A 460,182-nucleotide genomic window follows, 5' to 3' on the forward strand; every position below is an offset into this window, starting at 1 on the left:
ATGCTGAAGGCGGGCACCCAGGTGGTCGGCGGCGTGAACGCGCGCAAGGCCGGCACCACCGTCTCGCACACCGACAAGGACGGCAACGCCGTCGAGCTGCCGGTGTTCGGCACCGTCGAAGAGGCCATGAAGGAGACCGGCGCGGACGTGTCGATCGCCTTCGTGCCGCCGAAGTTCTCCAAGGACGCCATCATCGAGGCCATCGATGCGGAGATCCCGCTGCTCGTGGTCATCACCGAGGGCATCCCGGTGCAGGACACCGCCTACGCGTGGGCCTACAACGTGGAGAAGGGTCAGAAGACCCGCATCATCGGCCCGAACTGCCCCGGCATCATCACCCCGGGTGAGTCGCTGGTCGGCATCACCCCGGCCAACATCACGGGCAAGGGCCCGATCGGCTTGGTCTCCAAGTCCGGCACCCTGACCTACCAGATGATGTACGAGCTGCGCGATTTCGGCTTCTCCACCGCCATCGGCATCGGCGGCGACCCGGTCATCGGCACCACCCACATCGACGCCATCGAGGCGTTCGAGAAGGACCCGGAGACCAAACTCATCGTCATGATCGGCGAAATCGGCGGCGACGCCGAGGAGCGGGCCGCGGCCTACATCAAGGAGAACGTGACCAAGCCCGTCGTCGGCTACGTCGCGGGCTTCACCGCACCCGAGGGCAAGACCATGGGCCACGCCGGCGCCATCGTCTCCAGCGGTGGCGGTACCGCGCAGGCCAAGCAGGAGGCGCTGGAGGCCGCGGGCGTGAAGGTCGGCAAGACGCCGTCCGCGACCGCCGCCCTCGCGCGCGAGATCCTGGAAAAGGGCTAGATCGACGCCTGATTCGCGAGAAATGTACGAAGGCCGCCCGCAGAACCTGAGGGCGGCCTTTGTATTCGGCGCTTCGGCCGGTCATCCGCTTGCTCGAGGGTGACCTCAGCGGACGAGTGCAGTAGCGTCAACAGAGGTTCCAGATGTGTTACGCACGAAAACGATCGACCTAGGAGACGACGACATGTCATACCCGACCGGGGGCTCCGGGTACAACACACCCGCAACGCCTTCCGCACCGAGCAATCCCGGCCAGCCGGCCAGTAGTGGCAATTCAGGTGCGAGTGCTTCCGGGGCCGATGGCAAGGGACTGCCGTTCTTCCTGCTGATCGGTGTCGCCGCGCTCGGTGCGCTCAACTTCCTGCTCGGCTTCCTGCCCTACGCCTCCGTCATGGACGAGGGTGTCAGCGGCTTCCAGATCGGACTCGCCGGCCCGCTCGGGCTGCTGCTCTTCAGCGGCCTGCTCGCCGGACTGTCGTTGCTGCCCGAACAGAACTGGAAGGCCGTCTCGGCGGCCGCGGCGGTCGCGGGTTTCCTCGGCGTCGCCGTCCAGGCCTTCAGCCTCCCGAACGGTTTGGAGTCCGGGATCGGCGCCTGGGTGCTGCTGTTCCTGGGTCTGGTGCAGGCCGCGCTGGCCGCCGCCGTGGTGCTTTTCGCGATGGGCATCGTGAAGCCGCCGGCGCCCAAGCCCGCTGCCGCGCAGCAGGGTCAGCAGGGCTACGGTTCGCCGCAGGGCGGTTACGGCCAGCAGGGTTTCGGCGGCCAGAGCCAGCCGGGGCAGCCCTACGGTCAGCAGTCCTTCGGCGCGCAGCCGGGTCAGTCCGGTTACGGCAGCTCCACCGGTGGCCAGTACCAGCAGCAGCCGGCCTACGGTCAGCAGCCGGGTCAGCCGTCCTACGGTCAGCAGAGCCAGCCGGGGCAGCAGCAGGCCGCCTACGGTCAGCAGCCGTCCTATGGTCAGCAGCCGGGTTACGGTGCGCCGCAGCAGGGTTCGCCCTACGGGCAGACCGCGCAGCCGCGGCCGGACGACAGCGCGACTCAGCACTTCGCCAGCCCGCAGGCCGGCCAGCAGTACGGCGGCACGCCGAGCTACGGTCAGCAGCCGGGCCAGGCCAGCCAGCCGTTCGGCGGCGAGCAGGGTGAGGATCCGGCCAACAAGGCCACCCGCGCCTTCCGTCCGTCGGATGACCAGCAGCAGTAAACCCTGAACTCCAGAGCCGGTGCTCGCCAACTACTTCGGCGAGCACCGGCTCTGTGTTTTCCGGCGCCCAGGTCCGTCCCCGCCCACCGCTCCGGCGCGCCTGGCTCGCCCGGAGTCCGAGAGATGCGACGCTGAATCGTCATGAGTTCCTCCAGAAATAGTCTCGAGCGCTGGACCGGTAGCTCTCGCGGCGCCCGAAGCGGTTCCGCGCGCGGCCCCCGTTCGACCAAGACTCGTAAGCCCGACACCGGTGACGACGGAGCCTTCCTCGCCCTGACCCCGGAACGCGGCCGTGCTCTGCTGCTGGTGTCCGCCCGCCCCGCGGCCTTGACCTTGACCGTGCTGACCGTGCTGGTGCTCGCGACGTTGCTCACCGCGCGCAGCGGCCTGGCCGGTACCGCGGGTGCGATCGCGGCGAGCTGGCTTGCGGCGCACCAGGTTCCGCTGGTGATCGGCACTACCGAGCTGGGGCTGCTGCCGTTGCTGCCGACCGCGCTGGTGCTGTGGCTGACCTGGCGCGAGACCGCCCGCGCGGTCGAACCGGACAGTTCCCGCGCCGATCTGGGCTGGCTCGTCGGTGCGGCGGTGGGAGGACCGCTGCTGGTCACCGCGGTGTGTTCGGCCGTCGCCGAGGACGCGTCCGGCGTGGTCGCGCTACAGCCGCCGAACACCCTCGCCGCGTTCGGCTGGGTGCTGGTGCTGCAATTGCTCGCCGCGGGCGGCGGTATCGCCAGTCGTCTCGGCCACCAGCTGGTTTCGCGTCTGGAACTGCCGGAATGGGCGATCGCGGCCGGCTACGCCGCGCGCCGCACCGTCCTGCGTTTGCTTGCCGCCAGCGCCGCCCTGACCCTGCTGGCGTTCCTGCTGCACTGGTCCCGGATCGGTGACACCTATCAGGGCGCGGGCAACGCGGTGGGTGTGCTCGGTTTGACCGTGCTGTCGCTGGCCTATCTGCCGAACGTGGTGCTCGGCGCGGCCGGGGTATCGGTCGGCGCGGGCGCGCACTTCGGTGCGGCCTCGATCGGCCTGTTCTCGGTGACCGGCGGCCCGATACCGGCGGTGCCGGTGCTCGCGGCGCTGCCGTCCGGCCCCGCGGCGACCTGGTGGCTGGTGTTCCTGCTGATCCCGGCGGCGCTCGGTGCGCTCAACGGCTTGGACTGCGGGCGCACCTCACCCGACCAGGCCACCGCACCGTGGGCGACGCTCACCTCCGCCGCCCTCACCAGCATGGCGTTGACGCTGCTGGCCGCGCTCGGCGGCGGTGTGCTCGGCAGCTTCGGGCGCGTCGGGCTGAATCTGCCGCTGTTCGGACTGCTGGTCTTCGGGTGGCTGGCGATCGCCGGATACGCCGGGCTGATGTTCACCCGATGGTTCGTGGTTCCCGTGGGCACCGTGCCGCGACTCGGCGGAGTCACCGCCCCCGCCGAAGCGGCCGGTGACTACGACGATCACAGCTATTACGACGAACACGGCGATTACGACGAGCATGCCTACGACGACGAGCACGATTACCACGACGAGCACGATTACCACGACGAGCACGGCTACTACGACGAGCACGACGGCAGTTACCACGAGGACGAATACGAAGCGGACTACCCCGATTACGACGGCCCCGACCTGGAGGTGGAGGTCGACGGTGAACTGGTCGAGGAGGAGGCCGACATCTCGATCGCGAGCGAGTCGGCAAGCGCCGCAACCGCTCCCGACATCGTCGACGCCGAGGTGGTCGACACCCCCGACACCGACCCGGACCCGATGCCGCGTCCGTATTTCCGTAGCCGGTAGCCCATCGGGCGCGGCGCGGTGACCGGTCGAAAGTGAGCTGACCGACACCACTAGGCTCTACGACGGCGGCAGTCCGGTTGGCCGCCGTTCCCACCGATTCGCAGGAGTAGAGCCCTGAGCTTTTCTACCCCGTCGGCTCCGCACGCTCCGCCGGCCGCCGACTCCGCCGCGTCCTCGACGTGGGTGCCCGCCGCGTCGCCGGCCACCGTCGTCGTGCTCGCCTCCGGCACCGGGTCGTTGCTGCGCGCCTTGCTCGACGCCGCCGACGCCGCCGATTTCCCGGCGAAGATCGTCGCGGTCGGGGTGGACCGGCAGTGCGCCGCCACCGAGCACGCCGAAGCCGCGGGCGTTCCGCACTTCCGGGTCGCGTTGCAGGAGTTCGCCGACCGAGCCGCCTGGGATGTCGCGCTGACCGCGGCGGTCAGCGAATACCGGCCCGACCTGATCGTCTCGGCGGGCTTCATGAAAATCCTGGGCCCCGCGTTCCTGGCGGCATTCGGCGGTCGGATCATCAATACCCACCCCGCGCTGCTGCCCGCGTTCCCGGGCGCGCACGGCGTGCGTGCGGCGCTCGACTACGGGGTGAAGGTCACCGGTTCGACCGTGCACCTGGTCGATTCGGGCGTGGACACCGGGCCGATCCTCGCGCAGGAGGCGGTCGCCGTCCTGCCCACCGATGACGAGGCCAGCTTGCACGAGCGCATCAAGGTTGTCGAGCGACGGTTGCTGGCGGAGGTTGTCGCCGCCGTCGCGACGCGAGGCATTGTCTCCGACGGACGAAAGGCAGTAATTCCTAATGAGTGATCCCACGGGGATGGCAGCGGGCGGAGCCGGCGGGGTGGGTGAACGACGCCCGATCAAGCGGGCGCTGGTCAGCGTCTATGACAAGACCGGACTGGTCGAACTGGCGACCGGCCTGCACGCCGCCGGGATCGAGCTGGTGTCGACCGGTTCGACGGCGGGCAAGATCGCCGCCGCCGGTGTCCCGGTGACCAAGGTGGAGGAGCTGACCGGGTTCCCGGAGACGCTCGACGGCCGGGTGAAGACCCTGCACCCGCGCGTGCACGCGGGCATCCTCGCCGACTCGCGCAAGGACGAGCACGTCGCGCAGTTGGCCGAGTTGGGCGTCGAGGCGTTCGAACTCGTCGTGGTGAACCTGTACCCGTTCACCCAGACGGTGGCCGGCGGCGCCACGCCGGACGAGTGTGTCGAGCAGATCGATATCGGTGGCCCGTCCATGGTGCGCGCCGCCGCAAAGAATCATCCGTCGGTGGCCGTGGTGGTGGACACCGGCGACTACGACGAGGTGCTCGCCGCCGTGCGGTCCGGAGGCTTCACGCTGCCTCAGCGAACGGCGTTGGCGGCCAAGGCTTTCCAGCACACCGCGAGCTATGACGTGGCCGTGGCGAGCTGGATGACCAACGTGGCCGTCCCCGCCGTGGCACCGGAATCCGAAGCGGCAGTAAGCTTCCCGGCCTGGGTTGGCGGCACCTGGGTCCGCGCGGATGTGCTCCGCTACGGCGAGAACCCGCATCAGGCCGCCGCGCTCTACACGAGTGAGGGCGGCCCGGCGGGCCTGGCGCAGGCGCAGCAGTTGCACGGCAAGGAGATGTCGTACAACAACTACACCGATGCCGACGCCGCGTGGCGCGCGGCCTACGACTTCGACGAGCCCGCCGTCGCCGTGATCAAGCATGCCAACCCGTGCGGCATCGCGATCGGTGCGGATATCGCCGAGGCGCACCGCCGGGCGCACGCCACGGACCCGGTGTCCGCGTACGGCGGCGTGATCGCGGCCAATCGTGAGGTCTCGGTCGAGATGGCCGAGCAGGTCGCCGAGATCTTCACCGAGGTGATCGTGGCGCCCGGTTATGCCAACGGCGCGGTGGAAGTGCTGCGGCGCAAGAAGAATGTGCGTGTGCTGATCGCGGAGCCCGCGCAGCGTCAGGGCGCGGAACTGCGTCCGATCAGCGGCGGCGCCCTGCTGCAGCAGCGCGACATCCTCGACGCCGAGGGCGACAGCGCGGCGAACTGGACGCTCGCGGCCGGTGCCGCCGCGGACGAGGCGACCCTGCGTGATCTGGAATTCGCTTGGCGCGCCTGCCGCGCCGTGAAATCCAACGCGATCCTGCTGGCCAACGACGGTGCCGCGGTCGGTGTCGGCATGGGCCAGGTCAACCGCGTCGACTCCTGCAAGCTGGCGGTCGAGCGCGCCGGTGACCGCGCCAAGGGATCGGTGGCCGCGTCGGACGCGTTCTTCCCGTTCTCGGACGGCCCGCAGATCCTGGTGGCCGCCGGGGTCCGCGCCATTGTGCACCCGGGCGGTTCCATCCGCGACAAGGACACCATCGAGTTGTGCCGCGAACAGGGCATCACCCTGTACCTCACGGGATCTCGGCACTTCGCGCACTGAGCGCGACCCCATCTCGAACGCCACGCCGGACCCGTCCGGCGTGGCGTTTCGTTTCGGGAAGCTATTCCTCGCCGGCCTGGTGACGGCGGTCGGCCTCGGCCTGGCGGGCTTCCTCCTGGCGCCGAGCCTCCCGGCGCTGGGCCTCGGCCCGTTCCCGCAGTCGACGCAGGAAGGCTTCGTCGTCGTCCGGATTCTGCGCCACATGGCGACCCGGCCGGTCGTACTCGGAGTAGCGCGTGTTCGAGCGCCGTTCGGCGTCGACCGGGCGGCCCAGCAGCAGCCAGAGAATGGCGCCCACGGTGGGGACCAGGATGATGATGATCAGCCAGAGGCCCTTCGGCAGCTGGCGCACGTCCGACTCCGGACTCATGATCACGTCGATCAGGCAGTACACCCACAGGGCGAGCGTGATCAGACCGACGACGGCGTACGGCATGTGTCCCCTCCTCGTACCGCAACCTGCTGCGGCTCCACAACAACGCCGAACCGTAGCAGAGAACAGATACGGTGCGCACCGGCGATTCGCACCGCGGGGACCGGTGAGTTTCGTACGCTGACCGGATGAGCAGGGGCGCGCCGGCGCGGTTCGCGATGATCGGTGCTTTGACGTTCGCGACGATCACCATCGGTGATACTCGAGCGGCGGCGGAAGCGACTGCGCCGCAAACCGTTCCCACACTGCGGAACTGGGCTCCGGCGGGTGGCGGGTTCGCGCTGGGCGCACGCGCCCGGGTGTTTTACACCGACGACTCGCTGCTGGACATGGCCACCGACTTCGCGGCGGGCTTGCGGGTGGTGACCGGCAAAGATGTTGTCCCGCAGGCGGGTTCGGCAGCGGCGGCGGGCGATATCGTCCTGCGCGTCGCTGGGGTGCCGGAGGCTCCGAATACCCCGGAGGCATACCGGCTCTCGGTCGGCGACACCCTAGATCTCCAGGGTGCGGGGGAGCCCGGCGCGTTCTATGCGACCCGCTCCGCCTTACAACTGCTCCGCCGTGGCGGCACGATTCCCGGTGGCACGGCGACGGATTGGCCGGACTACGCCGAGCGCGGCCTGATGCTGGATGTGGGCCGCCAATTCATGCCGGTCGAGATGGTGCGCGCCCAGATCCGGCGGATGGGCATGCTCAAACTGAATATGCTGCATCTGCACTTGTCGGACTCGTTCGGTTTCCGGTTGGAGAGCGCCCGACATCCGGAGATCACTGCCTCGGACCACTATTCGAAGCAGGATATCCGGGATCTGGTCGCCTACGCCGCGCGGTATCAGGTCGAGGTCGTGCCCGAGGTGGACTTCCCCGGGCATATGAACGGCATCCTCGCCGCCCACCCGGCCCTGAAACTGCGCAGCGCGAACGGCGACGTGTCCGACGCCGCGATCGACATCTCCGATCCGCGCAGTTACGACCTGATGCGCGACATCCTCGAGGAGTTCCTGCCGCTGTTCCCCGGCCGCTACTGGCATCTCGGCGCGGACGAGTTCCTGCTCGACGGGTTCGCGGTGCGCGGCTACGCGGACTACCCGCAGCTGGGGGCGTACGCCCGTGCGACCTACGGACCGCAGGCCGAACCGGTCGACGCCTTCCTCGGTCTGATCAACTGGGGCGCGGCCATCGTGCGCGAACACGGGAAACGACCGCGCATCTGGAATGACGGTCTGCATACGGGGGAGGGGACCATCGCGATCGGCAGCGATATCGTCGTCGACTATTGGAGCCGCGCCGGTTACCCGGGGTTGCCGTTGCCGTTCTTCGGAATCGCCCGCACACCACAAGATCTCATCGCGACCGGCCATCAGGTGCGGAACGCCGCGTTCCTGCCGACGTACTACGTCACCGGCGGTCCGGCGGCGGCGATCGCCGATCAACCGCCGGTCCTCGGCTACGAGCTGTGGGACCCGGCGATCTTCGTCGACGGTTCCCGGCTCACACCGGCCCAGAACGCCGCGAATCTGGGTGCGAGCCTGCATGTCTGGTGCGACGACCCGGCCGCGCAGACACCGGATCAGATCGCGGCATCGATCACCATGCCGTTACGGATAATGGCCCAGAAAACCTGGGGCCCAGCCCATCCGGCCGCCTATTCCGATTTCACGGCACTCTCGGACGCCGTCGCCGAACCGGCGTAGCCCGCCTCCCGCCGGTCGCGCCACCACGAGATCAGGCCGCGCTCAGCACTTTTCGATCACCCAGCGGAGTCCGCAGCGAGATCTCCAGCGTGGCGAAGACCACTTCCATCGTGCACATCCGGCCCACCGCGTCCGCACGGGTGCCCGAGCGCAGTTCGATGGTGACCGCCTTGTCGGTTTCGGTGGTGCTGACGTCGACGCCGTAGCAGGCGGGATTGCCGCTCTCGAAGTTGATCGCGATCTTGTCGGGCGCGAGGCGCGTCCAGGAGGAAAACGGAATCGGGTGCGGAGTAACGATGGTGGGGTCCGCGGTGAGAAGTTTGCCCGAATTCGCGTTGGGGTTCTCGGTGGGGACGGCCGCCGTGGTGGTAGGCGAAACGGTCGGCGCGGTGGAGTCCGGTTGCGGGCCCGCGTTGTCGGAGCCACCGCAGCCGGCGAGGCCCAGGGCCAGTGCGAGGGCGGCGATGAGGGAGCGGGTAGCCGACGTCCGATGCATGGGGCGAGCCTAATCGAGACCGCTCCACGCGCGGCCCCGCCGAGTCGTCCGCGGGCAGATCGACAATCGGGCCCCGAAGCATTCGGGGCCCGATTGTCGACGGTGCGGAACTACCGGCTGGTGAACGGCAACAGCGCCATCTCGCGCGCGTTCTTCACCGCGACAGCGACCTGCCGCTGCTGCTGCGGGGTCAGCCCGGTGACACGTCGGCTGCGGATCTTGCCGCGGTCGGAGATGAAGGTACGCAACAGATTCACGTCTTTGTAGTCGACGGTTTCGATCCCCGCGGCGATGAGCGGGTTCTTCTTGGGTTTGCGGGCCTGTTCGGCGCGAACCTTCTTCGACGGTGCTCGCTTGATTGCCATATCAGGATTCCTTCTGCGGGGTGGTTTCTACCAGCTCGACTTGCTCACACCGGGGAGTTCGCCTCGGTGGGCCATCTCGCGCACACGCACACGGGAGAGTCCGAACTTCCGGAGGTGACCGCGCGGACGTCCGTCCGCGGCGTCCCGATTGCGCAATCGTACCGGACTGGCATCTCGCGGCAGGCGCTGCAGCGCGGCCTGCGCGGCGGCCCGTTCGTCCTCCGGCGTGCCCGGCTTGCGGATCAGTTCCTTGAGCTCGGCGCGGCGCGCGGCGTAGCGCGCCACCACTTCCCGGCGCTGCTCGTTGCGCGCGATCTTCGACTTCTTCGCCATATTCAGCGCTCCTCGCGGAAGTCCACGTGCTTGCGTACGACGGGGTCGTACTTCTTCAGCACCATGCGGTCGGGGTCGTTGCGCCGGTTCTTGCGCGTGACATAGGTGTAGCCGGTGCCCGCGGTGGACTTCAGCTTGACGATCGGCCGCAGCTCGGTCGACTTGGATGCCATCTCGCCTCCTAGATCTTCTGGCCGGCGGCGCGCAGGCGGGCGACGACCGCCTCGATGCCGTCCCGGTCGATGGTCTTGATGCCCTTGGTGGAGACGGTCAGCGTGATGCGCCGGTCCTCGCTGGGCAGGTAGTAGGTCTTGCGCTGGATATTGGGGTTCCAGCGCCGGTTCGTCCGCTTGTGCGAGTGCGACACGGACTTGCCGAAGCCGGGCTTACGCCCGGTGACCTGGCAGTGGGCCGACATGCGGGCTCCCTCCAGTAGATGACAATCATTTTCGACAACAGCTGTTCGAGACTGTACCGTTGCTCTTCGGTTAATGGAAATCGTTGTCGAAAGGAGTTCCGGTGGCTGTTCTCGAGCGCACGCCGGTCGTGCTGATCGCGGGCTTCGCGGGCCGTGCCACCGAGGGGGTGGACCATCTCGCCGCCGCGTCGGCCGCCCGTCCGGGCACCGCGGTGGTCCGGCATGACCTGCGCGAACTGCGCGAGGGCATCGTGCGGCGCACGGTATGGCAGGACGGACACGAACGCACCGAGGTGCTGGAATTGGCGCACGGCTGCGTCTCCTGCACGTTGCACGCTGACCTGCTGCCGCTGCTGTGCCGGCTGTCCGCCCGGGATTCGGTGCGGCGCATCGTGCTGGCGCTGGACCCGGCCTTCGAGGCCGAGGCGGTGTGCCAGGCGATCGAGGGCGTCGTGGTCACCGGGATCGTCGGGCGCGTGGACGGTCCGGCGGGCCGGGACGTCCGCGTCGAAGCCGTGCTGACCTGCCTGGATGCCCAGACCTGGCTGGCCGACGCGACCGGTGACGAGACCCTCGCCGAGCGCGGTGCGGCCGCGGCCGATGACGACCGCACGGTCGCACAGGTCGCCGTGGGCCAGGCCGACTTCGCCGATGCGCTGGTGGCGCTCGGGCCCGCCGTCGACGCCATGGATCAGGCGCGGCTGACGGAGGTGCTGGCCCGCCTGGTCCCCGACGCTCCGGTGTTCTGGACCGACGATCTCGCCACCGTCGGCGCCGCCGAGATCGAGCGGTTGCTGGCGCGGATCCCCGCCGGCTCGCGCCGCGGCCGGACCTTCGACGCGCACGCGCCGCTGCTGCGGGGTCAGCCGCCACTGAGCACCGAGCACGGCGTCACGCTGATCGAATTCGCCGCGAGCCGCCCGTTCCATCCGGAACGCCTGCACGAGGCGCTGGACGTGTTGTTCGAGGGTGTGGTCACCGCGCGCGGCCGGATGTGGCTGGCCACCCAGCCCGACGAGGTGGTGTGGCTGGAGTCCGCGGGCGGCGGACTGCGCGTCGGTGGCGCCGGGCGCTGGCTCGCCGCGATGTCGGAAGACGAAGTGGCGCAGGCGGATCCGACCCGGCGCGCGCTCGCGGCGTTGCGCTGGGACGAAACCTTCGGTGACCGCGACATCTCGCTGGTGATCCTGGCTCACGACGCCGATCCCGCCGATATCCGGCACGCCCTGCACTGGGCGCTGGTGGAGGACGACGAACTGCGTCTGGTCGAACGCGCACCCGAGCGGGTGGCGCAGTGGGAAGACCCGTTCGGTGATTGGCACCGGGACCCCTGCGTGGATTTCGACTCGGCGGCCCCGGAACCGGACGCGGCGCAATCCAAATCTCAGAGAGGAGAAGGTAAGTGAAGGCAGGAATTCATCCGGACTACCACCCCGTGGTGTTCGAGGATCAGAGCACCGGCAAACGGTTCTTGACCCGCTCGACCGCGACCAGTACGCGCACCGTCGAATGGACGGACGGCAACACCTACCCGCTGCTGGTGGTGGACGTGACCTCGGACTCGCATCCGTTCTGGACCGGCACCCACCGCGTCATGGACACCCAGGGCCGGGTGGAGAAGTTCGAGCGCAAGTACGGCCGGCGCACCCCGCGCGCGATGAAGGAGAGCTGACATGGCGGTCCCGAAGCGGCGGATGTCGCGTTCCAACACCCGCAGTCGCCGAGCGCAGTGGAAGGCGACCGCCCCGGACCTGGTCGAGGTCAAGGTCGTCGGTGCGGCGCACAAGGTTCCGCGCCGCCTGGTCAAGGCGGTGCAACTGGGCCTGGTCGACCCGTCCCGGCTCTGATCGCGATACCGTGCCCGGCCGTGCTTTCCGTGCGGCCGGGCACGGCTTTCGCAGTCGATCACCAGAGACTTGCCACCGTGGTCGCGAGGATGATCCCCCCGTCCGAAATCACTGGATGGCCGCAGCAATTATTTGGCTAATGATTGTGTTGAAAGCACCTGGAGTTTTTCCGAAAGCCCAGCTAGCGGGCCGATAACCATGGGGGGAATTCCATACTGGGAGTTGGTTTTTGGTGACCGTAAAAGTCCTAATGCAGTGATGAAATCGTGTCGTCCCGCCGGTACATTCATTCGCGAGGGCGGGTTCTCCCGGGTAACTGAGAGAACCCGCTCATCGCCAAATGTGGCGCTCCGTCGACTGCTACTCGGCCCGGCCGGAATCGATTCGATCCCGGTCGCCCTGGCCGGACAGTCCGGGTAGATCGGGAATCAACGCCTCCAGCCGGGCACCCACGGCTGTCGCCGGCCCCTCGATCAGGGACAACGGCCAGGGCCAGCGCGGCCCCTCCAATCGCCGCACCTCCGCCACCAGCTCGGCGGTCGTCGCCTCCAGCGCGCCGATCTGCGCGCGCAACGCCTCGGTGTCGTCCTCCAGCTCGTCGATCCGGCGCAGCGCCGCCGCTACACCGTCGACCAGCGTCAGACTCCGGCCCTCGGCGTCGACGCCCAGCTGTGGCCACCCCGCCAGCCCCGGACCGCGCAACTGGATCTGGATGTCGCGCAGCACTTCCTCTTGTTCCGGCGTCACGTCCGGCTCCTCCTGTACGAAATCCCACTGCCCGAAATCGACCGTCTCGGCGACATTCACGTCGCACTCCACACCGCCGACCACCTGCTGACGCAGCGTCTGATGAATGTTGCGGCGCGACTCCACATTGCCGCCCGACCAGGCGTCGGTCTGCCAGGCCCACACCGCGTGACCGGAATCCAGCGCCCGGCTCAACGGCCAATACCCGCCGTAGATACCGACATTCGCGCGACCGAGCACCGTCGCCGCGCCATCCAGGTAGGCGTTGATCGGAGCCTGCTGCCCCGGTGTGGCGTCGAAATCGACCGAGAAATAGATGGGCCGGTCGGTGCGCCCGCCGCAACGCAGCACCTGCGCCAGACCGAGCTCGGCGTCCAGCGCGCCCGCGTCGTAGCCGTCGAGCATCCGATCGGCCGTGGTCTCCCAGTTCGACACGATCGAAATACCGTGCGCTCGAAGATCGTCCGCCTCGGCCGGAGTGAGCAGCTTGCCGGGCAGCGAAGGACCACCGGAACTGAGATACCGGACCACGAAATCGAATCCGGCCGCCCGGATGGCCGCGCCACCCGGCCGTCCGCCCGCGTAGTCCAGCCCCAACCGCTGTGGCGACACCGCGGCGCTCGCCATGGTCACGCCGCGCTACCCCCTCCGAGCTCACACCGCATGTCTCCCACTGTAAGTGGGCCCGGCATGCGGTCGCGCGACTTCCCGTCGATCAGCCCGGCTGCGCCGCCGGATGCTCGTCGACGAGGGTGGACTCGAACGGCCGGCGCAGCGGGGCCAGCAGCACCGCCGCGATTGGAATCGCCAAGGTGAGCAGACCCACCACGAAGGCCGGATAGGCGAAGTCGAACAGGTCGATGCCGTTGGGCACCGGTACGCCCGGCACGATGTCGACCTCGATCGCGGACAGCGCGAGCAATTGCGCGGCCATGACGGTCGCCCCGGCCAGCAGCGCGGCGCCCACCCGGGCCCGCACCGACTCCCGGTAGGTCAGCGTCAACCACAGCGCGCCGGTGAAACCGAGCACCGCCACTACGCCGACGAAGTACAGCGGCAACGTCTCGACGGTGACCGCACCGCGCACCCGCACCGCGTGCACGCCGAGCATCACCGTGGTCACCAGTCCGAGCGCCGCGATCGCGCCACCGGCCAAGGACCGCGTCAGCTGAGACCGGTTCCCGGCGAGCACCAGACCGAGCAGGCAACCCAGCGTGGCCGGCGCCAGCGCCGCCACGATCGGCCCCACCTCGTAGCGCACCGGACTGTCCGAGACCGAGAAGCCCAGCAGCAGCACCAGACTCGCCAGCCAGAACCCGATCCCGCCGATCGAGGTCGCGCCCACGGTCAGCCAGGCCAGACCGGCGCGTGCCGAGATGTCCGGCGTGCCGGCGTGCCGGATACAGATCAGACCGATCAGGGTCCCGAGCGCGGATACGCCGAACGCCAGTCCCAGCATCCAGCTACCCATGGCGAAGTAGCTGATCTCAGACATGCCGGCCGGTCCGCTCGAATTCCTGGGCGGTCAAACGCATCAGCGCGTATTCGGTGATCGCGGCCAGCGTGCGCCGCACCTCCTCGGCGCTGCGCGCGTCGATATCGATGACCGGCACACCCTCCCGGATGGACAGCGCCTCGCGCACCTCGTTCAGCGGGAATCGCGGCGCGCCGGGGAAACGGTTGATCGCCACCAGGAACGGCAGTTTGCGGGATTCGAAATAGTCGACCGGCGCGAAACTGTCCTCGATCCGGCGGGTGTCCACCAGGACCACCGCGCCGATCGCACCGCGCACCAGGTCGTCCCACATGAACCAGAACCGGCGCTGGCCCGGCGTGCCGAACAGGTACAGCACCATGTTGTTCGGCAGGATGATCCGCCCGAAGTCCATGGCCACCGTGGTGGTGGTCTTCTCGGGGGTGGCCGCCAGGTCGTCCACCCCGACCGACGCGTCGGTCACCAGGGCTTCGGTGCGCAGCGGCACGATCTCCGACACCGCGCCGACGAAAGTCGTCTTGCCGGCACCGAATCCGCCCGCGATAACGATCTTGGTCGACGCGGTGCGGGCTTCTTCGAGCCCGAAGGTGCTAAAGGGCGCGGATTCCACGCAGGGTCCTCTCCATCAGGGCACGGCGCTCGTCGTAACTCGCGTCGTCGGTCAGGGTCGAATGCACTCGCAGGGAACCGGCGACCACGAGATCTCCGATCATCACCCGAACCAGCCCGAGTGGGCGATCCAGGCGACCGGCGATCTCGGCTACGGACAGTCGCTGGGTCCCGAGGTGCAGGATCTCCATCCGGACATCGCCGGCGGGCCAATTCGGGAAGGACGGAAACGACACCGTCTCGATCACCGCTTCCAGCGGTAGATCGACGGCGGATGCGGTGCGTCCTCCGGTGAGGGCATAGGGCCGGACCCGGCCGGGCCGGCGCGGCGACTCGCCTGTGGGATACGGGTCGACAGGGTTGGGCACAGGCGGACTCACACGGTAGATCGGGCGGTGGCCTGAATGACCGTCCCGACCCGGTCGACGAGCAGGGCCATCTCATAGCCGATCCGGCCGATGTCGTGCTGCTTGGTGGCCAAGACCGCGAGATGCGAAGCCGTACCGACGCTCATCACCAGAAGATAGCCGCGCTGCATATCGACGATCGACTGCATTACTTTGCCGCCGTCGAACAGTTGCACCGCGCCGGTGGCCAGGCTGGCCAGACCGGCGGTGATGGCGGCGAGTTGCTCGGCTCGCTCCTCGGGGAGATTGTCGCTGGTCGCCTGGAGTAATCCGTCCGCGGAGACGAGGACGGCGTGCGAGACACCGGGCACTTCCCGAGCGAACCGCGCGACCAGCCAGTTGAGATTCGCGTTATTGGATTCACTCATACAAATTCCCCATGTTCGTGTTTGGCGTCGGCGGCGCGGCGGCCACTGAAGACGCCGTTCAGGTGACGGGTCAGGTTCTCGCGGATCTCTTCCGGGTCCCGGATCCCGGACTCGGCGCTCGGATCGACGCTGCCGGGGACCAATTGCGCGCCGGGCCGCCGGATCGGCAGACCGCCGCGGGTCCGGCCGGAGGATGCCGGGGTGCTGGCCTGGGCTGCCGCCTGCCAGCCGGAGTCGGCGGGCGAACTCCATTGGGTGCCCGCGGAATCCGACGCGGCCGAATCCACCAGCCACTCCGAGACCATGCGCTGGTAGATCGGCGCGGCGCCGCCGCCCTCGTCCGGTTCCGCGGCGACCGGTTCGAAAATCGGTGGGCCGAAGGTGCTTTCGGGCTCGTCGGCGACCGGGCGCAGCGGCACGGACGGAGCGGGGTCGGTCGCCGGTTCGGTGTCCGGGCGCAGCGGCACGGACGGAGCCGGATCGGTCACCGGTTCGATGTGGCGCGGCACCGCGTCGAGGGTGAAGCGGGACTCGTACCCGGCCGGGGCCGAGATCTCCGGGGCGGCCTCGGCTTCCGGCTCGGCTTCCGGCGGCAGCGGCAGCCGGCGCGGCAGACCGTACGCGGTGAGCTGAGGTGCGGGCGTCTCGGCCGGTTCGGGATCGGGCACCGGTTGCAGGCGCGGCGAGGAGGTGTGCGACAGCGGCAGGACGGGCGCGGTCGGGTGGTCGGACTCCGGCAGCGAGACCAGGCGCGCGGGCAGATGCACCGCGGCGGTGATCCCGGCGTTGTCGGCGATGGAGGCGGTCGAGGCGGTGCGGCGCAGGCTGACCTGGATGCCGTGCCGCGCCGAGAGATTGCTGACCACGAAAAGGCCCATCCGGCGGGCGGTTTCGAAGTTGACCTGACCGCCCGAGGCGAGGCGGTTGTTGGCGGCCGCCAGGTCCTCGTCGGACATGCCGAGCCCGCGGTCGATGATCTCGATCAGGTAGCCGCCGTCCACGGTGCGGGCCACGCCGACGCCGACCCGGCGGTCCGGCGGCGAATACCGCAGCGCGTTGTCGATCAGCTCGGCGAGCAGGTGCTCGATGTCGACCGCCGCCGCGCCGGGCACGATACCGTTCGGCACCGAACCGATTTCGGCCCGCTGATAGTCCTCCACTTGGGAGATGGCGCTCCAGAGCATGTCGCCGAGGCCGACCGGCTCCAGGTGACCGCGGCGCAGTGGCGTGCCGGCCAGCACCAGCAGGTTGTCGCCGTTGCGGCGCATCCGGGTGGCGAGATGGTCGAGCCGGAACATGCTCTGCAGCCGGATCGGGTCTTCCTCGTTGCGCTCGAGTTCCTCGATCAGCGTCAGCTGCTGTTCCACCAGCGACTGACTGCGGCGCGACAGCGTCTCGAACATCTTGCCGATCTGTAGTCGCAGCGCCGCGAGATTGAGGGCCTGCTCGTGCATTTCGTCGACGGCGCGGGCGAGCTGGCCGATCTCGTCGCGGCCGGTGACCCCGACCGGGGTGATCTGCGGGGTGCTGCCGCCGGAGTAGACGATGGCCAGCTCCTCCGGGAGCCGGACGTGCGCGGTGTCGAGGACGTCGTGGCGCAACCGCCGAATCGACATGACCAGCGCCTGGGCCACCCACAGCGCCAGCGCCAAGCCGGCGAGCAGGGTGCCGATGATGATCGAGGTGTCGCGCATCGCGTCCTGGCGCGCGGTGGTCAGCGCCTCGCTGAGGACCCGTTCGACCGCACGCGCCCGGTCGGTCGCGGCCAGATCGTAGGTGGCGAGGCTGGTGCGCATGGATTCGACCAGGTCGGCGGCCCGGGTCGGATCGGCGACTGCGGCCATGCGAGCCATCGCACCGCCCAGCAGTGGGCTCTGGTAGGGGGCGTCGGTCGGCATGATCTGGTCGTAGACCTGGATCAGCGCCATCTCCGAGCCGGCCGCGGTCAGGATCCGGGCGGCCAGTTGCTCCTGCTGCGGGGCGGTGTTCTTGCCCGAGGTCATCATCCCGATGAGCATCTGCTGCTGGGCGAAGGCCCGGCGCGCGACCATGATCGAACTGGTCTGCAGCATGTAGCGCTGCGCGTTGTTGTAGGTGGAGGCCATGCCGTCGGAGGACGCGAGCGCCTTGTCGACGTAGCCGAGGATGGCGTCGAGCTGGGTGCTCAATTCGGTGGGCGGGGTAGCACGCGATTTGTCGCGCAGCACCTTCGCCGCGGCGATCGCCGAGTTCATGTCGACCAGCAGCACGGGGTCGGTTTGCGGCAGGCGCAGCGCCGTTTCCAGGTCGGCGACCGCCCGGTCGAACCGGGTGTTGGCTTTGCCGATGCGCGGGTCGGCCGGGTCGGCGCTCTGGGTGTTGACCGCGGTCACGGCCAGTTCGGTACTGGCACCGGCGAATTCGATGATCTGGTGGGTGGCGGCGTTGTATTCGCTGGCCGCGCGCACCTGCTCCATGCCGTCCAGGTGATTGTCGACGCGCAACACCGCGAACGACATGGCCAGGATCACCGGTGGGAGGAGCGCGATGGCGACCTTGCGGGCTACCGACCAGTTGGAGAAAATCGCCTGCCAGGATCGCGGTGCAGCTTCCATCCCGCCTCTATCCCTCAGCTCTCTCGATTGGGTCCCCCCGGCGCACGCTCGGCTGCGGTGCCTGTCCATAACCAACCAGAGGTCTTGTTAAATGGCACGTGAAACATACCGTGTCCGGTGACGAGCGGCAATTGAAACTCACAGCATGCTCGACTCGGGAATCTCACACGGGCAGAGCGCTTTTCGCTCCCGAATAGCGGTAACGCCGAACTCGGGCCTGCCGTCTATTCAGCGCGCAGTTCAGCCTGCAATTCGAGGGTTGCTGAATGATGACCAGCCCGCTCCGGCGTGTCGCGACCTCCCCTCTCAGTGCACTCTCAGTCGGTGGGGCCAAACTGGGGGCATGCGCATTCTGGTAGTCGACGACGATCGCGCCGTCCGGGAATCGCTGCGCCGATCGCTGACCTTCAACGGGTACACCGTCGACCTCGCCGTGGATGGCGTCGATGCCCTGGAGAAGGCCAACGCGCAGCGACCCGACGCCCTCGTCCTCGATGTGATGATGCCGCGCATGGACGGCCTGGAAGTGTGCCGTCGTCTGCGCAGCACCGGTGACGACCTGCCGATTCTGGTACTGACCGCCCGGGATTCGGTCTCCGAGCGGGTCGCCGGCTTGGACGCGGGCGCCGACGACTATCTGCCCAAGCCGTTCGCGCTGGAGGAATTGCTGGCCCGGCTGCGCGCGCTGCTGCGCCGTCGCGCCACCGACCCGGACGACGCCTCGGAGGCCATGCGGTTCGCTGACCTGTCGCTGGACCCGGTCACCCGGGAGGTCTGGCGTGACAGCCGCTCGATCAGCCTCACGCGCACCGAGTTCTCGTTGCTGGAGATGTTGATGGCCAATCCGCGCCGGGTGCTGACCCGCAGCCGGATCCTGGAGGAGGTCTGGGGCTACGACTTCCCGACCTCCGGCAACGCGCTCGAGGTCTATATCGGCTACCTGCGCCGCAAAACCGAGGCCGAGGGCGAACCGCGGTTGATCCACACCGTGCGCGGCGTCGGCTACGTGCTGCGCGAGACCCCTCCGTAGGCCGGGAGTCATGGCACGCAGTCTTCCCCGGCGCCCGGTGGTCGCCCCCCTCGGTCAGCACGACCCCGAGATGCGCCCGCCGATGCCGCTGACCCGGTCGGTGTCGTTGCGGTGGCGAGTGACCCTGCTGGCCGCCTCGGTGGTGGCTATCGCGGTGGCCGTCACCTCCATCGCCGCCTACGCGATGGTGGAGCGCGCTCTCTACAACGATGTCGACTCACAGCTCGAGGCGCGCGCCGAGACGATGATCAACAACAACTTCGAGAATCTCGGCTTCCAGTCGATCGTGCTGGCGGGTTTGTTCTCCAATGACGTCGGCGTGGCACTGATTTTCGCGGACCACAAACCGTATATGCCACCGCAGCAGACAATTCCGCCCGTCGGCAGTCAGGAACTCGCGGTCGCCGACGGCAAACTGCCGTCCTCACTGCGCACGGTGCACAACCAACGCGTACTCGCCATGCCGACCAATTCCGGCGCGACCCTGATCATTTCGCAGCGCCTGGAGCCGACCCGCGAGGTGCTCGACCGGCTGGCCTGGCTGCTGTTCGTGGTCGGCGGGTGCGGTGTCGTACTCGCCGCGGCCGCCGGAACCGCGGTGGGTCGCACCGGGTTACGGCCCATCGCCAGGCTCACCTCGGCCACCGAGCGCATCGCCCGCACCGACGACCTGACCCCCATCCCGGTCACCGGCGATGACGAATTGGCCCGGCTCACCGAGAGTTTCAACACCATGCTGCGCGCGCTCGCGGAATCCCGGGACCGGCAGCGCCGCTTGGTCGCCGACGCCGGGCACGAGCTGAAGACGCCGCTCACCTCCCTGCGCACCAATATGGAATTGCTCATCGCATCCAGCCGGCCGGGTGCGCCGAGCATCCCCGAGGAGGACATGGCGGAGCTGCGCGCGGACGTCGTCGCCCAGATCGAGGAACTGTCCCAGCTGGTCGGCGACTTGGTCGACCTGGCCCGCGAGGACGCCCCCGAAACCGTCTACGACCGTATCGATCTCGGCGAGGTGACCGAGCGCGCGCTGGAACGGGCGCGGCGGCGGCGCGGCTCGATCGAGTTCGTGGCCGAACTGCGCCCGTGGTTCATGTACGGCCACGAGGCGGGGCTGGAACGCGCGGTACTCAACGTGCTCGACAATGCCGCGAAATGGAGTCCGGCCGGCGCGCAGGTGCACGTAGCCATGCGCGAGACCGGTCGCGGACTATTGGAACTCTCCGTCGACGACGCCGGCCCCGGAATTCCGGCCCCGGAACGCGAGCTGGTTTTCGAACGGTTCTACCGGACCACCGCCGCGCGATCCATGCCCGGCTCAGGTCTCGGATTGGCCATCGTCAAACAAGTCGTGACCAAACACGGCGGCACCATCACCATCGACACTTCCGACCGGGGCGGTGCCCAGATCCGTATTGTGTTACCTGGTGAGGGCGCTGCGCCCGGTGTGCTGCCGGAAATGGACGACGCCGCCGCGGACCTCTGAAGAAACTGAAAGCAGGGTCAAAGCAGGATCTCAGTCCACTCTTATCCGTCGCCATCATGGTTGGTCGCAGACGCTTAGGGAGAAACGAGAAGCCATGACCGAGGAAGACAAGTCCGGCACCAGCGGTCCGCAGCCGACCGAGCACATCCCGGCGGCGCATGCCGAGAATTCAGGCCACACGGGCTGGGGCACATCCGCCCCGTATTCGCAGCCCGGCCCGTATTCCACCGGAAGCCATTATCGGGCGGCGCCGTTCCCGGGCCCGGAATCGGGACCGGAATACGCGGCGATGCCCGGATACGCGACTCAGTCCTTTCCGCCGCATCCTGGCGCACCCTACGGCGTACAACCACCGCAGCCGCTGCGGCGGCCGATCCGGACCGGCCTACTGGCCGGCGCGCTGGCGTTGGCGCTGGTCAGTGGCGGCATCGGCGGCGTGGTGGGCGCCGTGGTCGCCGATCGGGACGGCTCGGGCACGTCGGTCACCAACGCTCTGGAGGCCCCGCGACCGAAGGTCAACGACGTATCCAACGCTCCCGCCGGGTCGGTGCAGGCCGTGGCCCAGAAGGTGGTGCCCAGCGTGGTGATGATCAAGGTCGCCAGCAACCGCGCCGAGGGCGAGGGTTCGGGTGTGGTGCTGTCCTCCGACGGTCTGATCCTGACCAACAATCATGTGGCCGCCGGAGCGGGCGCCAACTCCAAGATGGAGGTCGTCTTCAGCGACGGCAGCACCGCGCCCGCCACCATGGTCGGCAACGATCCGGTCTCCGATCTGGCGGTGATCAAGGCCGATAAGACCGGCCTGACCCCGATCGAGCTCGGCAATTCCGCCGATCTGCAGGTCGGTCAGCCCGCGATCGCGATCGGATCCCCGCTCGGCTTGGCCGGCACCGTGACCACCGGCATCGTGTCCGCGTTGAACCGCCCGGTGTCCACCAGCGGCGAGGGCAGCTCCAGCCCGAATACGCCCAACCCGGTGATCGACGCGATCCAGACCGACGCCGCCATCAACCCCGGCAATTCCGGTGGTGCGCTGGTCGATTCGAGCGGCAAGCTGATCGGCATCAACACCGCCATCGCCAGCCTGGGCGCCAACGAGATGGCCGGTCAGCAGACCGGCTCCATCGGTCTCGGCTTCGCGATCCCGGTGGACCAGGCACGTCGCGTCGCCGATCAGCTGATCAAGACCGGCCACGCCACCTACGCCCAGATCGGCATCAAACTTCGTCCCGAGGGCGATCGCGCCCTGGTCCTGGAGGCGACGCCGGACGGCCCGGCGGCCAAGGCGGGCATCCCGGCGGGCGCGGTCATCACCAAGCTCAACGACCGGCCGATCGATTCCGGTAATGCCCTCATCGCGGCGGTCCGTTCACACCAGCCCGGCGACAAGGTGAAGGTCACCTACACCGATGAACAGGGTAACAATCCCAAGACCGTCGAGGTCACCCTCACCGGCGCTCCTGCGTAAGGCGGTAGATCATGTTGATGTCTCCTTCGGACCTCAGTGCTGTTGCCAACTCAGCCGTCGAACAGGCCACGGCAGGCGCTACGGTGAGCAGCATGGAAATCGATGCTCCTGTGGCGGGGCGTGCACTGGTGGTGGTCGTCGACGATCGAACGGCGCATGGAGGTGTGGACTCGCTCGGACCGCTGGTCACCGAGCTGCTCACCGAGGCGGGTTTCCTAGTCGACGCATCGGTTTCGGTGCAGGCCGACGAGGTGGAAATTCGTAATGCGCTGAACACCGCGGTGATCGGCGGTGTCGACCTGGTCATCTCGGTGGGCGGCACCGGAATGTCGCCGCGCGATGTCACCCCCGAAGCCACCGCCCAGGTGCTCGATCGTGAGCTGCTCGGCATCAGTGAGGCGCTGCGTGCCTCCGGCCGGGTTGCGGGCTCGCTGGACGCCGGCCTGTCGCGCGGGCTCGCCGGTATTTCCGGCAGCACCCTGGTCGTGAATCTGCCGGGCACTCGCGCCGCCGTCCGGGACGGCATGGCAACTCTCGGGCCGCTCGCCAGTAAGGCGATCGGCGAACTTTCCGGATTGGCCGAATAATCAGCGGCACCGGTTCTTCCGACGATCCTCGCCCGGCTCACCGCCGGGCGAGGGACGCCGCGCGTTTGGCCGAGATTTTCGGCGACGCACTGCCCGACACCACTCGCGATGAGCGCGGTGACGAATCCGAGACCGCGTCCGCTTCCGACGATTGGCTGCGCTCCCAGGTGCCTCCGCACCACGGTTGAGCTTTATCTACGGCCGCACTCCGTATTCCGAACGGATATATAGCCGCCGCGGCCTCACCGTTTTTGTTTTACAACTGTGATCCACGCCATTTCAATACGGTGCTGACTCGTACTCGCGAATGGCCTCGTTGCGCCGCGCGTGGTCGAATTAGTCGCTCCGGAACCCTTCCCCGCTGCATCTATGCACGTCAAGCGATATGGGCATGAATGGCACTGTGATCTACATCACTATGTTCTTTACCAAAGCCCGCGTTGCCACGCTGTTACCTACGGTTTAATCTTCGGCCAGAGCCACCCACAACTATGGACCCCACAGGCCCGGGTACGTCACGAACGTTGCCGACCCGGCGGAACCCTGGCTCGGTTCCGTTGCCAGCTGAGGCCGTTGCGCCGAAATTACGGCCGGTTACACACCGGCAACAAACGGACGACACACTGAGCTGGGCCTGAGAGGACCATCCAACCTCGATGGTCGAGGTTGACTGTTAGAACCTGATGAGGGGAAGTATGAGCGAGAACCGCACCAACGGTCTGCGTCGCAGTGCCCGCGCTGCCGGCGTGGCCGGTGCTGCCGCGGCCGTTGCCATGGGTCTGTTTTCGACCGGGGCCGCCAATGCCGATGTCTTCGTGCCGTTGCCGGACGGTCAGAAGGTCGGTCCGGGCGTGACCATCACCCGCACGGGTGAGCATGCCGTTGTTTCGCCGTCGCTGGCCGCCAACGGCGCCGGGCGCGTCGTCTGGGTCTCGGGCAACGCGACCGCCGACGTGACCGCTACTCCGGAGGGCACCGCCGGTCCGTGGAACGGCCCGGCCAACAACCCCGGCACCAACAACTCCTCGACCCACGGTCAGTCGCAGATCAACACCGGATACATCATCGGTTGCCAGGTCAGCATCTCCGACGACGCGATCAGCGTCGGTGGTGGCGCCTCCATCGACATGAGCAGCCTCGGCCTCAGCGGTTCCTTGGGTCTGTCCCTCGGCCCCGGCGAGGTCAAGTGGGTCGCGGTCGAACTGAAGGACATTCCCAAGGCGGGCGTGTACTCCGTGGAGTACCAGGACGTCGAGATGCAGATCCAGGGTTGCGCGGGCTACGCCCAGGCGCGCTCCTACACCGTGGTCGAGATCATCGGCGATCACTACTCGAAGACCACCCTGTACGGCCAGCCGTTCAGCATTGGCTGACCCGTCTTCGAATCGTCGAATCCTCTTCTCGCCGAAACTTCAAACCCCTGAGGGAATAACATGATCAACCGTAAGAACCTGGCGAAGGTTGCCGGTGTGGGTGCCGCCGCCACCATCGCCATGGGCCTGTTCTCCACCGGTGCGGCCAACGCGGACACCTTCGTGCCGCTGCCGGGTGGCGAAATGTCCAAGACCCTGTCCGACGGCACCGTCGTGACCGTCAAGCTGGTCGGTGAGTCGGCCAACATCAACCCGTCCATGGGCTCCACCCCGCTGCACCGCAACGCGTGGGTCTCCGGCACCGCGGTCGTCGAGCTCTCGGGCTCCGGCGCCGTCGGCGGCAAGATCTACCCGGGCTACGTCGTCGGCTGCCAGGTCAATATCGACGGCGGCGGCGTGGACGCGGGCGCCGGCGTCACGTTCAAGCAGGGCGGTGACTCGGTCACGGCCAGTCCTTCCGCCGACGGCGGGGGCAACCTGTCGCTCGGCCCCGGCCAGGCGACGTCGTTCTACGTGCTCGACCGCGAAGTTGCGGATGACTTCGGCAACGAGGATCACTCCACCAACAACCGCTTCAAGGGCACCAACGGCTCGGTGTCCTGGGCTGATACGACCATCGGCCTCGGCGGCTGTGGCGGCTACGCGCAGGCTCGCGCCTTCGTGCGCGTCAAGGTCGAGACCGACAACGTGATGTCCTACGTTGTGCTCTGGGGCCAGCCCTTCAGCCTCGGCTGATTCACGCTGAACCCGAATACCGGAACGGGCCCGTCGCTTTCGCGGCGGGCCCGTTCTTTTGTCTTGCCGCGCAGGGAATTACACCTCGCGAATCGTGGTCGTCCCGGAGCCCGAACCGGTGCTCTTATCCGGGCCGCTCTCGCCGTCACGCTGGGCGGCGAGCAGATCCCGGATCTCGGTCAGCAGGGCGATCTCGGTGGCCGCCGCCTGCTTGGAGCCGAAGCGAGCCATGATCCGGTTCGCCGGAGTCACCAGGACGAAGTAGAGCACTGCGGCGATCAGCAGGAAGTCGATGACCGCGCCCACGATCGTGCCCAGCTGAACGAAGGTGGCGGGTTTACCGGACATGATCTGGAAGCCCCAGCCGAGTTCATTGGTGCCGCCGAAGACCGCGAGCAGCGGCTTGATGATTCCGTCGGTGAAGGCGCTCACGATCGCGGTGAAGGCGGTGCCGATCACGACGGCCACAGCCAGATCGAGGACGTTGCCCCGGAAGATGAAGTCTTTGAATCCCTTGAGCATGGCCGGATCTCTCCTGTTCGGATGAAGCTGACTGGCTGCGCGGAGCCGCGATCGGTTGCCGATGCTAGTGGCTCAGTGGAAGACCACCGTGAGCGCGGTGCGCAGCGATGCGGCCGCGACGGCGGTGGCGTGGGCGGCGTCCATGGCCACCAGCACCACCGGCTCCGGCTGCCCGCGCCGGTCGGCCGGACGGGATACCAGGACCACCGCCGCATCCCTGGCCAGCGTGCGGGCGGGCCGATCGCCGCCGTCCTCCGTGCCGACCACATCGACGCGATCACCGGCCCGCAGGATTTCCGCTACGGCGTTGTCGGCGAGGCGAATCGGGACGATGCGCGCGTCGGCCGCGCCGGAGGCCACCGCGGCCAGCCGGGGACTCACGACGCGCAGGTCGGTGAACACTTCACCGGCGCGCATGGCGCCGGTCAAGGTACTGCCTAGTAGTGCGCCGGTATCGCGCACGGCGTGCGTGGGGAGGGAGCCGGATTCGTATACGGCGCTGCGCAAGTCGCCCGCTTCCAGCAATCGGCCGGGCGGTAGGTCGCGCTCGGCGACGACGACGTGGACCGGGTGCGTATCCGGATCACCACGAAGAAACAGCACTGCCGCCAGCACGGTGAGTGCGGCGGCAAGCATTCTGCGGACCAGCAACAGGTCGGCCCAGGGCGGGCGATTGTCGAAAACCGCGCGCAGCGGGTTTTCTCGGCCGAGATCGGTGCGCGATTTCATGGCCGGATCCTATGGCCGCGAATATCGCGCCACGCCCGGGAATTACGCTGCTTGGGGATAACTCCCTAGCTGTGGATAACTCAGCTGGCGGCGGCCGCGGGGCTGGTGGTGGAGCTGCTGGCGGCGCCGTCGCTCGACGAAGAGCTCGATTCGGTGCTCTTGCTCGACCCGTTGTCCGACTTCGCGGGCTCGCTCGCGGTGGACGCGCCGCCGCGGCTGTCGGTGCGGTAGAAGCCGCTGCCCTTGAAGACGATGCCGACCGAGTTGAACAGCTTGCGCAGTTTGCCCGAGCATTCGGGGCAGACGGTCAGGGCGTCGTCGCTGAAGGACTGAACGATGTCGAAGCGGTTGTCACACTGGGTGCACGCGTACGAATAAGTTGGCACAGGATCCTCCGCTGGTCTCGTCGAACTGGCACTCTACAGGCGACAGTGCCAACATCGCCAATCCTGCATTCATTCCACGCTACCCAGTTGCCGCAACCCGCCGCGGGGCGTCAGCGCCCAGCCCATACGCAGGTCATGTGGTTCCTCCGGGAGCCTGGGGACCAGTTCGTCGTCGCGCACGACCGCGATCAACCGAGCTTCCGGCCGGGCCGCCGCCAGCGTGCGGTCGTAGTAGCCGGCGCCACGCCCGAGCCGCACACCGCGTAGATCGACCGCGAGCGCGGGCACCAGGATCAATTCGGCGAGCCCGACCGCCTCGACGCCCAGCGCCGCGCCGGTCGGCTCGAGCAAGCCGAAACGCGCGGGCTGCAAACTGTCCGGACCGGTGTATTCGGCCCATCGCAGCGGACCGGGCGGCCCCGTCACAGGTAAGAGGACACGCGACCCGCCGACGCAGAGCGCATCGAGCATCTCCCGCGAACCCGGCTCGCCGCGCACCGGCACATAGGCGCAAACCCACCCGTTCACTGCGAGTTTGCCCGTGGTTTTCGCGAGTAGTCGAGCCTCGTCCGCATGCTCGGTGGCGGGCTGGGCACTCCGTTGTCTGAGAATTTTGGAGCGCCATGCATGTTTATCGGTCTCACCGGGCATCTCCATGATGATCACCATATGCTCACCCGCGTAAGCCCCACCGCCGCCAGACGGCGCTGGGGCGATGTGATGGATGGATAGGGTATGCCCATGACAGCAAATACCGGACACTCCGCGAATGGTGCGGTTTCGTGTTTCCGCACGGCCGTCGTGCCCGCGGCCGGACTCGGGACGCGGTTCCTGCCCGCGACCAAGACGGTGCCCAAGGAGTTGCTGCCGGTGGTGGACACCCCCGGTATCGAGCTGGTCGCGGTAGAAGCCGCCGACTCCGGCGCGGACCGCCTGGTGATCGTCACCTCCCCCGGCAAGGACGGCGTGGTCGCGCACTTCGTCGAGGACTTGGTGCTGGAGAGCACCCTCGCCGAGCGCGGCAAGTTCAAGCTCCTGGAGAAGGTGCGCAAGGCGCCCGGCCTGCTGGACGTGGTCTCCGTGATCCAGGAGGAGCCGCTGGGCCTCGGGCACGCGGTCGCGCAGGCCGAGAGCGTGCTCGACGACGACGAGGACGCCATCGCGGTGCTGCTGCCCGACGACTTGGTGCAGCCCTGTGGCGTGCTCGATGTGATGAGCCGGGTGCGCCGCAAGCGCGGCGGCACGGTGCTGTGCGCCATCGACGTGCCCAAGGACGAGGTCAGCTCCTACGGCGTCTTCGATGTGGCGCCGGTGCCGGACGCGGCGAACCCCAATGTGCTCCGCGTCAAGGGCATGGTGGAGAAGCCCGCGCTGGCCGACGCGCCCTCCACCTACGCCGCCGCCGGCCGATACCTGTTGGATCGGGCCATCTTCGACGCGCTGCGCCGCATCAAGCCCGGCGCCGGTGGTGAGCTGCAACTCACCGACGCCATCGCGCTGCTGATCGAGGAGGGGCATCCGGTACACGTTGTGGTGCACCGTGGGTCGCGCCACGATTTGGGCAACCCGGGCGGTTATCTTCGTGCTGCGGTCGATTTCGCTTTGGAACGTGAGGAATACGGCCCCGCCCTGCGGGAGTGGTTGCAGCACCGGCTGAGTGCGGAGTGGGACCCGCAATTGACGCCCTACGACTGAGATCGGTTTCGCTGGCGGCGCGGGGTCGGGTACGAAGGAAAGATTCAGTGCGACGCCAGATCAGGGAAGGGCTCGATGCGCTCGGTTGAGGACCAGCAGATCAAGGTGACCGCGGCGGCCGTCGCGCCCCGGCCGGTCCGGGTCGCGATCTCCGAGGCCCAGGGCCTGCTGTGCGCCGAAGACGTGGTCACCGAACGGCCGTTGCCCGGTTTCGACCAGGCCGCGATCGACGGTTACGCGGTGCGCAGCGTCGACGTCGCCGCCGCGGGCACCGATATCCGCAACGAGGACGGCGAACTCGTCGACCTCACGCTGCCGGTGGTCGGCGAGGTGGTCGCGGGTTCGCGGCAGCCGATCCGGTTGCAGCCGCGCCAGACGGTGCGAGTGGATACCGGTGCGCCGCTGCCGACCCTCGCGGATGCCGTTCTCCCGCTGGACTTCACCGACGGCGGTCGCGCGCGGATCAAGGTCTACGAGACCGTGCGCTCCGGCGACTACGTGCGCCGCATCGGCGACGACGTGCAGCCGGGCGATGTCGCGGTGCGGGCGGGGACCATCATCGGGCCCGCCCAGGTCGGTTTGCTGGCCGCGGTCGGGCAGGACAAGGTGCTCGTGCATCCGCGGCCGCGGCTCTCGGTCATCTCGGTCGGCGGCGAACTGATCGATATCGATCGCACACCGGGTCCGGGCCAGGTCTACGACGTGAACTCCTACGCCCTGGCCGCGGCCGCGCGCGACGCGGGCGCCGACGTGAACCGGGTCGGCATCATCAGCACCGACCCGCGGCAGCTGCGTGACGTGGTCGAAGGCCAGCTGGTGCGTTCGGAGGTCGTGGTGATCGCGGGCGCGGTCGGCGGCTGGGCTTCCGAGCAGGTCCGGGAAGCCTTGGAAGGGCTCGGTGAGCTGGAGATCGCCCGGGTCGCCATGCATCCCGGCTCGGTACAGGGCTTCGGCCGGCTCGGCCGGGACGAGGTTCCGACCTTCCTACTACCGTCCAATCCGGTTGGCGCGTTGGTGGTTTTCGAGGTCATGGTGCGGCCGCTGATCCGGATCGCGCTCGGGCGCAGGCACCCCATGCGGCGCGTCATCCGGGCCAGGACCATCACCCCCATCTCCTCGATGGCGGGTCGCAAGGGCTATCTGCGCGCCCAGCTGATGCGCGACGAAACCACCGGGGATTACCTGGTCCAACCGCTGGGCGGCGCGGCCGGTTCGTCCTCGCATCTGCTGGCGACGCTCGCCGAGGCCAACAGCCTGATCATGATCGATCCGGACGACACCGAAATCAGGACCGGGGACGAGGTCCGGGTCGCGTTTCTCGCACAGCGTGGCTGATGCGGTATCCGATATGCGCCACCGGCAACACCCTCCGTGGTTACACTGCGCTGCCTCCGGCGGGTATTGAGCTCGCGGCGCGACTGGGGAGCTGATGGAGACGATGAACGTTTTCCGGGTCACGCAGCATCCGGGATGGCCCGCGCGGTTGGGCCCGGTGCGGTGCCCGGCCGGAGAGGTGACGCTGCGCCCGGTGCGTTTGCGTGACGCCGCGGCCTGGAGCCGGATCCGCCTGCGCGACCGCGATCATCTGGAGCCGTGGGAGCCGACCGGCCGGGGTGCCTGGGAGGCGCGCAATCACGCGTCGAACTGGCCGTCGCTGTGGTCCAGCCTGAAGGCCGAAGCCCGGCGCGGAGCGATGATCCCGCTGGTGATCGAGGTGAACGGCAACTTCAGCGGGCAGCTCACGGTGGGCAATATCGTGCGCGGCGCGCTGCGTTCGGCGTGGATCGGCTACTGGGTCGCCAAGGATCTCAGCGGCCAGGGCGTGGCCACCGCGGCGCTGGGACTCGGGCTCGACCACTGCTTCGGCCCGGTCGGCCTGCACCGGGTGGAGGCCACGGTGCGGCCGGAGAATTTGGCCAGCCAGGCCGTACTGCGCAATGTCGGGTTCCGTGAAGAGGGTTTGCTGCGCAAGTATCTCGACGTCGACGGGGCCTGGCGGGATCACCTGCTGGTGGGGATCACCATCGAGGAAGTCATGGGCACCGTCGTCGATCGACTGGTGCGCGACGGCCGAGTAACCCTGCCCTGAAAGCGGATTCGCTACCTCGGTAACCGCACAAGATATCCCCGAGTTCGCCGAACTTCTGTGAGAAACGCTTGAAAGTGGGGATTCTTGTGACAGATGTGGCAGATGTGCACGGCGCGCCTGCCTGATGTTGATGCGTCCCCGAATTAACCTACGGACGTCAGTGGTGCGTCGAGCGCCATCGGAACCAGTGGGGACGGAGGTGTGAAAAGGGAAGATGCCGAATTCGATTCTGTGGATCGGGTTGGTCGTGCTCTGGGTCTTCGTGCTGTTCCCGATCCTCGCCGACCGGCACCCCAGGATCCGGCAGACCACCGACGCGGCACTGGCGACGAGAGTTCTGCACCGTGGCGGCTCCAAGCGGCGGATGAAGACCGGCCCGGCCGCCGGGCACGACAGCGATCCCGATTACAGACCGAGCCGTGCGCACAGAAAGTTCTTCCCCAGCGATGATGCGGAGCACCGGATGACCCCGGCCGAGGAAGTCACCGACCCTGAGGACGAGTTAGCCGGCACCACCCCGGCACTCGAGGCCGGCCCCAGCGCGGCCGAGGAACCCGACAGCGCCGCCGTCGAACTGGCGGACGAGCGGACCATCGAGGCCGAACTCGCCGACGAGGCCGAATTCGCCGCCCTGGACCCGGAATTCGACTCGACCGACACTGTAACCGCCGGAACCGCTGCGGACAGCGCGGATTCGGCCGATGATGACGACGTGGCCGAAGAGCACAGCGAACCGGAGTCGGTCGCCATGCCTGCCCACAGTGCCGCGCCCGCCCGGCTCGAGGACTTCGATCCCGAATACGACGACCACGAAACCGACGCCGCGGACCCCGATTTCGTCCCCTCCCGGCGCGGCCGCGGCGGCTTCGATCCGGAAGCCGACGCCATCGCCCGCGCCGCCCGCTACACCTTCCGCCAGCGCGCCGTGCTCGGCCTCCTGCTGGGCGCCATCGCCTGCGGCGGCCTCGGCATCGTCTTCACCGCGATCTTCTGGTGGGTCAGCGGCCTGTGCGCCGTCGTCCTCGCCACCTACCTCGGCTACCTACGCCGGCAGGTCCGCATCGAAGAGGACATCCGCCGCCGCCGCGCCGCCCGCCTCACCCGCGCCCAGCAGCGCGGCGAAGACCCCGCCGAAGACCCCCGCCAGGCCGAGGCTCGCGCCCGTCGCCGCACCATCGACCGCGAGACCGCCCGCGCCCTCCGTCGCCGCTCCACCCTGCTGGAAGCCGACGACGAGGACCCCATGTTCGTCCACCTGGAAACCTTCGACCCCGCCACCGCCCGCGCCCTGCGCGAACGCCACGGCGCCGGCGACTACCGCCACGCGGTCGGCGAATAGTTTCCCCAGCTCAAACCGCCGATTCGGTATCCCGGGTCCTGGCCTGATACAGTGTCTCAGCGCGGTTCCCCAGGGATCCGCACGGGGCTATAGCGCAGTTGGTAGCGCGTCTCGTTCGCATCGAGAAGGTCAGGGGTTCGATTCCCCTTAGCTCCACCAGATGTCCCTCACCCGAATCCGGTCTCGAAGAGATCCGGCGGGTGGGGGATTTTTTCGTTTCGGCCACCGCAGGACCACAAGTAGCCCGACTTCCGATCCTGCGCCTCCTGAATGTAAGGAACGGAAAGACCCCGCCGGATCGCCCGCGAAGTCCCGGGACGATCCTCTCGGCCACTCGGCGACTGCACCGGATGCGGCTCATCCAGGCTGCCTGCGGCCAGGTCCGTGCGACACCGAGTCGACGCCGCGAGCCCGTCGGCCTCGCCGATGTTATAGTCATGTATACTAAAACTAAGGCAGCGTATACGGAAGCAATATGTCTGAAGGCGGCGAGTGGTTGTTCGGCAAGGCGTCTGCGGGGTTGCGGGCCCTGCGGGCCCCTGTCGCGGCTCGCGCAAATGCCGACGGTGCGACTGCGACTGCGGTAGCGTACGAGCGCTGAGCTTCTCCGCCGGCGTTATTGCTGCCTCGGCGGCACCTCTGGATGGGGCTTCGGGGCGGTGGTGGCGAAATGGCGTGCCGCAACTGGTCGGCCGATGTTGCGACACCGACTCGACGAAAGCCGCACAGTTCTGGCCGCAGAGAGGCCCGGAAACTTCTCGCTCGGTGCGTGCGGGATGCCACTCGTCTCGGTCCGTCGATTACCAGATCCTGTTAAACTCGATATGTTCAGGTCCACCCGCCGTTCCTTACGCTAACGACCGACCAAACGGCCACTCGAGTCGAGGCAACTCGATGCGAGGACGTTGAGGATATTGCAAACCCGACTGGTCGTTCTGAATGCGAGAAGCGGTTTGAACTTGCAACAGGGGACTTATGTACGTACGTTGCCGGCCGAGTGACGTCGGCTCGCTGCTCATTGAACCCTTGAGATCGGTTGGTTCGCGCGAAACAGGTGCCCCTTATGCCGAATGCCGTTCATTTTATTGATGTTAATTGGTGAGGAACCATGACTGATGAGGAAATCAAGTCAACGAATAACTTGATATCGTTTACGCGTCAACCGGAATTAAAGCGACTTGTAGAAAAATTGCAAGACCCCTCCTGCCGTGTGACTATATTCTGCGGCGCCGGATTGACTACCGACGCAGGGCTTCCTACCTGGCATGGTCTCATAAGGCGCCTGGCTGAGCTTATCCAAATCAAAGAATCCGAGGGAATACGTGCTGCAATACTCGCAGACGAGGCTTCCCTCACACGCAAGGCTGACCTTATTTTGGCACTGCTGCCAGATTACAAGCAAAATAGTGACGCAATTGCAGATGCGCTTTATAGCGTGCGCGAAGAAAATGGAGATTTCGGTGGCCAACTGGCGATGGCTGTAGCCAAGCTATCCGCGCTGCTGGGTGAGCGGTGTCGAATCATCACCACGAACTATGACGATCAGATCGAGGAGTCTCTTCGTTTAGTTGGCGAAAAGCGTGCCGTCGCTGCCATGGGACTGCCAACTCAAATAACTGGAATCGACGCGTATGGCAATAGAACCGCTGATCGCCGTGGTGTTCAGCGTAGCGCGGCCGAATGGCTGGACCAGAAGTGTTCGGATTGGCTCGATCAACTGTTCAGTGATTCTAAAAATACGGTACTCCACCTGCATGGCTATATTTCATCGCGTCCTGACAAGAATCTCGGCGATAGAAGTCGAATTGAACCGATTATGCTGCGAGAGTCCGATTATCTCGCGTACGGACCGCAAGTTCAGGTGTTGATAGAACAGGCGATCGGCACCAAGAACTCCATCACGCTATTCGTCGGCACGGGCATGACCGACCCCAGCGTCGTGGGTCCTTTGGCGAGCCTGGCTGACACCGCCGGTTCGAACGATATATTCTGCCTCCTTTCCTCGGATGGCGTCGTCTCCCCTGAGCACGACATGGGGATACCAGGTCAGACGGCGTTTTCATACCGTTTGAGTCAGAAGACTTATCTGGCGGAACGATTGGGTGTATCGGCAATCCTGCTGAAGAGTTATTCACAGGTGGCACAGGTCGTGATGGAGTTGTGCGCCGCCATCGAAGATCCGCAAGCTTATCTCGAAAGCGATGCTGATAAATCGATAAGATACGGGTTCCGATTTCGGCGTGTGCTTGCTGCTGTCCATGACATAGTTGGTACCAAAAATGGCTGTGTGGCGCCATCCGACGACTTCTCTCGCGATTTGAGTGAGGCTTTGGATGGCGTTATTTGTGCTACGGACGGCCCCCTGGACTTCGCTCAAAGAATCGTTCGAGGTTGTACGGCTGCTGAACTTGGCGGTTATAAACTTGAACAAGATCAGCTTAAACATGAACGTTTTGGTCTATTTCTATGGTTGCGCCAATTCGCACCCGATGCGGCATCGACGGCTGAATTCAAGGTGTTCATGGCTGGATCGTCTGCATACGCTCATCGCGACGGTGCGAACCTGGGAGGCCGTTTGGGATGGGTCTTGCCTAACTCGGAATTCTCCGCAGCGAAGTCGGTATTTCGGGGACAGACCGTGATCGATTATTTGGATTTTGATAGATATGACGACGCTAAGCGGCCGTGGCGAACTTTTATCGCGGTACCCCTGGGGTGCAGTGAGTCGGATCTCGGAATCGGTGCGCAGTCTGAACATAGTGTTCTAATCGGCAGCGTAGTCCTTCATAGCACGATGCGAATACGTGAAAAAGGCGATCCCGAGAATCCGCGCGATACCTCACAGCTGTCGCTGCTGAGTCATAACCAGAGACTCAAGTTGGCGCAATTGATTGCAGAAGCCGGTGTAAAGGCCATTCAAGTTCTACAAAGGCCCACATCAAACTGACTCGGCGCTCCTATGTAGTCCGTCGCTAGATCGGTAGCGCATTACTTCTTTAGCGGGATTGCGATGCTGGTCTCCGAGTTCTTCGGGTGAAACGAACGCGTTATTGAAAGCGGATACAATCATATTGGCGACGCGATATCGGTGCGCTGTCGCTGCTTCTTCGTTGGTCACTTCGCTACCTTTGGCCCTTTCTATCGGCAACGGTTGTACGGAGGGTTGAGAATTTCGCAGCAAGCTCGAAGTGGTGAGACTTTGCCGGGCGGTTGTCGACGTGCTTTTATAGTTTGGGTCAGCAACAGAAAATGCTTACTGGAGCTATCCATTGCGCATACCCGGGTCTACCTGGCACTTCTCCGGCTGTTTAGCGATGGCTTGCCAATGATGGCACAGTACAAGCCGTTTGACGTGAAGTTGGTGGTTTGATCACATGCATGTTCTGTAAAGCTTGTCGGCATGATCGCGAAGCTGTGATGGGAGACATGGCGAATTACCGACCGGTTGCCGGTGCAGCGACATGTACTCGAACGTAACGTCCAGATGCTGCGGGATTTCCTGCTGGGAGTTTGTGTTGGCTGCGCGTTAAGCAGCGGCCCGGACCTCGTACGATACCTGGAAGTCGGTACCGAACAGCAGATTGTGGAACTTGAACATTCGGAATTCTGCCCGTCAAGGGTCCCCAACTTTTGCGCAGTCAGGCATCGTTTGCTACGGCCGCTGCGGTACCCGAGGAACGGGCTGGCGCGTGGTTGGAGTCCGTTGGCCCACAACTGGGCTGAGCTGCGAATATGCCTTCGATGGCTGATGCGATGCGGCCGTGGTCGGGTTGCGAATGTTCAACGGGCTTACAAGGATCCGGCTGACACGCGTTCGAAACATCGTCGCAACCCTGATGGCGGCTTTAGTCAAGGTGTATGCCGCCGTCGCGCGTCCGTCTCCGCTCTACCGAACGGTGTCTCATAGCACAGGCTTCCGTTGTCGCACATGGTGCTCACGTGAGTGCGTGAAAGCATGCCGCTGCGCCATTGCACAGCTGTGTGAACGGGTTGTCGTTGAGCCTTACGAGTCGTAACCGTGGTCATCGCCCGCCGCCGGTGACGTGGAAGCAGGTAATTCGCTCGTGTGCGGTCCGATGTCGAGGCAATCGGTCGCCATCCGAGTCGTTCGACTCTGGTCGTAATAGTTGAACCCGCCGTGGCGCGAGTTTCCGACCAGAGTTCCAGATCGATTGAATCGGCGGTAAGCCACGGAGATCGCGCCGAAGGTGCCAAATGTCCAAGCCAGCGCAGGTGCGGCCGGTGAGGATGGGGCTATGAAGATTGAGCAGATTACGCCGAAGCTGGTTGTCGAGGGTGCGGACGAGGCTATTCGTTATTACGGGGAGGTGTTCGGGGCCGTGGTGCGGGAGCGGCACGGTGGGGCGGGGCGGGTGGTGTTCGCGGAGTTGGAGTTGGCGGGTGGGGTGGTTTTTCAGGTTAAGGATGCCGATGCGGTGGATAGCGCTCCGGGGGTGGGCGCTGGAGTGTTGTTGAGTGTGGTGGTCGATGATCCGGATGGGCTGGCTGGGCGGATGGTCGAGGGTGGGGGTGTGGTGGTGTTCGGGGTGGCGGACCAGGAGTATGGGATTCGGCAGGGGAGGGTGCGGGATCCGTTCGGGCACGAGTGGATCGTCGGTGGGCCGCTAGGTGGGGCGTGAATGAAGCCGCCGGTCAGGAGAATTGGGGGACCGGCGGGTTCGGTTGAGGTGTTAGGACTTCGGATTTGACCGGGGATGGTGTTGATCTCGATAGGTTTCGAGTAGGCGCAGCCACACTTCGCTGATGGTGGGGAAAGCGGGTACGGCGTGCCAGAGGCGGTCCAGGGGGACTTCGCCGGTGATGGCGATGGTGGCTGAATGCAGCAGTTCGGCGACGTTCGCTCCGGCGAAGGTGGCGCCGACGATGATGCGGCGTTCGGGGTCGATGAGGACGCGGGCCTGGCCGCGGTAGTTCGGGTCGTGCTGTTGGGCTCCGGCGACCCAGCCGATCTCGTAGTCGACTACGTCGACCTTGCGGCCGGCTCGGGCCGCGTCGTCGGTGGTCAGGCCGACGGCGGCGATCTCGGGGTCGGTGAACACGACCTGCGGGACGGCGCGGAGATCGGCTGTGCCGGTGTGGCGGCCCCACGGCGCTGTGTCCAGGGTGCGGCCCGCGGCGCGCTCGGCGATGACCGCGCCCGCGATTCGGGCCTGATATTTGCCCTGATGGGTAAGGAGCGCACGGTGATTGACGTCTCCGGCGGCATACAGCCATTCGCCTTCGACGGCGGTCACAGTGAAGCTGTCGTCGGTGGTGAGCCAGTCGCCGGAGGCCAAACCGATTGTCTCCATGCCGATGTCGTCGGTGCGGGGCGCGCGTCCGGTCGCGAAGAGCACTTCGTCTACGACGATCCGGGTGCCGTCCCGCAGCGTCAGGTGGACGGGGCCGCCCGCTCGCTCGGCGGTCGTGATGCCCGAATCGAATCGCAGGTCGACGCCGGCGGTTCGGAGCCGGTCGGCGACCAGTTCGGCGGCGAAGGATTCGACGCGGCCGAGCAGGCGTGCGTCCCGCGCGATGAGGGTGACCTCGGCGCCGAGTGCTCGCCAGGCCGTGGCCATTTCGACGGCGACCACGCCCGCGCCCAGGATGGCGAGCCGGCGCGGCACCTCCTGGGCGCTGGTGGCTTCGCGGCTGGTCCACGGTCGCAGTTCGTCCAGTCCCGGCAGTGGCGGCAGGGCGGCCCGGGTGCCGGTGCAGACGGCGACGGCGTGCCGGGCTTGCAATCGCACGGTCTCGCCGTCGGGTGTCCGGACCGTGACCTGCTTGACTCCGTCGAGTCGACCGTGGCCGCGCACCAGCGTGATGCCGGCGGAGTCGAGCCAGTCGACCTGTCCCTTGTCGTTCCAGTCGTTCACCGTGTGGTTGCGGTGCTTCAGGACCGCGGTGGCGTCGAGTGGTCCGGTGACGGCCTGCTCGACACCGGGAAAACGCACGGCCTCCCCGTACAGCAGGGCGGGCCGCAACAGCGCTTTACTGGGTTCGCATGCCCAGTAGGAACATTCGCCGCCCACCAATTCGGATTCGACGATGACGGTACTGAGCCCGGCGGCGCTGGTGCGGTCGGCGACATTCTCGCCGACCGGTCCGGCCCCGACGACGATGACGTCGTAGGTGTGGTTATTCACATCAGACATGATGGGCCTTCGGGATCGAGCGCTCGGCGGCCGGGGCGGGGAAGGCTCGATAGACTCCGTGGGTGAGTGAACTCGAGCAGGAGCCGGCCGCGCCTACGTTCCGGGTGGAGCATCGGATGGTCGGCGATGCCGCTGTGGTCGCGGTCTACGGTGAGATCGATGGGGAGACGGCGGAGCTGCTGGCGGCGGCGGTGCGGGAGGGTTTGCAGCGCACCCGGGTTCCGTTCTGTGTCCTCGATCTGACCGATGTCGACTATCTCGGCGGCGCGGGTTTGAAGGCGCTCGCCGCGTCCAATGGGGAGGCCGAAAACCGCCGGGAGCCACTGCGTGTCGTCGTCGACTCGAACCGGCCGGTGATCCGCCCCATCGAGATCACGGGTCTCGAGGAGGTTTTGGCGCTGTATCACAGCGTCGAGGAAGCTTTGGCCGGTTAAGGGGCGGCGGTCACCGGGGGGAGGTGCGGGCGATCGAGCGGTAGCTCCGCCCACACCGTCTTGAACCTGACGTAACGGCTGACACCCCAGGAGCTGGCCAGGCGGTCGATGACGAGCAGTCCGCGCCCGCCGTCCACATCCGGGGTGCGCAGGCGTGGTTCGCCGGGCCCGCTGTCGTCGACCTCGACCCGCAGCCGCGCGGGGTCGGCTCGCACGGTGAGCCGGCAACGCCACGGCGCACTGCCGTGTTCCAGGGCGTTGGCGACCATTTCGTCGACCACCAGCACCGCGTCCTCCACCAGCACGCCCGTGTCGGGGGCGAGCAGCGTACGCACAGCATCCCGGATCTGCCATTGCGCTGTCGTCTCGAGGTCGAACTCAGGTCCGTGTTCCTCGTGGCCCGATAGCGCCCACAGCGGTCTCCCCATTGCATAAACCTCCACTCGCCGCAGGCCGAAGATAACGCCTGGCTACCCATGATGGTGCCGGGGAAACTTGTGGCACTCACCGGGGCGGTGCACAGGTCTCTTCACTCGCTCAGATGACGGATGATGCGCTGCACGTGCTCGGTATACCTGCGCTGGAATTCCGGCGAGGTCGGGTCCAAACCCGTGACGCGACGCACAACCTGCGGCAGCACGGTGGGGACCATCGCCGCGCCCATGACAACCAGCAAGAAGACACCGGGATCGATGTCGGCGGGAAATTGTCCCTCCGCTTGGCGGCGGCGCAGATCGGAGAGGTCTTCGGGGTCGTACGCGGCGGGCGGCGCGCCGCCGGCTTCGGCGAGGCCCTCCCATGCCAGCAACCGGCTCATGCGTGAGTCGTCGAAGCCGTTGTGCAGATAGGCGGCGACCAGCTTGTCCAGGGGCAGATCGGGTGCCGCGAAGTCTCCCTCGGCCTGTAGCCACTGCTGTTGCAAGGCCTGATAGAGGCCGTCCTTGCCGCCGAAGTAATACGTGATGAGCTGCTTGTTCACGCCCGCCCGGTCGGCGATCTCCTGGACCCGGGCGCCGGCGAAACCTTTGGCGGCGAACACATCCAGGGCCGCGGCGAGCAGTCGGCCTCGGGTGCGCTCGGCATCGCGCAGGCGTTCCGCCGAGCTGGGCATGCGCCGGGACCGGGGGCGGGTGCTGTCCTTCGACGTCTCGTCAGCCATAACAACCGGAAACTGTACTTGTGGTTGACACAATCATCCAAACGGATGATTATTGCGCCATGTCGAATCGAACACCGAACACTGCACCGACCATCGCGATCGCCGGAGCGGGACTGAGCGGGCTGTGCCTGGCGCAGTCGCTCGTCACCGCCGGGTTCGACGTGCGGGTCTACGAGCGGGACCCATCGCCGCACGCCCGCCGCCAGGGCTACCGCATCACCGCCGACGAGTACGGCATCGGCGCGTTGCGGCGCTGCCTGCCCCCGCATCTGTTCGAGCTGTACCTGGCCACCGCGGGCGACACCCGCGCGGGCGGCCACTTCCGCTTCCTCAATCAGCGCATGCAAGAAATCTTCAGCTTCGCCTTCGAGGGGGACCCGACCGGTGCGGATCTGACCAAACCGCGTCAATCCGACCGGCAAACGCTGCGCGCTCTGCTGCTCGACGGACTCGAAGACCGGGTGCATTTCGGCAAGGCCGCCCGCCGAGTCGATGTCGACGCGGACGGTGCGACCCTGCATTTCGATGACGGCACTTCGGCCCGAGCGGATCTGGTAGTCGGGGCCGATGGCACGAATTCGCCACTACGCGAACAACTCTTGCCCGGCCACGCGCCCGAGCCCTCGGGTATGACGGCGATCTACGGGTGTTCCCCGCTGGTTTCAGGCGGCGAAACCCTCTTGCCTCCAGCGCTTCTCGACAGTGGTGTGCTTTCTGTGGGTGCTCCGGGGTCGGCGTTCTTCTGCACCACGATGTCGTTCAAGGAAGCACCCGCCGCGGCGTTCGCCCGGCTCGCTCCCGCGCAGCGGCCACCCGTCGCGAACGACTACGTCATGTGGGCGATCATTCTCCCTGACAGTGAGTTTCCCTCCGATGCGCAGCTCGGCAGCGCGGCCCTGTACCGCCGCGCCGCGGATGCGTCCCGTGATTTCCACCCGCTCCTTCGGCGCTTGGTCGAAGCCGCCGATATCGACTGCACACTGGCGGTTCCCCTGCGTGCCGGGATCCGGCCCACTCGCTGGTCCGTCTCCCGCGTCACGCTCATGGGCGACGCCGTCCACACCATGCCGCCGTTCGGCGCCCACGGCGGCAACACCGCGCTGCGCGACGCCGCTTTGCTCGGTGAAAAGTTGTGCACCGCAAGAGAAAACGGTGCTTCACTCGAATCGGCCGTCGAGGCCTATCAGCGGGAAATGCTCGCGTACTCTTTCGACGAAGTCGAAGCCGCGAAGAAGATGATGACACGTTTCACCACCCGCAACCCGATCCTGCGCTGGGGGATGACGCGCGTGGCGCCCTGGGTGCACTCGTTGCGCGGCAAGTCACTGGACCTCCGTGCTGATCGCCCGGTGCGCACCGGCGCGGATTAGGCTGAATCATCTATGTGACCGACAGGAGGCCGCGGTGCCCGAGACGACGGTGGCCGGAGTGCTGGCCGAACTGGCCGCGCTGGAGGATCCGAAGATCCGCGCGGTGAACGAGAAGCACGGTGATGATCACGGCGTGAACCTCGGCCAGTTGCGAGCGGTCGCGAAGCGGTTGAAGACGCAGCAGGATCTCGCCCGTCAGCTATGGGCGACGGGGGACACCGCGGCCCGACTGCTGGCCACATTGATCTGCCGTCCGAAGGCTTTCGAGCGGGACGAGCTGGACGCGATGATCCGGGCGGCGGACACGCCCAAGGTGCACGACTGGCTGGTGAACTACGTGGTCAAGAAAAGCCCGCACGCCGAGAAACTGCGCGTGGCCTGGCTCGCCGATCCGGAACCGGTGGTGGCGAGCGCCGGCTGGGCGCTGACGACCGAACGCGTGGCGAAGCGACCCGAGGAACTTGATCTGGACGGCCTGCTCGACGTCATCGAGGCGGAGATGAAAGACGCTCCGGATCGCCTGCAATGGGCGATGAACCACTGCCTGGCGCAGATCGGGATCTCGCATCCCGGCTACCGTGCCCGTGCCGTCGAGATCGGGGAGCGGCTCGAGGTGCTGAAGGACTACCCGACGCCGCCGAACTGTACGTCTCCGTTCGCCCCGGTCTGGATCGCCGAGATGGTCCGCCGACAGGGCTGACCCATTCAGTTACTCCTTGGCTAATTAGCGCTTCTGCGGCAAGGTGGGTACCGGAGCTCGGCCTGGCCAGTACTTCGACTGTTTCGGAAGAGGAGTCACATGTACTACAGCAGTGGCAACTACGAGGCTTTCGCGAGACCGCGCAAACCCGAGGGGGTCGACGACAAGACGGCCTGGTTCGTGGGGGCCGGCCTGGCCTCGATGTCGGGGGCGGCGTTCCTGATCCGGGACGGTCGGATGTCCGGTGACAAGATCACCATCTTCGAAGAGCTGAAACTGCCGGGCGGGGCGCTCGACGGGATCAAAGAGCCGGAGAAAGGGTTCGTGATCCGGGGCGGGCGCGAGATGGAGAACCATTTCGAGTGCCTGTGGGATCTCTTCCGCTCGATTCCCTCGATGGAGATCGACGACGCCAGCGTGCTCGACGAGTTCTATTGGCTGAACAAGGACGACCCCAACTTCTCCCTGCAGCGCGCCACCGTGAATCGCGGGCAGGACGCGCACACCGACGGCCTGTTCACCCTCGGCGACCGGGGCCAGAAGGACATCGTCAAGGTGTTCCTGGCCAGTCGCGAGGAGATGGAGAACAAGCGGATCGACGAGGTGTTCTCGAAAGACTTCCTGGAGAGCAACTTCTGGATGTACTGGCGCACAATGTTCGCCTTCGAGGAGTGGCACAGCGCGCTGGAGATGAAGCTGTATCTACACCGGTTCATCCACCACATCGGCGGCCTACCGGATTTCTCGGCGCTCAAATTCACCAAATACAACCAGTACGAATCGCTGGTGCTGCCGCTGTATCGCTGGCTGCTCGACCAGGGCGTCACGTTCAGATTCGACACGACGGTCACCGATGTCGACTTCGACCTGAGCGCCGGACGCAAGCGGGCGACGCGCCTGCACTGGGTCTCCGAGGGTGTCGAGGGCGGGGTCGATCTGGGCGCGGATGATCTGCTGTTCATCACCATCGGCTCGCTGACCGAGAATTCCGACGAAGGTGATCACCACACTCCGGCCCGGCTGAATGAAGGCCCCGCGCCCGCCTGGGATCTGTGGAGGCGAATCGCGCCCAAGGATAAGGCTTTCGGCCGTCCGGAGGTCTTCGCCGGGGATATCGCCAAGACCAAGTGGGAGTCGGCGACCGTCACGACGCTCGACGAGCGCATACCGCGCTATATCCAGAAGATCTGCAAACGCGACCCGTTCAGCGGCAAGGTCGTCACCGGTGGCATCGTGACCGTCCGGGACTCGAAATGGCTGATGAGCTGGACGGTCAATCGGCAGCCGCATTTCAAACAGCAGCCCGAGGATCAGATCGTGGTGTGGGTGTATTCGCTGTTCGTGGACGTGCCCGGTGACTTCGTGAAAAAGCCGATGCAGGAATGCACCGGCGCGGAGATCACGCAGGAGTGGCTGTACCACCTGGGGGTTCCGGAGGCGGAGATTCCGGAGCTCGCCGCGAACGCCGCCAAGTGCGTGCCGTGCATGATGCCCTATATCACCGCGTTCTTCATGCCCCGCCAAGCCGGTGACCGGCCGGACGTGGTGCCCAAGGGTGCGACGAACTTCGCGTTCATCGGTCAGTTCGCCGAGACCACCCGCGATTGCATCTTCACCACCGAATACTCCGTCCGCACCGGTATGGAGGCGGCTTACCAGCTGCTCGGTATCGAACGAGGGGTGCCGGAGGTCTTCAACTCGACCTATGACGTCCGCAAGCTACTGGCGGCGACCAGCAAGCTGCGCGACGGCAAGGAGATACGGCTGCCGGGACCGAGCGTGGTGCGCAAGAGGCTGCTGGCGAAGCTCGACTCCTCGGAGATCGGCGAGATGTTGAAGGAATACGACTTGATCGCGGAGGAGTAACTTCGTCCGAACCGGGTCCGTCGAGTCTGCCGCCGCTGGTCGCGATCGTCGTGGCAGGCTCGAGCGGGTTAACCGAGGGCGGTGGTGGTGAACACAGCGCTGGTGCTGTCCTGGCGGAGGTAGACGTCGTCGGGCTGGGTTCCGTAGGGCTCGATGCCCGAGACAGGGAGATAGTTGTAGTCGACCACGGTGAGTTCGAGGGGCCCGGCGGGTGCGGTCAACTCCACCTCGAGGCCCTCGCCCGGCGGAGCATAGAACTGAATTCCCTTGGTGGGAACGGTGTTTACGTCGCGCCCAGCGACACGCAGGGAGTGCGGGACGGTGGAGTAGCGCAGGGCAATGCTGGGCGCGGCGCGTTGTGAATGCAATCGAAGGCGGAGGGTGCGTCGACCGGAATCGGCAGTGTCGGAGTCGATTTCGACTGTCGGCGGCGGCAGCGCCTGGGCTATGGCAGGGCCGCTCGCGACAGCGTCGGACCACAGTGCGGAGAAGCGGGGTTCGGGCGTGGTGTCGTCGACGAAGCGTTCGGTCCAGCGGTCCGGCATAACGCGCGAGAGCCAGCGGGCCTGGTTGCTGTCGGCGTCCAAGGCGTAGATGAGTTGCGAATTCAGCGGGTGCTGGTCATCGGAGCGATCGACGGCCAGACCGGCCGCGGTGAGTGCGGCGGCCAGCACCACCGCGGTGGCGGGGATGGTCCAGCCGCGCTCGGCCGGCCAGGTGTGCGTGAGGGTCAGCGTGAGCAGGCTGCCGAGCAGGATGATGGTGGGTGCGGTCAGGAAAGGGGCCGCGGTGATACCGGTTTGCAGCGCCGCCCACAGGCCGCCCAGGAATAGCGCGGCCGGAATCAGCGACAGCGTCAGTACCGGCAGACGCCAGCGGTCCGGGATTACGAAGGTGGCCGAAACGCCGAGCGCCGCAGCGACAGTCGGTATCACCAATACCTGGGCGGCGGCCGGTGCGGCCACGGCGAACACCGCCGATAACACGCTCAGACAGCACAGCAGACCCGCCGCGGTGGCACTGGAGCCGAGCCGACGCCGGGAGAGCGCGAACCATGCGGCCAGCACCCCGGCCGACAGCACGATGACCGCCGCGTAATAGAACTCCGGCCGATACGGGTCGACGAACAGCGGCTGATATTCAGGGCGAATGGTCTTGACGACTTCCCAGTGCCCGTACACGGCGGCCATGGCGATCGGGACGGCCACCAAAAGCAGAACGGCAGAGGCGATTACGCGTTTCAGGCTGGTTTCTCCGGCCTGCCGGACCCGCCAAATGACCCAGCCACCCGCCAGCACGCTGACCACGGCGAGCGCGATGATCACCCAGAGCGGCAGCACGACCAGCACCCCGAAGGGCAGGGCGAAGTAGGCGGGATTGTCGTCGGCGGTCGGAGCGGTGAGATCGCGGTCGCCGAGTTCGCGGGTCAGGGCGAGGGTGTTGTCTCCCATCTGCTGCAATGTCGCGAGCGGGACATGGGCCGGGTCGTCCAGCCGGTTGTGGTAGTAGGCGCTGCGACCGGCGTAGGCGAAGTCCAGCACCTGCGGACCGCCCGGCTCGAAGGACGTGAAATCGGTATTGCTGGAGGTCTGCGCACCGGCCAGCGCCGTGGACAGCGAGTCGGCGTTCGGGTGCGGGATGGTCGCGACCGCGCGGATCAGGCCGCCGTCGGGCCGGGTGGACCGCCACATGAACACCGGGCCGCCCGCGCCTCGCGCTTCGTGATTGATGATCACGTCACCGCGCAGCTCCGGGCTCGCGGCGACGAAGGCTTCGGCGCCGAGCAGGCCGACCTCCTCGGCATCGGTCAGGAGGGCCACCACGTCGTTGCGCAGGGTCGTGCCGCTCGAACGGAGCGCGCGCAGGGTTTCCAGCACGGCCGCGACCCCGACACCGTCGTCGTTCGCGCCCGGACTGGACGCGACCGAATCGTAGTGCGCGGCAAGGTAAATCGTTCCGGTGGAGTTGGTGCCGGGAAGTCGCGCGATGATGTTCTGCACCCGCCCCATACCCAGGACATCACGCACGAGCGCACCGGGATAACGCCCGATGCCCGCCTGAATCTCGGTCTCTAGCCCAAGGTCTCGCAACCGGTCTACGAGATCATCACGGACTCGGGCATGTTCGGCCGTGCCGACGGGGTGCGGCCGTTGCGCGATTGCCTCCACGACCCGGAAGGCGCGGCCCGCGCTGAACACCTCGGCGGGCGCCGACTCGGGCTCATGGCCATGCGGTTGCTGCTCCCAGGCGGTGGCGCCGATGACAGCCAGCAGGAACGCGAATGCCAGGAAACCGGAAAGCCGTTGTCCTATCCGCACTCTCCCAGCGTATCCGCCCCGGCGGGCGCGCGGTCGATCTCAGCGCAGAGCGAGCGCGATGAACTGGGTGACCTGTTCGTCGTTGAAGTTGTCGTCGCTGACCAGGAGCAGGGTGCGTTCACCGGAGGGCAGGCGCGGGCCCCAGGTGCTGCCCTCGATGTTGTCGACGGTGCTCAGACCGAACTCGTTCAGGTCGGCGAGCAGGCGTTTGGTGGCGGGACGGGCATGGTCCAGAGGCGCGTTAAGCACATTGGTCGCGGTACCGAGATCGGTTTCGTAGAGCCGGATCCGGTTGCCCGCGCCCTCGACGAAACTACGTTCCACCACAAGGAATTTCGCCGGATCCAGCGGATCGACGGCGAGGATGGACGTGATTCCGTTGCTCCCGGATCCTTCGGTGAACATCGGGTCCAGGGGATAGGCGTACTGGGCGAGCAGCTGGCCGGTGCGGGCCTGCACGGTGATCCGGGTCAGCGCCCCCGTCGTGGCGGTGGGCGGCGGGCCGTCTTGGAGCAACGGCGCTTCCAGCGCGGTGACGAACAGTGTGCCGCCGGCGGCGAAACTCCCGGCCTCCAAGGTCCCGTTGCGCTGTGGGCCCGAATCCGGCCGCATCCGTTCGTTGTCCGGGATGGGGAGTTCGGCGTGGAAGGCGCCGTCGGGCCGCGCCACTCGCACCGACGGATCCAGCAGCGCGTTCGGCGACCGCTCGCCCTCCTGCGTCCAGACATAGTTTCCGGTCCACGGATCCACCCGGATCTCCTCCGGATCGACGGTGTTCTGCGGGTACGGTGCGCCGTTCGCGCCGAGCAACGGTCGCGTACCGGTGAATTCGATCGGTCCGATCCCGTTGTCGTCCAAGGTGATTCGCGTGGTGTAGTAGCGGGCGGGCTGCAGCGCCGAGCGGTCGTCGCTGATCAGCAGGTACTCATCGGGGCCCGGCAGGGCGTCGATGCCGGAAAGCCCGCCCACCGTCGTGCCGCGCAAATCGAAGGCGAACGGGATGACCCGTTCGCCGAGTAGTCGCACCGGCGGCGCGGCGGTGGCGGACGGCGCGACTGCCGCGCTGAGCGCGCACGCGAGAATCAGCAGCAGGGATCCACGACTTCGCATGCGCGTCAAGCTAACCGGACAATCGAACCGGCGCGTGAACGCCGGGCGAACCGAACTACTGCGTCGCCGCCCGCTTCGGCAGTTTCCAGCCGGGCCGGGGGAAGTGGCAGGTGTAGCCGTCCGGGAAGCGCTCCAGGTAATCCTGGTGCTCCGGTTCGGCCTCCCAGAACGGACCGGCCGGGGTCACCTCGGTGACGACCTTGCCGGGCCACAGGCCGGAGGCTTCGACGTCGGCGATGGTCTCCTGGGCTACCCGCTTCTGCTCGTCATCGAGATAGAAGATGGCGGAGCGGTAGCTGCTGCCGATATCGTTGCCCTGCCGGTCCTTGGTGGTCGGATCGTGGATCTGGAACAGGAACTCCAGCAGCGCCCGGTAGTCGGTCTGCGCGGGGTCGTAGCTGATCTCCACGGCTTCCGCGTGCCCCGGATGGTTGCGGTAGGTGGGGTGGTCGTTCCGCCCGCCGGTGTAGCCGACCCGGGTCGACAGCACTCCGGGCTGCCTGCGGATCAGGTCCTGCATGCCCCAGAAGCAGCCGCCGGCCAGGATCGCTTTGCGCGTGTCGGTCACGCTTCCTCCTCGGTGAAGTGGGTCCGGTACTCCCCATACAACCAGCGGCGGCGCCCGGTTAGTTCCGTGCCTGGTCGGGCGGGTCCGGTAGCTTGCGGTGGTGAGCATCGAACACGACTCGATCGTCGGCGAGGTACGCGTCCAGCACGAGGACCTGGCCCGCTGGCTGGGCGCGCCGGACGCGGCCGACGCGCTGGCCGCTTTCACCGGTCAGCTGCACGCGGACTTCTCCATGGTCGCCCTCGACGGAGCGGTCGTCTCCCGTGCGCCCCTGGTCACCGGGCTGGCGGGTGCGGGTGGTTCGACGCCCGGCTTGACCATCGACATCACCGACATCGACGTGCTGCACCGGTCGGCGGACTGTGCGGTGGTGCGTTTCACCGAGGTGCATCATCGCCCGGAGGGGCCCGCCGAGCGCCGCACCACCGCATTGCTGGTGCCCGATCCGCAGGCACGCAACGGTCTGCGCTGGCGCACCGTGCACGAGACCACCGTGACAAGCTGATTCCGGCAACCGATCGCACGATTGACGATTCGCGCCTGGCCAGTGAGTATGAACCATGGCCAACTTCCTGGTGTACAGCCGGCGAACTGCCGGACGCGTTCGGACGCAGGTGGTTTGACGGGTGCGCGACGAATCCGATGTGGCCCAGGCCCAGGTCTTCTATGAACTGCTCAGCGCGGAGGCCGTGACGCTGACCGCGGCCCTCGAAGCCCGGCTGACCCGGCGCGGGGTGCCTCGATCCAGTACCGAATCGCATCTGCTGCGCCGGGAACTGCGCGAGGTGCAGCGCTGCCTGGCGCAACTCCGCGACCGGTATCCCGAAGTGCTCGAACGGTCGGCCGGGCGCTGACCTGGAGCTGTTCAGCTTTGGGGGAGATGCACTTTCGCCTCGTCGTAGCCGCCGCTCGCGGTCTCGACGGCCGGGCCGTACACGGTGTGGATGACGCCGGTGCTGAAGGTCCGCGCCGACAACAGGCGCAGCGGGATCGGGTCGCCCTCGTCGAACAGGCGCTGTCCGGTGCGCACGGCGATGGGGTGTACCAGCAGATGTAGTTCGTCGAGCAATCCGGCGGCCAGCAGTTGGCGGACGATCGAGGGAGAACCGCTCATCGCGATATCGGTGGCGCCCGGCTGCTGCTTCAGCGCCGTCACGGCCTCGATCAAATCGCCCTGCAATTGTTCGGAGTTGCGCCAGGTGAAGTCGAGCCGCTGGTGCGAGACGACGATCTTGCGGGCGTCGCCCAGCGCCTTGGCCATGACGGCGTCCTCCGCACCGGCGGCTTCGCGGTCCGGCCAAGCCCCGGCGAAACTGTCGTAGGTCACTCGGCCGAGCAGCAGGGTGTCGGCCGAGCCGAGCTGCGCGCCCACCGCCTCGCCCATCTCGTCGTCGAAGTAGGGGAAGTGCCAGTCCTGGGGGTCATCGATGACGCCGTCCACCGAGATGAACAGGCCTGCGGTGATCTTCCTCATGGTCTTCTCCTGCTTCGTGGGGTCGCTGCCCGATTCGCGGGCAGCGGAGTCAGTGGTGCAGACGACGCGTCGCCGCCGGATTAATCGGCGGCGTCGGCACCGGACCCGGCCTCGTCAGAACCAACCGCGTCGATTGCCGGGCATCGCGGCAGCGCCCTGCGGGTCGGGAACGACGCCGAGGATCTGGTGCAGGCCGAGTCCGCCGTCCTCGAAACCCAGAGCGGAGGCGGCCATGTAGAGCCGCCAGATCCGGGCCCGGCCCGCTCCGACCAGGGAAACGGCGCGCTCCCAATCGTTTTCGAGGTTGGCGACCCAGTGGCGCAGCGTGAGCGCGTAGTGCTCGCGCAGGGATTCGACATCGCGCACCTCGAAACCGGCGCGTTCCATGGCCAGGACGACTTCGCCGACATCGAGCAGTTCGCCGTCGGGGAAGACGTAGCGACCGATGAAGGAGCGCTTCTGCATGCGGGAGCCGCCGATGGAGGAGATGGCGTGGTTGAGCAGGCGGCCCTGCGGGCGCAGCAGGGCGCGCAGGGTGTCGAAGTATTCGCCGCTTCGTTTCGTGCCGACGTGCTCGAACATGCCGATGGAGGAGATGGCGTCGAATTGCTCGCCGCGCAGGTCGCGGTAGTCGGAGCGGCGGATTTCGACGCGGTCCGCCAGACCCGCCGCGATGACGCGCTTGCGCGCGAGTTCGGCTTGTTCGTTGCTGATCGTGACGCCGACGACCTGGGCGTCGTAGGCCGACGCCGCGTGTATCGCCATCGAACCCCAGCCGCAGCCCACGTCGAGCAGGCGCATACCGGGCCGTAGGCCCAGCTTGCGGCAGATCAGGTCGTGCTTCGCGCGCTGGGCGTCGTCGAGGGACACCGCGGGGTTCGCGGGGTCCGCGCCGGTGTCGTCGGCGTCGACGAAACGCGCGCACGAATAGGTCATGCTCGCGCCGAGTACCAGCCGATAGAAGTCGTTGCCCACGTCGTAGTGATGGCTGATCGCGGCCGCGTCCCGCCGTTTGGTGTGCAGGCCGCCGCGCAGCGGGCGCACCTCCTCCGGCGGCGGCTTCGGGTGATGGGTGAGCGCACCGAGTTTCCCGGCCGCGCCGATCGCGCGGACGGCCGCGTCCCAGCCCAGGTCGGCATCGTGTGGCGCGGACTGCTGCAGGGTGCGCAGCACGGTGAACACATCACCTTCGAATTCGAGTTCGCCCGAGACGTAGGCACGGGCCAGCCCGAGTTCACCCGGCGCCCAGACCAGATGACTGAGGACGTCCTTGGAGCGGACACGCATGGTCCCGCGAGGTTCGCCGGGAACGATCGTGCTGCCGTCCCAGAATTCGAACCGGATCGCGGGCTGGTCGCCCAGCGCGGTCCGGAGCAGCGGTTCGAGTGTCGCGGCGACGCTGGCTTTCTGGCCCATGCCTCCACTATGGCCGGTGACCTGCGTCGCGGCGGGCAGCGACGCGTGGTCAGGCGATCCGGAGACCGGTCTCGAGATCACCGTCGAGCAGAGCCGCACCGAGCGTGGTCAGCTGGTGCCGCATGGCGTTGCGGTGCCGCTGGCTGTCGATCAGCCCGGCTTCCCGCAGGATCGAGGCGTGCTCGCTCGCGGTGGCGGGGGTGACGCCGAGTTGACGCGCGAGTTCGGTGGTGCTGCACCCCTCGGCGATCGCCTGCAGCGCGGCGGCACGGGTACGGCCGAGCAGGGCGTTGAGGGCTTCGTTGGGTGTGCGCGGGCCCCAGGCCGTCGCGAAGTCGGCCATGTCCCGGATGGCCGGCACGACCATGGTCAGCGGCAGGGTCTCGTCCACGGTGGAGTGCAACAGGATCGGCTCCGGCCACACGAACAGCGCGGGCACCAGCACCAGTCCGCGGCCGTCGAGGTGGCGGTCACGGCAGACCCGGCGGGTGGCGACCTCCAGCACCGGTGCGCGCCAGCGCGCGTACGGCGCGAGGGTGGCGAACAGGCCTTCGACGCCCTCGGTGGCCATCGTGCGGGCCATGCGGTCGACGGCCACGTCGAGGTAGGACTGCACATGGGTCCAGCGGTCGGCGAACGCCACCGAGTGAAAGGACTCGAAGGCGGCCGCGACTTCGCTCAGGGTGCGGTTGTCGCGGTCCGGCAGGTTCGCCGCCCAGTCCGGCAGACGCATTGTCGGCGGCCACAATTCGCAGTTCGCCGCGCCGATCACCTCGCGGCGCAGCTCCTCGCGGGACGCCAGGTGCAGCGCGGTGATGCCCTCGGACATGGTCCGCGCGCCGCGGGTCGGGGTGATCAGGTCGAGGAACGAGCCGTCGGCGGGCACGAGATCGGCGAGGACGCCGAAGTTCTCCGGCATCGCGGTGACCACCTGCGAGCGCCAGCCCTCGAAAAGCGCTGTGCGAGAACGCTGTACGGTCCGGGTGGCGAGTAGCGTCTCACCGAGCGCGCCGAGCGGCGCGCCGACGCGGACTCGCGACAGATCGTCGGGCGTGAAGTACAGCCGCTTCATCCGGTACCTCGCAATCTCTCGCTGGTCACGCTACGCGCGCTCACCGCCGCCCGCGGCCCGGCGCCGGATTGAACGGATCGAGTTCGATCAGCATTTCCGGTACCGAGGGCGGTTCGGGGGCGAACGGCGCGGCACGGCGGAACCGCGTGCCCCGCAGCCATTCCCGCCCGCGCCGCCACACATCCACCGCGCTGTCCACGAACACCAGCGGGGCTAACCCGTCGGCACGCACAGCTGCCTGGTTCATCATCTTCAGCCTCCTGGTTAGCTTCTGTTCAGAAGCGTAGGAACCGGTGGGCCACCGCGCACCACCATTAGGCCCTGGCCGAAACATCAGGGTCATCCCGGAGGCGCGACCGGGTCCTACCTGCGACGATCGGCCGGTGAGACTTCCTGGGCTGCTCTTGGTTTCCGCGCCGCTGTGCATCGCCGGTTACGGCGTGATCCGGCTCGCGGGGCGCGCCGACGGGCATTACGGTCCCGGCTCCGACTGGCAGGCCGCCCACCTGTTCGGCCTGCTCGGCATGGTGCTGTTCATCCCGGTGGTGCGAAATCTCGCCGCCGAACTCCCGCCGAGCCGTCCGCGCACCGGAATCGTCGTGGCGACGCTGATCGGCTTGGCCGCCACCATCGTCCAGTTCACCGCGGACATCTCCTTCGCGGCGCTGGCCGACACCAAGGCCGACATGTCACGGCTGAGCCACCAGTTCTCCGACATCCCCGGTGTGCGCTCAGCCTTCTATACCGTTGGGCCGCGACTGTTCTTCCTCGGCCTGATCGTGCTCGTCTGCATGCTGGCCTGGCGGAAGGCACTGCCGAAGTGGAGCCCGCCCCTGTTGCTGGCGGGCATCCTCCTCTCCGCGTTCAGCCTCGATTTTCTTCCGCTCACCGGTGCGGCCATCCTTCTGGCGCTGCTGCCCCTGGCCGAGCGGGATGTGCTGGGACGTATGCGTTTACGCGTCGGCCGCTGAGCCGAACCAGTAGGCCAGCGCCGCGCGCAGCGTGGCCGCGGCGGTGTCGGCGGGCTCACCGATCGCGGCGGCCCAGGCGATGTAGCCGTCCGGGCGGATCAGCAGGGCGTCGGCCGGCCGGGTGTCGGACTCGGCGGTGTGCGGGTCGACGCGATGCGCCCACTGCTGGGCGATCGCGCGGAGTTCCGGCCGGTCGGCGAGATCGAGGAAGATCGGTCGTCCGGTGGGCATCAGCGCGGCGACGCTGGTCGTGCCCTGCTCGGTGCGCAACGGGAGATCGGGTGCGAAAGTGCCGGTCAGGGCGTGATGTTCGGCGTCGGGCAGCGGATAGCGGAGATCGGTGCCCGCGATCATGGCGCCGACCCGGCGCGCGGCCGGCTCGTCGGCGAGCAACTCCTGCACGATCTCGCGCAGCGCGTCGGCGGCCGAGTCGATGCCGCGCCGCAGCGCCACCTGTGCCCGGGTCTGCTGCCGGGCGCGAGCGCCGCCGAAATGACGTTCCTCGTGATAGGTGTCCAGCAGTCCGGCCGGAGCCCAGCCCTGGACCGCGGCCGCCAGCTTCCAGGCGAGGTTGACCGAGTCGATCATGCCGACATTGAGCGCGGTGCCGGTGGCGGGCAGCAGGTGCGCCGCATCCCCGGCCAGCAGGACTCGCCCGTCGCGGTAGCGTTCGGCCTGCCGGTCCTTGAAGGTGAAGCGGGACAACCGTGTCGGTTCCGACATGGGCAGCTCCGCGCCCAGCACCCGGCGCACGCTGTCGGCGAGTTCGGTCATGGTCAGGGGCTCATCGTCGTCGTAGTCGGCGGTGTCGTCCTCGACGGTCTGCAGGAATACGCCGCCGGGGTTGGCCGCGAACGCGAACATGCCGCGCTCGGTCCGGTTGAAGCCCGCCGGGACCACGCCCAGTCCCGGGATGTCGAGGTCCCCGTTCGCCAGGAGTACCGAAGCCGGCACGCTGACCTGCGCGACTCGATTGACTTCCGGATAGGTGGTGCCGGGGAACTCGATTCCGGCGAGGTCGCGGATCCGGCTGCGCCCGCCGTCGCAACCGACCAGGTACTGGGCGGTCAGCTGGTATGGCCCGTCCGGGCCCTGGACCTCGGCGGTCACCGCGGCCGGGCGCTGGCTGAGGCCGACCACCTGGTGGCCCCGGCGGATTTCCGCGCCGAGCTCCTGGGCTCGTTCCCCGAGTAGTCGCTCGATGTCCCGCTGCGGCAGCGGCACGGCCCGCAGCGGCGGATCGGCCAGCTGGGTGAGATCCAGATGCACGCCGCCGAACGGAAAGCGCGGTGGCAGATGCGGATTCCCGCTGGCGGCTTCGAAACGGTCCAGAATGCCCCGGTTGCGCAGCACGTCCAGGATCTGCCCGGCGATACCGCTGGCCTTGGGCACATCACGGGGCTGCGCGTGCTTCTCCAGCACCAGCGGCCGGACTCCGGCCAGACTCAGCTCGGCGGCCAGCGTCAGCCCGGCCGGACCGGCACCCACGATGATCACGTCGATATTCGTCACTCGTTACTCCCAAATCGCAGGTTCTGGCTAGGCGGGCAATTCTGCGGCATGACCGGGGTCTTGCCGCAAGCCCCCAGGTGCGCTATACCTTGAGAAGGGGAAACGATCGGATGTTCGCGGTCCGGCAAATTTCAGGCCTCGGTGGTGCCGGGGGTTCCGTCTTCCACGATGTAGCTCGCGCGCGTGTCTATCGGCGCGCCCGGGCGGGTGACGTAGGGGACGACGCGGAAGTCGGTGCGGCACAAGGATTTCTCCACCGTCAGCCGTAGATAGCCGCGCTGCGCGTTGAAGAATTTCAGGTCCGGATTGGCGGCCAGCAGCCGGCGACCGTGCTCGGTGAGATCGGCGCCGTCGCCGTTGGTGCTGATCGACGTGCCGGTGAATTCGGCCCCCACCACGGGTGCGTCCGGGCGGGCGAAGTCGCTGCGGAGGTTCCCCGCGCAGTTCTCGTGCTTGTCGCCGGTGAGGACGACGAGATTGCCGGCCTGCCGCGTGGCGGCCGCGCCGAGCACGGCGTTGCGGTCGGCGACATAGCCGTCCCACGCGTCGGTGGAGACGCGGACATCCGGGCCCGGATCGGTATCGACCTCGCCCATCGCCACCTGATTGCCCAGCAGCTGCCACCGCGCGGGTGAGCCGGTGAGTCCGTCGATCAGCCAATCGCGTTGTGCCGCACCCAGAATGCTGCGATCGGTGGCGAAACGCTCACTGCAGCCGGTGACCGGATTGTGGCTGCAGGGGATCGCGGACCGGTACTGGCGGGTGTCGAGCATGGTCACCTCGGCGAGGTCGCCGAAACGGTAGCGGCGGTGCAGGCGCATATCCGGGCCGGACGGGAGTTGCGCCAGGCGCAGCGGCTGGTGCTCGTACATGGCTTGGAAGGCGCCCGCCCGGCGGCGCTGGAAAAGCGGCGGCAGCGCGGAGATGTCGAAGCCCAGGCCCGGATTGTCACCGGCCCAATTGTTGTCCACCTCGTGATCGTCCATGGTGACCAGCCAGGGGAACGCGGCGTGCGCGGCTTGCAACGGCTGCTCGGCTTTGACCTGGGCGTAACGCAGCCGGTAGCCGCGCAGGTCGACGGACTCGCCCCGCTCGAAGGCGTAGGGCGGGGTGCCTTCTCGGCGGTGGTTCCACGCTCGCTCGTAGATGTAGTCGCCCAGGTGCAGCACCAGATCGACGTCCTCGCGACTCATGTGCTCGTAGGCGGTGTAGTACCCCGACGCCCAGGACTGGCAGGAAGCGACGGCCAAACGCATTCGGGCCGTGGCGGTTCCGGCGGCCGGGGCGGTGCGGGTGCGCCCGGTCGGAGAGATCGCCGAGCCGGCGCGGAAGCGGTAGAAGTACCACCGGTCCGGCTCCAGCCCGTGCACTTCCGGATGCACGCTGTGCCCGAGTTCGCGGGTGGCGACGGCGGAACCGCGCGTGACGACCTGCCGGAAGCCCTCGTCGGCGGCGACCTCGTAGTCCACGGTGACCGGCCGGCGCGGCATGCCGCCGAGTCCGTCCGGCGCGAGCGGATCCGGAGCCAGCCGCGTCCACAGCACCACACCGTCGGGCAGCGGATCGCCCGACGCCACACCCAACCTGAACGGATCGGTTCCGGCCCAGCGCGGCGCCGGAAAGCGCGCGCTGCTCGCCGTCGCCGCACCCGCGAGCCCGGCGATACCGAACGCCAGCACCGCGCGCCGTGACAAAGACATACATCAGGGTACGTGCGGCGGGCCTGGGTATCCCGGCAGACATGACCGCTGCCCGCCCCCTGCACCCGTTCGACGTCGACACCACCGTGGGCCGGATCCACGGGGCGCGGGCCGGCGCGGGGCCGCCGCTGCTCCTGCTGCACGGCCTGCCGCAAACCCATCTGATGTGGTCCGCGGTCGCCCGGCAGCTCGCCGATCGGTACACCGTCATCGCCACCGACCTGCGCGGTTACGGCCACAGCGCCGCACCCGAGTCCACGGACTATTCGATGCGGTCGCTGGCGGCCGAACAGGTCGAGGTGATGACCCGGCTGGGTTTCGACCGATTCCACGTCGCGGGCCATGATCGTGGGGCGCGCTGCGCGTACCGGATGGCCATCGATCATCCCGAGCGGGTGCGGCGGCTGGCCGTGCTGGACATCATCCCGACCGCCGACGCCTTCGACAGCGCCGATCACCGGTTCGCCCTGGGCTTCTGGGTATGGAGCTTCCTCGGCGCGCCCGCGCCCATCCCCGAGCGTCTGCTCGCCGGGGACCCGCACTCGTTCGTCGACCATCTGCTGGAGACCTGGGCCGCCCCCGGCTTCACCTTCCCCGAGGACGCGCGCGCGGCCTACCGCGCCCAATTCGACGATCCGGCCCGCGTGCACGCCATCTGCGAGCAATACCGTTGCGCCGCAACCACGGACACCGCACTCGACCGGGCCGACCGTCCGCGTCGTCCGATCGAGTGCCCGACCCTCGTCCTGTGGAGCGCCTCGGGCGCGGTCGATCAGTGGTACGACCCGCTGGCGGTCTGGGGCCGGTGGGCCGCCGATGTCGCGGGCGAGGCGCTGCCGGGCGGTCATTTTCTCCCCGAAGAGGTTCCCGACGTGGTCGCCGAGCAGTTCCGGGCGTTCTTCGCCGAGGTACCGGACAGCCGTCCAGGGGCCCCTCAGTAAGCTGACGGCTCCACTCCGACCCCGGGAAAGAGATCATGGCGCAGTTCGAGAACGTCAGCGTGGCGAAGAAGGCCAACGTGTACTTCGACGGAAAGTGCGTCAGCCACGCGCTGACCCTGGCCGACGGCACCAGCAAGTCGGTCGGCGTCATCCTGCCCGCCACCCTCACGTTCACCACCGGCGCGCCGGAGATCATGGAGCTCATCGAGGGCGAGTGCAAGGTGACCCTGGCGGGCGCGACCGAGCCGGTCACCTACCGCGGCGGCGAATCGTTCGAGGTCCCGGGCGACAGCTCGTTCCAGATCGAGGTTCTCGACACCGTGCACTACGTCTGTCACTTCGGCTAGCCCGCAGTCCGCCTCGCGCCGCAGCCACGGTCACTGCCGGTTTCGCTGCGGAGCCGACTTACTGATGCTAGCGTGCTATAGCGAAATCGCGGCTGGCGCAGCAGGATTCAGCGAGGGGTGGGGACGAGTGCCCGGTTCAGGCGAGATCGACCGTCGGCGACGGCTGAAGCGGGTCACCACGTTGCGCCCGAAGCGGCCACCGAGCACGCGCCAGCGCATCGCCGGCCGGGTGGTAGCCGCGGTCACCGGTCTTGGGCGTACCTCCAAGGTCGTCATCGGATTGGCCGTAGCCGCGCTGGTCAGTGGAGTCGTGGGCTTGGTGATGACAAATTTCGGGCCCGCCCTCGGAGATGCGTTGCGGTCCGGTCCGGAGATCCGCGTCGCAGTGCACCATGGGATCGGCAGGGTGGGCAACATCTATGTTCTGCCTGGTCGGCTCGCTGGTGAGCCGGACACCGTACCCACGGCGGCCGCCGATCTGCGGAAACTGTTGGTGGCGAACCAAGCCACCATCGTCGGTCCGTTGCGAGTCAAAATCGTGCTGGAGGGCGCCCGGACTCAAACGGTGTCGATATTGGATATCGCCGTACGGGTGGTGGAGAAGAAGCCGGCACTGAATGGGACATTGTTGAGATTTCCGCTACAGGGCGCCGAACAGAATTTGGACGCCTGTGTAGACCTATCCAGCACCGCGCCGCGGGTCGTCAAACGCGGAGAGGATGGCGCGTGTCCGGTACCTGGCAGAAGCTTCTTCGACGGAACCCGCATAGACCTCAAACTCGGTGAGCAATACATCGTCGATGTGGAGGTCGAACCGATGGCGCCTGAACCGGAGGTTGCGGCATCGTATAAATTTGAATTCATCATCACCGGTGTGGCATCCGGCAAACTTTTCGAGATGACTGTCGGAAACAGCGGGTCACCGTTCTCCGTTTCCGACTATGCCGACAGATATGGGGCCGTGTATACACCGGTCGGTGATATCAATGTGGTCAAAAAGGTGGACGCAGCCCAATTCTGTAGTCCCACCTGTAGCCGGCCGCGCGGATGAAGCCGGCGAACGTTGCCATCGCCCTGGTTTCTACCACCGTTTTGGCTGCCGCAGTGATTTTCGGCGTCCGGATGGTAGTGCGAAGTGACGAGCATGTGTACTCGACGGCCTTGCATTACCGCGGTGAGATCAAGGACGGACATGAATTCGGCCTCAGCCCGGACGGCAAAGCGATATATGTCGTAAAGAACCCGCTGAACTCGCGCGTCCACAATTCTGTCGGCTTCTGGGAGGTCGCCGGCTTGCGCGAGTTCGCTGTTATTACGTGCGACAACGGTGAGCGAAATTTTCTGGGTCTGCAACCCGATAATGTTCGAGCCCTGACGGTCAGTCCGGATGGGCGCGAGTTGGCTGTAGGCGGAGGCTGTGGAGCGCGTCCTGGGAGGGACAGCTTCGGAGAGAGCGCCATCCAGATATGGAATATCGAGAATCGCTTCTTGATCAAGACACTCCGGATCGATAAATTTGCCGTATATTCGAGCATCGATTATAGCGGTGACGGCAAGATGATCTACGCCGTGGGCACAAGCCAAGGACGTGCCGCCGTGGACGTCTGGAATGTCGCGGATTCGCGTCGTGTCGCACGGCTGAGCACCGAAGCCGATGGATTCGTGACGAGTGCCGCCGTTTCCGAAAGCGGCGAATATATTGCGACGGCTACCGGCTCGGAAAGCGGAAAAGACGGGCGCGTCGCGATATGGGATTTGCGGACATATCAGCGAATTAATGGATTCGATATCCATGGTATACGGAAATTTGTGTTCCATCCCAACGGAAGACTTCTCATCGCGGGCGCCAACGACTCCACCATTCAAATCATTGACATGCAGTCGAAAAAGACTGTTCGTAGAATGTATGTGCCGCTGCAATGCGAGCACAACCGTATCGACTCGATTGCCGTCAGTCCAGATGGTCATACAGTTGTCGGAGCTGGCTACAACATGCCGGCCATCTTCTGGTCTACGGCGGACGGTAAAGTCCGTCACACCGCCCCAAATCAATGTAGAGCCAATGATTCCGAATCTGGCTACGCTGGCCGCCTGGCATTCAGCCGCAACGGTTCGCTCTTCGCCATGCAGCAAGCCGGGGTTATCACACTTTGGCACCACGAGCGCAATCCGTCCGGGTAACTGGCGCAGGAGGCCAACGCTGGGCTGGAGCCCGCACCGCACCGGGCAGGTTTAAGCTCCGCCGATCGCGGCATGCCCCGTAGAGAGTCTTCCGCGATCGGAAAGGAGCTGCTCATGTCGGGTCGGCTGGAAAATGTCCGGGTTCTGATCATCACCTCCAACACCGGGGTCGAGCGAGACGAGCTGGTGGTGCCGCTCGGGCAGCTGCGGGCGCTGGGCGCGCAGGTGATCCACGCGGCGCCGAAGAACGAAGGTGTGCGGACGTTCCGGCACGATACGCAGCCCGACGAGGAGCTGCAGCCGGACGCATCCCTCGACGACGTGCAGGTCGGCGATTTCGAAGTACTGGTGGTCCCCGGCGGCACGGTGAACGCCGACAAGCTGCGGCTCGAGGAGCGGGCGGTGACGCTGGCGAAGGATTTCGCCGCGGCCGGCAAGCCGATCGCGGCGATCTGCCACGGTCCGTGGCTGCTGGTGGAAGCGGGCCTGGTCCCGGGCAAGACGCTGACCTCGTATCAGTCGGTCCGCACGGACATCACCAATGCCGGCGGCAAGTGGGTGGACGAGTCCGCGGTGCGGTCGCCGGAGGACGGCTGGATGCTCATCACCTCCCGCAACCCCGACGACCTGGGCGATTTCGTCGAGGCCATCAGCGAAGTGGCGGAATCGAAGTAGCGGCGGGTTTCGCTCGGTGCCATCGCTCACATACTGGGAGCAACTTCGTCGCCGCGGGCGGTGCGCCGGTCCCGGGCGGCGAGTTAGCGCACGCCGTCGGCCCGCGCGTTGCGCTCGACGCTGAAGTACGTCTTGTCTTGGGGCAGTGCCCAATTCGGCCCGACAAAGAACTGCCGGGCGGTCTCGTCGCCGAAGGCGAGGTAGCGCAAATAGGCGACCGCGGTGCCCGCCGACGGGTAGGCGTCGAGGCTGTCCACCGGCGAGAAGTGGCTGACCCCACGGGCATTGGCGATCCACGCCGGGGCGGCGGAGAACAGGTTGTACTGCCACCAGCGCACCCACGCGAAGTCCGGCACCACCCAGTCGTTGTAGCCGGTGAGGAACAGCGTGGGCACTTCGATCAGCGCGCCGACCGCCAGCGGTCCGGGTTCGATGGCCAGTACGCCCGCCACCCGCAGCGCGGGATCGATGGACGCGGCGACGCGGGGGAACAACGTCCCGGCCTGCAGCGCGGCCTGGCCGCCCGCGGAATGCCCGCCGAAGACGGTGCGGCTCAGGTCGATCTTGTTGTGCAGCGGGGAGTTCGGATCCCGGTGGGCGACGAGGGCCGCCGCCACGCCCAGCGCGGGTACATGGGCCAGCGAGTTGACGAAGTCGTACGGGATCGTCACCACGAAGCCGTGACTGACCCACTGCCGGGCCAGCGCGTCGTACATGCCCGGATTGGAATTGATCCCGCCGGTGAACACCAGCAGCGGGGCGCTGGTCAGGTCGGCGATGTCGGCCGGGTAGTAGGTGTTGACCCCGACCGGTGACTCCAGGCCGTTGGGGAACGCCTGCGTGCAGGTCATGTCGTCCCGATTCCCGAACAGATGCACCACGACGTGCTGCACCATCCCGAAGACCGATTCCTGGCAGGGGTTGGTTCGGACGGCGGTCGCGACGGGATGGGGTCCGGTGGTGTTGAACAGGCTCTGGGCGGTGGTGCCGGGGGAGATGTCCTCGGCCGCGGCGGTTCCGGCGGCGCAGACCGCGACCGCGGTCAGTGCGACCGCCGTCGCCGTGCGCAGACGTGCGCGAAAGTTCATTTTTGGACCACCTTGTCCATTACGTCCCCGCAGGGCTCCCCGTAGCTTGTGAAACCATGCGGTCTCGCATTTCAGAAGATACCCGGATGTGTCCCGCGACACAATGCGGCCCTGGGGCGCGGCCGGGCAAACGTTAGCTATGGATTCGCTTGCAGCGCAGAAGCATCCGCCGTGCCGTTAGCTGGCGGAGGTCAGGCAGGGCGGTTGCCGGGACGCCGCCGGAGCGTCTGCCGGACATTTGTCCAGTTCAATGCCGGTGCCGAGCCGACGACGCGAGGTGCCGGCGAACGCGACCCGCCGGCTCGGGTTGATAGCATGGCGTTTCTAGCCGACCGGATGCGGGCAGCGAACCGGAATGCCACCGCGAGAGAGTCCTTTCCATGCAGTTTGAAATAGTCGAGCGGGACGAGACGTGGGTCGCCGGACTGCCGGTCCGAAGCCCGAAGCGCGCGCTCGGAGAACTGCGCGACCACGATCTCGAAGCGGCCTGGGCGGCAGTGCTGCACCAGGATCTCGGCGGTCCGCTGGCCAGTGCCTTCACCGATTACACCGGTGAACTCAGCACCTACAACACCCAGATCGTCGGGTATCAGTGCAGCTCTTTCGACCAGGTCACCCGAGGTCACCTGGTGGCCCGGCTGCCGCGCGGCACCTACGCCCGCTTCTCCTCGGTCGGCAACTTCCCCCAGGTGATGACGGACCTGTGGACCCAAATCGCCTACGCCGAGGAGCACAAGCAGATCAAGCGCACCTACACCGGCGACTTCGAGTGCTACCCGCACGCCTACAAGATCGAGTTCTACCTCGCGGTCGAGGGGTCATGACTTACACCATCGCGGTTCGCAACGCGGCGATCTACGGCGGCTTGGTGGTGCCCCGGGTGCGCCCCAGCTTCAAGGTCAGCAACAGTGATCTGATCGAGTTCCTCAAAGATCGACTGCGCGAACGTTCCGGCGACAAGCAGCCGATGTACACGGTGTACGTGCCGGACCCGGCGGGCAACTACAACGCCATCGTCTGCTTCGAATACGCTGCGCCGGAAGCCGTTCCGGTGGGTGACCTGCTGGTCCAGGTGCCCAAGGGCGTCTACGCGCGGTTCGAGCCGAACGGGGATTATCACGACCCGGTGGAGGACGTGTGGGCCCAGGTCGATGACGCGACGGCGTCGGCGGAGATCACCCGCGCCTACCGCGAGGAGATCGAGATCTGGCGCGGCCCGCAGTCGGTCGAGCTGTTCATCTCGATCCTGATCTAATTGCCGAAAGTTAACTAAATTGGAACCGACTGGTCTCTAGATTCCAGCATTACCACCTCCATGATCGTTTGACCTGCGGGAATTTCCGGACGCCCGATTAGTTTTCGGGAGATTAGCCAGACGCCTGGTCAATTCCTGCCGGATGACGGATACTGCCCTAGGCAAACCACGCCCGGCAGCCATGGATCGGAGGACGTGCGCAGGCATGAACGGTGACGTCGGTCCCGGCGTGGACTATCGCCCGCTGATCCTCGACGAGTCGGCGCCCGGCGATGCGCCCATGCTCGCGCAACTGCGCAAATCGGCCCGGATTCGCATCCTCGATCTGCGCGACCCGCTGCGCCGGGAGCTCGGCAAGATCACGAACCCCATCGAGGCCGAACCCACGGACCGCTGGGTGTACTACCCGTGGCGGCGCACCATGGTCGGGCTGCTGGACGAAACCTCCTTCCGCGCCCTGCGGCTGGACCGCAACCGCAACAAACTCACCCGCGCCGAACAGCGGCGATTGAGCGAGCAGCGGATCGGCGTCGTCGGACAGAGCGTCGGCCACGCCTGCGCGTACACCATCGCCCTCGAAGGCGGCTGCGGCATGCTGCGGCTGGCCGATTTCGACGAGATCGAGCTCTCCAACCTGAATCGGGTGCCGGGCAACATCTTCGACATCGGTGTGAACAAATCGATCGTCACCGCCCGGCGCATCGCCGAACTCGACCCGTACCTGCCGGTGGAGGTCCGCACGTCCGGCATCACCGAGGATTCCGTCGAGGAATTCCTCACCGGGCTCTCGATCGTCATCGAGGAATGCGATTCGCTGGACATCAAATTCGCGGTCCGCGAAGGCGCGCGGCGGCACCGCATTCCCTTACTCATGGAGACCAGCGACCGCGGGTTGTTCGATGTCGAACGCTACGACCTGGAACCCGGGCGGCTGCCGTTCCACGGCCTGCTCGGCGCCACCACCGGCGCGGACCTGCGTGGCCTGAGCACCAAAGACAAAGCGCCGCACGTCATGCGAATTTTGGACCCCGGCCAGCTGTCCGCGCGGATGGCGGCGAGCTTGGTCGAGATCGACGAAACCGTCACGACCTGGCCGCAACTCGGCGGCGAAGTGCAACTGGGCGCGGCGATCGTGGCGGCGGCCGTGCGCCGAATCGGGTTGGGGCACAAGCTTTCCTCCGGCCGCGTGCGCGTCGACCTGGAACACGGGCTGGACGCGCTGGCCGAACCGGAGCCGGACGAGGAGCCGCTGCTCGACGCGCACCGGCCGGTGTCGGCCGCGGCGCCCGGCACGCCGATCGAACGAGTGCTCGAATGCGCGCAGCGCGCCCCGTCCGGGGGCAATACCCAGCCATGGGTGCTGCGCGGCGACGACGCCGAACTCCGGATGGAACTGGTGCGCACGCGATCCTCGGCACTGGATATCGGGTATCGGGGCAGCGCCGTCGCGATCGGCGCGGCCCTGCACAACGCCCGAGCCGCGGCGGCCGCGCACGGCATCCTGGGACCACACCGCGTCCGCGAGGACGAGGCCGGCGCGCTCACCGCGAGCATGCGGTTCGGCTCCGGCGATGACGCTCTGCTGGCCCGGGACTATCCGGCTGCCTTGTCCCGGGAAACGAACCGGCGTCTCGGCAATGGTGCGGCGATCTCGGGTCGGGTACTCGCGAGCCTGGCCACGGCGGCCGCGGCCGAGGGCGCGAAGATCCGCTACGTCACCGACCGCGCCGATATCGACCAGGCCGCTGACCTGCTCGGCAACTCCGACCGGATCCGCTATCTCACCCCGCGCCTGCACGAAGAACTGTTCGCCGAACTGCGCTGGCCGGGGGAGGATCCGCTGACCGGCATCGACGTCCGCAGCCTCGAACTCACCCCCGTCGAGCAGGCCAAACTGCGGATGGCCCGGCGCTCGGACGTGATGGCGCGACTGCGCGAATGGTCGGCCGGTCACGCGCTCGGCGAATACACCCGGGACCGGGTGAACTCCAGCTCCGCCGTGCTCGCGGTGACCTTGCCCTGTCCCGAGGGCCCCCCGACTCGCGGCGACTATGTCCGGGCCGGCGCGGCCGCCCAGCGGGTGTGGCTCGAGGCCGGACGCCGAGGTCTCGCCGTGCAACCTGTCTCGCCGGTGTACCTCTACGCACGGCAACCTGACGAGTTGGTCGCGATTTCCCCCGATTTCGCGGATACACTGACTTCACTTCAGGGCCGTTTCCTGGACCTGCTAGGAGTGCCTCGACATGAGATCATGGCATTGGTGCTTCGCCTGAGCTACGCGGCAGCAGCCACGGTCCGCAGTAGGCGGCTCCCCTCCGGGGAGGGCCTTCGGCGCAGCCCGTGGGGCGGTTCGCAACAGTCGGGCGCGGGCGACCGCAGCTAGCACGATCGGAGACAGGGTGCCTCGCCGAACGCTCGACTCGTTGGTGACCGAAGTCGCCGCCGAGTTGATGGGCGTCGACGCCACGACCATGGTGGCGGCGAGCGAACGCGTGCTGGCCAAACTGGTCGAGCATTTCGACGTCGACTTCAGCTATCTCCGCCACACCGAGCGCGACCGCCGGGCCACCGTGCTGATCGCGGAATGGCCGCACCGTGCCGAGGTCCCTGATCCGGACCCGCTGAAAGTCGTCTACTTCGAGCACGCCGACTCGGTCTTCCGGGAACTCGAACACGCGATCGAGCCGATCATCGTGCGCCCCGACGTGCAGTCCGCCGACTACCAGGAGACGATCCGCCGGTCCTCCGGCATCCCGACCGTCGCGATGGCCGCGGTGCCGCTGATCTCGCGCGGTGAATCCACCGGCGTCCTCGGCTTCATCAAACAGGGCGACCGGGATTGGAGCACCCGGGAACTCAATGTGCTCAAGGCGATCGCCGCGTTGTTCGCCCAGGTGCAGGCGCGTGTGGTGGCGGAGGAGCGACTGCGCTACATCGCGCTGCACGACGATCTGACCGGGCTGGCGAATCGGCGGGCGCTGCTCGAACACATGGAGGAGCGTCTGCGCGCGGGCGCGCCCGGTCCGGTGGCGGCGCTGTTCCTGGATCTGGACCGGTTGAAGGCGCTGAACGACTTTCTCGGGCACACCGCCGGGGACAACTTCATCCGCACCCTGTCGTCGCGGCTGCGCGAGAATCTCGACACGCACGACATGATCGCCCGGCTGGGCGGGGACGAGTTCGTCATCGTGCCCGCGAAACCGATGGACGCGGTCGCGGCCGAACTGGAAGCCACACGGATACAGCAGCTCATCGGACGGCGGGTGACAGTCGGCGGGGAATCCGTCAGCCGGGGCGCGAGCGTCGGTGTGGCCGTGGGCATTCCCGGCGAGACCACGGTTGCCGACGTGCTGCGCCGGGCCGATCACGCGTTACTGTCGGCGAAGTCCGGCGGCGGCAACGGGGTCGCGGTATTCACCGACGCGATGCGGGCCCAGTTCGAACTGCAGGACGACGTGGAGTTGAACCTGCGCGGCGCGGTCTCGGACGGGTCGCTGCTGCTGCATTTCCAGCCGGAGGTCGACCTGCGCACCGGCCGGATCGTGGCGCTGGAAGCGCTGGTCCGCTGGATGCACCCGACCCGCGGTATGTTGCCGCCCGCCGCGTTCGTCACCGTCGCCGAAGCCACGAATCTCGCGGGCGAACTGGGCCGCTGGGTGATCCGCTCGGCCTGCGCGCAGTTCGCCGAGTGGCGCCGGCGCGGCCTGGCCTCCAATGTCGTGATGCGCATCAATGTCTCGCCGGTGCAGCTGGTCAGTCTGGACTTCGTGGAGCGGATCGAGGACATCCTGCGCCTGTTCGGCATCGACGGCAGTTCGGTCTGCCTGGAGATCACCGAACATGTCGTCGTGCAAGATCTCGCGCGCACCCAGGTGACGCTGCGCGGGTTGAAGCGGATGGGCGTGCAGATCGCCATCGACGATTTCGGCACCGGTTACAGCTCGCTGTCGCATTTGAAGGCCCTGCCGGTGGACGCCGTGAAGATCGACCGCGGCTTCGTCCAGCGCCTGGGCGCGAGCACCGACGACCTCGCCATCGTGAAGTCCATCATCGGCCTGGCGGGTTCCTTCGGCCTCGGCGTCGTCGGTGAGGGCGTGGAAACCGCCGTCGCCGCCCGCACCCTCGTCGGCCTCGGTTGCTATCGCGCGCAAGGTTTCCTGATCGCCCGCCCGATGCCCGCCGACGAGGTCGAGGAGCACCTCGCGGTCGGCCGCATCCCGCTCGACCTGGAACTTCCCCGGGCGGGCCGCGGCACCGCGCCGCGCTGAGCGGCGCGAACGGTTCTTTCTCCTCCTGTTCACTCCACGTTGCGCTGTACGGCCCCCGCGAACACCGCGTCCGTTGAACGATCGGTGGGTGCGCATAGTCCAACTGGCGAACTTCTACGGACCGCGATCGGGCGGACTGCGCACCGCCCTGCATCATTTGGGCGAGGGTTACGTCGCGGCGGGCCATGAGGTGGTGCTGATCGTGCCCGGCGCGCGCCGCACCGAGGAGATGCTGCCGACCGGCGTGCTGCGGATTACCTTGCCCGCCTTGCCGATTCCCGGGACCGGCGGCTATCGCGCCGCCGATCCGCGCCGCGTCGCGGATGTCCTGTCCGGGCTCGGGCCCGACGTCCTGGAGGTATCGGATCGCCTGACGCTGCGCGGTTTCGGTCGCTGGGCGCGCCGCCGGGACGTGACCGGGGTGATGATCTCGCACGAGCGGCTCGACCGCTTGCTCGGTCAGATCATGCCGGGCCCCGCCGCGCGAAGGCTCGCCGACCTGGCCAATCGGCGCACCGCGCGGGATTACGAAATCGTCGTCTGCACCACCGATTTCGCGCGGGCGGAATTCGAGCGGATCGGCGCGCCGAACGTCGAATTGGTCCCGCTCGGAGTCGATCTCGACCTGTTCAGCCCGCACCGCCGCGACGGCCGGCTGCGGGCGAACCTGGGCGTCCCCGGGCACCCGCTGCTGGTGCACTGCGGCCGGTTGTCGGTGGAGAAGCGGGTGGACCGCAGTATCGAGGCGGTCGGTGAACTGCGCAGGTCGGGCACCGAGGTCCGCCTGATAGTCGCCGGTGACGGTCCGCGGCGGGAGGCCCTGGAACGTCGCGCCCGCACGGTGCCCGCCCTGTCCGGAGGCCGGCCCGCCGTCCACTTCACCGGCTTCATCACCGACCGCGCCATGGTCGCGAAACTGCTTGCCACCGCCGACATTTCCCTCGCACCGGGTCCGCACGAAACCTTCGGCCTGGCCGCCCTCGAAGCCCTCGCCGCCGGCACGCCGGTGGTGGCCAGCCGGTCCTCGGCCCTCGCCGACATCGTCACGCCCGACTGCGGCGCCGTCGCCGCCGACGACCCCGCCGCCTTCGCCGATGCCGTCACCGACGTGCTCGCCCTGCCGCCCGCGGACCGCAGAAAAGCGGCCCGCACCCGGGCGGAGCAGTTCACCTGGCCCCGCGCGGTCGACCGCATGCTCTCCGTCCTCCAGCGCTAGCCGCGGGACCCCAGAATTGGGGGGTGTGACAGCTGCGGAATCCGGCTATACGTGCGGGAATGGGCAGTAGCCTCCGGGGACAGTGAAACGGCTATGAGAATGGAGTCGCGGTGCGCGGGTTGAGGCGGCGGCGGACCGAGGTGCGGGGCGCGAAGACTCTGGTGACCGGCGCGGCGAGTGGGATCGGCCGGGCGACCGCCCTGGCCGCGGCCGGCGCGGGAGCCGAACTCGTACTCACCGATATCAACGCGGCGGGGCTGGCGGAGACCGGCGCGCTGATCCGGTCCGCGGGCGGCGTCGTATTGGCCGCGCGCGCACTGGATATCACCGACTACGACGCCGTGACAGCCTTCGCTGAGGAGGTGCATGCCGCGCACGGCAGTCTCGACATCGTCATGAACGTCGCGGGTCATTCCATCTGGGGAACCGTGGAGAACCTGGAGCATCAGCACTGGCGGCGAATGGTCGAGGTGAATCTGATGGGGCCGATTCACGTGATCGAGAGCTTCGTGCCCGAGATGGTGCGCGCGGGCCGGGGCGGCGCGCTGGTGAACGTGTCCTCGGCCGCGGGCTTGATCGCGTTGCCGTGGCACGCGGCCTACAGCGCGGGCAAGTACGGCATCCGGGGCGTGTCCGAGGTGCTCCGATTCGACTTGGAGCCGCACGGGATCTCGGTGCATCTGGTGGCGCCCGGGGCGGTGAACACTCCGCTGGTGCGGTCGTTCGAGCTGGTCGGGATCGACAAGGAAGAACCCCGGGTCGCCCGGCTCACAACGGAATTCACCAAGCACGCGGTACCGCCGGAGAAGGTGGCGCGGGCCATCCTCACCGGTATCGAGCGCAATCGGTTCCTCGTCTACAGCTCGCCGGACATCCGGTTCGGCTACTGGTGGGCCCGGAAGTTCGCTCTGCCTTACGAATTCGTGATCCGGCGGATGAGCGCGCGGTTCAACCGGCTGCTGTCTGCGTCCCGGGCTCGCAGTTGACGGCGTTCTTCCCGGGCGGGCAGTTGATGTGGGTATCCAGGACGACGGCGCCCGGACCCTGCGCACCGAGCTGATCGCGCTCGTTCACCAGTTTGCAACTGCCCAGCGACAGGCAGCCGCAGCCGATGCACCCGGTCAGGTTGTCGCGCAAGCGAATCAGCTGGGTGATCCGATCGTCGAGGTCGCTGCGCCAGGTGGTGGACAGAGTTTCCCAGTCGCGACGGGTGGGCGTGCGGCCCTCGGGGAGCTTGTCCAGGGCCGCGCGAATCTCGCTGAGCGGTATGCCGACTCGCTGCGAGATACGGATGAATGCCACGCGCCGCAAGGTTTCTCGCGCGTAGCGGCGTTGGTTGCCGCTGGTCCGGCGGCTGGTGATCAGGCCCTCGCGTTCGTAGAAGTGCAACGCGGAGACCGCCACTCCGCTACGCTCGGACAGCTGCCCGGGGGTCAGCTCCTTTGTTCGCCAATCGGCTGTCGTCATGCACGCTCCTCCGTTCACCTAAACAATACTTCAGGTTAGGGTGGGCTGGGGGCGGAATCGGGGCAGCCCCCCGTGAACCGCACGACATCCGCGCGAATTCCGTGCTCAGCGGCCTCCGGCGAACTACGGTCGGATCATGGGAGCAGACGCACAACCCCGCGCCGAAGCGCAGCTCGGCGTGACCTCCGAAGTCGGAACCCTGCGCACGGTGCTACTGCACCGGCCGGGTGACGAACTCCGGCGGTTGACCCCGCGCAACAACGACCAACTGCTGTTCGACGGCATCCCCTGGGTGGAGCGCGCGCAGCAGGAACACGACACATTCGCTGGAGTGTTGCGTGACCGCGGAGTCGAGGTGCTGCTGCTGGCCGACCTGCTCGCCGAAACCCTCGCCGTCAGCGGCGCGGCGCGGATTCAGGGCATTTCCTCGGCGGTGGACGCGCGCAAGCTCGGACATCAGCTCGCCGACGAACTCGCCGCATACCTGCGCGGCGTCCCCGCCGGGGAACTGGCCGACCTGCTGATGGCGGGCATGACCTTCGACGAGCTACCCTTCGGCCCGGACGCCGCCTCCCTCGTGCGCCGGATGCACCACGGCGGCGATTTCGTCATCACCCCGCTGCCGAATCTGCTGTTCACCCGCGACTCCTCGTTCTGGGTCGGCCCGCGAGTGGCGATCACCTCCCTCGCGCTGCCCGCCCGGATGCGGGAAACCTCGCTCACCGACCTCATCTACGCCTTCCATCCCCGCTTCCTGGGCGTGCGCCGGGCCTACGAATCACACACCGCGCCGATAGAGGGCGGTGACGTGCTGCTGCTCGCGCCGGGCGTGGTGGCGGTGGGCGTGGGCGAGCGCACCTCGCCCGCGGGCGCGGAAGCCTTGGCGCGCAGCCTGTTCGACGACGACCTCGCGCACACCGTGCTGGTGGTGCCGATCGCGCAGAACCGGGCCACGATGCACCTCGACACCGTCTGCACCATGGTCGACACCGACGCCGTGGTGATGTACCCCGCCGTGCGGGATACCTTGCAGGCCTTCACCATTCATCGCGAGGACAACGGCGGGGTGAGCATGCGCGGGCCGGACCCGTTCCTGCCGGCGGCCGCGGAGGCGATGGGTATCGGGAAGCTGCGGGTCATCGACACCGGGCTCGACGGGGTCACCGCCGAACGCGAGCAATGGGACGACGGCAACAACACTCTCGCCGTCGCACCAGGAGTGGTGATCGCCTACGAACGCAACGAAATGACCAATGTGCGGCTCGCCGACGCCGGAATCGAGGTGCTCCGGATCCCCGGATCCGAGCTCGGCTCGGGGCGCGGCGGCCCCCGCTGTATGTCCTGCCCATTATCCCGAGATGCCGTGTGAGCGTGCCATGTTCGCCCTTACCATCGATCACGATTCATCGGTTCCCCCGTACGAGCAGTTGCGGCTGGGCGTCCTGGCCCAGGTGCGCTCGGGGGAGTTGACCGCGGGCACGAAGATCCCGACGGTGCGGGCGCTGGCCGCGGAGCTCGGACTGGCGCCGAACACGGTGGCCCGCGCGTATCGCGAGCTGGAGGCGGACGGGGTGCTGGAAACCCGGGGCCGGCAGGGCTCGTTCATCGCCTCCTCCGGCGATCCCACCCGGGACGCCGCCGGACGCGCGGCCACGGAGTATGTCGCCGCCATCCGTCGCTTGGGCGTGGACGACGAAACCGCCTTGCGCTACATCAGATCGGCGCTCGAAGCCTAACGCCAGCTCGGCAGCCACAAGTGGTCGTGCCAGTTGCTCTGGGTGATCGGCAGTGCGGTCAGAATCGGCCACAACCAGATGAAGTTCGCGATCACCACGCCCAGATACAGGCAGATCGTGAGCAAGCCGAGACTGCGCCGCTCGTTCGGCAGGAAAGTGCCCGCCTGCGTGCGCGGGAACCAGGAGCCCGCTCCGGGCAGCACGAAACCCCGTGCCGAACCGAGAATGTCGCCGAGTACCAGCGCGACGCCCATCATCAGGAACGGCGCCAGCGCGACCGCGTAGAAGTAGTACATCTGCCGATCCAGGGTGAGGAACCAGGGCAGCAGCGCCGCACCGTAACCCGTGAGCACGGCGGCGTAGCGCCAGTCCCGCCGCACCACGCCGCACCACGCCATCCAGCCGAGCACCGGGAACGCGATCCACCAGATAGCGGGTGTGCCGATCAGCATCACGGCCTTGACGCACTGGGACGCACCGCAACCGGTCACATTGGTGTCGGCGTAGTAGTAGAGCATCGGCCGCAGGCCCATCGGCCAGGTCCACGGCTTGGATTCCCACGGATGATGATTGCCCGCCGAATTGGTCAGAGTCGAATGGAAATTCAGGGACTCGCCGCTGTAGAACCACAGTGAGCGCAGCGCGTCGGGCAGGAAAGCCCAAGGCCCCCCGGTGCCGATCTGATTGCCCACCGCATACCGGTACACCCCGTCCTCACTGGCGAACCAGCCCCAGTAGGTCGCGAGATACACGCCGATCGGAATCAGCACCAGCGCGTACAGCGCGGGCCCCACATCGCGCAGTATCGTGCCGGCCCACGGCCGCCGCACGCCGTAGGCCCGCCGCGCCGCCACATCGAAGAGCACACTCAGCAAGCCGAACGCGACGATGAAATACACACCCGACCACTTGGTACCGCAAGCCAATCCGAGCAGCACGCCCGCGCCGAAACGCCACCAGCGCACACCTAGTCGCGGGCCCCACTCGCTCGCCCCGATGCGGCCCTGCGCGTCCACCAGCGCGATGCGGCGGCGCACGTCGTCGCGTTCGACGACGAGACAGCCGAACGCCGCGGTCACGAACAGCGCCATGAAGATGTCGAGCATGCCGATGCGCGAGGACACGAACAGCACGCCGTCGGCGATGGCCAGAATGCCCGCGATCGCGCCGATCAGCGTGGACCGGGCCAGCCGCCGCACGATCCGAATGATCAGCAGTACCAGGACCGTTCCGGCGAGCGCCGCGGTGAACCGCCAGCCCCAGCCGTTGTACCCGAACATCCATTCGCCGATGGCGATCATCTGCTTACCGACCGGCGGATGCACCACCAGCCCGTACCCGGGGTTGTCCTCCACTCCGCCGCCGGTCAGCATCTGCCAGGCCTGCGGCGCGTAGTGCTTCTCGTCGAAGACGGGCGTCCCCGCGTCGGTCGGATAGTTCAGCATGGTGAACCGCGTAACCGCCGCGAGCACCGTCAGGAACGCCGTGACCAGCCAGCCCCGCACGGTATCGGCCGGCCCGAAATCCGGCGACGGTCGCAGCGGTGCGGGACTCGACCACGAGGGCACGGTCCCGAACGGTGCGGTCGCGCGGGAGGTCACCTGGGTCACGCTCCGATGTTATGCGGTCCGGCGGACAAGGTCGCGCACCGGCAACCGCGCCGCCGCCGTGAATCACAACTACCTGGCAGTTCCACCGGCGTCCGGGCAACTAGGCTCGGGTCCGATCCGGCGCTGGCCGGGCGAACAGTTCAGACGGGAGTGCGGTGACGGAGGACGCGACGGCAGTGGGCCGGCTGGTGCTGGCGGCGACGCCGATGGGGGACATCGGGGACGCCTCGCAGCGGTTGCGGGATGCGCTGGGGTCGGCCGATGTCGTGGCGGCGGAGGACACCCGGCGGACCAAGACGCTGGCGAAGTCGCTCGCGGTGGAGATCACCGGCCGGGTGGTGAGCTTCTACGACCATGTGGAGGCGGCGCGAATTCCGGCGCTGCTGGCCGACATCGAGGCCGGACGCACGGTGCTGCTGGTCACCGACGCCGGCATGCCCTCGGTGAGTGATCCCGGGTACCGGCTGGTCGCGGCCTGTGTGGAACGGGATCTGCCGGTGACCTGCCTGCCCGGCCCGTCCGCGGTGACCACCGCGCTGGCGCTGTCCGGTCTGCCGGTGGAGCGCTTCTGCTTCGACGGTTTCCCGCCCCGCAAGGGCGGTCAGCGTCGGGAGTGGTTGCGTAGCTTGGCCACCGAGTCGCGTGCCTGCGTCTTCTTCGAAGCCCCGCATCGCCTCGCCGACTGCCTTGCCGACGCGGTCGAAGTGCTCGGGCCCGAGCGCCGTGCCGCCGTCTGCCGGGAACTCACCAAGACCTACGAGGAGGTCAAACGCGGCACCCTCGCCGAACTCGCCGCCTGGGCGACGACGGGCGTACGCGGTGAGATCACCGTCGTTCTCGAAGGCGCCCAGCCGAAATCCGCGGACCCCGCCGATCTGGTGGACGAGGTGGAATCCCTGACCGCCGAGGGCACCGGCTTGAAGGACGCCTGCGCTCGAATCGCAAGTGAGTACAACGTATCCCGCCGCGAACTGTACGACGCGGTGCTGGCCGCGCGCCGCGACGGCGCGGACTGACGCCCGGCCCGCGACATTTCATACCAGTGTTTCCCGGCCGGTCCTGGCCGTTACGCGTGGCGGGCGGGGATGATCGGTAGATGACCACTCTCGAAAGCAAGGCCAAGGCGTTTCTCGCGCTGCATCGTCCCGGGGACCCGGTGGTGCTGCCGACCGTATGGGACGCGTGGTCGGCGGAACTCGCTGTCGCCGCCGGCTTTTCGGCGTTGACGATCGGTAGTCACCCGCTCGCCGAGTCGATCGGCCGCCCGGACGCCGAGGGAATGACCTTCACGGAGTCGCTGACCCGGGTTCGGCAGATCACCGAGGCGGTGGACGTCCCGATCTCGCTCGACATCGAATCCGGCTACGGGCTGGAGCCGGCGCAACTCGTCGACGGTCTGCTGGAGGCGGGCGCGATCGGACTGAATATCGAGGACACCGTGCACAGCGAGGGCGGCCGCCTCCGCGGCGCCGAAGAACACGCGACCTTCGTCAACGACCTGCGCCGCTACGCCGACGCCGCGAGCGTCCATGTGGTCGTCAACGCCCGCACCGACCTGTTCCTGCGCCAGGACGGCGCGGAAGCCGACCGGGTCGACCGCGCCATCGCCCGCCTGAAGCTCGCCGCCGAAGCGGGCGCCGACGTGCTCTACCCGGTCGGCCGCCATTCCAGCGCGGATCTCCGACGCCTGACCACCGAACTCCCCTTGCCCGTCAACGCGATCGGCCTCCCGGGCAAACCCGCCAAGCCCTATTTCGCCGAGCACGGCGTCGCCCGCATCAGCTTCGGCCCCTACCTCCAAGCAGCTCTCGCCGAGGAGGCCAATCGGCTCCTGGACGACTGGAAGTGAGGGCGGCCGCTTACTCTTTCGGCTCGACGTAGCGCGGGTAGACCGGCTCCGGCGTGGGCAGGGGCACGCCGGGGACCAGCGGGGCGGCGATGTCGGCGAAGGTGCGGCCCTGTTGGGCGAGCAGGTCGAGGATCTTGGCGGCGGAGCCGGGGACGACCGGCTGGACCAGGATCGCGACGATGCGGACGACCTCGAGGGTGACGTAGAGGACGGTGGCCATGCGCGCCAGATCCTCCGGGGTGCCCGACTTGCGCAGCGCCCAGGGGGCCTGGGCGGAGAAGTACCGGTTGGTCTCGGCCAGTACCTTCCAGATGGCCTCCAGCGCCAAATGCATCTGCTGGGCGTCGAATTCGGCGCGCACCTTCGCCAGCAGCGCGTTCGCCTGGTCCAGCAGGGCGCTGTCCTCGGCGGTGAATTCGCCCGGGGTCGGCACCTCGGCGTCGCAGTTCTTGTTCACCATGGTGAGGCTGCGCTGCACCAGGTTGCCGAACTCGTTGGCCAAATCGGCGTTGATGCGCGAGACGATGGCCTCGTGGCTGTAGCTGCCGTCCTGGCCGTAGGAGATCTCCCGGAGCAGGAAGAAGCGCACCGCGTCGAGGCCGTACTCGGCGACCAATTCCAGCGGGTCGACGACATTGCCGACCGACTTCGACATCTTCTCGCCCTTGTTGTACAAAAACCCGTGCACGAACACGCGTTTCGGCAGTTCGATGCCCGCTGACATCAGGAACGCCGGCCAGTACACCGTGTGGAATCGGGTGATGTCCTTGCCGATGATGTGCAGATCGGCGGGCCAGAACCGTTGGAACGCGGCCGAATCCGTCTCTGGGAAGCCGACGCCGGTGAGGTAGTTGGTCAGCGCGTCGACCCACACGTACATCACGTGGTCGGGGTGCCCGGGCACCGGCACGCCCCAGTCGAAGGTGGTGCGCGAGATCGACAGATCCTTCAGGCCCGCCTTCACGTAGCTCGCCATTTCGTTGCGAGCCGTCGCGGGCGCGATGAATTCGGGGTGCTCCTCGTAGAGCGCGAGCAGCTTGTCCTGGTAGGCCGAGAGCCGGAAGAAGAAGTTCGATTCCTCGGTCCATTCCACCGGCGTCTTGGTTTCGGTGGAGATGCGGCTGCCGTCTTCGAGCAGCGTGGTCTCCTCGTCGGTGTAGAACGCTTCGTCGCGCACCGAATACCAGCCGGAGTAATTGCCCAGGTAGATATCGCCGTTGGCGAGCATCCGATTCCAGATCTCCACGGACGCGACCTGGTGGTCCTCGTCGGTGGTGCGGATGAACCGGTCCAGCGAGACGTCGAGCGTCTTGTCCATGGCTTCGAACACATCGGAGTTGCGCGCCGCCAGCTCTTCGACGGGCACGCCCTCGGCGACCGCGGCCTGCTGCATCTTCTGGCCGTGCTCGTCGGTACCCGTCATGAAGAAGACGTCGTACCCGTCGAGCCGCTTGAATCGGGCGATCGCGTCCGCGGAGATGTACTCGTAGGCGTGCCCGATGTGCGGCGCACCGTTCGGGTAGGCGATGGCCGTGGTGACGTAGAAGGCGGGGCGGTCAGCTTCGCTCATGGTGTGTCTACTGTAATGCGCGTGCTATTCGACCCTCACTTGAATATCCCCGTCGCCGAGGCGCAGGCATGAGTAGCAACCGCCCCGCACCGGATTTGCCGGAACCGCTCGCGCCGCTCGTCGACGCGCACACCCACCTCGACGCCTGTGGCGCGACCGACGCCGCGTCGACGAAGGTGATCGTCGAGCGCGCCGCGTCGGTGGGCGTCGGCACCATCGTGACCGTCGCCGACGACCTGAAGGCCGCGCAGTGGGCGGTTCAGGCCGCGAACTGGGATTCCCGGGTGTACGCCGCCGTCGCGCTGCACCCGACCCGCGCCAACGCGCTCGACGAGTCCGCGAAAGCCGAACTTGAGCGGCTCGCCGCCGACCCCCGCGTGGTCGCGATCGGGGAGACCGGCCTCGACTATTACTGGCCCGGCAAGCTCGACGGTTGCGCGGATATCGAAACCCAGATCGAGGGTTTCCGGTGGCACATCGATCTCGCCAAGCGGCTGCGCAAACCGCTGATGATCCACAATCGCGAGGCCGATCACGATTTGCTGGCGGTCCTGCTGGACGAAGGTGCGCCGGAAAAGGTGATCTTCCACTGCTTCTCGTCCGACACCAATATGGCGTTGTCGTGCGTGGCCGAGGGCTATGTGCTGAGTTTCTCCGGCACGGTCAGTTTCAAGAATGCTCACGAATTGCGGGAGGCCGCCAATGTGGTGCCGGACGAGGCGATCCTGGTGGAGACCGACGCCCCGTATCTGACTCCGCATCCGTTCCGCGGTGCGCCGAACGAGTCGTACTGCCTGCCCTACACCGTGCGCGCATTGGCTGACCTGCGCGAACAGGATCCGGTGGAACTCGCGAAGATCAGCACGGCCAACGCGCGCCGGATCTACGGGATCTAGCGGGACGGGCGTGAGTACCCCGATCAGGGGACTTGATTCGCGAATTGTGGCATAGATCACTATTCGGTCCACGTTTCGTGATTTACCTGCGCCTCCGAGATTTGATCGTGATATCAAAAGCCGCAGTTACACGTGCTGCGGTTGTCCGCCCCGACTCCTCTCGTTATCGTCCTGTGACCATGTATCACTTCTCGCGGATCAACCAGTCCCGCTCGCCGCTGCTCTACGCAGCGGTCGCGGCGTTGCTGATGACGTTGATCGTCGGTTCCGCGCTGGCGATCATCAACCGCAAGCACGTCACGGTCATCGTCGACGGAGCCATCTCCACCCAGGCGACCATGTCGCGCAATGTCGCGGGTGTGCTGCGCGCCGCCGGCTTCGATGTCACCGACCGTGACCTGGTTCGCCCCGGGCTGGCCGCCACCGTCGCCGACGGCGCCACCATCGTCTACAACCGGGCCCGCGAGATCACCCTCACCATCGACGGCAAGCCGCAGAAGGTGTGGACCACCGGGCTCACCGCGGGTGAGGCGCTGGAGCAGCTGAAGATCCCGGGCGACCGCTTCGTCGCACCGGCCCGCACCGCACCGCTGCCGCTGGCGGGTGCGACGCTGCAAGTCGCCAGCCCGCGCCCGGTGTCACTGCTGGACGGCCTGGGCGACTTCGTGGACGTGCGCATCGCCGGGCGCACCATCGGCGAAGCGCTTGCCACCGCGGGCATTCCGCTGATCGAACAGGACAGCGTCGAGCCCGCCGCCGACACCCCGCTCAGCGACGGCCTGCGCATCACGGTCACCCGTAAGCGAGTGGAGAATCTGACCGAGACGCTGCCGCTGGATCCGCCGGAGAACGTCATCGAAGACGAGTCGATGAACATGAGCCGCACCGTGGTGGAGAGCAAGGGCGTCCCCGGCGTCCAGGACGTCACCTTCGCGGTCACCAAGGTGAACGGTCAAGAGGTCGATCGCAAGCCGCTCTCTTCGAATGTCACCGTGCCCGCGCAGCCGAAGACGGTGCGCAAGGGCGCCAAGCCGGGCACCGAGGTGCCGCCGGTGAAGGACGGCGCGGTCTGGGACGCGCTGGCCCGCTGTGAGGCGACCGGCAACTGGTCGATCAATACCGGTAATGGGTATTACGGCGGCCTCCAGTTCGACCAGAGCACCTGGGAACGACAAGGCGGTCTGAAGTACGCGCCGCGCGCCGACCTCGCGACACGCGAGGAGCAGATCGCGATCGGGGAAGTGACCCGGGCGCGGCAGGGCTGGGGCGCTTGGCCGGCCTGCACCAGCCGTCTCGGCATGTGAGTGTGGCGTAGAACGCGCGGAAAAACTCTGTGGGTTCTCTAAGTAGCCGGTTGATAACCGATTCCTAACTGTACGCTCGTCCAGATTTCGTCCATCGGTCGTGTGCAGAGAGGTTTCGGATGCTGAAGGTTCCGGGTTGGAAACGTGCGGTCGCGGTCGCCGCGTTGTCGGCCAGTTCCGCGTTGCTGGTGAATGTGGCTCCCGCGCACGCGGATACGCCCGGCTCGGTGATCTCGGTAACGGCCAAGCCCAGCGGCTGGCGCGGTATGCCCGACGGTGCGGTCGGCAAGGTGGTCGACTATTGGATGACCGGATCCGACGGCTCCGCCCAACCCGCCAGCGGCGCGCTCATCATTCCCCCGGGCACACCCCCGCCGGGCGGCTGGCCGATCATGGCCTACGACCACGGCACCAGCGGGCTCGGCCCCGGCTGCGGCGGTCAGTCCAATCCGCGCGGCACCCGGGAAGACGCGATCATCCAGCGCATGGTGAACCAGGGTTTCGCCGTCGTCGCTCCGGACTACCTCGGCCTCGGCAACTTCGACACCGGCGCGCACCCCTATCTGGAACAGCGCACCGAAGCCACCGCCACCCTCGATCTGCTGCGCGCCGCCCGCGCCACCCACCCGGAACTGTCCCGGACCTGGGGTGTCATCGGCTTCTCGCAGGGCGGCCAAGCCGCGCTCGGCACCGGCCACCTGCAAGCCACTTACGCTCCGGACCTGGATTTCCGCGGCACCATCGCCGTCGACCCGGAATCGGATGTGGAGAAGGTGCTGCCCCTCGCCGGGCCCGCGATCCCGCGGATCGAGGGCACCGACGGCGCGCTCGGTTTCTACGTCGCCATCCTCGCCGGCCTGCGCCAGGCACGTCCCGACGTGGATGTGGACAGCTATCTCACCCCGCTGGGCAAATCGGTGCTCGACGACGTCAGCAGCCAGTGCTTCGGCGATATCTACGCCCGGGTGCGCGGTCTCGGCGTCGGTGAACTGATGGCCCGTCCGCTGTCCGACGCCCGCATCCGCGCCGCGATCAACGACTACCTGACCGTGCCCACCAGCGGCTACGACGCCCCGATCCTGTTGCTGATCAACGTCACCGACCAGACCGTGCCGTCCCCGTTGCACGGCGCGTTGGCCGCCCAGCTCGCCGCCAATGGCGTCGGCTTCGACGCCATCACCGGCACCGGTCAGCACTGTGAGCTGAACCCGGCCATGCTCGCGGGCATCGACGGATTCCTGGCGCGGATCAAGGCCACCCCGGCGTAGCCGCGCAAACGGTGCGGTCCTGATCTGCGATTTGCCCCGGTTGGTAGGTTCTACCGGTGTCCGAATCTGATGTTTCCGCTCGTGGGAGCGCCGCACTGCTGGGTCCCGCCGAGGTGCGCACGCTGGCCGAGCGGTTCGGCGTCCGGCCGACCAAGCAGCTCGGACAAAATTTCGTGCACGACGCGAACACGGTCCGGCGGATCGTCTCGGCGGCCGGGGTGGGTCGTGACGACGTCGTTCTCGAGGTGGGTCCGGGGCTCGGTTCGCTGACCTTGGCGCTGCTCGACGTGGTCGATTCGGTGGTCGCGGTCGAGATCGATCCGGTGCTCGCCGAGCATCTTCCGGTGACCGTCGCCGATCGCGCGCCCGCGCTGGCCGACCGCTTGCGGGTGGTCCAGGCCGACGCGATGCGCGTCACCGCCGCCGAACTGCCCGCCCTGCCGACCGCGTTGGTGGCGAACCTGCCCTACAACGTGGCGGTTCCGGTCCTGTTGCACCTGCTCGCCGAATTGCCCACCATCACAACCTCGTTGGTGATGGTGCAGGCCGAGGTCGCGGACCGGCTGGCCGCCGAACCCGGTGGCCGCATCTACGGCGTGCCCAGCGTGAAGGCGGGTTTCTTCGGCCGGGTGCGTCGCGCGGGTCATGTCGGCACGCAGGTCTTCTGGCCGGTTCCCCGCGTCGAATCGGGCCTGGTCCGCATCGAACGCTATGCCGAGTCTCCCTGGCCCATCGACGAAACGCATCGACGCCGCGTCTTCGAAGTCGTCGACGCCGCGTTCGCCCAGCGCCGCAAGACCCTGCGCGCCGCCCTCGCCTCCTGGGCCGGCTCCCCGGCCGAAGCGGAGCGCCGCCTGGTCGCCGCGGGGATCGATCCCACCGCGCGCGGTGAAACCCTCGACACCGCCGCCTACGTCCGGCTGGCCGCCCAAGCCTGACCGCCGCGAACATGACCGCCGCGAACATGACCGGCTGAGCGAATGCTCTCTCGGGCGGAGGTTTCGGAAGACCCGTCAGTTGTGGTGGCCGGAGTGGCCGCCGGGGGACGTGGAATCCGTTGCGGTGGCGGTGAATTCGGCGGTGTGCACCGAATCGCCGTGGGAGAAGTCGAGATACAGGCGGTAGTCGCCGGCGCTGGGTGCGGTGGTGTGGAAGACGACCTCCGGACCTGGTGGCGTCTTGCCGAGCTCGCCCAAGGGGTGGGTGTGGAGATAGGCGAGATCGCCGGCGCGCAACGCGACGAGGTGGGCGTAGGCGCCCAGGTAGGGCTGGAGGTCGGTGACGGGTTTGCCGTCCCGGGTGACGGTGAAGCGCAGTTCGCTGCCCGCGGTGCTCTGTTCGCCGGTCAGCGTCACCTGGTAGCCGTCCACGGTGCTGGTCCGGGCCGGCGGCGGAAGTGGTTGCGCTGCCTGCGTTCCGGCCACGGTGACGGACTTGCCGAGAACGAGATCACGCCCCGCCGCCTCGGGGACGAAGTCGGCGAAGACGCGATAGTCGCCGGGCTGGTCCCAGGTCCAATCGATCGACCAGGTGCCGGTGGCATCCATTGCCGGGTGCGCGTGCCGGTACTGGGTGAGGTCGGTGCGGACCACGATCAGATGCAGTTGTTTCTCGTGCTGAACGGTGAATCGGGTCACCGGCGTGCCGTCCGGCCCGATGATCCGGAAGCGCAGCGACCCGGGCTGATTCGGCTCGGCCGGGGCGGTCAGGTCGGCCAGGGTGTAACCGGACTCGCTGTCGCTGAGTCCGGTCGCGCCCGCCCCGCCGGTGTCCGCCGCGTCGCCCGGATCGCCCACCAGGGCGCCGATCCCGAGCGCCACGGCGAACAGGACGACGAGCACCCCGCCGATCGCGACCAGTCTCAGCTGATCCCGCATCAGGCGACCTCGTAGCCCGCCTCGTCGACGGCGGCGGTGATCTCGGAGTCGGTGACGGGCGCGGCGCTGTCTACGCGCACGGCGCCGGTGGCCAGGTCGACGTCGACGCTGGTCACGCCGTCGATCTTGCCGATCTCCGACTTGACCGCGCTGACGCAGTGCCCGCAGGTCATGCCCTTGACGGTGTAGGTGCTGGTAGCCATCGTCCGACTCCTTCGTTTTCTCGATCGTACGAGCCAGGATTATCGCCCGCTGGCTATCAAAGTACCCCTAGGGGGTATCTAGCGCAAGCGTTCGCTCAAGGCGCGGTGGACCAAGATGGCCAGCTCGCCATCGCCATATCGGCGACCGTCGCCAGCTCGGCCTGGGTCGCCCCATCGCGCGCGGCCTGCGACATGCCTTGCAGGACCGTGCCGATGTAGCGGGCCAGTGCCTTCGCATCCGCGTCGGCCGGTAACAGCCCGGCGTCGATATCGGCCTGTATGTGGTCGGTGAACAGATCGATGTTCCGATTGCGCAGGCCGCGCAGCATATCCGCGACCTCTGTGCTCGTCGTGTTCGATCCCGCGCTCATCACCAGGCAGCCGTGCGGGCACTCGGGCCGGGTGTATTCCACCGCGGCTTCGCGCAGCATGCGCCGGACCGCCGCGGTCGCGGTCGGTTCTTGCTCGAGCGCGCGGGGGATGAAGCCGCCGTACCGCGCTCCGAAGGCCCGCACCACTTCGGCGAACAGTTTCGCCTTGTCGCCGAAGGCGGCGTAGAGGCTGGGCGCGCCGATGCCGAGCTCCGCGGTCAGGTCGCCGATCGAGGTGGCTTCGTAGCCGCGGGTCCAGAACAGCCGGATGGCCTTGTCCAGCGCCTCTTCCCGGTCGAAGGAGCGGGGTCGTCCCCGGGTCGGCGTGGCCATGCCGACCATTTTATAACGCTCACTAGATAATGTGCTAACGTCCGTTTTGTAGTGATCGTTATAGAAAGGAACTCGTCATGGGTGCACTGACAGGCAAGACGGCTCTGGTCACCGGCGGCAGCCGCGGTATCGGGCGCGCCGTCGCGGAACGGCTGGGGCGCGACGGCGCGCGAATCGCCGTGCACTACAACGGTAACGAGGCGGCGGCCAAGGAAACCGTCGCCGCGATCGAAAAAGCGGGTGGATCCGCCTTCGCCATCGGTGCCGAGCTCGGCGTGCCCGGTGACGCAGCGGCACTGTGGAGCGCCTTCGACGCACACGCCGACGGTCTGGACATCCTGGTGAACAATGCCGGCATCGACGGCGTCCGGGAGCCGCTGAGCGGCACCGAGGAGGCCGACTTCGATCGCGTCTTCGCGGTCAACGCCAAGGCGCCGTTCTTCGTCACCAAGCTCGGGCTGGACCGGCTGCGCGACGGCGGCCGCATCGTCAACCTCTCCACCGGCCTGACCCAGGGCGCGCGGATGCCGCAGCTCATCGCCTACACCATGACCAAGGGCGCGATCGATTCGTTCACCCAGGTTCTGGCCAAGGAACTCGGCGCGCGCGGCATCACCGTGAACGCGGTCGCGCCCGGCGTAATCGACACCGATATGAACGCGGGCTGGCTGCGCAACCCGCAAGCCGAGGCCGAGGTGTCGAGCATGTCTCCGCTGCAGCGGCTCGGGCAGCCCGCCGATGTCGCCGATATCGTCGGCTTCCTGGCCTCGGACGATTCGCGGTGGGTCACGGGTCAGTGGATCGACGCCACCGGCGGCGCGCTGCTGTAGCCGCCCGTCGTCGGCGCTACCCATTAGAGTTGGGCAGCGTGTTGTCAGTAGTGCCCAGCCCCGTCACCGTGCGCGCGCCGTCGAAGGTGAATTTGCACCTCGGAGTCGGCGACCTGCGCGAGGACGGGTATCACGACCTGACCACGGTATTCCAGGCGCTTTCGCTCAGCGACGACCTGCACATCTCGCCCGCCGCCGCGCTCACCGTGAAGGTGAGCGGCGAGGGCGCGGCCGACGTGCCGACCGACCGCACCAACCTGGTGTGGCAGGCGGCGGTCCGGCTGGCGCATCTGGCCGGCCGGGTGCCGCTGGTGGAAATCGCCATCGCCAAGGGCATTCCGGTGGCGGGCGGGATGGCCGGCGGCAGCGCGGACGGCGCCGCCGCCCTGGTCGGATTGAACGAACTATGGGATATCGGCCTGGCTCGCGATGAATTGATGTCGATAGCCGCGGAATTGGGCAGCGACGTGCCGTTCGCGCTGCACGGGGGGACGGCGCTGGGCACCGGACGCGGGGAACGGCTGCTTCCGGTGCTGTCCCGCAACACTTTTCACTGGGTGCTGGCCTTCGCCAAAGGCGGGTTGTCCACGCCGGCGGTGTTCGCGGAACTGGATCGGTTGCGCGAGATCGGTGCGCCGCCCCGCCTCGGTCCGCCCGAGCAGTTGATGCAGGCACTGGCCGCCGGCGACCCGGAACAGCTCGCGCCCCTGCTGGGTAACGACTTGCAGGCGGCGGCGGTCTCGTTGCAGCCGGAGCTCCGGCGGACGCTGCGGGCCGGTGTTTCGGCGGGTGCGCTGGCCGGGCTGGTGTCCGGGTCCGGGCCGACGTGCGCGTTCCTGTGCGAGAGCGAATCCGCGGCCGTCGCGGTCGCCGCGGAACTCGCCGGCGCGGGCGTGGCCCGCAGCGTGCGCACCGCCAGCGGGCCGGTCCCGGGGGCGCGCATCCTGCCGCCGGACACCCAAGTCAAACGCTGACCCAGCAGCGATCGGGCTGGTCGGCGCACGCGGGCTGAGGGTGCTGAGCCCGGCCGTCCCCGGCCGCCTCGGTACCCTTGCCGAGGGCAACTATCTGCCTCATGCCCTCGGCGTAACCCCCGGAAGGATTTATGTCCAACCTGATCAACCTGGAGCAGGTCTCCAAGAGCTTCGGTATCAAGCCGCTCTTGGACAATGTCTCGCTCGGTGTGCACGCGGGCGAGCGGATCGGCGTCGTCGGCCTCAACGGCGGCGGCAAGACGACCCTGCTCGAGGTGCTGACCGGCATCGAGGCCCCGGACAGTGGCCGAGTGAGCCGGGTCGGCGGGTTGCGCATTGCCGTGGTCACGCAGCGCGGTGTGCTGCCGCCCGGGTCCACCGTCGGGTCGGTGGTGCTCGCGGGTCTGGCGGATGACGCGATGACCGACGGGGTCGCCGAACACGAGTGGGCCGCCAACCCGCGGATCCGCACGGTGATCGAGGGTATCGGCATCGAGGGCCTGGGCATGGAGGCCTCGGTCGACAACCTCTCCGGTGGCGAACGCCGCCGGGTCGCGCTGGCCGCCGCGCTGGTGCGTGACCTGGACCTGCTCGTCCTCGACGAGCCCACCAACCATCTCGATGTCGAAGGCGTGCAGTGGCTGGCGCGGCATCTGCTGAACCGGCGCAGCGCGCTCGTCGTCGTCACCCACGATCGCTGGTTCCTCGACACCGTCGCCACCAACACCTGGGAGGTCGTCGGCGGCAAGGTGGAAAGCTACGAGGGCGGCTACGGTGACTGGATCTTCGCCCGCGCCGAAAGAGCAAGGCAGGCCGACGCTTCCGAGGCGCGCCGGCAGAACCTGGCCCGCAAGGAACTGGCCTGGTTGCGCCGGGGCGCGAAGGCGCGCACCTCCAAGCCGCGCTACCGGGTCGAAGCCGCCGAAGCGCTGATCGCCGACGTGCCGCCGCCCCGGGACAGCGTCTCGCTGGCCGCCTTCGCCCGAAAGCGGTTGGGGCGCGTGGTAATCGAGCTGGAAGACACCACCCTGACCACCCCGGACGGCCGCGAACTGGTGCGGGACCTGACCTGGCGGCTCGCGCCGGGCGAGCGGGTCGGCCTCGTCGGCGTCAACGGTTCGGGCAAGACCACGCTGCTGCGGGCCCTCGCGGGCGAGGTGGAACCCGCCGCGGGCAAGCGGATTCAAGGCCAGACGGTCCAGATCGGCTGGCTGCGCCAGGAACTCGACGACCTGCCCACGAACATGCGCGTGCTCGAGGCGGTACAGCAGGTCGCGCAGCGACTCATGCTGGGCGATAAGGAGATCTCCGCCGGTCAGCTCGCCGAACGGCTCGGCTTCACCCCCGCTCGCCAGCGCACCCCGGTCGGTGATCTCTCCGGTGGTGAACGCCGCCGTCTGCAACTGACGCGCATCCTGATGGCCGAGCCGAACGTGCTGCTGCTCGACGAGCCCACCAACGACCTCGACATCGACACCCTGCAACAGCTCGAGGATCTGCTCGACAACTGGGCCGGCACCCTGGTCGTCATCAGCCACGACCGCTACCTGATCGAGCGTATCGCCGACTCGACCTGGGCGCTGTTCGGCGACGGCAAACTCACCAATCTGCCCGGCGGCATCGACGAATACCTGAAGAAGCGCGCCGCCCAGATTTCCTCGGCCGGTTCCCGTCCAGGCGCGGGTTCGTCCACGGAAACCGCAGCGCCGGTGACGGATTCGGCCGCCTACCGCGCGGCCCGCAAGGAACTCGCGAAACTCGAGCGCAGCATCGACAAGCTCGGCGAGCGCGAAGCGAAACTGCACGCCGCCCTCGCCGACGCCGCCACCGACCCGGACAAACTGCTGTCCCTCGGCGCCGAGCTCAAGCAGGTCCTGGCCGACAAGGACGCGGCCGAGGAACGGTGGATGGAGCTCGCTGAAGACGCGGAGTGATCGGCTGCGGCGCGTATCGCTACTGTGTGCCCGCGGCCCGGCCCTCATCGACGACGATCGGCAGGCAGGTCTGGATGAAATCCGCGCCGAAGGTGGTCAGGATGATGCTGCGGTAGGTCACCTTGGTACCGAAGCCGGAGCGCTTCAACACATTCCGGGCAGCGGACTGGGCTTCGAGGATCTGGTAGCGGTTCGGGTTGCCGACCGGTTCGGAGACGAATTCGATCAGCCCCAACCGGGTCAGGTTGGGCAGGTACTGCTGGATCCGGTTCGGGAAACGTAACCCGGCGTGCTCACCGATCAGCGTCAGACCCGAGACCCGGCGTTCCGAGCCGAGCGCGCGTGGCCGTCCGGCGCGGATATCGATGGCGGGCTGCGGGCCATCGGTGTGCAGGAAGCGCAGGATGCGCGCTTCGTCGGGGGTCAGATCGGCGAGCATCCGCGCGAAAGCCGGGTGGATGTCCTGGCTTTCGGCGTGCGTGCTGGCCGAAAGCCGAAGCAGCGCGGCCCCCTGCTCGCGTAGTGCGGGCACCTCCGGGCCCATGGCCCCGTCGCCCGGCATGCCCAGCGCGCGGCGCACCGCGCCCTTGAATTCGGATTCGGCTTCGGCGAGCACCTCGGCGGCGGGCGCGCCCGCGATGCTGCCGCGCACCACCGTCTTGCCGACATCGGCCGCGGTGCCCACGCCCCACGCGGTGACCTTGGACGCCGCCGAAATGGCAACGCGCGCAACGCCTACACCGGCGCGCACAGTTTGACGCGCGGACGGACGAGTGCGCTCGGGTGGCTCGGGAACTGGCAGGGGGGTTACCGGCCGCCGGGCGATCTCGGTCGACGGGCGCGCGTCAGGGGATCGCTCGGCGGCCGAAATATCGTCGCCGCCGTCAGATTCCGTCATAGCCATGTTGTCGCTACTCCCGTTCCGAAGATCAGGATATGAGCGTATCCGGCAAACAGGCCCAGCACACCGCCATGCAGAAAAAGCAGCCATTCGTCCTGCTTGATGGCCGCACGCAGCATGTCGACGAAGTCCGGCGGCGAGAGCTGTGACATCTGCTTGGCGATGTAATCGTTGATCTGGCGGCCCTGGCGGATGTTGAAGTCCGGGTCGGCGAAGGCGATCGGCGCGATCGCCTTGGCTTCCTTGGTCAAAGTGTCCTGCAGCGAATCATATTCGCGGCTGCCGAGCATGAACTTGACCGCGGGCCGGGCCGGGCCGAGTGCGCGGTCGGCGGCCGGGCGGAGCGTGTCCTCGAGCATCTGCATCGTGCGGTCCGAGCGCGGGCCGTTGAGCAGTTCGTCGCCGATATTGGCGACGGTCACCACTTGACTGGATACCAATTCGGCGTATCCATCGGTGATTTCGGACTGGCGCTTGATCAGCAGACCCTGTCGCCACGGGCACCACCACTTCGGGTAGGCGGGCGCGAAGATCATGTTCAACCCGACGTAGTTGACCACCCAGCCGATGATCACGCCGCCGACCGGCAGCACCGCCAGCGAGGGCCAGCCGGTCAGGTGCAGCAACGCGACCAGCACCAGACCCATGGGGGCGCCGAAATAGAAGCCGAAGTTCTGCATGAACCGCAGCTCTTTCGCGCCGAGCACCTGGAACAGCGTATTCAGCAGATGCGGCCGGGCCTGGAAGTAGCGGATCACCATTTGCTTGACGTCGAGCAGCTGGTCGATGTTGGCGCCGAATTCCTCGGTGAGTTCGCGCAGAATGTCGGGCAACTGCTGGCGCACCCGGGCGTGCACCACCTCGCGCACCTGGGTGGGCAGGTTGTACCAGAGCTGCGGATGTTCGCGGCGCAGGATGTCCTCGACGATGTTCTCGATCTGCGCGTCGGCGACGCTGATGAATTGTTCGGCCAGCTTGTCGGGTTCGAGCTCGCGGTAGAAGTCGGCGACGCTACCGAGTTTGGCCAGCCCCTTGTCCACGGCGATGCTGGCCATTTTGTCGGCACGACTGGGCACGATGCCCTGCCAGCCGATGCGGCCGTCGTAGCTGAGCAGCGGCAGCACTTGAATTCGCTTGGGCAGGAAGGGAAATACCGCACGCAGGCCCGGCAGATGGAAGCCGTGGAAAGCGATCGGCTTGAACAGCATGAGGATGCCGGTCCAGTTGGTGATATAGCCGATGACGCCGGTGAACAGCGGGATCGTCAATAGCTCCAGGAGGATCGTCGGGTGCAACCCGAAAATACTCTCTAACACGACACCCTCCTGCCGGACGCACCCGGTGACCGCCGCCTCACCGGGTCCTCAAACTAGCACCACGCTGTCCGAATTGTGGAGCCAGCCACCGGTGCCGTACCAGACAGCCCGAGACGTCAGTCACAATCGGCGACCGGGATGTCGCACCCGACGGCGGGGGCGGCGAGAATGATCGGGGCCACATTCCGGTGCCGGGGTCATCCGGTTGTGACCCGCGCGGCTCCCGGTTCGGCATACCCGGGGCGTCGCCGCGCAATAATCTGTGGGCAGATTCGTTCATCGGGCAAATACATCGGAGAAGACGTGGCAGACGACAGGACCGGACAGGACATCACCCGAGCCGGTGCTGACCGTTTGGAGCGGCCTGCGAGCAGTCGCTCCGTAGAGCGCAGCTCGGACGTCGAACAGCGGCAGATCAGCAATGAGGCGCGGCTGATCCGCGGCGTGTTCCGGGCGGCCGGGCTGGCCGCCGGTACCGCGGTGCGCGGCGGTCAGTGGGCGGTCAACACCTCCTACGAGGTGACCAAGGAGATCGCTCAGGCCGCCCTGGACGGGGAATCCTCCGCCGATATCGCCGAACGCACCGGCAACGCCCTGCGCTCCATCGCCCGCAGCGCGCTCGGCGTCACCGAGGGGTCGGTGCGCGAAATCGTCAGTTACGTACCGACTTCCGGCAACGGCACCAGTCCAGGTGCCGGTCAGCAGCCCGCTCTGGCCATGGGTTCGCAGGTGCGCTCGGCCAGTGCCGACGAACTGCGCCGGCGCGGGGACGCGCTGCTGGCCCGCTCCGCCGATGTCTACTTCACCGAGGACGTGCATCCGGCCTACGACCGGATCCTGGATCAGCTGGCGCCCGACGAGGCCCGCATCCTGCGTTTCATGGCGCTCAACGGCCCGCAGCCCGCGGTGGACGTGCGTACCAACCGTCCGCTGGGCATCGGCTCGGAACTGGTGCGCGGCGATCTGACCTCGGTGCCGGAGCAATCGGGCGTGCGCTACCCGGACCGGGCGCGCTCGTATCTGATCAACCTGAACCGCCTCGGCCTCACGCTGACCTCGGACGATCCGGTGGTGCTGAGCCGCTACATGGTGCTCGAGGTGCAGCCGGTGGTGGAGGCGGCGCTCAAACAGGCCGGCCGGGCCCCGAAGATCGTTCGCAAAAGTTTTCGACTGACCGAATTCGGCGAGGATTTCTGCCGGACGTGCTTCAGTATCGGTAATTGATCTTTCCCGCCGAATCCGGAGGAGAGATTGATAGCGAGATGATACAAATCTCGTGGAGCATCGTGGCTTCGGATGGGATTGTTGAATTATGGGATCGGCCGAGCAGCACCTAGGTAATCGGGGGACCGACGATGTCTCGGCCATCAGCCGCCTGAAATACCGATATCTGCGCACGCTCGACACCAAGACTTGGGACGAATTCGCCGACACGATGATCCCTGAGGCGACCGCCACCTACAGCGAATACCTGCAGTTCGAATCGCGCGACGCCTTCCTCGCTTTCATGCGCAACACCCTCGGCCCGCACGTCATCACCGAGCACCGCTGCGACCACCCCGAGATCGATGTGGACGGCGATACCGCCACGGGCACTTGGTATCTCGCCGACACGGTGCTCATTCCCGCGCACAACATGCTGCTGCGCGGCGCGGCCTTCTACAGCGACAAATATGTCCGCTGCGAAGACGGGCACTGGCGGATCGCGCACACCGGCTACGAGCGCACCTACGAGGTGGTGCTCTCGCTCAGCGACCTGCCGAGCCTGCGTTTGACCTCCAGCCGCTGGGGGTTGATCGCCCGCGAGGACGGGATCGCCTCGGTCGAGATGGACCCCGAGCAGCCCACGCCCTAGTCGGCCGCCGCGACCAGCGGTTCCAGCGTCATCTTCGGCATTTCCTTCTCGATGTACTGCAACCGCCACTTGTCGCTGAACAGCGCCAGCAGCACACCGTCGCTGCGCGTGAACACCTCCACGCCGCGCTGCCGGCCCAGCTCGTCGGCCGACGCGGCGTCGGTGCGCCGGGCGATGGTGTACGGCAGGAAGTCCAGATGCGTCTCGACGTTGTATTCGCCCAGCATGCGGGCGGTGACGACCTCGAACTGCATCGGGCCGACCGCCGCCAGCACCGGCGAGGCGTCGCCGCGGGCGTCGTTGCGCAGCACCTGCACCACGCCCTCGGAGTCGAGCTGATCGATGGCCTTGCGGAACTGCTTGTACTTGCCCGCCGACTGCGCCCGCAGTACCGCGAAATGCTCCGGCGCGAAGGACGGAATCGGCGGGAACTCCACCTTTTTGTCCACGTACAGGGTGTGACCCGGAGCCAGCGCGGTGGCGTTGACCAGGCCCACCACGTCACCCGGGTAGGCGGTGTCCACGGTGGTGCGGTCCCGGCCGAACACCGTCAGCGCGTACTTGGTGGCGAACGGGCGACCGGTCTGCGCGTGCGTGACGACCATGCCGCGTTCGAATTCGCCCGACACGATCCGCATGAACGCCAGCCGGTCCCGGTGCGCGGTGTCCATACCGGCCTGCACCTTGAAGATCACGGCGCTGAACGGATCGGTGGTCGCCCGCGCGGTGCCGTTGACGTCGGCGCGCGGCCCGGGTGCGGGGGCCAGGGCGACCAGCGTTTCCAGCAGCTGACGCACGCCGAAGTTCAGCATCGCGGAGGCATAGATGACCGGCGAGGTCTGTCCCGCGAGGAACATCTCCTGGTCATGGTCCTGTCCGGTGGCCGAGAGCAGTTCGCTTTCCTCGGCGGCGGTGGCCCAGGCCTCGCCTTCGCGGGCCTCGGCCTCGTCCGGGGTCAGGGATTCCTCCGGAGCGATGGTCGCGCCCCCCGCGGTGCGCGTGAAGTGGATGTACTCCTCGGCTTCGCCCTCGGGGCCGCGGCGCAGCAGGCCGCGGAAATCACCCGCGATACCGACCGGGAGGAACAGGGGAGTGGGCGTCAGGCCGATCCGCTCGCTGATCTCGTCCAGCAACTCCAGCGGCGCCTGGCCCGGACGGTCCCACTTGTTGATGACGGTGATGACCGGGATGCCGCGGTGGCGACACACCTGGAACAGCTTCAAGGTCTGCGGCTCGAGGCCCTTGGCGGCGTCGATCAGCATGACCGCCGCGTCGACGGCGGTCAGCACGCGATAGGTGTCCTCGGAGAAGTCCGAGTGGCCCGGGGTGTCGACGAGGTTGATCACATGATCGATATCGGAGCCCGCGGCCCGGTAGTTGAACTGCAACGCGGTGGAGCTGACCGAGATACCGCGGGCCTTCTCCATCTCCATCCAGTCCGAGACGGTGGACTTGCGCCCGGCCTTACCGTGGATCGCGCCCGCCTCGGAAATCATCCGCGCGTGCAGCGCCAATGCCTCGGTCAGCGTCGACTTACCCGCGTCCGGATGGGAGATCACGGCGAAGGTGCGGCGCCGGGCGACCTCGGCGGGCAGACCTTTTCGAGCGGCCTGCGAGCTGTCACCGGCGGCCTCACGGGAAGTCGAACTGTCGGCGAGTTCCTCAGAGGAGGTCACGGGACAAACCTTTCGCGCGGGACGGCAGCAGACAACCGTTCCAGCTTAGGCGGTGCGCCGTTCATGGCTCCGACCCGGGGTTTCGGCGCAAATGTACAGCGCCTGACCTCCCGATTAATTCCGGGCCATCACCTTGCGGTACAGTGTTCGGGTTGTCTCGGCGAGGGTGTTTTACAGCACCGTGATCGACGCGGCGCGGCTCCATGGCCGTCGTCCTCGTTGTCTTCGCCCGACGAGTAGACCAACTGCCAGGGCTCGTGTTTTTCGATACGACACACCCCTGGCCCACAGCTGACAGCCACCGTAGAGCCGTAGGAGTAGATCTAGTCATGTCTGACGCCAACCTTCTCGAAGCCGCCGTTCGCACCGAGTTCGGTAAGGGCGCCGCCCGCCGCACCCGTCGTGCCGGCAACGTGCCCGCCGTTCTCTACGGCCACGCCACCGACCCCCAGCACCTGGCGCTGGACGCCCAGGCGTTCGCGGCCATCCTGCGTCAGCACGGCACCAACGCGGTGCTGAACCTGGTGATCGACGGCAAGGAGCACCTGGCGCTGACCAAGTCGGTTGTCGTGCACCCGATCCGCCGCTACATCGAGCACGCCGACCTGCTGGTCATCAAGAAGGGCGAGCGGGTCACGGCCGACGTGCACGTCACCCTGGTCGGCGAGCCCGCCGCTGGCACCCTGGTCACCCAGGACGCCACCACCATCTCCATCGAGGCCGACGCGATGAAGCTGCCGGACTCCATCGAGGTCTCGATCGAGGGCGCCGAGGCCGGCACTCAGATCAACGCCGGTGACATCACGCTGCCCGCCGGTGTCGCCCTGATCGTCGACCCGGAGACCTTGATCGTCAACATCATCGCCGCCCCGGCCTCCGCCGAGGAGACCGAGGCCGCCGCCGAAGCCGCCGCCGAGGGCGAGGCCGCCGCCGACGCCGAGAGCGCCGAGTAAGAAACCCCTGGTCATCGCATGACCGACGCCGTGCCCGCGCTCGTGGTCGGACTGGGTAACCCCGGTGCCGAATACGAGCGCACCCGGCACAACATCGGCTTTCTGGTCGCCGACGTGCTCGCCGAGCGCGTCGGCGGCCGTTTTGCCGTGCACAAGAAATCCGGCGCGGACCTGCTGCAGGCGCGCCTGGACGGCCGTCAGGTGCTGATCGCCAAGCCCCGGTCGTATATGAACGTCTCCGGCCGTCCCGTCGCGGCGCTGGCCAAATTCTTCTCCGTGCCGCCCACCGAGGTGATCGTCGTGCACGACGAACTCGATCTGCCGTTCGGCGCGATCAAACTCAAGCGCGGTGGTGGCGAGGGCGGGCACAACGGATTACGTTCTGTCTCCAGCGCTTTGACCACCAAGGACTATCTGCGCACCCGCATCGGTATCGGCCGCCCGCCGGGTCGCCAGGACCCGGCGGACTACGTGCTCAAACAGTTCGCCGCGCCGGAGCGCAAGGAAGTGCCGGTGATCGTGGAGCAGGCCGCCGACGCCGTGGAGTTGCTGCTGCGTGTAGGGCTGGAGACCGCGCAGAACCAGTTGCACTAGAACGACATGTCATCAAAACGGCAGCGTCGGGTCCTGTTTCGCCGCCGTGCCGTCCAATTCCGCGATCCGCGCGTAGAGCGCCTGCAAGGTCGCGGCTACCTCGTCGAGGAACTCGTCTACCTGCTGCACGTCGTACCCGCGTTGACCGAACTTCGGTTTCTTGAACTGGACGAGTTGAATGTCCTCGGGTGTCAGCGGCATCGGTCGCTCACTTTCTAACTCCGGGTCGCCAATACCAGGGCGAACCGTTCGTCGGGGTCGGTCCACACCTGTTCGGTTGCGAAACCAGCTGTGTGGAGCTCGTTTTCGAGACCGTTCACGCGGAACTTCGCCGAGATCTCGGTCCGCATCTCTTCGCCTCGGGCGAACTCTACGGTGAGATCGAGGTCGCGCACCGTGACAGTCATGTCTTCGGTTGCCGCCAAACGCATTTCGATCCATTCCTGCTCGGCGTCCCAGAGCGCGACATGACTGAACTTCTCCGGCTCGAAGTCCGCGCCGAGCCGGTTGTTCAACACGTGCAACACATTCCGGTTGAACTCGGCGGTCACCCCGGCCGCGTCATCGTAAGCGGGAACCAGGATCTCGGGCGCGATCACCAGGCCCGCGCCCAGCAGCAGGTGCTCACCCGGCTCCAGCACGTCGTGAATCCCCGCCAGAAATTCCGCGCGCTCGTCCGGCACCAGATTGCCGATGGTGCCCCCGAGGAACGCGATCATCCTGCGTCCGCCGCCCGGCAGATTATGCAACGTATCGGTGAAGTCGCTGACCACACCGTGTACCGCGAGACCCGGAAACTCGGCGGCGATCTCGTCCGCCGCCGCCCGCAATGCCGACGTCGAAACATCCTGGGGAACATAAGTTTTCAACGGCCCCCCCGCGCTGAGCGCGGTCAGCAGCAGGCGAGTCTTGGCCGCCGACCCCGCGCCCAACTCGACCAGCACCTCCGCCTGAGCCGCCCGCGCGATCTCACCGACCACCCGCTCCAGCAGCGCCCGCTCGGTGCGCGTCGGGTAATACTCGGCCAATTCCGTGATCCGCTCGAACAACTCGCTCCCGCGCGCGTCATAAAACCACTTGGGCGGCAACGACTTCGGATCAGCGGTCAACCCGATCCGGGCGTCCCTCCGCAACGCCGCAGTGAGGTCGTCGTCGGATAGGTAGATCTCCAGCGTCGGAGCGGTCATAGTGATACGCCTTTCGGTGTAGCTCGGAAATGTCGCGCTCGGGAAGCCACCCTTTGGCGGGCGGGCGTAAGGGGCGCGGTTCGGAGGACAAGGGCTCGAGGGCCGAGGCTCGAGGGCTCGGGACTGGGAAGGGCTGAGGCTCGAGGGCTCGGACTGGGAAGGGTTGAGGCTTGAAGGCTCGGGTTGGGAGGGTTGAGGCTTGAAGGCTCGGGTTGGGAAGGGTTGAGACTCGAGGGCGGGCTCGGAAAGCCGAAGCTCGAGGGGCGTGGCTCGGAAATGGTGGGGCTGGGGGATGTCATGGGGTGACCGCCTGTCGACCGGCCTGGCTCAGCGGTTCGACCGAGAGGTGACCTGGGCGGGCAGTGACCAGGCAGCGGTCGGGGATCGGCTGCCAGCGCGGGTCGTCGTCGTAGGGTTCGGAGGAGAGGATCGCGCAGTCGTCGGTGACGAGCGCCGACAGGGCGTGGTGAACTGTGGTGGCCCAGAGCTGTGCACCGTCGCCGAGCAGGAAGTTCAGTCGCGCGTCCGGCGCATGGGTGAGCACCGTGGTGGCGAGCAGCGCCAGGGCCGCCCCGGCGGACTCCACGAATCCTTCGGGGCCCGCCGAATCCAGCAGGTCACCCAGCAGCACCCACAGCGCCGCCGAGTCGGTGGCCGATTCGGCTTCCAGCAATTGCGCCGTCTCGAACAGCCGGGTCGCGCCCCACTGTGTCGCGGCGGTATCCAGATCCGACGAAACCGCGGTGAGCACTCGCCGCCACCCCGGCACCACACCGTTGTGGCTGAACGCCCACCGGCCACCGAGGAACGGAGCGCAAGCTGCCCGCTCCACCGGCATGCCCACGGTCGCCGAGCGGATCGAGGCCAGCACCGCCGTCGACTTCAACTGCGGCAGCACCTCTTCCACCGCCGGATCGGTCCAGATCGGGGCCGGATTCCGATACCGGCTGACCACCACCCCGCCCCGAACCCCCATCCCGGAGTCCGGCACACCGCCGCGCCCGGCGGTATCCCCGCGCCCAGCCGCTCGCACCTGACCTTCCCCCTCCGTCACCGACGAAGGCACCGACTCGGCTGCCCGCCACCAGGCCACCCCGAACCCATCCGCGTTGATGGTGCCGCCACCGCGCATCTCCCGCGGGGCCCACGCCTGCGTGCGCAAAGAATGCGCACCCCGCGTAAGCAATTCCCCCACACCGATTTCGGGGCCCACGTATCCGGCATGCCTGCACATCAGCGACCTCCATCGGGCAGTGTGGTCGGCTCAGGAAAATCCGAGGAAACCGCGATGTGCCACGCATGCGGCCGACGAGTCAGGCGAACCGGATTTCGATGCGCTTGGGCGTTGGCGCGATGTTGCGAACACCGAGGTGGCCCGGCATACCCCCCGATTGGCCGAATTTGCCTGCGTCGCATCAGTTTTCCTCCGTCCGCAGGTCGCGGGCGAGGCGGAAACCGGCGAAGATCTGGCGGCGGATGGGGTGGTCCCAGTTGCGGAAGGTGCTGCGGCAGGCGACGGGGTCGGTGCCGAAGGAGCCGCCGCGTAGCACGCGGTAGTCCCCGCCGAAGAAGACTTTGGAGTACTCCCGGTAGGGGAAGGCGTGGAAGCCGGGGTACGGGTCGAAACCGGACGAGGTCCATTCCCACACGTCGCCGATCAGCTGATGGACACCGGCCGGGGAGGCTCCGGCGGGGTACGCGCCGACTTCGGCGGGTTCCAGGTGGCGCTGGCCGAGATTGGCTGTGCGGGAGTCGGGTTCGCTATCGCCCCACGGATAGCGGCGGGAGGCCCCGGTGGCCGGGTCGTAGCGGGCCGCCTTCTCCCATTCGGCCTCGGTGGGCAGGCGTTTACCGGCCCAATTCGCGTAGGCCTCGGCTTCGAACCAGCAGACGTGCACGACAGGTTGATTCGGGCGCAGCGGGGTCGGCACGCCGAACACGCGCCGCCACCACTGCCCGGCGGGATCACGGTCCCAGAACTGCGGCGCGACCAGACCCGCTTCCTGGCGGTGCGCCCAGCCGCGGTCGGACCACAGCTCCGGACGGTCGTAGCCGCCGTCGGCGATGAAGGCCAGGTACTGCTCGTTGGTCACGGGCACGGCATCGATGGCGAATCCGGGCACGTGCGTGCGATGTGCGGGGCGTTCATTGTCCAGCGCCCATGGCTCGGTGGATGTGCCCATAGTGAATTCGCCTGCTGGAATGATGATTTCGCGGCCGACGAGCCCGCTGGTCGTGCCGGGCGGTGCGGGCGGCGCGCCGAGGACCGGCGCTCCGGCGCGTAGTTGGTGGGTGGCGAGCATGGTTTCGTCGTGCTGCTGCTCGTGCTGGGCGATCATGCCGAAGGCGAATCCGCCGTCGACCAGCGCGTCGCCGCGTAAATCGCTGGTGGCGAGCACATCCCAGACCTTCTCGCGCACCGTGCCGACGTAGCCGCGGGCCTGATCCGGGTCGAGCAGGGGCAGCGCCGGGCGGTTGGCGCGGGCGTGTTTGAACGCGTCGTACAGCTCGTCGATGTCGGACCGCACCGCCTCCCGCCCGCCGACATCGCGCACCAGCCACAGTTCTTCCTGATTGCCGATGTGCGCGAGATCCCATACCAGCGGGCTCATCAGCCGCGAATGCTGCGCCACCAGTTCGTCTTCGTCGAGCGCGTCGGTGAGGGCCAAGGAGCGTTGCCGCGCTCGCGTGAGCACCTCGGCGATCCGGCCGCGCAGCCGCTCGGTGGCACTGTTGTCGGACGCGGGTAAGTGATCACTGTTCACGAGAGTCCTCCGAGGTCGACCGATCCGCGGACCGGTGGCCGCGCACCTGGGGATGGCTGTGCATGGGCGCTCATGACGGTTCCCGCCCGTTCGTGTGGCCGGCCGTCGCTTCGCCTTGCAGGGCACCGGCCGGATTCCGGCCCTGCCGGCATCGGCGCATCGCGGTGTCGAGTTCCGTTGCCGCGGTGGCGGACCCGGCATGGGCTGCCGCCAGTGCGAGCAGATCCGCGGCGATAGCGCGAATTTCCGGATCGGCCAGGCCGCATCGCGCCGCGTCCAGCCAGCATCCGGCGAGCGGAGCGGTCAGCGCTGTCGCCTCGGCCACCACCGCCGGCGTGGACATCAGGGCCTCGACCGCGAGAATCGGTGTGGCCCAGCTGTCCTCGGGTTGGGCGTCCAGATAGCGGATTTCCAGGTGACCGGCCGCCCGCACCGGTGGGAACAGGGTGGTCAGGTGGTAGTCCAGGTCGAGCAGGCCGGGGCCGCGGCCGATTTCGTCGTCCAGCGCGCCGGAGAGCCAGTCGGCGAAGGTGGCGCCCGGCGGGGCCGCCCAGCTGTCACCGTCGGCTCGGCGGACGCACAGCAGCGGAACATCGAGGGCCCAGCGGCTGTAGGACTCGATCGGGTCGGACCAATCCTCGGCGGGCGGGCGGGTGCGGGCGTAATCCAGGCGCAGCCAGGTACGCATGCGCTGGGAGGCCCAGGCGCCCGCCGGGGCGCCGCGCAGGAAAGGGGAGCAGGCGAAGGCGGCGAGCAGCGCCGGGCCCATCACGTACAGCGCTTTCCAGCGGGCGGCTACCTCCGCGCGGTCGGCGCCCGCGTCCACACTGATCTGGGTGGCGGCGGTGTTGCACATCATCAGCTTGCCGAAGGGGCCGATCCCGCCGAAGGACTGTTCCATGGCGCGATAGCGCGGGAGCCGGAGCAACCGTTTGGGACGGCGATCGGCGTCGGCGGCGAGGGAGACGGTGCGGATGGCGCGGGATTCGAGGAGTTCGCGCAAGCGGCGGGCATCGTTGCCGAGCTGCTCGCACAGCTGTGCGGCGGTGGCGAACGGAGCGCTGGAGAGTTCGATCTGACCGCCGGGTTCGATGGTGACCCGGCTGCCCCCGGGCAGTGCGTGTGCCGGTGAATCGGGGGCGATGGACCGCGGTGCGTGCGGTCCGAGGGCGGCGGTTAGTGCAGTCAGCTGCGGGCGGGGTGCTGCGGCGGGACCTGATGCCGAACGCTCACCCTGCACGGTGAGCCACTCGAGTTCGGCACCGATCAGCGTGGGTGGGCCCAGCTTGAAGCAGACACCCCCGACGTAAGCTTCCGCCGCGGCGCGCGAGGACAATTCCCCGGACGTGGTGGCGCGGCCGGTCGAAACCGAATGCGCGAGCGTGACCGCCATCCCAACCTCCACCATGTTTCGTGCGGGCTGGGGGTTCGGTCCAGCACCGTAGGTTCGTGTTGCTTGTGCGAGCCCACTCGAGCCGGGCCGACCCGAACCAGCCTAGCGAGCGGCACCGACAAGAAATCGACAAGAAAACAAACTTCCCGGCTGACCAGGGCGGCTGCCGAGCCCACCAAATCGGTGTATTGATGCGGGACAACGCGGGGACCGAGGGCCAGCGCGCGGACCGCCGGAGGCGCTAGGGTCGTTGACATGCTTGACGAAGGTCGCGTACGGGCGGAGACACCGGGGTGCGGGTCCGATTCCGGGACGGTGTTCCTGGACAGCGCCGGGTCTTCGCTGCCGTCGCAGGTTGTGCTCGACACTGTCATCGGGCACCTGCGGCGCGAAGCGGAGGTCGGTGGCTATCGGGCGGCGAACGAGCGCCTCGAGGATCTCGCCGCCGTGAAGACTGATATCGGCACTCTGATCAACGCCGATCCGAGCTGTATCGCGCTGAGCGACAGCGCGACTCGCGCCTGGGCTGATTTCTTCTATTCCGTGCCGCTGGGCCCCGGTGACCGCATCCTGATCTCCGGCTCCGACTACGCCTCCAATGGCATTGCCGCGCTGCAACGTGCGCGCGCGACCGGCGCCCGGGTGGAACAGATCCCCACCGATCCGAACGGCCAGCTCGACCTCGACGCCATGGCCGACATGGTCGACGAACGCGTGAAATTGGTTTCGGTCCTGCATGTTCCGTCCAATGGCGGCCTGGTCAACCCGGCGGCCGAAGCTACCCGAATCGCGCACTCGGTGGGCGCGCTGGTGCTGCTCGACGCGTGTCAGTCGGCTGGTCAAATCGCGCTGGACACCCGCGAACTCGATGTCGACGCCATGTCGGTCACCGGCCGCAAATGGCTGCGCGGCCCGCGCGGCACCGGATTCCTCTATGTCCGACCAGAATTGGCCACGACCCTGGAGCCGCAGCGGTTGGATCTGCACAGCGCGCAGTGGACCAGCGCCGACAGCTACCAGCTGGCAGCCGACGCGAGCCGCTTCGAATTCTGGGAGTGCGATGTGGCCGGACGGCTCGGCCTCGGCGCCGCCGTCCGCTATCTGCTCGACCTCGGGCCCGAGGATGTCTACGCCGCCGTCGCCGCCCGCGCCGAATACTTGCGCAAGACGCTGCCCGAGATCCCCGGCGTGACCGTGCGTGATCTGGGCGTGCGGCACAGCGGGATCGTCTCGTTCACCGTCGACGGGGTCGCCGCGTTCGACGTCCGCGACCGCCTCGCGGCGCGCGACATCACCGTCACCGTCAGCCAGGCGAGCTCCACTCTGCTGGATATGACCGCCCGCGGCCTGGACGCCGTGGTGCGCGCCTCGCCGCACTGTTTCGTGAGCTTCGACGAACTCGATCGCTTCGTCGCGGCGCTCGCCGAGTTGTAGGGCCGATGTCGCAGCGCGAACTCGTCGTCCTCGGCACCGCGAGCCAGGTTCCGACCAAGGTCCGCAACCACAACGGCTACCTGTTGCGCTGGGGATCGGAGGGGGTGCTGTTCGATCCGGGCGAGGGCACTCAGCGTCAGATGTCCTACGCCGGCGTCTCGGTCACCGACATCACCCGCATCGCGATCACCCATTTCCACGGCGACCACAGCCTCGGGTTGCCGGGCATCGTGCAGCGCATCAATCTGGACAAGGTGCCGCACCCGGTGCATGCCTACTATCCAGCCTCGGGCGAGGCGTACTTCGAAAGGCTGTGCAACGCCACGGCTTTCCGCCGGAATGTGGAACTGACTCCGCATCCGATCGCCGCCGCCGGTCCGCTGGACGCACCGGACGCGCCGTTCGCCCTCGAGGCGATCCAGCTGTCCCATCCGGTCGACACCTTCGGCTACCGGCTCACCGAACCCAGCGGCCGCCGCATCCTGCCCAAGCGCCTGCGTGAACTCGGCGTGCACGGCCCGGACATCGGTCGCCTGCAACAGCGCGGTTCGCTCGAAATCAACGGCCGCACCGTTACTTTGGCCGAGGTCAGCACTCCGCGACCGGGCCAGAGTTTCGCCTTCGTGATGGACACCCGGCTCTGTGACGGCGTCTACGAATTGGCCTCGGGTGTCGACCTGCTCGTCATCGAAGCGACGTTCCTGGACGCCGATGTCCGTCTGGCCGAGGAGTACGGCCATCTCACGGCCGCCCAGGCCGCACGCGTCGCGGCCGAAGCCGGTGCCCGCAAACTCGTGCTGACGCACTTCTCCCAGCGCTATCAGTCGTTGGATCCGCATCTCGCCGAAGCCGAAAAACACTTCTCCGGCGAGATCGTCGTCGCCCGCGATCTCAGCCGAATCCCGTTGCCGCCCCGCCGCTGACCTCAGGCGAGGTGTGCTTCGAGGACCTGGGTCACCAGTGCGCCGGGATCGGCGGCGGGTGCGATCAACGCCAGGCTGCGGTTGGCTTGCAGCGTGGCGATGCCGTGCAGGTTCGTCCAGAGGGCCAAGGCGCGTGCGGCCGGGTCGGCGGCGCCGGTGACATCGGCGACCAGGCCGGTGAACTGCTCGAAGATCGGCAGTGTGGTGGCTCGCAGGTTCTCGCCGGATCCTTCGAGCAGGTCGTGCCGGAACATCAGCGTGAACATCTCCGGTCGGGCGGCGGCGAAGTCGACATAGTCGACGGCCATCGCGCGCAGGCGGTCTCGAGGCTCCGCCGCCGGGTCGATTCGGGCGAACCGCGCGAGGAGATCGGCGAATCCGCGGGCCGCGATCGCCCCGAGCAGTGCCTGGTGGGTGGGGAAGTGCCGGCGCGGCGCGCCGTGCGAGACGCCCGCGGCCCGGGTGATCGTGCGCAGACCGAGCTGACCCGCGCCGACTTCCTCCAGTAGTTCCACGCCGACGCCGACCAATCGCTCACGCAGGGATTCGGGCATGGCGTTCAGTGTAGACAGTGTCTACTCCAATCGTGTAGACAGTGTCTACAACCTGGTTCAGGAGGAAATCCATGTGGTACCGGCTCTTCAAACACGTCCTGCTCGGGCCGCTGCTGCGGCTGCTGGGCCGGCCGAAAGTGGAGGGCCTGCACCATGTTCCGCCGGACGGACCGGTCATCATCGCGGCCAATCATCTCGCGGTGATCGATTCGCTGTATCTGGCGCTGATCCTGCCGCGCCGCGTCACCTTCCTGGCCAAGCAGGAGTACTTCACCGGCACCGGACTGAAGGGCCTCTTCCAGCGGTGGTTCTATACCGTCGCCGGTCAGGTCCCGGTCGACCGCACAGGCGGCACCGCGGCCGCCGACGCCTTGGCCGCGGCGACCGGAATCCTCGAGGCGGGCGGCATCTGGGCCATTCACCCGGAGGGCACCCGCTCACCGGACGGCCGGATCTACCGCGGCCGCACCGGCGCCCTGCGCGTCGCCATGGCCACCGGTGCGCCGGTCATCCCGGTGGTCCTGTCCGGTACCGACCGCATGAACCCGCGCGGCAGCAGGTTGTTGCGGCCCACCAAGATTCGGATCAGCATCGGCGCGCCCCGCTACTACTTCGCCGCCGGCCCGCAGACCACGCCGCGCGCCGCGACGGACGAACTGATGCGTGAACTCGCCGCCCGCGCCGGACGCCCCTACGTCGACCGCTACGCTGCCACCTTCGCCCCGCGCTGACTCGTTGCGGCGAAACGGGTTAACGCCGGTCGGGTCGCGCGGGATAGTGGGACAGGAGCACAGCCCGGCATGTCGATGAGGGAGTCGGACGTTGAGCAGGTTCACCGACGAGATGTACGCGACCGCGCAGTCTTCCCAGCGGGGACTGGTGACGGGCGAGCCGAACGCGCCGAAACGCCAGACCTGGAGTGAGATCCACCAGCTCGCCCGGCGTATGGCCGGCGGGCTGGCCGCGGCCGGGATCGGGCACGGGGACGCGGTCGGCGTGCTCGCGGGCATGCCGGTCGATATCGCCCCGGTCTGCCAGGCGATCTGGATGCGCGGCGCCTCGATCACCATGCTGCACCAGCCCACGCCGCGCACCGATCTGGTGGTGTGGGCCCGCGACACCGAGACCGTGCTGCACATGATCGAAGCGCGGGCCGTGGTGCTCGGCGCGCCCTTCGAGGCCGCCGAAGCGATCCTGCGCGAACGCGGGATCACGGTCGTCCGCATCGATCAGTTACCCGACGGGCCGGACACCGAGCCGCTGTCCACCGGCGAAGCCGATATCGCCCTGCAGCAGTTGACCTCCGGGTCGACCGGTGTGCCGAAGGCGGTGCAGATCACGCACGGCAACTTCTTCGTCAACGCCTACGACATGTTCAACCGCGTCAAATTCCAGCTCGATCAGGATGTGATGGTCAGTTGGCTGCCGTTGTTCCACGACATGGGCATGGTCGGATTCCTCAGTGTGCCTATGCAATTCGGCGCCGAGGTGGTCTGCGTGACGCCGATCGATTTCCTGATGCGCCCGCTGCTGTGGGCCGAGTTGATCCACAAGTATCGCGGAACGGTCACGGCGGCACCCAATTTCGCCTACTCACTGCTGGCTCGCCGTTTGAAGCAGGCCGCGGACGGCACGCTGGACCTGAGCTGCGTCCGGTACATGTGGAACGGCGCGGAGCCGGTGGATCCCGACACCATGGACGCACTCGCCGAGTCGGGTAAGCGCTTCGGGCTGAACCCGATGGCACTCACCCCGGTCTACGGCATGGCGGAAACCACACTGGCCGTGTCCATTCCGGATCCGGGCAAGGGCCAGGTGCTCGATCCCATCGACGCCGATCTGCTGGAAGCGCTCGGCAAAGCGGTGCCGGTGTCCGACGAGCACGCCCATCACGGCAATGTCCGCAGGCTCCCGACCCTGGGCTATCTGGTCGACGGACTCGAGGGCCGCATCGTCGACTCCGAACGTCAGCCGCTGCCGACCCGTTCGGTCGGCGTCATCGAATTACGCGGCCCCGCGGTGACATCCGGCTACGTGACGGTTGAAGGCTTCCGGCCCGCCCAGGATGCCGACGGCTGGCTCGACACCGGGGATATCGGCTACTTCACCGAAGAAGGTCTGGTGGTGGTGTGCGGCCGGATCAAGGACGTCATCATCATGGGCGGTCGGAACATCTATCCCACCGATATCGAACGCGCCGCCATGCGAGTCCCCGGCGTGCGGCCCGGCAACGCCGTCGCGGTGCGCCTGGACGCGGGGCAGAAACGCGAAAGCTTCGCTGTTGTAGTCGAATCGAACGAACACCAGAACACCGACGAGGTCAAGCGGATGGAACGCGAGATCGTGCACGAGGTGGTCTCGGAGGTCGGCGTCCGTCCCCGGACCGTCGCGGTGCTAGGGCCCGGCGCACTACCGAAGACGTCCTCCGGAAAACTGCGCCGCGCCGCCACGGCCGTGCACCTGCACTAACCGACCACCGCGTACAGCCATTCGACCAACGGCCGCAGCGTCTCCCAGGCTGCGCGGATCTCCTTCGCCGCGCGCGGGGTGTCCAGCCAGTCCGGCGCACCGAAATCTTTGCTGCAACTGATCTGCTTGTGCCGTAGCAGCTCGATGCGCGGATGGTCGGCGTCGTAGCCCTTCGGCTTGGTCTTCAGTTTTTCACCGCCGAGCGTGAAACCCGCCTCGGTGAGCCGGGCCAGGATCGCCTCCAGCTCCGAGCCGCGCACCTCGTCGTCGAGAGTGGCCCGCAGCTGGGCGAGCTGAGTGGGCGCTCCGGCATAGAAGCCGCCGGCGACGAACAGTCCGGCGGCGCCGATCTGTACGTACCAACCGACCCCGGAAGTCAAGCTCACGACCGCGCCCTGATGATCCTTGTAGGGCGTCTTGTCTTTGGAAAACCGCACGTCGCGGTAGGGACGGAAGATCTTCGCCGCGCCGAAGTCGGCCTCCAACTCGGCGGTCAGCGCGACCATCGGCGCGCGCACCGACTCGTCGTAGACGTGCTTGTGCGCGGTCCAGAACGTCTTGGAGTTGTCGGCTTCCAAGTCCTCGTAGAAGTCCAGTCCCGCCAGGGGGAATCCGCTGAAACCCATACCTCGAACCTAAAGCATGCGGTCTCAGTAGGTATTGCCGTCGTTGTAGTAGTCGTTCTCGATCACGCTGCCCCAGACGAAGAAGGCGAAGATCAGGCCCAGGATCAAGCCGACCGTGGCGGCGATGGCGGCCCACTTGCCCAGCGACTCGCCTTTGTTGCGACCGACCAACCCGAGCGCGATGCCCGCCGGCCCGAACAGAATCGGGCAGAAGAACAGCGCCAGTGCGGCGCAGACGAAACCGAGGATCGACAGCACCTGTGTGCCGGATTGCCGCGGCGCGCCGTAGTCGCCCTGTGGGTACTGTCCGCCCTGATACGGATACGGCTGGCCCGGCCGACCCGGATATGGGGGATAGCCACCAGTTTGCGATCCCTGTGAATACGGCTGTCCCTGTAGATACTGATGTTCCTGCGCAAAGGGCTGCCCCTGCTGCCAGGAGGGTTCCTGCTGGTAGGGCTGTCCCTGCCAGTGTTGCTGCTGTCCCTGTGCAGACTGCTCCCAGCGTTCCTGCTGGTATGGCTGGGATTGTCCCTGCCAGCTCTCGTGTTCGTATGCCTGTTGTCCCGGTGCGGACGGTCCCTGCTGCCAGGACTGTCCCTGCTGGTACGGCTGCTCCGGTGCGGCCTGCCCTTGCTGCCAGTGCTGTTCCCGCTGGTACGGCTGCTGCTCCTGGTAGGACTGACTCCGCTGCCAGGGCTGTTCCGGAGGCGGCGGATAACTTCCGGATTGCGGCGCGAAACTCGTTGTCCGTGGATCACTCTCGCCGGTCGGATACGTTGTCCCGCTACCGGTGTCGGTCGGCTGACCCGGAGTGGAGATCGGCGACCCCGATTCCTGGGACGCGGACTCCGCTGACCACGGTTCCGCGGACGTCGACTCAGTGGACCGTTGCTCTGGGGACGCAGACTCGGCCGACCATGGTTCCGAGGAAGCCGACTCGGCCGACCCCGACTGCGGGGAAGCTGACGTGGCCGACCACGGTTCCGAGGACGCGGGCGTGGCCCACTCGGTACCGGCCGGCAGGATCATCGTCTCCTCGGCGGGCGGTACCGTCGTTTCTCCGGGCGGGCGGAGGATCGTCGTTTCCTCCGCCGGGTTCGGCTCGGCTAGCTCTGGAGTCTCCTCGGATTCTCGACTCGACTGCGGTGCGCTGCCGGTCCGGGGCTCCGGCGACTCGTCCGGGTTCTGCGGGTTGGTCATAGCGCTTCTCCTCGTCGAAGTACGGGTCAGCTGCCGAGTACCACTTCAGAACAAAGTCACTATGCGCGATCGCTATATGTCGGAATCTTTACAGATCCGAATCGGCGACGATATCTATCGCCGCCACTTCGGCGGGTCGCTCGTCCGCGCGCCGGGCTTCGGCGGTGCGGTCGCCGCGGTGCCACTCCTGCTGCAGTTCCTCGCGGATGCCGAGCCGGCCGTCGGCCTCGTTCTCGCGGTTGTGCAGCCGCCGATGCTCGGGCGGATCCTCGATATTGCGCTGGTAGGCGCGGATCTCATCGGCCTGGTCGTCGTCACCCATGTCCTGGTCGAGCCGTTCGCTGTTCATGCGCGCGTCCCTTCGCCGGGGGTTCAGTACACGCCACCGAGCCTAGTCGCGCCCGAGTGCGGTATCGAGGACGACGCGGGCGCTCAGGGCGATGTCGAGTTGAGCGCGGCGACGCCGATCAGGATCAGCACCAGCGCGAGCGCGACGGAGAAGCCGTTGGCGATCGCGGCCCATTTGCCCAACTGCTCGCCCTTGGCGTGGCCGACAATGCCGAGAATGACGCCCGCCGGTCCGGTCGCGATCATCGGAAGTCCGCAGAGGACGAGGATGGAGAACACCGACGCCGCGAGGCAGGCGAAGCTGATGATCGACCAGATCGGTGTCTGAGAGGGCTGCCCGTACGGCGGCGGATAGGGCGTGGCGTACGGCTGCTGGGGATAGCCCGGCTGCTGGTATTGCTGCGGGTAGGGCTGCTGACCGTAGGCCGGATAGGCGGGCGGGGCCGGCGGCGGAAAACCGGGATAGGGCTGCGGACTGACCGGTTGCGCCCCAGGCGGGGTATACGCGCCGGGGGCGGGCTGCTCCGGCTGCCACACCTGGGTCGGGTCCACCTGGCCGGGCTGCGACACCCGGGTCGGGTCCACCTGGCCGGGCTGCGACACCCGGGTCGGGTCCACCTGGCCGGGCTGCCACACCTGGGTCGGATCCGCCTGGCCGGGCTGCCACACCTGGGTTGGATCCGCCTGGGACGAGTCCTGCGGCTGCTTCGCCTTCCAGAGATCGACCGGCTGCTGCGGATCGTGCGGCGTGCTCATCTGAGTTCCCCTCCCGGTGTGAATCGCCCACCATACTCACACGTCGGCACCGGCTGGGCAAACGACGAACGGCCCGGACGACGAGTCCGGGCCGTTCGCGGGATATGTCAGGCGTTGCCGTTGAAAAGCCCCGTCACCGAACCGTTTTCGAAGACCTCACGGATGGTGCGAGCCAGCAGCGGCGCGATGGACAGCACCGTCAGCTGCGGGAACTTCTTGTCCTCGGTGATCGGCAGCGTGTTGGTGACCACGACTTCCTTGGCGCCGCAGCTGGACAGCCGCTCGGCGGCCGGGGCGCTGAGCACACCGTGGGTGGCGGCGATGACGACGTCGACCGCGCCCGCCTCCTTGAGCACCTTCACCGCGCCGGCGATGGTGCCGCCGGTGTCGATCATGTCGTCGATCAGGATGCAGGTGCGGCCCTCGACGTCACCGACCACACGGTTGGCCACGACCTGGTTCGGCACCAGCGGGTCACGCGTCTTGTGGATGAAGGCCATCGGAGCGTCGGCGAGGTTGTTCGCCCACTTCTCGGCGACCTTCACGCGGCCGGCGTCGGGGGAGACGACGGTGACGTTCTCCAGCGGGTAGTTGTTGCGGATGTACTCCACCAGCTGCACCTGCGCGTGCATGTGATCGACGGGGCCGTCGAAGAAGCCCTGGATCTGGTCGGTGTGCAGGTCGACGGTGATGATGCGGTCCGCGCCGGCGGTCTTGAGCAGGTCGGCGACCAGGCGGGCGGAGATGGGCTCGCGGCCGCGATGCTTCTTGTCCTGGCGGGCGTAGGGGTAGAACGGGAGAACGGCGGTGATGCGCTTGGCCGAACCGCGCTTGAGCGCGTCGATCATGATCAGCTGTTCCATCAGCCACTGGTTCAGCGGCGCCGGGAAGCTCTGCAGCACAAAGGCGTCGGAGCCACGCACGGATTCCTCGAAGCGCACGAAGATCTCACCGTTGGCGAAATCGCGGGCGGTCTGCGGAGTGACGTGGACGTCGAGTTCCTTGGCGACCTGCTCGGCCAGCTCAGGATGGGCGCGTCCCGAGAAGAGCATGAGGTTCTTCTGGTTGTCGATCCATGACGCGGTCACTGCTGTTTGCCATCCTTTTGCTCAATTGCCTTGCTCGACATCTCGTTGGCCGCCGAGATCGCAGCCTCCGCCGCACGCGCCGCATCCGTCCCGGGACGGTTCCGCTGCACCCAGCCCTCGATATTCTTCTGCGCCCCGCCGGATACCGCCAGAGCCCCCGGAGGAACGCTTCTGCGCAGTACAGTACCCGCCCCCGTATAGGCGCCGTCACCCACCGTCACCGGCGCGATGAACATGGTGTCGCTGCCCGTACGTACGTGCGAGCCGACCACGGTGTGATGCTTTTTCACGCCGTCGTAATTGACGAACACGCTCGAAGCGCCGATGTTGCTGTGCTCGCCGATGGTGGCGTCGCCGACGTAGGTGAGGTGCGGCACCTTGGAGTGGGCGCCGATGGTGGCGTTCTTGGTCTCGACGAACGCGCCGAGCTTGCCGGATTCGCCGACCACGGTGCCGGGACGTAGGTAGCTGAACGGGCCGATGGTGGCGCCCGGCCCGATCGAGGCCTGCTCGCCGTGCGTGCGAATCACTTTCGCGCCGTCTCCGACCAGTACGTCGGTCAGCGTGGAGTCCGGCCCGACCTCGGCGTCTTCGCCGATGACGGTGGTGCCGAGCAACTGCACGCCGGGCTTGAGTACGGCGTCGCGGCCGATGCGCACGGCCGCGTCCACCCAGGTGGAGGACGGATCCATGATGGTGACCCCGGCGCGCATATGGCGTTCCAGGATGTAGCGGTTCAGGGTGCGCGCCGCCTCGGAGAGCTGCACGCGATCGTTGACGCCGGTGACCTTCGCCGCGTCGACCAGTCGCGCGCCGTGCACCGGATGACCGGCCTCGCGAGCCAGCTTCAGCACATCGGTGAGGTAGAGCTCGTGCTGGGCGTTGGCGGTGGACAACCGGCCGACCATGGTGCGCAGCACCGCGGCGTCGAAGACGTATACGCCCGAGTTCACCTCGGTGATCGCGGCCTGCTCGGGGCTGGCGTCGGCGTGCTCGACGATCTCGGACACCTGACCCTGGGCGTCCCGGACGATGCGGCCGTAGCCGTTCGGGTCGTCCGGTACGAAGGTCAGCACGGTGACCGCGGATCGTTCGGGGTAGCTGCGGTGCTCGTCGAGCAGCGCGGACAGAGTGTGCCCGTCCAGCAGCGGCACATCGGCCGAGGTGACCAGCAGGTCGCCGTCGAAGCCGGGTGGCAGCGCCGTCAGCGCGCACTGCACCGCGTGCCCGGTGCCCAATTGTTTTTCCTGCAGCGCCGGGATGATCTCGCGGCCCATGATCTCGGCTTCGGCGGTCATCGCGGCGCCGACCTGTTCGCGGTCGTGGCCCACCACGGTGATGAGGAAGGCGGGGTCGATCTCGTTCGCCGCATGGAGCGCGTGCGCGAGCATGCTCCGACCGGCCAGCGAATGCAGCACTTTAGGGGTCTTCGACCGCATTCGCGTCCCGGCTCCGGCTGCGAGAACGACGACGGCGGTCTGCTGTGGCATGAATCTCCCTCGGCTGCCTGTCATCGTGCATGGCGGCGATAGGCCTTCTCGGCTTCGAAAGCGCTCGTGCCGCCGATGTGCTCCGCCGCCAGGACTCGAACCTGAACTATCTGAACCAAAATCAGAGGTGCTGCCATTACACTACGGCGGATTGCCACACCGGCGGATCAACACAGAACCCGCCGCTGTGCCAGCGGCACGGGAAAGATCCTCGCATACTAGTCCGCCTCCTCGCGAATCTTGCGGGGGCCGGGGGTTGGGCGCGTGACGGAGCTGTCTGGAACAGTTGTCGTCGGCAGTGCTGGTCATAGCCGAGGAGGCACGAGGTGACTTCGGGTGAGCCGCATCGGGTAGCCCGTCCGCGGATGACGGGGACCCAACGACGGCAGCAGTTGATCGAGATCGGACGCGCGCTGTTCGCCGAGCGCGGGTACGAGGCGACCTCCATCGAGGAGATCGCGCAACGCGCGCAGGTGTCGAAACCTGTGGTGTACGAACACTTCGGCGGTAAGGAAGGCCTCTACGCGGTCGTCGTGGACCGCGAGATGTCGATGCTGCTGGACATGATCACCTCGTCGCTGACGCACCATCGGTCCCGGGTGCGGCTGGAGCGGGTTGCGCTGGCGCTGCTGACCTACATCGAGGACCGCACCGACGGATTCCGAATCCTGGTGCGGGATCAACCCGTAGCGACCGACGACGGTCGTTACTCCAGTCTGCTCAACGAGGCGACCAACCAGGTGGCGCATATCCTGGCCGGTGATTTCGAGCGCCGCGAGTTCGACACCAGTCTCGCCACGCTCTACGCGCAGGCGCTGGTCGGGATGGTTTCGACGGCCGCGACCTGGTGGCTGGATGTGCGTACACCCTCGAAAGAGGTTGTGGCGGCACACCTGGTGAACCTGTGCTGGAACGGATTGAGCCACCTCGAGGCGGCGCCGAAGCTGAGTTCGCAGGCCCAGGTGGCGATCAGCGGAGTGGAGCTAACCGGCTCGGCTGAGTGACCCGGTATGTTAACCAGCGAATTGCGCTGCGCCCCCTGGGGAATGCTCGAATTCGCTGTCGCACGCCCACCTGGTGGTACGGTTCACCCATCCTCTGGGTGCTGTTCGAGCGGTATGTCGGTCTAATTCGGGATGTCGGTCTACTTCAGGATGGCTGGTTTTAGGGATGACAGGCGGATCTGATGGCTAGGCAAGCGCGCGCGGAGATCACCCGCGACTCCGTCCTTGCGGGCGCTGCCGATGTCTTTCTGCGCTTGGGCTACGCCAACGCGAGCCTCAGCGAGATCATCGCGCAGTCCAATGTGACCAAGGGCGCCTTGTACTTTCACTTCGGCTCGAAGGAAGAGCTAGCGCGCGCCGTGGTGGATCAGGGCAACGAGCGACTGGTCAGCTCGTGCCAGGGCTTCTTCGATCCGCGCGTACCGGCGCTGGAGGCGTGCATCGGCATCACCTACGTGGTGGCCGATCTATCGATGAACGATCCGATGGTCGGCGCCATGCTGAAGCTGACCCATCAGATCGGCGACTACCGCGGGGCGCAGGGCGACAATATCGCCAAGACCTGGGGTGACACCTACCGTTTGCTCGCGGAGCGGGCGATCGCCCAGGGCGATCTGGAGCCGGAGCTGGATCCGGACGTGGTGGGCCTGCTGTTGCAGGAGGTCACGGCGGGCGTGCACATCGTGGCGGTCGGCACCGAGAGCATCGATCAGATGGCCTCACGCATGGAGCGGGCCTGGTATTTCCTGCTGCCGTCCCTCGTGCCGGGTGAAAAGCTCTCCTACTTCAGGGAATTCGCGGCGCGCCGACTGCGCCGGTACGTGCCCTAGTTTCGGCCTCCCTGCCGTCGTCCCGGTCGGCAACGCGCCGGGGCGACGGTGGCGATCCGGCTGTCGTAGGCGGTGACTAGACTCGGTTGGCCGTTCCGGAAAGCCCGCCTGAGCTCAGGAGTCGTTGATGTCCACGCACCGCCCACCTCTCGCCGGACTGGCCGCGGTGGCCGGGGCCGACAGTGCCCTGCGGACCGTCGCCGAGCTGGTCGGCAAGTCGACCGTGGAGCTGGTCGCGCCGAGTGCGGTGCGACCGTTCGTGGCGGCCACCCTCGCGGCGAAGCGGCCGCTGGTGGTGGTGACGGCCACCGGTCGCGAGGCCGATGACCTGACCGTCGAGCTGACCGAGATGCTCGGCGCGAGCGTGGCCCAGTTCCCGTCCTGGGAGACGCTGCCGCACGAGCGTCTCTCGCCGGGCGCGGACACCGTGGGCCGCCGGCTGGAGGTGATGCGCCGCCTCGCGCATCCCGAGGACGAGATCTTCCCGGTACCGCTGCGCGTCATCGTGACGACCGTGCGCTCGCTGATGCAGCCGATGGCGGCGGGGCTCGGCGATGTCGAGCCGATCGTGCTGCGGGTCGGCGCCGAGCTCGACTTCGACGAATTGCTCACGCGCCTGGTCGAATTCGCCTACTCCCGGGTCGACATGGTGGGCAAACGCGGCGAGTTCGCGGTCCGCGGCGGCATCCTCGACGTGTTCCCGCCGACCGCCGATCATCCGGTGCGCGTCGAGTTCTGGGGCGACGAGATCACCGAGGTGCGCGCGTTCTCGGTCGCCGATCAGCGCTCGCTGTCGGAACTGGACATCCCCCTCGTGGTCGCCACCCCGTGCCGGGAACTGCTGCTCACCGCGGCGGTCCGGGAGCGCGCCGCCGAGGTCGCGAAGGCCAACGCGGCCGACGCCGCCCTGGTGGAGATGCTGGACAAGCTGGCCGAGGGCATGCCCGTCGAGGGCATGGAGGCGCTGCTGCCGGTGTTGCAGCCAGGCGAGTTGCGCCTGCTCACCGAGGTGCTGCCCGCGGGCACGCATCTGCTGCTCTGCGATCCGGAGAAGGTGCGCACGCGCGCGGCCGATCTGGTGCGCACCGGTGCGGAATTCCTCGAAGCCTCCTGGACCGCAGCGTCTTTCGGCGGCGCGGCGCCGCTGGGCGGGCACGGGCTCGATCTCGCCGCTTCCGGCTACCGCGGGCTGCCGGAGATTCGTCAGAGCGCCGATGAGCACGATCTGCCCTGGTGGACGCTGAGCCCGCTGGCCTCCGGCGATCCCGCCGAGGTGGTGCTGCCGGTCACCGGCGGTACGTCCGCGCGCGGCTCCGACGAACTCGTCGCGACCATCTTCGCGTCGCTGCGCGCGCATGTCGCGACCGGCGGTCGCGCGGTGGTCGTGGTGGCGGGACACGGTACGGCACAACGCATTCTGGAGCGCCTGTCCGATGCCGAGGTGCCCGCCGCGGCGCTCGAGTCAGGTGCCGAACCGGCCGCCGGCGTGGTCGGCGTGCTGTGCGGTTCGCTGCACGACGGCCTGGTATTTCCCGAGGCCGGCCTGGTGGTCGTCGCCGAATCCGATCTGACCGGTAACCGGGTCACCGCGCCCGGCGAGGGCAAGCGGATGCCCGCCAAACGGCGCAACCAGGTCGACCCGCTCGCCCTGAACGCGGGCGACATGGTGGTGCACGATCAGCACGGCATCGGCCGGTTCGTGGAGATGATCGAACGCACCATCGGCGGGGCGCGTCGCGAATACCTGGTTATCGAATACGCGCCCGGTAAGCGCGGTCAGCCGGGAGACCGGCTGTTCGTCCCGATGGAATCCCTCGATCAGCTCTCCCGCTACGTGGGCGGCGAGATGCCGAGCCTGTCCAAGCTCGGCGGTTCGGACTGGGCGAACACGAAGCGCAAGGCGCGCAAGGCCGTTCGCGAGATCGCGGGCGAGCTGGTGCAGCTGTACGCCGCCCGCCAGGCCGCCCCCGGGCACGCGTTCGGCCCGGACACCCCGTGGCAGCAGGAGATGGAGGACGCGTTCGCCTTCACCGAGACCATCGACCAGATGACCGCCATCGCCGAGGTGAAGTCGGATATGGAGAAGGCGGTCCCGATGGACCGCGTGGTGTGCGGCGACGTCGGCTACGGCAAGACCGAGATCGCGGTGCGCGCCGCGTTCAAGGCCGTGCAGGACGGCAAGCAGGTCGTGGTGCTGGTGCCGACAACCTTGCTCGCCCAGCAGCATCTGCAGACCTTCACCGAGCGCGTCGCCGGGTTCCCGGTCACCGTGAAGGGACTGTCCCGGTTCACCGACCCGGCCGACGCGCGGGAGGTCATGGCGGGCATGGCCGACGGCTCGGTAGACATCGTGGTCGGCACCCACCGCCTGTTGCAGACCGGGATCCGGTGGAAGGATCTCGGCCTGGTCATCGTCGATGAGGAACAGCGTTTCGGCGTCGAGCACAAGGAACACATCAAGGCCCTGCGCACCCACGTGGACGTGTTGACCATGTCCGCCACACCGATTCCGCGCACGCTGGAGATGAGCCTGGCCGGCATTCGCGAGATGTCGACCATCCTCACCCCGCCCGAGGAACGTCACCCGGTGCTCACCTACGTCGGCGCCTACAACGACAAGCAGGTCACCGCCGCCATCCGCCGGGAGTTGCTGCGCGACGGCCAGGTGTTCTACGTGCACAACCGGGTGTCCTCGATCGAGAAGGCCGCCAAGCGGATTCGGGAGCTGGTGCCCGAGGCGCGGGTGGCGATCGCGCACGGCCAGATGAACGAGGACACGCTCGAGCAGACCGTGCAGGGTTTCTGGGAGCGCGAGTTCGACGTGCTGGTCTGTACCACCATCATCGAAACCGGCCTGGACATCTCCAATGCCAACACCCTGATCGTGGAACGCGCTGACGCGCTGGGCCTTTCGCAGTTGCACCAGCTGCGTGGCCGCGTCGGCCGCAGCCGGGAACGCGGTTACGCCTATTTCCTGTACCCGCCGGAGAAACCGCTCACCGAAACCGCCTACGACCGCCTGGCCACCATCTCGCAGAACTCCGATCTCGGCGCGGGCATGGCGGTGGCCATGAAGGATCTCGAGATCCGCGGTGCCGGCAACGTGCTCGGCGCCGAACAGTCCGGCCATGTGGCGGGCGTCGGCTTCGACCTTTATGTGCGCCTGGTCGGCGAGGCGGTGGAGGCCTATCGCGCCGCCGCCGACGGCAAGCCCATCACCACCGGTGAGGAAGTCAAGGAGGTCCGCATCGATCTGCCGGTCGACGCGCACATTCCGCCCGACTACATCGCCAGCGACCGGCTGCGCCTGGAGGCCTACCGCAAACTCGCCTCAGCTCAGGATGATTCGGCGCTAGCCGCCGTCATCGAAGAACTCGTCGACCGCTATGGCCCGCTGCCCGTCGAGGTCGGCCGGCTGGTCTCGGTGGCGAAGCTGCGCCTGCTGGCCCGCGAATACAGCGTCACCGAAATCGCGGTCACCGGCACCACCCTGAAGGTGTCGCCGCTGCTGAACATGCCCGATTCCAAGCAGCTGCGGTTGAAGCGGCTGTACCCGAGCGCGAACTACAAAGCGGCCAGCGGCGTCGTCTCGCTGCCGCTGCCGCGGGTCGAGGACAGCGTCGGCGCGGACCGGGTGCGCGATGTCCAGCTGCTGCAATTCGTCGCGGATCTGCTGCTGGCCCTCGACGGAAAAGCCCAGGGCGCAGTCGATCTCACCGTCGCCACCGAAGCCACGGCGGCCCGATGACCTCCCCCCGGCAGGAGTCCGTCCTGCGCGCGGCCCGCAATGCGGCGGCCGGCACCGACACGGCGGTGGTCGCCCGCGGTCTGGCCGGCGCCGTCGAAGTGATGGACCGCCTGTGGAACTTCGGCGGCTGGGAAGTCACCCAGACCCACGACTCGCTGCGCCCGTACCTGCTCGAGGAAACCTATGAGCTCCTCGACGCCATCCAGCACAACGACGCCGAGACCATCAAGGAGGAACTCGGCGATCTGCTGCTGCAGGTGCTGTTCCACTCCCGAATCGCCCAGGCCGCAGGCGAATTCACCGTCGACGACGTAGCGGCGGCCCTGGTGGCCAAGCTCGTCAACCGCAGTCCGCAGCTCTCGGGAGCGCCCATCGACCCGGCCGCGCCCCTCGCGGTGAAGATCGCCGCCCAGGAAAAAGCCTGGGAGGAGCGCAAATCCACCGAGAAGTCCCGCCGCTCCTGCCTGGACGGCATCGCCATGGCCCAACCGGCGTTGGCCCTGGCCGAAAAGGTCGTCGCCCGCAGCACCAAGGCGGGCCTCCCGGCCGATCTGATCCACGAAGACCTCCGTGTGGTGCACCTCGGTGGCCCGGACAGCGCCGAAGAACGCCTTCGCAAAGCAACTCTGGACTTCGCCACCACCATCCGCCTCGCCGAGGACGCGGCGGAAACCGCCCGCGGCGCCCGCGCACCACTCACGGCCGCCGACTGGCGTTTGTACTGGCGGCGCTGACGGGCTCCACACCCTCAGCCACTACTTCCGTGACTGATCGTCCGCGAACTGATGCACGACGATCTCGTCACCCAGATTGACTGTGCCCGGGTTGTTTACGGCCACCTTGATGCCGAATGTGACGCCACCGCCCGGATCGCGACGGTAGTCGGCGAGCGTGCGGAGAGGTTCGGGACCCGAGCGCTTGCCGGTGAGCTGGTCGACGACGGTGACCTGGCAGCGGACATCCGGTTTCACCCAGCGCAGGTGGGTGTCACCCAGGGTGAAATCACGGATGCCGTCTTCGAAGTACGGGTCGGGCCAGCCGGTCATCACGATGTTCGGACGGAAGCGCTCCATCGGGACGGGGGCCGCGCCTTTTTCCAGGATGCGGGCGTTCAGGTCGTCCAGCGACGACGTCGAGGTCAGATGCAGCGGCGTGGAGTCGGTGAAGGTGATGTCGCCGTGCCAATCGTCGACGGCGCGCTGGTGGTCCGGCGGGACGCGGACGAGGCGGACATCCTCGTCGAGGAGGTCGCTCGCCCAGGCGGCGACCTCGTCGCCCTGGTCGATGCCGTCGCCTTCCCAGGTGTTGTGCACGTTCAGGCTCAGGCGCGGTCCGTCCGGACGCACATCCAGGGTATGGGTTTCGTGGTCCATGGCCGAGAGCGTCAGCTTCGCGCCGTCGCCGGCCAATTCCGGGCGGATCACCGAGAGCCGCGGGGTGCCGCGCTGGCTGCGGAACAGGCCGTCGGGGCGGACGAACATGAACGTGCGATCGTGCGCCACGCCGGTCGGCAGAATCTCCGCCTGCGCCAGCGGGCTGCCCGCGCAGCCTTTGATCGGATAGAGCCAGAGCTCGGAGACGGTAGCCACGAGATCAGCCTAACCGCGCCCACCTGGCATCGGTGGACGCGTAGCGTTGGCCGGGAACGGAATCGGCCGCCCTGAGGTGTGGATTCGGGGCGTGGGAATGCCCAGGGATCGGGAGGTGCCAAATGCTGAGTGTGTTCTCTTCGCCGGGCCATTACGTGCAGGGCCGGGACGCTACCGCGGCTCTCGGCGGTGAACTGGCGCGTCTCGGTATCGGCGGGCCGTTGTTGATCGTCGCGGGTCCCAGCGCGGTGCGGTTGCTCTCCGAGCAGTGGGATCGTTCGCTGACCGAGGCGAAGATCACTTACACGGTGCACCGGTTCGGCGGCGAATGCAGTCGCGGCGAGATCGCGCGGATCACCGCGGCCGTCCAGGAGCAGGGCAGCGCGGCGGTATTGGGCGCGGGCGGCGGGAAGGTGATCGACGCGGCGCGGGCGGTCGCCGCCGATCTGGAATTACCGATGATCAGCTGTCCCACCACCGCCTCCAGTGACGCGCCGTGCAGCGCGCTGTCGGTGATCTACACCGACGCGGGCGAATTCGAGGAGTACAAGCTGGTGGCGCGCAATCCCGCGCTGGTGCTGGTGGATATCTCGGCCGTGGTCCAAGCGCCCGCGCGGTTGCTCACCTCCGGCATGGGCGACGCACTGGCCACCTGGTTCGAAGCGCGCACCTGCGTCGCCGGGCACGTGCGGAACATGCGCGGCGGAGCCTCCACTCGCAGCGCCGTCGCGCTCGCCGAACTCTGTTATCGGACTCTGCTCGCCGACGGGGCCGACGCGTTGACCGCCGTCGAAACCCGCACGGTCACACCGGCGCTGGAACGCATCGTCGAAGCCAACACATTGCTGTCGGGTCTGGGCTTCGAATCATCCGGGCTGGCCGCGGCCCATGCGGTGCACAACGGGCTCACCGCGGCACCGCGAACCCATCCGTTTCTGCACGGCGAGAAGGTGGCCTTCGGCGTGCTCACCCAGCTGGTGCTGGAAGGCGCGCCTGCCGCGGAGATCTCCACCGTGCTCGCCTTCTGTGCGTCGGTCGGCTTGCCCGTCACCCTGGCCGCGCTGGGCCTGGATGACGCCGATCGAGACACCTTGTCCGCCATCGCGACCCGCGCTGTCGCGCCCGGCGAAACCATCCACAACGAGCCGTTCGAGGTGACCGCTCCGCTGGTGCTGGACGCCCTGCGCGCCGCCGACGCGCTGGGCCGGAAAACAAGTGACCTATAACACAGTGTGATTTCGGCGGGCCCGAGAGCCCCAGGCCCGACACCGAAACCTCACCTACTCGCAAGAGTGTCGTCACCGTGCGCCGGGAATCCTGTAAACGGGCCTTCGCTATTCTGGCGGTGGAACCCGAAGCCAATGGCGGGCAAACCCGCCGGGAGGGACCTCGGTCCGGTGCGCATCAGCAGAGTCGCGGAGCACCCGCGACCGAACCACGTGTTGTTCCATTTCAGCGACACTCATCTGATCGCCGGCGACGGCGAACTCTACGGCGCTGTCGACGCCGAACAACGCCTCCGCGAAGTCGTCGAGCAGGCGGCGGCCACGCATATCCGCCCGACCGCCCTCGTGTTCACCGGCGATCTCACCGACAAGGGCGAGCCCGCCGCCTACGACAAGCTGCGGGCGATCGTGGAACCGTTCGCGCGGCACGTCGGCGCGCCGATCGTGTGGGTGCAGGGCAATCACGACGACCGCGGCACTCTGCGCCGCAAGCTGCTGCACGAGCGCCCGTCGGCCGCCCCGCTGGACCGGGTGCACATGATCGACGGGTTGCGCGTCATCGCTCTGGACACCTCGGTGCCCGGTCACCACTACGGCGAGATCTCCGACGAGCAGCTGGCTTGGCTGCGCTCGGTGCTGTCCGAGCCCGCCCCCTTCGGCACCATCCTGGCCATGCACCATCCGCCGGTCCCGTGCGTGATGGATCTGGCGGTGACGGTGGAACTACGCGAGCAGCGCCGCCTCGCCGATGTGCTGGACGGTAGCGACGTGCGCGCGATCCTGGCCGGGCACCTGCATTACTCCACCTCCGCGACCTTCGCGGGCATCCCCGTGTCGGTCGCGTCGGCCACCTGCTACACCCAGGATCTCGGAGTGTCCGACGGTGGCCAGCGCGGCCGCGACGGGGCGCAGGCGTTCAACCTGGTGCACGTCTACCCGGAAACCATCGTCCACTCGGTCGTTCCGATCGAGAAGGGCAGCACCGTCGGCGCTCCGGCGACGCCGGAGCAGGCGGCGGCGCGGCTGGCCGAGGCGGGCATCGTCATCCCGCCCGCGGCCCGGATCCCGTTGTTCATGCGGCGCCCGCAGCCGGCTGAGCCTGAACCGGCCCACCCACTGGATCGGTTGTCATCGCCCGAGGAATCGGACGGCGAATCGGTGCACTGAGCCCCCGGCGTTCCCAGGGCGCCGGATCGGGGAAGTAATTCGCCAGGAATTCCGAAACACGCTGTGTCCGCTCGGCTTCGGAGATCTCGGGGAAGCTGCCGTCGTTGAGGCAGAAGAAGTCGACGTCGCGATCCCGTTCCAGCCCGTCGAGCAGTTCCAGGCCGCCACGGCTGGTGGTGTCCACATAGCGCACGCGCGCCATTTCCTGCGGCACCGCGCGCCCGGTGAGCAGCGCGTAGTAGTGGTACAGCGAGTTGGTGACGGAGATGTCGGTGGCGGCGCGGAACCGGCTGGTCCGGGTACGCGCGAAGTCGGCCTCGAACGTCGCCTCCATCTCGTGTAATACGCTGCGGCGCAACGGGACCGGGGTGTGTTCCAGATGCCGTGTGATGACATGACCGAACCGCTCGGCCAGCAGCGCGCGATTGCGCCGGGCCGCGTTCTCGAACCCGCTGCGGCGCTCATGGTTGCGGCCCGGACCGATCCGGGTGTCGGCCTCGATGAACCGGCTGATGCCCGCGGGGGTGAAGAACATCGACGGACGCACCGGCCGGGCGAAGAACATGTCGTCGTTGGAATACAGGAAGTGCTCGGACAAGCCGTCGATGTGCTGCAACTGGCATTCGACCGCATGTGAATTGAAGATCGGCAGCCCGCTGGTATCGCTGAAGTGGTCCAGCGCGCGTACCACGGTGACCTTGGGGTGGTCCGAAAGCCATTCCGGCACAGCGGAATCCGTCGCGATGAAGATACGCCGGATCCACGGCGCGTTCTTGTATACCGCGCGCAGCGCGTATTTCAGTTCATCGATCTGGCGGATGCGGGCGTCGGCATCGTCACCCTCGCCGACCACCACCTGGGCCAGCATGCCCGCCCGCCGCGCCCGGAACTCCGGGTCGGTGCCGTCCACCCAGGAGAACACGATGTCGATATCGAAGCCGACATCGGTCGGCTGCGGCGCGAACATACCGTCCAGCGTCGGCCACACCCGGTCGAACAGGCGCACCTGCGTGTAATCCACGTCGGCGAGGTCGAAGACGGCGCGGGTCAGCGCGTTGGGGCGCGGGCATTCGACGGTGTCGCCGTGGTACTCCCACAGTTCCAGCTCGACGTGGTGGGCCGGATCGTGGTCGCGGCCGATGCGGAAGACATTGTGGGCCAGTTCGATACAGGCGAAGCCGGCGGCCACGGCGTTCGCGGTCACCCGCCGCACCATGGCGTGATGCGCGGCGTCGGTGGCCAGGGCGAGCCGGTGCCCGCTGTCGCGGATCAGCAGGAACGGCACCTCGGCCGCCGCCAGTTCGGACCGCAGGTATGCCAGGTCCTCGATCATCGCCTCCGAAACCATCAGGTTTCCGGCCGTCAGCGCAGCTCCGGCCAGCATTCCCGGGTTTGCTCCCATATCCATCATCGGTGTAACTCCCTCCATACGTATCGATCGCCATGACTCCCCCCCGGGGCACCGCGCCGGAACATCGGACGACGGCCCTGCCGACACCGTGGTGTCGGTTCCGGGCGGTCGTGTCCGGCGCGGTCGAAGTCAGGGATGCGGAACAGTGCCGTAAGGCAGGAACGCATCATTGGGCCGGTATTTGGACGGCAGGTTGACCATGTCGTTCTCACCTCACTCGAGCACTGGACGCCGAGGCGTCATGGGCGTGTGCTGCTCCAGCGCACGGCAGGCGGCCGAGCGTGGCGGCAGCGCACGCAGGGCCGGACAATCATCGGCCGGCAAAAAAGAAGAATTCCTGGTGAACACAGGGTTGCTACAAATGATGCCCCCAGTTTGCCCGTCCGTCAATGTGCTGTCCCGGACACAACCCGCTCGTCCGGGAATAGGCAAGGCTTCCCTGGTCAGGGCACCTCGCCGAAAGATCAGGCAGACCAGCGAGCAAGGGCCGCAGCGCTTTAGACTGGCTGCAGTACGACCCCGAGCAACGATTTCGTGAGGTGACGAAGATGGCAGCAGGAGCGACTCCGGCGCAACGTCAAGAGCGCTCGACGGACGGGTCGGCCATGGAACACCCCGAGCTCGACGTCTTACCCGATTGGCCGAGAGACACCATCGCGGTGCTGGTGACCACCGATCCCGCACCGCACGCGATCCCCGTGTCCTGGCCGGTACGAGCCGGTGATCGCCGCATCCTGCTCAGTCTCAAGTTCGACCGCGGTTCGCTGGCGCGCCTGCGCGAGCGGCCCGATATCGCCCTGCTGATCCTGGGCGGCGGCAATGTGGCGCTGTGCGCGCGCGGCAAGGCGAAGGTGATCGCCGAGGAGATGCCGGGGGCGGCGGACTATGTGGCGGTCCAGCTCGACGTCGAGGTGATCGACGACCATCGCCAATCCGCTTTCGCTGTGGCCCAAGGGATTCAGCGCAACGTGCTGGACGAGAGCGAATTGACCGCCCTCGAGGGCCGGGTGGCCACCTTGCGTCAATGGGCGGACACTCGGAACTGAGCCGACAAACCGCGGGACAACGGTAATAATCAGGTGGAAGGCGGCGCGGATGCGCCGAATGGAAGGGGATCATGTCCGTCACACTCGCCAAAGGCGGCAATGTTTCACTGTCGAAGCAGGCGCCGAACCTCACCAACGTCGCGGTGGGTCTCGGCTGGGATGTGCGCACCACCACCGGGGCCGACTACGACCTCGATGCCAGCGCCCTCGCCACCGGACCGAATCTGAAGGTGTTGTCCGATCAGCACTTCATCTTCTACAACAATCTGAAAACGCCCGACGGCAGCATCGAACACACCGGCGACAACCTCACCGGTGAGGGCGAAGGCGACGACGAGGTGATCAACGTCAACCTCTCCGCGGTACCGCCGACGATCACCAACATCTTCTTCCCGGTCTCCATCCACGACGCCGAAGCTCGCGGTCAGTCGTTCGGCCAGATCCGCAACGCCTTCATTCGCGTCGTCGACCGCAGCAACGGCTCCGAACTGGCCCGCTACGACCTCTCGGAGGACGCGTCCACCGAGACGGCGATGGTCTTCGGCGAGCTCTACCGGCACGGCGGCGAATGGAAGTTCCGCGCCATCGGCCAGGGCTACGCCTCCGGCCTCGCCGGTATCGCCCGCGACTACGGCGTCAACGTCTGAGCTCAGTCCTCGTAGACCGGTGGACGGCGGTCCTTGCGGGCGCGCATGGCTTCGTCGAAGTTGTCGGTAGTGAGGCGGACGTAGATCTGCGCCATGCCCTCGTGCTGCATGTGTGACTCGAAGCTGCCCGCCTCCATCCCGCTCCACAGCATGCGCTTGGTGAGCTCGGTGCCGACGCGGCTGTAGCGCAGGATCTGCTCGGCGAGGTCGTAGCCGGTCTCCAGGAGTTCGTCGCCGGGGACCACCCGGGAGACCAGACCGATCCGCTCGGCTTCGGCGGCGTCGACATCACGTCCGGAGAGCATGATCTCGAAGGCGCGGGAGGAGCCGATGGCGCGGGGCAGCAGGTAGCTGAAACCGAGCTCGGCCGAGGTCAGGCCGTTGTTGATGCCCGCGGCGCGAAAGTAGGCGCGCTCGGCGGCGATTCGGATGTCCGCGCCGACGCTGAGGCAGAAGCCGCCGCCGATGGCCGCGCCGTTGACGGCCGCGATCACCGGCTGGTGCATGCGCCGCAGGGCCAGCATGACGTCGTTGAACAGGTCCATGGACCGGCGCGCGATGCTGGTGCGGGTCAGCCCGGCGACGCCCGGGATGGCGCCGGAGTGTTGCAGATCCGCCCCGGAGCAGAAGCCCTCCCCGGCCCCCGTCAATACGACCGCGCGCACGTCATTGTCCGCGGCGACCGCCTGCAGCGTCTCGCGCAGCGGCACCATCACGTCGAACGCCATGGCGTTCATCCGCTCCGGTCGATTGAGGGTGATCAGCGCGATCTGCGGGCGCGGTTTCTCGACAATCACGAACGACATGTGCACCTCCAGAACTGAAACCTGTTCTAGAACCTACGCGGGAGATCGCTCAGTGCGGGTGGATTCGCCGCCGACCCTGGGAATTCCACGGTCCCGCAGTGGGTTTCGCCCTGTGGCAGGTGTCGCTCGAAGGAGGAAACCCGGGCATGAAGTTTTCGGTCAGTTACAGCCCCACGCATTTCGGTGTCGATCCGGACCGGATCGTCGACCACGCGCGCCACGCCGAAGCGTGTGGATTCGAGGGCTTCTACCTCCCCGAACATCTGGTGCTGTGGCCGGGCGCGCAATTGCACGGTATGGACATCGCGCCGTCGCTGCCCTTCCTCGACCCGCTCGATACCCTCGCCTTCATCGCGGCGGCGACCGAGCGGATCCTGCTGGGCACCGGAGTGCTGTTGCTGCCGTATCGGCATCCCGTTGTGCTGGCCAAGCAGTTGGCCACCATCGATGTGCTGTCCAAGGGGCGGATGCGGTTGCTGACCGTCGGATTGGGCGTCCTGCCCAAGGAAGCGGAAGCCGCCGGCGTCGACTTCCGGGCCCGGGGCCGCCGTACCGACGAGGCCATCGACGTGCTGCGCCTGCTGTGGGCCGGTGGGGAGGAGGGTGTCTCCTTCCACGGCGAATTCTTCGACTTCGAGGACCTCGTACAGTTTCCGAAACCGTACGAGGCCACGACATTGCCGATCCACGTCGGCGGGTCGAGTAACGCGGCCGCCCGCCGGGTGGGTCTGCGCGGCGACGGCTACTTCGCGGGCGGCGCGCTGCTGCCGCAGGAACGCGGCGTGCAATGGGAGCTGGCGCGCGCTACCGCGAAAGCGGCCGGGCGCGACCCGGACACACTGGAATACACCCGTTGGAGTGGCATCGATCTGACCGACGAGCGACTCGAAGCGTTCGCCGCGCAGGGCGTCACGCGCATCGTCGTGAGCGCCACCTCGATGGACCCGGCCGAGCAGCGCGACGAACTCTCGCGGTTCGCCGCGCGCTTCCTGTCCTGACGTCGCTCGGCTGCCGAGCGCCGCGGAATCAGCTCGGGCTGGGCAGCGTTTCGCGGATCAGCTCGGGCCGGGCCGGTTGTTTGGCCTCGAGCAGCGAGAAGTAGCGGCGCAGCATGAGCACGGCGGTCGTGGCCAGGCCCGCGGTGAGGCCCCACCAGACGCCCGCCGATCCGAGGTGCAGCGGGTAGGCGAACAGCAGCGCGCTCGGCAGGCCCACCATCCAATAGCCGATCAGCGAGAGCCGGAACCCGGCGTTGGTCGCGCCGAGGCCGCGCAGCAGGCCGGTGCCGATGTTCTGGGCCGCGTCGAAGAACTGCAGGATGATGCCGATCAACAGCAGGGTGCGGGCGATATCCAGGGTGTGGGTGTCACCCGGCTCCAGGAACGGCCGCAGCACCAGATTCGGGATCAAGATGTAGGCGGCGCCGGTGACCGCCGCGACGACCGCCGCGTGCCGCAGCGCCAGCCAGGCGATGGCTTTCGCGTGCGGGTACTCCGCGCGCGCCACGGCCGTGCTCACCAGGATCGACGCACCGTGGGACAGGCCGATCGCCACCTGGAAGACGATGTAGATGATCTGGTAGACGACATTGTGCGCGGCCAGCGCGCCCGGACCGATACTGCCCATCACCAGTGCCAGCACCGAGAACATGCCCGCCTCGGAGCCGTAGGTCAGCGCGATCGGCGTGCCGAGCTTCAATTCGTCGCGGACCGTCGGCCAATGCACCGGCCACGGGCGGACCGCGAGGGTGTCGCCCAACTCGTCGTCGTAGCGCACCATCGCCCAGAAGACGCCGAAGGTGATCAGATAGACCAGCGAGGTGGCCACACCGACACCGGTGAGGCCGAGCGCGGGCAGTCCGGCCCACCCGTGGATGAAGACCAGGGCCAGAACGAGATTCAGGGCGACCGACCCGAGCGTCACCATCAAGAGCGCTTGCGGACGCTGCATCCCGACGGTGTACTGCCGCAGCACCTGGAACCACAGGCAGGGCAGCAGACCCGGCGCGAGCGCCACCATCAGCGGACGCGCATCGGCCAGAACGCCCGCATCCTGCCCGAGCCAGTGCAGCGACCAGCCGAGACCGATCAGCAGCACGCCGCCGAGAATGCCCGCGATGGTGGCGATCAGAAAACTGGACCGCACCACATCACGCACCGCGCGGTCGGCCGTGTGGCCGTTCTTACCCGCGGCGCTGACCTCGGCGGCGATCCGGTTGCCCGTGCCGGTGATCAACCCGACGCACATGGTGCGAATCTGGTTGAACAGCACCAGCGCCAACCCGCCGGCCGCGACCTGACGCACCCCGAGCGTGCCCATCAACGCGATGTTCGTCGTCGATACGGCGATCTGGGCCAGCTGGGTGAGCGCGATCGGCGTGGCCAGCGCGGTGAGGCGCTTGGAGTCGGCGCGGTACTGCGACAGCATCACCACGCCCCCTCCGCTCCGTACCCGCTGCTCCGACCGATCCTCATCGGGCATTCACCAGTTGATCGGTGCGGTGGGCGGGTGCGTAACGGTCCAGCAGTTCCAGCACCTCGCGTTCGGCGGCGGTGTCGAGCAGATCGCGCTCCTTCATCCAGTCGTCGTCGAAGACTGTGTCCAGGTATTTCTCGCCGCCATCGCAGACGATGGTGACCACGGTCGAGCCGGGCGGGAACTCCGCCAGGCGGGTGAGCCCGGCGTGCACCGAACCGCCCGCGGAGCCGCCGATCATCAGGCCCAGCTTCGCTGCGACCGCCCGAGCGGTGGCGAAGGCGGCCACGTCCGACACCTTGACGCCCTCGTCCAGCAGCGAATAGTCGACGGCGGTACCGATGGTCGCGCCCGGCGGCGTGCCGGTGCCCGACTGCCAGTACGGCCCGCCCGGTCCACCGAACGCGATCGAGCCGACCGGTTCCACACCGATCACATGCGGGGTGCAGCCGAGCTGACGTAACCGGGTCGCGGTGCCGAACAGCGAACCGCCGGTGCCCACCGCGGAGAGCAGGATGTCGACCCGCGGCACGTCTGCCAGCAATTCCTCGGCCACGGGGTAGTAGCCGACCGCGTTGGCGTCATTGTTGTGCTGTTCGGTGAAATAGGCGTCCGGCAGCCCGGCCGCCATCGCCTCGGCCAGGTCTTCCCGGGCCGAGGTGGCCAGGTTGTCATCACCCTCGTCGGCGACGAACACCAGTTCCGCACCCATCGCTCGCATCGCTCGCAACTTGTCCTTACACGCGTGATGATCGACCACTGCGGTAAAGCGATACCCACGTTCGGCAGCAACTACCGCAAGGCCGAGCCCGGTGTTCCCGGACGTCGACTCGATGATATGCCCGCCATCGGGCAGCAAACCGCGCCGCTCGGCATCGTCGACCATGGCGCGCGCCATCCGGATCTTGGCCGCGCCCGTCGGATTGAACTGCTCCAGTTTCAGCAGCAGCCGGGTGCCGGTGTCGGTACGGGCCAGTTCGAACAGCGGGGTGCGGCCGATCAGATCCGTCACGCGCGTGACGAGCGGCATGGGTGTCTCCTCATCAAGGGTCTGCGGGTGGTGCGGTGGAACCGGGGTAACTAGGAGTCGAACGTCCAGCGGACGCGCTCGCCGGGCGCGTCGTGCAGCACGATCTTCGGTGGAATCGGCAGGTCGTGGAAAGCGGATTCGTTCGAATCCATTTGGTAACCGGCGGTATTCGGGTAAATGAGCAGGTCGCCCACCTCGGCGTGCCGGGGCAGCGGGATACGCCGCCAGCTGAGCATGTCGGATTCGAGGCAGGTGGCTGCGCCGACGGCGGCCGGTGTCGGGGTGCCCGGCCGGTGTGGCCACAGCACCGGATCCGGCAGGAACTCGCTGTCGAACCACTGCTCGGACAGGCTGAGGCTGGTTCCGTCCACGGTCAGCACTTGGTACGGCCGGCCGTGCGCGAACCGGGTCTTGCCGCCCTGCACGCGGAACACGGTGCTGCCCGCATTGTCCAGCAGTGCCCGGCCCGGTTCGATGGCCAGCCGGATATCGTTGTCGCGCAACCGCTCTCCCAAACGACGCTGCTCCAGCACCGCCGACAGCATGGCGGGTCCCGGTGCCGGGAAATGGTACGGATAGAACGAGTCGAAGTTCTTACCGGCGTGGAACCACTCGCTGTTCACGCCCGCCGTGAATTCGGTCCAGGCCTGCTCGGGTACGTAATCCACGCCGAATCCACCACCGATCGAGATGGTGGTGACCGGGTGGCCGAGTTTCCGTGCCGCGAGGCAGTGATCGATGAGCTCCTCGGCCTGTCCGGCCCGGGCGGCAGCGTCATACCCCGAGAGGTGAAAACTGAAGCCCTCCAACTGAATCGGCTCCAGCCCGGCCGGCCCCGCCGCACCGATCACCGACATCGCCGCGCCGATCTCGCTATCGGACAGTCCGAACCGGCTCGCCGAACCAGCCGGCAGCACCCGCAGCAGCACCCGCGCCGGCGTCGCCGCCGAGGCGATCCGTTCCAACCGCCGCAACTCGTCCAACGCGTCCAGCGCGATCAACGCCCCGTGCCGCACCGCCAGCCACAGCAGATCATCCGACTTGGCCGGCCCGGTCACCATGAGCTCATTGCCCCGCACACCCTGCGCCAGCGCGGCAGTCAACTCCCCGACACTGGAAACATCGACGCCGGTGCCGTTTTCGGCACAGGCCCGCGCGACACAACCGGCCTTGTTCGCCTTCTTGCCGTAGTAGATCGCGCCGTCGACACCCGCGTCCACGAAGACATCACGGAAACCCTGGATATTGCGCGCGACCCGCTGCGGATACATCAGATGAAACGGACCACCTACCGCAAAGGCGATGTCCTCCAGCAGGTGCTGGTCATCTAGGACCCGCTGCTCCCACTCGTCACGATGAGCGGGCAGGGGGAGAGCGACGGTGTCCACCGAAATAGTTTCCGAGGCAGTCGCTTCCGAATCGATCGACGCGGACGGTTCCGTATCCGTAGCCTCGTCGGAACAGGCGACCTCGGAGGAGGCATCGGCGAAAGGAACCGCGGGCGCTTCGGTCTTGTCCAGATCCGGGCGGGGTTTCCGATCCCACCTGGCGCGCTGCGCCGGGGGTTCGGCTGAGGCGCGCATCGATGAAACAGGCTGTGCGGCAGCCGCTTCTCGGCGCAGGGGGTCGACCGCAGGTTCCGGAACTGATTTCTGTGGGGCGACATCTTTGACTGCGCCGGTGCGGCGGATGTCGTCCAGGAAGGGACCGGCCAGGGGTGAGTCGCCCTGGGTGCTGGTGTCGACGGAGGTCTTCGTGTCGGCCGTGGCCTGGGTGTCGGTGTCGAGGGGGCTCTTGCTGTCGGCCGTGACGTGAGTGTTGGTGACGATTGAGTTTTTCTGCGCACCCGTGACCTGGGTTTCGGCATCGACCGGTGCGTCGTCCCCGCCCTTAGTCTCGCTCGCGAGGTTGGTGTCGGTGTCGACGGGAGCGGCGTCTTCGGTGTTGTCCGGGGTTTTGGTGTCGAGAGCGGTCCCGGGGTGGCTCGCGAACTGGGTCTCGGCGTTGACGGGCGACTCGCTCGGGCCTCCGACCTGTGCCTCGGCGTCCGCGGGTGTCCTGTCCCCGGCCTGGGCCTCTACTTCGCCCTCGCCCTCGGAGTGGTCGGCGTCGATCGGGTCCTCTTCGACCGAATTGCGAACAGCTGCCGCGATATCGTCCGGCATGGTCGAGTGCTGCACTGCCGGGTCAGCGTCAACGTCACTCGGAATCAGTGTTTGCGAAACCGATTCGCCAGCCGTCCCATCCATTTCGAGTTCGGCCGGTGTGATGTCATCGATGCACGGCTCACCCTCGTTCTCGATGTCTGTATCAGTTGCGAGATCATGCGTGACTTCGCCGCTGCGGAACTCGTTCAGCGGATCATCGGCAGACCCGCCGAACACCGCGGCGGTAGGCGCGTTGGTCGTCGTGCCGAGTGATTCGGTGGTGGTTGTGTCGGTCCCGACCACAGTTGTGCCGGTTGCTGATTCGGTGGGAGTCGCCTCGTTCTGGACTCCGGTCGAGTCGAGGGTCGCCGACTCGACAGTTTCCGAGGTGCCGGAGCCGAGCTCGATCGACTCGGAAGCGGTCACCTCCTCCGATCGTGCATCGATGACTGCGAGTTCGTCGGAGAACATTTCAGGAAAGTCAGCTTCAGCTGCGAGTTCGGGCGTGGTTCCGCCCGTTGAGAATTCATCCAGCGGATCGTCGGCGGGAGCGTCGACCAACTCGGTCGATTCGGCAGCGGCCACCGCGCTCGGACGCGCATCGAGTTCGCCGTAGATCTCTTCGGGGAAGCCCGCATCAGCAATGAGATCGACTTCGCTCGAGCGGAATTCGTTCAGCGGATCGTCGGCTGGGGCCACATCGACCAACTCGGCTTCGCTATCGTCCCCTGGTGTGTGGGTTGCGGCTTCGGTGTCGTCCGCTGTGGTGCTTGCCAGTTCCGCGATAGTCGCCTCGACCTCGCACGCTGCCGGGTTACCGGCCGCCAACGCTTCCGCTGTGCCGGAACCGGACTCGATCGATTCAAGGGCCGTCGCCGCGCAGCGCTGCGTATCGGTAACCGTCAGTTCGTCGGCGACTGTCTCGGGGGTGCCCGCTTCAGTTGTGGTTGACGGCGTGCGCTTTCGGGACTTCGACTTCTTACGCCCGGGGCGAGCGCCGCCGGGGCCGGGGTGGGCATCGACGGGCTTGCTGTCGGCCGTGGTCGGTTCGGTGGCGACGCGGGGGTCGGGTTCGGGGTTGGGGACGTGGGGGTCTGGGGGGTCGGGGATGCGGGGGTTCTGGTCCGGGGGGCTCGGATCGCGTGGATCGGGGTCCGGGGATCGGGGGTCGGGGTCCGCGGGGCCGTCGGGGGCCGGGCCGGGGATCCGCGGGTCGTGGTCGGCCTTCGCGGGGGCGTCGGATTCCACGTCGAACAGCGCCAGATTGTCGGTATCGAACAGGCCTATGGTCAGTTCGGCGGTGGAGTCTAATCCCACAGGGGCACCTCCGTGCCGCGTCCTTCGGCGATCGCACGCTCGGCGAGGGCGTGCGCGACAGCGATATCGGTGAGCACGAGTCCAGAGTTGTAGACGAAGATCTTCTCTTCGTCGCTGCGGCGCGCCACGGCGCGGCGGGACAATATTTGCGGCAGTTCCGCGTCCACCGTCCGCAGCCGCCCGTCCGGCCCGGCCATGTCGGTGCCGGTCAGCTGCATTTGCTCGGCGCTGGTGGCGACGACGCGGTCGGCCTCGATCAGGGTGGACGGGGCCAGCCCGTACCCGACGAGGACCACGGTGGAACCCGGCGCCACGTCAGCGGCTTCGAGCGCGACCTCGGTGCCGGGGCCCGCGGTCGCGAGCACCACGTCGGCGTGCGCGGCGGCCGCGCGCGCGTCGGTCACGGTTTCCAGCAGGGCGTGCGGATGGTGTTCGGCCAGTTGGCGGTGCACCGCGTCGATGCCCTCCGGATGTGTGCCGTACAGCATCAACTTGCGCAGCCCGGGGTTCGCGGCGAGCAGATGCGGCAGGGCGTTGCGGCCCTGGGTGCCGGTGCCGATGAGCAGCACGCTCTCCGCGCCGCGGCGCATGGTCTCGCGCACCAGCAGCGCCGACACGGCCGGGGTGCGCAGCGCGCCGACGCGGGCGCAGTCCATCATCGCGATCGGCGCACCGGTGGTGTCGTCGTAAAGGGTGATGGTGGTGTAGTAGCGCTTGGTGCTGCGGTCGTGGCCGGGGTCGAACTTGTAGGAGGTCTTCATCGCCACGACGCGGCGGCGGCCGTCCCGGCCGAGCATCGCGTAGGCCACCGACCAGCCGTCCGGATTCGCCACGCTGAGTTTGCGTGGATTGTCCGAAAGTCCCTCGGCAAAGGCCAGATACGCGTCCTCCACCGCGCGCACGACATCGGCGGGCGTGATCGGTACGTCGGCCAGATCGGTTCGGCTCAGTACGCGCAATGGCGTCGCTCGATCACGAGTGTTCAACGGATCCTCGATCATCTCGGTCCCAACCTGCTCCCGCCACCGCATCCGCTCGCGCCGACTCCGCCGGCCGCGCACCACCAGCGAACGGGGCGACAATTCGCTGGCCGTACCCATTCTCGTCGGCTTCCGCGGCCCGGCGCCGCCGTTCGGGCAGGCGGATGTTGACGCGCTTGAGCCACCGGTCGGTGCCGTCGTACCGCGCGGTGAAGGGCACCCGGCCGTGCACGGCGACGTCGTTGTCCACCAGCAGCAACTCGCCGGGGTGCAGTGCGGCGGTGACGCAGACCCGTTCCAGTTCGGCCGTCAGATGCGCGTAGGCCGCGCGGAACTCCGGCCCGGCGTCATCGAGCGGAGTGTAAGCGGGGTCGTAGCGAAGGGTGAGATCCGCTGTGCCGTCCAGGGTTTCGGACCAAATGGTGGGCAGGGGCGGCGCGGTGTGCCGCTCGTGTCCGGTGCCGTAGGAGACGTCCGGCAGGATCGGCAGCGTGGGCGTCCGGAGCAGCCGGTGCTCGTCCGCGCTGAGTACGACCCGCCGCACCGAGGACACCGTGGTGCCGACCAGATCGGGGTTGCGCAGGCAGCCCAGCATCAGCAGGTTCGCGCGCTGCGGATGGAACGCGTCCTCGGTGTGCGGGGACAGCAGCGCCTTGCTGCTCGCGCCGGACTGCTCGTCTTCGTGCCCCGGCGTGGGCAGGATGTTGTTCACCAGCCGCCCGTCCTGCTGGCCCTGCCAACCGAAAGGCTCACCGGCGCAACGCGCCAGCAGCAACATGACGATGTCCAGTTCGCTCCAGCGCACCGCCTCGCGCCAGCTGTGCGGCGTCGGCCCGAGTTCGTCGTCGGACAGCGGCAGACTGCTGACGATGGTGGCGCCCGCGCTAGTGGCGGGTGCGCGCATGGCTTCGCGCACGGTGCCGGGCAATTCGGTGGACCAGCGATCGATATGTCCGGCGAGCGCCGGGTTGGTCAGCGCCCGGCCGACTCCGCCGGGCTGCGCGGCCAATGTGGTGCAGATCTCACGGGCGAGCGCACGCACCGCCTGGCCGTCCGCCGACGGGAGCTCGCGTCGTTCGATGTCCTGTGGGTGAAGCGTTTTACGTTCGGAGAGAACGCTTTTCACCGGGAGGTCCCTTCTTCGCATTAGTCGAAAAGCGGGTTAAGACGTGTCGCACTGCGAAGCTAGTACCTCGCGCCGCCTTAAGCAAGGCTTACCTAAGCGAGTCGGGAAAAATAGCGAAGTCGCATGAAATCGTAGGGGTCGCGTAGCTATCGGTCCAACGCAGTGCCGCGTGTCGAGGGTGGAAATCCGTTGAGCAGGGACGATGCCGGTCCCCGCGGGTGTTCAGGAGTCTTGGCACCGGCGGACGGACAGCTTTGCGCTAACCGAGTAGCTCGCGGGTTGCGCTGTGTGCCGGTTCGGCGAGAATCGATGCGGCGAAGCCGGATTCGACGATCCGGCCCTGATCCAGCACGATGACACCGGCGCAGTGCCCCGCCACCAGTCTCATGTCGTGGGTGATCACCAGCAGGGCGGTGCCGCGCGCGGCGCGGATGCGATCCAGCAGGCGCATGATCGACGACGCGGTCGCGTGATCGAGCGCGGAGGTGATCTCGTCGCAGACGAGCACGGCGGGTTCGGCCGCCAAGGCGCGCGCCAGCGCGACCCGCTGGCGCTGCCCGCCGGATAGTTGATGCGGATAGCGGCGCGCCAATTCCGGTGCGAGGTCGACGGATTCGAGTAGATCGGTGATCCGTTGCGGCACAGCGCTTTTCGATACGCCACCGATGCGGCGCAGCGGGCGCGCCAGGGTTTGGGCGACGGTTCGGCGCGGATTCAGCGCGGACAGCGGATTCTGGGTCACCAGCTGGATTCCGTTCCCCGCGTAACGGATTCGGCGGCCGCGGCCGAGGCGCACGGGCCTACCGCCGAGCTCCAGCGATCCGGTCGCGGTGCGATGCAGCCCCGCGATCACCCGCGCCAGGGTGGTCTTCCCGGCCCCGGACGCGCCTACCACCGCCAGCGCCGAGCCCGCGCCCAGTTCGAAGTCGACCGCCGACAGGACGGGTCGCCCACAGATCTCCGCGGTGATGTTGCTAGCGCGTAGCACGGCTTTTTGTCGGTCCGCACCATTACGATCTGCCGCATGAAAGCCATTGGGACCTTCTCCGTCGCCGCCTTCGTCCCGACCGACGTCGTGCCCGACCCACCGATCAGCACCGCGCTTCCGGTCGGCATCGCCACGATGGAGAAGCAGTTCGCCGGCGAACTCACCGGCCGCTCGGCGACTTTGTTCACCTCCGCCTTCGATATGTCCACCGGTGCGGGCACCTACCTCGCGATGGAATCCTTCGAGGGCACCCTCGACGGCCGCACCGGCAGCTTCAACTTCGTCCACTCGGCGACCACCGGCGGCACCGATCGCACGAACGAGTTCTTCCTCATCGTCCCCAACAGCGGCACCGGTGAGCTCACCGGCATCACCGGCACCGGCGGGTTGAGCGTCGATGCCGAAGGCGGGCACCACATCTGGTTCGACTACGAACTTCCCGGCGCGTAGCTCCTCCGGTAGCGGCGTGCCGAGCTCGAGGATGCTGTCGGCGACGGCGTGAATGGTGGCGGTGTCGTGCCCGGACAGCAGCACCGCGATGCCGCGTTCGGTCGCGACGCGCCGCAACAACTCGGCGATTTCGGTGCGCAGGGTGCCGTGCAGTCCGGCGAGCGGTTCATCGAGGACGAGGATTTCGGTGCGCCGCACCAGCGCACGGGCCAGGGCGACGCGGCGCTGCTGCCCGCCCGAGAGTTCTGCCGGATACCGGCGCAGATGTTCGGCGGAAAGCCCGACCAGCGCCAATGTTTCGAGCAGCGCGGTGTCGGCGGGATCGTCCGCGACCTCGGCCAGCAACTTGCGGACCCGCATGAGGGGATTGAGCGACGAACCGGGATCCTGGCCGACATAGGCGATGTGACGGTGGCGGAATCGTTGCAGCGCAGCAGGATCCAGCGCGAACACATCCTGATCGGCTACCGTCACCGACCCGGTCGAGCGAGCCGCACCCGCCGGTAGGTGGCCGAGCAGAGCGCGCATCAGCGTGGTCTTGCCCGATCCCGAGGGACCGGTCAGCGCGGTGACTGTGCCCGGCCTGATGCGAAAGCTGATGGGCCCGAACAGCTCCTGGCCGTTATGACCGCGCACAGCCAACGCCTCGACGACCACAACCGCGTCATCCGGCGGGAACTCCGTCGTGTCGTTCGACTGCGGCTGTCCCGTTCCGGCGCTTCGGCGTTCCGGACAGGCGGGGGAGCGCGCATCGCCGTCTACGGTCGTTTCGGGATAACCGATGGAACCCGCTTCGGTACCGGCATCGACCTGTTCCGCCGAACCCGCTGGATCAAGGGGATGCGCCGAGCCGAATCGTGATGTCAGCGCCGCGGCATCGGCCGAGTCCACACTCGGCCCGGATCGACCTTCCGCGCGGCCGAATCCGTCGACCGCGAGGTTCACGCTGACGGCGACGATCGCGATCGCGAGGCTTGGTGCGAGCACGGACCACGGGTTGAGTAGCAGCCCGGAGGTGTTCTCGCGCACCATGACCGCCCAGTTCGCGGCGCCCAGACTGGTCGGCAACTGCAGGAACGACGCGGTGCTGACCATGTAGACGCCGACGACGAAACGCAGGCCGAGCTGGGAGGCGAGTACCTGGCGCAGGTTCGGGACGACTTCGCGAAAAACCAGGTGCGGCAGCCGTTCACCGCCGGCCTCGGCGCTTTCGACGTAGCCGCTGGCCGCGATTCCCGCTGCCGCTGCCGCGAAGACCCGGGCGCAGTAGGGCGCCCCGAACAGCAGCGCGACCACGACCAGTCCGTAGGTGCCCGCGTCCGGCCAGGAGGTCAGCACGAGCAGGATGCCGAGCACGGCGGGCATCAGCATCGCGAAATCGGTCGCGCTCTCGATGAGAACGCCGACCCGCGGGCGCAGCGCCGCGACCGTACCCAGTACACACGCCACCGCGGTCACGAGAATGGCGATCGCCGCGGCCACGATCAGCAGACCCCAACCGCCATAAAGTAATTGGCTGAACACGTCGCGGCCCAGGCGATCGGTTCCCAGCCAGGCATCGGCACTCGGCCGGCCGAACGGAATGCCGATCGCTTGCTCCGCCGGGCGCGGCGCCAGCGACGGCCCCAGCGCGGCGGCCACGATGACGAGCAGCGCGGGCAGGATGGTCAGGAGCGGGGCGAGGCGCGCCCGCCAGTGCGACAGTCTCATCCGCGCCCCCGCAGCGACCAGGCGCGGATGCCGTCGGCGACCGCGAGCATCACCATGATGGCCACACCGGACAGGGCGACGACGGCGGCGACGACCGAGGTATCCCGGTCGGCGACCGAACCGGCCAGCACGGCACCGAGTCCCGGATAATTGAAGATGGTCTCGACCACCAGCGAGCCGCCGAGCACCATGCCGACGGTGGTGGCGAAGCTGGCCACGATGGTGGGCGCCGCGAACGGAAGAACGTGGCGAACCAGCAGCACCCGAGTCGAAAGGCCGTCCAGGACAGCGCTGTCGACGTGTGGCGCCTGCGCCGCGTCGGCGAGTGCGGCGCGCACCACCCGCGTGTTCCAGCCGATCTGCGGGATGGCCAGCGCGAGTACCGGCAGCACCAGCATGTCCGCGCTGACCGGGAACCCGGAGCGGTCGGTGATGGTGACGGCGGGCAGCCAGCCGGTGGCCAACGCGAACACCATGATCAGTAGCGTCGCGAGGACGAATTCCGGCACCGCCGCCGCAACCGTGGTCGCTGGCTGCAGGATTCGGGTCAGCGCGGTCCGCGATCGGGCGGCCCAACCGGCCGAGTTGTTCCGCTCCGGAGCGCCGGTCCTGGCACTGCCGCCCACAGTGACGCGCTCGGGTCTCGAGCCCGCTCCCAGTGGCGGTGTGGCGGCGGCCCACCATGCCCCGACGAGCAGTGAAACCACCACCGTCACCACGAGCGCGAGCCCACCGAGCAGCAGCGTCGGCGGAAACTTGTCCGCGAGCAGCTCATTGATGGAGCGGCCCCGCGCCGTGCGACCGAAGTCGCCGGTCAGCACGCCCGTCATCCAGTCGAAGAATCGCACGACCAGCGGCCGGTCCAGGCCGAGTTCGTGTTCCTTGGCCGCGACCTGCTGCGCCGACGCCTCGCGGCCGAGGACCGCGCGGCCGGTTCCACCCGGCAGCAGATCCACGGCCACGAAAACCGTTGCCAGCAGCGCGATCAGCAGGCCGACGCGCCGGAACACCAGTCGTGCGAAGGACTTCACTCCAGCCAGGCCCGTTCCAGCTGCACGCGGGCGAAGCCGCCGAGCGTGGGCAGGTCACGCACCTTGGCGGAGGCGATGTCGATGCCGTCGGCCATGCCCCACACCAGATAGCCGCCGCGGTCGTGCTGGATCCGCTGCAGCGTCTTGCAGGCCGCCACGTATTCCGCGTCATCACGCGCCGCGAGGGCTTTCGCGGTGGCCGCGTCGAATTCCGGGTCCTTGAAGGCGGTTTCGTTGCGGTTGGACCGGCTCGACAGCAGTTTGTCGGCGTAGAACAGGGTGGAGTCGTTGGTGCCCCAGGACACCGTGTAGAACGGCGCGTTCAACCAGGTCTGGTCGTAGAAGGCGTTGGACTCCTGCGTGACGATCTCGAGCTTGATCCCGATCTCGGTGAGCTGGGTGGCGAGCACCCGGGCGGACTCCACCTCGCCGGGCGCTTCGGCTTTGGTGACCAGCGGATAGGTCTTGCCGGTATCGAAGTTCGCCTCGCGCAGCAGGGTTTTCGCCCGTTCCACCTCGCGGACCCGCTGCGGGATCGAGGTGTCGTAGTTCGGGTCGGCGGTGCCGAGAATGTCGTTAGCGACGGTGCCGTATCCCGAATGCACCTGGTCCACCAGGGCTTTCCGGTCGACGCCGAGCCGGATCGCGGTGCGCACCCGGGCATCGGCGAACGGTCCGTCCGAGGTCCGCATCGCCACACCCAGCATGGTGTCGTTCGAGCGCCGCACGACCTGCAGATCGCCCCGCCCCTCGGCGGTCCGGCCGGCGATCGCGCCCACGTTGGAAGCCAGATCGATCTGTCCGCCGAGCACCGCGTTGCCCAGCGCCGTGGCGCTTTCGAACATGGTCACCTCGATGGCGTCCAGCAGCGGCGCGGGCCCGTGCCAGCGCTCGTTGCGCACCAGCCGCGCGTTGCCGCCCTGGTAGGACTCCAGCCGGAACGGTCCGGTACCGACAGCCTTGGTGAAATCGGTGGTGCCCGCCTTCACGGTGAAGGTCATCAACCGGACCAGCAGCGGCAGTTGGGAATTGGGTTCCGGCACGGTCAGGACGATCCGGTTGGGCCCGTCCGCGTTGATGTCTTCGGCGGCGACCGGCATCTTCGACGCCCCGCCGACCGTGCGCAGCCTGCGCAGCGACCACACCACATCCTCGGAGGTGACCGGCGTCCCGTCGTGGAAGGTCGCGCCCTCGGCGAGGGTGAAGGTCCACCGCTTGCGTTCGGCGTCGGACTCCCACTTGCTCGCCAGCCGCGGCGCCACGTTCGGGTCCGCGCCGGGCACGGTCAACGCGTCGTAAACCAGTGCGGTGATGAGGAAGTCGCTGTCGTTGCTGAGATTGGCGTGCGGGTCGCGTTCGATCCGCGCCGCGGTGCCCACCGCGCCGACCCGGAGCGTCCCGCCGCGCGCCGGCCCGCTGGACTTCTCGCCGTCCGAGCACGCGGCCAGCAGCAGTAGCGCTCCGACTCCTACGCCGCCTCGTAGCAGCTGTCGCCGATTCCAATCCATGCCGGTGCCTTCCTCGATAACCGCGTGCCCCGCCGGAACACGCCGACGGCCAGGCCAGGCTAGCCTAATTCGCCTGGCGGCTCGCCGGATATCGGCTCCCCGCACAGTCGCCCGGCGCGCACACCACCAAACGGCCGCCGTCGCAGGTATTTCGAACGCGCCGCGCGGACCTGCGACGACGCGCCGGACGACGATCGCCACCGGCCCTCGTTTGCGTTGTTCGTCGCAATCCGGGGGAGCACTCCGAAACACCTGGATGATGGAGGAGTGCTCCCGAAAATGACCGGCGTTGTGGCCGCTGCGATGGTGACCCTGGTTCTCGCCGGATGCGGGGGCGCGGGCACGCTGACACCGATCCCCGAGGGGATACCGCCCGGGCCGGGCCTGCCCGTGCCCGCGATCGATCTCGATGCGCCCGGCCGTTCCGCCGCACAACTGACGGACTGGGCCGACGGGCAGAGCGGCCTCGGCATTCCGGATGTCGCCCTGTCGGCCTACGGGTACGCCGCGGCGGTCATGGCCAGATCCCGGCCGGATTGCGGCATCGCCTGGACGACTCTCGCCGGGATCGCCAGCGTGGAGAGCAAACACGGCACCCACGGCAGGTCGGAGCCCGGCGCCGACGGCGCCGTACGCCCGCCGATCATCGGGATACCGCTGGACGGTGCGCCGGGCGTCGCCGAAATCAGGGATACCGACGGCGGCAAGCTCGACGGCGACACGGTGTACGACCGCGCCGTCGGCCCACTGCAATTCATCCCGGAGACGTGGCGGCGCTGGGGCGTAGACGCCAACGGCGACGGTTTCGCCGATCCGCACAGCATCGACGACGCGGCGCTCACCGCGGCGCGATACCTGTGCGCGAGCGGCGGCGATCTCACCTCCGAAGTCGGTTGGCATCGCGCGCTTCTGACCTACAACCAGTCCAATCAGTACATGCGCACCGTGCGCGACCGCGCCGCCGCCTATAGCGTCGGCCGGCGGGTGTGAGGTGCGCGCCCCGACAGTTCCAGGGACTTTTTGAGTGTGTGCCAAGGGTCGGGCCGCACAGCACTGCGCTAGGCTCGGCTCCGCACGGCCCCATCCGTCATCTGCCGTGCCAGCAGCCGAAGGAGTGTCGTTTTCGTGGCAATCATCGAACAGGTCGGAGCTCGCGAGATCCTGGATTCGCGCGGAAACCCCACTGTCGAGGTGGAAATCGCCCTCGACGACGGCACCCTGACCCGCGCGGCCGTTCCGTCGGGCGCCTCTACCGGTGAGCACGAAGCGGTCGAGCTGCGCGACGGTGGCGATCGCTACCTGGGCAAGGGTGTGCAGAAAGCCGTGGAGGGCGTGCTCGACGAGATCGCGCCGGCCATCATCGGCCTGGACGCGGTCGAGCAGCGCACCGTCGATCAGGTGCTGCTCGATCTGGACGGCACCCCCGACAAGTCCCGGCTCGGCGCGAACGCGCTGCTCGGCGCCTCGCTCGCCGTGGCCCGCGCCGCCGCCGAATCCTCGGGCCTGGAACTGTTCCGCTACCTCGGCGGCCCGAACGCGCACGTGCTGCCGGTCCCGATGATGAACATCCTCAACGGTGGCGCGCACGCCGACACCAGCGTGGACGTGCAGGAATTCATGATCGCCCCGATCGGCGCCCCGACTTTCAAGGAGTCGCTGCGCTGGGGTGCGGAGATCTACCACTCGCTGAAGTCGGTGCTCAAGGCCCAGGGCCTGGCCACCGGCCTGGGTGACGAGGGCGGCTTCGCGCCCGATGTCGCGGGCACCCGCGCCGCGCTGGACCTGATCGCCGTCGCCATCGACAAGGCGGGCTACAAGCTCGGCACCGACGTGGCGCTCGCGCTGGACGTCGCCGCCACCGAGTTCTACACCGCCGGTAGCGGTTACAAGTTCGAGGGCAGCGTGCGCAGCGCCGCCGAGATGAACGAGTTCTACACCGAACTGCTCTCGGCGTACCCGATCGTGTCCATCGAGGATCCGCTGTCGGAGGACGACTGGGACGGCTGGGTCGCGCTCACCGACGCCATCGGCGACAAGGTGCAGCTGGTCGGCGACGACCTGTTCGTCACCAATCCGGAGCGCCTGGAAGAGGGCATCGCCAAGGGCGCGGCCAACGCGCTGCTGGTGAAGGTCAACCAGATCGGCACCCTGACCGAAACTCTGGACGCCGTAGAGCTGGCGCACCGCAACGGCTACAAGACGATGATGTCGCACCGGTCCGGCGAGACCGAGGACACCACCATCGCCGATCTCGCCGTCGCGGTGGGCTCGGGCCAGATCAAGACCGGCGCCACGGCTCGCTCCGAGCGCGTCGCCAAGTACAACCAGCTGCTGCGGATCGAGGACGCGCTGGGCGATTCGGCGCGCTACGCCGGCGATGTCGCGTTCCCGCGGTTCGTGTTCGAGGGTTAAGCACTAGGAGCAGATCATGGCGGAGCGACGTGCGCGCGGCACCGGGTCAGGCCGACCGAAAAAGGCCCCGGACCGCCGCACGTCGCGTGCTGCCAGGTCCCGGCCGCGAGCGGGTTCGGATACCGAGACCGCCGCGCGGCCCGCGGCCGTCAAACGCGCGCGGCGACGGGTGGATTCGTCGCCGACAGTGCGAAAGACCGGCCCGCGCAAGACCTCTCGTAGCGACAAGCACGAACGCACCATTCTCGGGCTGCCCACCGGTAAGGCGGTCATCCTGGCGGTGGTGGTGTGCGCGCTCGCGCTGACCCTCGCGGTCCCGATGCGCACCTATTTCTCCCAGCGGGCCGAGGCCGCGGAACTCGCCCAGCAGCGGCGCGATCTGGAGGCCGATCTGGATCGGTTGCGCGATCGCCGTGCCCAGCAACAGGACCAGCGCTACATCATCTCCGAGGCGCGCAACCGGTTGCGCCTGGTCATGCCGGGGGAGACGCCCTACATCGTGCAGGTGCCGGGCATCGAGGCGCCCGCTCCGCCGCCCGCGCCGACCAAATCCAAGACACCCGATCCCTGGTACACCGAACTCTGGGAGACCATTTCCCAGCCGCCGGCTCCCGCGACGGAGCCGGCACCGGCGCCCGCCCCGCCGGCGGCCGATCCGGAAGGACCCAGATGACCGAGCGAAGCGAGGGAACTATCAACACAGCACCTCCGGTCACCGCGCAGCCGAGCGCCGGCGAGGCGCAGCGGTGACCGCACCGACCGAACGCGATCTGGAAATCATCGCCGGCCAGCTGGGCCGGGAACCGCGCGGCGTGCTGGCCGTCGCCTACCGCACCCCGGACGGGCTGCCCGCGGTGGTGAAGACCGCGCCGCGGCTGCCGGACGGCACTCCCTTCCCGACGCTGTACTACCTGACGGATCCGCGGCTGACCGCCGAGGCGAGCCGGCAGGAGTCCGCCGGTGTGATGCGCGAGATGACCGAACGGCTGGCGCGCGATCCGGAACTGGCCGCGGCCTACCGGCGTGCGCACGAGAGCTACCTGGCCGAGCGGAACGAGATCGAGTCGCTCGGTACGGACTTCACCGGCGGCGGCATGCCGGAGCGGGTGAAATGCCTGCACGTCTTGATCGCCCATTCCTTGGCGAAGGGCCCGGGGGTGAACCCGTTCGGTGACGAGGCGGTCGCGCTGGCGGCCGAGAACGGGCTGCGCGGTACCGCCGTTCCGGCGGACTGGCCGAAATACGAGGCGGGACGAGATCTATGACCGAATCGCGTAGCGACGCCGCGGGGCAGGGCAGCCGGGTCGCGGCTGTCGACTGCGGTACCAACTCCATTCGACTGCTGATCGCCGACGTGCTCGCCGACGGCAAACTGGCCGACGTGCACCGCGAGATGCGGATCGTGCGGCTCGGTCAGGGTGTCGACGCGACCGGCGCGCTGAATCCCGAAGCGATCGAACGCACCCGCGTCGCGCTGGCCGATTACGCGACACTCATGCGGGACGCGGGCGTCACCCGGGTTCGTATGGTCGCCACCTCCGCCACCCGCGACGCCTCCAATCGCGAGGACTTCTTCGCCATGGCCCGTACCGAACTCGGCACCGTGGTGCCGGGCGCGGAAGCCGAGGTGATCACCGGTGACGAGGAAGCGCGGCTGTCTTTTTCCGGCGCTGTCGGCGAGCTGTCGAACGCCGAGGGCCCGTTCGTCGTCGTCGATCTCGGCGGCGGCTCCACCGAATTGGTTTTCGGCGACAGCTCCGGGGTGCGGGCGGCGTTCTCCGCCGATATCGGTTGCGTCCGCATCACCGAGCGCTGCCTCCCGGGTAATCCGCCCACCCCGGAACAGGTCTCGGCGGCACAGGAATTCGCGGCCGAGCGACTCGCTGAGGCCTTCGCGCGGGTCCCGGTGGACGGTGCCCGGACCTGGGTCGGCGTCGCGGGGACGATGACCACCATCGCCGCCGTCGCCCTGGACCTGCCCGAGTACGACTCGGCGAAGGTGCATCTCACCCGTCTGAGCCTGGACGAGGTTCGCGCGGTCTGTGATCGGCTGATCGGCATGAACCACGACCAGCGTGCCGCCCTGGGGCCCATGCACCCCGGCCGAGTCGACGTCATCGGCGGCGGCGGTGTCATCACCGAGGTGCTCGCCGCGGAACTGGCGAGCCGCGCGGATATCACCGAACTAGTCGTGAGTGAGCACGACATCCTGGACGGCATCGCCCTGTCCATCGCCTGAACCGCACCTCTGCGGCCGTTCAGCCCCGGCGATCGCCGGGGCTGAAGGTCGTCGCGACACGCCGGTACGGATCGAAGCGCAGTCAGAGCGATCTGCGATGACGAAAATCTCCAGCAAATTTTCCGCAGACAAACGTCTGGAATAGTGAACGTGGCGGAGGTCGCATACGGCGGCCGATTGCCCACTCGCGGTCCGTTTACCAGCGCAAACTGCGCGATTCGCGCCCAGGAATTTTGCTTCGGTGCACAGCCGTCGCGTCGATCCGGACATACCCCATCGAGCATTCGGATTCGCGGCACGCCGAGGGTGATTTGCTGCACAGTTGCGATTTATGCCAATCTCTCGGGTATGTCCCAAAGTGTGGTACCCGATCAAGACGTGGCTGGTCGGACTCTGTTCGGTCATCCGATCGGGTTGACCAACCTGTTCGGTGTCGAGATGTGGGAGCGCTTCTCCTTCTACGGAATGCTCACCATCCTCGGGTACTACCTGTACTACTCGGCGACCGAAGGCGGACTGGGCCTCGACAAGGCCACCGGTGTCGGCATCGTCGGCGCCTACGGCGGCCTGGTCTACCTGTCCACGGTCCTCGGCGGCTGGATCGCCGACCGTGTTCTCGGCATGGAGCGGACCGTCTTCTACGGCGGCATCATCGTCGTGTGCGGTCACCTCGCGCTCGCCGTCATCCCCGGCCTGGCCGGTGTCGGGATCGCCCTGCCGTTGATCGCGCTCGGTTCCGGCGCGCTGAAGGCCAATGCCTCGTCCCTGCTCGGCACGCTCTATCCGAAGGGCGACGCGCGCGTCGACGGCGGCTTCACGCTGTTCTATCTGGGTATCAACCTCGGCGCCTTCGTCGGCCCGCTGCTCACCGGTCTGCTGCAATCGCGCGTCGGGTTCCATTACGGCTTCGGCGCCGCCGCCATCGGTATGGCGCTGGGCCTGACTCAGTACGCGGTCTTCCGGCGCAACCTCGGCACCGCCGGCCGGGAGGTACCGAACCCGCTGCCGCACACCGCGATCCCGAAGGTGGCGGGCCTCGCCGCCCTCGCCGCGATGCTGATCGCCGCGGCCTGGGCCACCGGGCTCGTCACGCTGGAAAACCTGGCCGAGGTCACCACCGGCATCATCGTGGTCGCCTCGCTCGCCTATTTCGTAATCATGCTGACCAGCAAGAAGGTCGACGCGGTGGAGCGCACCCGGGTGCGCGCGTTCATCCCGCTGTTCATCGCGAACGCGGTGTTCTGGTCGCTGTTCCAGCAGATCTTCACCGTGCTCGCGGTCTACTCCGACGAGCGGATGAACTGGAGCATTTTCGGGTGGGAAGCTCCCTCGAACTGGATCGGCTCGGCCGAACCGGTGTGGATCATCGCGCTCTCGCCGCTGTTCGCCCTGATGTGGACCAAGCTGGGTTCGCGCGCGCCGAGCACGCCGCGCAAGTTCGCGCTCGGCGTGATCGGCATGGGCGCGGCGTTCCTGCTGTTCGTCCCGCTGTCCGGCTACTCGGGCAAGAGTGTGCCGGCGCTGTTCGTGCTGCTGATCATGGGCGCGTTCGCCGTCTCCGAGTTGCTGCTCTCGCCGATCGGACTGGCGGTTACCACGCAACTCGCCCCGAAAGCCTTCCGTGCGCAGATGATGGCTTTGTACTTCTTCTCTGTCGGAATCGGAACTTCCATGGCGGGCGTGCTGGCCCGCTTCTACTCCGATGAAAACGAGACCGCCTACTTCGGCCTCATCGGCGCGGCGGCGATCGCCGCGGGTCTGGTTGTCCTCGGGCTGGTCCCGTGGATCAGCCGGCGTATGGAAGGCGTCCACTAGCCGCCGCGGCCAGTGCGCTGAAGCTCAACCCCTTGTTGAAGGAGAAATCAGTGGCGATCCAGGAAACACCGGACAAGGTTCCGGTGCCACGCCGCACGGGACTGTTCCGGACCAAATCGGTCGAGCAGTCCATCCGGGACACCGACGAACCCGACTCGAAGCTGCGAAAAGACCTGACCGCCTGGGATCTCACCATCTTCGGCGTCGCGGTCGTGATCGGCGCGGGCATCTTCACCCTGACCGCGCGCACCGCGGGCAACGTCGCCGGACCCTCGGTGTCGCTCGCGTTCGTGCTCGCCGCGATCGCCTGCGGCCTGACCGCGCTGTGCTACGCGGAATTCGCCTCCACGGTGCCGGTCGCGGGCAGCGCCTACACCTTCTCCTACGCCACCTTCGGTGAGCTCGCCGCCTGGATCATCGGCTGGGACCTGATCCTGGAGTTCGCGCTCGCCGCCTCCGTGGTCGCCAAGGGCTGGTCGCAATACCTGGCCACGGTGTTGTCGAGCGAGACCACCGTGCACTTCGGGTCGATCTCCTTCGACTGGGGTGCGGTGCTGCTCATCGCCATCCTCGGCGTGCTGCTGGCCGTCGGCACCAAGGTCTCCTCGCGCGTGTCGGCCATCGCGGTCGCCATCAAGCTGGCCGTTATCGCGCTGGTGCTCGTGGTGGGCCTGACCTACTTCAACAAGGACAACCTCTCGCCCTACATCCCGCCGGCGGAACCGGCCGGCGACGGCGGCAGCGGTATCCATCAGTCGCTGTTCTCCCTGCTCACCGGCGCCGGTAGCAGCAGCTTCGGCTGGTTCGGCCTGCTCTCCGCGGCGAGCCTGGTGTTCTTCGCGTTCATCGGTTTCGACGTCGTGGCCACCGCCGCGGAGGAGACCAAGAACCCGCAGAAGGCGCTGCCCCGCGGCATCCTCGGCTCGCTGGCCATCGTCACCGTGCTCTACGTGGCGGTCTCGCTGGTGCTCACCGGCATGGTGCCCTACACCGATCTGCAAGGTGACAATGCCACGCTCGCAACGGCATTCGCCATCCACGGCGCGGACTGGGCGAAGAACCTGATCTCCATCGGCGCGCTGGCCGGCCTCACCACCGTCGTCATGGTGATGTACCTGGGTCAGACCCGCGTGCTGTTCGCCATGTCCCGGGACGGCCTGCTGCCGCGCAAGCTCGCGCACACCGGCTCCAAGGGCACGCCGGTGCGGCTGACCGCCATCGTCGGCGTGGTCTGCGCGGTGCTCGCCGGTTTCGTGGACTTCGGCACGCTCGAGGAGATGGTCAACATCGGCACGCTGTTCGCCTTCGTGCTGGTCTCGATCGGGGTGCTGATCCTGCGCAAGTCCCGCCCCGACCTGCCGCGCGGCTTCCGCGTCCCGTGGGTCCCGGTGATCCCGATCCTGGCGGTGCTGGCCTGCCTGTGGCTGATGCTGAACCTGTCGGTGGAGACCTGGCTGCGGTTCGTCATCTGGATGGCGATCGGCATGGTGCTCTACTTCGTCTACAGCCGCCGGCATTCGCTGCTGGGCAAGGCTGAAGCCGAGCGGAAGTAACCCGGCGATAAGGGGCCCGCGGACCGTCGCGGGCCCCTTATCGACTGCGTCAGCAGGAGTTGCGGCCAGGTTGCGGGGCTCTTGTGCGAGTTGCCAAATACTCTTGGTTCGCCGCGTTTTCGCTGAGCCGAACCCCTCGGTGATACGCCCAGGTCAAGCGTCCAATTCCAATGTGGCGGACGCGATCCCGGCAGTCCCCACCGCTGCCGCGACCACGGCCGACACCACGTCAGCCAGTAGCTACCCTGCCATCCGCAAGTAACTCACCGATCGCCGCGATCTCAGACCATAGCCGACCGCTATCGAACCCTAACCCGCCCAGCTGAGATGTTTGCCAATCCGTCGCCGGGGAACATTGCAAGGATGGCTGCCGGAATTCCGGTACAGCCGTACGAGTCGGTAGTCTGAACCTCCACGCCCCCATAGCCCAATTGGCAGAGGCAGCGGACTTAAAATCCGCAAAGTGTCGGTTCGAGTCCGACTGGGGGCACCAAACCAGAACCACACTGGGCCTGACCTGGGAGTTCGTCATAGTCCGCCCTGGGGTCGTCGGGCGGAACCGTCAATACCGCCCCGAGCCATGCCATTTCCATCGGGCACGGCGAATCGGGACGACGGCCGGCGGCTCAGGCCGACAGCGAGCACGGTGGCAACCGCCAGCATGGCGGCCGCGATCGTGATGTAGCTGTACACGCCCGTCGCGGAGTTCACCGTCGTCCCGTCGATGATCGTCTGAGTGGACGAGAGCACGGCCGCACCCACGAACGTCACGACCACTGAGCCGAACGCGCCCACGACCGCGACCATGCTGGAGACCGCGGCCTGGCGATCGGCCGACACGAGCGATCCCGCCAGGTTGAAGCCGGTGGTCAGGAGCGCACCCAACGTGCACTGCAGCAGAAAGGAGCAGGCGATCGCGGCGGGCAGCCAGGACGCCCCGGTGAGCATCCCGGCGGCGCCGACCGTGCCGACCGTCGTGGCGGCGGCCAGCGTCGCCGCCGGTCCGATCCGAGTCGCGAGCCAGCCCGAGAACACTCCGCCGACGACAACCCCGATCGCGGGAATCCCGAACAGCAGGCCCAGCATTCCCTGGGCGCCGAGCCCGTAGCCGAGCTGCTGCTCGTGCGAGACCTGGGCGATCAGGCTGAGGAGCTGATCCATGCTCTGCGTCGCCCCCGTGGCGAGCACGATGACGAGCAGTGTGAGCAGCAGGGGCCGCCCGAGGTTTCTGATGTCGATCACCGGATCGGTAACCCGCCGGGAATGCCGCACCCAGCACGTCAGCGCGATCAGACCGGCGCCGAGCAGGGTCAGCGGGATCGCGCCGAACCAGCCGAACTCCGGACCCAGGCTGATATAGCCGAGCACCGTGGCCAGGCCGGTGCCCAGTAGGACGGCCCCGCCGACGTCGAGCCGGCCCGACGTCCTGGTCGTGGATTCTGGGATGGTGGCGCGCACGGCGACGGCGGCGACGGCACCGAGTGCGGCTGCCGTCATGAAGACGACGCGGAAGCCCAGCTCGGCGACCAGATCCTCGTAGAAGAAGGCGGCGCCGAGGTTGAGCACTGCGGAGCCGGTGGTGACGATCCCGACCGCGGGCATCGCGATCCGTGGTTCACAGAGTTCGCGGACGATCGTGGCGGAGAGGAAGACCGACGCGATGACGGCGCCTTGGGCCAGGCGTCCGAGGATGAACACCAGCATGTTCGGCGCTATCACGCAGATGACGGAGCCGATACAGCCGATGAGTAGCGTGATGAGGAGCATCCGGCGCCTGCCGCGCAGGTCGGCGCTCCGGCCCAGCAGCGGGGCCCACAGCGCACCGGCGAGCACCGCACTGGAGCTGATCCAGGCCGCCTGATCGGTTTGGAAGTGCTCGAGCATCTGCGGGAGGAAGAGCAGCGGCGCCACGATCACGGTGTCCGCCATCAGGTTCCCGATGAGGAGTGCCGCGATCTGTGCGGCGAGGCGCTTGTTCCACCGTCTGTGCCGTGTCGTGTCCGGTGGCAGGCCGGTGTCCGGCGTGGTGTTCACGAAAGCTCCTTTGCGATGGTCGTGCGGTCGGTGCCGCACGGGAGTGATGTCGCGGGGGACGTGTGGTCGTCTCCTCGATCACGAAGCTGATGAACGCGGTGACCTGCGGTCAGCTCCGTGTGATTCCCGCTGACACGGCTTCACCTTAACTAAGTTAAGGAACTCTGACAATGGGAGCGCTCGACACGTGCGGTGAGCGGAAGAAGTTCACTTGTCCAGGGGCGGAGCGTTTCTCAGGGCTGGACCCCGTGTGGTTACCTCTTGCGACGGTGCGGCCGGCTGTCAGGGCAGTTGGGCCGCGAGCCCGTCGAGGAGAACGGCGAGCTGCCGTTCGAACCTCGGGTCGCCGTCGTCGCGGAGATGCCCGGCGGCCTTGACCAGTTCGGCGCCTTCGCCGAGCCACGCATCACGTCCGGCGAGCGAGTATCGATCGGGGTCGGCGCCGGCGGACGGGCTGCGCTCCTGCTCTTCGATGACGAAGCCGACCACGAAGGCGCCCACCAGATCGAGGGTGTCGTCTGCCTGGGGCAGTGAGAACCCGGCCGCGGTCAAGCGTGCGAGCCACGATTCTTTCGCCTTCACCAGTTCAGGGTCGGTGAAACGCGTGCCGCTGAAGGTGCGCGCACCATCCCGGTGCATCAGGTACTGCGACCGCAGGACGCGGGCGTAGGCGGCTACGTCGTCCCGCCACTCGCCGCCCGGCGGGATCGCCGCGAGGGCACCGGTGACGCGGCGCATGACGAAGGTGCTCATCTCGTCGAGCAGCTCCTGTTTGTCGCGGACGTGCCAGTACAGGGCGGGTGCCTTGACGTCGAGCCGGGAGGCGAGCGCGCGGACGGTGAGGGCGTCCATGCCCTGCTCATCGAGCAGTTCGAGTGCCGCTGCCACGATCCGCTCCCGCGTGATTCCCTTTGCCACGGTTGACATCTTAACAACGTTAAGGCACTGTTTTCGGCATCGTAGATTAACTTAGTTAAGGAGCTCGCCAATGCGTGCAGCAGTCGTCAATACCCCCGGCGCGACACCGGTCTGCGCGGACTTCCCGGATCCGGAACAACGGCCGGGTCAGGCACCGCTGCGGCTGGTGGGCGCCGGTTTGCACCACATCGTCCGTGGGCAGGCCACCGGTGGCCATTACGGCAGTGTCCAGGCATATCCCCTTGTGCCGGGCGTCGACGCCGTGGCCCGGACCGGCGACGGCCGACTCGTCTTCACCGGCTTCGCCCGATCGCCGTGGGGGACTATGGCGGAATGGCTGGTCACGCCGTTCGAGGTCGAGCTGCCCGCCGGGGTCGATCCGCTTGCGGTCGCCGCCGGGATGAATCCCGCCCTCTCCGGCTGGATGCCGCTGATTGCCCGGCTCGCGGAGGCAAGCGAGCTCGGCACCGTGCTGGTGCTCGGTGCGACCGGCGCCTCCGGCGGTCTGGCGGTGCGGGCCGCGCTGTCCCTCGGTGCGAAACAGGTCATTGCGGTCGGGCGTGACCGCACCGCGCTGGAGCGACTGCGCGGCCCGCGCGTAGTCACCGTTCCGCTCGCACCGGACGCACCCGACACCTGGTCGGACGCCCTCGGATCGGTCGTTGCCGAGATGCAGCCCGCCCTCGTCCTCGACTATGTGTGGGGTCCCGTCGCCGAGGCCGCCTTCGCGGCATTGGGGCAGACCGCCCCGGTCGACGACAGCGTGCTGGTCGATTACGTGCAGATCGGCTCGCTCGCCGGAACCGAGGCAGCGCTGCCCGCGGCGCTACTGCGCAGCCGACGACTCCGGGTCAGAGGCAGTGGCATGGGCTCGGTATCGAAGCAGCAAATGATCGCCGAGCTTCCCGCCATCCTTGCCCGCTTCGCCGACGGCACCTTCGACGCGCCGTACACCGCGTACCCGCTCAGCCGCGTCGGCGAAGCCTGGGCGCACCAGGGGCACAGCCGGGCCGTCATCGTCCCGGACTGACCGGGATGACCGCGTGCGGGGCCACCAGCGCCGGCACTGTTGGCCGATATTGCTGACATCGATTGGCGGGCGGCGCATCCCGGGGGTCGCGGGTCATCGACTGCGAGCAACATAGCCGGGTTGCGCCCGCAAGACCAACGGCCCGAGATAGCCTCGGGCCGTTGGTCTTCGGTCAGTCACCGCCGCGAAAGCCGTTCGGAGCCTTCGGCTTTGCCGTCACTTGACCGAGTTGGCCAACCGATCGGCGTACGGGGCGACGAAGCTGCCGATGAAGGGTAGTTCTGCCCGGACACCACCGGTCTTGTTCGCCTGGAGCATCGCCATGATCCAGACGACGACCGCGAAGACCGCGACCGCGAAGCCGATGAGGCTGAAGATGATGCCCAGGGCTCCGAGCAGCGAGCCGATGATGCTCAGCACGATGTTGACCACCGAGACCGAGCCGAAGAAGATGATCGATTGGGAGGCATGGAATTTCACGTCGGGATCGTTCTTTCCCACAAAGAGGAAGATGATTCCGGTGAGCCAGCCCAGCGCGTAGGACAGGATCGCGCTGGTTTTCTTGTCCAAGCCGGCGGATTGTGGTTGGTTCGTGGGGAATTGCGAAGATGTCATGGGGTAAGTAGACACCCCCCACCTCTCCTACCGATCCCAGGTTTCAGTATGTGGGATAGGGCGTGGCCATCCGAGGACGAGGGGCCTCGCCATGGTTGTCTCGAGACTACTGCCGTGGGCCTCGAAACGCGCGTTGGATCAGCTGTCGAGCACCTCGTGCAGGACTCGCGCGAATGCCTCCGGTTCACCCGGATATCCGGACTCGGGGCCGGTGAAGCCGCCGTGATGGCTCGGGAAGAGAACCGGCTTGTGGCCGAGCCGGTGGGCGATCGCCGTGGAGGTTCGTTCGGTGACCGTGCCCTTCGACTCCTCGCCGTAGCCGAGGACGATCCGGGTCGAGGCCGCGGTGAGAGCGCCGATGTCGGGGCGATAGGCGAGGACCGGGCGGGAACGCTGTGACAGCAGCGGGTGGTCGCGGGCGCCGTCGTCCTCGACCGGCAGGCCGAACAGCGCGGGATCGGCGGCGGGCGCGGCGAAATAGTCGTCGGTGTATTCGCCCTGCCAGGACGTCATCGCGATGAAGGCCGCCATGCCCGCGCCGAAGCCCTTCGCCGCGTAGGCGTCGCGATATCCGTCCGCCGCGCGTGCGGCGGCCTCGGCATCGGGGAGCACTGTCAGCATGGGTGGTTCATGGGCCACCAATGTGGTCACGGCCTCGGGGTGCGCGGTCACGAGCGCCAGCGCGACGATGGCTCCGCCGCTGCTGGCGAAGAGCTCTACCGGGCCGGCGCCGAGGGCCTCGATGACGGCGTGCACGTCGGCGGCGTGTACGTCGGGAACATTGTCGACCTGTCCGTCGGAACGGACGCTGCGGCCGAGTCCGCGCGGGTCGTAGGTGACCACGGTGCGATCGGTGAAATAGGAAGCGAGCGTGGTGAATCCGCTGGCGTCCATGGGGAGGCCGGTCATGAGCAGTGGGGGTCGTCCATCGGCGGTCGGGAGTGGGCCGTGGACGTCGTAGGTGAGCGTTGCGCCGGGGACTTCGAGCTGGTGTGTGGTCATGCTGATACTGACGTGTCCGGCGGCGAGAATTCATCGCGCGGTGTGCTGACCTGAATCCATGTCCTCGAACGACCCGATCTGGGTGATCGGGTCGCTCGCCTGTTCCGCACCGACTGGACCAATCGATTTCACCCGCCCTGATCCGCGGATCCCTTCGACCGCAAGCCACTGAAATTACCTGCGGCTCTTGGCTTCCGAACCGGGCGGACATTCGAGATACTGGAACGTTGTCACCGATCTGTGGCTTCCGGGCCTGCGGTGGGGGATTCACGAACAGAGTGGGGGAGAGATGGCAGTGTTCGGGTTCGAAGTCACTCCTGGCGCGCTACGCGCCGCGTCCGAGGCCGCGCGGCAGGCAGCGGGTGTCGTACGCGAACTGGAGGTAGGCCGGGTGGCGGAACTTGCCGCCGCGCTGCCCGGGACGGAGTCCGCTACGACCGCAGCGAAGCTCGCCCGGCACTGGAAGGCCGCCGGCAAGAAGTGGGCCAAGGGCATGGATGTCTACGCGGCCACGGCGGCCTCGGCCGCTGACACGTACCGAACGCAGGACAGAGCCGGTGCGCGGGGCATCGAGGCAGGTGGCCTGTAGTGGCTACCTGGGACGAACTCAAGCAGTGGCAGCCCGATGCGGTCGGCAAAATCGGCGACCGCCTCGCGGCGCAGAAAAAGCTCGTTGTCGATCTACAAGACGAACTCGACGATGCGCAACCGGCCCGGTGGGACGGGCCGGCCGCGGAAGCCGCCGCGTCCCGCCTTCGCATCCGTCGTCAAGAGTTGGAGGAGTTCGCCGCGAGAGTCGCTGCGGCGGTGAAGATCATCGACGACACCGAGCTGTCTGTGCGGGACCTGGTTCGCAGCGTCACAGCGACGGAGGAACTGGCCGCCAAGTACGGCTACCGGATCGAGAACGGCACCGTGGTCGAAACCTCGAACGCTGAGGGGTTCTTCACGGAGACGGCCCTGCGGATGGAGGTGCAGGCCGTCCTGGCCCGAGCCGCCACCATCGACTCCGAGCTGAACTCCGTGCTCGGCCGCGTCCTGTCCGGCGAGATCGACGACGCGGGAGCCACTACTCTCGCGGCAGCCGCCGCGGCCGGCGAAGATCGCATCGTCGACGAGCAGCGCCATCGCGATCTGCTGGCGAAGTACCAGGTCAAAACCGACGGCACGCAGATATGGCCGACCGGCCTGACCGGCTGGATCGCGGATCGGAGAGGGGTTTCCCGGGAGCGGCTCACCGAGGCCGAGATAAGAATGCTCGACGACCTGCAAATGCGTAAGGGACTCATGGGGCTCAAAGAGTTCGCCGACATTCGGCAGGACGCGCTTCATGTGGCCGGGCAGAAGTTCAACGGAATGGGCAAAACGGACGGGCACATGGACGCCTTCCGGCATGCCTACTGGAATGCGGTCATGACGCAGCGCTACGGCGAGCAGTGGACGAGAGAGTTCACCACCGCCCACGAGCGGAATCCGTCCAGCCATCAGGTCCCGGTGGCGATGGACCTGCACAACAATGAGGTGGGCCGCCAGATCGCGCGAGCCAACCCCGACGCCAGTCCCGAGCAGTTGGCGAATCTGGTCAAGCGAGCGGTCGATGACGGCAAAACGGTGGTCATCGACCGAAACGACATACTCGTACCCTCCAACGAAGTGAATCCCGGCGGCACCCGCGATACCCCGAGTTCGCCTTGGCCGACCACGAATCCGGAGCGTGCTGACGACCGCGATCCCGGCCGGCCGACGGCGAAACCGGACCAGTACTGACATGCGGCACTTGACCCTGCTTGTACTTCTCGCACTGCTGACGGGGTGCGGCGCGAACATTTCGGGAGTAACGGTGGAATTCGACGAAAAGCTCGAGACGGCGATCGTCGAGCTGGCCCGTTCCGGCGGCTCGCGACCACTCGTGGAGCTGGCCCCGGGCGACTGGACCTCGGTGCACGTGCTCACCGGACCCGCGACCGGCGCACAGATCGAACGGGAGTTGGGCCGAACCGTCGAGGTCGAGGGAGACGGCACCTACGGCGGAGACTACATCCAGGACGGCAACCTCTTGGTCTTCCAACGCGACGGCAGCATCGTCCGGATGCTGAGCCTGGGCCAACTCGCCGCGCTCGCCGAGGGGGAATACCGTCCGGATGTTGTGCTGCGGGCGCGCGCCGGCGTCATCGAGATGACGGATCCGGATGGACGACGGGCGGGCAGGTAGCTCACGGAAGCGTTGGCAGGCGGGCCTTTTGGGCACGATGTGCGAGACCCGCTGCTTACGACCGTCTCGTCGCTGATGGCAACGCATCAGCGACGAGAGTTCGCGACCGGCGCCTATTCGCCGCTCATGTGCGGCTTCGCACGTAGGTGCGGGCTGGGCTGGGCGGCGCTGTGGTGAACGAGTAGGCCGGGCTGTGGGCTAGTCGCTGTTCGAACTCCCGCACGGTGCTCGGCCACGGGTTGGTCACTCGCTCGGCGCTTTTGAACCAGCTGGCCGCGCCTTGCGGCCACACCGTGGCTGCCATGGCGGTTGTCAGCCACGCTCGATATTTCGTCATCGCCGCCTCGGAGACCTCGATCGGCGCGCCGCGCCGGGCAGCCAATCGGAGGCAGCGCACGATGTAGCGGGCCTGGACATCCTTCATCAGCGGGTTGGAGTTCGCCGGAGTGAAGCTGTGCGGGCCCGCGATCATGTACATATTCGGAAACTGTGGGACAGCCAGGCCCCAAAACGCTTGCGGGCCACCCCACTCGTCCCACACCCGGTGCAGATCGGCACCGTCGCGCCCGGTGACCGTGACGCCGCCGAAGAACTGCTGGGCCTGAAAGCCGGTGGCCCACACGATTACGTCCGCGCGCCGCTCGCGTCCGTCCACGGTGCGGATTCCCGCGGGTGTCAGGTGGTCGATGGCGTCGGTGACGAGCTCGACGTTGGGCCGCATCAGCGCGGGGTAGAAATTGCTGTCCATCAGAATGCGTTTCTCGCCGATCGCGTAGGGCGGCAACAATTTGCGCCGTAGCGCGCGGTCGGGCACCTGGCGTCGCAGTTGCCAGCGCGCCAGCCACTCGGCCGGCAGCGCGGACCAGCCGCCGCGCATGATCGGCGCGAGCACCGCGTCGCCCACATACGACAGCGCCGCGCGGTGCGCCCGATGCGCGCCCGGCACATGTTCGAGCACCCACTGCGCCACCGGTCCGAACCGAGCGGCGGGCTTGGGCAGCACCCACGCCGCGGACCGCTGGTACACCGTCACCGACCGCGCCGTGCGGGCGAGCTCCGGAAGCATCTGCGCCGCACTCGATCCGGTGCCGACCACCGCGATATCGCCGTCCATGCCGTCGGGCACCGCCCATTGCGCCCGATCCGCGGAATGGAACGCACGCCCCGAGAATTGATCGGTCCCGGGAAACTCTGGTATCCGAGGACGATGCAATTGCCCGATAGCCCAGATCACCGCGCCGGCCTGGATCGGGCCGCGCGGCGTAATCAAAGTCCAGCGGCCCGCGACCTCATCGAAAGTGGCGGCCGAAACCCCGGCGTGGGTATACAGATGGCGTTCCAAATCATGATCGCGCACGACCTGACGCATGTAATCCAAGATCGCCGCCTGGCTGGGATACCGAACCCGTGCATCCCGGAATTGATCGAAGCCGAAGCTGTAAAGATGGGAGGGCACATCGCAAGTGCATCCGGGATAGACGTTATCCCGCCATACGCCGCCTGCCCCCTCCGCTTCCTCGAGGATGACAAAATCCGATATCCCCGCGTCTTTCAGCCGTTTGGCCATGGTTACCCCGGCGAACCCAGCGCCCACGATCGCGACCGCGTACGTCGCTGTTGACGAGCGAGCAGATGACATCGAACGGACTCCTCAGCATGGTCGAAGAAGGTGGGTTCAAAACACAAAGAGCGCTGCATGAAGTCCACGCAATTAGCGTGAATGGCAACGGAACTTTAAACCACACCTGTCGGTAGCGTCGGATCGCCACACCCAGCCGAAGGTTTCATTTGATTCGTCGATCAGTCGCCGCGACGTTTCCGGAGAATGAGTTGTTGCCAATGCATTAAATGCGGTGCCACGCAATCCCCGTGCGACGCGAGCGGTTACCCGCGGACGGCACGCAATGCCTCGGGGGTCAGATCTTTCAGGCTCAGGTACCCGTCCACCGCCATGATCAGGTCGGCCTGCACTCGGTCGCCGATGTCCTGCGCTTCGAAACCTGGCTTGCCCCAGCACATCCCGAGCTGGTCGTCACGCTGCGGCACGACAAACTGCTGGGCCGGGTCCTCGATCCGCAGGGTCGTTCCATCGCCGTGGTCGCCCCCGATATCTGGAGCGACCCCGGCGGTCGGTCCGCTCGAGTCAGCGGCGGCTGAGTTCCCGGCCGTGCGCCGGTTGCCGCAGTCCCCAATCGGCGGACCCGCGGTTGCGGACCTCGTCGGTGGTCGGCCAGTGCGTGGACGGCTCGCGCGGCGCGCGGTCCAGACGTATGTCGCGGGTGCTGCGCTCGTCGATCTCGGCGAAACCGACCAGGATGACCAGCATCATCAGCACCAGGGTGATGGTGACGATGAGCGGGGTGAGCAACTGGGTGGGTTCGACGCCGCTGTCCGGAGTCACGGCGGCGTGCTGGGTGCTGTGCGTGGCGTGCATGGCATACATTCCGGTGTAATGCATTCCGCACACGGCCAGGCCCATGATGGTCGCCGCGCCGAGGGTGGCGAACAGGCCGCGCACGTGCAGCATGAACCACAGCGCGGCGGTCGCGGCGACCACCGCGATGACGATCGACAGCGCTACCGTGCCGGTCGAATACTCCATCTCCACGCCGGTCTTCATGGCGAACATGCCCAGGTAGTGCATGGCGGCTACACCGAGCCCGGTGATCGCGCCGCCGACCGGGAGCGCGATGATCTCGCGTCCGCCGCGGACCACGATGGACAGCCCGATCCACACGAACACGATCGCGATGGCGGCGCTGAGCAGCGTCAGCGGGACGTCGTAGCGGATCGTGGCGCCGGGAATGGCGAAGCCGAGCATGGCGGTGAAGTGCATGACCCAGATGCCCGCGCCGCCGAGCGAGACCGCGGCCGCGGCGAGCCAGCCGACCGGCCATTCGGCCAGCCTTGCGTGGGAGGTACAGCGCAGTCCGAGCAATGAGCCGAGAACAGAGATGCAGAAGGCCACGACGGGCGTGACCAATCCGTAGCTGAAGTGATCGAGTTGCATTGGTGCTCCGTTGTTTTCAGCCGAGCAGATGGGCCGGGGTCGCGGTCGCGCAAACCTTGTAGACGAAGTTCTGCCGCAATTCGTGATAGGGCGAACCGGGTGCGAAGTTCTCGCTCATCCGCGCGAGTTCCTCGGCGCGGTACGCGGAAAGGGGTTTGACGGCCTCGTCGGCCGCGAGGCGGCGCTTCTTCTCGACTACGCGGTCCGCCAGTTCCGGCGAATCGGCCAGCGCCGTGGCTTCGGTGCGCACCCAGGCCCAGAACGCCGCCGGGCTGCCGGGGATCACCTGATCCACCAGGCCCAGCGCGTGGGCGGCGCGGGCGCCGACCGGAAGCGTCTGCTGGGTCAGGCGTTCGGCGGTCGCGGCGCCGACCCGGCGCGGCAACGTGTAGGTCCAGTACTCCGAGCCGTACAGGCCCATCAGCTGGTAATGCGGGTTGACCACGGCGGATTCGCGGCACCACACCTCGTCGGCGGCCAGCGCCAGCATGATGCCGCCGGCCGCGGCGTTGCCGGGCAGCGCGGCGATCACCACCTTGTCGGTCGTGGTGAGGATGGCCTCGACCAGATCGTCCATCGCGTTGATATTGCGCCACGATTCCGCGCCCGGATCGGCGGCGGCCTCGATTACGTTCAGGTGGATGCCATTGGAGAAGAAGTCCCGTTCGGGGCCCAGGACCAGCACGTTGATCGGACGGGTGCGGGCCTGCTCGTAGGCGTAGAGCAGGCGGCGGCACTGATCGGTGCTCATCGCGCCACCGGCGAAGGCGAATTCCAGGTAGCCGACCGAATCCCGTTCGCGGTAGCGGATTTCCGACCAGGTGTCACGGGTCGCGGCCACGGCGGGGGAGACCGGCACCTCCGGCACCGCGGGCAGCAATTCGCCGAGGACATCGGTCGCGGGCTGTTTGAAGGTCGGTGGGCCGCCCGGGGTGCGCCGGGCGCGCAGCTGCGGCAGCCACACCGCGCCGTCGACGGTGGCCCGGCAGATGGCGCCGTCGCGGGTGGCGAGCACGGTGCCGGGCACGCCGCGCAACTGGTCCTCGTTGTGCCCGCCGTGCAGGAAGAATTCGTGGCCGAACAGTTCGTCGAGGACGCCCGGCTGCGAGTCGGCGGCGCGCAGTTTGCGCAGTACGGTGGCGGTGTTGTCGGCGGTCCAGTCGATGCTCCGGTACGGCTGGGCATGGTAGGGCCGCAACCGGCCCCGCACGTCCGGCCGGGCGTAATCCAAAGGCTCCGGGGTGAATTCGCCGCTCTCGAACCGCTCCACCGCCAGCAGCACCGCGGCCAGCGCGGCATCGGCGACCTCATTGCGGTACAGCGAGCTCTTGCCGACCGCGGTCACCGGGAACGGCACCGAAGCCCAGATCGGGCCGGCGTCCATTTCGGCGACCGCCTGCAGCACGGTCACACCCCAGGTCCGCGCGCCCTCGCTGATCGCCCAGTCCAGCGAAGAGGGACCCCGGTCGCCCTTGGGGCCGGGATGCAGGATGAGCACGGTGTGCTCGGTCCAGATATCTTCCGGGATCGCCTTGGTCAGCATCGGCGCGAGGATCAGCTCCGGCTGGAAGCGCGCGACCCCGGCGCGCAGCGGTTCGTCGCCTAATGCCAGCTCGACGCCGACCTGATGGCCACGGGCTCGTAATTCGGTGTGGACGCGCTGCGTGAGGCTGTTGAACGCGCTGGCGACCAGCAGGATGCGCAAGGTTTACTCCATCAGGCGGATATCTGCGACATGGCGGTGCGTCCCGGTTGTCCGGTTCGGCACCAAGGGAAGTTAGCCGTAACCCTGCCGTCATGCACCTTGGTCGCTTGACCTGGCGGCGGTGGCGCACCGCGATTGCGCCGCTCGAAGACGCTGGTCCGCACGGCTTTTCGTGCGGCGCGGCGCACAGTGATAGCGACTGGCTAATGTGTTCTTTAAAACAAGTTGATTGAAATTCGGATCCTCTGGGTAATCGATTCGCTTCGAAATCCCCGCCTCGAGAGTTGCCCGGCGAGTGTGCTGAGGCGTAGGACGGAGTCACGCAGCACAGCTGCGGCCGGTCCCCGATCGTGCCCGGCCTGCTTCGATCGCAGGACAGGCGGACCCCGGAATCGCTACTGTCCGAAGATATTCCGGGGCAGTCGGATGAGGGTCGCCCCGGTTCTGCTCGATGTCAGGAGAACGCAGTGAGATTCACAAGAGCTGGTGCGTTGATCGGGGCGGTGCTACTGGCCACAAGCCTGGGGCTGTCCGCGTGCGGAACGGATGACGGCGCCGACGAGGGCATCGTCACCACCAATGGTGGCGAGCCGCAGAATCCCCTGGTGCCCGGAAACACCAATGAGAACATGGGCGGCCGCGTCGTCGACCGGCTGTTCGCGGGCCTGAAGTATTACGACGCCGACGGCCAGGCGCACGACGAGATGGCCGAGAAGATCGAGACCACCGACCGGAAGAACTACAAGATCACCATCAAGCCGGATTGGAAGTTCACCGACGGCACCACGGTCAAGGCGAAGAACTTCGTCGACGCGTGGAACTACACCGCACTCGGCAGCAACGCCCAGCTGCAGAGTTACGTGTTCACGCCGATTCTCGGATTCGACGAGGTGTCGGCCGAAAAGCCCACCGCGCAGACGATGAAGGGGCTGAAGGTCATCGACGATCGGACCTTCACGGTGGAATTGCAGTTCCCCTCCATCGATTTCGAGATCGGTCTGGGTTACTCGCCGTTCTACCCGCTGCCGGACGCCGCGTTCAAGGACATGAAGGCCTTCGGCGAGGCCCCGATCGGCAACGGCCCCTACAAGTTCAAGACCTGGGAACACAACGTCAAGATCGATCTGGAGCCGAATCCGGACTACCGGGGCGGCCGCCCGGCCAAGAACAAGGGCCTGCGGTTCGTGCACTATCAAACCTTCGAAACGGCCTACGCCGACCTGCAGGCCGGCAACCTGGACACTCTCGACACCATCCCGTCGAGTGCCATCGCCACGTATAAGAACGATCTCGGCGATCGGGCGATCACCAAGCCGACCGCGCAGAACCAGCACATCGGCGTCCAGTCGAATGTTCCCCATTTCGCCGGGGAGGAAGGCGTGCTGCGCCGCAAGGCGATTTCGATGGCGATCAACCGGGAGCAGATCTGCGACAAGATCTTCCACGGCACCCGTAATCCGGCCCGCGATTTCACCGCCAGCACCCTGCCCGGGTTCAACGGCAATCTGCCCGGCGCGGAGGTGCTGAAGTACAACCCGGACGAGGCCAAGAAGCTGTGGGCCCAGGCCGACGCCATCGCACCCTGGTCGGGACGCTACGAGATCGCCTACAACTCCGACGGTGGCCACCAGGAATGGATCGAAGCCGTCGCCAACAGTGTGAAGAACGTGCTGGGCATCGAAGCGGTCGGCACACCGTATCCGACGTTCAAGGACATTCGCGGGCTGATCACCGGCCGCACCATCGGCAAGGCGTTCCGCTACGGCTGGCAGGGTGACTACCCGACGATGCTGCAGTTCCTCACCGCGAATTACTACAGCCACTCGGGCACCAACAATGTCGATTACAAGAGCCCCGAGTTCGACAAGCTGCTCGATGCCGCACTGGCGGCCGCGTCGCTGGACGAGTCCTACAAGATCATCGCCGAAGCCCAGGCGCTGATGCTCCGGGACATGGTCGATATCCCGATTCTCGACTACGTGGCCAATGCCGGCCGGTCGGACAAGGTGAAGAAGGCCGAACTCTCCTGGAACGGTCTGTTCGACTTCGAGGGAATCGAGAAGTAGGTCGCTCGGACGAGGGGGACTTCCGTACGGAGGTCCCCCTCGGCCGATTACGACCAAGGCAGGCCGGGCAGCAGCTTCATGGCACCGGAATCCGCGGGCCGAGTTCCGGGTTGTCGGTGACCCGGGGGTCGGCGTAGGGCTGCTTGCCCAGCTGCTGTGCGGCCTGCGCGGCCAGCAGATCGGCCACTTCGTCCTTCAGATCGCCGTCGTCGCCGAGATCGATGTCAACATAATCGGTTTCGATGCCGCGCTCCCGATACGCGTGCACCTCGCCGCCCGCGATAACGCCCGAGATATTGCGGAAAGCGGTGGAATTCGGGTCGTCCCAGTACTTTCCGTGGCCCGCCGAGCCGAACACCACCTCCTGCTCACCGTCGCCGTCGTAATCGCCGTAATAGCCGGTGTCCAAGCGGGTGACGCCCGGCATCGTGTCCGGATCGGTGCCCTGCGGATGACCACCGTGCGGATTGCTTTCCGGGATGCCCGGCAGATCGAGCCAGGACGGGAGCCCGGTGTCGCGGGGCGCGGATTGGGCTGCGCCGATCAAGTCGCCGGGGGCTGTCATGGAGTAGCGCCGTACATCCGGATTCGGGTTCTGCCATGCCTTGTCTTCCACGCCCGTGCCGGCCGAGGAGGCGTGCAGGATGCGGTCGGCGCGCAGGCCCTGCTGTTCCGCGGTGCCGACGATCGACCCGCCGTAGGAATGCCCGACATAGGTGACCGGGGTGCCCGGCGACCGCTGCGCGACCTCGCGATCGACCTCCTTGCCGAACTCGACCAGCTTCGGGGCCATATCCTCGGCGTACTTCGGGTTCATCGCGCCGGACGGACCGAGATCCCGCGGGAAATCGCCCGCCATATAGAGGAATACCGGCCCGTTGGTCTGATCGGCCAGATGCCACGCGGCCGCCTGGTTGGACGCGGACCCGTCCAGGTTTGTCGAGGTGCCGGGCACGTAGACGCCGACTCCCGTTGTGCGGTCGGTGAATTCACCGACCATCTCGATCATGTGACCGGCGCCCTCATCGGCCCGGAACATGATGAACTTCCGGTCCAGCCGGGCATCGTCGGCGGCACCGACACCGGCGGCGCGCACCGATTCGAGGGCCGGATTCTGGTCCGACTCCGACCCGGTCTTCAGTACCGTGTCGGTCTTGGCCGGGTCATCGATCGGCTCGAGCAAGCCGGTCAGGCGCCGCACCCGATCCTGATCCGGATGTGGTTTGTGTTTCTCCTGTTGGATGGCGTTGCGGATATTGATCTCATTGGCGGCGATCCGGATCGGGAACGGAACGCCGTTCAGGTTGCCCATCACCTCCGGGTTCGCGACCACCAGCGCCCGGATATCGGCCGCGCTCAGCTGTGCCAGCGCGGCCGCGCGCTGGTCGGGGGTCAGCGCCGCCAACTGGGTGACGACGTCGTCGGGATCACGCGAAGTGCCCTGGAATACGATGTCGCGGCGGCCATCCCGGATCGCGGCGAGATCGGCCTGGATGGCACGCAGCCGTGCGCCGTAGGTGTTGTCGATCCGTTCGACCTCGTCGAGCCCGGTGAGGATATTCAGCTGGAACACACCGGCTTCGGTGTGCTCGCCGTCCGGATGGGTGACGTAGCCGGTGTCGTCGACCGTGCAGCCCGCGGCCTGTGCGGCCGTCCGCTGCGCCAGCACGTAGTGCCGGGCCGTCTCGAACTCCCGGTGCGTGTCCTCGGCTTCGTCGGCGAACTGGACCAGCAGTCCGCGCACCTCGTGCGCGTGATCGATCTCCTCGTTCGTCCGCTGCCAGGCCGCGTCCCTGGTCTGGCCACGCCACTCCCGCGCCGCGTCCATCGCGCGCGACGAATCGGTGAGCGAGTCGTAGAGCGCCACCGCGTTCGCGTTCGCCACCATGGCCGCCTGACGCAGGCCCGCGAGGTCCCACCCCGCGAGCTGCGCGATGGTCGGCCGCATCAGCGCGCCGCCAATTTCCCGAACTCCGTTGCGATTTCGGCATCCCGCTCGGCGATCTCGCCCGCGAATCTGTCCACCAGATCGGCCATGGTGGTGAACCTGCCCGCGATGGACGCCACCGCTTGCCGCGCCGGATCCGCACTGTCGCGCACCGCCGCCAGTACCGCACTGCCCTCGCCGCCGACTTCGGACAACGCCGACCACGCGAGCCCGGTGAGATCCCCGGCCTCCCGCCGCCAGATACCGGAAATGTTCGTCAACTGCTCGGGCCGCACCCCGAACCGATCCTCGTCGCCCACATCTCTCCCTGTGTCGTTCGTCCAGCACAGTGCGTTCACTGACTTCGACGCGGCGTCGGCACGATCGGTTCCCTGTTCCGGCGGCGAAGTTCCGGCGACCCGCGCTAGGCGGTGAGTCGCGCGGTCAAGGCGCGGGCGTCCCGGGGAGCCATGACTTTCGCGTCATTGTCGAAGTAGACGTAGACGTCGCCGTGCCGCACCCAGTCGCGAATCTTGCCCGCCCACATGTCCAGGCCCTCGTCGGTGTAGCCGCTGACGTACAGCTCTTCGTGGCCGTGCAGACGGATGTAGGTGAAGTCGGCGGTGACGTCCTCGAGCATCGGATACTTGCCCGCGGTGTCGGCGATGACCAGCGCGATGCCGAATTCCCGGAGCAGGTCCGGGAATTCGCGGGTGACGAAACTGGGGTGACGGATTTCCAGGGCGTGCCGGAGCGGGCGATCGGCGTCGGTGCTCAGCCACGGGTCCGCCACCCGGTCGTCGTGCCGGTTCGCGATCTCCACCGCCTCGGTGGTGCTGCGGGGCAGGCGGGCGAAGAAGTCGGCGAGCAGCGCGGCGTCGAAGGCGAAATTCGGCGGCAGTTGCCACAGGAACGGACCCAGCTTCGGGCCCAGTGCGAGCACGCCGGAGGCGAGGAAGTTCGACAGCAGGGTGTCGCCGTCGCGCAGCCGCTTCATATGGGTGATGAAGCGACTGCCCTTCACCGCGAACACGAAATCGTCCGGGGTCTGCGCGGCCCACTTCTGATAGCTGGCCGGCTTCTGCAGCGCGTAGAACGAGCCGTTGATCTCTACCGTGCCGAATTGTTCTGCCAGATAAGCCAATTCGCTGCGCTGGGGCAGCCCCTTCGGATAGAAGACGCCCCGCCATGGCGGGTACAGCCAGCCCGAGGTGCCGATGCGGATCTCGCCCATCCGACCATAGTGGCAGCTACCGCGGCGCGCGGGCCGCCGAAACGCGGCCGACGAGCCAGGCGACCAGCCCCGCCGCCAGGAACGACAGCAGCGACGCGCTCATCCAGGCCTGCTTGGTGAAACCCAAGGCCTCCTGCACGTTTACCCAGAAACGCGTCCACATGCCCGCGGCGCCGGGGTTGATCAGCTGGTACACGGACAGACCCACCAGCCAGGCGAAGACCATGCCCCAGCGCGAGGGCGCGTCCTCGGCGGTGTTCCAGGAACCTTTGGCGCGCAGGAAGAAATCGGCCACCAGCACGCCCAGCAGTGGTACGAAGACCGAGCCGATCAGGCCGAGGAACCCGAAGTAGTCGTCCATCCGCAACCACAGCGCGAGCACCGTGATCAGCACGCCGAGCCCGATCGACAGGACGCGCCGGTCGATGCGCGGCCACAGGTTCTGGATCGAGACGGCCGTGGAGTAGACGTTGGCGAAGGACTGATCCGCCTCGCGCAGCACCAGGATGAAGAAGAAGAACCCGCCCAGCGTGACGTGCAGGAACGGTCCGTAGGTGCCGCTGTCACCGGTGGCCAGGGCCAGCGCGAGCAGGCCCAGGATGTAGGCGACGATCTGGGTCAGCGCGTAGGAGCCGCTGGCCGCACCGAACGCCGCCCGGCTGCTCTTGGAGTGGCGGGTGTAGTCGGCGGCCACCGGCATCCAGGAGATCGAGACCGCCAGGGCGGCATCGGTGGCGATCCAGAACAGGCTCCAGTCGACTCCGAACGGGCCGTTGCCCTTCGGGCCCGGGTTGATGGTCAGGTCGGGGATGCCCGCCCGGAAGAACTGGAGGTAGAACCAGGCCAGCGCGACGACCACGCCGATGGTGACGAACCGGCGCAGCATGCGCACCGAGCCGAGCGGCCAGATCGTCAGCACCGTGGTGATCAGGCCCGCCGCCACCACATAGAGCCAGCGCGGACCGCCGCCGAAAAGTTCCTCCGCCGCGCTGCCGATGACGATCAACTCGAAGGTGCCCCAGCCGATCAGCTGCGCGATATTCAGGATCGTCGGCAAATAGCTGAGTTTCGCGCCGAACAGCCCGCGCAGCAGCACCATCGCCGGCTTGCCGGTGCGCGCGCCGGGGACCGCCGCCAGCCCGAGCATGAGCCCGCCGAGCACGGTCCCGATGATCATCGCGACGATGCCCGCGGCGATGGACAGCTGCAACGCGTGGTCGGAATCGGGGGCCAGCACCGTGTAGGCGCCGGAGAAGGCGAACAGGCTGACGCCGAGATTGGCCCAGAAGGCGCTCTGGTCCCAGAACGACAGCACCTTGGGTGCGGGCTGGTCGAGGGTGAGCGGCGCTTCGTGCGCCGCGGATGGATCAGACATACTTCGAGCACTTTCCCTACGTCGGCATTACCCGGACAGGTTCGCGCGGTCGGCGGAGCTGATACCGCCCTCTCAGCCCGGCCGTGCCCGAGCTCCCGCAGTGGAATGGTTCGGCCGAATAGTACACGTGACCATCTCAGTGGTGGGATGTCTCGTTCTGCCTGCTCACCAGGGGTGTGGATGCTTGTGGATAGATCTTGTGCGGATCGCTGAACGGTAGGCTGCGATAGTGCTGCCGGGGTGGAGGATTCGCCGAACCCGGGGCGTGCGAGAGGGGGGCGAGCGCGGTGCGAGCATTCTGCGGAGCGGTCGGTGCGCGATGGCGGCGGTGGTCGCGGTGGCGGCGGGCGGGGGCGATCGCCGGACTGATCCTCGGTCTGGCGGTCACGACGGTGGCCGCGTCGGCCGTCGCGTTGCGGTTGGAATACGCGGGCGATCCGCCCCCGGACGCGCGGACCCGGGGACGCGACGCGGTGTGGCTGGGCCACGCCTGGGTCGACGGCCGCAAGACCGATGCCGATATCGCCGCACTGGCGACGCTACTGTCCGGCACCGGCGTCAAAGATCTGTTCGTGCACACCGGTCCGTTCGCCCGCGACGGCAGCGTGCCGGACGAGCTCCATCCGCGGGCCCGCTGGTTCGTCGACGCGGTACACCGAAGCCTGCCCGGAATTCGCGTGCAGTCCTGGCTCGGCCAGCTCGTCGAACCGGAATTCGACGATCTCGACATGGCCGTTCCGGCCACCCGAGCCCAGATCACCGCGTCCGCGGTCAAGGTGCTGGATCTCGGATTCGACGGCGTGCACCTGGATCTGGAGCCGGTCCGTTCCGGTTCCGGCGACTTCCTCTCGATCGTGGACCAGGTCGGGGCGGTCACGAGGGGACGTGCCGTGCCGCTGTCGGTCTCGGCCCCGCAGATCGATCCGCTGCCCGGTCTGCACTCGGTCGGCATCGCGCTGCGTGAGCACGGAAAGTGGTGGTCGCAAGCCTATTTCGCGGAGGTGGCGCGCCGCGTCGATCAGGTCGCGCTGATGTCCTATGACACCGCGATGCCCACGGAATCGCTGTACGGCGGTTACGTCGCTCAGCAGACCGCACTGGCGCTGGCGGTCACTCCCGCCCAGGTCGACCTGCTCATGGGCGCACCGGCGTTCTGGGCCGACGACATCGCGCATCATGGCGCGGCGGAAACCGTGCCTGCGGCCATTCGCGGCATTCGCCTGGGATTGGGACGTGAGGACCGGCACCGGCAAACCTTCGGCGTCGCCCTGTACGTCGATTTCGCTGCCACCCCAGAGGATTGGGCCGCTTACCGTCGGGACTGGTGCTAGCTGTCCCTGCGCACCGACCCTCACCCGGTCCGCTCAGTGCGGCCGGGTGACGCCGGGGCGTCGTCCGCGCGGTACTTCCTGTCCTGACCTGGGATTGTGGTCGCTACGAATCGACACGACCAGACTGTCCCGCAGGGTCACTGACCGTCGTTATCCGGTGACTCGGGGGTATGCGGCTCCTGCCCCCGCGCCTTCCGCTTCAGGACGACTACGCCCACCAGCACTGCGATACCGATGATCACAAGTAGCTCCATATGCGCTGGATACCCGGAATCGGGGCTTGCAATCAGTACCCGGGTACCGGCTTACCGTGGAGTCATGGAACATGACGGATGGGTTTCGGACGCCTGCACCTTGCCGACGGCGCGGCAGCCGGTCCGTGTGGCCGAGTTCGACCAGTTCTTCGCCGCGGCCGTGCGGCGGCTACGGCGCCCGGAGCGCACCCGGCTGGAATTGGTCGTCGATCCGGTCCACGAGACGCGGGCCCGGGAACTGGCGGCGCTGGAAACCGCATGCTGCTCGTTTTTCGCCTTCGGGTTCGACAGCACCGCCGACGGTGTGAACATGCGCATCGAGGTGCCGGCGAACCGGATCGACGTGCTGGACGGCCTGCATCGGAACGTGGCAGCGGCCCTGGCGGAACGGGAAAGAACATGACGGACAACGGGTTACGCACCGGACAGGTGGCAGCCGCGGCGGGAGTCAACGTGCAGACGCTGCGGTACTACGAGCGTCGCGGGCTGTTGCGGGAGCCGCGGCGTTCGCTCGGCGGCCACCGGGTTTACCCGCCCGAGACGGTGACCTTCCTGCGCGTCGTCAAAGCGGCTCAGCGGCTCGGCTTCACCCTGGACGAAGTCGCGGATTTACTGGCGGACAGCGGTTTACGTCGCACTCGTGCCGGTCTGCGGAACCGCGCCGAAGCCAAGCTGGCCGAGGTCGACGCGAAACTCGCCGAGCTGACCACCGTTCGCGACACCCTGCACGCCGCCCTCGCGGCGGGTTGCGACGATCTCCTGGTCTGCGCTGAAGTTCCCGGCTGCCCGGTTCCGTTCGAAGCAGCCTGAAATCCGGATGCCGCCCGGCGCCGCGCCTGCGATCATTGCTGGATGGGGAGTGTTCTGATGACCGGGGATCTGCACGGCAACACCAGCCATGCCCTCGACCTGCTGCGGGTCGCGGTGCGCGAGGACTGCGAAAGAATGTTCGTGCTGGGCGATTTCGGCGCCTGGGAGCACACCGCCGCCGGGCGCCGCTATTTCGACGTGGTGGACCGGGCGGCGCGCAAGGCGAAAGTCCGGGTGTATTTCCTGGACGGCAACCACGACAAGTCCTCATTGCTGCACGAACTCTACGGCTCCGAACCCGACGACGAGGGTTTCCTGGTGTGCCGCAAGAACCTTCGTTACGCGCCCCGCGGCCATCGGTGGAGCTGGGCGGGCACCCGGTTCGCCGCGTTCGGCGGCGCGTATTCGGTGGACAAGGCCCCGCGGCTGGCCGCCGAGGCACAGCGGGCGCGGAAAGCGGAGCGGCGCAGGCACTTCGGGTCGGCCCGGCGACCGGTGACCGAGGGCACCCTGTGGTTCCCCGAGGAACAGATGACCGACGAGGAATGCGACGCACTGCTCGCCGCCGATCCCACTCCGGTGGACGTACTGCTCACCCACGACAAGCCGCGGGCCGCCGAGCCGGCGTGGAACCGCAAGAACCTGCCCGAATGCCTGCCCAACCAGGAGCGCATCCAGCGCGTGGTCGACACCCTGCGGCCGCGACTGGTACTGCACGGGCACCTGCACTTCCGCTACACCGATCAACTCGACGGCACCCGGGTGGAAGGTCTGGGCGCCGATCCGGCCGCCTCCCAGCCGGGCGGCTACCAGAGTTCGGATTCCTGGCTGGTGGTCCCGCTGCCGTACGCGCCCGAAGTCGCGGTGCGACGCGAAATCGCCTGAGCCCGAACGTCAACCGGCCAGGCAGGCGTCGCGTGCGGTGTTCTTGCTCGCGTTGAACTTGTCGACCGAGGCGTTCAACGTGTCGACATCCACCCGCCGCTCCACATTGTCGGCCACCACATTGCTGTCGTCGCGGTAGACCCGCAACGGGTCGGCGATGCGGGACGGGAGATCGGCGCTCAGCTGCGCGGTCAACTCGGTGGCGCCGCCGCGCAGTGTGTTCACGGCGTCGGTGGCTTTGGCGTCCACATCGGGAGCGTCGGCTTCACCCGCGGCGATGTAGGCGTTGAACGAGGTGATGGACTTCGAGGTGACCTCGGCGAAGGTTTCGCAGGCGGTCTCGATCGCAGCCTCCGCCGCGGCGGCCTTGGACGAGGAGGCCGCGATCGAGGACGAGATCGACGAGGCGGTCACCTCGGAGGTGTAGGAGGCGAGATCGGTCTGATTGGCCTCGGCGGCGCCGTCGATCTGTTTGGCACAGGCCCCGAGGAAGATGATGCCGGTAGCGGTCGCGGCTGCCGCGGCGGCCAGGCCGGCGCGCTCTAGTCGTCGCATCGTGTAGCGCCTCTCTGATATCCCTCGGAGCCCGATGACGCTGCGCGGTCGGAATCGGACGTTTCGACGGTACTGGGTCGGCGGCGTTCCCGTCGGCTGGGCCACCAACCGATACCCATCCGTACCCCGAAGGGGCCCGTGACCTGGAAGTCACGGGCCCCTATGGGATCTGCGTCAGTTCGGCAGCGCGGCGAGCATGCCGTTCATCGTGTCGATCTCGGCCTGCTGGGCGGAGACCACCGCCCGCGCCAACGCCACCGACTCCGGATTGACGCCGTGGGCGATCTCGGGTTCCGCCATGGCGATCGCGCCCTGGTGATGCTGGATCATCATTTCCAGCCACTGCCGGTCGAACGCGGTTCCGTTGGCCGCGCGCAGGGCGTTCATCTGCTCGGTCGACATCATGCCGGGCATGGTCGAGCCGTGCCCGCCGTGTTCTCCCGACGCACTCGGTGCGGGTTTGCCGAAACTTTGCAGCAGCGTGCTCATCTGTTGCATCTCCGGTGCCTGGGCCTGTTCCACCGCCGTCGCCAGGGCGAGCAGTTGCGGGTTCTGACTGCGGCCCGGCACCAGTTCGGCCATCTCCACGGCCTGCGCGTGATGCGGGTACATCCCTTGCAGGAAGGCGACATCGGCGTCGTTGAAATCGGTACGGGCCCCCGGGCTGGAGGTGGCCACCGCGCTCGACGACGACGCGCTCGACGACGCGCCGTGGTCCATACCGGGCATGGACTCGGAATCGTCGCTACATCCGGCGGCGAGGAGCCCGATCGCGGCGATCGCCAGGGTGATTCGGGTACGACTGGTGAACATGTTTGTACTCCTGGGAAATTGGGGGTGATTCGGGATTGGGCGCGGGGCCCATCAGATCCGCAAAATCGACAATTCGGCCAGGGATAGGACAGTCCACGGCGGCGGGCGTTCCCGCTCGGCCCGCCACAGGCGCGGCAGCGCGCGAAGGCCGTCCGCTCGCGCGGCGGCGACGTAATAGAGCAGCACGAGCATCAGCGCGAGCCCGAGCGTCGTCAGAATGAAGACGCACCCGTGCGGTCCGGCATGTCCGGTATCGCAATCCGCACCGCCGCAACCGGTCTCGGCGCTGCTGATCTGCGGCGGGGTGCCGGCGTCGAGGGGGTTGTCATGTCCTCGGCCGGCGATGTGCTCCGCTGGGTGTGTGCCGGAGACATCATGCAGACCGCTGGTCGCGGCATGATGGGCAGCACCGGAAGGCAGGGCGAAAACGCCCGCGTGCATGGCCACGATTCCCGCGAGCAGCGCCAGCACCGCCAGCATCCGGGTGGCCCCGGACGCTCGAAGCAGTGGGTGCTGGTCGACCACGGCGCCGAGTGTAATCACGGCCCACGCGGTGCCGCAAATACCCCTGGCCGGTATCACTGGGTGGCGATATCGATCACCAGGCGCGTCGGATTGCTCAGCGTGCTTACCGTGAACGGCGGCCGGTCGGCGTGCACCCCGATGAACGACTGGGTGATGCCCTCGTACACGGCCGTCCGATATACCCCGGCGATGCCGGGTGCGATCGGATCTGTCGCCGGGTCCGGGCCGGCATACGGCTCGACCCCGCTGTCGAACGGATACGCCGACCCGGTGATCCGCACCTCCAGGATCGACTGCCCCGCCACCTCGACGGCCTTGCCGCTGCCGTCCTGCGTGGCCTGATCGGCGTATTGCACGGTCCAGCCCGGTGTGCCGGGGCCGCCCAGGTCGTAGACGACGCGGTCGTACCCGGCTTGCCGGCCGATCCGCACGCCGGTGACCGTGAGACCCGCCTCGGCCGAGGGCGCCTGTTCCTTGGGTAAGGCGTCCCCTGGTGGCTGGGTGGGTGCGTCGATGAATGTGCTCGTCGTGTCCGCGGGCGCGGGCTCCGAGCCGCGCTCGTCGCAGCCCGCGAGCAGGACCGCCGAGACCACGGCCAGCAGCACCATCGTGTTACGCATGTGGCAGATGTTACTGAGCGAATCGCCCCGTGACGGGAACCAGCAATCGCCGTGTCGCGCAGGCCCATTCGGTCCCCCGTCCAGGTATCGAATTGCTTTGTGAGACTCTGCATTTCGAGTATCGCAAAAATCTCCGCAGATCCGATCTGGCCGATTTGCCGGGGTGAATGAGACTTTCGGGCAACGATCTAGCACACTTGACGTGTGGGAGATGTCGAGGATGTCCTAGGCCGACTGCGGCGGTATCCGGATGTGGAGGCGCTGAACCTCTATGCCGTCGATGCCGCGGATCGGCTGATTCTCGATGTCGCCGACGAGCAGTTGGCCTCCGCCGGTAACGGAAAGGTTGCTGTAATCGGCGACAGTTACGGTGCGCTGACCCTCGGTGCGATCGCCGCGCACGACCTGCGCGAGGTCCGCGTGCACCAGGACCTGCTCACCGGCGAGCTCGCCCTGGCCAACAACGCCAGAACGCTCGGCCTCACCGATCGCTATAGCGCGCACGGCCTCACCGAGAAGCTGCTGGCCGACGCGCGCGTGGTGCTGCTGCGCCTGCCCCGAGTGCTGACCGGGCTCGCGGAGGTCGCCGACGCCATCGCGCGCTACGCCGACCCCGAGGTCACGGTGATCGCCGGCGGCCGGGACAAATACCTGACCAAATCCATGAACGACGTACTCGCCGAATACTTCTCGGAGGTGCGGGCCAGCCGCGGCCGGCAGAAGTCGCGCACCCTGCTGGTGTCCGGGCCGAAACCGGTGGGGCCGGAGCAGTTCCCGATGTGCGAACACATCGAGGACCTCGGCCTCGACGTGGTCGCGCACGGCGCCGCGTTCTCCGGGGCCCGTCTGGATATCGGCACCCGATTCCTGCTCCAGCATCTGAAGTTGATGAAGCCCGACGCTCGCGACGCCATCGATCTCGGTTGCGGCACCGGTATTCTCGCCGTCGCGCTGGCCAAGGCCCGCCCGGCGATCCGGGTGATGGGCACTGACCAGTCGGCCGCCGCGGTGGCGTCGGCGCGGGCGACGGTGGCGGCCAACCACGTCGACGATCGCGTCACCGTGGTGCGCGACGACGCCATGTCCTCCGCCGCGGACAACAGCGCCGACCTCGTGCTGTGCAACCCGCCGTTCCACGTCGGCGCCGCCGTGCACACCGGCTCGGCGATCAAGATGTTCGTCGAGACCGGACGGGTGCTGCGCCCCGGCGGCGAGCTGTGGACCGTCTACAACTCGCACCTGAACTACCGCGGCGTGGTGGAGAAGATGGTCGGCCGCACCGAAGTCGTCGGGCGCAACCGGAAGTTCACGGTGACTCGATCGGTCCGTGGCCTGCACGATGCCCAGCAGCGGTAGAGTCCAGTCCGATATGTCCAACTCGGGCAAACCCCACCTGGGAACTTGCCAAGGGGCGTACACGTTGAACCAGGCAGTTGACGAACGAGCGCACGGCTCGAACGACAGCAGCAGCAACGACTGAAGGAAGGGACGCAGTGCGTACCACGAGCAATCCGGTTTTCAAGAACCTGCCCAAGCAGCAGGGCGGCGGTGGCTACGCCAACTTCGGCCAGGGTATGCCCGGCGCACCGGCCGGCCAGCCGTACGGCAACCAGTACCCGCCGAACCAGTACGGCCAGCCCGGCCAGTATCAGCCGTACACCCCGCCTGCGCAGACCACCCGCTCGATCACCATCGACGACATCGTCACCAAGACGGCGATGACGCTCGGCGTGCTCTCGGTGACGGCGCTGGTCTCCTACATCCTGTCCGCCACCAGCGCCAACAACGCCTTGGCCATGCCGCTGATGCTCGTCGGGCTGATCGGTGGCCTGGTGCTGGCGCTGGTCGCGATCTTCGGCAACAAGACCGACAACCCCGCGATCGTGCTGCCCTACGCGGCATTCGAGGGCCTGTTCCTCGGTGCGATCTCGTTCGTGTTCGCCAACATCATCAGTGTCGGCGGCACCGGCATGATCGCCCAGGCGGTCCTCGGCACCTTCGGCGTCTTCGCGGGCATGCTCGTCGTCTACAAGACCGGAGCCATCCGGGTCACCCCGCGTTTCACCCGCATGATCATCGGCGCCACCATCGGCGTCGTGGTGCTGATGCTGGGCAACCTGATCGCCAGCTTCTTCACCGACGGCGGCTTCGGCCTGCGCGACGGCGGCCCGATCGCGATCATCTTCAGCCTGATCTGCATCGCCATCGCCGCGTTCAGCTTCCTGCTGGACTTCGACGCCGCCGACGACCTGATCCGCGCCCAGGCGCCGGAGAAGGCGGCCTGGAGCGTGGCCTTCGGCCTGACCGTCACCCTGGTCTGGCTGTACCTCGAGATCCTGCGTCTGCTGAGCTACTTCAACAACGACTAGTAGCCACGAACAGTGAAAGGGCGGTCACCGTACGGTGACCGCCCTTTCACGTTTCCGGTCTCAGCTCAGGCGCTCGATGACCATCGCCATGCCCTGGCCGCCGCCGACGCACATGGTCTCCACACCGAACTGCTTGTCGTAGGTCTGCAGGTTGTTGATCAGCGTGGTGGTGATGCGCGCGCCGGTCATACCGAACGGGTGGCCCAGCGCGATCGCGCCGCCCGACACGTTCAGCTTGTCCTCGTCGATCTTCAGCTCCCGGGCCGAGCCGAGGACCTGCACCGCGAAGGCCTCGTTGATCTCGAACAGGTCGATGTCGGAGACGCTCTTGCCGGCCAGCGCGAGGGCGCGCTTGACGGACTCGATCGGGCCCAAGCCCATGATCTCGGGGGACAGACCCGAGACGCCCGTGGACACGATGCGCGCCAGCGGGGTCAGGCCCATCTCCTTGGCCTTGGTATCGCTCATGATGACGAGCGCGGCGGCGCCGTCGTTGAGCGGACAGCAGTTACCGGCGGTGATGGTGCCGTCGGGCCGGAACACCGGCTTGAGCTGGCTGACCTTCTCGTAGGTGACGCCGGCGCGCGGGCCGTCGTCGGTGGACACCACGGTGCCGTCGGGCAGGGTGACCGGGGTGATCTCGCGCTCGAAGAAGCCGTTCTTGATGGCCTCCTCCGCGCGGTTCTGCGAGCGGACACCCCAGTGGTCCTGGTCTTCCCGGGAGATGCCGGTCAGGGTGGCGACGTTCTCGGCGGTCTGGCCCATCGCGATGTAGGCGTCGGGCAGCAGGCCGTCTTCGCGCGGGTCGTGCCACACCACGCCGCCCTCGGCGGCCTTGGCGGTGCGCGCCTCGGCGTCGGCGAACAGCGGGTTCTTGGTGTTGGGCCAGCTGTCGGCGGAACCGTTCTTGTAGCGGGAGACGGTCTCGACGCCGGCGGAGATGAAGACCTCACCTTCGCCGGCCTTGATCGCGTGGAACGCCATCCGGGTGGACTGCAGCGAGGACGCGCAGTAGCGGTGCACGGTGGTGCCGGGCACGGTGTCGTAGCCGAGCATGACCGCGACGTTGCGTGCGATGTTGAAACCCTGCTCACCGCCGGGCGAGCCGCAACCGAGGATCAGGTCATCGATCTGGGTGGGGTCGAGCGCGGGCACTTTCTCCAGCGCGGCGCGCACGATCTGCACGGTGAGATCGTCGGGACGCATATCCACCAGCGAGCCCTTGGCGGCACGGCCGATGGGCGAGCGGGCGGTCGAAACGATAACTGCCTCAGGCATGAGGGCTCCTTCGGTACTGCGGCGTGGCGAGCTCAGTTTTGTACTGGCGCATCTATGTGTACCGAACTCCTGGATCCCAGGGTCAGGCAGGTACGTCGAAACCGGCGTGCGCGGGCACGCTCGCGGCGTCGGTGGTGACGACCACCTCGACGCGGCCCGGCCCGGTGTCCTGGAACAGCGAGTACAGAATGCTGCCGTAGATGCCGACCACGACGGGGTTGCTGTAGACGCCCGCCGCGCCGGTGGTCATATTGCGCCAGGCCACGGTGGTCCGGACTTCGCACAGCGGCGCGAGGGGATACTGGCCGGGCCCGACCCCGGCGACCGGATCGGCCCGCATATTGATGATGGCCCGTCCCGGCCACTGTTCGCTGGTGTCGGCCCAGGTGCGGACAGTGGTCCAGCACAGGCCGCCGTGCGCGAGGGTGGTCACTTGCGGAAACGGCGTCGTGGCGGCGTTCGCCGCCGCGGCGGGGACCAGGGTGCAGGCCGCGGTGGCTAACAGGGCGGCACGAGCGATGTTGGGCTGCCTCATGTTTGCGAATAATAGGTGTGAACCCGGCACTTCGGGTGCGGCCGCGCGGTGCGCACGTCCGGCTGTCCGGACACCGGGCGCGTGCGGCGAAATTCCGGCTTCTGCAACGATGGGGGCATGCGCATCGCGAACCATGTCGTCGACCTCATCGGCAATACGCCCCTGGTTCGGTTGAACTCGGTGGTGGAACCGGAAGCGGGCCTGCTGGCCGCCAAGATCGAATACCTGAACCCGGGCGGCAGTTCCAAGGACCGCATCGCGGTGAAGATGATCGACGCCGCGGAAGCGGCCGGGCTGCTGAAGCCGGGCGGCACCATCGTCGAGCCGACCTCCGGCAACACCGGCGTCGGGCTCGCGCTGGTCGCCCAGCAGCGCGGCTACAAGTGCGTGTTCGTCTGCCCGGACAAGGTTTCCGAGGACAAGCGCAATGTGCTGCGCGCCTATGGCGCCGAGGTCGTGGTCTGCCCGACCGCGGTCGCGCCCGAGGATCCGGCCAGCTACTACAACGTCTCCGACCGGCTGGTGCGCGAGATCGACGGTGCCTGGAAGCCGGACCAGTACTCCAACCCGGGCGGGCCGGACAGCCACTACGAGACGACCGGCCCGGAGATCTGGCGCGACACCGAAGGCAAGGTCACCCACTTCGTCGCGGGCGTCGGCACCGGCGGCACCATCACCGGCACCGGCCGCTACCTCAAGGAGGTCTCCGGCGGCAAGGTGAAGATCGTCGGCGCGGACCCGGAGGGCTCGGTGTACTCCGGCGGCACCGGCCGGCCGTACCTGGTCGAGGGCGTCGGCGAGGATTTCTGGCCCTCGGCCTACGACCCGGCCGTCCCCGACGAGATCATCGCCGTCTCCGACGCGGACTCCTTCGATATGACGCGGCGCCTGGCCCGCGAGGAGGGGCTGCTGGTCGGCGGCTCCTGCGGAATGGCGGTCGTGGCGGCCATCGAGGTGGCGCGCCGCGACCCGAACAACGTGGTGGTCGTGTTGTTGCCGGACGGCGGCCGCGGGTACCTGTCGAAGATCTTCAACGACCAGTGGATGAGCTCTTACGGCTTCCTGCGCACCCGGCTCGACGGCAGTGTCGCCGAGCCGCTCGTCGGTGACGTGCTGCGCGGCAAGTCCGGCGCGCTGCCGGATCTGGTGCACACCCACCCGTCGGAGACGTTGCGCGACGCCATCGAGATCCTGCGCGAGTACGGCGTCTCGCAGATGCCGGTCGTCGGCGCCGAGCCGCCGGTGATGGCGGGTGAGGTCGCGGGCAGCGTCACCGAACGCGATCTGCTGTCGGCGGTGTTCGAAGGCCGCGCGCATCTGACGGATTCGGTGGCCCAGCACATGAGCCCGTCGTTCCCGCTGATCGGATCCGGCGAACCGATCTCGGCGGCCACCAAGGCGCTGTCGGACACCGACGCGCTGATGGTGGTGGAGGACGGCAAGCCGGTCGGGGTCATCACCCGGCACGATCTGCTCGGATTTTTGAGCACGGGGAGCATAGGGCACTGACCCGATAAACGCACGCGGCGATTCGGTCGCCGATTCATCGCGACCGAATAACCATTCCTTCGCAAACGGCAAATTGCTGGCAAACTGCTGGTTTAGCACTTCGAGGCGGGGTACAACAGCTCCGAAGGTCGCCTCGGCAACCGTCAGGCGTCGTCGAATAGCAGCGAAGGGAAGCGCCCGTGCAAACCTCCATTTTGGCTATCGATATCGACTTCCGGCAAGGGTGGAACGATGCGTGGAGTGCGATCGCGACGTTCGTGCCCAAGTTCATCGGCTTCCTGGCGATCCTGTTCATCGGCTGGATCGTCGCCAAGGCCATCGCCGCCATCGTGCGCCGCGTCCTCGACCGGGTCGGGTTCGAAAAACTCGTAGATCGCGGCGGCATCAAGAACATGATGGCGCGCAGCAACTGGACCGCGTCGCAGATGCTGGCGAAACTGGCGTACTACGCCGTGCTGCTGATCACCCTGCAGCTGGGCTTCGGCGTCTGGGGTCCGAACCCGGTGAGCGACATGCTCAACGGCATCGTCAGCTGGCTGCCCAAGCTGGCCGTGGCGATCGTCATCGTCATCGTCGCCGCCGCGATCGCGCGCGTGGTGCACGAGATGGTGTCGGCCGCGCTGGGCGGTCTGTCCTACGGTGCGCTCCTGGCGCGCGTGGCGTCGGTCTTCATCTGGGCGCTGGGCATCATCGCCGCCCTGAACCAGGTCGGCGTCGCCACCGCGGTCACCGAGCCGGTCCTGTGGGCCGTGCTGCTCACCGTCGCGGGTGTCCTGATCGTCGGCGTGGGTGGCGGCCTGGTCCGCCCGATGCAGTCGCGCTGGGACGGCTGGCTGGACAAGGTCGAGGGTGAGATGCCGGCGCTGCGCGGCCATACCGAGGCCTACAAGCGTGGTCGTGAGGACGTCTCGCGTCAGCAGGCCTGGCAGGACCAGTCCGCGACGACCACCACCCGCTACACCAGCGCTACCGGTGCCGAACCGGGCGACCGCACCCCCCGAATGGGCTGATTCGCCCTACTGCGAATGTCCGCCGTGAGCTTCGGCTCGCGGCGGACATTTGTTTTTCAGTTGATCGTCTGGGCCTGGACACAGACCGCGGCCAGCCGCAATTGCATCCAATCCGCCTCGCGCCAATCGGCGGGCGCGCTGCCGGTCATCGGGGTGGCGATCATCTCCGCCAGCTCCTGTGCCGTGGCGGGCTGGTGCTCGCGGGCCTGATCGAGCAGGCCGCGGACATATCCGGCGAGCAGCAGCAGCGGCGGCACCTGCGCGGCATCCTCGACACCGTGGTCGAGAATGTCGCGCAGGGCCGCGCCGTGCTGGTCCAATACGGCCGACAACGCAGGATTCTCCGCGGCTGCGGCGAGCGCCGGTTCCCCGTGCGATTCGTGCAGGCGGTTCAGGATTCTGCGCGCCGACACTTCGAGCAACGCGGGGCCGAGCAAGAACATTGGCCGACTGTAGCAATCATGCAGCGTTTATCAAAATGTGATCTGCGGCGCAATTATCGGCGGCGTCGAAAGTGTCTGTCAGCGAAACGCATTCGCGTCCGTGAGTGCTTTCCCGAGTACCAATTGGTGGACTTCGGCGGTGCCCTCGTAGGTCAGCACGGACTCCAGGTTGTTCGCATGCCGCAGCACCGGATAATCCAGCGTGATGCCGTTCGCGCCGAGGATCGTGCGGCACTCCCTGGCGATCTTGATCGCTTCCCGGGTGCTGTTCAGTTTGCCCGCGCTGACCTGGTCCGACAGCAGCTCGTGCCGGTCCTTGAGCCGCCCCAGATGCAGCGCCAGCAGCTGACCCTTGCCGTACTCGAGGGCCATGTCGGCCAGCTTGGCCTGGGTCAGCTGATAGGCGGCCAGCGGCTTGTCGAACACCTCGCGGGTCCGGGCGTACTCGATGGTGGCCGCCAGGCAGTCCCGGGCGGACCCCAGCGCGCCGAAGATGATGCCGAAACGGGCCTCGCTCAGACAGGCCAGCGGCGCGGCGAGCCCGCGCGATTCCGGCAGCACCGCGTCGGCGGGCAGTCGCACGTCGTCGAAATCCAGTTCCGCGGTGACCGACGCGCGCAGCGACAACTTGCGGTGCATCTCGCGCGCGACGAACCCCGGGGTGTCGGTGGGGACGATGAAGCCGCGGATCTTGTCCTCGGTCTGGGCCCACACGATGGCGACATCGGCGACCGACCCGTTGGTGATCCACATCTTGGACCCGTTGAGCACCCAGTCCGCGCCGTCGCGCACCGCGCGGGTCCGCATGCCGCCGGGATTGGAACCGAAATCGGGTTCGGTCAGCCCGAAGCAACCGATGACGCGCCCCTCGGCCATACCGGGCAGCCACTGCTGCTTCTGTTCCTCGGAACCGAACTTGTGGATCGCGGTCATGGCGAGCGAGCCCTGCACCGAAACCATGCTGCGCACACCGGAATCCACCGCTTCCAGCTCCTGGCAGGCCAGGCCGTAGGTGGTCGCCGACATGCCCGCGCAGCCGTAGCCCGCCAGGTGCATGCCGAGCAGGCCGAGCTTGCCGAGCTCGGGGGCCATCTCGCGGGCCGGGAAGGTGCCCGCCTCGAACCAATCCGCGATGTGCGGCCGGAGCTTTCGCGCCGCGAAGTCGCGTACGGTGTCGCGGATTTCGCGCTCGTCGGCACTGAGCAAGGAGTCGGTGGCGAAAAGTTCATCAACGCTGAGCATGTGCTCACGCTACCGCCGGGGATGTGCCCGGAGCCTCCGTTCGCGCACCGCCCCGATTCCAGGCAGAATATTCAGCCCATTTAGGCTGTCGCTCATGAGCGAAGGGCTGGGTTTCTCCACACGGGCCGTGCACGCCGGATTCGATCCGGATCCGCAAACCGGCGCGGTGAACGTGCCCATCTACGCGAGCTCCACCTTCGCCCAGGATGGCGTCGGCGGCCTGCGTGGCGGCTTCGAGTACGCCCGCACCGGCAACCCCACCCGCCAGGCGCTGGAAGCCAACCTCGCCGCGCTGGAGTCCGGTCGGTTCGGTCGCGCCTTCGCCTCCGGCATGGCGGCCACCGACTGCGCACTGCGCGCCACCCTGCGCCCCGGCGACCACGTCGTCATCCCGGACGATGCCTACGGCGGCACCTTCCGGCTCATCGACAAGGTGTTCACCCAGTGGGGCATCACGCATTCCCCCGCGGCGGTCTCCGATGTCGACGCGGTCCGCGCCGCGATCCGCTCGAACACCAAGCTGGTCTGGATCGAGACCCCCACCAACCCGCTGCTGAACATCGGTGACATCCCGGCGCTGGCCGAGGTGGCGCACGAGGCGGGCGCGAAGCTGGTGGTGGACAACACCTTCGCCACCCCGTATCTGCAGCAGCCGCTGCTGCTCGGCGCCGACATCGTCACCCACTCGACCACCAAGTACCTGGGCGGTCACTCCGACGTGGTGGGCGGCGTGCTGGTCACCGACGATCCGGAGCTGGACGCGGCGTTCGCGTTCCTGCAGAACGGCGCGGGCGCGGTGCCCGGCCCGTTCGACGCCTACCTGACCATGCGCGGCACGAAGACCTTGGCACTGCGCATGGAGCGCCACTGCGACAACGCCGAGCTCCTCACCGAGTTCCTGGCCAAGCATCCGGCCATTTCCCACGTCATCTACCCCGGCCTGGCCGAACATCCCGGGCACGCCGTCGCCGACAAGCAGATGCGCCGCTTCGGCGGCATGATCTCGGTCCGGCTGCACGGCGGCAAGGAAGCGGCACACGACTTCTGCTCGCGCACCAAGATCTTCACCCTGGCCGAATCGCTGGGCGGTGTGGAGTCGCTGATCGAGCACCCCGGCGCTATGACGCACGCGTCCACCGAGGGGTCCGACCTGGAGGTCCCCGCGGATCTGGTGCGCTTGTCGGTCGGCATCGAGGACGGCGCCGACCTGCTCGCCGATATCGAGCAGGCACTGGGCTAGGGGAGCCACACATGACGAAGCGGCCGCACTCGGGATCGGGTGCGGCCGCTTGCGTCTGTGACGGGTTTCGGTTGACCTCGCGGTCAGCTGTGGTAGGGCTCCGCGCTGACCAGGGTGACCTTCATGATGTTGCCGTTGGGCAACTGGTACTCGCGGGTCTCGCCGACCTTGGCATCGATGAGCGCCCCGCCGAGCGGCGACGCGGGGGAGTAGGTCTCCAGCTTGGAATCGCTGAGGCCCTCTTCGCGGGTAGCGATGAGGAAGGTCTCGGTATCGGATTCGTCACCGTCGTAGTAGACCTTGACGACCGAACCGGGCAGCGCCACACCGGACTTGGTGGGCGCGACACCGACCTTCGCGTTGTTCAGCAGTTCCTGCAGCTGGCGAATGCGCGCCTCCTGCTGGCCCTGCTCTTCACGCGCGGCGTGGTAGCCGCCGTTCTCCTTGAGGTCACCCTCTTCACGGCGTTCATTGATCTCGGCAGCGATGACGGGACGGTTGGCGATGAGCGCGTCGAGTTCGCCCTTGAGCCTGTCGTGCGACTCCGGGGTCAGCCAGGTCACTTGCGTCTCAGTCATCTCGATCACTCCCTAGTAGTTGTTCCCGGCGAGCCGGGATTCCCTGTAACTGCTGCAGCACCCACCCGGGAGCGGGCGCGCACCAGCCGGCGACCAGTTCGATCGGTGGGAGGCTCGAAGACTTCCTACAGATCTGATCCCGGGCAAACCCGAAAACCCGGGATTCACTGCGCTGGCCGCCAATGCAGCAAACACGGCTCCGAGGTCCGGAACCGTGTATCACGCCATTTTAGCATGAATCACAAACATGCAGGTCGGAACTTGTTTTGTGTCCGAGCGGCGCCGTGCGGGCAGGCTCACCCGGCTCGAAGGTAAGCGGGCACCTCATCGGTGCAGCCGTAGACGTTGCCGGCCGAGGGCCGGGACGAGGACTTGACCGTTGTGGTCAATTCGACCGTGCTGCCACGGTCCTGCGGCGGGATCAGCACCTCGCGCCGGCCGATTTCCGCACTGTTGCTCGACATCACCCGCACGAAGCAGACCACGGCCTGCCCGGGGTCCTTACGCGTGACCTTGAACCGGACCGTCATGGTGGAGTCGTCGATCTGCTGGTAGCCGAGCCCCTCGGCCTCGATGTCCTTCGGCCCGTATTTCTGATAGCCGAGGAAAGCCACGCCGACACCGGCGAGCACCACCAGCACACTCAGGACGAGAGGGATCCAGGGCCGCCCAGGTCGCGGAACCTTGCCGTAGCGGTCGGCGTGTCGCGCCGAGGCAGTGGACTCCGCGTCGCTCATTGCTGATCACTCCGGGGGGTAGGTCGGAACAAAAGTGGGTCGGATGGAACTATAGGGAACGACCATCCGACACCCGCGACCGAGAGCGATGGTGAACGAAATCGTGAGTGGCCTTCGCCTCATGGCGGTGCACGCCCATCCGGACGACGAGTCCAGCAAGGGTGCCGCGACGACCGCACGTTACGCCGACGAAGGACACGACGTCCTGATCGTCACACTGACCGGCGGCGAACGCGGCAGCATCCTGAATCCCGCCATGGATACCCCCGGCGTGCTGGATCGCATCAACGAGATCCGCCGCGAGGAAATGGCGGCCGCCGCCCGCGCGCTGGGCGTGCGTCAGACCTGGCTCGGCTTCGTCGACTCCGGGCTGCCGGAAGGCGATCCGCTGCCGCCGCTGCCCGAGGGCTGCTTCGCGCTGGTTCCGCTGGAGGAGGCGACCGAGGCGCTGGTGCGGGTCGTGCGCGAATTCAAGCCGCACGTCATGACCACGTACGACGAGACGGGCGGCTACCCGCATCCCGACCACATCCAGTGCCACCTGGTGTCGGTCGCCGCGTTCGAAGCCGCGGGCGACCCGGACAAGTTCCCGGACGCGGGCGAGCCGTGGACGCCGCTGAAGCTGTACTACGACCACGGCTTCTCGATGAAGCGACTGGAGCTCTTCGCCGCCGAGTACGAGCGCATGGGCAAACCGTTCCCGCTGCAGGAGTGGCTGGACCGGATCCGGCAGTACGCGGTGGAGCGCGGCGACGTGATGTCGCGGGTCACCACCCAGATCGAATGCGGCAAGTACTTCCCGCAGCGCGACGACGCCCTACGCGCGCACGCTACCCAGATCGACCCGAACGGCGCGTTCTTCGCGATTCCGCTGGAGATGCAGCAGCGGCTGTGGCCGACCGAGGAGTTCGAGCTGGCCCAGACCCGGGTGCGCACCGCCATTCCGGAGAACGACCTGTTCGCGGGCATCGCGGATCCGTCTGGAGTTCAGGGCTGATGTTGCTCGCAGTGCTCGCCCAGACCCCCGGTACGCCGACCGGTCCCGAATTCGGCAAGGCCTCGCCGCTCGGCTTGGTCATCGTGCTGCTGCTGCTCGCCGGGACGGTGCTGCTGGTGCGCTCGATGAACCGGCATCTGAAGAACCTGCCGGAGACCTTCGAGCCCGAGCATCCGGAACCGGATCAGGAAGCCGACGAGGGCACCGAACCGGGGATCACGCGGCTGTCCAAGGACGAGCCCGGCACCGGAGGTAGCGCGCAGCCGAGCTGAGCCCGCCGGGTTCAGCTCGCTGACCTGCGGAAGTCACACTTTCTCGCTCCGATTCGTCATAGAGGTACCGGACGCCTTCCGCACCGCACACCTCGACAAAGGAGCTTCCCGATCATGAACGCACCCGCGCGGACCAGGCCTCCGGGGTCGCTCCGAAAGGTGCTCTCGCCCAGACCGTTTCGATGGTGCGCCGCGTTGTCGCACAGATAGCCCGGCCGCCGAATACCGGACCACCGGCCTGACGCCGACCTCGTGGGCTTTCGCGCGCCCAACCGGACCCTGAGCTGATCGCGGCTCATCCCACAGCCGCCGGTCCCGATTCCGATACCTCCGAACCAAGGAACAACCATGTCTTTTCCAGAATTGCGTGCTGCCCTGACCGGGCAGATCCTGCTGCCCGGTGACGAGGGCTTCGACGCCGCCGCCCAGCCGTGGAATACGACGGTCGCGCAACCGGTCGCCGCGGTGGTGACAGCGGCTTCGGTCGCCGATGTCGCCGCGGTCGTCCGGCACGCCGCCGACGCCGGTATCCAGGTGGTCGCGCAGCCGACCGGACATGGCGCCGCCGGTGGTATCGACACCGCGATCCTGCTGCGCACCGGTCAGCTCGACCGGATCGAGATCGACGCCGACCAGCGCGTCGCCACGGTGGGCGCGGGCGCCAACTGGGGTGCGATCCAGGCGGCGGCCGGTGCGCACGGGCTGACCGGGCTCGCGGGCAGCAATCCGGTGGTCGGCGTGACCGGCTACACCCTCGGCGGCGGACTGAGCTGGTTCAGCCGCAAATACGGCTGGGCCTCGGATGCGGTGCGCGCTTTCGAGATCGTCGACGCTGCCGGTGACCCGGTGCGGGTGACCGCCGACTCCGACCCGGACCTGTTCTGGGCGTTGCGCGGCGGCGGTGGCGACTTCGCCATCGTGACCGGATTCGAATTCGAGCTGTTCCCCGCGCCGGGTCTCTACGGCGGCCGGGTGATGTGGCCGGGCGAGCGGACCGCCGAGGTGTTCGCGCTGTTCCAGCGTGTGACCGCGGACGCGCCGGACGAATTGTCGGTGTGGTTCAACCGGGTTCAGTTCCCGGGCGCACCCGCCATGGTCGGACTGGACGCCGCCTACCTCGGTGACCCCGAACGAGGACGGGCGCTGCTGGCGGTGTTGGACGAGCTCGGCGGGGCGGTCTCCGATACTCGCGGCGAGATCGCGATCGCCGACCTCGGCACCATTACCGCCGAGCCCACCGCGCCCAGTCCGTCGGTCTCACGCGGTGAGTTGTTCACCGAGCTCGGTGACGCGGTGTTGCGGACCGTGCTGGACGAGCCGGTCGCGCCGCTGATCGGTATTCAGGTCCGGCACCTCGGCGGCGCGCTGGCCCGGGCGCGCTCCGGCGGCGGCGCGGCGGGTCCGGTCACCGAGCCGTACGCGCTGTATCTGCTCGGGCTCGGTCTGCCGCACCTGATCGAATCGGTCAGGCAGCGCCAGGACGAGATGGTGGCGGCGCTGAGTGGGTCCCTCAGCGGCCGTAAGCCGTTCACGTTCCTGAACGCGTCGGAGTCGGCCGCGGCGGCCTTCGACGCGCCGACGCTGGCACGGCTGCGGGAGATCAAGCAGGTCCGGGATCCGAAGTCGGTGATCCGGTCCAATTTCCCGGTGCTCGGCTGACGCAGCGCTTTTCGCGGGCCGCGGATCCCACCGGATCCGCGGCCGTTCGCCGATCTGGTTGCGGGGCAGCCGGAAACGCGTGACCGCACCGCGGCTCGCCATCGGAGTCTCGACCGAAGTCGCCGATGACGCAGCGCCCCAACCGGTTCGGCCGACGCGCCGAGCTTCGGTGGCCCAGTGACATGGCGCACAACTGGTAGGGAACGATATGGGAAGTAACACAGTTGTTTTCACCGTCGTTCATGCTGGGTAACCCGATGCTGCGGTTGCCTCCACTTGTCAGCCGATCGTGCTATCAATGCTGCATCCGCTCGAGCGAAGGAAGCCCATGGAAACTGCGCCTACCCGTCCCGCCGGCGTGATCGGTCAGATCGATCGCGCGTTGGATGCCACCGGAAGGATCGTCGAGGCGGTGGCCGACGCGCAGCTCGCGGTGGCCACGCCCTGCCGGGATTGGGATGTGCGCACCGTGCTGAACCACACCGTGGCCGGCATGCACCAGGTCGCCGCCGCACTGAGCGGTATGGGGTCGGGAGCCGAACGCGAGGATGATTGGCTGGGCTCGGATCCGCAGGGCGCCTACGCCGCGGCCGCCGAGATCGACCGCGCGGCCTGGCATCGCCCCGATGCCTTGAGTGCACAGGTCGACAGCCCGCTCGGTGCGCTGCCCGGCACCGCGGTCGCGGTCATCCATCTCACCGAAATCCTGGTGCACGGAGTGGATATCGCGGTGGCCATCGACCGGGCCGATCTCGCCGACGACGAACTGTGCGCGGAGATGCTCAGCCTCATGGCGGCGCAGGGCGGCATCGATGCCTTCCGCCGGCCCGGCATTTTCGAGGCCGAAGTCGAGGCACCCGCCGACGCACCCGCGCACCGGAAATTGCTCGCCTACGCCGGGCGCGATTGGTAGTCAGAGCCGCCGAGCCGGGTGGCGCAGAATCGTTTTCGTCTTCGGGCCGGGTGTCCGCCGCGGATCCGAGAGATAGATCTCGTGGTGTCTGCCGTTCATGGTCAACCCCTCGGCAGACATGAAAGCGTCCATCCGGGCCAGCGTTTCGGGTTCGGTCGCATACGGTCCGAGGTGCAGCGCCTGGACCGTCAGCCCCTCGTGCACCCGCTCGATCGTGACGGGCTTCTCGACGAGCTCGGCGGCCGCCCGCTCGGTCGCCACCTCAGGCATGCGAATCAGCAACTGCCAGTGCCATTCCTCGCGCGGCACCGTCAACGGCGGCCGATCGGATTCGACCCACCACAGGCCCTCCAGCTTCGGCACCACGAAATCCTGCTCCGCCGCCTTGGCTGCCTTCTTGATCCCGTAGGCCGTCCGGTACAGCGCGGTCAGCGCCTCGGTGTACTCCGGCCCCGCGGGCGCGCCCATTCCGGTGACCGTCAGGTAGTGGTAGGGCTCGAACGTCCGAAGCTCGGGTTCGGTCGAGGCCGTGTAGTAGTGCTTGTCGCTCTTCGCGAGATCGATCTTCACAGCGATGCTCCTTCCGGGTTCGCGTCGAGCCTGCGCCCTCCCGTAACTGGAGTGTCAACCCGGCGAATCCGCCACCACGTCGTGCCCGGCGGCGCACTCAGGACGGGCGGCTGAGCTCGGGCAGACGCGGAACCGATGCCACCAGTCGACGGGTGTAATCATGCTGCGGCGCGACCAGCACCGAGTCGACCGCGCCGGACTCGACGACCTGTCCGTCCTTCATCACGACGACCCGGTCCGCGATGTGCCGCACCACGCCGAGGTCGTGCGAGATGAGCAGCAGGGCGGTGCCGAACTCGGCCTGCAATTCGGCGAGCAGGTCCAGGATCTGGGCTTGGACCGACACGTCGAGCGCGGACACCGGTTCGTCGGCGACGATCAGCGCGGGGTTGGGCGCGAGCGCGCGGGCGATGGCGACACGCTGCCGCTGTCCGCCGGACAGGGTGCGCGGATGGCGGTCGAGGAAGTCGCGCCCGAGCCGCACCGCGTCGAGGATGTCGCGCACCCGGTCCGCGCGGGCGCGCCCGCGCAGACCGACCGTATCCAGGCTCTCCCCGATGATGCGGGCCACGGTGTAGCGCGGGTCGAAGGAGCTCAGCGGGTCCTGCGCGATCAGTTGCGCGGTGCTGCGGTGGGGGCGGAGTTCCCGCTCGGAATACTCGCTCCACGGTTGGCCGTCCACCACGATGCGACCAGAACTCGGCGTGAGCAGGCGCAGGGCGAGCCGGGCCGTCGTGGTCTTGCCGGAGCCCGACTCGCCCACGATCCCGAGTGTCTCGCCGGCGAACAGATCGAAGTCGACGCCGTCGACCACGGTGCGAGCGTCGGGTCTGGAGCCATAGGTTTTGCGAAGACCCTGGACCGACAACACGATTCGCGTGTTGTGGACTGTTCGAGGCGGCAGCGGCCTGCGCTCGTGGAACTCGGTTGCCGAGTCTTCGGCTATCGCCAGCCTCGTCCCGCGCGAGGCAGCCGAGGGGACGGCGGCGAGCAGTCTTTTCGTGTAGGGGTGTTCCGGACGCGTCAAAACAGCCCGCGTCGCTCCCGATTCGACGACTTCGCCGTCTTTCATGACCAGCACTCGATCGGCCAGCTCGGCGACGACCGCCAGATCATGACTGATCAGCAGCAGTGCGTTGCCCGCTGCCTTACGCTGCCGCAGCAGTTCCAGAATCTGTTGCTGCACAGTGACATCGAGCGCGGTGGTCGGTTCGTCGGCGATGATCAGGCGGGGATCGCCCGCGATCGCCGTCGCGATCAGCACCCGCTGGCGTAGTCCGCCGGACAGCTCGTAGGGGTACTGCCGCAGTCGCCGCTCGGGCTCGGGCACACCGACATCGGTGAGCAGCCGCACGCTGCGTTCGGTGCGGGCGCGCCCGCGCAGGCCGGTCAGCGCGCGTTGCGCCGCGGCCAGCTGTGCGCCCACCGTGCACAGTGGATCGAGGGACACGAGCGCGTCCTGCAAGACGAATCCGATGTCGCTGCCCCGGATTCGGCGCCACTGGCGCTCGCGGTACCCGCGCGCGTCCTGTCCGGACAGCTCCAGCCGGTCGGCGCGCACCACCGCGCCCGCGCCGGCCAGACCGACCAGCGCGCGTGCCGTCACCGACTTTCCCGAGCCGGATTCGCCGACCAGCGCCACCGCTTCGCCCGGATCGATCCGCAGATCGATGCCCTTGACCACATCCCGGATCCCGGCCGCGCCCGGAAAGCCGATGCGCAGGTTCGTGACCGCGACCGGACTCCGCTCGTTCACAGCGCGGACCTTCCTTCGTAGTGTCGTTGCCAATGCCGCCCGAGGGAACTCACCGCGATGACCGTCGCGGTGACGGCCACGCCGGGCAGTACCGCGATCCACCAGGCGTTGCGCAGATAGTTGCGGCCCTCGGCGAGCATGGCGCCCCATTCCGGTTCCGGCGGCTGCGGACCCATGCCGAGGAAGCTCAGTCCGGCTGCGCCGAGGATGGCCGTCCCGAGTCCGATGGTGGCCAGGATGGGCACCTGCGCCACCGCGTGCGGCAGCACATGCCGCCGCACCAGCGTGGCCCGGGTGAGTCCGAAGGTGCGTGCCTGTTCGACGTAGCCGGACTCCTGCACGACGAGGGTCTGTGCGCGCACCACCCGGGCGAATCGAGGGACCGAGGCGATACCGAGCGCGAAGATCAGGTTCGTGGTTCCCGGCCCGGTGAACGAGATCAGCACCAGTGCGAGCAGCAGATCGGGGAATGCGGAGACCACGTCGAGGAAGCGGGTGATCAGTTCGTCGAGCGCGCCCCGGGCCAACCCGGACAGCAGACCCAGCGCGGTGCCCGCCACGACCGCGATCGCGACGGCCGTGACGCCGATCAGCAGGGAGTAGCGCGCACCGTGCACCACGCGGGTGAAGACGTCGCGGCCCAGGTGATCGGTGCCGAACCAGTGCCGCGCGCTCGGGGGTAGTTGTGCGGCAAGAGGATCGGCGGCGAGGGGGTCGGTCCCGGCCAGTACGGCCGGAGCGAGCACCGCGATCGCGACCAGGCCGACGGCCAGCGCGGCCAGGGCGACGGCGACATGCTTCGTGCCGTTGACCCTCATCGCGTCGCCCCGCTCCGGGAGTCGCGGCGCAGTCGCGGGTCGAGCCACAGGTAGAGCACATCGACCAGGGTGCTGATCAGCACGTACACGAACGCGGACAGCACCGCCACCGCGAGCACCACCGGAAGATCCTGTGCCAGCACGGCTTCCACCGTGACCCGGCCCAGACCGGGCCGCCCGAAGACCTCCTCGACGATCACCGCGCCGCCCAGCAATCCGCCGACCAGCCAACCGGTCAGGGTCACCGCGGGCAGCGCGGCGTGCCGCAGTCCGTGCCGCAGCCGCAGCTCGCTCTCGCGCACCGACCAGGACCGCACCGTCACCGCGAACGGTTCGTCCAGCGCTCGCTCCAAACCGTCGCGTAGCACCTGGGAGATGACCGCGCCGAGGGACAATCCGAGCGCGAGCGCGGGCAGCACCAGTGCGGACAGGCCCTTGTTCGCCGCCACCGGAAAGACCTTCCACTGGAAGCTGAACACCGACAGCAGCACGATGCCGAGCCAGAACGCCGGCGTCGAAACCAGCGCCAGCTCAACGGCGTTGGCGACGGCCCGGCCGCGTCGCCGCCCCGCGGTGGTGGTCGCGACGACGACCGCGAACACCACCGCGACCAGCAGTGCGGCCCCGGTGAGCGCCAGGGTCGGCCCGGCCTGCGAACCGATCACCTCCGACACCGGCCGCTGGAGTACGTAGGACCGGCCGAAATCACCGTGCGCAACGCTCCACAGGTAGCGGGCGTATTGCACGACGGCCGGGCTGTCCAGCCCCCATTCGGCGCGGATGGCCGCCTCGACCTCCGGAGTCCGCGGCTGTTCGCCGAGCAGCACGTCGACCGTGTCACCCGGTGCGAGCCTTACGCCGATGAAGGAGAGGGTGGCCGCGCCCCACAGCACGCCGATGCCCGAGACCGCGCGCAGCGCAACCTTTTTGGCGGTACCGGTCCGCGCGCCGTGACGGTTGCCGACTTCGGGTTCCGCCGCTTGCGGGACAGCGATTTCGAGCGTCATGGACGACACCCCGGTGCAGCGCGCACGCCCGCGGTCCTAGCCACGGTCGATCCAGATGTCGTAGGCGTTCTCCGGAAGCTGCTTGTAGGCACGGAAACCCGCGCCGTGCACGTGGGTGGCGGCCGCGATCTGGTTCTCCGGGATGTAGAGCGGCAACCCGTAGGCCTTGTCGACGAGCACGAACCGCTGCAACCGCGCGTACTGCTCGGCTCGCGCGGCGGTGTCGACCGTCGCGGCGGCGGCTTGCAGCCAGCCCGACAGTTCGGGGTCGGCCGCGCGGCTGTAGTTCAGCGTGCCTTTCGATCCGGCCGGGTACCAATGGTTTTCGATATCGATGCCACCGGTCAGGGTGTCGGAGTTGGCGATCGAGCCGAAGGTGTTGTTCTTGCGCAGCTCGGCGTAGGTGCCCAGATCGACGTAGGAGATCTTCAGGTCGATCCCCGCGTTCTGCTTGGCCTGCGCCTGCACCGCTTGCAGCAGCACCTCCCGCTGGTCCCGCACGGTGGACTGGGCCTGCACCAGTTCGATGGTCAGGCGCTGTCCGTCCTTGGTCCGGAATCCCTCGGAATCCTTTGCCGTCCAACCAGCTTCGTCCAGCAGGCGGTTCGCGGCGGTCTTGTCGGCGCCATAGGCGCGTTCGATGCTCTTGTCGTAGAACAGCGTGTCGACGCTGGAGGCGATTCCCCAACCACGGGTGCGTTGGCCGCGGTAGATCGACTGCAACACCGCGTCCACGTCGACAGAGTTGTTGAGCGCCTTGCGAACCCGCTCGTCGGTGGCGGGACCGAAGGTGGCGTTCCAGTACAGCGTGTACGGGCTGCCGTTGTTCAACGAGCGCTGGTAGGTGAACTCGGGGTTGTCCTCGAACAGGGACGCGTCGTTGCCGGAGACGCCTTCGATGAGGTCGACCTGGCCGGAGGTGAGCGCACCCGTGCGCACCGAGGATTCGGGCAGGAAGCGGTAGGTCACCTCGTCCAGGTAGGCCGGGCCCTGATGGGCGGCGGTCCGCGGTGCCCAGTTGTAGTCCGGGTTCTTCCGGAAGTGCAGCTCCTGTCCCTTGACGTAGCGATCGAGGATGAACGGCCCGGTGCCCGCGATCTCCGGGCCGCCCGCCTTGAGCTGCGGCTTGTCGAACGCGGCGGGGGAGATGATGTCGAACCCGGAGGCGAAGTCGAGGAACGGCGCGTACGGATTCTTCAGCGTGAAGACCACCGTGCGTTCGTCGCGGGCGTGCACTCCGGCCAGGTTCGACAGCGGCCCGGAGGAGAACCCGCCGGAATAGGCGACGTCCTGCATGGTGGTGAAGTTGCGGGCCACCGCGGCCGCCGTCAGCGGGTGACCGTCGGTGAACTTCACGCCCTCGCGCAGGGTGAAGGTGTAGGTCAGCCCGTCGGGTGACACCTCGTGGCCGGTGGCCAGCCAAGGGACGTAGCCGCCGTCCGGGGTGCGCGCCAGCAGCGTCTCGAAGGTGTTGCGCAACATCAGTTTCGTGTTGCTCTGACCGTTGAGGTGGGGGTTCAGGGTGGTCGGCTCCGTCTCCACGCCCCAGGTCAGCGCGCCCCCGGCGCGCGGCTGCGCGGAGCCGCCCGAGGTGGTGTCCGAGCCGCCGCACGCGGTTGCCAATAGGGCCGTGGCCGCCAGGAGAGCCGTTGCCAGTCGCCGAGTCCGCATCACAGCGCGGCACTCCTCTCTTCGATGAGAAATAGGGGTTGATCGGTGGTGACGACCGCGCCTTCCGTCGCGGTCACGGTGACGATGCCGGGATGCGTCGCCGTCAGCTCGTGCTCCATCTTCATGGCCTCGACCACGCCGAGGAGCTGCCCTTGTTCGACGAGCGCGCCCGATTCGACGTGGAGCCGGACGACGGTGCCGGGCATGGGAGAACGGATCTCGGGGTCGGACGCGGTCGAGCCGAACGAGCGGTATTCCGCGTACCGCACCTCCCGGGAGACTCCGGCGACCTGGCACACCCACCCCTCGCCGAGGCGTCGCACCACACAGGGCGTCGCGCCCACCGAGATCGTGTCGCCGGTGCTGCGCACACAGCGCACGCCCGGTCCTGCGGTATCGGCGCGCACGCGCACCGCATCCCCGTCGTAGCCGCTGACTCGAATGGTGAACGGGCGGCCGTCGACAACGAGGTCGACGCTCCCGAGGTCGTGATCGGTGGGATCGAGCCACGCGCGGTCACCCACCGGCGCGCCCGCCGACCACGGCGTCGCCCGATCGGGCGCGGTCAGCGCGGCCGCGATCGCCAAGGCGCTCAACAGATCTGGATCGGCGAACTCGGTGACCGGGTCGATTCGGTCCAGGTAGGCGGTGTCGTGCTCCGCGGCCGCGAGGATCGGGGAAGCGAGGACCGCGCCGGCGAATCCGAGGTTGGTGGAGATGCCGGTCCAGCGCAGCTCCGCGCAGGCGGCGCGGGCGGTGGCGAGCGCCTCGGCCCGGGTGGCTCCGGTGGCGACGAGTTTGGCGATCATCGGATCGAATCCGCCGGTGACGGTGAGGCGGTGCTCGAAGGCACGCTCGATTCGGACGTCCGGCCAGTGCGTCACCTCGAGTTCTCCCGGGCACGGCAGGAACGACCGGAACGGGTCCTCGGCGTACATCCGGACCTGCACCGAGGCGCCCTGATATGTGATCTGCTCCTGGGTGACGGGCAGCGGTTCCCCGGCGGCGACCCGCAGCTGCCATTCCACCAGGTCGACGCCGGTGATCTCCTCGGTGACGGTGTGCTCAACCTGCAGCCGCGTGTTCATCTCGATGAAGAAGAACTCGTCGCCTACCAGCAGGAACTCGAAGGTGCCCGCGCCGACATAGTTCAGTGCTTGCGCGCCGCGTACCGCCGCCTCGAAGATCCGCTGGCGGATGGGCTCGGGAATCCGCGGTGCGGGTGCTTCCTCGATCACCTTCTGATGCCGCCGCTGCAACGAGCAGTCGCGATCGAAAAGGTGTACGGCACTGCCGAATTCGTCGCCGAACACCTGGACTTCGATGTGCCGGGCCTGTTCGACGTAGCGTTCCAGGTGCAGCCGCCCGTCGGCGAAGGCGGCCGTCGCGGTCCGGGTGGCGGAAGCCAGTGATTCGCGCAGGTCGTCCGGGGAGCGCACCACCGACATTCCCTTGCCGCCGCCACCGCCGGCCGGTTTGACGATGAGCGGGTAACCGATGTCGTCGGCGGCGCGGGCCAGTGCGTCCAGGTCGTCGGTGGCCGCGCGGGTGCCAGGCAGCACCGGCACACCCGCCTCGGCCATGACCAGCAGGGCGGAGGCCTTGTCGGCCATGGTTTCGATCACTCGCGAACTGGGGCCCACGAATACCAGTCCGGCGGACCGGACGGCGCGCGCGAAGCCGGCGTGCTCGGAGAGGAAACCATAGCCGGGATGGACTGCGTCGCAACCGGTCTCGGTGGCGGCCCGGACCAGTGCGGCGGCGTCGAGATGGCCGCTCGCGGCGGGCAGGCGCACCGTCGCCACCGCACCGTCGTGATAGGTCAGGTCGCGATCCTCGTCGGCACTCACGGTGACGTAGTCGATGCCGAGCCGGTCACAGGTGCGGGCGATACGGGCGGCCACCTCGCCCCGATTCGCGATGAGCAGCGTCGAGATCACAGTCGGAACACCCCGAATGTGCCGGTGTCCGACGGGGTTCGGTCCCAGCGCTCGTGTGCCAGGGACAAGCACTGTGCGAGCCAGGTGCGCGTGTCCTCGGGTTCGACGACGGCGTCGATCCACATCCGGGCGGCGATGTAGGCCGGGTGGGATTGGCGCTCGAAGCTCTCGATGATCGGCTGTTTGATCGCCGCTTCCGCGGCCGCGCTGAGTTCCTTGCCCTCGCGGCGCAACCGATCCCGCTTGAGAATGGCCATCACCGCGGCCGCCTGCTCGCCGCCGACGCCGGTGGAGCGGGCGTTCGGCCACATCGCCATGAACTGGCCGCCCATCGACCGGCCGGACATCGCGAAATTGGCCGCGCCGAAGCTGCCGCCGATCACCAGCGAAATCTTGGGCACGGTGGCGCAGGACACGGCGTTGACCATCTTCGCGCCGTGCTTGGCGATGCCCTCGCGTTCGTATTGCTCACCGACCATGAAGCCGCTCACGTTGTGCACGAACAGCAATGGGATGCGGCGCTGGTTGCAGATCTGGATGAAGTTGGTCGCCTTGAGTGCGCTGTCCGGGAAGATCACGCCCTGATTCGCGACGATTCCCACCTCGTAGCCGGCGATGCGCGCGGTCGCGCACACGATGGTGAGGCCGTAGTCCTTGCGGTACTCCACCCACGAGGTGGCATCGACGACGCAGCGCAGGATCGCGCGAACGTTCATCTCCTTCTTGGTGGTGGCCGGGATCAGGGCCGGTAGGCGCGCCGGATCGTCGGCCGGTTCGAGGGCTTGGAAAGCCGGTGGACGCACCCGGTCCCCGGGCGTGCGGGCGACGATGTCCCGGACCATCGCCAGGGCTTCCTCCTCGTTCGCGGCCAGATGATCCGCCACCGCGGTTTCCCGCACGTGCAGATCCGCGCCGCCGAGGGTTTGCGCGTCCACCTTGATGCCGGTGGCGGCCTCGACCAATTGCGGGCCACCCAGGAAGACGGTGCTGAGGTCTTTGACCATCACCGTCTCGTCGCTCATCGCGGGGATGTAGGCGCCGCCCGCGGTGCAGATTCCGAGCACCGCCGAGATTTGCGGCAGTCCCAGCGCGGACATCTCCGCGATATTCCGGAACATCTTCCCGAGGTGTTCCTCGTCCGGAAAGATCTCCTCCTGCAGCGGCAGGTAGATGCCGCCGGAGTCGGCCAAGTAGACGCAGGGCAGCCGATACTCGCGGGCCAGCTTCTGTCCGCGCAGCTGCTTCTTGATGGTCAGCGGGTAATAGGTGCCACCTTTGACGTGCGGGTCGTTCGCGAACACCATGCACGGCCGGCCGTGGATGGTGCCGATCCCGACGACGAGCGCGGCGGCGGGCAGGTCGGTGTCGTACACCTCGTGCGCGGCCAGCCGCCCGAGCTCCAGGAACGGCGTGCCGGGGTCGAGTACCCGGTTGACCCGTTCGCGCACCGGCAGTTTGGCGTCGCCCGGCCGCCGTCGCGGCGTCACGATGCCGGCGGTGTGGTCGCGCAGCAGCTGACGCTGGGTTTCGAAACCGGTGTTGTGTTCGATGGTCAGTGTCATGCGAGCTGTTCCTCCCGGTCCTGATGGGCGGCGAGGCTCGCGTTCAAGGTGTCGGCGAACCGGCGGATCGTGTCGGGTTCCAGGTCCGCGCGCAGCATCAGCCGCAGACCCGCGCTGCCGCGGCGGATGATCGGGAAGAACACCGGGGAGGTGTAGAACCCCGCGTTCAGCATGTCCCGGGCGACGGCGACCGTGGTGTCCTCGCGGCCGATGCTGACGAATCGGATCGGCAGCCCGTCACCCCCGAGGTCGGTATCGACCAGTGAGTCGAACAGGCGAACCCGTTCGCGGAGTTCGACTTGCAGTCGATCGACGGTGCCGTCGTCGTGCAGGTCGCAGGACGCGACGATGGCGCCCAGGCCCGCGGTGTTGATCCGCTGGGACCACATCAGCGGGCCGCTGGTGCGCAGCAGCGTGGGTTTGCGGGAATCGTCGCCGGGCGGGCCGAAGAAGATGACGCCGCCGCTCGCCCCGAAACCTTTGTTGAGCGAAGCGATTATGAGCGTCCGGTCCCGCCAGCCCTCGTAGTCGCCGAGGACGTAGCCGCGACCGCGCGGTCCCAGCGTCGAGATGCCGTGCGCCTCATCGAAATACAAGAACAAGCCGTAGCGATCCTGGAGCCGTCGCAACTCACGCAACGGTGCGCCGCCGCCGGTGCTGTAGACGCCGTCCGCGACATAGGCGACGTGAGAATGCTTGCGGCACAGCTCTTCCAGCGCCTCGATGTCGTTGTGTTCGATGGTGACCAGTTCGGTCTCGTCCGCCACCAGAGGCTTCATCGCGTTCAGGCAGAAGTGCGCGTTCTTGTCGAAGACCACCAGCGGTGGGTGTCCGCCGGTCAGCTCCCCGGAAGCGAGCAGCGGCAGGGTGGCCCAGGCCGCCGCCGCACACGAGGACACCGTGACAGCCTGCGCGCCGAAGGTCCGCGAGAGCCGCTGTTCGGCCTCCTCCAGGAGCGAGAGCCGGATGCGCATGCGGGAGATGGACGAATTGATCGTGGCTGTTTCGTCGAGCCCGCGATGCGCGCCCGCGATCAGGCGTGCGTCGCTGTCCAGGCCGAGATAGGAATACGAGGAGAAGTTGACGATCGTGCGCCCGTCGCGGTCGTGCACCGTGCCGTCCCGCATATCCGCCGCGACGATGTCCACCAGCCCGTGCGTGGTGCTGTCGTCCCAGAAGGTGTTGCTCAGTTGCAGCTGCCTGCGAATATTGGCGAATTGGTGTGTGCCCATTCGGTTATTCCTTTGTCGGCGAGAGCACCGTGACGACGAGTACGTTCACGGCGGCGAGCAGGGTGATAGCGATGGACCAGGCGAGCAGCCCGGTGAGTGCGGGGCCGGCCAGCGCGGCGATACCGGCCAGGCCCTGCTGGATCAGCGCGCACCAGGTGACGGCCATCGCGCCCCCGGCGACGAGGTGGCTGACGGCGTGCGCGGCGCTGTTGGGGAACAGCGTGGCCTGACCGAAGGTGGCGGTGACGTATCCGGCGAGAAAGAGGGGGAGCGCGACGGCCCGCGGCAGCTCGACCGCCCAGACGACGGTGATGAGCGCGCATCCGGCGAGCATGATCCAAGCGCCCTGGCGCATCATGACGCGGGCGCCCAGCCGGCTCACGCCGCGTCGCACGTAGGTCGCGCCGGCCAGGTAGGCCGCACCGTACAGCGCGCCGAACAAGCCGAATACCCAAGGCGGCAGCGCGAATCCGTCCGAGAAGATGAACGCGGACTTCTGCTGGATCATCACGATGACGGCGAACCCGATGCCGCCCGCACCCGCGGCGGCGACGAAAACGCGATCGCCGAACAGCCGACGCGCGCTGCCCTTCGATTCGGACTTCGGACCCGGCGGCGGAAATGACACCCGCAGCGCGTACCCGACAGGCACGACGGCGAGCGCGGCCAGCACGGCGAAGCCATAGCGCCACCCGAGCGTCGAGGTGACGATGCCACCGATCACCTGACCGCCGCCGAGTGCGACGACGAAGGCCATCGACAACAGCGCGAGTTGCCGCGCGAGTTCGGCTCCCGTGAAGAGGTCTTTGACCATCATCCGTCCGACCACCGCGATACCGCCCGCCCCGATCGCCTGGACAACGCGCAGGCTGAGCAATTGCGGTGCGTTCGTGATCAGAGCCAAAGCCGCGCTGGCGAGGATGAAGCATGCCCCGGCCGCGACGAACGCGGGCACCCGGCCGAACCGTTCGGCGGCCCGTCCCCACGCGACGACCGGAAGCGCGGCGAACACCACGAAGAGGGCGACCGACAACTGCATTGTGCCGTCACCGGCACCGATATCGGCGCCCAGCGCGGGCATGCCGGGCAGGTAGATCGTGGTCGCCATCTGTGCGACAACGACTGCGCCACAGGCGATCGCGACGATGGCTCGGCGCGATACCGCCTCGGTCGAGGCCGGCCCGGTTTGCTGCCGCACACTCATGCACACCCCTACACCCCACAGATGTGCGCTGTACAAACCCTGTCAGCGTCACCCATCCGTATTTCGGATCGGGTATTAGATCTACGCGGACCGGCCACCGGGACACAGGGTTAGAATCGGTCTGATTCTTCAGAGGGCGCGTCGCGTCCTAATATGTTGTGCGGCAGAGGCTTCGGGCACCGACCGCAGCCGCGAGCGCTCGATGAAGTGCGGTGCAGGTCAGGGGATGGTGATGAAACCCTGGGCCGCCATCCATGCACGGGCGACGGTGGCGGGCTCGCGGCCTTCGACGTCGACCTTGCGGTTCAGCTCGGTGACGGATTCGTTGGTGAGCAGCCGGGAGATCGGGGCGAGGACGTCGATCACCTGCGGGTGGGCTGCGGTGAAGTCCGCGCGCATGACGAGGGCGGCGTTGTATTGCGGGAAGAAGCCGAGGTCGTCCTCGAGCAGGCGCAGGTCCAGGGCGGGGATGCGGCCGTCGGTGGCGGCCACGGAGCCGAAGCGGCATTGGCGGGCGTCGGCGGTCGACTGGTAGACGATGGCGTCGTCGACGACGCGCTTCTGTGCCTTGGCGGCGTCGATGCCGTATTTGCGTACCACGCCGGGGAATCCGTCCTGGCGCACGCTGAATTCGGTGCCGACACAGGTGGTGGCGGCGGCCGGGTCGGAGTTGACCAGATTCGCGTACTGGGACAGTGTCCGCACTCCGGTTTCCTCGGCGGTGCGAGCGCTGGTCGCGAGGGCGTAGGTATTGTTAACGGGAGCCATTGCGGCCCACACGATTCCGTGTGCTTCCCGGTCCGCGTCACGTACCGCCTCGAACTGGGCCTGCGACCCCGCGACGGGTGATTCATTGCCCAGGTAGTTGATCCAGCCGGTGCCGGTGTAGTCGTAGGCGATATCGACCTGCCCGCGTAGCTGGGCGTCGCGCAGACTGTTGGAACCGACGATATCGGTCAGATCCCGCACCTCGGCCCCGGCAGCGTCGAGCGCGAAGGCGATGATCAAGCCGAGAATTTCCTGTTCGGTGAAGTCTTTGGAACCCACGGTGATTCGCACACCTTCGAGTTCCGCTATCGGCTGGATGCTGCCGGGATTCACTTCCAGGGGCACCGATCGACCGGCTTCCAGCCCGCAGGAGGCGGCCAACAGGACGGTGAGCGACATCGCGAATGCCACACAGCCACGCCGGATCTGGACTCTCATCGCAGCCCCTTCGGCCCGAGATAGCGTTCCGCCAGCGCGCCCACCCAGTCGATGAGCAGTGACAGCGCCACTGCCAGCAGTGCTCCGACCCAGAGGGTGACGTGGTCGCGCAACTTGTAGCCGGTGTCGATGAGGATACCCAGGCCGCCCGCGCTCACCAGGAACGACAGCGTCGCGCTGGCCACCGCCAGTACCAGCGAAGTCCGCAGTCCCGCAAGGATGTACGGCACGGCGAGCGGGAACTCGACGCGGCGCAACACGGTGGCGGCGGACATGCCCTGCCCGCGACCGGCGTCGACGAGCGTGGGGTCGACCTGCTGGTAGCCGAGGATGGTGTTGCGCAACACCGGCAGCAGCGCCAGCAGCACGATCGGTGCGACGCCGATCCAGAACCCCGTGGTCCGGGTGATCAGATAGAACAGCACGATGAGGCCGATGGCCGGCGCGGCCGCGCCGATATTGGCGATACCTACGAAAAACGGTGCGAGGCGGCGGAATCCGGGTCGCGTAAGTGCGGTGCCCAGCGGTACCGCGAGCACGACGACGATCAGCACCACGGTCGCGGTGATGAGCAGATGCTCCCAGGTGACGGTGGCGATATTGCCCGCGCTGAGGCCGGCCCGCTGAGTGGCGGTGAGATCACGGGCGAACGCCCACACCAGCACACCGGCGCTGATCAGCACGGCCAGCACCGGCTGTGCGAAGAGCCGGATGCGTTCGGCGCGGCGTTCGGTCTGCGCGGTCATGCGGAGCCGGCTCCGGAGTGCGTGGTGCGCAGGGCCGACAGGTGGGAGACCAGCGTGTCGATGGTGATCAGTCCCGCGTAGGCGCCGCGCCGGCCGGTGACGACGGCGTTCGCCGTGCTGTCGGCGAGCAGCGCTTCCAGTGCTTCCTGGAGAGTGGACCGCAGCGAAACACCCTCGCCCACCGCTGTTCCCACGTCGCGTAGCGAGGTCGCCTGCGCGAGCTGAGGGAGCGTGACCCACCGCACCGGGCGGTGTTGCTCATCGAGAACGATGCCGAAGTCCTTGTCTCCCTCGGTGATCGCGGTGCGCAGCGGCTCCACCGCGTCGGTGATCAGAGCGGTCGGGCAATTCCCGAGTTCGACATCCTCCACCCGGGTGAGCGTGAGCTGTTTGAGCGCCGCGTCCGCACCGACGAATCCGGCTACCGTGTCGTCGGCGGGGTCGGCCAGGATCGCGCCCGGTGTGTCGTACTGCAGCACACGAGAATTCTTGCCGAGTACGGCGATTCGGTCCCCGAGCTTCACCGCCTCGTTGAAATCGTGCGTGACGAACACGATCGTCTTGCGCAGTTCGGCTTGCAGTCGTAGCAACTCGTCTTGCAGCAGCCCCCGGGTGATCGGATCGACCGCGCCGAACGGTTCATCCATCAACAGCACCGGCGGATCGGCGGCCAGAGCCCGCGCGACACCCACTCGTTGCTGCTGACCGCCGGAGAGCTGGCGTGGGTAGCGATCACGGAAGGTGCCCGGATCCAGTCCGACCAAATCCAGCATCTCGTCCACGCGGTCGCTGATCCGCTTGCGGTCCCAGCCGATCAGGCCCGGCACGGTGGCGACATTCTTCGCGACCGTGAGATGCGGAAACAGCCCGGCCTGTTGGATGGAGTAGCCGATCCCGCGCCGCAGCTGGTCCGGATTCACCGCCGCGGCGTCGCGCCCACCGATCATGATCGTCCCCGAGCTGGGTTCGATCAGCCGGTTGATCATCCGCATGGTCGTCGTCTTACCGCACCCCGATGGCCCGACCAGCACGACCGTCTCCCCGGCCGGGATGGTCATCGACACGTTGTCGACCGCCGGATCCGATTGTCCTGGATAGCGTTTGGTGAGCGAATCCAGCACGATCTCGACTCCGGACACGGCCGGTTCGACGGTTTCACTCACGAATACCCCTGGGTGTGGTCAGTCGTCCGGCGAGGACGAGCAGAACGTCTAGCAGCAGCGCCAGCAGGATGATCAGCACGGTGCCGGTGAGCGCCTGCGGCACCGCGGTCGGCGTGCCGAGCCGCGACAGCCCGGAGAAGATGAGATTGCCCAGACCCGGCCCTTTCGCGTAGGCGGCAATGGCCAGGATGCCCATGATCAGCTGCGTGCTCACCCGCATTCCGGCGAGAATGGCCGGCCAGGCCAGCGGCAGTTCGATCGCGGTGAGCACCCGCAGCCGGTTCATCCCGACGCCGCGTGCGGCATCGGTCACGGCGGGATCGACCGAGGACAACCCCACGATGGTGTTGCGCAGAATCGGCAGCAGCGCGTAGAGCACGAGCGCGGTGATGGTGGGCGGAACCCCCAGTCCCAGAACCGGAATCAGGATTCCGAGCAGCGCGAAGGACGGGATGGTCAGGATGATGCTCGCCGCGGCGGTGGACGCCGCCGAACCGAGCGGGCTGCGGTAGACCAGCGCGCCGATCGCGATCGACACGATCGCGGCGATCAGCACCGACTGGACCACCGCCGAGACATGCAGATAGGAATCCGTCATCAACTGCAGGCGGTGTTCGGTGACGTAGGTCCACAGCGTGTCCAGAACCCTGCCCTCCCTCAGGTCGGCATCGCGTGAGCATATCGGCAAATGCCGCGCCGCCGCCGGGAATGCCGAGGACTGCGCCAGCGTTCGAAGATGATATGTCGGAGCGACTGACGATCATGGCTGTCCACGCCCACCCGGACGACGAAGTACTCAACACCGGCGGCGTTTTCGCGCGCTACGCCGAAGAGGGGATCCGCACGGTCCTGGTGACCTGTACCAACGGCGAGCAAGGCGACGGCCCCGGCGGAGTGAAACCCGGAGCGCCCGGCCATGATCCGGCCGCCGTCGCCGAACAGCGGCTGGGTGAGTTGCGAGCGTCGGCCGCGCTGCTCGAGATCGAACACGTCGAACTACTGGGCTACCAAGACTCCGGCATGGACGGCTGGGACACCAACGCCGATCCCCGGGCCTTCGCCAACGTGCCGGTATCGACGGCGGCAGCCGAACTCGCCACCCTCATACAGAAGTACCGCCCGCAAGTAATCGTCACCTATGACGAGAACGGCGGCTACGGACACCCGGACCACATTCAGGCCCACCGCATTACGGTCGCCGCCACCGAATCCACCGGCATCCCCGCCAAGCTGTACCACGCGGTCACACCCCGCGAATCCGCCCACGAAATGTTCGCCGCCGCCAAAGCCAACGGCATGGACTTCGGCGATTTCGAACCCCCGGAGGACTTCGGCACCCCCATGGCCGAGATCACCACCGCAATCGACGTCGCAGCCTATACCCGGCGCAAAGTGAAAGCCCTCGAGGCGCACGGCAGCCAAGGCGACGGCGCCTTCTTCCTCGGCCTCCCCGAACAAATCCAAGACCTCATCCTCGGCACCGAATACTTCGTCCGCAAACACAATCGCGTCGACGGCGCACCCGACCAGGAAACCGATCTGTTCGCAGGCCTGCGCTGATCCGGCTACCCGCACTCCCTGTACCCCACGGGTTCACCGCCGACCCCTGGATCTCGTGTGCCGTGCTCGGAAACCCGTACCGATGCACCCTGTACAACTCGCTGCCCGGTATGCGGACGAATCCGGTGCTTCAGGGTTGAGGAAGCCGCCTGGTTCGACAGCTACACCGAGAGCTTCGATGCGATCTGGGCTGATGCGCAGCCCTGGGCACCCTGACGAAGGAGAGGTCGACCGTGGGCAGGATCGAGTACTACAACGACCCGAAGGCTCCCAAGCCGAATTCGCTTGTGGTGGCCTGCAACCTGCTGGTGACCGACGCGTCCGGGGCAATCCTGCTTCAGCGTCGACGCGATACCGGGCAGTGGGCTTTGCCAGGCGGTGCAATGGACATGGGCGAAACGGCCGCCGAGTGCGCGATCCGAGAATGCAAAGAGGAGACGGGCATAACGGCTGAGATCACCGGATTTCTTGGCGTCTACAGCAACCCGAATCACATCGTCGCCTACACCGACGGAGAGGTCCGCCAGCAGTACGAGAACTGCTATATCGGCCGCCCGGTCGCCGGAGAGCCCACGATCAACGACGAAGCCGACGGTGTGATGTTCGTGGCCCCTGACAAACTCGACGAGTTGGATATCCATCCGAGCATGCGCCAGCAGATCGGCGACTACTTGTCGGGCAACTACCCCTACCTCGGCTGAGTGGGCAGTAGGGCTTCGATCCGGCTGGTGGCGGAGAGGATTTCCGGCTCCGCGCGGCGGATGAACCGGCCGACAACGGAATCGGGTCCATACCGGCTCACGATTTCTCCGATCCGTTCGCCGGGTGTTGTCGGCGTCCCGTCCGGTGTAGTTGTCATGTCGCAGTAGATCAGGGCGTCGGTCAACAACGGGTCGTCGTGAGCCGGGAACTCGGTGGCCAGTTGCTCGTGCAGGCCACGTTCCTCGGCCTCGAGCAGCGCGCATGTGTGATTGGCGACCAGGCGGACCACTCGCTGGTCGATCTGGTGTTCATCGCGGAGGAAGCGGGCACCGTCCAGGGGATGAAAGCCGGTTGAGGCGAGTCGCGGTGCGTACCCCACGTCATGAAGAACGGCCGCTGCGGCCAAGAGTTCGGTGTCGCCACCGAGTCGGTCGGCGAGAACGACGGCTGTCCGAGCCACGCCCTGTGTGTGCGCCCAGCGCCTAGGCAGTTCAACTGCCAATTCCGAGCTGGCAATCTGCCATGCCCAATGCGGTATGGGGACGGCCATTGAGCAACAGTACCGGGATCGTGGCGCGGAGGTCGGGCAGATTCAAGTAACCCTCAATCTGGACAATCACGAGCCAGAGAATTGGTTGGATGCGGCCACGACGGTTTAGGCCGTGCTCAGGGCGGTAGGACTGGGCCGAGGCGCATCGTCGGAGTGGTTCTCGGGCTGTAGAGGCGTGGTTGTTCGGGTCGGTGCTGTGTGCTGGAAGGTATGGAAGGCTGGGATTCATGAACCGATTGGCCGGTGCGACATCGCCCTATCTGCGTCAACACGCTGACAATCCTGTGGACTGGCGGGAGTGGGATGCCGCGGCGCTGGCGGAGGCGGCGGAGCGGGATGTGCCGATTCTGCTGTCGATCGGGTATGCGAGTTGCCACTGGTGTCATGTGATGGCGCATGAGTCGTTCGAGGACGCGGCGACGGCGGCGTTGATGAACGACAACTATGTGTGCATCAAGGTGGACCGGGAGGAGCGGCCCGATCTGGACGCGGTGTACATGAATGCCACGGTGGCGATGACGGGGCAGGGCGGGTGGCCGATGACGTGCTTCCTGACGCCCGAGGGGGAACCGTTCTATTGCGGGACGTACTACCCGAAGGTGGCGCGGGGTGGGATGCCGTCGTTCACGCAGTTGCTCACGGCGGTCGCGGACACCTGGCAGAACCGGCGGGACGAGGTGGACAAAGCCTCGGCGCAGGTGACGGAGGCCTTGCGGGCGCAGGCGGCCGGGCTGCCCGAGGCGCAACTCGCGGTGAACGCCGAGTTGCTGGACCATGCGGTCGGCGCGGTGTTGCGCGATGAGGACCCGGAGCACGGTGGTTTCGGCGGGGCGCCGAAGTTTCCGCCGTCCGCGTTGCTGGTCGGGATGCTGCGGAGTTGGGAGCGCACCGGAAGTCCGGAGGTGTGGGGGGCGGTGACGCGGACCGCCGAGGCGATGGCGCGCGGTGGGATCTATGACCAATTGCGTGGTGGGTTCGCGCGGTACTCCGTCGACGCGGCGTGGGTGGTACCGCATTTCGAGAAGATGCTGTACGACAATGCCCAATTGCTGAGGGGCTACGCGCATTTGGCTCGGCACGGGTCGTCCGATGCGCCGAACTCGCTGGCCGAACGCATCACTCGGGAGATCGCGCACTTCCTGCTCGATGATCTCGGCACCGAGCAGGGTGGGTTCGCGTCCGCGCTGGATGCCGACACCCATCTCGAACCCGGCGGGCCCGGAGTCGAAGGCGCCACCTATGTGTGGACGCCCGCCGAACTCACCGGTGTGCTCGGGCCGATCGATGGTGCTTGGGCCGCAGAACTTTTCGGTGTGAGCACCGCAGGCAATTTCGAACAGGGCACCTCGGTGCCGACTCGCTACACCGACCCGGACGATCAAGAACGCTTCGACCGCGTCCGGGCCGCGCTGGTGCAGGTCCGCGATCGCCGGCCGCAGCCGGACCGGGACGACAAGGTGGTCACCGCCTGGAACGGCATGGCCATTACGGCCTTGGCGGAAGCGGGCTCGATTCTCGGGCAACAAGAGTGGATCGCCGCGTCCGCGCGGTGCGCGCGATTCCTGCTGGCTGAGCACGTCGTGGACGGCCGGGTGCGGCGGGCCTCGCTCGGCGGGGCCGTCGGCGTGTCACCCGGTGTCCTGGAGGACTACGCCTGGTTGGTGACCGGTCTGCTCGCCCTGCATCAGGCAACCGGTGAACTGGACTGGTTGGACCACGCGCAAGCATTGCTGGATAAGGCGATTCAGCATTTCGCCGATCCGGAGAATCAGGGCAGCTGGTTCGACACCGCCGATGACGCCGAAGTCCTCGTCGCACGCCCACGCGACCCGATCGACGGCGCAACACCGGCGGGTGCCTCATCCCTCGCCGAAGCCCTGCTCACCGCCTCCGCGCTCAGCGCTCCGGACCGGGCGGGACGCTACCGGGAACTGGCAGACCGCACACTCGAGCGCGCCGCCGTCGTACTGGCGCGCGCACCACGCTCCGCGAGTCAGTGGCTCACCGTCGCGGAAGCTGCCGTTCGCGGACCGATACAAGTAGCGATCGCCCTGCCGGACGACGACCCCAGTGCGGCAACGGAATTGATCGAAGCGGCGTATCGCGAGGCGCCGGCCGGAACGGTGATCGTCGCTGCCGCACCCGATTCGGTCCCGCTGCTCGCCGACCGGCCGACCACCAACGGCCAACCCGCCGCCTACGTCTGCCGCGGCTCCGTCTGCGACCTGCCCGTCACCACCCCGGCCGAGCTTCAGGCGTCTCTGCGTCGTTGATATCGGATTCGCCTGGGTGCGTGGCTATTTTCCGTCGCTACCCGGGCCAGTTCCGATCATCTCTGCGTCGTTGATGCCGAAGCCGCTGGGGAGCGTGATGATCGTTCCATCGCTAGCCCGTCGAGCTGCAAGCTCCTTGCTTCGTTGATGTCAAAATCGGCAGGCGCATGGCGACCTGCCCGCCACCATCCACCGGCCGGCATCGGACGCGACTGATGGCCAGATCGCTGAGCCGGAGTTTGTTGGTTTCGTTGATCATTCGGGTATCGATGTCGGTGAGGCGCCGTTTGTTTTCAGCCCCGTCGCCCCAGCAGCAACTGCACTCGTTTCTAATGCGCCGCGCCGATGGGCGATCACGCTGGCGTGGTCATCGAGGGCTGCGAACAGTCTGCGGGACGCGGGATTTCGGCTGCCGCTGCACGCCGCGCGGTGGGTATCAGATGCGGGGACACCGTCCTACGCTGCCGCGACAGCATCCTGTATGCGGAATCGCCGCAGGTTCGAGTCCGGTTTTTCAGGCTTTCCGGCTTGCCCAATTGGCTGCGGCGCCGGGAGGCGCCACGCGCTGCGTACAGGACGGCCACGACTGCGGCCGTCCCTACCAGTGCGATCAGACACCCACCGCCGCTCTGCACACCGCGGCTGTTCTCGTGATTGCGGCTGGCACGGCGGGCGTTCTCGGCGGAGGTGCTTCCCCAGTCGGTCGGCATGATGCATCGGTCCCGATTCCCGGCGAACGGGCTCGCCGGTCTCTCTTATGATCCCGCGAACGGAGCCTCCATGGACGTACTTTCCGGGATGTATCCGCTTGCCGTTCGGCAGGTTCCGGGGCGACGTTCCGAGTACGGCAGGACCCGCAAGGTCGTCGCTGTCGAGGATCGACCCCGCCGCCGGCGCGATCAGCCGGGCCATAGTTCAGCGCAGTAGTGAGCGGGAGGTCGGTGCGAGGAGTAGTTGCTCGGGCGGAGCGCTCACCCGTTTATCCAGTTCCGGTAGCACGCTTTCGGTCCACTCCCGCGATGCCGCGAGCTGGTCGAGGTAGGTGGCGCGGCTGTCGGAGTCGGGGAATCGGGCGAACCAGGTGAGTACCTGCTCGGTGCGCACCGGCAGTTGGGTGAAGTCGTTCGGGCTCGGGTCGGTGACATACACGCCGCTCGGGGTCGTATCGAGGGCTGGACGTATCCGGTTGTCGAAGAACTCGGTGAACTCCGTCAGGTCACCTGACACTTGGTAAATCATGGCCAGCACACGGGATTCCGGAAGTTCCGTGGTCCCGATCGGCGGCCGCTGTCCGGTCGATTCAAAGGCGGACTGGGCGGTTGCCGGTCGCAGGAGCAGGGCATTGTCGGTGTCCACCATGGTCGCTCGGGCGGCGGGGGCATGGGTGCGCCAGGCCACGCCGTCGAGATAGAAGGCTCGCAACGCGGCGGTCCGGGCCGCGATGTCCGGAAACGCGCGGATCCACACGAAGCGGTCCGGATCCGACTCGTCCCGGAACTGGCCGAGCACCCGGATTCCGACGGCCTCCTGCGTCTCCACCAGCTCCCGGTCGAACAGGTCGATCAACACATCGCGGGTGCCCGGTCGCAGGGTGTACTGCCGCAATTCGAGCAGCGGCCAAGCGTTTTCCACCATGCACCGACCCTGACAGTGGGCTCGGCGAGATTCGAGTATGCGGGATGCCTACATTCGTCAATATCTGGCCACCCGGTTGGTGCCGCACCCGTTCGGCCGATCCGGTGGTGAGGTCGATCTCGGTGCGGAGCTCAGGATTCGGCTGCGGGCGAGCCGGTTTCGGTGACGAGCGTGCGAATCTCGGTGACCGGGCCGCGTGCGGTGGCCGGGTCGGTGGCGCCGGAGGGGTGCGCCGGGACCGCGTCGGGTTCGCCGTCCGCGCCGATGTGGTCGGAGGAGTCGACATCGCTCCAGCAGGAGGTGGGTTCCGGCATGCCGCGGAGCTGAATGCGTTGGTAGAGCTGCCATTTCGCTTGTTCGTGTGGCGCGGCGGCCTCGATTACCGCGCTGCTGACCAGGATTCGCCGGGGCACCTCCTTCGCCTCGGTGGTCAGCCGCGCCGCCTCGTTCACGGCGTCGCCGATCACCGTGTACTCCAGCCGGGTGTCGGAACCGATGTCGCCGGCGAACACCTGCCCGCGCGCCACTCCGATCCCGATATCGAGCTCGCCGCTGGCGAGTACCTCGTCGCGGATGCGCCGCGCGGCGCGTAAAGCCGGAGTCGCGTTGTCGCCCAGGGGTATCGGTGCGCCGAAGATGCACAGTGCGGCGTCACCCTCGAACTTGTTGACCAGGCCGTTGTTCTCCTCGGTCGCCGTGACGACGATGGTGAGCAGCCGGTTCAATTTGGCGACGAACTCGTGTGGTGACAGCCCGGTGGACAGGGCGACCGAACCGGTCACGTCGACGAACAGCGCGGAGACCTCCCGCACGTCACCTTTGAGATCCACGTCCTGCTCGGCCAGTGCCCGCTCGGCCACCTCGGCGCCGACGTGGCGGCCGAACAGATCGCGCATCCGCTGCCGTTCCCGCAGATTCGCGGCCAGCTCGTTGACCGAATGCTCCAGCCGTCCGATCTCGCTGGTGCTCCCGATCGGCACCCGGACGTTCAACTCGCCCTGGGTGATCCGATCCAGCGCCTGGCGCAGCATGCGGATGGGGGAGGCGACGGCCAGCGCGAGCAATGCCGTCGCCAGCGCGCCGACGGCGAGGCCGACGGCGGACAAATAGATGGCGGTGCGAATCCGATCCTGCGCCGCGGACGCCGGGTCGGCGAGCACCACGATGAGCATCATCATCGGCAGCGCGCCCGCCACCGCCCAGCTGAGCACCAACCGGACCAGTACCGACGAACTCCAGTGCATGGTCGCGCCGAGAACGCGCGCGAGCACCGGGATGGTGGGCCGGATCAACCGGTCCACGATGAGAAAGGTGATACCGGCGGATTCCAGCGCGCCGATCGTGAACAGCGCCGCGGTGACGCCGCGGTCGTCGTGCGCGGTGACGTGAGTGAACACCGACGCGGCCACGATCACGCCGGGAATCCAGATCGCCAGCGCCCGCAGCGTGATCGCGAAGGGCAGGCGCAGCAGCCGCCGTGCTTCCTCCGGTGTCGGTTTTCGCGCCTGATCGAACCAGCCGAAGTAGACGTTGCGGTCCCGGATGGCCAGCGCGACCCCGACGAGGAAGCCGATCGTCGGGTAGATCGCCACCAGCGCCAGGACCTCGAACCAGTTTTCGCCGAGCTTGTCGAAGAAGTTGCTCAGCCAGAGTTCGGTGACGATGACCGCGAGACCGCTGAGGTTCGCGGTGATCACCACCGCGGCCAGGCCCCAGCGCGCCCGCAGCGCCCAGAGGACCAGCCACGCGATGCCCCGGCGCACCCGGTTCATCGGGGGAGCGAGGTGCACGGCGTCATCGCGGTCACCGGCGCCGGTGTTCGCGTTGTCCATGTCCTGCGCTGCCATCACCTGTGCCGTCCGGTCGTCGAAGTTTCGCTGCCGACTTTATTGCGCCGGGCGGGCGGCAGGTAGACGGACACCGAACTTCAGCGCAGGACGACCATCCAGATCGCGATGTAGTGGGCCAGCGCCGCCAGCACCGTCGCGGCGTGGAAGAACTCGTGATGCCCGAACACGGCGGGCCAGGGGTTCGGCCACTTGGTGGCATAGAGGATGGCGCCGCCGCTGTAGATCAGGCCGCCGATGAGCAGCAGGATCAGCGGCGCGATGCCGATCTGGGTGTGCAGTTGCCCGGCGACCGGCACGATGGCCCATCCGAGCAAGAGATACAGCGGCACCCCGACCCAGCGGGGAGCGGTGGGCCAGAGCAGTTTCAGCGCGACGCCCGCCAGCGCGCCGGCCCAGACCACCGCGAGCAGGATCTTGCCGGTTTTGCCGGGCAGGCCGAGCAGGGCGAACGGGGTGTAGCTGCCGGCGATGAAGAGGAAGATCATCGAATGGTCCGCGCGCTTCATCTGGATGCGCTTCTGCACGGTCGGCCAGGTCACCCGGTGGTAGACCGCGCTGACTCCGAACAGTAAGCAGACGGTGACCCCGTAGACCAGGGTGGACCAGCCCGCCGTCGCCGAGACGGTCGCGGCTTTGGCGACCAGCGCCGTACACGCGACAGCGGCGATCCCGACGGCCCAGGTGTGGATCCAGCCGCGCATGCGCGGTTTGACCAGCGCGTCGACCAGTGATTCTCCGGGTTGACTCGGCCCGCCCGGTCGGCTGGGCGTCCCGGCGAGGTCGGTGGCATTGCTTGATTCGGACACGAGCAATCTCCTAGTTGACCGGTGAGTAACCTACGGTACCGTAGGTTTGGCTGCGCTGCCAGTGTGCGCCGTCGTTGCCGGGATCCGGCCGGTGAGGCGTAGGGTTGGACGCCGTGGAGTTTCCGAGTCGGGTGCGTGGCCTGCCCTACCGCATCTACGAGGCGCGGCTGTCCAAGCAGCTGGCCGGCAAACAACATCCCCGGCACGTCGCCGTCATGTGTGACGGTAACCGGCGCTGGGCTCGGGAGAACGGATTCACCGATGTGAGCCACGGCCACCGTGTCGGCGCGCTCAAGATCGCCGAGCTGGTCGGTTGGTGCGCCGAGGTCGGCATCGAGATGGTCACCGTCTACTTGCTGTCCACCGAGAACCTGCAGCGGGATCCCGAAGAACTGGAAACCCTCTTCGAGGTCATCACCGATGTCGTCGAGGAACTGTCGGCGCCGGAACAGAATTGGAGCGTGCGCATCGTCGGCACGCTCGACGGGTTCCCGGAACTGATCGCCAAGCGGCTGCGCACCGCCGCCGAGCGCACCGACGGGCGCGACGGCGTGCACGTCAACGTGGCGGTCGGCTACGGCGGCCGGCAGGAGATCACCGACGCGGTGCGCAAACTGGTGCGCCAGGAGATCGCGGCCGGTGAGCACGGCGAGGATCTGGTGCAGTCGATCACCGTGAACGCCATCGGTCAGCACCTCTACACCTCGGGCCAGCCCGATCCGGATCTGGTCATCCGCACTTCCGGCGAGCAACGTCTGTCCGGCTTCCTGCTCTGGCAGAGCGCGTATTCCGAAATCTGGTTCACCGAGGCGTACTGGCCGGAGTTCCGTCGCGTCGACTTCCTGCGCGCGCTACGCGATTACGCGGCCCGCCACCGCCGCTTCGGCGTTTAACCGGTACCCAGGGTCCTGGGTTTTCCGCCGTTTCGCCGGTCAGCGCGCCCGTTTTCGCGTAACTTCCGAATCATGGACGAGTCGGCGCCCTACATCAGTTACGAGGATTTCGGCCGCCGCTTCCTCGAATACGCGGTCTCGGAGGGCCGCATCCTCGCTGCCTTCAGCGAATTGACCGGCGCCGCCATCGATTTCGGCCCCATCGGCGTCGGCCCCGCCCGCCTCGCCAAGGTCACCGCCAATGTGCGGCTGGGCGAACCCCGCCTCACCCGCTACCTGGACGAGCTGATCACGTTCGAACTGGTGATCCCCCTCGCCCTCGACATGCTGATCGACCTCACTGTCGATCGGCACAACTTCGACGTGGCGGGCACCCTGCACCTGCATCTCACCGCGCGCACCGCCGACCCGTTGCGCATCATCATCGACATCGCCGAACCACGTCCCAGCGACGTCCGCATCAACGTGGAGGCCGACACCCTCCGCGCTCAGCTCCTGCGCATCCTGGCCAGCGTCGACCATGAGATTCGCCGCTTCGTAGCGAAATACATCGCCAAGGAGATCCGCAAACCGCACATCGCCGCCGCCCGTGACATCGATGTCGCGGCCCGGCTGGACGCCGCCTGGAAGCTCTCAGGAGACGTCGGCGGGTGAGCGTTGGCTCACACCGTTCGCTTTCCTGGCCGATCCGTGACATGGTTATGGGGTGAGTACGGGTTCATCAAAGTGATTTGCTCGGCTCATCTACAGAAAAGAATGAATTCTAAAATGGCTCAAGGCAGTGTGAAGTGGTTCAACAGCGAAAAAGGCTTCGGCTTCATCGCGCAAGACGGTGGCGGTCCTGACGTCTTCGTTCATTACTCGGCGGTGTCCGGCTCGGGATTCAAGTCCCTTGAAGAAGGACAGCGTGTGGAGTTCGAGGTCGGCCAGGGACAGAAGGGGCCGCAGGCCCAGGACGTCCGCGCCATCTGATTTCAACTCAGCTTGGTAGCAAACCCCGCACCCTTGGGTGCGGGGTTTTTGCGTTGTTCAGAGCTTCCGCAGGCGGATGCGGTTGATGCTGTGGTCGGCATCCTTGCGCAGCACCAGGGTGGCGCGGGGCCGGGTGGGCAGGATGTTCTCGACCAGGTTGGGGCGGTTGGTGGAGTTCCAGATCTCCTTGGCCGCGGCGGTCGCCTGCTCGTCGGTGAAATTCGAGTAGTGGTGGAAGTGCGCCTTGGGGTCGGCGAAACCGGTCGCCCGCAGCGCGAGGAAGCGCTGGACGTACCAGTTCTCGATGTCCTCGATCCGGGCATCGACATAGATGGAGAAGTCGAACAGATCCGACACCATCAGCCGCGGACCGGTCTGCAGCACGTTGAGCCCCTCGACGATGAGGATGTCGGGCTGGTGCACGCAGTGCAGCTTGCCGGGCACGATGTCGTAGGAGATGTGCGAGTACATCGGCGCGCACACCTCGGCGGCCCCGGACTTCACCTCGGTGACGAAGCGCAGCAGCTTGCGGCGGTCGTAGCTCTCCGGGAAACCCTTGCGGTGCATGATCCCGCGCCGGGTCAATTCCGCTGTGGGGTAGAGGAATCCGTCGGTGGTGACGAGGTCCACCCGCGGATGGTGGTCCCAGCGGGCCAGCAGCGCCTGTAGTACGCGCGCGGTGGTGGACTTGCCGACGGCGACACTGCCGGCGACACCGATCACGAACGGCACCTGCTGGTCGGGGTGCTTCTCCCCGAGGAAGGTGGCGGTCGCCGCGAACAACCGCTGACGTGCGGCCACTTGCAGGTGGATGAGACGAGCGAGCGGCAGGTAGACCTCCGCGACCTCCTCGAGGTCGATCTGTTCGCCCAGGCCCCGCAGACCGATCAGCTCTTCCTCGGTGAGCACCAGCGGAGTCGATTTGCGCAGTGTTCGCCACTGCTTCCGATCGAATTCCACATACGGGCTCGGCTCGCTCATTTTGGCCACTGTATTAACCCGCCCCGCCGACGTCGCCGACCGCTATCCCCCTGGCCCGGACGCGCTCTTGCGAGAAACACTCACTGTCGCGGTGCTGCCTCGGTGAGTTTCGGTCTAGCTGTCGCCGCATGGACGAATTGTCCTCTGCCACACAAGTGTGTGAAACGGGGGGTACCGCTACCCACTGGTAACCGCAGGTGGCCCCGGCTGTCGGACACTAGGGTTGACGGGCATGGAAGCGCATCCCCTTGTGACCGAATACTTGCGGCTCGGCTTGGCCTTCGATCGGCTCGAGGAAGGTTTCGTCGACGCCTACACCGGTGACCCGGGGTTGCGCCGCGAAGTCGAGAACGGCCCGGCACCGGAACCGCGTGCCCTGGCGCGTCGCGCGGTCGCGCTGCGCGCAGAACTGCCCGATGCGGGCCTGTCGCCCGAACGCACCGAGTTCCTGGATGTGCATCTGCGCGCCCTGGAAACCTCCGGCCGCAAGTTCGCCGGTGACGACATCGGCTTCGTCGAGGAGGTGCGCGACTACTTCGATGTGGACATCGCGCCCGGCGACACCGAGAACTACCGCGAGGCGCACCGGCTGATGGACGAGGTGCTGCCCGGCGACGGCCCGCTGGCCGAGCGATTCGCCGCGCACCGGCGTGCGGACGAGATCCCGCCCGCCCGGTTGCAGGTCTGCGTCGACGCGTTCTCCTCCGCGTTGCGCGAACTGGTCCGCGAGCGTTATCCGCTGCCCGATCACGAGCACGTCACCTACGAGGTGGTCGGCGACAAGCCGTGGTCCGGATTCAACTACTACCTGGGCAATTTCCACTCCCGCGTCGCGATCAACTCCGACCTCAAACAGCACATGGCGCACCTGCCGAGTCTGATCGCGCACGAGTCCTATCCGGGTCATCACACCGAGCACTGCCGCAAAGAGGCCGGACTCGTGGCGGCTGGGCAGGCGGAGCAGACGCTGTTCTTGGTCAATACCCCGCAGTGCCTGATGGCGGAGGGTTTGGCGGATCTGGCGCTGCGCTCGATCGTCGGCCCCGGCTGGGGTAAGTGGGCGGAGGAGATCTACGCGGATCTGGGTCTGCGGTTCGACGGGGATCGCGCCGAACGCCTGGCCGCCGCGTCGGCCGAGCTGCTGAGCGTGCGGCAGGACGCGGCGCTGCTGCTGCACGACCGGCGCCGCGACGAAACCGAGGTGGCGGAGTTCCTGCAGCGGTGGTCGCTGGCGACGCCGGAGCGGGCACGGCAGTCGCTGCGGTTCCTGTCCTCGCCGCTGTGGCGGGCTTACATCAGCACTTACGTGGAGGGTTACAAGTTGCTGGGCGGCTGGCTGGAGCGGGCCACGGACGCGGCGGATCGTGCGGACCGATTCCGGCGTCTGCTCGACGAGCCGCTGACGCCCGGCGCGATCCGGCGCATGTGAGCGAAAGGCCCGGCGGCTCCGCCGGGCCCGCGCGTCCCGAATTGCGTTGCGCTACTGGATGACCGCGCAGTTTCCGCCGGAGGAGATGCTGCACATCAGCTGCGACAGCGTGCGCAGCAGGCCTTCGAGCGGGTTGGTGGGCACGGCGACCAGGTTCAACATGGGGTGCTTCCTTCGCAATCGAATGGGATGACTTCCACCTGGTGAACCGGTGGTCACACCCCGATTCGTTACCCGCTCGCGCGCCCCCAAAAGGTGGGGCAGGTCTTCGCGCGGTCAGCGGAAGATGACACACGTCGTGGTGGCATGCGCGACCAAGCGGCCCTGCTCGTCGACGACGCGCCCTTCGGCGGTCGCGGTGCTGCGGCCGACGTGGATGGTGGTGCCGGTGGCGGTGAGCCGCTGACCGTCGGTGGGGACCGAGCGGATGTAGTTCACCTTCAATTCCAGGGTGCTGTAGCCGACGCCGGGTTCCAGGGTGGTGTGCACCGCGCAGCCCATCGCCGAGTCGAGCAGGGTGGCGCAGATGCCGCCGTGCGTACTGCCGAGCGGGTTGGCGAAGTCCTGGCGGGTGCGCAGCGCGAAGACCACGCGGCCGTGCTCGAGCTCGTCGACCTCCATGCCGAGCAGGTCGCCGATGAAGCGCGGGCGGTTTTCCATGGTCATGGCGGTACGCAGCAGTTCGAGGCCGGACAGCTTGGCGTAGTCGATCTCGGCGGTGGTCATCAGGTTTCCATCCTCTCGGTGAACCGATCGGTCCACATGGCATGATCGGAGTATGGACCGATCGGTTCATGAAGGCAAGCAGCGGCATGACGGCAAGGGAGTAGCCGATGAGCGCGGGCCCGCGGACCCGGTTGATCGAAAGCGCCATCGAGCTGGTGCGCGAGCAGGGTGTGCCCGGCACCGGACTGGCCGCGCTGCTCGAACGCGGCAACGCGTCGAGAAATTCGCTCTACCAGCACTTCCCGTCCGGCAAGGCCGAACTGGTGGCCGAAGCGACCAGGGTGGCGGGGGAGCGCATGTCCGTCGTCTTCGACAAGGTCACCGCGACCGGCACACCCGACCAGTGGCTGGCCGGACTGGTCGGCTGGTGGAAGAAGGCCTTACGCAACAGCGACTATGCCGCCGGCTGTCCGGTGGTGAGTGCGGCGCTCGCCGAGGCCGAACCCGACGTGCAGGCGGCCGCGGGCCTGGTCTTCGACGGCTGGAACGATCGGCTGGCAGCCGCGTTGGCGGCCGACGGCATCCCCGCCGAGCGCGCGCGAGCACTCGCCAGCCTGGTGGTGAGCGCCGTAGAGGGCGCCATCGTCCAGTCCCGCGCCACGAAATCCGTGCGGCCACTCGACGATGTCCAGGCCACCCTCGGCCCGCTGCTGCGTGCCGGATAAGCTGGACCGACCGCGACTGGCGCACTCGAGGTGGAAGCAACCACCGGGAAGCCTCACGTCCCGCACCGCGCGCCTGGGTGCAGGGCAACGATGGAGGTTGCGATGCAACAGAATCCCGTGCCCCACGACGCCGGCCAGGCCGAGCCCGCCCCGCACCCGGCCACCGCCCCGCAGGGAGACGCCGCGGGCCGCTATACACTCTCGGGCGTGACGCAGACCGCCTCTGTCAATACTCAGTCTCTCGGTGAACTCGATCCCGAGCTCGCCGCCGCGATGGCCGGGGAGCTCGCCCGCGAACGCGACACCCTCGAGATGATCGCCTCGGAGAACTTCGTGCCGCGCGCGGTGTTGCAGGCGCAGGGCAGCGTGCTCACCAACAAGTACGCCGAGGGCTACCCGGGCCGCCGCTACTACGGCGGTTGCGAGCACGTCGATGTCGTCGAGACGCTGGCCCGCGACCGCGCCAAGGAACTGTTCGGCGCCGACTTCGCCAATGTTCAGCCGCATTCCGGCGCCCAGGCCAACGCCGCGGTGCTGATGGCGCTGATGAACCCCGGCGAGCGGCTGCTCGGCCTGGATCTCGCGCACGGCGGCCACCTGACCCACGGCATGCGCCTGAACTTCTCCGGCAAGCTCTACGAGGTGCACTCCTACGGGGTCAGCAAGGAAGACCACCGCGTCGACATGGACGAGGTGCGCAAGATCGCCCTCGAGTCTCGCCCGAAGGTGATCGTCGCCGGTTGGTCCGCCTACCCGCGGCATCAGGATTTCGCCGCCTTCCGCGAGATCGCGGACGAGGTCGGCGCCTACCTGTGGGTCGATATGGCGCATTTCGCCGGTCTGGTCGCCGCGGGCCTGCATCCCTCGCCGGTGCCGCACGCCGACGTCGTCTCCTCCACCGTGCACAAGACCCTCGGCGGCCCCCGCTCCGGTCTGATCCTGGCCAAGCAGGAGTTCGCCAAGAAGCTGAACAGCGCGGTATTCCCCGGCCAGCAGGGCGGCCCGCTCATGCACGCCATCGCCGCCAAGGCCGTGGCCTTCAAGATCGCCGCGGGCGAGGAGTTCAAGGACCGCCAGCAGCGCACGCTGTCCGGGGCGAAGATCCTGGCCGAGCGCCTCGCCGGCGCCGATGTCAAGGACAAGGGCATCACCGTGCTCACCGGTGGCACCGACGTGCATCTGGTCCTGGTCGACCTGCGTAACTCCCAGCTCGACGGCCAGCAGGGCGAGGATCTGCTGCACGAGGTCGGAATCACGGTGAACCGCAACGCCGTTCCGTTCGACCCGCGGCCCCCGATGGTCACCTCCGGCCTGCGCATCGGCACCGCCGCCCTGGCCACCCGCGGTTTCGGCGACGCCGAGTTCACCGAGGTCGCCGACATCATCGGCACCGCGCTGGCGGGCGGCTCCGATATCGAGACGCTGCGCGGCCGGGTCAGCAAGCTGGCCCAGAGCGTCCCGCTCTACCAGGGCCTGGAGGACTGGCACCTGCTCGGCTGAGTTCCGGCACCGTCGAACGTCCCCGTCCATGCGCGAAATGGGCGGGGGCGCTTTCGTTTTCAGCCTTGTAGGTCGATGCCCTTGGCGGCGGCCAGTCGACTCAACTTCTCCCGCTCGTCGATGGCGACCGCGACATAGGCGTGCAGGCCGTCGTCGTCGCGGCGGAGCAGGTACTCGTAATCGCTGTCGGTGAGCAGGGCGCCCTGAGCGTCGTGGAAATGCCAGCGCACGCGCAACCGCACGATGCGCTCGGTCAGGTCGGTCTTCTCCAGCAGGGTGTGGCCCACGCCGGCCAGGCCCAGACGCTGGTAGAAGGGGTAGGACTGGGCCAGGCCCGCGGCCATCTCGGCCGTGCTGTCCAGGGAGCCGACGAAGTCGTCGCTGACGATGGTGCCCGGCGTACCCCATTGGGCGGCACTGCGTTCGGCGTCGAAGGTGGACAGCGCCTTCTGATACTCGTCGAGAAAAACCTCAATCTCGTCTCGGGTGGTCATGGCTCCACGGTAGGGAAGAACCCCACCGCCCGCGCCTGATTCGACGGGCGCGGATGTGACACCCGCCCGCCGGGCCGAGCGAAATTCCCGCAACCCGGCTAGGAATCCATCCGAGCGCGGGCGCGGATGATGGCTTCGTCCAGGTAGCGGGTGATTCCGGAGCTGGTGGCGGGCCGGATCATCAGCGCGCCATTGGCGGGTGTCTCGGCGTAACGGCCCTCGACAGTGTCGATCCAGCGAAGTTTGCCGGTGCGCAGCGGTTCGGCGTTGCGCGGACCGAGCAGTACGACGACGGTGCCGCGGGTCGTGCAGGGCTGCCGCCAGAAACGACGGTAGCTGTCGCGGGCCGCCGACGGGTTGCCGAACGGATCGGCGGGATCGTCGCTGAGTTCGCTGAGCAGATAACTCTTCTCGGGAGCCGGGCCCGGCGGGGAATCGGGCAGCAATCGGATGAGTTCGGTGGCGAGATGGTCGCTGCGGCAGCGGCGTAGTCGGACCTTGCCGCCATCGGACCCCGGATTCTGCATGGCGATGACGCCGGTGCCGCTGCGGCTGGCACAACCGATGGCGCGCATTTCCGTGGCCGCGCCGCGCCGGTTGTCCAGGCCGAACAGCTCTATGCGCCAATCGGGTCGGCCGAGCACCCGTAGCGCGCGTTTGAGATGCAGATGCTCGTCGGCGTCCAGTTCGCGACGGAAGCGGCGCTGATAGTCCTGATACTCGTGCAGTCCGGGGAAACGACTGGTGAATCGGAACGGGAACGGCAACCGGTCCAGACCGGTGCCGTACCAGGCCGCCGCGAACTGCTCGGCGGTCAGCGTCCACTGGGGGAGTGGGGGCTGTGGCATCAGTCGGCTCCGAGCGCGGGCGGGACTGTCTTCTCGGTCTCGCCGAGCAGCTCCTTCGTATGTTCCTTGGTGCGCAGGTATTTCGCTGTTTTGTGCTCGCCGTCCGGTTCGCCGCGAGCCTGGCCGCGCGGAGGCATCATGCCCGCGTAGCCGGCGGCGCCGGGCGCTGCGACGCGACCGCCGCCGGGTGCCGGTGCGACCGGCGCCTGCTGTGCCGCCGGATGCGCGGGCACCGAGGTACCGGGCCGCAGCGGATTCGGCGCGTTCGGGGCCGCGCTCGGATTGCTCGTGACCGGCGTGTTCGGCACGACGGTGGACTGCGTCGTGGCGGCGGGCACACCCGGTACTACGGCGGCACTCGGCATGGTGGCGGACTGCGGTGTGGTCATACCGGGGGCCGAGGAAGCGTAGGTGGCGGCGGGGAAGGTGTTGCCTGGGCTTGGTGAAATCGATTGGGGTGTGGTGCTTTCCGGTGTCTGCGTGGTGTCGGCTGGGTTCTGCGCTGCCGGTGTCCCCGCTTCGGCCGGCTTGCCCTCCTCGCCGGGTTGGGCCTGCTCGCTCGGCTCGCTTTCCGCGGCGGGCGTGCCCGTTTCGGCGGGCGTCCCGTTTTCGGTGGGGTCGGTTGGCGGCGTCGTGCTCGGCGATCCGTTCTCCGTACCAGGTTGTGTCGCAGGTGAACTCGGGCCTGGGTTGACGCCGGTGCCGGGCACGGCGACCGGGTTGACCGGCTCCGGCAGGGTGGGGATCTCCGGTGCCGTCGCCCCGTACGGCTGGATGTAATAGGTGTACATGTCGTCGCGGGCCTGTTCCTCTTGCGAATTCCGGGCCGCGGGCTCGGTGGTATTCGAGGAACTGTCGGCCACCGCGGGAATCGCCGCCTTGAAATTGGCCGCCGCGCCCGCCGCCGACGACAACGGCTCGGACTGCTGGGCCAGCGCTGCCCCGAGTTCGCCCACCCGGGTGGCGTATTCACGGATACCGCGCACCGCGGCCGCCGCCGCGGCACCCTCCCACCGCTGGTCGATGGCCTGCTGGATCGCCGTCTCGAACTCGTCGCCCGCCTTGGTCACCGCGGCGGCGATCGCCGACCAGGCCGCGAACGCGGCGTCCAATCCGGCCGGATTCATCTGATCGGCGGCCTGTTTGATCTCGGCGTGCGAAAAGTTGTGCGCGTTCTCGGGATTGGTGATCGCCCTGCCGTCGGTAGGTCTCATGGATCGCTCCCCTGGTGTTCAGGTGCCCGGTGGCGGATGTGAGCCGTTCGACCATATAGACGCACTCCACCCCGTTCCGGTTCCATCGAAACACAGCGGATCGCGCGGGGCTAGGTGAGCGGGCGTTCACCTGGTGGTCAATTCCGGGTAGTTCCGCAGATCGATGTCGTTGGCGGCGTTGTCACCGAACTTCGACATCAGCGCGAACATTCGGCTGCCGAGAAACCAGTTGCGGAGCTTGATGCCGCGCGCGGTACGCGGAGCGAGGAACTTGCCCGCGTGGCTGTTGCTCGCGATTTTGGCGTAGCGGCGCATGATCTCGTCGTAGCGGGCGAAGGCCGCGGTGTGCTCGCCGTCCGCGAGCGCCAGTTCCCCGGCAAGCACATACGCGCCGACCACCGCCAGCCCGGTTCCGAAGCCGCCCAGCGTATTTCCGTACGCGGAGTCGCCCACCAGGGCGATCCGGCCCTTCGTGTAACCGCGCATCCGGACCTGGCTCAGCGAGTCCAGGTAGAAATCGTCGAACTCGGTCAGCTCGGCCAGCATCCGCGGCACCTCCCAGCCCAGCCCGGCGTATGTCTGCTCGATGATCCGGCGTTGGGCCGCACTGTCATTGCGGTCGTAGTCGAGTTCGGGCGCGGCGAACATGTACAGCTGCTGAGCCTTCGGACCGCCGCTGACGGCGAGCCGGCCCGGTGCGTTGAACGCGTAGGCGGTGGCGCGCTCGCGCGGACCGGTGTGCTCGGTGCTCCATGGGCTCGCGCCCGCGACGCAGTAGTAGTGACCCAGGTCCTCGACGAACTCCGATTCGGGCCCGAACGCCAGACGCCGTACCCGCGAATGGATTCCATCGGCGCCGAAGACCAGGTCGAAGGTGCGCGGTGCGCCCCGTTCGAACCGCACGTGCACGCCGCCGGCGGTCTCGGTGAGCGCGCTGATCGAATCACCGAAGAGGTATTCGCACTCCCCGAGCGTCCGCTTGTAGAGGATCTCGGCCAGATCGCCGCGCAGGATCTCGACGTCGCCGCCGGTGAAATCGCCGGACATGAAACCGACCCGCTCGCCCGCCTCGTCGACGAAGACGGTGTCGGTGGTTCCGGTGCGGTGCTCGTGGATCTCCGTCCACACGCCCATCCGTTCCAGGACGGTCCGGTGCGCCGCGCCTTTGAAGTCCACGGCCTGGCCACCGGGCCGCGGCGCGGGTGCCCGCTCGACCACGGTGACGTGGAAGCCGTAGTGGTTGAGCCAGTAGGCCAGGGCCGGGCCCGCGATGGACGCGCCGGAGATGAGAACGGACTGGTTGCGCATGACTTCTCCCGAGGACTAGAACTGCGTCCAATGGAATCTGTTTCCGTAGGACACGAATTAGAGTATGGTAGACACAGTTAGCCGTCAAGGGAGGACCGTCGATGCCGTCACCGACCACCGTCGAACTGCTCTGGGGCATCCGGGAGCGGCCCAAGCGCGGCCCCAAGCCCGCCCTGACACTGGCCGGAATCGTCGCCGAGGCGATCGCGCTCGCCGACGCCGAAGGGCTGGCCAGCCTGTCCATGCAACGGTTGGCCGAACGCCTCGGCTACACCAAGATGTCGCTGTACCGGTACGTTCCGGCCAAGGAGCAGCTGACCGCGCTCATGCTCGACACCGCCCTCGGCGCGCCCCCGGAACTGCTCGAGGCGCAGCCGGATTCGCCGCGACCGTGGCGGGAGTGCTTGCGGCAGTGGGCCGTGACGCTCTTCGCGCGCTACAACGAACATCCGTGGGCATTGGACCTCGCGGTCGGTGTGCGCCCGATGGGCCCGAACGAGCTGAGCTGGCTGGAGGTCGCGCTGGTCGCGCTGGAAGGGACGGGACTGACCGGCCCGGAGCGGCTGGACACCGTCGTCCTGATCAACGGGCATATTCGCAGCCTGGCCCAGCAATCCCTGGGCAGCACCGGCGGCCAGCTGGCCGAGCAGGTCGCGCGGCAGTTCGAGGAAATGTTCGCCGTCGCGGGCGCGGGTTATCCCGCCGTGCGCGCCGCCTTCGCCGAGGAAGCCGCGGCCGCGCACCGAACCGGAGCGTCCGACAACACGGACGACGCCCTGCGTTTCGGCATCGGCCGCATCCTCGACGGACTCGCCGTGCTCATCGCCGAGCGCGCGGGATAGGCGAACCGCTCCCGGCGGCCTACCCTCGATTCATGTCCGACGAACTCGAACTCATGCAGGACGCGATCACCACGGTGCGGGAGTTCTTCGCCGCACTCGAGCTGAGTGCGGTGGACGAAGCGCTGGAGCTGCTGCACCCCGACATCGTCTGGAAGAACACCTCGCTGCCGGACGTCCGCGGCATCCGCCGCGTCGGCGGCGTGCTGCGCGGGCTGGACCGCGAGGCGTTCGGTTTCGCGGCCGACATGCACCACATCGCCGCCAACGGCGACGTCGTGCTCACCGACCGCACCGACTACCTGCGCGCCGGCCCCCTCACCATCGGTTTCTGGGTGACCGGGACCTTCGAACTGCGCGAGGGGCGGATCGTGCTGTGGCACGACCACTTCAGTTTCGAAAACTTCCTGCGGGGCGCCGCCGTCGGGATCGGGCGCATGGCGCTGGGCGCGGCCCGCCGGTCGCGGAGCTAGCCGCGCCACCGCTCCGCGGAGGCCACCATGTCTTTGCCGACGTGGTCCAGATAGCGGCTCATCTCCCGTAACCGCGCCGCGGCTGAACGGTGCTCACCCAGTGTCGCGGCACCCTGCCGCGCGGCCTCGGCGAGCATGAAATTCTGCCGTGCCCCGGCGAAAGTCGCACGCAGCCAAGCGTCTTCGCCGAGTAGGTAGCGGTCGCGACGGCGCTGAGGGTCGCGCTCGCGCCGGACCATATCCTGCTGCTCGAGATAGCGGATGGCCGCCGAGATCGAGGCCGGACTGACCTGGAGCCAGCGCACCAGCTCGGCCGCGGTGCAGCTGCCGGTGTCGGCGGAATGCAGGCACGCGAGCACTCCGGCCGCGGTGCGCGGCATACCGGTCCGGGCGAACAACGTGGTGAAGTGCGTGGTGAATTCGGTGACCGCGGGATCGATCGGCTCGTCGGCGAGACCGGTGAGCACCGGCTTGCGCCGACGGGCGCGCCGTTCGGTGGCCCGGTGCGCGCGCTCGGGTCGATAGCGGTTCGGCCCGCCGTTGCGGCCGACTTCGCGGCTGACCGTGGAGGTCGGCCGGTTCAGCCGCCGGGCGATCTCCGCGTAGCCGAGACCGCGGGACAGTCCTGCGGCGATGTCCTCGCGCTCCTCCCGGGTAAGTCTGCCTCCCGGCACTTGTGGCCTCCTCCGAGCTCGGTGCGAACGGCTGCGGTGAACGCAACTCATTGCAACGATTGATCTGCTCGATTGCGTTCTGCCGCAGCACCATTGCAACTGATATCTCGAATCTACCTGCGTTTAGCCGAGATTGCTGCGGAGGTTCGTTGTTCGATATATGAACGCAACGTAGCGTTCGGATCATTCCGAAGTGCTGAGCAGGAGGATCCGTGATGACCGAAGCGCAAGCCGTTCCACTACCCACCACTCGCCCGCGGGGCTGCCCGTTCAGCCCGCCCGCCGGACTCGCGGAACTGCGCGAACAAGCCCCGATCACACCGATGGTCTTTCCCGACGGTCACCAGGGCTGGCTCGCCACCGGTCACGCGGCGGTCCGCGCGGTGCTCGCCGACCCACGCTTCAGTTCCCGTTTCGAGCTCATGCACTATCCGCTCGCCGATGTCGGGGAACTGCCGCCCGCCCCGCTCGGCGATCTCACCGGCCTCGACGCACCCGCGCACACCCGCTATCGAAAGCTGCTGGCGAGCAGATTCACTGTGCGCCGGATGCGGCTGCTCACCGAACGCGTCGAACAGATCACCGCCGAACACCTGGACGCGATGGCGCGCACCGGCGGCCCGCTGGACCTGGTGCGCGCCTTCGCCCGCCCGATCCCCGCGCTCGTCATCTGCGAGCTGCTGGGTGTGCCCTACGCCGAGCGCGAGGTCTTCCTCGCGCACACCGGCACGATGGGCGCACTCGACAGCACTCCCGAACAGCAGTACGCCGCCTTCGGGGCAGTACAGGACTATGTGCGCGGCCTGGTCCGGGCCAAGCGCGCGGAACCGACCGATGATCTGCTCAGCGATCTCACCACCAGCGAACTCACCGAGGACGAACTGGCCGGAATCGGCGGCTTCCTGCTTGCCGCGGGCCTGGACACCACCGCGAACATGCTGGGGATCGGTACGTTCGCGCTACTGCGGCACCCGGCCCAGTTCGCCCTGCTCCGAACCGAACCCGACCGCGCCGACCAAGCCGTCGAGGAACTGCTGCGGTTCCTCTCCATCGTGCAGACCGGTGCCCGCAGCGCGCTGGCCGACGTGCAGGTCGAGGGGCAGCTGATCCGGAAGGGGCAGACCGTCGCGGTGTCACTGCCGGCCGCCAATCGCGACCCGCGCAAGTTCGAGGACCCCGACACCTTCGACATCCGCCGCAACGCCGTCGGCCACGTCGCCTTCGGCTACGGCGTCCACCAGTGCCTGGGTCAGCAACTCGCCCGCGTCGAAATGCGGGTCGCCCTACCGGCTCTGGTGCAGCGGTTCCCGTCGCTGCGGCTGGCGGTGCCCGCCGAGGACGTCCCGATGCGCCACGACATGGACATCTACGGAGTCCACGCGCTGCCGGTGACGTGGTGAGCCCGATGCGGATCACCGTGGACCGCCGGCGCTGCGTAGGCGCCGGCATGTGCGCACTCACCGCCCCCGCGGTGTTCGATCAGGATGCCGAGGCGGGCACGGTGATTCTGCTCACCGAGACCGTGGACGCCGGAGCGGACAGCGTCGTCGTGACCGCCGCGGAAACCTGCCCGGCGCGCGCGATCACCGTCGAGTAGCCGGGCCGCTCAGGAATGTTCGGCCAGGTACTCGAGATAGAACGGCCGCAGTTGTTCGGCTACCGCGCCGTCGCCCGCGTGGATGTAGTCGTCGATCAACGGAAGCACGTATTTGATGTCGGCCTCGCTCTCGCCGGGATCTCCGGCCGCGGCTTCGGCGGCCGGGATGCGCTTGAGCAGTTGCCACAGGAACTTCACGTCTCCGTGGCGCACCGCGAGCTTCACCGCCTCGTCGTGCAGTTCCTTCGACGACAGGTTCTCGAGTTCCTCGTTACCGGCCATACCAGCGACTCTAGCTCGCGGTCTCGTATCGGTTAACGAAAGATTCACGGACACGCCTTCGCTTCCCCGAGCGCGGACCGGGTGCTCGGCGGTAGCGTCGTTGGTGCGGACCGCGTCGGTGTGGTTCGTACGGGAGGTCCTGACCGTGACTGAGAAATTCAGTGCGAGAGGGCCGGCGCCCGGTCCTCTTGGTAGTTGACGTAAGTCACATGCCATCAGGACCGGCCGGTCCAGCGAGATCGTCCGCGCGCGGGTGCCGCACGGACACAAAGGAGCCCACCGTGACTGCTGCACGCTCCGTTTCCGCTCCCTCGGCGAAATCCTCCGGGAAATCCGCCGCTGTCCCTACAGACACCAAGGGGGCTCGCCCTTCGCTTCCCCAGAAAACCTTTGTCATCGACACCTCGGTCCTGTTGTCGGATCCCTGGGCATTCACCAGGTTCGGCGACAACGATGTGGTGCTTCCGCTGGTCGTCATCAGCGAACTCGAAGGCAAACGTCATCACCATGAACTGGGCTGGTTCGCGCGGGAAGCCCTGCGCAACCTCGACGATCTACGCCTGCAGTACGGCAGGCTGGATGAGCAGGTGCCGATCGGCACCGAGGGCGGAACGCTGCAGGTGGAACTCAACCATACCGACCCCGCGGTCCTGCCCGTCGGATTCCGCACCGACACCAATGATTCCCGCATCCTGGCCTGTGCGCTCAACCTGGCGGCCGAGGGCCGCGAGGTGGTGCTGGTGTCCAAGGACATTCCGTTGCGCGTGAAGGCCAGCGCGGTGGGCTTACACGCCGACGAATATCACGCCCAGGATGTGGTCACCTCCGGCTGGTCCGGCATGGTCGAAATCGATGTGGCCAAGGAGCGCGTCGATCAGCTCTACTCCGAGAACATCATCGATCTGGACGAAGCCCGGGAGTTGCCGTGTCACACCGGCATCCGGCTGCTCGGGACGAGTTCCAGCGCGCTGGGCCGGGTCACCCCGGACAAGCGCGTGCAACTGGTGCGGGAACGCGAGGCGTTCGGTCTGCACGGCCGCTCCGCCGAACAGCGCATCGCGCTGGATCTCCTGCTGGACGAGAGCATCGGGATCGTCTCGCTCGGTGGCCGGGCCGGCACCGGTAAATCCGCGCTCGCGTTGACCGCGGGCCTGGAGGCGGTGCTGGAACGCCGTACCCAGCGCAAGGTGGTGGTGTTCCGTCCGCTCTACGCGGTCGGGGGCCAGGATCTCGGTTATCTGCCCGGTTCCGAGAGCGAGAAGATGGGGCCCTGGGCGCAGGCCGTCTTCGACACGCTCGACGGACTGGCCAGCCGCGAGGTGCTGGAGGAGGTGCTCTCCCGCGACATGCTGGAGGTGTTGCCGCTCACCCACATCCGCGGCCGGTCGCTGCACGATTCATTCGTGATCGTGGACGAGGCGCAGTCCCTGGAGCGCAATGTGCTGCTCACCGTGCTCAGCCGGCTCGGTACGGGGTCGCGGGTGGTGCTCACCCACGATGTGGCCCAGCGCGACAACCTGCGGGTCGGCCGGCACGACGGCGTCGCGGCGGTGATCGAAAAGCTCAAGGGGCACCCGCTTTTCGCGCACGTCACGCTCACCCGCAGCGAGCGATCGCCGATCGCCGCATTGGTCACCGAGATGCTGGAGGAATACGGCCCGAACGCGTAGCCTGCGATTGCCCTGATACGGCAATCGTCCAGCGTGTGTTTCATCTCACATCGAGCGGGTAATATCCCGCGGCGTTACCTGTTCAGCACGGTCCGGCGAGTCTCTGATGGATTCGCCGGACCGTTGCCGAACTTCAGAGGTTTGCCTATTTCGAGAAGAGGATGGACACATGAACCACTTCGCTCGACGAACGGCTACAGGCACCGCGGCGCTCGGCGTCGCCGCCCTGCTCCTGACCGCGGGATGCAGTGAGGACGAAGCGAAAGAGAACGTCGACAAAGCCAAGGGCGCGGTGACCTCGGTGCTGTCGAGTCCGTCGGCAACGATCAGTAGCGAGGCCACCGCCTCCGGGACGGAGACCGCCACCACTTCCCCGGGAGCGGAGGTGGAAGAGACCAGGATCCCCACCCAGGGCGGCCAGGAAGTCACCATCTCCGGTGACATCTACGAGAAGTACGTCGAGGCGGGCGGCGCGGCCGGCCCGCTGGGCGCACCGCTCGAGGCGCAGGAGAACGGGCCCGACGACGGCAAGTATCAGGACTTCGCCGGCGGCACCATCTACTCGGCGAAGGACGGCGACGCCCACATCGTCTGGGGCGAGATCCGCAAGGCCTGGGAGGCCAACGGCGGCGCCAACGGCAAGCTCGGCTACCCGACCAGCGACGAGAAGGACATCCCGGGCGGCAAGGAATCCACCTTCACCGGCGGCACCATCACCTGGAAGGACGGCCAGACCACCGTCACGCCGAACTAGTTACGGGAGCGCCTGAGATGTCACAGTCTCGGGCGCTCTTTTTCTGGGTGGCGTGCCTCCCCATCGGCCGCGGCCACCGACTAGGTTGTGCTGGTGCAGAATCACTTGACCGACCGCGAGTTGCTCGAAGCCCTCTCCGGCGAGGTGGAACTCGAACTCCATCGGCACATCGAACGGGCCGACGGCTGGCAGCCCCACGATTACGTGCCGTTCGACGACGGCCGCAACTTCGGGTTCCTGGGCGGAATCGATTGGGAGCCGGACCAATCCGAGCTCAGCGAGGTCGCCAAGCTGGCCCTGACGGTGAGCGTGCTGATCGCCGACAACCTGCCCTCCTACCACCGGGAGATCGGCAAATACCTCCGCATGGGCGCGTGGTGGCGCTGGGTCGGTCGCTGGACCGCCGAGGAGAACCGCCACGAAATCATGCTGCGCAATTACCTGATGGTGACGCGCTCGGTCGATCCGATCGAATTGGAGCGGCTGCGGATGGCGCATATGACCACCGGATTCCGTCGTCCGGCAATGCATTTGCTCGATGTGCTGGCCAATTGCGCTTTCGAGGAAATGGCCTCCGCCATTCGGCATCGCAATATCGCCGCGCTGCAGGAGAATTCGATGGTTACCGCGATGGCCGAACGAATCGCCATCGACGACGAATTACAGGCGGCGTTCTTCGCTCATCTGGTGGACGCGGCTTTCCAGCACGCGCCGGATCAGGCGATGCGCGCGATCGCCGACCGGGTCGCCGGGTTCACGGTGCCGACGGTGGCGCTGCCGGACGGCCGCAGCAGCGATGAGCTGCTGGCCCAGGCCGGTATCTATGACCCGGCGAAAGAGGGCGAACTGGTGTTCGGACCGCTGCTGCGGAAGTGGAACGTCTTCGAGCGGACCGATCTGGGCGAGGAGGGTGAGCGGGCCCGAGACGAGGTGGCTTACTTGCGGGCCGTAGCGCCCGCCTGAAAATTTTTTCACCTTTCTTGCGGATTCAGTGAAACGCGCCACACATTGCCGCCGATTAGCTGAGTGACGCTGTAACCCTGCAGCGACGCAAGGAAGGTGAAGAAAATGCTCATCGACTTCTTTCAAACCGTGGCTACTCTCCTCTATAACTTCTTTATTGGAGGGAAGTAGGTAGGGAGGTAAGCAAGTAATCACCGAGATCGAATTCCCCCGCCGCCTCCCGTGCCACGGGGGAATTCGGATGTGCTCAGGAGTGTCCGTCCACCTTCGCCATCGACAGCACGTCCAGCCGTCGATCGAGCTCTTCCTCGCTCAGCTTCTCCCCGATCAACCCACGGTCGATAACCGTCTGCCGGATCGTCTTGCGCTCCTTCAGCGCCTCCTTCGCGACCGCGGCCGCCTCCTCGTAACCGATCGCCGAATTCAGCGGCGTCACGATGGACGGCGAGGACTCGGCCAGGGTGCGCAACCGCTCCTCGTTGGCGACCAGCCCTTGCACGCACTTGTCGGCGAACAGCCGCGACACATTGGCCAGCAACCGGATCGACTCCAGGACATTGCGCGCCATGACCGGAATGTAGACGTTCAGCTCGAACGCGCCGCTCGCGCCGGAGAAGGCGACCGCCGCGTCGTTGCCGATCACCTGCGCGGCCACCTGGGTCACCGCCTCGGGCAGGACCGGGTTCACCTTGCCCGGCATGATCGAACTGCCCGGCTGCAGATCCGGCAGCTGCAATTCGCCCAGACCGGTCAGCGGGCCCGAACCCATCCAGCGGATATCGTTGGCGATCTTGGTCAGGCTGACCGCGACGGTGCGCAACGCGCCCGAGACCTCGACCAAACCATCCCGCGCGGCCTGTGCCTCGAAGTGGTCCTTCGCCTCGGAGAGGGCGTCGAGTCCGGTCGACTTCACCAACTCCGCCACGACTTTCGCGCCGAAACCGTCGGGTGCGTTCAACCCGGTGCCGACCGCGGTGCCGCCGATGGGCAGCTCACCGAGACGGGGCAGGGTCGCCATCAGCCGCTCCATGCCCGCCGCCACCTGACGGGTGTAACCGCCGAATTCCTGGCCGAGGGTCACCGGCACCGCGTCCATCAGGTGGGTGCGGCCGGACTTCACGACCGTGCGCCATTCGGTCGACTTGTCCAGCAGGGCCAAACGCAGATGCTCCAGCGCCGGAACCAGATCGGTGATGACCGCCTCGGTCGCCGCCAGATGCGTCGCCGTCGGGAAGGTGTCGTTGGACGACTGCGACATGTTCACGTGGTCGTTCGGATGGACCTCGACCCCGGCGGCCTTGGCGAGGGAGGCGATCACCTCGTTGGCGTTCATGTTCGAACTGGTGCCCGACCCGGTCTGGAACACGTCGATCGGGAACTGGTCGTCGTGCGCGCCCGCGGCGATCTCCTGCGCGGCGGCGATGATCGCGTCGGCCTTGTCCTTGTCCAGCAGCCCCAGATCCCGATTGACCGTGGCACACGCGGCTTTCAGCAATCCGAGCGCACGAATCTGCGCCCGCTCCAGCCCGCGCCCGCTGATCGGGAAGTTGTCCACGGCCCGCTGCGTCTGCGCACGCCACAAGGCATGCACCGGGACCCGGACCTCGCCCATCGTGTCGTGCTCGATGCGAAATTGCTGCGCTTCCTCCGTCATGGAAACGACCCTATGCCGCAATCGAAGCCCTGTGGGCTGCCACGCCTGAGGTCATCAGCACAGCCGAGACCGGAATAACGCCCAGAACGACAGACGCGCAGGCGAAAGGGCCTGCGCGTCTGGGATTTTGGACCGGCTCAGGGGAGCGGCGGGGTCGCGTCCTCGTCGCCGTGGAAGTCGACCGAGCTGTACTCACGCAGCTTGGTCAGGCGGTGGTAGGCGTCGATCATGCGAACCGTGCCGGACTTCGAGCGCATGACGATCGACTGGGTGGACGCGCCGCCACCGTAGTAGCGCACGCCGCGCAGCAGGTCACCGTCGGTGACGCCGGTGGCGCAGAAGAAGACGTTCTCGCCGGAGACCAGGTCTTCGGTATTCAGGATGCGGTCGAGGTCGTGGCCCGCGTCGATGGCCTTCTGGCGCTCCTCGTCGTCCTTCGGGGCCAGCATGCCCTGCAACTGACCGCCCATACAGCGCATGGCCGCCGCGGCGATGATGCCCTCCGGGGTGCCGCCGATGCCGACCAGGATGTCGGTGCCGGAGTCCGGGCGGGCGGCGGCGATGGCGCCGGCCACGTCACCGTCGGAGATCAGGCGGATCCGGGAACCCGCGTCGCGCACCTGCTGGATCAGGTCCGCGTGGCGCGGGCGATCCAGAATGCAAACGGTCAGGTCGGACTTCGACAGGTTCTTCGCCTTGGCGACCCGGCGGATGTTCTCGCCGATCGGGGCGGAGATGTCGATCACGTCGGCGGCGTCCGGGCCGACCGCGATCTTGTGCATGTAGAAGACCGCGGACGGGTCGAACATGGCGCCGCGCTCGGCGACCGCGAGCACCGCGATGGCGCCGGGGGAGCCCTTCGACATCAGGGTGGTGCCGTCGATCGGATCGACCGCGAAGTCCACCTCGGGGCCGGTGCCGTCACCCACCAGCTCACCGTTGTAGAGCATCGGGGCTTCGTCCTTCTCGCCCTCGCCGATGACCACGACGCCGCGCATGGAAACCGAGTTGACCAGCTGGCGCATCGCGTCGACGGCGGCGCCGTCGCCACCCTCCTTGTCACCGCGGCCGACCCAGCGACCCGCGGCCATCGCCCCGGCCTCGGTCACCCGGACCAATTCGAGCGCAAGGTTGCGGTCCGGCGCCTCGCGGCGGCTAGTGGGCGAAGATGCCGTCATGGCGGGGTGCCTCCCTCGGGTTGTACGTACCGGACGATTGTCTCATTACGTGGGCGGGCCCCATGCCACCCCTGGTCCGAGACGTGCGTACCGGAGTGGATACTGGGGACGTGTCCTACCAAAAGCCACGCATTCTGCTCAACTACAAGGATCTGTTCTTCTCGCTGATCCCGTTGGTGCTGATCGTCGTGGTCTTCGCCGGGGTGGCCAGCCAGTGCAGCTTCGCCGCCAAAGGGCCGACGCAGGGTGCGATCCCGCATTTCGACATCGAGGCGGCGCTGACCGCCGACGCGCGAACCCTCCCGTTCCCGATCCGGAACCCCGGCGTGCCCGCCGACTGGACCCCCAACTCCGGCAGCCGCGCCGACATCGCGGGCGCGGGCGGCGGCGCCGTCAGCACTGTGGGATACATCACCCACCAGGGCACCTACATGCAGCTGACCCAGAGCGACGCCACCGAGCAGGCGCTGGCCCGCTTCGTACTCGGCTCCCGCTACGCCAGCGGCACGCAGCAGGTCGGCGACCGGAAGTGGATCGTCTACGCCGAGCCCACCGAGGAAACCGCCTGGATCGCCGACTACGGCACCGCCCGCGTGCTGATCAAGGGCGCGGGCAACGAGGGGGCCTTCCGGACGCTGGCGCAGGCCGTCGACGCGGCGCAGCCGTTGGCGCGCTGAGGACGCGGCGCAGCCTTTAGCGCGCTGAGCATCGCGAGTGCGGGATGTTCGGTCTCCCCGCTGGGTCTATCGCGCCGACAGCCGTGGACGGGAACGCCGGATCCACGCGCTGGCTTCGACGCCGGTCGTCAGCGAATCGCTCTCGGTTACGCCTCTTCGGCGGCCTCTGAGCGCGAAATCGCGTCCTCGACACGTTGCCGTGCGCCCGCGAGGTGTTCCTCGCATCGGTTCGCCAGCGCTTCGCCGCGTTCCCACAGGGCCAGCGAGTCGTCCAGGTCCAGGCCGCCCTGTTCCAGCATTTTCACGACGTTGACCAACTCGTCGCGGGCGCGTTCGTAGCCGAAGGTCGCGATCTCGGCGGTGGTGTCGTCGGTGCCGGGTTCGGCCACGGTCAGTCCCTCTCGGTTTCGGTGGTTTTCCGGGCGCCCAGGGCCTGGGTGCCCAGCGCGGCCGCGGTGATCGCGCCGTCGGCGACTCGGATGCGCAGCTGGCTGCCCGCGGGCGCGTCCTCGATGCTGCGTACGACGTGGCGTTCGGGCCCGGTCACCCGCTGGACGACAGCGTAGCCACGCGACAGCGTCGCCGCCGGGCCGACCGCGGTGAGCTTCTCCCGCAGATGCCGGGCCGCGGTGGTTTCGGTCCGGATCAGATGTTCGGCGCAGCGCCGGGCGGAGACGCGCAGGCGTTCGATTTCCTCTGTACGCCGGTCGATTTCGCGCAGCGGGTCGGCCATGACCGGGCGCGAACGCAACTGGACCAGCGCGCGGGTCTCTCGATCCACCCAGCCCCGCAGCGCCGCCGCGGAGCGGGCACGCAACTCGCGCACGCCCGCCAATTCGGCTGCTGCGTCGGGAACTACGCGCTTCGCGGCATCGGTCGGAGTGGCCGCCCGCACGTCGGCGACGAAATCGCTGAGCGGATTGTCGGGTTCGTGGCCGATGGCACTGACGATGGGCGTGGTCGCGGCCACGATGGCGCGGCAGAGCGCTTCGTCGGAGAAGGCGAGCAGATCCTCGACACTGCCGCCGCCGCGAGCCAGCACGATCACCTCGACAGCCGGATCCCGATCCAGTTCGGCCAGCGCCGCCAGGATCTGCGGTACCGCCATCGGCCCCTGCGTCGCCGCATTGCGAATCTCGAAATGCACTGCGGGCCAACGGCTCTGGGCCACCGACAGGACATCGCGCTCGGCGGCGCTGGCGCGGCCGGTGATCAGGCCGACGGTCCTGGGCAAGAAGGGCAGCGGACGCTTGAGCCGCGGATCGAACAGACCCTCGGCCGCCAGCAGCGCTTTCAGGCGCTCGATCCGGGCCAGCAGTTCTCCGACTCCGACGGGGCGAATCTCGAGCACCCGCAAGGAGATCGTGCCGCGGCCGGCGAAGAAGGACAGCTTCCCGTAGACGACGACCCGGGTGCCCTCCTGCAAGGGGATCGGTGATCTGCGGATCAGCTCCGGGTCGCACGTCACCGACAGGGACATGTCGACCGACGGGTCGCGCAGGACGAGAAAAGCGGTGCGGGTGCCGGGACGCAGATTGATCTGAGTGATCTGCCCCTCGACCCAGATGCTGCCGAGCCTGTCGATCCACTGCGTGACCTTCATCGACACCGTGCGCACCGGCCACGGCGCGTCAGCGGAATTCGCGGGGCTGTTCGCCGATGGGTTGGCCGCGGAGGTCATACAGCTAGATATACGCGGTGCCACCGACGCTCTTGCGCAGCGGTCGGCCGCGATGGGGTCGGCCAACCGCTGACGACGAGCGTTACTGCGCCTGAACGGTGGCGATGCGGTTGGTCAGCATGGTGACGAAGGCGGCCCGCGCCCGCGTCTGCTGCTCGTAGTCCAGCAGGGTGGCGAGATCCTCGAGAGTCAGCATGCGCAGGCGGGCGCGCAGCTGAGCCAGCGTCATGTTCGCGTAGTCGTAGCGCTTGGCGACTTCCGGTTCCGCGATGTCCGACTCGGCCGGTTCGGCGGTCTCCGCCGGCTCGGCTTCGGCGACGGGCTCGGCTTCCGGCTCCGCTTCGCTCTCCGGCCGGGTGATTTCCGGCACCGTGATCGTCGTCACTGCGGTGACGTGACCATTGGTCGCGTGCGCGGGTTCGGAGCTCTCACCGTCGGTGTAGAGATCGAAGCGACTGGTACGGCCGACCGGTGCCGGTGCGGCGCCAGAGGTTTGCTCCGAGGGCAGGTCGTCGTCGAAGGTGGCCCACTCCGGCTGTGCTTCCGCACCACCGCCGAGCCGGTCGAACACAGCGTCGCCCTTGAGCGCGAGGCTGGTCACGAACTGCTGCACATGCATCGTGGTCTGCAGTAGCTGGCTGATCGCGGTGATCGGGAAATTCATTGCCGCTGTGGGTAACCGGCGGGTTTCTTCGAGGGCGTATACGGCGGCACCGGCGGCGACCCGGGCCAGGAACGGAGGTCGAAACATGGTTCTAGCCTGCCCGATCCGACCCGCTATGCAAAGACTTACTGTCACAGACACATCGTGACGGTAGTCATGCTATTCATCCGCCCGGGTCCAGACCGGTGTACGCCAGTAAGCTGTGGGGCATGTCTTCGGCCATACCTTTGAACCTCGGAATCGCCCGCTCGGCGGGTACCGGATCAGCCGATGCCAATGGGGGAAAGCGCGTCCTACTCGCCGAGCCGCGCGGCTACTGCGCGGGCGTGGACCGCGCGGTCGAGACGGTGGAGAAAGCGCTCGAGAAACACGGCGCTCCCATCTATGTGCGCAAGGAGATCGTGCACAACCGCCACGTGGTGGAGACGCTGCGCGATCGCGGCGTGATCTTCGTCGACGAGACCGACGAGGTGCCCGAGGGCCAAGTCGTGGTGTTCTCCGCGCACGGTGTCTCGCCGATGGTGCACGAGACGGCCGCCGAGCGGAATCTGCACACCATCGACGCCACCTGCCCGCTGGTGACCAAGGTGCATCAAGAGGCCAAGCGCTTCGCCCGCGACGACTTCGACATTCTGCTGATCGGTCACGAAGGCCATGAGGAAGTAGAAGGCACCGCCGGCGAGGCGCCGGACCACGTGCAACTGGTGGACGGCCCCGATTCGGTGGACAAGGTCACCGTGCGCGACGAGTCGAAGGTGATCTGGCTGTCGCAGACCACGCTCAGCGTCGACGAGACGATGGAAACCGTGAAGCGGCTGCGCGAGCGTTTCCCCGGATTGCAGGATCCGCCGAGCGACGACATCTGCTACGCCACGCAGAACCGTCAGGTCGCGGTGAAGGCGATGGCCCCGGAATGCGATCTGGTGATCGTGGTGGGTTCGCGCAATTCGTCGAACTCGGTGCGGCTGGTCGAAGTCGCCCTCGGCGCGGGTGCGAAGGCGTCCTACCTGGTGGATTACGCCAAGGAGGTCGATCCGGCCTGGCTCGAGGGTGTCCGCACCGTCGGCATCACCTCCGGCGCCTCGGTGCCGGAAATCCTGGTGGAGGGCGTGCTGGAGATGCTGGCCGAGCACGGCTTCGGCGAGGTGCAGCCGGTGACCACCGCCAATGAGACCTTGGTCTTCGCACTGCCTCGCGAATTGCGCGCCGCGCGTAACTAGCTTTTACAGGTTCTCCGGTTTGCGCCGCTCGCCGCGGCTCGAATCCCGCTCCCGGTAGCGCACATTGGGCCGCGGCAGCGGCGGGTTGTCGCTGCGCGGAGTGGCCGAGCGTCCGGTGCGGCCCGCGCGGCCGTCCCTGGCACGACCCGACTTGCCCACCCGCGGTGGCGCGTCGGCGACTTCGCCGGAGGTCCGTTTGCCCGGGCGCGGCGGCAGATACTTGTCGGTCTTCTGATCGGCGAGATCCAGATCGTCGTCCGGCTCCGGCTGACTACGCCGCGGCCGGCGCTTCGAGGAATCGGACAGCGCCTCACCGCGCTTGGTGCGCGACCGGCTGGTTCCACTCGTGCGTCCCCAACTCGAGCCGCGACGTGATTCCGCGGCGCTCTCGGCCGTCTGCTCACGCCGGAACAGGTAGATCCGCAACCCCCCGATGAGCAGCACCAGCGCGGTGGCCAGCAGCATCGTCGGGAACCGGTACACCAGCGGGACGGCCAGGTTCAGCAGCAAGTCCTTGATGCCGCTGCCGCCGCTGCCGGCCAGCTGCTGATACGCCAGCGGTACCGCGACGACCATCAGCAACGGCGGCAGCACCATCGTGCTGAACAGCCCGCGGTAGCGAACGGCGAGCACAGCCGCCACGCAGCCGACGACGTAGAGCGTGGCGAACGTGCCCGTCAGCTCGTTCATGTCGCCGTTGGCATCGACAAGGAACCCGAGGAACGTGCAGGCAACCGCAATCAGGACGGCTGCGCCGGCCGGGATACCCGGCACCGACGGCAGGATCGAACGTTGCGGCGCGGGCACCCGGGAACGCACACGTTGGGAAGCAGCCACGATATGAACCCTAACCGCCGCCGGGCCGTACGGCGTTATGGCGCGACGTGACCAGGTTCTCCGGCTAACCGTCGGCGTCGGCGAACCCGACCGCCCGCGGCCAGGAATCCACCCGCGCGATGGCCGGAACCTCCTGCTCGGCTATTTCCATATCGTGCAACTTGCGGGCTGTCACCATCACCCGTGATTCCACCGAGGCCACCGTGTAGTTGAAGGCGTCCACGGCCTTGGACAGCTGTGCGCCCAATCGGTCCAGATGGCGACCGGTCATGCCGAGCCGGGAGTAGAGCTCGCGGCCCAACTGCTGAATCTTCGCCATATCGCGGGACAGGGCCTCCTGCCGCCAGCTGAACGCCACGGTGCGCAGCAGTGCGATCAGTGTGGTCGGCGTGGCCAGGATGACGTTGCGTCCGAACGCGTATTCCAGCAGTCCGGAATCGGTGGTGAGCGCCGCGTCGAGGAACGGATCGCCCGGGACGAACAGCACCACGAACTCCGGGGACGGATCGAAGGCGGCCCAGTAGGCCTTGTCGGCGAGTTGGTCGACGTGGGCGCGCAGATGTTTGGCGTGCCGGAGCAGATGGTCGGCCCGCTCGTCCGGATCGTCGACCGTGCTGGCGTCGAGGTAGGCATTGAACGGCACTTTGGCGTCCACCACGATGTGCCTGCCGCCGGCCAGCCGCACCACCAGGTCCGGCCGGACGGTGCCGGTGCGGTCGGCGGTGCCGTCACCGCGCGCCGCCCGGCTCACCTGGGTGTCGAAATCGCAGTGCCTGGTCATCCCGGCCAGCTCCACCACGCGCTCCAATTGGATTTCGCCCCAGCGACCCCGGATCTGCGGCGCCCGCAGCGCCGCCACCAGCTGGCTGGTCTGGCTGGAGAGCTGGTGCGAGGTGCGCTGCATGCCCGCGACCTGTTCGCGCAGGCCGGAATACGCGTTGATGCGACTGTGCTCGACTTGCTGAATGTGCTGTTCCAGCGCGCCGACCGCCTCCCGCAACGGCTCCACCATGGCACCGATGGCCTGCGAATGGCGGCGTGCCGCATCCTCGTTCGCGGCGGTCAGGGATTGGCGCAGCAGCCGTTCGTTGTCGTTGGCCGCGGCCAGTCTGGCCTCGGCGGTGGCGGCCCGTTGGCCGGCGTGGGCGGTGTGGCCCAGCCAGCCGAGCCCCACGCCGGCGGCGAATACCAGCAACAGTGCGACAAGCATCGATGCGGTCATGGAACGAGATAGTGCCGCACCGCACCGACAAGTTCGGCCGACTGGCAACTTCACAGCGCTGGTGTCGGCAAACCGACTGAGCCGCGAGTATGTCAATGACCGTGAACATTTCGGCGCGTCATAGCAAACCCGGCCCGGTGCGCGCCGGGCTGCCCGGCGCACCGAAATCCGCTGGCGCAGCGGGAACCAGCGGCCCGCGCGAGCTTCGTGAGATCGGTTTATCCGACGTAGCGCACCTACCGCAGTCGTGAGTTCCGGCACTCGACACACCCGCGCACCTCGGAAACACGCCGTTGGGTAACCCGGCAAATCCGACACCCCGGTCCCGGCAATTGAATTGTGTCGGTGGGTGCGCCTACGTTTTTCGCCATGCGGATGCTGCACACCTCGGACTGGCACATCGGGCGTACCTTCCACGGTGTCGATCTGCTTGCCGATCAAGCACGTTCGCTCACCGCCGTCGCGGAGTTGGTGGCGGCGGAGTCGGTGGACGTCGTGGTGCTGCCCGGAGACGTGTACGACCGATCGATCCCGAGCGCCGACGCCATCGCCGTGTGTATCCGTGGTTTCGAGGCCATCCGCGCCGCCGGCGCCCAGATCGTCGCCACCTCCGGCAATCACGATTCGCCCGCCCGGCTCGGTGCGGGCGCCAGTTTCGCCGCGGCGGGCGGGCTGCACCTGCGCACCACCGTCGCCGAGGCCGACCGGCCGGTACTGCTCGCCGACGCGCACGGAGAGGTCGCCTTTTACGGCATTCCCTATCTCGAGCCGGAGATCACCCGCGCCGAACTCGGCGTGCCGCAGGCACGTTCGCATGCCGAGATTCTGGCCGCCGCGATGCGCCGGATCCGGGCCGACATCGCCGCGCGGGGCGCCGCGCGCACCGTGGTACTCGCGCACGCCTTCGTGGTCGGCGGCGAGGCCACGGGCTCGGAGCGGTCCATTTCCGTCGGCGGTGTGGAGACGGTGCCGTTGTCGGCCTTCGACGGCATCGACTATGTGGCGCTCGGCCATCTGCACTCGCCGCAGACGCTGTCGGAGTCGGTGCGGTATTCCGGCTCACCGCTGCCGTATTCGTTCGCGGAGAATTCGCATCGCAAGGCGGTCTGGCTCGTCGACCTCGACGCCGACGGGCTGCGCACCGTCGAGCGCCGCGATCTTCCGGTGGTGCGCGGATTGAGCAGGCTCACCGGCACGCTCGACGAGTTGCTGTCCGCCGAAACCCATGCCGCGGCCGTCGAGCACTACGTGTCCGCCACGCTGACCGACCATGCCCGCCCCGTCGACGCGCTGCGCAAACTGCGTGCCCGTTTCCCGCACGCCGTGCACGTGGAATGGTCGCGCCCGGAAGGCAATCCGGAACTGCGCTACCGTGAGCGGGTGCACGGCCGCCGCGACACCGAAGTAGCGCACAGCTTCCTCACCGACGTCCGAGGTGCGCCGAGCGAGGAAGAGATGTCGTGGCTGGAGCGGGCTCTGGCCGCGGCGGTCGCCGAGCCGGAGCGCGTGACAGTCACCGGCGCGGACCACGTCCACCTCGGCGAACTGTCGGCATGACCGCCGCACCATCGAGCGACTCGCGAGTCGCCGCATGAGGCTGCATCGGCTGGAGATGACAGCGTTCGGGCCCTTCGCCGATACCACCGTGGTGGACTTCGACGCGCTCGGCGCCGACGGGTTGTTTCTGCTGCACGGTCAAACCGGCGCGGGCAAGACCACAGTGCTCGACGCGATCGCGTTCGCGCTCTACGGCCGGGTGCCGGGTGCGCGCGGGGAGAGCAAGCGCCTGCATTCCGATCACGCGCCGGAACAGACCCCGCCCCAGGTGGTGCTGGAAGCGACGCTCGGCGGAAGGCGCTTGCGGCTCACCAGGATTCCCGAATTCGAGCGTCCCAAGCTGCGCGGCACCGGCATGCGTACCGAGCCGGCCAAGGCCACGCTGGCCTGGCTGGACGGGAGCGGCGAGAATCTGTCCCGCATTCCCGACATCGGTGAGGAGATCGTCCGGCTGCTCGGCATGAGCGCCGACCAGTTCTTCCAAGTCGTGCTGCTGCCCCAGGGCGATTTCGCGCGATTCCTGCGGGCGGACAACGAGGATCGGGAGAAGCTGCTCGAAAAACTCTTCGATACCGAGCGTTTCGGTACGGCCGAGCAGTGGCTCGCGGACAAGCGCCGCGCCTCGGCCGCCGACCTGGAGAAGCGCCGGCAGGGCATCGAGCGGTTGATCGCCCAGATCCGGGGCGCCGCCGGACTGAGCGTCACCGAATCCGTCGGGCTGCTGGAATCGGTCGGCTGGTCGCAGGATCTGCTGGCCACCGCCCGCGCCGATCTGGCCGCCGCGACCGCGGAAACCGAACGCTGCCAAGAAGAATCGACGCGGGTAGGCAAGCGCGCGGAGGAACAGCGCAGGCTGCACGAATTGCGCCGCCGGATGACCACGGCGCGCGCACAACTCGACGACTACGCGGCGCGAACCGATCACCGCGCGGGTTTGCAGGCTGAGCTGGCGGCGGCCCGGCGTGCGCAGCCGGTGGCCGATGCCATCGATGAGGCGCGCTCGGCGGTGATGACGAGCCGACGGCGCGACGGTGAGAAGCGCGATGCCGCAGCGCGATTGGTCGCCGCTCTGGTCGAGCCGGCCGCCAAGGAGGTCGGCGGCGGCGAATTGCTCAGCGCCGCGATGACCGATGAGCCGTTCGATACCGGTGCGGCAGCGGATTCCGGCCTCGGGAACCGAGCTCCCGATCTTCGGCCCGACGCTGACGTCGACGCCGCGATCAGGCACTGGAGCACCCAGATCGGTGCGCTCGAGGAGATCAGCGCCGACGCGTCCACCGCGACCGAGCTCACCACGGAATTGACCGGCCTGCGTGAGGAAGACACCGCTCTGGGCGGTCGCGTCGGCAAGCTCACGCGCCTGCGCGAGCAGCTTCCCGCCTCGATCACCACCATCGAAGCTCGCCTTCGCGAAGCCACCGAAGCCGTCGCCCTGCTGCCCGCGCTGACCGCCGACTGCGAACGGCTGCAGACCGCCGCCACGGCGGCCGTCGAACTGGCCGGTCACCGTCAGACTTTGGATCGCGCCCGCATCGATTTCGAAACCGCCCGCGCCGCCCACAACGATGCCAAGGAACGGGTTCTCGACCTGCGTGAGCGCCGTTTGGCCGGCATGGCCGCCGAACTCGCCGGGCAGCTGAGCGAGGGCCTGCCCTGTGCGGTCTGCGGTTCCGCCGACCACCCGGCCCCCGCCCAGCCGACCTCGGACGCGGTCTCCAAGGAGGCCGAGGAGGCAGCGGAAGCGGCCGCCCGCACTGCCGAGGAAAACCGCGACCAGGTGCTGGCCCGCATCACCGAACTGGAACGCGACATCGAGGGCCTGATCGCCCGCGGCGGTGACACCGACCGCGTGGAGCTCGCCGCCGCGCTGCGCGCCGCCACCGACCGCTACGAGGACGCCTCCGAATCCGCCACGCTGGCAGAGGGTTTGACTGCCGAGCTGGCTCGGCTGCGCGCCGACGAATCGCGCCTGCACGACGAACTCCGCGCGACCGAGAGCCGTCGCAGCACCGTCACCACCCAGATCGGCGCGATCGCGGCGCGCCTCGCCGAACTCACCGACCGGCTGCGCGCCGCCGCGGGCACCGACGGAACCATCGACCGCCGCCGCGCCCGCCTGAACACCCTGATCACCCTCGCCACCACATTCCGCGACGCCCGCGCCCAGGCCGCCTCGGCACGCCAGGCCGTCACCACCATCGCCACCCGCGTCGAAACACTGGCCCGCGCAGCCGGTTTCACTCTGGACCCGGACATCGCGCGGTCGATCGGTGCCGCTGAGGCGGAGGCGGCGACCGGGACCGAGGCGGCGACCGGGACCGACGCCACCACCGGGGCTGACGCCGCGACCGGGACCGACGCCACCACCGGGACCGACGCCGCGACCGGGACCGACGCCACCACCGGGACCGACGCCACCACCGGGACTGACGCCACCACCGGGACCGACGCCACCACCAGGACTGACGCCACAACCGGGACCGGCGGCACCACCAGGACTGACGCCACAACCGATTACAACGCCGCGCCCATGCGCGACGTAGTCCGGGTCGACGGACCGCCGCGCGATGACGTCGCGCTGCTCACCGCCTATGCCAAGGTCGTTACCGCCGCCTCACGAACCATCCAGCGCCAGAACGATATCGAAGCGGAACTGGTAGCGGCCGACCGCGCCCGCGCGCACGCGGATGCCGTGCTGGCCGAACCCGAGGTACAAGCCGCGGCATCCGCCGAACCCGGTGATCTGGCCGAATTGGAGAACGCTGTGGCGGCGGCGCGGTCCGCGCTGAACGCCGCCGTCGCGGCCCATTCCGATGCCGCTCGCCGGGTCAAACTGCTCGAGGAACTCGGTACTCAGCTCTGGACCGAGGTGGACCGCATCGCTCCGCTCCAGCGAGCCCACGACGAACTCGCGGGTCTCGCTGAAGTCGTGGCGGGTCGTGGTGAGAACAACCGCCGAATGTCGCTGCGCTCCTATGTTCTCGCGGCCCGCTTGGAGGAGGTCGCGTTGGCGGGCTCGGTCCGGCTCCGCCGTATGTCCATGGGCCGCTACGAATTCGTGCACACCGACAAAGCGGGTCCCCGGGGCCGCCGCGGCGGGCTCGGTCTGGACATCCGCGACGACTACACCGGCGCCATCCGTCCCGCCAAAACCCTTTCCGGCGGCGAAACGTTCATGGCCTCATTGTCTTTGGCGCTCGGCCTGGCCGACACCGTGGCCGCGGAATCCGGCGGCATAGTCCTGGACACCCTCTTCATCGACGAGGGCTTCGGCGGCCTCGACGCCGACACCCTCGATGCCGTCATGGGCGTCCTGGACGAACTCCGCTCCAACGGCCGGGTGGTAGGCGTCGTCAGCCATGTGGACGAAATGCGTCAGCGCATTCCCAGCCGTCTCCATGTCCGCCGCACGCCCACCGGATCCCATCTGCACACCATCGTGGCCTGAGCCGCGGTCGGGTCAGGCCTCGTGATCGAGGAGCCAGCGCTTGGCTTCCAGACCCCAGCGGAATCCGCCGAGGGCCCCGCCGATGCGGAAGACGCGGTGACAGGGGACGAACAGCGCCGCGGCGTTGCGGGCGCAGGCGTTGGCGGCAGCCCGGGTGGCGGCGGGACGGCCGGAGAGGGCGGCGTATTCGGTGTAGGTGACCGGTTCGCCCGCGGGGATCTTGCGGAGGACTTCCCAGGCGTGCAGCAGGAATTCGCCGGATCGCTGCCGGACCGGGATGGGGTCGATGGCAGTGAGATCGCCTGCGTGGTAGTCGATTACAGCTTGGCTGATCGCGCCGAGGGAATCACGCCGGCGCAGTTCGGCCGGTCGCAGCAGCGGGTGGATCAAGAGCCGGAGGTTCTCGGCGTCGGCGGTCCAGCCGGAAGCCAAGACCGCGCCGTCGGCGGCCGCGACGGCGGTGAACGGGCCGATGGGGGTGTCGATGACGGTGAAGTCGGCGGTGGTCATGCGAGTGGTCCGTTCTTCTTGGGAGGGTTGGCTTTTCGCGGGGCGGCGGCACGGCCGGCCAGTGCCGCCTTCCATAGGTGCATGGAGAGGTAGGAGCGCCAGGGGGAGTAGCCGGCGGTGTCGGTGAGGTCGAGACCGAGCAGCGTCGCGCCCTGCCGGACCACCAGGTCCGTGCCGAGCAGGATGTCCGGATCGGCCAGCAGGCGCATGGTCACGTAGTCGGCGGTCCAGGGGCCGACGCCGTCGAGGGCCAGCAGATCGCGCTGTAGTTCGGCGGCGGTGCGACCCTGGTGTAGGTGCAGGTCACCGTTGGCGAGCGCGGCGGCCGCGCCGATGATGGAGCGGATGCGCTTGGCCGGGCCGGTCAGCACTTCCGCGCCGCGTTCGGCGATCACCTCGGGTCTGGGGAACAGGCGCGGCAGCGGTCCGTCGATCGGTTCGCCGAGCGCCTGCACCAGCCGGGCGGTGTGCGTGGCCGCCGCCGAGACCGAGATCTGCTGACCGATCATGGTGCGCAGCAACAACTCAGGGCCGTCCAGGCAGCCCGGCACGCGAATGCCGGGGGTGAACAGCGGCCGGACCGGTTCGATCGGCGGCGGCTCCGATTCGTCGGCGGGCGCGGCCCCCGCATCGGGTAGCCCGTCGACGGCCAGGTCCGGGGTGATCGCTTGCGCGGACCGCACGCCCAGCACCTCATCGATGCCGACCGGGTCGGCATCCAGATCCAGCAGGTGCCGCAGCCGCGCCACGGTCGGCGCGAGATCGCGCATATCGTGCAGGGCCAGTTCGGCGCGCACATGATCGCGCTGGAAGCTCAACCGGGCGGTGGCGTGCCCGTTCGGGGTGCGCAACGCGCGGGTGTAGGCCCGGTCCTCCCACAGCTCCATGCCCGGCGTCACATGCGCCGACAGGAACCATTCCAGCCAGGCCCGATCCAGCGGCTCCCGGAACGGAAGCCGCAGTGCCAGCACGCCGTTCGCGCCCGGTACGGCATCGCGCCGGGCCCGCTGCCGTGCCTCGGTCCGCATGACGGTCGGACTGACCGCGAAGACCTCGCGCACGGTGTCGTTGAATTGCCGGATGCTGGCGAATCCGGCCGCGAACGCGATATCCGACATCGGCATATCGGTGGTCTGGATGAGCAGCCGGGCCGTATGCGCCCGATGCGCTCGGGCCAGCGCCAGCGGACCGGCGCCCAGTTCGGTGGTGAGCACCCGGGTCAGCTGCCGCTGGGAGTATCCGAGGGTGGCCGCCAGCGCGGGCACACCACCCCGTTCGATCACGCCGTCGCCGATCAATCGCATCGCGCGTGCGGCCAGATCGGCCCGCGTGTTCCACAGCGGTGACCCGGGCGCGGCGTCCGGCAGGCAGCGGCGGCAGGCCCGGTAGCCGGCCTGCTGCGCCGCCGCCGCGGTCTGCATGAAGCTGACGTTCGTCGGCTTGGGCGTGATCGCCGGGCAGGAAGGCCGGCAGTAGATACCGGTGGTACGCACCGCCGTGAAGAACTGCCCGTCGAACCGGGAGTCCCGCGTCGAGACCGCCCGATAGCACCGTTCGAAATCCAACGCCATGATCGTCACGCGTTCCACAATGTCAGCTCCCCGCACCCCGTGCTAGCGGAAAACAGACGCCATGGTCAGCAGCAGCGGTTCTGCGGTTTCCGTTCGGCCTCGTCGTAGCGGTCACGCCAGTACTGCCGCTCGGTCGGGATCTCGCAACCGGGATGCTCGCGCCGCAGATGCGCCACGTAGCGCTGGTAGTCCTGCCCGCCGATGATCGCGTTGTACCACCGGAGCAGGGCCCGCACACCGTCCAGCAGACGCCGCAGGGCGGCCGGTCGGGGAGACCGGCCGCCCTGCGGCACAACGGGATTCGTCACTTACTCAAACTGACGTCCGGGCTTTCGGCGCCGTGCGCGGCGCCCCGGGGCGCCACCTTTCCGGCGGCGATCAGCTCATCCCACTGCTTCTGCACTTCCTTCTCCTCCGGCGTCGGGAAGAACCCGCTCGGTTCGAAGATCTTCGACGGCACCTCCTCCGTCTCGGTGGTCTCCGAGCCGCCCTTGCGCCAGGCCTGGAAGCAGACCAGCGCACCGACGACCGCGACGATCAGCACCATGGCGGCGAAGACGATCGACAGCGATCCCTGGATGAAAGTGTTGCGGATGACGATGTCGACCTCTTCGGGCGTCTTCGCCGTCAGGCACAACTTCCCGGCGGCCTGTGCCTGTTCGCAGAGGTTGTTCTGCGTCCAGTAGCCGACCTTCGGGTCATCGGAGAAGATCTTCTGCCAGGACGCGGTCATCGTGACGAGCAGATCCCAGACCAGCGGAATACCCGGAATCCAGGCCCACTTCGTGTAGCCCTTCTTCACGATGATGGTCAGCACCACGGTCAGTGCGATCGCGGCGAGCAACTGGTTGGCGATACCGAACAGCGGGAACAGTGCGTTGATGCCGCCCAGCGGGTCGTTGACGCCCATGAGCAGGATGGAACCCCACGCGGCGACCACGAGCAGCGAGCACAGCCAGGCGCCGACCCGCCAGGACGGATCCTTGAACTTGCGCGCCGCGCCACCGAAGTTGCCCAGCGCGTCCGACACCATGAAGCGCGCGACACGGGTGCCCGCGTCGATGGTGGTGAGGATGAACAGCGCCTCGAACATGATCGCGAAGTGGTACCAGAACGACTTCATGCCGGCGCCGCCGAGGAACTTGCTGAACACCTCGGCGATACCGACGGCCAGGGTCGGCGCGCCACCGGTGCGCGAGACGATCGACTTCTCACCGAGATCCGACGCGGCCTGACTGAAGTCGGCCGGTGTCGCCGGGGGGCCGGACAGTCCGAGCGAATTGGTGTACGCGGCAGCCTTTTCCGGGGTGCCGCCGGTGACGCCGAGCGGCGCGTTCATGCCGAAGTACAGGTGCTGGTCGATGATCGTGGCGGTGATGATGGCCATGACCGCGACGAACGACTCCATCAGCATGCCGCCGTAGCCGATCATCCGCGCATGCGATTCCTTGGCCAGCAGCTTCGGCGTGGTGCCCGAGGACACCAGCGCGTGGAAACCGGACAGCGCGCCGCAGGCGATGGTGATGAACAGGAACGGGAACAGGCTGCCGGCGAACGCCGGACCGGGCTTGTCGAAGGCGAACTGCGAGACCGCGGGCGCCTTCAGCACCGGCATGGTGATGAGGATTCCGATGGCGAGCAGGCCGATGGTGCCGATCTTCATGAAGGTCGACAGGTAGTCGCGCGGGGCGAGCAGCAGCCACACCGGCAGCACCGAGGCGAAGAAGCCGTAGGCGATCAGCAGCCAGGCGATGGTGACCTTGGACAGGGTGAACCAGTCCTCGCCCCAGGCCGTTTCGGCGACCCAGCCACCGGAGACGATGGCGAGCAGCAGCAGCACGATGCCGATCACGGAGACCTCGCCGACCGCGCCGGGCCGCAGATACCGCAGGTATACGCCCATGAACAGGGCGATCGGGATGGTCAGGCCGATGGAGAACACACCCCACGGGCTTTCGGCCAGCGCGTTGACCACGACCAGCGCGAGCACCGCCAGCAGGATCATCATGATGACGAGGATGCCGACGATGGCGGCCACGCCGCCGATGGCGCCGAGCTCGTCGCGGGCCATCTGCCCGAGGCTGCGGCCGCGCCGCTTGGTGGAGGCCCACAGCACCAGGTAGTCCTGCACCGCCCCGGCGAACACGACGCCGACCACGATCCAGATGGTCCCCGGCAGGTAGCCCATCTGCGCAGCGAGCACCGGACCGACCAGCGGGCCGGCGCCGGCGATGGCGGCGAAGTGGTGGCCGTAGAGGACCCGCCGGTCCATCGGCATGTAGTCCTTGCCGTTTTCCAGGATCTCGGCAGGGGTAGCCAGGTCGTCGCGGGGCTTGGTGATCTTCCACTCGATGAACTTGGCGTAGAACCGGTACGCGGTGATGTAGGTACACACCGCCGCGACGACGATCCACACCGAGTTGACCGATTCGCCGCGCGCGAAGGCGACGACCGCCCAGGCGATGGCGCCGATGATCGCGATCCCGGCGAAGATCGCCTTCTTCTTGGCCGTGATCGGGGACTTGTCGACCACGCCTACCGGAGGTAGATCTGGGTCTGTCCGCAGATATTCGATTGTCGCCATCGAGCCCTCATCTCCTGAAAAAGCGCAGGATCCAGCAGAAACCAGAAAAAACGTAACCGATCGAGGTTCGTCATCGAGCGGTTTCCGCCGCTGGATTCCAAAGGTTGCGTTCTGTTCAGTGTGTCCGCCGTCACCCGCGTTATAGCCGTGCGTATGCTGCCACGCCGCCTCACGTTCCGCCACATTCTTCGGAGAGGCTTAGGCAACTCCGAACATTCGGGTCGGGTGAACGGTCGATAACGCGCGACGAACGGTCGTTGCGCCGCGACCGGCGGTCGGGCCGAGTTATTGCCGTAAGTATGCTGCTGCGCATCATGACGACACCCATCGGCTCGTGATCGCGGTCCGCCGCCGGACCCTGCTCGGTGCCGCCCTGGCCGCACCGCTGGCGCTGGGCGCATGTGGCGCCGAGGACGACGCGCTGACCTTCTTCTTCCAGGCACGGCCGGAAGAGGCTCGGGTCCGGTTGAAAATCATCGCGGAGTTCGGCAAGCTGCACCCGGACATCAAGGTCCGCACCATCATGTCCGGCCCGGACCCGCTACAGCAGATGCTCACCTACTGCGCGGGCGGCAAATGCCCGGACGTGATGATGGCCTGGGAGTTGCTGTACGCCGGACTGGCCGAGCGCGGGGTGCTGCTGGATCTCCGCACACTGCTCGACCGGGAGCCCGGGTACGCCGCGGAGCTGCGGCGCGACAGCTATCCCACCCTGTACGACACCTTCACCTATGGCGGCGGGCAGTACGCACTGCCCGAGCAATGGTCCGGGGTCTTCCTCTATTACAACCGGCAACTGTTCGCCGACGCCGGGCTGACCGCACCCGCACGATGGAGCGAGGCTTGGAGTTTCGACGAATTCCTCGACGCGGCACGAGAACTCACGCGGCGCGACGGTGATCGCGTCACACAGTGGGGTTTCGCCGACGCCTGGGTGCCCTACTTCTCAGCCGCCTGCTTCGGGATGAACAACGGCACGGAATGGTTCACGCCCTCGGTGAACCCGACCCGTACGAACCTCGGCGATCCGCGGTTCGTGGCGGGATTCCAGTTCTACGCGGACCTGGCGGTGCGGCATCGCGTCGCGCCGAAAGTCGCCGACCAGCAGTCTATTTCGGCGCCGGACCTGTTCCGCCGCGGGCGGGCCGCGATGGCGATGGGCGGGCACTGGCTCTACTCGGAGTTCGCCGGGCACGACGATCTCGACCTCGATCTCACCGTGCTGCCACGAGGTCCGCAGGGCGGTCCGGGGGCGATCACCGATGTCGGCTGCACGGGGCTCTCCATCGCCGCGAACAGTCCGCGTATCGAACAAGCGTGGGAGTTCGTGAAATTCGCGACCGGGCCGGTGGGCCAGGCAATCGTGGCGTCCTCGGGGTTGTTCGTTCCGGTGTTGCGATCGGCCATGGCCGCACCGGGTTTCGCGGCCGCGCACCGTGCGATCCGCAACCTCGAGGTGATGACCGGTGGGCCCGCCGCTTCCCGTCCGCTGCCGGTGACGCCCGCGTGGGGCAAAGTGTCGGCCTTGCTCGAACGCGGCGGCAACCGGGTGCTGCGCGGTGCCGCCTCGGCCGAATCCCTCGGCGGCGCTTTCGCTTCCGATATCGACGCGCTGCTGGGTGCCCATGCTTGAGCGCGAGGTGACAGCGCCGCCTGCTCGGCGCGGGGACGTGCAGGCGCAGTGCAGCGGGGTTGCTCCGTCGACCGGCGGCAGCGCGCCGCGTGGTCCGGGATCGGTGCGAGGTCAGCTGGCCCGGCGGCGGGAGCGGGCGGGCTGGATGTTCATCGCACCGAACCTGGGTGCGGTGCTGGTCTTTCTGGTGTTCCCGCTGGCTTTCTCGCTGTATCTGAGTTTCCACTCCTGGGATCTGTTCAGCCCGCCGCGATTCGTAGGGGTCACGAACTATCGGCGGCTGTTCGGATCGGATCCGCTATTCCTGATCGCGTTGCGGAACACGGCGGTGTTCACGGTGCTCACACTGGTGCCGACGGTGGCGATCGGGCTGGCGGTGGCGTCCGCGCTGCATCGGGAACTGCGTGGCATCGGCTTGTTCCGGACGATCGCGTTCCTGCCGCTGGTCGCCTCGACGGTAGCGATGGCGGTGGTGTGGCGGTTCATCTTCACCACCGACGACGGGCTGTTGAACCTGCTGCTCGGGTGGTTCGGGATCGACCCCGTGCCGTGGCTGACCGATCCGAACTGGGCACTGGTGTCGTTGAGCATCGTGACCGTCTGGAAGAGCGTGCCGTTCGCGACGGTCATCCTGCTCGCGGCGCTGCAGGGTGTGCCGGAACCGCTGTACGAGGCCGCGAAGATCGACGGCGCGGGGGCGATCCGCCGGTTCTGGTCGGTGACGGTGCCGCTGATCCGGGGCCCGCTGTCGTTCGTCTTCGTCATCACGGTGATCAACTCGGTGCAGGCCTTCGACCAGGCCTATGCCCTGACCGGCAGTGGCGGCGGACCGGAAACCGGCACCTATCTACTCGGAATCATGTTGTTCCAGCACGCGTTCGGCTTCTACGAGGTGGGCTACGCCGCCGCGCTGGCCTGGGTGATCTTCGCGATCCTGCTGGTACTGACCGTGGTGCAGCTGCGGTTCGCCCGACGGGCGGAGGTCGAATTGTGAACCGGCTCGCCGCTGTCTCGAACCGCCGGTCCGGCGGCCCGGTGCACGCCCGGATCGTCCGGCGGGTGCTGGGCGGCGTGGTCGCGTACCTCGCGCTGGCGGTTATCGCGTGGTGCGCGCTGCTGCCGATCCTGTGGGCGCTGTCCGGTTCGCTCAAACAGGACGGCGAAATCACCGAGGCCGCAGTGCTTCCCGAACATCCGCAGTGGTCCAACTATGGCAAGGTGTTCGAACTGCTGCCACTGGGCCGCATGCTGTTCAACACCATGGTGTACGCGGTCTGCGTCACCGCCGGACAGGTGTTCTTCTGCTCGCTCGCCGGATACGCGTTCGCGCGCTTGCATTTTCGTGGCCGTGAAGTGTTGTTCGTGGCCTATCTCGCCACCCTGATGGTGCCGCTGACCGTCACCGTGATCCCGCAATTCTTGCTCATGCGCGCCCTGGGCTGGGTGGACACGCCCTGGGCGATGATCGTGCCGGGCCTGTTCGGCAGCGCGTTCGGCACCTACCTCATGCGGCAGTTCTTCCGTACGCTCCCAGCGGAATTGGAGGAAGCCGCCATCCTCGATGGTTGCAGCACCTGGCAGGTCTACTGGCGAGTCCTGTTGCCGCACACCCGCCCCGCCCTCATGGTGCTCGCGGTGCTGACCTGGATCACCGTCTGGAACGACTTTCTCTGGCCGCTGATCATGATCCAGCGCAACGACATCGCCACCGCCACATTGGGTCTGGTGCGACTGCAAGGTCAGTATCACACCCAGTGGCCGATCCTGATGGCCGCCGCGATCGTCATCCTGCTGCCGCTGCTGGTGATCTACGCGATCGCCCAGCGCGCCTTCGTCCGCGGTATCGCGATGTCCGGCATGGGCGGACGCTAGCAGCGAAGCGAGCTATTCGCCGCGGTAGGTGCCGAAACTCCAGAGGTTGCCCTCCGGGTCGCGGACGCTGAACCCGCGCGAACCGTAATCCTCGTCCCGCAGGCCGCGGACCACGTCGGCGCCGGCGGCGGTGGCGCGTTCGAACAGCACGTCGGGGTCGTCGCAGACTACGTAGATATTGTCGTTGCCCGGCGTGCGGCTACCGAACGGCGAGTCGTCGCGGCCCGTCGAGCCGAACATGATGCCGCCGCCGAGCGGCCAGCGCAGTTCGCCGTGCTCGACGATCGACGGGTCGTCTTCCCGGGCGTAGAGGGCCGCTTCCTCGAAGCCGAAGGCTTTCACCAGGAAGGCGGCGGTGCCCCGAGCGTCGTTCAGCGCCAGGCAAGGCCAGACGCAGGCGATCTTGGTTTCCGTGGGATTCGTCATGCATTCAGCTTCATCCGCGCAGGTCGGGTTCGTCTTGGACGGATGGAATCTCCTCCGCCAGCCAGGTCGTCGGGCTGCAACCGGCCAAATCGGCGAAATCGCGATTGAGATGCGCCTGGTCGTAATAGCCGCAGGTGGCTGCGACCTGGGCGATCGTCACGAACGACGGGGTGCGCTCGATCATCCGCCGAGCCCGTTCGAAACGAGTGACGCGCGCCGCGAGCTTCGGGCTCAAACCGAATTCGGTGCCGAATCGGCGCGCGAGATGCTGCCGGGACCAGCCGATTTCGTCGGCCAGCGATCCAATGCCGGTGGTGCCGCCGGACCGCACCAACGCGCGCCAAGCCCATGCCAATTCGGGCGTGACGAGCCGGTCCGGGCGAGCCAGGCGCGTCAGCACCGCGTCACAGGCGGCGAAACGCTCCGGCCAGGAAGCCGGGCCTTGCAGCCGCTCCCACAGTTCCTCGCCGACCGGACCGGTCAGATCCGCGAATTCCAGTGAAGTGTTCCAGAGTTCACCCGCGGGCACGCCGAACAGGCTCCGGGACCCGAGCGGAGTCAGCGCGATCGCGACGCCTTCCTGATAACCGTCGTGCGCGATAGCCGCCGGACCGGCCTGCAAGCCGCTCAGCACACAGCGATAGTCGGCGGGAGACTGACGCGGATTCGTCTGCGCGACAACATCAATCGTGTGCCCGATAGCCACGATGAACGTCAGATGCCGCGACGGCAGCCCCCGATGCAACCCGGGTTCGTACCCGGTCATCCGGTACCCGATGTAGTGGTCGATGAACCCGGCCAGCCCCGGCGCGGGCCGCCCTACCACCACCTCCGTGGTCGGCTCCATACGCGTCACGCTACGCCGCCGCGCAACCGGATGGCATTGGGTGCATACGGTGACCCGCGAAATGACGGCATTGGGCTGACACGGCGGTCCGGCCGACCTGATGTCGCATGACCGCACACGGTGGCCGGGTCGGCGGTGAGATGCCGCACATGTCCGGGTCATGGTGTGCCAGATCGGGTTGCTGCCCGGTTACCGTTACGCGTTCTAACGGTTTTCTGGAGGTGTGATGCGGCGGGTCGGGTACGAGCGCAGTGGTGGTCCTGAGGTGCTCGAGCTGTCTTCGGCCGAGGTTCCGGCGCCGGGTCCCGGCGAACTGCTGATCAAGGTGCAGGCGATCGGCGTGACATTGCCCGTGGTCCGCAAGGTGCGCGAAGCCGCCGACCCCAGCCCGCTGGGCGGCGAAATCGCAGGTGAGGTCGTCGCGGTCGGTGAGGGCGTCACCGGCTACACGCCCGGCTACCGGGTCACCGGCCTGTGCTTCGGCCATGGATACGCCGACTACGCGATCCTCGCCGCCCGCATGGCCTCACCGATTCCCGACGGGGCTTCCGCGGTCGACGCCGTCGCGCTGGTGCGTAGCGGTCTGGTTGCTCTCGGGGCGTTGGACTCCGCCCGTCCCGAATCCGGTGAGACCGCGCTGATCACCGCCGCCGCCAGCGGTGTCGGTCATCTGGCCGTGCAGCTGGCGCGGGTGCGCGGTGCGTCCTGGGTGGTCGGCGCTGTGTCCAACGCGGCCAAGACCGATTTCGTGCGTGATCTCGGCGCCGACGAGGTCGTCACCTACGACCGATCGCACTGGGGTGAACCCGCCGACTACGCGCTCGACGCCGTCGGCGGCGAACTGTTGAAGCCCGCCCTCGGCGCGCTGGCGCCCGGCGGCCGGCTCGTCGCCTACAGCTCCGGCGGCGGCACCATCCAGGCCTACGACCTGCTGGTCGAAGCCAAGTCGGTGATCGGATTCCAGATCCGCCGCATCGCCGAAGGCAAGCCGGACGTGTACGACCATTGGCGCCAAGAACTCTGGCAGTACTTCGCCTCCGGCCGCCTGCGCCCCGTCCATACCGAATTCGCGCTCGAGGACGCCGCGCACGCGCACGCCCTGGTCGAGTCCCGCGCCAACCTCGGCAAGGTCGTCCTCATTCCCTGAGTGCTGATGCGCCGATGATCCCGGCCCGGACCGTGGTGCGGGACTCTGACGGTCGGCGAGGGCGGGGCTCCGCGTAGACTCTCCTACTCGTGAGTCTCACCCTCGGAATTGTCGGCCTGCCCAACGTCGGAAAGTCGACGCTGTTCAACGCGTTGACCAAGAACGACGTGCTGGCCGCGAACTATCCGTTCGCGACCATCGAGCCGAACGTCGGGGTGGTGCCGCTGCCGGATCCGCGCCTGGGCACCCTCGCCGAGATCTTCGGCTCCGAGCGCATCGTCCCCGCCGTGGTGTCGTTCGTCGACATCGCGGGCATCGTCAAGGGCGCGTCCGAGGGCGCGGGGCTCGGCAACAAGTTCCTCGCCAATATTCGTGAGGCCGACGCCATCTGCCAGGTGGTGCGCGTGTTCGCCGACGACGACGTGATCCACGTCGACGGCAAGGTGGACCCGATGGCCGACATCGAGGTGATCGAAACCGAGCTGATCCTCGCCGACCTGCAAACCTTGGAGAAGGCGGTCCCGCGCTTCGAAAAGGAAGCCAAGATCAAGAAGGACCGCAAACCCCTCGCCGATGCCGCCAAGCTCGCGCAGGAAACCCTCAACGCGGGCACCACCCTGTTCGCGGCGGGCGACAAGGTCGACACCGAACTGCTCAAAGAGCTGTCGCTGCTCACCACCAAGCCCTTCCTCTACGTCTTCAACGCCGACGAGTCGGTGCTCACCGACGAGGCGCGGGTCGCCGAACTGAAGGCCGCCGTCGCCCCCGCCGACGCCGTCTTCCTCGACGCCAAGGTCGAAGCCGAACTCCTCGAACTCGACGACGAATCCGCCCTCGAACTCCTCGAATCCATCGGCCAGACCGAACCCGGCCTGCACGCCCTGGCCCGCGCCGGCTTCCACACCCTCGGCCTGCAGACCTACCTCACCGCCGGCCCCAAAGAGGCCCGCGCCTGGACCATTCACCAGGGCGACACCGCCCCCAAAGCCGCCGGCGTCATCCACACCGACTTCGAACGCGGCTTCATCAAAGCCGAAATCGTCGCCTTCGACGACCTCGTCGCCGCCGGCTCCATGGCCGCCGCCAAGGCCGCCGGCAAAGTCCGCATCGAAGGCAAGGACTACATCATGGTCGACGGCGACGTCGTCGAGTTCCGCTTCAACGTGTAGCTAGCGCCTTTCTGTCAATTTGTCAAACAAGCTTCATTGAATTTCTTGCTGTAAGCTTGTTTGACAAGTTGTATTCGTTGGAGTATATGCCGCCCTGAGGTGTGACATGAGTTCTCACCGAGACCTAGTGGGTCTGCTTCGTCGTGCCGGTGTTCAGGTAGTAGGCGGTACGCCTGGCAGCCTGGCCATCAGAAATCCGCGAACTGACGTCCTGGTCGAGTTGGCGTTGCGAATGTGGCCGCGACGACTGACTCTGAGCATGCTGCACAGCGGCTCATCGAACTCGCCCCGTCGAACCTTGCATGTCGCGCCGAGCGCTCAGGCGGCAGTCTCGAGAGCGGCCGTGTCGGGAGCATTCGATTTGATCACCGACGACCCGCCCTTCGTGGTGATCAATGGCGAGGTGCTGACAGGAGCGAGCAGACACGGCGGATCCGGCAATGCGGCTCGCGCGGCCTGGGGCCGATGGGCGGTGCAGCGTGTCCTTGCTGTGGCGGGAAAGCCGTTGACGCAGCCGGTGCTGGCCGACTTGACCGGCATCAGTCAGCAGGCGGTATCCCAAGCGCTGCGGCTGATCCCGCACGTCAGCCGTGGTCCAGAGGGCTGGACGGCGCCAGTCGAGGCGCTCGAAGCATGGCTGAAGGAGTATCCGGGCCCGAAGGGAACGGTGACGTATTGGTATGGGCTCGATGACGTTTCGGGGCAGGCTGCGACCGCGCGTGGTTTGCTGGATGAATTGGAACTGCAGTCGGTGACGTCCGGGGATCTCGCGGCGGACGAGTATGCGCCGTGGCAAATTCCTTCTACTGCGCTGTTTTACATCCCAGAGCTGGTTGATTTCACCCCTGTCGGGCTGACTCCTGCCGATCGTCTCGACGCGACTATGCAGGTGGTGGTCCCGGACGACCCGACCATCATCCAAGTCGCGGCCAATATGAATGCGAACCGTCGGCATTTGATCGCTGATCCCGCGATCACCCTCTGGGATCTCGTCAACACAAGTACGGGGCCCGCCGCCGATGAGGCGGCCGGACGTCTGAAAGCACGGATAGCGAAAGGAGGATTAAGTGACTGAGCCGAGATCCGTCGAAGTGCAGATCGTATCCACGTCGAACGCTTCCGACCTCGGATTCCTTGCCCTCGCGGACCTGGCTCACGCTGCCGCCGGTATCACTATCGACGAGGACGGTGGATACCGTGTCATCGGTGGCCACATGGTTCAGTTGCTGATACACGCCTATCCGACACCGTCATTACAGATCCGCGGCACCGCTGATGCCGATGCCGGCGTCAGCCGCCCGGTCGCCGCCGGTCAAAGGTTGCATGAGCGACTTCAAGAACTCGGCTATGAAGCCGAGAAAGGTAATCGGTACGGCAAGACCAGTGCCGAGGGGCGCTTGGCTGTGGACTTGTTGGTGCCGTTCGGCGACACCGGGAAGACCAGCATCATCGAGGGCCGTGGTTTCGACACGGCACCCGGACTGAGTATGGCGATCCAGTCACCGCCGCTCTCGGTCACTGCTGAGGTGCGACTGCGCAATGGCGATCGGATCCGTTTCACGGTGCTGATCCCGGACGTCGAAGCGGCCGTTATCTTGAAGGCGCTGGCCTGGAAAAGTCGATATGCGGGAAAGGATGTCGCCGATCTTTGCTCCCTCTTCGAAATAGCTCATCACCACGGTGCCGGCATCACGGCATGGCGGCTTCGCGAGGCGGCGTTGACCGGTACTCGACGTGACGCTGCCGCCGCATTAGCCCAGTTGGTCTCCCGTGTGGAAGGCGGAGCTGTCGACCGAAAGCTATTCGTCTCCAGCCCCGCACGTTTCGGTGCTCTGGTCCGAAATCTCGTCACGCTCGACTGAAGCACACGTTGGGCGGCTGCGTGCCATGGTCGAGTGATTGCAGAATGAAATCACTCTACGCTACGGTGAGGGTGGTTTTATTCCGCAACCACTTGTATCGGAGCCTGTATGTCCCGGACACGAGTCCACAACCTTTTCGTCTCCTCCGACGGGTATGCCGCCGGGGATCACGTGACGTTCGATGCGCCGATCGGGGGAGCGGCGGCGCTGTTCGGCAAATTCGATGGGCGCGTCATCGACGGCATTCACGGGGTCGAGGAACCGGTGACCGTGGACCGCGCCATGTTCAGCATGTGGGGACAAGGGGTTGGGGCGGAGATCATGGGGCGGCGCAAGTTCGGCCCGCAGGCGGGGGAATGGCCGGACGACGGGTGGCGGGGATGGTGGGGAGATGCGCCGCCCTTCCGCACCCCGGTTTTCATCCTGACCCATTACCCGCACGAAACACTCGAGTTCGACAACGGCACCAGTTTTCACTTCGTGGACGCCTCGCCGCAGGAGGCGCTGCGCTTGGCGCAAGACGCGGCCGGCGGGTTGGACGTCCGGATCGGCGGCGGACCGTCCACCGTGCGCGAGTTCCTCCAGGCCGATCTCATCGATTTTCTGCACATAGCGATCGTTCCGATCGTGCTCGGTGCCGGTGTCCGGATCTGGGATCACCTCGCCGGCCTGGAAGAGCGGTTCAGTGTCGAGTCCATCAGCACATCCAGCGGTCTGACGCATCAGCTGTGGAACAGGAACCGCGGCGAGTAAGAGTGCGGTGACTCGGGTTGATGACCGCACGAGCGAGCCCCGCCCGGTGACTCCGGGCGGGGCTCGATCGGGATGGGCGGGCAAGATCAGGCGGCGTCGAGGGCGGCGGTGATCTTGCGGGACATCTCGGTGAGGGTGGGGCTGGTGGGCCCTTGGTGGGGGCGGGTGGCGGCGCTGATGGCGACCAGGACGGTGTTGCGGAAGTTGGCGGCTTCGGTCGGATCCTGTTGTCCGAGAAGGGACATGGCGGCGGTCAGGGCGGGCAGGACCTGGTCGGCGAGTTCGGCGGCGGACTTGCCTTGCAGCTTGATGTCCTTGGACTTGGCGGCGAGGACGTGCCCGACCAGGCCGGTCGCGGAGTACAGGGCGATGGAGCCTTCGGTGGCGGTCTTGTGCGGCTTGCCGGTGCTGTCGGCGGCGGCCATCAGGGAGACGGCGCCGTAGGCGGCGGTGCGCAGGGTGGTCTTGTCCTGGGTGGTGAGGGTGATCGACATGGCGGTTGCTCCTTGGGATTCGGTGTCCGGGCGGTGTGTTCGCCGGTGAACTGCTTACGAGAACAACAATCGCCCGCTGTCCTGACACGGGGCAGTCACCGCGCTGACACGACCACTGACACCGGCGCTCAGCGAAACCGGACGGCAACGACCGCGGGCAGGATGGCCAGGGCCAGGATGCCGCCGCCGAGCGCCAAGAGCGGAAAACCTGCCGCCGCGACGACAAGACCCGACGCCATGCCGCCGGTGGCTCCGGCGATGGCGACCGAAACATCTACTAGGCCTTGGGTTTTGGCGCGGGTAGCCAGCGGGACCGCGTCGGTGAGCAGCGCGGTGCCGGCGACCAGGCCGAAGTTCCAGCCCACACCCAGCAATGCGAGGGCCACCGCGAACAGGACGAGGGAGTCGTCGGGCGCGGCGGCGGCAACGATCCCGGCGGCCAGCAGCGTCAGTCCGGCGAGTGCGGCGATCGGTAGCCGGCCGTAGCGGTCGACGAGCCGGCCCGTCACGGGCGACGGCAAATACATTGCGCCGATGTGGATTCCGATCACCAGGCCCGCCGCGGCGGTGCTGTGACCGTGCTCGTGCATGTGCACGGGCGTCATGGTCATGATCGCCACCATGACCAGTTGAGTCAGCACCATGATCAGCGCACCGGCCAGCACACCGGCGCGGTGCGGTGTGGTGACGAGAGGCGTTGTGCCCGACTGTTTCTCCGCGGCGACGCGTTCGGCTTCGAGTGCGCGCGCCAGCAGCAGTGGGTCGGGACGCAACCAGACCGCCAGCACGACGGCGGCTAACGCGTAGGCGGTCCCGGCGAGCAGGAAAGGCCCGGAAAGGTAGGGAATACCAAGGGTTTTCGCGAGATCTCCGGTCAGGGCGGTCAGATTCGGGCCTACCACGCCGCCGAGCGTGGTGGCGACCAGCACCGTGGACACGGCCCGGGCGCGGTGCGCCGGGGCGGCGAGATCGGCTCCGGCGTACCGGGCTTGCAGGTTCGTGGCCGTGCCCGCCCCGTAGACGAACAGCGCGAAGAACAGCAGCGGTGCGTTGCCCGCGACAGCGGCCACTACGACACCCGCGCTGCCGATAGCGCCCGCCAGATACCCGGCCGCCAGCCCGGGACGGCGACCACGCGCTTGCGAGATGCGACCGACGGCGACGGCCGCGAGCGCGGAACCGGCGGTGCCCAGCGCACTGGGCAGACCGGCCAGGCCGGTGGAGCCGAGCATGTCCTGCGCGAGCAGCGCGCCGACGGTCACTCCGGCCGCGAGCCCGGCTCCGCTGAGGATCTGGGCGGCGACCAGAACGATCAGGACGCGGCGCTGCGCCGCGTGCGGCAATCCCTCGCCCCGCACGGTCGTGGACGTCGTCATCCGAGGTCCAGGCGGTCCGCGAGTCCGGCGGCGGCGAAGGCGGCCGTCAATTCGGCACGGCCCTCGGTGAAATGGGCCCAACCCTCGTAGTGGACTGGAACGACGCGGCGCGCCCCCAGCAGTTCGGCGGCTTCCGCGGCCTGCGCGCTGTCGAGGACGAGCGGTTCGCCGTCGAACAGGATCGGAAAGCGCGGTGCTCCGGCGAAGAGGATGGCGGTGTCCACCGGTCCACAGCGATCGGCGATCTCCCGCACGGCGTCGAGTGAGGCGTTGTCACCGCTGACGTAGATCGTGGGCAGGCCCGTTCCGGTCAGCACGAATCCCACTACCTGACCGGTGACGGGTTCGACTTCCGCGCGGGTGCCGGGACCGTGGATGGCGGGCACGCCCGTCACGGTGATCGTGCCGCCGCCGGGCCGGTCGAGCTCGATCGCCGCCCAGTCGGCCAATCCCTTGGCGTTGTGCCCGAGGCGATTCGCGCCCCCGGGTGTGGTGAGGGTGAGCGGGACATCGGCGAGCAGGGCGCGGCCGGAAATATCGAGGTTGTCGGGGTGTTCGTCGTGAGAGAGCAGCACGACGTCGATGCGACCGAGATGGGCGGCCGTGGCCGGGGCGGTCTTCGTCAATACTCCGCCTGGTTGCCGGTATTCGCGCGGCTCGTCGAAGGTGGGATCGGTGAGAAACCGCAGCCCGCCGTATACGAACAGGGCGGTCGGGCCGCCGATGACTTGAACGGGGATGTGCGCATGCTTCGTGCCGACGGCCACGGCGAGAACTCCTCACGGATGAAAGCTTGTGTATCCGTGAGGACAGTAGGCGTTTATCACGGATAAATGCAAGCAGTACCATGAGACTCATGAGTGGAAGCCGCGTGGCCGAGTCGGTGCTCCCGCCCGCGCCGGGTGCGGAGCGCTACCTCGCGCTCGACTTCGTCAACAGTGCGATCGCGCTGCCCGGTGGGCACTTCCTCGATCTGCTCGGCACCCCGGCCGCGACGAATCAGTGGCTCACGAATCGCGACCTCGCCCCGCCCGACGCCGGTGTGCGGGAGATCTGCGTGACCCAACTGCGGGCGCTGCGCGAACACCTGCGATCCCTGTTCGCCGCCCGCGTGACCGGGTTGACCCCCGTGCCTGCCGCGCTGTCCGCCGTCAACGACGCGCTCGTCCGGGTGCCGACCGCCGCTCTGCTGTACTGGGACGAGGAACGGGGCCCGCACCGCGCGGCGAAGTGCCCGCCCCACGAGATCATCGACCGCACCCTCGCGACCCTCGCGGCCGACGCGGCCGACCTCCTCACCGGCCCCGACGCCGAAGCACTCACCACCTGCGATTCCGCACCCTGCAACCGGTACCTGCTGCGCCACGGCCGTCGCCACTGGTGTTCTACCCGGTGCGGCGACCGGGTCCGCGCCGCCCGCGCTTATGCCCGTCGGACCCAGTCGAAAGCGCTGAGCGGCAACTGATCCCGCGCCGCACCGGTGGAATTCCGCTGCCGGGCAATCCCGGTGGCAAGAGTGCGACTGTTCCCGCGCCGCACCGGTGGAATTTGGCTGCCGGGCAATGCCGGTGGCAAGAGTGCGACTGTTCCCGCGCCGCACCGGTGGAATTTGGCTGCCGGGCAATGCCGGTGGCAAGAGTGCGACAGTTCCCGTGTCGCACTGTCGAATTCAGCTGCCGGGGAACCCCGGCGGCAGGGGAGCGAAGGCCGCCATGAACTTCGGGCCCGCCGGCAGACCGCGGAGCAGGGCGCTGGTCCACGCGACCGCCGGCGGCCAGCCGGTGACCGCGTTGATGATGTGTTCTGGAACCGGGACGGTGTAGAAGCGCAGGTCCGCGCCGCGGTCCCAGTAGCTCTGCACGGTCGGGAGCACGACCTGGGCGGGCGGGATCAGTTCGTCCCAGACGCCGTGCCACCAGAGCACGGGGGTGTCCGGAATGTGCTTGCCGAGGCTGTTGTCCCGCAGCACCCGCATTACTTCAGGGCTGCTCTCCAGCGATTTGCCGGGCTGGAAGTAGTCGCTGATCGGCCGGTAGGCGCCGGTGGCGGCGATTGTCGCGTAGCAGCGCTGCTGGAAATCGGCGAGGATTCGCTGTCCGTCCGGGGTCAGGAGTTCCCGCGCGTCGAAGGCGTCCGGGTATTCGCGTGACAGCGAAGCGAATCCGAGCCACATGGTGAAATTGCTGATTCCGGTCAGGCCGGGTTGCTGGCGAGTGGCGAATTTCGCCTGTTCCACCAGGCTGCCGGGTGTACCGCCGATGGTGGTGCCGAGCAAACGTACGTCGGGTGCGTAGGACTGCCGCAATTCGGCGGCCCGAATGGAACCCGATCCGCCACCGGAATAGCCGTAGAGGGCGATGCCGGAATCGCTCAGGCCAAGGCTCGCTTCATTTTTCATGGCGCGCAGGCTGTCCAGCACCATCTTGCCTTCGGCATAGGTATTGAAGGTGTTGAATTTGCCGTCGAAGTCGGGCACATTCAGCGCGAAGCCCTGCATCAGCCAATACTGGACCAGCGCCACCTCTTTCATCGTGCCGGCCTGCAGCGTGTAGGAGGGGTTGCAGGTCGAGTTGGTGGAATCGATCGCCTCCTGGAACGAGACCACCGGACGCTGGCTGCCCGACCATGGGATACCGGGCACGATGACCGTCGTGGCAGTCACGATCGGATTGTCGTGCACATCGTTGGAGCGGAACAGCAACTGCTTCGTATACACCGGGAACGGAATCCCGAGCAGCCGCGTCTGAACCTCTCGGCTGCGCACGATCGCACCGGGCGCGAACGATTCGAGATCGACCGGATCGTCGTACCAGGAATCCTCGGCGGGCGTCGGAATCGGCAGCATGTCGTACAGCTGCGGTTCCGCCGGCAATTGCGGGAGCTGATTCTGATCCGGCGGAAACACCGGCAGCCCCGGTTGCGCGGCCGCCACGCCGCCCGCACTTGTCAGCACGCACGCCGACACCAGCGCCAAGGCCAGTCGTCGCAGATTGTTCCTGGCCATTTCGCAGTAACCCCGTTGTTCCTGTGTGGCCGGACATAGTTGTCCAGCGCTTCGGATTCAGCACACAGGATGTGCGAGCCGGGCGCTATCGGCAGACTTCCGACGCTGGGCCCCGGCTCTTGTGCATGTGCACGAGGTCAGGCGCGCACCTTGGAATTCGCGGGCTCCAAGGCGTGCAACCGATCGGCGAGTTCGGTGCGATAGAACTCGATGAAACCGTCCGGGTCGGGACCTGCGTTTTGCAGAACCGGATGGTCGTAACCGGCGTCGGTGTACTGCTTGACGGCCGACACGAACCGTTCCGGGTCGGTGCCGCAGGTGAATTGTTCGAGGATGTCCTCTTCCCGGACCGTGGCGCTCGCGGCGGCGAAGTTCTTGGGGTTGGGCAGTTCGCTCATCACCGGCCAACCGGCGAGGGCCCAGCGTGAGGTCTCCCAGGCCGCCTTCGCGCCGGTGTGCTCGTCCGGCGCCCACGCCACCGGCACCTCGGCGTAGCGGGGGCCGTCTCCGCCGGCGCGGTGATAATGCTCCACCAGTTCGGGCTTGGGTTCGGTGGTGAACAGGCCGTCACCGAGCTCGGCCGCCAGCTTCGCCGCGGATTCACCACCGGCCGCCACCGCGATCACCGGCGGCTGATCCGGCAGATCGAAGATTCGCGCATCCGAAAGTTGCAGGTATTGGCCCTGATAGGACTGGTAGCCGCCGGACCACAGCAGCCGGATGATCTCCAGCGCTTCGCGCAGCATTGCCTGCCGCACCCGCACCGCGTCGGGGAACTCCAAGCCCACGATGTGCTCGTTGAGCCGCTCGCCCGAGCCGACGCCGAGAGTGAAGCGGCCGTCCGATACCAGCGCCAGGGTGGCGGCGGCCTGGGCGACGATGGCGGGGTGGTAGCGCAGTGTAGGGCAGGTGACGCCGGTGGCCAACCCGATGCGGTCGGTCTCGGCGGCGATCGCGCCGAGCACGGTCCAGGCGAACGGTGAGTGGCCCTGGTTGTCGAGCCAGGGGTGGAAGTGGTCGCTGATCTCGACGAAGTCGAAACCGGCTTCTTCGGCGCGGACTGCCTGCCGGATCAGCTCCTTGGGCCCGAAACCCTCCGCGGCCAGCTTGTACCCGATCTGCATCGTTACCTCCTGGATTCGGCGCCATCGGACTATCGAGGTCCTACCCGTCGCGTTGATCAGCAAACCGCCCTGTGCGGGGTCACCTGGCGCGCGGATTGACTTACCCCGCCATCCGAAATACCGTCAGTATTCGAATACTGGCAGTATCCAACGAGGAGGTTGGGCATGATGAGGTGTCGGTCGGCGGCTGCGGCGGTGGGCCGGTGAGGACCGTGCCTCGCGAGCCGCGCATTGTGGTCATCGGTGCCGGCGTCTCCGGGATAGCCGCCGCTATTACCTTGCAGCGCAACGGACTTCATGACTTCGTGATCCTGGAAAAGGGGTCCGACGTGGGTGGGGTGTGGCATTGGAACCGCTACCCGGGCCTGACCTGTGATGTGCCGTCGCAGCTCTACCAGTTCGGGTTCGCGCCGAATCCGAAATGGTCGCAGGTCTTCGCGCCGGGGCCGGAGATTCAGCGGTATCTCGCCGATGTCGTCGACCAATTCGACCTGCGCGCGCAGGTGCGGTTGAACTCGGAAGTGGTGGCGGCCCGATTCACCGGGACCGGGTGGCGCGTGGAGACCGGCGACGGGGCCGTCCACGAAGCCGACTTCGTCATCGCGGCGACGGGCGTGCTGCACCATCCGGCCATGCCCGAGATTTCCGGCTTGGACGCATTCGAGGGCGACGTGCTGCACACCGCCCGCTGGGACGATGCCGTGCCCACCGCGGGCCGGCGGATCGCGGTCATCGGCACCGGATCCACTGGTGTGCAAGTGGTTTCGGCACTACAGCCGGAGGCGGCGCGGCTCACGCATTTCGTGCGCAGCCCGCAGTGGGTCATCTGGGCGCCGATGTGGCTGCCGCAGCCGGGCATTGTCGGCGCGGTGCTGGATCGGTTGCCGGAGGTCAACAAGACGCTCTACCGAGCGGGCATGCTGGGGGCGAAGGTGTTCACCGATGTCGTCACCCGGCCCAGCTGGCGTCGGCGCGCGGTCCAAGAGTACGCGCGGCTGAGCTTGCGCGCCCAGGTCCGCGACCCGGAATTGCGGGCCCAGCTCACCCCGGACTACGAGCCATTGTGCAAGCGACAGGTGTTGTCCGGCAGTTACTATCGGGCACTGAGCGCTCGCAACGCCGAACTCGTCGCCGCGGGCATCGAGCGCGTGACTTCGACCGGTATCCGCACCACCGACGGTCGCGAGCACACCGTCGACCTGATCATTTTCGCGACCGGCTTCCAGGCGCACAATTACATGCGTCCGATGAATCTGGTGGGCCGCGACGGACTTTCGATCGACGAGGCCTGGGCGAAGGGCCCGCGGGCCTACCGGATGACCGCTGTGCCCGGCTTTCCCAACTTCTTCACGGTGCTCGGCCCCAATTCGCCGACGGGTTCGATTCCGCTGCATCACGCCGCGGAAGTCACCGCCCGCTATATCACCGCCTGGATCACACGCTGGCGGGCGGGCGAATTCGACACCGTGGAGGTCACCGAAGCGGCCACCGACCGATTCGCCGCCGAAGTCACCGAGGCGCTGGGCCCGACCGTCTGGAACACCGGCTGCAATTCCTGGTACTTCACCGAAGGCGGCGCCATCGATCTGCTGCCCTTCGACCGCGGCACCATGGAAACAATGCTGGCCGCACCCGACGATCGGGATTTCCAGCTGCGGAAGGTGTCCTGACAAAAGCGCCCTATGCGAGCGGGGCGAGCCGAACCACCGGGTATTCCCGGTCCGATTTGCTCTGGTATTTGCCGATCCGCGGTGAAGCAGTGGTGATGATCTCGAAGGCTTGTTCGCGCTCGGCGCCCTCGAGCCGCTGCGGGCGGACCGGGAGCGGACCATCGCTGCCCGGCAGTTCGATGGTCGCCTGGTCGGGATGCGCCATCAGGTTGGTGTACCAGGCGGGATTCCGACTGCCGCCGCCGGACGCGATGACCAGCCGGCCGCCGCTGCCGTCGTCGAACCAGGCGACCGGGGTCTCCCGGGGCGCGCCGCTGCGCGCGCCGATGGTGTTCAGTATCAGCACCTCCATGCCCGCGAACCCGCCCTTGCCTTGGCGCACCTTACGATTCATCCGGGCATTCATCTTCTTCTGCATCCAGATCGAGAACGCTCCGGGAGTACCGGCTTTACGCTGCTTTTCCGACATTGTCTTCCTCCGTCACCATCGAACCGAATTACCAGCTCTTTCGGCGTTTTCGCCGTTGACGACAACGTTAGGCGCGGGGCACCGGTTCGAGCTTCTCGATTCCTGATCGGTCGCGCTGGTGATCAACAGCACTGTCGCGTAACGGCTCGGTGTCGGCGACAGACTTAGATGCGGTGAAGCTTTCTGCCCTACGCAACATCGCCGCGGTCGCACTCACCGCCGCGTTGACGACGACGCTGCTCGGTGGCACCGCTTCGGCGGCCCCGGAAAAGCCCTCGGCCGTGACCTCCATTGTCAAAGAGGGCCGCGACTGGCATTTGACGGTGTATTCGGCCGCGATGGACACCGAGATTCCCGTCTACGTGCAGCGCCCGGCCGACGAGTCGACCCCGGCACCGAACATCTGGCTGCTGAGCGGGCTCGACGGTGGTGAAGGCAGCGCGAGCTGGCAGGCCCGCACCGACGCGCTGGAATTCCTGGCCGGCAAACCGGTGAATGTGGTCCTGCCGATCGGCGGGCGCGGCAGCTACTACACCGACTGGCTGAAGCCGGACCCGGAACTCGGCGTGAACAAGTGGCAGACCTTCTTCACCGAGGAACTGCCGCCGCTGCTGGACAAGACCTTGAACTCGACCGGCCGCAACTCGCTGGCGGGCCTGTCGACCTCGGGTACCTCGGTGCTGCAACTGGCCGAAGCCAAGCCGGGCCTGTGGCAGTCGGTCGCCGCCTACAGCGGTTGCGCGCAGATCGCCGACCCGATCGGCAGGCAAGCCGTGAAACTCTCGGTCGAGACCTGGGCCGGTGGTGACACCGAGAACATGTACGGACCTGACGACAGCCCGCTGTGGGTGCAGAACGACCCGGTCATCAATGCCGAAAAGCTGCGTGGCACAAAGCTTTACCTGTCCAGCGGGAGCGGCATCCCGGTCGCCGCGGACGTCATGTACTACCTGAACCAGGCGCCCGGGCCGATGGGCGCGGTCAACCTCAGCCTCGGCATGATCATCGAGGGCGCCACCAACGCCTGCACGGTGAACCTGAAGAACCGTCTGGATGCCCTGGGCATCCCGGCGACCTATCAATTCGACCCGGTCGGCACGCATTACTGGCCGTATTGGGAAACGGCTCTGCACAAGTCGTGGCCGCTGCTGGCGGAGGGCATGGGCATCGCGCCCTAGGCGGTGCTGTGGCCCGCGCCACTTACCGGGAGATGTTTCGCTTTCGTGAGACGGGTATGCCCAGATTGTCAGCCGTTGCCTGATATTGGAGGTAGTTGTGCCCGAGCATCAGAGTGGTCCCCGTGAAGGAATCGAAGGCGTCGTCGAGGACGTGAAGGGTAAGGCCAAGGAGGCCGCCGGGATCGTCACCGGCAACGAGGGCCTCAAGGAAGAGGGCCGCGCCCAGCAGGACAAGGCCGAATCGCAGCGTGAGGCCGCGCAGAAGGAAGCCGCCGCCGAAAAGGCGCGGGCCGAGGCCGATATCGACGAGGCCCGTCAGTCCGGTTATCAGAACCGTTGACGGGATCCGGTGCGGGTGGTGGTCGCGACGCGATCGCCACCCGCACCGTTGTGTCCGGGTCCGACTGTGTCAGCGTTCGACGGGGACCACGTGGACCACGGTGCCGTCGAGGGCGGCGGCCAGGTAGCCGCCGTCGTAGTCGTCGGCGAGATAGAACCGCAGGGTGGGCTTGTCATCGTTGAAGGACCAGTGGTCGACGATGATGTAGCGCTTGGTGGGGTTCGGGAGGCCGATCTTCTCCTCCGCGGTACGGAACAGCCCGGGAACGAGGTCCCAATTGATCGTGTTGAGCCGGATCGTGGGGTCGGTGAGCGTGCCGCCGGGGCCGATGCGGGTGGTTACGGAGTTCTCGCGCTTGAAATTATAGGAGTCGTAGACGGTGGGGCGGTTCGGCACGGGGACCCCGGTGTTGATGAAGTCGGGATAGATCACCGTATCGGTGAATTCGGTGCTGCCGGTGGCTTTTTCGATCGACGCGATCGCTTGCCGGATACCGTCGGGGGTCAGCAGGCTCGTGCTTTCGGTGGGGGCGGGGGCCGCGGTTTCCGTGTCGGTGGCCGGGCCGGGGGTGGCGCTGGGTGTGCCCGGTGCCGACGGTTGCGCTGTCGAAGTGTCCGGCCAGGCCGTCCACATCGCTATCGGCACGGTGGCCGAAGCGATCAGCAACGCCGCGATTCCACCGACGATGAGAACATTCCGGCGGCGCTCAGGCGGTCGGGGTGCATGCGAGAGCTGTTGCGCGTCAACGGGTTGCGCCGGCGCGTACCGCGCACCCGGTAGCGACGGCGGTCCGGACCGATCGACCGAACTGCGGGTCGTCGATTCCGGCCCGGGAAACGGCTGGGGTATCGCGTCCAGCCGCATCGACGGTGTGGAGGTCGCGGAAATCGCCTGTGCCAGTAGCTGATCCACCTGTTCCAGGGACGGGCGCCGCTCCGGATCGGCGACCAGCAGCGCTGCCAGGACGGGCGTCAACGGCCCGGCGCGTCGTGGCGGCGGAACCTCGCCCGCCAGGACCGCCGCCAGCACCGCGACGGTGGTTTCGCGCCGCATCGGATGAAAACCCTCGACCGCGACGTAGAGCACCAAACCCAGCGACCACAGATCCGATGCCGGATGCCCCTCTTGTCCGCCGAGTCGTTCCGGCGCGACGTATTCCAGCGACCCGACCAGGTGCCCGGTGGAGGTCAGCCCGTTCAATCCGTCGATGGCGGCGATCCCGAAATCGGTGAGCACCGGCGAATCGTCTTCGCGCAGCATCACATTCGCGGGTTTGACATCCCGGTGCAGCACCCCCACCGCGTGCGCGGCACGCAGTCCGGCGAGGATGCCCCGCCCCAGCCGTGCCGCGACGCCCACCGGCAGCGGTCCTGCGGCCAGCCGATCGGCCAAGCTCTGCCCCCGCACCAACTCCATCACGATCCACGGATGCGCCTCGGCCGCGGAGTTCACGATGTGATGCACCGCCACCACATTCGGGTGCCCTATCCGCGCCAGCGCCCGTGCCTCCCGCAGCACCCGTTCTCGCTGCACGTCCGGCGAACTGGCCCCCGGCGACACATCCGGCCGCACCTCCTTGAGCGCCACCTCCCGATGCAGCATCACATCCAGTGCCCGCCACACCGTCCCCATACCCCCACTGCCGAGCGGCTCGATCAACTCGAAACGCCCGTCGACCATTGTCCGCCCGGAAATCACCGCGTCAGCCTATGGCGTCCACGAGCCCCGCGCGAGAGCCACCTACGTCCGCCGCCAACCGCATCGGTGCCAAACATACGCACACCCTCTGTGTGATCCACAGAGGGTGTGCGAGGCGTGCGACGAGCCGGTCGCTCAGGACGGGCCGGTGGTCAGCAATTGGTTGAAGAAGGCGCGGTAGCCGCGGAGGGCGTGCCGGAGGTCTTCGGTATCGGCTTTATCGGTCCAGCGGTCTGCCAAGGATTGTTTGCGTTCGGCGTAAGTGGCGGTGAGGTGGTCGATGGTTTCCGAGACCAGTTCCTGGGCTCGGGTGACGGCGTCGTGGGGGTTGTCGACGAAATTGCCCTGGAGTTCGCGCCATTCGGTGCGTAGTCGGTCGATCTCGTCGTCAGCGAACAGCGGGCCGCTGGCATCGCCGTCGGATTCCGCGGATACGGGCTTGGTTGTGTCGGATCCGGCGGATATCGGCCCAGCGGTTTCCGATTCCGCGGATGCGGGCCTGTCGCTTTCGGATGCCGCGTACGCGGTCCCGGCCGTTTCGGATTCCGCGGATGCGGGCCTGGCTGTGTCGGATCCGGCGAATGCTGACCCCGATGTGCCGGATTCAGCGGATACCGGCTCGCGCCTTTCGGATTCGGCGGTCGCGTCGTAATCATGATCCGGCTGAACGGCCAGGTTTTCCTGGGTTTCCGCTTCGTGGCGATACTGTGCCTGATCCGGCCGCTCGGTGGATTCCGATTCGGTGGCCGACTGGGATGTAGCGGTCTGCGGTGTCTCGGTTGATCCCGATTCGGCGGTCTCGTCGGAGCGGTGCGTGCCGGACCACCGGTCCGGGTCGTCACCGGGCATCGGCTGGTCTTCCTCGGCGTCATGGGGCTTGGTGTAGGTCGAATCATCTGCGGGTGTATCGGAATCCGAGGGCTGGACGCCGTGGACGTGCTTGGTGCTCATTACTTCAGGTCCTTACTGTGCTGGGAGTGGCCGTTCATCAGGTCTTGGAAGAGTTCGCGATAGTGCACGATCGCGGTCCGCATTTCCTCGGTGGAGGCGCCGTTCTCGTCGCGACGCGTCGCGATCTCGTGCGCGGCCCGGTAATGGCCGAGGGTGGCGGCGTGCTCCACCGACAGGTCCGCGACCTGCTGGTCATAGCTTTCGGTGGGGTAGCCGCGTTCGGCCATGATGGTGGTGACGAGCCGGTCGGCGGCCACCACGGCCTCGGCCGGATGGTCGACGAACTGTTCCTGGACTCCCGCCCACTCCGTCAGGTACTGCTCTTTGCGTTCTTGCGGGAGTTCCCGCAGCTCGAGTTCGGAGTGACGGCGTTCCCGCTGCGCCAGTTCACGTTCGGCGGCTTTACGATCCTCGGTTTCCTGAAGGGTCCGGTCGTATTCGGGCCCGAACTTCTCCCGGAGCCGTCGCCGGCGCAGCATCGGCCAAACCAACAGGCCTAACAGCGCGAGGACGACTATCACCGCGATAACCACCACTGCCAACATTCCGGAAGACACCGCATTCTCCTTCGACGAGCGTCTGGTGTTCCGGTAGTGCCTCGGGAACGGCAGCTCAAACGTCGGTTACGGCAGCGGTGCGAAGCAAAATGGGCCGGTCGCAGTGCGAAATAGGGCTTCGCCGTAGCGCGAAGCCCTCAGTTGCCGGTCAGCTATCGGCTGGCGAGCCGCTGGATGCGTTCCCGCACCCGCGCCTCGTCGACGCCCAGTCGCGCGCAGGCGCGGGCGAGGTCGACGGCTGGAAACGCCTGTGGCGCACGGCCGCACGCGTCGACGACGGCGACCGGACGGCCTTCGCTGGTCAGGATGACGCGCTGCCGTTTGCTCGCGTCGACGAGCCAGCCGACCCCTTTCAGGGATGCGGTGGAGACCGGAATTCGTAATGGGCCCATGGTGTTCAGTGAACCCGAGAATCGCGGAAAAGACACGTCTAAAGCCGGAATAGGTACTGGTGGGGCTATCGGTGCGGGAGTTCAATCCGCCTGGGGGACTGGATGTCTCAGCGCCAGGCACCGGTCCACCGCCGCTTCGCCCAGCGGCGCAGCTTCGGGCTGACGAGCAGCGCGGGAAACAGCAGGACACCGGCCAGCAACATGCCGACCAGAATCACACCCGCGAGTAGTTCGCCGAGAGCTTGCAGGGCGGCCGGGATTACGCATGCCGCGGCCACGATCGCGAGCACGATGGCGGCGGTGGCGTGGCCGGAATCGGCGAGAATCGCCGCCGAGGTGCCCAGGGCCGCCGCGATCACGAGGCCTAGGACACCGAGGAGGTAATTGTCCCAGGAAAGCCAGGTAGAGGGTTTTGTGCTGCGGTGCTGTCCCACCGTGCCCAACCTAGCGGGATCCGCCGCGGACACAACGGGTTCGTACCGATTGTCCGCATCGATGTCCTCCCTATGGCCGGGGCCAGGGGTTGTTCTCCTTCGCCTCGATGGAGGCATTGAATCGTGCGACGAGTTTGCTCAGCTGTTCGACATCGGCTTCGTCCCAGTCGCCCACGACGGCGCCGATGCCTTCCCGGCTCTGCGCGCGATCGTGGGCGAGCAGCTCCAAACCCTTGGCGCTGGCCTGGATTTTGCGGGCGATCCCGCCGTCCGGGTCCGTAACCCGTTCCACCAGGCCCTGTTTCAGCATCGCGCCCACCTGCCGATTGATCGTGGAGACATCGAGCTGGAAGGCTTCGGACAACTCGCGCAGGCTCAACGATCCGTCGAGTTCGAGCCGGGTCAGCAGGAGGTAGGCGGAGCGGTCGAGCCGGAAGCCGGGCCGGCGTAGCACGGTGCTGGGGAAATGCCGGGAGAGCAGGGTCATCTCGTAGACCAGGCGCGGCAGCGCCGGCGGCTCAGCGGACATGGCACCACTATGTCGGCCGCGTCACGCCGATAGCAAATTGTGCACAATACATAGGATGTGTACCGTACACATGCATGACCATTGCCGAATCCAGCGCGGACACCAGCGAATCGAGTTCGGGAACTCCGCGCCCCAAGCCGGCGGTACTCATCGCCACCCTCGGCATGGTCGGCGTCGTCGTCTCGCTGATGCAGACCCTGGTCATTCCGATCATTCCGTCGCTGCCGACGCTGCTGAACACGTCGGCGTCCAACGCGTCCTGGGTCATCACGGCCACGCTGCTCGCGGGCGCGGTCTTCACTCCGATCAGCGGCCGGCTCGGCGACATGTTCGGCAAGCGTCGCGTGCTCTTCGTCAATCTGCTCTTCCTGATCGCCGGCTCGGTGGTGTGCGCCAGCTTCTCCTCGCTGCTGCCGGAGGTCATCGGACGCTCGCTGCAGGGCGCGGCGGTCGGCGCCATCCCGCTCGGCATCAGCATCATGCGTGACGAACTGCCTGCCGAGAAGGTCGGTTCCGCGATGGCGATCATGAGCGCCACCCTGGGCGTCGGCGGCGCGATCGGCCTGCCGGTCGCCGCCGCGATCGCGCAGAACGCCGACTGGCACATGCTGTTCTGGACCGCGGCGGGCATGGGCGTGCTGTGCGCGGCGCTGGTGTTCTTCTTCGTTCCCGAGTCGCCGGTGCGGACTCCCGCGCGGTTCGATTTCGGTGGTGCCGTTGGCCTTTCGATCGCTCTGCTGGCGCTGCTGATCGCGATTACCAAGGGCGCGGACTGGGGTTGGGCGAGCGCGTCGATTCTGACGCTGTTCGCGATCGCGCTGGTGGTGTTCCTCGGCTGGGCCTACTACGAACTGCGCCAGGCCGCCCCGCTGGTCGACATCCGCGTGTCGGCGCGCCCGCGGGTGCTGTTCACCAATATCGCCTCGATCGCGGTCGGATTCGCGCTCTACGGCATGTCGCTGACCTTCCCGCAGCTGCTGATGGCGCCGGAGGAAACCGGCTACGGCTTCGGGCTGTCGATGGTGAACGCCGGACTGGTGATGGCGCCCACCGGACTGGTCATGATGCTGCTGTCGCCCGTCTCGGCGCGACTGTCGGCGGCGCGCGGCCCGAAGGTGACCCTGATGCTAGGTTCCGCCGTGATCGCGGCCGGTTACCTGCTCGCCGTGGTGCTGATGGACAGCGTCTGGCAGATCATGCTCGCCTCGATCATCTGCGCGGGCGGCGTCGGCCTGGCCTACGCCGCGATGCCCGCGCTGATCATGGGCGCGGTGCCGATCACCGAGACCGCCGCCGCCAACGGGCTCAACTCGCTGATGCGCTCCATCGGCACCTCGACGTCCTCGGCCGTGATGAGCGTGGTGCTGGCCCACATGACCATCCAGCTCGGCGCGCACGTGCTGCCCTCGCGGGAGGGTTTCCACACCACGTTCTTCATCGCGATGGCCGCCGCTGTCGTGGCGATCGCGCTGACCGCGTGCATTCCGATGGGCAAGAAAGCGGCGTCCTGACGGGAACCGTTCGTCTCCTCCGTTCGTCTTAGATGGTGACGGGGGTTCAGCGGAGGGCCGGGGGAACATGAACAAGCAGAGAGTCGGCCTTGTGCTCGGGTCCGCCATCGTGGTGGCCGCGCTCGTTGCCGCCGCGGTACTGGGGCTGCGCCTCTGGCAACAGCATTCGGCCGAATCCGCGGTGGTCGGGGAGAATCTCACCGAATTCCCGGCTATCGACACCTCGGCTCTGAGCGCCGACCAGGCCCGGCTGATCACGGTCCTGCGGCAAGAGTTCGAGGACCCGGGTCCGGGCACGAAATACGCCGAGGGCCCCGTGGAACCGTGGTGCGCGGATTTCGTCAGCTGGACCATGCGCGAGGCCGGTCTCCCGCTGGCCAACCCGAACTCCGGATCCTGGCGCATTCCCGGCGTGTACACGCTGCAGGAGTACTACCAGAGCACCGGCAGATTCACCGGGCTCGCCGGTTATCAGCCGCGCGTCGGTGACGTGCTGCTCTACAGCGACGCCAGCCCGTTCACCCAGCACACCAATATCGTGCTGGCCTACGACGACGGCGTGGTCACCACGATCGGCGGCAACGAATTCGACGATGTGCGAATCAGCCGTTTTGTGATCGGCGACGTACCCGGCGTGGTCGGACTTGGCAAGTTGCATAGTTGAACCGTCGGAAACGGTGAAAATCGTTGCTACTCACTACGAATGCTCGGCGCGCGGGCAATCGGCGAGTCTTCGCCCGCGCCTTACCATGGAGTAGGCGGCGCCCGGCAGCGCTGTCGACTAGGGGCCCTGTCCTGCTACCCCCTCATCAGCAGGACAGGGATCCCGTCCTGTGCAGGGCGGCGCAAGGTTCCCGACACCTCGTTCGCGTAGCGTGTCCGGTGTCCGTCTTCAGGTAAGGGTTCCGGAACATTGCAGCCGATCGCCATCAACGAAGGTTCGACCTGGATCGATTACGCCGAATTCGGCGAGCGTTTCGTCGCGCAGGCGGTGACGCGCGATCGCATCGTGGCCGCGGTGGCCGGAATGGCCGGGCGCGGGATGAGTATCGGCCCGTACTCGCTGGGCCCCGCGGGTTTGGCCGGGTTCGTCGCCGAGGGCAAAGTGGGCGAGCCCGTCGTGTCGCGCCAGGATCCGCACGTCATCTACCAGGTCACCGTGCCGCTGTCGCTGGCGGTGAAAGTCTTGCTGGGTGGCCAGAAACTGCGGCTGACGGCCGTCGTCGACATCGATCTGGCCCTGCACGCGCGCACCGCCGCCCCGGTGCTCATCGTCATCGACATCCCGCCGGTGACCGCCGGCGATGTCAGTATCGTGCTGCGCGCCCAGGCCATCGCCGCCTCGTGGGAGTGGCTGCTCGGGCCGCTGGCCGGCGTGGTGCAGAACGAGGTCGCCAAGCGGGTGAACGCGATCCTGTCCGAACCGCAGGCGCGGCGCGGGCGGGTCTTCGACGTCGAGGCCATCGTCGGCGGCACCAAGTCCCCGCACCGCGACCGGACCGAGTTCGACTGGATCGACTACGGCGAATTCGGACATCGCTTCTTCGAACACATCGTGACCCGGGACCGGGTTTTCGAGGTCGTGCGCCGGATGGCGGGTCGGCCGATCGAGGTCGGACCGCTGCGCACCGGGCCCGGAAAGAAGGCCACGGTGCAGGTGCGGGGCTCGATCCAGGAGCCGGAGCTGACCGAGTGCACGGTCGAGGAAATCTCCTTCGATCTGTTGCTGCCGGTAAGCCTGGAAATAACCGTCGACGTCTTGAAATCCAACAGATACCGGGCCGATGTACGCATTCCGCTGGTGCTGACCGCCCGTGCGGCCGACCCGCTGGCGATCGTCATCGATGTCGACCCGCTCGCCGTCGAGGACATTCAGCTGGAGTACAAGGCCGAGGGCATGCGCGCCGCCACCCTCGGTGCGCTGGCGGGGATCAAGAAACAGGTGGTAGCCCAGGTCGCGGGTGTGGTACGTAAAGAATTGGCGGACGCTTCGGGCCGCACCATCGATGTCGCGGGGCGCATCGGGGGCATGACCACCCGCTAGTTACCGGTGGGACTCATGTGGTGAGTGTGTCCGATGAGCCTGGCGGTTCCCCTGTGAATGTGGTGAAATAAGTACACGTTCGAGGCTCCCGGCGCGCGGCTGCAGGAATGTAGCCACCTTGGGGAAGGTGCGCCGGGCACGCTGCCCATAAAGGTGCGCGATTTCGGCCCGCGCACCCCTGCGGTTTGCGAAGGAGTCTGCGTAATGGATTTATCCCGGCGTTCCCTTTTCACCTGTGCCGCCGCCGTGGCCGCGGTGGGTTTGGCCGCACCGCGAGTCTCCGCCGAACCGCTCGGCACCCTGCTCGATTACGCGGGCGGCGTGCCGTCGGCTGAGGCGATCATGCAGGCCGGGCATCTCGGTGCCATCCGATACGTGTCCGATCGCCGCCCCGGCGCGGAATGGATGGCGGGCAAACCTCTGCTCGCCGGTGAAGCCGAGGCGTTGCGCGCCGCGGGCCTGCAAGTCGTCTCCTGCTACCAATTCGGCAAGGGGCCCACCGCGGACTGGCGCGGCGGGTTCGAAGCGGGTCAGCGGCATGCCGAGCGTGGTTTGCAACTGCACCTAGAGGCTGGCGGTCCGCCTGATCGAGCGATCTACGCCTCCATCGACGACAATCCCAGCGCCGAGGACTTCGACGCCATGATCCGGCCGTACCTGGAAGGCTGGGAATCGGTCATCGGTCACCAGAACACCGGCGTCTACGCCAACGCTCCCACCATCGACTGGGCCCTCGCCGCCGGTCTCGGTTCCTATTTCTGGCAGCACAATTGGGGCACCCCGGCGGGTTATGTGCATCCCGCCGCGCACCTGCACCAGTTCGAAATCGATAAACGGGTGGTCGACGGCATCGGCGTCGACCTCAACCACATCCTGGCCGAGTCCTACGGGCAGTGGTGAACGAGGCGGAATGCTGGAAAGGACTGGTCGGCCAGCTCGGCGGCCGCCTGCGATTCGGTCCGGCAGTGATGCGTGCTCACTCCGTCGAAAACCACGCTGGGAAAGAGCTTTTCGCCAGGGGTTTCACCCGGTGCGCGGAGCGCAACCGCACTAGGTCTGGCTGTGGCTCAGCGGGGCGACGCGCAGGTCCGGTTCGTCGGGGACCACGCGCAGGTTCGGGCGGGAGTCCGGCGCTCGGTGATCACCGCGCCAGGAGAACAGCGACCAGCGGGACAAGCCGGAGAAGGCGGAACCGAGGCTGGTGAAGGAGAACGACGAGATCGCCGAGCCGAACGATCCCACCGAACCGATGGACAGCACCGAGCCGACCGAGCCGATGGACAGGATCGAGTAGGCGGACCCGATGGAGAGGATGGAGCCCTCGGACCGGATGGACAGGATCGACCGATGCGATCGCCTGCTCCGGATCGAGTGGCCGGGGCGCAGTAGTTCGTCGACAGTCGCCATGACTCGGGTCTACCACAGTGCGGCGGGATCTTCGGGGTATCGACGGATGCGGAGACGACGAAGCCCGGCGATCCGCGGACCGCCGGGCTTCGGGCAAATATCAGGCGACGTGGAAGAAGCCCAGCATCGGCAGGAACGAGCAGGTGCGCGGCTCCGCGTCGGCGGCCTGGGTGGTCAGCGAACCGCCCACCACGGCGACGACGCGGCCGGAACCGGTGTCGGCGATGGCCGAGAGGGTGGCCGGGCCTTCCGGGTTGATCTTGGCGTCGTCGGTGAGGTTCTGCACGCCGGACTTGCCGGTGTTCAGGTTGATCCACTGCACCGTCATCGGCGGGTTCTGCACGGCGGTCGGCGCTTTGGTGCCGAGCGCGGTGAACACGAAACCGGTCTGGCCGGCCTTGGGTCCGGGCGGCGGCAGCTGGGCCGGGCCGGGCACCGCGAGCGCGGTACCGACCGAGTCGGCGGAGGAGCTGATGCAGCCCTTGCCGATGCTCGGGTACAGGAACTGGGCGATCACCGGGCCGTCCTGCGGGAGGGTCGGGCCACCGCCGCCGCTACCGTCCAGGAAAGTAATGATGCGTTCCAGGGTGGCCTTGATCTGCGGGGGCAGATTCAGGGTGGCCAGCAGGGCGCGGGCCTGCGCCAGGATGGCGGCCTGCGGGCCGCCCTGGGCAATGTCTTTGGCTGGGCCGGTGATCGAACCGACGATGGCCGGAGTCAGCGCGGCGAGCGCATCCACCGGAACGCCCTCGGGCACGATGGGGATGTCGTTCGAAACCGCGGTGGACGCGGGCGCCGGGGCCGCAATAGCGGTGGGCGCAGCGAGTGAAGCACTCGCGGCCAGGGCGAGAGCGGTCAATGCGATCCGCGATCCTCGGTTGCGAAGCACTGGTCTAGCCGTCCTTACCTTCGGGTACATCTGGAGCGACGGGGTGAAAACCCATCGTTTCGGGGTCACTCTAGGGACAAGGTCACCGAGTTGTACAGCTGCGGTGTCCGAGTGGTGCGCGTTGGACGAACAGTGTGATCAGAACCTAGCGCTATCTGGTGTTACTGGAGTGATGTGTGATGCAGATGTTATCAGCAATTACGGGGGCCGAGGATATAGGCCGGGCATCACTATAGGGCCCTGATGAGTGGTCCTACCGGGGCGTCCTGCCTTGTGGGCCTACGCGCTGCGGTTAATGTAGTCGGAGTTTTCAGACCCTGCCGCCGAACGCCCCGAACATCCCGCGGGAGCAACACAGCCCGCACCGAATCGAAAGCCTGCGAAGTGATCCCAGAGAGCGAGCGTCCGGCCGCCGCCACCCGCCTGCGCTGGGCGGTATCGGCGCTCGTGCTGTCCGTACTGGCGCGCCTGCTGTGGATGTTGCTGTCGGAGAACGGGATGAACCTCGTCGACTTGCACGTCTACGTCGACGGCTCGGCCTCGCTGCTCACCGACAAGCTCTACGACTACACCTACTCGGAGAAGACGCCGGACTTTCCGCTGCCGTTCACCTACCCGCCGTTCGCGGCGCTGGTGTTCTACCCGCTGCACTTCCTGCCGTTCAAGGTGATCGCGATCGGCTGGCTGCTGGCCACGGTGGCGGCGCTCTACGGCATCGTGCGAATCAGCCTGGAGTTGCTGCTGGGTAAAGAGCGGATGCGCGAAACGGGTTGGCAGGCAGCGGCTGTCGGCTGGACCGCGGTGGGCGTGTGGCTGGAGCCGGTGCGCACCACCATCGACTACGGGCAGGTGAACGTCTTCCTCGTGCTGGGCGCCATGCTCGCGGCCCGCAGCTCGCGCTGGTGGGTTTCGGGCGGGCTGGTCGGCATCATCGCGGGCATCAAACTGACGCCGGCGATCACCGGCCTGTATCTGGTGGCGCGGCGGCGCTGGGGCGCGGCGGTGTGGTCGGCGGTCGTCTTCGGCATGACCGTCGGCATCAGCTTCCTGATCAACCGCCATGAGGCCGAACGCTATTTCGGCACGCTGCTCGGCGACGCCGACCGGATCGGCCCGGTCGGTTCGGTGTGGAACCAGTCGATGCGCGGGGCGCTGAGCCGCATCGTCGGCTACGACGTGCAGACCGGACCGTGGTATCTGGCCGGCGTGCTGGTCATCGCGGCGCTCGGATTCTGCGCCTGGCGCACCCTGGGTCCCGACGACCGGCTGGGCACGCTGATCATCGTCCAGCTGTTCGGACTGATGATCTCGCCCATCTCCTGGTCCCATCACTTCGTGTGGTTGCTGCCGACCGTGTTGTGGCTGGTACACGGTCCGCTGCGGCGGGCGCCGGGCGCGCGGATCCTGGCCGGATTCTGGTTGCTCACCATGCTGGTCGGCGTGCCGTGGGTGCTGTCGTTCGCGCAGCCCTCGATCTGGGACGTGTCCCGTCCGGGCTGGCTGGCCTGGCTGGGCGCGGTCGACCTGTTCGGGGTGCTGGTGATGTTCGTCTGGGTGATTTGGGTCAGTCGGTCGAATCCGACTGCGCGGCCAGTCGATCGATTTCCCGAGCCAGCGCGATATCCAGGGCGGTGAGGCCGCCCGCGTCGTGGGTGGACAGCGCGAAGGTGAGTTTGCGCCAGCGGATATCGATATCGGGGTGATGATTCATCGTCTCGGCGATGTCGGCGACTTGGCGAACCAGCTCGATGCCGGCCAGGAACGCGGGGGCCTGGACGGTGCGGGTGATGGTGTCGCCGGAGCGGGTCCAGCCGGTGAGGCCGGCGAGCGCTTCGGTGAGTTCCGCGTCGGAAAGCAGTGGGGTGCTCATGCCCCGGTTCTACCCAATTCGCTACGCGGCGCGCGCCAATTTCAAGGCTTTCTTGAGGTCTTTGCCACAGCAACCCGCGGCTTCGGCCTTCTTCATCCGCATGATGACAACAGGGCATTTGATGCAGCGCGTCTTCTTACGGCAGCATTTCTTCTTCGGTTTCAGCTTGGAAACCTTCTTGGCTTTCACCTTGCCCACGTTGGTTAGCATACCCTAAGTGAGGGAGCGGACGCGGAGGGGACACGTGATTGCCGGTAAGGTAGCACCTGGCCGCGAGCCCCGGTGAGATTTCTTCGCTCCGTGTGAGGGCCGGCCGACCTACACCAACAGCAGGAGGATTCAGCGTGTCGTCTGCGCGCGATTTTCGCAACGTCGCCATCGTGGCCCACGTCGACCACGGCAAGACGACGCTGGTCGACGCCATGCTGCGGCAGTCCGGCGCGTTCGCCGAACGGGCCGAGCTGGTCGACCGAGTCATGGACTCGGGCGACCTGGAACGCGAGAAGGGCATCACCATTCTCGCCAAGAACACCGCGGTGCACCGCCACCACCCGGATGGTTCCGTCACCGTCATCAATGTGATCGATACCCCAGGCCACGCCGACTTCGGTGGTGAGGTCGAACGCGGCCTGTCCATGGTCGACGGTGTCGTGCTGCTGGTCGACGCGTCCGAGGGCCCGCTGCCGCAGACCCGCTTCGTGCTGCGCAAGGCGCTGGCCGCGAAGCTGCCGGTCATCCTGGTGGTGAACAAGACCGACCGCCCGGACGCGCGCATCGCGGAGGTCGTCGAGGAGAGCCACGATCTGCTGCTCGACCTCGCCTCCGATCTCGACGACGAGGCCGCCGAAGCCGCCGAACTGGCGCTGGACCTGCCGGTCCTCTACGCCTCCGGCCGTGCGGGCAAGGCCTCCAAGGAGCGCCCGGAGAACGGCTCCGCGCCGGACGCCGAGAACCTCGACGCCCTGTTCCAGGTCCTCCTGGAGAACATCCCGGCGCCCAAGGGCGATCCGACCGGCCCGCTGCAGGCGCACGTCACCAACCTCGACGCCTCCAACTTCCTGGGCCGCCTCGGCCTGGTCCGCATCTACAGCGGCGAGCTGCGCAAGGGCCAGAACGTGGCCTGGATGCACGCCGACGGTGTGAAGACCGTCAAGATCACCGAGCTGCTGCAGACCATCGGCGTGGAACGCCAGCCCGGCGAGGTCGCCGTGGCCGGTGACATCGTCGCCATCGCGGGCATCCCGGACATCATGATCGGCGACACCCTCGCCGACGTGGAGAATCCCGTCGCGCTGCCGCGCATCGCGGTCGACGAGCCGGCGATCTCGGTCACCATCGGCACCAACACCTCGCCGCTGGTCGGCCGGGTGCAGGGCCACAAGCTGACCGCCCGCATGGTGAAGTCGCGCCTGGATCAGGAACTGATCGGCAATGTGTCGCTGCGCGTGCTCGACATCGGCCGCCCGGACGCCTGGGAGGTGCAGGGCCGCGGTGAGCTGGCGCTGGCCATCCTGGTGGAGCAGATGCGCCGCGAGGGCTTCGAGCTGACCGTCGGCAAGCCGCAGGTCGTCACCAAGAACATCGACGGCAAGGTGCACGAGCCGTACGAAGAACTGACCATCGACTGCCCCGACGAGTACCTGGGCGCGATCACCCAGCTGCTGGCCGCCCGCAAGGGCAAGATGGTGCAGATGAACAACCACGCCGCCGGCTGGGTGCGGATGGAGTTCATCGTGCCCTCGCGCGGCCTGATCGGTTTCCGCACCGACTTCCTCACCGAGACCCGCGGCACCGGCATCGCCAACGCAGTCTCGCACGGATACGCGCCGTGGGCCGGTGAGATCCGCGCCCGCCACACCGGTTCGCTGGTCTCCGACCGTGCGGGCACCGTGACGCCGTTCGCCATGATCCAGCTGGCCGACCGCGGCCAGTTCTTCGTGGAGCCGGGCGCGGACACCTACGAGGGTCACGTCGTGGGCATCAATCCGCGCGCCGAGGATCTCGACATCAACGTCACCCGCGAGAAGAAGCTGACCAATATGCGCAGCGCGACCGCGGACACGTTCGAGACCATGGCCAAGCCGCTGCAGCTGGATCTGGAAAGCGCGATGGAGTTCTGCGCCGGCGACGAGTGCGTCGAGGTGACTCCGGAAATCGTGCGGGTGCGCAAGCTGATTCTGGGCGCCACCGAACGCGGTCGTGAACTGTCGCGGCGTAAGGCTCGGGACCGGGCTGCCCTGTAGTGCTGAGGCCCGGCGCGGCAACGGGTTCCACACGTCGTCTAGTAAGGTGCGGCGTGTGAGCCCGGGGGCAAAACGACGCGCTACGATGCGCGCGATGGCGATGCTGGTGGCTGCCTCGGTGACGGTGCTCACCGGATGTACCGCGAACCCGCCGCCGCCCATCGAGAGCACCGACAGCCCCAAGACCACGCCCGCCAAGCCGGGCAAGAACACCGTCGTGGTGGCCATCGACGACATCGGGATCGGGTTCAACCCGCACCTGCGGTCGGATCAGTCGCCGGCCACGGCCGCGGTGAGTTCGATGGTGCTGCCGAGCCCGTTCCGTCCGGTGCCCAGCACCACCGCGCCGGGCGTGACCGACTGGGTGGCCGATACGGCCCTGGTCACGTCGGCCGAGGTCACCGCGCAGGAGCCGTTCACCATCACCTACGCGCTGCGCAATCAGGCGAACTGGTCCGACGGCGCACCCATCGCCGCCGAGGACTTCCGGTTCCTGTGGCAGCAGATGATCACCCAGCCCGGCGTGGTGGATCCCGCGGGCTACCGGTTGATCTCGGATGTCGACTCCTCCGACGGCGGCAAGACCGTCAAGGTGACGATGACCCAGGCCTATCCCGCGTGGCGGGAACTGTTCGCGAATCTGCTGCCCTCGCATCTGCTCAAGGACTCGCCGGGCGGTTTCACCAATGGCCTGGTGGAGCGAATTCAAGTGTCGGGCGGCAACTTCCGCATCAAGTCGGTGGATCGTGGCCGCGACGAGATCCTGCTCGAGCGCAACGACCGCTACTGGGGCACACCGGCGGCGCCGGATCAGATCCTGTTGCGCCGCGGCGGAACTCCCGCGCAGCTGGCCGATTCCCTGCGTACCGGGGACGCGCAGATGACCCTGGTGCACGGCGGGGTCGCGACGCAGGCGCAGCTGGCGGCGATCCCGTCGGTGCGGACCGCGATCATGGCGCAGTCGCGGCAACTGCAACTCGTGCTGAACGCGCGGGGCGTCGGTGATCTGAGCGACAACCGGGTCCGCCGTGCGGTTTTCGCGCTCCTCGATCCCGCGTTGCTGGCCACGGTCGGCGCGCAGACCGGCGGCTGGGTGGATCCGGTGCGAGCGCAGATCCTGAGCCCGTCCGATCCCGGTTATGCCCCGACCGCGCCGCCGCGGCTTTCCGCGGACGAGGCGTTCGGGCTGCTCGGCGAGGCCGGATTCACGCGGGCGGCGGAATCACCGGTCGCGTCCTCGCCGTCCGCGCCCGCGCCGCAGCCCCGGCAGCTCACCAAGAACGGTAAGGCCCTGGCCATTCGGATCGGGGCGGTGACCGGGGACGCGACCACGCTCGCGGTCGCCAATACCGCCGCCGACCAATTGCGCAGCGCCGGCATCGATGCCACCGTGCGCAGCCTCGCCGCGGACGCGCTCTACGGCAAGGAACTGGTCGAGGGCGGCGTGGATGCGATCGTCGGCTGGGCGGTGGCCGGATCCGATCCGGCGACGGTGCTCGCCTCCCGCTACGGTTGCCTGCCGGTGCCGGACGCGACCGCCGACAGCACAGCGTCTCAAACGTTCGAGGCGATGCGCCGCGCGCCGAGCAATCTGTCCGGGGTGTGCGATGCCGCCCTGCAACCCGCCATCGATGCGGCGTTGCGCGGTATCGACGTGCCCCAGGCGCTCACCGAAGCCGAACCGGCGCTGTGGAACTTGTCCACCGTGCTGCCGATCGTGCAGGACAACGTGGTCGCCGCCGCGGGCCCGCGTGTCGACGGCGCGTCGCTGAGCGGAGCCATTCAGGTCGGTGTCTTCGGTGACGCGGCGATGTGGCGGAGAATTCCGTGACCGAGGCGCAGTCGTGACGGGTGGTTTGTTGCTGGTGCACGCGCATCCGGACGACGAATCCATCACCACCGGTGGCACTATCGCGCACTACCGCCGCCGCGGCGTGCCGGTGACCGTGGTGACCTGCACCCTGGGTGAGGAGGGTGAGGTGATCGGGGACGAGTGGGCGCTGCTCGGCGTCGACCACGCCGATCAACTCGGTGGCTACCGGATCGGCGAATTGTCCAGGGCCCTTGCCGCTTTGGACGCGGGCGCGCCCCGCTTCCTCGGTGGCGCCGGGCGCTGGCGGGATTCCGGGATGGCGGGCACGCCGTCGGCCGAGAACCCCAGGGCTTTCGTCAATTCCGGTCCGGCCGCGGTGGACGCGCTGACCGAGATCGTGCTGGAGCTGCGTCCCGACGTGGTCGTCGGCTACGACCCGAAGGGTGGCTACGGGCACCCGGATCATATTCGGGCACATGAGATCACCACCGCCGCTGTGCATGCCGCGGCCGAAAAGGGCTGGGACACACCGAAGTTCTATTGGACGGTGACCGACGCCGACATCCTTCGCCTGCATACCACCGCGCTGGCCCGGCGCACCGTCGAAGGACTGCCCGGTGCGCTGCCGCCCGGGTGGCGGCTGCCCGCGGCCGATGAGCTCGCCTGCGTGCCGAGCCGGACCGTCACCGCGACCGTCGACGTCTCCGATGTGCTGGCCGCGAAACGGGCCGCGTTGCGCGCGCACGCGACTCAGGTCACCGTCGCCCCGTCGGGTCGCGAATTCGCGCTCTCGAACAACATCGCTCAGCCCGTCCTGCCCGAGGAGCACTACGTGCTCGTGCGCGGTGAACGCGGCCCGATCGGCGCCGACGGTCGCGAGCACGACCTGTTTGCCGGTATTGCCCGATTCGGAGACATCCGCCGGTAGATGCCGGTAACTGGGCGTCTGCTGAGTTACTGTGAGCACCGGGTAGGGTTCGTTCGTTCACAGACGTTCGACGCGGAGGAATGCACGTTTCATGACGGCAGTCGGCGACAACGAGACGAACCACCTCAGCGTCGAGGATCACGGCTATCACAAGAGCCTCAAGCCGCGGCAGCTGCAGATGATCGCGATCGGCGGAGCCATCGGCACCGGCCTGTTCCTGGGCGCGGGCGGCCGGCTCGCCAGCGCCGGTCCGGGCCTGTTCCTGGTCTACGGAGTCTGCGGTGCGTTCGCCTTCCTGATCTTGCGGGCCCTCGGCGAGTTGGTGCTGCACCGGCCGTCCTCCGGATCGTTCGTCTCCTACGCGCGTGAGTTCTTCGGCGAGAAGGCCGCGTTCGTGGCCGGGTGGATGTACTTCCTGAACTGGTCCATGACCGGCATCGCCGACACCACCGCCATCGCGCAGTACTTTCACTACTGGGCCGGTTTCTCCAGCATCCCGCAGTGGGTGCTGGCGTTGATCGCGCTCGTCATCGTGCTCGGCATCAATCTGATGTCGGTGAAATGGTTCGGCGAGATGGAGTTCTGGGCCGCGCTGGTCAAGGTGTTCGCGCTGAGCGCGTTCATCATCGTCGGCACGGTCTACCTGCTCGGCCGGTTCACCGTGCAGGGGCATCCGACCGGCGTGTCCGTGGTCGCCGACAACGGCGGGCTGTTCCCCACCGGGCTGCTGCCGCTGGTCGTGGTCACCTCCGGCGTCGTGTTCGCCTACGCGGCAGTCGAACTCGTCGGTACCGCGGCGGGGGAGACCGAGAACCCGGAGAAGATCATGCCGCGGGCCATCAACTCCGTCATCTTCCGCATCGCGATCTTCTACGTCGGTTCCGTGGTGCTGCTCGGTCTGCTGCTGCCCTACACCGCCTACAAGGCCAGCGAGAGCCCGTTCGTCACCTTCTTCGCCGCCCTCGGCGTCCCCGGCATCGGCAGCGTGATGAACCTCGTGGTGCTCACCGCCGCGTTCTCCAGCCTCAACGCCGGGCTCTACTCCACCGGGCGGATCCTGCGCTCCATGTCGATGAACGGCAGCGCGCCGAAGTTCACCGGCGTGATGGGCAAGAACGGCGTGCCCTACGGCGGCATCATGCTCACCAGCTTGATCGCGCTGTTCGGCATCGCCCTGAACGGGATTGTGCCGGACCAGGCGTTCAACATCGTGCTGAACCTGGCCTCGCTCGGCATCGTCTCCTCGTGGGCGACCATCGTGCTGTGCCAGCTGCAGTTCTACCGTTGGTCCAAGCAGGGCAAGGTGCGGCGGCCGTCGTTCCGGATGATGGGCGCTCCCTACACGGGCCTGCTGACCCTGGTCTTCCTGTTCTTCGTGGTCGTCCTGATGGCCTTCGACCACCCGGTCGGCAGCTGGACCGTAGGCGCCCTGGTAGTGATCATCCCGGCCCTCGTCCTCGGCTGGTTCGCCGCCCGCAAACGCGTCCTGGCCATCGCCGAACAGCGCGAAGGCCCCACCGGCCAGTTCCCGGTCGTCGCCAATCTCCCGATGGACGGCGAGCCCCGCTGAGCAATCTTCCGGCCGTAGACTCGCCTACGTGTACAACTGGGACCTGCAGCACGCCATCGCGGCCTTCGTGGACAGCATGCGCCCCTATGGGGCGGCGCAGCACGAGCTGTACATGCACGCCCTGTACGCGTTCGTGGACACGCAGAGCCACTTGCTGACTCTGCTCGGCTCTCCTCCGGTTTCGTGACCACAACCGTGCCCAAACGCGCTGACGCCGCCGCCGACCCGGCCGAGCGGGCGCCTCGCGGGGTCCTGATGACAGTGCTCGTGCTGAGCGGCCTGTTCACACTCGCCGTCGAGGTCCTCTACCTGCCCCTGTATCTCGGCCGTTCCGGCGTGCCCGCGCCGGAGCCCGCGGTAGTCGCCGCCGGCCTCGCGGTCGCGGGCACCGGCGGCGCGACCCCGTTCCCGATCACGGCCCTGGTGGCGGCGGTGCTGAACGTCCTCCTGGTCGCCGCGATGGGAACGCTCACCTCGCGTCTGCGCATCATGCTGCTGCCGCTGCTCGCGTGGGCCTTCGGGTTCTTCCTCTGCTCCATTCCGGGTCCCGGCGGCGACCTCATGCTGCTGAGTGACTGGCCCACGCTCGTGTTGCTGCTGGGCGGCACTATCCCGCCGCTGCTCTACGCGGTCTTCCGCTGGAATCCGGTGCGGGAGTAGAGAACCGCGCTGCGGTTATCTATCAGCGACGCGCGGCCCGAGGCGGCCGGGCGTCACGGCTTCGATGAGCGGCCAGGCCTGGTCGACGGGAATGTCGATGACCGCGTAGCGCTTCTTGCCCGCCGCGGCGGCGGCGATGACGGTGGCGACTCCCGAGCGTCGTTGCCAAAAAGACTGCCGCACAGTCCATCCGATGATGCCCGGCGCCTCCAGGCAGTCGCGGGCGCGGTCCAGCGAGCCGGAGCGGGTGATCAGCCAGGTGGGTGTGGTGGCGGTCGCGGGGATCACGGTGTGGCCGAGGCCGCGATACCGGTCCTCGGCGAGGGCGGCTCCGGCCAGCGCGAGGAGGCCGGTCGGCAACCACCACCAGGGCGAGAAGTGAACTCCGGCAACGCTCGCGGCGAGCAGGACGGCGACCGCCAGGAACGCCGGGGTGAGCGCTCGGGTGTATCTGCGGCGACGGGCGACGGGTCCGTGCGAGATCAGCGGCGCGGTGCCCTGCGCAGTGCTGCGCGGTCCGGCTGAATCCGCCTGTGGTGCGGCGTTGTCCGCGCCCGGCGGGCCGGGTCTCGGGGCCAGCAATTCCGCGAGTGTGCGTTCGACAGCGGCGCGCGGGGCTTGGGGGAGAAGTTTCAGCTTCGGTTTCTCGCCGACCATGATCGCTTCGAGTTCCGCGGCGCCGGCGAGCCGCAGTAGCAGTGGTTCTTTCACCGTGGCGCCGCGGAAGCGCGCCAGGTCCATGGTGATCTGACGGGTGGTGAACAGCCCGTGGCGTAGGTGCAGTGTGCGGCCGTCGGCGAGGATCTTCAGCCCGTGATAGGTGCTGAGATATCTGGCCCAGGCGGCGAGACTGACGATCAGAACGATGGCCGCGAGCAAGGCGAGGGCCGCGAGGATCAGGACGGCCACACTGCCGTCCTCGAGCCGCTGTGCCGCCTGCGATTTGAACAGCACCCTGCCCAGGCCGTACTGGAACGCCAAGCCCACCGGGGGAGCCACAACCGCGAACCCGGTCAGCGACAGTGGGGCGTAGCGGGCCCAATTCGGTTGCCAGTAACCGATTTCCCGCTGGGAGCGCGGCGGCTCGGCCGTAACGGGTTGTGCTGCCGTACTTCGCGCGGTGTGTGCGAGCAGATCGGCGCGCAGGCCCGGCACCACACGGGCATCGAGCGCGTCGAGTTTGAATTTGTCCTCCCGGTCCGCGGTCTTGCCGGTCCCGATCACCACTACGGCAAGCCCGAGCGCCCGCCGCAGCAGATCAGCCTCGATATCGACCGATCGGATCCGCGACCGCGGCACCGACAGTCGCTTGCGCTGGATCAAACCGGTGCGCAGTTCCACTTCCGCGTGCCCGACCCGGTAACTGGTGGTGAACCATCGGGTGAGCGCGAACAGCACGATCAACGTCAGCGGCACCAGACTCCACAGATGATTTCCGCTGCTGGTGCCGAGCAGCACGGTGCCGATCAGCACCGGGATGAACTTCACCAGTTCGGTGACCGGATGCACCAGCAGCATGCGCTTGTCGAGACGCTGCCACGCGGGCTCGGACAGGATCGGTTCGGAACTCACGTAGCGTCCCCGCGATGCTGGGCGGCGATCTCGGTGAGCCGCTGCACGGTCTGCTCGGCGACCGGCAGATCCAACGCGGAGATGTGCACCGCGCCCGCGGCGGAGGCGGTCGTGACGGTCACCGTGGCCAGTCCGAGCATTCGCTCCAGCGGACCGCGCTGAGTGTCCACGGTCTGGACGCGGGAGATCGGCGCGACGCGACTCTCCTGGGTCAGCCAGCCGACCCGGGTGTACACGGCTTCCTCGGTGACCTCCCACCGATGCACCGCATAGCGCCACAGCGGCACCACCACGACGGTGAGGACCGCGAGCACCACAGCGACGCTCAGTGCCGAGAGCGCCGGACCCCGGCGGTCGGCGTCGACCGCCGCCCAGACCGTCAGCGCGACCACCGGAACGACCCACCCCGCGGCCACCTGCGATGCCCACAGCAGTCGCGCCTTGGGACTCGGACGCCAGGCGGGATCGGCCATGACCGTACGCGGCAGCGACATCTTGCCATCTTGCCCGAAGTTCGTCGGTCCCGGACGCCACGCGGACGACGTGCAGGGAATAAGGACGCGCGCAGGCGGGGTTGTCCCGCTCATGACCGGGGCTCGCGCTTCCGGGTTCGGTGACTCACGAGTAGTCGAGGGAGACAGTCCGGGATGGGTAGCGCATGATCGAGGGCGTGAGTGAGCGCAGCGAACGAACCAAGGGCGGCGTGAGTGAGCGCAGCGAACGGCCCGAGAGCACAGCGGAGCTGGCCACACCGAGCGTTCCACCCGCACCGCCCACGCCGTCGGCGATGCGGCGGGCATTGCGGCGCGCGCGGGACGGCGTGACGCTGAACGTGGACGAGGCGGCCGTGCTGCTGCACGCCCGGGGCGAGGATCTGGCCGACCTGTGCCTGAGCGCCGCGCGGGTGCGGGACGCGGGCCTGGAGTCGGCGGGCCGGCCGAAGACGATCAGTTATTCGCGCAATGTGTTCATCCCGCTGACCCGGTTGTGCCGGGACAAGTGTCACTACTGCACGTTCGTCACGGTGCCGGGCAAATTGCGCGCCGAGGGCAAAGGCATGTTCCTGGAGCCCGACGAGGTGCTGGAGATCGCCCGCCGCGGAGCCGAACTGGGTTGCAAGGAGGCGCTTTTCACCCTCGGTGACCGGCCCGAGGATCGCTGGCCGGAGGCCGCTCAGTGGCTCGACGAGCGCGGCTACGACTCGACCCTGGACTACCTGCGCGCCGTGTCGATCATGGTGCTGGAGGAGACGGGTCTGCTGCCGCATCTGAATCCGGGCGTGATGAGCTGGGAGGAGATCTCGCGGCTCAAGCCCGTGGCCCAGTCCATGGGCATGATGCTGGAGACCACCGCGGCCCGCCTGTTCACCGAGAAGGGCAACTGCCACTACGGCAGCCCCGACAAGGATCCCGCGGTGCGGCTGCGTGCCATCACCGACGCGGGCCGCCTGTCGGTGCCCTACACCACGGGCATCCTGGTCGGCATCGGTGAGACGCTGACCGAGCGGGCCGAGTCGATCATGGCGATTCGCAAGCAGCACAAGGCTTTCGGCCATATCCAAGAAGTCATCATCCAGAACTTCCGGGCCAAGGACGACACCGCGATGCGCGATGTGCCCGACGCGGGCATGGACGAGTTCCGCGCCACCATCGCCGTGACCAGGCTGCTGCTGGGACCCGATGTGCCGGTGCAGGCGCCGCCGAACCTGGTGTCGCACGAGGAATGTCGCGCGCTGATCGACGCGGGTATCGACGACTGGGGCGGCGTCTCGCCGGTGACCCCCGATCACGTCAACCCGGAACGTCCCTGGCCGAACCTGGACACGCTGCGTGAGATCACCGAGGCGGCCGGTTACCAGCTGGTCGAACGGACTTCCGCGCATCCGAAATACGTACGCGCGGGCAATCCCTGGGTCGACCCGCGCATCGGCGCGCACGTCGCCGCCCTCACCGATCCGGACACCGGTTTGGCCGACCCCGACGCCATACCCCGCGGCCTGCCCTGGCAGGAACCGGACGAATCCTGGGAGTCCGCCGGTCGCGTCGACCTGAACACCTCGATCGATACCACGGGCCGCAACACCGAGTCCCGCAGCGATTCCGGGCTCGGGCAGGACATCGTCGGCGCCTTCGGCGACTGGGAGACCATCCGCGAGCAGGCGCGTGATCTGGCCGTCACCGCGCCGGAACGTCTCGACTCCGACGTGCTGGCGGCCCTGCGCGCCGCGGAGCAGGACCCGGCCGGCCTCACCGACGACGAGTACCTCGCGCTGGCCACCGCCGACGGCGCGAACCTGGAAGCCGTTGCGGCACTGGCCGATCAGCTGCGCCGCGACGTCGTCGGTGACGATGTCACCTACGTGGTGAACCGGAATATCAACTTCACCAACATCTGCTACACCGGCTGTCGCTTCTGCGCCTTCGCCCAGCGCAAGGGTGACGCCGACGCGTTCACCCTGAGCACCGACGAGGTCGCCGACCGTGCCTGGGAAGCCCACGTCGACGGTGCCACCGAGGTCTGTATGCAGGGCGGTATCGACCCCGAACTGCCGGTGACCGGGTACGCCGATTTGGTTCGCGCGGTGAAGAAGCGGGTGCCGTCGATGCATGTGCACGCCTTCAGCCCGATGGAGATCGTCAACGGCGCCTCGCGCGGCGGCCAAAGCATCCGCGATTGGCTGGTGGCGTTGAAAGAGGCTGGGCTGGACACGATTCCGGGCACCGCCGCGGAAATCCTGGACGACGAGGTGCGCTGGGTCCTGACCAAGGGCAAGCTGCCGAGCTCGGCCTGGATCGAGGTGATCAGCACCGCGCACCAGATCGGGCTGCGGTCGAGTTCGACCATGATGTACGGCCACGTGGACAATCCCAAGCACTGGGTCGGGCATCTGCGGGTGCTGAGCGAAATCCAGGACCGGACCGGTGGTTTCACCGAATTCGTGCTGCTGCCGTTCGTGCACCAGAGTTCGCCGCTGTACCTGGCGGGCGCGTCCCGGCCGGGCCCGACGATCCGCGACAACCGGGCCGCGCACGCGCTGGCGCGGATCATGCTGCACGGCCGCATCGACAACATCCAGACCAGCTGGGTGAAGCTCGGCACGGCAGGCACCCGCATGATGCTCAACGGCGGCGCCAACGACCTCGGCGGCACCCTGATGGAGGAGACCATCTCCCGGATGGCCGGTTCCCAGCACGGCTCCGCCAAGACCGTCGCCGAACTCACCGACATCGCCACCGGCATCGGCCGTCCGGTCCGGGAACGCACCACCGTCTACGGCAAGGTCGACCGGGCGAATACCCCGCTGCCGTTGACGGTGGGATAGCCGAATACCCACATACTGGACGGCAGGCGACGGATCGAGTCCGGCGGCACTAGGATCTAGGAGTTGGACGTCGGTGTGGACGGGGCGGCTTCAGCACCGGTAGCGGGGGCCGAGCAGGCAGGTTAGGGCAGACTGACCGGTAGTAACGTGGGGTATCCCGATAGGGTTTCGCAGGCGGACCATCCCCGCAGGTGAGGACAGACTAGGAGAACGGCAGTGCCGTACATCATCGCTGAACCGTGCGTTGACGTGAAGGACAAGGCATGCATCGAGGAATGCCCCGTGGATTGCATCTACGAGGGTGGTCGCATGCTGTACATCCAACCCGACGAGTGCGTGGACTGTGGTGCATGTGAACCGGTGTGCCCGGTGGAGGCGATCTTCTACGAAGACGACACCCCGGATCAGTGGAGCGGCTACGTGAACGCCAACGTCGACTTCTTCCACGAGCTGGGTTCCCCGGGCGGCGCGACGAAGGTCGGCGCGGTCGATTACGACCCGCCGTTCATCAAAGAACTACCTCCGATGGCGGAATGAGACCACGGCGCGGCCGGGTCAGCAGTCTGCTACCCGACTTTCCCTGGGACACCATCGCCGCCGTCAAGGCGAGAGCGGCGGCCCATCCCGATGGCTTGGTCGATCTCTCGGTCGGCACGCCCGTCGATCCGGTGGCACCGCTTATCCGGGTCGCTCTGAATTCGGTGGCGGAATTACCGGGCTACCCGACCACGCACGGCACCCTGGAGTTGCGGGCCGCCGCGGTGGAGGCGATGAAGCGCCGCTTCGGCATCACCGGCGTCGACCAGTCCGCGGTACTGCCGGTCATCGGCACCAAGGAGTTGATCGCGGGCCTCCCTCGGCTGCTCGGCCTGGGCGCGGGCGACCTGGTGGTCATCCCCGAGGTCGCCTACCCGACCTACGAGGTCGGCGCCCTGCTGGCGGGAGCGCAGGTGCTGCGCGCCGACGGGTTGACCCAATCGGGTCCGCAGACCCCGGCGCTGATCTACGTGAACTCGCCGTCGAATCCCACCGGCCGGGTGCTTCCGGTCGATCATCTGCGCAAGGTGGTGGCCTTCGCCCGCGAGCGCGGCGCGATCGTGGCCTCCGACGAGTGCTATCTGGGCTTGACCTGGGAGGGCCGCGCGGTCTCCATCCTCGACCCCGAGGTGTGCGACGGCGACCACACGAATCTGCTTGCCATCCATTCGCTTTCGAAGACGTCGAACCTGGCCAGTTACCGCGCCGGGTTCGTGGCGGGTGATCCGGAACTGGTCGCCGAACTGCTCGAGGTGCGCAAACACTCGGGCATGATGCTGCCGCTGCCGATCCAGGCCGCCATGACGGCCGCGCTGAGCGACGACGCGCACGAGGCGCAGCAGCGGGAGCTGTACCAGAGCCGCCGCGAGATACTCCGAAACGCCCTGCGGGACGCCGGTTTCCGCATCGATCACTCCGAGGCGGGGCTGTACCTGTGGTCCACGCGGGGCGAGAACTGCCGCACGACCTTGGCGTGGCTGGCCGAGCGCGGCATCCTGGCCGCGCCCGGCGATTTCTACGGCCCGAACAGTCACGAGCATGTGCGCATCGCGCTGACGGCTACCGACGAACGTATCGCCACCGCCGCGCGGCGGCTCTCGGCGAGCTAGCCGGTCGCAGGTTCCGATCCGTCGGCGGCTCGCGCCCGCGACACCCGGATCACCCCGGCGTCCAAGTCGAGCTCGACGCCGGGACGAACCTGTCCATTGCTGTCTTCGCTGCCCTCGTCGGCCGGCTTCTGGCCACCGAACAGCTCACCCATGATGCCCATGGCACCACCCTAGCGGCGTTCAGCGCAGCGCCGGGTCGCTGACCTTGTCGCTGCTCCCGGCGGCCGCGTAGACCCGGTCCTGCAGGTCCAGCACCAGGTTGCCCGGCTGCACCTCGACGAAGGTCCGGCTGATGACCCCGCCCTGCGGGCACCACACCGCCACCTCGTGCGTGCCGGGCTTCAAATTGCCGATGACCATGGTGCCGGAGGGATGCATGCTGATGCTCTGGGTGTCGGGGGTGCCGAAGCTCGGGTCGATATTGCAGCGGTCCGCCGGATACTGGGTGCCGGTGACGGTCACCTTCACCCGCTCCCGGCCCGCCACGACCTGGGCCGAACCCCAGTGGTCGTCGGCCTGAGCGAGGGCGGGCGTAGCCAGTAGCAGCGATCCGGCAGAGAGAACAGTGGCGAGAATTCGCACGGAAGTCATGGGATGAGCCTAAGTGCCACATGATCACCCACGCCACCCCGGGCGTGCCGGTAGCCGCCCGACACGCGATCTCGAGTGCGCGCAACCGCCGCGCGCGGCCCTCGCCCAGGGCTAACCTGAGTTATGGACGCTGTCACGGTTGTCCCAACTCCCGCGAACGAACCGGTGCACTCGTACGCACCGGGTAGCCGGGAGCGTGCGCTGCTGGTCGCGAAGCTCGCCGAGATCTCCGCCGAATCCGTCGACGTGCCACTGGTGATCGGTGGCAAGCATCGGCCGGGGACCGGTCAGGGGCACGATATCGTCGCGCCGCACCGGCATCGCCACGTCTTGGGGACCTATACCGATACCACTCATTCCGAAGCGCGCGCAGCCATCGACGCGGCGGTCGCGGCCGCACCCGCCTGGCGGGCGATGCCGTTCGACGAACGCGCCGCCGTGCTGCTGCGGGCCGCCGACCTGCTGGCCGGACCGTGGCGGGAAACCGTTGCCGCCGCGACGATGCTGGGCCAGTCGAAGACGGCGCAGCAGGCGGAGATCGACGCGCCGTGCGAGCTGGTCGATTTCTGGCGGTTCAATGTGGCGTTCGCGCGGGACATCCTGGCACAGCAGCCGCAGTCCAGCCCCGGGGTGTGGAACCGCATGGACTATCGGCCGCTGGAAGGGTTCGTCTACGCCATCACGCCGTTCAACTTCACGGCGATCGCGGGCAACCTGCCGACCGCGCCGGCGCTGATGGGCAACACCGTGGTGTGGAAACCGTCACCCACGCAAACGCTTTCGGCGTTCTACACGATGCGGTTGCTGGAGGCGGCGGGGTTGCCGCCCGGCGTGATCAATATGGTGACCGGCGACGGGCTGGCGCTCTCGGAGATCGCGCTGGCCGATCCGCGGCTGGCCGGAATCCATTTCACCGGATCCACCGGGACCTTCCAGCGGCTGTGGCGCGAGGTGGGCACGAATATCGGCCGCTACCAAGGCTATCCGCGGCTGGTCGGGGAGACCGGCGGCAAGGACTTCATCGTCGCGCACGCCTCCGCCGAACCGGATTCCTTGCGCACCGCGCTGATTCGCGGGGCCTACGAGTATCAGGGCCAGAAGTGCTCGGCCGCTTCCCGCGCCTACATTCCGCGTTCGCTGTGGCGGCGGATGGGCGATGAGTTCCTGACGGAGGTCGGGGAACTGACCTACGGAGATGTCGCGGATCTGACGAATTTCGGTGGCGCGGTGATCGATCGGCGGTCCTATGACAAGAATGTCGCCGCCATCGAACGGGCTCGCGACGCCGGGGTGCCCATTCCGGTCGGCGGCGCCTACGACGACAGCGAAGGCTGGTTCGTCCGCCCGACGGTGCTGCTCGCCGACGATCCGCGCGACGAGTCCTTCGGCACCGAATACTTCGGGCCGATCCTGTCGGTGTACGTCTATGACGACGCCGAGCCCGGCTCCTACGCGGCGATACTCGACGAGGTCGAATCCGCCGCACCGTATGCGCTGACCGGCGCGGTTTTCGCCCAGGACCGCGCGGCGGTCGAACAGGCCGGGGCCGCACTGCGATTCGCGGCGGGCAACTTCTACATCAACGACAAGCCGACCGGCGCGGTGGTCGGGCAGCAACCGTTCGGCGGAGCCCGCGCCTCCGGCACCGACGACAAGGCGGGCTCGCCGTTGAACCTGCTGCGCTGGGTCGCGCCGCGCACCATCAAGGAAACGTTCGACCCACCCACCGATTACCGCTACCCGCATATGCGGGTGGCGGAATGAGGCTGTGCGCGCGCCGGAGCGCGGCATGGACATGAATCCGTTGCGGCCCGTGATTCTGGCGGCGGCCGATTCGCCGCGCCTGAAACGCGCGATCACCGGTACGAAGGTCACCGCCGGTATCGTGCGCCGGTTCGTGGCGGGCGAGACCCGCGCGGAATTGCGCCCGGTGATCGGTGACCTGCTGGCGAGCCGTCGCCTGATCAGCGTCGACTTTTTGGGGGAGAACACCACCGATCGCGGGCAGGCGGACGCCATGGTGGCGGAATATCTTTCGTTGATCAAGGATCTGTCGGCGGCGCCGCGGCCGGATCTGCCGGGAATCGGTGCGGCCCCGGTCGAGGTGTCGGTGAAGCTGTCCGCGCTGGGGCAGGCGCTGCCGGTCGACGGCCCCGCCATCGCGGCCGACCATCTGCGCGCCGTGTGCGCGAAGGCCGACGAGGCCGGGGTGTGGGTGACCGTGGACGCCGAGGACCACACCACCACGGACGCGACGCTGTCCACCGTGCGCGAGCTGCGTACCGAATTCCCTTGGCTGGGAGCGGTATTGCAGGCGTACCTGCATCGCACCGAAGCCGATTGCGCGGCACTGTCCGGGCACGGCTCCCGAATCCGGTTGTGTAAGGGCGCCTATCGGGAACCGCGCGAGGTGGCTTTCCAGCGGGCGAGCGAGGTGACCGACTCCTATCTGCGCTGCCTGGAGATCCTGATGCGCGGCGAGGGCTACCCGATGGTCGCCACGCACGACCCGGTGCTGATCCTCGCCGCGGAGCAGCTCACCGCCGAAACCGGCCGCGACATCGGCAATTTCGAACATCAGATGCTCTACGGCATCCGCGACGCCGAGCAGCTGCGGCTGGCCGGCGGCGGTGTCGCGACGCGGGTCTATGTGCCCTACGGCAGCCAGTGGTACGGATATCTCACCCGCAGGCTGGCCGAACGTCCGGCCAATCTGGCCTTCTTCTTACGGGCGCTGGTCAGCAAGAGCTGATCAGACCAGCGGCTTACCGAGGCGGCGGCGGATGCGCATGTCGAGCAGATAGGCGTTCATCGGAAACAGCCGCAACGGTGTGGGTAGCCGGGTGTGCACCGCCGAGATCGCGCGCAGGGCTCGGCGGAAGCGCGCCTCGTCACGCTCGGTCCACACCATCCCCATCTCCTCGCGCAGGTGCTGGGGCAGCAAGGCGGTCACGATGAAGCGCTGCGACCGGGCGAACACCAACTGGACCGGGCGCGGCATCATCTTCAGGTCGATTATGTCGTCGAAGTAGCGGCGCAGTTCGGGCTCGATGGTCTTGGTGGCCAGATTTTCGTCCCAGTACCGCTGGAAGGCGGCGCGGTCGGCCGGCCACATCTCCGGCCGCATCTGCAGCGTCGTGCCGAGCCGCGCGCAGTACTGGTAGAAGGCCTCGGCTTTCGCCGGATCCATCGGGCCGTGCATACGGGTGTGCAGGTCGGCGGTGCCCCAGTAGAGACAGGCCGCCACCCACAGCTGCAGGTTGGGGTCGAAGGCGTTGTACCGCACCGGGCTGGCCGCGGTGGAACGCACCGATCGGTGCGATCCGTTGACGGCATCGCGGTAGGCGGCGCGCTCTTCATCGGTGCCCATGAGTGCGACCGCGAGGTAGGTGAGGGTGGTGCGCAGCCGCTTGACCGGGTGCAGGGTGACCTTGCCGCTGTCGACGGTGCTCTCCAGCACGCCGCGCCCGACGGGGCGCAGGCTGAGTTGCATGATCACGTTGGCCGTGCCGCCGAGGAAGGCGGCGATACCGTCCAGGTGCTGTTGCACGGTGGCCGGTGTGAACGAGATGTAGGCGACCGGTTCGGAGTCGTAGGCGCGATGTGCGGCTGTCATAGCTCTCCATTGAGCGGTGAGACGATTTATATCGAACCTTCTCATCCTCTCGCCACTGTGTCAATGACGATCGCAGGATGTCATCACCTCAGGTCAGCCCAGGGTGGCTAGGGTGGACACCATGGCGAGGCTGACCAAGTTGCTGTCGCTGGTGCGCAGCACCGGCCCCGAGGATCGCAATCAAGCGCGCGTGCTGGACGCGGCGCTGATGGCATTCCTCGACTTCGGAATCAAACGCACCAGCATGGTCGAGGTGGCCCGGCGCTGCGGGTTGTCCCTGGCCACGCTCTACCGGCGCTTCGCCAGCAAATCCGATTTGATCCAGGCGGTCGCCCTGCGGCAGACCCGCGAATTCATCGACGAGGTGGACGCGGTGCTGCAGCGTCAGGTCGACCGCGACGCCAGCGCCGAGGATCAGATCGTCGAACTGTTCGCCGCCTTCCTCACCGGCCTGCGCGAGAACAAGCTGCTGCACCGATTGCTGGCCACCGAACCGGAATTCGTGCTGCCGTTCCTCACCACTCAGGGTGCGCCGATCATCGAGCTGGGCCGCGACTACCTGGCCGAGTTCGTCACCCGGCTGCAGGCGGAAGGCAAACTGCCGGAATATGATCCGGCGCCGCTGTCGGAAATGATCGCCCGCACAGCGGTATCGCTGGCGCTCACGCCGCAGACGGTGATCCCGCTCGGCGACGACGCCGCGATCCGGCAATTCGCCCGCGACCACGTGGTGGTGTCGTTCCGGGTGCCGAGCTAGACCAGCCGCAAGCCCAGCCGCCGGCGCAGCCGGAAGTCGGCCAGGTAGGCGTTGACCGGAAACATCCGGACCGTCCTGGGCATTCGGCCCGAAACGGCGCCGATGCCGTGCAGCAGGGTTTCCAGGAGCTGATCGTCGAAGGCGCTCCAGCGCATATCCATCTGCGCGCGCAGCTGCGGCGGCAGCATGCCGGTGACCACCCAGCGGTGGAATCGGGCGAACGGCAATCGCGCGGGCAGCGGCAGCATCTTCAGGTCGATCAGGTCATCGAAATAGGCGCGGACCGGTGGGTCGATCCGGGTGCGCGCCAGCTGCCCGGTCCAGTACGCGTCGAAGGCGGCGCGGTCGGCGGGCCACATCTCCGGGCGCATCTGCAAGGTGGTGCCGAGCCGGGCGGCGAAATAGTAGAAGGCGTCCGCGGCCTGCTCGTCCATCGGGCCGTGCAGGCGCTCGTACATGTCACGCGCGCCCCAGTACAGGCAGGCCGCCACCCACAGCTGCAATGTCGGGTCGAAGGCGTTGTACCGCACCGGACTCGCCGCGGTGGAGCGGACCGCCCGATGCGCGCGATTCACGGCGTCCCGGTAGGCCGCGCGTTCCTCCTCGTCGCCGAGCATGGCGACCGACAGGTAGGTGACCGTGGTGCGCAACCGTTTGATCGGATGCAGCGTCACTTTGCCGCTGTCGACGGTGCTTTCCACCACCCCGTAGCCGACCGGTGGTTGCGCGAGTTGCATGATCACGTTCGCGGCGGCTCCGAAGAAGGCGGTGGCGCCGTCGAGGTACTGGGCGATATCGAAATCCGTGCCGGGTGCCTCGAGGGGCGGCGCCGAATCGCGCGCGGCGGGAAGCGGATTGGTCATGATCGACCTCGTTCTCGTCGTTGAGAAGGTTATGCATCAACGTTCTCACTGCCTCGTGAGAGTGTCAACGGTCACAGGCGAGCCGCCGTCGAACCGTAGTGCGCGTGGTGGCGTTTCGCGGCGCGCAGTAGCGTGGTCGGGTGTCCTACGGCCCGCCACTGCTGCTTCGCTCGCTGAACCCGCTCGCTGTCGCCGCCGGGGCGGATATCCCCGACGCGGTCACCATCGACGGAGTGACGCTCTCGCGCGGCGATCTCCTGGGCGCGGCGACCTCGGTGGCGGAGCGCATCGCCCGCGCGGAGCGGGTCGCGGTGCTGGCCGAGCCGACCGTGCCGACGGTGCTCGCGGTGATCGGCTGCCTGATCGCGGGTGTCACCGTGGTGCCCGTGCCGCCCGATTCCGGCAGCGCCGAACTGGCGCACATCCTGCGGGATTCCGGGGCGCAGGCATGGCTCGGTGCGGCCCCGGCGGGGACGGACCTGCCCGTGGTTCCCGTACGGGTGCACGCGCGCTCCTGGCATACCTATCCCGAACCCGACCCGGCCACTACGGCTTTCGTGCTCTACACCTCCGGTACCACCGGTCCGCCGAAGGGCGTGGTGCTCAACCGCGGCGCCATAGCCGCCGGACTGGACGCGCTCGCCGAAGCCTGGGCCTGGACGCCGAATGATGTTCTGGTGCACGGACTTCCGCTGTTCCACGTGCACGGCCTGATCCTCGGACTGCTCGGCCCGCTGCGGGTGGGCAGCCCGCTGATCCACACCGGCAAACCCACCCCGCAGGCGTACGCCGCGGCCCGCGGCACCCTGTACTTCGGGGTTCCCACCGTATGGTCACGCGTCGTCGAAGATCCTGATAGCGCAAGGAGATTGGCGCACGCGCGCCTGCTCGTCTCGGGTAGCGCGCCGTTGCCGGTGCCGGTCTTCGAAAAGTTGCGTGAGCTCACGGGACACGCGCCGATCGAGCGCTACGGCATGAGCGAAACCATGATCACCCTGTCCACCCGCGCCGACGGCGAGCGCCGCCCGGGCTGGGTGGGCACCCCGGTGGCCGGTGTCCGGACCCGGCTCCGGGACGAGGCGGGCAACGATGTCCCCCATGACGGTGAAAGCATTGGGAGCCTGCAAGTCTCGGGCCCCATGCTGTTCGACGGTTACCTCGACCGGCCCGACGCCACCGCCGACAGCTGGACCGCCGACGGCTGGTTCAAAACCGGCGACGTCGCGGCCATCGACGCCGCGGGCTATCACCGCATCGTCGGCCGCGAATCCGTCGACCTGATCAAATCCGGCGGCTACCGGATCGGCGCGGGCGAAATCGAAACCGCCCTGCTCGGCCACCCCGCGGTCGCCGAAGCCGCGGTGGTCGGCGTACCCGACCCCGATCTCGGCCAGCGCGTCGTCGCCTTCGTCGTCCTGGGTGCCGCCGCCACCGAGCAGGAGCTGATCGCCTATGTGGGCGAACAGCTTTCAGCGCACAAGCGCCCGCGCGAGGTCCGCATCGTGGACTCGCTGCCGCGTAATGCGATGGGCAAGGTACAGAAGAAGCTGCTGGGGTCTTGACCTCGGCGAACGCCCACCGGAGGTAACCGGTGGGCGTTCGCGTCGGGGACTCAGTCGTTGGCGTGCAGCGCCGCGTTGAGCTCGATACCGGTGCCCTTGCGGGGCACTACTTCGACCGCGCCGGTCTGCGAGTTGCGGCGGAAGAGCAGGTTGTTCTGGCCGCTCAGGGCCGCGGCCTTGACGATGGTGCCGTCCGGGGTGCTGACTTTGGTCCCGGCGGTCAGGTACAGGCCGGATTCCAGGATGCAGTCGTCGCCGAGCGGAATCCCGAGACCGGAATTGGCGCCGAGCAGTGAGCGCTCGCCGATGGAGATGATCGTGGTGCCGCCGCCGGACAGGGTGCCCATGGTGGACGCGCCGCCACCGATGTCGGAACCCTCGCCCACCACGACGCCGGCCGAGATGCGGCCTTCGACCATGGAGTTGCCGAGGGTACCGGCGTTGAAGTTCACGAAGCCCTCGTGCATGACGGTGGTGCCGGCGGCCAGGTGCGCGCCGAGGCGGACCCGATCGGCGTCGCCGATGCGGACGCCGGAGGGCACCACGTAGTCGACCATGCGCGGAAACTTGTCGACGCTGTAGACGGTGACCGGGCCGCGGACGCGCAGCTTGGCGCGCACCATCTCGAAACCCTCGACGGCGGCCGGGCCGTGATTGGTCCACACGACATTGCTGAGCAGGCCGAACTGGCCGTCCAGGCTGACCTCGTGCGGCTTGACGAGGCGATGCGAGAGCAGGTGCAGGCGCAGGTACACGTCGTGCGCGTCGACCGGGGCGGCCGACAGATCCGCGATGGTGGTGCGCACCGCGATCACGTCGACACCGCGGGCGTCGTCGTAACCCAGCAGTGCCGCGAACTCGGCGGGCGCGTCTTCCAGGCGCTTGCTGCCGGTCTCGGCGAACTCGCCGAGTTCCGGACTCGGGTACCAGGTGTCCAGGACGGTTCCGTCCGCGGTCACATTGGCGATACCGACTGCTGCTGCTCCCTGAATGCTCACGTCAGAAGAGGTTACCCACTGTTCCGGTGCGATGGTCAGCTACCTCCGCCGGAGTAGCCAAACTTGGCTACTTGAGCTACGCTGAGGCTGCTTAGTCAAATTTGGTTAGTTAGGAGTTCGCATGTCCTCTGTGATTCCGTACGTGATGGTCGACGACGCCACTGTCTTCCGTGCGTTCCTGGAACAGGTCTTCCACGCCGAGGTGCCCACGCTGGTGCCGTTGGCCGACGACCCGAAGCGGGTGATCCACGCGGAGGCGCGAATCGGCGAAAGCTCGGTGTTCTTCGCCGATTCCGGCGCCGACGGCGGCCGCTGCCTGCGTTCGCCCACCGAGCCGGTGCATGTTCAGTTGTGGGCCCAGGTGCCCGACCCCGAAGTAGTCCACGACCGGGCGGTGGCCGCGGGCGCACGCTCGGCCGCACCGGTCACCGGCCAGGATGACGGCAGCCGGATGGGCGGCTTCGTCGACCCGTTCGGCACACTGTGGTGGGTCACCACACCGGCCTGAGATCCGAACTGGAGGTTCCCCGTGACGGCGGTTCGACTGCTCGTGCTCGGCGCGGTCCGGCGCCGCGGCCGTGTGCACGGCTACCAGGTGCGTGCCGATCTGGAGTCCTGGGGCGCGCACGAATGGGCGAGAGCCGCTTCGGGTTCGGTGTACCACGCGCTGAAGTCGCTGACCAAGGACGAATTGCTGCGGGTGCACGACACCAGCCCGAGCGAAGCGGGCGGACCGCCGCGCATGGAATACGAAATCACCCCCGAGGGCGAGCAGGCTTACCTGCAACTGCTGCGCTCGGCGCTGGCCCACCGCGACCCGCGCCTGGACCTGCTCGCCGCGGCGGTCGGCTTCATCGACGACCTCCCGCGCGCCGACGCCGTCGCCCTGCTGCGCGAGCGAGCCCGGGAACTGGGCGAGTGGCGCGCGAGCATCACCACGCACCTGCCCCCGGACACCGACCTCGACACCTGGGGCCCGGTCGGCGAAGTCCTCGGCCTGTGGCTCGACACCGCCGATACCCGCGCCGCCTGGACCGAGCGTCTGATCGGCAGGCTGGAGGGTGGCGCGTTCACGATGGCCGACGACTAGCTGCACCGCAGCGGCTCCCGACTGGGCGCGGCGACCGGGTCGTAGGCTGGGCGGGTGAACCTCGACCTGTCTGCCGATCCCATCGCGCTCACCGCGGCCCTAGTCGATATCCCCAGCGTTTCGCTGGATGAGCAGGCCATCGCGGACGCGGTCGAGCGGGCGCTACGGGAGCAGACGACCGGGTTCGAAGTGCTGCGGCACGGCAATGTCGTGCTGGCGCGGACGAACCGGGGGCTGCCGACGCGCGTGCTCCTGGCCGGGCACCTGGACACCGTGCCGATCGCCGACAATGTGCCGAGCCGGTTCGAGCAGGACGCGTCGGGGGAGCGGGTGCTGTACGGATGCGGCACCGTCGATATGAAGTCGGGGGACGCGGTGTTCCTGCATCTGGCCGCGACCATCACCGACCCGGTCCACGATTTGACGCTGATCTTCTACGACGGCGAGGAGATCGCCGCGAAGTACAACGGCCTCGGGCACATCGAACGGGAACTGCCGGAATGGCTGGCGGGAGATCTGGCGATTCTCGGTGAACCCTCCGGGGGCTGGATCGAGGCGGGTTGCCAGGGCACGATGCGGGTGCGGTTGCGCACCACGGGCGTGCGCGCGCATTCGGCACGGGCGTGGAAGGGGGACAACGCGATCCACCGATTGGCTCCCATCCTGGCGCGACTGGCGGACTACCGGGCGCGGGAAGTCGACATCGATGGCTGTGTCTACCGGGAAGGCCTGTCCGCGGTGCGGGTCGCCGGTGGCGTGGCGGGCAATGTCATCCCGGATGCCGCCGAGGTGGACGTGAATTTCCGCTTCGCCCCGGATCGTTCCGTGGACCAGGCCACCGAGCACGTTCGCGAGGTCTTCGACGGACTCGACCTCGACTTCGAGGTCACCGACTCCGCTCCCGGCGCGCTGCCCGGCCTCACCGCGCCGGCCGCGAAGGGCTTGATCGACTCGGTCAACAGCCACGGCGGCGGCGGTGTGCGCGCCAAATACGGCTGGACCGACGTCTCCCGCTTCGCCGCCCGCGGCATTCCCGCCGTCAACTTCGGGCCCGGCGATCCCAACCTCGCGCACAAGCGGGACGAGCACTGCCCGACCGCGCAGATCACCGCCGTCACCGCCATGCTGCGCACGTACCTGACCGGCGCCTGATCCGATGCCGGCCGCGACCACCCCGCGCGGTCGAATCGCCCGGCGGTAGCGTGGAGCGCATGTCCAGCGACGCTGCCGAACCCGAGGTTGCCAGTCCGCCGGTAGCCGGGACCCCGGCTCCGAACCCACCCGCCCAGCCGGCCATCGGCGCTCCGGTCGACACCGCGCCGGTCGCCAGTGGCCCGGTGCCGGGCCTGCCGAAATCCACACCGAAGATGCGAGGGCCGATCATGTTCCGGCGTGATCGGAAACCGGGGCTGCGCACCGCCGATCAGAACCTGCTCGACGATCACGGGCCCAGCGACTGGGTGCACACCGATCCGTGGCGGGTGCTGCGCATCCAGTCCGAGTTCGTGGAGGGCTTCGGGGCACTGGCGGAGGTGCCACCGGCGGTGTCGGTATTCGGTTCCGCGCGTACGCCCGTCGGCACGCCGGAGTATCAGGCGGGCATGGCGATCGGCGCCGCGCTGGCCAAAGCCCGGTTCGCGGTGATCACCGGTGGTGGTCCGGGCGCGATGGAGGCGGTGAATCGGGGCGCTTCTGAGGCGGGCGGGTATTCGATCGGACTCGGCATCGAGTTGCCGTTCGAGCAGAGTCTGAACGAGTGGGTCGATCTCGGCATCAACTTCCGGTACTTCTTCGCGCGCAAGACCATGTTCGTGAAGTACTCCCAGGCTTTCGTTTGTCTCCCAGGCGGTTTCGGCACTTTGGACGAACTGTTCGAGGCGCTCACCCTGGTGCAGACCCGCAAGATCACGCGCTTCCCGATCATCCTGTTCGGCACCAAATACTGGTCCGGCCTGATGGATTGGCTGCGCGAATCGCTCGGCGGCTCCGGCAAGATCGGCCCGGGTGATCTGGACCTGCTGCACCTCACCGACAGCGTCGAGGAGGTGGTGTCGATCATCACCGGCAATGCGGTGGCGGGCGGGGCGGCAGAGGCGACCGGTGCGGAGGATCTGTGGTGAGTGAGCCTGTGGTGCGGCCCTATTCGGTATGTGTGTACTGCTCGGCGAGCACCGCGGATACCGACTACCTGACATTGGCCGCGCAGGTCGGCACCGAGATCGCGAGCCGCGGGTGGCAATTGGTGTCCGGAGGCGGGCACGTGTCGATGATGGGCGCGGTCGCGACCGCCGCCCGCGCGGGTGGGGCGAACACCATCGGCGTGATCCCGAAACACCTGGTGCACAAGGAAGTCGCCGATACCGACGCCGACGAACTGGTCGTCACCGACACCATGCGGCAGCGCAAGCAGGTCATGGAGGACCGCGCCGACGCCTTCCTCACCCTGCCCGGCGGCATCGGCACGCTCGAGGAATTCTTCGAAACCTGGACGGGCGGATATCTGGGCCAGCACGACAAGCCGGTGGTGCTGCTGGACCCGAACGGCTTCTACCGCGGCCTGTTCGACTGGATCGACGAGCTCTATCAGCGAAAGTTCGTGCCGCAGCCCGCTTTGGATCGGATCACAGTGGCTAACACCTTGGCAGAGGCCTTCGCGGCTCTGAAACCCTGAGGAGAACTGCTGTGAGCGAGACACCTACGACCGTGAGCCTGTTCGATCTGGCGAAGGCATTGCCCCGCATGGCATTCGACGCACCGTCGATGCTGCGCGGGGCGAAGGGCATGCTGGTGCGTGGGGACGACAAGGCCTCGGTGGGCCGATACTTCCAGCGCAAAGCGCATCGTCATCCGGACCGGATCTTCCTGCGGTTCGAAGGTGAGAAGTTCACCTACCGCGCGGCCAACGCCGAGGTGAACCGGTACGCGCACGTACTCGCCGACCGCGGCGTCAGCCGGGGTGACGTGGTGGGTGTGCTGATGACCAATCGCCCCGAAACCCTGTTCGTGGCGCTGGCGGTGGTCAAGCTCGGCGCTACCGTGGGCCTGCTCAACTACAACCAGCGCGACGAGGTGCTCACGCACAGCTTCGGCCTGCTCGACAGTGTGCTCGACGTGATCGGCGAGGATTGCCGGGAGGCGTTCGACTCGCTCGCGGAAAAACCGTCGAAGGTGTTGTTCGGCAATGAGCTGCGCGAGGCCGCCCGCACCGCCGACGACTCGGATCCGGCGGTCTGCGAGCAGGTCACCGCACGCGAACGCGCTTTCCTGATCTTCACCTCCGGCACCACCGGTATGCCCAAGGCCAGCGTGATGACGCATCGGCGCTGGACCCAATCCATGGCCGGACTCGGTGGTCTGGGCGTGCGGCTGCACGGCGATGACGCTCTGTACTGCTGCCTGCCGCTCTATCACAACAACGCGCTCACGGTCGCGCTGTCGTCGGTGCTGGCGAACAACGCCACCTACGTGCTGGGCCACAAGTTCTCGGCATCCGGGTTCTGGGACGAGGTCATCCGCGAGGAAGCCACCGCGTTCATCTACATCGGCGAGCTGTGCCGCTATCTGCTGAACCAGCCGGCCAAGCCGACCGACCGGCAGCACCGGGTCCGGCTCGCCGTCGGCAACGGCCTGCGCCCGGAACTGTGGGACGAGTTCAAACGCCGCTTCGGCATCGACCGGATCGTCGAGTTCTACGGTGCCAGTGAGGCTCCCGTCGCGTTCGTCAACGCGTTCGGTGTGGACCGCACCGCCGGATTCACGGTGTTGCCGTACGCGATCGTGGAGTACGACGACGAGAACGGCTCGGTCAAGCGCGATGCGAACGGCAGGTTGCGCCGGGTTGAGCCGGGCGGCGTCGGTCTGCTGCTCGCCAAGGTCACCAGCCGGCAGCCCTTCGACGGCTACACCGACGCGGACGCCACCGAATCCAAGGTGGTACGCGACGCTTTCAAGGACGGCGACGCCTGGTTCGACACCGGCGACCTGGTGCGCGATCAGGGCTGGGGCCATATCGCCTTCGTCGACCGGCTCGGCGACACTTTCCGCTGGAAGGGGGAGAACGTGGCCACCACGCAGGTCGAAGGCGCATTGAACAAGCACGACGCCATCGAGGCGGCCGTTGTCTTCGGCGTCGACCTCCCCGGCGCCGACGGTAAGGCGGGCATGGCCGCGATCACCTTGCGCGACAACGCCGAATTCGACGGCAAGGCGCTCGCCGACCTGGCCTACGACCAGTTGCCCGGCTACGCGGTGCCACTGTTCATCCGGGTGGTCTCCGCGCTGGAACAGACCTCGACCTTCAAGAGCCGCAAAGTCGACCTCCGCAAACAGGGCTACCAGCCGGACGACGACACCGATCTCTATGTTCTGTCGGGGCGTGCGAAGGGATATATCCCCTTCTACGAGGACTATCCCGACGAGGTAGCGGCACGCCGCGCGCCGGAGTAGTGCCACCCGTTGGGGCGAGATTGCTTGCCGCTATCTCGTAGCTACCGGACTGTAGCGTCCATCGGCATGACAGAAACGCAGAGAACTCACACCGTCATGCGTAACTCCGTGATTTCCGCGAGCCTGCTCGCGTCGCTTGCCGCAGCTTGCGTGGCGCTGGGTGGGGTAGCCCAGGCCGCCCCGATCCTAAGCATCCCGTCAGGCAGCAGTGCCGCCCAGCCCGAGGACGAAGCCACCACAGATAACGAAGGCGGCGTCAAGGACGACAGCGGCAAGCCCAAGGAAGGCGCGGTCGGAGAGGCCGGCACCGCGGGCACGGCTCGAGAGCAGAGCGACGAGACCGGCACTGCCGACGGGAGCCGTGCTGCGGACGAGAGCGGTACTGCTCAGGAGAGCGGCACGGCTGGCCAGAGCAACAGTATCGATCAGAGCGGCACGGCTGACCAGAGCGGTACAGCCGACCAGAGCAACAGCATCGATCAGGGCGGCACGGCTCACCAGAGCGGTACAGCCGACCAGAGCAACAGCGTCGACCAGGGCGCCACCGCCGGCCAGAGCAACAGCATCGACCAAAACGGCACCGCCCGGCAGAGCGGTACTGCCGATGAGAACGGCGTCGCCCAGCAGAACGGCACCACCGTTCGGTAAAGCGGAATCCTGTTCAGCGATGCGGCCCGGATGCGTGATGCGCATCCGGGCCGCATCGTCCCGTAGATCTTGATGGGCTGCCCGCTGGGTACAGTCAAGGTCATGTTCAGCCCCGCCGTAGAGCCGCTTCCCACTCTCTGCGGCAAGCCGGTACAGACGGATCGGGCGCTGGTGATGGCGATCGTGAATCGCACCCCCGATTCGTTCTACGACCGGGGCGCGACCTTCAGTGACGCGGCCGCGATGGACGCCGTCGCCCGCGCGGTGCGGGAGGGCGCCGACCTGGTCGACATCGGCGGAGTGAAGGCGGGCCCCGGCGATCTGGTGGACGCCGCCGAAGAAGCGCGCCGCGTGGTCCCGTTTGTCGCGGCGATTCGCGCCGACTATCCCCAGCTATTGATCAGCGTGGATACCTGGCGCGGTGATGTGGCGGCCGCCGCGGTGGCGGCGGGCGCGGACCTGATCAACGACACCTGGGCGGGCGCCGATCCGGAGCTGGTGCGGGTGGCCGCGGAGCTGGGCGCGGGAATCGTGTGCAGTCACACCGGCGGGGCGGTGCCGCGGACCCGCCCGCATCGAGTCCGGTACGCCGATGTGGTCGCCGAAGTGACCGAGACCGTGGTGAACGCGGCCGAGCGGGCGCTCGCCGCCGGGGTGCGCCGGGACTCGATCCTGATCGATCCGACCCACGATTTCGGTAAGAACACCTATCACGGGCTCGAGTTGTTGCGAGCAGTGGACGTTCTCGTAAATACCGGATGGCCGGTGTTGATGGCGCTGAGCAATAAGGATTTCATCGGGGAGACTCTAGGTGTAGAGCTAACCGAGCGATTGGAGGGCACATTGGCAGCAACCGCATGGTCCGCGGCCGCAGGCGCCCGAGTTTTCCGAGTCCACGAAGTTGCCGCGACCCGCCGCGTGGTCGACATGATCGCCGCTATCCAGGGCATCCGGCCCCCCGCACGAACATTGCGAGGTCTGGTATGAGGTTCAGCAATCACCGTCCGCCCGTCGTAACCTCGGGAGGCTCGGCATGACGATCAATACCTGGGACAACCCCGACTGGCCGGTCGAAGAACTGGTCGCCGCCAAGGGGGGCCGCACCGTCTCGGTCGTGCTGCCCGCCCTGAACGAGGAAGCCACCGTCGCCGACGTGGTCGCGAGCATCCGTCCGCTGCTGGGCACACTGGTCGACGAGCTGATCGTGCTCGACTCCGGTTCCACCGATGCCACGGCCGAACGGGCGCGTGCCGCCGGCGCCGAGGTCGTCACGCGGGAACAGGCCGTGCCCGAATTGGAACCGATGCCGGGCAAGGGCGAGGTGCTGTGGCGCTCGCTGGCCGTCGCCGGCGGTGACCTGATCGCCTTCGTCGACTCCGACCTGATCGACCCCGACCCGGCCTTCGTACCGAAGTTGCTGGGGCCCTTGCTGACTGTGGACGACATGCAGTTGGTCAAGGCCTACTATCGTCGTCCGCTGCGCCAGGGTGGCGCGACCGACGCGCACGGCGGCGGCCGCGTTACCGAACTCGTCGCGCGACCCCTGCTGGCCGCCCTGCGCCCCGAGCTGTCCCAGGTGCTGCAGCCGCTGGGCGGCGAATACGCGGGCAGCAGGGAACTTCTCACGTCCGTCCCGTTCGCGCCGGGGTACGGCGTCGAAATCGGTTTGCTGCTGGACACTTACGATCGGCTCGGCCTGGAAGCCATCGGTCAGGTCAACCTCGGTGTCCGGACGCATCGCAACCGCCCCCTCGCCGACCTCGGTGTCATGTCCCGGCAGATCCTGGGCACCGTGCTCGGCCGCAGCGGCGTGCAGGACTCCGGCGCCGCGCTCACCCAATTCCCTTTGGTGGGCGACGCTTTCACCGCCCAGAGCACCGAGGTGTCGCTCACCGATCGGCCGCCGATGAACACCCTGCGCCCGACCCGCGTCGCCGCCTGACTCAGCGGCGGCGGCCGGTGAACAACTCGAGGTGACCGCAGGAAGCGCAACGGTACGCCTCGATCCGCCACGGACCGTTTGGGATTACCGAGGGAGCTGCGGAATGCCGCTCAGTGGTCGGCCGGAGCTTCCGCTTCTTTCTCCAGGCGAGCTCGAATATCGGCGACGGTGAGCTGATTCTCATCGGTGCCGGGGGAGCGCAGCAGCACCGCGAGCAGTCCGACGACGATTACTACGGCTACACCGATGATCACAATGAGGTTCATTTGCCGCCCAGCACACTCGCTCGAACAATAGTTACCGGGTAGCAATCTAATCGGCAGCGGGCATTCTCTGAGAATCAATACGTGGTGAACTGCGACACATCAACTGAAATGGCAAGGTATATCGGTTAATTCGAGACTATAAGCCACTCTGGCAATTGTTCAGCGGCGTGTGCGCGGTGCCATGACGCGCGAATCGGACGGATCATGCCGATAAACCGGTGTGAGGAGATCGGCGTCCACGGGCTCCCCGGTACCGCGGTCGTAGCGCACCGCGATGAGCACCGAGAACAGATGGTTCGCGGCCCGTTCGTGCAATGTGGCCAGGCGGGTGGCGAGCAGGCGAATGGCGCCGAGGGATCCCGGCGGGTGCAGACCATCGATGATCAGGCAGGTGCCGCGGCCGTCCGGGCGGGGCAGCCGGGCGAGATAGGCGATGTCGTGCGGATCGGGGCCACCGGGCCGGTACACGCGTCGTGCGGCGCGATCCTCGATACCGCGCCGCGCGTCGCCCGCCCGCGCGACGGCGCGGCGCAGGCGCGGGTCTGCGGCTATGAGCTGGCGCAAGCTGGGGGAGAGCTCCGGACCGCCCACGATGATCAGTCCGTCGCGGTTCAGGTCGATCGGGCGGCCGGGCAGGAAATGCTCCACGGTCGCGCTGAATCCGAGCTCGTGCAGTAGCTCGGCCAGGCGCGAGGCCGCGGTGGCGTCGGGCGCGCCGAGCACGCGACCCGCCCGCACTTCGGGCGCGATCACCGTGATCGGGCCGTGCCCGAAGAACAGCCCTTCCGGTGCGGGGCCCTGGGTGCTCACCTGATGAATGCGGGCGCGGGAAAGTCCCGCGGCCGCACCGATTCTGGCGAACGTCCAGCCCTCGGCATGAAGTTCCCTGATCACAGCTCTGCGGATGCGGGTCAGTTCGTTGATGGTCTGCTGGGCCGCCGCCACCCCGTCGGTTGCCGCTTTGAGCCGCTCGACCTTGTCTTCGATAGCGAAGACCCGTGCCACGTCATCGGCCGACATGTGCGAAGTCTAGACAGCTGGACACTGTCAGGTGTCTAGTTCGCTTGACGCGGGTGACCTTGTTCGGCCTAGGTGGCGTCGTTGTCGATCGGCGGAGTCTCGTTGCGCTCCAGCGGTTTCTGCAGCTTGGGCATCGAGTAGTCGGGCATCTTGGTGCTGTCCCGGAGATCCCCGACGGCACCGTCGATGTCCTTGAACACCGAATCGTCGCCGCCCAGCAAATGTTTGGTGACCACCGCGCGCGGCGTCATCCCGCGCAACTCGTTCAAGTCGGCCAGCGGCTTACGCAGGTCGTCGAACTCCGGCCCCAGCTCCTGTTTCAGCTGCGACGTCGCTCCGCTGGCGTAATCACGCACCTGACGCAGGCTGCGCGTGGTCCAGCGAACCGCGCCGGGCAGACGCTCCGGGCCGAGGATCACAAGGGCGGCGACGAGCAAGATGACCATCTCACTCCAGCCGATATTGCTGAACACGCCAACAGGCTACCCGGACCGGACCGAACTCTGCCTTGTCGGCTCCCGCGTGGTGCGGACGGAAAGAACGCCGTGCGGGTAGACCCGCACGGCGTTCGTCGAGAGTCGGCAGGCGTTACCCGAAAAGTGGCGGCCGCTCTAGTCGGACTCGAGGGTGACGGGCACGTCTACCTGCCTGCCGTCGCGGATGAGGACGACAGTGACGGTTTCGCCGATTCGGTGGGATTGCACCGCGACGATGAGCTCCTCCGGCCCGGTGACCTCGCGGTTACCGACCTTCACGATGACATCGCCCTCGACGATTCCGGCCTTGGCCGCTGGGCTGCCCTCGGCGACGTCGGCGACGGCGGCTCCGCTCATCTGCTCGTTCGCGACCTGCTTGGTCCGCGGGCTGATGCCGAGCTTCGGATGGTGCATCTGCCCGTCGCGGATCAGGGTCTGCGCGACCGTGGTCACCACGTCGGCGGGGATGGCGAAGCCGAGACCGACCGAACCGCCGGACTCACTGCGGATCGCGGTGTTGATGCCGATGAGCCGGCCCTGCATGTCGACCAGCGCGCCACCGGAGTTACCCGGGTTGATGGCCGCGTCGGTCTGCACCGCGTCGATGACGGCGTTGGTGTCGCTGCCCTCGCCGGCCAGCTTCACCGGCCGGTGCAGCGCGCTGACGATGCCGGAGGTGACGGTCTTGCTCAGTCCGAGCGGTGAACCGACGGCCAGCACGTCGTCACCCACCTGCACGTCGGCGGACTTGCCGATCTCGGCCACGGTGAGGTTCTTCACGTCGACCTTCAGCACCGCCAGGTCGGTCTTCTGATCGCGGCCGACGAGTTGCGCGGGGACCCGGGTGCCGTCGGAGAAGGTGACCTGGATGACGGCGCGGTTGCTCTTGTCCTGCGCGGCCATCGAGATCACGTGGTTGTTGGTGACGACGTAGCCGCCGCCGTCGATCACCACGCCGGATCCGGTGGCGCCATTGTCGCCGACCGTGACGCGGATCGAAACCACCGACGGCAGCACGGCATTGGCCACCTTGGAGATCTGGCCGTGCGGTTGCTCCTGCGAGTCGCCCTGCTCCAGCGTCACTTTGCGGGAGGTGAGGGTCTGGCCGGTCTCGGCTGTCATCCGGCCCACCAGGCCACCGATCAGGCCGATTAGCAGCGCGACCGCGGCGAGCACCGCGAGGGCTTTCGGCGCGACGCGGGAACCGAAGAGAACTTCGCGCGCGCTGAGTTTGCGGGACTCCGGCAGCTCCTGCGGCTGCGGGGTCTCGATCGCGGGCGCGCCGAGGCGGGCCGGCGCGTTCGGATCACGCCACGGATCCACCGGACCGGCGACCGCGGTGTCCGGATCGGCGGCGTCGGGATCACGCTGCAGGATTTCGGTGGAACCCGCCGGACGGCCGAAAGCTTCGGCGAGCACCGAATCCGGCGGCCGATTTTGCAATTCCGGGCCGGGCTGCGGCGCGGAATTCCCGGCGCCGCTCGCGGAATACGCGGCGAAGGAACCGACCTGCCCGGCGGGCCGTCGGAAAGCCGACGCGGTATGCGTATCGACATGCGGCCGATAAACCGGTCTGGGGCCCAATACGGGCGCATCCGACGGCCGCAAGGAGCCGGCAGCCGACGAAGTGGGTGAGTCGAGCTGCCCCCGGCCGGCCGCCGAATCGTTGGTTTCGGCCGATCCGGAGTTCTGCGATTCGGTGGTCACGCGTGAAACTCTACTTGCGCCACCACTGTGCCCACCGGGTCGCGGTGAACGAATCCGGCAGAAAACCGAAAACCGCCTCGGTACGGGAGTTTCCCGCGGCGGGATGCGCCGCGCGTTCCGCGCCCGTGCCGGGCGTCGCTCCGGCGCCGGGCAATTCGCCGAGCGGGATCCGGCTCAGGCTGTCGTGCAGGCGATGCGGAATGCGGATCGGACCGGATTGCCGCAGCGCGACCCGCGCCTGCTGCTGAGCGTCCACCTCGGCCGCGCATTCGGAGCACTGCGCCAAATGCTGGGCGGCCCGCAGATAGGCGTTCATCCGCAGCTCGCCATCCACGTAGGCGGCGATCGCCTCGCTCGCCAGATGCTCGGTGGGACGGAAACGCGGCTTAGCTTCGCCACTCATTCGGTGCTCACCCTTCCGACCGACAACGTCCATGTGCTGGCGGTGCTGCCGGCCTCCGAAGCCGACTGTCGGTTCGGTGCCCGGCTCACCCAAGGCTCGTGGCGGCGGTGACCCGCTGCCCAGCTCCATTATGCGCAAGGTGGTCGCGCAGTGCCTGACGGCCGCGATGGATTCGGCTGCGCACGGTGCCCAGCTTCACCCCCAGGGTCGCGCCGATCTCCTCGTAGGACAGGCCTTCGATGTCACAGAGAACGACCGCGGCGCGGAACTCCGGAGCCAGCGCGTCGAGCGCCGATTGCAGTTCGGGATCCAGTCGGGCGTCGTGGTAGGCATCCTCGGGGGTGGGGCCCTCGGCGGGCACCCGGTCGTAGTCCTCGGGCAGCGCCTCCATGCGGATGCGGTTGCGCCGGCGGACCATGTCCAGGAACAGGTTGGTGGTGATGCGGTGCAGCCAGCCCTCGAAGGTGCCCGGCTGGTAGTTCGACAGGGAGCGGAAGACCCGGATGAACGTCTCCTGGGTGAGATCCTCGGCGTCCTGGGCGTCGCCGGACAGGCGGTAGGCCAGGCGGTAGACGCGATCGGCGTGCTCGCGGACCAGCTCGTCCCAGGACGGCATGACCGAGCGATCACCGGTGGCGTCGAAGGCGGCGGTGCCGCTCAGCTCCTCTTCGGAGATCTCCGCCACTTCGGATTCAGTGGAAAATACCTGCTCAGGAAGGGTCGCCTGTTCGGGAACGTTGGTGGAGTGCCCCGACAGCGCCGCAAACGAACCTTTGACCATGTGGATGGGGCTACCTCCTACTCAGGACCGTAAACACTCGGGACGGTCACGCCGGTTTCGATATCTCGAACCCGTACGTACGGAGTACAACCGACAAGCTGTCTGTCGTTGTTCCCGCATCCCGCGTCGCGCGGTCGGCTGGTCTTGCGTTGCCCCTACTCTTTACTGCCCTTGTATGCCGCGCGTATGGAGATCCTGAGGGTCAGCTGAGAAACTCGGCCGGGTCAAAACCGTGTTGTCACAGAGCCGATAACACGCAGTCCGCACTAGCCTCTTAGAGGTGGCATCGAATCTGGAGCAAAATCTCGCCTACGTGGAGGAATCCGTGGTGGAGGACGAGGTACTCGTCAGCGCACGGGAACGGGCCACCGAGCTGGGCGCGGCGCCGGTGCCGCCGTCGGTCGGAGCTTTGCTGAGTATGTATTCCCAGCTGCTCGGGGCGCGCGCGGTGGTCGAGGTGGGAACCGGGGCGGGAATCAGCGGCCTGTGGCTGCTCGACGGCATGCGCGAAGACGGCACGCTCACCACGATCGATTCCGAACCGGAGCATCAGCGCGCCGCCAAGGAGGCTTTCCGCACCGCGGATATCCCGCCCGCGCGCACCAGGTTGATCAACGGTCGTGCGCTGGACGTGCTGCCGCGCCTCGCGGACGGGGCCTACGATCTCGTCTTCATCGACGCCGCGCCGCTGGAGCATCCGCAGTACGTCGAGCAGGCGGTGCGCCTGCTGCGCCAGGGCGGTGCGATCATCTTGCACAATGCGCTGCTCGGTGGCCGGGTTCCCGATGCGGCACAACGGGATCCGGCCACACAGGCGGTGCGCGCGGCGACGCGTGCGATCGCCGAGGACCCGGAATTGACCAGCGTGCTCATCCCGGTCGGCGACGGTTTGCTCTGCGCTTCCCGCGGCTGATTCCTTTGCCCCACACGGGGTAACCGGCAACCACATCGAGGGTTGCAGAGGTTTCAGCATGACGTGGCAGCGCGGGTCCGAATTCGTCGAAGGTGTGCACGTAGGGCATATCGCCACCGACAAAACGATTCCCTATTGGGTGATGATGCTTTTGGCTGTGGTCGGTTTCATCGTCGCGGGAGCGGTGATTGTGCTTGTGTTGGTCAGCAACGCCGATTTCGACACCGGACCGACGAAAGCGCCACCGCCGCCGGGAAACTGCGCACCGTTCTGCACCGGCCCCGCCGAACCTCCGCCGCCACCCGGATGACGCGCCTGCACTGAGCGCTGCCGTCGCCGGTCACAGGGGAAGGGCTCCAGGACATGTGGGAGGGCTGGGAAGAAGAGCAACGGGCGCGCCGCCGCCGGTGGCTCGAGCAGGACACCGAGTACTACGAGCCGCCCTATGAGCCCGGACACCAAGACGACCGCGACCCCCGCCAGACCGACTGGGCAGGCGCAACGATCGTTTTCGTCCTCTTGCTGGTGGCCGCGATCGTGCTACTGGTACTGGTCGTCACCGCCGATTTCGGCGAGCGCTCCGAGACCACCGTGCCGCGCACACCCGGACCCTGTGCGCCGTTCTGCACAGGCGGGTAGCCCGCGCCGCGGACCCAGGCGGCCCTAGACCCAGACGCCCTTGCCGACGGTGACCACACCGCCGTTGCTGATCGCGAACCGGTCCCGGTCGCGGTCCAGATCGACGCCGATGATCTCGCCCTCCCCGACCACTACGTTCTTGTCCAGGATCGCCCGGCGCACCACGGCGCCGCGTCCGATCCGCACGCCCGGCATCAGCACGCTGCCTTCGACGGTCGCGCCGTCGTCGATCATGACGTTGGAGCTGAGCACCGAATTGCGCACGGTGGCCGCGGACAGAATGCTGCCCGCCCCGACGATGGACTCCTGGGCCAGCCCGCCCTGCGCGAACTTCGCGGGCGGCAGGTTCTCGGCGGCGCCGCGGATCGGCCAGTGCCGGTTGTAGAGGTTGAACACCGGATGCACCGACACGAGATCCATGTGCGCCTCGTAGAAGGCGTCGATGGTGCCGACATCGCGCCAGTAGCCGCGGTCCCGGTCGGTGGCTCCCGGTACCTCGTTGTCGGCGAAGTCGTAGACGGCGGCCTCACCCGCGGCGACCAGCGCCGGGATGATGTCACCGCCCATATCGTGGTCGGAATCGTTGTCTTCGGCATCGGCGCGGATGGTGTCCACCAGGACCTTGGTGGTGAAGACGTAGTTGCCCATCGAGGCGAAGGTGACGTTCGGATCGTCGGGGGTCCCGGGCGGATGCGCGGGTTTCTCCAGGAACTGGGTGATCCGGCCGGTCTCGTCGGAGTCGATGCAGCCGAACGCGCCGGCCTCGCTGCGCGGCACCCGGATACCGGCGACGGTCACGCCCGCGCCGGATTCGATGTGGTGCGAGACCATCTGCTCCGGATCCATCCGGTAGACGTGATCGGCGCCGAACACCACGATGTAGTCCGGGTCCTCGTCGTGGATCAGATTCAGCGACTGCATGATCGCGTCCGCGCTGCCGGTGTACCAGCGCGGGCCCAGCCGCTGCTGGGCCGGGACCGGGGTGATGTATTCACCGCCGAAACCGGACAGCCGCCAGGTCTGGGAGATGTGCCGGTCCAAAGAATGCGATTTGTACTGGGTGAGCACGCACAGCCGCAGATAGCCGGCGTTGACCAGATTGCTGAGCACGAAGTCGATCAGACGATAGGCGCCCCCGAACGGGACGGCCGGCTTGGCGCGGTCCGCGGTGAGGGGGAACAGTCGCTTACCCTCGCCACCGGCGAGCACGATCCCGAGTACGTGCGGCTGGCTCCTCACAATTGCCAAACTACCGTGAAGTACCGGGGGACGGTGGGTCGGCGAAGCCGATCGGGCGGGCAAATGCCGTGTGAGTGGCTCGAGATGGACCGAGCGTCTAGTTTGAAGTGGGTGAGTTTCGGCAGCGATGGGGGAGATTCCGCGGCGAGCCCGGAGGGGCTCCGGGTCGCGATGCTGACTCGCGAGTACCCGCCGGAAATCTACGGGGGGGCCGGAGTGCATGTCACCGAACTGACCGCGCGACTACGCGCGCTCTGCGATGTCACCGTGCATTGCATGGGTGTGTCGCGCACGGATGCCGTTGTGCATCAACCCGATCCGCTGCTCCAGGCAGCCAATCCGGCGTTGCGGATGATGTCCGCGCAGCTGCGCATGGCCGAAGCCGCCGGGCACGTGGACGTCGTCCACTCGCACACCTGGTACACCGGCCTGGCCGGGCACCTCGCCGCCACGCTCTACGGCATTCCGCACGTACTGACCGCCCACTCCCTGGAACCGCGCCGACCGTGGAAAGCCGAACAGCTGGGCGGCGGCTACCGGCTCTCCTCCTGGTCCGAGCGCAATGCCGTGGAGCATGCCGACGCCATCATCGCGGTGAGCGACGGTATGCGCCGCGACGTCCTGGACGCCTATCCGGCGGTCGACCCCGACCGCGTGCACGTCGTCCGCAACGGCATCGACGCCACCCTGTGGCATCCCGGACCCGTCGCAAGCGGCGCCCGCCCGATCCTGGACGAACTGGGGGTGCGTACCGACCGCCCGATCGTGGCCTTCGTCGGACGCATCACCCGGCAGAAGGGCGTCGGCCACCTACTCGCCGCCGCCCGTGCTTTCGATCCGGATATCCAACTCGTGCTGTGCGCGGGCGCGCCCGACACCCGGGAGCTCGAGGTGGAAACCGCCGCCGCGGTGGATGAATTGCAGCGGGTCCGCGGCAATGTGTTCTGGGTGCGGGAGATGTTGCCCACCGAGCAGATCCGGCAGATTCTCTCGGCGGCGGCCGTTTTCGTGTGCCCGTCGGTCTACGAACCGCTGGGCATCGTCAATCTCGAGGCGATGGCCTGCGCGACCGCCGTCGTCGCCTCCGATGTCGGCGGGATTCCGGAGGTCGTCGCGGACGGCGAGACCGGCCGCCTGGTGCGTTACGAGGCGCAAGAGCCCGAAGCCTACGAGCAGGGGCTGGCCGCCGCGGTCAACGAAGTCGCGGGCGATCCGGCCGCGGCCGCCCGCTTCGGGGCGGCGGGACGGGCGCGCGCCATCGCCGAATTCGACTGGGCCCGCATCGCGGAGCACACCGTCGCGGTCTATGAGCTGGCGCGCAAGCGCTGAGCGGGCCGGTAGGTCGAGACGCTCACCGAGGCCGTCACTTCGAGCGACTCCGGCAGCGCCGTGAGATCGCGGCTGTCGTCGTGGAATGCGGAGGGGCCCATTCCGACGACATGCGCGACATCGGCGCGATCGAGTTTCATCGGGTAATCGACGACGACGCGCTCCAGGAGTTCGAAATGCCCGGCCATCGATTCGCCGAGCCTGCGGTCCTTGTCCGGGTCCACCGTCACCATGCCCAGCGGGCCCACCAGTTCACCCAGATGCCGGGCGGTGGGGGTGGCCACGACGAAACGGCCATCGGCGCGCAGAACTCGCGCGACCTCGGCGGGGTTGCGCGGGGCGAACACCGACACGACCCGGTGCGTCGTATCGTCGCGCAGCGGTAGCCCGCGCCAGGCGTCGGCGAGGATCGCCGCGGCACGGGGATGAGCGCGCGCGGAACGCCGGGCAGCGGCCTTGGCCACATCCAGCGCGATGCCACGAGCCGCGGGGGCGGCGTCGAGTGCGCGGGCCAGGTAGTAACCGGTGCCCGCGCCGATTTCCAGGACGACGGCCGCCGGTTCGGCGGCCGGTGCGAGAGCGGCGGCCACCGCGTCGGCGATGGGCGCGAAGTGTCCGCCGCCCTGGAAGGCGGCGCGGGCGTCCAGCATCGCTGGGGTGTCGCCGGTCATCTTGGTCGAAGCGCCGGTCAGCAGGCTGACATAGCCCTGCTTGGCGAGGTCGAAGCTATGGCCCTGCCCACAGCGCAGCGACCGGTCCTGCGGCGTCAAGGCGAGGCCGCATTCCGGGCAGGCCAGTAGGCCGGCCAGCTCAGCGAGTACGCGCCTAGCTGGTGACACTCTTCAGTTCGTCACCGAGCGCCGCCGCCTCATCCGGCGTGAGTTCGACGACCAGACGCCCGCCACCCTCGAGTGGAACCCGCATCACGATTCCACGCCCTTCTTTGGTTGCCTCGAGGGGACCGTCCCCGGTGCGGGGCTTCATGGCCGCCATCCTCTGCTCCCTCCAGATCTGCGCGGTATTCCTGCGCACTTTCTTGGAACTCCAGTTGTCACCAACTAGCGAGCCCGCCGGCATTTGGCGAGCTACACCGCACCTATTCTTCCCTATCGCCGTTGTGCACGGATACCTGAGTTCGAAATGTGACCACGGGGCCACTGTCGGGCACGTCACGTTTCACCCAGCAATCGGCCAGATGATCGTCCACCATTCCGGTCGCCTGCATCAGCGCGTAGGCCGTGGTGGGTCCGACGAAACGGAATCCGCGGCGCTTCAATTCTTTTGCCAGAGCGACGGATTCGGCTGTGATGGCGGGCACGTCGGCGACGCTTCGCGGACGCGGGCGCGGGGCCGGTGCGAAGGACCAGAGCAGCTCGTCCAGACCGATATCGAGATCGCCGGCAACCCGGGCGTTCGCGATCACCGCGTCGATCTTGAGACGGTTCCGGACGATGCCTTCGTCGGCCATCAGCCGGGCGATGTCCGCGTCGCCGAATCGGGCCACCCGCGCGATCTCGAAACCGGCGAAGGCCGCGCGGAAAGCGGGCCGTTTCCGCAGAATCGTGATCCACGACAGACCCGACTGAAATGCCTCCAGGCTCAGCCGCTCGAACAGCGCGTCGTCGCCGCGCACCGGCTTACCCCACTCGTGATCGTGGTATTCGCGGTAGAGCGTGGAGCCTTCGGCCCAGGGGCAACGGAAACGCCCGTCGGGGGCGAGTTCGACGCTCACTGCTTGTCGAGCGGCGGCTGGTCTTCCGAGCCGCGCGGCTCGGGCATGGGTACCGACATCGGCCGCGGCGGCCCCACCGCCGCCGGTGCGGCGGTGTCCTGCCTGAGCAACGGTTGCGGATCGGGCTGCACCGGGTGGTTGTTATGGGTGGTTTGCCGCGGCGGGGCGTACCCCCGGGCGCGCGCCAGCTCCACCTGTAACTCATCGATCCGCGCGGCGAGGCGGGCCAGCGCCCAGTCCACCTCACCGGCTTTGTAACCGCGCAGCACCTGCTGGAAGCGCAACGCGCGCACGTCCGCCCCGCTGATGCCCTCGGCGGGCAGCACCGTAGCGGTGGTGCCCTCGGGCAGCGGGCCTAGTTCCTCGCCGCGGCCGAACACCGCGCTCGCCAGGAGGAACAGCACGGCGGCCACGAGGCCGACGATCAGCACGTACAGAAGCAGCGTGAGCATGTGTCGAGCTTATTGGGCGGGGATGACAAACGGGTATGTGCTACCCGGCGGAAATCGGTCCTCGCGTTCGGCTTACAGGTGGCGGGTGGTGTCGATACCGAGCGACATGCCCGCCAAGCCACGGCGGCGGACGGCGAGCTTGTCCGCGACTTCGAGCAGCGCCTTGGCCGCGGGACTTTCCGGGTTGCGCAGGACGATGGGGGTGCCTTCGTCGCCCGCTTCGCGCAACTCCTGCTCGATCGGGATCTGGCCGAGCAGCGGCACCGACGCGCCGACCGCGCGGGTGAGGTTGTCGGCGACGATCTGGCCGCCGCCGGACCCGTAGAGATCCATGCGCGAACCGTCGGGCAGGTCCATCCAGGACATGTTCTCCACGACACCCGCGATCCGCTGCCGGGTTTGCAGCGCGATCGAGCCCGCGCGCTCGGCGACCTCGGCGGCCGCGGGCTGCGGGGTGGTGACGACCAGGATTTCCGCGTTCGGGATGAGCTGGGCGATGGAGATGGCGACATCGCCGGTGCCCGGCGGCAGGTCGAGCAGCAGGATGTCCAGGTCGCCCCAGAAGACATCGGCGAGGAACTGCTGCAGAGCGCGGTGCAACATCGGGCCGCGCCACACCACGGGCGTATTGCCCTGGGTGAACATGGCGATCGAGATGACCTTCACGTCATGCGCGACCGGCGGCATGATCATGCGTTCGACCTGGGTGGGCCGGGCGTCGGTGCCGAGCATGCGGGGCACCGAGTGGCCGTAGATGTCGGCGTCGAGCACGCCGACGGACAAGCCGCGCGCGGCCATGGCGGCCGCGAGATTGACCGTGACGCTGGATTTTCCGACGCCGCCCTTACCGGAGGCGACCGCGTACACGCGGGTCAGCGAACCGGGCTGGGCGAACGGGATGACCGGATCGGCGGAATCGCCGCGCAGCTGTTTGCGCAGGTTGGTGCGCTGCTCGTCGTCCATCACGTCGAGTTCGACGGTGACCGCGCCGACGCCGGGCACGTCGGCCACCGCCTTGCTGACCCGCTGGGTGATCTCGGTCCGCAGCGGGCAGCCCGCCGTGGTCAAGTAGACCTCGACATGGACATTGCTGTCGGCATCGATCGCAACGCTTTTCACCATGCCCAGTTCGGTGATCGGCTTGCGGATCTCCGGGTCGTCGACCTTTGCGAGGGCGCCCCGCACGTCCGCTTCCGTAAACACTGGCATAACCGTGAATTCTAGGCGGCGCGAGCTCGGTGCCCGGAGGAGGTAGCGTGATCCGAGCGGGCCGGCTCAGATTTTCGGCAGCTCCGCGGGCCGCGGCGCGACGCCGGTGTTGTAGGAATTGGCCCACGCCATGACGTTGGCCACATACGCCATGGAGTTGTTGTAGCGCAGAATGGCGCGCGTCTGCTGGCCCAGATCGCGCATGTTCAGGCCACCCGAGCAGAGGTACTTGCCGGCGGTCAGCGCCGCGTCGAAGAGGTTCTGCGGGTCGGCGATGCCGTCGTTGTTGCCGTCGGCGGCGTAGCGCTTCCAGGTCTCGGGCAGGAACTGCATCGGGCCGATGGCGCGGTCGTAGCCGCCGAGCCCGTCGAGTTCGCCGCCGTCGCTGTCGTGGATGACGTTGTTGCCGTACAGGCTGCCGTCGAGCACCGGGCCGTAGACGGGGCTGAGCGGATTGCCCGCGTTGTCGGCCTTGCCGCCGAAGGCGTGCGTGGATTCGACGCGGCCGATGCCGGCCAGCATGGTCCAGGACATATCGCAGGTCGGATTCTCCGCGTGCAGGATCTGCTCCGCGTTCTGATAGGCCGCGACGGCGACACCGGGGATACCGGACTGCGGCGGCAGCGTGGCCTTTTCCCGATCAGCCGGCAGGGCAAGGGTTTTGACGACCGGCGGCGTGCGGTGCCCCTGCTTGGCCACCGCGTGCGTCTGCTCGGCCGGATCCGGCTCCGCGGGTTTGGCGGCCAGCGGGTCCAGCTCGCCCTCGGAGAACTGCTGGATGGATGCGATTTCGCCGGTGTCCAGTTCGGAGGTCGCCCCGACGGCCATGAGGCCGGCGGGAACCAAGCCGGTCAGTGCGAGAACGGAGCTGCGCCTGACGGTCGCAGGCGATTGCTTACGGTGACGCCCCACTTGCGGTGATCCTCCTGCAGCGACGAGCTGTTGTGGACCTCAGAAGGTTACCGCATTCGAGACCTTTTTGTTACCCCTTCGTGACCTGTGTTTATGTTTGAAATCAGGCCGGAGGCAATGGGATAACAATGTTGAACGGAAGCGTGATCGCGGGCGGCGGGACCGGCGCGGGCTCGGCGGGAGCCTCGGCCGGCGGGGGTAGCTCGGGTTCCGGCGTCTTCGCCACCTCGGGTGGCCGCGGTGCGGCAGGGGCGGCGGGTGCGGCCTGCTCGGCGGGCTGCGGGAGCGTGCACACCGGCTGCTTCGGTTCGGTGTCGCCCGGTTCGATGGTCCCCGGTTCGGCCGCGCCGTAGGTCTGCGGCGCGTTGGGGTTGACCGCCGCGTCGAGCGGGCGGGCCATCGGAGCCGGAACCGCCTGCACGGCGCACGGATCGGCCGGCGGCGGGACCGGAGGCGGGCAGAAGATGCCGCACGGGATCGGCGGCAGGCCCGGGATGGTGATCATCACTTCGGTCGGCGTCGGCGCGGCGGGAACTGCGCGGTTTTCCGTCGGCCGCTGCTGCTCGGGGGTGGCCGGCGGTTTGGTGTTGGCCGCCACCATGTCCGGGCCCGCCTGGATCGGCGCGGTGCCGGGTGCGATCAACTCGGGGGAGATGGCGACCTGGGCCGGGGTGCCGCCGGTGCGGTAGGCCGAGGACCAGCTCAGCACATTGGCCGCGTAGGACATCGAGTTGTTGTAGCGCAGCACCGCACGTAGTTCCTGTTGCGGGTCACGCAGATTCATATTGCCCGAGCACAGGTACTTGCCCGCCGCCAGCGCGGCGTCGAAGACATTGTGCGGATCGGACACGCCGTCGCCGTTGCCGTCGGCGGCGTACTGGCTCCAGGTTCCGGGCAGGAACTGCATCGGTCCGAGCGCACGCACGTAGCCGCCGTCGGCGGCCTTGATGATCTCGTTGCCGGGCAGTGTCCCGTCCAGGGCGGGACCGAAGATCGGCGTGACCGTGGTCCCGGCGGCGTCGGTGCGGCCGCTGCTGGCGTGGCCGGATTCGATGCGGCCGATACCGGCCAGCAGGTTCCAGGACACACCGCAGCCAGGCGCCGAGGATTCCAGTGCCAGTTCGGCATTGCGGTAGGCCGCGAGCACGATTTCCGGAATGCCCAGTGCCCCACCGGTGGCGGGCAGGGCGATGTCGCGCAGCGGGACCAGGCCGGCGAACGGCGCCGCGCCGTCGGTCGGCGGGGTCATTGCTGTCAGTTTGCGGGGAGTTTCCGGGGCGACCGGGAGCAGGCCAACCGTCCGGGACAGTTGCGCCTCGTCCGTCATGGCTGCGGTGTTGCCGGTGCCCTTGGACGCGGCCAGCAATGCCTCCGGCGCCGTGGCCGGCGCGGTATCGGTGCTGGAATGAGTTGTTGATCCGGTGGCGACGAGACCCGCGACGACCAGGGCCGACATGGTTATTGGGGCAGATATTCGCATTCGGCCACACCAATCCTCTACGTCGGTGGGAGCGAGGCCGGCCATCCCCTGCCCGCTCGCCCCTCAGGACAACGCTGTCCAGGTTACCCATGGGTCAGGTGATTCAGTGCACATTTCCGGTCAATCGTCAGCAACTGAAGGCGAAATCGGTCCCTGTGCCTGCTTCCGCCCGGATGTTTTCTTGCGGCGTGTCTTCGGGTCGTCGCCGCCCGTGCCGACGGCGGCCGCCTCGATCCGATCCAGCACCGCACGCATCTCCTCGAGTTCGCGGCGCAGATAGTCGCGGGTGGCGACATCGCCGACCGCGATCCGCAGCGACGCGAGCTCGCGGGCCAGGAATTCGGTGTCGGCTTTGGTCTGTGCCGCGCGAGTCCGGTCCTCCTCCAAGGAGACTCGGTCGCGGTTGTCCTGGCGGTTCTGGGCCAGCAGGATCAGCGGCGCGGCGTAGGCGGCCTGGGTGGAGAACGCCAGGTTCAGCAGGATGAACGGGTACGGATCCCAACGCAGGGACACCGCGAAGACATTGAGCAGGATCCAGACGATGACCAGTATCGTCTGGATCGCCAGGTACCTTCCGGTGCCCAGGAATCGGGCCACCCGCTCGCTGCTGCGCGCCAAAGCCTCGGCGTCCCAATCGAATCGGAAACGCGACTCCATGGGCGTTTCCAGACGCTGTCTCGCGGAGGTCTTCTCGCTCACCCGCTTCTCACTCATGGACGCGCACCTCCCCGATCGCCTGTTCCTGTTCGCGCCAGTCCTCGGGCAGCAGGTGGTCGAGCACGTCGTCGACGCTGACCGCGCCGAGCAGATGGTTCTCCGCGTCCACCACCGGACCGCAGACCAGGTTGTAGGTGGCGAAGTAGCGGGTCACCGCGGCCAGCGGTACCTCGGGACGCAGCGGCGTCAGATCGGAGTCGAGTATCCCGCCGACCAGATGCGCTGGAGGTTCGCGCAGCAGCTGCTGGATGTGTACACACCCCAGATAGCGGCCGGTCGGCGTGGCGGTGGGCGGGCGGACCACGAACACCATGGACGCCAGCGCGGGCGTCAGATCCGGGTTGCGCACGCGGGCAAGAGCTTCGGCGACGGTGGTCGCCGGGGTCAGGATGATCGGCTTCGGGGTCATCAGACCACCGGCGGTATCGGGGGAGTGCTCGAGCAGCCGGCGGACCGGTTCGGATTCCTCCGGATCCATCAGCGCGAGCAGCGATTCGCGTTCGCCGGTGGACAGTTCGCCCAGCAGGTCGGCGGCGTCGTCGGGGTCCATCGCCTCGAGCACGTCGGCGGCGCGGCCCGCTTCGAGGTGGCCGAGCAGGTCGATCTGGTCGTCGTCGGGAAGTTCCTGCACCACATCGGCGAGTCGTTCGTCGTCGAGGGCCTCGGCGACTTCGATGCGGCGCTTCTCGGGTAGCTCGCGCAGCAGATGCGCGACATCGGGGGCGCGCATGCCGTCGAACTGAGCGAGCAACTGGGTGACATCCTGACCGGGCCGGCCGACTTCGTACGGGGTGAGTCCGCTCACGCGCGACCAGTCGACCACGTGCACGGTGCGCCGGCGGCCGATACGCCGATGCCCGCGGACCGCCACCCGCGCCACCAGCCAGTCCCTGGTCCGGGACTGTTCGATGGCGAGATCCACGACGAACACGTCGACTCCGGCGAGGTCCGGCAGGTCGGGGTCGTCCACGCGGACCGCCGAATCCACGATCTGCGCGAGAGCGAGGAGTTCCCCGGCGCGCTGAGCGAATCGCCGCAGGCTGACCGTGCCGGTATTGAGTGTCACCGCACCGGGTTCGATGCCGGTGACGCGCAGCATCGGCACGAAAATCCTGCGGCGGGTGGGCAATTCGACGACCAGGCCGTGCACCCTGGGCTGTTGCCGGTCGTATCGGATGGCGACGACGACGTCCCGGATGCGGCCGATAGACTCGCCGTCCGGTCCCAGCACCACCAAGCCGGCCAGCCTCGCGACGTACACCCTGGTTGCTGCCATGCTAGCCAGGCTAAGGGTTCGTGGGCGTGTCTCGTACCACGCCACGATTCCCGGAAGGAGATCTATGCAGCCGCGCCGTTCCGTCCTCGCCGTTCCGGGCAGCAACCCGAAGATGATCGAGAAAGCCAAAGGGCTGCCGGTCGACGAGGTGTTTCTCGACTTGGAGGACGCGGTCGCCCCCGTCGCCAAGGCGCAGGCCCGCGCCAATATCGTGGCCGCGCTCAATGATTCGGGCTGGGGTTCGCAACTGAAGGTGGTCCGGGTCAACGACTGGACCACGCAGTGGACCTACGCGGATGTGATCACCGTCATCGAAGGCGCGGGCGCGGAGATCGACGCGATCCTGCTGCCGAAGGTCACCGACGCGGGTCAGGTCCGCGCGCTGGACCTGCTGCTGACCCAGCTGGAGCTGGCCCAGGAGCTCGAGGTGGGCCGGATCGGCATCGAGCCGCAGCTGGAGAACGCCATGGGGTTGCGCAATATCGATGCGATCGCCACTGCCAGCCCGCGGGTGCGGGCGCTGGTCTTCGGTCCGGCGGATTTCATGGCCAGTATCAATATGCGCACCCTGGTCGTCGGCGAACAGCCCGAGGGTTACGACACCGGCGATGCCTACCATCACATCCTGATGACGATCTTGCTGGCCGCCCGCGCACACGGCTTGCAGGCCATCGACGGGCCGTATTTGCAGATCCGTGATATCGAGGGCTTCAAGCGGGCCGCGGCACGCACCGCCGCGCTGGGCTTCGACGGCAAGTGGGTGCTGCATCCCGGTCAGATCGACGCCTGCAACGAGATCTTCAGCCCCCGCCAGGCCGACTACGACCGGGCCGAGGAAATCCTGGACGCCTACGCCTTCCACACCTCGGCAGAGGGCGGCGCCCGCGGCGCGGTCATGCTCGGCGACGAAATGATCGATGAGGCCAGTGCGAAGATGGCACAGGTGATCGCCGAGAAGGGCCGCGCAGCTGGTATGACGCGTTCCACGTGAGAAAATAGCGATATGACGAATCCCTTGGGGAACGCGAACCGCCGTGGTCAAGGCTTGCCGACGCCGCCGTCGGGCTGGCCGGTCGGCTCCTATCCGACCTATGCCGAGGCGCAGAAGGCGGTGGACTATCTCGCCGACAACAATTTCTCGGTGCAGGACGTGACCATCGTCGGTGTCGACCTGATGCAGGTGGAGCGGGTGCTGTACCGGTTGACCTGGGGCAAGGTGATCGGTGGCGGTATCGCCTCGGGCGCCTGGCTGGGTCTGTTCATCGGCCTGCTGCTGAGCCTGTTCACGCCCGACGACAAGAGTTCGCTGGCACCGCTGGCGGTCGGCCTGATCGGCGGCATCATCTTCGGCCTGATCACCACGGCGATTCCGTACGCCGCGACCAAGGGCCAGCGCGATTTCGCCTCCACCATGCAACTGGTGGCGGGCCGCTACGACGTGCTGTGCGACCCGAAGTCGGCCGAGCAGGCCCGCGACATGCTGGCGCGACTGGCCATTTGAGCATGGACGTGGTGCAGAAGGTCCGCACCGGGGTGCTCGAACACTTCGGGGTGGCCGCGAGCGGAGTGGACTCGGCCTCGGTGACGTTCCTGGGCCTGGAGCCGATCGAGATCCTGCGGATCGTGGACGGCGACCAGGTTCATTACGCGACGCTGGGTGGATCTCGTACGCCGATGGGCGACCCGGGCGATGTGCTGGCCGATCCGGTGCGCGGCCCGCGCGCCGAACTGGTGCTGACTCTGCGCTCGGGCACCGGCGCGGCGTCCGGCCTGGCCCGATCCCTCGGTGTGCTGGCCGCCACGCCCGCGGTGGAAGGCGTTGTGCTGCAACCGGACGCGCTGCTCGATCTGGGTGAGCCGCTGTGGGTGAACGCCCCGTTCACCGCGGTGTTACTGGGCGACAGCGAGATTCCCGAGGTGGTGCTGCCCGACCCGGCCGAACCCGTGCGCTATCTGACGGTCACTCCGGTCACCGCGACCGAAGCCGCCTGGGTGCGGGTGCGCGGGGCGCAAGCTCTGCGTGACGCGTGGACCGAGGCCGGGATCGATGTGCGTGATCCCGCGAGAGGCGCTGCGTCGCTCTAGGTTTCACAGGTCGCCATAGCTTTCACAGCCAGTTGCGGCGGCGGAAGTTGACGTAGAGCACGAGGCAACCGCCGACGATGACGCTCCAGACCACCGGATAGCCCCACGGCTGATGCAGTTCCGGCATGAAGTCGAAGTTCATGCCGTAGATGCCCGCGACCATGGTGGGCCACGCCGCCATCGCCACCCACGCGGAGATCTTGCGCATATCGGTGTTCTGCTGCACGCCGATCTTGGCCAAGGCGGCGGAGACGAGTTCGCTCAGCGACTCGTCGTAGTCGGCGATGCGATCGTTGACGGCGGTGTGGTGGTCGGCCACGTCGCGCATGTAGCGGCGAATCTCCTTGGGCAACGGCGTATCCGGGCTCTGGCTGAGCACATGCAGCGGAATCTGCAAGGGCGCGACCGCGCGCCGCAGCTCCACCACCTCGCGCTTGAGCTGGTAGATCGCCTCGATGGTGACGAGATTGTTCGGGGTGAAGACTTGCTCCTCCATCTCGTCGATATCGTTCTCGACGGCCTCGGACACGTCGATATAGGAATCGACGATGTGGTCGGCCACGGCGTGCAGCACCGAACCCGGGCCGAGGGCGAGCAGTTCCGGTTGGGCCTCCAACGCGCTACGCACGCCGGTCAATTCGCCGTGGTCACCGTGGCGCACAGTGACCACGAAATCCGCACCGGTGAACACCATGATCTCGCCGGTTTCCACGATCTCGCTGACCGAGTTCATCTCGTGCGGTACGTAGAGCACGGTGCGCATCACCAGGAACAAGGTGTCGTCGTAGCGCTCGAGCTTGGGCCGCTGTCGGGCGTGCACCGCGTCCTCGACGGCCAGCGGATGCAGATCGAAAGTGGCCGCGATATCGGCCATTTGGGCCGCGTCGGGCTTGTGCAGGCCGATCCAGACGAAACCGGTGCCCCGGGAGCGCACCTCGGCGATGGCCTGCTTGTGGCCGTAGTGGCCGGGTAGCCGTTTACCGTCGACGTAGACCCCGCAGTCGACCACGGCGCGCGCGGTGGGCACCGGGATATACGGCAGCGGCGCACTCGCGCGCGAGGGAGTCCGGAACGACGGTAGCGGGGGAATCGACGGCACGATTCCGATGCTACGTCGGCGCTAGCCGCAGACCGATGAGCACCGAACCCCGCCGCGCACGAGCCCAGCGGTCGCCACCCGCCGAATCACCGCGAGATGCTGTAACTATTGATGACGTGCGCATAGATCTCCACACCCATTCGAACGCCTCCGACGGCACCGACACCCCCGCCGAACTAGTGCGCAATGCCGCGGCGGCGGGCCTCGACGTCGTGGCGATCACCGATCACGACACCACCTCCGGGTGGGCCGAGGCGGTCGATGCGCTCCCGGCGGGCCTGACGCTGGTGCGCGGGATGGAGATGTCGTGCGTGGGCCTCGGCGAGGACGGCTGGCCGGTCCCGGTGCACCTCCTGGCCTATCTGTTCGACCCGGCCGACAGCAGTTTCGCAGAGGAACGCGAACGGTTGCGCGCCGAACGCGTAGACCGGTTGCGCGCCATGGCCGAGCGAATGGCCGCCGACGGGCTGCCCGTCGATCCGGACGCGGTGCTGGCCTCGGCCGGTCCGTCGGCCGGGCGTCCGCACCTGGCGCGGGCGCTCGTCGCCGCCGGTGTGGTGCCGACAGTGGACGCCGCGTTCGTCGACCTGCTCGCCCCGCACGGCCGCTACTACGCCGAGAAGGCCGATACCCCGCTGCGACGTGCGGTGGAGATGATCGCCGCGGCAGGCGGGGTGAGCGTGCTGGCGCACGCGCGGGCCCGCAAGCGCGGCCGCATGCTGGCCCTCGACGATATCCGTGACCTGTCCACTCGCGGCCTGGGCGGACTGGAGATCGATCATCCCGATCACAGCGCCGCGGACCGGCGGATCCTGAGCGAGCTGGCCACGGAATTGGGTTTGCTCACGACCGGCTCGTCGGACTACCACGGCGCCAACAAGACCATCCGCCTCGGCGAGTTCACCACCGACCCGGCGCAATTCGAGGTTCTCGTCGGGAAGGCAAGCGGGGTGCCGGTGATAGCTCGATGAAGGTGTTGCGCGGGTTCAGCGGGCTGGTCGCCGCGGGCACCTTCGTGCTGGCGCTGGTAGTGGTCGCCGCCGCGTTCATGGGTGCCCGGCGCGGATTTCCCGGTCCGGGTGGGGAATCCGTCGCCTGGCATGTGGCAACTTCGATCCTCGCCATTTCCGCACAAATTTTCGCGGACCGGCGGCGGGGTTTTGCCGCGTTTTCCGGATCGATGGTTGTTTTCGTGGCCTCCGGATTATTGCTGTGGACGCAGTGGTGGAGCTGATAAAAGCGCAATAGTTATCAGCTCCGGTTGCGGCTCGATGAATTGTGGCCGAATATTCCTTCTGTGAGTTCGATCGAGACGGACGTACTGGTTCTCGGCGGTGGCCCCGCCGGAGCCTGGGCCGCCGTCTCGGCCGCCACGGCCGGAGCCCGCGTCGTGCTGGTCGACAAGGGGCGCTGCGCGACCGGCGGTCCGGCTGTTCCGGGTGGGGAGACGCTGTGGCACGTTCCGCCCGGTCCCGCGCGGGACGAGGCGGTCCGGCACGCCTATCGGCAGGGCGGCGGCCTGGGCGATCCGGACTTGATGCACCGCGTACTGGACGAGACGCACCGCCAGGTCGGTCAACTGCGGCGCCGCGGACGATTCCCCGGCGAACTCGGCGGCGTGCGGGTCGTCCTGGACGAGCCGGGCTACCTGCGCAGACTGCGCCGGCGGCTCTGGGAAGCCGGAGTGCGGGTCCTGGACCATCATCCGGCCGTGCAGTTGCTCGTCGATCGGGACGGTGTGGTCGGCGGCGCCACCGGGCTGCGGCGCGGCCATCGGTATCAGAGTTGGACCGTGCGTGCCGGAGCCGTGGTGGTGGCGACCGGGGGCTGCGCGTTCCTGTCCGGCGCGGGCGCCGAAGCCGGCACCGGTGACGGACTGCTGCTGGCCGCCGAAGCGGGCGCGCACTTGTCCGGCATGGAGTTCTCCGGCGGCTACGGATTGGCACCGGCCATGGGCTCGCCCGCCGGTGCACTGCGTTTCGAAAAGCTCTACGACGACACCGGCTCGGTACTCAGCGACTGTTCGGCGGCCTGCACCGAGATCGGGCAGGGCCGTCGCGTCTACGCCGCGCTCGACGATCTGCCCATGACCACCCGCGACTGGTTGTCGCAGCGCGGCGCCGTGGCGTCCGGAGGACGAGTGCCGCTGCGTCCGGTGCCGGAGGGCACCGTCGGCGGCACCGGCGGTCTGCTGCTGGCCACGCCGGATTGCGCCACCACCGTCGCCGGGCTCTATGCCGCGGGCGACGTCACCACCCGGGAACCGATCATCGGTGCGGCCGGTGATTTCGGTGGACAGGGCGGGGCCTGGGCCATCGCCTCCGGCGTGTGGGCGGGCGCGGGCGCGGCCCGATTCGCCCTGCGCCGAGGCGAACTCGCGCCGGTTCGGCCGGTGCCGGGCGCGGGGTTGAACCCTCGGGCGCGCATCGATCCCCGCGCCGTCGTCGGGCTGGTCCAGGAGCACACAGTGCCGCTGCGCCGCAGCTACTGGCGTTGTGCGGGCAGTCTGCGCGACAGCATCGCCGAACTCGACGCGATGTGGCCGGGTGCGGAATTCGATCTAGGCGGGCACGGCGCCGATCGGTTACGGGCCCGGCAGGCCGCGGCGTTGCTGGCGGTCGCCCGATGGACGAAATACAGCGCGCTGGCGCGTACGGAAAGCCGCGGCGTGCACCGGCGCACCGATCATCCGGAGGCGGCGGAGGATTGGCGCGTGCGGTTGACCTCGGGCGGGCTCGATCGGGTCTGGGTGCGCGCCGGAGCACGGCGTCCGGTCGTGCCGGTGGCAGCCGTGCGGTTTGCCGCGCTGCCGGTGCCGCTGAGCCGCAGGCCGGACGCGGTTTTCGGATCGGCGGGCGAGGTGGGCCCCGAGCTCTCTCCGGCGGTCCGCCGTTCCTCGGGTCAGGAGTCGGTGCTCGCGGTCGCACGGGTGGCTTCCGCGGCGGCGGTGGCCGGCTGAGGGTCCGTCCGCACAGACCGGGCCGGTCCGTCCGTCGGGTCTCTCACATCGGCACCGTGACGGACTGCGAGTTTCCGCTTACCCAGAGGTAATTCCCGCGCCTTACCCTCGGATGATGGCGCGGTACCGGGGTCGACACGACACGACATCGGGTAGCGATTCGGCGCGGCGGCGGTGCGCGGGGCCGGTTTGGCATGTCATCGGACCGGCTGGCAGAATGTTGCGGATTCCCCGCTCCGCCACCGCCGGGTTCGGGAATAACGGTGATCTCCGCCGAGCGACGCACCGTCGCACCCCGAGAGTCACCGGAGCATGTTTCGTCCGGACCACCCTCCGGCTCCCGCTCGACGGGAGCGATGCGCTTGGAGGCGGCCGCCTGCGTAACCACGCAAGCAGCCGCGGACACCGCCGAGAGCCAGCAGCGCCACAACACATTTCGGTACCCCCGGGTAATAAGCAAGAATACCGGTTGAATCGAAACGTAACGGTGCGCGCACTCGATGAGCGGTATGCAGCACCTAATACCAATTACCCGGCGGTAACCGTCCCCCCGGATTGCCCGACCCGAGCAGGAGTGAAATCGTGTCACCTGTGACTGACGCACCGAATGCCACTGCGGCCCTTGCGGGAAATGCAGACCTGACTGCCATCACCCAGGAAGAGATTTTCGCAGGCCATCTCGGCGGCAAACTCTCGGTGGAACTCGCGGCGCCGCTGGAAACCCAGCGCGACCTTTCCATCGCTTACACCCCCGGCGTCGCCCAGGTGAGCCGCGCCATCGCGCAGGACGCGGCGATGGCCAAGCAGTACACCTGGACCGACCGCCTGGTGGTCGTGGTCAGCGACGGCACCGCGGTGCTCGGTCTCGGCGATATCGGGCCGCGCGCCTCGCTGCCCGTGATGGAGGGTAAGGCGGCGCTGTTCAAGAAGTTCGCCGACCTGAACTCGATTCCGATCGTGCTCGACACCAAGGATGTCGACGAGATCGTGGAGACCATCATCCGGCTGCGGCCGAGCTTCGGCGCGGTCAACCTGGAAGACATCTCCGCGCCGCGCTGCTTCGAGGTCGAGCAGCGCCTCATCGAGGCCTTGGACTGCCCGGTCATGCACGACGATCAGCACGGCACCGCGATCGTGGTGCTGGCCGCGCTGAACGGTGCCGCCAAGGTGCAGGGCCGCGCCATCGACGGCCTCAAGGTCGTGGTGTCCGGCGCCGGCGCCGCCGGCGTGGCGTGCACCAACATCCTGCTGGCCGCGGGCGTCCGCGATGTCACCGTGCTCGACTCCAAGGGCATCGTCACCAAGGAGCGCTCCGACCTCAACGGCGTGAAAGCCGAACTGGCGCAGCGCACCAACCCGCGCGGCCTGAGCGGTGGCGCGGCCGAGGCGCTGGCCGGCGCCGACGTGTTCCTGGGCCTGTCGGCCGGTCTGATCGCCGAGGAGCTCATCGCCTCGATGGCGCCGGAGTCGATCGTGTTCGCCATGTCCAACCCGGATCCGGAGATCCACCCCGAGGTCGCCCGCAAGTACGCCGCGATCGTGGCCACCGGCCGCAGCGATTTCCCGAACCAGATCAACAACGTGCTCGCCTTCCCGGGCGTCTTCAAGGGCGCGCTGGACGCCGGCGCCCGCCGGATCACCGAGGGCATGAAAATCGCCGCGGCCGACGCGATCCTCAGCGTCGTCGCCGATGAGCTGGGTCCGGAGAAGATCGTCCCGAGCCCGCTGGATCCGCGGGTGGCCCCCGCGGTCGCCGAGGCCGTCGCCGCCGCCGCACGCGCCGAGGGTGTCGCGTAGCAGTCGCCGGTAGCCGACCAGGGCCCCGTTCCATCCGGAGCGGGGCCCTTGTCGTGGGTTCAGTTGGTGGGTTGCGGGAGACCGGCCGAGGTGATCGGGGTGCGGCGCAGGCGGCCGGTGCCGGGGGCGCCGGCCCAGACCGCGAAGGCGAGCAGGCCGTCGAGGGCCATGGCCAGCAGGGCGACCAGCAGTGCGCCGACCAGGACGCGGTCGTAGCGGTAGAGGCCGATGCCGTCGAAGATGTAGCGGCCCAGGCCGCCGAGGTTGACGTAGGCGGCGATGGTGGCGGTGGCGACGACCTGGAGGGTGGCGCCGCGCAGGCCGGTCAGGATGACGGGCAGGGCGTTGGGTACTTCGACGCGGAACAGGATCTGGCGTTCGGTCATCCCCATGGCGCGGGAGGCGTCGACCACGTCCGCGGGCACATTGGCGATGCCGGCGTAGGCGCCCGCGAGCAGCGGCGGGATGCCGACGGTCACCAGGGCGAGCAGCGGCGGGACCAGGCCGAGTCCGAGCAACAGCACCAGGAAGGTGAGCAGGCCGAGGGTGGGCAGGGCGCGCATGGCGTTGGCGAAGCCGACCAGCAGCGCCGAGCCGCGGCGGGTGTGGCCGATGACCAGGCCCAGCGGGAGCGCGACGAGCGCGGAGGCGGCGACGGCCAGGAAGCTGTACCAGAGGTGTTCCAGGATGCGCTGCGTGATTCCGGTGGGGCCGGACCAGTTGGCGCCGTCGGTCAGATATTGCCAGGCTTCGACGAAAAGGTTCACGTCCCGGCCCCTTTCGCGGTGCGGACCCACGGTGTGCCCCAGCGGCCCAGGGCGTACAGCACGCGGTCGACGAGCAGAGCGAGCGCCAGGGTGACGATGATGCCGGCGACGATCTCGTCGGTGTAGTTGCGCTGATAGCCCTGGGTGAACAGCACGCCGAGGCCGCCGCTGCCGATCAGCGCGCCCACCGACACCATGGCGATATTGGTGACCGCGATGACGCGCAGGCTGGCGAGGAACACCGGAATGGCAAGGGGCATATCAACGGTGAGCGTGCGGCGCAACGGGCTGAATCCGACCGCGTCGGCCGCGTCGAGCACGGTCGCGGGCACCGAATCCAGGGCGGCGGGCACCGCGATCAACAGCAGTGCCGTCGAATAGATGGCGAGCGCGATGATGACGTTGAGCGGATCGATCGTGGAAATCCCCACCAGCGGCGGAATGATGACGAACAGCGCCAGCGACGGAATGGTGTAGGCGAGGCTGGACACCGCGGTGGTGATCTTTCGCAGCGTCGGCACCCGGCGGATCAGCGCGCCCGCCGGGATCGCGATCACCAGGCCGATCAGCAGCGGCACCAGCGCCAGCTTCACATGGGTTCCGGTGAGGTCCAGGATGTCGGCGAAATTGTCGATCAGGTAATTCACGCCGGATCCTCGGCCAGACCGTGCTCGAAGACCTGGCGATTGCGCTGGGCGTCCTCGGCGGCGCGCTGCTCGGCGAGCAATTGCAGCACCTCGGTAGCAAGCACGCCGCCGCGCACCGCGCCCGAGTCATCCACCGCCACACCGATTCCGGACGGCGACGAGATCGCCGCGTCCATCGCTTGGCGCAGGTCGCCGTCCGGTGCGAACAGCGAACCGCCCGCCGAGACGCTCAGCGCCAGCGGGCGTCCGGCGCGCATCGACTCCACGCCGGTCACATCGACCCAGCCGACCGGCTTGCCCGCCTCGTCGACCACCAGCACCCAGTCGCCGAGTTCCAGCCGGAGCCCGCTGATCCGGTCGGCGGTGGCGGTCTGGATCTCGTGCAGCGGAACACCTCGCGCGGTCCGGAACGACAGCCCGCGATACCCGCGGTCGTGACCGACGAAGTCGGCGACGAAATCGGTGGCGGGCTGGGCCAAGACCTCGCGCGGCGTGTCGTACTGCTGCAGCACGCCGCCGCGGGCGAACACCGCGACCTTGTCGCCGAGGGTGATCGCCTCGTCGATATCGTGGGTCACGAACACGATCGTCTTGCGCAATTCCGCTTGCAGCCTTTGCATTTCGGCCTGCAACTCGGCCCGCACCACCGGGTCCACCGCGCTGAACGGTTCGTCCATCAGCAGGATCGGCGGATCCGCGGCCAGCGCCCGGGCCACGCCGACCCGCTGCTGCTGGCCGCCGGAAAGTTGCGCCGGATAGCGTTTGGCGAGAGCGCGGTCCAGCCCGACGCGGTCGAGCACCTCCAGTGCGGCGGCCCGGGCGGCCTTGCGTGAATCTCCCCGCAGCACCGGCACGGTCGCGACATTGTCGAGCACCGTGCGGTGCGGCAGCAGGCCGCCGCTCTGGATGACATATCCGATACCGAGCCGCAGCCGCACCGGGTCGACCGTCGAAATATCTTGTCCGTCAATGGTGAGCACGCCGCTGGACGGCTGGATCATCCGGTTGATCATCCGCATCGAGGTGGTCTTGCCACATCCGGACGGTCCGACGAACACGGTGAACGACCCGGAGGGGATCAGCAGATCCAGGTCGGTGACGGCTCGGGTGCCGTCCGGATAGATCTTGCCGATCCCACGGAATTCGATATCGGACACCGGGAACTCCTAACTGACGGGCTTGTCGAGTCCCTGGGTGCGGATCCACTCCAGCGCGGCGGCCTTGGGTTCGGTCTTGGCCTTACCCGAGACGGCCTCGTTGAGCTTCAGCAGACCTTCGGTGGTGAGCTTGGCCGACACGGCGTCGAGCACCTTGGTCGCCTTGTCGGTCTTCTTCTTCGCGTTGAACAGCGGCACCACGTTCTGTGCCGGGAAGTTGTTTTTCGGATCGGCGAGCACCACCAGGTTGTTCTCCAGGATCGCCTGCGAGGTGGTGAAGATATCGGCCGCGGTGACCTGGCCTTCGACCAGCGCGCGCACCGTGGCGGGGCCGCCGCCGTCGGCGATCGGCACGAAATTGGCGGGCGCGATGTCCAATCCGTAGTTCTTCTTCAGTCCGGGCAGGCCGCCCGCGCGTTCGGCGAATTCCGCGGGCGCGCCGAATTTCACCTCGGCCGAATGCGGAGCGAGGTCACCGATCGAGGTCAGATTCCATTTCTCGGCGGTCGCCTTGGTGACGACGACCGCGTCGGAATCCTGGGCCGGTGCGGGCTGGGCGATGGCGAGTTCGTCCCCGAGCGCCCCGGCCAGGGCCTTGTCGACCTCTTCGGAGGTGGCGGCGGTCGCGTTCTTGTCCAGGTACTGCAGGAGATTGCCGGTGTACTCCGGGATCACCGAGATCGCGCAGCTGCGCAACGCGGGCACGTAAGCTTCCCGGCTGCCGATGCGGAATCGGGTGTCCACCTGGAACCCGTTGATCCGCAATACTTCGGCGTAGATATTGGCTACGGTCTCCGATTCCTGGAAGTCCGCCGAGCCGACGACGAGTCCGTCTCCCTCGCAACTTCCTTTGCTGCCCAGCGGATCCGAATTGCCGCAGGCGGACAGGACCATGGCGACGGCGAGCGCCATCGCGGCGGCGACGAGTCTGGCAACGCGCAGCGCCAGCCCCGGCGCCGAACGCCGGGGGGCGGGAGTGGTCGTGGTTTTCACGGGAGTCCTTCCGGGCAAGGCGTGCTCGAGCGTGTGGCCCGCGGCGAAGAACCGGGCCACCGGTACATTCTGGATGTCCATACTGCCCGTTGCATGATGTTCCTGTTCACTACGGAGAGTTGGAGTCGCCGGATGGTGCTGGCCGTGTCGAGGCGGATGCTTACCCGGGCGCTGGTCGTCGTGCTGGCCGCGGTGGCGGTGTCCTGCGGAAACGAGTCCACGCCGACACCGGGTTTCGTGGTCGGGGCGGGTGATTCGCTGGAGTCCGGTCTGCTCGCCGAAATCTACGCGGGCGCGCTGGCGCGGACCGGTTTGTCCGTGTCGGTCAAGAATCAGCTGGGGGACCGCGCCGACTATCTGGCCGCGCTGGATGCGGGCACGGTGTCGCTCGTCGGTGACCACAGCGGGGAACTGCTGGAGTTCTTCGACAGCGGAACCCAGGCTCGCACCCCGGCCGAGGTGACCAAGGCGCTGCACAGTTCGCTGCCGGAGGGACTGGTTGTCGCCGACGCGGCCGACGGCACCGATATGCGTCCGCGCGTGCTGATTCCGGCCGCGGCGGCCGAGGGGGAGCAAATGCGTTCGCTCGCAGCGCGTTGCGCGGATCTGCGGGCGGGGACAGCGCCGGTGCCCGCGGTGCTGCGCGCGCCGGACGCGCCGATCCGGGTGGCCGGGTGCGACTTCCGGGAGACGATCACCCTGCTCGATGCCGATGATCTGCGCGAAGCGTTGCTGGACGGGCGGGTTCAGGCCGGTCTGCTGACCGGTCCGGCCGCGTTGGCGCCGCACCCGCTGGACGGTCTGACGACACTCACCGATGACGACTACGCGTTGCGCGCGGAGAACGTGCTGCCGGTGTTGCGCAAGGGCAGTCTCGACGCACTGCGGCTGAAGAAGCTGAACTACGTCGCCGGGGAGCTCACCACCGACGAACTCGTCGAGATGATCCGCCGGATTCGGGCCGGCGAGACCAGCGCGGGTGATGCGGCCCGGGTCTGGCTGGACGCGCACGCTCTCTAGACCTGACCCCCGCAAGGAAACCAGGGCGCTTTGCGGTCTTGGAGTTCCACACCGTATATTCCGTGTGGAGTATTCGAAGTGGAGCAATCCGGGCGGCAGGAGGTGAAGACGGATGGAGCGCACAGCGCGTCCCGCCGTGACGGCCCTGGGGATCTCCGTGCTCGCGCTGCTGGAGGAGCGGCCCATGCACCCCTACGAGATGTATCAACTGCTCCTCGCACGCGGTGAGGAACTCCTGGTGAAGGTGCGGCCGGGCTCGCTGTATCACACCATCGCGCGGTTGGCCGAGCAGGAACTGGTCCACGCCGACGGTGTGGAGCGAGCGGGGAACCGTCCCGAACGCACCACCTATCGCATCACCGACGTGGGCCGGAAAGCCTTGCGCGCCAGGATCTCCGAGATCCTGCGGGCACCGAGCTCGGAGTATCCGATCTTCCCGGTCGCCTTGGCCGAGGCGCACAACCTGCCGAGCCACTGCGTGGTCACCCTGCTGCGGGAGCGCCTGGAGCATCTCGGTGCCGACCTCGCCGACCTGACGATGATGCGTGAGTGGGCCACCACACACGGGGTGGCGCGCAGGTACTGGCTGGTCCTGGAGTACTTACAGGCCACCCTCGGCGCCGAAGTGGAATGGATCACCCACCGCATCGACGAGTTGGAGAGCGGCGCACTCGAGTGGGAGGAATTCGATCCCGTTACCGGCGCCCGGCGCTCCCAGCCCGAACATCCCTGGCCGGGCAGCGACCCCGCCCACGACGCACTCCCACCGGCGCCGCGCCGATCCGCTCGGGCGGCCCGGCGGCCGCACCTGTCCTAGCGCTACCTCTGATTGGAACGAAAGCGATGCCAACTCAACGTAATCCGTGGCTGGCGCTCGGCGCGCTGGTCGTCGGCTTCTTCATGATCCTGCTGGACATGACGATCGTCGCGGTCGCCAATCCGGCGATCATGCGCGGACTGCACGCCGATGTCTCCCAGGTGATCTGGGTGACCAGCGCCTATCTGCTCACCTACGCGGTGCCGCTGCTGGTGACCGGACGGCTCGGAGATCGCTTCGGCCCCAAGAACATCTACCTCATCGGTCTGGTCGTCTTCACCGCCGCGTCACTGGGTTGCGGTCTGTCGGGGACCATTACCCAGTTGATCGTCTGGCGGGCGGTCCAGGGTCTGGGCGCCGCGATGATGACGCCGCAGACCATGGCGGTCATCACGCGCACCTTCGCGCCGGACAAGCGCGGCGCGGCCATGGGACTGTGGGGCGGCGTGGCCGGGCTCGCGACGCTCGTCGGGCCGATTCTCGGTGGCGTGCTTATCGATTCGCTGGGCTGGGAGTGGATCTTCATTGTCAACGTGCCGGTCGGCATCATCGCCTTCGGGCTGGTGGTGTGGCTGGTGCCGGTGCTGCCCACGCGCGCGCACAAATACGATCTGCCGGGTATCGCGCTCAGCGGTGTGGGGTTGTTCCTGCTGGTCTTCGGGTTGCAGGAGGGCAACACCTATGATTGGTCGCCGCGTATCTGGTTGCTGATCGTGGGCGGGCTGGTCTTCCTGGCGCTGTTCGTGCTGAACCAGGCGCGCAACAAGGACGAACCACTGATGCCGCTGGAGTTGTTCCGCGACCGCAACTTCGCGCTGTCGTCGCTGGCCATCGCCACCATGGGCGCGGCGGTGACCGCGCTGATGGTGCCCGCCTATTTCTATCTGCAAGCGGTACGCGATCTCTCGCCCACCGAATCCGCGCTGGTTTTCGCGCCGATGGCGATCGTCACCGGCATCCTGTCACCGTTTGTCGGCAAATTCTCGGACAACGTGGCGCCGCGGATCGTGCCGACGGTCGGATTCGCGGCGTTCTCGGTCGCGGTGTTCTGGTGGGCGGTGCTGATGGCGCCGGACTCCTCGCTCGGCTGGTTCCTGGTCGCCGCCGCGCTCGCCGGGATCGCGAACGCGTGCATCTGGGGTCCGCTGGCCTCCACCGCCACCCATAACCTGCCGGTGCATCAGGCCGGTGCGGGCGCGGGCATCTACAACACCACGCGCCAGGTGGGTTCGGTGCTGGGCAGTGCCGCGATCAGCGCGCTAATCGCGGCGCGGATGTCGGCGAACGGGCTGGGCGGTGGCGCTCCGGCCGGTGAGGGCGCTGCCGGACAGAGCGCCGTCCCGGCACAGATTCGGGACGAGTTCAGTGCCGCGCTCAGTGAAGCCATGCTCTTGCCGGCGGGCATCCTGCTGGTCGGCGTGCTGGCCGCGGCGCTGTTCGTCAGCCACAGCCGTGGGGCGAAGAAACCGGTGGACGAGTCGGCGAAGGCTGAACCAGTGGCGCGGTGAATCGCGAGGGCGGTTGCATTCACGGTGCGCTCCCTTACCCTGGGCAACGTTCTGGTTAACAGATGCTCGGTCGAAAGGAACGCCCATGTCCGTGGCTGCCGGCACCGATCGCAATCCTTGGCTCGCGCTGTTCGCACTGGTCGTCGGATTCTTCATGATCCTGCTGGACATGACGATCGTCGCGGTCGCCAACCCGGCGATCCTCGCGGCTTTCCACGCCGATATCTCCCAGGTGATCTGGGTGACCAGCGCCTACCTGCTCACCTACGCGGTGCCGCTGCTGGTGACCGGACGGCTCGGTGACCGCTTCGGTCCCAAGAACGTCTACCTGGTGGGACTGTTCGTCTTCACCGTCGCGTCCCTCGGTTGCGGGCTGTCCGGGAGCATCGGTCACCTGATCCTGTGGCGTGCCGTGCAGGGCGTCGGCGCGGCCTTGATGACGCCGCAGACCATGGCGGTGATCACCCGCACCTTCCCGCCGGACAGGCGCGGCGCGGCCATGGGACTGTGGGGTGGCGTGGCGGGGCTGGCCACCCTGGTCGGCCCGATTCTCGGTGGCGTGCTGGTGGATTGGCGCGGCTGGGAATGGATATTCTTCGTCAACGTGCCCGTCGGCATCGCCGCTTTCGTCTTGGCGCTGTGGCTGGTGCCCACCCTGCCGACCCAGCTGCACGAATACGACGTGCCCGGCATTCTGCTCAGTGGCGGGGGAATCTTCCTGCTGGTCTTCGGAATTCAGGAGGGCAACAACTACGACTGGTCCGCGCGCATCTGGCTGATGATCGCCGCCGGACTGGTGCTGCTCGCGATGTTCGTGCGGAATCAGCAGCGCAATTCCGGCGAGCCGCTGCTGCCGATGAGCCTGTTCCGCGACCGCAACTTCGGTCTGTCGAACCTGGCGATCGCCGCTATGGGGGCGGCCGTCACCGCCATGATGGTGCCGTCGTACTTCTATCTCCAGGCGGTACGCGAACTGTCACCGACGGAATCCGCGCTGGTCTTCGCCCCGATGGCGGTCGTCACCGGGCTCTGCGCCCCGCTCATCGGCAAGGTCTCCGACACACTGCATCCGCGCATGCTCCCGACTTTCGGTTTTGTCCTCTTCACCCTCGCCATTCTGGCGTTCTCGGTGTTGATGCGGCCGCACACCGCCCTGGTCTGGTACCTCGTGGCGGCCGGTTTCGCCGGCCTGGCGAACGCGTGCATCTGGGCCCCGCTCGCCTCCGCCGCCACCCACAACCTCCCGGTCCACCAAGCGGGTGCTGGCGCGGGCGTCTACAACACCACCCGCCAGGTCGGCTCGGTGCTGGGCAGCGCCGCCATCAGCGCGCTCATCTCCGCCCGTGTCGCCGCCCACGGACTCGGCAGCGGCAAGATCGCCGAAGGCGGTGCGGGCCAAGGGCCCATCCCCGAACCCGTCAAGGAAGCCTTCAGCGCCGCCCTCGGCCAATCCATGCTCCTGCCCGCCGCCATCCTGCTCGTCGGCGTGCTCGCCGCGGCCCTGTTCGTCAGTCACGGGCGGTCCGCGCCCAACAGCTACACCGACGACCCCGCGTCTTCAGCGCAGCGTACGAGTAATGGTGGGACGATGACCATGTGAGCGAGTTGCTCCGCCGGACCGCCGTCTTGACTGCCATCCTCGACCTCGCGGACTTCATTGAGCGGTGGTTCTCAGTGTCCTACTGTGGGGCGGCGATGGCGTTGCCGGAAGGTATATGAGCTCGAAGCAGCGTCACAGGCGCGGAACAATTGGCGCCAGTGTGATGGCTTCGCCGTGACTTCCGGACCGGCGCCCTGCCGAGGCAGGCCACCCAAATTCGTGATAGAGGTACCACCTCACCCGGGCGGCGCCGGGTTGTTGGGCGTTGCTCGTGTCTCCGGAGAGGGAACTCGGTAGCCTGAGGGCATGCTCACCAGGCTGGAGATTCAGGGATTCAAAAACCTTCTTGATGTTCAGGTGGATTTCGGCCCGTTCACCTGTATCGCTGGTGCGAATGGGATGGGCAAGTCGAATGTGTTCGACGCCATTGAATTTCTCGCACATCTCGCAACCGAGCCGCTGGTCGAAGCATCGCAACGGGTGCGTAGTGCATCAGGGGTTCGTGGCGGCGACCCCCGCGACCTGTTCTGGGATGGCTACGGAGACCACGAGCAACGGATGTGGTTTGCTGCGGAGATGATCGTACCGGCCGAAGTCGAAGACGACCTCGGTGCGTCTGCTTCTGCAACAACCACTTTTTTGCGCTACGAGCTCGAACTTGGCTACTCGGCACCCGAAGGGGATAGCAGCTTCGGGCGGTTGGCGCTGCATAGGGAGGAGCTTCGGCACATCAATCGGGGTGACGCGCCAAAGCACATCCATTTCCCGCATAGCGCAAAAAATTTCCGCAATGAGGTGATTACCGGGCAGCGGCGCGGCGGAGCTTTTCTTTCGACCGGAGAGCGTGACGGCGCGACTGTCATCAACGTCCATGGCGACGGGGGAAGTTTTGGAAAACCGCAACCGCGCGGCGCCGCGCGTGCAGGCAGAACCGTGCTCAGCACAGTGACCACCAATGACTATCCGACTATCCTCGCTGCTCGACGTGAGATGCAGAGTTGGCACAGGCTTGCGCTGGAGCCTTCGGCATTGCGGGCACCAGATGGTTTTTCCGACCCCCGGTCGATGGAAACGAACGGGCGGCATCTCGCGGCGACGCTGTATCGAATCGCGAATGAGTCAGTGTCAGGTGCCGAAAATCCAGAGTCCGAGGCCGTCTACGCGCAAGTCGCTGACCGGCTATCCGATCTTTCCGGTGTAGACGTGGAAAGTTTGCGGGTCGAGCCCGATAAGGTTCGCGAGGTATTCACTTTATTTCTGCGGGAACGCAGCGGGCTTCAACTGCCTGCCCGCGCATTGTCCGAAGGCACGCTCCGTTTTTTGGCGCTGTGTGTCCTACTGGAGGACACCACCTTCACAGGTTTGGTTTGTATGGAGGAGCCGGAGAACGGCATTCACCCAGCGAACCTCCCCGCGATGGTTCAGTTGGTGCATGACCTGGCAGTGGACCCCAAAGAGAAGACTGGCCCCGGAAACCCCTTCCGGCAGGTCATTATCAATACGCATTCACCCGGCGTTGTCCAGTTGTGTGATCCCGCGGATCTACTTTTGGCGGAGACCCGTCCGTATCGCACACCGGATGGGACTATAACGACGGCTCTGTCACTACTGCCGTTTAGCGGTACATGGCGTTCGACCCCAGGAACGGTCACGGCCTCGAAGGCGGATTACGTGCCGTATCTCGCGGCACCCGCAGGGGCACAACTTCGGTTGCCATTGGATATAGCCGGATGAGGCACACAGTCTACTCAGGACTGTTCGTTTGCGAGGGCACCTCGGATCTGCCCCTCGCTGAAATTGTCGAGACACTCTTTATCGAGCGCGGTGCCGATACCCGCTTGAGCCGTCCAGACTATTCATTGCTCGGCAGGGTTCCCAAGGATGTGCAGTCGCGGGTGCGTGCGGGAGTGGAACTAATGGATGGTCCCGTAGACCTCATTGTCATTCATCGCGACGCGGACAACGCAGGGACCGCCCAACGGCGTGATGAGATTACTCGCGCTGTGACCTCAGTGCTTCCGGCCGCTGCTGCGGTTCCGGTGATTCCGGTTCGGATGACTGAAGCATGGTTGCTACTCGATGAGGACGCTATTCGACGCGTCGCCGGTAACCCGAAGGGACGTAACGGCCTGGGCTTGCCGTCGGTGCGAAAAGTGGAATCAGTGCCTGACCCCAAGCAGCTACTGCAGCAAAGTTTGCTGAAAGCTGCAGACTGCACAGGGCGCCGCCGCGAACAGGTGGCCAAACGATTCAACGAGCATCGTCGGCAGTTGCTGCAAAGGGTCGACTGGTCTGGTCCGATCAGCGAACTACCGAGTTGGCGCCAACTAATTGCAGACATCGAATGTGCCGCCGAACTCTTGACATCGCGGAGGTGATGGATCACGGTTTCCATACTTGCTTTCCAGACTCCGGCGGTTGGTTCGGGCACGTGAGTCAGCTGACCTGGACGTTGACCGAGGGGTAGCCGGTGGCGCCGTCGGGGATGACGTCCTGGAATTCGGCGGTTTGGGGTTGGCCGGTGGCGTCGGTGGCGCGGGCGCGGATGGTGTGCGGGCCGGGGGTGGCGTCCCAGTCGTAGACCCATTGCCGCCAGGTGTCGATGGATTGGTCGGCCGAGAGGCGGGCGGGTTGCCATGGGCCGCTGTCGATTTGGACTTCGACCGCGGTGATGCCGCGGTGCTGGGCCCAGGCGATCCCGGCGATCGGGACGCGGCCGGCGCTGAGGCGGGCGCGGGCGCGGGGAGTGTCGATGCGGGAGGCGGTTTTGATCGGGCCCTGGGCGGACCAGCCACGGCGGGTCCAGTAGGCGGTGGCCCGGTCGAAGCGGGTGATCTCCAGGTCGGTGACCCATTTGGTGGCCGAGACGTAGCCGTAGAGGCCGGGCACGACCAGGCGGGCGGGGTAGCCGTGCGAGACCGGCAGGGGTTCGCCGTTCATGCCAACGGCGAGCAAGGAGTCGCGGCCGTCGGTAAGGGCGGAAAGCGGTGTGCCGCAGGTCCAACCATCCTTGGAGGTGGACAGCACCATGTCGGCGTCCGGGTGCGCGCCCGCTTCGGCGAGGAGTTCGTCGAGCCGGTAGCCGCGCCAGAGGGCGTTGCCGATCAGGTCCCCGCCGATCGGGTTCGAGACACATGCCAGGGTGATCAAGCGCTCCACCGCGGTCCGGTTCGCGAGATCGGCCCAGCTGAGCGTGATTTCGCGATCGACCAGGCCGTGGATGCGCAGGGACCAGTCCTCGATCGAGACCTGCGGGACGGTCAGCGCGGTGTCGATCCGGTAGAACTCCGAGTTCGGGGTCAGGTAGGGGGCCAGGCCGGGGATCTGCAGATCCGCTTCCGGCGTAAGGGAAATCGGGGGGCCGCTGGGTTGCGGGAGTCGCACGGCCGCGCGCTCCACCGAGACGTCGGCGCGCTGTAGCCCGAGCAGCCGTCCGCCCACTCCGGCCGCCACCGCCAGCCCGCCGGTGATCAGGATGCCGCGCAACAACGTCCGCCGTTCCGGCAGCGCGATCTGTGGCGCGACCGGCACCGGCGCTGCGTGGTCCTCGGATCGTGTTGGGGCGGTGGCGGTCTCGACGGAGTTGATGTCAGAGGCATCGGATCGTGTTGGTGTAGGAGCGTTCTTGACCGAGTCGGTGTCAGAGGCGTCGGATCGTGTTGGTTCGGAAGCGTTCTCGACCGAGTCGGCGTCGGAGACGTCCGATCGTGTTGGATTGATGGCGTGCTCGAGCGAGCCGGAGGCGATGGTCGCGGATGGGGCCGGAGAGATCGGGCTCTCGGCCGCGCGGGGTTCCCCGACCTCGGATCGAGCCGCGACGACCGCGTTTTCCGCGTCGTCGATCATCGCGGTCAGTACCCGCAGCGCGTAGATCCCCGCAGCGACGCCCAGCACCGTCGGCAGCGCACCCGGCGCCCCGGTACGGCCCACCGCGATGACGGCGACCAGCACCCCGAACAGGCCCAGCAGGAGCGACCCCGCCGCCCGCTTCGCGCGTTCGACCGCACCGGCGATCCCGGCGAACACCGCCGCCACAACCCCCATACACAGGTACAGCACCGCTTTGTCATTGGTGCCGAAGGTCTGGATTGCCCACTCCCGCAGCCCGTCCGGCGTGTGGTCGATGACGGTCGAGCCGAGCACGACCAGCGGGGCGCTGTCCGCCCCGGTGAACGCGGCGACCAGCTCGGCCACACCGAGGGCCAGCCCGGCAGCCAGAATCCCCGCAACCACCCGGAAACGCAGTTCGGCCATGGCCAGAGCCTACTGGCGCCCGCGCGGAATCCGCGCCTCCCGCGGCAGGCATGCGCGCCGGACCGGGAGCGCCCCGGACGGCGGGGCGAGGCCTTACGCGAAAGGCGCTGCCCGCGAATCGACTTCGCGGACAGCGCCTTCGGTTACCTCAGTTGTAGATCGCGTCCACGTCGGCGGCGTACTGCTTCATCACCACGTTGCGCTTGAGCGACATCTTCGGGGTGAGCTCGCCGGTTTCCTGGGTCCAGTCGACCGACAGGATGCGGATCTTCTTGATGGCCTCGGCCTTGGAGACCTTGTGGTTGGTCTCGGCGACGGCGGCGTCGATCTCGGCGACCAGGGCCGAGTTCTCGACCAACTGCTCGATCGGCGTGTCGGTGGCGACGCCGTTGCGTTCCTTCCAGCCCGGCAGGGCTTCCGGATCGAGGGTGATCAGCGCGCCGATGAAGGGCTGACCATCGCCGACCACCATGACCTGGCTGATCAGCGGGTGCGCGCGCAGGGAATCCTCGAGCACGGCGGGGGAAACATTCTTGCCGCCCGCGGTGACGATGATTTCCTTCTTGCGGCCGGTGATGGTGACGTAGCCGTCGGCGTCGACGGCGCCGAGATCACCGGTCTTGAACCAGCCGTCGGTGAACGACTCGGCGGTGGCCTCGTCGTTCTGCCAGTACCCGCCGAAGACCGAGAAGCCCTTCAGCAGCAGCTCGCCGTCCTCGGCGATCTTGACCGCATGGCCTTCGGTGGGCTTGCCGACCGAGCCGACCCGAATGTTCTCGGGGGTGTTCACGGTGACCGCGGCGGTGGTCTCGGTCAGGCCGTAGCCCTCATAGATGGTGACGCCGACGCCCCGGAAGAAGTGGCCCAGGCGCGCGCCGAGCGGGCCGCCGCCGGAGACCGAGGCCTCGCACTGCCCGCCCAGCGCGGTGCGCAGCTTGCTGTAGACGAGCTTGTCGAACAGGGCGTGCTTGAGCTTGAGCACCAGGCCCGCGCCGCCGTTGTCGAGCGCCTCGCTGTAGGCGATGGCGGTGTCGGCGGCCGCGTCGAAGATCTTGCCCTTGCCGCCGTCGTGCGCCTTCTGCTTGGCGCTGTTGAACACCTTCTCGAACACGCGCGGCACGGCGAGGATGTAGTGCGGGCGGTAGGCGCCGAACTGGTCGACCAGGGTGGTCCAGTCGGCGGTGAACCGGATGGTGACCCGGGCGTCGAAGGAGGCCAGGGTCAGCGCACGGGCGAACACGTGGGCCATGGGCAAGAACATCAGAGTCTTCTTGCCCGGACCCATGAACTTGTCCGCCGCGATGCGGTCGGAGCGGGACTGGCCGTACAGGTTCGCGTGGGTGAGCGCGACGCCCTTGGGACGGCCGGTGGTGCCGGAGGTGTAGATGAGGGTGGCGGGCGATTCCGCGCCGACCTGCTTGCGGCGCTCGTGCACCACGCTGTCGTCGAGGTCCGCGCCCCGCGCGATGAGCTGGTCGACAGCACCCTGGTCGATCTGCAGGGTCTCGGCCAGATCGGGCAGCGCGCCGTCCTCGATCTCCGCGATGGTGGCCTGGTGCTTGTCGTTCTCCAGGATCAGCAGCTTGGTCGCCGAATCCTGCAGGATCCACTTGGCCTGTTCGGCGGCGGAGCTGTCGTAGATCGCGACGGTGCAGCCGCCGGCCGCCCAGATGGCGAAGTCGATGAGCGCCCACTCGTAGCGGGTGGCGGCCATGATGGCCACCCGGTCGCCGACCTCGATGCCGGAGGCGATGATGCCTTTCGCGACGCCGGTAACGGCTTTCGCGAATTCGGCGGCGGTCACATCGGTGAAGCCGCCTTTTTCGTCCGGCACGTTGAACAGGACCGCGTCGGGCGACTGTTCCGCGTGCCGGAAGACGTTGTCGGAATTGTTCGCGTCTGCCGGGATTTTGTAAGAAGCCGGAACTTCGAACTCGCGCATCAGTGCCCTTCCACGTGGTTTACTCGCCAGTAATCTACGACACCTAAGTGGCGGTCGCCATATCGACCACCGGAAACCCGCGCGGCACGCCGCCCACCGCCGCTGAAATCGAGAATCGAAATCATCCTAGATCGCGCATCGACACTGGCTGGACCGCCTCTTTGAGGAAATCCGCCAGCTCCCGCACGGCCGCCGCCGCGGGTGCCACGAAGGCCGCCTGCGCCTGCGCGACATGCCACAGTCCCTGGCTTTCGGTGAACCGGACATGCACGCCCGCGGCCCGCAGTGCGGCAACCAACTCCACGCACTGGCTGTGCAGCAGTTCACTCACGTCGACCTGGACGTAGGTGGGCGGCAGCCCCTCGAGAACACCGCGCAGCGGCGCGTAGCCGGTGTCCTGGCTGTCGCCCTCGCCCAGGTAGGCGGCGGCACAGGCCCGCGACCATGCCCGGTTGATCACCAGGTCGCTGTCCTTTTCCGGGACGACGTTCGGGTCGGTCCAGGGTGCGATCAACCCGAGGGCGGCCGGTGTCAGGCCGTGCTGGGCGATCAGCCGCTGGGCGGTGGCCAGGCTCAGCCCGCCGCCGGCCGAGTCACCCGCGAGGGCGATCTGGTCGGCCCGGTAGCCCGCGTCGGCGATCAGTTCGCGAAATGCCGCGACGGCGTCGTCCAGCCCGGCCGGGAACGGGTGTTCCGGCGCGAGCCGGTAGTCCAGCAGGTACACCGCGCACCCGGTGTGGTGCGCCAGTCGCGCGGCCAGTGAACGGTGCGTGGCCAGCGAGCCGACCGCGTATCCGCCGCCGTGCAGGTACAGCACCGCACCTTCGGCGGATCGGCCACGGACAGTGAGCTTTTCGGCGGGACGCCCCGCCAGCCGGAGCCGATGCACGACGGTGTCGCCGGGCAGCCACTGCAGCACCGATCCCAGATCCATCAGCTTGCGCTGCATCGGGTACGACAGCCGCGCGTTGAAAATGGCCGGAAACATCCGCCGCAGTACGGCTTTGGTGAGGGGCAGGGGAATATTGATGTCGCGCATCGGTTTACCTCAGGGCTGAACGGCCCGGTTCACCACGGCGGAGATCCGCTGGTAGCCGGAAGCGGTGATTCGGACGAAGGCGTCGAGCAGTTTGGCTTCCCAGCCGATCAGCACGCGACCGTGGCGCTTGCGCACGCCCTCGGTAATGGTCTGCGCGGCCATCTCGGGGGTGTGGATGGCCAGCTTCGCGTCGAACATGGCGGCGGCCTTCTTGCCGTCGATGCCCTCGGCGAAGGTGGAGTTGCGCGCCACCGCGGTCTTGATGCCGCCGGGGTGTACGCAGGTGACCTCGACCGGGTGCTTGCCGAGGATCATCTCCTGGCGCAGCGACTCGGTGAAGCCGCGAACCGCGAATTTCGCCGAGTTGTAAGCGCTTTGGCTGGGCACGGCGATCAGGCCGAACAGGCTGGAGATGTTGACGACATGGCCCGCACCGGATTCCATCAGCATCGGCAGGAAGGCCTTGGTGCCGTTGACGACACCCCAGAAGTCCACGTCCATGATGCGTTCGATGTCCTTGAACTCGGACTTGATCACATCACCGTGGTAGGCGATACCCGCGTTGTTGTAGATCTGGTGCACGACCCCGAAATGCGCTTTCACGGCGTCGGCGTAGAGCAGCACGGCTTCCCGCTCGGCGACATTGAGCCGATCCGATTTCACTTGCGCGCCAAGGGCTTCGCAGCGGCGGACGGTTTCGGCCAGACCTTCGGTGTCGATATCCGACAGCGCCAGTTTGGCGCCGCGCTTGGCCAGGTTTTCGGCGAGGGCGCGTCCGATGCCGGAACCGGCGCCGGTGATCACGCAGACTTTGTCCTTGAAGTAAGCATCGTTGCCCACTGTTTATGCCACCACTTTCTTCTCGCCCGCAGACGACGTCGTCTCGTATGCCGATACGTCGAACTTCTTGGTCAGCCTACGGAATTCGAAGGTGAAGTCCGGCCACAGCGTCGTATTGTTACCGTGCTTGTCGAGGTACCAGCTGGCGCAGCCGCCGGTGTTCCACACGCTCTTGGACAGCTTGCGCTGCAGTTCCTTGTTGTAGTCGTCCTGCACCTCGCGGCGTACCTCGACCGTGCGCAGGTCGAGCCGGTCCACGGTGGCCAGCGCGTCGGCGATGTAGTTGATCTGCGATTCGATCATGAACACCATCGAGGTGTGCCCGAGGCCGACGTTCGGGCCGAGCAGGAAGAACATATTCGGGAAGTTGGCGATGGCCGAGCCCTTGTAGCCCTGCTGGCCGATCTCGTCGAAGACCTCCGAGAGCGTGCGGCCGTCCTTGCCCGCGATGGTGTTGTAGGTCGGGGAGTCGGTGACGTGGAAGCCCGTCGCCACGATGAGGGCGTCGATCTCGCGCTCGGTGCCGTCTGTGGTGACGATCGAGTTGGCGCGGATCTCCTTGATGCCCTCGGTGACCACGTCGACGTTGTCGCGGCTCAGCGCCGGGTAGTACTCGTTGGAGATCAGCATGCGCTTGCAGCCGATGCGGAAGTTCGGGGTGACCTTCTTGCGTAGCTCCGGGTCCCGAATCTCGTACTGCAGCTTGGCCTTCGCCAGCAGCTCAAAGCCCTGCATGATCGCGGGCAGCTTGGCCAGGCCGACGACCTGGGTCTCGCGGGCGGCGTAGATGGCGGCGCGCGACAGCTTCTGCACGCCGGGAATGTGCTTGAACGCGAAGCGCTCCGCGGCCAGGTAGGGACGGTCCATGCGGGGCAGCAGCCACGGCGCGGTGCGCTGGTAGACGTCGAGGTGGCCGACCTTCGCCGCGATGGCGGGCACGATCTGGATGGCGGAGGCGCCGGTGCCGATGATGGCGACGCGCTTTCCGGTCAGGTCGGCGTCGTGGTTCCAGCGGGCCGAGTGGAAGACCTCGCCCTCGAAGTCGTTGATGCCCTTGATATCCGGGAGTGCCGGTTCGCAGAGCGCGCCGACCGCGGAGACCACGGTGTCGGCGGTGAAGCTGCCCTGGCTGGATTCGATCTCCCACTGCGAGGTCTCGGTGTTCCAGCGGGCGCTGGTGACATCGCAGTTGAACAGGTGCTTGTCGAGCACGTCGTATCGCTCCGCGACGCCGCGGATGTACTGCTGGATCTCGCCCTGCTTGGAGAACGAGCGGGTCCAGTTGGGGTTGAGCGCGAAGGAGTACGAGTACAGGTGTGACGGCACATCGCAGGCCGCGCCGGGGTAGGTGTTATCGCGCCAGGTGCCGCCGACATCGCTGCCGCGCTCCAGGACGAGATAGTCGTTGCGACCCTGCTGGCTCAGCCGGATAGCCAGCCCGAGCCCCGCGAATCCACTGCCGATGATGATCGTCTTGGCATGGCGGGTGGGGTGGTTGCCGACAGCTTTGTCTGTAACCTTGCGACTCATGTAACCGAGACTACGGTCTTATTGAGCACGAGTCAACAGTATTGACTGACGTTCAGTAAGGTGGTGGTCGTGGGTAGCAAAGCGAACGGGGAAACCAAGCGGGTCCGGCTCAGTCCGGACGAGCGCCGCCTGCAGCTGATCACGCTCGGAGTCAAGATGCTCGGCGAGCGACCCCTGGAAGAGATCTCGGTCAGCGATATCGCCGAACAGGCGGGCATCTCCCGCGGCCTGCTGTTCCACTACTTCCCGACCATGCAGGACTTTCAGCTGGCCGTCGTCGCGCACGCCAATACCGAACTGCTGCACCGGGTCCGGCCGGACAGCGATCTCGATCTCTTCGAGAAGCTGCGCGATTCGATCGAACGCTATATCGACTATGTCAGCGAGAACCGCCAGTCCTACCTCGCACTGCTCCGTGGCCCGGCCAGCGCCAGTCCCGAACTGATGTCACTGGTCGATCAGACCCGCCTGGCCATCGTCGAGATGATCCTGAGCGAAATGCCGGTCGTGGTCGAGGGCATCGAGCGGCCGCGCCTGGTGCTGGCGGCCCGAGGCTGGATCGCCTTCGTCGAGGAGATCACGCTCAGCTGGCTGCGCGAGGAGACCATCACCCGGGACCAACTGGTGGATCTCCTGGTGGAGTCGCTGCTGACGCTGTCCCTAGCCCTCAATCCCGCGCTCGCCGCCGCCCTGCGCGGCTGAGGCCAGCGGTCCGCCGGGAGCCGCGTCCAAGTCGGCGCAGATGGCCGCGAGCGCGGCGGACAGGTCCGTGGCCAAGGCCGCGATGGTTTCCGGTGCCCACAGTGTTGCCGCGTAACGGAATTCGGCGCGGATGCCGCCGGGCCGGCCGGTCGGCCCGATGACTTCCCGGGCTTGGAGCAGAACTTCGAACTCGGCGCGCTGGGCGGGCAGCTCGCGCAGGCGGAACTCCAAGTCACCGGTACTGCCCGTGGTGGCGACGTCGCGGAAGAACGTGGTGACGATCTGGGGCAGCGCCGTCGCGCCGGCCGGGATCAGGCGCTCGTAGGGGAACTCGCGGTGTTCGTGGGCCTCGAGGATACGGTCGCGGACCTGGCGGACGAGGTCGCGATGGGTGAACGCGGCGGCGTGGTCGGTGCGGATCAGGACGATATCGACGGCGCAGCCGAGCATGGTGTCGAGTTCGGCGCGATCCCGGCCGCTCAGCGCGGTCCCGATGACCAGGTCCGGTCCCGCGCCGCGCTGGGCGAGCGCGCAGACCAGTGCCGCGTGCAGCACGCTGTAGGCGGTGGCGCCGCATCGGCGGGCGGCGGCGAGCAGACGGGTGTGGGCGTCGGCATCGATGTCGAAGGCCAGGATGGCCGCCGGACTGCCCTGCGCGCGTGGATGATCCACGGGCAGCGGCGGTTCCGATGGGAGATCGGCCAGGGTGGTGCGCCAGTAGCGGGCTTGCTCGGCGAGGCGGCTACCGGGATCGTCCTGCGCGCCGAGGGATTCGCGCGACATGAGCGTGTAATCGGCGTATTGGAACGCGGCCGTCGGCCACTGTGGTTCCTGATTCGCGGCGCGGGCCAGGTAGGCGTATCGGAGTTCGTTCAACAGCGCGCCGAGTGATTCGGCGTCACCCGCGCAGTGATGGATCACGACGAGCACGATGTGATGGACTGGACTGATACGGAAAAGCCTTATCCGCCAAGGTGGTTCATTCATCAGCCGAAAGCCGCGCGAGACTTCCGTCGCCAACGCCGCGTCCAACTCGGGGGGTTCGACGAGGATTTCGCGATAGTCGACGTCCTCGGCCCGGAAATCCAGAATCCGCTGGACAGGTCCGGTCGGCGTGAAAGGCAGGATGGTTCGCAGGATTTCGTGCCTGCGCACGATGTCGTCGACGGCCGAGCGCAACGCCGCGGTGTCGAAGGGGCCGCGGAGTTCCAGGGCGGCGGGCATGAGGTAGTCCGCGGTGCCCTCGCTCAGATAATTGACGGTCCAGAGCCGATGCTGAACCGGACTGAGCGGGATCACCTCGGGACGACGAGCGGGAAGCAGGACGGGACGCACGGTGCGGTCGCCGACGCGGTCGTCCAGCAGCTGTTCCAGTGCCGCCACCGTGGGCGCCTCGAGCAGGTCGCGCAGAGTCACCGTACGGCCCAGCTCGCGACTCGCGGCGGCGGCCAGCCGGATGGCGGCCAGTGAGTTGCCGCCGAGTTCGAAGAAGTCGTCGTCCAGACCGACCCGGGGCGCGCCGACCGCAGCGGCGAATAATCCGGCCAGCACCTGCTGACGCGGCGTGCGGGGCGGGCGGACCGCCGCCGGCTCGGGCAAAGTCAGTGCTCTGCGATCGATCTTGCCGTTCACGGTGAGCGGCAGCGCGGGGATCTGCACGATGACAGCGGGCAGCAGATAGCTGGGCAGGCGTGCGGTCAGCCGGTCGCGCAGGGCCGCGGTGTCGATGGCGGTGTCGGCGACGATGTGGGCGATCAGCGTCTTGCCCGCGGCCATCCGGTGCGCGGTGACAACGGCCGCGGTGACCCCCGGCTGGGCACGCAGCACATGCTCGATCTCGCCGGGCTCCACCCGGATGCCGTTCACCTTGACCTGCCGGTCGCCGCGACCGAGGAAGCGCAACTCGCCGTCCGGCCCCCAGCTGCCGTAGTCACCGGTGCGATACATGCGCGAGCCGGGCGCACCGAACGGATCGGCGGTGAACCAGCTCGCGGTGCGTCCCGGCATCCCGAGATAACCCTGTGCCAAACCGGCGCCGGTCAAATAGATTCCGCCGACCAGGCCGGGCGGCACGGGCCGCAGCAGCGCGTCGAGGACGAGCACCTCGGTGTGGTCGACGGCACGGCCGACCGGGAACGCGGCATCGTCGATCTGGCCCGGCGGAATGGTGTAGGCGGTCGCGTAGGCGGTGGCCTCGACCGGGCCGTAGATGTTCACGACCTCGAACTCGGGGGCATGGGCGCGGATCGCGCGCACGGTGTCCGGAGCCAGCACATCGCCCGCGCTGGAGATGGTGCGCAGGGCGGCAAGGCTTTCCGGGATGTCTTCGACCAGAACTTGGAACAACCCGGCCGGGCACAGCATCGCGGTGACCGCACCCGCGCGCAGTACGTGCCGGAAGTCCGCGGCGCTCAGACGGGCGGGCGTGGCGAGCACCGCGGTATGGCCCTGGAGCAGCGGCATCCACAGTTCCCAGACGACCATGTCCCAGGCGTACGGCGAATGCATCAGCATCCGTGCGTATTCCGGCCCGGCCGCGATCCGGTCGATGGCACGGGTGACGACCGCGCGATGGGTCACCTGCACACCCTTCGGCTCGCCGGTGGAGCCGGAGGTGAACATCAGCCACGCGACGGCCTCGGCCGGCACCGCCGGTCTTCTCGCGGCGTCGGCGGGTGGCGCCGCCCGTACGGTCTCGATGTCGTCGAGGACCAGCCGGGAACCCGTGTGCCGCAACATCCATTCGACTCGCTCCGGCGGATCCTGTTCGTGCAGCGGGACGCAGATCGCGCCGAGCCGCATGAGCGCGAGCAAGGCGACCACCAGTTCCGGGCAGCGGGGTAGTCGCACGGCTACCGGGGTGCCCAGGCGCACGTCGTGGTGGTCGGCGAGGTGACGTGCGAATCCGGCCGCGCGGGCGTCGAGTTCGCGGTAGGTGAGATGCTCGCCCTCGTACCAGATGGCGTTGCGATCCGGGAACTCGCGCGCGATATCGGCGAAAGCGGCTGCGACACCGCGGTTCGTGACGCCGCGAGGGTCGTCGTAGGGCGCCCGATCAGCGGGCGGCTCGAGTTGTACGAGCCGGGCGATCGGCGTCGCGGGCGTGGCCGCGGCCACCGCGTTCAGCGTGCTCAGGAAGTGCTCGTGCAGCCGGGCCAGCGCTTCCGGGTCGCAGCGGTCCGCCGCGGTGTCGAAGTCGATGCGAGGTGCGCCCGCGCCGGCATAGACGCCGATGCCGAACACTTCGGTGCCGCCGGTCGACACCGGCGTCAGGGTCGCGCGCACGTCACCGAAGCGCAGCTCGGTCGGGATCGGCAGGATATTGAGCACCGGCCCGATGACGCGGTGTTCGCCACCGGGGGCGGTGCCGTCGGCGAGCAGATCGAATCGGCGGTAGTGCTGGTGCCGCAAGAGTTTCCGGAATTCCGCCTGGGCGTGCTGGGCCAGTGCGCGGATCGAGGCGGTCGGGTCGACGGTCAAGCGCAGCCCGACAACGTTCGAGGTCATGCCGAGCGCGCGCCAGGACCGCTTGGCGGGCACCGAGACGCCGAGCACCACGGTGCGTGCTCCGGTGTCCGCGTGCAGCAGCAGCGCGATCGTGGCAGCGAGCAAGGCCGACCAGTCAACCTCGAAAGCCTCTGCGGCACCGCAGAACTGGGACCAGTCGTGCGCGGTGGGCGTGCCGGACCGGCGGATCGGACCCGAGGCACGTTGCCGCGCCGGAGGATGGGTGAACATCGGCGCGTCCGGCAGGCCCGCCAGCCGCTCGGCCCAGAACGCGCGGTCCTCGGTGAACCGGCGGGAGGCGCGGTAGCGGAGGTCGGCATCGACGAAACCGGCCACGGTATCGTGGATTTCGGTCGGTGCGGGCTGCCCGGCGAGCAGGGCGGTGTAGACCCGGGCCACTTCACGGATCAGTGCGAGGGAGGCGCCGCCGTCGAAGATCACGTGGTGCGCCTTGATACCCCACAGGTGCCCGGCCGCGCCGAGATCGAACAGATAGTGGTCGAACAGCGGTGCCGTCGTCAGGTCGTAGGGCCGGGCCAACTCGGGGTCCAGTGCGGCCAGGGCAGCGGCCAGCGGGTCGGGCGCGGTACCGAAATCGCCGCGCCGCAACGGAAAGCCGGTGCAGTCCTCGAGGACCTGCATCGGTTCCGGGCCGGTGTGATCCAGCCGCACCCGCAAGGTTTCGCTGCGCGCGACGACGTTGCGCAACGCTTGTTCGAACAGATCGGGCTCGATGCGACCGTGCAGCTGAACGTAGCCGCTGATGAGGTAACGGCGATCGGTTCCCAGCAGCGTCGTGTAAGCCCAAATCTCTTGCTGGGCAACGGTGAGCGGCCGGCGGGGGTTGTCCATCACAGTCCGTTCGGAGTCGAGAGGGCATCGAACAGTGCGGTCAGCCGCGCGATGATCCGCTGTATGTAGTTGTCTTCGAGGAGATCCCGGTGCCAGTTCAGGGCTACGCGCAGTTCTGCCCGTGGCCAGACGGTCACGGTCAGCGGGAACAAGGTGATCTCACGCGACTCCAGCTCGGTCAGAGTCAGGTCACCGAGGGTGATCGGCATCGTCGTCCCGTCCACCGGGTAGGACTCGAAAACCAGCAGGGTGTCGAAATATTCGCGCACCGGGATTCGGACGGCGGCCTCGATTTCGGCGAGTCCCAGGTACTGGTGGTCCACCACGGCCGATTGGGCGGCTTGTACCGCGCGCAGTCGCGCGCCGAAATCATCGTCGGTCGCCAAGCGAACTCGGACCGGGACGGTGTTGATGAACGATCCGACCATCGATGCGATGCCAGGGATCGCGGGTGGGCGGCCGGAAACCACCGTGCCGAACAAAATGTCGTCCCGGCCGGTGACCTCGCCGAGCACCTGAGCCCAGACGTATTGGCAGACGGTGTTGAGGGTGACACCGGCCGCCGCCGCCGAGCGCGACAATCCGAGGGTCTGTGCTGTCGTCAGCGTCAGCACGTGTTCGGCGGCCGAGCGCGCGGGCTCGCTCGGTGTAGCGCCGGACGGGGCGACCAGTGTGGGCCCGTCGATGTCGCGCAGGGTCGCGTGCCAGGCGGCCGCGGCGGAGTCGCGTTCCTGGGCCTCGCGCCAGCGCAGGAAGACGCCGAAGCCGTCATCGAGGTCGATTTCGCCCGGCATGCCGAGGGTGTAGACCGTCAGCAGTTCGCGCAGCAGGATGGGCGCGGACCAACCGTCCAGCAGCAGACGGTGATTGGTGATCGACAGCGTCCAGCGCTCGTCGCCGGTCCGCACCAGCAGGAACCGGATCAGTGGTGGGGCGGTGAGGTCGAAGGGCCGCAGTCGCTCCGCCGCGAGCAGATCCGCTAGTCCGCCCGGGTCGGAGCGCAGGTCGATGTTCCGGACGTCGACGCGGGCTGCCCGGGTGATGAGCTGATACCAGCGGCTGTCCGCACGGTCGCGCCGGAAGGCGGCGCGCAGGGTGGCGTGCCGGTCGACGAGGTGCTGCGCGGCGGCGCGCAGCCGGTCCTGATCCGGTGTGCCGAGGCAGGTGAGGATGACCTGCAAGGTGTGCACGTCGACCGCGTCCGGGTCCCGGGGTGCGAGGGTCGCGAACTTCTCCTGGATCGGAGTGAGCGACCAGATGTCGTGCAGGCCGGGATAGCGGCGCTCGAAGGTGTCGATATCCGATTGCGCCACGGGGACAGCGAAATCCGACGGTGTGGCGCCTCCGGCGGCGGGATCGTCGGCATGCCGGGCGAGCGCCGCGAGGCTCTCGGTCCACAGCTCGGCCAGTTCACGCACGTGGGCGTCCGCGAGCAACGTCCGCGGGTACGCGAAACCCGTGGCCAACTCGCCGTCGGTCACCATGGCGTCGACGGAGATCGCCGCGGTAGCGGGCAGCCCCGAATCGTGCGGCGGCTCCACCGATGCGGTGGCGAAATCCGCGGCGGGCAGCCACGGGCCACCCGCGACGGGTGCGGTGGAGACCGTGCCCAGATAGGTGAAGGCCAGTTGCGTGGGCTCGGCGGGCATGCGCGCGGCGGTGCCGGCATTGAGATACCGCAGCAGGCCGTATCCTATGCCCGAGCCGGGGACCGAAAGCACTTGCTCTTTCACGGTTTTCACGGCCGTCGCGAGGGCCGGTCCACCGGCGCGGGCCGCGTCGACATCGATACCGGTGAGGTCGAGACGGCACGGGAACGCCGCTGTGAACCAGCCGAGCGTGTGTGAGAGATCAGCGCCGGGCACGAGATCGGGGTCCCTGCCGTGCCCTTCCAGCCGGATCGAGGTCGGCGCTTCGCTCAGGTCGCGACGGCGTCGCCAAGCCGCCACCGCCATCGCCAAGGCGGTGAGTAGCACGGTGTTGGCGTCGGTTCGGTAGCGCGACGGCAGCGTTGTCAGCAGCGCGGTGGTCGCGGATTGGTCCAATCGCACCGTGATCCGGCGCACCGTGGCCGCGGTATCGACGTGCGGGTCCAGCGGCCGATCGGTGCACAGTGCCTCCGGTTCGGCGAACTGCTGCCACCGGTCGACCTCGGCGACCCGCTCCGGACGGTGGGCTTCCGCGCGCAGACTGTGCGCCCAACGGCGCATCGAGGTGCCGCCGCCGGGTAGCTGCGGTAGCTCGCCCGCGCTTACCTGCGCCCACGCGGCCAGGAAGTCCGGGATCAGGATGCGCCAGGAGACGCCATCGATGGCGATGTGATGCACCACCACGATCAACCGTCCGCCACTGGCACCGCGGTCGACCCAAACGCACTGCAGCACAATCCCATTCGTCGGGTCGAGGCGCGCCAGAGCGGCCTCGGTCGCCGTTCGGAACGCCGCGGCTTCGCCGGTCGCCGCCACTTCGGTGCGAGTGAGGATCGAGTTCAGGTCGACGGCGTCGGCCGGGTCGGCGAACATGCGCCAGCGACCGCTGGCGTCGCGGTAGAGGCGGGCGCGCAGCATGTCGTGGCGGGCGATGACCGAGCCGAGCACCGTGCGCAACTGCGTCTCGGTGATGCCGGGCGGGAGTTCGAGCACCAGGTGCTGGGCGTAGCGGTCGAAATCCGCGGCACCGGACTCGGCGAGGTCGAGGAGAGCGCACACCGCGGGAGTGGGCGGCAATTCGCCGACGCCACCGCCCGGCAGTTCGGTCAGCGTGTCGGGTGTTTGCTCGACGGTGGTGGCGATCGCGGCCAGTGCGGCCACGGTGCGCTCCTCGAAGACCTGCTGAGCGGTGAAGCGGAGGCCGCGCGACTTCGCCCGGGAGACAAGCAGAATCGACATCACGCTGTCGCCGCCGAGCGCGAAGAAGGATTCGTCTACGCCGATGCGTTCGCGGCCGAGGACCTGGGCGAACACCTCGGCGAGGGTTTGCTCGACCGCGTTGCGTGGTGCGCGGAAGGGTTCCGGACGCGCGGCCGGTGCGGGCAGTGCGGCGCGGTCGAGCTTGCCCGCGGCATTGCGCGGGAAACTGTCGAGCACCAGGATCTCGTCCGGCACCATCGCCGTTGGAAGCGATCGCGAAAGCCGTTCGCGCAGAGCGTCTTCGAGACAGACAGCGCCGCTGACCGGAATGACGTAGCCGACGAGCCTGCCCTCGGGCCGCAGGACCGCGGCGGCCTGGGCGACCGGCGCGCAGGCCCCCAGGGCGGCCTCGATCTCGCCGAGTTCGATGCGGACACCGTGCCGTTTGACCTGGAGGTCGGCGCGACCCTGATAGTCGAGCAGACCGGTTTCGCAGTTCCAGCGCACGATATCGCCGGTGCGGTACAGCCGTCCGCCGGGTGCGAAGGGGTCGGCCACGAACTGGGCGGCAGTGCGCGCGGGATCGCCGAAGTAGCAGCGCGCCAGTTGGACTCCGGAGAGATAGAGCTCTCCGAAGGTGTTGCCGGGGACGGGCCGGAGGCAGGAATCCAGCACGTGCGCACCGGTGTTCCAGCCCGGCGCGCCGATCGGTATCGACTCGGAATCGGCTGTGCTCACTGCATATCCGGTCACCGCGCCCGTCGCTTCGGTGGGCCCGTACAGATTGTGCAGCCGTGCCGGAGTGGCGGCGGCGAACCGGCGAGCCAAGGCTGGCGTGAGGGTTTCACCGATCAGCAGTACCCGGCGCACACAGGCGGGAAAGTGCGGGGCCACAGTGAGCTGGCTGGTCAGCGTGGACGGGACGAATTGCACGGTGGTGACGGAGTGCGTGGCCAGCAGCCGGGACACTTCGGCCGGATCGTTGTCGGCGGCGGGCGGCGCGATGGCCAGGCACGCGCCGGTATGCGAGGGCCACAACAGTTCCCAGATCGCGACGTCGAAGGTGACCGGTGTCTTCTGCAACACGGTGTCGGTCTCGTCGAGACCGAGCAGCGCGGTCATCCAGTGCAGGTGATTCACCACGGCGGCATGGGAGACCGCCACGCCCTTGGGCATCCCGGTCGAGCCGGAGGTGAACATGAGATAGGCGAGATGCTCCGGCCGTGGCGGCACTGTGCTGTCGGCGGTCGGGGTGTACTCGAGATCCTCGATACAGTGGACGGAGACCATCGCCGAGTCGAATCCCGCACTGCGCGTGGTCAATACCAGAAGTGGATCGGCCACGCCGAGGATGCGGTCATGACGTTCGGCCGGGTGCGTGGGGTCCAGCGGCAGGAAGGCGCCACCGGCCCGGAGTATCGCGTACACCGCGACGATGGCCTCGATCGAGCGCGGCATGGCGACACCGATCACGATGTCCGGGCCTACGCCTCGGTCGATCAGCCAGTGGGCGAGACGACGCACACGAGTATCGAGCTCGCGGTAGGTGACCGTCTCGGTAGCGAAGACCAACGCGATGGCGTCCGGCGTTCGCCGCACGGCCCGCTCGAAACCGCTCAACGTGGTTTCGGCCGGGACCAGGTGACGCGTATTTCCGGCCCGGCGGCTCAGTTCACCGCGCTCGATATTCGAGGCCAGGTCGAAGCGTCCGATCGGCACATCCGGTGCGGCGACCAGATCGGTGAAAAAGCGGGCGAAGGTGGCGCGTTCGGCCTCGGGCAGTTCGATCTGCCATTCGTCGGCGTGCTGCGTCGCCGTCGGTATACCGGGCTGCGCGGTGGTGGAGCCGGGCTGCCGCAGTCGCGCGCCGGCCTGGGCGGTGATGCTACGGAAGTCGAGGTAGGGCGTCACCTCGAGCTGGACCGCCGTCACACTCGCACCGACCCGGTGTCCCACGGTCACTTCCACCGCATCCGACCGCCGATGGGCATATGCCGCCAGACCGGCCAGCAGCACCGCGGCCGCGCCCCCGCCGCTGCGCCGGGCCAGCCGTCCCAGTCCGGCGGGCTGCTCGAGCACCGCGCCCGCCTCACGGGTACTCATGAAAACCCTTGCCCGTCTTGCGGCCCAGATGCCCGGCCGCCACCAGTTGTGCCAATGCCTCCGGTATCCGGTAACGCCCGTCGCCGGTGGTCTCCCGCAGCACGACGAGGGTGTCGGCCACGTTGTCCAGGCCGATCAGGTCAGCCGTGCGCAGCGGGCCCATCCGGTGGCCGAGGCACCCTTCGAACAGGTCGTCGATGGTGGCGGCGTCGGTGCCGGTCTCGGTGATCGTGGCTGCCTCGGCGATGCTCAGCATCAGGACCCGGTTGATCACGAAGCCGGGTCCGTCGCCGACGACGATGCCCTTCTTGCCCAGTGCGTCGAGCAGGCCCAGGGTGCGGTTCAGCGTTCCGGGGGAGGTGCGGGCGGTGGTGATGACCTCGACGGTCTCGGTCAACGGCGCCGGATTCATGAAATGCAGGCCGAGGATCTGATCCGGCCGGCCGGTCTCGGCGGCCAGCTCGGCGATGGGGATCGCGGAGGTCCCCGAAGCGAAGATCGCCGACGGGGAACAGTGCCGATCCAGGTCGGCGAAGAGGTGGCGTTTGAGATCGATGCGCTCGGTGACGGATTCGATGACGAAGGTCGCGTCGCGGAGGTGTTCGAGGCGGTCGGTCCAGCGGATGCGCGCGGTGATGTCCGCGATATCGGCGGCTTTCACCCCGCGGCCGAGTAGCACGCTCAGGCGCAGCGCGGACTTCAGCGCACCGCGGGCGCGTTCGGCGGCCACGGTGTCGATTTCGACGACGGTCACCGGCATCCCGGCCTGGGCGAGGCATTGCGCGATGCCCGCGCCCATGACGCCCGCGCCGACGACGCCGACTCGTTGTTCGCGGGTCATGGGTGCACCCCCGTGCGATCGGCGGACATGGGGTCGGCGCTCGCGGTGTCGAACACCGGCTCATCCGGACGAGACAGCGCGGCGGTCAACAGGCGCGACAGGTCGTCGAGCAGGTCTTCGGCGGAGGCGCTGTCGAAAAGTTCGGTCGCGTAATGCAGATGCAGCGCAGGGGGTTCCGGCGTCCAGGAGAGCTCGAGCTCGGCGATGGGTGTGCTCGGCGGCGCTTCCGAAATCGCGCCGTGGTAGCGCACGGGGGAGGACGCGGATTCGACGACGGTGCGGCCGCGGTCGCGCACTGTGCGCCACGTTGCCTCCGCTGGGACCTCGGCGATGGCGTAGCGCTGCTGTCCGGCAGGCGAATCCGGTAGCCGGATCGGTACCCGGTTCCGGCCTGAATACCAGGCGAGCAGGACGGTGTAGGCGTCGAACAGTGCGGCGTCGAATTCCGTCAGATGCCGCGCGACATCGAATCCGATCGGGTGCGTGCGGAGTTCGTGGTGGAATTCGAGTCCGGCCGCACGCGGGCGATCGGTGGGAATCAACAGGGCGGGTTCGCCGGGGGCGACGCCCGCGATCAGCGCGTCGACGGTCGGGGGCGTCGGCGCGACCATGGCCGTGAGGATCTCCAGGAATTCCTCGGCGAACGCGGCGACAGTCTGCCGAGTGAACAGTTCGGTGCTGAACTCCAGGCAGGCACTGATATCGCGCGGAACATCGTCGGTGTATTCGAACGTCACCAGCGTGAGATCGAACTTCGCTGTGCCGGTGGGTAACCCGCCGAACTCGTTGCCCGCCGAATGCTCCAGGTCGAACAGTTCCGCGGCCGCCTCGTCGACACGCTCGGCGCGCGGGGTGACCTGATGGATGTAGAGCACGTCGAACAGCGGGGTGCGGGACAGGTCGCGGTGTTCGACCAAGGCGTGCACGACCCGGTCGAACGGGATCTCCTGGTGCTCCAAGGCGCCGAAGACCTTCGTCCGCACCCGGGACAGCAATTCGGATAGCGTCCGGTCCGCGCCGAAGTCGGTGCGCAACGCCACAGTGCTGTTGAAATAGCCGATGAGGCTTTGGAATTCACGTCGGCCGCGGCCGGTGGTGGGCGTGCCGACGACGATATCGCGCTGGCCGCTGCGCCGTGCCAGCGTCAGATAGAACGCGCTCAGCAGGACGACGAACAGCGACACGGATTCGCCTCGCGCCAGTCCGCGCGCTTCGGTGATCAGATCGGCCGGGATGGTGAACGGATGCAGGTCGCCCACATAGGTTTTGCGCGGCGGACGCGGAAAGTCGGTGGGCAGGGCCAGCAGCGGCGCACCGGCCAGCTCGCCGCGCCAGTAGTCGAGTTCGTGGTCCAGCGCCGAACTGCGCAGCAGTGCGCGATGCCAGGCGGCGTAGTCGCGATACCGGATGGGCAACGGCTCGAGGCGGTGCGGCCGACCCTCCCGCCGGGCCGCATACAGCTCCGGCAACTCGCGCGCCAGAATCACGGGGGTCGCGCCGTCGGTGACCGCGTGATGGCAAACCAACTGCAGGACATGGGCTTCCGGTGCCAGCGTCACGACCAGCACGCGGAGCAGGGGGTCCGCGCCCAGATCGAACGGCGCCTGCGCGGCCTGCTGCACCAGCGCACGCGCGGCGGCCGTGGGGTCGGCTTCCGCCGAGACGTCGACCACCCGGAAATAGCCCTCGAGCCGATCGCGGATGCGCAGCACCGGCCGGCCGTCGACTTCGGCGAGGTTGTAGCGCAGCGGTTCGTGGCGTTCGATCAGGTCATCGAAGGTGCCGCGCAGCGCGGTGAGATCGAGGGGGCCGCGCAGCAGCTGCACAACGGGGTAGTTGTACAGGGTGGTGTCCGGGTCGAACTGGTGGTGGAACCACATCCGCTCCTGACCGGAGGACATGACCGGTTCATCGTGCGCCACGACCGCCGGAATAGGCTCGCGCTGTGGAGGTTTCACCCCCGACGCGGTGAGTAGTTCCGCGAAATCCGCCAGGCGCGGACGTTCGTAGATGTCGAGGAGTTTGGGACGGAACCCGAAGGATTCCTCGATCCGGTCCACCAGTTGCACGGCGATCAGCGAATTGCCGCCCAGGGCGAAGTAGTTCGCGTCCTCGTCCATGTCCGAGTCGGTGCCGAGCAGGTCGGCGAGTGTTCCGCGCAGCCATAGCGCCGGATCGGCGATATCGCGGCGGGGAGTGCTCGCGACGGGCAACGCGCCGAGATGTGCGTTCGGCAGGTCGACCCAGCACCGTTCTTCCCGCATCGGGTGGCCGGGCAGCCGCACCCGGTTCGCTTCCGCAGGCGCGAGGGCGTGCCAGTCCACTTCCAGGCCGTGTTCGTACAGTCGGCCGATGGTCGTGACCGCCGCGTCGGAACCATCGGTCGCCGTGACTATCTCGGCTTCCGGTACCGATTCGGCGATGAGTGCGCCGAGGAGTCCGCCGGGACTCGGTTCGACGAACACCACCGGCCCATCCGCGAGCAGGGCACGCACGGCGGCCAGTAGTCGGTCGGTGTCGACAGTGGGTGCGGCCGCGGCAAGTTCACTCGCGTCGACCGCAGCACGGGAACCCAGTAGATAGCGCGAGACGTAGCGGGAGGAGCCGGCGCTGAGCAGCGCGGCGAATTCGATGCCGCACTCGCGTAGTCGCTCGTGCACCGCGATCTGCCTGGACAGGACGTGCGCGGTCTGGCCGGTCGCTGGAAGTTGTTCGGGCAGTGCGCGGTCCGGCGATGCGCCGGCCGGGACGGCGTCCGGTGACAGCAGCAGCACCACACGGGGCTTGCTCTGCTCCGGGCGCGCGGTGACCGCTGCCTCCGCCAACAACTCGGCGAGTTCGGTGGTGCTCGAGGCGGCTACGGCAACCCGGTAGTCGTAGTGGGTCCGGCCGAGCAGGAGGGTCGCGGCGACCTCGTCGAGGGAGGCGGGGGTTTCGCGCAGGGTCGCCGACAGCTGGAGACAGAGTTCGGTGAGTGCTTGCGGGCTGCGCGCGGAGACGCCGATCAACCGCGCCCGCCCGGACGAGCGTCCGGGCATCGCCGGAGGAGCTTGCGCCACCACGCAATGGGCGACACTGCCGCCCAAACTGAACGAGCTGACACCGGCCACCCGCGGTGCGTCCGCCGACCACGGACGCGCCGCGGTGAGCACCTCGAGGCCCGCGCCGTCGAGATCGAACCCGCCCGTGGCGCGCGTGAAATGCAGCGACGGATACAACTCACCCTCGGACACGCTCAGTACCGCCTTGACCAATCCGGCGGTCGCCGAAGCATGATCGAGATGGCCGATATTCGTCTTCACCGAACCGATCGGCAGCACCCGCCCGGACCTGCCGAACACCGCGCTGATGCCTTCCAGCTCCACCGCGTCACCCAAGCGGGTTCCCGAGCCGTGCGTCTCCAGGTAGCCCGCCATGCGGGGATCCAGATCGGCTTTGGCCCAAGCCTTTTCGATCACCGCGGCCTGTCCGGTGGCGCTGGGCGTACTGATCGTCGCGGCCGCCGCCCCGTTGTGCCTGGTGGCGCTGCCGCGGATCACCGCGTAGATCGGTGCTCGATCGGCCTGCGCCCGCTCGACGGTGGTCAACAGCAGCACCGCCCCGCCCTCACCGTTCACCGTGCCGTCGGCTTCGGCGTCGAACGCGCGGCACACCCCGCTGGGTGACATGATCTCGCTGAATCCGCCACCGCCCCACGACGGTGTCCCGTGCACTCGCACCGCCACACCCCCGGCGAGGGCGTAATCCGCGTCGCCGCAAGCCAATTCACTACATGCCTGGTGCACGGCGACCAGCGCGCTGTTGCAGCCGCTGTCCACACCGAAACATGCCCCGGTCAGCCCGAACCGGTGCGCGATCCGCGCCGGCCCGGCGAACGCGGCATTCCCGAGCAGACTCAACGGTCCGGGATCCACCGCCACCGAGTGATAGCTCGACTGCGCCGCACTCAAAGCCACCGCCGTGACCGCGCGGGCCAGCCACGCCGTCGTATACCCGGCATCCTCGATCGCCCGATGCGCCAGCACCAGCGCCAGCCGCTGCTGCGGATCCAGCACCGCGGCCTCCCGCCGCGACAACTCGAAGAACCGATAGTCGAACTGCTCGATATCGTTGAGGTGCCCCATCGGCAAATACGTCACCGATGGATCCAGTCCGGTCGCCGCGATCCGGCCGGGCGGCATCGGCCCTACCGAATCGCGTCCGGCCGCGAGGTTGCGCCGGAACTCGGCCAGGTCGGCCGCATGTGGGAATCGTGCCCCGATGCCGACGACGGCGATATCGGCCGGACGGGCGGTATGACGGTCAGACAAGCCTTGCTCCTGCGTACTGATAGCTCGAAGGCGAGTGGTGGTCGGCCGCTGAGGTCGACATCCTGCGGGTCGAGACGGTTGATACCGCGCTCACAGCTCGTAGGCCATGGTCGGTGTGGTGTCGGGCTTCGCGCCTTCGTCGGGAATGGCTGCCGCCAAGGCGGTCTCCAGCGCCTCGACGTGCGCACCGATGGTGCGCAGATCGAAGAGCTGACCGACCCGGATGGCGCCTGGCCAGCGCTGTTCCATCAGCAGGTGCAGATAGACGACGCGGTGGGAGTTGCCGCCTACCTCGAAGAACGAATCATCCAGGTCGAAGTCGTCGTGTTCGAGGGCGGCGGACCACAGTTCGGCGAGCTCGAGTTCGCGTTCGGTCCAGCCACGGCGCGACGGCCCCGGCAGGGCGGGGCCCGTGGCGGCGGTACGCAACGCGGATTCGTCGAGTTTGCCCGCGTCCGCGATCGGGATGGTGTCGAGCCGGACGAAACGGCTCGGCACCTCCATCGGTTGCAGATGTTCGGCGCAGTACCGGGCCAGGACGCGGCGCTCCGGCGGTGCCGCCGGATCGGCGGGCACGATATAGGCCACCAATTCCGGTACCGCGTCGCGGTTTTCGACCACCAGGGTGACGGCGTGCGCGACACCCGGGTGGCTCTCCAATACCGCTTCCACCGCGTGCCGCTCCACTCGGGCACCGCGCACCTGCACCTGCCCGTCCCGTCGTCCGAGGAATTCGATCGCGCCGGATTCGTTGTGCCGGGCCAGATCTCCGGTGCGGTACATCCGCGCACCGGGATCGGCGGCGTAGGGGTCGGCGACGAACGTGGTCGCGGTCACTCCCGCACGACTCGCGTAGCCGAGGGTGATCTGGTCACCGCCGAGGTACAACTCACCGGTCTCGCCGCCGGGCACCGGCAGCAGATCCGGTCCGAGCACCGCCGCCGAATTCCCCGGCATCGCGGTACCGATCGGGATGATCGCCGGACTCGCCCCGGCCTCGACGGTGTGCTGGACGCACGTGACGGTCGCCTCGGTCGGGCCGTATTCGTTGAGCAACAGCGTGTCCGGGAGCAGCCGATGATGCTTATCGGCCAGCGCGGTCGGCACTTGCTCACCCGCCAGCGCGACCACCCGCGGTGCGCTTTCGACCAGCGAATCGAGCAGGAGCCGGTAGTAGGACGGCGTCGCGATCAGATGACTGACACCGGCGCGACGCGCGAGCGCACCGACCGCCGACGCATCGGGCAGTTCCCGATGCGTCGGCACAACCACCGTGCCGCCGACCGTAAATGCCCACGGCACGAACAACAGTGACGCGTCGGCGGTGAGCGGACACGTCGACAACGTCACCAACTCGCCATCGCTGTAGGGATACTCGCGCCCCGCGATCATCGCCGACAGATTCGCCCGGCTCACCACAACTGCCTTGGGGACACCTGTGGACCCCGACGTGGTGATCACATACGCGGGTGCGTTCGCCGGAGGCGGCAGCGGACCCGGCACCGACGGCTCCCCGAGCGGCAACAGGGCGAGCGGTCGCGGCGATGCACCGAACACTGCCGCCACGTTTCCCGTCCAGCCAGTCGCCGGTGCTGCTGCTTCAGATTTCTGGCGAGCTGCGGAGGTCGTGTCGGTGGGATCGAAAATGACCGCAGTGCAATCGATTTGGGCGAGCAGCGCCTGGATCTGAGTGGGAGAACGCTCAGGTTCGATCAGGCACCAGGCCGCGCCGGCGCGCAGGGCGGCCAGCATGGCGATCATGGAGTCGGCGTTCTGGCGGAGGTAACACAGCACTACATCGCCTGGCCGGACTCCCGCCCCGACCAGACGGCCCGCGAGTTGCGCTGTGCGGGTATTCAGTTCGCGGTAGGTGAAGTGGTGGTCGCCGGAGATCAGGGCGGTCCGGTCGGGGACTCGCGCGGCCTGGCGCAGCAGTCCGGTGACGAGGTCGCCCGGCGGTACGGGGGCGTCGGGCGCGCGCAGGAGTACATGGCTGATGTTGGGCACGGCGGTGCTGCCGTCGTGCGCGAGCAGTACTCGCTCGCGGTGCTGCTCGAGCACCGCGAATCCGGCGAAACGCAGCGTCACCAGCATCACCCGATTCACCGGCGTCGGAACGAATTCCGCGACGGCGCGCCGCCCGTGCGCCGCGGCACGGTCGATCAGATGCGCCAGCAACGCGCCGCCGACGCCGCGCGACATCACCCGGCAGGACATGAGCAACAGCAGCAGCGCCGAATCGGTGCCGCGAAACTCGCTGACCGCCAAGCCGATCGCGCCGTACTCACCGAACCGGTCGCGCAGCGACGCGATCAGCACCTCGTGCGTCGATGACCTGCTCAGCTCCCGCAGCTCGTCGATGTCGAAGGTCCGTCCGGTCGTGTTCAGCTGATTGGTGCGGACCGTGAGTTCGTGTGCCCGCGCCAGATCCGCTTCGCCCGCGCGGCGGACGGTCATGACCAGGCCGAGGCCCGCCAGGAATTCGGCATCCGTTCCCTCGAACACCGCCGCTCGATCACGCCGAATCTGTTCGGCGCGATAGCGTTTCCGGCGATCACGGGCGTCGGCGGTGATCACCTCCGGGGTGAACTCGGGTAGCTCCGGCAGCCCCGCCAGGTCGGCGGCGGCGTAGCAGCGGACCTGGGGGAGTGCGGCGGCGACCTCGGCGCGTTCCACCGGGTCGTTGTCCACGAAGGCGATGGCGTCCAGGCCGATATTGAGGTGTTCCGCGATCCGGCGCACCGCGGCGGACTTCGCGCCCCAACCGATCTGCAGCGAACAGAACATCTCCGAGAGCCCGTGCGCGTCGAGATGTGCTGTGGCGAGCGCGGGTTCGCCGCGGCTCGCGACCGCGTGCACGATGCCCCGTTCGTCGAGCGCGCGCAGCACCCGCCAGGCTCGCGGGTGCGGTGCGGTGGCGTCGTGCTCGAGCACCACACCGTCCCATAGGGTGTCGTCGAGATCCCAGACCAGGCATTTCACGACGGAGGTCATAGTTCGATCCCTTCGTATTCCCGGTCCGGGAGCCGCCGCAACAGTGTGGAACTCCAAGCCGCGACGGGACTGCTGTTGAGCAGCAAGGTGTAGTCGCCGGGCGCACGATGCGGGGCGGCCGCTTCCAGGTTGACCAGCACGTCCAGCGATCCGAGATGCCCGTATGCGGCGAGGTTGCGGCGGCAGGCCTGGTCGACACGGGTTTCCAGCGCTTCCTCCCAGAACGAGAACGCCCCCGCGGACAAATTCTGCATCAGTACCGGGCCCAGGTCCGGAAGCCGTAAACCATTGCGGCGCAACAGTTCTTCGTTCATCGCGGCCAGGCGTTTGCGACTTTCCACCGCGAGCCGGAAGCTGTAGGTCGCCTCGTCGGCGCACTCCTCCCGCCAATCCCGTTGCGGCAGATTGCGATAGTCGATCCGAAACAGGTCGGAGTATTTGCCGTCACTGCGCACCAGGTGGTCGACCAGCTGGTAGCGCCCGGTTTTGCCGGTAGTGAGCAGCACCGCCCCGGCCCCGTCACCCAGCAGCGTCATGGGAGCGCGATACCGGAACCGGGTCGGCGCGGTGGCCGCCGCCACGATCAGCACGTTGCCGCAGTGCGGGTCGCCGCGCAGCAGCCCGGCGGCCAGGGTGAACGCGGCCGAAATGGAGGCACAGCCGAGCTCGCCGACGCCGGCGACGAACGCTCGGTCCGCCCCGAGCCGATGTTGTAACCGGGTGGCCTCGGAGGCCATCAGGTATCGCGGCGCGCGCCCGCCTACGAGCAGCAGAGCATCGAGGCGGTCCGGGCTGAGTCCCGCGCGTTCCAGCGCTCGCGCCGCGGCGGCGGCCGCCAGATCGTGGTCACCATCCGCCGCGGCGCAGCGCACCGTATCGATGCCCAATGCCAATGCGTGCGCGCGCTTTCCGGCGGACAGCTCCGCCATTTCCGCGAGTTCGGCTACCGCGACGGCGGTGTCGGGGAAGACCGACGAGACCGGTCCGAGCGTGATCACCGGGTCACCGCGCGGGCCGTCGCCGGACGCGTGGTCCGGAGCACGAACTCACCGATGTCCTGTTCGGCCACTTCGCGTGCGCCCTCGATGATCTGCATGATCTTCGCGTCCCGGAAGAACCGCCCGGCCCGGCTGTCCGGCGCACAACCGGCGGCCCCGAGGATCTGGACCGCGCGTTCGCTCACCGATGCGGCGGCCGCCGCGGCGGCGTATTTCGCGGCGATGGTGCCCAGCAGCGCACCGGGCTCGCGGGCGACCCGCTGCTCGGCGGCGCGCACGCACAGTGCCCGCGCGCTCTCGATCTCCACCCAGCTGCGCCCGAGCATCGCCCGCACGGCTTGATGATCACCCAACCGGGACGCACCCTGCGTCCGGTCGCGCGCATGCCCGGCGGCATCGGCCAGGCAAGCCCGCGCCATCCCCGCGCATCCCCAGGCGATCGTGTATCGACCGTGGTCCAGCGCCGTTCCGAGAACGTGGGAAACCCCGAAACCCGGTCGTGCCAGCACATTCCCGGCCGGCACGCGCGCCGCGTCGAAACGCACGTGCGCGATCCGCGCCCCGCGCATGCCGAGCTGATCGGTCACCGGTTCCACGGTCACTCCCGGCTGATCGGTCGGCACGAGCGCGGCCACGGGCCCGCTCTCGGACTGCCCCGCGACCAGCAGGACATCGGCCTGCGCGCCGAAGGTCACCCACAACTTGTGCCCCGTCAGCGACAACTCCGTCGAGCCGGTGAACCGCGCCCGCATCCCGGACAGGTCGCTCCCGGCGTCCGCCTCGGTCGCCGCGAGCCCGGCCAGCAGCGCACCGGAAGTCAAGGCGGGCAACCACTGTGCCCGCTGGTCCGCGGTACCCCAGCGATCCAGGGTGGCGGCGACCATCCCCTGCACGGTGAACAGCGATCGCAACGAGGTGCACACCGAACCCAATTCGCTTGCGACGAGCCCGATCTCGTGGGCATCCGCGCCCTGCCCGCCGTACTGCTCGGGGCGGTCCATCCCCAGCAATCCGGCGCGGGCCATGGTCGGAGCGGCGGTCCGGGGCAGCCCGGACCGGTCCCACTCGGCGGCCGCTCCGGCGGCGTCGGCGAGCAGCGTTTCCAGGTCGCTCACCCGGCGGCGCCCGTGCCCACGGCCGCCGCGCACTTACGGGTGACGAACGCGGCGGCGCGATGCACGGTCCGGAAGTTGTCCAGGTCGAGGTCGTCGATCTCCACCTCGAAGGCGAAGGTGCGCTCCAGGTACGCGACCAGCTCCAAGGCCCGCAGCGAATTCACCAGGCCCATCGCGAAATAGTCGTCGTCCGGGCCGAATTCGGCTCCGGTGATCACACTGAAATCCCGCAGCAACTGCTGCACCAGCTCCGGACGTTGTATCCCCGCGTCGCTCACCTATGGGAGGCTACCGCGCGACGAGCGCGCGCGAATGCCCCCAATTCGACTGCCTCCGCGCGCGTTTCAGACCAGGAACGGGGCGAGCTGTGGTACGGCTTCGACCGGGTGCTTGGCCGGAAGGTTCACGCCGATCTCCTGGTACACCCAGCCCTGCTCGGTGCGGATCAGCTTGCCGAGCACGAAACCCGTAGCGCCCCGACCACCGTCGAGCTCGTAGCGCGCGAATTCGACGTCCGCCATGGCGTCCACCATCCGGCAGAACGCGTTGTCGATCTGCCCGAACGGCTGCCCCGAATACGAGGTGACGATGAAGAAGATCGTCGTCAGATGGTCCGGCAGTCGCGTCAGATCGACGGTGATGACCTCGAGGTCGCCCTCGCCCTCGCCGGTGGTGTTGTCGCCCAGCAGGCGCACCGAGCCATCCTGCGACATCAGCTGCTCGTGATAGACCACATCGGCGATGTTCTCCCCGGAGAACATGAGCGCCGCCGCGTTCAGATCGATATCGGGGCGGCCCCCTTCGAGCCAACGCCCCTGGGCCGGGTCCCAACCCAGCGCCATGGTGACGAACGCGAGTCCCTGGCTGGCTTCCGCTGTGGACACTTGCGGCACCTCTCCTAGATCGGGACGGCGCAACCGAGCTCACGCCGTCTCCTTCACCCTAGGTGCTATCCAGTTCGCGCACCCGCAAACGGCCGTGTGCACCTGGGCAAATAGAAACGCCGGGTGCGAAGCCCGCTCCGATTCAAGAGCGAATTCGCACCCGGCGTACGGGCATCAGCTACCGGCTAGCCGGTCGGCTCGAAGGCCTCGGCGATGATCTCCGCCTGCTCCACCGCGTGCACCTTCGACGAACCCGAAGACGGGGCCGACATGGCGCGTCGCGAGATGCGGCGCAGCTTGCCCAGACGGTCGGGCAGGATCTCCGGCAGGTTCAAACCGAAGAACGGCCAGGCGCCCTGGTTGGCCGGCTCCTCCTGCACCCACGCGATATCGGTCGCGTTCGGGTACCCGTCGAGCGCCTCGTTGAGCCGGAACTTGGGCAGCGGGTAAAGCTGCTCGATCCGCACGATGGCGACATCGTCGCGCTTCTGCTTGGCCTTCTCCGCGGCCAGCTCGTAATAGAGCTTGCCGGAGGTCATCAGTACCCGCTTCACCTTGCCGCGGTCACCGATGCCCTGCTCGTAGGTCGGCTCGTCGAACACCGAACGGAACTTCGACTCGGTGAAGTCCTTCAGATCCGAGACCACGGCCTTGTTGCGCAGCATCGACTTCGGGGTGAAGACGATCAGCGGGCGGCGGATGCCGTCCAGCGAGTGCCGGCGCAGCAGGTGGAAGTAGTTCGCCGGGGTGGACGGCACGGCGACCGTCATCGAGCCCTCGGCGCACAGCTGCAGGAAGCGCTCGATCCGGCCGGAAGTGTGGTCCGGACCCTGACCCTCGTGCCCGTGCGGCAGCAGCAGCACGACCTCCGACAGCTGACCCCACTTGGCCTCACCGGAGGAGATGAACTCGTCGATGATGGACTGCGCGCCGTTGACGAAGTCACCGAACTGCGCTTCCCACAACACGAGTGCGTCCGGGTTGCCCAGCGAGTAGCCGTACTCGAAACCGACCGCGGCGTATTCGCTCAGCGCCGAATCGTGCACCGCGAACCAGCCCGGGTTCTCGCTGCCGATGTTGTGCAGCGGGGTGTACTCCTCGGCGGTCTTGCGGTCGATGAGCACCGCGTGCCGCTGGGTGAAGGTGCCGCGGCGCGAATCCTGACCGGTCAGGCGCACGGCGATGCCCTGATCGATCAGCGTGCCGAAGGCCAGCAACTCGGCGAACGCCCAGTCGACCTTGCCCTCGTAGGCCATCTCGCGGCGCTTCTCCAGCACCGGCTTGACGCGCGGATGCACGCTGAAGCCGTCCGGGACGTTGAGGAAGGCGTCGCCGATGCGCTGCAGCACCGACTTGTCCACCGCGGTCTGGACGGTGGTGGGCACCTGCTGGTCGTCCTCCACCGATTCCGAGGGCCCCGGCGGGTATTTCTCCAGTTCACGGACCTCGTTGAAGACCCGCTCCAGCTGGCCCTGGTAGTCGCGCAGCGCGTCCTCGGCCTCCTTCATGGAGATGTCGCCACGGCCGATCAGCGATTCGGTGTAAGCCTTGCGGACCGAGCGCTTGGTGTCGATGACGTCGTACATGTACGGCTGCGTCATCGACGGATCGTCGCCCTCGTTGTGGCCACGACGGCGGTAGCAGATCATGTCGATGACGACATCCTTGCGGAACTTCTGCCGGAAGTCGACCGCGATCCGGGCCACCCAGTCGCAGGCCTCCGGATCGTCACCGTTGACGTGGAAGATCGGCGAACCGATGAACTTCGCGATGTCGGTGGAGTATTCGGTGGAGCGGCTGTTCTCCGGCGCGGTGGTGAAACCGATCTGGTTGTTCACCACGATGTGGATGGTGCCGCCGGTGCGGTAACCGCGCAGACCCGACAGGTTCAGCGTCTCCGCGACCACACCCTGACCCGCGAACGCGGCGTCACCGTGCAGCATCAGCGGCACGACGGAGAAGCCCTCCGGGCCGTCGCCCTTGTCCAGCAGGTCCTGCTTGGCGCGGGCCAGACCCTCGAGCACCGGGTCGACCGCTTCCAGATGCGACGGGTTCGCGGTCAGCGAGACCTCGATCTCGTTGTCGCCGAACATCTGCAGGTAGGTGCCGCGCGCGCCCAGGTGGTACTTCACGTCGCCGGAGCCGTGCGTGGCGGCCGGGTTCATGTTGCCCTCGAACTCGGTGAAGATCTTCGAGTAGGGCTTGCCGACGATGTTGGCCAGCACGTTCAGGCGGCCGCGGTGCGGCATGCCGATGATGACCTCGTCGAGGTTGTACTCGGCGCACTGGTCGATGACCGCGTCCATCATCGGGATGACGGTCTCGGCGCCTTCCAGCGAGAAGCGCTTCTGGCCGACGTACTTGGTCTGCAGGAAGGTCTCGAAGGCCTCCGCCGCGTTCAACCGGTTCAGGATGTACTTCTGCTGCGCGACAGTCGCTTTGACGTGCTTCTGCTCGACCCGCTCCTGGATCCACTGGCGCTGCTCGGGATCGAGGATGTGGGTGTACTCCACGCCGATATGGCGGCAGTAGGCATCACGCAGGATGGACAGCACGTCGCGCAGCTTCATGCGCTCCTGGCCGTGGAAGCCCGCGACGTTGAATTCGCGGTCCAGATCCCACAGGGTCAGGCCGTGCTGGGTGACATCGAGATCCGGGTGGCTGCGGAACTTGTCCTTGACCAGGCGCAGCGGATCGGTGTCGGCCATCAGGTGACCGCGGTCGCGGTAGGCCTGGATCAGCTCCATGACGCGCGAGCTCTTGTCGACGCCGCGCTCGCGAATGTCCTTGCGCCAGCGCACCGGCTCATACGGCACGCCCAGACCATGGAAGATCTCGTCGTAGAAATCGTCGGAGATCAGCAGGGTGTGGATGGTGCGCAGGAAATCACCGGACTCCGCGCCCTGGATGATGCGGTGGTCGTAGGTGGAGGTGAGCGTCATCAGCTTGCCGACACCGATGTCGGCGATGCGCTCGTCGCTCATGCCCTGGAACTCGGCCGGGTACTCCATCGCGCCGGCGCCGATGATCGCGCCCTGGCCCGGCATGAGGCGGGGCACGGAGTGCACGGTGCCGATGGTGCCCGGGTTGGTCAGCGAGATGGTGACGCCGGTGAAATCCTCGGTGGTGAGCTTGCCCTCGCGGGCGCGCCGCACGATGTCCTCGTAGGCGCTGTGGAACTGCCCGAAGGTCATCGTCTCGGTGTTCTTGATGGCGGCGACGACGAGCGAACGGTTGCCGTCCTTGCCCGCCAGGTCGATGGCCAGACCGAGGTTGGTGTGCGCGGGGGTGACGGAGTTCGGCTTGCCGTCGATCTCGGCGAAGTGCCGGTTCATGTTCGGGAACTTCTTGACCGCCTGCACGATGGCGTAGCCGAGCAGGTGGGTGAAGGAGATCTTGCCGCCGCGGGTCCGGGCCAGGTGATTGTTGATGACGAGGCGATTGTCGATCATCAGCTTGGCCGGGATGGCCCGCACGCTGGTCGCGGTGGGGATCATCAGCGAGGCGTTCATGTTCTTGGCGACTGCGGCGGCGGCGCCACGCAGCACCTTCGCCTCGTCCTTGGCCTCGGCGACGGGAGCGCCGGAGGTGGGCGCGGCGTTGGAGACCGGCGCGGGCGTGGTCTGCGGCTTGCGCGCGGCCGGAGCCGGAGCGGGCGCGGCGGCCTTGGGTCGCGCGGCCGGCTCGGGTTGCGGGGCCGGCTTCGGCTCGGCGGGTTTCGCGGCCGCGGCGGGCTTGGCCGGTTCCGGCTTCGGCTGCGCGGGCGCGGCCTTCGGTGCGGGAGCCGGGGTGGACTCCTGCTCGGCGGTCTGGCCGTCAGCGGTCGCCTCAGGGGTGTAGTCGGCGAGGAACTCGTGCCAACTCTCGTCGACCGAGGATGGATCCTGTTTGTACTTCTGGTACATCTCGTCGACTAGCCACTGGTTCTGGCCGAACTGGGAAGTTGAGCTGCTCACAGCAGGTGTTCGCCTCATTTCGTTCTTCGCGCTGCGACGTTTGTGACGTGCCCGGCACGGGGATCGGCGGATGTGCTCCGATGCGCCCTATCCGAGGATATGCCCAGCCGCAGATCGGCGGTGCTACCCACCACCGGACAGACCCGAACTCGTGTGTCGAACTCGTCTGATACCGACTTTATGCCTCCCCGTTATCGCCGCGCCGCCCAGCGCCACCTTTACGCACCGGTCAACATCGCGACCTGGGCCGGGATGCCTGATATTTGCCACATCTTGATAAAGCTGGCGGCCCCGGAGCAGGCCAGGTGAGCACGCGGACTCAGAATTCGCGGCTGCGCACGGCCCACCAACCGCCGCCCGCGACGCCGGCCGTCCACAGCAGGAGCACGATCATCGCGGCGGGAGTCGGAGCCAGGAAATCGCTGTCCGGGAACGATCCGGCGGCGACGGCCGCGATCGTCGCGGACCCGGGCAACAGGGTGACCAAGCCCTCGAGACCCAGCACGCCGGCCACCAGCCAGACGAACGGTTCGGCGAGCAGCAGCCAGCCCAGCACGATCGCGATGGCCACGGTCGGCTTGCGCAGGATCAACGCCAGCCCCGCGCCGAGCAGCGACCAGCACACGACGGCGAGCAGACCGCCCCCGAGCACCGTGACCAGCCGCAGCCCGAATTCGGTCTTGCCCCGGCCGAACCCGAACAGGGCGGCCGTGCCGACCAGTTCCACCGCGACCGCCGCCGCCAGTGCGAAGGCCCCGATGACCAGGTATTTCGCCGCGACCAGACGGTCCCGGTCCAGCGTGAACAGCGCCGTCACCGGCATGGTCTGATAGCGGTATTCGGATCCGGCCGCCGTGGCGCCGAAGTAGGCGGCGCCCAGGATGGCGGCGACGATCCCGACATACAGCCCGACCGACGCGCCACCGGTGACCGGATTCGCCTTGGGGTTCGCGGGCCCGGCCATCAGCGCGGTGACGGTACTCGCTACCAGGGCCACGGCGGGCAGCAACAGCGCGAGCATCAGGTTCGGGCGCAGCGTGGTGGCCTTGCGGACCTCGGAGTTCAGCGGCGGCAGGAGCTCGGCGGGCAGGACGGTGATCATCGTGGAATCCCGTGGGGCTGAGGATGGGCCGGCATGCCGCCGGGCGGCGGCTGCACCCGGTTCGGCGCGGGCACATACATGGTGGCGGACGCGGGCCGGACCGGTCTGGTCAGCGAGGCGAGCACCCGGTCGGGGTGGATCAGGTCGGCGGTGATGCCGTCGATGCGCACCTTCGCCGCCTGCGCCGCGTCCCGGATCTGGGCTTCGGTCGCCTCGGCCACCGCGAGTTTGCCGTCCGGGCGCATCACCGCGTCGGTGTACCCGCGGGCGGCCAGCACGGTGGCCAGCGCTACCGGGGTCGAGGCCGTCACCACGAGCCGATCCGGATGACTGCGGCGCAATTTGGCGGGCGTGCCCTGGTAGACGATCGCGCCCTCGTTCAGCACGATGACGTTGTCGGCCATCGGCACCACCGCCGCCAGGCCGCGGCTGGACAGCAGCGCGGTGCCGCCGCGCTTGGTGTGCCGTTTCAGGAAGTCCTGCAACCAACCACGTTCGGCGGGGTCGAGCCCCTCGATCGGGTCGTCGAGGATCAGCAGCGGCGGGTCGGCGAGCAAGGCCGCGGCCAGCGCCAGCCGGGTCTGCTGGCCGGGGCTCAGCATGCCCGCCCGGATCGGCGCGAAATCGGTGAGGCCGACGATGTCGAGCACCTCGTCGGCGCGCTCGTCGGAGACCCCGGCGGCCGCCGCGTACACCCGCAGGTGATCGCGGGCCGAGCGCGCCGGGTGCAGTCCGCGCGGGACGACCACGCCGCCGACCGGTGACCCGCCGCCCAGTCCGGCCGCCATGCCGGGCCGGCCCACCGAAGCGGTGCCGGAGGTCGGGGGGAGCAGGCCCAGCAGGATGCGCAGAATCGTCGACTTGCCCGCGCGGGCGGGACCGACCAGCGCCGTGGTGGTCCCGGCATCGACGGTGAAACTGACGTTCTCGACCGCGGCGAGTTCGCCCACCGCGCCCGGAGCGAAACGCTTGCTCAGCCCGCGCACAGCGAAAGCGGGTGTGGTTGTTGTCATTCCGGCTTGGCGTTGGTCTTGCGCGCGTCCAGCGCGGTGAGCGGATCGGCGTCGACGATCATGTGCCGGTCCGGCGGCCAGGTGACCGGCGCCGCGCCGAAGGCCTGGTGCGCGTTCTTGATGGTGGTCTTGCCCAGGGTGCGGTTGCCGAAGCCGCCGATGGCCGCGCCGATGCCCATGGGCAGGATCTTGCCCGCCATCAGCGCCATCCGCTTGGTCAGGAATCGGATGATGAAACGCTTCATCAGCGAGTCGTTCATGGCGGAGAGGCCCGGCACCTTGTTGGCCAGCAGCGTGCCCCAGTTCTTGGCCGAATGCCCGACCGTGCGTTCCACGATGTCCATGCCCTCGCCGCCGAGGACCACCGCGAGCACCAGCGCGCGGCGCTGCTCCTTGGCCTCGGGCGCGACGCCGTGCACCGCGGCGACGGCGAGAGCGAAGAGTGCGGAGGCTTCCAGGAAGAAGGCGGTTTCCGCGGTGATGGTCGCCATCGACGCGATGGTGCCGACGCCGGGCACCGCCGCGGTCGCGCCGGCCGCGGTGCCGCTGCCGGTGACGGCGAGCAGATACTGCCGCTCCAGGCGCGCGATGACCTGCGCGGGCGTCTCGTCGGGGTGCGCGCGCCGGATGCGGTCGACGTATTTGGCCACCGCGGGCGCCTGCAGCTTCGACCCGTTCTCGAGTAGGGACACCACGGTCTTCTCGAACGCGCCATGCCTCATGGCAACACCCCTCAGTCAATTGTTCCGGTCACTTCGCAGGGCTCCGCTTCGGGCGCCCAGTCGCAGACCAGCCGCTGGCAGAACTCTATGGCACCGGCACGGTGCCGGCCCAACACGACAACGAACCGCGATGTTCCTGCGGTTCCCCGTGCGGGGTCGGTATACCCGTCTCGACGCGGCTTATCGCTGAGCGATCTCGGGGACTTGTTCCGACCGCGGCGGCGGCGGTGGCGGCGCACCGTCACCGAACGGCCTGCCGCCCAGTGCTTCCCGGCCGTGCGGGGACAACCAGTTCGACAGGTCCGGGCCTTTCGGCACCACCCGGGTGGGATTGATGTCGGTGTGCACCACGTAGTAGTGCGTCTTGATCTGACCGAAATCGATGGTGTCGCCGAAACCGGGCGTCTGGAACAGATCCCGGGCGTAGGCCCACAGCACCGGCATTTCGGTGAGCTTGCTCCGATTGGTCTTGAAATGGCCGTGATAGACCGGATCGAAACGCACCAGCGTGGTGAACAGTCGCACGTCGGCTTCGGTGATGGTGTCCCCGACCAGGAAGCGCTGATTCGCCAGCCGCTCCGAGAGCCAGTCCAGCCGGGCGAAGAGCCGGTCGTAGGCGGCCTCGTAGGCGGTCTGATCGCCTGCGAAACCGCACCGGTAGACGCCGTTGTTGACGTCCTTGAACACCACGAGATTCACTTCGTCGATCTCCGCGCGCAGCTGCTCCGGATACAGCTGGGGCGCGCCCGCGCGGTGGTACGCGGTCCACTCGGTGGAGAAATCCAAGGTCATCTGGGCGTAGTCGTTGGTGACGACCTGGCCGGTCGGCACGTCCACCAGGGCGGGCACGGTGATGCCGCGCGGATAGTCCGGGAACCGGGCCAGGTAGGCGTCGCGCAGCCGGGGGATGCGGAGCACCGGGTCGACGCCGCCCGGGTCGAGATCGAAGGTCCAGCTCAGCTTGTCGTGGGTGGGGCCGCAAAGGCCAAGGGAGAGCACGTCTTCCAGGCCGAGCAGGCGGCGCACGATCAGGGTGCGGTTGGCCCACGGGCAGGCCCGCGCCGCGACCAGGCGATACCGGCCCGGTGTCACCGGGTACCCGTCCCGGCCGTCCGCGGTGACGCGGGTGGTGATGTAGTTCGTATCCCGTTTGAACTCGCCGGGCTCGACATAGGAACCGCTGTCGGAAGCTGTCTCGGTCACCCGGCCATCCTCGCAGACGCAGGCTCTAGTCTGGCCGAATGAGTGATTTGAAGGCCACCCGCCTGGAACGCGAAACCACCGACGGCGGGGCGGAGATCGCCGTGCTCACCCTGGCCAATCCGCCGCTGAACCTGTTCGACCAGGCCATGTTGGACGCGCTGGTCGCCGACCTGGCGGAGCTGACCGCCCGGCCGCCGCGCGCGGTGCTGATCCGCGCCGAGGGCAAACTCGTTTCCGGCGGCGTGGACGTGCACGTCTTCGACGGGCTGAGCGTCGAGCAGGGCGCCGAGCTGTGGCGCGAACTCTTCGCCCAGATCATCCATCCGCTGGAGGCGCTGCCGTGCCCGGTGGTGTTCGCCGCGCACGGGCTCACGCTGACCGCCGCCTTCGAGATGGCTCTGGCGTGCGACATCATCCTCGCCGCGCCGAAGGCGAAGTTCGGGCTGGTGGAGACAGTGGTCGGCCTGACTCCGTCGATGGGCGGCCCGCAGCGGCTGGCCGAACGCGCCGGTTCCGGCCGGGCCCGCGAGTTCGTCATGACCGGTGACCTGTACGACGCCGCGACCATGGCGGATTGGGGCGTGGTCAACGCCGTGCACGACGATGTCGACACCGCGGCACGGCAACTGGCGCACCGGCTGGCCCAGGGCCCGACCAAGGCGCACGCGGCCACCAAGGAAATCATCGGCGCGTGGCGTTCCGGCGGTGTGGCACACGCGGATTCGGTGACACCTGAGGTCTCGGGCGCTTTGTTCGCGACCGAGGACCTGAAGGGCGCGGTGCGCAGCTTCCTCGAAGTCGGGCCGGGCAAGGCGACTTACACCGGTCGGTGACCAAATGCCCCCCGCGGTTGTGATCGGCATCATATAGTCGCCTCGGGGATGGCGGCCGGCGGCAGTCGGCCGGGCGGGTAGGACGTGCCTGCTGAACCGAGGCACCGCGGAGGACGAAATGTCGCAGCAGTTGTTGATCGAGTACCCACTGAAACCGCCTGCCGCCAGTGCGAATCCGTTGGCGCGCGGCGCCGACGGCGTCCTGCGCTACGGGAACCTCACGCCCGCCCTCACCGAATTGCTCGACCTGCAAGTCCACGCCTTCGCCACTCGGGAGGCCGTGGTCGAGATCGGCGGCCCCCGCCTCACCTATCGGGAGCTGTGGCATTCGGCCTCCCGGGTGGCGGGCGGTTTGCAGGAGCACGGCATCGGCTACGGCGACCGGGTCGCGATCCACCTGCCCGCCGGTGTGCGCTGGGTGCAGGCGTTCCTGGGCGCGCTGCTCAGCGGCGCGGTTCCGGTGCTGGTCCCGGACGGCCTGCCGGCGGCCGCGGTGCAGCGCGTCATCGACGACAGTTGCGCGGATTTCGTGCTCGGCGGCGAGTTGCCCGATGCCGCCGCGTTCATCGACGACGGTGCGGCGCTCGGCGATCTGGCGCTGCTCTGCTACACCTCCGGCACCGCCCACCCGCGGGGCGTGGAACTGACCAACGAAAACTTGCTCTCCGCGATCCGTTCGGTGGTCGGCGCGCTGGACCTGCCCACCGACGGCCTGCGCAACCTGGTGTTGCTACCGCTCGCGCATGCCAGCGGCTGCGTCGATCAGCTGCTGCCCACCTTCGCCGTCGGCGGCACCGTGGTGCTGGTTCCCGATACCGCCCGGCTCGCGGAATCGGTGGCGGCGGAGCGGATCGACATGGTCTCGGCTACCCCGCGCATCTTCGCGCGGTTGCTGCCGGAACTGGCGCGCCGACCCGAGGATCTGCGCACCGGGGGCGTTTCCCGGATCTGCAACGCGGGCCACCGCGCCGAGCGCGCGGCCGCCGCACCCGGCGACCTGGCCGACGCCCTGCGCGAGATGTTCCCCGCCGCCCGGCAGTGGTCGGTCTGGGGCGCCACCGAAACCAGCGGCATCGGCCTTGCAGTCGATTCCGAAGCCGCCGCCGATCCCGGCAGTGTGCTCGGATTCCCGTTCGGCGGAACCGAATTGGCTTTGTACGGCCCGCGCGCGGGCAGCGGCCACGGCGAATTGCTGTGCCGCGGCCCCAACGTCACCCGGCGCTACTGGCGAGATCCGAACGCCACGGCCGCCAGGTTCACCGGCACCTGGTTCCACACGGGGGACCAGGTGACCATCGACCCCGACGGCCTGGTGCGCCGCGGTTAGGTCACTCGAGCATGCGACGCCGCAGTTGAGCGCGCAGGGTGGGCGTGATGCCGATCTCGCCGAGGTAGTTGTCGAAGCCGCCGTAGCGCGCTTCGACCGTTCCGATCGCGGCGGTCAGGTACTCGGCCCGGACGCCCAGCAGATCGTCGGAAAGTTCTTCGCCCGCCGCGAGTTTCGGGGCCAGCATGGCGCGCAGCATGGGGACCGCCCCGTTGCTGAGCAGGTAGTCGGCCAGGATGTCGGCCTCGGTGACCTGTACCGCGCGCAGCAGTGCCGCGACCGCCCAGCCGGTGCGGTCCTTGCCCGCCGCGCAGTGCACCAGCGCCGCGCCCTCGTCGCGCAGGATGGAGTCGGCGAGGGCGCGGATCGCGGTGCCCGACTCGGGGAGCACGGGGAACTCCCGATACACCTCGAGCATGTGCTCGAAGGCGGAGGTGGTCTGAGCGTCGTGCGGGGGCGCCTCGCCCATCCGGGAGTCGAACGGGGTGACGTGCAGCCGCACCTCGGTGGGCAGATTGTCGTGACCCATGTGCTCGATTTCGCGGAGGCCGCGCAGATCGTGCACGTCACTGACGCCGAGCTGGCGCAGGCCGGCGTGGCCGTCGGCGTCCAGGCGGCTGAGTTGGGCCGATCGCAGCAGGATGCCGGGGCGGACCTTGGCGCCGTCGACGGTGCGGAGTCCGGCGACGTCACGGAAGTTGAAGGTGCCGGGTATGGGGAACTGATCACTGGGCGGGGATGTCACCGACTCAGGCTAACGGCCGCTCGGGTCTCGCGCGGCACAGTGATATGGCATCGGTCACACCTGTGGGGCGTGTTCGCGGTGGACACTAAAGTGTCATTTGGTGCGTTAAGGGCCCTGGATTTGGGCGGCACGCAGCGACCTAAATAGATACCAACTGGTCGCAACCCCATCCCATTTAGGTAACAAAACATTCTTCCGGTACGTAATTACCCATTGAACCCATTCTTAAAACCGGAAAACCCTTTACCATTGATCCATGTTGGACCGGGCAGCCCGGGGATCGCAGCACCAGGATCCCGCGCGGACCGCCCGCCAAGTTCAGCGAGTCGCGCCGACGAGGGTGCGCGAGATCTTTCGCCGAGGGAGCCATCGTTGAGCGCACGTGGAGAAACAGTGGAGAGCCGGGTCCGTCCGACCATCTGCGAGGCCGTCGAGAAGGCGGCCGCTTCGCTCGATTTCACGGGAGTGCGCGCCCTGCGGGTGCTGCTGCACGCCGGGGTGAGCGCCTACTGGCCGCTGGTCAAGGCGGCGCCGGGCAAGCAGATCCGGGCCTATGAGTCGACCGTGCAGACCCTGCGCCGACGCTGGGACGTGCAGCCCGACTGCGTGCCCGACCCGACCACTTCGGCTCGGTTCCAGGAGATGGACAGCGAGGTCGCGGTGTTCTTGGAGCTGTGCGCGCAGCGATCGGGCACCCAGTGGCTCGAGCCGGTGGAGTCCATCGCCTGCTACGCGGTGTCGGTATTGCATGGCACGGTGCTGCGCTGGCTGGCCGACTGCAATGACGAGACCACCCTGGTCGTCCTCGACGATCTCGTCAGCGGACTGACCACCCGGGCCGCCGACGCCTGATTCGCGTTTTGCTGGACGCATGACCAGTTTGGTGGTTGCATAGCTGATGTGACTTCGCCTGTAGCCGGCCTGCACGCCGCGACCGCCGACCTGGACCCGCCGCTGGCCGCCCTCGATCTGGCCGTGCTGCGGGCCAACGCCGCCGACCTGGTGCGCCGGGCCAACGGTGTCCCGGTCCGGGTGGCCAGCAAGTCCGTCCGCTGCCGCGCGGTCCTCGAAGAAGTCCTCGGCTCCGGCCTCACCGCGGACGGCGGTTTCGCGGGGATCATGGGCTACTCGCTGCGCGAAGCCCTGTGGCTGGCCCGGCTGGGCGCCCGCGACATCCTGCTCGGCTACCCCACCGTGGACCGGGCCGCACTCGCCGAACTCGCGGCCGACCCCACCCTGCTCGAGTCGATCACCCTGATGGTCGACGACATCGCCCAGCTCGAGCTGATTCGCTCGGCCGTCGGCAGCGCCACCGTACAGCCGCGCGTCTGCCTGGACGTCGACGCCTCCTTGCGCATCGGCCCGATCCACCTCGGGGTGCGCCGTTCCCCGATCCGCACGCCGGAACAGGCTGCGGCACTTGCCCGTCAGGCGGCGCAGCGCGGTTTCCGAGTGGTCGGCGTGATGACCTACGAAGCCCAGATCGCCGGTCTGCCCGACTCGAATCCCGCTGTGCGCCTGGTGAAACGGGCCTCGGCGGCCGAAATCACCAAGCGCCGCAAGCAAGTTCTGGACGCTGTCCGCTCGGTCGCCGGAAAACTGGAGATCGTGAACAGCGGCGGCACCGGGTCGATCGAAGTGAGCATCGCCGACCCCGATGTCACCGAGGTGACCGCGGGCTCGGGTCTCTACGTCCCCACCCTGTTCGACAACTACCGCGCCTTCACCCCGCGTCCCGCGCTGTATTTCGCCACCCCCGTCCTGCGTAAGCCCACGCCCTCGATCGCGACGGTGTTCGCGGGCGGCTACATCGCGTCCGGACCGGCCGGTGCCTCCCGGGTCCCGAAGCCGGTGTGGCCCAGCGGATTACGCCTGATCGGCACCGAGGGCGCCGGTGAGGTGCAAACCCCGCTGCAAGCCGCCGCCGGGTTGCGGATCGGTGACCGCGTCTGGTTCCGGCACGCCAAGGCGGGCGAACTGTGCGAGCGTTTCGACCAGATCCACCTTGTCGACGGTGACGCCCGCAGTACGGTCCCGACCTATCGCGGCGAAGGAAAGTGCTTCGGCTGAGCCGTTTTCCGGCACTCGTCGCGACCTGCCCGGCCTCAATCCCCGGCGCGAGGCGGCTGATCGTGACGGTGTCCGGCCTCGTCGGCCGCCTCGGTCCACAATTCGAAACCCGGTGTGACGTCACCATTTTGGTGGCGGCGGGTACGCTCCCGATGCGCCGCCAGGTAGTCGGGGTCTTGCATGCGCTGAGCGGATCCTTTGATCAGCAAGCTGACCGCCTCGGCGTGATCCTTGCCGCAGACCGACCAATCCTCGCCCGGATAGAAGGCGTGCACCGATCCGTCCGACAACGGGACGAACTGCGGTCGCTGCACCACATGGGCGCCGTCCTCCGGAGTGAACCGCGGGCGCTGGGACATCCCAGACCTCCCTTCTCGACCGGCACGGTTCCCTACCGCGCCGTGACGGCACCCATACTGGCGGGCGCGCAGGGGGCTGGACAATCCCCGGCACGCGGAGGTCCGGAAATGTCCGCCCCTAGCGGAGCAGCGCGGTGACCTCGTCGTCGGCGAGCTGGTGGAAGTCCCGGTACGCGGTACCCACGCCGCCGAGCGACTCGGGGATCGAGGGACAGACGAGTTCATCGCACTCGGTAGCCACCCGGGTCACGGCTTCGGTGGAGGACACCGGCACGGCCACGACGAGGCGGGCGGGGTCACGCATGCGCGCTACCCGGCAGGCGACCACAACCGTTGCGCCGGTGGCCATTCCGTCATCGACGAGCACGACGATCCGACCGGCGAGCGGAATCGGCGCGCGGTCGCCACGCCAGACGGCGCGCCGCCGCTCCAGCTCCACGCGTTCGGCATGCTCGATATCGGCGAATTCGCGGGGCGCCACCGAGATGTGCTCGAGCACGTCCCGGTTCAGCACGCGGGTGCCGTCCTCGCCGATCGCGCCCATCGCCAGCTCCGGCTGCCACGGCACACCGAGCTTGCGGACGAGCATGATGTCGAGCTCACCGCCGATGACATCCCGGACGCCCGCGGCCACTGGCACCCCGCCGCGCGGCAGGCCGAGCACCAAGGGAACCGACGCGCGCAGGTGCGTCAATTCGGCACCCAGCGCGCGACCGGCAGCTGCCCGATCGGTGTAGATCATCGAGGTAAAACGCTACGCCCGCCGGTTGCCCGGGCGCCACCCCTCGGCGCATCCGGTCACGCACGCGCCGTGACGGCGAAGCGGCGCAAGGCCAAGCTCGGATTGGTGGCGCGGACGGCCGCGAGGTGCGCCAAGTCCACTTCGGCGGTGCCGACGCCCGGCTCGTCGCCGAGTTCGGCCAGCACCTTCCCGGCCGGGTCGATGATCATCGACGAACCCGCGCCGCGCGATCCGCACTGGTCGGCGCCGAGCACGTACACGGTGTTCTCGATGGCGCGGGCCCGCAGCAGCGTCGTCCACTGGTCGACCTTCCCCGGGCCGGGAATCCACTGCGCGGGCAGCACCAGCACGTGGGCGCCCGCGGCGGCGAGGCGGCGGAAACCCTCGGGGAAGCGCAGATCGAAGCAGGTCTGCAAGCCGAAGGTCACTCCGTCGACGGTGAACGTCGCGGGCTCCTCGATCTCCCCGGCGTGCACGACATCCGATTCCAGGTGCCCGAACGCGTCGTAGAGATGCACCTTCCGGTACCGGGTGACGAGTTCACCGGCCGGGTCCAGCACGACCAGCGTGTTACGGATCCGGCCCGCGTCGGTCTCGTCCTGCTCGACCATGCCGGCCACCAGATGTACCCCGAACTCCCGGGCGATCGCGCCCAGTCCGGTGACGAACTTCCCGGTCAGCGGCTGAGCCACCGCGACCACCCGCTCGTCGAGCCGGGAGACCGCGAACATCGAGTACTCGGGCGCCACCACCACCCGGGCGCCACGCCCGGCGGCGGTCTCGACCTGGTCACGCAAGGCCGCCAGGTTGGCGGCCGGATCGGTGCCCGGCGCGAATTGGATGACCGCGACCGGCACGGGGCCTGCCGCCGCGGCCGGGTCCTGATGTGCGGGCGAAGCATTCGGAGCCATAGGTCACACCGTATTGGGCCGGTGGCCGGGACATCTACCCGAAGCTAGTAAACTCCTGGTCAATGAGCACCAATGAGGTCGATCCGGGGACGGCAGACGGCGAAGCCGGCGGGATGGGTGAGCCGAGCGTTGTGAATGATGTTCCTGGCGACAGCGACAGGAACAGCAGCGACGGCCCGACCTTCGCCGATCTCGGAATCGATGACCGCCTGCTGGCGGCCATCGCCGACGTCGGCTACGAGTCACCCTCGCCCATCCAGGCCGCGACGATCCCGCCGCTGCTCTCCGGCGCTGATGTCGTCGGCCTCGCGCAGACCGGTACCGGCAAGACGGCCGCTTTCGCGATCCCGATCCTGATGGGTCTGGAGATCACCGGCAAGTCCCCGAAGGCCCTGGTCCTGGCGCCCACCCGGGAGCTGGCGATCCAGGTCGCCGAAGCGTTCGGGCGCTACGCCGCGCACATCCCCGGCTTGAATGTGCTGCCCATCTACGGCGGCCAGGCCTACGGCGTGCAGTTGTCCGGCCTGCGCCGCGGCGCGCACGTCGTGGTCGGCACGCCGGGCCGCGTCATCGATCACTTGGAGAAGGGCACGCTCGATCTCTCCGAGCTGCAATACCTGGTGCTCGACGAGGCCGACGAGATGCTGAAGATGGGCTTCCAGGAGGACGTGGAGCGCATCCTCGCCGATACGCCGCGCACCAAGCAGGTGGCCTTGTTCTCCGCCACCATGCCCTCGGCAATCCGCAAGATCTCCAAGCAATACCTGAACGATCCGGTCGAGATCACGGTCAAGACCAAGACCACGACCAACGTCAATATCAACCAGCGCTGGGTGCAGGTCTCGCACCAGCGCAAGCTCGACGCCCTGACCCGCATCCTCGAGGTCGAGACGTTCGAGGCGATGATCATCTTCGTGCGCACCAAACAGGGCACCGAGGAACTCGCCGAGAAGCTGCGCGCCCGCGGGTTCTCCGCCGCCGCGATCAACGGCGATATCGCGCAGAACCAGCGTGAGCGCACCATCGGGCACCTGAAGTCCGGCGCGCTCGACATCCTCGTCGCCACCGACGTGGCCGCGCGCGGCCTGGACGTGGACCGCATCTCGCACGTGGTCAACTACGACATCCCGCACGACACCGAGTCCTACGTGCACCGCATCGGCCGCACCGGCCGCGCGGGCCGCAGCGGCGAGGCGCTGTTGTTCGTGGCGCCGCGCGAACGGCATCTGCTCAAGGCGATCGAGCGCGCCACCCGGCATCCCCTGGCCGAAATGCAACTGCCCAGCGTCGACGACGTGAACGCGCAGCGCGTGGCCAAGTTCGGCGATGCCATCACCGAGAACCTGTCCTCGGACAACGTGGCGTTGTTCCGCCGGCTCATCGAGGATTACGAGAGCGAGCACAACACGCCGCTGGTCGACATCGCGGCGGCGCTCGCGGTCAGTGCCTACGACGGCAAGAACTTCCTGATGGAACCCGAGCCGGAGCCGATCGAGCGTCCCCGCCGCGACCGGGAGCCGCGCCCCGATCGTCCGCGCCGCTTCGACGAGGAGCGCTCGGGCTCCAGCTTCTCCCGCACCTCCGGCGCCGAACTGGCGACCTACCGCATCAGCGTCGGCAAGCGCCATCGCGTGGTGCCCGGCGCGATCGTCGGCGCCATCGCCAACGAGGGCGGACTGCGCCGCAGCGACTTCGGTCACATCAGCATCCGCCCGGATCACAGCCTGGTGGAACTGCCCGCCGACCTGCCGCCGGAAACCCTGGAGGCGTTGCGCCGCACCCGGATCAGCGGGCAGCTGATCCAGCTGCAACTGGACGACGGTGGCCCGCAGGCACGTTCGTACAACCGCGGCCCGCGCCCGGATCGGGCTCCGGCCAAGCGCACCGAACGGCGTAAACCGCGCTCCTGATCGGGCGGCATCCCGCAAGGAGACGCTGCGCGTCGCGGTATCGGACCGACTGGCTAAGGTGTTGCGGTCCGTGTCCGGCGAAGACACAGGAGGCCGCGTTTGTTCGTGTTCGGTGATCGTGTCGTTTGCACCGCCGTGGATCTGGTACGCGCGGCGCGTTGTGAATTCGAGCTGCTGCGGACGCTCGACGCCCAACTCGGTTACCTGAGTGGTTCGGCGGCAGCGGATTCCGCGGCACCGACGCTCGGGGGAGTCGTCGCCGACACCGATCCGGCCGCGTTGCTCCGGCTGGCGGATTTCCGAGAACGTTTCGGCGCCACCATGGTCGAGGTGCCCTCGGCGCGCTCGGATTCCGGTGATCCCGCGGACCGGGTCGCCGCGTTGCGGGCCGCGCACGCGGAAACCGTTGGCGCGCTGCGGTCGGGCGTGCACGTCATCGCCGGGGCCACCTTCTTCGACGGCGCGTTCGCCTGTTCGTGCGATTTCCTGGTGCGGGCGGGGCATCGCGTGCGCTACACCGTGCAGGGCACCGCGCCGGGCGAGGCCGAGTTGGTCGGCGCCGCACTCGAACTCGCCGCATGCGCGGATGCGCTGGACAGTAGCGGTGCGCTGACCGCACCCACCGTGCGGCTGTATCTGGATACGGCGGCAACGGATTTCCCGCTGACCGATCTGGTGCCCGTCTACCAGGCGCGACGGCGCAGGCTAGCCCGGATTCTGGACGAGAAACTGAGCGAACTGCTGCCCGTGCAGTGGGGGGATCCGCGCTATCTCGCCTGCGGCCGATGCGCGACGTGCAGCACCGCGCTGACCGCGGCGCGGGACTTGATGCTGGTGGCGGGCATGCCGAGTCCGGCGCGGGCGCGCTTGCGCGAAGCCGGCGTCGCGACCATCGACCGGCTGGCCGGCCTGGACGCCACCGTCCCCGGTCTGCCGCCCCGCACCTTCGCGACGCTGCGCCGGCAAGCTCGAATCCAGTTGCGCTCCGGTGTTTCCGGACCGCCCGCACATGCGCTGCTCGACGCACGCGCGCTCGGTGCCTTGCCGCCGGTGTCGCCCGGTGATCTCGCGCTGACCATCGAGGACGTGCCGGGGCAGACGTTCACCGTCGAGTTGGGTGGCGCGGGCGCGGTGCGGCTGTTGTTCCAGGTGCCGCCGGGCCCGGACGCGGACGTCGAACAGCGGCGGGCACTGGTCGAGGTGATCGAGTACCTGGCCCGGCAACGGCGGCAGTACCCGGCGATGCGGGTCTATCACTATCGCCGTGCGGTGCGCGACGCGTTGCTGCGCTGTACCGGAAGGCTCGGCGCCGGTGAGGAATTGGTCGAAGAGCTGTTGCACGCGGGCGTGCTGATCGATCTCTATCCGATCGTGCGCGCCGCGGTGGTGGTCGGTGCGCAGTCCTATCGGCTCGAGTCGTTGCGGCCGGTGCTGGATGCGGCGAGTACGGCGGAGCAGGACTGTGTCACCGTGCTACGCCTGCGGGATTGGCTGCTCGAACGCGCCGCCGAAGCCCGTCCGGACACTCCGGTAGAACCAGCGGGTTCGTGGTCTTCGGCACCGACCGGCGGCGACGATCCGGCGGTGGCGGCGCGTCCGTCGTCGCTGGAGGCGGCATTGACGGAATTCGCGGCGACGCACCGGCAGTCGCGGCCTACCGTCCGCGGCGAACGCAAAGCCGCTCGGGCGACGCCGCATCCGGCCGCGCTGATGGCCGCCGTGCTGGGTTATCAACGGCGGGAACGCCGGCCGCTGCGTCTGGCGCATGCCGACCGGCTCGATCATCCGGTGGACGAATGGGCCGAGGCCCCGGGTGTGCTCGTCGCCGACTGGGGCACCGTCGACACCAAATGGCACCACAGTCTGAACCGGCCGACCATGCGCCGCTATCTCACCCTCACCGGCCGGATCGGCACCGGCTGGGCGCACGGTGTCGCGCTGACGCCCGGCACCACCGTCTACACCCTCTACGACCGGCCGATGGCCGGCGAATCGGCCACCGCCGTCGGTAAGCGCGCCACCGCGACCGCCACCGTGCTGGGCTGTTCGGTGGACGCGAATTTCGACGACACGGTCCGGCTGGAGGAACTGCTGCCCGCCGGCTGCGCACCTTACGACGATCTGCCCACCGCGATCGCGCCGGGCCTGCCCGCCTGGGACGCGAATATCGAGAGCACGGTGGAACTCGCCGCCCAGCAATTGCTGGTGACGCTGCCCGAGATCCCGTGCGAGGCGGTGTTCGACATCCTGGCCCGGCGCGCGCCGCGGCTGCGGGGCGGTGGCGGGCTGCCGGAGGTGCACGGCGATCACGCCGCCGCGATCACCACCGCGATGCGCTATCTGGACCATTCCTATATCGCGGTGCAGGGTCCGTCCGGCACCGGCAAGACCTCCACTGCGGCCCGGGTGATCGAACGCCTGGTGACCCGGCAGAAATGGCGCATCGGGGTGGTCGCGCACGCGCATTCGACCGTGGAGAACATGCTCGACGCGGTCGTGGAGATCGGCGTGCTGCCCGAACTGGTCGGCAAGAAGGACGTCGAGGCGGTGAAACCGGAGTGGGCCGTGATCGACGCGGCCAAGTACCGCCGGTTCCTCGACAACGCGGTCAACGGTTGCGTAATCGGCGGCACCCCGGCGGATTTCGCCGACGAGAACCTCATCCCGCACGACGGACTCGACCTGCTGGTGATCGCCGACGCGGGCGGTTTCGCCCTCGCCGACACCGTAGCGGTCGGGCTGAGCGCGCGAAACCTGTTGCTGCTCGGCGATCCCGTGCCCACCGCGACCCAGGGCGCGCACCCCGAGCCGGTCGGGGAATCGGTGCTCGGCTGGCTCACCGAGGGCCGTGCCGTGCTGCCCGCCGAACGCGGCTACTTCCTGGATCGCACCTGGCGACTGCATCCGCGGGTGTGCGAGCCGATTTCCCGGGTCTGCTACGACAACCGGTTGCGCTCCAACGAAACCGTCACGCTGGCAAGGCAACTCGACGGCGTGCCGCCCGGGGTGGAGACCGTGCCGATCGAGCACTACGGCAATACCACCGAATCGGTCGCCGAGGCCAAGGAGGTGGTGCGCCGCATCCGCGTGCTGCTCGGCGCGTCGTGGACCGTCGGCGCGGTGACGCGGCGCCTGCATCCGCACGACATCTTCGTCGTCGCGCCCTACAGCGCGCAGGTCGGCCGGATCCGAACCCTGCTGGCGCGCGCCAAGATCGAGGATGTGCTGGTCGGCACTCCGGACCGGTTCCGCGGGCGCGAGGCCGCCGTGGTCTTGCTGTCGATGACCACCTCCAGCCCGGCCGACGCGCCCTTCGGCATGCCGTTCCTGTTGTCGCGCGACCTTATTCGTTCGGCCCTGTGCCGGGCGATGTGGAAGGCGGTCATCATCAGGTCGCCGCTGCTCACCGAGTACCTGCCGCTCACTCCGGCCGAGTTGCCCGATCTGGCGGGGTTCCTGCGGCTCAGCTGAGCGGGCCGGCATACCGGCGTACTCAGGAGAGCTCGGTGACGATAATGGCGAGTGCGAGCAGGGTGTCCAGGACCATGCAGAACTCCGCGAGGGATCGGGACACAACGCGATCGGCGCGGAAGTGGTAGTAGTCCCAGGCGGTGTGGCCGAGCAGCCCCGCCGCGACCAGGTAGGCGCCGAACTGCTCGTGCACGACCAGCGCGGTCAGCGCCACCGCGCCGAAAGCGAGCATGGCCAGGCCCTGCACGGTGATGTCGCGATGATTGAGCACGGCATAGATCGCCAGCGGCACGGCCAGGACGAGCAGGACGGCGGTGCTGTCCAATCCGGCGAGCTTGGCGACCGTGATGATGACGAAGGTGCCGAAGAACAGCGGCCAGGCGACGGATTGGCGGCCGAGAGCCGCGGCCCCGAGATAGATCATCGCCGAGGCCGCGACGATCTGCGCCAGGTCGACGCCGCTGGCCAGGTCGTAGGCGGTGAGCGCGGCGAAGGCGATGCCGGCCAGGGTGGGCCAGCGGCGAGCAGGTGCCAGCTGGTGCGTGCGAGTTGTCATGGGTCCACGGTCCGGCGGCGACCGGCACCGCTCCAGCGCGGCGGACAGAGATGGCGGTAATCCTGGGATTCGTGTCCGCGCGGCTAGGATCGAGGGTGTGAACGAAGCGCTCGTCGTGGTGGTCGGCTACCACGGCGTCGAATTGCTCGACATCGCGTGCGTGACCTCGAGTCTGGACATGGCCAATCGAATGGGCGCCGCGCCGCGCTATCGCATGGTGGTAGTGACGCCGGGCGGTGCGCCGGTGGAATGCAATTCCGGCCTGAGCCTGCCGGGCCAGGAAGCCTTGGAGCAGTTCAACCAAACCATCGACACCCTCGTCGTTTCCGGCGGCCTCGGCCATTGCGACGCGGCGGCGGACGCGAAGATCGTCGGCCACGTCCGCCGGCTCGCCCGCCAGTCCCGGCGCGTCGCCTCGATCTGCACCGGCGCCACGGTGCTCGCCGCCACCGGCCTGCTGGACGGGAAAAGCGTGACCACGCACTGGTTCTACGCCGATGAGCTGGCCAAGAGCTATCCGAAGGCCCAGGTCGACCCGAACCCCATCTTCGTGCGCGACGGGAACGTGGCCACCTCCGGCGGCGTCACCAGCGCCCTCGACCTGACCCTCGCGTTCATCGAGGAGGATCACGGCGCGGAGGTCGCCCGCCGCGTCGCGATGGGGCTGGTCACCTATCTGCGCCGGCCCGGAAGCCAGTCGCAGGTCAGCACTTTCGTGGCGAGCCCGCCGCCGGAACATCCGCTGGTGCGCCGCGTCGTCGAGTACATCGGCGCGCATCTCGACGGCGACCTCGACGGTCCGGCGCTCAGCGCCGTCGCCGGCACCAGCGACCGGCACCTCACCCGACTGTTCGTCCAGGAAATCGGCGAAACCCCGGGCAAATACGTGCGACGCATCCGCGCCGACACCGCCGCCCGGCTGCTGCGCTCGACCGGTCTGCGGCTGGACGAGATCGCCGGGCACTGCGGCTACAGCTCAGCAGAAACCCTCCGCCAAGCGTTCACGGCCCGGTTCGGCCAAAGCCCCTCCGCCTACCGCACGGCCCACCGCCGCCAGGACGGAACAGCCGTCAGCGCAAGGTGAGCGCGTGCGGGCCGCGGTGTGGTCTCAGCCGCGAGCACGGACGCCGGTCAGGCGAAGGGCTCCAGGACGAATCGGCCCCAGGCGATGAAGCCCGCGAGCAGGATGTAGCCGGCGTTCGCCACCGCGAATTTATAGCCACCCGCATACCGAAGATGCGTGATCATCGCGCCGATCATCAGCAGGATCCAGCCGACGGCCGTCACCGGCACCAGCACGGGGACGATATCGAATGCGGCGGGCAAGATCAGACCGGCCGCGGCCAGGATTTCCACGACGCCGAGGGTTTTGACGAAGGTGTCGCTCGATTCCCCGACCCACTCACCGCCGGCTCGCCCGCCCAGCTTCTCCTTGGGCAGGGCCAGCTTGACGACGCCGCTGGCCAGCGCGGCCGCGGCGAGCAGACCGGCGGCGATCCACAGGGCGATGTGCATGATGTTCTCCTCTGTTGTCCAGGTTCGACATCAAGACACCACCGGCGGCACCGATGTGACAGCAGGTGAGGCAGGTCACTACGTCTGCGTTACCAGGCCTGTGCGTAGGCGGTGGTCTTCTTCTCCGCGGCGGTGAGCATGGGCCGCAGGGCATCCCGGAAACCTTCGGCGTCCACGGGGGTGATGTCGACGTCGGTGCCGGTGCGGACGGTGTAGCGGCCGTCGCCGCGGACATCGATCCAGCAGAGGACGCCGAAGGGGTGCAGATCGCCACCCGGGCGGCGGATGGAGACGACGATCTGGCCGATGCCGTCGCGCGGGTGGTTGAGGAGTTTGCGGATCCGCGCCGGCGTGGTCGGGCCGGCGACCTGCATGGTGACCATGTCGCGGCTGTCCTCGGTGACCTTCGCCAGCGGCGCGGTCAACCGGGCCAGGGTGCCGGGGGAATTCTTCGGCAGCATCGAAACCATCCGCGAGGCCAGGCTTTTCGGAGTGGTGACGAACAGCCGGATATCGCCGCCGCGATCGGGAGTCGCGCCCGGGCGCTGCGCGGCCACCACGGCGATGTTGCCGGAGATGGCGCCGAGAATGCGTACCGGGCGGGTGGATTCGTCGTCATCGTCGTCCGGCTCCATGCGGGGAACCGGTGGACCGACCGTGCCGGGTAGCGCCTCCTGGCGTAGCTGCTCGGCCGGAGCGGCCGGGTCACCCGCCTGTCGTTCGCCGAAAACTTCCACGCGGACAGCCGGATCGGCCAGCGCACGCAGCGCCGCCGCCAATTCGGCGTCGAGCACCTGGTCGCACCATTGCTCGAGCGCGGGTAACTGGTCCGCGCGCTCGGCGGTGTCGCGGGCGGAGAGTCGGACCGCCAGTGGATAGGGAATGCGGTCACCGTCGGTGCGGGACCAGGCCAGCGCGAACTGGTCCGGACTCAAAGTCCAGTTCATGGCCGAATTCGCGGGTGATACAGGCGCGTTCACTCCAGTTCGGTCCATTCGCCGACCACCGGGGGCGTGGTCGGGTCCATCGAGCCGATCAGCTCACGAGGTTCGTCGGCGGGCTCGAGGAAGGTGAGTTCGTCGTCGCTCCAATGCAATTCGTCGTCCTCGTAGTCGTCCTCGTGGGACGACGCGGGCCCGGGACGGGGTCCGGCGCTGGAGCCCTGCCGCGGCGTGTCGCCGCCCGCTGCCAGCGCGCCGCCCATGAGTCCACCCATGGCGCCGACGCCCGCGCCGGTGACCACATCACTGCTGGTATCGCGTTTGCGTTCCTCGCGTTTGCGCTCGTCGTCAGCGTTGGCGGCGGTCGTGGCGAAGCCGCTGGGCACGGTCGGCGCGGCAGTCGCGGGGGAAACCGGCGCGCCGACCGGGTTGGGGCCGAGGCGATCCGGAGTAGCCGCGGCCGCCGGTGTCGTCGGCGCCGTCGGTGCGGTGGCGGCTGCCGGAGCCGTGGTGGCCGAGGCGGGCGCGGTGTCCCCGGGGACCGGGATGCTCGGCAGACTCGTGACGGGCAGCGCGGTCGCGGGCGCGGTCTCGCCCGGTTCCGGCTCGGATGCGGCCGGTTCCGGCGTCTGCGCCGCGGGCTGGGAGCTGCCGGGAACGAACGAAACCTGCTGCGCCACAGGGGTTTCGGTATCGGTCGCCGGGGCCTGTGCGGTGAGCGCGGGCGCGGACGGGCTCGACGCGGCGATCGGCGTGCCGACCTCCGCCGCGCCGGGGAACGCGGGCACCCCGGCCCCGCTCTGGATGAACGCGTTCGTATAGATGCTCTCCATCGCCGCCACCACGTCCTGGCGATCGTTCTCGACGGACTTCTGTGTCGCGGCATTGCCGGTGGCCTGTGCCGGATCCAGCAGCGCCGCACCCAGATCCGGTTCCTCGTTCGAGGGGATGCCGACCGCCGAGCGCAGGGCTTCGGCGGCGTCCCCGGCCTGGCCGAGCCGCTGCGCCACCGTGGACATCACGTCGGCCAGTAGGCTGCCCCGCTGTTCGAAGGCGCGCACCGCCTCCGCGGCGGTCTGCGCGGCGGCGCCACGCCAGCCGTCGGAGATGGCGGCGCGAATCTCGGTGTGCGCCTGGGTTACCGCGTCGGCCAGACCGGTCGCGGTCTGCTGCCAGGCCTGCTGTCCCGCGCTGAGCACGGTCGGGTCCATGAGCTGGACCTTGTCGTGGATCTCCTGGTGTGTGATGTTGTCGAAGATTTCCACGGTGGGCACATAATCCGGATCGGTGCGGGTGTGCGGCCAGCGTTCGGCGGTGACTTGGATTTCACGCATTGGGCACTCCCAGGTCCATGCGGCCGACGGCGACCGCGAGTTCCTCGTCGCCGCGCTGGTAGGCCGCGGCGGCGGCGCGGAGGGTCTGCGCGAGTTCGCGGGCGGCGGCGGCGTAGTCCCGCAGTTCGGTCAGCGCCACCGCGGCCTTGTTCTCGAAGCCGCCGCGCAGCGCCGCGCCGGAGTCGAAGCCGCCGAAACCGGGCAGCGTGGTGGCCGCGCGCAGCACTTCGATCTGGGCTTCGACCTGTTCGGCGAGCAATTCGTACCGTCGCGCGCACTTCTCGTGCGCCCCGTCGGCGACGAGCACGCCGTCGATCCAGAGCTGACCGTCCTGGACCGCCTGGTTCAAGGTTGTCGTATTCGGCTGCACCACATCCCCCTTACGTCGTCACCGCACCGTCGTGCCGGCCGGCCACACCCGCCGGCGCCACGACTTCCCGCATCCACTGCGCGATGTCGGCCGCGACCCGCGCGTGCACGGGTTCGTGCAGCAGGTCGTGCCCGGCATCGTCGTACTCGAACAAACTTACCCAGTTGTGGCGGTCAGTCCAGTCCCGTATTGCATCGATCGGCGCTCGGCGGTCGTCCACACCGTGTACCGCGAGGATCGGCAGGCCACGCGGCAGCGGCGTGCCCAGCCCGCCTGGGAAGCCGCCGCCGAGTGCGCGCTCGGGCACGCCGGACAGCACCAGCCCCGCCAGCGCGGTCGGTTCCACGCTCGGGACCAGCGGCCAACGCGCCGCGACCGTGGAAATGTCCATGCCCGAGGCGTTTTTCGGTACCGCCGCGCCGAGCAGACCGAGCACCGTGACGGCGCCCAGTGAATGTCCCATCAACAGCAGCGGCGCACCCGGTGCCTCGGCGCGCACCAGTTCGATCAGGCGCAGCGCGTCCGCGACGAGTTCGGCCGGCGTGCCCGGACTTTCCGGCGTGCCCTCACTGAGCCCGTGGCCCGCGGTATCCAGTGCCCACATCTCGAATCCTGCGGCCCGCACCGTTTTCGCGAAACGGTGATAGTGACCGGTGTGCTGACCGATACCGGGCAGCAGCACCAGTGCCGCCGCAGGCTGGTCGACGGGCCAGCGCCGATAGTGCAACCGGCCCCGGACACCGTCGAAGAATGGCATGCTTCGATACTGTCAAATCCGCTGCGTCTCAGGCGAGTTCCGTGGGGAATACCGGACGGTCATCCGCGGCCGCTCCGAGGGAAGCGCCCCGGGTGACGGCCGCACTAGACTTCGGCGGGTCGGAGATCTGGGAGGATTCGGAATGTTCATCCGCAAGCTCGCTGCCCTTGTCGCTCTGAGCTGCGTGGGAGCAGGTCTGTCGGTCCCTGCGGCAGTCGCCGATCCGATCGCGGCCTGCCTGCCCGCCCGGGTCACCACCGCACTGCCCGCCGGTACTCCGATGCTGGATTGGTCGGAGAACATCGGCTACGACCGCCGGGGCAATCTGTGGCTCGCGCGGTTGTACCGCAATGAGGTGCAGCGCTACGACAACACCGGCAAACTGACCGCCACGATTCCGGTGGCGTTCCCCGGGGCGGTCCGCCTGGGGCCCGACGGCCTGCTCTATGTCGTCTACGGTGACGCGCCGAGCAGCGCGGTAATCCCTGGCGGCGTAGTCCGATTCGATCCCGATGCCGCCGACCCGCGCCCGGAGGTGTTCGCCTCCGGTTTCACCATGCCCAACGGCGCGGCTTTCGATGCCGAGGGCAATCTCTACGTGGCGGCCACCGGCACCGGTGTCATCCGCATCGGCCGCGACGGTGCCGTGGACAAGGGCTGGACCGCGCGGGCCGCCGGCACCGGGGCCAACGGGATCGTGGTGCGCGGCGACACCGTCTATCTCACGTCCAACGCGAATCCGCTGGGGCGGGTGCTCAGCTTCCCGATCGCCGACCCGGAGCGCCGGACGGTCCTGGCGGACCTGTCCACGTCCCTCGGCATTCCGGATTTCGCCGATGATCTGCATGTCGACGGCTCGGGGGTGCTCTACGTCACCACCGTGTCGGGCCAACTCGTGCGAATCGATCCCGCCACGGGCGGCGTGTGCTCGGTGCTGAGTACCGAACCGATGACCGCTGTGGTCGCGGTGCCGGGCCGGACGGATGAATTGCTGGCGAGTACCGAGGCCGGGGGAGTGCTGCGCATTCGCCTGGCAGGTTGACGCGCCGCTGGCTGCGGAAGCGCCCTGGTCGTGCCGGTGCGATGCGCTGGCCTGCTATGTGACTCGAGTCTCACTTTCGGCCCGGAACCGTTCCCTGACCGGGGGCCGGTTGTCGGTGACCCATTTGTTCATCTGCTGTTGGGTTTAAGTTCACCTACCGCGACCAGTCTGTGACCTTCTAAACCAGACCGCGCGCCCGGTTATGGCCGCGGGTTCTGCACACGAGTCAGCCAGGAATCCCATGTCATTGCGCAAACTGTTCCCCCTCGCGGTCATCGTCACGCTCTCGGCCGCCCCGGTCTACGCCGCAGCCGAGGTCCCCGGCGTTCCCGAGCCGCTGCAGCAGCCGGCCCAGCAACTGCAACAGCAGGCGCAACAGGTTCAGCAGGGCCTTCCGCAGGACCAGCAGAATCAGGTCCAAGGCCTGGTCCAGCAACTCCCCGCGCCCTTCGCCGGCCTGCTGCCGCCCCCGGCCCCGCTGTTCTCCGACGACCTCGACGGCTGGATCCACCACGCCCTGCACGTCATGTCCAAGCACGGCATCCCCGGCAGTTTCGAGGGCATCCACCGCAATATCCTCCGCGAATCCGGCGGCAACCCCCACGCCATCAATCTCTGGGACTCCAACGCCGCCGCCGGCATCCCCTCCAAGGGCCTGCTCCAGGTAATCGACCCCACCTTCGAGCGCTACCACGTAGAGGGAACCTCCTGGGACATCTACGACCCCGTCGCCAACATCACCGCCGCCTGCAACTACGCCGCCGCCCGCTACGGCTCCATCGACAACGTCTTCGGCGCCTACTGACCCGCTGAAAACCCGTGTGTCGCACCCGATCCCGGAGTAGTTTGCCTGAACATGGCTGACACTTCGTCAAGTCCGCACGACGCCTACTTCAAGCAGGTCATGGGGCGCCCCGCTGACATCGCTGGTGAGTTGCGTGCCGTGTTGCCGGAAGCTCTTGTGGCACGGCTGGATTGGACCGACTTGGAGTTGCAGCCCTGCAGCTTCATCTCCCAGGATCTGGCGTCCTGCCACAGCGACCTCCTCTTCCGCACCCGCCTGAACGGCAACGACGCGTTCGTCTACCTCCTGATCGAGCACCAGAGCCGACCCGACCCGCTGATGGCGATGCGGATGTTGCAGTACATGATTGCGATCTGGGTGAAATACACACACGATCACCGAGGCTCCACCGAGTTGCCCGTCGTGATCCCCCTCGTCGTCCACGCCAGCCCTCGTGGCGCCCGCTGGCACACCCCCACCGCGATGACCGACCTCTTCCGCCTCGACTCCGCCACCCGCGATGCGTTGGGCGACCTACTCCCGCGCTTCCGATTCGCGCTCGACGACCTGGCGGCCGTCGAACTGCCCGCCCTCTACGCCCGCGACCTGACTCCCGCCGCACAAATACTCTTGGTGCTGCTGAAGGTCGCCACCGGCAACCAGCACCTCGACCGAGACCTACTGCCCCTCCTGGACTACCTGCGAGCCTTACTCGCCGCCCCCGGCGGTATGGATGACCTGAACTGCGTGGTGACGTACATTCTTACTGTCGGCGAAACCAGCATCACCGATCTGAAGCCCGTCATCAACCAGCTCGGCCCCGACGCCAAGGAGGTCATCGTGACAACTGCCGAACGACTTCGCGCTGAGGGTGAGGCGCGGGGACGCGCTGAAGGTGAGGCGCGCGGACGGGTGCACGTGGCCGAGATTCTGCTGGGTCAGCTTGCTGCGAAGTTTGGGCCGGTGCCGGCCGATGTCGCCCTTGGCGTGCGTAGGGCGGGTTTCGATCAGCTCGGGCTTTGGGCCTCTCGCGTGTTGAATGCGACCAGTCTCGACGCGGTCTTCAAAGACTGATGTCTTTCCAACCAAGCCAGGGTGCCTCCGTGACAACTGCCGAACGACTTCGCGCTGAGGGTGAGGCACGTGGACGCGCTGAAGGCCGGGTCCAGGGAGTGGCCGAGATTCTGTTGGGTCAGCTTGCTGCGAAATTTGGGCCGATGCCGGCCGATGTCGCCCTTAGCGTGCGTAGTGCGAACTTCGATCAGTTGGCGTTGTGGGCGTCGCGCGTGTTGACTGCGACCAGTCTCGACGAGGTCTTCGAAGGCTGACAGTCAGTGCCCGCTGGTCGCGTTGCCGATGCGGGTCGCAATCGTTCGTAGGTGCTCGATCAGTTCTGGGGGTTGATGGACTTCGAAGTCGACGCCGAGGGTGATCAGGCGGTGGGCCAGCCATTCCGGGGAGTCGTCTCGGGTGGCGTCGAGGCAGCAGGAGTGGGGGGTGAGGGGGGTGATGTCGGCGGGGGAGTCGCCGAGGCGACCGGAAATCCGGTCCGCGGGGGCGTGAATGGTGATCCGGGCGTGGAATTCCGGTGTGCCCCAGTCGGTTCGCTGGCCTGCCACGTAGGCGGCTGGGTCGGCGGCGGGTAGCGGGCGTGGGGTGAAGCGGGCACCGGTGGGCTGGGGGTTGTGGATGCGGTCGACGCGGAAAACGCGCCAGGCGGCGCGGTGCAGGTCGTGGCCGACGAGGTACCAGCGGCGGCGGGAGCTGACTACGCCCACGGGTTCGATGTGTCGGCGGGAGTCGGTGCCGCCGGTGTAGGTGAACCGCACGCACTCCCGGTTGGTGACGGCCGCGGCCAGAACCGTCAGAATTTCCGGATCGACGGTGGGGCCGTCGCTGGTGGGAAGGGCCACCGCGGTGCCGAGGACTTTGACGCGGCGGCGCAGTTTCGCGGGCAGGACCTGGTCGAGTTTGGTTAGGGCGCGGACCGCGGCTTCTTCGATGCCGGTGACGGCGGAGGCGGCGGCGGTGCGAAGGCCGATGGCGATGGCGACGGCTTCTTCGTCGTCGAGCAGCAGGGGCGGCATGGCTTTACCGGCGACGAGCCGGTAGCCGCCGGTGGCGCCGAGGGTGGCTTCGACGGGGTAGCCCAGGTCGCGGAGGCGGTCGATGTCGCGGCGGACGGTGCGGTCGGTGACGCCGAGTCGTTGGGCGAGTTCGCTTCCCGGCCATTCGCGCGGTGTTTGCAGCAGCGAGAGCAGGCGGAGCAGGCGGCCTGGAGTGTCGGTGGTCATGGTTTCCAGAATCCTAACTATCTAGGACCGGAATGGTCCTACATAGTTTCTAGGTTGAGGACATGACTTCGATCCGACCTTTCCGCATTGATATCCCGCAGACCGATCTCGATGACCTGCACGAGCGCCTGGCCCGAACCCGCTGGGCGGCACAACTGCCCGGTGATCCCTCGGATCGTGGCGTGCCGGTCGAGTACCTGAAGGAGTTGGCCGAGTACTGGCGAACCGAATTCGATTGGCGGGCACACGAAGCGGCGTTGAACGAGTTGCCGCAGTTCATGACCGAGATCGACGGGTTGGACGTGCATTTCGTGCATGTGCGGTCACCGGAGCCGGACGCGCTGCCGTTGATCCTCACCCACGGATGGCCGAACACCTTCGTCGAGTTCACGAAAACCGTTGGGCTGCTGGCGGACCCGCGTGCGCACGGTCTGGACCCGGCCCAGGCTTTCCATGTCGTGATTCCCTCGGTACCGGGATTCGCGTTCTCCGAAGGCCCGCGGGAGGAGGGCATGACAATCGCGCGAGTGGCACGGATGTGGGTCGAGCTGATGTCCCGGCTCGGTTACGAGCGCTATGGGACGCAGGGCGGGGACCTGGGCGCGTATGTGGCGCCGGAAATGGCGATCGCGGCGCCGGAGCGGGTGGTGGGTGTGCATCTCGACGGCGGGATCGGCATGCCCACGGAGGCCGATGTGCCGACCATGTCGCCCGCGGAGCGCGCGGAGTGGGAGCTGATGCAGCAGTGGATGACCGGCGGCGTCAACCACCACGAGGTGCTGCGCGTCGCGCCGCAGACCTTCGCGCACGCGTGGACCGATTCGCCGATCGGTCTCCTGGCGTGGCTGACGCAGAAATTCGATGAGTTCACGCCGCTGGCGGACAAGGCCGAGGACGTGCTGGATCGCGATCATCTGCTGACGAATGCCAGCCTGTACTGGTTCACCAATACCGCGGCTTCCTCGTCCTGGCCGATGTACGAGGGTCTGGGCAAGGACGGCGGATTCACCTGGCCGACCGGTCAGAAGCTGGTACCGACCGGCTCCTACGGCGGTGGTTCAGCGCTGATGCGCCGACTCGCCGAGCAGGACAACGTCATCGCGCACTGGCCGGAGGGCAATACCGGGAACCACTTCGTGGCCATGGAGGTTCCGGAGATGCACGCCGCCGACATCCGCGCGTTCTTCGCGAAATTGTAGAGCGGCGCGCAGCTTCTGGTCGCGGGCCTAGCTGCTCGGCTTGCGCAGGTCGTCGTTGATCGAGGCGGGGGCCTGCGGGGCCGGGAGGACATCGCCGGACCCGGTGTTCGGGGCGGGCTCCGCGGGTGCGGCGGGCGCCGGGGGCGGCGGCACATCCGGTACGGCGAACAGCCCGACGGTGGGGGTCATGACGCAGTTCGCGAACGGGTAGTTGATGACGCCCCACATGGACGCGAGCACGGTGCCGGGCCCGGAATTCACCGTCTTGGTGAGCGAGGGCAGGCCGGTCTCGGTGCGGTCGTCGAGAATGTCGATGCCGCTGGCGCCATTGTTGACATTGACCCAGGCGACGACCAGGCCGGAGTTCAGGGGGACCCCGGTGTGCGCGGGGGAGGCGCTGAACCGCAGCGATCCCGGGCTGGGGTTGGGGGCGTCCGGGAGCCTGGGCCCCTCGGCGTTGGCGGCGGCGATGATGGTGGTGATCGGGCCGTTGCTGCCGCAGCCGAAGGTGGGCGCGGCGTAGGCGAACGGGGTCCAGCCGGGCGTGATGCTGCGCAGCTCGGCGACGTCGACGAGTTTCGTGTATTGCGAGAGGGCGCCGACACCGGCCTGGGCCGGGAGATCCGCGCCGACCTGCTCGGTGAGGCGGGTGAGCGCGCCCTCGATGTCAGGGGTGTTCGGGTCGGCCGAGGCCGGACCTGCCATGGTCAGAACCGCGCCGATGCCGAGAGATGTCACTGCCGCCGTCGCCCGCGCGATGGTTCTGCCGTTCACTCAAATTCTCCTCGAAATAAACCAGGGGGTCCCCATACCCCGTCGCCAGCAACGTACCAGTTCCCCGCCTCGCTCGCGCCCCTGCGTGTTGTCCCGATGTGATCCCCCTGACAGCGCACGATTACCAGAGGGTAAGTTCGGCTCGGACGTACGAGACATGGACGGAGTCCTGTATGAAAATATCCCTGTCCCCCGACGAGATCGCTTTCCGCGACGAACTGCGAAAGTTCTATCGGACCGAGATCCCCGCTGACATCCGCGACCGCGTCCGCTACGGGCGCGAATTGACCAAAGAGCACATCGTCACCGCGCACAAGATCCTCAACGACAATGGGCTCGCCGTGCCGAACTGGCCGGTGGAGTGGGGTGGCAAGGACTGGACCCCGATGCAGCGCCACATCTGGCAGGACGAGATGCAGCTGGCCTCGGTGCCCGAGCCGCTGACGTTCAACGCCCAGATGGTCGGCCCGGTGATCGCGCAGTTCGGTTCCCAGGAGATCAAAGAGCGTTTCCTGCCGCCCACCGCGGCGCTGGACATCTGGTGGTGCCAGGGCTTCTCCGAGCCCGACGCCGGATCCGACCTGGCCTCGCTGCGCACCACCGCGGTGCGCGACGGTGATTCCTACATCGTCAACGGCCAGAAGATCTGGACCACGCTGGGTCAGTACGCCGACTGGATCTTCTGCCTGGTGCGCACCGACCCGAGCGCACCGAAGAAGCAGGCCGGTATCTCCTTCCTGCTCTTCGACGTCAAGAGTCCCGGCGTCACCATGCGCCCGATCAAGCTGATCGACGGCGGCTACGAGGTCAACGAGGTCTTCTTCGAGAACGTCCGGGTGCCCGCCGATCAGCTGGTCGGCGAGGAGAACATGGGCTGGACCTACGCGAAGTTCCTGCTCGGCAACGAGCGCACCGGTATCACCGGTGTCGGCCGCACCAAGGTCAAGATCGGTGTCGCGAAAGAATACGCGCGCCAGACCAAGTCGGGCACGGGCACGCTGCTCGAGGATCCGTTGTTCGCGGCCCGCGTCGCCGAGCTGGAGAACGAGCTGCTGGCCCTGGAACTCACCCAGCTGCGGGTGGTGTCCGATTCTGAAGAGGGCAAGCCGAATCCGGCCTCCTCGGTGCTGAAACTGCGCGGCTCCGAATTGCAGCAGGCCGCAACGGAACTGCTGCTCGACATCGCCGGACCGGACGCGCTGCCGGTGGATGCCGAGGGCACCGCCTCCCCGGAGTGGGCCCAGCACAGCGGCCCCACCTACCTGAACTACCGCAAGACGACCATCTACGGAGGTTCGAGCGAAGTGCAGCGCTCCATCATCGCCTCCACGATCCTGGGATTGTGAGGCGACACCATGGATTTCGAACTCACCGACGAACAGGTCATGCTCCGGGACACCGTGCGTGACGTGCTGGCCCGCAACTACGACCCGGAGTCCCGGCTCAAGGTCACCGATACCGAACTGGGCTGGAGCCGCGAGGTCTGGCGTCAGCTCGCCGAATTGGGCGTACTGGGCCTGAGTTTCAGCGAAGAAGACGGCGGCATGGGCGCCGGACCGGTGGAGACCATGGTGGTGCTGGAGGAGTTCGGCCGCCGGCTGGCGCCCGAACCGCTGCTGGACGCCGTCCTGGTGCCCGGTGCGCTGGTGGCCGCGGTCGCCGGCGCCGACCAGCGGCAGCGAATCCTGACCGAGGTCGCCGCGGGTACCAAGCTGCTCGCCTTCGCGCACAGCGAGCCGGGCACCCGGTGGCCCGCCATCGAGCTGTCCACCACTGCTGTGGCGCAGGGCGATTCCTACGCCGTGACCGGCATCAAGAACCCGGTCGGGCACGGTGACTGCGCGGACGAGCTGGTGGTCAGCGCGACGCTACCGGACGGTGGTGTCGGACTGTTCCTGGTCGCCGCCGACGCCAGCGGCGTCAGCCGCAAGCCGTACCGCACGGTGGACGGGCAGCGTGGCGCGCAGCTCGAATTCGACTCCGCCCCGGCCGAATTGCTCGGCGCGGCGGGCGAGGCGATCCAGACGGTGATCGTGCACGCCCAGGCGCTGCTCTGTGCCGAATCCATCGGCGCGATGGAAGAGGCGCTGCGTCTGACCACCGATTACCTCAAGGCGCGCAAGCAGTTCGGCGTCACGCTGTCGAAGTTCCAGACCCTGACCCAGCGCGCCGCCAACATGTATGTCTCGCTGGAACTGGCGCGCAGCATGAGCCTGTACGCCAACGCGGCGCTGGCCGACGGCACGGCCGACCCGGTGATCGCCTCGCGAGCGCGGTTGCAGGTCAGCCGTTCCGCCCGGCACGTCGGGCAGGAAGCCATCCAGATGCACGGCGGTATCGGTGTCACCGCGGAATATCCGGTGAGCCACTACGTTGCGCGGCTCACCGCGATCGAGCGGACCCTCGGTAGCGCGCTCGAGCATCTGCAGGTGCTCAGCGCCGGGGTCGACGGGTACGACCAGCCGGAACTGTAGGTCGCGAAAGAGAAAGCCGCCTTGCGTTGGCAAGGCGGCTTTTTCGTGCGGTCCGGACGGTGGCGCCGTGTGGTCTATTCGGTCGGCTCCGCAGGGACCGACGTCTGCGCGGGGGTTGAGGTCTGCGGCGGGGCCGAGGTCTGCGCGGGACCCGAAGTTTCGGCAGGGGCCGGAGAGTCGATGGCCGCCGGGCCCTGCATGGGACTTTCGATCGGTGTGACGACTTCCACGGGTGCGGTTTCCGTGGGCGGGGAAGTCTCCTCGGCCGGCGGGGCGGCCGCGGTCGTGGTGGGCGCCGGTGGCCGCCGGGTGGTGGTGGGTTCCTCGGGTTCGGTGGGCCGGGGGCGCGTCCGCGTGGTGGTCGGTTCCTCGGGCTCGGTGCTGCGCGGGGTGGTCGGCCGGGTGGCGCGCGGACGCGTGGAAGTCTCGGTTTCCTCCGGGATGTCGAGTTCGGTGTCCGGCGGTGTGGTCATCGGTGTGTATCCCGCGGGACGGCGCGGTGGACCGGCCGGCGCCACCTGCCAGGTGGGGGACGGTGGGATGACGACTTTCTGTGCCGACACCGTGGTGCCGTTCTGGACGGCCATCGCGGCCGACGGTCCGGATTTCAACGGTGGGGGCGGGACGTAGGTGTCCTGCTTGCCGATTCCGCAGGCGCCGATGAGGACCAGCCCGACGGAAACCGCCCCCGCTGCGATCGCCGGACCGGCGATCTTGGCCCTGTTGCTCACCATCGGGACACTCCTGCTGTGTATTCGCGTGGGGCTCACCTTAATCGAGGCCGGGCACGGCGGCTACTGCGGCACGAGCGTTTCACGACCGCACATACCGCTTTGAAATACTCGTAATTCACATATCGAAATGATGACTATTGCGTGTCGTGATCACGTGTCGTACTCGAAGCTACCGGTGGGGTCGTAGCGTGTGTGAGCAAAGTTACGTGTGCGACGCCTGTACCCAGATGAGAGATCCGCCGAGGGCTCGAGAACCCTATTGCGACAACTACTCTGATCGAAGTCGGGTTAGAGGGAGTGGATGATGGGAGCTTACTCGACAACTCCGCTGCGAGCCGAGTCCGAAGCCGCCGATCCGGCAGCTACCGCACCATCGCAGCCCACGGGGTCGAAACCGCCACGCAGCCTGTCCACGATCCTCTCGCGGACCTTCGCCTGGCTGTTCTTCATCGGCGGCGTCGTCGGAGCCGCGCTCGGCATCGCCGGGCTACATGTCGAAATCGCCGTCGCCGGTTTGATACTGGCCTGCACCGCCGGCTTGGTGCTACTGAAGTTGCGTCACGACCGTGGAGTCCGGGCCGAAACCGACTGAGCTACGAACGAACCCGGAGTTGGTTGCCGAAGGCGCTGCCGCCGTGCAGGATTGGCAGATGGCTGGACGTGATCGTAGGCAGACGGCGATCACCAGTGATGTCACCGAATTCCTGGCTCGCGCCGAGCCGTTCCTGCGCCGGAACGCGCTGCGCAACACGGTGATCGCCACTGCCGTCGGCAATCTGCTCGGCGCACAGCACGCCCCCGGCGAGCAGTCCTGGTTCGTGTCCGTCCTCGACGACGCCGGAGAGGTCGCCGGCGTCGCCGCACGGTCGGGCCGCAACGACATCTATCTCGGCGATCTACCGGTGGACAGCGCCGGTGCGGTGGCGGAGGCGTTCGCCGGGGTGATCGCCACCGCCGGCGGCGTCGAGGGCCCTTCCGAGGTGGTGTGGCCGTTCGCCGAGCGCTGGTGCGCGCTGCGCCGGGTCGGCTACAAACAGGACTACGCCGTGCGGCTCTACCGGCTCGGGGTGCTGCACATTCCCCCGGAGGTCCCCGGTTCGCCCAGGCGGGCAACGGAATCCGATATCGCCCTGTGCCTGGCATGGTCCGACGCGATGCAGTCCGAGGTCGGGCTACAGGGTCCCGGGCTGCCGGTCGAGGCGCTGCGCCGGCGGATCGTGGCGGGCTGGTGGTGGTTGTGGGAGCACGACGGGCGTCCGGTCTGCCTGGCCGCCCATCAGGTGCCGGCTTACGGCTGGTCCCGGATCGGGCCGGTCTACACCCCGCCCGCCGAGCGTGGCCGTGGATACGCCGCCGCGCTCTCGGCGCACGTGTCGCGAATCCTGCGGGCGCAGGGGCTGGACATCTGCCTGTTCGCCGACACCGACAACTCCACTTCCAACAAGATCTACCGCGGCATCGGATTCGAACCGGTACGCGAATACGTGCACTACCAATTCGGATAGCTCCGTGCGAACGGTCAGCGGACGACCCATTCGAAGGCCTCGGCCTTCGATCGGGCGCCCGCGGCGGTGCGGGAGCGATTGGGTTCGCCGAGTTCGGCGAGCAGGTCCTCGGTGAGACCGACCAGGGCGGCCAGCGTCGTGGGCGCGAACCAATCCGGGCGAGTGGCGAAGAGGATGTCCTCGGACGCGGTGTTGCCGCTGGCGCCGGGTGCGAACGGGCAGCCGCCCAGGCCGCCGAGGGAGCCGTCGACCATGGTGGCGCCGGCCGCGATCGCGGCCAGCGTGTTGGCGACGCCCATGCCCCAGGTGTCGTGGCCGTGGAAGACGATGCGGCGCTCGGGCGTTCGCTCGCGAACGGCGGAGACCAAGGCGCTGACCTGTGCCGGATGCGCCTGGCCGAGGGTGTCGGCGAGCACGATGTCGGCGGCACCCGCGGTCCGCGGATCGTTCGCGATCGCGAGCACGCGTTCCGGATCGACCGGGCCGTCGAACGGGCAGGTGAAGCTGGTGGCCAGGCAGAGTTGAACGGCGCCGCCGGCCTCGCGCGCGATCCGGACCGCGTCCGGCATGGCTGCCACGCTGTCCTCGGCCGTGCGGCCGATATTGGCCTTGTTGTGCGCGTCGGAGACCGACAGGCAGTACTGGAAGTTGCGCACGCCGACGGCCGCGGCCTTCTCGACATGCCGTGGCGTCGCGACCCAGAGCCAGCAGCGCTGTAGCTCGTCCGGGGTCAGGGCGGCGACGAGTTCCATGGTGTTCGCCATCGGCGGCACCAGGTCGGGCCGCGCCATGGAGCCGATCTCCAGTTCGGGGACACCGAGCGCCAGCAACCGGCGCACGATATCGACCTTGCGTTCGGTGGGCAGCACCTTGCCGGTCAACTGCAGGCCGTCACGCAGGGTCACATCGCGCAGGACCGCTGTCACTTCTCTTCGCGTGATCGTGCGGGTACGCACATCACGCCTGCCCAGGACCTCCGATTCGCGCCGGCCGGATTGGGATGCACTGTCGGCCTGCTCGGCGCCGGGGAACGGAGCTCACCTCTGCTGCGTCCTGCCGGGCGTCTGCGTCCACGCCGCCTACTCATGCCCGGCACCCTATCGGCGTAGGGCGCGTTACGCGAGCACCGGCCCCCGCGTCGGCGCGCTGATCATGCCCGGACGACGGCGGCGTGCTCACACTGCACCGCCGTTCAGCGCGTCGATCTCCTGGTCGGTCAGGCCGAGTAGATCGGAGAGCACCGCACGGGTGTGTTCGCCGAGATCGGGCCCGACATTGCGGATCGGCAGCGATTGCCCGCCGATGACCGGGACGATGCCGGTGAAACCGACCTGCTTGGGCTCGGGTTCGCCGACGTCCACCGGGAACGACTGAATCATGTTGCGCGACTTCAATTGTTCGTCGGCTACCAGGTCGGCGGCGGTGTAGATCGGGCCGCACGGAATAGCGGCTTCCTCGAGGATCTTCAGGGCTTCGTCGCGGGTGTGCCGGATGGTCCACTCCGCGATCGCGGCGTCCAGGCGTTCCCGGTTGGTCCAGCGGCCCCAATTGTCCTGCAGGCCCGGGTCGGCGGCCAGGTCCGGACGGTCGATGACGCGCATATAGCGCTGGAAGATGGCGTCACCGTTGCCGCCGATGATGATGCTGACGCCGTCACTGCACGGATAGGCGTTGCTCGGGGCGATGCCCTCCATCCGGCCGCCGACGCGTTCCCGTTTGATGCCGTAGGCCAGATAGTCGGGGACCAGCGATTCCATCACCGACAGGATGGATTCGTTCAGGGCGACATCGATGACACGCTGCTCCAACGGGACCCGCTCGACCCGCTCACGCTGGAACAGTGCCATCACGGTGCCGAACGCGGCATAGATCCCCGCGATGGAATCGCCGATGGAGACGCCGACCCGGACCGGTGGCCGGTCCGGGTCGCCGACCAGTTCGCGCAGACCGCCGACCGCTTCGGCGACGGCCGCGAAGCCGGGGCGCTGCGCCAGCGGCCCGGTCTGGCCGTACGCCGAGATGCGGGTGATCACCAGATCGGGGTTGGCCTCGGAGAGCACCTCCGGACCCAGGCCCCACTTCTCCAGGATCCCGGGCCGGAAGTTCTCCAGCAGCACATCACACTGCTTGATCAGATCGAGGACGATCCGCCGGCCCGCGTCGGTGCGCAGGTCCAGCGTGATGGACTTCTTGTTCCGGTTGATGGTCCGGTACAACATCGAGGTGTCGCCGCCGTAGAGGCGCCAGTTCCGCAGCTCGTCACCGGTTTTCGGGCGCTCCACCTTGATCACCTCGGCACCGAAGTCACCGAGGATGCGCCCGGCCGTCGGTGCGGCCACGTAGTTGCCCAGTTCCAGAACCCGCACCCCGTCGAGCGGCCGAATCTCCATCGTCACGGCCCCCACGATAGGGCCCGGTCCGCCCGGCCGGGGCAGCGCCGAGGATTCAGGCGGCCTGGGCCGCGCTCTCCTCGACGATGGAGTAGTGCTCGGCATTGCCGGCGATGACGGTGCTGCGCGTACCGTCCACGCCGACCGGGATGTCGCCGGCCAGGGTGATGCGGGTGAGGCGGCGGGGTTGGGCGTCGTAGTCGTCCACGGCGTAATGCTGGGTGGCGCGGTTGTCCCAGATCGCGACATCGCCGAGCTGCCAGTTCCAGCGGGTCGTGTTCTCCAGCTTGGTCACCCGGTGCTGCAGCAACTGGAACAGCGCCTGCGATTCGGCGGTGGAGAGGCCGACGAAGTTCTTCACGAAATGCCCGAGCAGTAGTGCGCGCTCCCCGGTGACCGGGTGCACGCGGACCACCGGATGCTCGGTCTCGTAGTAGGTCGACTCGAATTCCGCGCGATAAGCCTGACCCTGCGCGCCGGCCGCATGCTGATCGCTGCGGTCGGCGGCGTAGTCATAGGCATTGGTGTGCCGCGCGCGCAGGTTCTCCACCAGGGCTTTGAGCGGCGCGGGCAGCGACTCGTAGGCGGCGACGGTGGAAGCCCAGGTGGTGGAGCCGCCGTAGCTGGGCAGATGCACCGCGCGCAGGATGGACGCCTTCGGAATGCGGTCCACGAAGGTGACATCGGTATGCCAGCTGTTGGCGCGGCCGTACTCGGAATCGATCGGCAGCGACTTGACACCCTTGGAGGTGACCGTGGGGTGCGGGGTGGTGGGCGCGCCCAGCAGTTCCGCGAATTCGTACTGGCCGTCCTCGGTCAGCTGGTCCTGGCCGCGGAAGAAGATCACCTTGTGCTCGTGCAGTGCGTCTTGGATCAGTGCGACCGTCTCGGCGTCCAGAGCACCGCTCAACCGGACGCCATCGATGCGCGCGCCGATCCGGCTGCCGAGTTTTACCACTGTTGCTGAATCGACGGACATGTAAGGGCCTTTCGCTCGAACGTTTGCTGTGTTCGAGCACACCAGCGGGGCCGCCGAGCGAACAGGTTTACCCTCAGCCGGATCGAAACGCGCTACCCGACGTGCTCGCGCAGGTAGGCGATGTCGTCGGCGACACCGTCGGCCGGGGTTTCCAGCACCACCGGGGCACCCGCGGTGCGGCACACCTCGGCGAGCAACTCCGGATCGATGGTGCCCTCGGACAGGTTGGCGTGCCGGTCGGCTCCGGAATTGAACTCGTCGCGCGAGGAGTTAAGGTGCACCAGGTCGATACGGCCAGTGATGGCTTTGATGCGATCCACCACGCCGACCAGTTCCTCCCCACCCGCCCAGGCGTGACAGGTGTCCAGGCAGAAACCCGCGCCGAAATCGCCGACCGCGTCCCATAGCCGGGCGATGGAATCGAAATGCCGTGCCATGGCGTGATTGCCGCCCGCGGTGTTCTCGATCAGGATCGGCACCGCGAAGCCGCCCTTGTCCTGCTGGCGTTCGAAGAGCTTGCGCCAGTTGATGATTCCGGCCTCGATCTCGGCGTCGGACCGGACATGGCCGCCGTGCACGACCAGGCCGAACGCACCCAGCTCGGCGGCCGCCGCGGCCTGCAGGGCGACCGCCTGGCGCGAGGGCATACGCAGCCGGTTGTTCGTGCTGGCCACGTTGATCTGATACGAGGAGTGGATCACCACGTCGATCTCGCTGGCCTTGATCTGCTCGGCCAGCGGATGCGGCTTCGGTTTGTCCCAGCTCTGCGGATCCACAACGAAGAACTGGACGACTTCGGCGCCGAGTTTCGCACCCAGGCCGATCGGGTCGCTGTCCTGGCGGACATGGGCTCCAATTCGCATGAGGTCGAGCTTAGGCCGGGCCACCGACAAACCAGCGCGAGCGGGCGATAATCGAGGTGTTGCAGGAGCGCGGGCCCGGGAGATACATCGGTAGGATCCGCGTGCTCGGCCCGATGAGGGGGTGTACCCACTGTGTTGCAAGCTGGCGAGGTCTTTGCCGGTTACGTCGTCAAACGCGTGCTCGGCCAAGGCGGCATGGGCACCGTCTACCTGGCGCAGCATCCGCGGCTGCCCCGCCTCACGGCGCTGAAGTTGCTGGACCGCGAGCTCTACGGCGACGACGAGATCCGCCGGCGCTTCGAGCGCGAAGCCGATCTGGTGGCTCAACTGGACCACCCGAACATCGTCACCGTCTACGACCGCGGCGCCGAGGGTGACCAGCTGTGGATCTCCATGCAGTTCGTGGCCGGCTCTGATGCCGCGAGCGCGGACGTAGACGCTTTGGCGCCCGCACGGGCGGTGCACATCATTTCCGATACCGCCGCCGCCCTGGACTTCGCACACGCCAACGGCGTGCTGCACCGCGACGTGAAACCGGCGAACATCCTGCTCGCCAAGGCCCCGATCGGACAGCCGGAACGGGTGCTACTCACCGATTTCGGGATCGCGGCCATGCGGAATTCCGACACCACGCTGTCGTCGGTGGGGCAGATCACCGCCACCCTCGCCTACGCCGCGCCCGAACAGCTCAGCGGCACCCCGATGGACCACCGGTCCGATCAATATTCGCTGGCGTGCACGTTGTTCTGGATGCTCACCGGGACGCCGCCGTTCGCCGGCGGCAACCCGGCAGTGGTGATGAACGGTCACCTGTTCGGCCCGGTGCCGTCCCTGCGACAAGCCCGCCCCGGCTTGCCACCCGCGCTGGACGGCGTGCTGGCACGGGCCCTGGGCAAGCGGGCCGACGAACGCTTCGCCAGCTGCACCGAATTCGCGACGGCGGCCCGCCAGGCACTGGCCTCCGGTGGGCCGCAACAGCATTCACCGGCACGGCCGCCACAACCGGGCTCGTACCCGGGTTATCCGCTGCCCGGTGCCCGGCCGCCGACCGGGTACACACCGCCCGCCCATGCGGGTTACGGACCGCAGCCGACTCGGCCGTATGCCGGGAGTGGTCCGCAGCCGACTGGGCCGTATGCCAGCGGTCCGCAGCCGACTGCGGCGAATCCTGGGAGCCCGCCGCAGCCGATCGGGCCGTATGCCAGTGGCCCGCAGCCGACTGCGCCGTATCCCGGGCACGCGCCCCAGCGGACTGGGCCGTATGCCAGTGGCCCGCAGCCGACCGCGCCGTATCCAGGGACCCCGCCGCAGCCGACTGGGCTGTATCCCGGCAACGAGCCGCAGTCGACTCGTCCGTCTGGGAACGGTCCGCAGCCGACTGGGCCTTATCCGGGGAATGGTTCGCAGCCGCACGTTCCGCACACCGGTTACCGGCCGCCGACATACCCGTATCCGTCTGCGCCGCCTGCGTATCCGTCCGGGGCGGCCGGGTACACGTCAGGAGTTCCACCGGTACCGAGCGTGCCGCCGGGGACTGGTCTCGCGCCGAATGGTGTTCCGCCAGTGGCAAGTAGGCCATCCAGGCCAGGCATGCCTCCTGTCGCAGGCACGCCGCCGATCTCCGCCAGTCCTTCCAGTGGGGGCACGCCTTCTGGCCTCGGCACGTCTCCTGGTGTGGGCACACCTCCTGCGGCCAGCGCGCCTCGTGGCGCGAGCGGGGTTCCTGGAGCGAACTCGCCTTCTGCTGCGGGCACGTCTTCTGCCGCGGACACGTCCTCTGCCGCGGGCGGGCTTCCTGCCTCCGGTGGCCCGGCGACATCGGGGCCCGTGCCCGCGCGACCGAGCTCGGGCCGAAACCCTATGCCGCCCACGGGGACCGAGTCGCCCTCGCCCGTGCGTCCACCGAGCGCCGATCCGCCCACCCCGTCGGGAAGTGCTGCCGCGCAAGGGCCGTCATCCGGTCGGCGGCGAACTGTGCGACCCATCACTATCGCGCTGCCGGACGCGCCGATCCGGCGTGCTCGGCCGTCCGCCGGCGAACCGGGCCGGGAGCCATAGGGATTCGCTATCGGACGACGGTTGGAACGCCCCGGGGTCCGTGCGCGATACCCGTTCGTCGGCCCTTAGGCGGGTGCGGCAACTGCTAGGGTTTTCGTATTCCGTGGTCGGGCGCCGCCCTGATCGCGTTCTCGTGCTGTACGCCTGTCGCCGGTGGGTCCCGGTGCGGGCGAGAAGTGGAGCAAGACATGCTGGCCAGCGGTGATGTTTTCGCCGGCTATGTCATCGAAAGGCAATTGGGCCGCGGTGGCATGGGTTCGGTCTACCTGGCGAAACATCCGCGGCTGCCGCGGATGACAGCGCTGAAGCTGTTGAACCGGGAGATGTTTCACGACGAGGAGGTGCGGGCGCGGTTCGAACGGGAGGCGGATCTGGTCGCCCGGCTCGACCACCCCAATATCGTCACGGTGTACGACCGCGGGCTCGAGGAAGAGCAGCTGTGGATCTCCATGCAGTACATCGACGGTATCGACGCCGCCTCGGTGGAGCCGCAGTCGCTGCCTCCGGCGCGAGCGGTGCAGATCATCAAGGAAACCGGTGAGGCGCTGGACTACGCGCACGGCATGGGCGTGCTGCACCGCGATGTGAAACCGGCCAATATCCTGCTGGCCCGGTCCGGGAGCGGCCGGGGCGAACGGGTCTATCTCACCGACTTCGGTATCGCGCGGTTGCGCGACGACACCGGACATCTCACCCAGACCGGCACCTTCACCGCGACGCTCGCCTATGCCTCGCCCGAACAGCTCACCGGTTCGCCGCTGGACCATCGATCCGATCAGTACTCGCTGGCCTGCACGCTGTTCTGGTTGTTCACCGGTAGCGGTCCGTTCGCCTCGACCAACCCGGCGCAGGTCATCCAGGGGCACCTGCAAACCGCGCCGCCCGCGTTGAGCAGTGTGCGCGCCGGTCTGCCCTACGCCTTGGACGGTGTGCTGGCCAAGGCGATGGCCAAGCGGCCCGATGATCGATTCCACTCGTGTTCGGAATTCGCCGCGGCCGCGCAGCAGGCGCTGAACGATCGCAGTCAGCCGTCGATACCGCTGGTCGGCGGTCCGCGGCCGGTGACCGGGCCGCAGTTCCCGACGCAGCACAATTCCACCCCGCAGTTCCCGACAGCGGGCGGTATGCACCCGTCCAGCCCGCAGGTGCCGACCTATCCGATGGGGCAGGCCAGCGGCCCGCACTCGCTGTCCGGCGCGCCGACGGCGATCACGCCCGCGCCGCGACCGGCCCAGCACACCATGCCGGTGGGTTCGCCCGCGCCGCAACCGAATCCGTCGAACTCCGGGCCCTATGCCGCACAGCACGCGTACGCCCCGCAGGGCGGATACAACGCGCCGCGTCCGCCGGGGCCGCGGAAGTCCAACGCGGGCCTCATCGTCGGCGTGGTCGTGGGTGCGGTGGTGCTGGTGATCGCGCTGCTGGCTGTGATCGGCGTGGTGGTCGATGACGATACCGGGACGACGCCGACGCGTACCGCGACCGCCTCGGCGACCGCGACGGCCACCTCCACCAGCAACGCGCCGGCGCAGACGGCGAGCGTGGACGCGATCAGCCGGGAGTTCCCGAGCCTGGTCCCGGCTGAAACCGACGGCGACTCCGGTTACAACGGGTCGACCTGCAGTTCGCACACCGCCAGCTCGCCGCCCAATCCGACCGATGGCACACCGGATTTCGGCAAGTGGGGCTTCGCGTGGGACTGCTACGGCGGCGGCGACAACGACGACCCGTTCTACACGATCTACATGTATAACTCGGCCGCCGACGCCCAGGCCGCGCTGAACAACCTGCCCAAGGACGCCACCAAGTCCACCGAGACCAACGCCGGAAAGTCTTACACCAACTACAAATTCAACGACAGCGGCCCGAAGATGGTGACGGTGTTCACCGGATCCCGCGGGCAGTACCTGATGTACACCGACGGGATCGCGGGCAGCATCGACGAGGTGCTGCGCTGGTGGCGTTCGGCGCCACTGTGATTGTCAGAGAACGGATTCCACCGCACCGCGCAGTGCGGCGTCGCCGGGGGTGACGGTCGGCCGGAACCGCCCGGCCACCTTGCCCTCGCGGTCGATCAGGAATTTCTCGAAGTTCCACTGGATGTCGCCGGCGGCACCCTCGGTGTCGGCGGTGGCCACCAGCTCCGCGTACAGCGGGTGCCGGTTTTCGCCGTTGACCTCGGTCTTCTCCAACAGCGGGAAGTCCACCCCGTAGGTGGTGGCGCAGAACTGCGCGATCTCCTCGGCGCTACCGGGTTCCTGGCCCATGAACTGGTTGCACGGCACACCGACGACGGTGAAGCCCTGCGGCCCGTAGGTCTGCTGCAACTCCACCAGTCCCGAATACTGCGGAGTCAAACCACATTTCGACGCCACATTGACCAGCAGCACGGCTTTGTCCCCGGCCAGCTCCGCCAGCGTGGTCGGCTCGCCGTCCAAGGTCCGCAGCGCGATATCACGAATGCTCATTCGCCCCACGCTACTGGATCCGCCTCGGGTCGGAGCCTGGTCCGAGCGGCTACGACCAGGGGAGTCAGGGGAAATCCGGATGGCGCGGCGGGAGATCGCCCGACAGACTGGAGGGCATGACTTCGCACGCTGTGGGTACCGACACCGCCGAAAAGGCGGCTCCGACCGATGTCGCGGCCCGTGCCATCGATGTGTCCAAGATCTACGGTTCGGGAGATACGCAGGTCACGGCCCTGGATGCGGTGTCGGCAGAGTTCGCGAAGGGTGAGTTCACCGCCATCATGGGGCCCTCGGGTTCGGGGAAGTCGACCCTGATGCACTGCCTGGCCGGGCTGGACAGCGCGAGCTCGGGCGCGGTCCGGATCGGTGACACCGATCTCACCAACCTCTCGGACAAGCAGATGACGGCGTTGCGACGAGATCGGATCGGGTTCGTGTTCCAGGCGTTCAACCTGGTGCCGACGCTCACCGCGCTGGAGAACATCACGCTCCCGTTGGATATCGCCGGGCGCAAGGCGGATCAGCAATGGCTCGACACCGTGCTGAAGCGGCTGGGGCTCACCGATCGGCTCACCCATCGGCCCAGCGAGCTGTCGGGTGGTCAGCAGCAGCGCGTGGCCTGCGCGCGGGCGCTGGCGGGCAAGCCGGAGATCATCTTCGGTGACGAGCCGACCGGCAATCTGGACTCGCGTTCCTCCGGCGAGGTGCTCTCGATCCTGCGCGCCGCGGTGGACGAGTTCGGGCAGACCGTCGTGATCGTCACCCACGAACCGCATGCCGCGGCCTACGCCGACCGGGTGATCTTCCTCGCCGACGGCCGCATCGTGGACGAATTGCGGGATCCCACCGCGGAATCCGTGCTGGACCGGATGAAGGCGCTGGAAACACTCTGATGGCGAGCAATCCCATGCGGAAAGTTGCCCTGCGCAACTTGGCCGCACACAAGGTTCGGCTGGCGCTGACTGTGTTGTCGGTCATCCTCGGCACGGCGTTCATCGCCGGGTCCTTCGTTTTCACCGATACGTTGCAGCGCACGTTCGACGGGATCTTCGAAGGGCAGGCCAAGGGCGTCGATGTGCGGGTGAGCCCGGAGTCGCAGCAATCCTTCGGCGTCCCGCAGGGCGCGGTGGAGAAGATCACCGCTCTCGAGGGAGTGCGGGCGGTCGCGCCCGGCGTGAACGGGCCGCTGGTGCTGCTGAATTCGGCGGGCAAACCGGTGCAGACCGGCGGCGCGCCGAGCTGGGGACAGTCCTATGTGCCGCCGGAGCAGGCGGTCGAGGAGCCGCCGAAGTTCGTGCAGGGTGTGCCGCCGAGCAAGCCGGGCGAGGTCGCGATCAATTCCGGTGGCGCCGAACGCTCCGGGCTGAAAGTCGGCGACCGCGCCAAGGTGATCATCCCGGCGCGGAGCACCCAGGATCGCCCCGCGCTCGAGGTCGCGATCACCGGTGTCTTCGAGACTCCCTCCGACACCGGCGGTTTCATCGGTCTGCTGTTCGAGGACAAGCAGGCGCGCCAGCTTTTCACCGACGGCTCGCACGTGGCCTATATCGATATCGCCGTTCAGCCCGGTGTCGCCGTCAACGACCTGCGGGACCGAGTCGCCGCCGAGGTCAAGGGTTTCAAGGTCCAGAACGGTGACCAGGTGCGCGAAGACATGAAGGCGCAGCTGGGTGAGGCGTTGAAGTTCATCAACTACTTCCTGCTCGCCTTCGGCGGTATCGCGCTCATCGTGGGCACCTTCATCATCTACAACACCTTCTCCATGATCGTGGCGCAGCGGCTGCGGGAGTTGGCGCTGCTGCGCGCGGTCGGCGCGAGCAGGCAGCAGGTGGGCCGGACAGTGGTCTCCGAGGCTTTGGTCATCGGAATCATCGGCAGCGTCATCGGTTTGGTGGCGGGCGTGGCACTCGCCTACGGGTTGTCCGCCGTATTGAACGCCTTCGATCTGGGCTTGCCGACCGGTTCCATGGCGGTGCTGCCGCGCACCATCGTCGTCGGCCTGGTCGTCGGCATCGGGGTGACGGTGATCAGTGCCTACGCGCCAGCCCGCCGGGCGGCGAAGATTCCGCCCGTCGAGGCCATGCGCGAGGAGTACAAGTCGAGCGATGAACCGCTGCGGCTGGGTCAGGTCATCGGCGCGGCCGTCGGCATGCCGGGCGTGGCGCGGTTCCTGGCCGGCAATTCGCTGCGGTTGCGCACGAGCGTCGGTTCGGTGCTCGGCGTCGCCGGCATCGTCGCGGTGGTGGTCGGGGCGCAGGGCACCGGAGGTCGCGCGGCGAGCATCGTCGGCGGCGGTGCGCTGGCGTTGATCCTGGCCGTACTGCTGGTGCTGCCGGCGTTGTCTCGTCCGGTTGTCGGCGGGCTCGGCGTGCTCATCCGCCCGTTCGGGCCGATCGGGCACATGGCCCGCAACAACGCCGTCCGCAACCCGCGCCGGACGGCGGCGACGGCGTTCGCGTTGACGCTCGGTCTGATGCTGGTCTCGGCCATCGGCATGCTCGGCGCCTCGGCCAAAGCCAGCGTAAGTGTGCTGGTGGACAAGGGGATTCAAGCCGATTACACCCTCGCGGGCCCGCAGAACTCGATGATCGGGCTCTCGCTCGGGGTGCCCGACGCGGTGCGCAAGGGCGTGCCGGACGCGGCCGATGTCGTCGGCTTCCGTGGCGCGGCCTTCCGCGTCGACACCGATCAGATGCGCGGTGTGTCACCGGACGCGCCGATGGACAACGTGTTCAACACCGAAATTCTGCAGGGCTCCCGCACACTCGGTGAACGCACCGTGCTGGTCTCCGACAGCGAAACCGCCGAGCACGGGTGGAAGGTCGGTCAGCAGATCGAACTGACCACCTTGGACAAGAATCAGAAGGTGCCCGCCACCGTCGGCGGTGTGTTCCGGGACAATCCGCTACTCGGCGACATGGTGCTCGCACCGAAGCTGTTCGACCAGGTCATACCGCCGGCGTTCCAGAACAACTTCTTCGTGCTGGTCAGCGCGAAACCGGGCGCGGATCTGGCCGCTATGCGGACCCAGCTGGAGAAGGCCACCGAAAGCTTCGCGGTCGTTCAGGTTCAGGATCGGGAGCAGGTCAAGGGCGCACAGGGCCAGCAGATCAACACCATGCTCGCCATCCTGTACGGCCTGCTCGCCTTGGCGGTGGTGATCGCCATCCTCGGCATCATCAACACCCTGGCATTGTCGGTGGTGGAGCGGCGTCGCGAAATCGGCATGCTGCGGGCGGTCGGTACCCAGCGCGCTCAGGTGCGCCGCACCATCTACCTGGAGTCCATGCTGATCGCCGTCTTCGGCGCGATCGTCGGCGTGATCCTCGGGCTGGGACTGGGAATCGGATTCCTGCGCACCCTCGCCGACCTGGGCATCGACCAGATCGCCATTCCGTGGGGCCAGCTCGTCGCGGTGCTGATCAGCTCCGCCGTGGTCGGCGTCTTGGCCGCGCTGTGGCCGGGGATCCGGGCGGCGCGGACACCGCCGCTGGCCGCCATCGCGGATCTGTAGAAGGTAGGTTCGCCGGTCAGCTCATGTGGCGATCGAACCATTCCTGGCTCGGCCCGCCGTATTCTCCGCTCGGCGGGTTCGGGCCGAATTCGGTGCAGTAGTCGGTCGCCAGCTCCTCGATGACAGCGCTCGCGTCGACCGCGCGCCAAGCGGGTGGAATCGCCGCCGCGCCGAAGCAGGCGCCGAGGATGCTGCCGCAGATCGCGCCGGTGGCGTCGCTGTCGCCGGAGTGGTTGACCGCGAGCAGGATTCCGTTGCGGACCATCTGCTCCGGCGTCCCGCCGACGGTCTGCGCCGCCAGGGCCGCGTAGAGGGCGATGGACAGCGCCTCCGGTGCGATCCAGCCGGGGCCCAGGGATTCGGTGTCCTCCGGGCGCGGCATTCGGGCGCCCACCCGGTCGGCGAGCCGGACCGCGGCCTCCAGGGCGGCCGAAGTCTCCTCGTGCCCTTCGTATTTGCGCAGTTCGATGCGGGCTCGATCGATGGCGGCGCGCAGGTCGGTGCCGCGAATCAGCTCGTAGACGATGACCGCGAGGGTGCCCGCGGGCAGCCACCCGCTCGGGTGGCCGTGGGTCAGGGCGGCCGCGTCGCAACCCAATTCGAAGACGAACTCCACGGCCAAGCCAGTGCGGTCGAGCAGGTAGCCGAAACCGCACGGCGCGCAGCGGGCCAGCGCGGCGCAGCCTTTGGAGTCGTTGATCGGTTCGGCGCGAGTTCCCAACGGCGTGAACGGTTTTCCGCGCGCGCCCGCTTTCTGCAGGGCGGAGAGGACGGCCAAGCCGTTGCCGCGGCGATCGAGCAGTGCCGGGTAGGCCGCGAGCCTGCTGTGCGGCTCGCCCTCCTGCGCCGGGATCTCGATGCCCTGACCCCGCAGCCACACCAGGAAACCCTGCTGCATCAGGCCGAGCGTGGCGCCGCCGATGCCTTTCAGCCGGGCGCGCACCGAGCCCTTGATCAACGCCTCCAGCGTGAACAGCGCCAGCTGGGTTTCCTCGGAGATCCTGCCCTCGAAGGACTTGCCGTCGACGCCGCTCGGACCGTAGCGCTGGCGGATGTCGGTGAGGAGCAGATTCTCCACCGGTGCGCCCAGTGCGTCCCCGGCCGCGCCGCCGATCAGGCAGCCGTGTACCCGGTCGGCCACCGCCCGCAGCGGATTCGGCCGGGCGGGCGGCGGGGAGTTCGGCCGGACCGTCGGCTCGGCCGGTCGTCGGGGCTGCTGTCGATCGGGCTGGGGAGATCTGTGGATCGTCCGGGGTAGCTCCGGCTTGCGCCAGGCTTCCAGCGCCGCCTCGGCGAATTCGCAGCAAGTGCGGAAGCGCTGGTCCGGATCTTTGGCCATCGCCTTGGCCAGCACCGAGTCGAGTCCGGCGGGCAGGTCCGGACGGGCCGCGTGCAGCGACGGCGGCGGAGACTGCACATGCCCCCACATGACCGCCGCGATATTCGGCGCGTCGTAGGGGCCGTAGCCCGTCAACATGCGGAACAGGGTGCAGGCCAGCGAATACTGGTCGGCGCGATAGTCGACGGGCGCGGCGATCAACTGCTCCGGCGAAGCGTAGGCGAGGGTCGCGACCAGGGTGCCGGTGCGGGTGAGCCGGCCGGAGTCGGCGAGCAGTTTCGCGATGCCGAAGTCGGTGAGCAGCACCCGCTCGGTGAAACCAGGCCCGGCGCCGGCCGAACGAGACAGCAGGATATTGGCGGGCTTCACGTCGCGGTGCAGCACACCCTGGGCGTGCGCGTAGTCGAGCGCGCCCGCCGTCTGGTGCAGAATCTGCATCGCGCGCGCGACGGGCATCGCGTTCACCGGGATCGCCGCCGTGTCCACGCCGTCGACGTACTGCATCGAGATCCACAGGTGGTTGTCCTCGACGCCGCGGTCGAACACGGTGATGATGTTCGGGTGATCCAGCTGGGCGACCAGATCGGCTTCGCGTTCGAACCGGCCGCGAGTCTCCTTGTCGCCGAACAACTCCCGGTGCAGCAGTTTCAGCGCCAGCAGCTTCGGTAGCCGGGGGTGCCGGGCCGCGTAGACCGCGCCCATGCCGCCGCGCCCCAGCTCGCGTTCGATCACGAAGCCGGCGAATACCTCACCACGGCGCAACATCCGTGCCCCCCATATCCAGCGAGCCCAACCGATAGCAGCCTAGCCAACTCTCAGGTCGCCAATCCCGTGTCCGAGCGGTTCCCGCACCTACCATCAGTTTGCTGAAAGTTAGCCAACCGTCGATAAGGAGTGCTCGCATGCAAATCCTGGAAACCGTGCTCACCCTGGTCACCTCCATGCTGGATCTCGCGAGCCAGCTGTCGGCATTCGGGTCCTGATGTAATTCGCCCGGTCCCCGGGGACCGGTGCGCTCGGCACCATTGGGGCCGTGATCGATCTGGTGGGCGTTCTCCGCTGGGCGCCCGCGTTCCTCCGAGGTCCCCCGGGAGTCCGTCCCTTGGGGGACCTCGTCATCGGCGCCGACCTCCGCGACCCTGTTCGCGTGCTGCGGCCCAGGCGTGCACGTCGCCCCGATCGATAGCGACGGCGAGCAAGTCGGGAAAAGCGTCGGGAGTGCACGCGAACGCGGGGACACCGAGCGCGGCGAGCGCGGCCGCGTTGTCATGGTCGTAGGCGGGGGCACCGTCATCGGAGAGTGCGAGCAGAACCAGCACCTGGACTCCCGATTCGCGCATGGCGTTGATCCGGCGCAGCATCTCCGCGCGAATCCCGCCCTCGTACAGATCCGAGATCAACACGAACAGCGTGTCGGCCGGCCGGGTGACCAGCGACTGGCAGTAGGCCAACGCCTGATTGATATCGGTGCCGCCGCCCAACTGGGTGCCGAACAGCACGTCTACCGGGTCGGTCAGCCGATCCGTCAGGTCCGCGACCTCGGTATCGAACACCACCAGCGAGGTCCGCAGCGCCCGCATCGAGGCCAGCACCGCCCCGAACACCGACGCGTACACCACACTGGCCGCCATCGATCCGGACTGGTCGATCGCCAGCACCACATCCCGTCGCACCGCCTGCGCTGTCCGTCCATACCCGACCAGCCGCTCCGGGACGACCGTGCGCTGCTCCGGCAGATAGTGCGCGAGATTCTTCCGGATCGTCTTGTCCCAGTCGATGTCCCGGGGCTTCGGTCGCGTCGTCCGGGCCGCCCGATTCAATGCGCCGGTCACCGCCGCGCGGGTATGCGCGGCGATCCGCTCCTCGATCTCGCGCACCACTTTCGCCACCACGACACGCGCTGTCGCCCTGGTGGTTTCCGGCAGCACCGAATTCAACCCGAGCAAGGTCCCGACCAGATGCACATCCGGCTGCACCGCCTCGAGCAACTCCGGCTCCAGCAACAACTGCGTCAACTCCAGCCGGTCGACCGCGTCGCGCTGCAACACCTCGACCACCGACGACGGAAAGTACCGCCGAATATCACCCAGCCACCGCGCCACCCGCGGCGCCGATCCCCCGAGCCCCCCGGTCCGCTGCCCAGCCGCGTCCTCCTCCGCACCGTTGTACAAACTCCCCAGTGCCTGATCCATCGCCAGGTCATCCGCGTCTCCGAGCCCCCCGACCTCCGCCTCGGCCGCAGCCCCCAACACCAACCGCCACCGCCGGGCCTGCACGTCATCCGCACTCACAACACACCTCCATCGGGTAGATCACAGGCACGCGAGCACGCACCGCGGGGGGTGCTCCACCCGCCGTGGGTTCGAGCATGCTGTGCACAACCTGCCTTTCCGATTCGGCATCCGTCATGGTGTGGCTCCGAGGATTCGGGCGACGGTGGTCATCGCGGCGGTTCCGCGGGTGTGGTCGGTGGTGGGGGTTGGGGTGGTGGGGGTTTCGGGGGTGCGCAGGGCGGTGGCGATGGCGCGGCGCTCGGCGGGCTCGAAGGTGCTGAAGGTGCGGCGGAGGAGGGGGAGGGTGGTGGTGAACTGGTCTTCGGGGAGGGTGTGCAGCCAGGTGTCGATGAGGTGCAGGAGCTGGCGGTCGTGAACGAGGAGGAGGCCGCGGCCGCCGAGGAAGCCATCGATCCAGGCGGCTTTGGCGGCGGGTGTGGGTCCGATCGACAGGGCGGCGGACAGCCTGCGGGCGGAGTCGGCGCGGTCGATGCGGCCGGCGTCGGCGAGGAGGCGGACGGCGCGGCCCACAAGGGCCCCGTGCACGTCTTCGCGGTCGGCGAGGCGATGCAGGGCGACCAGCCATTCGGCGGTGGCCCAGGCATTGTCCCGGGTGTGGATGGCGGTGTGGGCGGCGTCGAGCAGGGCGCGCAGATGTTCGGCGGCGGTGGTGTCCAGGCCGGTGACCGCGCCGGGCAGTCCCGCGCAGATCCGGACCAGCAGACTGTCGGCTACGTGGGCGAGGGCGGAGGTATCGGTGCCGCGGACATCGCCGTAGCGCAGGGTGCCGACGAGGCTGGGGAGGGCCGCGAGCAGGCGGGTGACGTCGTGGTCCAGGGCCGCGACGGTTTCCAGGCGGGCCACCAATCCCGTGGTGGCCGGACCGAGGTCGGCGAGGAGCGATGATTCCAGCGCGGTGGTGAGGTCGGCGAGACCGACGTCGGGCCGGGCGGCGGCATCGAGAACCTTGGCCGCGGCCGCGGCGGCGATGGTGGTCCCCCAGCGCGAGGCCTCGACAACCGCGACCGCGAACTCGGGCCGCCAGCGCAGCGACCAGCTTTCCCGGAACGTGCCGGTGCCTCGGATATCACTGGATACCTCTGTGCCCCAAGGGATTCCGAGCAGGCGCAACCGGTGCAGCAGATGTGACCGCTGGCGCTCGCGGTCTTTGCGCAGATCCAGGTCGAGCGCCTTCGCCGCCGGGTCCTGCTTCATGCGCAGGGTTCGGATCCGCGCCCGCAGGTCCGCGTCCAGCGGAACCGCGGGCGCGCCCTCGGGCACCGAGCCGAGAGCCTCCCCGACCACCAACGCGGAGTTCACGACCCGCACCAGGGTCTCCTCGCCCCCGCACATCACCGCGCGCACGGCCTCCGTCACCTCCGACAGCCCCGCCAGTGGCCGCTCCCGCAGCACCGCCAAAGTCTCGGCCAGCCGCACCGATTCGATGACATGCGCACTGGACACCGGCAGATCCTGCGCCCGCAGCACCCCCGCCGCCTTGGTCAGCCACCGCGCCACCGGCTGCTCGGTCTCGGTGAACAAATGGTGATACCAGCCGGGCGAATCGATCCCCGCCCCGTACCCGGACGCGGTCGCCAACCGCGAATGCGTCCACGGCACCCACGTCACCGTCGCCTTCACCTTCGGCAACCCCTTGAGCAGCCGCGCATCCGGCGCCGCGGGCCCCAGCGGCCCGGCCAACGCCGGCGCATGCCAAGCCCCACACACCACAGCCACCCGCCGCGCCCCACCCTTGATCGTCTTGCGCAACACCTGCCGCATGTAGGCCTCCCGCAGCAGGGTGTGCGAGTCCACCAGTTCCGGCCGCGGATTCTGCTCTGCCCCAGCCTCTCTCAACTCCTCACCGGTCCCACTGGTATCCGGACGCGCGTTGCGTAGTTCCGCCATGGCTTCGGTGATCGCGTCGAAAGCGTTTATGTGCGGGGCGGATTCGAGGATGGCGTCCCACCAGCGTTCGGTGTCGTCGTGGCCGGCGGCAGCGGCCAATTCGGCGACCGGGTCGATGGTGTCGCCGGGTTCTTCGCGGACGGCGAGCACTGTGGTGGCGGGTAGGTCGCAGAAGTGGACGGGGATGTCGCGGTCGGCGGCGTATCGCATCGCCTGCCACTCCGGGGAGAACACGGCGAAGGGCCAGAAGGCCGCGCGGGCGGGCTGATCCGGGACGTAGGCGAGCAGAGCGACCGGCGGCGCCATGCCCTCGGCGGCGACGAAGCCGACCAAGGGGTCCGCGTCGGCGGGGCCTTCGATCAGGATGGCGTCCGGCTGGAAGTCGTGCAGCGCCCGCAGGAGTGAGCGGGCCGAGCCCGGTCCGTGGTGACGTATCCCGAAGACGCGCGTGCGCGGGTCGACATCCGATGTCATTCGCTGATCTCGCGGCAGGCGCGGTAGAAGTCGGACCAGTCGGGGCGTTCGCGAACGACGGCTTCCAGGTATTCCGTCCAGATGGCGGTGTCGGAGACCGGGTCCTTGATGATGGCGCCGAGGACCGAGCCGGCGATATCGGCGGCGCGCAGGGTGCCGTCACCGAAGTGGGCGGACAGGGCTATCCCGTTGGTGATGACGGAGATGGCTTCGGCGGTGGACAGCGTGCCGGAGGGCGATTTGAGGGCGGTGCGGCCATCGGCGGTGCTGCCGGAGCGGAGTTCGCGGAAGACGCGCACGACGCGGCGGACCTCGTCGGCGGCGGGGATGGCGGGGAGTTCCAGGGCGGCGCCGAGTTGTTCGACCCGGCGGGTGACGATGGCGACCTCGTCGTCCTCGCTGGCGGGCAGCGGCAGGACCACGGTGTTGAAGCGGCGGCGCAAGGCCGAGGAGAGGTCGTTGACGCCGCGATCGCGGTCGTTGGCGGTGGCGATGATGTTGAAGCCCTTGGCGGCCTGGACCTGGATGCCGAGTTCGGGGACCGGCAGCGTCTTCTCGGACAGAATGGTGATCAGCGCGTCCTGGACGTCGGAGGGAATCCGGGTGAGTTCCTCGATGCGGGCGATCGCGCCGGTGCGCATGGCGGTCATGACGGGGGAGGCGACCAACGCGCCCTCGCTCGGACCCTCGGCGAGCAGCCGCGCGTAATTCCAGCCGTAGCGGATGGATTCCTCCGCCGTGCCGGAGGTGCCCTGGACGAGCAGCGTGGAGGCGCCGCTGACGGCGGCCGAAAGATGCTCCGATACCCAGGTTTTCGCGGTGCCCGGGACGCCGAGCAGCAGCAGCGCGCGGTCGGTGGCCAGCGTGGCGACCGCGACCTCCATGAGCCGGCGCGGGCCGACGTACTTCGGGCTGATCACGGTGCCGTCGTCGAGCACCCCACCGAGCAGGTAGGTGACCACCGCCCACGGCGAGAGCCGCCAGCCCGGCGGGCGGGGTCGAGTATCGGCGGCGGCGAGCGCGGCGAGTTCGGTGGCGTAGGCCTGTTCGGCGTGCGGGCGCAGCAGCTCCGGCACGAGATCGGTAGTGGTCACTGCAACTCCTCGAGCATCATCGAGCGGTGGGTGAGATCGCGGGCGAGCCGATCGAATGCTTGCTGCCAACCAGGATCTTCGCAACGGCGGGCCAGCACTCCGGCCATCCCCGCCGAGCTGACCGGCAAGTGCGCGGCCGCGGCCACCAGCAGCGACCGATGTGCCGCCGGACCCGAGCCGTGCATCCCGGCCCGTTGCGCCGCGACCCGCGACCGTTCGAACAACAACAGCATCAGATGTTGCGCCAGCGGTTCCGGCCACGGGTGACCCATCGCCGGCAGCAGGGCTTCGATCTCGGAGAACCAGGCGCCGTCCAGCCGCAGCAGGTGCCGCACCCGATCCTCCTCGGGCAGCAGTGCGAAAAGCTCGCGCCGCCGCAGCAATGCCACATCCGAGGGCACCCCGGCCTCGAACAGCGCCTTCGCCCAGGCCGAATCCTGCTGAGCCAGTGCGGCATCCACCCACCCGTCGAACATCGGTTGCCGGAATCGCTCTTCGACCGCGATCCGCAGCACTGTCTCGGGGGCCGAGGTTCCATAGTTCGGCCCGCCGGGGTCGGCTGCGGATGGCGGGGAATCGGTCTGAGGAGGCGACCCCTGCTCGTGGGGCGACGTAGTCGGCGAACTACCAGACCCGGCTGGGTCTGTCTCGGATCCGGGCAAATCGGCGGCAGTAAACGGTCCGGTCACTTCCAGTCCGTGGTCCAGCGGGTTGGTTGCTGGGTGTTTGGGATCGCGCGGGTTGGTCGCCGTCTGGTTGTGGTCCAGTGGGTTGGTCGCCGTCCGTAAGCGGTCCAACGGGTCGGTCGCTAGGTGTTCCCGGTCGAGAGGGCCGGTCGCTGGGTGTTTCGGGTCGAGTGGGTCGGTCGCTGTCCGTGAGCGGTCGAGTGGGCCGGTCACCGTCCGCCAATGATCCAGCGGTGTGGCCGCTACCAGCTGGCGGAGGCGACCTGCGGTGGGATCGGGGGTGCCGTTCCAGCGGTAGGTGGATTCGGCGGGGCGGTCGTAGATTCCGTCGCGACGAGCATCCGCGTCGAGCGGATCTGGCAGGTTGATGACGAAGCGGGGCTCGCCGGGCTCGAGCCTGATCCAGGACCGGGCGCGAGCGGTCATACGCTGGGCGAACGCTGAATCCGGCAGCAGTGCGAGCAGGCCGGAGGCGGTGCGCCGGACATCGGCCCGGCGGTCATCCAGTGCGGATTCGAGGAGCGATTCGTCGTCTGTCGACAGTCGCTCCGAGCAGGCCGCCAGCAGTTCGGCTTTCACCGCGCCGGATTCCTTCTGCCACGTCCGCGCGAGCAGTTCGCGCGCGGCACTCGGATCCCGATGGCGTAGCCGTGCGAACCAAGCCAGGCGTTCAGCGGGACTACCGGTCCGCCAGACAGTGGAGGAATCGTCCGCGCTGCCTTCGGAGTCGTTCGGCCACTCCAGCTTTCGCCATTCCGGATGACGCGCTGCCAGCCAGCGCCCGCGCTCTCCAGCCAACCGCAACAGCAACGGGCGCAACCCGGCGTGCGCGCAAGCCTGCTCGAGCAGTAACGCGCAGAGCGCGTCGGGGGCCCGGAAGTCGTGCGGCGCGGCGGCATCGAACCACTCCGGAAGAAACACCGAGCGCTCGCGCAGCATGGCGGCCAACCGCTGTGCGGCGGGTTCGGGCAGTCGTCGTCGCGCATCCTCGGGAGCGGGTTCCGGCAGCTCAGCGTGGGCCGCGAGCACACCGCCCCGGGCGAAAGCCACTTGGAGCGCGACGGATTCGAGGAGCAGCATGGCAGGGTCGGCCTCCAACCGGGCGGCCACCGCACCGACGGGTTCGCCCAGCAGACTCGTATCCACTGCCCGCCGCGCGGTGCCCAGCAGCGCCACCGAGGTCAGGTGTTCGTTTCCGGCTGACACGGTCGAGCGCGCCGCACCGGCTGCCCGCTCGGATTCGAGGTCGATCACGGTCCCGTCGGTGAACACCGACATCGGTACCAAACCGGCCGCGCTCCATTCGCCGATCACCGTCACCGGATGTCCGCCGGAGATGCCCAGCAACTGCCACGGAGCCGCACCCTCGGCCATCGGCAGCGCCACCCCGCCGCGTTCCGCGACTTGCCAGCCGGCTTCCCCGACGACGAGAACGACCTCGGTGAGCAGGACCGGCCACGCCCACAACCAAGGATCGGCAGCCAGCGCCCGGGCTTGCGCGTCCAACGCGCGTGCGATGGTGCCCCGCAGTTCCCGGCTGTCGTCAGGCCGAGACACGGAAGCCGCGATGTCCGAGGAGGGGTTCGCCACATCCGTGTATGCCGCGGGCGAGGTGTCGGCCGGTACACCGGGCAGCGTGGTGTTCGGACCGTCGCCATATGACGCGGACCAAGCGGTGCCCGCCGCACCGGGCAGCGTGGTGAACGGCTCGTCGCCACCGTATCGCTCGCCCCAGAGCGCACGTAGCGGCGCGGCGGCAGGGTAGTAGTGCACGTTCGCCTCGGCCATCATGCCCAGCGGGGGTACGTCTTTCGGGAACTCCGCCGTGCCGAAACTGTGGTCGACCAGCAGTGCCCACCGCCGAGTCCGCCTGCCGTACAACCAGGTTCGGCGGGTGTGCAGCCGCTCTTCCTCGGTGGTCCGGACGCCGAGCACCATCCACTCGTCGCCCACGGCGGGCTCTGCCCGGACACTCGCGGTGCGTGTCGGATACCCGATGTGTGTGCGGACGGTGGCGCGTAGCGGTTCGGGCAGTTCGTCGAGTCGGCGGTGTGCGGCGACGAGCAGATGCAGCCGCGCGTACTCGCGCAGCAACAGCTCCGGCCAATCCGCGCGCCCGGCAATGATCTCCGGCAACCGTCGCAGCACCGCCGCGACACCGGGGGCCTGTGCGTCGACCATCCGCGCCGCCATCGCGGCGAACCCCCGGTAGGACCGATCGGCCTGTGCGAGACCGGTGCGCACCTGATCGCCGAGCCAGATATCGAGCTCCTCCAGCCCGGCGCTGACGCGCACCGCGCGCTGTCGCGCGGCAGGTGTGCTGACCTGCGCTCCCGTGTCGTTCATCGCGGCCCCCGTCTCGTCTGTTGCCCGAATTCCTACCTGACGCCACCGACAAGTGACAGCGGCCCGCGCCAACCGTATTGCGCTCCTGCCGGATTCGGCCGGAACGACACCCTTGCGCGGAATGTCCGGTATCTGGCATCCTGTTCTGTTCGGCTCCGTCCGAGCCACCCAATCCGGGTGCCACACTTCGAGCTGCCCGCGTGGGTTGGCGAGGGGTGGACATCGAGTGTGGGGGGCTCATTCGATGGCCATACCATCCCCCGCGGGCAGATTCGGACCTCTCGCACAGTCCCGCCGCCGGTGGGCGAAAATCCCGCTGTCGGGTAGCGTTTCGCTCGAATTTGCCGATCGGGGTGGAGGGTTTGTCGTATGGCCGATGCGGCCACCGAGGCGGTACCGCGCCTGACCGAGGTGGTGGCTCGCCGCCTTGCCGATGATCCCGCCGTCACCCCGGATGTCGCGCAGGCTGTGCTGCGCGCCCTGGGCGGTGCCGAGTCCGCGGACCGGACAACCGGTTTCGACGATACGGGGATTTTCCTCAAGGCGATCCGGGTGCGTGGGTTCCGCGGTATCGGCCAGGAGACGACGCTGGAGCTGCCACCGGGCCCCGGCCTGACGCTGGTGGTGGGTCGCAACGGCAGCGGCAAATCGAGTTTCGCCGAAGCCGCCGAACTGGCCCTGACCGGCGGTAATCGCCGCTGGGACGGGCGATCCGCCGCCTGGCGGGAAGGCTGGCGCAATCTGCATACCGGCGGTTCGACCCGGATCGAGCTGGAAATGCTCAGCGCCGGAACCGATCCCGAGATCACCATCGTCAAGGAGTGGGCGCCGGACGCGCAGCTCGCCGAGGCGCACTGGACCGAAGACCGCCGGGCACTGGGGAATTCGCGGTTCGATCCCACGCGCTGGGCTCCGGTCCTCGAGCTCTACCGTCCGTTCCTGTCCTACAGCGAGCTCGGCGCGCTGGTCGACGGCAAACCGAGCGACCTGTTCGACGCGCTGCATCAGCTGTTGGGCCTGGACGAATTGACGGTCGCGCAGGAGCGAATACGGTCCCGCCGCCTGTCCCTGGAGCGCGCGGCGCGGGATTCCCGGGTGGAACGGGTCGCCCTGGTCGACGCCCTGGACGCGCTCGCCGACGACCGCGCGACCCGGATGGCCAAACTGCTGCGTCCGGCCCAGCCCGACTTGACCGCGGTGAGCCGCCACATGTCCGGCCGCGCCGACGACACCGGCCCGGACGGGTTGCGCGCCATCGTCCGCCTCGCCCTGCCCACCAGTGAACAGGTGGACGAGATCGCCGACCGGCTCGCCTCCTGCGGCGCGGCCCTCGCGCGCGACACCACCGCCGACGCCGAGGCGGACCTGCGGGTCCTGGAGTTGTTGCGGCGCGCCCGCAGCCATGCCGACGCCAGTGGTGACTGCCCGTGTCCGGTGTGCGGTCGCGGCACCCTCGATCAGGACTGGGCCCGCGCCGCCGACGCCGAGATCGCCCAGTTGGCCGCGCGAGTGGACGCGCTCACCACCGCCCAGACCCGCCTGCGGGAAGCCACCCGGGCCGCCCGCGCGCTGCCGGACCAGGTGCCGCCGGAACTGGATTTCGACCCGCGCAATCCGCCGACCATCGACACCGCCGCGGTCCATCGCGCCTGGTCGGATTGGGCCGCGCTGGCCTCCGCCGAATACACCCCCGATCTGCCGGAGCGGTTGCGCAGCGCGCATTCTCGGCTCGTCGACGAACTCACGCTGCTGCAGCAGGGCACCCGCAAAGAACTCGATCGCCTCGACGAGGTGTGGGCGCCGCTGGTCCCGCGCATCGCGAGCTGGTTGGACAACGCCCGCCAAGTCGCCTTGCGCACAGGCGAATTGCGTACCGTCAAACGCGCCGAGGACTGGCTCAAGTCCGCTACCACGGGTTTGCGGGATGAGCGCATGTCTCCGCTGGAGACCACGGCCCGCTGGGTCTGGCGCACCCTGCGCCAGCAGAGCAACGTCGAGCTCGGCGGAATCAAGTTGCAGGGCAATGCCGGAACGGCCCGCCGGGTACTGCTCGACGTCACCGTCGACGAGGTGGAGAGCGCCGCGCTGGGCGTGATGAGCCAGGGCGAACTGCACGCGCTGGGCCTGTCGCTGTTCCTGCCGCGGGCCACGGTGGAGCACAGCCCGTTCCGCTTCGTCATGATCGACGACCCGGTCCAGGCCATGGATCCGGCCAAGGTGGACGGTCTGGCCCGGGTGCTGGCCGCGGTCGCCGCGACCCGGCAGGTCATCGTGTTCACCCATGACGAACGGCTGGCCGAGGCGGTGCGCCGGATGCAGCTGGCGGCCCGGGTGCTGGAAGTGCAGCGGCGCGAGCGTTCGGTGGTGGAGGTGCGGGTCTCCAGCGACCCGGTCCGCCGCTACCTGGACGACGCGCGTTCCCTGGTCCGCACCCCGCAACTTCCGGCGGCGATCGCCGACGAACTCGTCGCCACCTGCTGCCGGTCCGCCGTGGAGGCGGCCAGCCAGGCCCGGATCCGGCGCGACTTGCTCGCCGGGGGCATGCATCACCGTGAGGTGGAGCGGCATCTGGAATCGGCGCACACCACCCGGGCCATGGTGGCGCTGGCGGTGATGGGCGTGACCTACAACGTCGACGATCTGAACCAGCATCTCGCCGCGGAAGCGAAATGGCTGGTCCCCGCGCTGCGAGATGTCACAGCCGCCGCGCATGTGCCGATCGACCGCACCATGCGCGAATTGATCAGCAGCACCGAGCGGCTTATTTCGTGGCTGAGCAGGTGAACGGCCCGCGCGGCAACGGTACGCCGAATGCGCGGCGGCGACCGGCCAAGCCGCGCCGTCCGCGGCGGCGTCCACCCCGGCCGACGGTGGCCGACCGTTTCGACGCCGTGGACCGACTATTGGACGGCGATGTGACCGACGCGGGCGGGGTGTGGTCGCGTGCGACCGCGTGGATTCTGCGTCTGGCGTTGGAACAGGCGGTGGACCAGCTGTGGCTGCGCACCACACCGGAACTGGCGCGCTGCCCGATGCGCGCACAACTGCTGGCCCTGCGCGTCTACGCGGGACCGGAGACCGCCGCGCAGGTCGCGACGGTGTGGGCGGCGCTGTCTCGCGCCGCCCACCACCACGATTACGAACTCGCGCCCAGCGTCACCGAACTGCGCCGCTGGCGCGAGCAGACCGCCGCCGTGGCCGCGGTGCTGGCCCGGGTGGAGTAGTCAGAACACCCAAGGTCCCCCGATCAGCGTGTCGATCCACCGCTGCAGACCCGAACCGAGCCCGGACAGCGTGCTCAACGGCCCGAATGGTCCCATCATCAGCTCCCTTGTTGGTCGCGGAAAAGATGTCGGACAGGGATTCGGCGCGCTCGGGCTCGCGGACCGGTTTACCGGAGTGGGCCGGGCCCGCTGATGACGTGATCGATCATCCCGTAGTCCTTGGCCTGCGCCGCCGTGAACCACCGGTCCCGATCCCAGTCGATCAGGATCTGCTCATAGCTCTGCCCGGTGTGCTGGGCGATCAGTTCGCCCAGCTGCTTCTTGAGCAGCGCTTGCTGCTCGGCCATGATCATGATGTCCGCCGCGGAGCCGCCGATGCCCGCCGACGGCTGATGCATGATGATCCGAGTGTGCGCCAGCGCGTGCCGCTTGCCCTTCGCTCCGCTGGTCAGCAGGAACTGGCCCATCGAGCCGGCCAGGCCGAGCGCGTAGGTGGCCACGTCGCAGCCGATGTAATGCATGGTGTCGTAGATGGCCATGCCGGCGTCGACGGAGCCGCCGGGGGAGTTGATGTAGAGGCTGATGTCCTGTCCGGGATCTTCGGCGGCGAGCAGAAGCAGTTGTGCGCAAATGCGATTGGCGATGGTGTCGTCGACCTGGGCACCGAGGAAGACCACGCGTTCACGCAGGAGCCGATCTTGTACGGAATCGTCGAGGGTTGGTCCGGGGGTAGCCATCGCCCGAGCGTAGATTTCGCGCCGGAACGGGACCATGCTTCGCTGCTGGCAGCGGATTTCGCTGTAGACGAACCGCTTTCGTGTTCGTGCGCCCCGGTGGCCGGTTATCCTGCCGCCCGCTGGGACAATCACCGCCATGGCTGAGTCGCAGATGTGCCCGTGCCGGCGCGGAGAACCATTCGGCGAATGCTGCGGTCCGCTGCTCGCCGGCGAGCGCCCCGCCCCCACCGCCGAGGCGTTGATGCGCTCGCGCTACACCGCTTTCGCGGTCGGCGACACCGGCTATCTGAAGCGGTCCTGGCATTCCGGCAATCGACCGGAGGATCTCGACCTCGACCCCGGACAGCGCTGGTTGTTCTTGGAGATCGTGCGCACCGAACGCGGCGGGCCGTTCGACGACACCGGCCTCGTCGAGTTCATCGCCCACTACCGCGCCGACGGTGGGCGCGGCCAGTTGCACGAGGTCAGCCGATTCGTGCGGGAGGACGGCGCCTGGGTCTATCTCGATGGCGTGATCCAACCCTGACCGCCCGCTAGGGTGGCAGTGTCACCGCACGAGGGGGGTTGGAAATTGAATCCGCGGTATTGGTTTCGCTGGTTGACCATGCAGGGCATGCTGCGTTTCGCGGTGCGTAAGCACGCGCGCGCCGGTGACCCGTTCGCGCGATTGCTCGGGGGCGCCGGGCGTCCCGCCGACCCGTTCGGACTCATCGACGGGTTGCGAGCGCAGGGCCGGGTGGTGCACACGCCGCTGGCGAAGGTCACCGTCGATCACGAATTGGCCCGGATCGTGGTGCGCGACAACCGCTTCGGCAAGGTGCCCGCGGGCAGCGTCGACAGCAAGGCGGCGGCGCTGATGGCACTGCTGGCCGATCGCCTGCCGCTGCCGGCGAACCCGGTCGAACCTCCGTCCATGCTGGTGATCGACCCGCCCGAGCACGCCAGGATGCGCCGTCCGGTCACCTCCGCGTTCACTCCGCGCGCCACCGCCCGGCTACGCGAGCGCGTGGAGTCGGTCACTACAGAATTGCTCGACGCGTTCCCCGCCGAGGGTTCGGCCGACCTGATCGAAGCGTTCGCCGCGCAGGTACCGAGCGCGATCATCACCGACATCCTCGGCTTTCCGCAGCAGGACCGCGCGATGTTCCTGGAGTGGGGCGGTCACATCGCGCCGCTGTTCGACATCGGCCTGGACTGGCCGCGTTTCCGCCGCGCCTTCGCCTCCCAGGACCGGATGGACACCTACCTCGACGCGCATCTGGCACGGTTGCGCCGCGAACCGGGCGAAGACATCCTGTCCAGTCTCGTCACCTCGGGTGAACTCGACGACCGCGAACTCAAAGCCACCGCCGGATTGCTCATGGCGGCCGGTTTCGAGACGACGGTGAACCTGATCGGCAATTGTGTAGTGCGTCTGCTGGAGAACCCCGGCCAGCTGGCGCGCCTGCGCGCCGAGCCCGGCCTGTGGCCCAACGCGATCGAGGAATCCCTGCGGCTGGACGCACCGGTCCAGAACACCGCCCGCCTCGCTCTGGTACCGCTCGAACTCGGCGGTGTCGCATTGCGCGAAAACACCCTCGTCGTGGTGTCGCTGGCCGGCGCCAACCGTGATCCCGCCGTCTTCGAGGATCCGCACCGCTTCGACGTTGCGCGCGAAAATGCCAGGGAACACCTGTCTTTCAGCAGCGGTGTGCACGTCTGCCTCGGGGCCAGCCTGGCCCGCATGGAAGCCACCCATGCCGTCCGCGCGTTGTTCGACCGCTTCCCCGACCTGCGACTCGATGGCGAACCGCGGCACCGTGACACGCTCACACTGCACGGTTACGAACGCCTCCCGGTCCAGCTCGGCCGGGCAGCCGAAACCGCGGTCAGCTGAAGCCGACGGCCTGATCGCCCCAGGCCGCGTGCAGGTCCCCGTCCGGATTGTCCACCACGCGATCGATGGCGTCGATGAGCAGCGTGGCGCGGTTGGCCGGCCGGTAGGGCGGCCAATGCTTGGACCCGTCCAGCGCCGCGGGCACGCCGTGCGCGGCGAAGGCCAGCCAGCGCCGCATCATTCGCCCGGAAACCTCGCTCGCCACTTTGCGCCCGCCGAGCCAGAACGTCGGGTCATGGTTCAGCGTGCCGAAATTGCCGAAGACATAGGGCAATTCGGTGGCGTGCCCGGCGCCGACGCGGGCCGCGCGCAGCATCGGGGTGGCATGGTCGAAACGGTAGGTCCAGGTCGGCGAGTGCTGGGCGTGCGCTTCGGCTACCCAGTGCGCGGGCATGCGGAACGCCGCGTCGGTCGACATGGCCAGGGCGCCGCGGGTTTTCGTGAGATCCGGATAAGCGGAGGTGATCTCGGCGATGCGCTCGGCCGACATGCCCGGGTGGCCCGCGGCGACATCGTTCAGCATGAGGTTCACCGCGTCCGGCGTGACCGGCATGATCGGTGAGCGGAACAGGCGGAACAGTGAGGCCTCGTCTTTGTTGGTGCCGATGATCAGCGGCATCCGGTGCGAGCGGCCGAGCTGGAAGCGCCGGATCGGTAACTCGGGCAACAGATCACCGTCCACCACCGGGGCTGCCGCCAACCGGCCGGGCTCCTTCAGCGGCACCTCGTCCAGCAGCACACCGGCCGCCTGCACCAGCCGGGCGACGGGCAGATCGATCAGGTCTGTCGCCTGGGCCGGCGAAAGTTCCAGAAGTTCCAGGAACCGCCGGGCATTGACCTCGGCTCTTTCTCTGCTGAGCACCGTGGTGGCGGGCGGACTCTGCGCGATCGCCTTGTGGAACAGCCCGCTGGTCCGCGGCGCGGTCATCAGCGCGGTGACACAGCCCGCACCGGAGGATTCACCGAACAGCGTCACATTGCCGGGATCCCCGCCGAAGCCGGCGATATTGTCGCGGACCCACTCCAGGGCGGCGATCTGATCGTGCAAGCCCAGATTCGGGGTGAAGCCGTCGGACAGCGAGGACAGGTCGAGGAAGCCGAGCGCGCCAATCCGGTAGTTGACCCCGACCACCACCACGTCACCGGTTTCGGCCAGTTTGCGACCGTCGTAGATGGCCTGCGCGGCGGTACCGAGGCAGTAGGCGCCGCCGTGCACCCACACCATGACCGGGCGCGGATCACCGGATGCCTTGTCGCCCACACTGTTCGGCGGCGACCAGACATTCAGCCACAGACAGTCCTCGCCCATGGTCAGCACCGAATCGACCGGCACCATAGTGCCCATGGTCTGTGGGGCGATGTCGCCGAACAGCGCGCAATCGCGGATACCGTCCCAGCGCTCGGGCGGCGCCGGCGGGCGGAAGCGGTTCGCGCCGGTGACCGGGGCCGCGTAGGGGATCGAACGCCAGACCGCGACCGGGCCGTCCCAGTGGCCGCGGACCCGGCCCGAGGTGGTCGGTACGACGGGGCCGGCCGCACCTAGTTCGGCGTCGGGTTCGGTTTCGAACTGCGTCGTCATGGTCCGCACCTCCTGCTCGCGACCCCGCGAACGCGCTGAAAGTTTGCGGCCACCGGGGTCTGCACCCTCTGATCCCTCTTTCGAGAGTACTTCGCGGGGGTGAGAGCGGCCGGAAACCGCACGGAACCTCGGTCAGGCGATACGCTGGCGCGATGCCGAGCTACAACTTCCGGTGCCGGACCTGTGGGGACACCTTCGAGGTGTCCCGGCCCATGGCGGAATCCGCCGACCCCGCGAACTGCCCGAGCGGCCACGACGACACCGTCAAGCTGCTGACCACCTTCGCCACCGTGCAACGCGGCGGCGGGATGCCGGCCCCCGTTCCCGCGGCGCGCCCCGCCGCCGGCGGTTGCTGTGGCGGCGGTTGCTGTAGCTAGCGGGGCTTGGCGAATTCCTCGATCAGCACGGGATACTGCTCCCCGCCATGGCCGGCGGCGACCGAGCGGTCGGCCATCGCCTTGAACAATCTCGGCAGTTCGGCGTTGACGCCGAGCGCCTCGGCCTCCTCGATCAGGTGGCCCATTGCCCGCACATCGGTCGACAGGGCCGACACCTCGGCCGGATAGGCGCCGCGGTCGACCTGCTCGGCGTATCCGGGTAGCCAGTCCGCCACCCCGGCAGCGATCTGGCGCGCGAACGGGGCGAAGGTCGCGGCATCCACGCCCGCCGTCCGGAGCATCGCGGTGCCTTGCAACCAGGCGTTGAGCACACTCCACATCATGGCCAGGCCCGCGACGTCGTACAGGGACGCCAGCCCGTGATCAGACCCGAGATAGGCGACGGTGCCCAGTGCCGTGAGCGCCGGTTCGTGCGCCTGGAAATCCGACTCCGGGCCGCTGTGCAGAATCACCGCCTCCGCGGTCCCGATAGCCGGTGGAACCGCCATGACGGCGCCGTCCAGGTAGCGCGCGCCGCGTTGCTCGGCCCAGCGCGCGGCTTCCCGCGCCTGACCGGCGGAACCGGAGGTCAGATTCAGCAGCGTCGTGCCGTCCAGCTCTGCGTCGGCGAGCAGCTCGTATACGGCCGGGTAGTCGGTCAGGCAGACGATCGTCAGCGAGCTGGCCCGCAGCGCGTCGGATACCGTCGGCGCGAGCAGCGCACCCGCGTCGATCAGCTGGTCGGCTTTGGCGGCGGTCCGATTCCACACTGTGGTGGTGTGACCGGCGGTCAGGAACGCTCCGGCGAGTGCCCGGCCCATCAAGCCGAGTCCGAGGACGGTCACCGAGGCAGTGGTTTCGTTGGTCATGGGACCATCGTCAACGTTGATACCGGTGTGAAGGTCAAGTGAGGTTTTCGATGCGTATCGGGGAACTGGGTCGCCGGACGGGCGTCAACGCACATCAATTGCGCTATTACGAATCCCAGGGCCTGCTGGCGGCGCAGCGCTCGGGTAACGGTTATCGCGAATACGACGAGGAGGCCGTGCTGCGGGTGCGGCAGATCCGGCATCTGCTCGCGGCCGGGCTGTCCTCCGAGGACATCGCCTACCTGCTGCCCTGCGCGGTCGGCGAAGCCCCGGAGTTGCTGGGGTGCCCGGAATTGCTGGCCGCCATGCGATCCCGGCTGCTGCGGCTGGAGGAGCAGATGGACCGGCTCGCTCGATCCCGCGCCGCGCTCACCGATTACATCGCGGCGGCCGAGCGTACCGGCAGCGAGAACTATCCGCCCTTCGACGAACTGGAGCGCCTGCCGGCCTAGCCGGTGCGGTCGGCGTGGCCGAGGTCGCGTTCCGGCGCGACCCGGTCCCGCACCCGCTGCTTGAGCACCGCGATCTCCGGGAAACCGCCGTCGGCCTTGCGTTCCCATACTTGTTCGCCGTCGACGGTGATCCGGAAAACCCCGCCTTCGCCCGGAATCAGCGCGACCTCGCCGAGTTCGGTGCCGAAGGTACTCAGCAGCTCCTGTGCCATCCAGCTTGCCCGGAGCAGCCAGCGGCATTGGGTGCAGTACTCGATCGCGACGCGTGCCATGGCGTCAACGCTAGTTCAGACCGCCGTGGTCACCGGGGTCTGGGCGCTGCGGCCGAGCCGGACCGGCAGTCGTTCGTAGCCGTGCAGCGTGAACAGTTCGCGGCGCTGCGGCGGGCCCGCCAATCGCAGGTCGGGGAAGCGGTCGAACAGGGCGCGCAGCGCGTAGGTGGCTTCCATGCGGGCCAGGCTCGCGCCGAGACAGACATGCACGCCGCTGCTGAAAGTCAGGTGATCCTTGGCATTCGCGCGGCCGACATCGAAGCGGGTCGGGTCGGCGAACACCTCCGGATCCCGATTGGCGCCGGCCAGCGACACGACCACGGTATTGCCTTTGCGCAGCTGGATGCCCGCCAGCTCGATGTCCTCGAGCGCGGTGCGGGCGGTGGTCTGCACGGGGGCGTCGATGCGCAGTACCTCTTCGACCGCGTTCGGCCACAACTCCGGCTCGGCACGCAGCCGATCCAGTTGGTCGGGATGCGAAAGCAGCTGGACGACACCGTTTCCGATGAGATTGACGGTGGTCTCGAAGCCCGCGCCCATGAGCAGGCTGGCGGTGGCCTTCAACCCGTAGGTATCGAGCTCGCCCGCGGTGACCAGGCTGGACAGAATGTCCTCGCCCGGTTCGCGGCGCAGCCGTTCGATGTGTCCGTCGAGGTAGTGGTTCATCACCTCCATGGCGTCGAGCGCGGTGCGGTGCGCCCGGCGGGAGATGCCGACGTCGAGCAGCGGTGTCGCGGCATCGCCCCAGGCCAGGAACATCTCCTTGTCCTCGCGCGGAAAGCCGAGCATCTCGGAGATGATCGCGATCGGCACCTGCGCGGCGTAGGAGGCGATGAGGTCGGCCGAACCGCCCGACGGCAACTCCGCCAGCAATTCCTCGGTGACCGTCTCCACCCGGTCGCGCAACCGCTGGATGGCACGCGGAGTGAACGCCGACGCGACCGGCCGGCGCATCTTGGTGTGCTCGGGCGGATCGATCACCAGCATCGACGGCGGCTCGACCGGACTGGGCGGCAGCGGGAATCGGTCGGCGAGCTTCTGCAAGGGCTTCGGAATATTGAAGCTCTCCTTGGTGCGGACCCCGAACCGGTTGTCTCGCAAAATCGTCCGGATCAGCTCGTAGTCGGCGGTGGCCCACGCGATCGGCGTGCGCACCAAGCGGCCCTGGCCGCGGAGCTGTTCGATCAACGGGTAGGGATCGGTGAAACCCTCCGGGCCGCCCATCAATTGGGCGAAGGGCTGCCCGCGCCGGGCTTGCGTGCGCAAGACCAAGCGGGGCAGACCCTGTACCGAGAACCACCGGAACCAATACTGGGGCTTCATCTCTCACCAACCTCGTCGTCGCGGATAGTTACACCGTACGGATCGCTGACGACGCTGAGAACGTTCTCCGGTCGGAAGACTGCCTATACCTGGGTAGGAGCCTCAACGCTGGGCGGTAACCCGCTCGGTGGCGATGCGCCGATCCTGGGCCGCCGGATCCGGATTCACCACCTGCACCAGCGACGCGCCCGCCGCCAGCACCGCGACGAACCCGTCGATCACCTCCGCCTCGGTCTCCCACGGCGTGCTGGACAGCACTCGGTCGCCCTCGCCGAAATCCTGGCGCATGGCGGACAGCTTCGCCGCGGCCAGCACCTCGGCGACCGGCAAGCCCTCCAGCGCGACACCCGCGCCGCGCGGCAGGAACTGGTCACCGTGCACCCGCACGTGCGTCGCGAAATCGGTGACGCCCAGGGGCAGATCGCGGACCGGCGCGCCGAGCGGATCCAGGGACAGCGCCGCGACTTCGGCGATGTCGTCGGCGTCGTCGAGGCGCGCGGCCGTCACCAGCGCCAGCTCGGCATCCGGATCCGGCCGCAGCACGACTTCCGCGCCGGCCCACCAGCAGCCCAGCAGCACCGCCGCGGTCTGCCAATGCGCGGGCAACAGCACCGCCACCCGCGCGCCCGGCGTGAGGCCGAATTCGTCGCGAATGAGATTGGCGGTTTTGGCCGCCCAATTCGCCAGCGTCAGCCCGGACAGTTCGATCCGGGCGCCGGTGGCGTCGTCGTAGTAGGTGACCCGGGGGGCGGCGGGTTCGCGGGCCAGGATCGGCTCCAGTACCAACTCGGTCAGTGTCGTGTGCTCACGCATTGTTCAGTTCACGCATTTCGGTCCGTTCTGGCCAGCGGAGATCGGCGGGGCGGGTGGCACCGGTGTCGCCGATGTCGACGAGGAACCGGTGAAGTCGAACAGGGAACTCGCGGCCGAGCCCGGCCCAGAATAGTCGCTTGCCAGCACGACGCTGACAGCTTCCGGCGACATCATCGGATCCGCGACCACCGTGAGCCCGCCCAGCAGCCGGGCCACCTCCTTGGCCTTGGCGTTCGACGTGCTCGACGCCAGCACCCGGGTGCTCATCACGCTGCCGCCGTTGTAGTTGCCGACCTGACCGGCCTGGAAACCCTTGGCGGCCAACGCTTGGGACACCTTCGAGGCCAGCCCGCCGATACCGCTGGCATTGAGCACGTTCACCGTCACGGTCGCCGGATCGAAGCTGGGTTCCTCGGCTTCGTCGGTGTTGCCGTCCACCAGCGCGGAGACGAACGCCTTCACCATGCGCGGCTCCACCCGGACCACGGATTCGCCGTTGCTGGTCATGCCGTTGAGGTCAGCCACCGGGATGGTCTCGAATCGCACGTGCCCGCCGGACAGATCCTTGAGCTGTTTGAGGAACGCGAGCACGTCCCAGCTGCCGTCCAGCACCACCGTGCGGCCCACCGCCTCGCTGAGCTGCTGCAACCGGACCGGGTTGCTGAGGGTTTTCGCGCTCAGCATCTGATTGGTCAACTGCGCCAGGAACACCTGCTGGCGCACGATCCGGTCGATGTCACCGCGCGGCAGGTTGTGCCGCTGACGGACGAAGCTCAGCGCCTGTGCCCCGTCGAGTCGCTGGCGGCCGGCCGGGAAGTCCGCACCCGACATCCACTCGTCCACCGGCTCGTTCAGGCAGACCTCCACGCCGCCGACGGCATCGGTGAGCAGCACGAAGCCGAGAAAACTGATCTCCGCGTAATGGTCGACGGTGAGACCGGTGAGGGTACCGACGGACTTGATCAGGGCCTGCCGTCCGGCCTGGACGGCTTGCGTTTCCGCCGAGGAGTCCGAGACGCCCTGGGCGAGCAGTTTTTCCTTCAGACTCAGCTTGGTGGCGCCGTAGGCCGAATTGATCTTGCTCGGACCGATGCCCGGTACCTCGACATAGCTGTCGCGGGGGATGGAAATGGCGGTCGCGGACCGGCCGTCGTTCGGGACGCGCACCAGCATGATGGTGTCGGTGTTCATGCCGACCTCGTCGCCGGCGTGCAGCATGGCCCGTTCTTCCTCGCTCAGCGGGTTGCCGTGCGCGTCGGTGCGGCTGTCCACGCCGACCAGCAGGATGTCGGTGGCGCCGTCACGCTGTCCGCCCAGGCCGAGATTGCTGATCCGCTCGATGCCCGAGACCAGCGAATCGACACTGCGCCACGCGAATCCGGTGAAGACGAGCACCAGCGCGGCCGCGGCGGCGACCACGATGCGACCCAGACCAACCGATCTCTCTTCAGTCACTTCCAGCGTCCTTCCAACTGAACCGATGCCCGCTTCCCGCTGCCCCCGCAACCGTTCCGATGCCTGCCCCCGGACGACTTGGCGCTCAAGGCTAACCGGCGGTTACCGCGCCGGAGCGCACCCGCAGGCTGCACGGCGTGCCAGACTGCACTCCGTGACCGGATCGTCCGAAACGTTTGCTCACCTCGTCGTGACCGGCGCGCGCGGCCAAGTGGGACGCGAGCTGCTGCGCCTGGCGCCCGGCGCGCGCGCCTACGGCCGCGATGACCTCGACATCACCGACGCCGACGCGGTGGCCACGGTGGTCACCCCGGGAACCGTGGTGCTCAACTGCGCCGCCTACACCGCCGTGGATCGAGCCGAAACCGACCCCGAGGCCGCTTTCGCCGCCAATGCGACCGGACCCGCCGTCCTCGCCGCCGCCTGCGCGCGGGCCGATGCCCGGCTCATTCATCTCTCGACCGACTATGTCTTCGGTGGTACCCACAATCGGCCTTATGACACGGCCGATACGACCGGACCCGCAACGGTTTACGGTCGCTCGAAGCTGGCGGGGGAGCAGGCGATCCTGGCTTCCGGCGCCCCGGCCCACATCGTGCGCACCGCGTGGGTGTACGTGGGTGGCGCGGGTGACTTCGTCGGCACGATGCGGCGGCTGGAAGGCGAACGCGAGACCGTCGACGTGGTCGACGATCAACTCGGGTCGCCCACCTACGCCGCGGACCTCGCCGCCGGTCTGCTCGAGCTGGCGTCCCGTCCGGACGCGCCGCGGCTGCTGCACGCCACCAACGCGGGCCAGGCCACCTGGTTCGATCTCGCCCGCGCGGTCTTCGACGAGGTCGGCGCGGACCCCGCCCGGGTGCGGCCGTGCGACTCGTCGGCGTTTCCGAGACCCGCACCGCGCCCGGCGTATTCGGTGCTGTCGGACCGGTCCTGGATCGCGGCAGGGCTCACCCCGCTGCGCCCTTGGCGGGCGGCCCTGCATGCCGCGGTACAGCGAAATACACACGGCACCTAGGGGTTTCGGCAAACATTCGGCAGCTGGAACTTCCGGCTCGCGGGACTCGGGGGCGCACGGTCCGGGTCCGGCGACTAGGCTTCGTGCCCGTGAGTGAGCGCAGCGAGCGGACCGAGAACACAGCCGCTTCCGAAAAGTTGGCCCCTGGTGGCCTGGCCGTCGTCACGGTGACCTATTCACCCGGCGAACACCTCGAGCACTTCATCTCCACCCTGGCCACCGCGACCAGCGAGAAACCGCAGGTGATCCTGGCCGACAACGGCTCCACCGACGGGACGCCCGAGCTCGCCGCCGAGGCCAACGCGCACGTGCGCCTGCTGCGCACCGGCGGCAATATCGGCTACGGCGGCGCCATCAACCGGGCGGTCGCCGAGATCGACCCGGACATCGAATTCATCGTCATCGCCAATCCGGACATCCGCTGGGGCACCGACTCGATCGACCAGCTGCTCACCGCCGCCCAGCGCTGGCCGCGCGCGGGCGCCCTGGGCCCGCTGGTGCGCGAACCCGACGGCAGCATCTACCCGTCTGCCCGCTCCGTGCCCGGCCTGCTGGACGGCGCCGGTCATGCCATCCTCGGTTCGGTATGGCCCGGCAACCCGTGGACCCAGCGCTACCGCCGCGACAACGAGCAGATCGCCGAGCGGACCGTCGGCTGGCTGTCCGGCTCCTGCCTGCTGGTGCGGCGCAAGGCCTTCGACTCCATCGACGGCTTCGATTCCCGCTACTTCATGTACATGGAGGACGTGGACTTCGGCGATCGCATGGGCCAGGCCGGCTGGCACAACGTGTTCGTGCCGACCGCCGAGGTCACCCATGCCAAAGGCCATGCCGCCGGCAAGCATCCGGAACTGATGCTGCCCGCGCACCACGCCAGCGCCTACCGCTTCCAGGCCGACCGGCATCCGCACTGGTGGCAGGCGCCGCTGCGGCTGGCGCTGCGGGCCGGACTTGCGATTCGGGAGCGGATTGCGGTTCGATCGGCGCTGCGCCAGCAGGCGCGCGAAGCAGCTCAGTAGCCGCACAGCAAGCTAGCCTGAACCGGGCTTGTGCGCCGGCGGAGCACGATCCAGAAGTGAACGGGGAACTTGATGGGCAGCGATTCCGCAAAGAGCGCGGGCGGCACCGACGCGGTCATCCTGGTCGGTGGCCAGGGCACCAGGCTGCGTCCGCTCACCCTGTCGGCGCCCAAGCCGATGCTGCCGACGGCCGGTCTGCCGTTCCTCACCCACCTGCTGGCTCGCATCGCCGAGGCCGGGATCACCCACGTCGTGCTCGGCACCTCGTTCAAGGCCGAGGTGTTCGAGGAACACTTCGGTGACGGCTCCGAACTCGGCCTGGACCTCGAATACGTCACCGAGACCGAGCCGCTCGGCACCGGCGGCGGCATCCGCAACGTGCTGTCCAAGCTGCGCGCCGACAATGTGATGGTCTTCAACGGTGACGTGCTCGGCGGCACCGACCTCGGCGCGATCCTCGACACGCACGAGAACACCAACGCCGACGTCACCCTGCACCTGGTCCGGGTCAGCGACCCGCGCGCCTTCGGCTGCGTACCCACCGACGAGAACGGCCGGGTCACCGCGTTTCTGGAGAAGACCCAGGATCCGCCGACCGATCAGATCAACGCCGGCTGCTACGTCTTCCGGCGCGAATACATCGAGAAGATCCCGCCCGGCCGCCCGGTCTCGGTGGAACGCGAGGTCTTCCCCGCGCTGCTGGCCGAGGGTGCGAAGGTGCAGGGCCACGTCGACTCGTCCTACTGGCGCGATATGGGCACCCCCGAGGATTTCGTCCGCGGCTCCGCCGATCTCGTCCGCGGCATCGCCCCCTCGCCCGCGCTGCCCGGCCAGCGCGGCGAATCCCTGGTCCATCCGAGCGCCGGTGTCGCCCCGGGCGCGCTGCTGATCGGCGGCACGGTCGTCGGTCGCGGCGCGGAGATCGGCGCGGGCGCCCGCCTCGACGGTGCGGTGGTCTTCGACGGCGCGGTCATCGAGGCCGGTGCCACCGTCGAACGGTCCATCATCGGTTTCGGCGCCCGGATCGGCCCGCGCGCCCTCGTGCGCGACGGCGTCATCGGCGACGGCGCTCATGTCGGTGCCCGCTGTGAGCTGCTGCGCGGCGCGCGGGTCTGGCCCGGCGTCGAGATTCCCGACGGCGGCATCCGCTTCTCCACCGACGTCTGAGTACCGCCCTCGTCCCGCCCGCTTACGGCCGGGACAGCGCTTAGCTCTTCCAGAGGTAGCGCGTCTTGGGTCGGCCCGCACGACCGTAGTCGGACCGGCGCAACACCAATCCGTCATCGGCGAGCTTTTCCAGGTACCTCCATGCCGTGATGCGCGAGACGCCGATGGAGGTGGCGGTGTCGGCCGCGGTCATACCCTCGGTGGCGTCCCGGACGACGCGCGAGATTTCCTCCAGCGTCTGCGGCGCGACGCCTTTGGGCGCACTGGCGCGCTGATCGGTGGTGCGCAGCGCGGACAGGGCCCGATCGATGTCGTTCTGGGTGATCGCGGACTCCCCGGCGGGCAAGGCGGTCCGGAACTCGCGGTAGCGCTCTAGTTTCTCCCGGAAGGCCGCGAAGGTGAACGGCTTGAGCAGGTAGAGGACGACGCCGTGCGAGACGGCGGTGCGGACCATGGTGAGATCGCGGGCCGAGGTGATGGCGATGACGTCGGGGCGCGGTGCGAGCCCGGACAGGGCGGCGGCGACCTCGAGGCCGCTGGTGTCGGGCAGGCCGATGTCCATCAGCACCAGGTCGATCGGCGTGCCCTCGGCGGCGGCTTCGGCGGCGGCGCGCATGGCGTCGCGGCCGGTGTGGGCGATGCCGACCGGGGTGAAGCCCTCGATGCGGGTGACGTAGGCGCGGTGCGCCTCGGCGATCAAGGGTTCGTCCTCGACGATGAGCACTCGGATCACGACTGTTCCTGTCTAACTGAGATATTCGCGGCCGACCGGGGGATTGCCACGGTCACCGCACTTTCCGGGTCACGCTCGGTGCCGATGACGCCGCCGTGGCGGCCGACCAGCCGATGCACCAGCGCGAGCCCGAGACCCTGATGGTCGGATTTGGTGGTGTAGCCGCGTTCGGCGGCGTGGGCGAAGACTTCCGGGGACATGCCCGGGCCGCTGTCGGCCACCCGCACCAGCAAGGCGGAATCCTGCTGCCGGACAGTCACTTCCACCCAGCCCTCGGGTAGTTCCGCCGCCGCGTCGATAGCGTTGTCGATGAGGTTCCCGACCAGGGTGACGGCCTCGTGGGCGGACAGCGGCGCGGTCGAATCGAGCGCGGTGTCCTCGGAAATGGTGAGTTCGACGCCGCGTTCGGCGGCCTGGTTCACTTTGCCCAGCAGCAGCGCCGCCAGGGCGGGATCGCCGACGGCGGCGAGCAGGCGGTCGATCAGATTCTGCGAGAGCTCGAGTTCGGCGGTGGCGAACTGTACGGCCTCCTCGTGTTTGCCGAGTTCCACCATGGTGACCACGGTGTGCAGCCGGTTCGCCGATTCGTGGGCTTGCGCGCGCAGCGATTCGGCGAAACCGCGCACCGAGTCGAGTTCGCCCATCACCGTGCGCAATTCGGTGTGGTCGCGGATCGTCATCACGGTGCCGAGCGGTCTGCGGCCGGACTGCACGATGTCCTGGTTGACGAGCAGGATCCGGTCCCCGGTGACGTGCATCTCGTCGCGCACCACCTCCCAGCTCAGCCGCTGCATCGAGACCGGCAGATCCGTGCGCCGCACCGGTCCGTCCGGCAGGTCGAGCAGCCGGCGCGCCTGGTCGTTCACCACCTCGGCCTCCTCCTTCGCGCCGAAGACGACCAGACCTTCGTGGATGGAGTGCAGCACCGCGTCGTGCTGCTCGTACATCACCCGGAGTTCGTCGGGTGCGAGCCCGTGGGTCTGGCGGCGTAGTCGGCGGCTCAGCAGAAACGATCCGGCCGCCGCGACCAGCAGGCCCGCCAGCGCCACACCCATGATCTTCGGCAGCTGATGGCCGATCTCCTCGCTGATCCGCGCCCGCGTCACACCCGCGGACACCAGCGCGATGATCCGCCCGGACTCGTCGCGCACCGGCGTGACCGCGCGGATGGAGGGGCCGAGAGTGCCGGTGAAGGTTTCGGTGAAGGTCTCCCCGGCGAGCGCGCGGTCGATATTGCCGCTGAACGGGTGACCGATCTGCGCGGGATTGGTGTGGGTGAACCGGGTTCGGTCCGTCGCCATCACCACGATGAAATCCATGCCGGTCTGGGTGCGGATCGCCTCCGTCACCGGTTGCAGGAGGCCGGTCGGGTCGGGGGAGAGGACCGCGGCCGCGGTGGAGGGAACCTTCGCGACGGTCACCGCGACATCGATGGTTTCTTGCTCGGTGGTCAGATCGCTGGTGCGCCGGGCGTCGAATACCGCCAGCACCGCCCCGATGCCGATCACCAGCGCGATGACGATCAGCTGCAACACGAAGGCTTGTCCGGCGAGGGATAGTCGACCCCTACTCACCAGTCGACCTCCGAACGCACAAGCTGAACGTAATGCAATAAACCGTGACCCAAGTCACCCGGGTCGTCATTATTTTGCACAGGGGTCCACAGGCCCGTTCACGCCGGTACCTTCGGAAGGCAATCTTCGCCATGAGCGACACAACTCAACAGGTGACGAGCGCGCCCAAGCGCGATCGCACCCACTGGCTATATCTGGGCGTGCTGGCGGCGGTTGTCGCGGGCGTCATCGTCGGCAAAGTCGCCCCGGACTTCGCGGTCTCCTTGGAACCACTGGGCAAGATCTTCGTCAACCTGATCAAGATGATGATCGCGCCAGTCATCTTCTGCACCATCGTGCTGGGTATCGGTTCGGTGCGCGCCGCGGCCACCGTCGGCAAGGTCGGCGGCCTGGCGTTCGGCTACTTCTTGATCATGTCCACCGCCGCGCTGGGCATCGGCCTGGTGGTCGGAAACCTGCTCGAGCCCGGCTCGGGCATGAACATCAGCAAGGCCGCCGCCAGCCAGGGCGCCAAGTACGCCGATCAGGCGCACGCCGCCGGCGGCACCTGGGAATTCATCCAGGGCATCGTCCCGACGACGCTGGTGTCCTCGCTGACCTCGGGCAGTGTGCTGCAGGCGTTGTTCGTCGCACTGCTGGTCGGCTTCGCCTTGCAGGCCATGGGCAAGACCGGCGAACCGATTCTGCGCGGCATCGCGGCCATGCAGAAGCTGGTGTTCCGGGTCCTGGTGATGATCCTGTGGCTGGCCCCCATCGGCGCCTTCGGTGCGATCGCGACCGTCGTCGGCAAGACCGGCTGGTCCGCGGTGGTGCAGTTGGCCACGCTGATGCTCGCCTTCTACCTGACCTGCCTGGTGTTCGTCTTCGGCGTGCTGGGCGTGCTGATCCGGGTGGTCTCGCGGGTCTCGATCTTCAAGCTGGTGCGCTACCTGGCGCGGGAGTACATGTTGATCGTGGGCACCTCGTCCTCGGAGTCGGCGCTGCCGCGTCTGATCGCGAAGATGGAGCACCTCGGTGTGGAGAAGACGACCGTGGGTGTCGTTGTGCCGACCGGATATTCGTTCAACCTCGACGGCACCGCCATCTACCTGACCATGGCCTCGATCTTCATCGCCGACGCGATGGGCAAGCCGCTGAGCATCGGCGAGCAGATCGGACTGCTGGTGTTCATGATCGTGGCGTCGAAGGGCGCGGCGGGCGTCACCGGCGCGGGCCTGGCCACGCTGGCCGGCGGCCTGCAGAGCCACCGGCCGGAATTGCTCGACGGCGTCGGGCTGATCGTCGGCATCGACCGGTTCATGTCCGAGGCGCGAGCGGTCACCAACTTCTCCGGCAACGCGGTCGCCACCGTGCTGATCGGCACCTGGACCAAAACCCTCGATCCCGAGCGGGTGCGCGCGGTGCTGAACAAGGAGATCCCCTTCGACGAGACCACGATGGTCGACGACCACGGCCCCGTCGAAACCACCCCCGAAGACCCCAAGCCGGAACAACCCGAAAAGTCCCTGCAACCGGCTTGATTCGGCCTTGACGTCCCGGCCATAAGCCGGGGCTCCGAGGCAGCGCCGGGGGACGGTCGCTCTACCGGCCACCGGCGCACCCAACCACGAAGGGCCCGCGAATCCGCGGGCCCTTCGTTGTATTCCGGCATAACGGACGCGATTTCCGATAGTGGCATATGCCGCGCCGAGGCGTTATACGGTTCTGCTCTCGGGCGCGGGTCCTGTGCGAAACTGAACCGGTATCGGTACCGGCGGGGAGGAGGAATGGTGACTGTCGTGCATTCACCCGATCATCTGCTCAGCCTGGACGAATGGGATGCACTGCCCGAAGACAACAGCCGTCACTACGAGCTTGTCGAGGGGGTGCTGATCGTGTCACCGAAGGCTCTGCCGCAACACCAGCGTATTTGCTGGCGGCTCGCCGCGCAGCTGGAGCCACAGTTGAGCGAAGCCTGGACGGTGGTCATCGATACGGAGTTGGCGGTTGACTCTACGGACCCGCCGACCGTCCGAGCTCCCGATTCGATGGTGGTCCGGACAGCGGTCTACAACCAGAATCCGCCCCGGTTCGATCCAGCCGACGTGCTCTTGGCCGTCGAAGTTCTCTCCAAGGGGACCCGGCGAACCGATCAAATCACGAAGTTCGCTGAGTACTCCGAGGCCGGCATAACCCATTACTGGCTGATAGATCCAGTGGATCCGCTGAGTCTCATCGCCTATCGCCTGATCGGCGGCGAGTACGAGCAGGTGGGGGAGGGAGCCGGGCGGATGTCCCGCGAGCTGGACGGTGCGTCGGTCGTGTTGAATCTTGCCGACCTGAAGCCCCGTGTCACCAAGCCGGAGTGACTCAGGAAGCCCACTTTTCGGGGTTCAGGTAATGCTGCGTGATCGCGGTGGCGTGGCCGTGTCCGAAGCCGTGCTCGGTCTTCAGCCATCCGACGAGCTCCTTGAACGAGGTCAGGCCGCTCTCCCGCATCGCCGTCTGCCACTCCTCGATGGTGCGCCCGTACTTCGCCTCGATGGACGGGAAGTAGGAAGCGGGTCCGTGCGGCTTGGTCGCGGCCATGGTGTTCTCCTTGCTCGTTGTTATCCCTGTTGACGGCAGTGCCACGGTGAAGTCATCGGCGTCCGGATAACTGTGTGCCAGAACACAACACCGGCACCGACCCGCAGGTCGGCGCCGGTGGGAAACGATCGGCGTTCAGGCGGCGACGGGAACCTGGGTGGTCCGGCGCTCCCAGAGCAGCAGTGCGCCGGTGAGGGCGACGAAGGCGGCGGTCAGGCCGTGCACGCTGAGGGCGATGGTGGTGGACCCGTCCCAGCGGAGGATGGTGAGCATGTCGCCGAACGGGATCAGTGCCATCGCCAGGGTGGTGATGGCGAGCGCGTAGCGCTGTTTCGCGGCGAGCAGCGCCAGGATCACTACGCCGGTCCCGATATCACGCACGCCTTTGACGTTCAGGAAACCGGCGGCGTCACCCGCGGGCCAGGCCGGGAGGCCGAAACCGCTGGCGGTGGCCTCGGGCAGGAACAGGTAGCTCACGCCGACGTAGATGATGAAGAGCCCCCCGATGATCGAGAAGGCGGTGGCGAGGCGTGCGACGTTCATGGTGACTCCTGTTGTGCGGCACCGGGATACCGGCGCTCCGTTTTCTAGCATCGCTAGGTTCGAGAGCAACTGTAAACGAGCTTAGATAGATTGTCTAGCGCTGCTAGAATATCGACCATGAGCACGCAAGCCCGCAAGGAACGCGAACGCGCCGAACGGCACCAGCGCATCATCGACACCGCCCGTGAACTCGCCGAGACCAGCGGCTGGGAGGCGGTGACGGTACGCAAACTCGCCGAGCGCATCGAATACAGCCAGCCCGTGCTCTACAGCCACTTCGCCGGCAAGTCCGCCATCGTCTCGGCCGTCGCCGAGCAGGGCATCATCGAACTCACCACGGCACTGCGCGCAGCCCGCGAGTCCGCCGGCTCCCCGGAGGAAGCTCTCGGCACGGTCGCCCGCGCCTACCTGGACTTCGCCGCCGACAACCCGGCCCGCTACGACGCGATGTTCGTCCTGCACACCGACCTTCAGTTCGGCCCCGACGCTCCGCAATCCCTGCGCGACGCCTTCGGTGAGATCCAGGCGCTGTTCGTACCCTTCTCCGACGAACCCGACCTCGCGGCCCTGACCGAGGTCGCGTGGAGCGCCATGCACGGCATCGCCACCCTCGAGCGGGCCGGCCGTCTGGTCGACGATCTGCGCGAGCAGCGCCTCACCATCCTGGTCGGCCAGTGGCTCGCCGCCTTCGGAAAGTCGGAGCACCAACCCAGGCACGACTGACCTGTGCGTTCGATTACGGCTCGCGACCAGTGCGCGTTTCGCCGGTAGCGTGAAGTCATGGCTGATGTCGCAGTGGTCGGATCAGGACCCAACGGACTCGCCGCGGCGGTGATCCTGGCGCGGGCGGGCCTCTCGGTGGAGGTCTTCGAGGCCCAGCCCACCGCGGGCGGTGGCTGCCGTACCGCCGAACTCACCCTGCCCGGCTACCACCATGACGTGTGCGCCGGTGCGCATCCGATGGCCTTGGCGTCCCCCTTCTTTCGCGCCTTCGACCTGGCGGCGCACGGTGTCGACCTGCTCGTGCCCGAGGTGTCCTACGCGCACCCGCTCGACGGCGGCCGCGCGGGCCTGGCCTGGCGCGATCTGGACCGCACCGTGGCGGGCCTGGGCCGCGACGGCGCCGCGTGGCGCGGGCTCTTCGAGCCGCTGGTGCGCGACTGGCAGGGCGTCGTCGATGTCGCCATGTCGGATATGCGCCGCCTACCGGCCGACCTGCCCACCGCCGCGCGGTTCGGTATGCGCCTGCTCGAACAGGGATCGCCCCTGTGGAACAAACGATTTCAGGACGATGTCGCACCCGCGCTGTTGACCGGCGTTGCCGCACACGCCATTACCCAGCCGCGCGCGTTGCCCGCGGTCGGCGCGGGCCTGCTGCTCGGGACCCTGGCCTACGCGGGCGGCTGGGTGTTGCCCCGCGGCGGCAGCCAGGCGATTCCGAACGCGCTGATCACCGAACTCGAACGGCTCGGCGGCAAGGTCTACACCGGTCAGCGAGTCGACTCGCTGGCCGAATTCCCCACGGCGCGTGCGGTACTCCTGGATACCTCCCCGGCCGAGTTGCTGCGTATCGGCGGCGACCGGCTGCCGCCGCGATATGCCAACCAGCTCGGGCGGGTCCGCTACGGCGGCGCGGCCTGCAAGGTCGATTTCGCGCTGTCCGGCCCGGTTCCGTGGCGTGCCAAGGGCTGTGAGCTCGCGGGCACCCTGCACCTGTCCGGCACGCGCGCGGAAACCATGCTGGCCGAGCGCACCGTGGCGGCGGGCCGGCATGCCGAGCGTCCCTATGTGCTCGCCATCCAGCCCGGTGTCGTCGACGACACCCGCGCGCCGGCCGGCGGCCACACCTTCTACACCTACGCACACGTCCCCAACGGGTCGACCCGCGACATCAGCGATCAGGTCGTCGCCCAGGTGGAACGCTTCGCACCCGGTTTCTCCGATCTCATCCTGGCCAAGCACGTGTGGACCGCCGCCGAACTGCCCGCGCACAATGCCAACTACTTCGGCGGGGACATCTCCGCCGGCGCGATGAACCTGCGCCAGACGGCTTTCCGGCCGGTGGCTCGCTGGAACCCGTATGCCACCGCGGTGCCCGGTGTCTACCTGTGCTCGTCCTCGACACCGCCCGGCCCGGGTGTGCACGGAATGAACGGCATGCATGCCGCCCGCCACGTACTGCGCCGCGAGTTCGGTATCCGCACCGACCCGTTGGAGTTGCTGGATCCCGCCCGCCGGGCGGGCTAACGCTGGATCGGCTTCGGGCGGTAGATCTCCGGCTCCAGATACATCACGTCGACATTCGGCACGGCCATGCGCACGCGCGCCTCGGCGGCGTTGATGGCGTCCGCGACCTCGGTGACGTCCAGGAACGGCGTCATCCGGATCTTCGCGGCCACCATCAGCTGATCCGGCGCGAGGTATTCGGTCCGCATGCGCAGCACCTGATCGATGCGATTGCCGTCGACCAGATGCGCGCGGATCGCCGCGGTCTCCTCCGGGGTCGCGCCCTCACCGATGAGCAGGCTCTTCATCTCCACGATCAGGATGACGGCGATGAGGCCGAGCAGGATCCCGATCGCCAGGGTGCCGATGCCGTCCCAGATCGGGTTGCCGGTCAGCGTGGTCAGCCCGACACCGGCGAAGGCGAAGCTCAGGCCGATCAACGCGCCACTGTCTTCCAGCAGCACCACGGGCAGTTCGGGATTGCGGGTCTCCCGGATGAACCGCCACCAGCTCGCGCGGCCTTTGAGGCCCCGGGATTCCCGCATGCCAGTGCGCAGGCTGAAGCCTTCCAGGCACAGGGCGACCACGAGGATGGTGATCGCCACGACCGGCTTCTCCAGGTGTTCCGGATCGCGGATCTTGTTGATCCCGTCGTGGATCGCGGTGAGCGAGCCGAGGGTGAACAGCACCAGTGCGACCACGAACGCGTAGAAGTAGCGGTTGCGTCCGTAGCCGAAGGGGTGTTTCGCGTCGGGCTCGTGTTCGGAGCGTTTCTGCCCGACCAGCAGCAGGCCCTGATTTCCGGTGTCGGCGACCGAGTGAATGGCCTCGGCCATCATCGACGAGGACCCGGTGATCAGGGCACCGGCGAACTTGGCCACGGTGATCCCGGCGTTCGCGCCCAGCGCCGCGAAGATCGCTGTCTTGCTGCCGCCGCCTGACATGCCCGCCAAACTACCGGCGGCGCGGGTCAACCGGCCGCCGACACACCTGCGGCAGCAGACCTGTGTGGAATGCCCCTCTCCGTGTCACCCGGCCCGGATCACTTCTCAGCCTGTGGTGTCCCCGCCCACACACGCGCAGAAAACCTGGGCCGCGCCGTCGACCGCAGAGGCGCGAATTTCTTTGTCGGAGGCGGAGATCCAGGCCGCGGCGCCGCGACCGAGCGGCAATTCGTCGCCGTCCTGCCGCAGCAGTACCGCACCGGAGGTGCACAGCACGATGCCCGGGCCGGCCGCCGTCAGTGGCGCCTCCGCGCCGGCCGGCAGATCCACGCGGCGCAACGCGAATTCCGGGGCGGGCGTGCGATAGCGCAAGGAACCGTCGGGCGCGTATTCCGGCAGTACCACGGGCAGGTCGATCGGCTCGAAGTCCAAGACCCGCAGCAACTCCGGGACATCGACATGCTTCGGCGTGAGACCGCCGCGCAGCACATTGTCGGAGTTGGCCATAATCTCCACGCCGAGCCCGCGCAGGTAGGCGTGCAGATTTCCGGCCGCCAGGAACAGGCCCTGCCCGGGTTCCAGGGTGAGCCGGTTGAGCAACAGCGCGGCCAGCACCCCGGCGTCGCCCGGGTAGGCCTCGGCGAGTTCCAGCGCGGTCCGCACCTCGGGGATGAACATGCGCTCGCCCCGGCCGTGCAGGTAGCGCACACAGCCGTCCAGTACCGCGGGCAGCAGCGATTCGAGGACGTTCTGCGGCAGGGTGATCCAGGTCGTGAACAAGGTCCGCAGTCCGGCGGAGTCCGGTTGGGCGGCAAGCAGATCCGCGAACGGCATGAGCGCGGGCACGTCGAGCGCGCGCAGCAGGGCGACGGTGCGGCGGGGATCGCGGAAGCCGGCCAGCGCTTCGAACCGGTCCAGCGCCACCACCAGTTCCGGTTTGTGGTTGTCGTCGCGGTAGTTTCGCAGGGGCGAATCCAACGGCACTCGAGCCCGGTTCTCCCGTTCCCAGCCGACTTTGGCCTGCTCCACACTCGGATGCGCCTGCAGCGACAGCGGCTCTTCGGCGGCCAGGATCTTCAGCAGGAACGGCAGCTTGCCGTCGAATTCCGATGCGGCCGAGCCGAGTTCACGAGCCGGGTCGGCGGCGAGAAATTCCAGCAGTGAACGAGTGTCGTCACCCAGCCGCACATGCGCGGGATCGGCGGGGTGCGCGCCGAACCACAGTTCGGCTTCCGGATGTGCCGACGGGACCGGTCGGCCGCACAGTTGCGCCAGCGCGGTGCGCGAACCCCAAGCGTAGGAACGAAGTGCACCAACGAGTTCGTGCACTAGTAGCGTCCCCCGTCGAAATGCTCGTCGCTCGTGCTCGCGGAGGTGCCGGCGCTGAGCAGCCGCAGATAGGCCGCGGCCATCTCCAGTCGCAGCGCGAGCACCGCGAGTTGTTCGAGTTCGGTGCCGTGCCCGGACGTGCCGGGCTGCACCGCGGCCGGATCATCGATCCGGGCGGCGGTGGGCACGCTCGGGTCGGCCAGCGAGGCCTGCAGCAGGTCGACATCGGCGCTGACCAGATCGGCGTCCACCAGACCGGAACCGCCGCCGAACACCGCGATCCGGCGCCGGGCCGCGGACTGATCCGGATCGGCGCTGAGCACGAACACCCCGACCCGCTCCACCGGCGCGGGCCCGTCGAGTTCCTCGTCGTGGAACAGCGGATCGAAATCGGGGGTGGCTCCGCCCGCGGCCTCGGCGATGCGCGAGTGCGCGGCGACGGCCTCGGCCAGATCCACCCCGGCGGCCACTCGGCCCGCCGACTGCAACAGCACCTCGGCGCCGTGCCCGGCCAGTGCGGCCGCGGCGGGGGAATCACCGGCCAGCACGATCCCGCGCTGCTGCATCCGCGCGGCCAAGGTCTTGGCGGGATTGTGGAAGACGTCGCTGTGCGGGCCGTCGCGCAACGCCTCGGCGTCCAGCACGTCGGCGAGCGCGGTGAGATCGGGCACCGCATCGGCGGTGCGCACCGGATCGACCAGGCGCAGCACGGAGATGCCGGCCGCCAGGAAGCGCAGCATGCGGTTGTAGGCGAGGACCTGCACCCGGGGTTCCAGAATGGCGGCCCGGCCGGCCGCGGCGGCCCGCAACGGGCCCTCCAGCGGAGCGGCGACCACCACTTCGGCGCCGCGGCGCACGGCTCGGTCCACCGAGTCGATCAGGCGCGGATCACCCGCGTCGTCACCGGCGACCAGCACCACATCGAGGGGACCGACCCAGGGCGGCAGCGTGCCCGCCGTGACGATCGGCAGACTGGCCCGATCGCCGAGCGCGGCGATCAACAGGTCCGCGGCGCGCGCGGCGCGGCCGGAGCCACAGACCAGCACCACACTGCGGGGACGTAAGCCGGTGAGGCGGCCGAGCACATCCTCACCGACGGCCGCCGCGGTCGCACGTACCTGCGCGCCGCCGGAAGCGGCCGAGCGCAAGGCGCCGCCGGTATCGGCGGCTTCGAGCGAAGCGGCATCGTCGAGGTCGAGCACCGGTGTTCCAGCGATCATCGGGCGTCCCACCTCCCCTCATCGCGCTGCTGTGATTCCACTATTCCAGTCCGGAGCGGACGACGCTCAGAATCTTCGCGACAAGCTGAGCCGTCTACCTCTCGGTCCTCAGAGTGCTGACGGGTGCCTCCACCGCTGAGTAATTCCACTATTCCAGTCAGGCTCGGACGATGCTCAGAATCTCTGTCACAAGTGCGTCTACTTCCTCCGGCGACCTGGCTTCCACGTTGAGCCGGAGCAACGGTTCGGTATTCGAGGCGCGCAAGTTGAACCAGGCGTCGTCCGGAAGCTGGACCGTCACGCCGTCGAGCCGGTCCACTGACTTCGCGCGAGCGCCGAACGCGTCCAGCACGGCCATCGTCCGGTCCTTCGCGTCCGCCACTGTGGAGTTGATCTCCCCGGAAGCCGCATACGTTTCATACGAGGCCATGAGCTCGGAGATCGGGCGGTCGGATTCGCCGAGCGCGGCCAGCACGTGCAGGGCCGCGAGCATGCCGGAGTCGGCGCCCCAGAAGTCGCGGAAGTAGTAGTGCGCGGAGTGCTCGCCGCCGAAAACCGCGCCGGTGGAAGCCATTTCCTGCTTGATGAACGAATGCCCGACCCGGGTGCGCACCGGGGTGCCGCCCAGGCGGGTCACCAGCTCGGGCACCGCGTGCGAAGTGATCAGGTTGTGGATGATCACCGCGCCGGGTTCCTTGGTCAGCTCCCGCTCGGCGACCAGGGCGGTGATCGCGGAGGGCGAAATCGGCTCGCCCTTCTCGTCGACGACGAAGCAGCGGTCGGCGTCACCGTCGAACGCCAGTCCGATATCGGCGCCGGACTCGCGCACCAGCTTCTGCAGATCGACCAGGTTGGCCGGATCCAGCGGGTTGGCCTCGTGGTTCGGGAACGAGCCGTCCAGCTCGAAGTACAGCGGCACGACCTTCAGCTGCGGGAGCGTGCCCAGCACCTCGGGGACGGTGTGCCCGCCCATGCCGTTGCCCGCGTCCACCGCGATGGTCAGCGGACGGACGTTGTCCAGCTCGACCAGGCCGCGCAGGTACTTGGCGTAGGCGGTCAGCAGGTCGAGTTCGGTGGCGGAGCCGCGGGGGCCGTCGTAGCCGGGCACCCCGGTGGTGACCTCGGCCGCGATCGTCGCCAGACCGGTTTCCTGGCCGACGGGCAGCGCGTTGGCGCGGCACAGCTTGATGCCGTTGTACCGGGCCGGATTGTGGCTGGCGGTGAACATGGCACCGGGGGAGCCGAGGTTGCCGGAGGCGAAGTACAGCTGGTCGGTGGAGGCCAGGCCGATGTGCACCACGTCCAGGCCCTGATCGAGGACGCCGTCGGCGAACGCGGCGGCCAGGCCGGGGGAGGATTCGCGCATATCGTGGCCGACGACCACGCGGGTCGCGCCCTCGGCGCGCATCAGGCGCGCGAACGCGGCGCCGACATCGCCGACGAATTGCGCGTCGATCTGTTCTCCGACAACACCGCGGACGTCGTAGGCCTTGATGACCGCGTTCACGGACTCGGCAGAGCGGGCGACTGTCATGCGCTCCACCCTAGTGTGCACAGGCACACCGGAACTCAGCTGGGCGGGATTGTGCGCGGTCACGCGGGATCAGCCGGGCGGGTCCGGTAGTACACGTAGGTGACCGCGACGACCGGTGCGGGTGGTGCGCGGCGGCGGCGCGGAGTAATCGCGGTAACCGCGATCGGCGGCCGGCTCGGGCGGACGACGACGTAAACCGGCCTCGCGCACCGCCTCGGCCAGCGCGGTCAGATCGTCGTCATCCGGTGTGCTGGAGGAGAATCCGCCTTCGTGCCGGACCAGCTCCCACCCCTTGGGGGCGGTGATCCGG

424 protein-coding genes, 3 tRNA genes, 3 pseudogenes and 2 riboswitches (2 of these 432 running past the window's edge) are annotated in these 460,182 nt (G+C 67.8%); of the genes and pseudogenes, 206 read left to right on the plus strand and 224 right to left on the minus strand.

What is annotated here, in order from left to right; genetic code table 11:
- The 5 genes from sucD to purH form a co-directional block, all read left to right on the plus strand.
- On the plus strand, nt 1–822 hold the 3' portion of the coding sequence (sucD, locus tag BJ987_RS09500) for a succinate--CoA ligase subunit alpha (protein WP_209886997.1). Its footprint begins 81 nt before the window's first position; 822 of the gene's 903 nt are visible here — the last part of the coding sequence; its start codon lies beyond the left edge, outside the window; the stop codon is at nt 820–822.
- A gap of 184 nt (nt 823–1,006) precedes the next feature.
- Entirely contained in the window at nt 1,007–2,023 is a 1,017-nt protein-coding gene (locus tag BJ987_RS09505; RefSeq protein ID WP_209887000.1) for a DUF5336 domain-containing protein, read from the plus strand.
- A gap of 141 nt (nt 2,024–2,164) precedes the next feature.
- Nucleotides 2,165–3,811 (plus strand): cell division protein PerM, encoded by a 1,647-nt coding sequence (locus BJ987_RS09510; RefSeq protein WP_209887003.1) that lies wholly within the window; start codon nt 2,165–2,167, stop codon nt 3,809–3,811.
- 183 nt (nt 3,812–3,994) lie between these two features.
- Complete coding sequence (purN, locus tag BJ987_RS09515) at nt 3,995–4,615, plus strand: phosphoribosylglycinamide formyltransferase (protein WP_209887006.1); 621 nt, start codon at nt 3,995–3,997, stop codon at nt 4,613–4,615.
- Complete coding sequence (gene purH, locus BJ987_RS09520) at nt 4,608–6,224, plus strand: bifunctional phosphoribosylaminoimidazolecarboxamide formyltransferase/IMP cyclohydrolase (protein WP_245365883.1); 1,617 nt, start codon at nt 4,608–4,610, stop codon at nt 6,222–6,224. Before purN ends, purH begins: the two co-directional genes overlap by 8 nt.
- A 61-nt stretch (nt 6,225–6,285) precedes the next feature.
- On the opposite strand, the gene BJ987_RS09525 is transcribed toward purH, so the two are convergent.
- Entirely contained in the window at nt 6,286–6,660 is a 375-nt protein-coding gene (locus tag BJ987_RS09525; protein ID WP_209887008.1) for a PLD nuclease N-terminal domain-containing protein, read from the minus strand.
- A 125-nt stretch (nt 6,661–6,785) separates the two neighbouring features.
- Between BJ987_RS09525 and BJ987_RS09530 the strand changes: the two genes are divergently transcribed.
- On the plus strand, nt 6,786–8,351 hold the full coding sequence (locus BJ987_RS09530; RefSeq protein ID WP_209887011.1) for a beta-N-acetylhexosaminidase: 1,566 nt from the start codon (nt 6,786–6,788) through the stop codon (nt 8,349–8,351).
- 31 nt (nt 8,352–8,382) lie between these two features.
- Here the strand turns inward: BJ987_RS09530 and BJ987_RS09535 are convergent, their stop codons facing one another.
- The 5 genes from BJ987_RS09535 to rpmB all read right to left on the minus strand — a co-directional run bounded on the left by BJ987_RS09535 (nt 8,383) and on the right by rpmB (nt 9,963).
- Nucleotides 8,383–8,847 (minus strand): hypothetical protein, encoded by a 465-nt coding sequence (locus BJ987_RS09535; protein WP_209887013.1) that lies wholly within the window; start codon nt 8,845–8,847, stop codon nt 8,383–8,385.
- Nucleotides 8,848–8,957: 110 nt separating this feature from the next.
- Complete coding sequence (gene rpsR / locus BJ987_RS09540; protein WP_209887016.1) at nt 8,958–9,212, minus strand: 30S ribosomal protein S18; 255 nt, start codon at nt 9,210–9,212, stop codon at nt 8,958–8,960.
- 27 nt (nt 9,213–9,239) lie between these two features.
- On the minus strand, nt 9,240–9,545 hold the full coding sequence (rpsN, locus tag BJ987_RS09545; protein WP_209887018.1) for a 30S ribosomal protein S14: 306 nt from the start codon (nt 9,543–9,545) through the stop codon (nt 9,240–9,242).
- Between the two features lie 2 nt (nt 9,546–9,547).
- Complete coding sequence (gene rpmG / locus BJ987_RS09550; protein WP_194815936.1) at nt 9,548–9,718, minus strand: 50S ribosomal protein L33; 171 nt, start codon at nt 9,716–9,718, stop codon at nt 9,548–9,550.
- 8 nt (nt 9,719–9,726) lie between these two features.
- Nucleotides 9,727–9,963 (minus strand): 50S ribosomal protein L28, encoded by a 237-nt coding sequence (rpmB, locus tag BJ987_RS09555; RefSeq protein WP_209887020.1) that lies wholly within the window; start codon nt 9,961–9,963, stop codon nt 9,727–9,729.
- Between the two features lie 101 nt (nt 9,964–10,064).
- On the opposite strand from rpmB, the gene mrf reads away from it, so the two are divergent.
- The 3 genes from mrf to rpmF are packed head-to-tail and all read left to right on the plus strand — an operon-like array spanning nt 10,065 to nt 11,810.
- Nucleotides 10,065–11,369 carry a ribosome hibernation factor-recruiting GTPase MRF gene (gene mrf, locus BJ987_RS09560; protein ID WP_209887022.1) on the plus strand — a complete coding sequence of 435 codons (1,305 nt, stop codon included), beginning with the start codon at nt 10,065–10,067 and terminating at the stop codon, nt 11,367–11,369.
- Complete coding sequence (locus BJ987_RS09565; RefSeq protein ID WP_209887024.1) at nt 11,366–11,635, plus strand: type B 50S ribosomal protein L31; 270 nt, start codon at nt 11,366–11,368, stop codon at nt 11,633–11,635. Before mrf ends, BJ987_RS09565 begins: the two co-directional genes overlap by 4 nt.
- A gap of 1 nt (nt 11,636) precedes the next feature.
- Nucleotides 11,637–11,810 carry a 50S ribosomal protein L32 gene (rpmF, locus tag BJ987_RS09570; protein WP_209887027.1) on the plus strand — a complete coding sequence of 58 codons (174 nt, stop codon included), beginning with the start codon at nt 11,637–11,639 and terminating at the stop codon, nt 11,808–11,810.
- A gap of 360 nt (nt 11,811–12,170) precedes the next feature.
- On the opposite strand, the gene BJ987_RS09575 is transcribed toward rpmF, so the two are convergent.
- From BJ987_RS09575 to BJ987_RS09600, 6 genes are all read right to left on the minus strand, one after another.
- Nucleotides 12,171–13,184, minus strand: a complete 1,014-nt coding sequence (locus BJ987_RS09575) for a DUF1906 domain-containing protein (protein ID WP_245366747.1) — start codon at nt 13,182–13,184, stop codon at nt 12,171–12,173.
- An 88-nt stretch (nt 13,185–13,272) separates the two neighbouring features.
- Entirely contained in the window at nt 13,273–14,052 is a 780-nt protein-coding gene (locus BJ987_RS09580; RefSeq protein ID WP_209887033.1) for an MHYT domain-containing protein, read from the minus strand.
- Nucleotides 14,045–14,662 carry a GTP-binding protein gene (locus BJ987_RS09585; RefSeq protein ID WP_307869554.1) on the minus strand — a complete coding sequence of 206 codons (618 nt, stop codon included), beginning with the start codon at nt 14,660–14,662 and terminating at the stop codon, nt 14,045–14,047. The genes BJ987_RS09580 and BJ987_RS09585 overlap by 8 nt, the downstream gene beginning before the upstream one ends.
- Entirely contained in the window at nt 14,643–15,029 is a 387-nt protein-coding gene (locus tag BJ987_RS09590; protein ID WP_209887035.1) for a DUF742 domain-containing protein, read from the minus strand. Before BJ987_RS09590 ends, BJ987_RS09585 begins: the two co-directional genes overlap by 20 nt.
- Nucleotides 15,030–15,037: 8 nt before the next feature.
- Nucleotides 15,038–15,436: a roadblock/LC7 domain-containing protein gene (locus BJ987_RS09595; RefSeq protein ID WP_209887038.1), complete on the minus strand. Its 399-nt coding sequence runs from the start codon at nt 15,434–15,436 to the stop codon at nt 15,038–15,040.
- Entirely contained in the window at nt 15,433–18,030 is a 2,598-nt protein-coding gene (locus BJ987_RS09600) for an ATP-binding protein (protein WP_209887042.1), read from the minus strand. The genes BJ987_RS09595 and BJ987_RS09600 overlap by 4 nt, the downstream gene beginning before the upstream one ends.
- Nucleotides 18,031–18,373: 343 nt before the next feature.
- On the opposite strand from BJ987_RS09600, the gene BJ987_RS09605 reads away from it, so the two are divergent.
- The 6 genes from BJ987_RS09605 to BJ987_RS09630 all read left to right on the plus strand — a co-directional run bounded on the left by BJ987_RS09605 (nt 18,374) and on the right by BJ987_RS09630 (nt 24,709).
- Entirely contained in the window at nt 18,374–19,060 is a 687-nt protein-coding gene (locus BJ987_RS09605) for a response regulator transcription factor (protein WP_209887045.1), read from the plus strand.
- A 10-nt stretch (nt 19,061–19,070) separates the two neighbouring features.
- On the plus strand, nt 19,071–20,546 hold the full coding sequence (locus BJ987_RS09610) for a HAMP domain-containing sensor histidine kinase (protein WP_209887048.1): 1,476 nt from the start codon (nt 19,071–19,073) through the stop codon (nt 20,544–20,546).
- Between the two features lie 94 nt (nt 20,547–20,640).
- The gene (locus tag BJ987_RS09615; RefSeq protein ID WP_245365884.1) at nt 20,641–22,014 is read left to right on the plus strand and encodes a S1C family serine protease; all 1,374 of its coding nucleotides are present in this window, start codon (nt 20,641–20,643) and stop codon (nt 22,012–22,014) included.
- 17 nt (nt 22,015–22,031) lie between these two features.
- A complete protein-coding gene (locus BJ987_RS09620) occupies nt 22,032–22,601 on the plus strand; it encodes a MogA/MoaB family molybdenum cofactor biosynthesis protein (protein WP_209898118.1) in 570 nt (189 codons plus the stop codon).
- 695 nt (nt 22,602–23,296) lie between these two features.
- Nucleotides 23,297–23,974 (plus strand): MspA family porin, encoded by a 678-nt coding sequence (locus tag BJ987_RS09625; protein WP_209887051.1) that lies wholly within the window; start codon nt 23,297–23,299, stop codon nt 23,972–23,974.
- 60 nt (nt 23,975–24,034) lie between these two features.
- Complete coding sequence (locus tag BJ987_RS09630) at nt 24,035–24,709, plus strand: MspA family porin (protein WP_209887054.1); 675 nt, start codon at nt 24,035–24,037, stop codon at nt 24,707–24,709.
- A gap of 78 nt (nt 24,710–24,787) precedes the next feature.
- Here the strand turns inward: BJ987_RS09630 and mscL are convergent, their stop codons facing one another.
- From mscL to BJ987_RS09650, 4 genes are all read right to left on the minus strand, one after another.
- A complete protein-coding gene (mscL, locus tag BJ987_RS09635; protein ID WP_209887057.1) occupies nt 24,788–25,231 on the minus strand; it encodes a large conductance mechanosensitive channel protein MscL in 444 nt (147 codons plus the stop codon).
- Nucleotides 25,232–25,303: 72 nt separating this feature from the next.
- Complete coding sequence (locus BJ987_RS09640; RefSeq protein ID WP_209887060.1) at nt 25,304–25,960, minus strand: SAF domain-containing protein; 657 nt, start codon at nt 25,958–25,960, stop codon at nt 25,304–25,306.
- Nucleotides 25,961–26,040: 80 nt separating this feature from the next.
- A complete protein-coding gene (locus BJ987_RS09645; RefSeq protein WP_209887063.1) occupies nt 26,041–26,346 on the minus strand; it encodes an FmdB family zinc ribbon protein in 306 nt (101 codons plus the stop codon).
- 69 nt (nt 26,347–26,415) lie between these two features.
- On the minus strand, nt 26,416–27,003 hold the full coding sequence (locus BJ987_RS09650; RefSeq protein WP_245365885.1) for a 5-formyltetrahydrofolate cyclo-ligase: 588 nt from the start codon (nt 27,001–27,003) through the stop codon (nt 26,416–26,418).
- Nucleotides 27,004–27,087: 84 nt separating this feature from the next.
- Between BJ987_RS09650 and BJ987_RS09655 the strand changes: the two genes are divergently transcribed.
- The 7 genes from BJ987_RS09655 to BJ987_RS09685 all read left to right on the plus strand — a co-directional run bounded on the left by BJ987_RS09655 (nt 27,088) and on the right by BJ987_RS09685 (nt 36,109).
- A complete protein-coding gene (locus BJ987_RS09655) occupies nt 27,088–28,041 on the plus strand; it encodes a UTP--glucose-1-phosphate uridylyltransferase (RefSeq protein ID WP_209887068.1) in 954 nt (317 codons plus the stop codon).
- A 75-nt stretch (nt 28,042–28,116) separates the two neighbouring features.
- Entirely contained in the window at nt 28,117–29,376 is a 1,260-nt protein-coding gene (gene glp / locus BJ987_RS09660) for a molybdotransferase-like divisome protein Glp (protein WP_209887071.1), read from the plus strand.
- Between the two features lie 103 nt (nt 29,377–29,479).
- Nucleotides 29,480–30,130 carry a GNAT family N-acetyltransferase gene (locus BJ987_RS09665; RefSeq protein ID WP_209898120.1) on the plus strand — a complete coding sequence of 217 codons (651 nt, stop codon included), beginning with the start codon at nt 29,480–29,482 and terminating at the stop codon, nt 30,128–30,130.
- A gap of 214 nt (nt 30,131–30,344) precedes the next feature.
- Entirely contained in the window at nt 30,345–31,469 is a 1,125-nt protein-coding gene (gene sepX / locus BJ987_RS09670) for a divisome protein SepX/GlpR (protein WP_209887075.1), read from the plus strand.
- An 83-nt stretch (nt 31,470–31,552) separates the two neighbouring features.
- Nucleotides 31,553–31,628 (plus strand) — tRNA-Ala (locus BJ987_RS09675).
- A gap of 949 nt (nt 31,629–32,577) precedes the next feature.
- Nucleotides 32,578–34,416 carry an SIR2 family protein gene (locus BJ987_RS09680; protein WP_209887078.1) on the plus strand — a complete coding sequence of 613 codons (1,839 nt, stop codon included), beginning with the start codon at nt 32,578–32,580 and terminating at the stop codon, nt 34,414–34,416.
- 1,309 nt (nt 34,417–35,725) lie between these two features.
- Nucleotides 35,726–36,109, plus strand: coding sequence for a VOC family protein (locus BJ987_RS09685; protein ID WP_209887081.1), 384 nt, complete (start codon nt 35,726–35,728; stop codon nt 36,107–36,109).
- A gap of 51 nt (nt 36,110–36,160) precedes the next feature.
- Here the strand turns inward: BJ987_RS09685 and BJ987_RS09690 are convergent, their stop codons facing one another.
- A complete protein-coding gene (locus BJ987_RS09690) occupies nt 36,161–37,624 on the minus strand; it encodes a dihydrolipoyl dehydrogenase family protein (RefSeq protein ID WP_209887084.1) in 1,464 nt (487 codons plus the stop codon).
- Between the two features lie 62 nt (nt 37,625–37,686).
- Here BJ987_RS09690 and BJ987_RS09695 point away from each other — a divergent pair, with 62 nt between their 5' ends.
- A complete protein-coding gene (locus BJ987_RS09695) occupies nt 37,687–38,058 on the plus strand; it encodes an anti-sigma factor antagonist (protein ID WP_209887087.1) in 372 nt (123 codons plus the stop codon).
- On the opposite strand, the gene BJ987_RS09700 is transcribed toward BJ987_RS09695, so the two are convergent.
- Together BJ987_RS09700 and BJ987_RS09705 are read right to left on the minus strand one after the other, a co-directional pair.
- The gene (locus BJ987_RS09700) at nt 38,055–38,486 is read right to left on the minus strand and encodes an ATP-binding protein (protein ID WP_209887090.1); all 432 of its coding nucleotides are present in this window, start codon (nt 38,484–38,486) and stop codon (nt 38,055–38,057) included. The genes BJ987_RS09695 and BJ987_RS09700 overlap by 4 nt on opposite strands.
- Before the next feature lie 101 nt (nt 38,487–38,587).
- Nucleotides 38,588–39,217, minus strand: a complete 630-nt coding sequence (locus BJ987_RS09705; protein ID WP_245365886.1) for a TetR/AcrR family transcriptional regulator — start codon at nt 39,215–39,217, stop codon at nt 38,588–38,590.
- Between the two features lie 59 nt (nt 39,218–39,276).
- On the opposite strand from BJ987_RS09705, the gene BJ987_RS09710 reads away from it, so the two are divergent.
- The 3 genes from BJ987_RS09710 (at nt 39,277) to BJ987_RS09720 (ending at nt 43,153) form a co-directional block, all read left to right on the plus strand.
- On the plus strand, nt 39,277–40,587 hold the full coding sequence (locus BJ987_RS09710; RefSeq protein WP_209887093.1) for an FAD-dependent oxidoreductase: 1,311 nt from the start codon (nt 39,277–39,279) through the stop codon (nt 40,585–40,587).
- Nucleotides 40,588–40,621: 34 nt separating this feature from the next.
- Complete coding sequence (locus BJ987_RS09715; RefSeq protein ID WP_209887096.1) at nt 40,622–41,287, plus strand: DNA alkylation repair protein; 666 nt, start codon at nt 40,622–40,624, stop codon at nt 41,285–41,287.
- 99 nt (nt 41,288–41,386) lie between these two features.
- Nucleotides 41,387–43,153, plus strand: a complete 1,767-nt coding sequence (locus BJ987_RS09720) for an oleate hydratase (RefSeq protein ID WP_209887099.1) — start codon at nt 41,387–41,389, stop codon at nt 43,151–43,153.
- A gap of 68 nt (nt 43,154–43,221) precedes the next feature.
- On the opposite strand, the gene BJ987_RS09725 is transcribed toward BJ987_RS09720, so the two are convergent.
- Genes BJ987_RS09725 through msrA form a run of 3 tightly spaced genes read right to left on the minus strand, consistent with a single transcriptional unit; the run spans nt 43,222 to nt 47,149 of the window.
- The gene (locus BJ987_RS09725; RefSeq protein WP_209887102.1) at nt 43,222–45,471 is read right to left on the minus strand and encodes a M20/M25/M40 family metallo-hydrolase; all 2,250 of its coding nucleotides are present in this window, start codon (nt 45,469–45,471) and stop codon (nt 43,222–43,224) included.
- A 39-nt stretch (nt 45,472–45,510) separates the two neighbouring features.
- Complete coding sequence (locus BJ987_RS09730) at nt 45,511–46,581, minus strand: esterase-like activity of phytase family protein (RefSeq protein WP_209887104.1); 1,071 nt, start codon at nt 46,579–46,581, stop codon at nt 45,511–45,513.
- Nucleotides 46,582–46,636: 55 nt separating this feature from the next.
- On the minus strand, nt 46,637–47,149 hold the full coding sequence (msrA, locus tag BJ987_RS09735) for a peptide-methionine (S)-S-oxide reductase MsrA (RefSeq protein ID WP_209887107.1): 513 nt from the start codon (nt 47,147–47,149) through the stop codon (nt 46,637–46,639).
- A 100-nt stretch (nt 47,150–47,249) separates the two neighbouring features.
- On the opposite strand from msrA, the gene BJ987_RS09740 reads away from it, so the two are divergent.
- Together BJ987_RS09740 and BJ987_RS09745 are read left to right on the plus strand one after the other, a co-directional pair.
- Nucleotides 47,250–47,654, plus strand: coding sequence for a DUF4440 domain-containing protein (locus BJ987_RS09740; protein WP_209887111.1), 405 nt, complete (start codon nt 47,250–47,252; stop codon nt 47,652–47,654).
- 121 nt (nt 47,655–47,775) lie between these two features.
- Nucleotides 47,776–48,003: a hypothetical protein gene (locus tag BJ987_RS09745; protein ID WP_209887114.1), complete on the plus strand. Its 228-nt coding sequence runs from the start codon at nt 47,776–47,778 to the stop codon at nt 48,001–48,003.
- An 11-nt stretch (nt 48,004–48,014) separates the two neighbouring features.
- On the opposite strand, the gene BJ987_RS09750 is transcribed toward BJ987_RS09745, so the two are convergent.
- From BJ987_RS09750 to BJ987_RS09765, 4 genes are all read right to left on the minus strand, one after another.
- Nucleotides 48,015–48,623 (minus strand): dihydrofolate reductase family protein, encoded by a 609-nt coding sequence (locus tag BJ987_RS09750; protein WP_209887117.1) that lies wholly within the window; start codon nt 48,621–48,623, stop codon nt 48,015–48,017.
- A gap of 114 nt (nt 48,624–48,737) precedes the next feature.
- The gene (locus BJ987_RS09755; protein WP_209887120.1) at nt 48,738–50,039 is read right to left on the minus strand and encodes a class I SAM-dependent methyltransferase; all 1,302 of its coding nucleotides are present in this window, start codon (nt 50,037–50,039) and stop codon (nt 48,738–48,740) included.
- A 49-nt stretch (nt 50,040–50,088) separates the two neighbouring features.
- Entirely contained in the window at nt 50,089–51,111 is a 1,023-nt protein-coding gene (locus BJ987_RS09760) for a winged helix-turn-helix domain-containing protein (protein ID WP_209887123.1), read from the minus strand.
- Nucleotides 51,112–51,151: 40 nt separating this feature from the next.
- Nucleotides 51,152–51,358, minus strand: coding sequence for a hypothetical protein (locus BJ987_RS09765; RefSeq protein ID WP_209887126.1), 207 nt, complete (start codon nt 51,356–51,358; stop codon nt 51,152–51,154).
- 136 nt (nt 51,359–51,494) lie between these two features.
- Between BJ987_RS09765 and BJ987_RS09770 the strand changes: the two genes are divergently transcribed.
- Entirely contained in the window at nt 51,495–52,082 is a 588-nt protein-coding gene (locus tag BJ987_RS09770; RefSeq protein ID WP_209887129.1) for a hypothetical protein, read from the plus strand.
- On the opposite strand, the gene BJ987_RS09775 is transcribed toward BJ987_RS09770, so the two are convergent.
- Nucleotides 52,065–53,594, minus strand: coding sequence for an FAD-dependent monooxygenase (locus BJ987_RS09775; RefSeq protein ID WP_209887133.1), 1,530 nt, complete (start codon nt 53,592–53,594; stop codon nt 52,065–52,067). The two genes, BJ987_RS09770 and BJ987_RS09775, sit on opposite strands and share 18 nt — an antisense overlap.
- 131 nt (nt 53,595–53,725) lie before the next feature.
- Nucleotides 53,726–55,294 carry an alkaline phosphatase D family protein gene (locus BJ987_RS09780; protein ID WP_209887136.1) on the minus strand — a complete coding sequence of 523 codons (1,569 nt, stop codon included), beginning with the start codon at nt 55,292–55,294 and terminating at the stop codon, nt 53,726–53,728.
- Nucleotides 55,295–55,335: 41 nt separating this feature from the next.
- Between BJ987_RS09780 and BJ987_RS09785 the strand changes: the two genes are divergently transcribed.
- The 5 genes from BJ987_RS09785 (at nt 55,336) to BJ987_RS09805 (ending at nt 59,438) form a co-directional block, all read left to right on the plus strand.
- Nucleotides 55,336–56,235: an alpha/beta hydrolase gene (locus BJ987_RS09785; protein WP_209887139.1), complete on the plus strand. Its 900-nt coding sequence runs from the start codon at nt 55,336–55,338 to the stop codon at nt 56,233–56,235.
- Between the two features lie 35 nt (nt 56,236–56,270).
- The gene (gene ppnP, locus BJ987_RS09790; RefSeq protein WP_209887142.1) at nt 56,271–56,582 is read left to right on the plus strand and encodes a pyrimidine/purine nucleoside phosphorylase; all 312 of its coding nucleotides are present in this window, start codon (nt 56,271–56,273) and stop codon (nt 56,580–56,582) included.
- A gap of 127 nt (nt 56,583–56,709) precedes the next feature.
- Complete coding sequence (locus BJ987_RS09795; RefSeq protein WP_209887145.1) at nt 56,710–57,633, plus strand: hypothetical protein; 924 nt, start codon at nt 56,710–56,712, stop codon at nt 57,631–57,633.
- Nucleotides 57,630–58,763, plus strand: a complete 1,134-nt coding sequence (locus BJ987_RS09800; protein ID WP_209887148.1) for a WD40 repeat domain-containing protein — start codon at nt 57,630–57,632, stop codon at nt 58,761–58,763. Before BJ987_RS09795 ends, BJ987_RS09800 begins: the two co-directional genes overlap by 4 nt.
- Nucleotides 58,764–58,877: 114 nt before the next feature.
- Nucleotides 58,878–59,438 (plus strand): type 1 glutamine amidotransferase domain-containing protein, encoded by a 561-nt coding sequence (locus tag BJ987_RS09805; RefSeq protein ID WP_209887151.1) that lies wholly within the window; start codon nt 58,878–58,880, stop codon nt 59,436–59,438.
- Between the two features lie 83 nt (nt 59,439–59,521).
- Here the strand turns inward: BJ987_RS09805 and BJ987_RS09810 are convergent, their stop codons facing one another.
- On the minus strand, nt 59,522–60,526 hold the full coding sequence (locus BJ987_RS09810; RefSeq protein ID WP_209887154.1) for a poly(ethylene terephthalate) hydrolase family protein: 1,005 nt from the start codon (nt 60,524–60,526) through the stop codon (nt 59,522–59,524).
- A gap of 380 nt (nt 60,527–60,906) precedes the next feature.
- On the opposite strand from BJ987_RS09810, the gene BJ987_RS09815 reads away from it, so the two are divergent.
- From BJ987_RS09815 to BJ987_RS09840, 6 genes are all read left to right on the plus strand, one after another.
- Nucleotides 60,907–61,350, plus strand: coding sequence for a GyrI-like domain-containing protein (locus tag BJ987_RS09815; protein ID WP_209887158.1), 444 nt, complete (start codon nt 60,907–60,909; stop codon nt 61,348–61,350).
- Nucleotides 61,347–61,781, plus strand: coding sequence for a GyrI-like domain-containing protein (locus BJ987_RS09820; RefSeq protein ID WP_209887163.1), 435 nt, complete (start codon nt 61,347–61,349; stop codon nt 61,779–61,781). The genes BJ987_RS09815 and BJ987_RS09820 overlap by 4 nt, the downstream gene beginning before the upstream one ends.
- Nucleotides 61,782–61,986: 205 nt before the next feature.
- Nucleotides 61,987–64,164, plus strand: a complete 2,178-nt coding sequence (locus BJ987_RS09825; RefSeq protein WP_209887166.1) for an Rv1355c family protein — start codon at nt 61,987–61,989, stop codon at nt 64,162–64,164.
- Nucleotides 64,165–64,231: 67 nt separating this feature from the next.
- Nucleotides 64,232–66,049: a putative bifunctional diguanylate cyclase/phosphodiesterase gene (locus tag BJ987_RS09830; protein WP_209898125.1), complete on the plus strand. Its 1,818-nt coding sequence runs from the start codon at nt 64,232–64,234 to the stop codon at nt 66,047–66,049.
- A gap of 88 nt (nt 66,050–66,137) precedes the next feature.
- Nucleotides 66,138–67,265 (plus strand): glycosyltransferase, encoded by a 1,128-nt coding sequence (locus BJ987_RS09835; RefSeq protein ID WP_209887169.1) that lies wholly within the window; start codon nt 66,138–66,140, stop codon nt 67,263–67,265.
- 119 nt (nt 67,266–67,384) lie between these two features.
- On the plus strand, nt 67,385–68,251 hold the full coding sequence (locus tag BJ987_RS09840; RefSeq protein ID WP_245366756.1) for an SDR family oxidoreductase: 867 nt from the start codon (nt 67,385–67,387) through the stop codon (nt 68,249–68,251).
- Here the strand turns inward: BJ987_RS09840 and soxR are convergent.
- Nucleotides 68,214–68,732, minus strand: coding sequence for a redox-sensitive transcriptional activator SoxR (gene soxR / locus BJ987_RS09845; RefSeq protein WP_209887172.1), 519 nt, complete (start codon nt 68,730–68,732; stop codon nt 68,214–68,216). The genes BJ987_RS09840 and soxR overlap by 38 nt on opposite strands.
- 136 nt (nt 68,733–68,868) lie before the next feature.
- Here soxR and arcA point away from each other — a divergent pair, with 136 nt between their 5' ends.
- Nucleotides 68,869–70,101, plus strand: coding sequence for an arginine deiminase (arcA, locus tag BJ987_RS09850; RefSeq protein WP_209887175.1), 1,233 nt, complete (start codon nt 68,869–68,871; stop codon nt 70,099–70,101).
- Nucleotides 70,102–70,108: 7 nt separating this feature from the next.
- Nucleotides 70,109–70,468, plus strand: a complete 360-nt coding sequence (locus tag BJ987_RS09855; RefSeq protein WP_209898129.1) for a GntR family transcriptional regulator — start codon at nt 70,109–70,111, stop codon at nt 70,466–70,468.
- Here BJ987_RS09855 and BJ987_RS09860 read toward each other — a convergent pair.
- Nucleotides 70,465–72,078 (minus strand): dolichyl-phosphate-mannose--protein mannosyltransferase, encoded by a 1,614-nt coding sequence (locus tag BJ987_RS09860; RefSeq protein WP_209887178.1) that lies wholly within the window; start codon nt 72,076–72,078, stop codon nt 70,465–70,467. The two genes, BJ987_RS09855 and BJ987_RS09860, sit on opposite strands and share 4 nt — an antisense overlap.
- A 155-nt stretch (nt 72,079–72,233) precedes the next feature.
- Between BJ987_RS09860 and rsmI the strand changes: the two genes are divergently transcribed.
- Nucleotides 72,234–73,094, plus strand: a complete 861-nt coding sequence (gene rsmI, locus BJ987_RS09865) for a 16S rRNA (cytidine(1402)-2'-O)-methyltransferase (protein WP_209887181.1) — start codon at nt 72,234–72,236, stop codon at nt 73,092–73,094.
- 80 nt (nt 73,095–73,174) lie between these two features.
- A complete protein-coding gene (locus BJ987_RS09870) occupies nt 73,175–73,927 on the plus strand; it encodes an isocitrate lyase/PEP mutase family protein (RefSeq protein ID WP_209887184.1) in 753 nt (250 codons plus the stop codon).
- A 10-nt stretch (nt 73,928–73,937) separates the two neighbouring features.
- Here the strand turns inward: BJ987_RS09870 and metG are convergent.
- Nucleotides 73,938–75,500, minus strand: a pseudogene (metG, locus tag BJ987_RS09875) (methionine--tRNA ligase); the annotation flags it as partial.
- Between the two features lie 65 nt (nt 75,501–75,565).
- Between metG and BJ987_RS09880 the strand changes: the two are divergent.
- The 4 genes from BJ987_RS09880 to rsmA all read left to right on the plus strand — a co-directional run bounded on the left by BJ987_RS09880 (nt 75,566) and on the right by rsmA (nt 79,903).
- A complete protein-coding gene (locus BJ987_RS09880; protein ID WP_209887190.1) occupies nt 75,566–76,393 on the plus strand; it encodes a TatD family hydrolase in 828 nt (275 codons plus the stop codon).
- Between the two features lie 179 nt (nt 76,394–76,572).
- Nucleotides 76,573–77,697: a resuscitation-promoting factor gene (locus BJ987_RS09885; protein WP_209887193.1), complete on the plus strand. Its 1,125-nt coding sequence runs from the start codon at nt 76,573–76,575 to the stop codon at nt 77,695–77,697.
- 119 nt (nt 77,698–77,816) lie between these two features.
- Nucleotides 77,817–78,965, plus strand: a complete 1,149-nt coding sequence (locus tag BJ987_RS09890; protein ID WP_209887196.1) for a lipase family protein — start codon at nt 77,817–77,819, stop codon at nt 78,963–78,965.
- 56 nt (nt 78,966–79,021) lie between these two features.
- Complete coding sequence (gene rsmA, locus BJ987_RS09895; protein WP_209887199.1) at nt 79,022–79,903, plus strand: 16S rRNA (adenine(1518)-N(6)/adenine(1519)-N(6))-dimethyltransferase RsmA; 882 nt, start codon at nt 79,022–79,024, stop codon at nt 79,901–79,903.
- A gap of 75 nt (nt 79,904–79,978) precedes the next feature.
- On the opposite strand, the gene BJ987_RS09900 is transcribed toward rsmA, so the two are convergent.
- The 3 genes from BJ987_RS09900 to BJ987_RS09910 all read right to left on the minus strand — a co-directional run bounded on the left by BJ987_RS09900 (nt 79,979) and on the right by BJ987_RS09910 (nt 81,749).
- Nucleotides 79,979–80,842 carry a DUF8832 domain-containing protein gene (locus tag BJ987_RS09900; protein WP_209887202.1) on the minus strand — a complete coding sequence of 288 codons (864 nt, stop codon included), beginning with the start codon at nt 80,840–80,842 and terminating at the stop codon, nt 79,979–79,981.
- Entirely contained in the window at nt 80,842–81,045 is a 204-nt protein-coding gene (locus BJ987_RS09905; RefSeq protein ID WP_209887205.1) for a copper ion binding protein, read from the minus strand. The genes BJ987_RS09900 and BJ987_RS09905 overlap by 1 nt, the downstream gene beginning before the upstream one ends.
- Nucleotides 81,046–81,140: 95 nt before the next feature.
- Nucleotides 81,141–81,749, minus strand: coding sequence for a TetR/AcrR family transcriptional regulator (locus tag BJ987_RS09910; RefSeq protein WP_209887208.1), 609 nt, complete (start codon nt 81,747–81,749; stop codon nt 81,141–81,143).
- A 77-nt stretch (nt 81,750–81,826) separates the two neighbouring features.
- Here BJ987_RS09910 and BJ987_RS09915 point away from each other — a divergent pair, with 77 nt between their 5' ends.
- The 3 genes from BJ987_RS09915 (at nt 81,827) to BJ987_RS09925 (ending at nt 85,487) form a co-directional block, all read left to right on the plus strand.
- The gene (locus BJ987_RS09915) at nt 81,827–82,579 is read left to right on the plus strand and encodes an SDR family oxidoreductase (protein ID WP_209887211.1); all 753 of its coding nucleotides are present in this window, start codon (nt 81,827–81,829) and stop codon (nt 82,577–82,579) included.
- Nucleotides 82,580–82,617: 38 nt separating this feature from the next.
- Nucleotides 82,618–83,553: a 4-(cytidine 5'-diphospho)-2-C-methyl-D-erythritol kinase gene (locus BJ987_RS09920; RefSeq protein ID WP_209887214.1), complete on the plus strand. Its 936-nt coding sequence runs from the start codon at nt 82,618–82,620 to the stop codon at nt 83,551–83,553.
- Between the two features lie 131 nt (nt 83,554–83,684).
- Entirely contained in the window at nt 83,685–85,487 is a 1,803-nt protein-coding gene (locus BJ987_RS09925) for an ABC-F family ATP-binding cassette domain-containing protein (RefSeq protein ID WP_209887217.1), read from the plus strand.
- A 19-nt stretch (nt 85,488–85,506) separates the two neighbouring features.
- Here the strand turns inward: BJ987_RS09925 and BJ987_RS09930 are convergent, their stop codons facing one another.
- Both BJ987_RS09930 and BJ987_RS09935 read right to left on the minus strand, forming a co-directional pair.
- On the minus strand, nt 85,507–86,385 hold the full coding sequence (locus tag BJ987_RS09930; protein WP_245365889.1) for an Abi-alpha family protein: 879 nt from the start codon (nt 86,383–86,385) through the stop codon (nt 85,507–85,509).
- Complete coding sequence (locus tag BJ987_RS09935; protein WP_209887221.1) at nt 86,382–87,704, minus strand: DUF445 domain-containing protein; 1,323 nt, start codon at nt 87,702–87,704, stop codon at nt 86,382–86,384. Before BJ987_RS09935 ends, BJ987_RS09930 begins: the two co-directional genes overlap by 4 nt.
- A gap of 303 nt (nt 87,705–88,007) precedes the next feature.
- On the opposite strand from BJ987_RS09935, the gene BJ987_RS37200 reads away from it, so the two are divergent.
- Together BJ987_RS37200 and BJ987_RS09945 are read left to right on the plus strand one after the other, a co-directional pair.
- Nucleotides 88,008–88,928 (plus strand): Abi-alpha family protein, encoded by a 921-nt coding sequence (locus BJ987_RS37200; protein ID WP_307869556.1) that lies wholly within the window; start codon nt 88,008–88,010, stop codon nt 88,926–88,928.
- Between the two features lie 88 nt (nt 88,929–89,016).
- Entirely contained in the window at nt 89,017–89,559 is a 543-nt protein-coding gene (locus tag BJ987_RS09945) for a nuclear transport factor 2 family protein (RefSeq protein ID WP_209887224.1), read from the plus strand.
- On the opposite strand, the gene BJ987_RS09950 is transcribed toward BJ987_RS09945, so the two are convergent.
- Nucleotides 89,556–91,154, minus strand: coding sequence for a peptide chain release factor 3 (locus tag BJ987_RS09950; RefSeq protein WP_245366764.1), 1,599 nt, complete (start codon nt 91,152–91,154; stop codon nt 89,556–89,558). The genes BJ987_RS09945 and BJ987_RS09950 overlap by 4 nt on opposite strands.
- Nucleotides 91,155–91,564: 410 nt before the next feature.
- Between BJ987_RS09950 and BJ987_RS09955 the strand changes: the two genes are divergently transcribed.
- Both BJ987_RS09955 and pth read left to right on the plus strand, forming a co-directional pair.
- Complete coding sequence (locus tag BJ987_RS09955) at nt 91,565–92,188, plus strand: 50S ribosomal protein L25/general stress protein Ctc (RefSeq protein ID WP_209887230.1); 624 nt, start codon at nt 91,565–91,567, stop codon at nt 92,186–92,188.
- An 18-nt stretch (nt 92,189–92,206) separates the two neighbouring features.
- Nucleotides 92,207–92,782: an aminoacyl-tRNA hydrolase gene (gene pth / locus BJ987_RS09960; protein WP_209887233.1), complete on the plus strand. Its 576-nt coding sequence runs from the start codon at nt 92,207–92,209 to the stop codon at nt 92,780–92,782.
- Between the two features lie 12 nt (nt 92,783–92,794).
- On the opposite strand, the gene BJ987_RS09965 is transcribed toward pth, so the two are convergent.
- The 5 genes from BJ987_RS09965 to egtA all read right to left on the minus strand — a co-directional run bounded on the left by BJ987_RS09965 (nt 92,795) and on the right by egtA (nt 98,127).
- Nucleotides 92,795–92,983, minus strand: coding sequence for a DivIVA domain-containing protein (locus BJ987_RS09965; RefSeq protein WP_209887236.1), 189 nt, complete (start codon nt 92,981–92,983; stop codon nt 92,795–92,797).
- Between the two features lie 14 nt (nt 92,984–92,997).
- Nucleotides 92,998–93,969 (minus strand): L-histidine N(alpha)-methyltransferase, encoded by a 972-nt coding sequence (gene egtD, locus BJ987_RS09970; RefSeq protein ID WP_209887239.1) that lies wholly within the window; start codon nt 93,967–93,969, stop codon nt 92,998–93,000.
- 295 nt (nt 93,970–94,264) lie between these two features.
- Nucleotides 94,265–95,203, minus strand: a complete 939-nt coding sequence (locus BJ987_RS09975; protein ID WP_209887242.1) for a class II glutamine amidotransferase — start codon at nt 95,201–95,203, stop codon at nt 94,265–94,267.
- A gap of 181 nt (nt 95,204–95,384) precedes the next feature.
- Nucleotides 95,385–96,734, minus strand: coding sequence for an ergothioneine biosynthesis protein EgtB (gene egtB, locus BJ987_RS09980; protein ID WP_209887244.1), 1,350 nt, complete (start codon nt 96,732–96,734; stop codon nt 95,385–95,387).
- Nucleotides 96,735–96,804: 70 nt separating this feature from the next.
- Complete coding sequence (gene egtA, locus BJ987_RS09985; RefSeq protein WP_209887247.1) at nt 96,805–98,127, minus strand: ergothioneine biosynthesis glutamate--cysteine ligase EgtA; 1,323 nt, start codon at nt 98,125–98,127, stop codon at nt 96,805–96,807.
- Nucleotides 98,128–98,382: 255 nt separating this feature from the next.
- On the opposite strand from egtA, the gene BJ987_RS09990 reads away from it, so the two are divergent.
- Nucleotides 98,383–99,561 carry an aminotransferase class V-fold PLP-dependent enzyme gene (locus BJ987_RS09990; protein ID WP_209887249.1) on the plus strand — a complete coding sequence of 393 codons (1,179 nt, stop codon included), beginning with the start codon at nt 98,383–98,385 and terminating at the stop codon, nt 99,559–99,561.
- Between the two features lie 5 nt (nt 99,562–99,566).
- Nucleotides 99,567–100,484, plus strand: coding sequence for a ribonuclease Z (locus BJ987_RS09995; protein WP_209887252.1), 918 nt, complete (start codon nt 99,567–99,569; stop codon nt 100,482–100,484).
- Between the two features lie 2 nt (nt 100,485–100,486).
- Here the strand turns inward: BJ987_RS09995 and BJ987_RS10000 are convergent, their stop codons facing one another.
- Complete coding sequence (locus BJ987_RS10000; RefSeq protein WP_209887255.1) at nt 100,487–101,038, minus strand: TetR/AcrR family transcriptional regulator; 552 nt, start codon at nt 101,036–101,038, stop codon at nt 100,487–100,489.
- A 71-nt stretch (nt 101,039–101,109) separates the two neighbouring features.
- On the opposite strand from BJ987_RS10000, the gene BJ987_RS10005 reads away from it, so the two are divergent.
- Together BJ987_RS10005 and BJ987_RS10010 are read left to right on the plus strand one after the other, a co-directional pair.
- On the plus strand, nt 101,110–101,769 hold the full coding sequence (locus BJ987_RS10005) for a lysophospholipid acyltransferase family protein (protein ID WP_209887258.1): 660 nt from the start codon (nt 101,110–101,112) through the stop codon (nt 101,767–101,769).
- Nucleotides 101,770–101,860: 91 nt separating this feature from the next.
- Entirely contained in the window at nt 101,861–103,507 is a 1,647-nt protein-coding gene (locus BJ987_RS10010; protein WP_209887261.1) for a fatty acyl-AMP ligase, read from the plus strand.
- Here BJ987_RS10010 and BJ987_RS10015 read toward each other — a convergent pair.
- The 7 genes from BJ987_RS10015 to BJ987_RS10045 form a co-directional block, all read right to left on the minus strand.
- On the minus strand, nt 103,504–104,133 hold the full coding sequence (locus BJ987_RS10015) for a DUF2461 domain-containing protein (RefSeq protein WP_209887265.1): 630 nt from the start codon (nt 104,131–104,133) through the stop codon (nt 103,504–103,506). The genes BJ987_RS10010 and BJ987_RS10015 overlap by 4 nt on opposite strands.
- A gap of 24 nt (nt 104,134–104,157) precedes the next feature.
- On the minus strand, nt 104,158–105,336 hold the full coding sequence (locus BJ987_RS10020; protein WP_209887269.1) for a hypothetical protein: 1,179 nt from the start codon (nt 105,334–105,336) through the stop codon (nt 104,158–104,160).
- Nucleotides 105,337–105,424: 88 nt separating this feature from the next.
- Complete coding sequence (locus BJ987_RS10025) at nt 105,425–105,685, minus strand: hypothetical protein (protein WP_209887272.1); 261 nt, start codon at nt 105,683–105,685, stop codon at nt 105,425–105,427.
- An 83-nt stretch (nt 105,686–105,768) separates the two neighbouring features.
- Nucleotides 105,769–106,440 carry a hypothetical protein gene (locus BJ987_RS10030; RefSeq protein WP_209887276.1) on the minus strand — a complete coding sequence of 224 codons (672 nt, stop codon included), beginning with the start codon at nt 106,438–106,440 and terminating at the stop codon, nt 105,769–105,771.
- 107 nt (nt 106,441–106,547) lie between these two features.
- Nucleotides 106,548–107,528 carry a ribose-phosphate diphosphokinase gene (locus BJ987_RS10035; RefSeq protein ID WP_209887279.1) on the minus strand — a complete coding sequence of 327 codons (981 nt, stop codon included), beginning with the start codon at nt 107,526–107,528 and terminating at the stop codon, nt 106,548–106,550.
- Nucleotides 107,525–109,018: a bifunctional UDP-N-acetylglucosamine diphosphorylase/glucosamine-1-phosphate N-acetyltransferase GlmU gene (glmU, locus tag BJ987_RS10040; protein WP_209887282.1), complete on the minus strand. Its 1,494-nt coding sequence runs from the start codon at nt 109,016–109,018 to the stop codon at nt 107,525–107,527. The genes BJ987_RS10035 and glmU overlap by 4 nt, the downstream gene beginning before the upstream one ends.
- An 80-nt stretch (nt 109,019–109,098) precedes the next feature.
- Nucleotides 109,099–109,169: transfer RNA gene (locus tag BJ987_RS10045), tRNA-Gln, on the minus strand.
- A gap of 214 nt (nt 109,170–109,383) precedes the next feature.
- Between BJ987_RS10045 and BJ987_RS10050 the strand changes: the two genes are divergently transcribed.
- The 4 genes from BJ987_RS10050 (at nt 109,384) to BJ987_RS10065 (ending at nt 115,334) form a co-directional block, all read left to right on the plus strand.
- Nucleotides 109,384–110,022, plus strand: coding sequence for a TetR/AcrR family transcriptional regulator (locus tag BJ987_RS10050; protein ID WP_209898133.1), 639 nt, complete (start codon nt 109,384–109,386; stop codon nt 110,020–110,022).
- A 182-nt stretch (nt 110,023–110,204) separates the two neighbouring features.
- The gene (locus BJ987_RS10055; RefSeq protein ID WP_209887285.1) at nt 110,205–110,852 is read left to right on the plus strand and encodes a TetR family transcriptional regulator; all 648 of its coding nucleotides are present in this window, start codon (nt 110,205–110,207) and stop codon (nt 110,850–110,852) included.
- A gap of 127 nt (nt 110,853–110,979) precedes the next feature.
- Nucleotides 110,980–114,600: a transcription-repair coupling factor gene (mfd, locus tag BJ987_RS10060; RefSeq protein WP_209887288.1), complete on the plus strand. Its 3,621-nt coding sequence runs from the start codon at nt 110,980–110,982 to the stop codon at nt 114,598–114,600.
- Nucleotides 114,597–115,334, plus strand: coding sequence for a nucleoside triphosphate pyrophosphohydrolase (locus tag BJ987_RS10065; RefSeq protein ID WP_209887292.1), 738 nt, complete (start codon nt 114,597–114,599; stop codon nt 115,332–115,334). Before mfd ends, BJ987_RS10065 begins: the two co-directional genes overlap by 4 nt.
- A gap of 21 nt (nt 115,335–115,355) precedes the next feature.
- Here the strand turns inward: BJ987_RS10065 and BJ987_RS10070 are convergent, their stop codons facing one another.
- Nucleotides 115,356–116,189 carry an MOSC domain-containing protein gene (locus tag BJ987_RS10070; protein ID WP_209887295.1) on the minus strand — a complete coding sequence of 278 codons (834 nt, stop codon included), beginning with the start codon at nt 116,187–116,189 and terminating at the stop codon, nt 115,356–115,358.
- Between the two features lie 122 nt (nt 116,190–116,311).
- On the opposite strand from BJ987_RS10070, the gene BJ987_RS10075 reads away from it, so the two are divergent.
- Together BJ987_RS10075 and BJ987_RS10080 are read left to right on the plus strand one after the other, a co-directional pair.
- Complete coding sequence (locus BJ987_RS10075; RefSeq protein WP_209887298.1) at nt 116,312–117,415, plus strand: glycerol dehydrogenase; 1,104 nt, start codon at nt 116,312–116,314, stop codon at nt 117,413–117,415.
- A gap of 135 nt (nt 117,416–117,550) precedes the next feature.
- On the plus strand, nt 117,551–118,582 hold the full coding sequence (locus tag BJ987_RS10080) for a phosphodiesterase (protein WP_245365890.1): 1,032 nt from the start codon (nt 117,551–117,553) through the stop codon (nt 118,580–118,582).
- On the opposite strand, the gene BJ987_RS10085 is transcribed toward BJ987_RS10080, so the two are convergent.
- Entirely contained in the window at nt 118,488–119,993 is a 1,506-nt protein-coding gene (locus tag BJ987_RS10085; protein ID WP_209887304.1) for a stealth family protein, read from the minus strand. The genes BJ987_RS10080 and BJ987_RS10085 overlap by 95 nt on opposite strands.
- Before the next feature lie 548 nt (nt 119,994–120,541).
- On the opposite strand from BJ987_RS10085, the gene BJ987_RS10090 reads away from it, so the two are divergent.
- On the plus strand, nt 120,542–121,039 hold the full coding sequence (locus BJ987_RS10090) for a hypothetical protein (protein ID WP_209887307.1): 498 nt from the start codon (nt 120,542–120,544) through the stop codon (nt 121,037–121,039).
- Nucleotides 121,040–121,110: 71 nt separating this feature from the next.
- A complete protein-coding gene (locus BJ987_RS10095; protein WP_209887310.1) occupies nt 121,111–121,686 on the plus strand; it encodes a TerD family protein in 576 nt (191 codons plus the stop codon).
- Nucleotides 121,687–121,688: 2 nt separating this feature from the next.
- On the opposite strand, the gene BJ987_RS10100 is transcribed toward BJ987_RS10095, so the two are convergent.
- On the minus strand, nt 121,689–122,492 hold the full coding sequence (locus BJ987_RS10100) for an enoyl-CoA hydratase (protein ID WP_209887313.1): 804 nt from the start codon (nt 122,490–122,492) through the stop codon (nt 121,689–121,691).
- A gap of 146 nt (nt 122,493–122,638) precedes the next feature.
- Here BJ987_RS10100 and BJ987_RS10105 point away from each other — a divergent pair, with 146 nt between their 5' ends.
- Complete coding sequence (locus BJ987_RS10105; RefSeq protein ID WP_209887316.1) at nt 122,639–123,490, plus strand: LLM class F420-dependent oxidoreductase; 852 nt, start codon at nt 122,639–122,641, stop codon at nt 123,488–123,490.
- A gap of 28 nt (nt 123,491–123,518) precedes the next feature.
- On the opposite strand, the gene BJ987_RS10110 is transcribed toward BJ987_RS10105, so the two are convergent.
- The 6 genes from BJ987_RS10110 to BJ987_RS10135 all read right to left on the minus strand — a co-directional run bounded on the left by BJ987_RS10110 (nt 123,519) and on the right by BJ987_RS10135 (nt 132,555).
- The gene (locus tag BJ987_RS10110) at nt 123,519–124,919 is read right to left on the minus strand and encodes an MATE family efflux transporter (protein WP_209898135.1); all 1,401 of its coding nucleotides are present in this window, start codon (nt 124,917–124,919) and stop codon (nt 123,519–123,521) included.
- A 43-nt stretch (nt 124,920–124,962) separates the two neighbouring features.
- On the minus strand, nt 124,963–125,997 hold the full coding sequence (locus tag BJ987_RS10115; RefSeq protein WP_209887319.1) for a PLP-dependent cysteine synthase family protein: 1,035 nt from the start codon (nt 125,995–125,997) through the stop codon (nt 124,963–124,965).
- 50 nt (nt 125,998–126,047) lie between these two features.
- On the minus strand, nt 126,048–129,461 hold the full coding sequence (locus BJ987_RS37985; protein WP_307869557.1) for a type III PLP-dependent enzyme domain-containing protein: 3,414 nt from the start codon (nt 129,459–129,461) through the stop codon (nt 126,048–126,050).
- Nucleotides 129,452–130,462 carry an ornithine cyclodeaminase family protein gene (locus BJ987_RS10125; protein WP_209887322.1) on the minus strand — a complete coding sequence of 337 codons (1,011 nt, stop codon included), beginning with the start codon at nt 130,460–130,462 and terminating at the stop codon, nt 129,452–129,454. Before BJ987_RS10125 ends, BJ987_RS37985 begins: the two co-directional genes overlap by 10 nt.
- Nucleotides 130,434–131,567, minus strand: coding sequence for a TauD/TfdA family dioxygenase (locus BJ987_RS10130; RefSeq protein WP_209887325.1), 1,134 nt, complete (start codon nt 131,565–131,567; stop codon nt 130,434–130,436). Before BJ987_RS10130 ends, BJ987_RS10125 begins: the two co-directional genes overlap by 29 nt.
- Nucleotides 131,568–131,826: 259 nt before the next feature.
- A complete protein-coding gene (locus tag BJ987_RS10135) occupies nt 131,827–132,555 on the minus strand; it encodes an ATP-binding cassette domain-containing protein (protein WP_307869887.1) in 729 nt (242 codons plus the stop codon).
- Between the two features lie 36 nt (nt 132,556–132,591).
- Between BJ987_RS10135 and BJ987_RS10140 the strand changes: the two genes are divergently transcribed.
- Nucleotides 132,592–133,005 carry a DUF3224 domain-containing protein gene (locus tag BJ987_RS10140; protein ID WP_209898141.1) on the plus strand — a complete coding sequence of 138 codons (414 nt, stop codon included), beginning with the start codon at nt 132,592–132,594 and terminating at the stop codon, nt 133,003–133,005.
- Nucleotides 133,006–133,083: 78 nt separating this feature from the next.
- On the opposite strand, the pseudogene BJ987_RS37205 reads toward BJ987_RS10140, so the two are convergent.
- The 3 genes and pseudogenes from BJ987_RS37205 to BJ987_RS10155 form a co-directional block, all read right to left on the minus strand.
- Nucleotides 133,084–134,715, minus strand: a pseudogene (locus BJ987_RS37205) (ATP-binding cassette domain-containing protein); the annotation flags it as partial.
- Nucleotides 134,712–135,746: an ABC transporter permease gene (locus BJ987_RS10150; protein WP_307869558.1), complete on the minus strand. Its 1,035-nt coding sequence runs from the start codon at nt 135,744–135,746 to the stop codon at nt 134,712–134,714. The gene BJ987_RS10150 and the pseudogene BJ987_RS37205, both read right to left, overlap by 4 nt.
- The gene (locus BJ987_RS10155) at nt 135,743–137,254 is read right to left on the minus strand and encodes an ABC transporter substrate-binding protein (protein WP_209887328.1); all 1,512 of its coding nucleotides are present in this window, start codon (nt 137,252–137,254) and stop codon (nt 135,743–135,745) included. Before BJ987_RS10155 ends, BJ987_RS10150 begins: the two co-directional genes overlap by 4 nt.
- Before the next feature lie 279 nt (nt 137,255–137,533).
- Between BJ987_RS10155 and BJ987_RS10160 the strand changes: the two genes are divergently transcribed.
- The 8 genes from BJ987_RS10160 to BJ987_RS10195 all read left to right on the plus strand — a co-directional run bounded on the left by BJ987_RS10160 (nt 137,534) and on the right by BJ987_RS10195 (nt 145,766).
- Nucleotides 137,534–138,244: a lytic transglycosylase domain-containing protein gene (locus BJ987_RS10160; protein ID WP_209887331.1), complete on the plus strand. Its 711-nt coding sequence runs from the start codon at nt 137,534–137,536 to the stop codon at nt 138,242–138,244.
- Between the two features lie 135 nt (nt 138,245–138,379).
- Complete coding sequence (gene eno, locus BJ987_RS10165) at nt 138,380–139,666, plus strand: phosphopyruvate hydratase (protein ID WP_209887334.1); 1,287 nt, start codon at nt 138,380–138,382, stop codon at nt 139,664–139,666.
- A 16-nt stretch (nt 139,667–139,682) separates the two neighbouring features.
- Nucleotides 139,683–140,339: an FtsB family cell division protein gene (locus BJ987_RS10170; protein ID WP_209887337.1), complete on the plus strand. Its 657-nt coding sequence runs from the start codon at nt 139,683–139,685 to the stop codon at nt 140,337–140,339.
- A gap of 73 nt (nt 140,340–140,412) precedes the next feature.
- Nucleotides 140,413–140,931, plus strand: a complete 519-nt coding sequence (locus tag BJ987_RS10175; RefSeq protein ID WP_209887340.1) for a DUF501 domain-containing protein — start codon at nt 140,413–140,415, stop codon at nt 140,929–140,931.
- On the plus strand, nt 140,928–141,905 hold the full coding sequence (locus BJ987_RS10180) for a Ppx/GppA phosphatase family protein (RefSeq protein ID WP_209887343.1): 978 nt from the start codon (nt 140,928–140,930) through the stop codon (nt 141,903–141,905). Before BJ987_RS10175 ends, BJ987_RS10180 begins: the two co-directional genes overlap by 4 nt.
- A 348-nt stretch (nt 141,906–142,253) precedes the next feature.
- Nucleotides 142,254–143,720: a peptide MFS transporter gene (locus tag BJ987_RS10185; protein ID WP_209887346.1), complete on the plus strand. Its 1,467-nt coding sequence runs from the start codon at nt 142,254–142,256 to the stop codon at nt 143,718–143,720.
- 50 nt (nt 143,721–143,770) lie between these two features.
- The gene (locus tag BJ987_RS10190; RefSeq protein ID WP_307869559.1) at nt 143,771–145,273 is read left to right on the plus strand and encodes an amino acid permease; all 1,503 of its coding nucleotides are present in this window, start codon (nt 143,771–143,773) and stop codon (nt 145,271–145,273) included.
- 416 nt (nt 145,274–145,689) lie between these two features.
- Nucleotides 145,690–145,766 (plus strand) — tRNA-Leu (locus BJ987_RS10195).
- Between the two features lie 35 nt (nt 145,767–145,801).
- On the opposite strand, the gene BJ987_RS10200 is transcribed toward BJ987_RS10195, so the two are convergent.
- Entirely contained in the window at nt 145,802–147,307 is a 1,506-nt protein-coding gene (locus BJ987_RS10200) for an MFS transporter (protein ID WP_307869560.1), read from the minus strand.
- Between the two features lie 282 nt (nt 147,308–147,589).
- Nucleotides 147,590–148,234, minus strand: a complete 645-nt coding sequence (locus BJ987_RS10205; protein WP_209887350.1) for a TetR/AcrR family transcriptional regulator C-terminal domain-containing protein — start codon at nt 148,232–148,234, stop codon at nt 147,590–147,592.
- A gap of 61 nt (nt 148,235–148,295) precedes the next feature.
- Here BJ987_RS10205 and BJ987_RS10210 point away from each other — a divergent pair, with 61 nt between their 5' ends.
- Nucleotides 148,296–149,255, plus strand: a complete 960-nt coding sequence (locus BJ987_RS10210; protein ID WP_209887353.1) for a zinc-binding alcohol dehydrogenase family protein — start codon at nt 148,296–148,298, stop codon at nt 149,253–149,255.
- 216 nt (nt 149,256–149,471) lie between these two features.
- Here BJ987_RS10210 and BJ987_RS10215 read toward each other — a convergent pair whose 3' ends face one another.
- Together BJ987_RS10215 and BJ987_RS10220 are read right to left on the minus strand one after the other, a co-directional pair.
- The gene (locus BJ987_RS10215) at nt 149,472–149,870 is read right to left on the minus strand and encodes a DUF4870 domain-containing protein (protein WP_209887357.1); all 399 of its coding nucleotides are present in this window, start codon (nt 149,868–149,870) and stop codon (nt 149,472–149,474) included.
- A gap of 138 nt (nt 149,871–150,008) precedes the next feature.
- Nucleotides 150,009–150,872 (minus strand): alpha/beta fold hydrolase, encoded by an 864-nt coding sequence (locus BJ987_RS10220; RefSeq protein WP_209887359.1) that lies wholly within the window; start codon nt 150,870–150,872, stop codon nt 150,009–150,011.
- A gap of 289 nt (nt 150,873–151,161) precedes the next feature.
- On the opposite strand from BJ987_RS10220, the gene BJ987_RS10225 reads away from it, so the two are divergent.
- The 3 genes from BJ987_RS10225 (at nt 151,162) to BJ987_RS10235 (ending at nt 153,084) form a co-directional block, all read left to right on the plus strand.
- Nucleotides 151,162–151,461, plus strand: a complete 300-nt coding sequence (locus BJ987_RS10225) for a hypothetical protein (protein ID WP_209887362.1) — start codon at nt 151,162–151,164, stop codon at nt 151,459–151,461.
- On the plus strand, nt 151,461–152,639 hold the full coding sequence (locus BJ987_RS10230; RefSeq protein ID WP_209887365.1) for a DUF6973 domain-containing protein: 1,179 nt from the start codon (nt 151,461–151,463) through the stop codon (nt 152,637–152,639). Before BJ987_RS10225 ends, BJ987_RS10230 begins: the two co-directional genes overlap by 1 nt.
- A 73-nt stretch (nt 152,640–152,712) precedes the next feature.
- On the plus strand, nt 152,713–153,084 hold the full coding sequence (locus BJ987_RS10235; RefSeq protein WP_209887368.1) for a hypothetical protein: 372 nt from the start codon (nt 152,713–152,715) through the stop codon (nt 153,082–153,084).
- Nucleotides 153,085–153,208: 124 nt separating this feature from the next.
- Here BJ987_RS10235 and BJ987_RS10240 read toward each other — a convergent pair whose 3' ends face one another.
- Nucleotides 153,209–154,723: a flavin-containing monooxygenase gene (locus tag BJ987_RS10240; protein WP_209887371.1), complete on the minus strand. Its 1,515-nt coding sequence runs from the start codon at nt 154,721–154,723 to the stop codon at nt 153,209–153,211.
- Nucleotides 154,724–154,953: 230 nt separating this feature from the next.
- Between BJ987_RS10240 and BJ987_RS10245 the strand changes: the two genes are divergently transcribed.
- Nucleotides 154,954–155,241 (plus strand): hypothetical protein, encoded by a 288-nt coding sequence (locus tag BJ987_RS10245; RefSeq protein ID WP_209899737.1) that lies wholly within the window; start codon nt 154,954–154,956, stop codon nt 155,239–155,241.
- On the opposite strand, the gene BJ987_RS10250 is transcribed toward BJ987_RS10245, so the two are convergent.
- Together BJ987_RS10250 and BJ987_RS10255 are read right to left on the minus strand one after the other, a co-directional pair.
- Nucleotides 155,228–156,094: an MHYT domain-containing protein gene (locus BJ987_RS10250; protein WP_209887374.1), complete on the minus strand. Its 867-nt coding sequence runs from the start codon at nt 156,092–156,094 to the stop codon at nt 155,228–155,230. The two genes, BJ987_RS10245 and BJ987_RS10250, sit on opposite strands and share 14 nt — an antisense overlap.
- 16 nt (nt 156,095–156,110) lie before the next feature.
- Nucleotides 156,111–157,799, minus strand: coding sequence for a hydrogenase maturation protein (locus BJ987_RS10255; RefSeq protein ID WP_245365891.1), 1,689 nt, complete (start codon nt 157,797–157,799; stop codon nt 156,111–156,113).
- 467 nt (nt 157,800–158,266) lie between these two features.
- On the opposite strand from BJ987_RS10255, the gene BJ987_RS10260 reads away from it, so the two are divergent.
- Nucleotides 158,267–159,865: a peptide ABC transporter substrate-binding protein gene (locus BJ987_RS10260; RefSeq protein WP_307869561.1), complete on the plus strand. Its 1,599-nt coding sequence runs from the start codon at nt 158,267–158,269 to the stop codon at nt 159,863–159,865.
- A 76-nt stretch (nt 159,866–159,941) separates the two neighbouring features.
- Here BJ987_RS10260 and BJ987_RS10265 read toward each other — a convergent pair whose 3' ends face one another.
- From BJ987_RS10265 to BJ987_RS10280, 4 genes are all read right to left on the minus strand, one after another.
- Nucleotides 159,942–161,813 carry an alpha/beta hydrolase gene (locus BJ987_RS10265; RefSeq protein WP_209887378.1) on the minus strand — a complete coding sequence of 624 codons (1,872 nt, stop codon included), beginning with the start codon at nt 161,811–161,813 and terminating at the stop codon, nt 159,942–159,944.
- Nucleotides 161,813–162,112: a hypothetical protein gene (locus tag BJ987_RS10270; RefSeq protein ID WP_209887381.1), complete on the minus strand. Its 300-nt coding sequence runs from the start codon at nt 162,110–162,112 to the stop codon at nt 161,813–161,815. Before BJ987_RS10270 ends, BJ987_RS10265 begins: the two co-directional genes overlap by 1 nt.
- A gap of 104 nt (nt 162,113–162,216) precedes the next feature.
- Nucleotides 162,217–163,026 (minus strand): DUF72 domain-containing protein, encoded by an 810-nt coding sequence (locus tag BJ987_RS10275; RefSeq protein WP_209887384.1) that lies wholly within the window; start codon nt 163,024–163,026, stop codon nt 162,217–162,219.
- A gap of 16 nt (nt 163,027–163,042) precedes the next feature.
- Nucleotides 163,043–164,401, minus strand: a complete 1,359-nt coding sequence (locus BJ987_RS10280; RefSeq protein WP_209887386.1) for a purine-cytosine permease family protein — start codon at nt 164,399–164,401, stop codon at nt 163,043–163,045.
- A riboswitch (TPP riboswitch) is annotated at nt 164,397–164,510 on the minus strand. Its footprint overlaps the gene before it by 5 nt.
- 178 nt (nt 164,511–164,688) lie before the next feature.
- Here BJ987_RS10280 and BJ987_RS10285 point away from each other — a divergent pair.
- The 4 genes from BJ987_RS10285 (at nt 164,689) to BJ987_RS10300 (ending at nt 167,681) form a co-directional block, all read left to right on the plus strand.
- Nucleotides 164,689–165,732 (plus strand): glycoside hydrolase family 18 protein, encoded by a 1,044-nt coding sequence (locus BJ987_RS10285; protein ID WP_209887389.1) that lies wholly within the window; start codon nt 164,689–164,691, stop codon nt 165,730–165,732.
- A 318-nt stretch (nt 165,733–166,050) separates the two neighbouring features.
- On the plus strand, nt 166,051–166,389 hold the full coding sequence (locus BJ987_RS10290) for a hypothetical protein (protein WP_209887392.1): 339 nt from the start codon (nt 166,051–166,053) through the stop codon (nt 166,387–166,389).
- Complete coding sequence (locus tag BJ987_RS10295) at nt 166,386–166,796, plus strand: MerR family transcriptional regulator (protein WP_209887395.1); 411 nt, start codon at nt 166,386–166,388, stop codon at nt 166,794–166,796. Before BJ987_RS10290 ends, BJ987_RS10295 begins: the two co-directional genes overlap by 4 nt.
- A gap of 57 nt (nt 166,797–166,853) precedes the next feature.
- On the plus strand, nt 166,854–167,681 hold the full coding sequence (locus BJ987_RS10300) for a metallophosphoesterase family protein (RefSeq protein ID WP_209887398.1): 828 nt from the start codon (nt 166,854–166,856) through the stop codon (nt 167,679–167,681).
- A 9-nt stretch (nt 167,682–167,690) separates the two neighbouring features.
- On the opposite strand, the gene BJ987_RS10305 is transcribed toward BJ987_RS10300, so the two are convergent.
- The 4 genes from BJ987_RS10305 to BJ987_RS10320 all read right to left on the minus strand — a co-directional run bounded on the left by BJ987_RS10305 (nt 167,691) and on the right by BJ987_RS10320 (nt 170,194).
- Nucleotides 167,691–168,236, minus strand: a complete 546-nt coding sequence (locus BJ987_RS10305) for an Rv2240c family protein (RefSeq protein WP_209887401.1) — start codon at nt 168,234–168,236, stop codon at nt 167,691–167,693.
- Between the two features lie 174 nt (nt 168,237–168,410).
- Complete coding sequence (locus tag BJ987_RS10310) at nt 168,411–169,049, minus strand: DUF305 domain-containing protein (RefSeq protein ID WP_209887404.1); 639 nt, start codon at nt 169,047–169,049, stop codon at nt 168,411–168,413.
- A gap of 51 nt (nt 169,050–169,100) precedes the next feature.
- The gene (locus BJ987_RS10315) at nt 169,101–169,574 is read right to left on the minus strand and encodes a DUF6153 family protein (RefSeq protein ID WP_307869562.1); all 474 of its coding nucleotides are present in this window, start codon (nt 169,572–169,574) and stop codon (nt 169,101–169,103) included.
- Between the two features lie 53 nt (nt 169,575–169,627).
- On the minus strand, nt 169,628–170,194 hold the full coding sequence (locus tag BJ987_RS10320) for an AMIN-like domain-containing (lipo)protein (protein WP_209887407.1): 567 nt from the start codon (nt 170,192–170,194) through the stop codon (nt 169,628–169,630).
- 204 nt (nt 170,195–170,398) lie between these two features.
- Here BJ987_RS10320 and BJ987_RS10325 point away from each other — a divergent pair, with 204 nt between their 5' ends.
- Together BJ987_RS10325 and BJ987_RS10330 are read left to right on the plus strand one after the other, a co-directional pair.
- On the plus strand, nt 170,399–171,550 hold the full coding sequence (locus BJ987_RS10325; RefSeq protein ID WP_209887410.1) for a class I SAM-dependent methyltransferase: 1,152 nt from the start codon (nt 170,399–170,401) through the stop codon (nt 171,548–171,550).
- A gap of 137 nt (nt 171,551–171,687) precedes the next feature.
- Entirely contained in the window at nt 171,688–172,563 is an 876-nt protein-coding gene (locus tag BJ987_RS10330; protein WP_209887413.1) for a Bax inhibitor-1/YccA family protein, read from the plus strand.
- 60 nt (nt 172,564–172,623) lie between these two features.
- On the opposite strand, the gene BJ987_RS10335 is transcribed toward BJ987_RS10330, so the two are convergent.
- Nucleotides 172,624–173,841, minus strand: coding sequence for an acetyl-CoA C-acetyltransferase (locus BJ987_RS10335; RefSeq protein WP_209887416.1), 1,218 nt, complete (start codon nt 173,839–173,841; stop codon nt 172,624–172,626).
- An 82-nt stretch (nt 173,842–173,923) separates the two neighbouring features.
- Nucleotides 173,924–174,376, minus strand: coding sequence for a hypothetical protein (locus BJ987_RS10340; protein ID WP_209887421.1), 453 nt, complete (start codon nt 174,374–174,376; stop codon nt 173,924–173,926).
- 117 nt (nt 174,377–174,493) lie between these two features.
- On the opposite strand from BJ987_RS10340, the gene BJ987_RS10345 reads away from it, so the two are divergent.
- Nucleotides 174,494–175,885 carry a cystathionine beta-synthase gene (locus BJ987_RS10345; RefSeq protein ID WP_209887424.1) on the plus strand — a complete coding sequence of 464 codons (1,392 nt, stop codon included), beginning with the start codon at nt 174,494–174,496 and terminating at the stop codon, nt 175,883–175,885.
- A 179-nt stretch (nt 175,886–176,064) separates the two neighbouring features.
- Nucleotides 176,065–176,895 carry a mechanosensitive ion channel family protein gene (locus BJ987_RS10350; protein WP_209887428.1) on the plus strand — a complete coding sequence of 277 codons (831 nt, stop codon included), beginning with the start codon at nt 176,065–176,067 and terminating at the stop codon, nt 176,893–176,895.
- Nucleotides 176,896–176,951: 56 nt separating this feature from the next.
- Here the strand turns inward: BJ987_RS10350 and BJ987_RS10355 are convergent, their stop codons facing one another.
- Nucleotides 176,952–177,338 (minus strand): DUF6401 family natural product biosynthesis protein, encoded by a 387-nt coding sequence (locus tag BJ987_RS10355; protein ID WP_209887430.1) that lies wholly within the window; start codon nt 177,336–177,338, stop codon nt 176,952–176,954.
- A 78-nt stretch (nt 177,339–177,416) separates the two neighbouring features.
- Complete coding sequence (locus BJ987_RS10360; protein WP_209887433.1) at nt 177,417–178,580, minus strand: acyl-CoA dehydrogenase family protein; 1,164 nt, start codon at nt 178,578–178,580, stop codon at nt 177,417–177,419.
- Nucleotides 178,581–178,674: 94 nt separating this feature from the next.
- On the opposite strand from BJ987_RS10360, the gene BJ987_RS10365 reads away from it, so the two are divergent.
- Complete coding sequence (locus BJ987_RS10365; protein ID WP_209887436.1) at nt 178,675–179,820, plus strand: cystathionine gamma-synthase; 1,146 nt, start codon at nt 178,675–178,677, stop codon at nt 179,818–179,820.
- 83 nt (nt 179,821–179,903) lie between these two features.
- On the opposite strand, the gene greA is transcribed toward BJ987_RS10365, so the two are convergent.
- Both greA and BJ987_RS10375 read right to left on the minus strand, forming a co-directional pair.
- On the minus strand, nt 179,904–180,398 hold the full coding sequence (gene greA / locus BJ987_RS10370; protein ID WP_194815435.1) for a transcription elongation factor GreA: 495 nt from the start codon (nt 180,396–180,398) through the stop codon (nt 179,904–179,906).
- Nucleotides 180,399–180,694: 296 nt separating this feature from the next.
- A complete protein-coding gene (locus BJ987_RS10375) occupies nt 180,695–181,135 on the minus strand; it encodes a DUF4307 domain-containing protein (protein ID WP_209887438.1) in 441 nt (146 codons plus the stop codon).
- A gap of 121 nt (nt 181,136–181,256) precedes the next feature.
- On the opposite strand from BJ987_RS10375, the gene mca reads away from it, so the two are divergent.
- From mca to BJ987_RS10395, 4 genes are all read left to right on the plus strand, one after another.
- Nucleotides 181,257–182,132: a mycothiol conjugate amidase Mca gene (gene mca / locus BJ987_RS10380; RefSeq protein ID WP_209898154.1), complete on the plus strand. Its 876-nt coding sequence runs from the start codon at nt 181,257–181,259 to the stop codon at nt 182,130–182,132.
- Nucleotides 182,132–182,404: a hypothetical protein gene (locus tag BJ987_RS10385; protein ID WP_209887440.1), complete on the plus strand. Its 273-nt coding sequence runs from the start codon at nt 182,132–182,134 to the stop codon at nt 182,402–182,404. Before mca ends, BJ987_RS10385 begins: the two co-directional genes overlap by 1 nt.
- 348 nt (nt 182,405–182,752) lie before the next feature.
- A complete protein-coding gene (locus tag BJ987_RS10390) occupies nt 182,753–184,063 on the plus strand; it encodes an FAD-binding oxidoreductase (protein ID WP_209887441.1) in 1,311 nt (436 codons plus the stop codon).
- A 328-nt stretch (nt 184,064–184,391) separates the two neighbouring features.
- Nucleotides 184,392–184,976: a TIGR03086 family metal-binding protein gene (locus BJ987_RS10395; RefSeq protein ID WP_209887443.1), complete on the plus strand. Its 585-nt coding sequence runs from the start codon at nt 184,392–184,394 to the stop codon at nt 184,974–184,976.
- On the opposite strand, the gene BJ987_RS10400 is transcribed toward BJ987_RS10395, so the two are convergent.
- The 13 genes from BJ987_RS10400 to BJ987_RS10460 form a co-directional block, all read right to left on the minus strand.
- Complete coding sequence (locus BJ987_RS10400) at nt 184,977–185,546, minus strand: GyrI-like domain-containing protein (protein WP_209887445.1); 570 nt, start codon at nt 185,544–185,546, stop codon at nt 184,977–184,979.
- A gap of 97 nt (nt 185,547–185,643) precedes the next feature.
- Nucleotides 185,644–187,302: a dipeptide ABC transporter ATP-binding protein gene (locus tag BJ987_RS10405; protein WP_209887447.1), complete on the minus strand. Its 1,659-nt coding sequence runs from the start codon at nt 187,300–187,302 to the stop codon at nt 185,644–185,646.
- Complete coding sequence (locus BJ987_RS10410) at nt 187,299–188,120, minus strand: ABC transporter permease (RefSeq protein WP_209887451.1); 822 nt, start codon at nt 188,118–188,120, stop codon at nt 187,299–187,301. The genes BJ987_RS10405 and BJ987_RS10410 overlap by 4 nt, the downstream gene beginning before the upstream one ends.
- Nucleotides 188,117–189,127 carry an ABC transporter permease gene (locus tag BJ987_RS10415; RefSeq protein ID WP_209887454.1) on the minus strand — a complete coding sequence of 337 codons (1,011 nt, stop codon included), beginning with the start codon at nt 189,125–189,127 and terminating at the stop codon, nt 188,117–188,119. The genes BJ987_RS10410 and BJ987_RS10415 overlap by 4 nt, the downstream gene beginning before the upstream one ends.
- Before the next feature lie 36 nt (nt 189,128–189,163).
- Nucleotides 189,164–190,798 (minus strand): ABC transporter substrate-binding protein, encoded by a 1,635-nt coding sequence (locus tag BJ987_RS10420; RefSeq protein WP_209887457.1) that lies wholly within the window; start codon nt 190,796–190,798, stop codon nt 189,164–189,166.
- Nucleotides 190,798–192,738 carry an ATP-binding protein gene (locus BJ987_RS10425; protein ID WP_209887460.1) on the minus strand — a complete coding sequence of 647 codons (1,941 nt, stop codon included), beginning with the start codon at nt 192,736–192,738 and terminating at the stop codon, nt 190,798–190,800. Before BJ987_RS10425 ends, BJ987_RS10420 begins: the two co-directional genes overlap by 1 nt.
- Nucleotides 192,735–194,300: an acyl-CoA carboxylase subunit beta gene (locus tag BJ987_RS10430; protein ID WP_209887464.1), complete on the minus strand. Its 1,566-nt coding sequence runs from the start codon at nt 194,298–194,300 to the stop codon at nt 192,735–192,737. Before BJ987_RS10430 ends, BJ987_RS10425 begins: the two co-directional genes overlap by 4 nt.
- Entirely contained in the window at nt 194,297–195,532 is a 1,236-nt protein-coding gene (locus tag BJ987_RS10435) for an aminotransferase class I/II-fold pyridoxal phosphate-dependent enzyme (protein WP_209887466.1), read from the minus strand. The genes BJ987_RS10430 and BJ987_RS10435 overlap by 4 nt, the downstream gene beginning before the upstream one ends.
- 4 nt (nt 195,533–195,536) lie before the next feature.
- Complete coding sequence (locus tag BJ987_RS10440; protein ID WP_209887469.1) at nt 195,537–196,736, minus strand: MFS transporter; 1,200 nt, start codon at nt 196,734–196,736, stop codon at nt 195,537–195,539.
- A 219-nt stretch (nt 196,737–196,955) separates the two neighbouring features.
- Entirely contained in the window at nt 196,956–197,942 is a 987-nt protein-coding gene (locus tag BJ987_RS10445) for a glycine betaine ABC transporter substrate-binding protein (protein ID WP_209887471.1), read from the minus strand.
- On the minus strand, nt 197,939–198,688 hold the full coding sequence (locus BJ987_RS10450) for an ABC transporter permease (RefSeq protein ID WP_209887473.1): 750 nt from the start codon (nt 198,686–198,688) through the stop codon (nt 197,939–197,941). Before BJ987_RS10450 ends, BJ987_RS10445 begins: the two co-directional genes overlap by 4 nt.
- Nucleotides 198,685–199,851, minus strand: coding sequence for an ABC transporter ATP-binding protein (locus tag BJ987_RS10455; RefSeq protein WP_307869563.1), 1,167 nt, complete (start codon nt 199,849–199,851; stop codon nt 198,685–198,687). Before BJ987_RS10455 ends, BJ987_RS10450 begins: the two co-directional genes overlap by 4 nt.
- On the minus strand, nt 199,844–200,449 hold the full coding sequence (locus BJ987_RS10460) for an ABC transporter permease (RefSeq protein WP_209887476.1): 606 nt from the start codon (nt 200,447–200,449) through the stop codon (nt 199,844–199,846). Before BJ987_RS10460 ends, BJ987_RS10455 begins: the two co-directional genes overlap by 8 nt.
- A 143-nt stretch (nt 200,450–200,592) precedes the next feature.
- Between BJ987_RS10460 and BJ987_RS10465 the strand changes: the two genes are divergently transcribed.
- Together BJ987_RS10465 and BJ987_RS10470 are read left to right on the plus strand one after the other, a co-directional pair.
- Entirely contained in the window at nt 200,593–201,411 is an 819-nt protein-coding gene (locus BJ987_RS10465) for a PIG-L family deacetylase (RefSeq protein WP_209887478.1), read from the plus strand.
- Between the two features lie 233 nt (nt 201,412–201,644).
- Nucleotides 201,645–202,112 (plus strand): NUDIX hydrolase, encoded by a 468-nt coding sequence (locus BJ987_RS10470; RefSeq protein ID WP_209887480.1) that lies wholly within the window; start codon nt 201,645–201,647, stop codon nt 202,110–202,112.
- On the opposite strand, the gene BJ987_RS10475 is transcribed toward BJ987_RS10470, so the two are convergent.
- On the minus strand, nt 202,100–202,663 hold the full coding sequence (locus tag BJ987_RS10475; protein WP_209887483.1) for an HD domain-containing protein: 564 nt from the start codon (nt 202,661–202,663) through the stop codon (nt 202,100–202,102). The genes BJ987_RS10470 and BJ987_RS10475 overlap by 13 nt on opposite strands.
- Before the next feature lie 227 nt (nt 202,664–202,890).
- Between BJ987_RS10475 and BJ987_RS10480 the strand changes: the two genes are divergently transcribed.
- On the plus strand, nt 202,891–204,936 hold the full coding sequence (locus BJ987_RS10480; RefSeq protein WP_209887486.1) for a thioredoxin domain-containing protein: 2,046 nt from the start codon (nt 202,891–202,893) through the stop codon (nt 204,934–204,936).
- A gap of 915 nt (nt 204,937–205,851) precedes the next feature.
- Here BJ987_RS10480 and BJ987_RS10485 read toward each other — a convergent pair.
- The 3 genes from BJ987_RS10485 to trhA all read right to left on the minus strand — a co-directional run bounded on the left by BJ987_RS10485 (nt 205,852) and on the right by trhA (nt 209,122).
- Nucleotides 205,852–206,571 carry an NIPSNAP family protein gene (locus BJ987_RS10485; protein ID WP_209887488.1) on the minus strand — a complete coding sequence of 240 codons (720 nt, stop codon included), beginning with the start codon at nt 206,569–206,571 and terminating at the stop codon, nt 205,852–205,854.
- Between the two features lie 131 nt (nt 206,572–206,702).
- Entirely contained in the window at nt 206,703–208,418 is a 1,716-nt protein-coding gene (locus BJ987_RS10490) for an adenylate/guanylate cyclase domain-containing protein (RefSeq protein ID WP_245365895.1), read from the minus strand.
- An 80-nt stretch (nt 208,419–208,498) separates the two neighbouring features.
- A complete protein-coding gene (trhA, locus tag BJ987_RS10495; RefSeq protein WP_209898160.1) occupies nt 208,499–209,122 on the minus strand; it encodes a PAQR family membrane homeostasis protein TrhA in 624 nt (207 codons plus the stop codon).
- Between the two features lie 209 nt (nt 209,123–209,331).
- On the opposite strand from trhA, the gene BJ987_RS10500 reads away from it, so the two are divergent.
- The 3 genes from BJ987_RS10500 (at nt 209,332) to BJ987_RS10510 (ending at nt 211,092) form a co-directional block, all read left to right on the plus strand.
- Nucleotides 209,332–210,120 carry an isoprenyl transferase gene (locus BJ987_RS10500; RefSeq protein ID WP_245365896.1) on the plus strand — a complete coding sequence of 263 codons (789 nt, stop codon included), beginning with the start codon at nt 209,332–209,334 and terminating at the stop codon, nt 210,118–210,120.
- A 72-nt stretch (nt 210,121–210,192) separates the two neighbouring features.
- Nucleotides 210,193–210,774, plus strand: a complete 582-nt coding sequence (locus tag BJ987_RS10505) for a hypothetical protein (protein WP_209887494.1) — start codon at nt 210,193–210,195, stop codon at nt 210,772–210,774.
- 114 nt (nt 210,775–210,888) lie between these two features.
- Nucleotides 210,889–211,092, plus strand: coding sequence for a cold-shock protein (locus BJ987_RS10510; protein ID WP_067523410.1), 204 nt, complete (start codon nt 210,889–210,891; stop codon nt 211,090–211,092).
- A gap of 57 nt (nt 211,093–211,149) precedes the next feature.
- On the opposite strand, the gene coaA is transcribed toward BJ987_RS10510, so the two are convergent.
- Nucleotides 211,150–212,082: a type I pantothenate kinase gene (coaA, locus tag BJ987_RS10515; RefSeq protein ID WP_209887496.1), complete on the minus strand. Its 933-nt coding sequence runs from the start codon at nt 212,080–212,082 to the stop codon at nt 211,150–211,152.
- Between the two features lie 223 nt (nt 212,083–212,305).
- Here coaA and BJ987_RS10520 point away from each other — a divergent pair, with 223 nt between their 5' ends.
- Nucleotides 212,306–213,502 (plus strand): DUF885 domain-containing protein, encoded by a 1,197-nt coding sequence (locus BJ987_RS10520; protein ID WP_209887499.1) that lies wholly within the window; start codon nt 212,306–212,308, stop codon nt 213,500–213,502.
- Between the two features lie 276 nt (nt 213,503–213,778).
- Here BJ987_RS10520 and BJ987_RS10525 read toward each other — a convergent pair whose 3' ends face one another.
- Nucleotides 213,779–214,228: a PaaI family thioesterase gene (locus BJ987_RS10525; protein ID WP_209887502.1), complete on the minus strand. Its 450-nt coding sequence runs from the start codon at nt 214,226–214,228 to the stop codon at nt 213,779–213,781.
- Between the two features lie 107 nt (nt 214,229–214,335).
- Between BJ987_RS10525 and BJ987_RS10530 the strand changes: the two genes are divergently transcribed.
- Entirely contained in the window at nt 214,336–214,893 is a 558-nt protein-coding gene (locus BJ987_RS10530) for a TetR/AcrR family transcriptional regulator (RefSeq protein WP_209887505.1), read from the plus strand.
- A gap of 2 nt (nt 214,894–214,895) precedes the next feature.
- Nucleotides 214,896–214,979: riboswitch (ZMP/ZTP riboswitch) on the plus strand.
- 121 nt (nt 214,980–215,100) lie between these two features.
- The gene (gene glyA / locus BJ987_RS10535; protein WP_209898162.1) at nt 215,101–216,393 is read left to right on the plus strand and encodes a serine hydroxymethyltransferase; all 1,293 of its coding nucleotides are present in this window, start codon (nt 215,101–215,103) and stop codon (nt 216,391–216,393) included.
- Nucleotides 216,394–216,452: 59 nt separating this feature from the next.
- On the opposite strand, the gene BJ987_RS10540 is transcribed toward glyA, so the two are convergent.
- From BJ987_RS10540 to BJ987_RS10555, 4 genes are all read right to left on the minus strand, one after another.
- Nucleotides 216,453–216,887 carry a DUF6841 family protein gene (locus BJ987_RS10540; RefSeq protein WP_209887508.1) on the minus strand — a complete coding sequence of 145 codons (435 nt, stop codon included), beginning with the start codon at nt 216,885–216,887 and terminating at the stop codon, nt 216,453–216,455.
- Between the two features lie 98 nt (nt 216,888–216,985).
- Entirely contained in the window at nt 216,986–217,735 is a 750-nt protein-coding gene (locus BJ987_RS10545; protein ID WP_209887511.1) for an ESX secretion-associated protein EspG, read from the minus strand.
- Nucleotides 217,735–218,949: a hypothetical protein gene (locus BJ987_RS10550; protein ID WP_209887512.1), complete on the minus strand. Its 1,215-nt coding sequence runs from the start codon at nt 218,947–218,949 to the stop codon at nt 217,735–217,737. Before BJ987_RS10550 ends, BJ987_RS10545 begins: the two co-directional genes overlap by 1 nt.
- Nucleotides 218,950–219,075: 126 nt before the next feature.
- Nucleotides 219,076–220,257, minus strand: a complete 1,182-nt coding sequence (locus BJ987_RS10555; RefSeq protein ID WP_209887515.1) for an FAD-dependent monooxygenase — start codon at nt 220,255–220,257, stop codon at nt 219,076–219,078.
- 101 nt (nt 220,258–220,358) lie between these two features.
- On the opposite strand from BJ987_RS10555, the gene BJ987_RS10560 reads away from it, so the two are divergent.
- Nucleotides 220,359–221,099 carry a TetR/AcrR family transcriptional regulator gene (locus BJ987_RS10560; RefSeq protein ID WP_209887518.1) on the plus strand — a complete coding sequence of 247 codons (741 nt, stop codon included), beginning with the start codon at nt 220,359–220,361 and terminating at the stop codon, nt 221,097–221,099.
- Between the two features lie 32 nt (nt 221,100–221,131).
- Nucleotides 221,132–221,569: a limonene-1,2-epoxide hydrolase family protein gene (locus BJ987_RS10565; protein ID WP_209887522.1), complete on the plus strand. Its 438-nt coding sequence runs from the start codon at nt 221,132–221,134 to the stop codon at nt 221,567–221,569.
- On the opposite strand, the gene BJ987_RS10570 is transcribed toward BJ987_RS10565, so the two are convergent.
- Nucleotides 221,566–222,243 carry a helix-turn-helix domain-containing protein gene (locus BJ987_RS10570; protein WP_209887525.1) on the minus strand — a complete coding sequence of 226 codons (678 nt, stop codon included), beginning with the start codon at nt 222,241–222,243 and terminating at the stop codon, nt 221,566–221,568. The two genes, BJ987_RS10565 and BJ987_RS10570, sit on opposite strands and share 4 nt — an antisense overlap.
- Before the next feature lie 215 nt (nt 222,244–222,458).
- Between BJ987_RS10570 and BJ987_RS10575 the strand changes: the two genes are divergently transcribed.
- Nucleotides 222,459–223,643 (plus strand): cytochrome P450, encoded by a 1,185-nt coding sequence (locus tag BJ987_RS10575; RefSeq protein WP_209887528.1) that lies wholly within the window; start codon nt 222,459–222,461, stop codon nt 223,641–223,643.
- A gap of 5 nt (nt 223,644–223,648) precedes the next feature.
- The gene (locus tag BJ987_RS10580) at nt 223,649–223,840 is read left to right on the plus strand and encodes a ferredoxin (protein ID WP_209887531.1); all 192 of its coding nucleotides are present in this window, start codon (nt 223,649–223,651) and stop codon (nt 223,838–223,840) included.
- A 9-nt stretch (nt 223,841–223,849) separates the two neighbouring features.
- Here BJ987_RS10580 and BJ987_RS10585 read toward each other — a convergent pair whose 3' ends face one another.
- Nucleotides 223,850–224,122 (minus strand): hypothetical protein, encoded by a 273-nt coding sequence (locus tag BJ987_RS10585; protein ID WP_209887533.1) that lies wholly within the window; start codon nt 224,120–224,122, stop codon nt 223,850–223,852.
- 281 nt (nt 224,123–224,403) lie between these two features.
- Here BJ987_RS10585 and phoH2 point away from each other — a divergent pair, with 281 nt between their 5' ends.
- The 3 genes from phoH2 to BJ987_RS10600 all read left to right on the plus strand — a co-directional run bounded on the left by phoH2 (nt 224,404) and on the right by BJ987_RS10600 (nt 227,509).
- Nucleotides 224,404–225,792, plus strand: a complete 1,389-nt coding sequence (gene phoH2, locus BJ987_RS10590) for an RNA 5'-3' helicase PhoH2 (protein ID WP_209887536.1) — start codon at nt 224,404–224,406, stop codon at nt 225,790–225,792.
- A gap of 169 nt (nt 225,793–225,961) precedes the next feature.
- Nucleotides 225,962–226,546 (plus strand): LGFP repeat-containing protein, encoded by a 585-nt coding sequence (locus BJ987_RS10595; RefSeq protein ID WP_209887539.1) that lies wholly within the window; start codon nt 225,962–225,964, stop codon nt 226,544–226,546.
- Nucleotides 226,547–226,639: 93 nt separating this feature from the next.
- The gene (locus BJ987_RS10600) at nt 226,640–227,509 is read left to right on the plus strand and encodes an acyl-ACP desaturase (RefSeq protein ID WP_209887542.1); all 870 of its coding nucleotides are present in this window, start codon (nt 226,640–226,642) and stop codon (nt 227,507–227,509) included.
- 247 nt (nt 227,510–227,756) lie between these two features.
- Here the strand turns inward: BJ987_RS10600 and BJ987_RS10605 are convergent, their stop codons facing one another.
- Together BJ987_RS10605 and glpX are read right to left on the minus strand one after the other, a co-directional pair.
- Entirely contained in the window at nt 227,757–229,163 is a 1,407-nt protein-coding gene (locus BJ987_RS10605; protein ID WP_209887545.1) for a class II fumarate hydratase, read from the minus strand.
- A gap of 137 nt (nt 229,164–229,300) precedes the next feature.
- A complete protein-coding gene (gene glpX, locus BJ987_RS10610; RefSeq protein ID WP_209887548.1) occupies nt 229,301–230,341 on the minus strand; it encodes a class II fructose-bisphosphatase in 1,041 nt (346 codons plus the stop codon).
- A 110-nt stretch (nt 230,342–230,451) separates the two neighbouring features.
- On the opposite strand from glpX, the gene BJ987_RS10615 reads away from it, so the two are divergent.
- Nucleotides 230,452–231,018 carry a DUF4245 domain-containing protein gene (locus BJ987_RS10615; RefSeq protein WP_209887551.1) on the plus strand — a complete coding sequence of 189 codons (567 nt, stop codon included), beginning with the start codon at nt 230,452–230,454 and terminating at the stop codon, nt 231,016–231,018.
- Nucleotides 231,019–231,164: 146 nt separating this feature from the next.
- Here the strand turns inward: BJ987_RS10615 and BJ987_RS10620 are convergent, their stop codons facing one another.
- The 3 genes from BJ987_RS10620 to BJ987_RS10630 form a co-directional block, all read right to left on the minus strand.
- Nucleotides 231,165–231,407, minus strand: coding sequence for an exodeoxyribonuclease VII small subunit (locus BJ987_RS10620; RefSeq protein ID WP_209887554.1), 243 nt, complete (start codon nt 231,405–231,407; stop codon nt 231,165–231,167).
- A 2-nt stretch (nt 231,408–231,409) separates the two neighbouring features.
- Nucleotides 231,410–232,699, minus strand: a complete 1,290-nt coding sequence (gene xseA, locus BJ987_RS10625) for an exodeoxyribonuclease VII large subunit (protein WP_209887557.1) — start codon at nt 232,697–232,699, stop codon at nt 231,410–231,412.
- Nucleotides 232,700–232,781: 82 nt separating this feature from the next.
- Nucleotides 232,782–233,450: a lipid droplet-associated protein gene (locus BJ987_RS10630; RefSeq protein WP_209887560.1), complete on the minus strand. Its 669-nt coding sequence runs from the start codon at nt 233,448–233,450 to the stop codon at nt 232,782–232,784.
- A 122-nt stretch (nt 233,451–233,572) separates the two neighbouring features.
- On the opposite strand from BJ987_RS10630, the gene BJ987_RS10635 reads away from it, so the two are divergent.
- A complete protein-coding gene (locus BJ987_RS10635; RefSeq protein ID WP_209887563.1) occupies nt 233,573–234,583 on the plus strand; it encodes a 4-hydroxy-3-methylbut-2-enyl diphosphate reductase in 1,011 nt (336 codons plus the stop codon).
- 3 nt (nt 234,584–234,586) lie between these two features.
- Here the strand turns inward: BJ987_RS10635 and BJ987_RS10640 are convergent, their stop codons facing one another.
- The gene (locus BJ987_RS10640; protein ID WP_209887566.1) at nt 234,587–235,420 is read right to left on the minus strand and encodes a DUF6542 domain-containing protein; all 834 of its coding nucleotides are present in this window, start codon (nt 235,418–235,420) and stop codon (nt 234,587–234,589) included.
- 64 nt (nt 235,421–235,484) lie between these two features.
- A complete protein-coding gene (locus BJ987_RS10645; RefSeq protein WP_209887569.1) occupies nt 235,485–236,642 on the minus strand; it encodes a DNA recombination protein RmuC in 1,158 nt (385 codons plus the stop codon).
- Nucleotides 236,643–237,011: 369 nt separating this feature from the next.
- On the opposite strand from BJ987_RS10645, the gene BJ987_RS10650 reads away from it, so the two are divergent.
- The gene (locus BJ987_RS10650) at nt 237,012–238,199 is read left to right on the plus strand and encodes an exonuclease SbcCD subunit D (RefSeq protein WP_209887572.1); all 1,188 of its coding nucleotides are present in this window, start codon (nt 237,012–237,014) and stop codon (nt 238,197–238,199) included.
- Nucleotides 238,200–238,233: 34 nt separating this feature from the next.
- Nucleotides 238,234–241,647, plus strand: coding sequence for an AAA family ATPase (locus tag BJ987_RS10655; protein ID WP_209887575.1), 3,414 nt, complete (start codon nt 238,234–238,236; stop codon nt 241,645–241,647).
- A 12-nt stretch (nt 241,648–241,659) separates the two neighbouring features.
- Here BJ987_RS10655 and BJ987_RS10660 read toward each other — a convergent pair whose 3' ends face one another.
- The 4 genes from BJ987_RS10660 to BJ987_RS10675 all read right to left on the minus strand — a co-directional run bounded on the left by BJ987_RS10660 (nt 241,660) and on the right by BJ987_RS10675 (nt 246,312).
- Nucleotides 241,660–242,157 (minus strand): methylated-DNA--[protein]-cysteine S-methyltransferase, encoded by a 498-nt coding sequence (locus BJ987_RS10660; protein ID WP_209887578.1) that lies wholly within the window; start codon nt 242,155–242,157, stop codon nt 241,660–241,662.
- Nucleotides 242,154–243,728, minus strand: a complete 1,575-nt coding sequence (locus BJ987_RS10665; RefSeq protein ID WP_209898164.1) for a DNA-3-methyladenine glycosylase 2 family protein — start codon at nt 243,726–243,728, stop codon at nt 242,154–242,156. The genes BJ987_RS10660 and BJ987_RS10665 overlap by 4 nt, the downstream gene beginning before the upstream one ends.
- Nucleotides 243,729–243,793: 65 nt before the next feature.
- A complete protein-coding gene (locus tag BJ987_RS10670; RefSeq protein WP_372446932.1) occupies nt 243,794–243,973 on the minus strand; it encodes a YbdD/YjiX family protein in 180 nt (59 codons plus the stop codon).
- A gap of 59 nt (nt 243,974–244,032) precedes the next feature.
- Complete coding sequence (locus BJ987_RS10675) at nt 244,033–246,312, minus strand: carbon starvation CstA family protein (RefSeq protein WP_209887581.1); 2,280 nt, start codon at nt 246,310–246,312, stop codon at nt 244,033–244,035.
- Between the two features lie 334 nt (nt 246,313–246,646).
- On the opposite strand from BJ987_RS10675, the gene BJ987_RS10680 reads away from it, so the two are divergent.
- The 3 genes from BJ987_RS10680 to BJ987_RS10690 all read left to right on the plus strand — a co-directional run bounded on the left by BJ987_RS10680 (nt 246,647) and on the right by BJ987_RS10690 (nt 249,817).
- Complete coding sequence (locus BJ987_RS10680; RefSeq protein WP_209887584.1) at nt 246,647–247,945, plus strand: ABC transporter substrate-binding protein; 1,299 nt, start codon at nt 246,647–246,649, stop codon at nt 247,943–247,945.
- Nucleotides 247,946–248,090: 145 nt separating this feature from the next.
- Complete coding sequence (locus BJ987_RS10685) at nt 248,091–248,939, plus strand: carbohydrate ABC transporter permease (RefSeq protein ID WP_245366797.1); 849 nt, start codon at nt 248,091–248,093, stop codon at nt 248,937–248,939.
- Between the two features lie 41 nt (nt 248,940–248,980).
- On the plus strand, nt 248,981–249,817 hold the full coding sequence (locus BJ987_RS10690) for a carbohydrate ABC transporter permease (RefSeq protein WP_209898168.1): 837 nt from the start codon (nt 248,981–248,983) through the stop codon (nt 249,815–249,817).
- 12 nt (nt 249,818–249,829) lie between these two features.
- On the opposite strand, the gene BJ987_RS10695 is transcribed toward BJ987_RS10690, so the two are convergent.
- Together BJ987_RS10695 and BJ987_RS10700 are read right to left on the minus strand one after the other, a co-directional pair.
- A complete protein-coding gene (locus BJ987_RS10695; RefSeq protein ID WP_209887591.1) occupies nt 249,830–250,243 on the minus strand; it encodes a VOC family protein in 414 nt (137 codons plus the stop codon).
- Nucleotides 250,244–250,253: 10 nt separating this feature from the next.
- Nucleotides 250,254–251,090, minus strand: a complete 837-nt coding sequence (locus tag BJ987_RS10700; protein ID WP_209887594.1) for a helix-turn-helix domain-containing protein — start codon at nt 251,088–251,090, stop codon at nt 250,254–250,256.
- 226 nt (nt 251,091–251,316) lie between these two features.
- Here BJ987_RS10700 and BJ987_RS10705 point away from each other — a divergent pair, with 226 nt between their 5' ends.
- The 5 genes from BJ987_RS10705 to BJ987_RS10725 all read left to right on the plus strand — a co-directional run bounded on the left by BJ987_RS10705 (nt 251,317) and on the right by BJ987_RS10725 (nt 256,021).
- Nucleotides 251,317–252,237: a quinone oxidoreductase family protein gene (locus BJ987_RS10705; RefSeq protein ID WP_209887596.1), complete on the plus strand. Its 921-nt coding sequence runs from the start codon at nt 251,317–251,319 to the stop codon at nt 252,235–252,237.
- 89 nt (nt 252,238–252,326) lie between these two features.
- A complete protein-coding gene (gene ychF / locus BJ987_RS10710; RefSeq protein WP_209887599.1) occupies nt 252,327–253,406 on the plus strand; it encodes a redox-regulated ATPase YchF in 1,080 nt (359 codons plus the stop codon).
- A 361-nt stretch (nt 253,407–253,767) separates the two neighbouring features.
- On the plus strand, nt 253,768–254,481 hold the full coding sequence (locus tag BJ987_RS10715; protein ID WP_209887602.1) for a hypothetical protein: 714 nt from the start codon (nt 253,768–253,770) through the stop codon (nt 254,479–254,481).
- Nucleotides 254,474–255,268: a hypothetical protein gene (locus tag BJ987_RS10720; protein WP_209887605.1), complete on the plus strand. Its 795-nt coding sequence runs from the start codon at nt 254,474–254,476 to the stop codon at nt 255,266–255,268. Before BJ987_RS10715 ends, BJ987_RS10720 begins: the two co-directional genes overlap by 8 nt.
- 108 nt (nt 255,269–255,376) lie before the next feature.
- Nucleotides 255,377–256,021, plus strand: coding sequence for a dihydrofolate reductase family protein (locus BJ987_RS10725; RefSeq protein WP_209887608.1), 645 nt, complete (start codon nt 255,377–255,379; stop codon nt 256,019–256,021).
- A gap of 86 nt (nt 256,022–256,107) precedes the next feature.
- Here the strand turns inward: BJ987_RS10725 and BJ987_RS10730 are convergent, their stop codons facing one another.
- The 3 genes from BJ987_RS10730 to BJ987_RS10740 all read right to left on the minus strand — a co-directional run bounded on the left by BJ987_RS10730 (nt 256,108) and on the right by BJ987_RS10740 (nt 258,658).
- Nucleotides 256,108–256,515, minus strand: coding sequence for a hypothetical protein (locus BJ987_RS10730; RefSeq protein WP_209887611.1), 408 nt, complete (start codon nt 256,513–256,515; stop codon nt 256,108–256,110).
- A gap of 128 nt (nt 256,516–256,643) precedes the next feature.
- Complete coding sequence (locus BJ987_RS10735; RefSeq protein ID WP_209887614.1) at nt 256,644–257,891, minus strand: MFS transporter; 1,248 nt, start codon at nt 257,889–257,891, stop codon at nt 256,644–256,646.
- Nucleotides 257,888–258,658, minus strand: a complete 771-nt coding sequence (locus BJ987_RS10740; RefSeq protein ID WP_307869564.1) for an MBL fold metallo-hydrolase — start codon at nt 258,656–258,658, stop codon at nt 257,888–257,890. Before BJ987_RS10740 ends, BJ987_RS10735 begins: the two co-directional genes overlap by 4 nt.
- A gap of 89 nt (nt 258,659–258,747) precedes the next feature.
- On the opposite strand from BJ987_RS10740, the gene BJ987_RS10745 reads away from it, so the two are divergent.
- Nucleotides 258,748–259,356 (plus strand): ABATE domain-containing protein, encoded by a 609-nt coding sequence (locus tag BJ987_RS10745; protein WP_209887617.1) that lies wholly within the window; start codon nt 258,748–258,750, stop codon nt 259,354–259,356.
- A 204-nt stretch (nt 259,357–259,560) separates the two neighbouring features.
- On the opposite strand, the gene BJ987_RS10750 is transcribed toward BJ987_RS10745, so the two are convergent.
- Together BJ987_RS10750 and BJ987_RS10755 are read right to left on the minus strand one after the other, a co-directional pair.
- Nucleotides 259,561–260,895 (minus strand): lipase family protein, encoded by a 1,335-nt coding sequence (locus tag BJ987_RS10750; RefSeq protein WP_209887620.1) that lies wholly within the window; start codon nt 260,893–260,895, stop codon nt 259,561–259,563.
- A 137-nt stretch (nt 260,896–261,032) separates the two neighbouring features.
- Nucleotides 261,033–262,019 carry a TIGR03557 family F420-dependent LLM class oxidoreductase gene (locus BJ987_RS10755; protein WP_209887622.1) on the minus strand — a complete coding sequence of 329 codons (987 nt, stop codon included), beginning with the start codon at nt 262,017–262,019 and terminating at the stop codon, nt 261,033–261,035.
- A gap of 203 nt (nt 262,020–262,222) precedes the next feature.
- Between BJ987_RS10755 and BJ987_RS10760 the strand changes: the two genes are divergently transcribed.
- Nucleotides 262,223–263,689 carry a flavin-containing monooxygenase gene (locus BJ987_RS10760; protein WP_209887625.1) on the plus strand — a complete coding sequence of 489 codons (1,467 nt, stop codon included), beginning with the start codon at nt 262,223–262,225 and terminating at the stop codon, nt 263,687–263,689.
- Between the two features lie 10 nt (nt 263,690–263,699).
- Here the strand turns inward: BJ987_RS10760 and BJ987_RS10765 are convergent, their stop codons facing one another.
- Entirely contained in the window at nt 263,700–264,158 is a 459-nt protein-coding gene (locus BJ987_RS10765; RefSeq protein WP_209887628.1) for a nitroreductase family deazaflavin-dependent oxidoreductase, read from the minus strand.
- A gap of 173 nt (nt 264,159–264,331) precedes the next feature.
- Between BJ987_RS10765 and BJ987_RS10770 the strand changes: the two genes are divergently transcribed.
- Together BJ987_RS10770 and mbp1 are read left to right on the plus strand one after the other, a co-directional pair.
- On the plus strand, nt 264,332–265,336 hold the full coding sequence (locus tag BJ987_RS10770) for an alpha/beta hydrolase (RefSeq protein ID WP_209887631.1): 1,005 nt from the start codon (nt 264,332–264,334) through the stop codon (nt 265,334–265,336).
- Nucleotides 265,337–265,433: 97 nt separating this feature from the next.
- Entirely contained in the window at nt 265,434–265,676 is a 243-nt protein-coding gene (gene mbp1, locus BJ987_RS10775) for a microaggregate-binding protein 1 (RefSeq protein WP_209887634.1), read from the plus strand.
- A 69-nt stretch (nt 265,677–265,745) separates the two neighbouring features.
- Here mbp1 and BJ987_RS10780 read toward each other — a convergent pair whose 3' ends face one another.
- From BJ987_RS10780 to BJ987_RS10805, 6 genes are all read right to left on the minus strand, one after another.
- On the minus strand, nt 265,746–267,374 hold the full coding sequence (locus BJ987_RS10780; RefSeq protein WP_209887637.1) for a serine/threonine-protein kinase: 1,629 nt from the start codon (nt 267,372–267,374) through the stop codon (nt 265,746–265,748).
- 135 nt (nt 267,375–267,509) lie between these two features.
- The gene (locus BJ987_RS10785; RefSeq protein WP_209887640.1) at nt 267,510–268,325 is read right to left on the minus strand and encodes a prolipoprotein diacylglyceryl transferase; all 816 of its coding nucleotides are present in this window, start codon (nt 268,323–268,325) and stop codon (nt 267,510–267,512) included.
- Entirely contained in the window at nt 268,325–268,882 is a 558-nt protein-coding gene (locus BJ987_RS10790; RefSeq protein ID WP_307869565.1) for a hypothetical protein, read from the minus strand. Before BJ987_RS10790 ends, BJ987_RS10785 begins: the two co-directional genes overlap by 1 nt.
- A gap of 152 nt (nt 268,883–269,034) precedes the next feature.
- Nucleotides 269,035–269,274, minus strand: a complete 240-nt coding sequence (locus BJ987_RS10795; protein ID WP_209887643.1) for a hypothetical protein — start codon at nt 269,272–269,274, stop codon at nt 269,035–269,037.
- 107 nt (nt 269,275–269,381) lie between these two features.
- Nucleotides 269,382–269,633: a hypothetical protein gene (locus tag BJ987_RS10800; RefSeq protein WP_209887646.1), complete on the minus strand. Its 252-nt coding sequence runs from the start codon at nt 269,631–269,633 to the stop codon at nt 269,382–269,384.
- 145 nt (nt 269,634–269,778) lie between these two features.
- Nucleotides 269,779–270,237: a MarR family winged helix-turn-helix transcriptional regulator gene (locus BJ987_RS10805; protein ID WP_209887650.1), complete on the minus strand. Its 459-nt coding sequence runs from the start codon at nt 270,235–270,237 to the stop codon at nt 269,779–269,781.
- Between the two features lie 74 nt (nt 270,238–270,311).
- Here BJ987_RS10805 and BJ987_RS10810 point away from each other — a divergent pair, with 74 nt between their 5' ends.
- From BJ987_RS10810 to BJ987_RS10825, 4 genes are all read left to right on the plus strand, one after another.
- A complete protein-coding gene (locus BJ987_RS10810) occupies nt 270,312–271,748 on the plus strand; it encodes an MFS transporter (protein WP_209887653.1) in 1,437 nt (478 codons plus the stop codon).
- Between the two features lie 67 nt (nt 271,749–271,815).
- A complete protein-coding gene (locus BJ987_RS10815; protein ID WP_209887656.1) occupies nt 271,816–272,412 on the plus strand; it encodes a CHAP domain-containing protein in 597 nt (198 codons plus the stop codon).
- A 249-nt stretch (nt 272,413–272,661) separates the two neighbouring features.
- On the plus strand, nt 272,662–273,792 hold the full coding sequence (locus BJ987_RS10820) for a hypothetical protein (RefSeq protein ID WP_209887659.1): 1,131 nt from the start codon (nt 272,662–272,664) through the stop codon (nt 273,790–273,792).
- 204 nt (nt 273,793–273,996) lie between these two features.
- Entirely contained in the window at nt 273,997–274,692 is a 696-nt protein-coding gene (locus BJ987_RS10825; RefSeq protein WP_209887662.1) for a DUF1906 domain-containing protein, read from the plus strand.
- 150 nt (nt 274,693–274,842) lie between these two features.
- On the opposite strand, the gene BJ987_RS10830 is transcribed toward BJ987_RS10825, so the two are convergent.
- Nucleotides 274,843–275,199, minus strand: coding sequence for a hypothetical protein (locus tag BJ987_RS10830; protein ID WP_209887665.1), 357 nt, complete (start codon nt 275,197–275,199; stop codon nt 274,843–274,845).
- 100 nt (nt 275,200–275,299) lie between these two features.
- Nucleotides 275,300–276,088, minus strand: coding sequence for an Rv1157c family protein (locus BJ987_RS10835; RefSeq protein ID WP_209887667.1), 789 nt, complete (start codon nt 276,086–276,088; stop codon nt 275,300–275,302).
- Nucleotides 276,089–276,472: 384 nt separating this feature from the next.
- On the opposite strand from BJ987_RS10835, the gene BJ987_RS10840 reads away from it, so the two are divergent.
- Complete coding sequence (locus BJ987_RS10840; RefSeq protein ID WP_209887670.1) at nt 276,473–277,723, plus strand: mannosyltransferase; 1,251 nt, start codon at nt 276,473–276,475, stop codon at nt 277,721–277,723.
- Here the strand turns inward: BJ987_RS10840 and BJ987_RS10845 are convergent.
- Both BJ987_RS10845 and BJ987_RS10850 read right to left on the minus strand, forming a co-directional pair.
- Entirely contained in the window at nt 277,653–277,958 is a 306-nt protein-coding gene (locus BJ987_RS10845; RefSeq protein ID WP_209887673.1) for a 4a-hydroxytetrahydrobiopterin dehydratase, read from the minus strand. The two genes, BJ987_RS10840 and BJ987_RS10845, sit on opposite strands and share 71 nt — an antisense overlap.
- 21 nt (nt 277,959–277,979) lie before the next feature.
- Complete coding sequence (locus BJ987_RS10850) at nt 277,980–278,156, minus strand: hypothetical protein (protein ID WP_194815335.1); 177 nt, start codon at nt 278,154–278,156, stop codon at nt 277,980–277,982.
- 146 nt (nt 278,157–278,302) lie between these two features.
- Between BJ987_RS10850 and typA the strand changes: the two genes are divergently transcribed.
- The 6 genes from typA (at nt 278,303) to BJ987_RS10880 (ending at nt 285,172) form a co-directional block, all read left to right on the plus strand.
- Nucleotides 278,303–280,201, plus strand: coding sequence for a translational GTPase TypA (gene typA / locus BJ987_RS10855; RefSeq protein ID WP_209887676.1), 1,899 nt, complete (start codon nt 278,303–278,305; stop codon nt 280,199–280,201).
- Nucleotides 280,202–280,286: 85 nt separating this feature from the next.
- Nucleotides 280,287–282,032 carry an ABC transporter family substrate-binding protein gene (locus BJ987_RS10860; RefSeq protein WP_443677974.1) on the plus strand — a complete coding sequence of 582 codons (1,746 nt, stop codon included), beginning with the start codon at nt 280,287–280,289 and terminating at the stop codon, nt 282,030–282,032.
- Between the two features lie 13 nt (nt 282,033–282,045).
- Nucleotides 282,046–282,942 carry an N-acetyl-1-D-myo-inositol-2-amino-2-deoxy-alpha-D-glucopyranoside deacetylase gene (gene mshB, locus BJ987_RS10865; protein ID WP_209887682.1) on the plus strand — a complete coding sequence of 299 codons (897 nt, stop codon included), beginning with the start codon at nt 282,046–282,048 and terminating at the stop codon, nt 282,940–282,942.
- A 91-nt stretch (nt 282,943–283,033) separates the two neighbouring features.
- Nucleotides 283,034–284,512 (plus strand): amino acid permease, encoded by a 1,479-nt coding sequence (locus BJ987_RS10870; protein WP_209887685.1) that lies wholly within the window; start codon nt 283,034–283,036, stop codon nt 284,510–284,512.
- A gap of 28 nt (nt 284,513–284,540) precedes the next feature.
- Nucleotides 284,541–284,699, plus strand: a complete 159-nt coding sequence (locus tag BJ987_RS10875) for a hypothetical protein (protein ID WP_209887688.1) — start codon at nt 284,541–284,543, stop codon at nt 284,697–284,699.
- Nucleotides 284,696–285,172 (plus strand): hypothetical protein, encoded by a 477-nt coding sequence (locus BJ987_RS10880; protein ID WP_209887691.1) that lies wholly within the window; start codon nt 284,696–284,698, stop codon nt 285,170–285,172. Before BJ987_RS10875 ends, BJ987_RS10880 begins: the two co-directional genes overlap by 4 nt.
- Before the next feature lie 15 nt (nt 285,173–285,187).
- On the opposite strand, the gene BJ987_RS10885 is transcribed toward BJ987_RS10880, so the two are convergent.
- Nucleotides 285,188–286,690, minus strand: a complete 1,503-nt coding sequence (locus BJ987_RS10885) for a PH domain-containing protein (RefSeq protein ID WP_209898174.1) — start codon at nt 286,688–286,690, stop codon at nt 285,188–285,190.
- 50 nt (nt 286,691–286,740) lie between these two features.
- On the minus strand, nt 286,741–287,238 hold the full coding sequence (locus BJ987_RS10890; RefSeq protein WP_209887694.1) for a PH domain-containing protein: 498 nt from the start codon (nt 287,236–287,238) through the stop codon (nt 286,741–286,743).
- A gap of 293 nt (nt 287,239–287,531) precedes the next feature.
- Here BJ987_RS10890 and BJ987_RS10895 point away from each other — a divergent pair, with 293 nt between their 5' ends.
- The 3 genes from BJ987_RS10895 (at nt 287,532) to dapC (ending at nt 291,712) form a co-directional block, all read left to right on the plus strand.
- A complete protein-coding gene (locus BJ987_RS10895) occupies nt 287,532–290,066 on the plus strand; it encodes a bifunctional FO biosynthesis protein CofGH (RefSeq protein ID WP_245366810.1) in 2,535 nt (844 codons plus the stop codon).
- A gap of 216 nt (nt 290,067–290,282) precedes the next feature.
- Nucleotides 290,283–290,603, plus strand: a complete 321-nt coding sequence (gene fdxA, locus BJ987_RS10900) for a ferredoxin (RefSeq protein WP_194815326.1) — start codon at nt 290,283–290,285, stop codon at nt 290,601–290,603.
- Nucleotides 290,600–291,712, plus strand: a complete 1,113-nt coding sequence (gene dapC, locus BJ987_RS10905; protein WP_209887697.1) for a succinyldiaminopimelate transaminase — start codon at nt 290,600–290,602, stop codon at nt 291,710–291,712. Before fdxA ends, dapC begins: the two co-directional genes overlap by 4 nt.
- Here dapC and BJ987_RS10910 read toward each other — a convergent pair.
- Complete coding sequence (locus tag BJ987_RS10910) at nt 291,709–291,873, minus strand: hypothetical protein (RefSeq protein WP_209887700.1); 165 nt, start codon at nt 291,871–291,873, stop codon at nt 291,709–291,711. The two genes, dapC and BJ987_RS10910, sit on opposite strands and share 4 nt — an antisense overlap.
- Before the next feature lie 19 nt (nt 291,874–291,892).
- Nucleotides 291,893–292,303, minus strand: a complete 411-nt coding sequence (locus BJ987_RS10915) for a hypothetical protein (protein WP_209887703.1) — start codon at nt 292,301–292,303, stop codon at nt 291,893–291,895.
- Nucleotides 292,304–292,426: 123 nt separating this feature from the next.
- On the opposite strand from BJ987_RS10915, the gene pruA reads away from it, so the two are divergent.
- Together pruA and BJ987_RS10925 are read left to right on the plus strand one after the other, a co-directional pair.
- Nucleotides 292,427–294,067: an L-glutamate gamma-semialdehyde dehydrogenase gene (gene pruA, locus BJ987_RS10920; RefSeq protein WP_209887706.1), complete on the plus strand. Its 1,641-nt coding sequence runs from the start codon at nt 292,427–292,429 to the stop codon at nt 294,065–294,067.
- A 31-nt stretch (nt 294,068–294,098) separates the two neighbouring features.
- Entirely contained in the window at nt 294,099–295,055 is a 957-nt protein-coding gene (locus BJ987_RS10925; protein ID WP_209898178.1) for a proline dehydrogenase family protein, read from the plus strand.
- Here the strand turns inward: BJ987_RS10925 and BJ987_RS10930 are convergent, their stop codons facing one another.
- Entirely contained in the window at nt 295,056–295,919 is an 864-nt protein-coding gene (locus BJ987_RS10930) for an oxygenase MpaB family protein (RefSeq protein ID WP_209887708.1), read from the minus strand. It lies immediately after the preceding gene.
- 121 nt (nt 295,920–296,040) lie between these two features.
- Here BJ987_RS10930 and BJ987_RS10935 point away from each other — a divergent pair, with 121 nt between their 5' ends.
- Entirely contained in the window at nt 296,041–296,676 is a 636-nt protein-coding gene (locus BJ987_RS10935; RefSeq protein WP_209887711.1) for a TetR/AcrR family transcriptional regulator, read from the plus strand.
- Here BJ987_RS10935 and BJ987_RS10940 read toward each other — a convergent pair.
- Nucleotides 296,673–297,539, minus strand: coding sequence for an oxygenase MpaB family protein (locus tag BJ987_RS10940; RefSeq protein WP_209887715.1), 867 nt, complete (start codon nt 297,537–297,539; stop codon nt 296,673–296,675). The two genes, BJ987_RS10935 and BJ987_RS10940, sit on opposite strands and share 4 nt — an antisense overlap.
- 158 nt (nt 297,540–297,697) lie before the next feature.
- On the opposite strand from BJ987_RS10940, the gene BJ987_RS10945 reads away from it, so the two are divergent.
- Nucleotides 297,698–299,101, plus strand: a complete 1,404-nt coding sequence (locus tag BJ987_RS10945; protein WP_209898180.1) for an acyl-CoA synthetase — start codon at nt 297,698–297,700, stop codon at nt 299,099–299,101.
- Between the two features lie 50 nt (nt 299,102–299,151).
- On the opposite strand, the gene dapD is transcribed toward BJ987_RS10945, so the two are convergent.
- Complete coding sequence (gene dapD, locus BJ987_RS10950) at nt 299,152–300,099, minus strand: 2,3,4,5-tetrahydropyridine-2,6-dicarboxylate N-succinyltransferase (protein ID WP_209887718.1); 948 nt, start codon at nt 300,097–300,099, stop codon at nt 299,152–299,154.
- Between the two features lie 121 nt (nt 300,100–300,220).
- Between dapD and BJ987_RS10955 the strand changes: the two genes are divergently transcribed.
- From BJ987_RS10955 to BJ987_RS10995, 9 genes are all read left to right on the plus strand, one after another.
- Nucleotides 300,221–300,607 (plus strand): VOC family protein, encoded by a 387-nt coding sequence (locus BJ987_RS10955; RefSeq protein WP_209887721.1) that lies wholly within the window; start codon nt 300,221–300,223, stop codon nt 300,605–300,607.
- 21 nt (nt 300,608–300,628) lie between these two features.
- Nucleotides 300,629–301,189: a PadR family transcriptional regulator gene (locus tag BJ987_RS10960; protein ID WP_209887723.1), complete on the plus strand. Its 561-nt coding sequence runs from the start codon at nt 300,629–300,631 to the stop codon at nt 301,187–301,189.
- Between the two features lie 54 nt (nt 301,190–301,243).
- Nucleotides 301,244–302,341 (plus strand): succinyl-diaminopimelate desuccinylase, encoded by a 1,098-nt coding sequence (gene dapE / locus BJ987_RS10965; protein ID WP_209887727.1) that lies wholly within the window; start codon nt 301,244–301,246, stop codon nt 302,339–302,341.
- 230 nt (nt 302,342–302,571) lie between these two features.
- A complete protein-coding gene (locus BJ987_RS10970; protein ID WP_209898182.1) occupies nt 302,572–303,309 on the plus strand; it encodes an LOG family protein in 738 nt (245 codons plus the stop codon).
- Entirely contained in the window at nt 303,303–303,860 is a 558-nt protein-coding gene (locus BJ987_RS10975; RefSeq protein WP_209887730.1) for an LOG family protein, read from the plus strand. Before BJ987_RS10970 ends, BJ987_RS10975 begins: the two co-directional genes overlap by 7 nt.
- Nucleotides 303,861–303,871: 11 nt before the next feature.
- On the plus strand, nt 303,872–305,635 hold the full coding sequence (locus BJ987_RS10980; protein ID WP_209887733.1) for a long-chain-acyl-CoA synthetase: 1,764 nt from the start codon (nt 303,872–303,874) through the stop codon (nt 305,633–305,635).
- A 66-nt stretch (nt 305,636–305,701) separates the two neighbouring features.
- A complete protein-coding gene (locus BJ987_RS10985) occupies nt 305,702–306,283 on the plus strand; it encodes a hypothetical protein (RefSeq protein ID WP_209887736.1) in 582 nt (193 codons plus the stop codon).
- A 102-nt stretch (nt 306,284–306,385) separates the two neighbouring features.
- Nucleotides 306,386–307,270, plus strand: coding sequence for a dihydropteroate synthase (folP, locus tag BJ987_RS10990; protein ID WP_209887739.1), 885 nt, complete (start codon nt 306,386–306,388; stop codon nt 307,268–307,270).
- Nucleotides 307,271–307,316: 46 nt separating this feature from the next.
- On the plus strand, nt 307,317–308,225 hold the full coding sequence (locus BJ987_RS10995; RefSeq protein WP_209887742.1) for a glucosyl-3-phosphoglycerate synthase: 909 nt from the start codon (nt 307,317–307,319) through the stop codon (nt 308,223–308,225).
- A 110-nt stretch (nt 308,226–308,335) separates the two neighbouring features.
- On the opposite strand, the gene BJ987_RS11000 is transcribed toward BJ987_RS10995, so the two are convergent.
- The 6 genes from BJ987_RS11000 to sigE all read right to left on the minus strand — a co-directional run bounded on the left by BJ987_RS11000 (nt 308,336) and on the right by sigE (nt 312,854).
- Complete coding sequence (locus BJ987_RS11000) at nt 308,336–308,491, minus strand: hypothetical protein (RefSeq protein WP_209887745.1); 156 nt, start codon at nt 308,489–308,491, stop codon at nt 308,336–308,338.
- Nucleotides 308,492–308,650: 159 nt separating this feature from the next.
- The gene (locus tag BJ987_RS11005; RefSeq protein WP_209887748.1) at nt 308,651–309,511 is read right to left on the minus strand and encodes a hypothetical protein; all 861 of its coding nucleotides are present in this window, start codon (nt 309,509–309,511) and stop codon (nt 308,651–308,653) included.
- 68 nt (nt 309,512–309,579) lie between these two features.
- Nucleotides 309,580–309,984: a Sec-independent protein translocase protein TatB gene (gene tatB / locus BJ987_RS11010; RefSeq protein ID WP_209887751.1), complete on the minus strand. Its 405-nt coding sequence runs from the start codon at nt 309,982–309,984 to the stop codon at nt 309,580–309,582.
- Between the two features lie 138 nt (nt 309,985–310,122).
- Entirely contained in the window at nt 310,123–311,694 is a 1,572-nt protein-coding gene (locus BJ987_RS11015) for a trypsin-like peptidase domain-containing protein (RefSeq protein WP_209887754.1), read from the minus strand.
- A 10-nt stretch (nt 311,695–311,704) separates the two neighbouring features.
- Entirely contained in the window at nt 311,705–312,097 is a 393-nt protein-coding gene (locus BJ987_RS11020) for a zf-HC2 domain-containing protein (RefSeq protein ID WP_209887757.1), read from the minus strand.
- 85 nt (nt 312,098–312,182) lie between these two features.
- Nucleotides 312,183–312,854, minus strand: a complete 672-nt coding sequence (gene sigE, locus BJ987_RS11025) for an RNA polymerase sigma factor SigE (RefSeq protein ID WP_209898184.1) — start codon at nt 312,852–312,854, stop codon at nt 312,183–312,185.
- A 304-nt stretch (nt 312,855–313,158) separates the two neighbouring features.
- On the opposite strand from sigE, the gene BJ987_RS11030 reads away from it, so the two are divergent.
- The 3 genes from BJ987_RS11030 to BJ987_RS11040 are packed head-to-tail and all read left to right on the plus strand — an operon-like array spanning nt 313,159 to nt 314,430.
- Nucleotides 313,159–313,791 (plus strand): O-methyltransferase, encoded by a 633-nt coding sequence (locus BJ987_RS11030; RefSeq protein WP_209887759.1) that lies wholly within the window; start codon nt 313,159–313,161, stop codon nt 313,789–313,791.
- A 58-nt stretch (nt 313,792–313,849) separates the two neighbouring features.
- Nucleotides 313,850–314,101: a hypothetical protein gene (locus tag BJ987_RS11035; RefSeq protein ID WP_209887761.1), complete on the plus strand. Its 252-nt coding sequence runs from the start codon at nt 313,850–313,852 to the stop codon at nt 314,099–314,101.
- A 53-nt stretch (nt 314,102–314,154) separates the two neighbouring features.
- A complete protein-coding gene (locus tag BJ987_RS11040) occupies nt 314,155–314,430 on the plus strand; it encodes a hypothetical protein (RefSeq protein WP_209887763.1) in 276 nt (91 codons plus the stop codon).
- 24 nt (nt 314,431–314,454) lie between these two features.
- Here BJ987_RS11040 and glgC read toward each other — a convergent pair whose 3' ends face one another.
- Entirely contained in the window at nt 314,455–315,669 is a 1,215-nt protein-coding gene (gene glgC, locus BJ987_RS11045) for a glucose-1-phosphate adenylyltransferase (RefSeq protein ID WP_209887765.1), read from the minus strand.
- Nucleotides 315,670–315,840: 171 nt separating this feature from the next.
- Here glgC and glgA point away from each other — a divergent pair, with 171 nt between their 5' ends.
- A complete protein-coding gene (gene glgA / locus BJ987_RS11050; protein WP_245366824.1) occupies nt 315,841–316,998 on the plus strand; it encodes a glycogen synthase in 1,158 nt (385 codons plus the stop codon).
- On the opposite strand, the gene BJ987_RS11055 is transcribed toward glgA, so the two are convergent.
- The 9 genes and pseudogenes from BJ987_RS11055 to BJ987_RS11095 form a co-directional block, all read right to left on the minus strand.
- Nucleotides 316,974–317,837, minus strand: coding sequence for a putative RNA methyltransferase (locus tag BJ987_RS11055; RefSeq protein ID WP_307869567.1), 864 nt, complete (start codon nt 317,835–317,837; stop codon nt 316,974–316,976). The genes glgA and BJ987_RS11055 overlap by 25 nt on opposite strands.
- Nucleotides 317,824–317,991, minus strand: coding sequence for a DUF3117 domain-containing protein (locus BJ987_RS11060; RefSeq protein ID WP_011211259.1), 168 nt, complete (start codon nt 317,989–317,991; stop codon nt 317,824–317,826). The genes BJ987_RS11055 and BJ987_RS11060 overlap by 14 nt, the downstream gene beginning before the upstream one ends.
- Before the next feature lie 103 nt (nt 317,992–318,094).
- Nucleotides 318,095–318,730 (minus strand): DNA-3-methyladenine glycosylase I, encoded by a 636-nt coding sequence (locus BJ987_RS11065; RefSeq protein WP_209887769.1) that lies wholly within the window; start codon nt 318,728–318,730, stop codon nt 318,095–318,097.
- Nucleotides 318,731–318,909: 179 nt separating this feature from the next.
- Nucleotides 318,910–319,182 (minus strand): annotated as a pseudogene (locus BJ987_RS11070) (DivIVA domain-containing protein); the annotation flags it as partial.
- A 72-nt stretch (nt 319,183–319,254) separates the two neighbouring features.
- On the minus strand, nt 319,255–320,391 hold the full coding sequence (locus tag BJ987_RS11075; protein WP_209887771.1) for an Mrp/NBP35 family ATP-binding protein: 1,137 nt from the start codon (nt 320,389–320,391) through the stop codon (nt 319,255–319,257).
- A 66-nt stretch (nt 320,392–320,457) separates the two neighbouring features.
- Complete coding sequence (locus BJ987_RS11080) at nt 320,458–321,303, minus strand: lytic transglycosylase domain-containing protein (RefSeq protein ID WP_209887774.1); 846 nt, start codon at nt 321,301–321,303, stop codon at nt 320,458–320,460.
- 103 nt (nt 321,304–321,406) lie between these two features.
- The gene (locus tag BJ987_RS11085) at nt 321,407–322,759 is read right to left on the minus strand and encodes a lytic transglycosylase domain-containing protein (RefSeq protein WP_245365902.1); all 1,353 of its coding nucleotides are present in this window, start codon (nt 322,757–322,759) and stop codon (nt 321,407–321,409) included.
- 144 nt (nt 322,760–322,903) lie between these two features.
- Nucleotides 322,904–323,497: a DUF1003 domain-containing protein gene (locus tag BJ987_RS11090; protein WP_209887780.1), complete on the minus strand. Its 594-nt coding sequence runs from the start codon at nt 323,495–323,497 to the stop codon at nt 322,904–322,906.
- The gene (locus BJ987_RS11095; RefSeq protein ID WP_209887783.1) at nt 323,490–324,776 is read right to left on the minus strand and encodes a magnesium transporter MgtE N-terminal domain-containing protein; all 1,287 of its coding nucleotides are present in this window, start codon (nt 324,774–324,776) and stop codon (nt 323,490–323,492) included. Before BJ987_RS11095 ends, BJ987_RS11090 begins: the two co-directional genes overlap by 8 nt.
- A gap of 64 nt (nt 324,777–324,840) precedes the next feature.
- Here BJ987_RS11095 and BJ987_RS11100 point away from each other — a divergent pair, with 64 nt between their 5' ends.
- From BJ987_RS11100 to BJ987_RS11110, 3 genes are read left to right on the plus strand one after another with little or no spacing between them, the layout of a single operon-like run.
- Nucleotides 324,841–325,767, plus strand: a complete 927-nt coding sequence (locus tag BJ987_RS11100; RefSeq protein WP_209887786.1) for an HpcH/HpaI aldolase/citrate lyase family protein — start codon at nt 324,841–324,843, stop codon at nt 325,765–325,767.
- Between the two features lie 12 nt (nt 325,768–325,779).
- Nucleotides 325,780–326,277, plus strand: a complete 498-nt coding sequence (locus tag BJ987_RS11105; RefSeq protein WP_209887789.1) for a YflT domain-containing protein — start codon at nt 325,780–325,782, stop codon at nt 326,275–326,277.
- A 2-nt stretch (nt 326,278–326,279) separates the two neighbouring features.
- Nucleotides 326,280–326,861 carry a suppressor of fused domain protein gene (locus BJ987_RS11110; protein WP_209887792.1) on the plus strand — a complete coding sequence of 194 codons (582 nt, stop codon included), beginning with the start codon at nt 326,280–326,282 and terminating at the stop codon, nt 326,859–326,861.
- Between the two features lie 22 nt (nt 326,862–326,883).
- Here the strand turns inward: BJ987_RS11110 and BJ987_RS11115 are convergent, their stop codons facing one another.
- The gene (locus BJ987_RS11115) at nt 326,884–327,960 is read right to left on the minus strand and encodes a magnesium and cobalt transport protein CorA (RefSeq protein WP_209887796.1); all 1,077 of its coding nucleotides are present in this window, start codon (nt 327,958–327,960) and stop codon (nt 326,884–326,886) included.
- Nucleotides 327,961–328,076: 116 nt separating this feature from the next.
- On the opposite strand from BJ987_RS11115, the gene BJ987_RS11120 reads away from it, so the two are divergent.
- From BJ987_RS11120 to BJ987_RS11135, 4 genes are all read left to right on the plus strand, one after another.
- A complete protein-coding gene (locus BJ987_RS11120) occupies nt 328,077–328,931 on the plus strand; it encodes a PHP domain-containing protein (RefSeq protein WP_209887798.1) in 855 nt (284 codons plus the stop codon).
- Nucleotides 328,928–329,194, plus strand: a complete 267-nt coding sequence (locus BJ987_RS11125; RefSeq protein WP_209887801.1) for a hypothetical protein — start codon at nt 328,928–328,930, stop codon at nt 329,192–329,194. The genes BJ987_RS11120 and BJ987_RS11125 overlap by 4 nt, the downstream gene beginning before the upstream one ends.
- Nucleotides 329,195–329,257: 63 nt before the next feature.
- The gene (locus BJ987_RS11130; protein WP_209887804.1) at nt 329,258–330,919 is read left to right on the plus strand and encodes an FAD-dependent oxidoreductase; all 1,662 of its coding nucleotides are present in this window, start codon (nt 329,258–329,260) and stop codon (nt 330,917–330,919) included.
- A 591-nt stretch (nt 330,920–331,510) separates the two neighbouring features.
- The gene (locus BJ987_RS11135; protein ID WP_209898188.1) at nt 331,511–332,716 is read left to right on the plus strand and encodes an NAD(P)-dependent malic enzyme; all 1,206 of its coding nucleotides are present in this window, start codon (nt 331,511–331,513) and stop codon (nt 332,714–332,716) included.
- Nucleotides 332,717–332,775: 59 nt separating this feature from the next.
- Here the strand turns inward: BJ987_RS11135 and BJ987_RS11140 are convergent, their stop codons facing one another.
- From BJ987_RS11140 to BJ987_RS11155, 4 genes are read right to left on the minus strand one after another with little or no spacing between them, the layout of a single operon-like run.
- The gene (locus tag BJ987_RS11140; protein WP_209887807.1) at nt 332,776–333,483 is read right to left on the minus strand and encodes an ABC transporter permease; all 708 of its coding nucleotides are present in this window, start codon (nt 333,481–333,483) and stop codon (nt 332,776–332,778) included.
- A complete protein-coding gene (locus BJ987_RS11145; protein WP_209887810.1) occupies nt 333,480–334,130 on the minus strand; it encodes an ABC transporter permease in 651 nt (216 codons plus the stop codon). The genes BJ987_RS11140 and BJ987_RS11145 overlap by 4 nt, the downstream gene beginning before the upstream one ends.
- A complete protein-coding gene (locus tag BJ987_RS11150) occupies nt 334,127–335,287 on the minus strand; it encodes an ABC transporter ATP-binding protein (RefSeq protein ID WP_209887814.1) in 1,161 nt (386 codons plus the stop codon). The genes BJ987_RS11145 and BJ987_RS11150 overlap by 4 nt, the downstream gene beginning before the upstream one ends.
- 9 nt (nt 335,288–335,296) lie before the next feature.
- Complete coding sequence (locus BJ987_RS11155) at nt 335,297–336,199, minus strand: ABC transporter substrate-binding protein (protein WP_209898190.1); 903 nt, start codon at nt 336,197–336,199, stop codon at nt 335,297–335,299.
- Between the two features lie 174 nt (nt 336,200–336,373).
- On the opposite strand from BJ987_RS11155, the gene BJ987_RS11160 reads away from it, so the two are divergent.
- The 6 genes from BJ987_RS11160 (at nt 336,374) to BJ987_RS11185 (ending at nt 343,603) form a co-directional block, all read left to right on the plus strand.
- Nucleotides 336,374–337,300 carry a glycine betaine ABC transporter substrate-binding protein gene (locus BJ987_RS11160; protein WP_245365904.1) on the plus strand — a complete coding sequence of 309 codons (927 nt, stop codon included), beginning with the start codon at nt 336,374–336,376 and terminating at the stop codon, nt 337,298–337,300.
- A gap of 112 nt (nt 337,301–337,412) precedes the next feature.
- Nucleotides 337,413–338,117: a PadR family transcriptional regulator gene (locus tag BJ987_RS11165; RefSeq protein WP_209887816.1), complete on the plus strand. Its 705-nt coding sequence runs from the start codon at nt 337,413–337,415 to the stop codon at nt 338,115–338,117.
- Nucleotides 338,118–338,143: 26 nt separating this feature from the next.
- Nucleotides 338,144–339,625, plus strand: a complete 1,482-nt coding sequence (locus tag BJ987_RS11170) for a DHA2 family efflux MFS transporter permease subunit (RefSeq protein WP_209887819.1) — start codon at nt 338,144–338,146, stop codon at nt 339,623–339,625.
- Nucleotides 339,626–339,710: 85 nt separating this feature from the next.
- Nucleotides 339,711–341,225: a DHA2 family efflux MFS transporter permease subunit gene (locus tag BJ987_RS11175; protein ID WP_209887821.1), complete on the plus strand. Its 1,515-nt coding sequence runs from the start codon at nt 339,711–339,713 to the stop codon at nt 341,223–341,225.
- A 306-nt stretch (nt 341,226–341,531) separates the two neighbouring features.
- Entirely contained in the window at nt 341,532–342,959 is a 1,428-nt protein-coding gene (locus BJ987_RS11180) for an AAA family ATPase (protein WP_209887823.1), read from the plus strand.
- Complete coding sequence (locus BJ987_RS11185; protein ID WP_209887825.1) at nt 342,956–343,603, plus strand: DUF4276 family protein; 648 nt, start codon at nt 342,956–342,958, stop codon at nt 343,601–343,603. The genes BJ987_RS11180 and BJ987_RS11185 overlap by 4 nt, the downstream gene beginning before the upstream one ends.
- A 58-nt stretch (nt 343,604–343,661) precedes the next feature.
- Here the strand turns inward: BJ987_RS11185 and BJ987_RS11190 are convergent, their stop codons facing one another.
- The 5 genes from BJ987_RS11190 to BJ987_RS11210 form a co-directional block, all read right to left on the minus strand.
- Nucleotides 343,662–345,479 carry a molybdopterin-dependent oxidoreductase gene (locus BJ987_RS11190; protein WP_209887827.1) on the minus strand — a complete coding sequence of 606 codons (1,818 nt, stop codon included), beginning with the start codon at nt 345,477–345,479 and terminating at the stop codon, nt 343,662–343,664.
- Between the two features lie 148 nt (nt 345,480–345,627).
- A complete protein-coding gene (locus tag BJ987_RS11195) occupies nt 345,628–347,421 on the minus strand; it encodes an AMP-dependent synthetase/ligase (protein ID WP_209887829.1) in 1,794 nt (597 codons plus the stop codon).
- 121 nt (nt 347,422–347,542) lie between these two features.
- Nucleotides 347,543–348,460 (minus strand): alpha/beta hydrolase, encoded by a 918-nt coding sequence (locus tag BJ987_RS11200; protein WP_209887831.1) that lies wholly within the window; start codon nt 348,458–348,460, stop codon nt 347,543–347,545.
- A 9-nt stretch (nt 348,461–348,469) separates the two neighbouring features.
- On the minus strand, nt 348,470–349,300 hold the full coding sequence (locus BJ987_RS11205) for an SDR family NAD(P)-dependent oxidoreductase (protein ID WP_209887842.1): 831 nt from the start codon (nt 349,298–349,300) through the stop codon (nt 348,470–348,472).
- Nucleotides 349,301–349,303: 3 nt separating this feature from the next.
- A complete protein-coding gene (locus BJ987_RS11210) occupies nt 349,304–350,830 on the minus strand; it encodes a flavin-containing monooxygenase (RefSeq protein WP_209887844.1) in 1,527 nt (508 codons plus the stop codon).
- A 69-nt stretch (nt 350,831–350,899) separates the two neighbouring features.
- Between BJ987_RS11210 and BJ987_RS11215 the strand changes: the two genes are divergently transcribed.
- Nucleotides 350,900–351,532, plus strand: a complete 633-nt coding sequence (locus tag BJ987_RS11215) for a TetR/AcrR family transcriptional regulator (protein ID WP_307869568.1) — start codon at nt 350,900–350,902, stop codon at nt 351,530–351,532.
- Here BJ987_RS11215 and BJ987_RS11220 read toward each other — a convergent pair.
- From BJ987_RS11220 to BJ987_RS11285, 14 genes are all read right to left on the minus strand, one after another.
- Entirely contained in the window at nt 351,491–355,891 is a 4,401-nt protein-coding gene (locus tag BJ987_RS11220; RefSeq protein WP_209887847.1) for a non-ribosomal peptide synthetase, read from the minus strand. The two genes, BJ987_RS11215 and BJ987_RS11220, sit on opposite strands and share 42 nt — an antisense overlap.
- Nucleotides 355,891–360,843, minus strand: a complete 4,953-nt coding sequence (locus BJ987_RS11225) for a non-ribosomal peptide synthetase (protein WP_209887850.1) — start codon at nt 360,841–360,843, stop codon at nt 355,891–355,893. Before BJ987_RS11225 ends, BJ987_RS11220 begins: the two co-directional genes overlap by 1 nt.
- A complete protein-coding gene (locus BJ987_RS11230) occupies nt 360,830–361,684 on the minus strand; it encodes a 3-hydroxyacyl-CoA dehydrogenase family protein (RefSeq protein ID WP_209887853.1) in 855 nt (284 codons plus the stop codon). The genes BJ987_RS11225 and BJ987_RS11230 overlap by 14 nt, the downstream gene beginning before the upstream one ends.
- Complete coding sequence (locus BJ987_RS11235; protein ID WP_209887856.1) at nt 361,681–365,994, minus strand: condensation domain-containing protein; 4,314 nt, start codon at nt 365,992–365,994, stop codon at nt 361,681–361,683. Before BJ987_RS11235 ends, BJ987_RS11230 begins: the two co-directional genes overlap by 4 nt.
- A 90-nt stretch (nt 365,995–366,084) precedes the next feature.
- On the minus strand, nt 366,085–368,988 hold the full coding sequence (locus BJ987_RS11240) for an amino acid adenylation domain-containing protein (RefSeq protein WP_209887859.1): 2,904 nt from the start codon (nt 368,986–368,988) through the stop codon (nt 366,085–366,087).
- Nucleotides 368,985–369,986 (minus strand): 3-oxoacyl-ACP synthase, encoded by a 1,002-nt coding sequence (locus BJ987_RS11245; protein ID WP_307869569.1) that lies wholly within the window; start codon nt 369,984–369,986, stop codon nt 368,985–368,987. Before BJ987_RS11245 ends, BJ987_RS11240 begins: the two co-directional genes overlap by 4 nt.
- Nucleotides 369,983–371,101 carry an acyl-CoA dehydrogenase family protein gene (locus BJ987_RS11250; RefSeq protein WP_209887862.1) on the minus strand — a complete coding sequence of 373 codons (1,119 nt, stop codon included), beginning with the start codon at nt 371,099–371,101 and terminating at the stop codon, nt 369,983–369,985. The genes BJ987_RS11245 and BJ987_RS11250 overlap by 4 nt, the downstream gene beginning before the upstream one ends.
- Nucleotides 371,098–371,379, minus strand: a complete 282-nt coding sequence (locus BJ987_RS11255) for an acyl carrier protein (RefSeq protein WP_209887865.1) — start codon at nt 371,377–371,379, stop codon at nt 371,098–371,100. The genes BJ987_RS11250 and BJ987_RS11255 overlap by 4 nt, the downstream gene beginning before the upstream one ends.
- A 66-nt stretch (nt 371,380–371,445) precedes the next feature.
- Nucleotides 371,446–371,985, minus strand: coding sequence for a TerD family protein (locus BJ987_RS11260; protein WP_307869570.1), 540 nt, complete (start codon nt 371,983–371,985; stop codon nt 371,446–371,448).
- 185 nt (nt 371,986–372,170) lie between these two features.
- Nucleotides 372,171–375,959 (minus strand): multifunctional oxoglutarate decarboxylase/oxoglutarate dehydrogenase thiamine pyrophosphate-binding subunit/dihydrolipoyllysine-residue succinyltransferase subunit, encoded by a 3,789-nt coding sequence (locus BJ987_RS11265; RefSeq protein ID WP_209887868.1) that lies wholly within the window; start codon nt 375,957–375,959, stop codon nt 372,171–372,173.
- Nucleotides 375,960–376,260: 301 nt separating this feature from the next.
- Nucleotides 376,261–377,043 carry an ABC transporter permease gene (locus BJ987_RS11270; protein WP_209887871.1) on the minus strand — a complete coding sequence of 261 codons (783 nt, stop codon included), beginning with the start codon at nt 377,041–377,043 and terminating at the stop codon, nt 376,261–376,263.
- Nucleotides 377,040–378,056: an ATP-binding cassette domain-containing protein gene (locus tag BJ987_RS11275; protein WP_209887873.1), complete on the minus strand. Its 1,017-nt coding sequence runs from the start codon at nt 378,054–378,056 to the stop codon at nt 377,040–377,042. Before BJ987_RS11275 ends, BJ987_RS11270 begins: the two co-directional genes overlap by 4 nt.
- On the minus strand, nt 378,053–378,778 hold the full coding sequence (locus BJ987_RS11280; RefSeq protein WP_209887876.1) for a hypothetical protein: 726 nt from the start codon (nt 378,776–378,778) through the stop codon (nt 378,053–378,055). The genes BJ987_RS11275 and BJ987_RS11280 overlap by 4 nt, the downstream gene beginning before the upstream one ends.
- 180 nt (nt 378,779–378,958) lie before the next feature.
- The gene (locus tag BJ987_RS11285) at nt 378,959–379,981 is read right to left on the minus strand and encodes a glutathione S-transferase family protein (RefSeq protein WP_209887879.1); all 1,023 of its coding nucleotides are present in this window, start codon (nt 379,979–379,981) and stop codon (nt 378,959–378,961) included.
- A gap of 38 nt (nt 379,982–380,019) precedes the next feature.
- On the opposite strand from BJ987_RS11285, the gene BJ987_RS11290 reads away from it, so the two are divergent.
- Both BJ987_RS11290 and BJ987_RS11295 read left to right on the plus strand, forming a co-directional pair.
- Complete coding sequence (locus tag BJ987_RS11290; RefSeq protein ID WP_209887882.1) at nt 380,020–380,814, plus strand: enoyl-CoA hydratase/isomerase family protein; 795 nt, start codon at nt 380,020–380,022, stop codon at nt 380,812–380,814.
- Between the two features lie 118 nt (nt 380,815–380,932).
- Nucleotides 380,933–382,141, plus strand: coding sequence for a class I adenylate-forming enzyme family protein (locus BJ987_RS11295; RefSeq protein ID WP_209887884.1), 1,209 nt, complete (start codon nt 380,933–380,935; stop codon nt 382,139–382,141).
- Nucleotide 382,142: 1 nt separating this feature from the next.
- Here the strand turns inward: BJ987_RS11295 and BJ987_RS11300 are convergent, their stop codons facing one another.
- On the minus strand, nt 382,143–382,886 hold the full coding sequence (locus BJ987_RS11300) for a tyrosine-protein phosphatase (RefSeq protein WP_209887887.1): 744 nt from the start codon (nt 382,884–382,886) through the stop codon (nt 382,143–382,145).
- Between the two features lie 372 nt (nt 382,887–383,258).
- On the opposite strand from BJ987_RS11300, the gene BJ987_RS11305 reads away from it, so the two are divergent.
- Nucleotides 383,259–383,738 (plus strand): TetR family transcriptional regulator, encoded by a 480-nt coding sequence (locus BJ987_RS11305; RefSeq protein ID WP_245365905.1) that lies wholly within the window; start codon nt 383,259–383,261, stop codon nt 383,736–383,738.
- A gap of 48 nt (nt 383,739–383,786) precedes the next feature.
- Nucleotides 383,787–384,956, plus strand: coding sequence for an amino acid deaminase/aldolase (locus BJ987_RS11310; protein WP_209887890.1), 1,170 nt, complete (start codon nt 383,787–383,789; stop codon nt 384,954–384,956).
- A 35-nt stretch (nt 384,957–384,991) separates the two neighbouring features.
- Here BJ987_RS11310 and BJ987_RS11315 read toward each other — a convergent pair whose 3' ends face one another.
- The 3 genes from BJ987_RS11315 to BJ987_RS11325 all read right to left on the minus strand — a co-directional run bounded on the left by BJ987_RS11315 (nt 384,992) and on the right by BJ987_RS11325 (nt 386,968).
- Nucleotides 384,992–385,315, minus strand: a complete 324-nt coding sequence (locus BJ987_RS11315; protein ID WP_209887893.1) for a hypothetical protein — start codon at nt 385,313–385,315, stop codon at nt 384,992–384,994.
- Nucleotides 385,316–385,433: 118 nt separating this feature from the next.
- Nucleotides 385,434–386,057 (minus strand): phosphoribosyltransferase, encoded by a 624-nt coding sequence (locus tag BJ987_RS11320; RefSeq protein WP_209887896.1) that lies wholly within the window; start codon nt 386,055–386,057, stop codon nt 385,434–385,436.
- 56 nt (nt 386,058–386,113) lie between these two features.
- On the minus strand, nt 386,114–386,968 hold the full coding sequence (locus BJ987_RS11325; protein WP_209887899.1) for a carbon-nitrogen hydrolase family protein: 855 nt from the start codon (nt 386,966–386,968) through the stop codon (nt 386,114–386,116).
- Nucleotides 386,969–387,030: 62 nt separating this feature from the next.
- Here BJ987_RS11325 and BJ987_RS11330 point away from each other — a divergent pair, with 62 nt between their 5' ends.
- Nucleotides 387,031–388,878, plus strand: a complete 1,848-nt coding sequence (locus tag BJ987_RS11330; RefSeq protein WP_209887903.1) for a DEAD/DEAH box helicase — start codon at nt 387,031–387,033, stop codon at nt 388,876–388,878.
- Nucleotides 388,879–388,983: 105 nt separating this feature from the next.
- The gene (locus BJ987_RS11335; RefSeq protein ID WP_307869571.1) at nt 388,984–392,349 is read left to right on the plus strand and encodes an AAA domain-containing protein; all 3,366 of its coding nucleotides are present in this window, start codon (nt 388,984–388,986) and stop codon (nt 392,347–392,349) included.
- Between the two features lie 22 nt (nt 392,350–392,371).
- Here the strand turns inward: BJ987_RS11335 and BJ987_RS11340 are convergent, their stop codons facing one another.
- The gene (locus tag BJ987_RS11340) at nt 392,372–392,905 is read right to left on the minus strand and encodes a hypothetical protein (RefSeq protein ID WP_209887909.1); all 534 of its coding nucleotides are present in this window, start codon (nt 392,903–392,905) and stop codon (nt 392,372–392,374) included.
- 97 nt (nt 392,906–393,002) lie between these two features.
- Between BJ987_RS11340 and BJ987_RS11345 the strand changes: the two genes are divergently transcribed.
- Nucleotides 393,003–393,989: a GlxA family transcriptional regulator gene (locus tag BJ987_RS11345; RefSeq protein WP_307869572.1), complete on the plus strand. Its 987-nt coding sequence runs from the start codon at nt 393,003–393,005 to the stop codon at nt 393,987–393,989.
- A 47-nt stretch (nt 393,990–394,036) separates the two neighbouring features.
- Here BJ987_RS11345 and BJ987_RS11350 read toward each other — a convergent pair whose 3' ends face one another.
- The 5 genes from BJ987_RS11350 to BJ987_RS11370 all read right to left on the minus strand — a co-directional run bounded on the left by BJ987_RS11350 (nt 394,037) and on the right by BJ987_RS11370 (nt 397,822).
- Entirely contained in the window at nt 394,037–394,420 is a 384-nt protein-coding gene (locus tag BJ987_RS11350) for a DoxX family protein (RefSeq protein WP_209887915.1), read from the minus strand.
- 89 nt (nt 394,421–394,509) lie between these two features.
- Entirely contained in the window at nt 394,510–395,367 is an 858-nt protein-coding gene (locus tag BJ987_RS11355) for an ESX secretion-associated protein EspG (RefSeq protein WP_209887918.1), read from the minus strand.
- Nucleotides 395,368–395,396: 29 nt separating this feature from the next.
- Nucleotides 395,397–396,695 carry a PPE domain-containing protein gene (locus tag BJ987_RS11360; RefSeq protein WP_209887921.1) on the minus strand — a complete coding sequence of 433 codons (1,299 nt, stop codon included), beginning with the start codon at nt 396,693–396,695 and terminating at the stop codon, nt 395,397–395,399.
- The gene (locus BJ987_RS11365; protein WP_209887925.1) at nt 396,688–397,065 is read right to left on the minus strand and encodes a hypothetical protein; all 378 of its coding nucleotides are present in this window, start codon (nt 397,063–397,065) and stop codon (nt 396,688–396,690) included. The genes BJ987_RS11360 and BJ987_RS11365 overlap by 8 nt, the downstream gene beginning before the upstream one ends.
- A 10-nt stretch (nt 397,066–397,075) precedes the next feature.
- Nucleotides 397,076–397,822, minus strand: coding sequence for an alpha/beta hydrolase (locus BJ987_RS11370; RefSeq protein ID WP_209887928.1), 747 nt, complete (start codon nt 397,820–397,822; stop codon nt 397,076–397,078).
- Nucleotides 397,823–397,964: 142 nt separating this feature from the next.
- Here BJ987_RS11370 and BJ987_RS11375 point away from each other — a divergent pair, with 142 nt between their 5' ends.
- The 4 genes from BJ987_RS11375 to BJ987_RS11390 all read left to right on the plus strand — a co-directional run bounded on the left by BJ987_RS11375 (nt 397,965) and on the right by BJ987_RS11390 (nt 400,976).
- The gene (locus BJ987_RS11375; protein WP_209887931.1) at nt 397,965–398,864 is read left to right on the plus strand and encodes an SMP-30/gluconolactonase/LRE family protein; all 900 of its coding nucleotides are present in this window, start codon (nt 397,965–397,967) and stop codon (nt 398,862–398,864) included.
- 241 nt (nt 398,865–399,105) lie between these two features.
- Nucleotides 399,106–399,669, plus strand: a complete 564-nt coding sequence (locus BJ987_RS11380; RefSeq protein ID WP_209887934.1) for a transglycosylase SLT domain-containing protein — start codon at nt 399,106–399,108, stop codon at nt 399,667–399,669.
- A gap of 51 nt (nt 399,670–399,720) precedes the next feature.
- Nucleotides 399,721–400,722: an Rpn family recombination-promoting nuclease/putative transposase gene (locus BJ987_RS11385; protein ID WP_209887937.1), complete on the plus strand. Its 1,002-nt coding sequence runs from the start codon at nt 399,721–399,723 to the stop codon at nt 400,720–400,722.
- Between the two features lie 98 nt (nt 400,723–400,820).
- On the plus strand, nt 400,821–400,976 hold the full coding sequence (locus BJ987_RS11390; protein WP_209887940.1) for a hypothetical protein: 156 nt from the start codon (nt 400,821–400,823) through the stop codon (nt 400,974–400,976).
- 3 nt (nt 400,977–400,979) lie between these two features.
- Here BJ987_RS11390 and BJ987_RS11395 read toward each other — a convergent pair whose 3' ends face one another.
- Nucleotides 400,980–401,942 (minus strand): helix-turn-helix transcriptional regulator, encoded by a 963-nt coding sequence (locus BJ987_RS11395; RefSeq protein ID WP_209887943.1) that lies wholly within the window; start codon nt 401,940–401,942, stop codon nt 400,980–400,982.
- A 62-nt stretch (nt 401,943–402,004) separates the two neighbouring features.
- On the opposite strand from BJ987_RS11395, the gene BJ987_RS11400 reads away from it, so the two are divergent.
- Entirely contained in the window at nt 402,005–403,141 is a 1,137-nt protein-coding gene (locus tag BJ987_RS11400) for an epoxide hydrolase family protein (RefSeq protein ID WP_209887946.1), read from the plus strand.
- 27 nt (nt 403,142–403,168) lie between these two features.
- On the opposite strand, the gene BJ987_RS11405 is transcribed toward BJ987_RS11400, so the two are convergent.
- The gene (locus BJ987_RS11405; RefSeq protein ID WP_209887949.1) at nt 403,169–403,915 is read right to left on the minus strand and encodes a hypothetical protein; all 747 of its coding nucleotides are present in this window, start codon (nt 403,913–403,915) and stop codon (nt 403,169–403,171) included.
- Between the two features lie 173 nt (nt 403,916–404,088).
- Here BJ987_RS11405 and BJ987_RS11410 point away from each other — a divergent pair, with 173 nt between their 5' ends.
- Both BJ987_RS11410 and BJ987_RS11415 read left to right on the plus strand, forming a co-directional pair.
- The gene (locus BJ987_RS11410; RefSeq protein ID WP_209887952.1) at nt 404,089–405,261 is read left to right on the plus strand and encodes an acyl-CoA dehydrogenase family protein; all 1,173 of its coding nucleotides are present in this window, start codon (nt 404,089–404,091) and stop codon (nt 405,259–405,261) included.
- Between the two features lie 9 nt (nt 405,262–405,270).
- On the plus strand, nt 405,271–406,389 hold the full coding sequence (locus tag BJ987_RS11415) for an acyl-CoA dehydrogenase family protein (RefSeq protein WP_209887955.1): 1,119 nt from the start codon (nt 405,271–405,273) through the stop codon (nt 406,387–406,389).
- A gap of 74 nt (nt 406,390–406,463) precedes the next feature.
- Here the strand turns inward: BJ987_RS11415 and BJ987_RS11420 are convergent, their stop codons facing one another.
- A complete protein-coding gene (locus BJ987_RS11420) occupies nt 406,464–407,123 on the minus strand; it encodes a hypothetical protein (protein WP_209887959.1) in 660 nt (219 codons plus the stop codon).
- Nucleotides 407,124–407,427: 304 nt separating this feature from the next.
- Here BJ987_RS11420 and BJ987_RS11425 point away from each other — a divergent pair, with 304 nt between their 5' ends.
- Together BJ987_RS11425 and BJ987_RS11430 are read left to right on the plus strand one after the other, a co-directional pair.
- The gene (locus BJ987_RS11425; RefSeq protein WP_209899740.1) at nt 407,428–407,715 is read left to right on the plus strand and encodes a hypothetical protein; all 288 of its coding nucleotides are present in this window, start codon (nt 407,428–407,430) and stop codon (nt 407,713–407,715) included.
- 58 nt (nt 407,716–407,773) lie between these two features.
- On the plus strand, nt 407,774–408,628 hold the full coding sequence (locus BJ987_RS11430) for a GNAT family N-acetyltransferase (protein ID WP_209887962.1): 855 nt from the start codon (nt 407,774–407,776) through the stop codon (nt 408,626–408,628).
- Between the two features lie 14 nt (nt 408,629–408,642).
- Here BJ987_RS11430 and BJ987_RS11435 read toward each other — a convergent pair whose 3' ends face one another.
- The 4 genes from BJ987_RS11435 to BJ987_RS11450 all read right to left on the minus strand — a co-directional run bounded on the left by BJ987_RS11435 (nt 408,643) and on the right by BJ987_RS11450 (nt 412,860).
- Nucleotides 408,643–409,554: a hydroxymethylglutaryl-CoA lyase gene (locus BJ987_RS11435; RefSeq protein ID WP_209887965.1), complete on the minus strand. Its 912-nt coding sequence runs from the start codon at nt 409,552–409,554 to the stop codon at nt 408,643–408,645.
- 249 nt (nt 409,555–409,803) lie between these two features.
- Nucleotides 409,804–411,018, minus strand: a complete 1,215-nt coding sequence (locus tag BJ987_RS11440) for a CaiB/BaiF CoA transferase family protein (RefSeq protein WP_209898202.1) — start codon at nt 411,016–411,018, stop codon at nt 409,804–409,806.
- A gap of 55 nt (nt 411,019–411,073) precedes the next feature.
- Nucleotides 411,074–411,997: a TauD/TfdA dioxygenase family protein gene (locus BJ987_RS11445; RefSeq protein WP_209887968.1), complete on the minus strand. Its 924-nt coding sequence runs from the start codon at nt 411,995–411,997 to the stop codon at nt 411,074–411,076.
- Nucleotides 411,998–412,089: 92 nt separating this feature from the next.
- Complete coding sequence (locus BJ987_RS11450; protein ID WP_209887970.1) at nt 412,090–412,860, minus strand: deoxyribonuclease IV; 771 nt, start codon at nt 412,858–412,860, stop codon at nt 412,090–412,092.
- Between the two features lie 132 nt (nt 412,861–412,992).
- On the opposite strand from BJ987_RS11450, the gene BJ987_RS11455 reads away from it, so the two are divergent.
- A complete protein-coding gene (locus BJ987_RS11455) occupies nt 412,993–414,918 on the plus strand; it encodes a serine/threonine-protein kinase (RefSeq protein ID WP_209887973.1) in 1,926 nt (641 codons plus the stop codon).
- Nucleotides 414,919–415,106: 188 nt separating this feature from the next.
- Nucleotides 415,107–416,897 carry a serine/threonine protein kinase gene (locus tag BJ987_RS11460; RefSeq protein ID WP_209887976.1) on the plus strand — a complete coding sequence of 597 codons (1,791 nt, stop codon included), beginning with the start codon at nt 415,107–415,109 and terminating at the stop codon, nt 416,895–416,897.
- A gap of 3 nt (nt 416,898–416,900) precedes the next feature.
- Here BJ987_RS11460 and BJ987_RS11465 read toward each other — a convergent pair whose 3' ends face one another.
- On the minus strand, nt 416,901–417,386 hold the full coding sequence (locus BJ987_RS11465; protein WP_209887979.1) for a glutathione peroxidase: 486 nt from the start codon (nt 417,384–417,386) through the stop codon (nt 416,901–416,903).
- Nucleotides 417,387–417,502: 116 nt separating this feature from the next.
- Here BJ987_RS11465 and BJ987_RS11470 point away from each other — a divergent pair, with 116 nt between their 5' ends.
- Nucleotides 417,503–418,279, plus strand: coding sequence for an ABC transporter ATP-binding protein (locus BJ987_RS11470; RefSeq protein ID WP_209887982.1), 777 nt, complete (start codon nt 417,503–417,505; stop codon nt 418,277–418,279).
- Nucleotides 418,279–420,900, plus strand: a complete 2,622-nt coding sequence (locus BJ987_RS11475) for an ABC transporter permease (RefSeq protein WP_209887985.1) — start codon at nt 418,279–418,281, stop codon at nt 420,898–420,900. The genes BJ987_RS11470 and BJ987_RS11475 overlap by 1 nt, the downstream gene beginning before the upstream one ends.
- Before the next feature lie 16 nt (nt 420,901–420,916).
- Here the strand turns inward: BJ987_RS11475 and BJ987_RS11480 are convergent, their stop codons facing one another.
- The 5 genes from BJ987_RS11480 to BJ987_RS37210 all read right to left on the minus strand — a co-directional run bounded on the left by BJ987_RS11480 (nt 420,917) and on the right by BJ987_RS37210 (nt 431,020).
- Entirely contained in the window at nt 420,917–423,004 is a 2,088-nt protein-coding gene (locus BJ987_RS11480; RefSeq protein ID WP_209887988.1) for an ADP-ribosylglycohydrolase family protein, read from the minus strand.
- Nucleotides 423,005–423,354: 350 nt separating this feature from the next.
- Nucleotides 423,355–424,530: a VWA domain-containing protein gene (locus BJ987_RS11485; RefSeq protein WP_209887991.1), complete on the minus strand. Its 1,176-nt coding sequence runs from the start codon at nt 424,528–424,530 to the stop codon at nt 423,355–423,357.
- 114 nt (nt 424,531–424,644) lie between these two features.
- Entirely contained in the window at nt 424,645–426,894 is a 2,250-nt protein-coding gene (locus tag BJ987_RS11490; protein WP_209887994.1) for a DUF5682 family protein, read from the minus strand.
- The gene (locus BJ987_RS11495; protein ID WP_209887997.1) at nt 426,891–427,988 is read right to left on the minus strand and encodes an ATP-binding protein; all 1,098 of its coding nucleotides are present in this window, start codon (nt 427,986–427,988) and stop codon (nt 426,891–426,893) included. Before BJ987_RS11495 ends, BJ987_RS11490 begins: the two co-directional genes overlap by 4 nt.
- A complete protein-coding gene (locus BJ987_RS37210; protein WP_245365906.1) occupies nt 427,985–431,020 on the minus strand; it encodes a DUF5691 domain-containing protein in 3,036 nt (1,011 codons plus the stop codon). Before BJ987_RS37210 ends, BJ987_RS11495 begins: the two co-directional genes overlap by 4 nt.
- Before the next feature lie 369 nt (nt 431,021–431,389).
- On the opposite strand from BJ987_RS37210, the gene BJ987_RS11505 reads away from it, so the two are divergent.
- Nucleotides 431,390–433,804: an AAA family ATPase gene (locus tag BJ987_RS11505; RefSeq protein WP_209887999.1), complete on the plus strand. Its 2,415-nt coding sequence runs from the start codon at nt 431,390–431,392 to the stop codon at nt 433,802–433,804.
- A complete protein-coding gene (locus BJ987_RS11510; RefSeq protein WP_307869573.1) occupies nt 433,789–434,244 on the plus strand; it encodes a hypothetical protein in 456 nt (151 codons plus the stop codon). Before BJ987_RS11505 ends, BJ987_RS11510 begins: the two co-directional genes overlap by 16 nt.
- Nucleotides 434,245–434,411: 167 nt before the next feature.
- Here the strand turns inward: BJ987_RS11510 and BJ987_RS11515 are convergent, their stop codons facing one another.
- On the minus strand, nt 434,412–434,981 hold the full coding sequence (locus tag BJ987_RS11515) for an ATP-dependent Clp protease proteolytic subunit (protein ID WP_209888003.1): 570 nt from the start codon (nt 434,979–434,981) through the stop codon (nt 434,412–434,414).
- Between the two features lie 136 nt (nt 434,982–435,117).
- Here BJ987_RS11515 and BJ987_RS11520 point away from each other — a divergent pair, with 136 nt between their 5' ends.
- Both BJ987_RS11520 and BJ987_RS11525 read left to right on the plus strand, forming a co-directional pair.
- Nucleotides 435,118–435,507, plus strand: a complete 390-nt coding sequence (locus BJ987_RS11520) for a YchJ family protein (RefSeq protein ID WP_245365907.1) — start codon at nt 435,118–435,120, stop codon at nt 435,505–435,507.
- 87 nt (nt 435,508–435,594) lie between these two features.
- Nucleotides 435,595–436,857: a cytochrome P450 gene (locus BJ987_RS11525; RefSeq protein ID WP_245365908.1), complete on the plus strand. Its 1,263-nt coding sequence runs from the start codon at nt 435,595–435,597 to the stop codon at nt 436,855–436,857.
- Here BJ987_RS11525 and BJ987_RS11530 read toward each other — a convergent pair.
- Nucleotides 436,850–438,436, minus strand: a complete 1,587-nt coding sequence (locus BJ987_RS11530) for a carboxylesterase/lipase family protein (protein WP_209888009.1) — start codon at nt 438,434–438,436, stop codon at nt 436,850–436,852. The two genes, BJ987_RS11525 and BJ987_RS11530, sit on opposite strands and share 8 nt — an antisense overlap.
- A 152-nt stretch (nt 438,437–438,588) precedes the next feature.
- Between BJ987_RS11530 and BJ987_RS11535 the strand changes: the two genes are divergently transcribed.
- Nucleotides 438,589–438,813 (plus strand): FmdB family zinc ribbon protein, encoded by a 225-nt coding sequence (locus BJ987_RS11535; protein WP_209888012.1) that lies wholly within the window; start codon nt 438,589–438,591, stop codon nt 438,811–438,813.
- On the opposite strand, the gene BJ987_RS11540 is transcribed toward BJ987_RS11535, so the two are convergent.
- Nucleotides 438,810–439,682: an NAD(P)-dependent oxidoreductase gene (locus tag BJ987_RS11540; protein ID WP_209888015.1), complete on the minus strand. Its 873-nt coding sequence runs from the start codon at nt 439,680–439,682 to the stop codon at nt 438,810–438,812. The two genes, BJ987_RS11535 and BJ987_RS11540, sit on opposite strands and share 4 nt — an antisense overlap.
- Nucleotides 439,683–439,732: 50 nt before the next feature.
- Here BJ987_RS11540 and BJ987_RS11545 point away from each other — a divergent pair, with 50 nt between their 5' ends.
- Complete coding sequence (locus BJ987_RS11545; protein ID WP_209888018.1) at nt 439,733–440,134, plus strand: MerR family transcriptional regulator; 402 nt, start codon at nt 439,733–439,735, stop codon at nt 440,132–440,134.
- Here BJ987_RS11545 and BJ987_RS11550 read toward each other — a convergent pair.
- From BJ987_RS11550 to BJ987_RS11565, 4 genes are all read right to left on the minus strand, one after another.
- Complete coding sequence (locus tag BJ987_RS11550; RefSeq protein ID WP_209888021.1) at nt 440,131–440,406, minus strand: Rdx family protein; 276 nt, start codon at nt 440,404–440,406, stop codon at nt 440,131–440,133. The two genes, BJ987_RS11545 and BJ987_RS11550, sit on opposite strands and share 4 nt — an antisense overlap.
- 15 nt (nt 440,407–440,421) lie before the next feature.
- On the minus strand, nt 440,422–441,729 hold the full coding sequence (locus BJ987_RS11555; RefSeq protein WP_209888024.1) for a cytochrome P450: 1,308 nt from the start codon (nt 441,727–441,729) through the stop codon (nt 440,422–440,424).
- Between the two features lie 102 nt (nt 441,730–441,831).
- Nucleotides 441,832–442,542, minus strand: a complete 711-nt coding sequence (locus BJ987_RS11560) for a TIGR03089 family protein (RefSeq protein ID WP_209888027.1) — start codon at nt 442,540–442,542, stop codon at nt 441,832–441,834.
- Between the two features lie 3 nt (nt 442,543–442,545).
- Entirely contained in the window at nt 442,546–443,997 is a 1,452-nt protein-coding gene (locus BJ987_RS11565) for an LCP family protein (protein ID WP_209888030.1), read from the minus strand.
- A gap of 154 nt (nt 443,998–444,151) precedes the next feature.
- On the opposite strand from BJ987_RS11565, the gene rfbD reads away from it, so the two are divergent.
- The 3 genes from rfbD (at nt 444,152) to manB (ending at nt 447,201) form a co-directional block, all read left to right on the plus strand.
- Nucleotides 444,152–445,015 (plus strand): dTDP-4-dehydrorhamnose reductase, encoded by an 864-nt coding sequence (gene rfbD, locus BJ987_RS11570; protein ID WP_307869574.1) that lies wholly within the window; start codon nt 444,152–444,154, stop codon nt 445,013–445,015.
- Between the two features lie 152 nt (nt 445,016–445,167).
- Nucleotides 445,168–446,034, plus strand: coding sequence for a glycosyltransferase family 2 protein (locus BJ987_RS11575; RefSeq protein ID WP_372446934.1), 867 nt, complete (start codon nt 445,168–445,170; stop codon nt 446,032–446,034).
- Between the two features lie 72 nt (nt 446,035–446,106).
- Nucleotides 446,107–447,201, plus strand: coding sequence for a mannose-1-phosphate guanylyltransferase (gene manB / locus BJ987_RS11580; RefSeq protein ID WP_209888036.1), 1,095 nt, complete (start codon nt 446,107–446,109; stop codon nt 447,199–447,201).
- Between the two features lie 40 nt (nt 447,202–447,241).
- Here manB and BJ987_RS11585 read toward each other — a convergent pair whose 3' ends face one another.
- Complete coding sequence (locus BJ987_RS11585) at nt 447,242–447,934, minus strand: response regulator (protein WP_209888039.1); 693 nt, start codon at nt 447,932–447,934, stop codon at nt 447,242–447,244.
- On the minus strand, nt 447,931–449,508 hold the full coding sequence (locus BJ987_RS11590; protein ID WP_209888042.1) for a sensor histidine kinase: 1,578 nt from the start codon (nt 449,506–449,508) through the stop codon (nt 447,931–447,933). The genes BJ987_RS11585 and BJ987_RS11590 overlap by 4 nt, the downstream gene beginning before the upstream one ends.
- Before the next feature lie 131 nt (nt 449,509–449,639).
- Here BJ987_RS11590 and BJ987_RS11595 point away from each other — a divergent pair, with 131 nt between their 5' ends.
- Together BJ987_RS11595 and BJ987_RS11600 are read left to right on the plus strand one after the other, a co-directional pair.
- Entirely contained in the window at nt 449,640–451,028 is a 1,389-nt protein-coding gene (locus tag BJ987_RS11595) for a cation:dicarboxylate symporter family transporter (RefSeq protein WP_209888047.1), read from the plus strand.
- Between the two features lie 246 nt (nt 451,029–451,274).
- Entirely contained in the window at nt 451,275–451,856 is a 582-nt protein-coding gene (locus BJ987_RS11600; protein ID WP_209888049.1) for a Uma2 family endonuclease, read from the plus strand.
- 1 nt (nt 451,857) lies between these two features.
- On the opposite strand, the gene BJ987_RS11605 is transcribed toward BJ987_RS11600, so the two are convergent.
- Together BJ987_RS11605 and BJ987_RS11610 are read right to left on the minus strand one after the other, a co-directional pair.
- Nucleotides 451,858–452,076 carry a DUF4287 domain-containing protein gene (locus BJ987_RS11605; RefSeq protein ID WP_209888052.1) on the minus strand — a complete coding sequence of 73 codons (219 nt, stop codon included), beginning with the start codon at nt 452,074–452,076 and terminating at the stop codon, nt 451,858–451,860.
- Between the two features lie 135 nt (nt 452,077–452,211).
- Complete coding sequence (locus BJ987_RS11610; protein ID WP_209888055.1) at nt 452,212–452,619, minus strand: DUF4267 domain-containing protein; 408 nt, start codon at nt 452,617–452,619, stop codon at nt 452,212–452,214.
- A gap of 117 nt (nt 452,620–452,736) precedes the next feature.
- On the opposite strand from BJ987_RS11610, the gene BJ987_RS11615 reads away from it, so the two are divergent.
- Both BJ987_RS11615 and BJ987_RS11620 read left to right on the plus strand, forming a co-directional pair.
- Nucleotides 452,737–453,342, plus strand: a complete 606-nt coding sequence (locus BJ987_RS11615; RefSeq protein ID WP_209888058.1) for a TetR/AcrR family transcriptional regulator — start codon at nt 452,737–452,739, stop codon at nt 453,340–453,342.
- Between the two features lie 57 nt (nt 453,343–453,399).
- Nucleotides 453,400–454,866: a phytoene desaturase family protein gene (locus BJ987_RS11620; RefSeq protein WP_209888061.1), complete on the plus strand. Its 1,467-nt coding sequence runs from the start codon at nt 453,400–453,402 to the stop codon at nt 454,864–454,866.
- Here the strand turns inward: BJ987_RS11620 and BJ987_RS11625 are convergent.
- From BJ987_RS11625 to BJ987_RS11645, 5 genes are all read right to left on the minus strand, one after another.
- Complete coding sequence (locus BJ987_RS11625; protein WP_209888064.1) at nt 454,863–455,789, minus strand: cation diffusion facilitator family transporter; 927 nt, start codon at nt 455,787–455,789, stop codon at nt 454,863–454,865. The two genes, BJ987_RS11620 and BJ987_RS11625, sit on opposite strands and share 4 nt — an antisense overlap.
- A 105-nt stretch (nt 455,790–455,894) precedes the next feature.
- Nucleotides 455,895–457,118, minus strand: coding sequence for a mannose-6-phosphate isomerase, class I (manA, locus tag BJ987_RS11630; protein ID WP_209888067.1), 1,224 nt, complete (start codon nt 457,116–457,118; stop codon nt 455,895–455,897).
- A complete protein-coding gene (locus BJ987_RS11635; RefSeq protein ID WP_209888070.1) occupies nt 457,118–458,338 on the minus strand; it encodes a tobH protein in 1,221 nt (406 codons plus the stop codon). The genes manA and BJ987_RS11635 overlap by 1 nt, the downstream gene beginning before the upstream one ends.
- A 157-nt stretch (nt 458,339–458,495) precedes the next feature.
- Nucleotides 458,496–459,872, minus strand: coding sequence for a phosphomannomutase/phosphoglucomutase (locus BJ987_RS11640; protein WP_209888073.1), 1,377 nt, complete (start codon nt 459,870–459,872; stop codon nt 458,496–458,498).
- 69 nt (nt 459,873–459,941) lie between these two features.
- Nucleotides 459,942–460,182 carry the 3' portion of a DUF3499 domain-containing protein gene (locus BJ987_RS11645; protein WP_245366860.1) on the minus strand. Its footprint extends 143 nt past the window's final position, so 241 of the gene's 384 nt are visible here — the last part of the coding sequence; its start codon lies off the right edge, out of view — the gene reads right to left on this strand; it ends in the stop codon at nt 459,942–459,944.

The organism is Nocardia goodfellowii (assembly GCF_017875645.1).
Lineage (GTDB): Bacteria > Actinomycetota > Actinomycetes > Mycobacteriales > Mycobacteriaceae > Nocardia > Nocardia goodfellowii.

Coding starts and splice junctions, on each gene's coding strand:
- BJ987_RS11400 (WP_209887946.1), top strand. CDS start 402,005: ATGACTTCGATCCGACCTTTCCGCATTGATATCCCGCAGACCGATCTC.
- BJ987_RS11200 (WP_209887831.1), bottom strand. CDS start 348,460: ATGCGCGACATCAATATTCCCCTGCCCCTCACCAAAGCCGTACTGCGG.
- BJ987_RS10310 (WP_209887404.1), bottom strand. CDS start 169,049: ATGTTCACCAGTCGTACCCGAATCACCCTGGCGATCGCCGCGATCGGG.
- BJ987_RS10435 (WP_209887466.1), bottom strand. CDS start 195,532: ATGGGCACACACCAATTCGCCAATATTCGCAGGCAGCTGCAACTGAGC.
- BJ987_RS10115 (WP_209887319.1), bottom strand. CDS start 125,997: ATGCCGCTCGTCACGCGCGTGACGGATCTGATCGGCCGCACCCCGCTG.
- BJ987_RS09870 (WP_209887184.1), top strand. CDS start 73,175: ATGACCACTCTCGAAAGCAAGGCCAAGGCGTTTCTCGCGCTGCATCGT.
- BJ987_RS10995 (WP_209887742.1), top strand. CDS start 307,317: ATGACGATCAATACCTGGGACAACCCCGACTGGCCGGTCGAAGAACTG.
- BJ987_RS09595 (WP_209887038.1), bottom strand. CDS start 15,436: ATGAGTGAATCCAATAACGCGAATCTCAACTGGCTGGTCGCGCGGTTC.
- BJ987_RS11430 (WP_209887962.1), top strand. CDS start 407,774: ATGGCTGGACGTGATCGTAGGCAGACGGCGATCACCAGTGATGTCACC.
- BJ987_RS10605 (WP_209887545.1), bottom strand. CDS start 229,163: ATGACGGAGGAAGCGCAGCAATTTCGCATCGAGCACGACACGATGGGC.
- BJ987_RS11195 (WP_209887829.1), bottom strand. CDS start 347,421: ATGCGCGAGTTCGAAGTTCCGGCTTCTTACAAAATCCCGGCAGACGCG.
- BJ987_RS11520 (WP_245365907.1), top strand. CDS start 435,118: ATGGCTGAGTCGCAGATGTGCCCGTGCCGGCGCGGAGAACCATTCGGC.
- folP (WP_209887739.1), top strand. CDS start 306,386: ATGTTCAGCCCCGCCGTAGAGCCGCTTCCCACTCTCTGCGGCAAGCCG.
- BJ987_RS10445 (WP_209887471.1), bottom strand. CDS start 197,942: ATGAGAGTCCAGATCCGGCGTGGCTGTGTGGCATTCGCGATGTCGCTC.
- BJ987_RS11370 (WP_209887928.1), bottom strand. CDS start 397,822: ATGCCATTCTTCGACGGTGTCCGGGGCCGGTTGCACTATCGGCGCTGG.
- BJ987_RS09925 (WP_209887217.1), top strand. CDS start 83,685: ATGTCCAACCTGATCAACCTGGAGCAGGTCTCCAAGAGCTTCGGTATC.
- BJ987_RS10320 (WP_209887407.1), bottom strand. CDS start 170,194: ATGCGTAACACGATGGTGCTGCTGGCCGTGGTCTCGGCGGTCCTGCTC.
- BJ987_RS11415 (WP_209887955.1), top strand. CDS start 405,271: ATGGATTTCGAACTCACCGACGAACAGGTCATGCTCCGGGACACCGTG.
- BJ987_RS10360 (WP_209887433.1), bottom strand. CDS start 178,580: ATGCTCAGCGTTGATGAACTTTTCGCCACCGACTCCTTGCTCAGTGCC.
- BJ987_RS11515 (WP_209888003.1), bottom strand. CDS start 434,981: ATGGCTACCCCCGGACCAACCCTCGACGATTCCGTACAAGATCGGCTC.
- BJ987_RS11265 (WP_209887868.1), bottom strand. CDS start 375,959: ATGAGGCGAACACCTGCTGTGAGCAGCTCAACTTCCCAGTTCGGCCAG.
- BJ987_RS10645 (WP_209887569.1), bottom strand. CDS start 236,642: ATGACCGCATCGATGCTTGTCGCACTGTTGCTGGTATTCGCCGCCGGC.
- BJ987_RS10540 (WP_209887508.1), bottom strand. CDS start 216,887: ATGACCACCCGAGACGAGATTGAGGTTTTTCTCGACGAGTATCAGAAG.
- BJ987_RS11475 (WP_209887985.1), top strand. CDS start 418,279: ATGGCGAGCAATCCCATGCGGAAAGTTGCCCTGCGCAACTTGGCCGCA.
- BJ987_RS11165 (WP_209887816.1), top strand. CDS start 337,413: ATGGAGCGCACAGCGCGTCCCGCCGTGACGGCCCTGGGGATCTCCGTG.
- BJ987_RS10395 (WP_209887443.1), top strand. CDS start 184,392: ATGGAAACTGCGCCTACCCGTCCCGCCGGCGTGATCGGTCAGATCGAT.
- BJ987_RS09785 (WP_209887139.1), top strand. CDS start 55,336: ATGACCGCTGCCCGCCCCCTGCACCCGTTCGACGTCGACACCACCGTG.
- BJ987_RS11380 (WP_209887934.1), top strand. CDS start 399,106: ATGTCATTGCGCAAACTGTTCCCCCTCGCGGTCATCGTCACGCTCTCG.
- BJ987_RS09830 (WP_209898125.1), top strand. CDS start 64,232: ATGGGCGTCGACGCCACGACCATGGTGGCGGCGAGCGAACGCGTGCTG.
- glpX (WP_209887548.1), bottom strand. CDS start 230,341: ATGACGGCATCTTCGCCCACTAGCCGCCGCGAGGCGCCGGACCGCAAC.
- BJ987_RS09995 (WP_209887252.1), top strand. CDS start 99,567: ATGTCGCAGCGCGAACTCGTCGTCCTCGGCACCGCGAGCCAGGTTCCG.
- BJ987_RS11220 (WP_209887847.1), bottom strand. CDS start 355,891: ATGGACAACCCCCGCCGGCCGCTCACCGTTGCCCAGCAAGAGATTTGG.
- BJ987_RS10930 (WP_209887708.1), bottom strand. CDS start 295,919: ATGACAGCCGCACATCGCGCCTACGACTCCGAACCGGTCGCCTACATC.
- BJ987_RS11060 (WP_011211259.1), bottom strand. CDS start 317,991: ATGGCGGCCATGAAGCCCCGCACCGGGGACGGTCCCCTCGAGGCAACC.
- BJ987_RS10390 (WP_209887441.1), top strand. CDS start 182,753: ATGTCTTTTCCAGAATTGCGTGCTGCCCTGACCGGGCAGATCCTGCTG.
- BJ987_RS10015 (WP_209887265.1), bottom strand. CDS start 104,133: ATGGGTTTCAGCGGATTCCCCCTGGCGGGACTGGACTTCTACGAGGAC.
- BJ987_RS11020 (WP_209887757.1), bottom strand. CDS start 312,097: ATGAGTGGCGAAGCTAAGCCGCGTTTCCGTCCCACCGAGCATCTGGCG.
- BJ987_RS10860 (WP_443677974.1), top strand. CDS start 280,287: ATGCGCGCGATGGCGATGCTGGTGGCTGCCTCGGTGACGGTGCTCACC.
- BJ987_RS09965 (WP_209887236.1), bottom strand. CDS start 92,983: ATGCCGCTGACACCCGAGGACATTCAACTCGTCCAGTTCAAGAAACCG.
- pruA (WP_209887706.1), top strand. CDS start 292,427: ATGGACGCTGTCACGGTTGTCCCAACTCCCGCGAACGAACCGGTGCAC.
- BJ987_RS09945 (WP_209887224.1), top strand. CDS start 89,017: ATGGGATCGGCCGAGCAGCACCTAGGTAATCGGGGGACCGACGATGTC.
- BJ987_RS10025 (WP_209887272.1), bottom strand. CDS start 105,685: ATGAACAGCGAACGGCTCGACCAGGACATGGGTGACGACGACCAGGCC.
- BJ987_RS11505 (WP_209887999.1), top strand. CDS start 431,390: ATGGCCGATGCGGCCACCGAGGCGGTACCGCGCCTGACCGAGGTGGTG.
- BJ987_RS09805 (WP_209887151.1), top strand. CDS start 58,878: ATGTCGGGTCGGCTGGAAAATGTCCGGGTTCTGATCATCACCTCCAAC.
- BJ987_RS11110 (WP_209887792.1), top strand. CDS start 326,280: ATGGACGTGGTGCAGAAGGTCCGCACCGGGGTGCTCGAACACTTCGGG.
- BJ987_RS11595 (WP_209888047.1), top strand. CDS start 449,640: ATGAGCGACACAACTCAACAGGTGACGAGCGCGCCCAAGCGCGATCGC.
- BJ987_RS11275 (WP_209887873.1), bottom strand. CDS start 378,056: ATGACAACAACCACACCCGCTTTCGCTGTGCGCGGGCTGAGCAAGCGT.
- BJ987_RS10185 (WP_209887346.1), top strand. CDS start 142,254: ATGTCCCAAAGTGTGGTACCCGATCAAGACGTGGCTGGTCGGACTCTG.
- BJ987_RS11635 (WP_209888070.1), bottom strand. CDS start 458,338: ATGATCGCTGGAACACCGGTGCTCGACCTCGACGATGCCGCTTCGCTC.
- BJ987_RS10955 (WP_209887721.1), top strand. CDS start 300,221: ATGTCCTCTGTGATTCCGTACGTGATGGTCGACGACGCCACTGTCTTC.
- BJ987_RS10925 (WP_209898178.1), top strand. CDS start 294,099: ATGAATCCGTTGCGGCCCGTGATTCTGGCGGCGGCCGATTCGCCGCGC.
- BJ987_RS10825 (WP_209887662.1), top strand. CDS start 273,997: ATGGATTTATCCCGGCGTTCCCTTTTCACCTGTGCCGCCGCCGTGGCC.
- BJ987_RS10550 (WP_209887512.1), bottom strand. CDS start 218,949: ATGAGACCTACCGACGGCAGGGCGATCACCAATCCCGAGAACGCGCAC.
- BJ987_RS10480 (WP_209887486.1), top strand. CDS start 202,891: ATGAACCGATTGGCCGGTGCGACATCGCCCTATCTGCGTCAACACGCT.
- BJ987_RS11395 (WP_209887943.1), bottom strand. CDS start 401,942: ATGACCACCGACACTCCAGGCCGCCTGCTCCGCCTGCTCTCGCTGCTG.
- BJ987_RS10110 (WP_209898135.1), bottom strand. CDS start 124,919: ATGCTGTCGCAGTACCGCGCCGACTCCAAGCGCCTCACCGCGCTGGCC.
- BJ987_RS10055 (WP_209887285.1), top strand. CDS start 110,205: ATGGCTAGGCAAGCGCGCGCGGAGATCACCCGCGACTCCGTCCTTGCG.
- soxR (WP_209887172.1), bottom strand. CDS start 68,732: ATGACGACAGCCGATTGGCGAACAAAGGAGCTGACCCCCGGGCAGCTG.
- BJ987_RS11035 (WP_209887761.1), top strand. CDS start 313,850: ATGACGTGGCAGCGCGGGTCCGAATTCGTCGAAGGTGTGCACGTAGGG.
- BJ987_RS10050 (WP_209898133.1), top strand. CDS start 109,384: ATGACGGGGACCCAACGACGGCAGCAGTTGATCGAGATCGGACGCGCG.
- BJ987_RS10765 (WP_209887628.1), bottom strand. CDS start 264,158: ATGTCGGAAAAGCAGCGTAAAGCCGGTACTCCCGGAGCGTTCTCGATC.
- BJ987_RS10725 (WP_209887608.1), top strand. CDS start 255,377: ATGTCCCGGACACGAGTCCACAACCTTTTCGTCTCCTCCGACGGGTAT.
- BJ987_RS10305 (WP_209887401.1), bottom strand. CDS start 168,236: ATGCGACGACTAGAGCGCGCCGGCCTGGCCGCCGCGGCAGCCGCGACC.
- BJ987_RS09510 (WP_209887003.1), top strand. CDS start 2,165: ATGAGTTCCTCCAGAAATAGTCTCGAGCGCTGGACCGGTAGCTCTCGC.
- mfd (WP_209887288.1), top strand. CDS start 110,980: ATGTCCACGCACCGCCCACCTCTCGCCGGACTGGCCGCGGTGGCCGGG.
- BJ987_RS10805 (WP_209887650.1), bottom strand. CDS start 270,237: ATGTCCGCTGAGCCGCCGGCGCTGCCGCGCCTGGTCTACGAGATGACC.
- BJ987_RS11375 (WP_209887931.1), top strand. CDS start 397,965: ATGTTCATCCGCAAGCTCGCTGCCCTTGTCGCTCTGAGCTGCGTGGGA.
- BJ987_RS11270 (WP_209887871.1), bottom strand. CDS start 377,043: ATGATCACCGTCCTGCCCGCCGAGCTCCTGCCGCCGCTGAACTCCGAG.
- BJ987_RS10555 (WP_209887515.1), bottom strand. CDS start 220,257: ATGCGCAACCAGTCCGTTCTCATCTCCGGCGCGTCCATCGCGGGCCCG.
- BJ987_RS09620 (WP_209898118.1), top strand. CDS start 22,032: ATGTCTCCTTCGGACCTCAGTGCTGTTGCCAACTCAGCCGTCGAACAG.
- BJ987_RS10450 (WP_209887473.1), bottom strand. CDS start 198,688: ATGACCGCGCAGACCGAACGCCGCGCCGAACGCATCCGGCTCTTCGCA.
- BJ987_RS09810 (WP_209887154.1), bottom strand. CDS start 60,526: ATGAACTTTCGCGCACGTCTGCGCACGGCGACGGCGGTCGCACTGACC.
- BJ987_RS10005 (WP_209887258.1), top strand. CDS start 101,110: ATGTGGTACCGGCTCTTCAAACACGTCCTGCTCGGGCCGCTGCTGCGG.
- BJ987_RS11355 (WP_209887918.1), bottom strand. CDS start 395,367: ATGAACTGGACTTTGAGTCCGGACCAGTTCGCGCTGGCCTGGTCCCGC.
- BJ987_RS10970 (WP_209898182.1), top strand. CDS start 302,572: ATGTTCCGGCGTGATCGGAAACCGGGGCTGCGCACCGCCGATCAGAAC.
- BJ987_RS11325 (WP_209887899.1), bottom strand. CDS start 386,968: ATGGCTCCGAATGCTTCGCCCGCACATCAGGACCCGGCCGCGGCGGCA.
- BJ987_RS11445 (WP_209887968.1), bottom strand. CDS start 411,997: ATGTCCGTCGATTCAGCAACAGTGGTAAAACTCGGCAGCCGGATCGGC.
- BJ987_RS10075 (WP_209887298.1), top strand. CDS start 116,312: ATGCTGAGTGTGTTCTCTTCGCCGGGCCATTACGTGCAGGGCCGGGAC.
- BJ987_RS10420 (WP_209887457.1), bottom strand. CDS start 190,798: ATGCGGACTCGGCGACTGGCAACGGCTCTCCTGGCGGCCACGGCCCTA.
- BJ987_RS10295 (WP_209887395.1), top strand. CDS start 166,386: ATGACGGACAACGGGTTACGCACCGGACAGGTGGCAGCCGCGGCGGGA.
- BJ987_RS11040 (WP_209887763.1), top strand. CDS start 314,155: ATGTGGGAGGGCTGGGAAGAAGAGCAACGGGCGCGCCGCCGCCGGTGG.
- BJ987_RS10890 (WP_209887694.1), bottom strand. CDS start 287,238: ATGTCGCTGCCGCGTACGGTCATGGCCGATCCCGCCTGGCGTCCGAGT.
- rpsR (WP_209887016.1), bottom strand. CDS start 9,212: ATGGCAATCAAGCGAGCACCGTCGAAGAAGGTTCGCGCCGAACAGGCC.
- BJ987_RS10215 (WP_209887357.1), bottom strand. CDS start 149,870: ATGACATCTTCGCAATTCCCCACGAACCAACCACAATCCGCCGGCTTG.
- BJ987_RS09655 (WP_209887068.1), top strand. CDS start 27,088: ATGACAGCAAATACCGGACACTCCGCGAATGGTGCGGTTTCGTGTTTC.
- BJ987_RS11160 (WP_245365904.1), top strand. CDS start 336,374: ATGATGTTCCTGTTCACTACGGAGAGTTGGAGTCGCCGGATGGTGCTG.
- BJ987_RS09625 (WP_209887051.1), top strand. CDS start 23,297: ATGAGCGAGAACCGCACCAACGGTCTGCGTCGCAGTGCCCGCGCTGCC.
- rpmG (WP_194815936.1), bottom strand. CDS start 9,718: ATGGCATCCAAGTCGACCGAGCTGCGGCCGATCGTCAAGCTGAAGTCC.
- BJ987_RS11440 (WP_209898202.1), bottom strand. CDS start 411,018: ATGGAGATTCGGCCGCTCGACGGGGTGCGGGTTCTGGAACTGGGCAAC.
- greA (WP_194815435.1), bottom strand. CDS start 180,398: ATGACTGAGACGCAAGTGACCTGGCTGACCCCGGAGTCGCACGACAGG.
- BJ987_RS09600 (WP_209887042.1), bottom strand. CDS start 18,030: ATGGAAGCTGCACCGCGATCCTGGCAGGCGATTTTCTCCAACTGGTCG.
- BJ987_RS11280 (WP_209887876.1), bottom strand. CDS start 378,778: ATGAGGCATGGCGCGTTCGAGAAGACCGTGGTGTCCCTACTCGAGAAC.
- BJ987_RS10335 (WP_209887416.1), bottom strand. CDS start 173,841: ATGCCTGAGGCAGTTATCGTTTCGACCGCCCGCTCGCCCATCGGCCGT.
- BJ987_RS10180 (WP_209887343.1), top strand. CDS start 140,928: ATGACCGAATCGCGTAGCGACGCCGCGGGGCAGGGCAGCCGGGTCGCG.
- BJ987_RS10365 (WP_209887436.1), top strand. CDS start 178,675: ATGAGCGAAGGGCTGGGTTTCTCCACACGGGCCGTGCACGCCGGATTC.
- BJ987_RS11210 (WP_209887844.1), bottom strand. CDS start 350,830: ATGAGTCGCAAGGTTACAGACAAAGCTGTCGGCAACCACCCCACCCGC.
- BJ987_RS09685 (WP_209887081.1), top strand. CDS start 35,726: ATGAAGATTGAGCAGATTACGCCGAAGCTGGTTGTCGAGGGTGCGGAC.
- BJ987_RS10020 (WP_209887269.1), bottom strand. CDS start 105,336: ATGACCAACCCGCAGAACCCGGACGAGTCGCCGGAGCCCCGGACCGGC.
- BJ987_RS10415 (WP_209887454.1), bottom strand. CDS start 189,127: ATGACGCTCGAAATCGCTGTCCCGCAAGCGGCGGAACCCGAAGTCGGC.
- BJ987_RS11465 (WP_209887979.1), bottom strand. CDS start 417,386: ATGAGCATTCGTGATATCGCGCTGCGGACCTTGGACGGCGAGCCGACC.
- BJ987_RS11000 (WP_209887745.1), bottom strand. CDS start 308,491: ATGAACCTCATTGTGATCATCGGTGTAGCCGTAGTAATCGTCGTCGGA.
- BJ987_RS10675 (WP_209887581.1), bottom strand. CDS start 246,312: ATGGCGACAATCGAATATCTGCGGACAGACCCAGATCTACCTCCGGTA.
- purH (WP_245365883.1), top strand. CDS start 4,608: ATGAGTGATCCCACGGGGATGGCAGCGGGCGGAGCCGGCGGGGTGGGT.
- BJ987_RS10700 (WP_209887594.1), bottom strand. CDS start 251,090: ATGGAGCCGACCACGGAGGTGGTGGTAGGGCGGCCCGCGCCGGGGCTG.
- rpsN (WP_209887018.1), bottom strand. CDS start 9,545: ATGGCGAAGAAGTCGAAGATCGCGCGCAACGAGCAGCGCCGGGAAGTG.
- BJ987_RS11535 (WP_209888012.1), top strand. CDS start 438,589: ATGCCGAGCTACAACTTCCGGTGCCGGACCTGTGGGGACACCTTCGAG.
- BJ987_RS11180 (WP_209887823.1), top strand. CDS start 341,532: ATGCTCACCAGGCTGGAGATTCAGGGATTCAAAAACCTTCTTGATGTT.
- BJ987_RS11360 (WP_209887921.1), bottom strand. CDS start 396,695: ATGCGTGAAATCCAAGTCACCGCCGAACGCTGGCCGCACACCCGCACC.
- BJ987_RS11230 (WP_209887853.1), bottom strand. CDS start 361,684: ATGACCCGCGAACAACGAGTCGGCGTCGTCGGCGCGGGCGTCATGGGC.
- BJ987_RS10240 (WP_209887371.1), bottom strand. CDS start 154,723: ATGTCATCTGCTCGCTCGTCAACAGCGACGTACGCGGTCGCGATCGTG.
- BJ987_RS10685 (WP_245366797.1), top strand. CDS start 248,091: ATGTTCATCGCACCGAACCTGGGTGCGGTGCTGGTCTTTCTGGTGTTC.
- sepX (WP_209887075.1), top strand. CDS start 30,345: ATGCCGAATTCGATTCTGTGGATCGGGTTGGTCGTGCTCTGGGTCTTC.
- BJ987_RS10210 (WP_209887353.1), top strand. CDS start 148,296: ATGCGTGCAGCAGTCGTCAATACCCCCGGCGCGACACCGGTCTGCGCG.
- BJ987_RS11155 (WP_209898190.1), bottom strand. CDS start 336,199: ATGGCGCTCGCCGTCGCCATGGTCCTGTCCGCCTGCGGCAATTCGGAT.
- BJ987_RS10065 (WP_209887292.1), top strand. CDS start 114,597: ATGACCTCCCCCCGGCAGGAGTCCGTCCTGCGCGCGGCCCGCAATGCG.
- BJ987_RS11450 (WP_209887970.1), bottom strand. CDS start 412,860: ATGCGAATTGGAGCCCATGTCCGCCAGGACAGCGACCCGATCGGCCTG.
- BJ987_RS09690 (WP_209887084.1), bottom strand. CDS start 37,624: ATGTCTGATGTGAATAACCACACCTACGACGTCATCGTCGTCGGGGCC.
- BJ987_RS10755 (WP_209887622.1), bottom strand. CDS start 262,019: ATGCAGATCGGGTACAAGCTGGCCGCGGAGGGTTTCGGGCCCAAGGAG.
- BJ987_RS11550 (WP_209888021.1), bottom strand. CDS start 440,406: ATGGCACGCGTCGCGATCGAGTACTGCACCCAATGCCGCTGGCTGCTC.
- BJ987_RS09900 (WP_209887202.1), bottom strand. CDS start 80,842: ATGCGGGATCAGCTGAGACTGGTCGCGATCGGCGGGGTGCTCGTCGTC.
- arcA (WP_209887175.1), top strand. CDS start 68,869: ATGGGAGCAGACGCACAACCCCGCGCCGAAGCGCAGCTCGGCGTGACC.
- BJ987_RS10575 (WP_209887528.1), top strand. CDS start 222,459: ATGACCGAAGCGCAAGCCGTTCCACTACCCACCACTCGCCCGCGGGGC.
- BJ987_RS11075 (WP_209887771.1), bottom strand. CDS start 320,391: ATGCCAGTGTTTACGGAAGCGGACGTGCGGGGCGCCCTCGCAAAGGTC.
- BJ987_RS10785 (WP_209887640.1), bottom strand. CDS start 268,325: ATGAGCACCAAGCACGTCCACGGCGTCCAGCCCTCGGATTCCGATACA.
- BJ987_RS09665 (WP_209898120.1), top strand. CDS start 29,480: ATGAACGTTTTCCGGGTCACGCAGCATCCGGGATGGCCCGCGCGGTTG.
- BJ987_RS10505 (WP_209887494.1), top strand. CDS start 210,193: ATGGACGAGTCGGCGCCCTACATCAGTTACGAGGATTTCGGCCGCCGC.
- BJ987_RS11090 (WP_209887780.1), bottom strand. CDS start 323,497: ATGAGTGAGAAGCGGGTGAGCGAGAAGACCTCCGCGAGACAGCGTCTG.
- BJ987_RS10355 (WP_209887430.1), bottom strand. CDS start 177,338: ATGTTCTTGCTCGGCCCCGCGTTGCTCGAAGTGTCGGCGCGCAGAATC.
- BJ987_RS11600 (WP_209888049.1), top strand. CDS start 451,275: ATGGTGACTGTCGTGCATTCACCCGATCATCTGCTCAGCCTGGACGAA.
- BJ987_RS10080 (WP_245365890.1), top strand. CDS start 117,551: ATGGCGGGCAAACCCGCCGGGAGGGACCTCGGTCCGGTGCGCATCAGC.
- BJ987_RS10280 (WP_209887386.1), bottom strand. CDS start 164,401: ATGTCTGATCCATCCGCGGCGCACGAAGCGCCGCTCACCCTCGACCAG.
- BJ987_RS09605 (WP_209887045.1), top strand. CDS start 18,374: ATGCGCATTCTGGTAGTCGACGACGATCGCGCCGTCCGGGAATCGCTG.
- BJ987_RS10465 (WP_209887478.1), top strand. CDS start 200,593: ATGTCGGAGCGACTGACGATCATGGCTGTCCACGCCCACCCGGACGAC.
- BJ987_RS37210 (WP_245365906.1), bottom strand. CDS start 431,020: ATGAACGACACGGGAGCGCAGGTCAGCACACCTGCCGCGCGACAGCGC.
- BJ987_RS09890 (WP_209887196.1), top strand. CDS start 77,817: ATGCTGAAGGTTCCGGGTTGGAAACGTGCGGTCGCGGTCGCCGCGTTG.
- BJ987_RS10250 (WP_209887374.1), bottom strand. CDS start 156,094: ATGCAACTCGATCACTTCAGCTACGGATTGGTCACGCCCGTCGTGGCC.
- BJ987_RS10410 (WP_209887451.1), bottom strand. CDS start 188,120: ATGAGGGTCAACGGCACGAAGCATGTCGCCGTCGCCCTGGCCGCGCTG.
- BJ987_RS09825 (WP_209887166.1), top strand. CDS start 61,987: ATGAACGGTGACGTCGGTCCCGGCGTGGACTATCGCCCGCTGATCCTC.
- dapC (WP_209887697.1), top strand. CDS start 290,600: ATGAGACCACGGCGCGGCCGGGTCAGCAGTCTGCTACCCGACTTTCCC.
- BJ987_RS10545 (WP_209887511.1), bottom strand. CDS start 217,735: ATGCCACAGCCCCCACTCCCCCAGTGGACGCTGACCGCCGAGCAGTTC.
- BJ987_RS10730 (WP_209887611.1), bottom strand. CDS start 256,515: ATGTCGATCACCCTCACCACCCAGGACAAGACCACCCTGCGCACCGCC.
- BJ987_RS11525 (WP_245365908.1), top strand. CDS start 435,595: ATGCTGCGTTTCGCGGTGCGTAAGCACGCGCGCGCCGGTGACCCGTTC.
- BJ987_RS10735 (WP_209887614.1), bottom strand. CDS start 257,891: ATGACGACGTCCACGACCGTGCGGGGCGAGGGATTGCCGCACGCGGCG.
- BJ987_RS10000 (WP_209887255.1), bottom strand. CDS start 101,038: ATGCCCGAATCCCTGCGTGAGCGATTGGTCGGCGTCGGCGTGGAACTA.
- BJ987_RS11105 (WP_209887789.1), top strand. CDS start 325,780: ATGACGAATCCCTTGGGGAACGCGAACCGCCGTGGTCAAGGCTTGCCG.
- BJ987_RS10160 (WP_209887331.1), top strand. CDS start 137,534: ATGACCGGCGTTGTGGCCGCTGCGATGGTGACCCTGGTTCTCGCCGGA.
- egtA (WP_209887247.1), bottom strand. CDS start 98,127: ATGGCGGTCACGCTCGCGCATTCGGTTTCGACCGGCCGCGCCACCACG.
- BJ987_RS11605 (WP_209888052.1), bottom strand. CDS start 452,076: ATGGCCGCGACCAAGCCGCACGGACCCGCTTCCTACTTCCCGTCCATC.
- BJ987_RS10300 (WP_209887398.1), top strand. CDS start 166,854: ATGACCGGGGATCTGCACGGCAACACCAGCCATGCCCTCGACCTGCTG.
- BJ987_RS10290 (WP_209887392.1), top strand. CDS start 166,051: ATGGAACATGACGGATGGGTTTCGGACGCCTGCACCTTGCCGACGGCG.
- BJ987_RS10830 (WP_209887665.1), bottom strand. CDS start 275,199: ATGGCGACTGTCGACGAACTACTGCGCCCCGGCCACTCGATCCGGAGC.
- BJ987_RS11610 (WP_209888055.1), bottom strand. CDS start 452,619: ATGAACGTCGCACGCCTCGCCACCGCCTTCTCGATCATCGGGGGGCTC.
- BJ987_RS10345 (WP_209887424.1), top strand. CDS start 174,494: ATGCGCATCGCGAACCATGTCGTCGACCTCATCGGCAATACGCCCCTG.
- BJ987_RS11490 (WP_209887994.1), bottom strand. CDS start 426,894: ATGACATCGGATGTCGACCCGCGCACGCGCGTCTTCGGGATACGTCAC.
- BJ987_RS09630 (WP_209887054.1), top strand. CDS start 24,035: ATGATCAACCGTAAGAACCTGGCGAAGGTTGCCGGTGTGGGTGCCGCC.
- BJ987_RS10460 (WP_209887476.1), bottom strand. CDS start 200,449: ATGACGGATTCCTATCTGCATGTCTCGGCGGTGGTCCAGTCGGTGCTG.
- BJ987_RS10870 (WP_209887685.1), top strand. CDS start 283,034: ATGACGGCAGTCGGCGACAACGAGACGAACCACCTCAGCGTCGAGGAT.
- BJ987_RS11095 (WP_209887783.1), bottom strand. CDS start 324,776: ATGGCAGCAACCAGGGTGTACGTCGCGAGGCTGGCCGGCTTGGTGGTG.
- BJ987_RS09640 (WP_209887060.1), bottom strand. CDS start 25,960: ATGAAATCGCGCACCGATCTCGGCCGAGAAAACCCGCTGCGCGCGGTT.
- BJ987_RS11410 (WP_209887952.1), top strand. CDS start 404,089: ATGAAAATATCCCTGTCCCCCGACGAGATCGCTTTCCGCGACGAACTG.
- BJ987_RS09800 (WP_209887148.1), top strand. CDS start 57,630: ATGAAGCCGGCGAACGTTGCCATCGCCCTGGTTTCTACCACCGTTTTG.
- BJ987_RS10940 (WP_209887715.1), bottom strand. CDS start 297,539: ATGACCAATCCGCTTCCCGCCGCGCGCGATTCGGCGCCGCCCCTCGAG.
- BJ987_RS10385 (WP_209887440.1), top strand. CDS start 182,132: ATGTTGCTCGCAGTGCTCGCCCAGACCCCCGGTACGCCGACCGGTCCC.
- BJ987_RS09915 (WP_209887211.1), top strand. CDS start 81,827: ATGGGTGCACTGACAGGCAAGACGGCTCTGGTCACCGGCGGCAGCCGC.
- BJ987_RS10885 (WP_209898174.1), bottom strand. CDS start 286,690: ATGCTGCTGGTGCATCCGGTCACCGAACTGGTGAAGTTCATCCCGGTG.
- BJ987_RS09955 (WP_209887230.1), top strand. CDS start 91,565: ATGTCTGACGCCAACCTTCTCGAAGCCGCCGTTCGCACCGAGTTCGGT.
- BJ987_RS09615 (WP_245365884.1), top strand. CDS start 20,641: ATGACCGAGGAAGACAAGTCCGGCACCAGCGGTCCGCAGCCGACCGAG.
- BJ987_RS09610 (WP_209887048.1), top strand. CDS start 19,071: ATGGCACGCAGTCTTCCCCGGCGCCCGGTGGTCGCCCCCCTCGGTCAG.
- BJ987_RS10485 (WP_209887488.1), bottom strand. CDS start 206,571: ATGGTGGAAAACGCTTGGCCGCTGCTCGAATTGCGGCAGTACACCCTG.
- trhA (WP_209898160.1), bottom strand. CDS start 209,122: ATGCGCGGCTGGATCCACACCTGGGCCGTCGGGATCGCCGCTGTCGCG.
- BJ987_RS10205 (WP_209887350.1), bottom strand. CDS start 148,234: ATGTCAACCGTGGCAAAGGGAATCACGCGGGAGCGGATCGTGGCAGCG.
- BJ987_RS10565 (WP_209887522.1), top strand. CDS start 221,132: ATGTCCGACGAACTCGAACTCATGCAGGACGCGATCACCACGGTGCGG.
- rpmB (WP_209887020.1), bottom strand. CDS start 9,963: ATGTCGGCCCACTGCCAGGTCACCGGGCGTAAGCCCGGCTTCGGCAAG.
- BJ987_RS09730 (WP_209887104.1), bottom strand. CDS start 46,581: ATGCGAAGTCGTGGATCCCTGCTGCTGATTCTCGCGTGCGCGCTCAGC.
- glp (WP_209887071.1), top strand. CDS start 28,117: ATGCGCTCGGTTGAGGACCAGCAGATCAAGGTGACCGCGGCGGCCGTC.
- BJ987_RS09700 (WP_209887090.1), bottom strand. CDS start 38,486: ATGGGGAGACCGCTGTGGGCGCTATCGGGCCACGAGGAACACGGACCT.
- BJ987_RS09885 (WP_209887193.1), top strand. CDS start 76,573: ATGTATCACTTCTCGCGGATCAACCAGTCCCGCTCGCCGCTGCTCTAC.
- BJ987_RS09880 (WP_209887190.1), top strand. CDS start 75,566: ATGAGTAGCAACCGCCCCGCACCGGATTTGCCGGAACCGCTCGCGCCG.
- BJ987_RS11530 (WP_209888009.1), bottom strand. CDS start 438,436: ATGACGACGCAGTTCGAAACCGAACCCGACGCCGAACTAGGTGCGGCC.
- manB (WP_209888036.1), top strand. CDS start 446,107: ATGGGCAGCGATTCCGCAAAGAGCGCGGGCGGCACCGACGCGGTCATC.
- BJ987_RS11350 (WP_209887915.1), bottom strand. CDS start 394,420: ATGCACATCGCCCTGTGGATCGCCGCCGGTCTGCTCGCCGCGGCCGCG.
- BJ987_RS11640 (WP_209888073.1), bottom strand. CDS start 459,872: ATGACAGTCGCCCGCTCTGCCGAGTCCGTGAACGCGGTCATCAAGGCC.
- egtD (WP_209887239.1), bottom strand. CDS start 93,969: ATGACCGCTCCGACGCTGGAGATCTACCTATCCGACGACGACCTCACT.
- BJ987_RS11085 (WP_245365902.1), bottom strand. CDS start 322,759: ATGTCGGCCCTGGTCGTCGCGGGTCTCGTCGCCACCGGATCAACAACT.
- BJ987_RS11005 (WP_209887748.1), bottom strand. CDS start 309,511: ATGTCGGCCGATGACGTGGCACGGGTCTTCGCTATCGAAGACAAGGTC.
- BJ987_RS11320 (WP_209887896.1), bottom strand. CDS start 386,057: ATGATCTACACCGATCGGGCAGCTGCCGGTCGCGCGCTGGGTGCCGAA.
- BJ987_RS11240 (WP_209887859.1), bottom strand. CDS start 368,988: ATGACCTCCGTCGTGAAATGCCTGGTCTGGGATCTCGACGACACCCTA.
- BJ987_RS11385 (WP_209887937.1), top strand. CDS start 399,721: ATGGCTGACACTTCGTCAAGTCCGCACGACGCCTACTTCAAGCAGGTC.
- BJ987_RS10340 (WP_209887421.1), bottom strand. CDS start 174,376: ATGAGGCAGCCCAACATCGCTCGTGCCGCCCTGTTAGCCACCGCGGCC.
- BJ987_RS09765 (WP_209887126.1), bottom strand. CDS start 51,358: ATGAACCAGGCAGCTGTGCGTGCCGACGGGTTAGCCCCGCTGGTGTTC.
- BJ987_RS11225 (WP_209887850.1), bottom strand. CDS start 360,843: ATGAGTACCCGTGAGGCGGGCGCGGTGCTCGAGCAGCCCGCCGGACTG.
- BJ987_RS10085 (WP_209887304.1), bottom strand. CDS start 119,993: ATGATGGATATGGGAGCAAACCCGGGAATGCTGGCCGGAGCTGCGCTG.
- BJ987_RS10745 (WP_209887617.1), top strand. CDS start 258,748: ATGAGTGGAAGCCGCGTGGCCGAGTCGGTGCTCCCGCCCGCGCCGGGT.
- BJ987_RS10580 (WP_209887531.1), top strand. CDS start 223,649: ATGCGGATCACCGTGGACCGCCGGCGCTGCGTAGGCGCCGGCATGTGC.
- BJ987_RS09855 (WP_209898129.1), top strand. CDS start 70,109: ATGTTCGCCCTTACCATCGATCACGATTCATCGGTTCCCCCGTACGAG.
- BJ987_RS11295 (WP_209887884.1), top strand. CDS start 380,933: ATGTCGCAGCAGTTGTTGATCGAGTACCCACTGAAACCGCCTGCCGCC.
- BJ987_RS11460 (WP_209887976.1), top strand. CDS start 415,107: ATGCTGGCCAGCGGTGATGTTTTCGCCGGCTATGTCATCGAAAGGCAA.
- BJ987_RS09975 (WP_209887242.1), bottom strand. CDS start 95,203: ATGTGCAGGCATGCCGGATACGTGGGCCCCGAAATCGGTGTGGGGGAA.
- BJ987_RS10810 (WP_209887653.1), top strand. CDS start 270,312: ATGACCATTGCCGAATCCAGCGCGGACACCAGCGAATCGAGTTCGGGA.
- BJ987_RS10090 (WP_209887307.1), top strand. CDS start 120,542: ATGGCAGCAGGAGCGACTCCGGCGCAACGTCAAGAGCGCTCGACGGAC.
- rpmF (WP_209887027.1), top strand. CDS start 11,637: ATGGCGGTCCCGAAGCGGCGGATGTCGCGTTCCAACACCCGCAGTCGC.
- BJ987_RS11620 (WP_209888061.1), top strand. CDS start 453,400: ATGGCTGATGTCGCAGTGGTCGGATCAGGACCCAACGGACTCGCCGCG.
- BJ987_RS10510 (WP_067523410.1), top strand. CDS start 210,889: ATGGCTCAAGGCAGTGTGAAGTGGTTCAACAGCGAAAAAGGCTTCGGC.
- BJ987_RS10155 (WP_209887328.1), bottom strand. CDS start 137,254: ATGGATTGGAATCGGCGACAGCTGCTACGAGGCGGCGTAGGAGTCGGA.
- xseA (WP_209887557.1), bottom strand. CDS start 232,699: ATGACCTCCGCGGCCAACCCATCGGCGAACAGCCCCGCGAATTCCGCT.
- BJ987_RS10795 (WP_209887643.1), bottom strand. CDS start 269,274: ATGGGCCCATTACGAATTCCGGTCTCCACCGCATCCCTGAAAGGGGTC.
- BJ987_RS09750 (WP_209887117.1), bottom strand. CDS start 48,623: ATGAGGAAGATCACCGCAGGCCTGTTCATCTCGGTGGACGGCGTCATC.
- BJ987_RS09815 (WP_209887158.1), top strand. CDS start 60,907: ATGCAGTTTGAAATAGTCGAGCGGGACGAGACGTGGGTCGCCGGACTG.
- BJ987_RS09820 (WP_209887163.1), top strand. CDS start 61,347: ATGACTTACACCATCGCGGTTCGCAACGCGGCGATCTACGGCGGCTTG.
- BJ987_RS10635 (WP_209887563.1), top strand. CDS start 233,573: ATGTCTTCGGCCATACCTTTGAACCTCGGAATCGCCCGCTCGGCGGGT.
- BJ987_RS10475 (WP_209887483.1), bottom strand. CDS start 202,663: ATGGCCGTCCCCATACCGCATTGGGCATGGCAGATTGCCAGCTCGGAA.
- BJ987_RS10695 (WP_209887591.1), bottom strand. CDS start 250,243: ATGACGAATCCCACGGAAACCAAGATCGCCTGCGTCTGGCCTTGCCTG.
- BJ987_RS09780 (WP_209887136.1), bottom strand. CDS start 55,294: ATGTCTTTGTCACGGCGCGCGGTGCTGGCGTTCGGTATCGCCGGGCTC.
- BJ987_RS10520 (WP_209887499.1), top strand. CDS start 212,306: ATGGAAGCGCATCCCCTTGTGACCGAATACTTGCGGCTCGGCTTGGCC.
- BJ987_RS11315 (WP_209887893.1), bottom strand. CDS start 385,315: ATGTCCCAGCGCCCGCGGTTCACTCCGGAGGACGGCGCCCATGTGGTG.
- BJ987_RS09720 (WP_209887099.1), top strand. CDS start 41,387: ATGTACTACAGCAGTGGCAACTACGAGGCTTTCGCGAGACCGCGCAAA.
- BJ987_RS11340 (WP_209887909.1), bottom strand. CDS start 392,905: ATGACAACTCGCACGCACCAGCTGGCACCTGCTCGCCGCTGGCCCACC.
- BJ987_RS11100 (WP_209887786.1), top strand. CDS start 324,841: ATGCAGCCGCGCCGTTCCGTCCTCGCCGTTCCGGGCAGCAACCCGAAG.
- BJ987_RS10490 (WP_245365895.1), bottom strand. CDS start 208,418: ATGGCAGCGCAGGACATGGACAACGCGAACACCGGCGCCGGTGACCGC.
- BJ987_RS10595 (WP_209887539.1), top strand. CDS start 225,962: ATGAACCACTTCGCTCGACGAACGGCTACAGGCACCGCGGCGCTCGGC.
- ppnP (WP_209887142.1), top strand. CDS start 56,271: ATGGCGCAGTTCGAGAACGTCAGCGTGGCGAAGAAGGCCAACGTGTAC.
- BJ987_RS10985 (WP_209887736.1), top strand. CDS start 305,702: ATGACAGAAACGCAGAGAACTCACACCGTCATGCGTAACTCCGTGATT.
- BJ987_RS11560 (WP_209888027.1), bottom strand. CDS start 442,542: ATGCGTGAGCACACGACACTGACCGAGTTGGTACTGGAGCCGATCCTG.
- BJ987_RS09755 (WP_209887120.1), bottom strand. CDS start 50,039: ATGGGCCAGAAAGCCAGCGTCGCCGCGACACTCGAACCGCTGCTCCGG.
- BJ987_RS10585 (WP_209887533.1), bottom strand. CDS start 224,122: ATGGCCGGTAACGAGGAACTCGAGAACCTGTCGTCGAAGGAACTGCAC.
- BJ987_RS11555 (WP_209888024.1), bottom strand. CDS start 441,729: ATGAAGCCCCAGTATTGGTTCCGGTGGTTCTCGGTACAGGGTCTGCCC.
- BJ987_RS11625 (WP_209888064.1), bottom strand. CDS start 455,789: ATGTCAGGCGGCGGCAGCAAGACAGCGATCTTCGCGGCGCTGGGCGCG.
- BJ987_RS10935 (WP_209887711.1), top strand. CDS start 296,041: ATGGCGAGGCTGACCAAGTTGCTGTCGCTGGTGCGCAGCACCGGCCCC.
- BJ987_RS10655 (WP_209887575.1), top strand. CDS start 238,234: ATGAGGCTGCATCGGCTGGAGATGACAGCGTTCGGGCCCTTCGCCGAT.
- BJ987_RS11170 (WP_209887819.1), top strand. CDS start 338,144: ATGCCAACTCAACGTAATCCGTGGCTGGCGCTCGGCGCGCTGGTCGTC.
- BJ987_RS10750 (WP_209887620.1), bottom strand. CDS start 260,895: ATGGCCAGGAACAATCTGCGACGACTGGCCTTGGCGCTGGTGTCGGCG.
- BJ987_RS10100 (WP_209887313.1), bottom strand. CDS start 122,492: ATGTCGTTCGTGATTGTCGAGAAACCGCGCCCGCAGATCGCGCTGATC.
- BJ987_RS10815 (WP_209887656.1), top strand. CDS start 271,816: ATGAACAAGCAGAGAGTCGGCCTTGTGCTCGGGTCCGCCATCGTGGTG.
- BJ987_RS10095 (WP_209887310.1), top strand. CDS start 121,111: ATGTCCGTCACACTCGCCAAAGGCGGCAATGTTTCACTGTCGAAGCAG.
- BJ987_RS09710 (WP_209887093.1), top strand. CDS start 39,277: ATGTCGAATCGAACACCGAACACTGCACCGACCATCGCGATCGCCGGA.
- BJ987_RS10225 (WP_209887362.1), top strand. CDS start 151,162: ATGGCAGTGTTCGGGTTCGAAGTCACTCCTGGCGCGCTACGCGCCGCG.
- BJ987_RS09530 (WP_209887011.1), top strand. CDS start 6,786: ATGAGCAGGGGCGCGCCGGCGCGGTTCGCGATGATCGGTGCTTTGACG.
- BJ987_RS09680 (WP_209887078.1), top strand. CDS start 32,578: ATGACTGATGAGGAAATCAAGTCAACGAATAACTTGATATCGTTTACG.
- BJ987_RS11545 (WP_209888018.1), top strand. CDS start 439,733: ATGCGTATCGGGGAACTGGGTCGCCGGACGGGCGTCAACGCACATCAA.
- mca (WP_209898154.1), top strand. CDS start 181,257: ATGGCGGTGCACGCCCATCCGGACGACGAGTCCAGCAAGGGTGCCGCG.
- BJ987_RS10525 (WP_209887502.1), bottom strand. CDS start 214,228: ATGACCACCGCCGAGATCGACTACGCCAAGCTGTCCGGCCTCGAACTG.
- BJ987_RS11330 (WP_209887903.1), top strand. CDS start 387,031: ATGAGCACCAATGAGGTCGATCCGGGGACGGCAGACGGCGAAGCCGGC.
- BJ987_RS09525 (WP_209887008.1), bottom strand. CDS start 6,660: ATGCCGTACGCCGTCGTCGGTCTGATCACGCTCGCCCTGTGGGTGTAC.
- BJ987_RS10915 (WP_209887703.1), bottom strand. CDS start 292,303: ATGACTTCCGTGCGAATTCTCGCCACTGTTCTCTCTGCCGGATCGCTG.
- BJ987_RS10660 (WP_209887578.1), bottom strand. CDS start 242,157: ATGACCACCGCCGACTTCACCGTCATCGACACCCCCATCGGCCCGTTC.
- BJ987_RS10665 (WP_209898164.1), bottom strand. CDS start 243,728: ATGGCGTTGGATTTCGAACGGTGCTATCGGGCGGTCTCGACGCGGGAC.
- BJ987_RS10265 (WP_209887378.1), bottom strand. CDS start 161,813: ATGCGGCCGACCATCGCGCAGCTCGCGGGGTGGGACCTCGCGGGCCTG.
- BJ987_RS11425 (WP_209899740.1), top strand. CDS start 407,428: ATGGGAGCTTACTCGACAACTCCGCTGCGAGCCGAGTCCGAAGCCGCC.
- BJ987_RS11290 (WP_209887882.1), top strand. CDS start 380,020: ATGAGTGATTTGAAGGCCACCCGCCTGGAACGCGAAACCACCGACGGC.
- BJ987_RS09650 (WP_245365885.1), bottom strand. CDS start 27,003: ATGGAGATGCCCGGTGAGACCGATAAACATGCATGGCGCTCCAAAATT.
- BJ987_RS11185 (WP_209887825.1), top strand. CDS start 342,956: ATGAGGCACACAGTCTACTCAGGACTGTTCGTTTGCGAGGGCACCTCG.
- BJ987_RS09575 (WP_245366747.1), bottom strand. CDS start 13,184: ATGGCGAGCGCCGCGGTGTCGCCACAGCGGTTGGGGCTGGACTACGCG.
- BJ987_RS10705 (WP_209887596.1), top strand. CDS start 251,317: ATGCGGCGGGTCGGGTACGAGCGCAGTGGTGGTCCTGAGGTGCTCGAG.
- BJ987_RS09705 (WP_245365886.1), bottom strand. CDS start 39,217: ATGGCTGACGAGACGTCGAAGGACAGCACCCGCCCCCGGTCCCGGCGC.
- BJ987_RS09580 (WP_209887033.1), bottom strand. CDS start 14,052: ATGTCTGAGATCAGCTACTTCGCCATGGGTAGCTGGATGCTGGGACTG.
- BJ987_RS10140 (WP_209898141.1), top strand. CDS start 132,592: ATGAAAGCCATTGGGACCTTCTCCGTCGCCGCCTTCGTCCCGACCGAC.
- BJ987_RS10125 (WP_209887322.1), bottom strand. CDS start 130,462: ATGATCGAGGATCCGTTGAACACTCGTGATCGAGCGACGCCATTGCGC.
- BJ987_RS10105 (WP_209887316.1), top strand. CDS start 122,639: ATGAAGTTTTCGGTCAGTTACAGCCCCACGCATTTCGGTGTCGATCCG.
- BJ987_RS10220 (WP_209887359.1), bottom strand. CDS start 150,872: ATGACCACACACCAGCTCGAAGTCCCCGGCGCAACGCTCACCTACGAC.
- BJ987_RS10910 (WP_209887700.1), bottom strand. CDS start 291,873: ATGGGCATCATGGGTGAGCTGTTCGGTGGCCAGAAGCCGGCCGACGAG.
- BJ987_RS11540 (WP_209888015.1), bottom strand. CDS start 439,682: ATGACCAACGAAACCACTGCCTCGGTGACCGTCCTCGGACTCGGCTTG.
- BJ987_RS09505 (WP_209887000.1), top strand. CDS start 1,007: ATGTCATACCCGACCGGGGGCTCCGGGTACAACACACCCGCAACGCCT.
- BJ987_RS09760 (WP_209887123.1), bottom strand. CDS start 51,111: ATGAAGCGGCTGTACTTCACGCCCGACGATCTGTCGCGAGTCCGCGTC.
- BJ987_RS11615 (WP_209888058.1), top strand. CDS start 452,737: ATGAGCACGCAAGCCCGCAAGGAACGCGAACGCGCCGAACGGCACCAG.
- BJ987_RS10650 (WP_209887572.1), top strand. CDS start 237,012: ATGCGGATGCTGCACACCTCGGACTGGCACATCGGGCGTACCTTCCAC.
- BJ987_RS11420 (WP_209887959.1), bottom strand. CDS start 407,123: ATGGTGAGCAACAGGGCCAAGATCGCCGGTCCGGCGATCGCAGCGGGG.
- BJ987_RS09905 (WP_209887205.1), bottom strand. CDS start 81,045: ATGGCTACCAGCACCTACACCGTCAAGGGCATGACCTGCGGGCACTGC.
- mscL (WP_209887057.1), bottom strand. CDS start 25,231: ATGCTCAAGGGATTCAAAGACTTCATCTTCCGGGGCAACGTCCTCGAT.
- pth (WP_209887233.1), top strand. CDS start 92,207: ATGACCGACGCCGTGCCCGCGCTCGTGGTCGGACTGGGTAACCCCGGT.
- BJ987_RS10030 (WP_209887276.1), bottom strand. CDS start 106,440: ATGAGCACGCCGCACGATCCGCAGCAGCCGGTCGATCTCTGGAAGGCG.
- BJ987_RS10895 (WP_245366810.1), top strand. CDS start 287,532: ATGCGGCGGGCATTGCGGCGCGCGCGGGACGGCGTGACGCTGAACGTG.
- BJ987_RS10560 (WP_209887518.1), top strand. CDS start 220,359: ATGCCGTCACCGACCACCGTCGAACTGCTCTGGGGCATCCGGGAGCGG.
- glgA (WP_245366824.1), top strand. CDS start 315,841: ATGCTGACTCGCGAGTACCCGCCGGAAATCTACGGGGGGGCCGGAGTG.
- BJ987_RS10430 (WP_209887464.1), bottom strand. CDS start 194,300: ATGACACTGACCATCGAACACAACACCGGTTTCGAAACCCAGCGTCAG.
- glmU (WP_209887282.1), bottom strand. CDS start 109,018: ATGCCACAGCAGACCGCCGTCGTCGTTCTCGCAGCCGGAGCCGGGACG.
- BJ987_RS11175 (WP_209887821.1), top strand. CDS start 339,711: ATGTCCGTGGCTGCCGGCACCGATCGCAATCCTTGGCTCGCGCTGTTC.
- BJ987_RS10630 (WP_209887560.1), bottom strand. CDS start 233,450: ATGTTTCGACCTCCGTTCCTGGCCCGGGTCGCCGCCGGTGCCGCCGTA.
- BJ987_RS09535 (WP_209887013.1), bottom strand. CDS start 8,847: ATGCATCGGACGTCGGCTACCCGCTCCCTCATCGCCGCCCTCGCACTG.
- BJ987_RS10375 (WP_209887438.1), bottom strand. CDS start 181,135: ATGAGCGACGCGGAGTCCACTGCCTCGGCGCGACACGCCGACCGCTAC.
- BJ987_RS10275 (WP_209887384.1), bottom strand. CDS start 163,026: ATGGGCGAGATCCGCATCGGCACCTCGGGCTGGCTGTACCCGCCATGG.
- BJ987_RS11470 (WP_209887982.1), top strand. CDS start 417,503: ATGACTTCGCACGCTGTGGGTACCGACACCGCCGAAAAGGCGGCTCCG.
- BJ987_RS10530 (WP_209887505.1), top strand. CDS start 214,336: ATGAGCGCGGGCCCGCGGACCCGGTTGATCGAAAGCGCCATCGAGCTG.
- BJ987_RS10440 (WP_209887469.1), bottom strand. CDS start 196,736: ATGAGTGTGCGGCAGCAAACCGGGCCGGCCTCGACCGAGGCGGTATCG.
- BJ987_RS11190 (WP_209887827.1), bottom strand. CDS start 345,479: ATGGCCGAACTGCGTTTCCGGGTGGTTGCGGGGATTCTGGCTGCCGGG.
- BJ987_RS10170 (WP_209887337.1), top strand. CDS start 139,683: ATGGCGGAGCGACGTGCGCGCGGCACCGGGTCAGGCCGACCGAAAAAG.
- BJ987_RS09910 (WP_209887208.1), bottom strand. CDS start 81,749: ATGGCCACGCCGACCCGGGGACGACCCCGCTCCTTCGACCGGGAAGAG.
- BJ987_RS10845 (WP_209887673.1), bottom strand. CDS start 277,958: ATGAGCACCCCACTGCTTTCCGACGCGGAACTCACCGAAGCGCTCGCC.
- BJ987_RS09990 (WP_209887249.1), top strand. CDS start 98,383: ATGCTTGACGAAGGTCGCGTACGGGCGGAGACACCGGGGTGCGGGTCC.
- BJ987_RS09930 (WP_245365889.1), bottom strand. CDS start 86,385: ATGACGGAATCTGACGGCGGCGACGATATTTCGGCCGCCGAGCGATCC.
- BJ987_RS11480 (WP_209887988.1), bottom strand. CDS start 423,004: ATGTTGCGCCGTGGTGAGGTATTCGCCGGCTTCGTGATCGAACGCGAG.
- BJ987_RS11125 (WP_209887801.1), top strand. CDS start 328,928: ATGAAGGTGTTGCGCGGGTTCAGCGGGCTGGTCGCCGCGGGCACCTTC.